Below are 461373 nucleotides of genomic sequence, written 5' to 3'. Positions count from 1 at the left end.
AGTTCCTCGGTGTTACACAAACGGTTTGTGCCGTAACTAAGAGTGATAAACTCGATCCCGAATGGAGGGAATTGCTGAGAGACGAGATTGAAGGGCTCACAAAAGGGATGGCTCTCGAGGAGATTCCAATTCACTTTGTCGACAGCCTGAGCGGGAAGGGAATCGCATCTTTAAAAAATCGGCTAGTTCAGCTGGCGAAAACCGTTCCATCAAAAAGCCGTTCCGGTCCGTTCCGGCTGCCTATCGACCAAGCCTTTACCGTTAAAGGACAGGGAACAGTGGTGCGAGGAACAATTGTTGAAGGATCTGTCACGACCGGTGACCTGGTCGCATTGGAGCCGGGGGAGGAACACGTGCGGATTCGGCAGCTGCAGGTACACAATAAAGTGGTTGAGACGGCCGGTGCCGGCCAGCGAGCGGCCTTGAACCTGGCAGGTGTAAGCAGGGAAGAGCTTAAACGGGGACATGTGCTCGTTTCTCCAGGTCAGTATCCGGTAAGTGATTGTTTGGACGTTCTGCTGAATCTCTCGAAAAACGCAAAAAATCTGAAGCAGCGCCAGCTCATTAAGTTTTACATAGGAACGTCTGAAGTAATGGGGAAAATTGTTTTCTTCGACCGGAATGAAACCAGGGAAAAAGAGAATGAGATCTATTGCCAGGTGAGATTGGTGCAAACGGTAGTTGCCAGAAAAGGCGATCGGTTTATTCTCAGGCGGCCTTCTCCGGAAGAAACCATAGGTGGTGGTGAAATCATCGATCCTATGGGGGGGAAATATCGATTTGGCATGCCTACCGTCAATCGTCTAAAGGAAAAAAAGGAAGGAACACCGGTGGAGTGGGCAGTGAGGGAACTAAAACGCAGCGGCGCTTTATCAGAAGAAGAACTCTACACAGTACTCGGCATGAATGATGATTTTTCAGATACCATAAAAGAGCTTCTATTAACCTCTTTCATCACAGAAATTCAAAAGGGTGTTTATGCGCTCACTGAAAAAGTGAATGAAATAAAAGAAGCGCTGACCCGTCGTGTAACAGAATACCAACAGAGGCATACTCTTCGCCAGGGGATGGACAAAGCGGAACTGCTTCACAGCTTCCGGGATGAAAAGGAAGAATTAATGCAGTATGGCCTAAAAGAAGTGCTTGCCGAAGAGGTTCTTGTACAGGAGAACCAGTTCATCCGTCATTATTCATTCGCACCCCATGTGCCGGCAGGGTGGGAAAAACGCTTTGAGAAGCTTGAGAAAAAAATGCTCAGTCAGGGATTGGAAGCTCCGCCGTTTAAGGAGCTTTACCAGGAAGGGCAGCTTCCATCTGACCTTTATCAGGAGGTTGTCCGTTTTATGACCAACTCGGATGCCGCTTATAAACTTGATGATGACAGGCTGATTCATGCCCTTGTGGTTCATAAACAAATGGAAGTATTGGAGAACACATTCCCTGAATCCTTTTCTGTTCAAGACGCCAAAGTGGTGCTTGGGGTTTCACGAAAGTTTTTGATACCATATCTCGAACTATTAGACAGGATGGGGTACACCGTACGCGATGAGGGGAAACGAAGGTGGAAAAATAAAAAAACTCCGAAATAACGGAGTTTTTTTAGTAAATGACATGAATCAGTTTTTCGCTGCGTTCGGATACCGTTCCGATTTTGGCGGCATGAACCACGCCGGCTCTGTGAAGATCAGCGAGACAGTCATCCGCTTCCTTTGCAGGTATGCTGATCAGTAGCCCGCCTGATGTAACGGCATCACATAAGATCCATTGATCACTTTCCTGCAAATCGCTGTGATAGGTGATCACATCTTTTATCCACCGGTGATTTGCTTTGGTTCCCCCGGGAACCACGCCATCATGAGCGAGTTCTTTTGTTCCCTCAACGACCGGAACAGCAGAATACGTGATGTTCATTGAAACCTTCTGACTGCCTTTGGCCATTTCGCTTGCATGCCCGAGCAGCCCGAATCCCGTAACATCTGTCACGGCATTTGGATGATAAGAACCCAAGGTTTCGGCCGCTTTTTTGTTAAGACTGGCCATGATTTCAGAAACCTCTTGAATTTGTGCGTCATTCAACCGTCCCTGTTTAATGGCGGTCGTCTGAATACCAATGCCAATGGGCTTGGTCAAAATAAGCACATCACCGGGCTTGGCCCCGACATTTTTGTAAATGCGGTCAGGATGGACAAATCCTGTAACGGAGAGTCCGAATTTCGGCTCCTGGTCGTCAATAGAATGTCCCCCGACGATGGCTGCACCTGATTCTTTTACCTTATCGGCAGCGCCTTTCATGATTTGAGCCAACACGTCATGTCCAAGTTTCTTTAATGGAAACCCGACAATATTAAGAACGGTCTTTGGCGTGCCGCCCATCGCATATACATCACTTAACGAATTGGCAGCGGCGATTTGGCCAAACATATAAGGATCATCGACGATTGGAGTAAAGAAGTCCACCGTCTGGATCAAAGCAAGTTCATCGCTTACTTTATAAACCCCGGCATCATCGGATGTTTCGAGTCCCACGATCAGGTTGGGATCCGGTTCTCTTTCTGGTAAATGACACAAAACTTGTGCCAGGTCCTCTGGACCAATTTTGCAGCCTCAGCCGCCTTTTGTGGAAAGCTGGGTTAATCGAATTTTATCCTGGCTTGTCATGTGCTGCACCCCCTTAACAATTAGTATAATCATTTTTGGGCGAAAGTGCGAAACACTTGACCTGAGGAAAAATTACAATGATGTATAAATGAAAGGAAGTAAGCTCTATGGAAGAGTTACGATTACTGCCTTCTGTTCATGCCGTTTTGCAACAGAACGATTGGGAAGGCGGGGAAAAGGGCATTCCCGCCTCTGTTATAAAAAAATGGGTGCAAGAAGAATTAGATGTCCTGCGCCTTTCCTTGATGAATGGAAGTTATAAGGAAGGTTGGGAGAGGAAACGGTTTTTGGCTGCTGTAAGTGCTGGTGTCCGTAAAAAGATGGAGATCAATGGGGCTTACACTTTAAAAAAAGTTGTTAATGCATCAGGCGTAGTCCTACATACAAATCTTGGACGGGCACGCTTAAGTTCGGCTGCAGTGGCACATGTGCTTGAGGCTGCCTCTTCTTATACCAATTTGGAATACAGCCTCGAACAAGGAACACGCGGATCGCGCCATGACATTATCGAAAATCAAATTTGCGATATTACAGGCTGTGAGGCGGCGATGGTGGTCAACAATAATGCGGCTGCTGTATATATGGTTTTATCGGCATTGGCCAAACAAAAAGAAGTAATCGTTTCGAGGGGAGAACTGGTGGAGATCGGCGGTTCCTTTCGCATTTCTTCCATTATGGAAGAAAGCGGTGCAATTTTGAAAGAGGTGGGAACAACTAACCGGACACACCTTCATGATTACGCCTCAGCGATCGATGAGGAAACGGCCATACTGATGAAAGTACATACAAGCAACTTTAAGATCACAGGATTTACCAAAACGGTTTTCTCACAGGAACTGCTCGCTTTAAAAGAACAGCACCCAGAGCTGATCGTATACGAAGACCTGGGCAGCGGTTCATTATTTCCTTTTGCCCGATACGGAATTGGAGAAGAGCCAGAAATAAAAAGAAGTATAGCTGCTGGGCTTGATCTTATTTCGTTCTCCGGGGACAAACTGATCGGGGGACCGCAGGCAGGCATCATTGCAGGGAAGAGTAAATGGATCAATCAACTTAAGAAACATCAGCTGGCAAGGGTGCTTCGTGTCGACAAACTGACATTGGCGGCCCTTGAAGCCACCCTGCTTTCCTACCACCAGGAAGAGGCGGCCAGAGAAATTCCTGTTATTCGCGACATAATTAGGGCAGAAGAAGAAATAAGGGTTCAAGCCGAACGGATTAAAGAGAAGCTCGAATCAGTGTATGAATGCCATATCAGGAAGGGACATTCCATGGTAGGCGGAGGAACAATGCCTGACGTTGTGCTGCCCACCTATATTATAGAAGTAACTCATCCCGCTTTCTCTGCTCCCGAGCTTTCATGGAGGCTTAGGGAACAATCTGTACCAGTGATTGTCACCGTCAAAAATGACTGTTGCCACATCGATCCAAGGACCGTAGATGAAGCGGATGAGGCTGCACTGCTTTCTGCTTTTCTTTCCCTTTAAAAAAAGCCAGCTTTTTGGCTGGCTTACATTTTTCCGCCGTGATTTTGGCGCGTATGATTTCGGTTTTTCACTTTCTTTGAACCGCTTAACGGTTCCGGCTGCCCGGGGTTTTCACCTTTCGGGGCATTTTTTCGAATATCTTTAAACCGGTTGTGCTCTGTCATAGGTGACCTCCGAAATTGAATAATTTTCCGCTTGTTTTGGCATAGTAAAGGCATCTCAATCAAAAAGGAGAACAACAATGCCGTATCATAAAGACAAGCAACAAGCGTTTCAGGATGCAGAAAAAGGGTATTCGCAGGCCGTTGAAGCCCATCAGCTGATTCAGTCAGATGCTGAGGACTATGGCACAAGGGTTAAAGAACTGAGAAAAGAGGCAGAGGAAGCTCTGCAGCAGATCGATAATGCACTTGAAGTGTCTTCCGAACATCAAAGACAGCAGCTTGAGCAATACCGTGCGCAGCTTCAGGGCTACATAAACCAGTACCCGAATTAATGACGTTTTTTCGTCTTCTTATTGTTTTGCTTTTGGGCTTCGGTTAACGGTTCATTCTGTGCCTGCAGCTGTTCATTGCCGAACTCTGTATCATAACCAGCACCGCCGCCTTGTGCTTTTGCTGCGTTCATGCCCGGACGGACATGATTGGCTTTTCCTTTAGGCTTGGACATTTGTATTCCACCCCCTTGTCTGTTAGTCTGCACAGTAGCACGAAAAAAAGCACTCCCTATTTCTGGAGTGCTTTTTTAAAAGTGGTAATTCAACTATTTTTTCCTGAACCAGTCGATCAGGAGCCAGATTCCGCTCAAACCTACGAGGACATAAATGACCTGCCCGGTCGTGGAACCGCTTCCAAAAATAGCGCTGACTACATTAGTATCAAATAATCCGATTAATCCCCAGTTCAATGCTCCGATAATCGCAAGCAATGTGGCCAAATGTTTTAAGATCGCCATGCCGTCGACACTCCTTTCTTTTTCATATTGAAGTCTTTATATCATACGAAGACCTAACGGTTTGGTGATTATTTAACCTTATAAGATTTACTTATATTGTTTAATAACTTTTCTGTACTTTACTTATTGAAAGCACTTTCGTATGATAAGAAAGGGAAATGATTGTAGAATAGATAGACCGAATTTTGCAGGGGATTTAGCAATTTTTCGACAATTTTTCTCTGAATTAGTGTATGATGGGTATGATGGTTTTTTTGAAGGAGGAGAGTGGAGTAATGAGTAAACAACAAAATGATGTTTTCAAGGCGCGTTCATCATTCAGCGTCAATGGAAAAACCTACAACTATTATCGTCTAAAGGCACTCGAAGAAGCGGGTGTGGGCAAAGTTTCCAAATTGCCTTATTCCATTAAAATCTTGCTTGAGTCTGTCTTGCGTCAATATGACGGCCGAGTAATTTTGAAAGAACATATTGAGAACCTCTCTAAATGGGGAACTGCAGACGTAAAAAATATCGATGTTCCTTTCAAACCGTCCCGCGTTATCCTGCAGGACTTTACAGGTGTTCCGGCAGTGGTTGACTTGGCTTCCCTAAGAAAAGCCATGAAAGATATGGGTGGAGACCCTGCACAAATCAATCCTGATATTCCGGTTGACCTTGTCGTTGACCACTCTGTCCAAGTTGATAAATTTGGTACAGCTGACTCTTTAAATGTAAACATGAATCTTGAATTTGAACGAAACGAAGAACGTTACAAGCTGCTCAGCTGGGCACAATCCGCGTTTGACAACTACCGTGCTGTTCCACCTGCAACAGGAATCGTTCACCAGGTAAACCTTGAGTATCTTGCATCCGTGGTTCAAAGCCATGAAATTGACGGAGAACTTGAAGCCTTCCCTGATTCATTGGTAGGAACTGATTCCCATACGACCATGATCAACGGTCTTGGCGTACTGGGGTGGGGTGTTGGTGGTATCGAGGCGGAAGCTGGAATGCTCGGACAGCCGTCTTATTTCCCTGTGCCTGAAGTTATTGGTGTAAAGCTTGTTGGTGAACTTCCTGACGGCGCAACTGCTACTGACCTTGCGCTTAAAGTTACCCAAGTCCTTCGTGAGAAAAAAGTAGTTGGCAAGTTTGTTGAATTCTTTGGTCCTGGACTTGCTGAAATGCCTTTGGCTGACCGTGCGACCATCTCCAACATGGCTCCTGAATATGGTGCTACTTGCGGATTCTTCCCGGTTGATGAAGAGGCGCTTAACTATCTTCGCCTGACTGGAAGAACTGAAGATCAAATCAAGCTTGTTGAAGAATACAGCAAAGCGAACGGCTTGTTCTACACTGCAGGTCTTTCTGAAGATCCAATTTTCACTGACGTGGTGGAAATCGATCTTGCTCAAATCGAGTCCAACCTTTCCGGACCAAAACGTCCGCAAGATTTGATTCCTCTTTCTAAAATGAAAGAAGCTTTCAATAAAGCGCTTGTTTCTCCACAAGGAAATGCAGGCTTTGGCCTGACTGAAAAGGAAATCAATAAAGAAGCAACCATTAAGCATCCAAACGGCGAAAAATCCGTGATGAAAACCGGAGCTGTTGCGATTGCGGCGATCACAAGCTGTACCAATACTTCCAACCCTTATGTAATGCTTGGTGCTGGTCTTTTGGCGAAAAAAGCGGTTGAAAAAGGATTAAAAGTACCTGGATATGTGAAAACTTCACTTGCTCCAGGATCCAAGGTTGTTACAGGCTACCTTGAAAATGCAGGGCTTATGCCTTACCTGGATCAACTTGGCTTCAACCTTGTTGGATACGGCTGTACGACTTGTATCGGTAACTCCGGTCCTTTGTCACTTGAAGTAGAACAAGCGATTGCCAAGAATGACCTAACCGTCACTTCTGTACTTTCAGGTAACCGTAACTTTGAAGGACGTATTCACCCGCTAGTGAAAGCAAACTACCTGGCTTCTCCGCCGCTCGTTGTTGCATATGCGCTTGCAGGAACAGTTGATATTGACCTGCAAACGGATTCCTTTGGAAAAGACAGCGAAGGCAATGATGTTTACTTCAAAGACATCTGGCCATCTTCTGCAGAAATTAAAGAAGCAATGAGCCAGGCGGTAACTCCTGAATTGTTCAAAAAGGAATACGAAGATGTATTCGATGAGAATGCACGCTGGAACGCATTAAAAACAACTGGAGATAAGCTTTACAGCTGGGATGACAATTCCACTTACATCCAGAACCCGCCGTTCTTCGAAAATCTTTCTGCGGAACTTAAAGAAATTCAGCCGCTTAAAGACCTTCGCCTGATTGCGAAATTCGGAGATTCTGTTACTACTGACCACATTTCACCGGCTGGAGCAATTGCCAAAGATTCTCCTGCAGGGAAATACTTGATCAGAAATGGTGTAGAACCACGTGAATTCAACTCATACGGTTCCCGCCGAGGAAACCATGAAGTCATGATGCGCGGTACGTTTGCGAACATCCGTATCCGTAACCAGATCGCTCCTGGAACTGAAGGCGGATGGACAACATACTGGCCGAATGAAGAAGTCATGAGCATCTATAAAGCAGCGATGAAATACAAAGAGAACAATACTGGCTTGATGGTCATTGCCGGTAAGGACTATGGAATGGGAAGCTCCCGTGACTGGGCAGCTAAAGGTACAAACCTTCTTGGAATCCAAACCGTTCTTGCTGAAAGCTTCGAGCGTATTCACCGCAGCAACCTTGTACTGATGGGCGTTCTTCCATTGCAGTTTAAAGAAGGCGAAAACGCTGAAACGTATGGTCTGACTGGAAAAGAATCTTTCACTGTACAAGTGGACGAAAATGTGAAACCTCGTGACGTCGTTAAAGTTACAGCAGTATCCGAGGATGGCACAAAAACTGAATTTGATGTGGTTGCCCGTTTTGACAGTGAAGTGGAGATCGATTACTATCGCCATGGAGGAATTCTTCCAATGGTTCTCCGCAACAAGATTGCCAACAAGCAGCCACAAAGCTAATAAACGAAGCTCTCCATTTTGGAGGGCTTTTTTTTTTTGCTTATTTTTCTGAACATTTGAATAAAAAATCGTCATTCTGTCAAGAGTAATAACAAACCAATCAGGAAGAAGGAATGTAAGAGTGAGAAAAAGCAGACATGCCTCGTTTAAAGACTTGGTGTTGGAAAATAAACGCGAGTTATTGAGCAATCAGAATGAAATGGAAAGAATTGAAAAGAAGCTGGAAGAAAGACATACAAGAAGAGCCTAAAAGAGACAGGAAGTACCTGTTTCTTTTTTGATTTGCGGGAAAAGCTAGAAAGGAGCTTGCCGGCAGGATTGATACCCAGCAAGCCCAAAGCCCTTTAAGGAGGTTGAAGCAATGAGCAACCCAAAAAGACATCCTCAGGCGTTCGTGCCGAGCCACCTAGGCACACAGCCTCGGGTAGGGAAAGGCAACAAGGGGAAGCAAATGGCCAATAAAGGCAACGAGCATCCCGATTATGTACCTCCAAAAGGATAACTTTTATACCATGCCATTTTGCTTATCGAGCAAAGTGGCTTTTTTTGTCCCATTTTCTGCTTGTTATGTTTACTACCACCATATAAATCGACAAAAAGCGAATAATTGTATATAGAGGAGAAATAGGAGGGGTAGGGTTGATTACTGCTGAAGTAAAGCCGCTGCCTGTTTCAACCAAAAAAGAAGACCAGGATTTGCTTTACCGCGAACTCGAGCTGCAAATGCAGCGTCTTGGCCATCTTGTTCCTTTTCGTGAAGAACTCAATTGGGAAAATGAGATTGGAACGGTTGAGATAGGTTCAGAAACCATTATTACAAAATTAAAGAAAGCTGCCGCAAAAAGTGACGGTGTGCTTTTGTTATACGCAAAGCTGACAAAAGGCACTGTGTATCAGCACATTATTATGCATCCAAACGTCGAAGGATTTTACCTGCCGTTTCGTTTTGAAGAGCCTTTTTTTATTACGGTAAAAAATAAAAAAATCTGGATCGGCTCGTCCATCCGTCTGGCTGAAGAATTGAACTGGCTTGAAATTACAATGCGAAATCACGATCAGCAAGAAGTCGTGGAGTGCTGGAGCGCTTTAAAGGCATTATGCGAGCTCAGCACGGAACACAACTCGCCGATTATCTTGAAAAAGCTTGGATAACGTATAGATTCTCCGGTTTGATACAAACTATAATGGATCAAATATCAGGAGGACAGATAATCATGGCGAAACCAGATGATAGAAGCAATAATGCTGAAAGACTGCAGCAAATGGTTGAAAACACACAAGAAAACATTCAGGAAGCAAACGACTCCCTGCAAAATACGGACATGACGGATCAGCAAAAACAGCAAATCCGTGAAAAAAACCAGCGAAGAGAAGAAAGCATTCAGTCGTTTCAAAATGAAATACAGGATGAACAGTCTTTCCGCAAAAACCAATAAGTGAGAAACAAACCCCCATTCCTGGGGGTTTTTGCATTTTATTTTTATGGTCCTCCTTCCTGTGGTACACTCAAATTCGAGGTGAAAGCAAACGATGTTGCGATCAAAGACAAAAGTGGAAGTAAGGTATGCTGAAACCGATCAGATGGGTGTCGTTTATCATGCCAATTATCTGGTCTGGTTTGAGCTGGGAAGAACCGCTTATATTCGAGACCTGGGCTTCAGTTATGCGCAAATGGAGAAGGATGGCATCCTCTCACCGGTGACGGAAATTCATGCGTACTACAAAAAGCCGCTGACTTATGGCCAGGAAGCTTTTGTGGAGACTTGGGTGGAGGAATATACCGGCGTGAAGGTGATTTATGGCTATGAAATTCGAAACAGCCACGGTGATCTGTGCATCACAGGCAGTTCCACTCATGTTTGTGTGAAAAAAGACAGCTTCAGACCAGTGTCCATGAAAAAATATTTTCCTGAATGGCATCTCGCGTATGAAAAAGAGAAAAAGCAGAAGCAGGAACTCTAATGGCATTCGGGTTGCAAAGAGAAGAGCTGAAGAACTGGAAGGCCGCAGTAAAGGACGGAGAAATCGCGTTTCTAACCCATTTTTGGTATGATCCACGTTTCCCTGACGTTAAAACTGTCACCAAAGTCGGCTGCCGTGATCTTTCCAAACTTGAAGAATGGGGAAGAAGGTATGGACTGAAGAAAGAATGGATCGACCACCATAACGGCTATCCCCATTTTGATTTGATGGGAACTAAACAGTCCGAAATCCTGAAAAGCGAAAACAAAATGGACCAGCTTGAGAAGCTGATAAAAAAGGGAAGGAACCACTAGTTTGCGGTTCCTTCCTTTTTTCATTATTCATACGAAAAATCAACATCTTCGTTCTCTTTATTAAAATCAATGGTCAAATCATGACCGTCAAAGTACCAAAGATCTTCCCGTTCCACGTAAAACGTAATACCGCCTTGCTCAACCGATGCTCCCGTTTCTTTAGGAGCTTCCTTTGCCACACCGAGTGAGAACCCGCTTTGTACCGTACTGCAGCCCCCAAGGCGCACATAAAAACGCAAGTGGTCACCCTCGCTTAATTCCAGTTCATTGCTGTACCAGGCTGCAGCAGGTTGTGTAATCGTAATTTTCATATCCATCCATCCTCTCTCTTCATCGACAAGAACACTTTCTTGTCTCCTTTAACACTCTCCTGATACTATAGCCGAGATCGATTTTTATGAAAAGAATTTTGTGTAACGGCTGACTTTTCTTCATCAGGCAAAAGGGGTATAGTCCATAAGTGGACTTCTTATTACAGACAGAAAGGATGATCAGGCCATGTTATCGGACATGCAGAAGATCTTTTTGCAGGCAAAAGACCAATTTACAGTCTCAGATCTTTTTTCTTCAGAGTTACATATTCTATTCATACTCGAATCTCCCCATCGTGAAGAAATTAAACATGGGGCACCATTGGCAGGATCTTCAGGTCGTTCTGTAAGCAAAGTGCTGTTTGGAGAACAGGAGAATTTGCCGTTTGGCCGGCTGCTGAAAAAGAATAGCGAACAACCGCCATACAACGGTCTCGGCATTATGAATGTCTGTCCGTTCCCGATGCAGAGTGCGGCCATTCCGTCCGGGGAATGGGTGAATGAGCATGCTGATTTTGTGAAGGTGATTGAAAAGGTACGAACATCCAATGATAAAGATGCCTTCAAACAGGACGATTGGAACACCTTTCAGGAAATTATGCTTACAGATTTTAGAGAGCGGTTGTCACAGCTGAGCAGCCGTCCGCTTGTGATCGTTCCCTGCGGCCGTTTTGCGCAAAAGCAATTCAGGCTCGCTGGTGTATTAGGCCCACGCTGGAGCCTCATCGAAAATGTTCCCCACCCATCCTATAATTCATGGACTAAGGAACGATACAGAACGCAAATTCAAGAAGTTAAACATGCAGTGGAGTCACTGCAAGCGGGGGAATTAAAATAAAAACATCGTGACTCCGTATAATACCGCCGTTATGCCCGCTGCAATCAGTGCGGGTTTTAATTTGTATTTGGCGTAATCTATCACCGGAATATTAAGGATACGGGCAATGGTGTTTGTGTCATCGCTTAGCGGGGAGGCAAATGCTCCGAACGTGCCGCTTGCAAAAACAGCGCCAATGACAAGCGGAAGGGAAATGCCGGCTGCTTCGGACATGGATATGCCAAGCGGCATTAAAATGCCCCACGTTCCCCAGGCCGACCCGATAAAATAAGAAACCGCACCACCGAAAATAAACAGCACCGGAGTCACAAAAGCCGCCGGAATCCATCCGGCATGGCTGGTAATGAATGCAGAAAAACCAAGCTTGTCCGTAACGGATGAAAGCCCCCATACCACAGTAAGGAGCACGATAACCGACATTAAATCATTGCCTCCAGCGATAAAGCCTTCCAGAAGCGGCCCCGTTTTCATACCTTGAAACCGATAAAAGATAATGGAAAACAAGATGGTAATCACAAGGGCAATGACCATCGCATCCAGTACATCCGCCTTAATAAAGGATTGAAGGAAGCCATTCGCTTTTTTGCTTCCGTCCCACCAGGTAAGCAGCAATGTGAGGACGACAGCAATAATGAGCGGAATTAAAAGGTTCCAAGGCTTTACCGGAAGCTCTTTGGAGACGGCAGGATCACAGTTGTGCCAATCCTCATCAGGCTGATCAATGGATTCGTTGCTGCTCATTGGCTTTGAGCTGGAATGGTGAAAAAAGCTTAGATAAATCCCCAGCAAAATCATCACAAAGGAAAAAAAATTGTAGGGAATGCTGCGGATAAATAAAGAATAAGCATCCTGGTGAATGTTTTCATTCTCGAGTGCCATATCCACAATAGAGGTCATGTAGCCGACAAACGCAGTTGCAACCGGAATTAAAACAATGATCGGCGTAGCGGTTGTCTCAATTACAAAACCCAGTTCCTGTGTTGACATTTTTACCTTTTTTAACAAGGACCGCATAATGGGGGCGATGGTAACAAAACGGAAACTCGGCGCACTGAATGTGCCGATGGTAGAAACATACGTCAGGAAAAGGGCGCCTTTTTTTGTTTTGATTTTTGAGGATGCGGCTTCCACAAATCCGCGGATCCCGCCTGACAGCTTAATGATGCCAACCAGTCCAGAAAACGCGTACAAAAAGAGCAGGATCTTCAGGTTGCTGTAATCGGTCAGCCCTTTAATAATAAAAGAAAGCATCTTTTTGAGACCGCCGACAAGGGATGGCTCAAGCAAATAGCAGCCGACAAGAAAACCGATAAATAAACCGGGCAGCACCTGCCGTGTTTTAATGGCGATGGGAATTACCACAAGAAAAGGTATAATGGACAGCCAGTTATGATTCATATGTCACCCGTTTCATCGAAAATAAACTAATGATTAGCATGCGATGGAACCAGGAAATTATTCTCTTTTTCCACTTGATCTATCGGAACGCGAAAGCATGTTAAGGTTGCAATATTTCTTCTGGCATGTTAAGGTTATGTTCGATAATAAATTGTACGGCAAAACTGTTTATATATACTTCTGTATAGGGGCATATTATATCTATGTATGTGCCTTTTTTTAAGGCCTACTTTGTTTAATGATCTTTATTGTGAACAAAAAGACCAATATAAGTTATGGTTTTTTTAAGATTGTAAAAGATGATTTCAGGATGTTTTGGGAAGTATAAGGAAATGGTTTTGACGAAAAAGGAGACAGTTACACATTGACAACATTCAGTGAATTAGGTTTAAGTCCCGAATTGCTAAAATCCATTAATAATATGGGATTTGAGGAAGCGACACCAATCCAGCGTGATACGATTCCTACAGCACTAAAAGGAACAGACCTTATCGGACAGGCACAAACAGGAACAGGAAAAACAGCGGCTTTTGGTATTCCGCTTATTGAAAAAATCGACGTGAAAGCCCGTAAAATTCAGGGTATCGTTCTTGCTCCTACTCGTGAACTTGCGGTTCAGGTTGGAGAAGAATTAAATAAAATTGGCCAATTCAAGGGAATCAAAACGCTGCCGATCTATGGCGGACAATCCATTGTACGTCAAATCAAGGCGTTGAAGAATGGTCCTCATATTATTGTGGGTACTCCCGGTCGTGTCATCGATCATATCAACAGAAAAACGCTAAAACTTGAAGATGTCCACACCGTGGTTCTTGATGAAGCTGATGAGATGCTGAATATGGGCTTCATCGAGGATATTGAGACCATCCTTGAGAACGTACCATCTGAACGCCATACCATGCTTTTCTCGGCGACTATGCCAAAACAAATTCAAAAGCTTGCTGAACGATTCATGAAGGATGTCTTGGTTATCCGCGTGAAAGCAAGTGAAATGACCGTTAAAAGCATTGAACAGGAATATGTAGAGGTTAAGGAAAAACAGAAATTCGATGCTCTTACACGACTGCTTGATATTCAATCACCTGAACTTGCCATCGTGTTTGGGCGTACAAAGCGCCGTGTGGATGAATTATCTGAAGCACTGAACAAGAGAGGATATTCAGCCGAAGGAATCCATGGTGACCTTCCACAATCCAAGCGTGATATGGTGCTTCGTGCATTTAAAAACAACACCATTGAAGTGCTTGTAGCAACAGACGTTGCAGCACGCGGACTGGACATCAGCGGAGTTTCCCACGTATATAACTTTGATATTCCTCAAGATCCTGAAAGTTATGTCCACCGTATTGGACGTACAGGCCGTGCAGGAAAAACAGGTTATGCGGTGACGTTTATTACGCCGCGTGAAATTGATCACCTATACACCATAGAAAAAATCACAAAACGCAAGATGGTCAAACGTTCGGTGCCATCCATGAATGAAGCGATGGAAGGCCAGCAGCGCATGGCTGTTGAAAAGCTTTTGAGTGTTCTTGAAGACGGTGATGTCGGATCATATAAACAAACAGCCGTGGAAATGCTTGAAGAGCATGATTCCGTATCTCTTGTGTCAGCAGCATTAAAACTGCTCACAAAAGAGCCGGATACTACACCGATCGAATTAACCTTTGAACCGCCATTGGCTGTTAAAAAAGGACGCCGTGACAATCGCTACGGTGACCGCAAACGCCCTCAGCGCGGTGGCAGCGATTCACGCGACAAGCGAAGAACGGGAGGCCGCAGCGATAAGCAGCGCCACCAGGGCGGCGGAGGAAACCGCGACATGTCCTACCGTGCTTCAAAACGAATGAGAGAAGATAAAAAAGCAAGATAACTAAAAAGTAAAGGAGTCCATTCATGTTTCGGTGAATGGGCTCCTTTTTTATGTCCTGTGATTGTTGATCCTGTTATTTGGCATACTACCTGTTAGGAGGGATGACGATGATTAATGAAAATACCACTCATACATTTACGGCGAAGAACAATGAATCCATTACACTTCGCCCCGTTGTTTTTCAGGATGCGGTCCAAATCATTGAAGCCGTAAAAGAAATTGTGGAAGCCGGTCAGTTTTTGCAGAAAGAGAGACCGCGGACCCTTGCTGAAGAAAAGGCCTTTATTGAGGAATGTCAGGAGAAAGGAAACATGTATACCGCCATCGAAAAACAGGGAGAAGTAATCGGCATTGCCCGAATCCTGAGAGGGGAATTGGCGATGAAGCGTCATACCGGCATGTTTCGGACATGGATTAACTCAAAGGGACAGGGGCTCGGTATAGGCAAGGAGGTTATGGATTATTCGATTGCCTGGGCAAAAAGGAATGAGCTTTATAAGATCAGTCTGACCGTGTTTTCAGAAAATACGGTGGCTATCAAATTATATGAAAAGGCTGGCTTTGTGGTGGAAGGCGTCCAAAAAGGACAGGTGAAGATCAACGACTCTTTACAGGATGAATGGTGGATGGCCTACTTTTTGTGATCAAACTCTTTTGGCGTTTTCTTCGTATAGTGGGTTGGTTGGAAGAAGTCTGAATTGTTTGCTTCGTGCAAATAACTTTGATTGCGTGCAATTATCGGCCCGATTCGTGCAATTGATTCCGTGCAATTGTGGCATTCGCTCAACTATTATGGACCTGTCTTCGTTACAGAAAAAAACAAATCACCTTTTTTCGTGAATTTATGCACAATTCTCTCATCAATAGCATAGAGAAAGATACATAATTATGGTAAAGTGTAAGGAACGACTATTATAAATGGAGAGTTCAATGAATAGAGCACGAATGACCGAAACCAAAGACCAAACAATAAATCCGACCGCGGCTTCACTTGCTGCTGTCTACTGCGGGATAAAAGAACTGGATGCACAACAGGAAGCCCGCGCTGTGCTGGAGTTATATGACAAAGTTAAAAATCAGCAGTTTGCCATTGCTTTTTGCGGCCATTTCTCGGCTGGTAAATCAAGTATGATCAACGAGCTGATCGGTGAAAACATTCTTCCTTCAAGCCCGGTCCCGACAAGCGCGAACGTGGTGAAAGTTCAAAGCGGAACACCATCAGCACGTGTGAAAGTCCGGAATAAAGGGATCATTCATATCGATGCACCGGTTAATCTAGAAAAAATCAAAAAATGGGCAAAAAATGGCAATGAAATCGAAAGCATCGAAATTAATGTGGAACAGGATCTGCTTCCTGACCGCATAGCCATTTATGATACGCCTGGGATTGATTCCACGGATGATGCACACAAAGTGGCCACTGAGTCTGCGCTTCACATGGCCGATGTGGTTTTTTATATTATGGACTATAACCATGTCCTCTCACAGCTCAATTTCACCTTTATACGCCTGTTAAAAGAGCAGGGAAAAAAGGTTTATTTGATTGTTAACCAAATTGATAAGCACAATGAGAAGGAGCTTGCTTTCTCTGCGTTTTCTGAAAAAGTGAAAAACGGCTTCAAAAGCTGGGACATTGAACCGGAGGATATCTTTTTTACCACAATCATGGAAAAAGAACACCCAGGCAATCAGCTGCGTGAAATCAAAACGCTTTTTCAAAAGTTTTACCTGGCAAAGGATGAATGGGTGGAAGAGAATGCCCGCAAAGAGACTGAGCGCTTGATCAGAACAACTGTACAAAATGGTCTTGATCTTGATGAAGAACATCATCATGAAGCATTTGAGCTGGCAGGTCAGCAAGACGAGGAAAGCGCCAGGGCCCTCGCCGGAAAACTTTCAGAGGAAATGGAAATAGAAGAGCAGAGGAAGAAAGAAAGCCAAACCGGCATTATGAAGGAATTTAAGGATATTCTGGACAATGCGATTCTCATGCCGTTTCAGACCCGCGATCTGGCCAAGAATTACATCGAGAGCCGCCAGGACAGCTTTAAGGTAGGTCTTTTGTTTGCTGGGAAGAAAACCGAAGCAGAAAGAAAAGCAAGACTGGAAGCGTTTTATGAGTCGGTAAAGGAAAATGTGAAAACACAAATCAGCTGGCATTTGAAAGACTTTTTCCAGTCGCATGGCGTTTCTGTAAAAAATGAACCTGTCATTGGTGAAGAGACCATGGCAGCACTCATCAAGCCTGGAGCTTCATTAAACGGCAATTATGTGCTGCAGTATTGCAATGATGTGGTAGCTGAAATCAAAAAACAATATACAACTCATTTCCGGGATGAATTGCATCAATTGGCCGATGAAGCTCAACAAGCATCGGATCATGAGCTTAAGAAATTGCGCTCCGAGCTTAGTGCACAGGAAAAGGTCCTTATGGCTCACAAAGGTAAGCAAGAAATCCTCGAGAAATGGAATGAGGTATCAGAGGAACTGAAAAGCTCGCTGAAGGAGCCATTAAACACCGAGAGTGCCGTTGAAGAGGCTGAACAGGATCTGATTCAGAGTATAGAAACGGTTACCATGGCTGAAATTCCGGAAAATACGGAAGCGAAAGAAACCGTTGAAGAGGATGATTCTTCTGAAACTGGCAGCAAAGAGATCGCCAAAACAGAGGAAAATGAACTGCTGAAGGAAGCGGAGCAGCTTCAGAATGCCGCAGCTGTTCTGTCAAAGCTCCATTTGATGAAGAATCGCGCATCGGACATGAATCAGTTTGCCGAAAAAATGAACAACAGAGATTTTACCGTGTCATTATTCGGTGCTTTCTCGGCGGGAAAATCGTCGTTTGCGAATGCTTTGATTGGCGAAGATCTTCTCCCGGTTTCTCCAAATCCCACGACGGCTACCATCAACCGCATAGCTCCCCCGGATGAGGAGCATTTGCATGGCACTGCACGGATTTATTTTAAAAAGGAAGCAGATTTGTTGGCAGAGATCAATCAGTCTCTTTTCCATTTTGGAAAGCAGGCCGGTACAATGGAAGAAGCAGTCTCCATTTCAGAGTCAATTGATCGTTCCCAGCGATCCAATGAACTTCGCCCGCACCTTCAATTTCTGCAGGCGGTCTGCAGTGGTTTTGATGCGGTAAGAGATCTGCTTGGTAAAGAGCAAACCGTTTCTGTAAAACAGTTTAAGTCCTTTGTGGCAGATGAAGAAAAAGCATGTTTTACCGAAAGTGTCACCGTTTATTATGATTGTGCATTAACTTCGATGGGTGTAACCCTTGTGGACACACCGGGAGCTGATTCGATCAATGCCCGCCATACGAATGTTGCTTTTGAGTTTATAAAAAAATCAGATGCGATTTTGTATGTCACGTATTATAATCATGCCTTTTCGGCCGCAGACCGTGAATTTCTCATTCAGCTCGGCCGGGTAAAAGATACCTTTGAGCTCGATAAAATGTTTTTTGTTATCAATGCTTCAGACCTGGCCAAAGACAATGAGGAGCTTCAGGATGTGGTTGGGCACGTGGGCGATAACCTTCGCCAATTTGGAATCCGAAAGCCTAAATTATTTCCAATGTCCAGCTACTTTTCACTGTTAGGACAAAAAGAACCATCTGCTTGGCTTCCTGAGGAAGCTGGTCGGCTGAAGAAAAAGTACGGAAACCTGGCTGAGCAGCAGGATAATCTTTTAAATGAAACCGGCTATGTCCGTTTCATGGACGCATTTACCGGGTTTTTAAATCATGATCTCGCCCATGTGATGGTGACAGCCGCTAAGAAGCAACTGTCACAAGCGAGGAATGTATTGGACCGTTTCATTGCAGAAGCTGTCGCCAATCAGGAAAATGCAGAGCAAAAAAAGGAAGAACTGCAGCGAACGATCAGTGGGCTTCAGAAAAAAATCAATGATTATTCATTGGAACAAAAACAGGAAGCTCTGGAGAAAGAGATCCAGGAATTGTTATTTTACGTCAAGCAGCGGGTTATGCTCCGGTTTACCGAATTTTTTAATGAAGCCTTTAATCCGGCTGTCATTTCCGGGTCGGTGAAAGAGCAAAAAAATGCACTTGCCAAAAGCGGGAAAGAGCTTCACCAGGCGATTCAATTTGATCTTCAGCAAGAATCGAGAGCTACTGTCCTTCGCGTGGAGAGAGTGATCATCGGGTTGATGTCGGAGATGAATGAAGAGCTTGACAGGAAGCTGGCACAATGGGATCCGCCGCAGTATGAGATGCAAAAACAGCGGGTTCAGTTTGAAACGCTCGTTGTTGAAACTGAATTGGGTCAAGTGGAAGGCAAGGAATCCGTTTATAAAGAGTTCAAAAATGCCAAGCAGTTTTTTGAGCAGGGCGGCAAGAAAAAGGCAATGGATCTGATGTATTCCTTATTCGAAGAACCGGTATCAAGGTTTACAGAAGAGAGTGCAGGCGTATTTGGCCGCTATTATCAGCCGCTGTTGTCAGAAGAGGCTCAAAAAGAAATGGACCTCCGAATAAAAGAATATACTGATTATTATGAGGGGCTTCTTCAAACATTGAATTCGCCATCCGTGGTGGAAGAGATGAAGAAAACCCGTGAAGCGTTAAACAACCTCGTGTAACCAAAAAAAGAAACCGTCTTGTGTACGGTTTCTTTTTGGTTTTATTGAAGTTCATTTGCGAAGTTGGCATCAATCAGACCGAGTTTCTTGTGAATTTTATTCACTTGATCCTGAAATTTCTGGAATTCTTCGTCTGACTGTGCGGTTTTCTTTTCATCTCCAAGGCCCTCTGCTTTTGTTTGATAGGAGGCTCCTAGATCTTTGAAGGCCATTTTAAACGTTTGCTGGTCTTCTTTAGGCAGGGAAGATGGCACATCAAGGTCTGGAATCTCTTTTGCTGCTTTTTGTCCTGCTGTTTTTGCAGCTTCTTTCAGCTTCCGAATTTCACTCTTTGGTGTTTTCTTTTCCGGATCCAGTGCGGCAGTGTAGGCATTAAATGGGGCCTGATAGTCACGCAATTTAGCTCCAAGACTGACTTCAAAATCGAGAAGTGCAGATTTTTCTGCATTTTTGGATGACGAAGCTTCTGTTTTTGTCAGCTCTTTGCCTTTTGCTTCTTTTTCCTGGCTGCAGCCCACATTTAATGCTAACAGGAGCACCATTCCTAAAGTTGCTGCTTTTTTCATTGTTTACTTCCTCCCTCAATATGTAATATTCTTGAAATTTACTGGCAAAATCTAGTTTATTCTCTTTTCAATATTTTGTAAAATGATAAATTATTGCAAATTTTTTGAATAATAATACAAGCTGACCGTCACATGGTATACTCTAATCAATAGAGAAAGGTGGACATCATGATGAGCGTACATTTGGAAATCAGCAAGCATTCAAGCAAACAGCATGAGGTTGTGGCTCAATTTCTTCGTCTTGAACAGATAAGAGAACAGTTGATCGAGGAAGCTGTTGAGCGCTGCAGCAAGCAGGAACCTTTTAGCGTAAAAGAAATTAATGACGTTAGCCGGCAAATGAACCAACTGGCACAAAAGGGTATTGTGCCCCAACGGAAAATGATTACGGAAGACATGGTGAAAGAATATGTTGACCGCAAAAAAAACCAGGCATCCGATTAAACGGGATACCTGGTTTCTTTATAAGCAGTTTTAGTTGGCTAGAGAGGCAATAAACGTTTCCAGCCGGTCGAGGCCCGTACTCAGCTGTTCCATTGATGCTGCATACGAGAGGCGAATGTATCCTTCGCCATATTCGGAAAAAGCGGAACCTGGGACAACGGCCACTTGCTGGGATTCAAGCAGTTGGGTGGCAAATTCCAGTGACATGAGCCCAAATGGTTTGATATCTGGGAAGACGTAAAAAGCGCCCCCAGGAGTTTCCGCATCGAGCCCCATATCAGCGAGCCTTTTCATCACGTAGGAAAGGCGATGGCTGTATTCTTTCTTCATGGGAATCGCATCATCAATTCCATTGGTCAATGCCTCGAGAGCAGCCATCTGTGAAATGGTTGACGCGCATGTCACATTGTACTGATGGACCTTTAGCATATGCTGCGCAATTTCTTCAGGAGCAAACAGCATACCGATTCTCCAGCCTGTCATGGAATGGGATTTGGAGAGACCATTAATCACGATCGTCCTTTCTCTCATCCCTTCGATCGAAGCGATGGAAACGTGCGGAGCGGTGTAAGTCAGTTCACTGTATATCTCATCGGATAAAACCAACAGATCCGATTCACGCAGCACAGCGGCGATTTCTTCAAGCTCTGCCCGGTTTAAGACGCAGCCTGTCGGATTGGACGGATAAGGTAAAATAACGCACCTTGTTTTTGGAGTCAAATGCTCACGTATCAATTCTGCTGTCAGCTTGAAGCCGGTTTTTGTTGTATCTATGTATACAGGCACTGCCTTGCACATTTCAATAACCGGAGCATAGCCGGGATAGACCGGGCCGGGAAGCAGAACTTCACAGTCTTCCTCCAGAATGGAGCGAAGAGAGATGTCAATCGCCTCACTCGCACCGTTTGTAATAATCACTTCATTTTGCGGATTGTATTGGAGCCCGTACTTTTGAGACACAAAGCTTGCCGCAGCCTGCCGCAATTCCAAATAGCCGGCATTGTGCGAGTAGACGGTTTTATTTTCATCGATCGCCCGCTTTGCAGCTTCCTTGATGTGGTCAGGGGTGGGAAAGTCGGGCAGGCCAAGTGTAAATGAAATCGCTTCGGGATAGTTGCTCACCTGGTTATAAAATTTTCGGATCCCGGAAATCTGGATGTGTTTCACCGAAGGGTTAAGTAAATGTTCCAACATATTTCTTCCTCTCTGTATCCATGTTCGTTTGTACCTAAGTTTAGCTTTAATCTTTGTTTCCAGTCAATGGGTTTGATTTTCTTGTATGGTAAAAGCACATAAAAGCATACTAAGAAAGATCAACGCCTGTTTGCGATTTGGAGGAGAACATGGAATCAAATCATAAAGATTCAAACAACAAGCTTGCTCTGATCTCACTGGCATCCATACCGCTTGTGATGACACTGGGCAACTCTATGCTTATTCCTGTCTTGCCATCAATTGAAAAACAACTTCATATTTCAGCATTTCAAGTATCTATGATCATCACGGTTTATTCCATAGTGGCCATTCTACTCATTCCTATTGCAGGCTATCTCTCTGACCGGATTGGAAGAAAAAAGGTAATCATTCCCAGCTTGATCATTGCCGGACTCGGCGGTCTGGTCACCGGATGGGCCTCATGGAAAATGGATAATCCGTACTACATTATACTTTTGGGAAGACTGCTGCAGGGGATTGGGTCTGCTGGTGCAGCACCGGTTGTTCTTCCCCTTGTAGGGGATATGTTTAAGGATGAGAAGGACGTGAGCTCAGGCCTTGGTTTAATTGAAACAAGCAATACGTTCGGAAAAGTGCTGAGCCCGATTATCGGAGCCGCCTTGGCCATTGTCGTCTGGCATTTGCCCTTTTGGTTTATTCCGATTTTTTGCCTGATCTCCATCGGTCTTGTTTCGTTTCTTGTAAAAACACCAAAAAAAGAAGAAGAAGCACAAGCTGCATTCAAAAAATTTCTACAATCGTTTAAGAAAACCTTCAAAAATAATGCCAGATGGCTCATCGCGATTTTTGCTATCGGCGGCATTATTATGTTTGTCCTTTTTGGTGTTTTATTTTATTTGTCCACAACGCTTGAGGAAACCTATGGCATCAAAGGTGTGAAAAAAGGGTTTGTTCTTGCCATCCCATTATTGGCGCTTTCCATTTCTTCGTTTTTTGCCGGGAAAAAAATCGGCCAAAATAAACTGCTGATGAAATGGCTTACCTTTTGCGGTATTTTTCTTTTGTCTGTTTCCATACTTAGTGTGACGTTTACAGACGGGCTTTATTTTCTGCTTGGCATTTTATTTGTGAGCGGAATCGGAATCGGAGCCGCTTTGCCATGCCTCGATGCGTTGATTACAGAAGGTATCGAAAAAGAAGAGAGAGGGACGATCACTTCACTTTACAGTTCGATGCGGTTTGTTGGTGTGGCCTTGGGACCGCCGATTTACGCTCTGATCATGAAATCGGATCATTCCTATGTATTTTATGTTTCTTCGGGCATCAGCCTGCTGGCCGCACTGCTCGCATTCTTTGCGATCAAGCCGGAAAAAGGGGAAAAAGGGGAAAAGGAAAAGAAACAAAGTGATGAAAAGGAACAAACAGAAGAACCTGCCAAATCCCTCAATCCTGCATTGCATTAAAAAACTCACGGCTTTGAAATGAACTGACCTAGCTAATTGGGACAGAAAAAAACACCTAGGCTGCCATGCTCCTGAATTCTACTGGAGTATGGCAGTTTAATTTTGTAAATGGTCGATTGTAATTATAATAATACATGTAATCTTGTACTTTTTCTTGTACAATAGAACATGTAAGATGCGGTCTTAGCGGGCTGCTGAATTCTTCCGACTTTAGCGAGGAATGGAAGGATTCGATGACGGCATTATCCAAGCAATTGCCTTTCCGGGACATGCTTGTGATGATGCCTTTTTCTTTTGCCTTTTCCTGAAAGCATAGGAAGTATATTGAGCTCCCTGGTCACTATGCAAGATCGCCTCGTAGGTTTCTCGTCCTCTGCAGGCGTCTTCCAGGGTTTGAGTGACGAGCGAGGTATCTTGTTTATCACTGATTCGATAGGCTAGGATTTCGTTGTTGTACAAGTCCATGATGGTCGATAAATATAACATCTTTTCTCCATAAGGCAAATACGTAATATCTGTGACCCATTTCTGATTGGGCTTCTCTGCTGAAAAGTTTATCTCCAGAAGATTGGTGACGATACATTTGCTTTCTCCTGCCGTATAGGAGGTTCTCTTTTGTTTTACCCGGCATTGAATGTTGTATTTCTGCATGATCTTCTGCACCGTATTTCGATGAGCTTTCATCTGATGGTCTTTGTAGAGAAGGTCTCGCACCATTCGGTGCCCAATCCGGTATTTAAATGCTTTACACAGGGCCAGAATCTGTTGTTCCAATGGAGTGAGATCCCACGACTTGTTTTTCCACCGATAGTACGTGGACCTTGGAACCTTTAATCCTTCGCAAATCATGGCAATGGTGTACTTCTCTTTAAATAGATCCACTAATTCGACGAATACTTCTAGAACCACTTCCTTTCGATCTCCTGATACTTTCCCACTAATTCTTCTCTCATCTCATAAATGGCTAATTTTCGTTTAAGTTGTTCAAGCTCACTTATCTCTTCCGGTCCTTTCCCAAAGGTATATTGTTTTCCAATCGGTTGGGCTAACCGTTGTTCCTCCCCATCTCGAAACCACTTCATCCACGTTTTAATTTGCGTACGATTCTTAATCCCAAATTGACTCATCAGTTCCTGGTTGGAATACTCTCCTGTTAATTTTAGACGAATCACTTCTCTTTTTAGCTCTTCAGAATAGATCTTCTTTTTTCTCGCCATGAGAAAAACACCTCCACTTTGTCGATATTTGTATATACGACCATGGGGGTGTTTTTTCCTTTGTCTCATTTAATTAGGTCACTCTAGAAAAGCCGTGAGTTTTTTTTATTCATTAATTTCGTTCCGAACGTTGGTTGGCGGCCACCATGTATAACCGTCTTCATTAAGAAGCTCTTCAGATTCAAGCGGTCCCATGGTACCGGACGAATATTTGAAAAGTGGAATGTCCTTGTTTTTCCAGGCGTTTGTAATGCCGTCAATGAATTCCCAGGAAAGGGCAACTTCATCCCAGCGTGTGAAGTATGTTGAATTGCCCTGCAGGCAGTCGTGCATCAGCTTTTCATAAGCCTCTGGGGTGTTCAACTCATTTTGGCAGTTATTGCAATAATTCATGTTGATTGGAAGCAGGGCAGGGAAATCACCTTGCGGCTTCGCATTCAATGAAAGGCTCAACCCCTCATCCGGCTGGATGTGGATTCTAAGCAGGTTCGGCTGGTAGTGATCATTATGTTCATGATAAAGGGCCATAGGGCCATTTTTAAATTGAACAACGATCTCAGTAGCTTTGGTTGCCATGCGTTTTCCTGTACGAAGATAAAACGGGACGCCAGCCCAGCGGAAGTTGTCGATGAAAATTCTTGCCGCTACAAATGTATCGGTTTTTGACGCCGGATCTACGTTTTCTTCATCAAGGTAAGCAGGAACGGTCTTGCCGTTCATTGAACCTTCTTTGTATTGGCCGCGAATGATATTTTTCGCGACTTCATCTTCATTATAAAAACGAAGCGCACGAAGAACCTTTACTTTTTCATCCCGTATCAGTTTTGGATCCAATCCGCCTGGAGGTTCCATGGCCACCATCATGGCCATTTGCAGCATATGGTTTTGCAGCATGTCCAGAATCGCTCCGGATTTTTCATAATACGAAGCGCGGTCTTCCACACCAAGGGTTTCACTGGAAGTAATCTGTACAGAAGAAATGTACTTATTGTTCCAGATGGATTCAAAAATCGCATTTCCGAAACGGATCACCTGGATGTTTTGCACCATTTCTTTTCCAAGATAGTGGTCGATGCGGTAAATGCTTTCTTCCGGAAAACTTTTTTGAAGCTGCTCGTTAAGTTCGGTGGCAGAAGCAAGGTCATGGCCGAATGGTTTTTCAATAACCAGACGCTGCCAACCAGCGGTCTCTGTCAATCCTTCCGATTTCAGGAAGGTAGGAATAGTCCCGAAAAATTGTGGGGCCATGGCAAGATAGTACATGCGGTTTCCGTTAAGGGAATAGGTGCTGTCAAGCTCATCGGCAAGGTCTTTCAGTTGATGATAGCTTTTTTCATTTGTAACATCCATTGGAATAAAATAAAAATGTGATGCAAATGTATCCACTTTTTCAGTTGGGAAATCCCCAGTTTTGGCAACGGAAGCAATAACGTCCTCCCGGAATTTCTCATGTGAAAAATCTTTTCTTCCCACTCCGATTACTGCAAACTTTTCGTTGAGCTTTTCCTTTTGGTACAATTGGAAGAGCGCAGGGTACAGTTTACGGTGAGCCAGGTCACCTGTAGCTCCAAAGAGTACGATACAGGCTTCTGGAATATGATTATCCATGTTATCAATCCTCACTTTACTAGTATTGCTTATGACATCAGTTTCCCCTATGTTTCAAAAAATAACGTAATTATTTTCGAAAGGAGTCGCCTCATGAAACACATTGTAACACAAGAATGGCTGAGCACTCATTTATCACGCTCGAATGTTCTCATTTATGACTGCAGATTTAATTTGGCAGACCCGGAAGAAGGAAGAAACAGGTATTTAAAATCCCATATTCCAAGTGCCGTGCATGTTGATCTGGACAAGGATTTATCAAGAGAGATAACAGAGCACGGCGGCCGCCATCCATTGCCCTCCCAAAAAGAGGCAGCAGCCACATTTGGCAGACTTGGCATCAATGAGGAAAAAACAGTGGTAGCCTATGACGACCAAAATGGCTCAATGGCTGCACGGTTATGGTGGATGCTGAAATTCCTGGGACACGAAAAAGTGTTTGTTCTACAGGGAGGCTACTCCGCCTGGGAAGAAGCCGGGTATCCTGTTACAGATGAACGTACCGTCCCTGAACCAACCGACTTCATTATCCGTAAAAGTGATTGGAAGGCAGTGGGAATGGAAGAAGTAAAGCAGGCGATGCAAAAAGAAGATACGGTTATTATCGATTCACGGGATGCGGCCAGGTACAGTGGGGAACAAGAAACGATCGACAAAAAAGCGGGACACATTCCTGGGGCCATAAACAAACCGTGGTTAAAGAACATCAACAGCACAAAAGAATGGCACTCGACAGAGGAATTGGCAGAACTGCATAAAGATCTTGCCGGCAAAAAAGAAATTGTTGTGTATTGCGGTTCAGGAGTCACAGCTTGTGCCAACATCCTTGGCATGAGTGAGGCAGGCATTGAACAAGCGGTACTGTATCCAGGAAGCTGGAGCGACTGGATCTCCTATGACGATAATCCGGTTGAAACGAAAAAATAAAATTTCACGTACCGTATTATAATGATTTAATATTTTTTGATAGGTGCTCGTGCCGGTAAGGCTCAGCGCCCGCCCGCGAAAAAGCGATCATCCTGGAATGGAAATCAACCACCTCAGACAAAGGCTTGCCGCATCACTCGTTTTTCAAGTGAATTGCGGCTTTTTTCTGGGAAAAGAATCTTGAAGGAATCCCTTCATTACATATGGAATAGGGAAGAAGAGAAAATCAGGGGGTGCAGGAGTATGCAAACAGACACATACTACAAAAATACAACGATTAAGCAGCATGACATTACAGCTTCCATTTGTCTTGATTTTTTTAACGAACGGCTTCGTGTTGACGATTACAGAGGAAACATTCAATCGATGGTCAAGGCCATTCACGACCTGATCCAGCAGCAAAACTTTTCAAAAGTGATTATTAAAGCAAGAGCGGAACATCTTCCTGAACTGCTTTCATTAGGTTTTCTACCTGAGGCATGGTTCAGCCGCTATTTTAATGGCAGCAATTGCGTAGCCATGTGTAAATATTATAGCAATGAACGCAAACGAAGCGACTTTTGGGTGGAACAGGATCGAATCATGGACCAGATTCATTCCAATCCGCCCGCGAAACAAGAAACCGTTTTGCCGGAATCGTATTCAGTACGCCTGGCTGTTCCTGAAGATTGTACCCGGTTGGCTGGATTATACAGCAAGGTTTTTGAAGTCTATCCCACGCCGATGAACGATTCGGACTATATCGAAAAAACAATGGAAAATGGAACAGTATACTATGTGATCGAACATCAGGGGGAAGTAGTAAGCGCTGCTTCTGCCGACATCAATCAGACCTATCACAATGCTGAACTTACTGATTGTGCCACCCTGCCGGAACATCGTAAATTTGGTCTGATGAAGATACTCATCGACCAGCTGGAACAAGAGTTAAAATCCCGCCACATCTATTGTGCCTATTCGATTGCCCGTTCCTTATCTTTTGGAATGAACGCTGTCTTCTCTCAAAGAGGTTATCTTTATCAAGGGAGATTGATCAAAAACTGCCTTATTTTTGATAAATACGAAGACATGAACTTGTGGGTAAAAGATTTATCCTCCTTGTAGTGCCGGATTTTCGGCAGTTGTGATGAATTTTCAGCAGCATGTCTTTGATCCCAACGGAGGTGCCCGTGATGACAGAAAAAGTGGAAACTATCGAAATACTCAAGGCCATTTTAAAAACGATTGACGAAGGTATTCATGCGGTCGATGCTAAGGGGATGACCATTTTTTATAATGAAGTAGCTGCATCACTGGATGGGTTAAAGGTGAGTGACGTCATCGACTATCATGTTCTCGATGCTTTTCCTTCCCTCAATCAGGATACGAGCACATTATTAAAAGTCATCAAAACCGGAAAGCCGATCATCAATCAGCAGCAAACCTATACGAACTTTAACGGAAAGAGAGTGGATACGGTCAATACCACTCTTCCACTGTTAGTCAATGGCAAACTGATCGGGGCGATTGAAATCTCAAAAGATTTGACCAAAATCAAACAGCTGTCCGAAAAACTTCTTGATATGCAGGCTCAATTTCATAAAGCGCGTCCAAAACCAGTGACCCATGGGCACTTCGCTTCCTACCAGCTGGCTGATTTTATTTCGGCGGACCCTGCCATTGAACAATTGAAACACCTACTGATAAAAGTCTCACAGACATCGTCCCCCGTTTTGATGTTTGGGGAAACGGGAACCGGAAAGGAAGTTTTAATTCAGGGGATTCACAATCAGTCTCCACGAAAAGACAAACCGTTCATCGCGCAAAACTGCGCAGCCATTCCGTCACAGCTGCTCGAGAGTATTTTGTTCGGCACCTTAAAAGGAAGTTTTACGGGAGCCGTCGAACGGCCGGGGCTTTTTGAACTGGCCGACGGGGGCACCTTGTTCCTTGATGAAATCAATTCTATGCCTCTTGATATCCAGGCCAAGCTGCTGCGGGTGCTTCAGGACGGAGTGGTGCGCAGGGTGGGGGAAACAAAAGGGAAGGCTGTCAATGTGAGGATTATGGCAGCATTAAATGAACATCCGGTGGATTGTGTTAAAAATAATAAGCTAAGGGAAGACCTTTACTATCGTCTGAATGTCATTTTCTTTGAGGTTCCACCTCTTCGTGAACGGCAATTGGATATTGAACTTCTTGCCCGCCATTTCATTTCTCAGTACAACCACACCTTTCATAAACAAGTCAAAGGCATTACAGATGAAGTGGTTCAGCTTCTATGCCGGTATCGTTGGCCGGGAAATGTCCGGGAGCTCAAACATGTTATTGAATACGCAATGAACATGGCAGAAGATCATCACCCCATCCGGAATTCCGACCTCCCCCGTCATCTTTTGGTAATGGGCAAGTCTCAGACAGAACCCTCTATCGTGCCTTTGCGTGAAGCACTGGCAAGAAGGGAAGAGGAACTGATTTCCACTGCACTTTCCAAAACAGACGGAAACATCCAACAAGCAGCACAGCTCCTGAAAATCCCGCGACAAACCCTTCAATATAAATTACGAATGAAAACATGACGAACCGCCGAAAATTCGGCGGTTTTTTCTTTTTCCCATCCAGGTCAGCGAACGCATACATTGGTAATTAACCGCACAGTCGCAGAAAAACCGCTCAATGATGGGGGAGTTTGATTTGGCACGAAACTTGCAACTGTAGAATATGAGCTCAGTATACAAGGAGGTAACATCATGCCGATCGTAAATGGATTGTACCAGCCAAAACGACATTGGAAAGAGATCGAGTTATGGAAGGATGTCACAGAGGAACAATGGAACGACTGGTTATGGCAGTTAACTCATACTGTCAGAACGCTGGAAGATTTAAAAAAGGTTGTCAATTTAACGCCTGAGGAAGAGAAAGGCGTCCGTATATCAACCATGACCATCCCTCTGAATATCACACCGTATTATGCCTGGCTGATGGACCAGGATGATCCCCGCTGCCCGATACGAATGCAGTCGGTTCCTGTCAGTAAGGAAATCCTGAAAACAAAATATGATTTGGAAGATCCCCTACATGAAGACGAGGATTCACCTGTACCGGGATTGACTCACCGTTATCCTGACCGGGTCCTGTTTCTAGTAACCAATCAGTGCTCGATGTATTGCCGGTACTGCACTAGACGAAGGTTCTCCGGCCAGATTGGCATGGGGGTTCCAAAAAAGCAGCTGGACGCCGCCATTGATTACATTGCCGCAACTCCCCAGGTGCGGGATTGCCTGATTTCGGGTGGCGATGGTTTATTAATCAACGACAACATTCTCGAATATATTTTAAAGAGGCTGAGAGCCATTCCGCATATGGAAATTATCAGGATCGGCACCCGGGCGCCAGTCGTATTTCCGCAGCGCATTACAGAAAACCTTTGCTCGATTTTGAAGAAATACCATCCAGTCTGGCTGAACACTCATTTTAATACATCGATTGAAATTACCGAGGAATCCAAACGGGCATGTGAAATGTTGGCAAATGCCGGAGTTCCGGTCGGCAACCAGTCCGTTATTCTTGCAGGGATCAATGACAGCACACATATTATGAAAAAATTGATGCATGACCTCGTAAAAATAAGGGTCCGTCCTTATTACATTTATCAATGCGATTTGTCCGAGGGAATTGGCCATTTCCGGGCGCCGGTCTCTAAAGGTCTGGAAATTATCGAAGCACTCCGCGGACATACATCAGGTTATGCGGTGCCGACTTTTGTTGTAGATGCGCCTGGAGGCGGCGGAAAAATTTCGCTGCAGCCAAATTATCTTATTTCACAAAGTCCTGACAAAGTGATCCTGAGAAACTTTGAGGGCGTGATCACTTCCTACCCAGAGCCACAAAACTATGTGCCGGGAAAAGCGGATGATTATTTTAATGAAACGATGAATATCACAGAGCAACCTGCAGCGATTGGCATCACCGCTCTGATCAAAGATGAAAAGTTTAATATTGTTCCGGAAGGATTAAACCGATTCGACCGCAGAAAAACGTATGAGACCAATCCTGAGCATGCCACCCTCAAGGATAAGCGCGGAAAAAGAGATGAAATGAAAGAAAAAAAATATAAGCATGAGCAGCAAAAAGAAGCAACAAAAACTGACAATGATCCGGTAAAAGAAGCCTAGAAGGAGGTGCAGCTGTTGAAGGAATGCATGTGGTGTAATGAAGATGCGGCTGTGGAAACGAAAAAAACTGGCTACTGGGAGCTCCATGATGGAACCCGTGCGCTCCAGATTGATGAGATTCCTGCTGTTAGCTGTTCATCCTGCGGCATGGAATATCATGAAGATCATGTGGTCGAAGAGATCGAGGATCAATTGCTTTTGATTAATACAAAAAAGCTGGGCAAAGTGGTGTCATTCAAAGAGCTCATGGCCACAGAACGTTTTTTAAAGAAGAACTACTTTAAATTTTATAATTGAGCCTTTTAAAGCAACGGATCTGATCCGTTGCTTTCCAACATAAGAGAGAGGGGTGCCCCCCGTGGAGAAATCAGGCGTCATCAAACCGGTTTTGGATGCAAATTATCCGATGATCAGCCATGGTAAGGGTATATATTTGTACGATACGGAAGGAAAACGGTATATCGATGGTTCTTCTGGAGCGGTAACAGCGAACATTGGTCATGGTGTGGAGGAAATTGCCGGGGTTATGGAGAAACAAGCAAAACAGATCGCTTTTGTGTATCGCTCCCATTTCACAAGTGCTCCGGCTGAACGTCTGGCAAATAAACTTGCAGCTTTGGCTCCCGGAGATTTGAACTGGACATTTTTTGTAAACTCCGGGTCTGAAGCAACCGAAACTGCATTAAAGGTAGCAATTCAATATTTTCAAGAGCAGGGGATCCGTACAAAGACCAAAATCATTTCCCGATGGACCAGCTACCATGGAATAACACTGGGTGCGCTTTCAATGTCAGGGCATGCTCTGAGAAGAGAACGGTTTACTGCCCTGCTTGAAGATTTTCCTGCAGTACCAGCTCCTTATTGTTATCATTGCTCGCTGAACAAGACCTATCCGGGATGCGGGCTGGCATGCGGTCATGAGCTGGAGCGGGCCATCGGAGACATCGGGTCCGAAAACATTGCGGCTTTTATTTTTGAACCGATTGTAGGTGCAGCAGGAGGAGCGGTAACCCCGCCTCCGGGCTATTACGAAAAAATCAAAGAGATTTGTGACCGGCACAATATCCTGACGATTGCCGATGAGGTGATGACCGGCATGGGAAGAACGGGCAAAATGTTTGCTGTAGAGCATTGGGGGATAGAACCTGATATCATGACACTTGGCAAGGGAATGAGTGCGGGATATACACCAATGGCCGCTACAATGGTATCCGACCGGATCATTGATGTGATCCGAAAAGGCTCTAAAATCGTCATGAGCGGGCATACCTTCAGTGCGAATCCGCTGTCAGCAGCGGTCTGCGGGGAAGTGATCGATTACATGGAGAAGCACGAACTCGTACGGAACGCAGAGGATCAGGGAAAAAAACTGATCGCAGGCCTTAAAGACCTTCAGAAAAAATATCCAATCATCGGTGAAGTCAGAGGTAAAGGGCTGCTATGCGGCCTGGAGATGGTTAGCGATGCGGCCACCCGGGTTCCTTTTTCAGTCACGCACCGCGTGGGGGAAATGTTTATTTCTCTCTGTTTTAAAAACGGGCTAGTCATCTATCCTGCATTTGGCGGAGTTACTGGATTTGAGGGTGATTCGGTATTGATTTCCCCTCCTTTAACTATTACCTCATTCCAAATCTATGAAATGCTAAGAATACTGGATGAAAGTATGGAGGAACTCATGAATGGCCTCATTTCAGCTGGCATACTCGCCCATAAAGCCACAAGTTAAGGAGGGATGATAAAGAATGGTGTACCAATCAACAGAAGGTTCATCAAAAACCAAGCAGATATCTATAGAAGAAGCAGCAACCCATTTCTTTAACGGCATGACCCTGATGGTCGGCGGATTTGGCGGGGTTGGCGCTCCGCCAGGCTTGATTAATGTGCTGATTGATAAACAGATTAAGGACATTTACATGATCAGCAATGATACAGGATTCCCCTGGATCGGACCGGGAAAGCTGATTACCGAAAAGCGGGTTTCCCGTCTGATCGCCTCCCATATCGGTTCCAACCCGGAAGCAGGTAAACAGATGCAAAACGGTGAACTCGAAGTCGAATTCATTCCTCAAGGAACGCTCGCTGAAAAAATCAGAGCCGGTGGAATGGGTCTTGGTGGGATTCTTGTGGATGTGGGATTTGGAACCATCGTGGAAAAGGGAAAGCAAACAGTGGAAGTGCAAGAAAAAACGTTCATGGTTGAACCGGCTCTTACAGCGGATGTTTCCATCATATATGCAAAACAGGCGGATACGTATGGCAATCTCATATACGATAAGAGCGCAAGAAATACGAATCCGCTGGTGGCTATGGCCGGGAATGTGACAATAGCCGAGGTGGAAGAAATCGTTCCTCCTGGACAGCTGGATCCGGAATGTGTGGTAACGCCGGGGGTCTTTGTGGATTATATCGTTCAAAGCAAAGGGGTGGACTGGAAATGGGTCTGGGAATTGAAACAAGACACCAAATAGCGAGGAGAGCCGCCCTTGAAATTGGACGGGGGATGATTGTCAATTTGGGGATCGGTATTCCGACTCTTGTCGCGGACTATATTCCAGGAAACTATGGAGTGATGCTGCACACAGAGAATGGCATTCTCGGCATGGGAGGGTCTCCCCCACCGGGAAAAGAAGACGGCAACCTTTCCAATGCAGGTGGTTATCCGGTAACGCTGATTTCGGGGGCTTCTTATTTCGACAGTGCCATGGCATTTGGAATTATCCGCCGGGGGCTGCTCGATATAACGGTGCTGGGAGCCCTGGAAGTAAGTGAACAGGGGGATATTGCCAACTGGATCGTTCCTGGAAAAAGAGTGCCAGGTATGGGAGGTGCCATTGATCTTGCCCAAAAATCAAAAAAAGTCATTGTGCTGATGAACCATTCCGATAAAGAGGGAAATCCCAAAATCGTAAAGAATTGCAAATTGCCGCTTACTGTAAAAAGAGGAGCTAATATGATCATTACCGAAAAAGCGGTGATTGATATCGTGGATGAAAAGCTTGTTCTGAGAGAAGTCATGCATCCGCATTCGGTCGAAGAAGTGGTTGAATCAACAGGCGCTCCGCTTGAAATCCGTAATGAGGTTGTGACCTTTCAATAAAGCCTAATACGCAGGAGGGGTTATATGTTAGAGGAAATTCAGAAGTGGATGATGAAGAAAAAACCGGAGGCGATCTCGTTCCTTCAGCAAATGGTGCGTAAGAACAGCGAACAGGGAAATGAAAAAGAGGTACAGCTGCTGATTGCTGAAAAGCTAAAAGATATAGGCTGTGAAGTAGATCTTTGGCATCCGGACGAAGAGGAGTTTTTTCAGCATCCCTATTTTTGTGCGACTCGAACAGATTTTTCGAACAGCCCGAACGTAGCCGCAGTGATTAAAGGAACAGGAGGAGGCAGGTCAGTTGTTCTCAATGGCCATGTGGATGTCGTTCCTCCGGGCGATATCAGCCAGTGGGACAACGATCCGTACAGCGGTACCATTAAGGATGGTAAGCTGTACGGCAGAGGAGCTACAGATATGAAAGGTGGCAATCTCTGTCTGTTGCTTGCAATGGAATGCATCAAGGATCTGAAGCTGGATTTAAAAGGTGATGTCATCTTTCATAGTGTAATGGAAGAGGAAAGTGGGGGAGCAGGAACACTCGCCGCCATATTAAGGGGATACACAGCTGAGGCCGCCATCATCCCAGAACCGACCAACATGAAAATTTTTCCCAGCCAGCAAGGTTCCATGTGGTTCAGAATTCATATTTTTGGCCGCTCTGCACACGGCGGAACCCGGTATGAAGGAGTCAGCGCCCTTGAAAAAGCCATGGTTGTCATACAGGAAATCCAGCGGCTTGAGAAAACGAGAAACGAAAGAATCACCGATCCCCTGTATGAGAAGATTCCGATTCCGGTTCCAATCAACCTTGGAAAAATATCAGGCGGTGATTGGCCATCTTCAGTTCCTGATTGTATTATGATTGAAGGGAGAATTGGAGTTGCTCCAGATGAAACGCTAGAGCAAGTAAGAAAAGAGCTTGAAGACAGAATGACAAGTATTCAGGACGACTGGTTAACCAAACATCCACCCCGGGTGGAATGGTTCGGAGCGCAATGGCTTCCGGGCTCCATTGACACGGAACATGAGTTAATGCAGCTACTCAAGAAGCGCTTTAAGGATATCTCCGGAGCCGAGCCGGTTATTGAAGCCTCACCATGGGGAACAGACGGCGGCCTTCTGACAGCAGTGGGACACACGCCGAGCATAGTATTTGGGCCTGGCGTCACTTCTGTCGCTCATTATCCGAATGAATACATTGAAATGGATAAAATTTTTGAGGCGGCAGCCATGATCACCTTAACGATTTTGGACTGGTGCGAAGTAGCCCATCAGCCACAACAAAAAGAGCTTCTTAAAAAGGAGAAGTAACGGCGATTAATTATAATGAAGAGGAAGATTCAGGAAAAGCAGGATCGGTGATTGGTGGGAGAGAACGCCAATGGATGGCTAAAGAAGAGATGTGTTCTTTGGTGATTAATGATGAAGTATGGCGGGGGCAGGGGGCTTTGAGCATGTCATACACAAAGTTCAATCCAAGGGGCAGCAGGAAAGCAGGAGTATAAATGGGGAAAAATTGGCTGAGCTTGTACACAGCTTCATACGTGATGGCAAGCTCGTACAACAGATACGGCGCTCCTGATTGGGTAACAATAAAGGTTCTGTAGACGAAGGATTCACTTTCATAATATTGAGAAACAATCTGATACTCTTTTTTCTCGATTTGGCAGTTTGGAATTTTAAAAAGATGGGAATCAGGATGTATAACAGACAAACATTTATCCTCCTTTAGTCTCATTTCATTATAATTTCGCGATAAAAAGAGGCTTTTCCTTTTATGAAATGAAAAAAGATGAACAAAATGTTCATCTTTAAAGGGGATTATTTTGAGCCCGTTTAATAAAGGTCTCTTCTTCACCAACTACGCCGCAGGCAGCACATTGAATGAGTTTGCGGGCTCCGTTGTAAGGAATATGAAAAGGATCAAGCTCTTCATTGCTGTTGTACTGGTTGACAACGGAGCCAGTTGCAGGATCCAGTTTTACCGATTGCGGGACCTGATCAATAATGTTAAACCGTGTACGGTTGGTTTTGCAGTTTGGGCATAAATAAGCATTTGCCATGAGTAAACCAGCCTCCTTTTATTACATAGGATTGCCATTATGAGGAAAATTATAAGGAGGATTCTTTTTTTGACTTCCGGGAACCATAGGTATATTCTATATACAGGAGCTGACCACATTGGGAAAACAGAAAAAAGGAAATGCCAATGCCCAGCGTAATAATAACGCAAAGAAAATGGAACAGCGCAGTGACACAGAATTTGCTGCTATCGAAGAGCAGCAAAGCGACAATCACCGCCACGGCAAGAAAACCAAGTAAGATCATTTACAAATTCCAACTTTTGAGTTATAATTACATTCTGCGATGTTAGTGGCTCTTATTTTGTCTTAAACCGATATGAGTAATACGGGAATCTTAAATGACGGGTTGAATACACCGTGCCTCTCCATTACGCAGAGGAAGGTGGAAAGACCGCTGCGGATACCCACCTGTGAGAACGGGTTTTTAAGACAGGATGAGCTACGGCAAAGCGGATATACATAACAAGCTTATTTTACTTATTGGGTAAAATAAGTTTTTTTATTATTGGCGGGATGGTGGAAAGAATGTCGGAAGAAACACAAGAGAAATTGCTGTTAATCGATGGGTTTAACCTGCTGAGCAGATGTTATTTTGCGACAGCATACGGTAAGGAATGGGATCAGCTTACGCGCAATTCACAGGGCTTATTCATCAATGGCCTTCGGGCAAAGATCCAAAAGCTTCTTCAGCTTGTAAGAATTCATGAACCTACACATTTGGCCATCGCGTGGGATGTAAAGCGAAATGAAACATTGCGCAAAGAAAAGTTCCAGGACTACAAGGGAACTAGAAACGAGCTTCCGGAACCATTGATCCAGCAGTACGAAACAGCGGTTACGCTCTTTAATACGTTAGGTCTTCCGCAGTTTACCATTCCGAGATATGAAGCAGATGATATTATCGGTACGTTTACCCAGAAATGGCGGGATGAAAAACAGGGAGAATGCATCGTCTACAGCAATGACCGTGATTTGCTGCAGCTTTTGTGTGAACAAACCTCCCAGCTTATTGCTGCCAAAAAGGGTGAAATCAAATATACAGTGCATGATTTCCGCGATGACTATGGAATTGAGCCTTCCCAATGGGTCGATGTGAAAGCATTGCTTGGTGATAAGAGTGACAATATCCCCGGAGTAGCAGGGGTCGGCGAGAAAGCAGCGCTTCCTTTGGTTCAGCAATACGGAAGCGTGGAAGGCATCTATGAATCCGTGGATGAACTGGATGTGAAATACAAAAGATATTTCAAGAAGCTTCAACTTGGTCGTGAGATGGCGTTCCTAAGCCGCGACCTTTGCGAAATCTACAGGGATGTTCCTGATATTGTGGATTTGAATTTTGATGATATCCGAATCAAAGTCAATCGTTCGTTATTGAAGGACGAATTATCCAGACTTGAAATCAATGTGAGAGTGGGCTGAACATGGCCTGCTCTTTTTTATGTGGTTTTATTCATCTGGACGGCCTTACGGGCGAGATCGTCAGCGACCTTATTCTGTTTGCTTGGGATCCATTTGATAAAAAACAATTGCAATGCCTCCATCTTTGCCAGCGCTTCCTGAAGGAGGCCGTCATATCGTTTGTCTTTGGCAAAACGTTTTTCAACTGCCCGGTCAACCGCCTGGGAATCTGTTCGGAATGACACGGAATCATATTTCTTTTCCAAACAAATATCAAGAGCGAGAAGCAAGGCTTTGAACTCCGCTTCATGATTGGAGAGGCTGCCGAGTGGGATACTGTGTTGTTCGACTTTACCATTTCCCAGTTTAATAAAGATCCCAGCTCCCGATGGCCCCGGGTCTCCCGCACTGGCTCCGTCAATATAAACTTCAATCACCTATCATCCCTCCTGTTAGTTCTATTATAGCCAAATGGGATACAATAAAGTAAGTGATTAATTTTGATTGGAGGTCATGGTTTTGAAACTGACGCTTGAATGGGAGTACAAACCTGCAAAGTCGAAAGAAACGGTCCGATTTGTATCAGATCCTGTTACAGTTGAGCGTGCTGTACGGCTTGCGGCTGATATTGAGAAAACAGGCCGGCTTGGCGATATGAGTTTTATGGATGAATCCGGAATTTATTGGTCCAGGAAAGAACTTCAAAAAATGGTGGCGGTCATCTTGACAGAGCCAACAGATATTGTTGCCTACTTTGACGGGGGCTTCCAAAAGGATATCCAGGAATCCGGCCAGGGGGTAGCGATCTATTATACACAAAGCCACAAGCATTACCGCGTAAGGACGAATGCCGCGTTCGACGAGATTTCATCCAACAGCGAATCGGAATATGCTGCTCTCTGGCTTCTCGTCAATGAATTGGACGCCTTGGGTGTACACCATACGTCTGTAACGATAAAAGGCGATTCGATGGGAGTTATCCATCAAATGAGCGGGGAATGGCCTTGCTATGAAGAAAACCTTCAGCGGTGGATGGATCGGATTGAAGAAAAAATGAAAAAACTCGGGCTTCAGCCTGTCTATAAACTCTTGAACCGAAATGACAATAAAGAAGCAGATACCCTGGCCACTCAGGCGTTGAATGGCAATATCATTCATGGAAAAAAAGAAATAATTGATTAAAGCCATTTTGGATTGATACAATTTAGAGGAATCTTTTTTAGAATGGGATGGGATATTTTGTCGCAGTTTTCAATCCAGGACTATTTCCAGCACCTTGCATCCAAAGGGATTAAATTGAAAGAAAGCGATACAGCATTTATTGAATTCGGAAAACACTTCACCGGGATGAGTGATTATATGGTCAGTATATCGATCGAAATCACATTGAAGGTCCAACGGGAGTTTGATGGAAGTTATTATATTGCTCTTCTGGAAGGTTTTAAAGAAAATAACATTACGACAAAGAAAAAAGCGTATGCGTATGTAAACAATCTTGAACTGGAACTTACCGTTTAATATTCATAATAAAAAGCCGGAAATTCTCCGGCTTTTCTTTCTTTAAGGCTTTAATGCCTCATTAATTTGCTGTTCACATTGCTGAAGAGTCTCTTTGGCATGCTCCAAAAACATCCCATCCATGCCAGTGGGGGTTTTGAGTGCTTCCTCATACTGCTGTTTGGCGGTATCAAGCGCTTCTTTGGCTGCATGCAGCTGTCCCGGGTCCATGCTCATTGTTGCATGTCCGATGATTCGCTGTGCACTCTGGATTGACATATCCACTTGTTTTAACTCATTGTACGGTTCTGACATCCCATTCACCTACCTGTTTTTGAATTAGTATGTCTACAGCAGCCATTTTTTATAAGGAAAGAAGAAAGTAGGGAGTAAATTTGAACAAAATACTGGAAGCGGCAGAAAACTATGCAAAAGCGGTGCATGGTTACGAAGGGAGCGGGCATGACTGGTGGCATATTTACAGAGTGAACAAACTGGCCTGTTCGATCGCAAGGGAAGAAGGGGCAAATCTTTTCATTTGCAGCCTGGCTGCTCTCATGCATGACATTGCCGATGAGAAATTGAATGGTTCAGAAGAAGAGGGCCTTCAAAAAGTCGAACGGTGGTTGAAAGAGAACGATGTCCCTGCGCATGTAAGCACAGAGGTTCTCAATATCATTTCAACCATGTCCTATAAAGGCGGCAACACAGGTTTGATGTCGTCGCTTGAAGGCAAGGTGGTTCAGGATGCTGACAGGCTCGATGCCATCGGAGCCATTGGTATTGCACGGACATTTGTTTACTCGGGGCATATCGGACAGTTGATTTATGACCCGGATGTTATGGTCAGAAGCAGTATGACAAAAGACGAGTACCGGAACGGGACGTCTACTGCCGTGAACCATTTTTACGAAAAACTTCTAAAACTCAAAAGCAGGATGAATACTGAATATGGAAAAAAGCTGGCAGCTCGCCGCCATGAAGAAATGGAGCACTTTTTGGGCGTCTTTTTTGAGGAGTGGGAAGGAAGACGATAAAAAGAAGGGGAGATCCGCATGGATTAAGCGGGTTCCCCCAGGCAGTGGCAGTGGCAGTGGTTTATTCTGCTGGACGTGGTCCTGCGTCAAGTCCATCTTTGGAGGAAGTCATGGCGGGTGCAATTTCAGCATCCCCATTAACTCTTACCTGGCAGGAAAGGCGGATATTTTCACCGAGGCCTTTCGTTTCGATGATGTTTCGTTCTGCTTCGCCCATCTCACCGAAGCTGCCCTGCAGCACTTCCACCCGGCAGGTTGTGCACCTTGCATTGCCCCCGCAACGGTGAAGAATATCCACTCCTTGGTCTTCAAGTCCAAGAACGAGTTTCTTGCCGTTTTCAATTTCATATTCGCCGAAACCTTTAACAGTGATCTTTGCCATAAAAAATGAACCTCCTTTAATTATGTAAATTGTAATCCCTTCCATTATAGTATACATGGGTCTGCAGCAAAAATAAAAATGCGGATACACTATAAAGGCAGGAAAACCAACATTATCTTTTATGTCTGTTTTTTTGTAGAATAAGAATAGCACGTATTTTTACAGGGGGTACACCACAGATGACAAAGGAAGTTACACACAAGTCCGACATCGAGATTGCACAAGAAGCAAGCATGAAACGCATTGATGAGATTGCTGCCCAGCTAAACCTGACCGAAGAGGATTGGGAACCATACGGGCGCTATAAAGCCAAGTTATCCCTGGATTTATTTGATAAACTAAAAACCGCACCGGAAGGCAAGGTGGTTTTGGTGACTTCCATCAATCCGACACCCGCCGGAGAAGGAAAATCGACCGTCACCGTCGGTCTTGGCCAGGCATTGAACCGGATTGGTGAAAAAGCGATCATTGCACTTCGTGAACCCTCGCTTGGACCGAGCATGGGACTAAAAGGAGGAGCGGCTGGGGGAGGCTATTCACAAGTCATACCAATGGAGGAAATCAATCTTCATTTTACCGGGGATATTCACGCGATTACAACAGCAAACAATGCGTTGGCTGCATTCATCGATAATCATATACACCGTGGAAACGAGCTGAATATCGATTCCCGCCGCATTGTCTGGAAACGGGTAATTGACATGAATGATCGCGCCTTGCGTAACATCGTGATTGGCCTGGGCGGACCGATACAGGGTGTACCGCGTGAGGATGGTTTTGACATAACTGTTGCCTCAGAAGTGATGGCCATTTTCTGTCTCGCCCGGGATTTGAAAGATTTAAAGAAAAAGCTTTCCCGAATGGTGGTTGCTTATACATATGATAACCAGCCAATTACCGTTAGTGATCTGAAGGTGGAAGGTGCTCTTACCCTGTTGTTAAAGGATGCGCTCCGCCCCAATCTGGTACAAACCCTGGAAAATACACCTGCCATTATACATGGAGGGCCATTTGCGAATATTGCCCACGGCTGCAACAGCATCATTGCGACCAAATTGGCCAGCAAGCTAGGTGACTTTGTGGTCACCGAAGCAGGATTTGGAGCGGATTTGGGTGCAGAGAAGTTTTTAAATATTAAATCACGATACGGAGAACTCAAGCCAAGTGCAGTTGTTATTGTGGCCACAGCCCGTGCACTGAAAATGCATGGCGGTGTGGATAAGGCTAAACTATCGGGTGAGAATGTAGCCGCCCTTGCAAAAGGGATTGCCAACCTTGAAAAGCACATTGAAACCATTCAGGCGTTTGGTCTGCCGTTTGTCGTGGCATTGAACCGGTTTGTATCGGATCATGATGAGGAAGTTCAGCATATCCTGAATTGGTGCAGAGAGCGAAACATTCCTGTGGAGATTGCAGACGTCTGGTTAAAAGGCGGAGAAGGCGGCGAGGATTTGGCACGAACAGTGCTGAACATCATCGAATCCCAAACGAATGCCTTTGAACCTTTGTATACGCTTGATCAGCCCCTGGAAGAAAAAATAATTACCATCGCCGAAAAGGTATATGGTGCGGCAGGTGTCCAATTCTCGCAAAAAGCGTTGGCACAGCTCAGAGAATTTGAACAGCAAGGCTGGTCTACCCTTCCTGTGTGCATGGCTAAAACACAGTATTCCCTGTCGGATGATCCTAAGAAGCTCGGGCGGCCGACGGAATTTGTGATTACCATTCGCGAATTAAAAGCATCCATAGGCGCCGGCTTTATTGTTGCGCTCACCGGGGATGTCATGACAATGCCAGGCCTTCCGAAGTCACCGGCTGCCCTGAACATGGATGTTACGGAAGATGGAAAAGCGGTAGGATTGTTTTAAAGAACAATCAGGTCTGCTATACTTAGCGGAGGGAGGCTGATCGAATGAAACCTTTACAAATATCTGCCGAGACAGCTGTTATGCTGTCCGAAAAACTTAATGTTCCGTTAGAGCAAATCATGCATATGCCGCAGCACATCCTGATCAAAAAACTGATGGAATTGGAAGCCGAAGAAAACAAGAAAGATGAATAATGGGAAAAAGGAAGCCTGCTTTCTAAAAAAGTAGGTTTCTATTTTTGATATAAAGGTGAATACTATGAAAAAGAGCAAAAGGATTGAGCGGTTATGGAAAATAAGTTAAGGGCCGGAGAAGTCACGGCCTTAAAAGTGGCGAGATTGAGTGAGTTTGGCTATTTTTTAAGCAATGGTGCAGAGGATGTAATGCTTCACAAACGCGAAGCATCACGGGAGTTGAAAGAAGGAGAAACCGTTGATGTCTTTTTATATCAAGATCATGAGGGCCGCCTTTCGGCAACGATGTCACAGCCAAAAGTAAGGCTGGACACACTGGCCTGGCTAACGGTCGTCGGCTCTCAAAAACGACTCGGAGTATTTCTCGATATGGGCATACATAAAGATGTATTATTGTCCAATGATGACCTTCCGGGGCCGTTGGATCAATGGCCGGTTATTGGAGATCAGTTGTACTGCGGACTCCGTCTTGATAAAAAAGGCAGACTGTTTGCCGACCTTGCCACTGAACAGGAGATTGTGGATCAAGCGGAATCGGCAGAAGAAAACCAATTTAATCTGATTGTGACAGGCCATGTTTACAAACTCAATGAAGCAGGAGCTTTGGTGTTTACGGAAAATCATCTGATTGGTTTTATTCACAACGATGAAATGACGCGCCGGCTCCGGCTTGGCGAACAGGTGGAGTGCCGTGTAACGTTTGTGAGAGAAGACGGAAGAGTCAATCTTTCCATGAAGCCAAGAAAAGAACAGGCGTATAATGAAGATGCAGAAATGATCTATCAGTACTTGAAGAATCATAAAGGCCAGATGCCGTATACCGATAAATCGGACCCGGATGACATCAAAAATGAATTTGACATCAGTAAGGCAGCATTTAAACGGGCACTTGGTAAATTAATTAAAGAAAACAAAGTGAAGCAGGAAAACGGAATGACGTTTTTAAAAATTTAACGATGGGGAAAGCATGCGGATTTTTTCTGTATGCTTTTTTGTGTACGGTGAAAAACGGTTAGTGATAGCCAAAGAGGGAGATAGTAGGGAGGAATGATAACCTTGGAGGGAATTTGAAATGAACGAACATAAGCTTGGATTGCCGGTGCTCACCGCATTGGTTATAGGAAACATGGTTGGATCGGGGATATTTATGCTGCCCCGTTCGCTGGCCGAAGTAGCGAGTCCTGGAGGTGTTCTGGGCGCATGGTTGGTTACAGGATTGGGTGTATTGTTGACGGCCCTGGTGTTCGGCAACCTTGCCATGAGAAAACCCTCTTTGAATGGCGGACCGCAAAACTATGCGAAGGCCTTATTTAAGGAGGGCTCTGAAACCTCGCTGGTCGCAGGCTATCTCGTGGGCTGGGGATATTGGGTGGCAAACTTTGCGGGCAACGTGGCAATCATTACGACGTTTGCCAGCTACCTGTCCACCTTCTTTCCGGTGATGACCAGTAAACACCCTCTTTTTACGGCAGGAAGCACAGATGTCACACTTGGGGGCGGGATCACTTTTTTGGTGTGCTCGGCATTATTGTGGGGTCTTCATTTTATGATCCTGAAAGGAATCGAAGGGGCAGGGAAGGCCAATCTGGTAGCAACCGTGGCAAAGGTTGCGGGATTCTTGTTTTTTATCTTGATCTGTTTGTTTGCTTTTCAATCCAGCTACCTGACTCCCTTTGTTGAACCGAAGCCGAGCAGCTCGGGAGAAACAATCGGGTTTATGGGTCAGTTGAATGCAGCGGCCATTTCCACCCTTTGGGCATTTGTTGGCGTGGAATCTGCGGTGGTTTTCTCCAACCGGGCCAAAAGGCAAAATGATGTAAAGAAGGCGACCATCATCGGGCTCCTGATTGCTCTTTTGATTTATATAGGGATTACGGTTCTTGTCATGGGAACTCTTCCTCAAAAGGAACTTATTCATTCACAAAAGCCCCTTGTGGATGCGCTGGAAAGTGTCATCGGTCCGTCGGGAAGCAGTATTATGGCTATTCTAGGCCTGATCTCATTGTTTGGAGCGACCATAGGATGGATTTTGCTCGCAGCCGAGGTTCCCTATCAAGCCGCCAACAAATCGATGTTTATTCCGGCGTTCGCAAAAGAAAACCGATACGGCGCCCCTTCTCTTTCATTGATTGTCACTAATATTATGACACAGCTTTTTATTTTTTCCGTAGTTTCCCAATCAATGGCTGATGCATTTGATTTCGTCATTTTTGTTGCAACACTGGCTTTCCTCGTTCCTTATTTGATGGCTTCCCTGTATCAGGTAAAACTCGTTTTCAGCGGGGAAACGTATGAAGGAGCTTCAAGATCGAGATTTGGCGACGGACTGATTGCGGTTCTTGCTGCCCTGTATTCGTTATGGGTTATAAAAGCAGGTACGGAGGATATTAAAACCTTCCTTTTTGGCATGTCACTTTTGATATCGGGAATCGTATTTTATCCGCTCGTACGCAAGCATACCCTGAACAAGGAAAAAGGACAGCATGAGTGAAATACTGTCCTTTTTTCGGTTAGGCGTTATCCCGCAGCCCGACACCTGTATTTACTTTTACGAGAATTTCATCAAATTTGCTTTGATCCACGGTCTTTCTTGACAACAGGGTTCCTACGATGGCTCCAATGAAGCCTAACGGAATGGAAACAATACCTGGATTGGCAAGCGGGAACAATGGGTCTCCGACGAGAATGGCGACACCCGCTTCCGGAGACCAGACGCTCGGACTGATGGCGACAAGGATCAGGGAACTGAAAAGGCCTACAAGCATGCCGGTTACAGCACCTGTGGTGTTAAAGCGCTTCCAAAAGACAGTGAGAAGCAAAATCGGCAGGTTAGCACTTGCCGCAACAGCAAAAGCAAGAGACACCAGGAAGGCTACATTCAGTTTTTGGGCAAAGAGTGCAAGCAGGATGGATAGAACAGCCACACCGATGGAAGCCCATCTTGCTGCATTCATTTGCTCTTTTTCGGTTGCCTTTCCCTTGCGCAGGATCTGGCTGTAAAAATCATGTGCAAAGGCAGATGCGGCGGAAAGTACAAGGCCGGCAACCACGGCAAGAATGGTCGCAAACGCAACCGCTGATACAAAGGCGAACAAGAAATCTCCGCCGAGTGCTCGGGCAAGCAATGGGGCTGCCATATTGCCTGCCGCATTGGCTTTTACGATACTATCCGTTCCCACAAACGCGGCCGCTCCAAATCCCAGAAAAACCGTCATGATGTAAAAGATGCCGATCAACCATGTGGCATAGACGACGGACTTTCTCGCCGTCGGAGCGTCTTTTACTGTAAAAAAACGGATTAGAATGTGCGGCAGGCCGGCTGTACCAAGGACAAGAGCCATGTTGAGAGAAATCGTATCCAGCGGGTCTTTGTATTTATTGCCGGGATTCAGGAAACTCTCTCCGAGCGGGGTAGCAGATTTCATATGCTCAAACATCCCTGTTACACTGAATCCGAATTTGGCAAAAACCATGACGGAGATAATAAAGGTTCCGATCATGAGCAAAACAGCTTTTACGATCTGTACCCAGCTCGTGGCCATCATGCCGCCAAACACCACATAAACCGTCATAAGCACACCGACGATTAATACCGAGGTTGTGTATTTCAAACCGAGCAATAAAGTAATGAGGGCTCCTGCTCCTACGAGCTGGGCGATCATATAAAAGATGGAAATGGTGATGGTATTCAAGGCGGACACACCCCGGACCTTCCTATCATCAAACCGGGAGGCGATCATATCGGCCATCGTGTACTTACCAAGGTTTCTGAGCGGTTCGGCCACGAGATAGAGGACGACGAGATAAGCAACGAGAAACCCGATGGAATAAAAGAATCCGTCAAATCCTGACAGCGCAATAGAACCGGCAATGCCTAAAAACGACGCGGCTGACATGTAATCACCTGCGATGGCAAGACCATTTTGCCATCCTGTCAGGCCGCCGCTTGCAGTGTAAAAATCGTTTGCATTATTGGTCCGTTTGGCAGCAAAGTATGTTATGACAAGAGTAATTGCAACAATTCCGAGGAACAGCATGAAAGCTGTATTCATTTCGTTTTCTCCTTTTCGGATTGAGTGATGACATGATCGGCGATTTCGTCAAATTTTATCGCTTTTCGGGAATAAAGAATGCAAAGCATCCACGTCATGACAAACTGGGAAAATGCAAAAATCCAAGCCCAGCTAATGCCACCGACTGCATTCGTATTTAAGATGGTTGAGTAGGACGTCATGATGGGAAGAGTAAAGTAAAAGACCAGGAAGAAAATCGACATAGGCAGAAGGAATTTCTTTTTTTGGCGAATCAAATTCTGAAAAGACGGGGAAGAAGCAATGGCTGAATAATCGGTTTGTCCTTTTTTAATCTCTTTTTCGGCTAACATTTCATCCCCTCCGGAAAATGTAAGTGAGAATCCACGCATGCAACACTCCTTTATCTAATTTTTCAGAAAAATTTGAACCATCCTTATTATATAGGATGCTTTTCTGTTTATCTACATTTTCTGATATATAGTTGAGCTTTTCGGAAGGTTATAGTATTTTTAGGATATTTACCATACATATAAAATATAAGAGGGAGGGGAATGGCAATGAGCCTCATTTTAATCAAGCTTGGAATATCAGCATTCCTCGGTTTGGTCATTGGCCTTGAGCGGGAACTGAAACGAAAACCGGTTGGCCTGAAAACATGCCTGGTCATTTCGATCAGCAGTTGTCTGTTGACAATTGTTTCCATTGAATCAGCAAGCACATATTCTGATCTGACAGGAAGAACAATGATGGATCCGATGCGTTTGGCGGCACAAATCGTCAGCGGTATCGGTTTCCTGGGTGCAGGAGTCATATTAAGGCGGAGCAATGACGTCATTTCAGGGCTGACAACCGCTGCGATGATTTGGGGTGCTTCCGGATTGGGAATTGCATCGGGAGCAGGTTTTTACTTGGAGGCTTCCGCAGGGGCACTCATGATTCTGATCAGTGTAGAATTGATCCCCATGATCATGAAATGGGTAGGTCCGAAAACGCTGAGGGAAAAAGAAGCTAAAGTACGACTCATTGTTCCTGATGGCAGGAATATGACGGAAATGGTTAAAGAAATCAAGAAGAGACAGATGAAAATTTACAATGTGCGTGTGAAGGATCTGGAAAATGGAATGAGTAAAATGGAACTGACCATTGGAACGTACGATAAAAGATATACAACCGACATTTATTATGATATTAAAGAAATAACAGGAGTACAAAACGTAGAGATTGAAACGCTTGGATAAAATCATAAGGGAGCTAAGACGATGAAAGCCTTGATTGTTGTGGATTATACGTTTGATTTTGTTGCGGATGAAGGAAAATTGACATGCGGTGTTCCGGGCCAGTCCATCGAGAACCGTTTAACAGCCCTTACAAAGCAATTCGTCGAGAATAATGATTTTGTTGTATTTGCGGTTGATTTGCATGAAGAAGAGGATACGTACCATCCCGAAATGTCACTGTTTCCGCCTCACAATATTAAAGGGACAAAGGGAAGAGAGCAATACGGAAAGCTTGGAGAGTATGTCTCTTCTTTGCTGGCCGAGCAAAATAAGCTGGTGTACTGGATGGATAAAACCAGGTACAGTGCTTTTGCCGGAACCAATCTTGATCTCAAATTGCGGGAACGCAACATTACAGAAATTCACCTGGTTGGTGTTTGCTCTGATATTTGTGTTTTGCACACCGCGATTGATGCCTATAATAGAGGCTTTACCATTGTCGTTCATGAGGATGCTGTACAAAGCTTTAATGCCGCCGGCCATGATTGGGCGCTTCAGCATTTCACCAATGTCATTGGAGCCAGAGTCGTAAACGAGAGCTCGTTTTAGTTAAAAAGGATCCTGGAAGGAATGGTAACATGGGAAAAACGGCAGTGATTGCCGGAGCTACAGGACTTGTCGGGTGGGAATTACTCCATTTGTTGGCAGAAAGCAATAGGTATGAGCGTACTATTGTGTTTGCTCGAAGGAAAACAGGCATCAGCCATAAGAAAGTGACAGAAGTAATCACAGATTTTACCGGCCTTGAAGAGCACAAACATTACTTTAGTGCCGCAGATGTATTTTGCTGCCTTGGTACAACGATAAAAAAGGCAAAGACGAAGGAGAATTTCAGACAGGTTGATCATCATTATCCCGTTGTGATGTCGCATATTGCGGCCGATCAGGGAGCACATTCCTTTCAGGTAATTTCCGCACTGGGTGCAGATATGGAGTCACGTTTTTTCTATAGCAGGGTTAAGGGAGAGATGGAGCGTGACGTGGCAAAAGAAGGTGTGCCATTGATCGGAATATTCCGCCCGTCTCTGTTAACCGGCGAGCGTGAGGAGTTCCGGGCAGGAGAACGAGCTGCTGACTGGATTGCCGGTCGGCTTTCCTTTTTGTTCAAAGGTGGTCTTAAAAAATACCGCCCTGTAAAAGCGAGTTCGGTCGCCGCTGCCATGTTTGAGTTTGCCCAAAAAGAAAAAACAGGGGTTCATCTCATTTCATCGGAAGAGATGAATGAGTTCTCCTATTCTCTTAATAAGTGAAATCAGTTTCTTCGATTTGGATTATGGGCTATAATGACAATACAGATTGATTTGGAGGGATATTATGAACGCTTACGAAGAGTACATGAAGCAAATGGCCCAGCCGATGAGAGCCGAGCTTACAAATGCAGGGTTCAAAGAATTAACAACACCAGAAGAAGTGGACGGTTTTATGGAAAATGCAGAGGGAACTTCTCTTGTTTTCATCAATTCCGTGTGCGGTTGTGCTGCAGGATTGGCCAGGCCATCGGCAATTTATTCACTTAACCATGAAGCAAAACCCGATCATTTGGTTACGGTTTTTGCCGGACAAGATAAAGAAGCAACCGCAAAAATGAGAGAATATTTTGAAGGGTATCCTCCTTCTTCTCCGTCCATGGCCCTATTAAAAGGCAAAGAAGTGGTTCACTTTATTCACCGCCACGATATTGAAAACCACAGTGCGGAAGAGATTGTCGGAAACCTTGTGAACGCTTATAACAACTATAATAAATAAACCATACCAATACCGGAATCTTCAGAGGAAGCTTTTGCGATCCTCTGAAGATTCTTTTTATGCAGAGAATAGGAGATAAGTAGGACAAATAATCAACTTATTTTGAAAAATATTCAGAAAACAATTGCACTTTCTTTTTACATGTCATATAGTATACCTATCAGATGTTAGAAAACATGACATGAAGAAGGGTGGAGATGTAACATGAAGGAAAGTACGATCATGATGTACATGGATTCTCTTTGGGTGATGGTTGCAGCAATCCTGGTAATTGGGATGCAGGCTGGATTTGCGCTCCTTGAAGCGGGATCGACACGAATGAAGAATTCGGGGCATGTTGCCGGAAAGCAAGTTTTGAGTTTTGCCCTTGCCACGATTGCTTTTTGGGCTGTCGGATTTGGAATCACTTTCGGGGAGGGCAACAGCTTATTTGGGACTTCTGGTTGGATGCTAGGGGGCGACAGCAAGACATTCGAGGCTTTATCCTGGGCCAATGTGCCACTGTCACTTAAATTTTTGTTTCAATTGGCGTTCGTCGGTGTATCACTGGCCATTGCGTGGGGAGGATTTGCCGAGCGTGCGAAATTATCCGTTTATTTTATTTTCGGCATCGTCTTCACTGTTTTAATTTATCCGGTCATCGGTCACTGGGTTTGGGGCGGTGGATGGCTGGGAGAAATGGGGATGCAGGATTTTGCCGGCTCAACGGTTGTCCATCTTCAGGGAGCAATTGCCGCTCTAGTGGCTACGCTTCTTCTTGGGCCGCGGATTGGGAAGTTCAATAAGGATCGGACACCGAACCTTATTCCAGGTCATAACCAGGTCTATACGGTGCTTGGCGGAATTATTCTTTGGATTGGCTGGTTCGGATTTAATGCAGGAAGCACGATGGGTACTGCGGATGGATTTTTTGGCTATGTTGCCTTGACTACTAATCTGGCAGCGGCGGCCGGAGCAATCGGTGCAATCCTGACTTCTAAGTTTCTGACAGGGAAAGCGGATATTCCTGCAATGGTCAATGGCGTTCTTGCCGCTTTGGTGGCTATTACTGCAGCATGTGCCTTTGTGGAAGCCTGGGCAGCTATTGTGATCGGATTCTTTGCAGGGGCGTTTACTTTCTGGACGTCGGTCTATTTTGAAAGAAAAGGGATTGATGATCCGATTTATGCTTTTTCTGTTCATGGGATTGCCGGTATTATTGGTACGATTTCGACCGGTTTTTTTGCCTCTCCTCGTCTCGTGGAACAGACTGGCGTAGGGAAAGCAGGACTTTTTTATGGCGGAGGCTTTGATCAATTGTTTGTTCAAACGATCGGTGTTGTTGGTGCAGCAGTTTATGTAGGAATTATTTCGTTCATTTTATTGTTTGTCATGAAGAAACTTGTCGGCCTTCGGGTAACCCCGGAGCAGGAGATTTCCGGACTGGATATCAGTGAACATGGTTCATACGGTTACCCTGAGCACCTTGATCCTTCACTTACCAGCGCAAAGAAAGCCAATTAGGTCCATGTTGAATCTTTTTGATGAATCCAAAGGCAAACAGGATGCCCTTGAGATTCTTAGCGTAAAGGAAAGGGTGCAAAAAGCGGCTACACTGGAAGAATTGCGAAGAATCCACGAGAAGTTTATCTCGTGGATTCAGGCGTTGCAGGATTCCCAGCATTCGACTGGGGAAGTATATGCTCAACTGAATGAAGCGCACGATGTGATGGCGAGGAAGGCGGTTTCCTTTGCATACGACCATGTTATTCAGGAGATCGGGGAGCCTGAAGGGAATCTTTGTTTTTTCAGCATGGGGTCAAATGCAAGACAAGAACAGACAATCTGGACGGACCAGGATAATGGGCTGATCCATGATTTCGGATTGGATCAGGAGAAGGCTGAACGATTTGCGAGGGAATTCTCTGAAGCGTCCGTTCATTATCTTTCTGAGGCTGGCTATCCTTTATGCCCTGGGAATGTGATGGCATCCAATCCCCGTTGGAGACACAGTGAAAGCGAATGGAAAACACAGCTGGCCGCCTACTGGAACGAGGCGAGTGAGTATGATTTAAAATATTTGATGATGCTGTTGGACACCAGGCCAATTTTCGGTAATCCCGGGCTTTTGTATCAACTGCGAGCCTGGTACATTCATGAACTTCGGCAACATCCGAAAGTACTCATGAAGATGTCCTCGCTTGCAGGGTCTCATGATATACCGATTAACTTTGCAGGAATGATATTCACAGAACGATGGGGGAAATTCGCTGGCCGTTTTGATGTAAAGCAAGGTGTTTTTGCTCCCTTTACAAATGCTGTTAAAGTTTTGGCTGTGATCAGCAACGTTGAAGAATCTTCAACACGGGAAAGATTGATTGTTTTAGAGGGACGGGGAGAGCTATCCAGGGTTCAACTGGAAGATTGTCTTCTGGCCTATGATTTTCTTCTGCACCTGCGGCTCTGTCATTCTGTGAAAGCCAGGGACAATGATGACAAGCTGGATTATCATATCCAGTTAAACCGTTTGGGAACCAAACGGGTTCACCAGTTGAAGGATACGATGCGACTTGTAAAATGGCTGCAAAAAAAGATAAAAAAGAGAGGAATACAGTTTGAACAATCAACCGGGTTTTGACGGAAATCTGAAGCAGTTCATGAACCGCTTGTTCAATCTGGGCCTGAAAAGAGGAGAAGTACCGCCAGGGAGCCCCGGGTCCTTTCAGCATGAAGCCTGGATCAGGAGGATGCTGAAGGAAAAAGCGTCCAGGCGCGCTGATCTCCAAACCCGCTTGGAAGATGTCCTGTTTATTGTGCTGGATACAGAGACAACTGGTTTCCGGCCGGAGCATGGAGACCAGATCTTTTCGGTGGCAGCTGCGCGTATCCAAAACCGATCGGTTATTGGTGAGTTTCGTAGTTTAATTAATCCGGGAATAGAGATTCCGAAAGAAATTAGTCTGCTTACCGGCATTACCACAAAAGATGTAAAAGAGGCACCGGCATTGGATGAAAAAGCAGAAGAAATTCTGGGCTTTTTATCTGGAGGTATTGTTATTGGATATCATATTTCTCATGATTATGCGTTCTTGAACCATTACTTGTGGAGAAGATATCGTTCTTCCTTAAAACAGCCGGCCCTGGAGCTGGCTCTCCTGACAGAACGTCTCACCGGGGAGGGCCCTTTTCCGAGCCTGGACAGTGCTGCCGATTATTTTAATATTCCCTGTCAGAACCGGCACCAGGCGGATGCTGATGTAAAGATTATGAGCAGTTTGCTGATGAACCTGTTGCGGTTATGTATTGAAAAGGGAATAGAGACACTGGAAGACTTGTATATTCATATCAAATAGTAAAGCAGGAGCGATTTTTCGCCCCTGCTTTTTATTAATGACTTTTTGTGCTGCTGCATGAACTGCTGCTGGAGCTGCTGCTTTCGCAACGTTCCTCGCCGTCAAATCCGGACCAGCAGGAGCAGCCAATAATGATTAACAAAATAAAGAGCACGATGAGCAGTGTAAATCCGAAGTGTCCGCCATAACCACCATAGCCTCCGTATCCGCCGCCATACCCGCCGCCATACCCATAATCATAACACGGTGTTCCTCCGTATCCGTAACCGCCATACCCGTGGTCATAGACGGGTGCTGCAAGGGCAGTTGGTACGTTGAGCGGCTTGTTTAATGGGATGTTCACGGGTTTGTTTACCGGCATATTGACAGGGGCGTTCACAGGTTTATTTGCCGGGGCCATAGGTACATTTATTTTTTTGTTTTCCATTATTGTCCCTCCGTTAATCAATAATATAGGTATATATCACCCTACAGCCTATGTACGTTTGCCCTGGTCGGTAACGGACAAATGCGGATTTTTTTAAAATAAAAAAAAACGTTCCTTCCCGGAACGTTTAAAGCCATGTAATCTTTGGCTCTGTTTTGGATATGATTCTCACAATGTTGGTACGGTGACGATAAAGAAGAAACAGCAGAAATGCCGTCATTACCACCGTAAGAAGCACGTCCTGTACGATAAGTCCGTAGACAACAGCTGCCGAGCACGCGATGAGGGAAGAAAGAGACACATACTTGCTCAGGTAAAGGACAACAAAAAATACAGCCACAAGGACGACGAACATAAGGGGAGCATAAAACAATAAAATCCCCGCTGATGTGGCAACCGCCTTACCGCCCCTAAACTTTGCGAAAATAGGATAGCAATGGCCGAGCACTGCCGGAATTCCGGCAATAAGGATATGAAGATCCGTATGAAACAAAATGGGAAGAGATGCGGCAAGGGTTCCTTTAAGGATGTCCGAAATGGTTACAATAAAGCCTGCTTTTTTTCCAAGGATCCGGAAGGTGTTCGTTCCTCCGAGATTTCCGCTTCCGTGCTGTCTGATGTCAATGCCGTAGCCCCACTTGCCTACAATGAGCGCAAAAGGAACCGATCCAATAACGTAAGATAATAACAGAATGAAAAATACCATACGATTCACCTTTCGCCTGTCTTTTTCTCTTATTATATAATCATTCCGATGGTTTAGATAGGGGATTTTTAAACAAGCAAATAGTAAAAAAACACGGCCGTTATTGGGCGTGGTTTTTTACAGTGTGTTCCCTGAATGGCAGCCACCAGTTCCATTTGCCCATTAGTTTCATCAAAGAAGGGACAAGAATCATTCGGACAAGGGTGGCGTCGATGAAAATAGCCAGTGCAATTGCTATGCCGATTTGTTTTACCGGCATGACGTCCGTTGTTACAAATGACCCCGTAATCACGATCATAATGGCGGCAGCAGAGGTAATGATTTTGGAGGTTGACGTTAAACCGTCCAGTGTTGCCTTGTCGTTGTCGCCCGTGTTTTCATAGACTTCCTGTATCCGGGAAATGAGAAATACTTCATAGTCCATGCTGAGTCCAAAAACGATACCGAACGTAAAGACGGGAATCATTAATCCGATACTGACAGGATCCATGAGATTTCCACTTTGAAAGATCCATACCAACAGGCCGAATGTTGCCGAAAGACTAAGAATGTTCATGACAATGGCTTTTAACGGAATAAATAATGATTGAAAAGCAAGAAGAAGGATAACAAAGGTCGATAGCAATACGATGACAAGCCCTTCAGGTGTTTTATTAAGAATTTCATCGAAGATTTCCTGGTTGAACTTGGTTGAACCGCCTAATGTGAGTTTTAAGCCATTTTTTTCACCTTCCCAATTTTTGACCCATTGCTTTGCCTTGTCAGATGTGACGCCCACTGAAAGATATGCCTGGATGACGGTTAGATTATCCTTTGAATAATGGTCGAGCACCGACTGCAGGCGGCGTTTTCCTTCCTTTGTTTTGATGAACGATTGGAGCTGATCAGGCGGTATGCCACCGGTATGGGAAAACAGGGAGTCCACCCGGTCGACGACACTCTCTTTTTTCAACCGTTCGACCAGCTGCTCCGCTCTTTTAAGGTTATCACTGCTCGTTATATCTCCATTGCTCTTTGCCACGATGGTCACGGGATATAAATCTTTTTTACCGAATGTGTCCTCGAATTTCTCGAACATGATCCTTGATTGGTAATCAGGAGGAAGGGACTCGGCCTCAGGAATGGATAATTCTAAATGGCGTACGGGCAATAGGAAAAGGACAAGAATGGCGATGGACGCAGTCAGCATGATTCCCGGGCGTTTCATCACGAACGTTGCGAAAGCTTTCCAGCCGGATCGTTCACGGTTACGTTTTAAAATCATCAGTGAGTTAATGCGCGGTCCGAGGATACTTAAGACGGCAGGGAGAAACGTGAGCGCGTTGATAACCGAGATGATAACAACGACCATGCCTCCGAGGGCGACGGAACGAAAGATATCGATTCGGATGAGCAGCATGCCTGAAAGCCCCAGAAACACACACAAGCCTGAGAATGCGATGGACCTTCCTGCTGTTTGTACTGCCGTGATGACTGCTTTTTGGACCGGGTGTTTCTCTAATTCCTCTCTGAAACGGTTGACCAGCAGTAGCGCGAAATCAATGCCGAGTGCAAGGCCGATCATCGGAACGACATTTAATATGAAGATCGTTAAATTCAGTTCCTGACTTACCAGGTAAAGCAAACCCATCGCACAGGCCACACTGATCAAACCAATAAGAATCGGAAGGCCTGCTGCGACCAGACCTCCAAATGCCAGCAGTAGAATGATCAGAGCTGCGGGAAGTCCAATCGCCTCGGCGCGTGCCAAGTCTTTCTGGCTCGCTGTGTTTATGTCTTCGGCGATAACCGGACCGCCTGTGATTCCAATTTTGACATCCTTTGTGCTGGTCGTTTTGGAGCGGATCTGTTCGATTGATTTTTTAAGTTCTCCGAAATTTAAGTCAAAATTCACAGTTGCATAAGAGGTGTTTCCTTTAATCATCTTTGCTGAAGAGTAGGGTGAGGTTACACTGACCGCATGATCCACATCTCTCAATTTTTTCAGCGTACGCTCTACTGTGTTTTTGTACTGTGTATCTTGGGGTGAGAGGGTATCGGATTCAAAAAGCACCAAGACCGATGATTTAGGCTGGCCAAAATCCTGCTGCATCATGTTTTCTACTTTTTTAAATGAACCTTCCATTTCAAAACCGCTTCCGCTGAGGGAGTCTGGCAGTTTCAGTGCCAGTACACTAAACGTTGCGGCAAGCAAGATCCAAACTGCAATGATCAGCTTCCGGTATGTATAAACGAATTTTCCGATTCCCTGAAATAAACTCCAATTCTTCATGAATTTCCTCCTTAAAGGCTGCTGTATAGGGTGAAGGATTGCTCTTTCGGCAAATGTGTGATAAAAGATTAAATAAAAAAGGTTCTGGTGAAATAGCAATGATTGTGACAACGGCAGGCAAGTTTGATCAAAAACTGATCGAAAAAGCGGAAAAAATCAACGAGACGGTCGGAGGAACGTTTGTGTTGAGAAAAAATAAATCCATCTCTTCCTTACATACCCAATTTAAGGATCATCTATTAATGGTTGGAAAAGAAAAACTGACCTTGCATCCTTTTGGTGGATCAGAACCGCTATTTTTTCATCCGAATTCCTCGATGTTCCGGGTGAAGCAAATCGTAAGGGGAGAGCATGATCCATTGCTCACAGCGGCACGGCTTAAAAAAGGCATGACTGTCCTTGATTGTACGGCCGGACTGGCTTCTGATGCGATTGTATGCAGCCTGGCTGTCGGACCAGAGGGGAAAGTGACCGGATTGGAGAAAAACCAGTACATCGCGTTTTTGGTGAAAAGCGGATTGATAACGTGGGAAAGCGGGTTGAAGGAAATGGATGAATCCATGCGCCGGATCACCATCCTGCACGAAGATCATTTGGCCTATCTGAAGCGACAGTCCGACCAATCCTTCGATGTTGTTTATTTTGATCCGATGTTCGAGGAAACCATACAATCCCCCGGTTTGAGCGGACTGAAGAATATGGCGGAATATTCGCCGCTTACCGGGGATATTATTTCGGAAGCAAAACGGGTCGCCAAAGAACGGGTCGTATTGAAGGACCATTATAAAAGCAGCCGATTTGAACAATTTGGATTTACCGTAATAAAGCGGCCTTCGTCCAAGTTCCATTATGCCATCATTGAATTAGGGGATTGAGGAGAATGCGATGCTGACGGGGTTAATGCTGCTACTGCTTGCGGGTGCCGGGATTGTGGGATTTATTAAAAAGCATATCTTAAGGATAAAAGATCCCGATCTTGCTCATTATTTGGCGGAATTAAAAAAGCAATGTTGGTATCAGGAGCTCATGAACGATCCACAATCTTCCGGTCTGATTCAATCGTTTGAAAAAAGCGATCCGTTAAAAGATGTTTATTATGTACAGCGGCTTCTTGCAAACGATGGGTGCAGAGATGGTTTTATTGCGTATATTAAAGAAAAATCCCGGTAAAGCAGTGTTGCTTTGCCGGGATTTTGTTTTTTATTTCGAAAGTACTTCAATGTTCATGGCCCACTCGTTAACCACACAATCTCTGGCCCCGGTCACGACGTACGGATCATTTTTGGCCAGTGAAGTTGCTTCTTCCAGATTGGCAGCCTTGTAAATAACTAGTCCACCACTACCGTCGGTAAACCTTCCATATGTAAAGATATTCCCTTTTTCTGCAAGGCTTTCAAGATAGCTAAGATGTTCCTGACGGTGAACCTTGCTTTTTTCTTCATCTAAAACTGGTAAACGAACAGCATAATAATTCATCAATTAACCTCCCTGAGATGTAGTCTCTCTTATTATGAAGACAAACCCCAAAAAAGAAAAGACGTATGCCATTGAAAAATATAAGAAAGTTTTTTGGTATGCATCCATAAAGTTAAATGATTACTAGTTTAAAATAAAACAGGATGCATGGGGGAGTAAAATGAGAATAAACAGAAGATATCCTGCATGGAGTTCGTTTGATTGCAGCCGGAGTCGAGATGAAGGGCATGGTAACAATTGGCCGACCTTTTTCCTAAAACGAAACAGAAGGGGAGAATTTACCGACAGAAAAGGGAACGTGGTCACTTGGGAGTTAAGGAATCCTGCTTCCGTTGATTTTAAAGGCAACGAGCTCAAGCAAGTGCGTTCAGCGTTACGAAATTTGACTCCTGACAAGCGGAAGAAGATCAACTTTTATGGTGAGCATCTACAAGATTTTTGGTTTCGGATAACCGAAAATTTGATTTCATCTTATAAATTATCCCCTATGTTGTCTGCCAGAGTTAGGGCGGCACTGACAATGGGATTATCGGATACCGCGGCTGCCGTTGACTATGTGAAAAACTTGTATGATGTTCCACGTCCCCATCAGCTGGATGCCACCCTGCAGCCGGTTCTTGCAATTCCCTCTTCTCCTTCGTTTGTATGTGAGCAGGCTTCCGCTGCAGGCTGTGCCCATATGATCTTATCCTACTTTTTCCCCCATGAAGACGGGAAGCTGAAACGGCTGGCCGAGGAGATTTCATGGACGATGTTTCTGGCAGGTATTCAATATAAGGCAGATGTCGAGGAAGGAATGAAATTGGGAAGACAGATGGGTGACATGATTGTTGTTTCTCTCCGCTATCAGCGAGTGGAAGGGGATGTTCAAAAAAGCAACAGAAACAGCGAGCTTACAGCTGGATTTCAACAAAAGAAAAGTGAAGTCATTTCGCGTTAAACATAAACGGACTCCGGGGCTGCCGGAGTTTTTTTCTTTTTTATAAGGCAATTGTGTTACGATAGATAAAAAACATCCGGAGGGGTATAGTGCAATGATCGATCTTAGAAGCGACACAGTGACAAAGCCGACAGAGCGTATGCGAAAGGCCATGTACACAGCTGAGGTGGGGGACGATGTCTACGGAGAAGATCCTGCTGTTAATTTCTTGGAAGAAACCGCTGCTGACCTGCTCGGAAAGGAAAAAGCATTGTTTGTCACGAGCGGTACACAAGGAAACCAGATTGCAGTTTTGACCCATACGGCACCTGGCAGTGAGGTTATCATGGAGAGCGACTCCCATATATACATGTATGAAGGAGCCGCTGTATCGGCTTTTGCGGGAATTCAGCCTCGTTTGGTCAAGGGAATCAACGGCTCCATGCAGGCAGAGGATGTTAAAAACGCGATTCGGAGTGACGATATTCATCACCCTGAGACAAGCCTTGTTTGTTTGGAAAATACGCATAACCGTGCAGGCGGAGCGATCGTTCCTCTTCGTGATATGAAAGACATTTACAAAATTTGTTCTGCTGCCTCGATCCCTGTTCATATCGATGGCGCACGCCTTTTTAATGCGGCAGCTGGCAGTGGAACTAGCGTCAAAGATTTCGCTTCTTATTGTGATACGGTACAAATTTGCCTTTCCAAAGGGCTTGGGGCACCGGTCGGCTCCCTGATTGCCGGATCGGAGGATTTTATTCGAAAAGCAAGAAAGTGGAGAAAACGACTTGGGGGAGGACTCCGCCAGGGAGGTGTGCTGGCTGCACCGGGACGGATTGCGCTTACCGAGATGACGGAGCGTCTGCATGAGGATCATGAAAAAGCCAGCAAGCTGGCAGAGGGCTTTGCGGAAATCCCGTCGCTTTCCATCGAAAACCAGGTGGATACCAATATTGTTTTGGTTAATATTGGGCAAACCGGATTTTCTGCCGACCAATTCCTTCAATTGCTCAAGGGCCAAGGAATACTTGCTGTTGCTTTTGGACCTCAAACGATCCGATTTACCACTCACTATGATGTTACCTTTGAAGATATTGATAAAGCTCTCACCAGCATCTCGGCGATCATCTCTTCAAAAGTCATTCTGCATTAACATAAAAAACCCGGCTCCCATTTGGAGCCGGGTTTTTGTAACCTTACATTTTTGGCGGTATACGGTATTTCGTTGCCTGTTCGAAAGAGTAGGCCAATGATATCAGCTTCGGCTCGGAGAACGCACCTGCCGTAAAAAGGATGCCAAAGGGTTTGCCCTCATCATCATAGCCTGCGGGCACACTGATCGAAGGATAGCCTGCCTTTGCGGGAAACCGATAGCCCTCATCTGTTGGATACAAAATGGCATCCAGCTGAAATTCGTCAAGAGCCTGATCCAATCCAAGTTCCCTTGTTTTTTTAAGATCATCCAGTCGGCTGTTTAAATACGAGGACTCGGTAAGTGTGCCGGATGTGCTTTCACTTTGCTCTAAAAGAACCTGCCCATATTGCAGGCATGTTTCAGGATGCTTTGAATTATAAGCAATCACATCTTCCAGAGAGGTGATTGATGGGAGTTTGGTGTGCTGTTTCAAGTAGGAGTTGATACCCGATTTAAATTCATAAAGCAATACACTAAAATCCCCATCTTCCTGTTCGAGAGGGGTTGCTGAATCCAGAATAACAATTTCTGCCCCTTTTTCTTTCATAGTTGCAATCGTTTGATCAAATAATTCCTTTTGAGAAGGAGACAATTCTCTGACGGAATATTCATACGAAATACCGATCCGTGTACCGTTTAATGCATGTTCCCTCAGGTAGGCGGTATAGTCAGCTTTGCTTGAATAGGAAGCCTTTAACGTGGCGGCATCATTGTGATCAAGCCCCGTCATCGCTCCAAGAAGTATGGCGGCATCAGCTACAGTCCGTGTCATGGGACCTGCGGTATCCTGACTGACAGAAATAGGAATGATTCCAAATCGCGAGAGCAGGCCAACGGTCGGTTTGATCCCGACAATACTGTTTGCGGCCGCGGGACTGGTGATCGATCCGGACGTCTCGGTTCCGATCGCAGCCACGGCAAAATTTGCGGCTACTGCAGATCCGGATCCTGAGCTTGAACCGCTGACATCAAATTTTCCGGGTCCGTAAGGATTCAGGACCTGTCCTCCGCGCGAACTATATCCGTTGGGCATGTTTTCTGTCATAAAATTTGCCCATTCAGTCAGGTTGGTCTTCCCGAGAATAATGGCGCCCGCTTCTCTTAGTTTTGTCACGATAAAGGCATCCTGGTCGGCGTACGATTCGCTCAGGGCAAGAGAGCCGGCACTGGTGTGCATGGCATCACCGGTATTAATATTATCTTTGATCAAAACTGGAATCCCGTGAAGAGGACCTCTTGCTCCTTTAGTGGATCGTTCGGCATCCAGTGCTTCTGCAATGTGGATCGCATCAGGGTTAATTTCAATAACCGCATTCAGTCCTGGGCCTGTGTGATTAAATTTCGAAATTCTTTCTATGTACATCCTTACCATCTTTAGCGAAGTAATTTCTTCTTTTTCCAGCGCTTCCTGAATGTATGAAATCGTTGCTTCTTCCAGTTGGAAGGGATTGATTTTTGTGAAGGACATACTTTTTCCCCGCTTTTCACTTTAATTTCAAATAACATTTCCCATTTTTTGATAATTCAATTAAAGCAAAAAACCGTCCGGATCGCAAACTGCACAGTCTAGTATTTAAAAATAAGTTTACTAGTAGTAATAGATTAATTTACCAAGGGGTAGTATATTTCTAAAAACATTGAATAATAATGATAAAAAGAACGTGAAGGGGATGGTGATGGAGATGAAAGGAATTACTAGTCTTACACTCTATAGCGGAAACCATAACAATTTCAGTGCAAATGATAGAATAATGCTTTTTGTTACAAAATTTCATTTGAAAACAAAACAGGAAAAGTGGCTGACTCTTCGCCGTCTCATGAATAAAGATTCCGGAGCATTGGCAGCGCACATTTTAATCAGCTCTGAATACCGGAGAGACTTCCCGGAACTTCTTGAAGATGACAAGGTAAGAAATTTTTATCTGGATCTGAAGCAGCCGAAAAAGCAGACAGCAAACGTCTAATTACAATTGTGGGTTTTCTGGCCGGTACATTATTAATGCTATTCATCCGAAGTGTTGTTATAATGAAAGAGTAAGTAAACACTAGAGGAGTCTATTAGCATGAAATATTTTACTGTTGAAGAAGCGAATCAGCTTTTGCCGGTCATTACACGTGAGTTAGAAGCCCTTCAGCAGCTTCAGCTTTCTTTTGTGAAATTTTATGATCAATTGGAAAAACTGCGGTTGTCAGATAATCCTCCGGATGACGATTTTTTTGTACTTGAAAGCAAGCTCGATTTTATGGAGATGGAAGCTCAGAGCTACATCCATAATATCCATTCATTTGGAGCGGAATTAAAAGATATCCACGCAGGGCTTGTTGATTTTCCGGCCATGATTGAAAACGAGGAAGTATTGCTGTGCTGGAGACAGGGAGAGCCGGCGATCACGCATTACCATGGTATTGAAGAAGAATTTATCAACCGGAAATCACTTGAAAATTAAGATCGAAATAAAAAAATAAAATTATTTTATTGAAAAGGGTTGTTTTATTCCTGAATATTGTTTATGATATATCTCGTGACGGTAACCAAAAAGTCAGTTAAGCGCCTATAGTGAAATGGATATCACACGAGATTTCGGCTCTCGTATTCTGGGTTCGAATCCTGGTGGGCGCGCCAATTATAGTTATAAATACCACGGGGTTATTCCGGTGGTTTTTTATATGCATTTCAAAAACAAAATTCAACGTTGCAGGTTGGTGATTAATATGACAAACGAAATGCAAAAGCCTTATCGAATTTTATTGTATTATAAGTATGTGCCAGTCGAGGAGCATGAATACTTCGCAAGAAAACATTTAAAGTATTGCAAAGAGCTCGGCGTACTGGGCAGAATCATTGTTGCCCCAGAAGGGATCAACGGAACAATCTCGGGCACGGTTGAACAAACCGAGCAATATATGCGGGACCTGAAGAGCGATCCTCGTTTTGAAGATATCGTTTTTAAAATCGATGAAGCAGACGAGCATGCCTTCAAAAAAATGTTCGTTCGTCCGAAAAAAGAGCTAGTTACATGGCGCTTTGAAGATGACGTGAACCCGAACGAGGTTACTGGAAAACGATTGAGCCCTAAAGAATGGATGGAAATGATCCAGAGGGACGATGTCGTGGTTGTTGACGGAAGAAATGACTATGAATATGAGATTGGCCATTTCCGAAATGCCATTCGCCCGGATGTAAAAGCATCCCGTGATTTTCCGGAATGGGTTAAAGAAAATCTTGAACAATTCAAAGATAAAAAAGTACTCACATACTGCACCGGCGGAATTCGCTGCGAAAAGTTTTCAGGATACCTTCTGAAAGAAGGTTTTAAGGACGTTTACCAGCTGCATGGAGGAATTACGACATACGGTAAGGATGAGGAAACAAAAGGACGTTTCTGGGATGGTAAAATGTACGTCTTCGATGAGCGGATTTCTGTTCCGGTTAACCGTACCGAGGAAGATGTGGTCATCGCCAAATGCTACTATTGCGGTAAAACAGAAGACCGTTATGTAAACTGCGCAAATCCTGATTGCAATCGTCAGCACGTTTGCTGTGAGGAATGTGAAGTAAAATATAAACGCTCTTGTTCGGACGAGTGCCGTGAGCATCCGAAAAACCGATATGAACTTGAAAATAAATTTAATGAAACAAAAGCACAATAATTTAATCAATCAAAAGCAGCCAGCTTTCGCAGGCTGCTTTTTTCTTTTGTCAAAACCGACCACCATAATGAATGTTTTTGACTGAAAATTGTAATTAATGATGGAAATTGATTGTTTTTGAAAGTTTTTGATTGATTATTGAAAAGGCTTACTTTATAATAAGTACCAGCAAGGAGGGGTTAGATGCTGTTTTCGCAGCGCCAGGAAATTATTTTGTCATTATTCGATAACCAAAAGGTAGTAACCCTCGAAGAGCTAGTTCAGGAAACAGGTTCTTCGGAATCAACGATCCGCAGGGATTTAGACAGACTTGAAAAAGCGAAAAAGCTAAAACGTATACATGGCGGGGCATCAAGGATCGAGGATAAAGCAGAAGAACCTTCCCTTGCCGAGAAAACTCTCCGAAATGTAGAGGAGAAACAGAATATTGGCCAATATGCTGCTTCATTGGTTCAGGAGCATGAATGCATTTATCTGGATGCCGGGACAACGACAATGCAGATGATTCCGCATTTGAATCTGGAGAACCTGATTGTTGTGACGAATGGAATTCAGCTTGTTGAACCGCTCGTAGAGAAGGGAATTCCGACATACCTGGTTGGCGGCCTTATCAAACCAAAGACAGGGGCCATGATTGGCAGCGGAGCGATCAAGAGTCTGGAAAATTATCGTTTTGATAAATGTTTTATCGGAATAAACGGAATCCATGAGGACTGGGGATATACGACACCCGATCCTGAGGAATCCATTTTAAAGCAAAAGGTACTCGAGCTTTCTCAGGAAAAATACGTCCTCGCTGATCCATCTAAATTTGGAAAATCCAGTTTTTCAAAAGTCGCCTTGCTTGAAGAAGCATTTATTATTACGGTTAAAAGCAAAAACGTACAGCTTGCATCATTTGAAAAGAAGACCTTGGTTAAGGCGGTGGAAAAATGATTTATACAGTAACACTAAATCCTTCCATAGATTATTTTGTGAAAACAGATGGTCTTAAGGAGGGCGAGATCAACCTTGTCAATGAACAATCCATAGTGGCAGGGGGAAAAGGAATCAACGTTTCAAAAGTATTGAAAAATTTGGGTGTAGACAGCGTTGCAACCGGATTCGTCGGCGGATTTACAGGCGACTTTGTTGAAAGTTCTCTTCAGAAGGCTGACATTGGCACCCGATTTATCCGCGTGGAAGAAAATACACGAATTAACATTAAATTGAATACCGGAAAAGAAACAGAAATCAACGGAATTTCTCCTTCCATTCCAGTATCCGCATTGGAACAATTGGAAGACAATCTGTTGGCAAATCTTGAATCAACTGATTTTGTTGTGCTGGCTGGCAGCCTGCCATCCAGTTTACGAAATGAATTTTATGGTCAACTAATCTCCTCCATACGGCAAAAAGGCGCACAGGCTATTCTTGATTCAAAAGGAAAACCTTTGCAGGAAGCACTGGCTCATCATCCTTTTCTAATTAAACCGAATCATCATGAGCTGGGCGACTTAGTAGGCGCCTCCATCAAAGATCCCCGTGAGGCAGCCGCCTATGGGAGACGGCTTGTAAACGAAGGGGCACAGCATGTGCTTGTTTCCATGGCCGGGGACGGGGCGGTGTTTGTCAGCAAAGAACTTGCTGCCTTCGCCAATGTGCCATCTGGAACCTTGGAAAATTCCGTTGGAGCGGGAGATTCGGTTGTTGCCGGATTCCTTGCGCATTTCACCAAAAACGGAAATGTGCTTGAAGCTTTTAAATATGGGGTTACAGCAGGAAGCGCCTCTGCCTTTTCAAAAGGGTTCTGTACAGCAAAAGACATTGACCGCTATCTGCCTGAAGTAACCGTAAACCTGATAGAGGGGGAAGAAGGATGAAGATTACAGAACTGATTACAAAAGATACCATCAAGCTTAATCTTGTTTCCAAAGACAAATCGAGTGTAATCGATGAGCTTGTCAATAAATTGCATGAAGCCGGAAAGCTGAATGATAAGGAAGCTTATCGTGAAGCAATCCTTGCAAGAGAAGCACAAAGCACAACCGGAATCGGTGAAGGAATTGCGATTCCGCATGCCAAAACCGCGGCTGTTAAAACCCCTTCCATTGCGTTTGGCCGCAGTGTGGAGGGAGTGGATTATGATGCGCTTGATGGCATGCCGTCCAACCTGTTTTTTATGATCGCAGCCAGTGAAGGCGCTAACAATGAGCATCTTGAAACTTTATCCAAGCTGTCCTCCTATTTGATGGATATGACATTCCGTGAAGGTTTGCTGAAAGCGGAAACAGAAGATGAAGTTATTACATTGATTAATGAGAAACAAGTGGCCGAGGCAGCAGAAGAGGAAACGGAAGATCAACCAGTGGAGACAAGTGATGATGAAACGTATGTAGTCGCTGTTACCGCTTGCCCTACCGGTATTGCCCACACTTACATGGCCGCTGACGCCTTAAAAGCCAAAGCCAATGAGCTTGGATTGAAACTGAAGGTGGAGACCAACGGCTCAAGTGGTGTAAAAAACCGGTTAACCTCGTCGGATATTGAAAAAGCGACTGCTGTCATTGTCGCTGCGGATAAGCAAGTTGAAATGGACCGCTTTCAGGGGAAAACACTCATTCAGGTTCCGGTGGCTCAGGCTATTCGAAATCCGCAAAAACTGCTGAATGATGCGGCAGAAAAAAAGGGAACCGTTTATACAGCAGGCAGCAGACCGCGTGCTGCTGAAGACGGAGAAAAACCAAAGCGTCAATCGGCATTTTACCGTCATTTGATGAATGGTGTTTCTAACATGCTTCCTTTTGTTGTCGGTGGCGGGATATTAATCGCCATTTCCTTTATGTTTGGGATTCATTCAGCCGATCCGAAAGATCCTTCTTATAATCAGTTTGCGGCCGCGCTTGATACGATTGGCGGTAAAACGGCTTTTGCATTAATGGTTGCCGTGCTTGCCGGCTTTATTGCTCGAAGTATCGCAGACAGCCCGGGCTTTGCCCCAGGGATGGTCGGAGGTTTCCTGGCATCCACTGGAAACAGCGGATTCCTCGGCGGCCTTATTGCCGGATTTCTTGCCGGTTACATTGTTCTTGGACTGAAAAAACTGTTTTCCAGGCTTCCACAATCCTTGGAAGGCATTAAACCCGTTTTGCTCTATCCGGTATTTGGCATACTGATTACCGGTTTGATTATGCTCTTTGTGATTAATGATCCAGTACAGGCATTAAATGAAGCTCTATCTTCGTGGCTGCAGGGCTTGGGTAAAGGAAACGCCATCCTTGTCGGTCTTCTGCTTGGAGGAATGATGGCCATTGACATGGGTGGCCCGATCAACAAGGCAGCCTTTACATTTGGTATAGCAATGATCGATGCCGGCAACTTTGCACCGCATGCAGCGATTATGGCTGGCGGTATGGTGCCGCCGCTCGGCCTCGCCATTGCAACGTCCATTTTCAGAAATAAATTTACAAAGCAAGAGCGTGAAGCAGGAAAAACATGTTATGTAATGGGTCTTTCTTTTATTACAGAAGGGGCCATTCCGTTTGCGGCAGCAGATCCAGGGCGCGTTATTCCTTCCTTGGTGGCAGGCTCCGCAACGGCAGGAGCGCTTACAATGCTGTTCGGTATCGGTCTCCGGGCGCCTCACGGCGGAATCTTTGTTGTTCCGTTTGTTGAAGGGAATCCATTCTTATACGGGCTTGCAATCCTGATCGGTGCCCTCGTTACAGCGCTGCTTGTCGGCTTCTGGAAAAAACCTGTACAGCAATAGTTATATGAGACATCAGATCAGCCAGTGGAGTGTTTTTCACAAAAACCTTCACTGGCTTTTTTCTTTTTTTAAAAGGGATGCTAATATAGTGGAGAGGGATGAAGGAGTGAAACAAATGGATCCAAAAGATTTGGAACAGCAAATTATTCAAAATTATAAACAAGATGAAGGCATGATGATTCTTGTATTTGCCCAATGGTGTATCAATCACGATATCGATCCGAAAGCACTGTACTTCCGTGCCTATCCGTCTCAGCAGGAAAACGAAAGACTCAACCATATGCTCGAACAAACCGTTTCAAAACAAGAGTCCGAAGAAATAGCGGACGAATCCGTACTCGGAGTGCTTTCGTTATTTGGGAATGAAGATTTGGCCTTTGAAGTGATGAAAGAAATCGAAAGGAGATCAAAACCATGAATACAATTGAACCGGGAATGAAAGTTACCGCGTTATACAAAACAGGGAAATATATAGGTGAGGCAGAACAGGTGAAAAATGGAAAAGTGCTCGTGAGCATTCTGGCGGTTTTGAAACATCCAAAACAGGGGGACCTGCACAACCCAAACCAGGCAGATGTTCCGTTTTTCCATCAGCGAAAAGCACTGGCTTTTCAAGAAAAAACATGGTCTCCCGAGCATACGGTTAAACCTTACGAAGAGCAGGTTCCGGATTATTATGAATCATTGAAAATGTCTTTGGAAGAGATGCAAAAGGAATTGGAACAAAAAGGGGATGACTGGTCCACACGCTCTCTTTCCGAGCTTTCTGGACTGAAAAAGGAATACCACCTGTAACAAAAATCGATACAACAGGGTATCATGAATGCTATAATATCATGTGATAAAAACTAACATAGTTTTTCGCTTTCTATTAAAGGGTAATATAACTGTATTACTTCGACAAAGGTGGATGAAATCATGACTGAAATGCAGCAGAAGATTATTAATGACTTAGGAGTGAAACCTGAAATAAATCCACAGGAGGAAATCCGAAACAGAGTTGGATTTATGAAGGAATATGTCAAGAAGAATAAGTTGAAAGGCTTTGTCCTCGGAATCAGCGGTGGCCAGGATTCCTCACTTGCAGGCAAGCTGGCTCAGATGGCGGTCAATGAATTAAAGAAGGAAACAGGAGATGACAGCTACCAGTTTATCGCCGTCCGTCTTCCTTACGGCGTGCAGAAGGATGAAGAAGATGCACAGCGAGCATTGAACTTCATCCAACCGGATCGCACGGTTACCGTGAATATTAAAAATGCGGTGGATGCTTCGGCAGACGCCTTTCATGAAGCGACCGGCGGAAAGATCACGGATTTTCTAAAGGGCAATATTAAAGCCAGAGAAAGAATGAAAGTTCAATATGATATCGGAGCAGCCAATCAATGCCTTGTCATTGGGACAGACCATGCGGCTGAAGCGATCACAGGATTTTTCACCAAATATGGAGACGGAGCATGTGATCTTGTGCCTTTGACCGGCCTGAACAAAAGACAGGGGAAAGCATTGCTGAAAGAATTGGGAGCAGAAGAAAGAATCTACATGAAAGTTCCTACGGCTGACCTTGAAGATGACAAACCTGGGGTGCCCGATGAAACAGCCCTTGGCATCACGTATAACGAGCTCGATGATTACCTCGAAGGAAAAGAAGTATCGGCTGAAGCCATAGAAAAAATCGAACACCGGTATGCCATTACAGAACATAAACGGCGCCTGCCTGCCGCTCCGCAGGATGACTGGTGGAAATAAGGCGAAAAAAGCAGACCAAACATCTGCTTTTTTTCATGGCAAAGATAAGATATACTTATCTTTGGAATCATTTGGAGGAAGGGAGCAGGCCGTGAGCAGAAGAGCAAAGATTATTTTTGTCATCAGTACCGTTGTTTTTGTAATCGTTTTATCGTCTTCCATTCAAAGAGAGAATAATCGCAAGGCAAACTTAAAAGCAATCAACGATCATTTTCAGAAGAAGTTTGAGTTGGATGAAGATTTGAAGAACCAGTACGATGATGAATTCAAAGTAAAAGTAGGGAAAGACAAATACATCGTAACACTGAAGAACCAAAAAGTAGTTTCCGCTGAAAAGGAATAGAATTCATCAAGAAAGATTGCCCAAATACAAGGGTAATCTTTTTTTAACTGTCGCAAAACGACATTGAAGGTAGCTAAACACGGTAATCCTGTCATATAATCGATTACGAGGTGATATGAAATGGAGAATCCATTTGTTTTATTTGGAAACCAGATTATTGAACGGGATCATGTCTCTATTGATATGGAAGACAGAGGCTATAATTTCGGGGATGGCATCTATGAAGTTGTCTATATTTATGGCGGTGAACCCTTTTCGCTGAATGAACATTTTCGTCGTTTTGAAGAAAGTGCCCAAAAGCTTGATATGAAACTGCCCTATTCTATAGAGCAAATAAAGGAGAAGACCGCCGAATTGATTAAGGCGAACAACATCCATAATGGTATTGTTTACATACAAATGACGAGAGGCGCTTCACCAAGAGCTCATTTGTTCGAAAGAGAATCAGCCTGCCTGATTACCGGGTTTGCCCGAAAAATGGATCCTCCGGCAGAGGCTCAAGAGAAGGGCATAAAAACGTACCTGACACCGGACATTCGCTGGCTCCGCTGTGATATTAAAAGCCTGAATCTTCTCGGAAATACCATGGCTAAACGAATCGCGGCCGATCATTCTTGCGGTGAAGCTCTTCAGCACCGGGAAGGTTTATGCACTGAGGGTTCTTCTTCCAACCTTTATATCGTTAAACATAATGAAGTGCGCACACATCCGGCAACAAACCTTATTTTAAATGGAATTACACGGCAGCATATTCTCGAAATTGCCGGGGAAGAGGGAATCGCGGTAAACGAGGAGCCGTTCACAACCGAAGAACTTCAAGCAGCAGATGAAGTATTTATCTCAAGTACAACCATGGAGATTGCACCTGTCATCTCCGTTGAGGGAGATGTGCAGGCAACCTATCCAATAGGCCCTGTAACACGCCGACTGCAGGAAAAGCTGAAAGACAGAATCAAGCAGCACCGTGTGCATCAATAGGAGAGAAGGATAGTGAAAACCGTTGCCAAATATTTTATGAACGGAATCCTTACGGCACTTCCGATCATTCTTGTGTTTTATGTTCTTGTCAAAGTGTTCGATTTTCTGGACGGGATCCTTGGGGATACACTTAGAAGCTATATGAAAGGCGGCTATATACCAGGCATCGGCATTCTGGCAACAATTATTCTTTTAACACTTCTCGGCTGGCTTTCGTCCCAGGTCATCAGCGGGCAGATTATTTTTCTTCTCGATTCCGCTCTGGAACGGATTCCGCTGGTTAAAACGCTTTATACCGTCATTAAAGATACCTTTCAGTCGTTGCTTGGTGAAAAGAAGTCGTTTTCAACGGTAGTCCTGGTGGAGATACCTGCTACCGGTTTAAAGAGCATTGGGTTTGTTACAGCTGAAGACCTGAAGGATCTGGGAGATGAGCTTTCGGAGCATGTTGCTGTGTATATTCCGCAAACCTTTCAAATCGCAGGATTTACCTTTCTGGTACCCAAAAAAGAGGTTACGGTTCTTGATATTAAGGCCGAAGACGCCATGAAATTCATTCTGTCAGGCGGCGTTGCCTCCAAATCATGATTGATAAACCATCATCCAGCAATCTTGCATGGATGATGGTTTATTTTCGCTTCTCCTTTCATACCTTTTAACAGAACGGTGTTGAAGGAGATGCCTTATGAAAAACCACCGCCTGAACCGGACGCTTTCCAAAGCCTTTCTTATCCCTTCCGCTCTCACAGCCCGCTTTTTTAAACGTCTTAAACCGGCTGCAGAAGAATGTTTTTGGAAAATGTCCCCAGATGATAAAAACTGGCTGTCTTTCCGGCTTAAAGTGCTTGATTTCGATGGGAAAATTCCTGTATATATTGGCGATGAAAAGAGGATCATTGAGGACATTCTGCAACAAACGAGTGAAAAAAACAAAAATAATATTACCCGAACAGAGGCCTATTACCGATATTTCAAACGGCATCAGGAACTGCATTGGGCTTTTCTGGCACATATGGTCTCACGTAACGCAGGCTATCATATGACCGACCTGCAGGGAGAATTTTTGAAGAGGCTGCTTACTGATGAACAACGGGAAAAGATTTACTGGACGCTGGAAACAGCCAATAGTTTAATCTTTCAGGACGTTTATCCTCAATTGCTGCTGTATGAAGAAAGCAAAAGAATGGGAAGGAGTTTATTTCATCTGCTTAAAGGATTTGATATTTCTTCATTCATGAAGGGAGTATGGGATCATTTTTTCTGGAAGAAAGACAGCCGGATTCTTACGATGGCTTTAATTATCAATGAACAAAACGTGATTGAAAAGGAAGTAATTCAAAATGATATCCATAAAGAAGTCTTTCAAAGTCTCCCTTTTCAGCTGCAAAATCTGTTTCAGCTGACCAAGATCTTTTTTCCGGTGGCAGGTGAGAAGCCTAAGTTGGCCGGAATCTCTGTAACAGCGTTTCGTGATCTTTCCAAACGGATAAAAGTTGGAAAGCGCCTGTACAGCCTGCTCTTTCATGAAAGAATATTCTCAGGGGCTTTGCAATTTGCGGACCGGCAAATGCATACAGGATCAAGAGCAGACTATTGGGGACATGTTTTCAGTTCGGATGCAGCTGTTTATTTGCCCCACTATAAAAAGGAACGAATCCGGTTTTTTTCGCTAAAAAGAAAAGCATCCCGATTTTACAGTCCCGAGCTCCTGTCATGCTGGAATATCTTTTACAGCAATGCTTCCAAAAAGGAAGACTGGTTTAGCGGGACAGCTCTGCCGCCGTTGTTTGATGGCATTCCTCACGAAAAACCGCTGTTTATCGACCGTGCGTACTGGATTGATCTTCATCATCTGGAGGGAGCTGTTTTGGCAAAACAGCTGTTTACATAAAAAAAGACTCAAAAGCTTGAGTCTCTTTTTGTGTTATTTGAAGAGGGAAATAATCGAACCCAATTGCTGCATCATACCCATGGCCGAGTTAATGCCGTTAAATGTCTTTCCCCAGCTGAATTGGCCGCCGGGATTTTGGAAAGGCTGCTGCTGATTGAATGGAAACTGCTGACCTCCGGGAAAACTTCCATTTCCAAAAGGAAATCCATTTGGCAGGGAAGGCAGGTTAGATTGCGAGGCTTTCGTGTTTGGCTGTTTGCCGTTTGCGCCCTGTGGCATATAGTAGGGGTTGTATGGATAGGGTGGACGTGGCGGCAGCATTTGAGGGTTCATATAGGCACCCGGACCTGGAGGGGGCAGAAAGGCGCCCATTGCTGCTTCAGGGCCAAATCCCTGAGCAGGAGCTGGAAACGGAGGCCGCGGCGGGGAAGGTTCAATCAGTTCAGGATGGTGGGAAACAGATTCTTTGTGGAATGGGTCATATCCGCCATAAGGAAAAAAGCGCAGAGATTCGTTGTTTTTTCTGCATCTGGACAAATTTTTCACCTCAAATTGGTTTTCTTCCTATGTATATGCTTGTTTAGGGGAAATCGTATAGACAAGGGTCTCGGGTGTAATCAGAATGAACAAAGAAAAAGCCTCAAGGGAATCCCTGAGGCTTGGTTCATTTAAAGAAATAGATTCAATATTTGATAGACGATGGCAGCAATAACGGCGGAAATAGGGAGGGTAATAATCCATGTCATGACAATGCGTCTCGCCACGCCCCATTTTACACCTTTCACTCGTTTCGCTGAACCAACCCCCATAATTGCTGAGGAAATAACATGAGTTGTACTGACCGGCAGCTTTAACGCTGTAAATGTAAAGATGATAATAGCAGATGATAAATCAGCTGCTGCACCGTTTACCGGCTGAAGCTTCATGATTTTTCCGCCAACGGTTTTAATGATCTTCCACCCGCCGACAGATGTACCGATACCCATGGAAAGCGCCGCAGCCACCCTTACCCACATAGGAATGCCTTCTGTTGTATGATATCCACCGGCAATCAAAGCAAGAGTAATGATCCCCATTGCTTTTTGCGCGTCATTCGTTCCATGTGAGAAGGATTGAAGCGCCGCTGTGAAGATCTGAAACGTACGGAACCCTTTGTTGGTTTTCGTCTTGTTGAAATTTTTGAAAATAGCTGCAAAGATGCTCATGATTATAAAGCCGACAGCCAAAGCCACAAACGGCGATATGACTAAAGCCTGAATGATTTTCACGAAGCCATCGTAGTTTAAAACACCGAATCCTGCAGCAGAAATTGCTGCACCGGCAATGGAACCGATAATGGCATGCGAGGAACTGGAAGGAATCCCGTAGTACCAGGTAATCAAGTTCCATGCAATTCCGGAAATGAGGGCAGACAGCACAATCATCAGCCCGATTTTTTCATCGCTGAACTGGAATGGATCAACGATGTCTTTACTTACACTTTTTGCAACTCCTGTAAAGGTAAGGGCACCGACAAAGTTCATTGTTGCCGCCATCACAATCGCTACCTTTGGAGGAAGAGCTTTTGTAGACACAGAGGTCGCAATTGCATTGGCGGTATCATGAAATCCGTTAATAAAATCAAACGCCAGTGCAAAAATCACGACTAAAATAATCAGAACAAATAATATATCCATAGCCAATCACTCCTTAGGCATTTCGCATGATGATAGTTTCGAGAGTATCGGCCACGTCTTCTGTGCTGTCAGAGATCGCTTCAAGAAGCTCATAAAGCTCTTTATACTGAATAATTTTGATAGGGTCCTTTTCCATGCTGAACAAGTTTTTGATACTTACACGAAGAAGGTCGTCCACTACAGATTCAAGGTCATTCAATTTAATCGCATGAGGACGGATTTCCATTAGTTTTTTCTTGTGAAGCAACTTGGCAGATTCGGCAACTTCATAAGTTGCTTCAAGAATGTGTCCTGCGAACTTCACCATGTATTGGTCGGGTTTAACAATATTGTACATTTCGAAGCGGGAAGCACATTGTTCCATGCCGTCCAGGATATCATCCATTTTATTCGCAAGTTCCAAAATGTCTTCACGTTCTAAGGGAGTAATAAAGGTTTTATTTAAACCGATAATGAGCTCATGAATAAAGTCATCGCCCTTGTTTTCGTATTCTTTCATCTTTCTCGCAAATTCTTTCAAATCTGCTTCGGAACCGATTTTAAAATCCACAAAGTACTGAGCGGAGTCACGAACGTTATCTGCGATGCTTGATAGTAAGTCCAGAAACAAATCCTTTTTTGATCCAAAAATCATTGACTAAAACCTCCGTTTGTTAAGAAAAAGTAAATTTACCCTAAATAATTTGTTAACCCAAACCATTCGTAATTATAACTTTAATGATTGTAAAGATAAACAGCTTTTACAATTTGAAATAAAACATTTACAAATGCTTTACAATTTAAAAACATTCACCTATAAAGTATACCCCCTAAGACATAAAAACAGCAGCCCCCGCTGCTGTTTTTTGATTATGTACCCCGGTCGAAAAAAAGGATTCAAAATCTGCGCTCTTTTGCAGTCCATGTATGAGATAGTGCAGATTCTATAAGTGTTTAATACCATTTTCCCCTACCTGAATTCAGTTTAACCACAAGCAGAATATGTAGTCAAGAATTGAAGACAGGAGCTCTGAATGTAAGCGTTTCAATCAGATGTTGGTTGAAAACCATAATAAAAAAGACCACCAAATGAATGTTTTCAGAAATGGTCTTTATGAGCAAAACGGGATCTGGAAGGAAGAAAATCACTGCTTCAAATCCCGTGATCTTATGTAAGTTTAGTGCACTGGTCGGGATGACAGGATTTGAACCTGCGGCCTCATGCACCCCATGCATGCGCGCTACCAAGCTGCGCCACATCCCGTAAATTAATTAAAATATATCATCCCATCAAAATAATTGGCAAGAAATTTATTTGGAATTTTCGTACCTCTTTCCCTCTTTCTTCATATTTTATAAATAATTGAGTGCGAAAGGTGCGAGCATGATGGGCTTATCTTGGAAAGTGCATTCTCATTATACTGCCTTGGGGGACTCCATTTCCGTAGGAATCGGTTCTTCTGATGAATGGGGAAGCTTTGCTCAAAGGTATCATCTGTTGACCGAGCATGCGTTGCTTAAGACGTACGACCTTCATAACTACTCCAAAAACGGGTATACGACCCAGGATGTTTTGGCATCTATTGAGGAACCGAAGGTGAGAAAGGCTTTGCAACGGTCGGAAATTATTACGATAACCGCCGGAGGAAATGACTTGATCAAAGCCGGAAAAAAATACTTGTTAAACAAACAAGAGGCAGAACTTCACAGGACGTTAAAAGAGTGCCAAAAAAATATGAGCCATATATTGAAACAGATTATTCAGCTTAAAGAAAAAGGAAGAAGCAGCTATATTATCCGGTTGACGAATATTTATAATCCTTACCACCGCTGGGACACCGCATACAAATGGGTCAGGCTTTTCAACCGCCATATCGAGAGCTTTCAAACCTTGCCAAATGTAAAAGTGGCGGATATTTATTCTTTATTCGTTGGACGTGAAAAAGAACTTTTGTCCTGGGACAGCATCCATCCGAACAACGTCGGGCACAGGGTGATCGCGCAAGCTGTATACGACACAGGGTACGGGCGGCTCAGCCCGCACCTTGACTGACGTATTTCGTATGCACATGGCTTAAAGCCAGAAGTGGATATATATGGCTGTAGCTGTGGTAGATCACATAATTGTAGCCTGGGAGGCCGTTGCCTGTCGGATAAGGCTGAGTTCCAGGCAGATCGTGTGCATGAAGCAGATATCGGACCGCTTTTTCAATTTCGGGGGTAGGCGCGGAATGCAGACAGGTCAGACTGTCTAGTGCCCAGGAGGTTTGGACAAGGGTTCCATAGGGAAGTGGCGTATAGGTTTGATAAATATCACTTGCACACGATTCCCCCCAGCTTCCGTTATCATGCTGAACGTTACGGATCCACTTCTCAGCTTTTTTTAAATGATCATTATCCTGAAGGGAATGGCCTGCCGCAGCCAAACCGGTAACAGCGGCCCATGTTCCATACAGATAGCAAACTCCCCAGCGGCCGAGCCATGATCCATCAGCTTCCTGATTATGATGTAACCAGTTGACCGCTTTCTGGATGGATGTGTCATTTAGGGTGAGAGGACTGTATGTTCCAAGAAATTCGAGGATCCTGCCTGTCATGTCTGCAAACGAAGCATCAATTAAGGCGTCATATGCATGGTCTATGGGAAGCTCCCCAAGCCATGCTTTATTTGTATTTTTTTCGAAGGATGCCCAGCCCCCGTCATCATTTTGCATGGCTAAAAGCCAGTTGATTCCCTTTTGCCAGGAATGAAGAATCTGGCCAGAATAATGGGCAAGAACAGAAAGCGGCCGCAATGCTGCCTGGGTATCATCCGGATCAGGGTGAATTGTATTGCTTTCTGAAAATCCCCATCCTCCCGGAGCAGCTTCTGGACAGTGGTACTGCCAATCGCCTTTTTCGGTATGCTGATGTTTCAGTAAAAAATGGATCCCTTGTTGGATACACGGGTCTACAGGTGACATTCCTGATTCCAGCAAAGCGTATAAGCTTAGGGAAGTATCCCAAATAGCGGAGGGCGAGTTTTGGACGATGTAATGCTGCCCATTGTAGCATAGTAGAGAAATGATGCCGTAAATCCCATTCTGGATAACGGGAGAATCCATGGAGTATCCCAAAGAGAGAAGTCCATATACCATAAAAACAGTCGAAATAGCATAGCTGAGCAGGGTTCCGTCCTTCTCGATTCGGTTTAACATATACTTTTCCAGCTTTGCATCGATCGAGTCGGAAGGAACGGCATGATCGCTAAAAAAGCGGATAAAGGATTGATTTTCAAACTCCTCCCAGCAGCTTTTGCTGTCGCGTGAGGGAGCTAAATCGGCAAGGTATTCTTTAGAAGGGTGAGATATTGAAAATTGGTTTCTCATGCCAGCAATCATGGGTACAAAATGGATACGGGCGAAACTGCTTAAGTCAAAAAACTGAAGCGGTGATATGGCCGGCAAATCGATTAACAGGCCGGGATCAAAAGGCAGACGGGGCCAGGGAAGTATTCCATTCATTGACAAAAAGGCTTTGGTCAGTAAAGTTGCTTTTTTAAAGCCTCCTTCTGACAAAATAAAGCTTCTCGCCCGCTGCATGTTTTCGTCATGAATGTCCTGCCCATAATAGCAAAGCGCACAATACGCCTCGATGGTGACAGAAAGATTGCCTTTCTTTTCATCAGGGTAAACTCTCCATGTGCCATCGGAAGATTGTTTGGAGAGAATCCGCCGGGCAAGTACGTCTTTCAGATGATGATCCTTCCAGTTAAAAAGAACAAGCAACACCAATAAATAAGCATCCGTGGTTACCGGGTTTTCAAAACAAAATCGAAAAGAACCATCCTCCTGCTGCATGGAAAGCAGCATATTTCTCCTGGCGTGGATGCCTTCTTTTAATCCAATGAACGTTTGCATCTATCTTCACCTTCTGCTCCATTCGTTTTAAATGCATGATCTTCAAACTATATGAAGCAGGTGGTGTTGTTTATGTTTCAAGACAAGTTGATTCAACGTATTTCTCCCTATTTAAAACAAGCGCCAGGTGCAATTAGGGACGAAGCTTAAAACCATCCATGGCAGGAGGTATGAGAACCTCCTGAAACTGATGGATCATTTGACACAATGGATTCTTAGCAGCCGGAAGTCTCATTGCTTTATGGGGATTTGTGGGGAGGAAACTGGATGAGTGATTCAAAGGGAGAACCGGTGTTAATTGACCCGGCCGTTCTTTACGGGCACAGTGAGATGGATCTGGCGGTTACCGAACGTTTTGGAGGATATTCTCCTTCCTTTTATGAGGCGTATACATACTATCGTCCGCTCGGACAAGATTATGAGGATCGGAAAGAATTGTATCAGCTCTTTTACCTTATCGTGCATTTATTTGGAGAAGGATACGGTTCATCAGTTGACCGCGTCCTGCTTCGGTTTCAATCCTGACTCAGACATTTTTCTGTCATGAAAACGGGTGAACAGGATTAAACACACAATGGCGCCCAGAAAGGCCAGGCTCATGTCCCATTGGGAGTCCCATAGATCCCCCTGTGTGCCCAAAAAATCCTTTGCCGGTGTACCGGCGATTTTTGCTGTCAGCCATTCAACAATTTCATACAGGGCAGCGATGGACATGACAAAACTCATGCTGATGGCGCTTGTCCAAAATTTGTTCTTTATACCCGTTGAACGGAAGAGCACTTCCCGAATGGGCAGAATCGCAAACCCTTTCAAAAAATGGCCAAATCGGTCGTAATCATTCCGCTGGAAGTGGCCGGCTTTTTGGATGCTTTCAAACAAAGGAACATCATCATAGGTATAATGCCCTCCAATAAACATCATGAGAATCAAAACAGTAAGGCCTGTATAAGAGAGAGTGGTCAGTGAAAAACGATGATACGTGAAGAGAAGAACAAGTAACAATGCCACAGCGGGTGTGACCTCTAGAGCCCATGTAAAGTAATCCCGGGGTTGAATCGCTGACCATATAAAAACAGTGGCTATGGTTGCCAAGAGAATCATATCAATGATCTTAAAACGAGGCATGTTGTGACAGCTCCTTCCGTTTCTCTCTAACAGTATGAAGAAGAGCAGGGAAGGCTATACCTTTAATTACTACAAACAAAAAACGATCACCCCAAAATGAATTGGGATAATCGTGTTGCAGTTTTAAACAGAAACTTTCTCAAATTCCTTCCGGATTTCAGCTGACCTTTTCTTGGCACTTAGAATGGCTTCTGAAAATGCCTGTCCTGCATGATTTTCACGAAGGGCATCAAGTCCGGCGGCGGTTGTCCCGTTAGGGGAAGTTACTCTTTTTCTTAAGGTTTCCGGATCAGCATTTGTATCAAGCACCATTTTGCTGGCGCCAAATATAGTTTGCGCAGCAATCTCTCTTGCCATGTCTTCATCCAGTCCCTCGGCCACCGCTGTTTTTTCAATATGCTCAAGAATGTAATAAATATAGGCTGGTCCGCTTCCCGCAATTCCTGTGAAAACGTCCATTTGCTCTTCATCAATTACTTTTACTCTTCCGATCGCAGAAAACAACGCTTTGGCCAGTTCAATATGCTCCATAGATACTGAATTTCCGCCTGTTATAGCTGTGATTGATTCTCCGATCGTACTTGACGTGTTCGGCATCACCCGGATCACCGGCTGTCCTTCTGGAAGCAATTCTTCCATATAAGAAGTCGATATACCTGCTAATACCGACATGATGATTTGGTTTGAATTCACATGAGGAGCAAGCTCCAACAATGCACTTTCTGCATCTTTTGGCTTCATGGCCAAAAGAATGACGTCGGCTTCATCAATTTTAGCTTCATGGTAGGGCAATGCCCCGACCTTGTATTTTTTCATGAGTTCAATTCTTCGTTCATCATTTTGTTTGTTTGTCATTGTAATGTTGCTGGCAGGCAGCTTATCCTGTGTGACCATTCCGGCAGCAATTGCTTCTGCCATTGAACCTGCTCCAATAACAAGCACTTTCTTTGTTTCTAACATGCAACCTCTCCTTATAGCCGTGTAGTCAATTTCATCATATAAGTTCTTATCTTAACACGATGAGAGAGAGTTTCAACCCTTAAGGGTGGACGTGAGGAGGTAAGGGTAAAAAAGGAATAAAACGGTAGGGAAAAGTGGACTGCTTTGTGCACAAGGTCTTAAATGACCTGAAATCATGATATATGAAATGATTTAAGGTTCATTTTCCCATGGCCCTTTTAGACGAACCGTTTTAAGCTGCTGCTTTTGTTCCTCTGGCCACCAGGCACCGCAATCCTCGGATACGATACAGACCGCGCATTTATTTAAATCATAGACCTTCATCCCGCTGATTGGTGGTGTATAAACGTGCAGTGTAATCAAAGGCTCTTCTCCTCGGGATCCCATTTTATGAATCATTCCTTTGCCCACATTCAAATAGGAACCGCTTTTTTCTTTCCGATTTAATCTCTCCAATGGAAGGCTGGCAGGAGAAATCTCATAAATCCAATGATCTGAGCTGCCAGCAATAATCTGAACCCAACCATAGGACTGGCCATGATCATGAGGAGCACAGTCGAGATAAGTTGACCATTGCATAACAAGAATTTCAATGTGATCATTCTGATAAAACATCTGTCTTCCGTAAGGTTTATTGCCGGGTTCTTTTAAGAAAGGGGTTACATCCTCGAGGCGGGCATCCAATTGTTTAATGGCCGTTAAAAGCTGTCTGGAAGAGGGATTATGCATGGAACCAAAAAGCGTTTCAATACGTTCTAGAAGGGTCACGCTCTTCATCCTCTCTGATCGCTTTTTATTTTAGTTTATGAGGGGGACAATATGTTCATGTAAAAAGACAATCTGTGAGTCAATGGTCACAAAATAACATGATTACCCGAAACCTACCTCCTAGGGACTGCGTTAGGTAAAAACGTCCGCTTTTTGTCTAGAATCATCATTTTCACCGCAGACGAAATTTTATGACTCAAGGAGGTACGATTCATGTTTAAAAAGGTGAGTATCATCACAGGAATCACAGCCATTGTGCTATCTATAACTGGAGGTACAGGAGCCAGTGCACATACAGTTAAAGAAGGGGATACTCTTTGGAAGCTGGGGCAATCCTATAATGTGCCGTTTCAGGAGATCAAAAAAGAGAATGGACTTACCGGCAATTTGATTTATCCGGGACAAAATTTAAAGGTGCAGCCAGTAAAGGGAATAAGCGCTGAAAAAACAAACGCTGCGTCAGAACAAATAAAAGCAACGCCGGAAGATAAAAAATTGCTCGCTTCTCTTGTTGAAGCAGAAGCAATGGGAGAAAGCTTTGAAGGAAAGGTAGCGGTGGCCTCTGTTGTCTTGAACCGCGTTGAAGATGACGGCTTTCCTGATTCCATTCATGACGTCATCTACGACAAAGGACAATTTCAGCCGGTTATGGAGAACAATTTAAAGAAACCTTCTCCCGAGTCGGAAAAGGCAGTAGACAAGGCCTTATCTGGTTATGATAACACGAACGGTGCTCTGTTCTTTTACAATAAAAAGACAGCCGTTAGCAGATGGCTCGATACGAAACCTGCTTGTACGGTTATCGGAAACCATACATTCAGCAAATAATCCATGCCCCCGTCATTCGCGGACGGGGGTTTTTTATCGTTGGCTCGTACTTCTGATGCTTAATCCTGAGGATGTAATTTTTTGGCTGTTTCTTGCGATCAGTACATCACAATTGGCATGGCGCGTAATATACTGTGAGACACTTCCGATAAAAATGCGTTCCATCGCATTTAATCCTGTTGCACCACAAACAATCAAATCTGATTCATGCATGGAGGCAAATGAGAGAATTTCCATTTTGGGCGATCCTGAGTTTGATAAAGTGGTTACATGTGTTAGTCCATGGTTTCTGGCCAATTTTTCATAGTCGTCCAAAAGTGTTCTGGCTGCAATCCGATCTCTGTCCATTTCAATATTAATGGCTCCGGCATCAAGTGGAGCAGCCGGAAGGCGGTCTTCAGTTATGTGTACGATATACAACTTGGCATGATATTCTTTTGCCACTTCAATCGCTCTGTAAAACGCCACTTCCGATGAACGGGAACCGTCAACACCAACCAGGATTCTATGGTAAGAAGGCATACCCTCACCTCTTTTGGAATATAGTATACATAAGTTTTACCCGCTGGAGGAGGAAGGCAAACACGAAGACAAACAATAAAAAACTTTCGGAATTTAATTGACAAATTCATAAGACTGCTGTATTTTTGAACGTATTAAAGTTGTTCATAAAAACGAATAGTTAACTCTTATCAAGAGTGGTGGAGGGACTGGCCCGATGATACCCGGCAACCTGCAGAGATTATTCTGTACTGGTGCCAAATCCTGCAAAGGCAAAACACTTTGACAGATAAGAGACGGTACAACCCCAAAATGGATGATTGCACCTCTCTGAATCTAAAAAGAGAGGTGTTTTTTGTTTGATAAAATCGGAGGGATATCTGATGGCAAATGCACAGGCAGCAATTGAAAATGAAGTGGCAGAAATAGGGAATCTCGTTCTGGAATCCGGCAAAACATTAACCGATGTTCATATTGCCTATCAGCGCATAGGAGCGGCTGATGCTCCGGCTATTTTGGTGTGCCATGCACTTACAGGAAATCAATATACGATGACGACAGAAATTGGACCCGGGTGGTGGGAAGGACTCATTGGGCCAGGCCAATATATCGATTCAGAAAAATACCAGGTGATTACGACCAACGTTCTTGGCGGCTGTGAAGGGACGACAGGACCGCTTTCCATCAACCCTTTGACAGGGGAGAGATATGGCGGGGATTTTCCGCTCATTACCATCCGAGACATGGTTAATGCTCAAAAACGATTGCTTGAAGTTCTTCACATTCATTCACTTGACACAGTCATCGGTGGATCGCTTGGCGGGATGCAGGTTATGGAATGGGGCTTGCTCTACCCTGATTTTATGGACCGTTTGATTCCCATTGCGGTCACACCTGCCTTAAGCGATTATGCCATTGGTTTCAATGCCATTGGGCGAACGGCGATTGTGAGTGATCCGGAATGGAATAATGGGAACTATTCATCAGAAGTGTCACCTGCCAAAGGGCTTGGCATTGCCAGAATGATTGGAATGCTGACCTACCGTTCGGGAACGTTATTTAATCAGCGGTTTCAACGGGAACAAACGGAAGAATGGTATTCCATATCAGATGAAGCTTCGTTTTCCGTTGAGACTTACCTGCATTATCAGGCCCAAAAGCTGTCCCAGCGGTTTGATGCCAACAGCTACCTGACCTTACTGAAAGCAATGGACAGCCATGACATCGGCAGAGGAAGAGGAGGTATCCATCAAGCAAGCAAAGGATACAGGGCAAAAATGCTCTGTCTCGGATTTACAGAGGACCTGTTATATCCGCCGGCGATGATGAAAACTTTTACAGAAAGCGTGAACGAAGAAAGCCAAAAGGCCCTCTTTCATGAAGTGAATACCATTTTTGGCCATGATGGATTTTTAACAGAATTCGAAAAATGGGGCCCGTTTCTGGAAGGATTTTTTTCCGAATAAAAAAGACATGAAGCGAAAATAGCTTCATGTCTTTTGGTTTTAGAGTTCTCCTGCAGCTTGATCCGCCAAAGGAACCGTTGTTTCCTGTTGGGTAGGTTCATTTTTAATACGGCGGCTGCCTACAGAAAGGGCTACAATAATACCTGCCCCGATGAATATAAGGCCGGTCATAAAGACGGTCGTAAACGAACTGCTCCAAGCCGTTTGAATGGAATGGATCACCGTACCTTTAATTGAACCGGGAAGTTTAAGCATATCTGGATGAATTAGAAGGCTGAACAAAGCATCTGTTTTATCTGCGAGTTTTTGGAAAATGCCTTGAAGCATCGGATTACTCTGTTGTTCTACTACATCTTTCATGTTGGTTTCCAGAGAGTGGTTCATAACGACATTCAAGACAGTAATGCCGATTGTACCGCCAATGGAACGGAAGAAGGTGGATGCCGATGTAACAGCACCGAGTTTCGTTTTCGGAAATTCATTCTGTATGGCAATCATAAGGGTAGGCATAACAAGACCCATGCCGAATCCCATGATAACCATATAAGCATAAGCTGTAATTTCTTTAGATTCCACGCTCATTGTGCTCATCAAGTAAAATCCGAATGCTGTAATCAGCATACCTGCTGTCAATACAGTCCGGTATGGGAGTTTCAACAAAAGTCTTCCCCCAACGATACTTGCAAGGATAAGGGAGATCATCATTGGCGTCATGGTGGACCCAGCCTGCGTAGGTGTCACACCCAAAATGCCCTGCATGAACATTGGAACGAACATAATCGCACCAAACATTCCAAGCCCCAGCAAAAAGCCTAATGCATTCGTTGCAGCAAACACACGGTTTTTGAACAAAGTCAGATCAAGTACAGGTTCTTTTGCTTTTCTCTCCGCGAACCCAAAAACGATCATCAGCAGGATCGATGAACCAAAGATTAAAGCACTTTCGAGCGATCCCCATTCAAATTTATCTCCACCAAAAGTGAGGCCGAGCAACAACAGAACGATAGCCGGGATCAGAGTGATAATGCCCCAGTAGTCGATATTGACTTCGTTTTTTGGCCGAACCATTTCGTGTTTCATTCCAATAAAGATTAAAATAGCGGATAACAAGCCAAATGGCACGTTAATCAGGAAAATCCAGTGCCAACTGATGGTATCCACCAAGAATCCACCAATAAATGGGCCAATGACAGAGCTTAAACCAAAAATGGCACCGAAGACACCCTGCCACTTTGCACGCTGCTCGGCAGTGAAAATATCACCAATGATAGTTTGGGAAAGCGGCATGATCATACCGCCACCAAGACCTTGAAGACCACGGTAAATAATTAATTCTTCCATGGAGCTGGCGGTCGCACAAAGGGCGGATCCAATGACGAAAATGACCGAACCGATTAAATAAAGCAACCGGCGTCCATAAAGGTCGGAAAGCTTACCTACAATCGGAATAATAGTGGTGGACGTAATAAGGTAAGCGGTAGTGACCCAGGCGAATATGGAAAAACCGTTCAATTCACCAATGATGGTCGGCATAGCAGTACCGACCACAGTTTGTTCCATGGCACTAAAAAACATACCAATAACGAGGCCCAAGAGGACCATATTACGGTTGATAGAGGGGGTTAATTCATTGTTCATATAGCGTCTCCTATCTTTTATTAAATGAATGCATCACAAAAATGACCCACTGGTCAGTGGGCGAATGCATAACTTATATTATTAATACTTTCCTATTATATTCCTGAAATGACCGGTCAGTCAATCCTTTTTTAAAAAAGAAAAACGCCCCTCTAAACAGGAGCGTTTTTGATACTTTTTTACGCTAAAAGGGACAGCCCGCCATCCACAATAATGGTTTGACCCCTGATCATGCTTGCAGCAGGGGTGCATAAAAAATACACGGTTTCCGCAAGATCTGCCGGCTCAACAATGCGGCCCGCTGGATTCTTTTGTTTCGCTTCGTCCAATAATTCCTCGCGGTTGGGGAAATGCTTTAATGCATCTGTATCAACCGCACCGCCGGAAACGGCATTAACCACAATGTTCATGGAAGCCAATTCTACCGCCAAATAACGGGTGATTGCTTCAACAGAGGCTTTGGACACCCCGACAGCAACGTAATTTGGAAGGGCTCTGATGGAACCAAGGCTGGAGAGGGCCACGATGGCTCCTGAACCCGTTTTCTCCATCAGTTTTGCTGCTTGCTGGGCAGCAAACAGGTATGCTTTTGCATTAATATCCTGTGTCCAGTCCCAATGGGATTCTTCGATTTCCATAAGAGGGCGCAAGACACCGGAAGCCGCATTGTTGATGAAGACGTCCAAACGGCCAAATGAATGGTCCACTTCCGCAAACAAAGCTTTAATTTGTTCCAGGTCACCTACATTTGCTTTTACAATATGAACGGTAATTCCGTATTTTTCTTCAAATTCTTGCTTCGTTTGTTCAGCATCTTTCTTTTTTCTCATAAAATTCAAGACAAGATTGTATCCTTCAGCCGCAAACTTTGATGCGATCGCCTTGCCGATGCCTCTTGTTCCGCCTGTGACTAGAGCTACTTTTTTACTCAAAAAAACACGTCCTTTACGTCATTTAGCACTTGGTACTAATTCTAAATTCTAAAGAGATTCAAGGGTAATGTCAATGCGAGGGAAAACCAAGTATTTGAAAGGACATGGGAAGAGAGATACTATATAATAGGTGTTTACAGTTTATATGGATGAAAGGATTTTTCCCATGAGTATAGATGCTTTGAATTTGCCAAATGGATTATTGGAAAAGCTGAAAAATTTCAGAAACAATCTTCTAAACCGAACAAGTGATTATCAGCATTTGATCGGGAACAAAGGGTATACCTCAGAAAATCAGGAGATCGTAAGTGACGCCGTCATCGCACTTCTGATGGGTAAAAATGTCTTGTTAAAAGGGCCAACCGGTTCAGGAAAAACGAAGCTCGCAGAGTATTTATCATTTCTCTTTCAGCAGCCACTCCACTCGATCAACTGTTCAGTGGATCTTGATGCGGAAGCATTGCTTGGCCACAAGACGATCACCTATGAAAATGGCCATTCTGAAATTGAATTTATACCAGGGCCGGTGACAAAGGCTGCGGTAAACGGCCACTTTTTATATATTGATGAAATTAACGTTTCCAAGCCGGAAACCCTGCCGATCCTGAATGGGATTCTGGATTACCGGAGAACGGTGACCAATCCGTTTACCGGCGAACTGCTCAAAGCGTCTGAAGGCTTCAACGTCATTGCTGCCATTAATGAAGGGTATATTGGCACCGTTCCATTAAATGAAGCGTTAAAAAACCGGTTTGTAGTGATTGAAGTGCCGTATATACAGGGAGATACACTGTATGAGATGCTTCTCAACCAGTCTGAGCAGAAGGATGAAGAATTATTAAAGTCATTTGTTCAGTTTTCTGCTGATTTGGTTCAGCAAACCAGCACCGGCCAGCTGTCGGAGGATGCAGCATCCATCCGGGCGTTGCTTGATGCCGCAGATCTTTCTGCATATATGCCTCCAAAACGTGCCATACAAAGAGCGGTTACCGATAAATTGGAGGATCAACGGGAAAGGACACTGATCCACAACATCGCCGACACTCTTTTTCTTTAGTTCATTGACCAGTTGGCTGGAGTGGAAGGTGCGAGACTCCAGAAAACTCCGACAGCGTAAAAAGGAGGTGTAACCACATGAAGTTTTTATCGTTTGCAGATACCAATATTGACGCTTTTCTTCATATGCAGCTTATAGACTTGGCGAAAACCTTATCAAGAGATCCAAAGCTGGAGGTTGAGTTTTCGTATCATTCCTACTTAAATAAATCTGGCCACTTCATCCATGTCAGCCAGTTTTGGATGACATATCCTGGACCGGTCCAGCTTCAAGGGTTAAAAAGTGAAGTGTATTTGCGCAGCTTTGGAAACTTTTATTTCAGTGATCTCCGAGTGTTACAAGAAGTACTTCAGTCGTTTAAACAGGAAAAACATCATCAGTTTTTAAAGCATCTTCTGCTTTTTTCTGAAGATTACCGGCTCGAGAAGGAATGCATTGCAAGAAGGCCGGGAATGGCGGTTTCTTTTTCCGAACGAAAAAAGGTTCTTCTCACGTACTTTCAACGGCAGCTGCGCCAGCACCTCCAGCAAAGAAAGTGGCTTGACGCTTTTTTCTGCAGTATCTTTTTACTGGCCAATCACCGCCTTGTGCAGCTGAATTCTCCCCTGAGCGGGTTTTATGACAAAATTCGTGCGCCGCTCCTTCAGTTGAATAAAGCAAACAGCACCAAGGAAATCGCAGAGATCATGCAGGTGATACAAAAAATTCTTCGGGAATGGGATATTAAGGATATGATAACTTCCTATTTATCCTTTTATGAATCCACAACGGCTACGTTCAAGGACCTTACGAGAGAAAACGAAGTTAAAGCTCCACACACCATGGAAACGGAAGAAGAAACGGACGGGCAAGACACCGAGCATGAGGAAATGCCAAGCTGGCATGAGGAAACCTCGTCACCGACGGATTCATTTCTGCAATTTGACCTGGATCAGGGTACATCAACTGACTTACTCGGCGAAGGAGGAAGAAGGGCTGAAGACGGAGACCAGGCATTTGGTGCGGTACAGGCCGGAGCAAAACAGTCGAAAGGCAACGATTTTTCCGCTGAAATGGACGCCGGATTGAATGAAAAGGGAAGCTCTCCCGGAAAGGAAGTATTTCCTTATGGAGAGATGAACCGGTGTGCAGTTGAGAAAAAGGTGGAGACCAGATTCCCGACTCCTCTGGAATTGAAAAAATACCTGGAAATCAAATCAGCCGTTCAGCCTTCGATCAGCTTATTGAAGCAAAGTTTCCTGAAAACGATTGAACACAAAAAGAATGTACCTAATCAGGATCTGCATTTTGGGCGCTTGAGCAAGAAACTGACGCGGCTGTTGACGGATAAAAACCCGCGCTTGTTTTATAAAAAAATGGAATCGCCGCAAGAGCTCGATGCCGTGTTTACCTTGCTGGTCGATTGTTCCGCCTCCATGTTTGACAAAATGGATGAAACTCACCAAGCGATTGTTTTGTTCCATGAAACCTTGAAAGCTGTCAGGATCCCACATTCAATTGTTGGGTTTTGGGAGGATGCTGCAGATGCTAAAAAAGACAGTCAGCCCAATTATTTTCAAGAAGTTATTTCATTCAATCATTCGTTAAAAAATCAATATGGTCCGGAAATTCTGCAGCTGGAGCCTCAGGAAGACAACCGGGATGGCTACTCGATCCGGAAAAAAGCTGAGGATTTGCTAAGGCGCAAGGAAAAACAAAAATTTTTGCTTGTTTTTTCCGATGGAGAACCTGCAGCATTTGATTATGAAAACCTTGGCATACTTGACACCCATGAAGCGGTTACGCAAACTCGCAAGCTCGGAATCGAGATTCTTGGCATGTACATTTCCAATGGAAAAGTAACAGAGGAAGCTCAAAATCTGATGAAAAATATATATGGCAGCCACCAGGTTGTCGTACCGAGTGCAGCGGAATTGGTTAGCTATTTAGTGCCTGTGCTGAGGAAGTTGCTGTTTAAATTATCGTAATTCATACAAAAAGACAGATTCATTGTGCTGATGAAACTGTCTTTTTTGTTTGTTTTTTTTGAATATAGGCCATTCTCAAATAGAGCAGGATCGCGCCCATCGCCAGTCCGGAGATCAAACCGACCCAATAGCCAAACGCAGCTAGAGAGGTGGAGGTTGCAAGAATATAGCCCACAGGCAGCCCGATCACCCAATATGAAATCAAGGATAAAACGAGGGTGACATTCACATCTTTATATCCGCGCAGTGCGCCTTGGATGGGAGCGGCTATCGCGTCCGACAATTGAAAGAACACCGCGTACAGCAAGAAATGTTTCGTTAGGGAGATCACTGAAGGATCACTTGAATACAGTCCCGCAACCTGTTCACGGCAAAGCAAAAGGCCGCCCGCACAGAGAAGGGCCAATATCACTGCAGTGCCCATCCCGAGATAACTGTATTGCTTCGCATCGGAATAACGTTTTGCGCCAATCTCATAACCAACAGCGATCGTTAGGGCGAACGATATGCTGAGGGGCAGCATGTAAAGAAATGACGCAAAGTTAATGGCCGATTGATGAGCTGCGATTGTCGCTGTGCTGAAAGAACTCATAAGCAACGTCACCGCGGCGAAGATGCTGGTTTCAAAAAAGATGGCAAAACCGATGGGAATGCCAATTTTCAGCTGTTCCTTCCAGGCGTGGATTGATACGGCCGGAAAGCGGTGAAAAACATGGTAGAGGGAAAATGGTTCCACTCTATGAATGATTATAAATGTTATAACAGCGATGAACCAATAGGTAATGCTTGTGGCATAACCTGCTCCAATTCCCCCAAGCTCCGGAAATCCCCATTTCCCAAAGATAAGGAGATAATTGAAAAGCGCATTGACCGGGAGAGCGGCGACGGTCACAAACATGGACACCCGGGTTCTTCCGAGAGCATCAATGAATGATCTGAGAACATTGTATAAAAAGAGAGGAATGATGCCCGTTGACAACGCGATTAAATATCCTCTTGCCACATCACTGACTGTTGAATCAAGATGCATGGCGTGAAGAAGGGGATCGAGAACAAAGTATCCCGCCAGTATGACGGCAACCGCCAAAGCAAGCCCCAAATAAAGGCTTTGTATCACCGCTCCTGGAACGCTGTCCTTTTTTCCAGCACCATTAAACTGTGAAACAATGGGGGTCAGAGCCATTAAAATCCCGCTTAAACCTGTAAAAACAGGTACCCAAATACTCGATCCGATCGCGACCCCGGCGAGCTGTGCCGCTCCTGAATGGCCGGACATTACGGTATCCAAAAAATTCATGGCATAAATGCCAAGCTGGGTAATTAAAACTGGGAAAACCAATCGGCAAAAAAGTAACGCTTTTTGTTGAAGTGTTTGTGTTTTTTCCATAAGTTAGATCCTTTTCCTTTTCGTGCAATAAGGAAAGTATACCACAGGAAAAGGGGGGAAGGGGTGGTCTCTGGTCTCTGCACACAAAAAGACGGCCCTTGGAGGGACCGTCTTTTTAGGTTAAGATGTGTATACAGCTGCGTGTTTTTTAATTTCGTTCATGAAATCATGGAATTGAGGAATGTTCATCTGCTGCGCAGAGTCTGACAATGCGACGGCAGGATCAGGGTGAACCTCTGCCATTACTCCATCGGCTCCAATAGCAAGGGCCGCTTTTGCTGCAGGAAGCAGGAGATCCTTTCTTCCTGTAGAATGTGTTACATCAACCATTACCGGAAGATGAGTTTCTTGTTTTAGGATCGGTACAGCAGAAATATCAAGCGTATTTCGAGTCGCTTTTTCGTATGTTCGGATTCCACGCTCACAAAGGATGATCTGGTCATTACCTTGAGCCAGGATGTATTCAGCAGCGTACATGAATTCTTCAATAGTGGCTGAAAGTCCGCGCTTTAATAGTACAGGCTTGCGGATGGCGCCGGCAGCTTTCAATAGTTCGAAGTTCTGCATGTTGCGGGCACCGATTTGAACTACATCAACATAGTCGAGCGCTTCTTCCAAGTCGTTAGGGTTCAGAATTTCGCTGATGACAGCAAGATTTTCCTCATCTGCAACCCTGCGCAAAATCTTCAGGCCTTCCATTCCAAGACCCTGGAAATCATATGGAGAGGTACGCGGCTTAAAAGCTCCGCCACGCATGAGGGTTAAGCCCTGATCTTTAAGTGCTTTGGCCACTTGCTTCACTTGTTCGTAGCTTTCAACAGCACAAGGTCCCATCACGAAATGCTGTTCGCCTGTTCCGATTTGCTCTCCTTTAATATTGATAATCGTATCATCCGGTTTCTTTTTACGGGATACCAAGAGTGCTTTGCGGTTGTCATCTTCCTGGAGCTCAAGGCTCGCTTTAAAGATTTGCTTAAAGATATATTGAAGAGTAGAGGTCTCAAATGGTCCTTCATTTCTGGCTTCGATCAGATCCAGCAATTTGCGTTCCCGGACAGGATCAAAACGTTTTACACCTTGCATTTCTTTTAGTTTTCCAATGTCTTTTACAATGGCGGCACGATTGTTCAGCAGACTCAGGATCTGTTCATCGACCGCTTCAATTTCACTTCGTAATTCTTCTAGCTCTTTAGACATTTAAGCTCCTCCTCTTATTTGAAAATCAATCCATGGCTGTTAATAGGGATGGACCCAGCTAATGTTCCGATGCCGTTTAGGCCTTCCGAAAAAAAACAGCTCCGAATAAATTTTATTGAGTATTGTTTGCTACTTTAAAGCATGGCAGTATATCTTGTCAAGGTCTTATTTTCAGATTTTTTTAGAGAAACTGTAAAATTATAAAAATTCCTCTGATCCTCTTTACAATCCGCGTTAACCATGTTAAAACTTGATATAATACAATCTTAAAATGCAATGACAGGCAACAGTAGTATTCTTCTCCCTGTTATAAAGAGAGCTGATGGACGGTGAGAATCAGCACAAAGGAGAATGCGAATTACACCCTCGAGCTTCCTTTTTGAACGGTTGGTTGATCCGACCTATAAAAAAGGACGGTTAATTACCGTTATCCTGAATGAAGAGGTGGATGATGTTTGTCCGCAATGAGGGTGGTACCGCGAATAAATTCGTCCCTGCTATTTTTTTAGCAGGGGCTTTTTTTATATTCCATTAAGAGAAACTGGAGGAAATGTAACATGAGATATCTAACAGCCGGAGAATCACACGGACCACAGCTAACTACCATCCTGGAAGGTGTGCCATCGGGACTGCCTTTAACTGCGCAGGCCATCAATGAAGAACTGTCCCGCAGACAAAAAGGGCACGGCCGCGGCCGCAGGATGCAGATCGAAAAGGACCAGGCCATCATTAACAGCGGCGTGCGCCACGGCTATACGCTGGGATCGCCGATTACACTGGCAGTTGAAAACCGCGATTTCAAACACTGGACGAAAATCATGGGTGCTGAACCCCTTGAAGATGATAGTGAAGAAGTGAAACGCCAAATTACGCGTCCCCGTCCCGGGCATGCTGATTTAAATGGAGCGATTAAATATAATCACCGGGATATGAGAAACGTATTGGAGCGTTCATCCGCAAGGGAAACGACAGTACGAGTAGCAGCCGGAGCTGTCGCGAAACAATTACTAAAAGAGCTGGGTATCCAGGTTGGCGGCCATGTCATCGAGATTGGCGGGGTAGTTGCAGAAAAAATGGACTATGACACTCTTAATGATCTTCAGGAAAGAACGGAAGCATCACCTGTCCGCTGTTTGGATGAAGAAGCAGGCCTTAAGATGATGAAAGCCATTGACGAGGCAAAGGAAAACGGAGATTCGATTGGCGGTATTGTAGAAGTGATTGTTGAAGGGATGCCGATCGGTGTTGGCAGCTATGTTCACTATGACCGTAAATTGGATGCGAAACTTGCCGCTGCTGTGATGAGCATTAATGCTTTTAAAGGAGTGGAAATCGGAATTGGGTTTGAAGCGGCCCATAAGCCAGGAAGCCTTGTCCATGACGAAATCACATGGAACAAAGAAGAGGGCTACTCAAGAAAAACAAACAATGCCGGAGGGTTTGAAGGCGGCATGACAACAGGAATGCCTGTTGTTGTAAGAGGCGTTATGAAGCCCATTCCTACATTATATAAACCTTTGCAAAGTGTGGATATTGATTCCAAGGAGGCTTTTCAGGCAAGCATTGAACGTTCGGACAGCTGCGCTGTTCCTGCTGCCAGCGTTGTGGCAGAAGCCGTTGTCGCCTGGGAACTTGCCGCTGCCGTTGTGGAACAATTTGGCGCTGACAACATCGAGCGAATGAAGGAAAACATCGCACGCCATAACCAGCAGGCGAGTGAGTTTTAATGGAAACCTTGCACGTTGAAACCGAAACAAAGCAATATTCTGTTTTCATTGGACATGAGATTATTACGGATCTTTCTCCTTTTATAAATGAGTTAAGGCCGGCTGTAACAAGTGTTCTTATCCTTTCAGACAAAACGGTCAGATCCCTTTATCTGGATAAAGTCGTTGAAGCTCTCCAAGGCTTGGAACTGCCCGTGCACAACTTTGTTGTACCGAGCGGAGATGGCGAAAAATCATTTTCCAACTATTATAATAGTCTCACGTTTGCGCTGGAAAAAGGGTTGGACAGAAATTCTCTTATATTAGCGCTTGGGGGAGGGATGATTGGCGATCTGGCAGGATTTGTGGCTGGGACGTACATGCGGGGTATCCGATTCATCCAGATCCCAACGACTTTACTTGCCCACGACAGTGCGGTAGGGGGGAAAACAGGGATTAATCATCCGCTCGGCAAAAACATGGTAGGTGTGTTCCACCAGCCGGAAGCGGTCTTTTATTCCATTGATTTTTTGGATTCTTTGCCTCTCACGGAATTGCGTTCCGGTTTTGCAGAAGTCATCAAACATGCATTGATTCAGGATGAAGAATTTTACCATTATTTAAAAGAAGAAATCTCTGACTTATCCGATATCCAGCCGGGAAACCTTTCTTATATTCTAAAAAAGGGAATCTCGATTAAAGCAGAAGTGGTTTCACAGGATGAAAAAGAAAAAGGACTCCGGGCCATTTTAAATTTCGGTCATACACTTGGCCATGCTATTGAGAGTGAATCCGGTTATGGCACAATCTCTCACGGTGATGCTGTGGCGATTGGCATGAGGTTTGCACTGAAACTTAGCGAGGAGCTTGGAAACACAAACCTTCATTATAAAGAGATCTCCAACTGGCTAAAACAGTTCAATTACCCTGGCGTTCCATCCCAACTCGATGCAGAACAGCTGCTCGGCGCCATGAAGAGAGATAAAAAATCAACATCCGGCCAGGTCAAAATGGTGCTGCTTGAAGCGATCGGGCAGCCGTATGTAAAAGAAGTAAATGATTCCATCCTGCTGGACGCATTGCAGAAATTTTTAATGACAGACAAGGAGCAATAACTGTGAAAAAACGGGTACTGCTGATCGGATTGGGCCTTATCGGCGGATCCATTGCCATGGCAGTTAAAAAAGAACACGAATGCATTATTGTTGGACATGACATTTCACGGGATCATGAAAATTTGGCAAAAAGACTGCAGATTGTGGATGAAATCTGCAGCGATCTGGAGAAAGAAGCAACAACTGCTGATCTTATAGTTCTGGCTACTCCAGTGGAGGAAACCGAACGCTTGCTGGATTGGTTTGCTTCTTTTGAAACCCCGCCTAAAGCACTGATTACCGATGTAGGCAGCACTAAGAGCAAAATCATGCAGAAAGCTAACAAGCTGCAAGACAAGGGCATCGATTTTATTGGCGGCCATCCGATGGCGGGTTCACATAAGTCAGGCCCGGGAAGTGCAAAAGCGCATCTGTTTGAGAATGCATTCTACATGATGACTCCAACCCCTTCAACACCGGATGACAAAATCAATGAACTGAAGGAATGGCTAAAAGGTACACATGCCAAATTTATTGTTATGGATGCCGAAAAGCATGATTTACTGACAGGGGTGGTTAGTCATTTTCCACATGTCGTGGCGGCCAGCCTGGTACGCCAGGTTGAGCAATATGCCAATTCTCATGCTCAAATCAATGATTTGGCTGCCGGAGGGTTTAAAGATATTACACGGATTGCTTCGAGCAGCCCGGCCATGTGGAAGGATATTATCAAGCATAATAAAGAAAATATATTGCAGCTGATCGATGAGTGGGCTTACGAAATGGAATACGTCAAAGATTTGGTTAAAAGTGAGAATGATCAGGGTCTTTACAACTATTTTTCAGGTGCAAAAACCTATCGCGATGCCTTGCCGATCAAAGCAAAAGGAGCGATTACTTCCTTTTATGACCTTTATGTTGACATCATTGATGATATTGGAGTGATCTCCCGTGTCACATCAATCCTTGCAGAAAACAAGCTCAGCATTACAAACATTCGTGTCATCGAAGCCAGAGAAGATATTTACGGCGTGCTGAGGATAAGTTTTCAGTCTGAGGACGATCGTCAGTCGGCAAAAGAAAGCTTGGAAGAATTGCAATTTACAACGTACATTGCCATGTAGTAATTAAGGAGGTAAAAACATGTTGAAAACGTTGCGGCCTGTATCAGGTTTACAGGGGACCCTTAAAGTTCCCGGAGATAAATCGATTTCCCACCGTGCAGTTATGTTCGGATCCATAGCTGACGGCACAACAACCGTGAACGGTTTCCTTCCCGGTGATGATTGTCTGAGCACCATCGATTGCTTCCGGAAGATGGGGGTATCCATTGAGCAGAAGGATGATACAGTTAAAATAGAAGGAAAAGGTTTGGACGGTCTGAATGAACCTTCGGATATTCTGGATGTTGGGAACTCAGGCACTACGATTCGCTTAATGCTTGGCATACTTGCCAACACATCTTTTCATTCCTGTCTTACTGGAGATGCTTCAATTGCCAAGCGGCCAATGAAAAGGGTAACCGGGCCATTGCGGGAAACGGGAGCCGTCATTGATGGAAGAGACAATGGGAATTTTGTACCGCTCTCCATCCGTGGTGGAAAAACGAAAGGTTTTCATTATAATTCGCCCGTTGCGAGTGCTCAGGTGAAGTCCGCCGTGCTGTTGTCTGGTTTAAAGGCAGAAGGAACTACTTCTGTAACCGAGCCGCATACCTCAAGGGACCATACCGAGCGCATGTTGAAAGCCTTCGGATGTGAAGTGGAGGTAAGTGGGAAGACCGCAAGCTTGAAGGGTGGCCAAACCCTAAAAGGAACACATATTGAGGTTCCGGGTGATATTTCATCTGCCGCGTTTTTTCTGGTGGCAGGGGCCATTATTCCTAACAGTGAAATAACCTTGAAAAAAGTAGGCATGAATCCCACCAGAACAGGTATTATTGATGTTCTCAAACAAATGGGAGCTGATCTGACCATCTCTGGGCTGTCCGGAATGGATTCAGAGCCCTATGCTGATATTACCGTTCGTACGTCCAAGCTTAATGGAATTGAAATCGGCGGAGAAATTATTCCACGCTTAATCGATGAAATTCCGATCATTGCACTCGCAGCAACCCAAGCTTCCGGCACAACAGTCATTAAGGATGCAGCTGAACTAAAAGTAAAAGAGACCAACCGTATTGACACGGTGGTTAATGAGCTGAAAAAGTTCGGTGCAGATATCACTGCTACAGCCGATGGGATGATTATCAAGAAAACGGAACATCTGCAAGGGGCCGAGACTGACAGTCACGGTGACCACAGAATTGGAATGATGCTGGCAATCGCTGCATGTTTGAGTGCAGGAGAAACGTCACTGCAAAACAGCCACGCCGTTACCGTTTCATACCCCAACTTCTTTGAACAGCTCCAACAGCTGCAAAAGGAAAACATCGAAGTATAATATAATAGTAGAAAAAATTTCAGATTAGCATAAACTGCGGAGGGGTGGATTTCTTCTCCGCTCTTTTTCATGGGAAGAAAAGCAGTTTAAATCCACTTGCACGGTGTATGGCAGAGTATGTTATGATACAATCATTGAGATTATGGAATCAGCGAAGGAGAAGTAAAATTTATGATTACAGTTACTAATGTAGGTCTGAGGTACGGAGACCGAAAATTGTTTGAAGACGTGAATATTAAATTCACACCCGGCAATTGCTATGGTTTAATCGGAGCAAACGGCGCCGGAAAATCCACTTTTATTAAAATTTTGTCCGGTGAAATTGAAGCACAAACCGGTGATGTTCATATAACACCTGGAGAACGCCTGGCCGTTTTGAAGCAAAATCACTTCGAATACGAAGAAAATGAAGTTCTGCAAACGGTCATCATGGGGCATGCCCGATTGTATGAAATCATGCAGGAAAAAGACGCGATCTACATGAAGCCGGATTTCTCCGATGAAGATGGCATTAAAGCGGCAGAGCTTGAGGGAGAATTTGCCGAATTGAACGGCTGGGAAGCGGAATCGGAAGCTGCCATACTCTTAAAAGGACTGGGCATTGGAGAAGATCTTCATTACAAAAAGATGGCTGAGCTTTCAGGCTCGGAAAAAGTGAAAGTCCTTCTTGCACAGGCATTGTTTGGAAAACCTGACATCCTGCTTCTGGATGAGCCGACCAACCACCTGGATCTTCGTGCGATTAAATGGCTCGAAGAGTTTTTAATCAATTTCGAGAACACCGTTATCGTCGTTTCGCATGACCGTCATTTCTTAAATAAAGTTTGTACACATATGGCGGACCTCGACTTTGGCAAAATCCAATTGTATGTGGGCAACTATGATTTCTGGTATGAATCAAGCCAGCTGGCACTGAAAATGGCCCAGGAACAGAACAAAAAGAAAGAAGAAAAAATCAAGGAACTGCAAAACTTTGTGGCACGCTTTAGCGCTAACGCTTCAAAGTCTAAACAGGCCACGTCCAGAAAGAAATTGCTTGAGAAAATTTCTCTTGATGACATTCGTCCATCCACCCGAAAATATCCTTATGTGAATTTTTCAATTGACCGTGAAATCGGAAATGATCTTCTTCGCGTTGAAGGTTTGAGCAAAACCATCGAAGGGGAACAAGTGCTGAACAACGTCAGCTTTACGATGAATAAAGGGGACAAAATTGCATTCACAGGTAAAAACGAAATTGCAGTAACTTCCCTTTTTAAAATTTTGATGGGTGAAATGGAAGCAGACAGTGGAAGCTTTAAATGGGGCGTAACCACTTCACAAGCTTTTTTCCCAAAAGACAACAGCTCTTACTTTGAAAATAACGAACTTAATCTTGTTGACTGGCTCCGCCAATATTCACCAGTTGATCAGTCGGAAAGTTTTTTGCGCGGCTTTTTAGGACGCATGCTGTTTTCCGGCGAAGAAGTGATGAAAAAGGCAAAAGTTCTTTCAGGTGGAGAAAAAGTACGCTGCATGCTGTCCAAAATGATGCTTAGCGGCAGTAATGTGTTGCTGCTCGATGATCCAACCAACCACCTGGATCTGGAATCCATTACGGCGCTGAACAACGGATTGATCAATTATAAAGGGTCGTTGTTGTTCACCTCCCATGACCATCAGTTTGTTCAGACGATCGCCAACCGTATTATTGAAATTACGCCGAACGGTCTTCTTGACAAGCAGATGACATATGATGAATTCCTTGAAAATGATGAACTTCAAAAACAAAGAGAAAAAATGTACCAATAAACAAAGCGGCCGTTCAGGCCGTTTTTGTTTTTTTTACTGGATTGTTTATAAAATAAATAGGGAAAAATAAGGGGAAACACCCTTTTGGAAATAATTTATTACCGGCCGGTGGGGAATAATCGCAGAAGAATTGAATTATTTCCCATTATCAGAATTCTATTGTTTTTTATCGGGTATCTAGGTATAGTGGGGATTAAATGGATTGGGAAAGGATGCTGTAATGTTTCAAAATATTAACTATTTAAGCTTTGGAGAAGCAGGGATTCTCCTGGAATTTGGCTCTGTCATGGACAAGAAGGTGAATCTTCAAATTCATAATACGGCAAAATGGCTGAACGATCATCCGTTTGACGGCTTTATTGAAACGGTTCCTGCCTATACCACGCTGACTGTTTTATATGATCCTATGAAATTTATCCATCCTAATAAGTCAGCGTTTGAACTGGCGGTTGAACAAATCAAAAGAAGGATCGAATCGATGCCGGAAGAAAACGTCACCGTCGGCCGGACCATTGAAATTCCTGTTTGTTATGGCGGTGACTTTGGCCCTGATCTAGAAAACGTAGCAGGGATCAACAGGCTAAGCCAACAGGAAGTCATATCAATACATACTGAGAGAACATATTACGTGTATATGCTTGGTTTTGCACCGGGTTTCCCGTTCCTGGGAGGAATGGCAAAGGAGATCGCAGCTCCTCGCCTATCATCACCGCGGCTGTCCATTCCAAAAGGAAGTGTCGGCATTGCAGGGGAGCAGACCGGCATTTATCCCATTGAAACACCGGGGGGCTGGCAGCTGATCGGCAGAACACCGGCAAGGCTTTTTACACCTGACCTGGAACCTCCTGTTTTGTTACAAGCCGGGGATCAAGTTAAATTTTATGAAATCACGCGAGATGAATACCATGCAAGGGAGGCTGAACATGAGCATCACGATTGATAAACCGGGAATGCTGACAAGCCTTCAGGATTTGGGAAGGTATTCCTATCAGCAATTTGGCGTAATTGCCAGCGGCGCCATGGACCCTTTCGCACATACTGCGGCCAACCTGCTTGTTGGAAATTCCGAAAATGAAGCGACCCTTGAAGCAACCCTTCTGGGACCGCGGATTACGTTTGAAACCGATACCTATATTGCCGTATGCGGAGGGGATCTTACTCCTTCTTTAAATGGCAAACGTATTCAAAACTGGCGGCCTTATAAGGTGAATAAGGATGATGTCCTTGAATTCGGTAAATGTAAATGGGGATGCAGGGCATATATTGCGGTTGCTGGTGGATTCGATACAGAGCTGGTAATGGGGAGCAGGAGCACATACCTTCGTGCAGGTATCGGGGGTTATCAGGGAAGAGCGTTGAAAGAGGGAGACCGGTTGAAAACGGGGTCTTTCAAACCAACATTTCAGCCTGTTTCAGTAAATTGGAAGATGAGCCGGGGCCTGCGAACGGTCTATGAAAATATGGGGCGTATTCGCACGGTAAAAGGCAGGCATTTCGATTACTTTACATTGGAAAGCCAAAAAGCATTTTTTGAAAAAGAATTTATGATCACCACCAAATCAGACAGAATGGGCTATCGTGCAGAAGGGACATCCCTTCAATTGGAGCGGAAAGAAGAAATCTTGTCAGAACCCGTATTGTTTGGCACTGTTCAGGTACCGTCTGAAGGAAACCCTATTATATTGATGGCTGACCGGCAAACAACCGGAGGCTATCCCAAGATTGCACAGACGGCTTTTGTCGATTTGCCCAAGCTGGCACAGGCCAAGCCGGGGGACAGGATCGTATTTCAGGAAATTTCCGAAGAGGAAGCACAGATCAATTACATCATTCAAAAAATACAGCTCAACTACTTGCAGACGGGAATTCGACTCAAAAACAGAGAAGGGTGAGAACATGCAATTTTTGGTGGATATAAACTGTGACATGGGAGAGAGTTTCGGCCGTTATAAAATTGGTCATGATAAAGAAATGATGGAGCATATTTCTTCCGCTAATATTGCCTGTGGTTTTCATGCGGGGGATCCTTCCATCATGAAGGAGACGGTCAGGCTGGCACTGAATAATAACGTGGCAGTTGGCGCCCATCCCGGGCTCCCTGATCTGATTGGTTTTGGCCGCAGGAATTTTTCCCTCACACCTCAGGAAGCTTATGATTATGTACTTTACCAGACAGGTGCATTGCATGCGTTTGTCCAGGCAGAAGGCGGAAGAATCCGCCATGTCAAGCCCCATGGAGCGCTTTATAACATGGCGGCTGTCAATAAAGACCTGGCCAAAGGGATTGCTGATGCTGTCTATAACCTGAATCCTGACATTATTCTTTTCGGACTTGCGGGAAGTGAGCTGATCAATGCGGGTAACGAAGCAGGCCTTCAGACTTGCAGTGAAGTGTTCGCTGACAGAACCTATCAGCCGGACGGCACACTCACTCCGAGAAGCCAGCCCGACAGTTTGCTGACAAACGATGAAGACGCCGTGAACCAGGTCATTAAAATGGTCAAGCAAGGCAAGGTGACCACTCATGCTGGCGATATTTCCATAAAGGCTGAGACCATATGCATTCATGGAGACGGTGAGCACGCACTTTCGTTTGCCGAGAAAATCAATTCAGCTTTTGAGAAAGAAGGCGTTCAACGCATAATTTACGGATGAAACGAGGAAAACAGATGAAACAAAAAAGCAACTGGCAGCTCCTGCTGGGAGCAGCATTCCTGATGGCAACGTCTGCCATCGGACCCGGATTTCTAGTACAAACAACAGTTTTTACTCAATCATTGCTTGCAAGTTTTGGGTTTGTTATTTTAATATCCATTCTTCTTGATATTGGTGCTCAGCTTAATGTTTGGAGAATCATAGCTGTTTCCGAACGTAAGGCCCAGGATATTGCAAATACACTTTTACCGGGCCTGGGTTATTTTATCGCCCTGCTTGTCATGATTGGAGGTTTTGCCTTTAATATCGGTAACGTCGGAGGAGCTGGTCTAGGACTGAACGTTATCTTTGGCGGACTGTCCCCGCAAGCTGGAGCAGCGATCAGCGGAGCAATTGCCATCTCCATCTTTCTGGTGAAGGAAGCGGGCAAAGCGATGGACCGTTTTGCCCTGATTGCAGGTTTTGTCATGGTCGCTCTCACCGTGTATGTAGCCATTGTTTCATCACCGCCGGTCGGTGAAGCGGTGGTTAAAACGTTTGTTCCCGATAAGATTGATATTGCAGCCATCGTTACACTTGTAGGCGGAACAGTCGGAGGCTATATTACGTTTGCCGGCGGACACAGGCTGTTGGACGCTGGTGTCAAGGGAGAAAAAGCTATTGGGGAAGTGAATAAGAGTGCGGTCTCAGCCATCGGTATTGCTTCCATCATGCGTATTTTTCTTTTCCTGGCGGCACTCGGTGTGATTGCAAGTGGCGTAACCCTGGATCCCGGTAATCCTCCTGCATCGGTCTTTAAGCATGCAGCGGGAAATATCGGCTATAAAATATTCGGTATTGTCATGTGGTCGGCGGCTGTTACCTCCATTGTTGGTGCTGCGTACACGTCAGTATCTTTTATCCGGTCATTTCATCCAAAGCTTGAAAAGTACGGTAACCTGCTCATTGTAGTTTTTATTCTTTTATCCACGATTATCTTCATCCAAGTCGGGAATCCAGTAAAATTACTTGTGTTCGTCGGCGCCTTAAACGGTTTGATTCTTCCGATTACTCTTGGAGTGATGCTGGTTGCCGCTTATAATAAAAATATCGTCGGTTCTTACAAACATCCCCTGTGGATGACGCTTGTTGGCGCTGTTATATCCATTGGGATGGCAGTGATGGGCGTCATGGCATTTTTGAAACTGTAGAGGTGATACCGGATGAAAAGCTTAAACGAGTGGTTTCAGGAAGGTTTAACGAAAGAAGAATATGTGGATAGCATGACCGTCAACAAGGAGGAACTGCAGTCCATATATAACCGCTTTACACTTTCCGAGGAAGACAAGGATTTTTACCAGACACTTCCGAAGCTAGAGCTCAAGGCTGTTGTTCTTACGGCGGACTGGTGTGGGGATGCGATGCTCTGTGTACCCATCATTGAACGGATTGCCGAGTATGCCGGAATTGAATTGAAATATTTAATTAGAGATGAAAACTTGGAGCTGATGGATCAGTATTTGACGAATGGGACGTCGCGCGCCATTCCAAAGTTTATCTTTATGGATCAGGATGGGAACGAAAAAGCAGTATGGGGACCAAGAGCGCCAGAGGTGCAAACCCTGATCGAGCAAGAGAGGGGCAACCTTCCTTCCAAAATTGATCCGGCATTTGAACAAAAACAGCAGGAGATGTACAGACGCTTTAAAGAAAAACTGACGAGTGATGAAGACCTTTGGCAATCGGTCAATCACAGCGTTAAAAATGAGTTGGAAAAACTTATAGTTTAATGTAAAAGACAAGGAGCTGCTTAGCAATTTGAGCGGCTTTTTTGTTTGGGCAAAGTATTTTGCCTTTCGATCCGACGGCACTATAATTGAGTAAGAAAAATCTGATAGAGAATAGGGGTTACTGCCATGAGAAGTCAAAATGAACAAACTGTCGGCATCTGGTACGCTGCACTTTCTTATTTGATGTGGGGATTTTTGCCGCTATACTGGAAACCGCTGCAATCCGCTGGTTCAGGTGATGTTTTGGCCCACCGCATCATTTGGTCTTTTATATTTATGCTGCTGATCATTCTGGTCATGAAAAAAACCTCGGCATTTGTGGGAAATTTGCGGAGCCTGTTTCTTGATAAAAAACATTTCTTTGCCGTGCTGGCTTCTTCGCTGCTGATCAGTGCCAACTGGCTGATTTACATTTGGGCTGTCAACTCCAACCACGTCGTTGAAGCGAGCCTTGGGTATTATATTAATCCGCTGATCAGCGTTCTTTTGGGTATCATCGTTTTAAAAGAAAAATTGAATGCATGGCAGGTGGCCTCTTTTGTTGTTGCCCTGGCCGGCGTTGGCCTTTTGACGTTTCAGTATGGGAGATTCCCATGGGTTGCATTATCGCTTGCATTAAGCTTTGGCTTATACGGGCTGGCCAAAAAGGTAGGAAGCTTCGATTCTATTATTGGACTGACGTATGAAACGATGTTTGTAACGCCTCTGGCGCTTGCCTATATCGTTTTCGCGCAGCAAAGGGGTACAGAAGCCTTCGCCGCCCAAAACAGCACAGTGACCCTGTTACTAATGGGAGCGGGGGTCGTCACGGCGATTCCATTGCTTTGCTTTGCCCAGGGAGCGAAACGCATCTCTCTTTCCATGATCGGGTTTCTGCAATATATAGCTCCTACGATCATGCTTATTTTGGGCGTTTTCTTGTATCATGAGGATTTTTCGAAGACGCGTCTGTTTTCTTTTTTCCTGATTTGGCTGGCACTAATTATCTTTTCATTTTCCAAAACAAGGTGGCTGGCCCGCTTACAGCCTAAAAATAAGCAGAAAACATACGGAATATGACAATTTTCGGCCGGAATTCGTAACTTCCGGTCATTTTTCTTGTAACTTTACTTTTGACCTATGCTCAGACTGTGCTAAAATAACCATGAAAACGTTTAATACAGAAGTTCGACATATACCTTCGCTTTAATGCAAAAGAGAGAAATTTACCGAGATTTGTAAAAAATCGTTTTGTTGTTGTACATTCAGGGGATGTAATTCAATGAAGTTAGGTTTGCTTTTGCGATTAAAAACAGGCATTTTGAGAACTTCTAGTCGTTCTCCTAGTAAAGATGTTAAAATTTGCAATTATAATGCAGCAGGGGGTATCAACCGATGAGTACAAACCGTCCAAGCCAGGATTCTCCTTGGCAGGGATTCTACGGACCGAACCTTGGTTATGTCATTGAACTGTTTGAGCAGTATTCAGCTGATCCCAGTTCAGTTGATGAGGAACTAAGAAAACAGTTTGAAGAGTGGGGTCCGCCACCATCTTCTGATGAAGCAAATCAAGAATCTGCCAACTTTCAACAAGCACAAAGCGGAACATCCATCAGCAAAATCGTGGCAGCTTCAAAACTCGCTGAGAATATCCGTGTTTACGGACATTTAGCAGCTGAAATTCATCCCCTTGAAGAAGTGTCTAAAGACATTAAACTGCTTGATCCATCCCATTATGGGCTAAGTGAGGCGGACTTGAAAACGATTCCAGCCTCTTTGATTTGGGCGGAAGCACCAAGAGACGTTCAAAATGGCCTGGAAGCCATCCAGCGTTTGAAGGATATCTATACAAAGTCCATGGCATACGAATTCAGCCATGTGCATGTAGAGGAAGAACAAACCTGGTTAAATAATATGGTGGAATCAGGATATATTTATCCTGATATGACAAATGAAGAAAAGATTGAATTATTACAGCGCCTGACTGAAGTGGAAGGCTTTGAAAAGTTTTTGCACAAAACATTTGTAGGGCAAAAACGTTTCTCCATTGAAGGATTGGATATTCTTGTGCCAATGCTTGATGATATGATTCATCAAAGCGTGAAAGGCGGCACCAGCAACATCATGATCGGTATGGCTCACCGCGGCCGGCTGAATGTGCTTGCCCATACTTTAGGCAAGCCGTACGAGAAGATTTTTGCAGAATTCCATCATTCGCCGAACAAGGAGCTTATTCCTTCTGAAGGTTCCAGAGGCATTAACTTTGGCTGGACAGGAGACGTTAAATACCACCTTGGTGCAGACCGCTCCATCGAGGAATCCAGCACAGCAAGAGCAACACTTACATTGGCAAATAACCCATCCCACCTTGAATTTGTTAATCCGGTGGTTTGCGGATATACACGAGCCGCTCAAGAGGTGCGTACAGAGCCAGGCTATCCAAAGCAGGACGTAAATAAATCATTTGCGATTTCCATTCATGGGGATGCGGCTTTTCCTGGTGAGGGAATCGTTGCTGAAACCCTGAACCTCAGCAGGCTCAGAGGGTATCAGACAGGCGGTTCGGTTCATATCATCGCCAACAACATGATTGGTTTTACAACCGAGAGTGCGGATTCGCGTTCTACGAAATATTCAAGTGACCTGGCAAAAGGATTCGAAATTCCGATTGTTCACGTGAACGCTGATGATCCGATTGCGTGTATCGCAGCCGTAACGCTCGCTTATCAATACCGTATGCGGTTCCAAAAAGACTTCCTGATTGATCTGATTGGATACAGACGTTTTGGTCACAACGAAATGGATGATCCAGCTGTTACCCAGCCGGAAAAATACGAAAAAGTAAACAACCATCCTACCGTCCGCGCCCTGTTCGCCAAGCAATTGGAAGCAGATGGCGTTATTCCTGAAGGAAAAGGCGACGAGATGGATAATGAAGTACAACAAAAACTTCAGGCGGAATATGAAAAAGTAAAAGGCGTTTCAAAAGACGGAGAAGTAAAAGATGTGGAGGTTCCTGAGTCCATTGTAAAAGGAATCCCGGCAGTGGATACTTCTGTTGCTTTAGATCAATTGAAAGAGATCAACCAGGCCCTTCTTGAACGTCCGGAAGGATTCACCGTTTATCCTAAACTGGAGAGAATTCTGGCGAGACGAGGAAATGCATTGGATGAAGGCAACAAAGTCGATTGGGCTTTGGCTGAAACCCTTGCGTTTGCATCCATCCTGAGTGACGGAACACCTATCCGCATTACCGGCCAGGATTCTGAACGTGGAACGTTTGCCCAGCGTCACCTTGTCTTGCATGACAGCAAAAACGGCAAGCTGTTTTCACCACTTCACTATATCCCGCAGGTGAAAGCGTCATTCGGCATTCATAACAGTCCGCTTTCTGAAGCATCTGTTGTTGGATTTGAGTACGGTTATAACGTGTTTGCTCCAGAAACGCTTGTTCTTTGGGAAGCACAATATGGTGACTTCGCAAATGCGGCGCAAGTTTTATTCGACCAATTTGTCTCTGCAGGACGAGCTAAATGGGGTCAAAAGTCAGGACTCGTTCTTCTTCTGCCACATGGTTACGAAGGACAAGGGCCAGAGCACTCCAGCGGCCGTATTGAACGTTTCCTTCAATTGGCTGCAGAAAACAACTGGACTGTAGCGAATCTTTCAAGCGCTGCACAGTATTTCCACATTCTTCGCCGCCAGGCTGCTATTCTTGGAAAGGATGAGGTTCGACCGCTGGTTATTATGACACCGAAGAGCCTGCTCAGAAATCCAAGAACATCTTCTCCTGGAGAGCTCCTTGGCACTGGACAATTTAATCCAGTTGTTGAACAAGAAGGACTTGGAAAGAACACGGATAAGGTAAAACGAATCGTGCTGTCTACGGGGAAAGTGGCAATCGACCTTGCTACAGAAGCAGATGGAAAAACGGAAAAGCTGGATCATCTACATGTTTTACGTGTTGAGCAGCTGTATCCGTTCCCTAAAAATGAAATCAAGGCCATTTTTGATCGCTACCCTCATCTTGAGGAAGTCGCTTGGGTACAGGAAGAGCCGAAAAACATGGGGTCTTGGGCTTACATTGAGTCCAAATTGCGTGCCCTTGCACCGGCTGGCGCTACTGTTAATTACATTGGACGCCCTGACCGGTCCAGCCCTTCAGGCGGAGATCCTGATATCCATAAAAAAGAACAAGAACGTATCGTGACAGTTGCATTACGAGCGGAGCAAGTAAAACCGATAACTCAAGAGGGAGGCAATGAACGTGATTGAAATTAAAGTACCAGAATTAGCAGAATCCATCTCAGAAGGAACAATCGCACAATGGCTGAAAAATGTTGGTGACAACGTAAAGAAGGGCGATAACATCGTCGAGCTTGAAACGGATAAAGTCAATATTGAAATCAGCGCTGACTATGATGGTATTATCCAGGAAGTTCTTCGTGAAGAAGGCGATACCGTTGAAGTGGGAGACGTTATTGCTGTATTGAAAGAAAATGGAGAAGCTGGCGGTGAAGCAACACAAGCTCCCGAAGCTGCTGAAAGCAAAGAGGAAGCAAAACAGCCTGCAGTTGAACCTATTGGAACTGCACAGGAAAAGCAGCCGCAAGAAACCCAGCCAGCTGAAGAGCGAAAAGAAACAGATCGTCCATTGGCATCTCCGGCAGCACGCAAGCTTGCTCGTGAGCTTGGCATTGACCTTTCCAAGGTTGAAGCACGTGACCCGCTTGGACGCGTACGCCCTGAAGATGTAAAAGCAGCATCCGAAAAAGCTGCCCAGCCGGAACAAAAACCAGCAAAGGCACCTGAGAAGAAACCGGCAAGTGCTCCTAAAACTGCGGATGTACCAGGAAAACCGGTAGAACGCATGAAGCTTTCCCGCCGTCGTCAAACGATTGCTAAGCGACTGGTTGAAGTTCAGCAAACTGCTGCAATGCTAACCACGTTTAACGAAGTAGACATGACTGCGATCAACGACATCCGTAAACGCAGAAAAGACGCTTTCCTGCAGCAGAACGATGTAAAGCTGGGCTATATGTCTTTCTTTACAAAAGCGGTTGTCGGCGCATTGAAGCAGTTCCCGCTTCTTAACGCTGAAATCCAGGGAGATGAAGTGCTTCTTAAGAAGTTCTATGACATCGGAATCGCAGTTGGTGCTGAAGAAGGGCTTGTAGTACCAGTTGTACGTGATGCTGACAAGCTTTCTTTTGCCGGTATTGAAAAAGAAATTCTTTCTCTTGGTAAAAAAGCAAGAGACAACAAATTGACGCTTTCCGAGCTTCAAGGCGGTACGTTTACGATCACCAACGGCGGAATCTTTGGTTCCCTAATGTCCACTCCGATTTTGAATGCCCCACAAGTTGGTATTCTAGGAATGCACGGCATTAAATTACGTCCTGTAGCCATTGACGCAGAACGTATGGAAAACCGTCCAATGATGTATATTGCTCTTTCTTATGATCACCGTATCGTTGATGGACGTGAGGCAGTAAGCTTCCTTGCAAAAGTAAAAGAAATGCTCGAAGATCCTGAATCACTATTGCTTCAGGGCTGATTTGATGACGCTGGGGGAAAGGTTTCCCTGGCGTTTTTTATTTGCAAAAATGTAGGCAAAAGAATGCTCCCGCATTACAATAGGATAGAGAAAATAAAAAACAAAGGGGTTGTATCCTATGGGCATGCCGATGGAATTGAACACAATGATCGTGACAAAGAATAAAGAAATTCGGTTGAAATCATCAAACCTATACACACTGACAAAAGAAGGCTACCGACTTTACCCGCTGGATATTCCGCTGGAAATTCGCAAAACAAAAGAAACCAAGCCAGTAGCGATTGCAAAAATCAATGAAATGACTTGGAAGAACGGCAAAACAGAGCTTACTTATGAACTGCTTGACTTGAATACGGTAAATTAATAAATCAAAAATCGAAATATGTCGAATGGAAGTACGATAAAATCCCCCTTTTAGCGAAATGATATGTATAGAGCTCAATCTACAGTAAAAGGGGAGCACGCAAGCATGAAATTGGACGAACTGCTAAAAGTAATAACCATCACTGACCGTGTGAATCATCTTCCTTCCGTATCAATCAACGCTATTCAATTTAATTCAAAAAAAATCCGTCCTGGAGACCTGTTTGTAGCGATTAAGGGATTTGCAACAGACGGCCATCAGTACATCCAGCAAGCGATAGATAAAGGGGCTGTTGCCGTTGTCGGTGAACTGCCACCGACCCGGTTGGATGTCCCGTACTACCAGACACCCGACTCAAGAAAAGCACTGGCACACCTTGCAAGTCAGTATTATGGGCATCCCTATCAAAATCATGTAATGATTGGAATCACTGGGACGAACGGTAAAACAACCACTGCTTATTTGTTAAAGCACATGATTGAAAAAGCAGGGAAAACTTGCTCTTTGATCGGAACGGTTCATAACATCATAAATAATGAAAGGATTCAATCAAAAAATACCACACCTGATCCTCTCGAATTGCAAGCCCTCCTTGCCGAGAGCCGTGACGAAGTTGTGATTATGGAAGTATCCTCACATGGCATTGCACAGCAGCGTGTGGAAGGGATACTGTTTGATTATGCGCTTTTTACCAATCTTGGGCATGACCATTTGGATTATCATGATAGTCTTGAGGAATATTTCAATGTGAAATCCAGACTATTTAAACAACTAAAGAAAAATGGTGCTGCTGTCATTGCTTCCCATAATGAATGGGGAAGAAAGCTCAAACATCAAATTGAAGCAACGGAACATGACGTCTATACATTTGGCTCAGATGATCGTGATGATATGAAACTCATCCATGTATGTACAGAATACTTCCCATTAATTAAATTAAAACAAGAATCACTGGAATATATTTTTCAAATACCTCTTCCGGGACTTCATAATGTTTGGAATACAATCGGCGCGCTGCTGACCGTTTCAAAAATGAATCTTTCACTTGAAAAGGTGATTGCTTCATTGGATAAGTTCCCCGGTGTACCAGGCCGGTTTGAAACATACAGCCACACTTCAGGTGCTACATTTATCGTGGATTATGCCCATACAAAGGATGCTATAGAGTATTGTTATCAAACCGCCAAACGAGAAAATGCAGAGCGGATCGTCCATATATTAGGTTTCAGGGGGAACCGGGATGTGACCAAGCGGAGTGAAATAGTTTCCCTTTGTTCCTCTGTTTGCGACCAGCTTATACTTACCTTTGATGACTTGAATAGGGTTCCTGAGGAAAAAATGATCAGTGACCTGGAACGTTTGAAAGAAAACGATGCGAAAGACAATGCCATTGTTATCCCTGACCGTACCAAAGCCATAGAATATGCATGGAAAGAAGCCAGAGCAGGAGATTGGGTTTTTGTTACAGGAAAGGGCCAGGAAACCTACAAACAAAAATTCCAGCTTCCCGCTTCCAACGATAAAGAAACCATTCAGTTTTTGCAGCAGGAACAGCTTGCGCTTCCATATTAAAACGCCTCTGTGAGAGGCGTTTTTTTACTGGTATTTATACTGAAGATGCTCAATATCATGAATTAGTTTTTTTCCTGCAGCAGGTTCATACTGCTGATAAAGGGGCTTCAGTTTTTTTATCCACCTCTTCTTCTCTTCTGCATTCAGTGTATGAATCTCTATATCGGATTCTTCTTTAATTGAGTTCAGCTGTTTTTTATTCATGGAAATGTAATGCTTCTGATTCCAGGCTACCGTTTCCTTAATCGCGTCCTGAATAATGGTTTGTACATTTCGTGGCAGCGAGTTCCAGTAATCGTTGTTGATCAGGATGGCATACCCGAGAAATCCATGATTACTGATGGTCATGTAATTTTGCACCTTATAATATTTTTTGGAATAGATATTGGAAATTGTATTTTCTTCTCCATCCACTTCTCCGGATTCCAAACTTCTGTATGTTTCATTAAAATCCATCGGAACGCTTTGGCTGCCAAGAAGATTGAACTGTTTCTTCAGGACCGAGCTCGACATGATCCTGAATTTCCGATCCTTAAAATCATCAGTCGAGATGATCGCATGGTCTTTGTTGGTGATCTGCTTTAACCCGTTCACCCAGAACCCCAGTCCTTTAATGTTATGGCTGTTGAGCGAAGATAGCAGCGTTCTTCCGATTGTTCCGTCCAATCCTTCATTGATCGCAGCTTCAGATGGGAATGCAAACGGAAGATCAAGAGCCTGCCATTTGGGCGATATGCTTCCGAGCTTTGAGGTGGCAGGAGCAATCATCTGTACGTCTCCTTCCTGAAGAGCATGAAGTTCCTCTTTGTCCGAATAAAGGCTGCCATTTGGAAAAACCTCTACCTTCACTTTATGGTTTGATTTTTGGTCTACAAGTTCGGCGAATTTTCGGGCTGCCAGTCCCTTTGGTGTATTTTCTGCCACCACATGACTGAATTTTATGACAATCTGCTCTTTAATTCCTTCCTGGTCATCATCGGATACCAGCTTTCGCTCTGAAAAATCAAAATGAAAACCTATATAAAATGAAAGCAGCAGGCCAGTGATAAGAAATAAGGCGATTCCTAAAAATGTTTTCATGCTATTCTTTTCTCCACGTCCTTTAATTTTCCATCAAGGCTTTTAATCCTCTTTACAGTCTAGCATATCTTTAAAACCATGATACAATGTTCTGTAGAATTTAAGGAAGGAAGACAGACAGTCATGAATGTTCTAAAATTGCCCATCCGATGGAAAATTATTTTTCTCTCTTTTGGAATCGTTCTCTTTTCCCTCTTGATCGGTGGAATTATAATCACCGGCAAAATCGTTGATATGAGAGAAGAGGAGCTGGGAAAGCGGGGGATGATTACTGCCAGGACGGTTGCCCAACTGCCAGAGGTACAAAAACAGATTCAGAAAAAGAACGGCGCGGCAGTGATCAATCCCATCGTGGAAAACATCCGGGTGATCAATAACACGGATTATATTGTTGTTTTAAACATGGAGGGCATCCGCTACTCCCATCCGGTTCAAAGCCTGATCGGCACATCGTCTTCAGGTAAGGATGAAGGCCCTGCATTTGCAGATCATACCTATCTTTCCAAAGCGAAAGGAGATCTTGGAATTGCTGTCCGGGCTTTTATGCCAATAAAAAATAATAAGCTCGAACAGGTTGGTGTTGTGATCGTCGGCAACATTCTTCCCGGTTATCTTGAAATTTTACAGGGATTGAAAGCACAAATTGCATTGATTATGTTCCTGACCCTTTTATTTGGACTTTTGGGTTCCTGGATGCTTGCACGGCATATTAAACAGCAAATGTTTGAACTCGAGCCCCATCAGATCGTACGCATGTATGAAGAAAGCACCGCTGCATTTCATGCCATGCATGAAGGGGTAATCGCCATTGATATGAATGAGAAGATCACTATATTTAATGAAAGGGCAAAAGACATCTTTGATGTGACCGGCCATTCTCTGGGAAAGCCGATCCGGAGTGTTATTCCCGATACCCGTTTGCCTGAGATTATTGAATACGGGAAAGCGGTGTTTAATCAAGAAATCAATGTGAGCGGAAACATCATCATAAGCAACCGGATTCCCATTAAAGTGGACAAATCGGTGATAGGAGCGGTAGCAATTTTCCAGGACCGGACAGAAGTGGCGAAAATGGCGGAAGAGCTGACCGGGGTTAAAGCCTTTGTTGAAGCCCTTCGCATTCAAAATCATGAACACTTGAACAAATTGCATACGATTGCCGGGCTTATTCAGCTGGATAAAAAAAAACAGGCGCTGCAGTATGTGTTTGACATCACGAAACAACAGGAAAGCTTGACACGGCTGATTACAAAAAATATCCGGAACGACAGTATTGCCGGATTGCTGTTAAGCAAAGTGAGCAGAGGGAAAGAACTGAAAATCGAGGTCATCATTGACAGTCAAAGCCATCTGCAGCATCTTCCACCTCACCTGAATGAGCATGATTTTGTCATCATCCTCGGAAACCTGATTGAAAACTCATTTTACGCCCTGAATGAGTCCGATACTTCACTGAAAAAAATCGACGTTAGTATTGAACAGGATCATGAAGTATGCGCGTTGCTTGTTGAAGACAACGGACCTGGCATTCCAGAGGAACTCCTTCCCGATATCTTTGTAAAAGGAATCACGACGAAAGGAGAAGAGGGACTCGGGATTGGGCTTTATCTGGTGAAGGATATCGTGAACAAGGGGAAAGGAGAGATTTCTCTTTCTACATTCCCAGGCGGCGGAACCAGCTTTTATATCACATTTCCAATGAAATAAAGGAGCATTGCGATGAAAGAAAATAGCATTGACGTATTGTTAATAGAGGATGACCCCATGGTTTTGGAAATTAACAGAGCATTTATTGAAAAGGTTTCTGGCTTCAAGGTGACGGGAATGGCCGCAAACGGAGCGGAAGGGTTAAAAAAGATCAAGAAACTGCAGCCCGATCTCGTCGTTCTTGACATCTATATGCCGAAGCAGGACGGCATTCATACCATCCACGAGATTCGAAAACAAAAATCAAAGGTAGATGTTATCGTAATTTCCGCGGCAAATGACCGGCAGACCATACAAACCATGCTGCAGCAGGGAGCGGTGGATTATATCATTAAGCCGTTTAAATTTGAGAGAATCCAGCAAGCGCTTGAACGGTATAAGGAATACAGGCTGCAGCTAAATACGCAAGGAGAAATGTCACAGAAAGAGGTCGATGCTTTGCTGTCGGTAGCGACCATTTCCGCACGGAAACAAGAGGAGATACCAAAAGGGCTGAGCCAAAATACACTCATGCAGATTATCGGTTTTTTGAAAGACCAATCGGGAGGGAAATCATCAGAAGAAGTAGCAGAAGGAGTCGGCATTGCCCGGGTAACCGCACGAAGGTATCTTGAATACCTGGAGAAAACCGGGGAAATTAAGCTGGACGTCCAATATGGAGGGGTGGGCAGGCCAATCAACCGGTATTTAATGAAAAACAGGTAGAAATAAACAGAGGAAGACCAAAAAGACCAAAAAGGACAATATCACCTAAATATTCACTAAATTTTCAGACAGCGTTATCATCGTTTTATCGGTGATAACGCTTTCAGTTTTTCATAAGGAGGAAAACCATGAAACCATTATTCAAAAACCTGACCTTCCAAGTCATAATTGCCATTATTCTTGGTATTACAGTAGGGCTTCTCTGGCCGGATGCCGGTAAGCAAATGAAACCGCTCGGTGATACATTTATCAATGCGGTAAAAATGGTGATTGCCCCGATTATCTTTCTTACCATTGTATTAGGGATTGCGAAAATGGGGGACATGAAAAAAGTAGGAAAAGTCGGAGGAAAGGCTTTTATCTATTTTGAAGTAGTAACGACGTTTGCTCTGGTGATCGGCCTTATTGTTGTTAACATTATTAAGCCTGGGGCAGGACTGGACTTTGATAAGCTGCAAAAAGGGGATGTTTCTCAGTTCACATCCGAAGGCGGAGAAGGCGGTATCAACTGGATCGACTTTTTCACCCATATCGTTCCGAGCAACATGGTTGATGCGTTTGCCAAAGGTGATATCCTGCAGGTTCTCTTCTTTTCCATTTTGTTTGGAGTGGGGTTAACAGCCTTAAGAGACAAAGGGAAGCCTGTTATTGAGTTCTTTGATAAACTGCTTACGATTTTCTTTAATGTAGTGGGCTACATTATGAAAGCGGCACCTATTGGCGCTTTTGGCGCGATGGCATTTACGATCGGCAATTTCGGACTTGCTTCTCTTCTGCCGCTTGGAAAATTGATGATTTCGGTGTACACCACCATGTTCCTGTTCGTTGTTGTGGTATTGAATATTATTTGTAAAATGTACGGCTTTAGCTTGTGGAAATACCTGAGATACATTAAAGATGAAATCCTGATCGTTCTTGGAACAAGTTCATCTGAATCGGTGCTTCCGCGCATGATGAATAAAATGGAGAAATTCGGCTGCTCAAAATCCGTTGTGGGTCTTGTCATTCCAACCGGTTATTCGTTTAACCTGGATGGAACCTCCATCTACCTTTCCATGGCTGTTGTTTTTCTGGCTCAAGTATTCAATGTGGATTTAAGCTTGACCCAGCAATTAACTATTATTGCCGTTCTGATGCTTACATCCAAAGGAGCTGCTGCTGTAACAGGAGGAGGTTTTATTGTCCTTGCTTCCACACTTTCCGCCATGCAGGTTATTCCTGTTGAAGGGCTCGCATTGCTGCTTGGTGTTGACCGCTTTATGAGTGAAGCCCGTGCGATTGTGAATTTGATCGGAAATGGGATTGCTACGATTGTGGTTTCCAAAAGTGAGAAAGAGTTTGATGAGAAACAGAGCGAACGCGCAGTACTTGATCTCGAAGCTGCAAGTAAAACCGCATAATAAAAAAAGCGCCCTCCCGGCGCTTTTTTTGTTTTCTGTCTTCGGTGATTTTCCTCAACTTTTTTAGCGGTTTTGTTCGTCCGCCAGACGATTTTTGTTTGCTGAATCGTCTGTAGGCTTCTGGTTGCTCTGTACTTTCTTTTCATATTCAAGAAGACCTTCTTTGTTATTATTTGAATAGCCATGATGAATCAGCTCCTTCTTTTTTGATGTACAGTTTGTTTCCCTGCTGCAGAAGATTAAAACCGTTTAAATCATGATAAAAAGGGTACAGTATTTCTATCGACAGGGAGGGATGGACATGACTGAAAACAAGAACCCATCAAATAATGAGTCTGTAGAACAAAAAGAGAAGGAAACGAGACATCAGGATATTGATCCACAGCGCGATCCTGATAAATCTGAAAAAAGGAAAGAAGACAAAAATCCTGATGATTTCGAATAGAAAAGCCTGAAACGCATCAGGCTTTTCTTTTTGTTTGCTTTCTTCACTTTAAAAACAGAGGATATTCCATTAAAATAATAGGTGACCAGATAAGGAGGGACCAAAATGATTCATCAAGCATGGAATAACAAAGAAACCGTTAAAAAAGTAAAATGTGTACATACGAACGCTGGGAAGTATATGGTTAACCGTGTGCTCACAGAAGGAAAAACGTATGAAGTGAAAAACGAAACTGACGAATTTTATTTCGTATTGGACAATTCCGGCAAAATTGGCGGTTTTTATAAAGATTATTTTCAAGAGGTGCAATGAGCGGAGTGCTCATTGCTTTTTTGTTTGCTATTAAAAATTTCCGGTGAAGGATAAAATGATGGATTCGTGGATTTATGCCTTCTTTACGACAGGTTACGTGATTTTGCTGTTGATGGGGTTTTACCGGACCAACCAAACCGAGTGCAAAACGCTCATTTATCGCATTCACTGTACTGCTGATTGTGCTGGAAATCGTGACGGAAACAAAGGACGTAAAATTGAAAGTGGAAGAAAAATTTGGTGCACTACGCTACGTGAATGCCGAATCTGGCGGCCCGCCGCTCATGGTGTTCATTACTATTATCCCATTGCTGGCTGCGGGTTTCTATATTTTAAAGCAGCAGCATTGGATCTGGATGCTTGCAGGGGCGGCTATCATGACGGCAGGAAACCCCATTCCTCTGGAGTTGAACAGCACGGCTGTAACCAATGCGTCCGAGCTTATTCTGCTGATTAGTCTTTGGGCAACCAAATTTTATCTTGATCAAAAGCGAAGAGGTGTTGAAGTATAAAAAGGAAGCCATGATGGCTTCCTTTTTTAATGGATCGGCTGTGTACGATGTTTGGCGATCACTGCTTTGATGGTGAAATAGGAAATTTCATCACCAAGTTCATCTTTTAATGGCTTTAATTTTTCAGAACCCAGCGTTTCGATCGCATTCAGAATTTTTTCTTCCTCCCCTTCGGGAATGATCCTGTTCCAGTCGAAATTCACGTTCTCTTCCGCACATCGGAGCAGATGGTTTTCAACCGTTTGTTCAGAAAGGCCTCTGATTTTTGCGATGTGTTCAATGGTGTGATTTTCATTGAACATAGCATAGGACTCGAGATGACTGTTTTTTTGATGGGTGTCTGCTTTTCTCTCAGTTACGGCTGTCTCTGTTGTCTGGGCTTTTATCGCATCAAGAAAGAGGGAACCATATCGGTCAAATTTTACCTGGCCAACCCCTTTGATCTTAAGCATATCTTCTTCCGTTTGCGGGATTTTCTCACTCATTTCCGTTAGTGCACTGTCAGCAAACACAACATAAGGAGGAACATTTTCTTGATCAGCCAGTTCCTTTCGCAAGGCTCTGAGGTGCTCAAACAGTTCGTTGTTTTGGGCAACCCTGACGACCATGTGCCGTTTTTCCTTCCGATAAACCTTTTCTTCCCCCTTGAGTACATGGACAGCACGCTGGGTAAGCATTAACACCGGATATTGACTGTCGGATAATTGAAGCAGGCCTTCCGCGGTTAAATAGTCAATCAGCTGCATGATCTCTTTTTGAGAAAGATCCTTCATGAGTCCATAGGTTGACAGGGAAGTCAGCCCAAGCTCCTGAAGCCGTTTAGTACGTGATCCGTTAAGCACTTGGGCGACCACTGTTTTTCCAAAACGTTCATTCATGCGCTTGACGCAGGAAAAAACCATTTGTGCCTGTGTGGTGATCTCTTTCTGGTCACGCTCATCTGTACAATTTCCGCATTTGCCGCAATCAGAGGCGGGTTCATCTCCGAAGTATTCCACTATAAACCGCTGGAGGCATTGTTCGGTGTGACAGTAGTCTGTCATCAACTGAAGTTTTTTGTATTCGTTGCCTTTTCTTGTTTCATCCTGTGTTCCTTGTTCAATCAGAAACTTTTGAAGCTGTACATCCCGTGGAGAGAAGAAAAGAAGGCATTCGCTTGGTTCCCCATCCCTTCCGGCACGTCCTGCTTCCTGATAATAAGCTTCAAGATTACGTGGCAGGTTATAATGAATCACATATCGGACATTCGTTTTGTTGATTCCCATTCCAAATGCATTGGTCGCGACCATGATGGAAGTATCATCGTAGATAAACTGGTTTTGAGATTCGGAACGTTCCTCTTCCGACAGCCCCGCATGATATTTTGACGTGCGATAGCCTTGTTTAACGAGCAACCCGTGAAGCTGGTCCACCTCATTTCTTGTGGAGGCGTAAATGATTCCCGGGCTGGATTGGTTTTTTTCAATATATTTTAATAGAAATTCCCGTTTCACTTCATCCTTTATGATAGAAAAGGTAAGGTTGTCCCGTTCAAAGCCGGTCACTACCATTTCCTCGATATTCAATTGGGAGCATATATCCTCTGTTACTTCCTTTGTTGCCGTTGCTGTCAGGGCAACGATGACAGGACGGGGATATAAGTTATTGAGCATTTCCTTGATTCTGAGATAGCTTGGACGGAAGTCATGCCCCCATTGCGAAATACAGTGGGCTTCATCAATGGCAATCATTGAAACATTGATCTGTCCAACCAGTCTTCTGAAGCTTAGAGATTCAAGCCGCTCAGGGGCAATATAAATCAGCTGATACGTGCCTTTCTCAGCTTGCTGTAACCGTTCCTGGATTTCCTGGTCGGATAATGAACTATTAATATATGTAGAGGGTATTCCAGCATTTTCAAGAGAATCCACCTGGTCCTTCATAAGGGAAATCAGAGGTGAAATGACAAGTGTCACACCTTCGAGAAGCATCGCCGGAACTTGGTAGCAGAGGGATTTTCCGCCGCCTGTAGGCATGATGCCAAGCGTGTTTTTTCGTTGAAAAATGCTTTTGATCACTGCTTCCTGTCCAGGACGGAAGGAAGGGTAGCCGAAATGACGTTCTAATATTTGCTGTGCCAGATTAAGCATAAAATCTCCTTTCCAAAAAAGAGAGAGTAAAACTGCGGTTTAAAAAACTAAGGACAAAGATTAATTATACAACAATCAGCAAAAACCTGCAGAACTTATAAAAGGAGGTTCTCCAGTTTCCGCTGAAATTCGATGTAAAATGCTGGGAAAAAGGGAAACTTGTAGAAATTTGTAACATAACTGTAACCTTACTAAAATAGTTTTGTTAAGAAATTTTTATAAGATAGATTTATTGGTAATGCAAGAAAATTTTAGGGGGAACGTACGACTTGAAAAAATTACTTATGGGGTTAGGGATTGCCGGCGTATTGGCCGCAAATCCAATTGTTGGACAAGCTGCACTTGGAGACCATACATTGAGATATGGAATGACACATACTGAAGTAAAGGATTTACAACAAACGTTAAAAATAAAAGGCTATTTTACCTATAGCGTAACACCTACTACCTATTTTGGAACTTATACGCAAAGCGCTGTTAAGAGCTTTCAAAAAGCTAAAGGACTTACGGCTGATGGAATTGCCGGGCCGGCAACATTCAAGGCATTGGGCGTCACGAAATCGTATAGTGCCACAGCGATTGTTTCAACAGCTAAACAATACATAGGTGTGCCGTATGCATGGGGCGGTACATCACCATCCGGCTTTGATTGCAGTGGTTATGTTTATTATGTTTTTAATAAATCGGCAGGAATTACGCTGCCAAGAACAACGGCAGATATGTACAAGCAGGGTACAAAAGTAACGACCCTGAAAACAGGAGATCTTGTTTTCTTTACAACTTATACAACAGGTGCCTCCCATGTGGGCATTTATATTGGAAACAACCAATTTATTTCTGCAACTTCTTCAAGTGGCGTATCGATTGTTTCCATGGACAACAGTTATTGGAAGGCGCGTTACTTGGGAGCAAAACGAATCTAATTGGTAACCGGGGAACTTAAGCGAATTAAGTTCTCCGGTTTTTTTATTTTCCTGATAATTGGGTATAAGAGTAAAAATAAAGTGAATGATGACATGAAAACAGAAAAACAGGGAAATATAGGAAATGACAGGAGGGAATGAACAAAATGACAAACAGCAAACTGCCGCAATTTTCCGAATCCTACTGGAGAGATTCCTGCACAGTGAAAGGATATGAACCTTTGAATGCTGACGATGAAGCGGATGTCGTTGTCATTGGAGGCGGGATTACAGGAGTTACAACCGCCTATCTTTTAAGCAAAGAAGGTCAAAATGTTATCTTGCTAGAAGGAGGAAAGCTGTTAAATGGTACGACTGGACATACAACAGCAAAAGTCACGTGCCAGCATGGTGTCATCTATGATGAATTGATTCAGCACTTTGGAGAGGAAGTTACAAGGCAATATTATGAAGCAAATAATGAAGCGCTGAATTTTATGAAGGCAACCATTAAGGAACATAGCATTGAGTGCGATTTTTCCGAGCAGGATGCGATTATATATGCAGAATCCGAGCAGTACCTGGAGCAGGTAAAAAAAGAGTACGATGCCTACCAGAAGCTTGGCATCGATAGTGAATATCTGGAAGCCATTCCTTTGGATATTCCCGTTCTAGGTGCCGTCTCCATGAAAAAGCAGGGCCAGTTTCACCCTGTTAAATATTTGGCGGCCCTGGCCGATGAATTTGTAAAAAGGGGGGGGAGAATATTCGAAGGGACAACTGCTTCTGACATCCAAACCGGACCAAATCCGGTTGTCGTCACAAGGGAAGGGCATAAAGTGCGTTGCCGTCATGCAGTTGTCGCTTCCCACTTCCCATTTTTTGACGGAGCAGGATTCTACTTTGCGAGGATGCATCCTGAACGCTCCTATGCCATAGGAGTGAAAACAACGATGGACTATCCCGGCGGCATGTATTTAAGCGCAGACAGTCCGACCCGGTCAATCCGATACACCGAAAATAACGGGGAAAAGTTGCTCATTGTTGGTGGTGAAAGCCATAAAACCGGGCAGGATGAAAATACAGAAAAACACTATGAAGCGCTCCGCAAATTTAGCGAAGACGTGTTGGCAGCTACAGACATACCGTATCGCTGGTCTGCACAGGACCTTGTAACCTTGGATAAAATCCCGTACATCGGACCCATCACCTCTGTGCACAGCAACATATTAGTTGCCACTGGGTATAGAAAATGGGGGATGACCAACGGAATTTTCGCGGGCATGCTGGTGAGAGATTTGATTCTGGAACGGGAAAATCCGTACCGTGATGTCTTCACGCCTTCAAGGTTTAAAGCTGACCCAAGCTTAAAAACATTAGTTGTGGAAAATGCCGATGTCGCCAAACACTTAATAGAAGGAAAATTGGAGATGCCTGACCGGACGCCTGCCGATCTTGGACCGGATGAGGGTGCTCCTGTTACCTATAATGGGAAAAGAGCAGGCGCGTATAAGGATGAACGCGGCCAGCTCTACGTATTGGATACGACCTGTACCCATCTTGGATGTGAAGTGGCCTGGAATAACGCGGAACGGACGTGGGATTGTCCATGCCATGGTTCAAGGTTTTCCTATGAAGGAGAAGTCGTTGAGGGACCGGCTACCGATCCGCTGACAAAATTGAATGACGAATAATGAATAATAAAAGGCTTCCAGTAGTTGTTTACTGAAGCCTTTTTTTGTTGGCACGGCAGGCTCTTATGAACCCCTCAAGCAAGGTTGCCTGTGACGGAGTATCATTCAATTCCTCGGGATGCCATTGAACGCCAAGGATAAATTGTTTTCGATCCACGGATTCTATCGATTCAATCGCGCCATCGGGAGCAAAGGCAACAGGGCGGAGAGCTGAAGGTATCAATTTAACTGCCTGATGGTGAAAACTGTTGACCCGTAAATTCGTCTTCCTCCCTGTCATGTCGTGCAGCAGGGAATTTTCCACAACAGCAATCGAATGAGTGGGCACACTGCGTGCGGCCTCCTGATGATGTTTGATGGGATTTTTCAGTTCGGAGCCCACATGCTGAATTATGGTGCCGCCGAGAGCGACATTTAAAATACTCATTCCCCTGCATATGCCTAAAACAGGCTTGTTCTGCTCTAGGGCTTTGTTTAGCACTCCGATTTCATAATCATCTTGCTGCGGGTTTACTTTTCCAAGGTTGGTTACTGGTTCTTCGCCAAAAAAGGATGGATCAATATCATCGCCGCCTGGAAGCAGGAGACCGTCACAAAGAGCCAGACTTTCGCAGGCCGCTTCACGATTAACAGACGGTATAAGAAAAGGTAACCCTCCAGCTTTAACAATGGCTTTGCTGTAGGCCAGGTTCAAAATAGAACTGTTGTTTCCCTTGTACATGGACGAAGAAACTGTAATCCCGATCACGGGGAGAATTCTGTTCATGAATAACCATCCTTTCCTATCTTTCGGTGTCTACCAGTATGCCCAAATATAATTGAACGTTTGCAAACTAAATCAGAGGGTAAACATAAACCTAAATTATCTAAAAATTCAAAATATGAGGAGGTTACGCATGAAGCAAAAATTCTCCGTTTTTTTGATCATGGTTCTCAGTTTTTTTATTGTATTCCAGCCTGGTGAAGGACTGGCAAAGGCGTCACTGAAGCCCAAGAAAACCCATTCGTATTCACAAGTTGCCTACGGGCAGGACGGAATGGTAGCCAGCGCCACCCCTCTCGCTTCCAAAATTGGAGCGGATGTGCTCAAAAGTGGTGGCAATGCGGTTGACGCAGCGGTCGCCATACAATTTGCGCTCAATGTCACAGAGCCCATGATGTCGGGGATCGGCGGAGGGGGTTTTATGATGGTATATGATGCCAGCACCAAAAAAACTTCTATTGTTGACAGCCGGGAACGTGCCCCTGCGGGAGCTGAACCCGATATGTTTCTTGGCGAGGATGGAAAACCAATTCCCTTTGAAGAAAGGGTTACTCAAGGAACAGCAGTCGGAGTTCCAGGAACGTTGGCCGGCCTTCAAAAAGCGCTGGATAAATGGGGAACCAAGCCAATGAGCCTGCTTATCAATCCGGCCATTGGCCTGGCTCAGCATGGTTTCAGGATTGATTCAGTTCTTGCAAGATCAATTGAGGAAAGCAAAGAAAAGCTTTCCATGTCAGCGGCTAAAGATGTTTTTCTGCCGCATGGAAAACCCTTGAAAGAAGGGGATAAGCTCGTTCAAAAGGATTTGGCCAGGACCTTCCGCCTGATTCGCAAGGGCGGACCTGATGTGTTATACAAGGGTGAAGCCGGACGTGCACTTGCGCGGACAGTGCAAAAAAGAGGAGGTACGATCAAACCATCGGATCTTAGAAACTATCATGTGACTGTTGATCAGCCGGTATGGGGAGATTATAAAGGATACCGGGTCGCCAGCATGCCGCCGCCGAGTTCAGGAGGGGTTTTCCTCTTGCAGATGCTGAAGATGCTTGATAGCTACCATTTATCACAGTACGACGTGAAATCGTGGCAAAAGTATCACCTCCTTGCCGAAGCCATGCATCTTTCTTATGCAGACCGGGCAGCTTATGCTGGTGACCCGGAATTTGTGAAGGTGCCAGTCAAAGGGCTTTTGCATCCGGATTATATTAAAGAGCGCCAGTCCCTCATTGGACTCGACCATATGAATAAGACGGTAAGGGCCGGAGATCCTTGGAAATATGAAAATGGCACGCCAAATTATAAGGTTGTACCCCAAAATGACAACAAAAAAACCGGCCAGACCACCCATTTTACAGTAGCCGACCGATGGGGAAATGTGGTTTCCTACACAACGACCATTGAGCAAGTGTTTGGAACCGGGATCATGGTTCCGGGTTATGGCTTTATGCTCAATAACGAGCTCACGGATTTTGATGCAGTTCCCGGTGGGGCAAATGAGGTCCAGCCCAATAAACGGCCGCTCAGCAGCATGACGCCGACAATCATCTTCAAAAATAATAAACCCTATTTAACTGTTGGTTCACCAGGCGGTCCAACCATTATCACTTCGGTATTACAGACCATTCTTCACTCTCTTGAATATAAGATGGAATTAAAAGCGGCTGTGGAAGAACCAAGAATATATACGAATAATGTGAACAACTATCAGTACGAAAAAGGAATTCCCGCCGATGTTATTTCAGAACTGAATGAAAAAGGGCATGCTTTTGGCCAGCCCGGCGATGAAATCGGCAACGTCCAAAGTATCTTTATCGACAGCAAAGAGGGCTATTTTAAAGGAGTGGCCGACTCCAGCCGAAACGGTGCCGCCATTGGTGTCACGCTGAATAACAGAAAATAGGGAAAGAAGACGCATGGACAGTCCATGCGTCTTCTTTTTTTATTTAAAATGCTGATTCATACTCCCGCAAATCTTCCACTTCCGCTACTTTAAATCCGCTATGTTCGAGTTTGTGGACGAGTTGATTCACTTGCTCTTCCATAACCGTCCGGTTGAGGGTGATGATGATTCTGCGCACGAACTGTTTTCCCGCATCCTGTGTAAATACACCTTCTATGTTGTATTCTTCTCCGATGGAGGAAAATAATTTTTTTAGTGAGCCTTTGCCTTCGGTTGTAGAAATGGTCAGCGAATATCCGCCTTTTTTTATCCCATAAGAGTCTTCAAGAATATCCATCACTTTTGAATGGGTGACAATTCCCTGAAAATGACCGTTTTGGTCAAGAACGGCAAGGAAAGGGAGGCGTCTTATGGTAAAAAGAACTTTAAAGAACGGAGTATCTTCATACACAAAGGCACTTTCATCTTTTAGCAGCTGACTCACAGGATCAGAGAGCTGTCCGGTTCCTTCAATCATATAATCGGATGTGGCTTCTTTGTAGATTAAGCCCTTGAATGTCTGGTGATTTTCATCAAGAACGGGAATGCACCTGTACCCCGATTCAATCAGCTTTTTTCGGCTGTCTGCTATAGATGTATCTGCCGTAACATAGGTTACTTTGATTTTTGGTACATAGTTCGACTTGATTTTTATTTCCATCTCCCCCTCGAAATCATAATGGCTTCACTACTACCTTCGTCAGTGGCCTCCTGATCCCCTTTTCTTCTGAGGTGAAAGTACAAATGTAACCATGTTTCTACTCTTCTGGTCCAAAGTCCTGTGTAAATTTTCCTCTTTTTTATCTTGATTTGTCGGATATTTCCTTCTTTTGACGCAAGGAGTCAAACAAAATAACCAGAAATAGGTAAAGGTAATTCAATGTCTTTTCAAGGAGGCTATTTAATGAAAAAAAATGCAAACAAAGCCGTAAAAGCAACAACCGCAGCATTGCTTGCCGCCGGTTTATTTACAGGATCGGCAGCCGCAGCTGCGGAAGGGCAGCATTCTTCACCTTCCCACATTCCAGGGGCCTACCATTCGGCCAGTAAAGCGTTTAGTGTGCCTAAAGTGCCCTTTAAAGGAATGGTTAAAAAGGGAAGCGGCCAGGAGGTGATGGGACCTTCCAAACCGAGCTATAAAATGAATGTTTTTTACGATAGTAAAAAGCATCAGATCTCAGGAAAGTTAACAGTTAAGTTTAAAAACAACCTGAAGAAAAATCTGAACGAACTTTATTTTAATGTTTGGGGCAACGCCGAAGATTTCGCTGAAAACGGCGGCGGCACGGATGTGAGCAATGTGAAGGTTAACGGTAAACGGGCTGTTTACAATGTAGACGGAACAGCATTACATATTCCTGCGGTTAAAATTAAAAAGGGTGCTACGGCCTCTGTCAGCATGAATTTTACCGTATCTGTTCCACAACAGCAGGACCGTTTCGGTTGGTTTAAAAATACCGTTTCCCTTGGCAACTGGTTTCCGATTCTTGCCGTCTATGACAAAGAAGGATGGAATGTCGATCCTTATTTTAATGCGGGTGAATCGTTCTATTCCTTAACCGGCGACTACGATGTAACCTTGACTACGGATAAAAAACAGGTGATCGCGGTAACAGGGGAAGAAATTGGAAAACCTCAAAAAGCAGGAAATCTGGCCATTCACAGGTACAAAGCCCATAATGTAAGGGATTTTGCACTGGAGATGGATCCTACGTATAAAGTAAAAAAAGGAATGGTCAACAACGTTAAGATCAATGTTTACTATACGGCAGAACAAGCTGGCTATGCTGATTCGATGCTTGCATCCGGTCTGAAAAGCATTGACCTCTTTAGTGACCATTTTGGAACCTATCCTTGGCCGGAGCTTGATATTGTCGGTATGGAAGGATGGTTCGGGGGAATGGAATATCCACAGCTGGTCATGATCAGCATTGCGGGTACCCGCTCACAGGAATGGGTGAGATCTGTTACTGCGCATGAAATCGGCCATCAGTGGTTCTACGGTATCATCGGGGACAATGAATATGATGAGCCGTGGCTGGACGAGTCCTTTGCAACCTTCGCTGCAGCATTGCATGATAATGAGCTGAACCAATTGACGACGCCTCCTGTAGCCAACAAGGAGCTCCACCTTTCTTCGCCTGTTTCCGCATTTACTGCATACGGTGATGAGGGAGTCGGTGCCTACTATCAGATGATTTATGGTTACGGTTCTCGCACCTTAAATGATCTGCGTGTGAAATTGGGTGACAAAGTGTTCTATTCAGCTATGAAAGCTTATTTTAAAGAAAAGAAGTTTGGCGTAGCCACAACCAAAGATTTTATACGTATTATGGAAAGAGAAAGCGGCAAGGATCTTGGTGCCTTCTTCCAGGATCACCGCGTCTATGTATCCGATCAGGAATAATTCCAACTCGTTTAAAAGCTGGCTCTTTTTTAAAAGGGCCGGCTTTCTTATTTCTGCGTCCTACCTAGGCTTGTGCCTTCTTTATCTGTTATTTTCCTCCATCTTTAAACGGAAAAGCCGCTCTTTTTGAAGAATAAGGTAAATACAGGCTATTCAACCTGAGTTTAATCCATTAAGATAAGGATAAAAACGCTTACAAGGGGTATGAATTGTGTTAAAAAAAGTGGGAGTTACCGGTTTTTTCGCCCTTTTTATGCTAAATGCCGGCTTAATGCTTTATTTTGGAAGAGAAACATTCCAGGTCACTTCAAACGCACAGCAGCCTTCCCATTATTCCTATCATTTTGTTTTAATTTCCGAAGAAGTGGACAATGAGTATTGGAGACTCGTAGAAAAGGGGGCGGAAGCTGCATCAAGAAAACATAACATTCATCTGGACTATTGGGGGCCAAAACAGGCGAATAATGAGGAGCAGCTTACGTTTATTGACAAAGCGATCGCAAGTAAAGTGGATGGCATAATGACTCAAGGGGTGTCCAGCGACACCTTCAACTATCTTGTCAACAAATCGGTCCAAAAAGGGATTCCGCTCATAACCGTGGATACCGATGCACCAGAAAGTGTCCGTATGGCTTATGTTGGCTCGGATAATTACCTTGCAGGAAAACTGGCTGGAGAGACAATGATCAAACAAACCTCTGGACTACAAAAAGTAGGAATCGTCACAGGAAGGTTCGATGCCTCCAACCAGCAGCTTCGAGTTAAAGGGTTTAAAGATGCCGTCTCAAACGTCTCCCGTATTCAAATTGCAGGAATAGGAGAATCCAACATTACAAAAAGCGGTGCCATACAGGCCACGTATGAACTGCTAAAAAACCATCGAAACATCACAGCGTTTTATGGAACAAGCGCTCTTGACGGACTGGGCATCAGCCAGGTGGCCTCTTTGTATCAGCAAAAGAAAAGGCCGTTTATTATCGCTTTTGACACCCTCCCCGAGACATTAACCCTTCTAAACAAGCAAAAGATTGATGCAACCGTCGCGCAGTACCCGTTTGTCATGGGAGAGCGTGCCGTTGAAACACTGTTTTCTATCAAAAAAGGAGCATACCCGGGTTCTCTTCAATATACTAAAACCGATATTATGACAAAATTGAAGGGGAGCCATCCATGAAAACGATACGAAGCAAGCTTCTCCTCTACTTTTTTGTCTTTGTTCTGCTTTTTAATGTGGTTTCCATCTCTATTTTTTTCAGCAGCCGTTCCTTTCTCCAGGAATATGATTCCAGCTTTAAGCAGTTTCTGCTGCTTAATCAAATCTCTCAAACATCCAACCAGCTTTATGAAAAAGCAAACCAGTTTGTGCTCGGCAGAAATCAGCGTGTGCTGAATGAATTTCAGCAGCTCAGGGTGACATTAAACGAAAAAACAAAGCAGCTTCAAAACCAGAAAGGATTTGGCGATATTCAGGTGAAATCCTATATCCATATGACTGAAACCTTAATCCAGGAGTGCGAGATGTCGATCGGTTTTGCGATCCGGGATGATATCGATCAGTATTCCCTGCATATTAAGGAAGCACGTAACACTTCTACCTATCTTCAAGATACGACTATGTCTTTGATCAATCTTAAACTAACAGACTATCAATCATTCTATAATGATTTGGAACGAAGAAATGGCTCTTTCAAATGGTTTGCCTTATTTTTATTCAATACTACCGTATTACTGGCTGTTTTTTTCGCATTATGGTTTTCTAGAGGAATCAACAAGCCGGTTCAAATTTTATCAAAAGCGGCATCGGAAGTGTCTGCCGGAAAGCTGGATGGGCATGTAATACATATTGATTCAAACGATGAACTTAAACTTCTGGGGGAGACGTTTAATTTAATGAGAAAAAACATCCGCCAGTATATCGCAGAAATAGAAGAAAAGTCAGAGCTTGATTCCTTATTGAAAGAATTGGAGCTCAAACATTTGCAAAATCAAATCAATCCGCATTTTCTCTTCAATACACTAAATACCATCTCAAGGACGGCCTATTTTGAGAATGCGGAGGAGACATCCAAGCTTATTCATGCTGTCTCAACACTTCTTCGGTACAGTCTGGGCAATATTAACCAATCGGTTCGATTGCGTGAAGAAATAAAAGTCGTGACAGAGTACTTTTACATTCAAAAAACCCGCTTTTCCGACCGCATCACTTTTTCTGTAAACGTCGACGAAGAGTGTATGAGGATTCTGGTGCCCAGGCTGATTCTTCAGCCAATCGTGGAAAATGCGTTTATCCATGGGGTGGAGGGGATGGAAGAAGGCGGAAACATCTCACTGAACATCTTTTCAGAGAATGGCAGAACCATTGCCGAGATCCATGATAATGGAGCAGGCATGCCTGAAGAACTCGTTACCCTGATTACTAATCATCAGGAAAAAAACAACCAGCATGTAGGCCATTCAACAGGTATCGGCCTGCAGAACGTGATGAGAAGGATGGAGCTTTTTTATCAATCTGAAAATCTCGTAACCATCTCTTCCAAAAAGGGTAAAGGCACAAGTGTTAAATTAATCTTTCCAATGGAGGAGTGTGCTTCACTTGAAGGCAATAATTGTGGATGATGAACCAATTGAAAGAAAGGCTCTAAGGAAAATCATCGAAAGCCGTTTTCCTGATCTGGAAATTGCAGCAGAAGCGGCCAATGGCAAAATGGCGGTCGAGCTGGCAGAAAAGCACAAACCGCAACTCATGACGGTGGATATTAAAATGCCGGGTATGAACGGAATAGAAGCGATCCAGAAAATTCGCAAAAAGCTTCCCCACACACAGTTCATTATGGTCACCGCTTATGAATCTTTTGATTATGCCAAGGAAGCGATGAAACTGGGAGTAAGAGAATATCTTTTAAAGCCGAGTACCCAGGATGAAACATCAGCGGCGATTCACAGGGTTTTCCAATCCATAGTTGAAGAACAGGAGCGGGAGAGTCTGTTTAGTGAATCCACAGCCGTCGTATTGGAGAATATTCTGTTGAAAATTCTGCAGCACGAGCTGCAGGATGAACCCATTAATACACTTCAACGTCTGTATCCTCGAATGGTAAATGCCTATATCACGGTGATGAAAGGAGAGGGAGATCTTTTGGCAGAACCCATTATAGAGTTACTTAATGAACTTTCACCCTCTCCCTTCATCGCTGTACCCCATGGAAGTCAGATGGTTGTCCTTTTTATCAGCGAAAAGCAAGATCCATCGGATGATGCTCTTCTTCTTGCAAAAAAGCTGATGTCCTCCAGTTTCGAAAAATGGAGAATAGGAATCGGGACTCCTTATACTCAAATGAATAAGATAAGACGGTCCTATGAAGAAGCCCTGTATACGGTTATGCAACTGAAAATGCAGGGAAGTTCCCGCTATGCCTTGTTCTCAGACAACGGTCCGACGTGTGAAATCCCATTTGATAACCTCATAGCGGCCATTTTTAACAATCAACCTTTCGAAGCTTCTGCCATGCTCGGCATGCTCATGAATCAGGGAAGAACAGCGGACCTTTACATTGAGCTGAAAGAACAGCTTATTCATGAAGGCGTTGAATCAGCCAATCTGCAATTTCCACAAACCAGACAGGCATGGGATGAACTCATTCACGGACTCTGCCAGATGATACAGGATGCCAAAAGAGCAAAGGATCCGGTGTCGCTCGCCAAAAAATACATCGATGAGCATTCGCACGAACCCCTTTCACTGGAGCAGGTTGCAGAAATGGTTGGCCTCAGCCCGACCTATTTTACCAAACTCTTTAAAGAGGAAACCAATGTTACATTCATCGAGTTTTTAACAGAAGTCCGGCTGAATAAAGCGGTCATGCTGCTGAACAAGAACAAGTATAGCCTGAAAGAGATTTGCTTCATGGTGGGCTATAAGGATCCCAATTATTTTAGCCGTGTGTTCAAAAAGCAGTTCTTGCTCTCTCCAAAGCAGTATGTCAGGGAAAAAGCACTCAACCAGCACAGGAGAGGATGGGCCGCACCTTAAAAAAGTGAAGATAAAGATAAAAAAGTGCAGAAATTAGCCTCCCACATGAATGGTTTTGGTTTATATACTTAATTTGTAAGCGTTAACAAACCAAAGGGGGAGTTCATTTGAAAAAGAAGGCTTGGATATTGATCGCGCTCGCGTTTACACTGATTCTTTCAGCTTGCAGCAAATCCAGCTCAAGCGAGCCGGATAATAAAAAAAGTTCTGGTAAACTAGAGATTTTTAGCTGGTGGACCGGAGCAGGTGAAGAGGACGGGCTGAAGGCACTTATTAAATTGTTTAAAGAAAAAAACCCCGACATTCCGGTTGAAAATGCGGCAGTCGCAGGAGGAGCCGGAACGAATGCAAAAGCGGTTCTGGCGAGCAGAATGCAGGGGAATGATCCGCCTGCCACATTTCAGGTACATGGGGGAGCAGAGTTGAACGACGGCTGGGTAGCAGCTGGCAAAATGGAACCGCTGGATGATCTGTATGATAAAGAAGGTTGGAAAGATAAGTTTCCAAAACAACTGATCGACATGGTTTCAAAGGATGGCAAAATCTATTCGGTTCCCGTGGATATTCACCGCGGCAATGTGCTTTGGTACAACAAAAAGGTTTTTGCTGATAATAATCTTCAGGCGCCAAAAACCTTCGATGAATTTTTTAAAGTGGCCGACAAGTTGAAAGCAAAGGGAATCACTCCGCTTGCACTGGGAGACAAAGAGCCTTGGACAGCAACCATGATCTTTGAAAACATACTTCTCGGCACGCTGGGAAATGAAGATTACCAGAAGCTATGGACAGGAGATTTAAAATTTGATGATCCTAAAGTAAAAAAAGCGGCTGAAACCTTTAAAAAGATGCTCTCTTATGTGAATGATGATCACAGCTCAAGAAACTGGCAGGATGCTTCTCAACTGGTCGCCAAGGGAGACGCGGCGATGAATATCATGGGAGACTGGGCAAAGGGTTATTTTGTCAACGATCTGAAACTGAAAGTAAATGAAGATTTCGGATGGGTGGCAACTCCTGGTTCAGAAGGACAGTTTATGATTATCACCGATACATTCGGACTTCCTAAAGGAGTGAAAAACGCAAAAGACGTGCAACAATTCTTGTCTTTGCTCGGCTCTGTTGAAGGTCAGGATGCCTTTAATCCGTTAAAAGGATCCATTCCGGCACGTACGGACGCCGATGAATCCAAGTATGATGAATACGGAAAACAAACGATGAAAGAATTTAAAGAAGCTAAGCTCGCTCCAAGCCTCGCACATGGTTCCGCTGCACCGGAAGGATTTGTAACCAAAGCGAACCAGGCAGTGAACATTTTTGTTACTCAGAAAAACGTGGATCAGCTGATCGATTCCTTGAATCAGGCAAGCAGCGAACTGAAAAAGTAAGATGCTAAAAAAGAGGAGGAGAAACAATCTTCCTCTTTTCTCATATCAGCAATCAAACATAGGAAGGAACGGTTTTAATGGAACCTAAAGTTTTGCCTTCATTTCAATCCGGCTCTTCATTGGCCGTTTCAGCGAAGAAAGGGAAAAAATGGAATGTCGATCAATGGCTCTCATTTGCTTTTATTCTGCCTTCCATCATCGCTGTTGCGGTATTTGTGTATGGCTTTATTGCCTGGTCAGGTTATGTATCCCTCTCCAACTGGAATTCGCTTGTGCCGGATCTATCGTTTGCCGGCCTGAAAAACTATTTGTTTTTGTTTAAAGATTTCCGCTTCCAGGCGGATTTGCGGAACACCCTCTTTTTTACTTTGTTTTTTATTCTCGCTGTTTTGTTCATGGGGCTGTTGCTTGCGGTGTTCCTCGATCAGAAAATACGGGGGGAAAGCCTGTTTCGAAACATTTTCTTTTTCCCAATGGCATTATCGTTCATCGTAACAGGTGTCATATGGCAATGGCTGTTAAACCCGGCAACAGGTGTGAATCTGTTTCTGAAAAAATTCGGCCTTGATTCTCTCTGGTACACATCAGTGACCGTTATTCCCGGTATTCAATGGAGCAAAATACAGTTTGGTATCCCGATCGCTGTTATCGCTGTAGTCATTGCAGCCGCCTGGCAGATGACAGGCTTTTCAGTTGCCATGTACCTCGCGGGCTTAAGGGCCATTCCGGAAGAAATAAGAGAAGCTGCGCGTATGGATGGTGCGACCGAATTTCAAATTTACCGTAAAATTATTTTTCCAATGGTTGCCCCGATTACCGTCAGCGTTGTTATCATTATGGCCCATATATCACTTAAAATTTTTGATCTGATTTATGCGATGACAGGTCCGGGGGCAAACTTTGTGACCGATGTTCCTGGCGTTTACATGTTTGAGACCACCTTCCGCGGCAACTATTATGCCAACGGCGCAGCCATCTCCATCATTATGCTGCTGTCGGTTGCTATTTTTATCGTCCCATATTTGATTTCGAGCAGAAAGGGGGAGTCCTGATGGCCATCAGGACCGTCTCAAGGACCATATTGTATTTGCTTCTGATTGTGCTCAGCCTGTTTTATCTCATGCCGGTGTATGTCATGCTGATCACGAGCTTGAAGCCGCTGGACCAAATCTCGTTGAGCGAAATGTGGCAGCTGCCGCACAGCCTTGATTTCAGCAGCTATCAGCTGGCGTTTGAAAAACTTGCACCGAATTTTATGAACAGCATTTATCTGGTGATTCCCGCCACGTTGCTTTCCGCGTTGCTGGGCTCTTTAAATGGCTACGTTCTTTCCAAATGGAAATTCAGAGGATCGGACTGGATCTTTACGGCGTTGCTGTTCGGTATGTTTATCCCCTATCAGAGTATTTTGATTCCGCTTATCCAATTTTTAAGGGAAGCCGGGCTTTACAACACTATACCGGGTCTCATTTTTGTTCATGTGGTGTATGGTATCCCGATTACGACACTGATGTTCAGAAACTTTTACGCCAGTATCCCGGAAGAAATGATCGAGTCTGCGAAAATTGATGGAGCAGGCATTTTCAAAATCTATCAGCATATTATCATTCCTTTATCCATTACTGGATTTGTGGTGGTTGGAATCTGGCAGTTCACCAACATATGGAACGAGTTTTTGTTTGCAGTAACCATCACAACCTCTTCCCAGCAGCCGATCATGGTTGCGCTCCAAAACTTGTCCGGCAGCCAGATTGTGCAATGGAATGTCCAAATGGCGGGAGCCTTGCTTGCCGCTCTTCCAACTTTGCTCGTCTATATCTTTTTAGGCAAATTTTTTGTAAAGGGCTTGCTGGCAGGATCGGTAAAGGGCTAAAAGAGGCAGTCATCTCCTACAAGAGGTGACTGTTTTTTTATGATATGATAAATTTATCCATCATTCTTAATAATCAAAAAACGAAAGAGGAGAAATGAAATGAAATCCAATCTGCCAGAGCAAAACTTACATGAAAAGTATAAAAAAGAAATCTTTGAGCTGTTTGAAAATGAGCCTTATGCACGCTTTTTGGGAATCAGGCTGACTGAGCTGGGGGAGGGTACAGCAGCAGCTGAGATTGAGGTGAAAGATCATATGCTCAATTCGCATGGCAGCGCGCATGGTGCTGTTTTGTTTGCACTAGCGGATTTTGTATTTGCGGCAGCCTGTAATTCTCATGGCAAAACATCGGTCGGTTTATCGACCACCATGAATTATATGGCAGCCGGAAAAGCAGGGGCGATCATAAAAGCAACAGCTGCGGAGGAAAAGAAAAATAACCGCACGGCCTGGTACAACATCCGGGTGGAAAGCGACGGAGAGCTTTTGGCGGTGATGGAAGCGCTCGCCTACAGGAAAAATGACTATTTTGTCCCCGTTCAACCTTAATAATCCTTTTTTTGATCTTTTTCCTTAGTTATGAAAAGGAGTGACGAATTGAAAATTAAATCGGAGTATAACCGAGAAAAGAATATTGAAGAGCCTCTTGAACCAGAGTGGATGGCGTTAGTAAAAGAAGCTAAGAAATCGTAGAGTACGAAAAAGCAATTTTTACAATATTTGAAGGAGAAGAGATACGTTTACCCTCATCCATGATAAATTGAGTTACAATTAATTTCACGTACCGCATTTGATTATATTAATAATTATCAGCTATTTATAAATTACAAAAAAACTAAAAGTCGATTTTCTGCATAGTGAGGAATCGACTTTTTTTTGGATTATTAAATTTGTTCTACTGGCGGCGGTTAAACGCCGTAACTCTTTGTTGTCTCTAAATTTAAAAAATCCAACCCCAAGGATCGCAGCAACAACGTTTTTTATGTCGCCTCGATTTCTTCTTTCTTTGTTTGCACCCACTATGACATGAGGATGAATCCTGATAGGTTTTTGATTTTCTGCTATTTTTTAAAGTGGAAGAACTGGTATGTTTAGATGAGCATAACTGTTTAGAGGATTGTCTAGAAGAACGGTGAGAGGAACTTGAGCTAGAACTTGAACTAGAACTTTTTTTTCTTGGTGGTTTTTTGGGCATAAAATACCCTCCTTTAACAAATTGATTACGGAAGGACTACAACCCTTCCAGCATTCTATCTTATTCGCCTGTTTTTATGTAGTTTGGACTAATCCCTATCTGCCTTGAAAATTTTTAAAAAAATCCTTGAGCAAAAGCCTTTATGTCGCAGCGTCAACTCCTGCGAAAAACTATTTGAGAAGGAGATACAATTCAGCTAAAAGGATTTTACTATGACTAGCTCATTACGGGGTAGGGTAACGATTCGAGGATTGAGGGGGCGCTGTGATTGGTTTTTTATACATGTTGCCGAAGTTCCAGAAGTGAGCCTAAATTAAATGGGACAGAAGCGAGCGATAAATTTGTATAAGAATGCTTTAACTTCAAAAATTTATTATAGAGGGGTAATTTTCGAGTAAAGGCTAGTCATAATGACTGGCTTTTTATTATCCTTCCAGGAAGGAAAATGTACAAGAGAGCGGAAGGAATACATATGATCAATGGAATGAAAAAAGATGTGAAAATGAATGGAAATAGGGTAAACTCTCTAAAAATCCATAACCTTTTTGGAGGAATATAATGAGCATTCAAAAGATTGATCAAGAAAAACTGGCAAACAAGTACTCGGCAGTCCGCTCCTTTACCGAAAGGCTGGTACAGCCTCTGAACATGGAGGATTTCATTATTCAATCCATGGAGGATGCAAGCCCTCCTAAATGGCATCTCGCGCATACCACATGGTTTTTCGAAAGATTTTTATTGAAGGAGTTCCTGACAGACTATAACGGATTTGATGATCATTTTGACTATCTGTTCAACTCCTATTATGAAACGGCGGGACCATTTCATCCCAGAATTGAGCGGGGGCTGATTACCCGTCCTTCTGTTGAGGAAGTATTTGCTTACCGGAAGCATGTGGACAAATACATAAAAAAATTGCTCATGTCAGACAGTATGGACGAGATGGGCGAAGAAATCGGAAGCCTGCTTGAAATTGGATTGAACCATGAGCAGCAGCATCAGGAACTCTTGCTCACAGATATTAAATACAATTTATCGAGAAACCCGTTTCTCCCCGCCTATCAAAGAAACGAAAGTAAAGAATATGAATCTTCAACTGAGCCTGTTACCTTCATTGAGATGGAGGGCGGTCTTGTCGAGATCGGAAACCATGGCAAGTCGTTTTGCTTTGACAATGAAAAACCGGTTCATAAAGTATGGCTGGATTCCTACCGGCTGGCCACAAGACCTGTAACAAACGATGAATTTTGTGCCTTCATCGAAGATGGAGGATACAAAAAGCCCCAGTACTGGTTGAGTGACGGATGGAGTACCATTCAAAAAAATCAATGGGAAGCCCCGCTTTATTGGTTTGAGCGGGAAGGAGAATGGTGTACCTATACATTAGCCGGAGAACAGCGATTAAATCCTAATGATCCAGTTTGCCATGTCAGTTTTTATGAAGCTGATGCTTTTGCAAGATGGTCGGGAAAACGCCTTCCAACGGAAGAAGAATGGGAAAACGCCTTTTCTTCGCAAACCATCGAAGGAAACTTGGCCGATTCTGGAAGATTTCATCCGCAGACTGCTAAACATACAAATCAGACGCCGTTCTTACAGGCTTTTGGTGATGTTTGGGAATGGACGAAGAGTCCGTATGTATCCTATCCCGGAAACAAACCCTATGAAGGAACTCTTGGAGAATATAACGCTAAATTCATGTGTAATCAAATGGTGCTCCGCGGCGGTTCTTGTGCCACGCCTGCTTCACACATCAGGGCAACATACCGTAACTTTTTTCAGCCGGAAAAAAGGTGGCAGTTCAGTGGTTTCCGGTTAGCGGGGGACATTCATCAATAATTTCCTTCTCGTTTCATTTTGTCTCCTAATCGAGCAAAGGGGTTTACCACCATGAATAAAAGTGAAAAATTAAGGAATGAAAAACAGCATGAAACGGGGGAGACGAAATGGAACGTGAATTTGATTGCATTATTGTAGGTGGAGGAATAGCCGGCCTTCAGGCAGGCATCCAGCTTGGCAGGTATAACCGTAAAACGGTTATTCTCGATGCCAATGAGGGAAGATCCAACCTCTGCAGAAATTACCGGAATATTTTGGGGTGGCCTGATGGTGTCAGTGGTGAAGATCTCAGGCAAAAGGGTAGAATTCAGGCCGAACGTGTCGGCGTGCAATTTTTAAACCAAAAAGCCATAAAAGCGGAAAATCAGAACGACGGGTTTATCATAACCACTGATGCCAAGGAAAAGCTTAAAGGAAAAACCCTGTTAATGGCTACCGGCGTAACGGACCGGCTCCCCGATATTAAAAACATAAAAACCTGCCTTGGTGCCACGATGTTTATCTGTCCTGATTGTGACGGATATGAAGTACAGAATAAAAAAGTCATTGTACTCGGGTCCGGTGAAGCAGGTGCCAATATGGCTACAACTCTTCATTATTGGTCCTCTTCGATTATTTATATCAATCATGAACAAAAAAGGCTTGAGCCTTTCAGAGAACAAGAACTTACCAAGCTGGGTATTGATCATGTACAAAAAGCCATTACTGAGGTTCTCGTAAAGGATGAAGCTGTGTTTGAAGGTGTTGTTTTAGATGATGGAACAACCATTAAGGGTGATCGTGCGTTTGTCGCCTTCGGAGGCAACCGGGTGCATAGCGAACTGGCTGAGCAACTTGGTGTACAACTGGAGAATAAGCATATTATAGTAAATGCGAGAACAAAAGAAACAAATATAAAAAACGTTTGGGCGGCGGGAGATGTTGCTGCCCATTCTGAACAGGTCACGATTGCGATGGGCGATGGGGTTCAAGCGGCCATCTGGATTCAGAAAGAGTTACGCAGGAGGGAAAAATGAACGATTTTGATACACAGATCGAACGGTTAAACACCCATTCCGTGAAATGGGACCATACGAAAGAGATTTTTGGCAAAGAAGATCTGTTACCGATGTGGGTGGCAGATATGGATTTCAAAGCACCTCAAAAGGTTATTGATGCCATGAAATCAAGGCTGGAGCACGGGGTATTCGGATATTCCAAAGCAACGGATGAAACGATAGACGCGGTAAAATATTGGCTGAAAACCCGCCACAACTGGGAAATCGAAAGTGATTGGATTGTGTTTACACCAGGAGTCGTACCTGCAATATCAGCAGCCATCAATACATATACCGAAACAGGGGACGGAGTGCTGATCCAATCTCCCGTCTATTATCCATTCGGGGATATGGTAAGAAAAAATGGACGGAAGCTTTATAAGAACTCCCTTCGGTATACAGGCGATAGCTATGAAATGGATTTCGTTGATTTGGAGGATCAGTTTAAGAACAATGAAATTAAATTGATGCTATTATGCAACCCTCACAATCCAGTAGGCCGGGTATGGAAAAGAGCTGAATTGCAAAAGCTTGCAGAACTCTGCATTGCTTATGATGTCCTGCTTTTTTCTGATGATATCCATTTTGATTTGATTTATAAACGGTATAAGCATACCTTGGTATCATCTCTTTCAGAGGATATACAAAACCGGACCATTACCGGCATCGCACCGAGTAAGACGTTCAATCTGGCGGGCTTGCAATTTTCCACCATTATCATTCCAAATGAACGCCTTCGGAACCGGTTTAACACCTATCTTGCGAAAATCGGCTTTTTCTCCCCTGGATCCATGGGTATCATTGCAGCTGAAGCTGCCTATCAGCATGGAGAAGAATGGCTGGAAGGTCTGATGGATTATTTAGATCATAACCTTTCTTATCTTAAACGGTTTATTTCTGAAAAACTTCCGGAGATCAAAGTCATTGAACCCGAGGGCACCTATCTTGTATGGCTGGACTGTACAGCATTGAACATGGACCACAAAAAGCTGGAGGCCTTCATGCAGGATGAAGCAAAGATTGCTTTTGATGAAGGGTATATTTTTGGCAAAGAAGGCGAAGGATTTGAACGTATTAACATTGCCTGTCCTTTGGCCACTTTAAAAGAAGGGCTGAACCGGTTGGAACGCGCGATTAAAAAATATAAGATTGAAAAGTCCTGATCCATAATCAGGGCTTTTTTTATGCGGTAAGGGTTGAAAAAAGCAAGCAAAGCTAGTACAATGGCAAACTGTGTGAAAGATATGTGTTTATAAAAAATGCTTGAACAGAAGGGAGGGTCAGGATGCAATCCGTAATGGAACGAACCGAACAGGAAACCGGACGGGACAGATTGGAATTTCAGGTGCTGCGCATGCAGAATGATATGAAGGAAATTGCGAAAAAGTGGGATGTCGTTGGTGTGGAACAAACAAAGGAAGAGAATTTGACCATTGTTTACAAGGATGAGAACAAACACCAGTGCAAGATCATGCTGAATGACTGCTCCACTTCTTTTCAGGGGATTTGGGATTTTTCAATTGATGCCGTTTATACCAATGACGAGAGTATTTTCATTGGTGATATAAGAGGCCCTTCAAACAAGGGATATGGATCCATATGTATTCAGTATCTGAAAGAGCTGGCAGCGGATCATAACATTCCTGTTATTCGAGGAGATATTGCTCCAAGGGACTGGGATCATGTGGATCGTCTTATCCATTTTTATGAAAAGCACGATTTTGAAATTGAAGTGAACACAGCAACAAAGACCGGATTCATCGAGTGGAGAGCGTAAGGCTCTCTTTTTTTTCTTGAAAAAACATAAAAAAAGAACGCTTTTTTGAAGAAAAAGCGTTCTAAAATGTAATTTAACAAAAATGGTCAGTCGATTTGGGAACGGACATTCCAAACAATGGTCTTAAATAAAGAGCTGTGTAGGTACCGAGCATCGCCATGATCCCCCATACATACCCGTGAAGGCTGAACGAGGCAATCCCGCTGAAATAAGCTCCAATATTACAACCGAATGCCAAACGTGCGCCATAACCCATCAATAAACCGCCAATAATGGCCGCCATTGCACGCTTCATCGGAATTTTCCTCAAAACAAAGAGTCCGCCCAGTGTGGAAGCCAAAAGGGCTCCAACAATCACACCGAAGTTCATGACTGAAGTGGCGTCTGTAAAAACGGACTGATGAAGAGGAGCCGCTTTTTCTCCGGCCCAATAACTCCATTTGGTCACGTCGATCCCAAGGGCCATTGCTGCTTTGGAACCCCATAAGGTAAATCCTGAAGTAATTCCCCATGGTGATCCTTTTACATAAAGAGTTGCTGCATTCAATACAGCAAGTACTACAGCTGCGGCCATGAGCGGCCATGAACCTAAAAAGATTCGTTTCCAGCCGGATGCCGTAGGAAGTGCTGCCATTTTGGGAGAACGTCTCCTTTTTTCAACGATAACGGTTAACACTGTGATGGCACCAAGGATGACCATTTGCAGCGCCCATCCGCCGAAGAGGCCAAGACCGCTGTCTTTAATAAGTGAAAACGCCTGGAAGGATGGCGTGTCGTTCATCCAGAATCCATAATGCCATGCACCTAAAACAGAGCCTGCGATAAACGCAATCAATGTTAGAAACATCTCAGATCGTCCGCCGCCCACTGCGTATAATGTTCCAGAAGCACAGCCTCCGCCAAGCTGCATGCCGATACCAAAAAGGAAAGCTCCAACAATCAAGCTAGTGCCAACGGGTGACACATTGCCAGCGGGCTGTGCGCCGAACAAAGTGGTGTTTAATGAAAATATGATAGCAAATAAGGTACTGGCTACTGCGAGCATAAGCATGTGGGCCCGAATAGCCTCACCATTGCCAACAGCCATAAACCGTCTGAAAGCTGATGTAAAACCAAACCTTGCATGAAAGAGTGTAAATCCAAGCAGAAGCCCCAGCCATAGCAGTAGACCCTGCTCCATTCCGCCAATCCTGATTGCAAATATACTAAGGATTACCGCAGCAGCCAAAGCTGCAATAACAATTTTCCGCTGCGGGGAGCCTAAACCGCTATTCTTTTTATTTGAGACAGCCTCCGTTTTTTTCGGAAGAGCATTTGCTGTCATCCCCATCAAATCAACTCCTGATATTTAATTTATACGATTAATTATTTTATACTGCAATCGATTAAAAATAAAACATATTGCTCAGGCATGAATTATATGTTTTATAGCGAGTTACGTAATTTGAAGATAATTACCATTTGTGATACAATATATATTAAGATCATTATCAAAATGTTATACAGACTTGCAGCGGGGAATACATTCGATTCCTCGCTTTTTTATTACCAATGAAGGACTAGGAGGTGCATGATGAACAACGTACTTGGCTCAAACATTAAACATTTGCCGATTCCTTATTTTGAGATTGACGAGCAGTTGAATATTTTGTCCCGTTCCGATAAGTCGCGTGAAACCTTCACTTCAAAAGAAAACTTCTTGGATCTGGTGGATTTGGAGAGCAGGGAGAAAGCGATTTTTCTTCTCGTTTCCGAAAAATTAACACAGGAAATAGAACTAGTCCTTCAAACGGTAAATTCGCCTTACTCCTTATTCAGCTGCTCCATTCAATGGGATGATGGTGTCGGCCACCTCGTTTGCATTGAGCAGAGCGGCAAACTGAAAGCATTGGAAAGCAAAGTGGAGCAGCAATGCAAAAGGCTGGCTGAAACTGACTTCGAGCTGCTGGAACAAAAAGAGGAGCTTGAACAATCTTTAAAACGCATTTTGGAGTTGTCGGCTAATTTTATCCGGTTATCAGAACATGCGGGCTTAGTACCGCTTTCCGGTGAACTATCTCCACAGCTTATTCAAGAAAATCATTTATCGCTGACAAACGCAGCTCATGACGGTGATTTCAACATGGTGTTCTTTGATTTCAGCAATTTGAACAAGCTGACAACCGATGGAATAACTTCTCTAAGAGAGCTTATTCACAGTTTGAACCTGGTCGGAGTAATTTGCTATGTCATAGGATTAAAGCCGAGCCATGCTTTCTATTTGAAAAATAAAGATATATATGATAAAGCCTATTTTTTAAGAAACTTGGATGAGTTTATACAAATTGATTTGGAATATAACCCGCCACAAAAAGATAATATGATGCTTCATTAAATAAAGAAAACATTCAATCGAAAATTCGCAGGGAGGTTTTTCTGATGAGTATTCCTATTTTAAAAGTCAATCATTCATTGCTGATTTCCATACAAGAGGAGTTGGATGATCAATCAGCTCTACGCCTGCAGGAAGATTTGCTTAATAAAATTCAGACTTCAAATGCTACCGGGGTAGTGATTGATTTATCGCTTGTTGACCTGGTAGATTCCTTTATCGCCAAGATTATTGGAGATATGGTGAGAATGTCAGATTTGATGGGAGCGAAGGTCGTATTGACTGGCGTACAGCCTTCTGTTGCCATTACTTTAAATGAAATGGGAATATCGATGAAAAACATATCCACTGCAGTTGATTTAGAAAAAGGTCTGGCAGCGTTAGATTCACAAAACGACCTGTTTCCAAACTGACACAGATTAAAAGCAGGCATGCCCATCGTGGGCTGCCTGCTTTTTTATTCCCAATTTCTACGTTTAAAGATGAATTGATAGGGAATGGGTTTGGGAGATGATTAAAACTATATGAAAAGCGGTGAGCTATATGTCAATCAGAGTAACAGTGAATGGTGTAGAAACAGAAGCATCAGATAAATCATCCGTACTTCAGCATTTGACAGCCAGTGATCTTGAAATTCCCCATGTATGCTATCATCCAAGTCTTGGAGCTATTGAAACATGTGACACCTGCATTGTGAGCGTAAATGGTGAGCTTGTCCGTTCTTGCTCCACCGGCTTGAAAAACGGAGACGTCATTGAGACGGCTTCTGAAGAGGTAAGAAAAGCGCAAGTGATTGGAATGGACCGGATATTACATAACCACGAACTATATTGCACCGTCTGTGACTATAATAATGGAAATTGTGAAGTGCACAATACGGTTAAAGAAATGAAAGTCAATCATCAAAGTATTCCATTTGAGCCCAAAAAACCATATGAAGCAGATCGGTCTCATCCGTATTATCGCTATGATCCGGATCAGTGCATCCTTTGCGGGCGTTGTGTTGAAGCATGCCAGGATGTACAGGTTACCGAAACACTGTCGATTGACTGGGAGCGTGATCGCCCCCGAGTGATTTGGGATAATGATGTTCCGATAAACGAATCTTCCTGCGTTTCCTGCGGCCATTGTTCAACGGTTTGTCCATGCAATGCCATGATGGAAAAAGGGATGGAAGGTGAAGCCGGCTATATGACCGGAATTGACAGGGATACGCTTCGTCCAATGATTGAAATTACAAAAGCCGTTGAAACAGGGTATGGTTCTATCTTGGCCATTTCAGACATGGAATCAGCCATGCGGGATGAACGGATTAATAAAACAAAAACCGTTTGCACCTACTGCGGGGTGGGGTGCAGCTTTGAAATCTGGACAAAAGGACGTGAGATTCTTAAAGTGGAACCTCACGCAGAAGCCCCTGCGAATGGCATTTCCACGTGTGTAAAAGGGAAATTCGGCTGGGAATTTGTGAACAGTGAAGAACGATTAACAAAGCCTCTTATTCGTGAGGGGGATGCCTTCAGAGAAGCGGAATGGGATGAAGCCCTTTCACTGATTGCACACAAATTTGGTGAAATTAAAAACAACTATGGCCCGGATGCCTTCGGGTTTATCAGTTCGTCCAAATGTACCAACGAGGAAGCATATTTAATGCAAAAGCTCGGCAGGGGAATTATTGGAACAAACAATATTGACAATTGTTCAAGGTACTGCCAGACGCCGGCTACCCTTGGTCTTTTCCGAACGGTCGGTCATGGGGGAGATTCAGGTGGCATCAAGGATATTCAAAACTCAGACCTGGTCATCGGTGTGGGCACGAATACATCAGAGTCGCATCCTGTCTTGGCGACAAGAATTAAGCGTGCACATAAACTTAAAGGACAAAAGCTGATTGTGGCTGATTTGCGAAAGCATGAAATGGCCGAACGTGCGGATCTTTTCGTTCGTCCTGCTCCGGGATCCGATCTTGTCTGGCTGTCGGCTGTCGCTAAATATATCATTGACCAAGGCTGGGCTGACGATGATTTCATTCAGAACCGGGTGAATGGCTATGGCAATTATGTGGAAAGCCTCGCTCCTTTTACATTGGAATTTGCTGAACAGGAAACCGGCATCTCAAAAGAAGAGCTGATTCGCATCGCTGAAATGATACATGAAGCGAAAACCGTATGTGTCCTGTGGGCTATGGGTGTTACACAGCACAGTGCAGGAAGCGATACAAGCACAGCCATTTCCAACCTGATGCTAATCACCGGAAATTACGGAAAGCCAGGGGCTGGGACTTATCCGTTGCGCGGACATAATAATGTACAGGGAGCAAGTGATTTTGGCAGTATGCCGAACAGGCTGCCTGGATACCAGCACATTGAAGAAGAACGTGTCCGCCAAAATTTTGAACATGGATGGGGAGTAAAACTTCCGGAGAAACCGGGCTTAAACAATCATGAAATGGTGGAAGGCATGCATTCCGGTACGCTTAAGGCCATGTATTTAAAAGGTGAGGATATGGGGATTGTAGATTCCAATATCAATCATGTTCATGCGGGCTTTGAAAAACTTGACTTTTTCGTGGTTCAGGATATCTTCCTTTCCAGAACGGCTCAATTTGCTGATGTTGTTCTTCCGGCAAGCCCAAGTCTTGAAAAAGAGGGAACCTTTACGAATACTGAACGCCGAATACAGCGTCTTTATCAGGTGCTCGAACCGCTTGGGGAATCTAAACCGGATTGGCAGATCATACAAGAAGTCGCCAATGCTGTTGGTGCCAACTGGGACTATAAACACCCAAGCGATATCATGGAGGAGGCTGCTCAGTTAACTCCATTATTTGCAGGAGTGACATACGAACGTCTTGAGGGCTTTAAAAGTCTTCAGTGGCCTGTCGCGGAAGACGGAACAGATACTCCAAATTTATTCATGGAAGATTTTCCGTTTCCTGATGGAAAAGCCATTGTATTCCCGCTTCAGTGGACAAAGCCCGTCCATTTTGGAGAAGAATATGATATCCATGTGAACAATGGCCGTTTGCTTGAACATTTCCATGAAGGAAACTTGACGTATAAAGCAAAAGGGATAACGTCTAAAACGCCAAGTGTTTTCCTTGAAGTATCTCCGGAGCTGGCAGCTGAGCGCGGATTGAAAAATGGAACCCTTGTCCGTCTGACTTCCCCTTACGGAAATGTAAAAGTGAAATGCCATATAACCGACCGTGTCCAAGGGAAAGAAGTCTATCTGCCAATGAACGATAATGGCGATGCTGCCATCAACTTGCTGACGAGCAGCTATGCGGATAAAGATACGGATACACCCGCTTATAAGGAAACCATGGCCAAAATGGAGATCTTGCAATCCGAAGGTACAGATCCACTGCCAAGTATCAATCACCGAAATGGAAATCCTCAGCCGCAAATTGGAGTAAATGTTCAGAAAAAGTGGGCAAGAAAGGATTATGTATTCCCGGGAGATCTCGTGAAAAAGGAGTTGAGATAAGATGGCTAAAGCGACAAAAACCGTCTATCGGCAGGAATTCACGGAAGAAGAACTGCGCCGCAAGGATTTAAGGGAAGTCGAGGATGCTCTCATTCATAATAAAGATGCCCTGCTGGAATCGCTGAGTGTTTTAAATCACATGCATGAGAAGGGGATTCTTCCTCTTTTAAACGGACTTTTTGGCCAGGGAGACAAGGTGCTGAATGTACTGGTGAAAACAGCAGATACCCCAGAGACATCGAATACCCTGAAAAACCTCCTTCTGTTGACAGGGGTACTGGGAACATTAAATGTAAAACAAATTGAACCGCTGCTTCTTAAAGTGAACTCTGGTGTAGCCAGAGTAGCAGAAATGAATGATACGGAAGAAAAAACAAGTTATTTCAGTCTGGTAAAGGCACTGAAAGACCCGGAAATCAATCGAGCGATTACACTTCTTTTGTCCTTTTTGAAGGGAATGGGCGAAGAAACCGAACCAAAAGAACGTCAAACCGAAGAGTTTGACGTTCAAAGAAGAGATCCAGGGAAAAACCTGGGCTAATTCTCTCTGAAGAATGAAAGCTCTCCATAAAAATGGGGGGCTTTTTTCTTTTTTTATCCGTCATCACTCGACAAAAATGGAGAAAAAACGGTTTTTAATACCTATTTTTTAACGAGAGGCAATCAAAAACAGATCTTTTTTTGTTGATTTTAAGAGAACAAAAGAGAAAAGTAAATGTGAGCAATATGTTTGCTAAATTTAGGAGGTGGTAATATAAAGATACGCTTAAAAAAACAAAGGTGAAATTATAGATGATCTACAGGAAGGCCAGGGAAATAAAAAGGAGGAACTAACATGAAGTACAAAGTAAAAGATTGGCTTCGGCTGACTCCCCGTGAGAGATATCTGCTTTTGTACGCTGTTGCTTTGCTTCAGAAAGAACAAAGAGCTGCTTCCTGATTCCGCATAATAAAAAGCCTTGAAAAAGCATGGTGCTTGATGCTTTTTCAAGGCTTTTTTTTTATTGATACTGCTCAAGCTTGGAAAAGAAGTCAATTACAAAATCATAAAATACATTTTCAGCCGGCGCCAATTCCCGCCTTTTCGGCGTGATCAGTCCTACTGTACGCTGCACAAGGGGAAAATCAATCGGCTTTTTTACGGTGTAGCGGGGTGTTGTTTCATAAAATGAACTATCGGGTAAAAGAGTAATACCTATTCCGGCGGTCACCAGCCCTTTGATCGCATCCATGTCTTCACCTTCGGAAGAGATTTTCGGAGTGAAGCCTGCCTCTCTGCAGGCATTAACAACCACCTCATGCAGCACATACCCTTCCGGAAATAGGACAAAAGGATCGTTTCTTAAATCACTGAGCATAAGGCTGTTTTTTTCAGCAAGAGGATGATTAGCCTGCAATAGGGCTGAAATTCTTTCCGTAAACAAGATATGCCCTTGTACATCTGACTGATTGGCTGGAACCGGACCTAAAAAAGCCAGGTCAATGTCTCCCTTTTTTACAGCATCTATTAAAAAATGATAAGAACCTTGTCTCAGGTGAAACGCGATGTTCGGGTGTTTTTCCTTAAATGCCGAAATAATGGTTGGAAGCAAGTGGCTTGCTAAACTGGTAGGAAATCCGATTTTAATAGTACCTCGTTCCGGATCCAAATATTCATCAATCTGTTTTTTTGCATAATCGATGGCCTTTAACGCGGTAGCCGCGTGAGTTAAAAATAGTTTGCCAACTGGAGTTAATTTAACATTCCTTCCTTCTCTCTCAAACAAATCTACATTTAATTCTGCCTCAAGGTTGGCAATCTGCCTGCTGACGGCAGACTGTGCAACATGCAAATGCTGCGCAGCCTCAGACACATGCTCACGTTCCGCCACCTCAATAAAATACTGCAATTGCCGCAGCTCCATTTGTCAACCCTCCATGACTTTTTTCTTATTATTCTCAAAATTAGATCAATCTTATCTAAATTATATATTGTTTGGATGAATTATAAAACCTACACTATAAAAAAGACAACTGAAACGGGGGAGCGAACAATGACATTTCATCAATTACCAAAACGACAGGGCCTCTACCGTCCCGAATTTGAACACGATGCATGCGGTATCGGCTTATACGCCCACATTAAAGGACTAGCTACCCATGATATTGTGAAGAAGGGTTTAAGCATGCTTTGCCAGCTGGACCATCGAGGAGGACAGGGAAGTGATCCACTTACCGGCGACGGTGCCGGGCTTATGGTTCAACTGCCAGACGCGTTTTTTCGAGAAAACTGCAAGGAATTTTCTCTTCCCGAAAAAGGAAGCTATGGAGTCGGGATGCTGTTCCTGCCGCAGAGCGAGGAAGAACAGTTGATTATTAAAGATAAAATCAATCGTTTAATTGAACAGGAAGGCCAAGTCCTTTTAGGATGGAGAAGCGTACCTGTAATTGACGAAAAAATCGGAATACTGGCGCAACAGAGTTGCCCATCTATTCATCAGGTATTTATTCAGGCTTCAGGTGAAGTGAAAAATGGTTTGCCCTTTGAACGTAAATTATACCTTATCCGTAAACAAGCCGAAAGCTGGGGCAAGGATAAAGACCTGCGTTTTTATTTCTCAAGCCTTTCATCCGAAACAATTGTTTACAAAGGGCTGCTAACGCCTGAACAAGTGGATTCCTTTTATGTGGACCTGCAGAATGATGCTTTTGTATCGGCTTTTGCTTTAGTCCATTCCCGCTTTAGTACAAATACCTTTCCAAGCTGGGAGCGTGCCCATCCAAACCGCTACTTGATCCATAATGGAGAAATCAATACCTTGCGCGGAAACATCAATTGGATGAAGGCCCGTGAACAGCAATTTGCTTCAGAGGCCTTTGGAGAAGATTTGGCAAAGCTTCTGCCGATTTTGGATACAGAAGGCAGTGATTCAGCTGTTTTGGACAATGCCCTTGAATTTTTTGTTTTGACGGGCAGGGAGCTTGCCCATGCAGCGATGATGCTTATTCCGGAACCTTGGTCTGAAAATAATCCGCATATGACAGAGGATAAGAAGGCCTTTTATGAATACCACAGCACATTAATCGAGCCTTGGGACGGACCTACGGCCATTTCCTTTACTAACGGTCGTCAGATTGGAGCCATTCTTGATCGTAACGGGTTGCGCCCTGCACGTTATTATGTAACAAAAGACGACTATATCATCTTTTCTTCGGAAGTTGGCGTGATTGATGTAGAGCCTGAAAATGTTCTATACAAAGACCGCCTCAGCCCTGGTAAAATGCTGCTGATCGACTTGGAAAAGGGCAGAATTGTTTCTGATAAGGAAATAAAGTCCGAGCTTTCCATGGCGAATCCTTATCGCAAATGGCTCGATGAGAATTTGATCCGTCTTGATGACGAAGGTCAACCGGAAGAGCCGGAAACAGTGGATAACATGTCCTTACGCCAGAGAGCGTTCGGCTACACCTATGAAGATGTTCAAAAGTATTTGCTTCCTATTGTTAAAGAAGGAAAAGATCCGGTTGGATCCATGGGGAATGATACCCCGCTGGCTGTATTATCCGACCGCTCCCAATCATTGTTTAACTATTTTAAGCAATTATTTGCACAAGTAACCAATCCGCCGATTGATTCTCTTAGGGAACAGGTGGTTACTTCGACGATCAGTTACCTTGGGGCTGAAGGAAATCTTTTGCAAACAGAAGCTATCAATTGTCGTCGCATCCAGCTTGATACACCAATTCTACCAAGCAGTACACTGGACCTGTTAAAACAAAATTTACTGCCTGAATTCAAAAGCACCACGTTGCACACTTTATTTTCTGAAGATTTGGAATCGGCATTAAATACTTTATTTACAGAAGCAGAGAAAGCCATTGAAGAGGGGCATACTCTACTCATTCTTTCAGATCGGGAAATGGATGAAAAACGCACACCGATGCCTATTTTGCTGGCAACAAGCGGTCTGCACCATCATCTGGTACGTGCAGGATTGCGTACGAAAGTAAGTTTGATCGTTGATTCTGGAGAAACACGTGAAGTTCACCATTATGCCGCTCTGATTGGTTATGGAGCGGACGCCATTCATCCTTACTTGGCGTATGCCACATACCAGCAGGCGATTCTGGACGGACACCTTGAAATGTCCTTCGATTCTGTCGTAAAAAAATATATTAAAGGTGTTACAGACGGCGTGGTAAAAGTCATGTCTAAAATGGGGATTTCAACGATTCAAAGTTATCGCGGAGCGCAAATCTTTGAAGCGGTGGGAATTGGTGAAGATGTGATTGACCGCTACTTTACCGGAACAGCTTCTCAAATCGATGGAATTAATCTTACGACCATCGCGCAGGAAGCGGTACAGCGCCATGGTGAAGCCTGCGATAAGCGGGATACTGAAGCACTGGATTCAGGGAGCGAGTTTCAATGGAGAAAAACAGGTGAGCACCATGCCTTTAATCCAAAAACGATTCATACGCTGCAGTGGGCTTGCCGCCGGAATGATTACGACTTATTCAAACAATATTCCTCCGCTGCAAACGAAGAGCGATTGAATTTCTTACGCAACCTCTTTTCGTTTCCTACCGGCCAGGCGGTTCCGATTGAAGAAGTTGAGTCTGTGGAAGATATTATAAAACGGTTTAAAACAGGGGCTATGTCCTTTGGGTCATTGAGCAGTGAAGCTCATGAAGCATTGGCGATTGCCATGAACCGTTTAGGAGGCAAAAGCAACAGTGGGGAAGGCGGAGAAGATGCATCACGTTATATTCCCGATGAGAATGGGGATTTCCGCCGCAGTGCGATCAAGCAAATCGCTTCTGGCCGCTTCGGTGTCAAAAGCCATTACCTGGTGAACGCTGATGAACTGCAAATTAAAATGGCTCAAGGAGCTAAACCTGGAGAAGGCGGCCAGCTTCCGGGTAACAAGGTTTATCCTTGGGTGGCTGATGTCCGTGGATCTACTCCTGGTGTAGGACTGATTTCACCGCCTCCTCACCATGATATTTACTCGATCGAGGATTTGGCGCAATTGATTCATGATTTGAAGAACTCAAACCGGGACGCGCGAATTTCCGTTAAACTGGTGGCCAAGGCGGGCGTCGGCACAATCGCTGCCGGTGTAGCAAAAGGCTCTGCCGATGTCATTGTTATCAGCGGATATGACGGTGGAACTGGCGCATCACCTAAAACAAGTATCAAGCACACCGGCCTGCCATGGGAACTTGGCCTTGCCGAAGCCCATCAGACACTGATGTTGAACGGATTGCGTGACCGGGTGGTTTTGGAAACTGACGGAAAGCTGATGACAGGTAAAGATGTGGTGCTCGCAGCTTTACTTGGTGCAGAAGAATATGGGTTTGCGACTGCACCGCTTATAGTATTGGGCTGTGTTATGATGCGCGCCTGTCACTTGGATACATGTCCGGTTGGTGTTGCCACACAAAACCCTGAACTGCGCAAAAAGTTTATGGGTGACCCTGATCATGTCGTCAACTATATGCGCTTCGTTGCTCAGGAAGTTCGCGAGATTATGGCTGAGCTTGGATTCAGAACGATGGATGAAATGGTTGGGCGTAGTGACATTCTTGAAATGTCGGAACGTGCAAAACACCATTGGAAAGCAAAACAATTAAACTTGCACAATTTGATTCATACTGTAGATGGTTCAGTAAGAACGTTCCAGACGCCTCAGAATCATAAAATTGACGAATCGCTTGATATTACAACCATACTTCCGGCGATTGAACAAGCGCTTGAAGAGCAGGAAAGAGTTTATCTTTCTTTCAATCTTAATAACACCAACCGTGTGACGGGGACGATTTGCGGAAGTGAGGTTTCCAAGCGTTATGGGGAAGAAGGGCTTCCGGAAGATACGATCAATCTGCAATTTAACGGCTCTGCCGGCCAATCGTTTGGTGCCTTTATTCCTAAAGGGATGAGCTTGTACTTGACGGGAGATGCGAATGACTACGTGGGCAAAGGGCTGTCAGGCGGTAAAATTATTGTTACTGCGCCAAAAGAATCCGACTTTTTATCTGACACAAACGTGATTGCCGGAAATGTTGCGTTTTACGGTGCTACAAGCGGAGAAGCGTACATTAATGGAGCTGCCGGTGAACGGTTTGCGGTAAGAAACAGCGGAGCCAACATCGTCACTGAAGGAATCGGGGACCATGGCTGCGAGTATATGACAGGCGGAAAAGTTGTTGTTCTTGGGGAAACAGGAAAGAACTTTGCAGCCGGTATGTCAGGCGGAGTAGCTTATATTCTTGCCAGCGATAAAGAAGCCTTCTTATCATTATGCAATAAAGAGAGCGTGGAGTTTGAATCCTTTGCAACGCATGAGGAGGAAGAAGAGATAAGACAGATGATTCTAAGCCATTATCATTATACCCTCAGCTCAAAAGCGGCGATCATCCTGAGCAATTGGGATGAATATGCTTCTCAGTTTGTAAAAGTCATTCCGAAGGATTACAAACAAATGATCCAAAGGATTGCAGAACAGGAAAACTCCGGAAAGAGTCATGAGGAAGCCGTAATGAGTGCGTTTCTTGAATCATCAACTTTAAAAAAAAGTCCTTCAGCAGAGAGAAATCAGCTAATTCTTAATTAGGAAAGGGGAGAGGACGTATGGGTAAAACAACAGGATTTATGGAATATGCGAGAGAAGAAGCTAAAGAACGTAATCCTCTCACTCGCTTAAACGACTGGAAAGAACATACAGAGCGGATGGATGATGAAACCCTTCATCAACAGAGTGCAAGATGCATGGATTGTGCAACACCATTTTGTCATATTGGTATGGATATTGGCGGGATGACTTCAGGTTGTCCCATCCATAACCTGATCCCGGAATGGAATGACCTCGTTTACCGGGGAAAATGGAAAGATGCACTGGAACGTCTGATGAAAACCAATAATTTCCCAGAATTTACCGGCCGTGTATGCCCGGCGCCATGCGAAGGGTCTTGTACTGTAGAGATTTCTTCACCGGCAGTCACCATTAAAAATATTGAACAAGCGATTATCGATAAAGGCTTTGAGAACGGATGGATTACCCCCCGGATTCCTGAAACCAGAACGGGCAAAAAAATTGCAGTCGTTGGTTCTGGTCCAGCCGGAATGGCAGCAGCTGACCAGTTGAATCAAGCCGGGCATTCCGTTACTGTATATGAGAGAGCAGAACGTGCTGGCGGACTATTAACCTATGGAATTCCGAACATGAAACTTGAAAAAGAGGTTGTGGAAAGGCGCGTCCAGCTCCTGACACAGGAAGGCATTGATTTTATCTGTTCTACAGAAGTAGGCGAAGATATTACTGCCGACCAACTGAAAAATCAATATGACGCTGTTATTCTCTGTGTTGGTGCCCAAAAACAAAGAGATTTGGTATTGGAAGGCCGTGAAGCAATAGGCGTACATTATGCGATGGATTATCTCACAGGTTCCACACGAAGTCTTTTGAACGAGAATGTACCGGTTCATCAGCAGATCGATGCAAAGGACAAGGATGTCATCGTTATTGGTGGAGGAGATACAGGTGCAGACTGTGTGGCTACTGCTCTCCGCCAAAATTGCAGAAGCATTGTCCAATTCGGCAAGTATCCAAAGCTTCCGGAAGCAAGAACACCGGATAACATGTGGCCGGAGCTTCCTAACATTTTTACGATGGATTATGCCTATGAGGAAGCCGAAGCCAAGTTTGGCAAGGATCCCAGACAGTATACAGTTCAGACAAAAAAGTTGGTTGCAGATGAGGAAGGCAATCTGAAGGAACTCCATACCGTACAAACCGTATTCACGACAGATGAAGAAGGCAAAGCTGTACTAAAGGAAGTGCCGGGAACTGAAAAGGTATGGCCGGCGCAGTTAGTGTTCATCGCAATCGGTTTTGAGGGTACTGAACAGCCGCTGCTCCAACAATTCGGCGTAAATGCAAACAATCAAAAAATTGAGGCCAAACATGGCGATTACCGCACCAATGTGGAAGGTGTGTTTGCCGCAGGTGATGCCAGAAGAGGGCAAAGCCTGATCGTATGGGCCATCCAGGAAGGCCGTGAAGCGGCAAGAGAAGTGGATAAATACCTGATGGGAAGTACGGTGCTTGCATAAAAAAACAGCCGTTTGTGAACTGTTGCACTCTGTTACAGAGGTGACAGTCACAGTCGGCTGTTTTGCTTGTTAAATCGGGTGAAAACTAGGCTTTTTGCTGTGTGGCGCAATGTTCGCATTCCTGAACATAGCATTCATGTTGTTCATCCATCTTGTTCCCGCATTCCCGGCATTGTTTTTCAGGCAAGTTACGATAAAATTCCAATGTCAACATTCAGCATTACCTCCTGTTTTCTGTTAAACACATTGTATTATAACAGTTAAGCGACGTCAATATCTGTTATAGATTATTTTGAAAACACGACAAAAAGACTAGTGCAATTTAAGGAGATAAGAAGGAACGAGGCCAAAAGTCACGTCTTTTTACTTGTTTGATTTGGTTTATACTAAAGTATATGTGCACAAGTTCTGTTTTACCCAGGCTTCAGTAAATGCTAAAATAATATCGTTGAGTAAAACAGTGGATGGAAATCTGTTCTAGTACTGTTTTACCTGGAGCATTCATTTTTAGAGGACAAAGGAGAAGAAGTATACGTATGGAAAATGTATTGATTTTTGGACACAAAAACCCGGATACAGACACAATTTGTTCAGCGCTTGTTTATGCTGATCTGAAAACAAAACTTGGCGTTAATGCAGAAGCGGTCCGTCTTGGTGAAGTCAATGGAGAAACCCAATATGCACTTGATCAATTTGGCGCATCCGCCCCACGCCTTGTTGAAACAGTTGCCAACGAAGTGGAAAAGGTCATTTTGGTAGACCATAACGAACGCCAGCAGAGTGTATCCGATATTGCCTCTGTACAAGTGCTTGAAGTGATCGACCATCACAGAATCGCTAATTTTGAAACAAGTGATCCATTGTATTATCGTGCCGAGCCGGTTGGATGTACCGCCACTATCTTGAATAAAATGTACAAAGAAAATGGAGTGGCTGTAGAAAAGAACATCGCAGGTCTAATGCTTTCCGCGATTATTTCTGATTCCTTGCTGTTCAAATCTCCGACGTGCACAGAACAAGACATTTCAGCAGCGAAAGAGCTTGCTGAAATTGCCGGTGTGGATGCTGAAAGCTATGGTTTGGAAATGCTGAAAGCGGGTGCGGACCTTAGTGACAAATCAGTCAGCCAGCTGATTACACTTGATGCGAAAGAATTCCAAATGGGAGACAGCAAGGTTGAAATCGCCCAGGTTAACACAGTCGATACTGATGAAGTGTTTGAAAGAAAACAAGAACTTGAAGATGCGATCAACAGTGTCGTTCAGGAAAAAGGTCTCGATCTGTTCCTGTTCGTTGTGACGGATATCCTGACCAATGATTCAACAGGCCTGGCGCTCGGAAAGAAGTCAGAGGTTGTTGAAAAAGCTTATAATGTCAAGCTTGAGGACAATACTGCTGTATTAAAAGGGGTAGTATCCCGGAAGAAACAAATTGTACCTGTACTGACAGATACATTTAACATTCATTAAAAATCATAAAAGAAGCCGGTCATTCCGGCTTCTTTTATTTTTTGATGAATTCCTGTGTCCAGCAATTGTCATTGCCGGTATAGCCGATCCCAATATGGGTGTAATCAGGATTTAGAATGTTCTTGCGGTGTCCCTCGCTGTTCATCCAGTCGTTGACGACTTGTTCAGGAGACTGCTGGCCAATGGCGATGTTTTCTCCAGCCGAATCGTAATCAATATTCATCTTATCCATTTGGTCGAAAGGGGAACCCTGCGTCGGGCTGTTGTGAGAAAAATAATCATTGTTGTCCATGTCATTTGCTTTTGATTGAGCCATATTAGTCAATTGAGGATCATATTTTAAATCCGAAAGTCCATGTTTCCGCCGTTCCTGATTTGTGAGTTCGACCACCTGCTGAATCATTTCCTGGCTGTATCCCTGATTGCCGGATGGAGGGGCAGCGGGTGGAACGGTCCCATTCATGTCGGGATTAGTTTCCATTTGGGTATCAGGGTTGTTATATGAAATATTTTCTTTTTTTATTTTCGATGTTGTTTTATGCCCTGTGGATGAACGATAAGGTTGGTTTTCCGATGTGAGATAACCATTGCTCGTTTTAATCGTTTTTTGACCGGATAATGATTTATGATCTTTCTGATCGCTGCGAAGTGCATCCTTACTTACATTGTTGCAGCCTGCAAGAAAGAGATTAATCGCGAAGAATGAGAAAATGATCTGGGAACGCTTCATGTTTGTGCTCCTTTCAAGATGTGCTATTCTTTCCAGACGTCCATAGTATTTCACAATCGGAAAAACCCATACATGATCAGCTTACAGCATCATACAACTGGTCCATTAAGGGAAGATTATAACCATTGCAACAAGAAAAACGGTCTGTGAGCACTTTTGGTGCTTAAATTACTTTTTGAAAGTATGATGGATGACAGACAGAGAAAAAAGGAGTGTCTTTATGACAAATCAATATCAGCCCTTATTGGATGATTTTACTTTTGATAATGGAATCTCATTGAAAAACCGGGTAGTCATGGCTCCCATGACCAATTTTTCCTCCAACGAGGATGGCACGGTTTCAGACAGTGAAGTAAATTATTATATCCGACGATCTAAGGGAGCTGGAATGGTCATTACCGCTTGTGCTTATGTCAGTCCAAGCGGAAAAGGTTTTCCAGGAGAATTTGGCACCCACAATGATGAAATGATCCCCAGCCTTCGAAGACTGGCAGAAAGCATCAAACAAGAAGGCGCGAAAGCTGTTCTCCAAGTTTTTCATGGCGGCCGTATGTGTCCTCCTGATTTGGTGCCTGACGGCGATGTTGTCAGTGCGAGTGCGGTGGCTCCTGAGCAGCAGACAGCAACTGGTGAGCAACCGCTCCCCCGTGAACTTACAGATGAAGAAATCCAGTCGGTCATCCGGGACTTTGGTGAATCGGCAAGAAGAGCTATTGAAGCTGGGTTTGACGGAATTGAAATTCATGGAGCCAACGGCTATCTGATACAGCAGTTCTTTTCCCCGCACTCAAATCAGCGTACGGACAGGTGGGGAGGAACAATTAAAGAGCGTATGGCGTTCCCGCTTGCTGTGATCGACGAAGTGAAAAGTGCAGTGAAGAAGCATGCGAAGGAGCCGTTTCTGGTCGGATACAGGTTTTCACCTGAAGAACCAGAGACACCAGGAATTACAATGGATGAAACATTGTTATTAGTGGATGAACTTGCGAAAAAGCAATTGGACTATGTTCACGTTTCACTGATGGACTTTTGGTCTGTTCCAAGAAGAGGAGTGGATGATACCCGTTCTCGAATGGAAATTATCCAGGAAAGAGTGGGTAACAAGGTTCCTGTAATCGGTGTCGGCTCCATCTACTCAGCAGATGATGCCTTAAAGGCCATCAAAACGGGAGTGCCGCTTATTGCAATTGGCAGGGAATTAATCATCGATCCAGACTGGGTCCAAAAAATTGAAGAAGGGCGCGCTTCTGAAATACAAACAAAGCTAAAAAAAGACGCTCAACATGAATTGGTGGTCCCTGACGCATTATGGCAGGCGATTATTAATACTCCAGGGTGGTTCCCAGTAGAAGAAAATCAATAAGAAATGCAACCCCTTTTGTCTTCAGGCAAAAAGGGTATTCAATCTTTGAATGATGCTGCTTGATATTATGGTAGTACCCTACAAAACAGGAAGGCAGATTGTATGATCCTCCCACATATCTCTTTGGGTCGAAACAAGTGTATGTAACAATATAGGGAATGGCTTACTTTGTTTTGTTCGGTCCAGCCTTTAACTTAAACACACCCGAATTATAAAAAAAACATCCCGGATTCGTCCGGGATGTTTTTTTATATCATACTATCTTAAAACCGATTTTTCCAAACTGAGAAGCGTTCTCCATCCGGTCAAAGGCATCTTTATATTGTGACAGCTCATAAACCTTGTCAATGATAGGTTTAATATTGTGTTCTTCAATAAATTGCAGCATTTCTCTGTATTCTTCACCGCTGCCCATCGTTGACCCCAAAAAGTTGAACTGGCCGTAAAAGAATTTTCGGAGATCCAGCTTCACTTCATCACCTGCCGAGGCACCAAATGCCACGATGGTTCCTCCGGTCCTGAGCTGATCGAGCGATTGATTGAACGTGGCAGCTCCTACGCTTTCGATTACAAGATCCATCTTCTGATTTTCAAGCTGATCGTTCCAATTCTCATTGCTGTCAATGGCTTTTACAGCCCCAAGCTTGAGTGCGGCGTCTCCTTTTTCTTTTGAGCGGGAGGTGACATACACCTCAGCTCCGGCTGCTTTGGCGAACTGAAGTAAAAAGGTCGCGACCCCGCTTCCAATGCCGGGAATCAAAACTTTTTGATTTTCCTTTACTTTTGCCCTCGTAAACAAGACCCGATAGGCAGTAAGTGCAGCCAATGATAAAACACCGGCTTCCTCCCATGACAGGTGAGAGGGTTTTGGAAGGGCATTTTCCTCCGGGATGACAATCTTTTCAGCGAACGTGCCATGAAATGGGAGGCCAAGAATTTCAAATCCTTTTGGCGGCGCATCACTCGTGTTTCTCCACCCTGTTCCAGGATTAATAATCACTTCATCTCCGACCTGCACGGAAGTGACGTTGTCACCGACGGCGTCCACAATCCCTGCACCATCGGAACCAATTACCAACGGCGGATCTTCTGGTTGATGTCTTTGAAGAACGAACAAATCACGATGGTTTAATCCTGCGGTTTTCAGTTTAATTCTTACTTCTCCAGCTTGGGGTGTCAGTTCTTCCATTTCTGAAAGATGAAGGCCTTCCAGTCCTTTTTGCTTTTGATGAATAAGTGCTTTCATAAAAACCTCCCGTGAATGAAAATAATATATGTACGATTATCATTCAGTGTACCAAAGTGAGTGGGATATGTCCGCTTTGTTGTTTCAATCGGAAATTTTTCTTGCTTTTCGGGTTAAGAAGTATATAATATATAGTAACAAACTTACTTTTTGTATGTAAAAAAATTAAAGGAGAATCTCATGAATTTTCATACTGCACCGAAAACCTTTGTTCAGCAAGTTCAATTAATCGTGGAAGATCTGGATCGTTCCTTATCGTTTTATCAAGATATTTTAGGATTTTCCATTCTCAATCGAAAAGATCATAAGATCGAACTTACACTGGATGGCACAAGCGCCATTTTAACGATTGAACAGCCCCAGAATGCCCAGCCGAAGCAGCCACGCACTGCTGGCTTGTACCATTTTGCATTGCTTGTTCCAACCCGGAAAGAACTGGCCAACGTCCTGCGGCATTTGCTCAATATTAGATATCCGCTTCAGGGAGCGTCTGATCACCTTGTCAGTGAAGCGTTGTATTTGGCTGACCCGGATGGCAACGGAATTGAGATTTACCGCGACCGGGACTCAGGAGACTGGCAGTGGGAGAATGGGCAGGTAGTCATGACAACCGAACCGCTCGATGCACAAGGATTGCTTGCTGAAAGTGAGGATATGGTTTTTGAAGGGCTGTCAACGGAAACCATTATGGGTCATCTCCATCTCCATGTTGCACACTTGGAAGAGGCCGAAGCTTTTTATTGCAGAGGACTTGGCTTTGAGGTTGTCCTGCGGCTCGGCAACCAAGCGCTATTTATTTCAACAGGCAAGTACCATCATCATCTCGGCCTGAATATCTGGAACGGAAAAGGTGCTCCTGCCCCTGTTTCCAATGCTGTTGGGATCAAGATGTTTTCGGTTGTATATCCAACGCATGAAGCAAGAAAAGAGGCAGTCATCCGCCTTGAAACTTTAGGATTTGTTTCAACGCAATCAGAGAACGATTTTTACCTGACTGATCCATCCGGAACAAAAATGAAACTGGCTGTAGCACTCCAGTAACAAAACTCAAAAACCCCATCACATCGTTTAGCATGTGATGGGGTTTTTTATGATAGAAACAAATTGACCGATCGATATGAAGTCAGAAGTGCTGTGACAATTCCTGCGATCAGGATGGTGACAAATGAAAACAACAAATACGGATCCCTCAGGAGAATCATGCCTGTTGTAATAATGATCGCATCCAGGATAATCATGAGAAGACCCGGATTGAATCGAAACCATTTGGACATCAGGAGTGCGAGCAGATCAAGCCCGCCGACACACGTATTATATCTCATCATTAACCCGACTCCGGTTCCGATGAATGCCCCGCCAATACAGGCACTGATCCAAATGGGAAGGTGGAAAAGCCATTGCAAGGGGAACATACCCTCAATCAGCAGGGAGGAAAGAAGCATCCCCATCAGACTGTTAAAAAAATAGAGTTTATTATAGTGCAGTGCCATCAAAAAGATCGGAGCGCTGAGACAGATGATCGTGAGGCCCACCTGAAATCCGGCAGTGTACTTCAACAGGAGGGCAAGGCCGATAAAACCTCCGTTCAATATATGCTGAGGCAGGATAAAACCATTGATTCCAATTCCCATTAATGTACTTCCGCAGCCGATCGCTATCAATTTATTCATAGTTACGTCATCCCTGTCCCTGTATTTATACTACTTTATGTTCAAGCACTCTTTATTATTAATTTCTTCCGTTTTCCGTATGAACAGGGCAATGAAGTGAAAACTAATTCTATGAAACAGAAACGGAGAAATAATTATGTCCTGTACATCAAGTGAAGAACTGAAGCAGATTATGATGAAAGCAAGAGTTTATACCAAGTTTGGTAAGGTGGCCGACTATATCCCTGCATTAAGGAAAGCGGATCCGGACGAGTTGTCTGTTGCGATATCTTATCCTGACGGAAACTGCCTGTCTGCCGGTGACGTGAAGATGAAAATTTCACTTCAAAGCATTTCAAAAGTTTTGGCTCTTGCATTGGCACTTATGGACCAGGGGGAAGATTACGTGTTTTCCAAAGTGGGATACGAACCAACGGGTGATCCATTCAATTCCATCGTAAAACTTGAAATCAGCAAACCATCCAAACCGCTTAACCCGATGATTAATGCAGGGGCGCTTGCTGTTACTCATATGATTAAAGGAGAATCCGTTCAGGAGAGATTTAACCGGCTGCTTGATTTTATAAGGAAGCTCGCTGGTAATCCTGCCATTTCATACTGTGAGGATGTAGCCGCCTCGGAGCATGAGTCTGCGCATCTTAACCGTGCACTATGTTATTTTATGAAACAGCACGGTATTATCAATGAAGATGTGGAGCGTCTCATTTATCTGTATACGAAACAATGTGCGATTGAGATGAATTGCCTGGACCTGGCACGAATCGGCTTGGTGTTTGCGTTTGACGGAGCCGAGCCGTTAACCAAAGAACAGATTATTCCTGTTTCCGTTGCCCGGATATGTAAAACCTTTATGGTGACATGCGGGATGTATAATGCATCCGGCGAGTTTGCTGTCCGTGTAGGGATACCTGCAAAAAGCGGCGTTTCCGGGGGCATCATGGGAGCTGTTCCTAACCGGTTTGGCATCGGAATTTTTGGTGCAGCCCTAGATGATAAAGGAAACAGTATCGCAGGGGTAAAAATACTTGAAACGCTGTCCAAAAGGTATGATTTAAACATGTTTTAATTAGGAAATGGCTTTCTTGCTGATGAGGAAGCTGTTTTTTTATGCAAGATGGAGGGTATCTTAAAACTATTTAAAGGACCTGTTATCAAAAACTAACGGAAATAAGGGGACATCATTCATGAACATAACGCCAAACCAGCGAATACAATTGCACGGATTCAATAATCTGACGAAATCATTAAGTTTTAATATGTACGATATTTGTTATACGAAAACAAGAGAGGAAAGAGAAGCGTACATTGCCTACATTGATGAAGAGTACAGCGCTGAGCGGTTGACCCGCATTCTTCAGGGGGTTTCCGACCGAATTGGGGCCCATATTTTGAACATTGCCAAGCAGGACTATGTGCCTCAGGGAGCAAGCGTTACTGTATTAGTATCAGAAGGTCCGGTAGTGGAAGTGCCGACCGATCACCTTGAGGAAAAAGTGGCGGCCATGCCGGAATCCGTCGTTATGCAGCTCGATAAAAGCCATCTGACGGTCCATACGTATCCGGAATACCATCCGGAAGAGGGAATCAGTACGTTCAGGGCAGATATAGATGTATCCACCTGCGGGGAGATTTCTCCGCTAAAAGCGCTGAATCACTTGATTGATTCATTTGACACGGATATTATGACGATTGATTACCGGGTAAGAGGCTTTACACGAGATTTTAAAGGACGAAAGCTTTTTATTGACCATGACATTCATTCCATTCAAAATTACATTGATGAAGAACATAAAGAAGAATTTGACATGATCGATTCCAACATTTATCAGGAAAATATCTTTCATACCAAATGCAAATTAAAAAACTTTGATCTAGACAATTACCTGTTCGGCTATAAGAGCGAATCGCTGAGTGGTGAGGAGAAAACAGCAATCACTGCAAGGATTACTGAAGAGATGGAAGAAATCTATTTTGGGCGCAATATGAACCGCCGATAAAAGAAAAGAGACCCGATTTGGGTCTCTTTTTTTGAAATCCAGCTTTAACGAGGCTGGTTTCTGAGCTGTTGTTCTCCCATAGCGACTAGACGTTTCGTCATTTCACCGCCGACAGAACCATTCGCCCTCGAAGTTGTGTCTGCACCAAGCTTTACTCCAAACTCATTGGCAATTTCCTCTTTCATCTGCCCTAAAGCATTTTCAGAACCCGGTACCAAAAGTTTGTTTCTTGCCATGCTTCAACACCTCCGCATAAAGTTGAACAGCCATTCGCTGTCCGTTATTTAAGATTTCCGAAAATGGGCGGGGGCATTCGTCCTAGTGACGGTATAATGAAGTTGTATACTTAGGGTTATGATGCTTTGGCAAAAGAGATGGATTAGGCTGCACAAGAATGGAAGAGAAGGGATAGAGCACACCCTTAGCACGGAGTAGAGCTCCTGCGTTATAATGAAAAGGAAAAAGACATAAGTTCAAGTAAAAAAGGGTGAAGCTGCATGGACATTTTTGATGCTATAAAAACAAGAAGAAGTATCGGGAAAGTGAAAGATGAACCCGTACCGAAAGAAGATCTCGAAAAAATCCTGGAAGCCGGAACGTACGCGCCAAATCATCACCGCACAAATCCCTGGCGTTTCTTTGTCCTGACAGGAGAGGGAAGGAACCGATTCGGGGAACATCTTGCCAGTGTTTCCAAGCTTTCAATGAAAGAGCCGCTTTCTGAAGAAGATATTCAAAAGCTTGAAAAGACGAAGAAAAAACCGCTTCGCGCACCGGTCATTATTGCGGTTGGCGTGGAGCCTGATGACGGTCTGAAAATCATTCGCGAGGAAGAAGTGGCTGCGGTCAGTGCGGCCATTCAAAACATGCTTTTGGCTGCTCATGCATTGGGCCTTGGTGCTGTTTGGCGAACGGGAGCCATTTGCTATCATGAAAAAATGAAGGATTTTTTCCAACTCTCTGCCAAAGGGGAGATGGCGGGCTTCATTTATTTGGGATACCCGGAGATTAACCCAACAAATATGAAAAAGCAACATTTCAACGAAGTTACGCAATGGATCAATTAGTTTTCGGGGCGAAGAGACGCTAATCAATGTCTCTTCGTTTTTTTATGGTGTGAAATGGGGTAAAGGTATCTGTATATCGAAATCCAGTTTGCAAGAAAGGATGATTATTGATGAAAAAAAGAAAGCTTGGCAGTCAGGGTCTTGAAGTATCGGCACTCGGTTTAGGATGTATGGGAATGTCGGATTTTTACAGCGGTCAAGACGATCAGGAATCGGTGCGCACCATTCACCGTGCCCTGGAACTTGGCGTTAATTTTCTCGATACGGCTGACATGTACGGTGTGGGGAAAAACGAAGAGCTGGTTGGCAACGCCATAAGAGACCGCCGGCAGGATGTGATTCTAGCCACAAAATTCGGAAACGTCAGAGGAGAGGATGGTTCATTTTTAGGCATTAATGGCCATCCCAAATATGTAAAGGAAGCGTGTGAAAAGAGCTTAAGGCGGCTTGGAACTGAATATATTGACCTTTATTATCAGCATCGGGTGGACCCGGGAGTGCCGATTGAAGAAACGGTCGGTGCGATGGGTATGCTCGTCCAGGAAGGCAAGGTCCGGTTTCTTGGTCTTTCAGAGGCGGGTCCGGAAACAATCAGGCGTGCCCACGACGTTCATCCCATTACAGCACTTCAAACCGAATATTCATTATGGAGCAGAGATGTGGAGGATCAAAATCTTCCCGCAGTGCGCGAGCTCGGAATCGGTTTTGTGCCTTACAGCCCGCTTGGCCGCGGGTTTTTGACAGGTCAGATACAAACCTTTGATGATTTGGCGGAAGATGATTACCGACGCAATTCCCCCCGTTTTCAGGGAGAGAATTTCCAAAAAAATCTCGACCTTGTTCAAAAGATAAAGGAAATTGCCAAAGAAAAAGAATGTACGGCTTCACAGCTTGCACTTGCCTGGCTGCTGGCGCAGGGAGAAGACATTGTGCCGATTCCGGGAACAAAGAGAACCAAGTATTTGGAAGAAAATATAGATGCCCTTGAAGTTCAACTCACTCAAGAGGATACCAGACGAATCAATGAGGTAGCCCCAAAAGGAGCGGCTGCGGGGGAGCGCTATCCGGCAGAAGGCATGAAAAGTGTAAATATTTAATGGTAATCAGGAACTCTCGCATAGGGAGTTCCTTTTTCAGTGGAACAACGATGCCGCTCGCCATGCAAAATCAGCAGCGTGCGGCGGGTAGTGCGTCCGCATTGCTTGGTTTATTGCCGTTTATTTTAGGCGGAGCTGCAGCGCCCCTTGTAGGGCTGTCGCCAGGCATCCTGAAATATCCATCGCTGCTGTTATTGCGGTATTTGACGTTAACAAAAGGTATATCCAAAAAAGCATAAGAATTTAAAAAAGCTATTCCTTCATCAGGAGTGGCTTTTTTTCTCGTACAGATTCACGGTTCCGTGCTGTTTAATAAATAAAACATGATCTCCCTGTTCCACCGAAAGAAAATCCGGGTAAGATACCGAAAGATTTTCGCCTGAAGAGAGGCGGAGCATATAACGGGGCTGGGTTTGAACGTTCATTCCCCGGTCAACCGCAATTACAGTATAGTCCTTTTGCAGGACGCGGCCTTCCACTTTTGAAAGGGAGAGCTCCTGATCTATATAACCTGCCCATGCGGCGTAGAGAAAAAAGAGAGCTGAGGCCCAGGTGAGAAGAGTTTTTGTTGGGCTCATGATTTCACCTCCGGTATTAGTATGTCCTATACCCGAATTCCAACTAAAGTGCACAAACAATAAAGGACTTTATGAGTAATTTTTTGAATAATCGGTTAATTGATTGAATTTTAAAAGTAAAAGAGTATACTGTAATTAATCTAACATACCGACCGGTTAGTAAGTGAAAAGGAGATGAAGTACATGGATTTTTCGTATTCTGATCGTGTCAACGGCCTGCGTAAACGAATTGCAGATTTTATGGAGCAGCATGTGTATCCGAATGAACAACTTTATGAGGAACAACTTAATCAGCAGGAAAGCCGGTGGAGCGATGTTCCTCCGATTATGGAAGAGCTGAAAGAGAAAGCAAAAAAAGAAGGTCTCTGGAATCTTTTTCTCCCTGAAAGTGAATATGGCGCAGGGTTGAACAATCAGGAGTATGCTCCGCTTTGTGAAATTATGGGTCGTTCGTTAATTGGGCCCGAAGTGTTCAACTGCAATGCACCCGATACTGGAAACATGGAGGTGCTCGAGCGCTATGGAACCGAGCAACAAAAAGAACAATGGCTCAAACCGCTGTTGGATGGGAAAATCCGTTCCTGTTTTTCGATGACCGAGCCTGATGTAGCCTCATCGGACGCAACCAATATTGAGGCGCGCATTGAAAAAGATGGTGATGAGTATGTGATCAATGGCCGCAAATGGTGGTCCTCGGGAGCAGGGGATCCACGCTGTAAAATAGCCATCGTGATGGGAAAGACAAATCCATCCGCGAACCGTCATGAACAGCAATCGATGATTTTGGTGCCGATTGATACCCCTGGGGTTAAAATCGAGCGTCTGCTGCCGGTTTTTGGCTATGATCATGCGCCTCACGGACACGCTGAAATTACTTTTGAGAACGTCAGAGTTCCGTCAGAAAACATACTTTTGGGAGAAGGAAAGGGATTTGCGATTGCCCAGGGAAGACTGGGCCCGGGGAGAATTCACCACTGCATGCGTCTTATTGGTGCGGCAGAACGTGCGCTTGAGGATTTGTGTAAGCGTGTTCAAAACCGCAAAGCTTTTGGCAAGCCGATAGCAGGTCAGGGAGTGGTTCGTGAATGGATCGCAAATTCACGGATTGAAATCGAACAAGCGCGGCTTTTAACCCTAAAAGCGGCATATATGATGGACACGGTGGGCAATAAAGCGGCGAAAGCGGAAATTGCGATGATTAAAGTGGTTGCTCCATCCATGGCTCTTCGTGTCATCGACCGTGCGATCCAGGCTTTTGGGGGCGCTGGAGTTTCCAATGATGTGACGCTTGCCGCACAATGGGCCAACGCCCGGACCCTTCGTCTTGCCGATGGACCGGACGAGGTACACCGAGCACAGCTGGCAAAACTTGAACTAAGGAAATATGAAGAACAATTGGTCTTTTAGGAGGTGAAACCATGAATGTCATGAAGCTTTTTGACCTGACAGGCAAAACCGCCATTGTCACAGGCGGCGGCAGAGGCCTGGGTCAGCAGATTGCCGAAGCCCTGGCCGAAGCAGGAGCAAACGTGGTGCTGTGTTCAAGAAAAGTGGAGGCATGCCAGGAAATTGCCGGGAAGCTGGCCGCCGGCCTGGGTGTACGTACGCTTGCATTGCCGTGTGACATCACCAATCCGGATGATGTAAAAAACGTGGTGAGCGAAACCATCAGCACCTTCGGAACCATTGATATTTTAGTAAACAACAGCGGAGCCACCTGGGGAGCTCCTGTTGCGGAAATGCCATACGAAGCCTGGAAAAAAGTCATCGATGTGAATGTCACAGGGACCTTCCTTATGAGCCAGGAGGCTGGTAAAAAGATGATTGAACAAAAATCCGGCAAAGTTATCAATATTTCTTCCGTTGCGGGCCTCGGCGGCACCGATCCCCGCTTCATGGATACCATTGGCTACAACACAAGCAAGGGAGCAGTTATAACGTTTACAAAAGACCTAGCTGTGAAATGGGGACAGCACAATATCAATGTGAATGCCATCGCTCCGGGCTTTTTTCCAACCAAAATGTCAAAGGTACTGATGGAACACGGTAAGGATGCCATATTGGGAGGAACACCGCTTAATCGGTTTGGTAATGCAGATGACCTGAAAGGGGCAGCTCTGTTTCTTGCTTCCGGCGCTTCCAATTACATTACAGGGGATGTATTGATTATAGACGGCGGAGCTCATGCCATGTAGGTTAACGTAATGAATTCCATTTTATCTTCTGGAGGGTGAATAATGAGTGAGGTAAATACCTGGAAAAGGAAAAGCCATTATCCCAAAACCATTCAGCCAGAGATTCAGATTCCCGAGTATACCATTCCACAGCTTCTTGAACATACAGCAGAAAAGTATCCCGACAATATTGCCTTGTCCTTTTATGGTCATAAATCTACCTATAAAGAGCTGCAGAATCTTGTGCACCGTTTCGCTTCAGCCCTGCAAAAGGAAGGATTGAAGGAGGGGGACAGAGTGGCCGTCATGCTGCCAAACTGCCCGCAATATACCATTGCCTATTACGGAATCCTTGCCGCAGGCGGCATTGTCACACAGGTGAATCCGATGCTTGTTGAACGGGAATTGCTGCATATTATCGAAGACAGCGGTGCGGAGATGATGATTGTCTATGAACCGCTTGTTGACCAGGTCAACAAGGTTGAACAGTTGTTTTCGCTAAAAACGGTAATTTCGGTAAGTTTTGATCATCAGCCAAAGCTGCAAGATGTTCCCTCTTTCTATCAATTTTTGCAAAAAGGGGATCTCCCATTTCAAAGAATTCCCGTTTCTCCAGATGAAACAGCGGTTTTACAGTATACAGGCGGGACGACAGGAAGGTCCAAGGGGGCCATGCTGACCCATCGCAACCTCGTCGCCAATGTACTGCAATCGTATGAGTTTTTTAAACTTACTATGGAAATCGGCAAGGAAAAGTATTTAACGGTCATTCCTCTTTTTCATGTGTTTGGAATGACTTCCTGTATGAACATGGCCGTATACACGGCATCCGAGAGCATCCTGCTTCCAAGGTTTGATCTGGAGGAAGTGCTGGAAACAATCAAAAATGAGCAGCCTACTGTCTTTCCCGGTGTGCCGACCATGTACGTGGCCATCACCAATCATCCCCTGGCCGAAAACTATTCGATTGACTCTATTAAAGTATGCAACAGCGGAAGTGCCCCCATGCCGGTGGAATTGCTTCAGGAGTTTGAGAGAAAAACAGGTTCGGCTATTTTGGAAGGCTACGGGTTATCGGAAGCGTCACCAACAACGCATTGCAATCCTCTCTTTGCCGACAGGAAAGCAGGGAGTGTGGGAATCGGGCTGCCTTCAACAGACTATCGGGTGGTAGATCTGGGTTCGGGAACCAAGGAGGTAGAAACCGGTGAACTCGGTGAGCTGATTATAAAAGGCCCGCAAGTTATGAAAGGGTATTGGAACATGCCGGAAGAAACCGAGCATGCCCTGCGGGATGGGTGGCTGTATACAGGGGATATCGCCAAAATCGACGAAGATGGCTACGTTTATATTATGGACCGTAAAAAGGACTTGATTATTGCGAGCGGTTACAATGTGTATCCCCGAGAGGTTGAAGAAGTCCTTTATGAACATCCTGCGGTCAGGGAAGCTGTGGTGATTGGCGTTCCCGATCCATACCGGGGCGAAGAAGTGAAGGCCATTCTTGTACTGAAAGAAGGAAGAGGCGCGACAGAAGAAGAGATCTTCCATTATTGCAAACAAAATCTTTCCGCCTATAAAGTGCCTCATCTCATCGAGTTCAGAAGTGAGCTTCCCAAAACGAATGTGGGAAAAATCTTACGAAGAGCTCTTCGGGATGAAGCAAGAATTCAAGCAAATCAATAAGAACTGGAGATGAAAAATAAGAGAACAAAGCAGGATGCCTAATTTTTTCTGTAAACAAAAAAGATTGTGAGGATACGAACATGAAAGAAAAAATTACTGAATGCAGCATCTCTTTATTTGAGAAAAATGGATTCAGTGAAACATCCATCCAGGATATCGTGGATGCGCTTGGCGTAACAAAAGGAACGTTTTACTATTATTTTTCCAGCAAAGAGGAACTGCTGATGAACATTCACAATGGGTATATTGATGAACTGTTGTTTCGGCAAGGGAAAATTCTCGAAGATTCTTCAATGACGAGTAAACAAAAGCTGTTTGAAATGGTGTATACCTTGATCGGCAGTATCAGACAGGCAGGCGCGAGCGCCAAGGTGTTTTTTCGGGAAATCAAAAACCTGAACGAAGAACGGCTTTCCCAAATTGTGCCTAAGCGGGACCGCTTCCGCTTTAATCTTGAAAAGCTTATAGAGGAAGGGATCATACGCGGGGAATTTCGCGGAGATCTGAATCCGTCCATCGTCACATTCGGAGTACTTGGTGCGGCCAATTGGAGCTACCAATGGTATAACCCGGACGGGGAGCTGTCTGAAAAAGAAGTGGCTGGAATTTTTGTTGAAATGATGCTCAACGGCATTGCCAATCAATAATACAGGATTACAAGGAGGGCTAAAAAATGAGAGTGGAAGATTTGCAGCAAATTACCGTGTTGGGAGCCGGCCAGATGGGGCACCAGATTGCCATGCTCTGTGCGCTTGGAGGATTTGAAACCGTGATTCAGGATATCAATGAACCGGCCCTTAAGTCAGCGGAAAGCAAACTGCATGACATTATGGACCGCTGGGTATTCAAGGGACGATTGTCAGCAGAAGAGAAGGAGAGTGCGTTCAAAAGGCTGCGATTTACAAGCAATTTTGAAGATGCCGTCAGACATACCGATTTTGTTATCGAAGCGGTAGTGGAAAAATTGGAGGTCAAACGGGATGTGTTTGCCCGGCTGGATGAATTGGCTCCGCCTCATGCCGTCTTTGCCTCCAACAGCTCGACGATCGTCAACAGTCTGGTCGCGTCTGAAACCGGCCGTCCGGATAAAGTTGTAAACATGCACTTTTTCTTTCCACCGCTTGTGATGGATTGCGTGGAAGTAGTAATGAGCGAGAAAACGTCGGAAGAAACTGCCCGGCTTGCCATGGATATTTGCAAAAAGATCAACCGCACAGCGGTATTGCTCAAAAAAGAGATATCCGGTTTCATCGCCAACCGGATTTTGGGTGCTTTACAAAAAGAGGCTCTGAATTTGTATGAACAGGGAATCGCGGATTTTAAGGACATTGACATCATCTGCCGAAAGGCGCTTAACCATCCGATCGGGCCGTTTGAATTAATGGACCTGTCGGGGATTGACGTTGGATATTACGTATCCGAGCAGCGTTATAAGGAAACAGGTAACCCGGAGGACAAGCCGGCTGCCTGCATCGAGGAAAAGGTGAAGCAAGGGCATTTGGGCAGAAAAACAGGACAAGGCTGGTACACATACAAAAAAGAAGGAGTGAAATCATAATGGGAAAATTCCTTGATGTCGTGAAAGAAAATGCGGTGGCGGTTATCACCATTCAAAATCCGCCTCTGAATGTTTTGAGTAAAGCAGTTTTTCAGGAACTGGATGATGTTTTCATGGAATTGGAACAAGATCCAGAAACGGTAGCTGTAATAGTAACTGGAGCCGGAGAGAAGGCCTTTGTTGCAGGAGCAGATATTAAAGAATTTCCACAGTTGATGGGTAATCCGGACATGAAGAGCTATGTTATGGATGTTCATATGATTCTAAACCGGATTGATTTCTTTCCTAAGCCAACGATTGCGGTATTGAACGGCCTGACGTTTGGCGGCGGATGTGAACTGGCACTTGCCTGTGATATGAGAATTGCTGAAGAGCATGCACAGATCGGTCTGCCTGAAGTGACGCTCGGATTGTTTCCTGGAGGAGGGGGAACACAGCGGCTTCCGCGTCTCGTAGGCGTAGCAAGAGCAAAGGAAATGATGTTTACCGGTGAACCTGTTACGTCGGAGACGGCTCTCGGAATCGGACTTGTCAATCATGTTGTTCCATCCGGCGAGGGGCTCAATGAGTCGAAAAAGCTTGCTGCCAAGATTACACGCCATTCACTGCAGGCCTTATCGAGAATCAAGCGGTCCGTGGATGAAGGGTTGGAAAAACCATTAACTGAAGGCATTGAGCTGGAAGCTTCTCTTTTTCAGGAAGTGTTTCAGACAGAAGACATCAAAGAAGGGGTGCAAGCCTTTTTTGAGAAGCGAAAACCCGCATTTATGCATCGTTAAGAAGCACACAAATAAGGAGAGAACGGTATGCATACCATTGATCTGACTGTACGCTTTTGTGAAACGGACGCTTTAGGCCACGTTAATAATACCAGTTATTTTATTTACCTTGAGGAGGCCAGAGTAAAGTTCTTTGAATCTCTCGGTTTTGGGGTCAGTACGGAAGAATGGAATTTCATTCTCGCCTCCACCACGTGTGATTTTAAGGCACAAGGATATTTCAACGATAAGCTCACCGTTGATACCAGTGTTTCCTCTGTCGGCAATAAGAGCTTTGTTCTCACGCATGAAGTCCGGAGAAAAGAGACGAAGGAACTGGTCGCCAAAGGGAGCGCCACCCTTGTATACTTCGATTTTAAAGCCCAAACGACCGAAATCATTCCCGATGAATTGCGCGCGGCCCTGACCCGTCATGCAGCGAGGCTGCCGGTTGAATCGGAATCTTAATTCATTTTCGGATTGAGGAGGGAAACACATGAGTCAGGATACCATCGCGGTCAGAAGTGGAGAAGAGCTCGATACAGGAACACTTGAGCGGTTCCTTCACCGGTCGTTACACGATCTGCCGGAGGAGCCTTTGGAAATACAGCAATTTTCCGGGGGACATTCCAATTTAACCTATCAGCTGAAAATGGGAAGCTGGGAAGCGGTTCTGCGGCGGCCGCCCCTCGGTCCTGTTGCGCCAAAAGCGCATGACATGGAACGGGAATACAGAATTTTGTCTGAAATCCATGAACTTTTTTCTCCTGCGCCGAAGCCCCTTCTTTTTTCAAAAGGAGAGGAAGTAATCGGAAAACCATTCTTTCTTATGGAAAGAAAGCGCGGAATTGTAGTGGATTCGGCTTTTCCGGAAGATGTGAATGCCACAGAAAGCTTATGTAAACATATTTCCCAAGAAATGGTGAGGCAGCTTGTCCGGCTGCACAGCATTGATTATACAAAAACAGAGCTGATAAACATCAGCAAGCCGGAGGGTTTTATGGAACGGCAGGTACACGGGTGGATCTCCCGATATGAACGTTCAAAAACAGAGGATATTCCTGAAGTGGATCACCTTACACGGTGGCTCGCTTCCCACATTCCGGACAACACTGAAGCCTGTTTGATTCACTATGATTATAAACTAAACAACAGCATGTTTGACGCAAACCTTAATGAAATGACCGGTTTGTTTGACTGGGAGATGAGCACGGTCGGCGATCCGCTCGCTGATCTTGGCGTTGCTTTGAGCTACTGGATGGAAGCAGATGACCCAGAGCTTTTAAAAACAGGGCTTGGAAAACCTTCCGTTACGGTCATGAAAGGCTTTTATTCCAGGAATCAGTTTATTGAGGATTATGCGAGTCTAAGCGGCAGAGATGTCAGCTCGATTTCTTTTTACCTGACCTTTGCCTATTTCAAGCTGGCCGTCATCTGCCAGCAGATTTATTACCGTTATCTTAAAGGACAGACCCGTGACTCCCGCTTTTCCGGTTTTCACCATTTTGTAAAAAGCTTGATACTGCACGCATCAGATACGGCGTTTCGGAATTAGGGTTGAATTAAAAAGCGTGTGATACAAGAGGTGAAAAGATGAAGGTACATGTGCTGTTAACAAAGGAAGAAATCAATGCAGAGAGGTTAAGAGAGAATGGAAAAGTGGCGGTTGTTCTTGATGTGCTTCTCGCCACAACAACCATCATTTCAGCCTTGAACGAAGGCGCAAAGGAAGTTATTCCTGTTATGGATGAAAATGAAGCGTTTTCTCTCTCTCAATCTCTCAAACACGAAAACTTCATATTAGCTGGAGAACGTGACGCCCGACCGATTGAACACTTTCACTATCCAAGCCCGACCATGCTTTCTCCGCTCGTTCTGGGCAAATCTCTGATTCTCTCTACAACCAACGGAACGATTGCGCTTAAGAAAGCGGAATCAGCGGAGCGTGTTTATATTTCATCTCTTCTCAACAATAAAAGAACGGCACAGCAGCTCCTGGACTGTCACCAGGAAAGCACGATTGTGATTATTTGTTCAGGCAATGCAGGGGAGGTCAGTCTTGAAGACGTGTACGGAGCCGGACACCTTATCCACTCCTTATTGGACCTCTCGCAAAAGAGCTTAAATATGAGTGATGCCGCCAAAATGGCCTATTATTTGTTTTTGGGAAACCCGTACAAAGCCTCTGAACTGTTGTCCTCTTCCTCTGTGGGGAAACTTTTTGAAAGGCACGGACTGTTTGACGATCTGCAGCTTGCTGCCACTGCAAATACAGTATCGGTATTGGCGGTGATGAAAAACGGGACTGCCCTGCTGGAAGAGGAGCATGCTTCTCAATCCGAGATTAGAAAAGTGAGGGATATATGATGGAAGGTATCCGAACGAGAATCAAAGGATCGCAATTTTTGTTAAAGGGGATGGAGTCGCAAGACATTTTTACCCCCGAAGACTTTTCCGGTGAGCACCGGATGATTGAGAAGACCGCCCGGCAATTTATTGAAAAAGAAGTGGAACCTTTCCGGGATCCTATTGAAAAGCAAGATTTTAAAAAAATCATCGCTCTACTGAAAAAAGCTGGGGATCTTGGCCTTCTTGCCCACAGTATACCGGAAAGCTATGGCGGTCTTGGACTGGATAAAATCAGCAAGGGCATTGTAGGGGAGGCGATCGGCCACTCCAGCGGCTATGGTGTGGCCCATTCCAATCACACGTGCATTGCGACGCTGCCGATTACTTATTTTGGCACACCGGAGCAGAAGGAAAAGTATCTTCCGAAAATGGCATCCGGTGAATACATCGGTGCCTATTGCCTTACTGAACCGAACGCCGGTTCCGATGCGCTGGCCGCCAAGACAACCGCTGTTCTTAATGAGGAAGGTACTCATTACATCCTGAACGGAACAAAAATTTATATTACAAATGCGGCATTTTCCGATACGTTTATCGTTTATGCGAAAGTAGATGGAGAGAGGTTCACAGCCTTTATTGTTGAGAAAAGTTTCCCCGGATTGTCACTTGGTCCGGAAGAAAACAAAATGGGAATCAAAGGCTCGTCCACCCGTTCGGTCATTCTTGAAGATTGCCGGGTTCCTGCAGAAAATCTTCTTGGTGAAGTAGGAAAAGGTCATGTCATCGCCTTGAACGTATTAAATCTGGGACGATTTAATCTTGGATCGGCGTGCATGGGTGCAGCCAAACACGGTTTGAAAAAAGCGGTCCATTTTGTTCAGGAACGCAAACAGTTTAAACAGCGTATCGCCGATTTTGCGGCCAGCAAAGAAAAAATTGCCAAGCTTGCCGCCCGGCTTTATGCTGCAGAATCACTGCAATACCGAACCGCCCATCTGCTCGAAGATGCGCTTGGGAGCCTTGATGAACATGCGGATTTAAAAACAGTGGGAACCGCGATGAGCGAGTATGCCACGGAATGTGCCATCTGCAAAGTGTACGGGTCGGAAACTCTCGATGTGACGGCAGACGAAGCCTTGCAGCTGCATGGCGGAGCAGGGTTCATTCAGGAATATGGCATGGAACAGCTGTACAGGGATTCCAGGATCAACCGGATATTTGAAGGGACCAATGAGATTAACCGCCTGCTGATCCCTACCCACTTTTTTAGAAAGGCAATGAAGGGCGAGGTGGATTTAGAATCAGCTCTCCGAGAGGCTGCTAGTTATCTGGAGAAGGAGAACGATGATGAGAAAGACGATATGCAAAAAAGCGTGGAAACACTTCGGCACCTGTATCTTCTTTCAGCCGGACTGGCCTACAAGCGTTTCGGTGAAAAGCTTATGCATGAGCAGGAAATTTTGATGATGCTGGCCGATCTCGCCATTCTCACCTATGCAGCAGAGTCTGCAATTCTTCGCACCATGAAGGAAGCAAAGCAGAACGGGGAAGAACATGCATCTCTTAAAATCGCTCTGTCACAGACTCTGCTTGATGAAAGCTTGTGGGAAGCTGAAAAGCTAACACGGAAACTGATTCTGGAACTGGCCGAGGGAGAAAAAGCACAGCAGCTGCACTTGCTTGTTGTTCAATCGTGTAACCGCTGTCATTCTTATGGTCAAGGAATAAAACGCAACCGGATGATTGCCGAAAAACTATATGATGCCAATGGCTATATTTGCTAAAGGAGACAAACAATGAAATTTGGAGGTTCGATTGCACTTGTAACAGGGGCAGGAAGCGGTATTGGAAGAGCAGCAGCGATCAAACTGGCAGAAGGCGGAGCTACAGTTCTCCTTGTTGGAAGAACGGTGTCCAAACTGGAAGCTGCCGCTTCAGAAATCAGCAAAATAAGCGGAGCCCAGAAGCCGGAAATCTCTTCTGCCGACGTAACGAAAGAAGAAGATGTGGAAAAACTGGCAGAATATGTGAAAACTCGTTTCGGTGATCTGCACATTCTTGTGAACAATGCCGGCGGCAGCAGCCAGACGTCCATCCTGAACACACCAGTCATTGAATGGGATTACGTGCAAAGCGCGAACTTAAAAAGTGTCTTTCTCGTTTCGCGCATTCTTGGCAAAGTGATGATCAAAGGTGTAAAAAGGGAAAACGAACACAAAGCCAACCGTGCCATTGTGAATGTTGCCAGCTTATCAGGGCATCAGGCTGGCGCACATATCCCCCATTACAGTGCGGCCAAAGCAGGGGTGATCAATTTTACAAGAGCACTCGCATTGGAGCTTTCCCCTTACAGTATACGGGTGAACTCGGTATCACCAGGATTTATCGAGACACCACTGACCGAGGAAGGACTCGAAAACGAACAATTCGTCAAAGCGATTGAAAAAAATACGGCATTGCGAAGGATCGGCAAGCCCGAGGAGATTGCGAACATCATCTCTTTTCTCGCGAGCAGTGAGGCTTCCTATATGACCGGATCGGATGTTCTGGCCGACGGCGGCTGGCTTATTAAATAAAACATAGCAGGAGGAATTTGTATGGAACAAGATCATCTATTAATTGAAGCGGAAGGCCCGATTTTAACACTAACACTAAACCGTCCGGAACGCTTGAATTCATTCAGTGAGGAAATGATTACAAGTTTGACAGAAGCTCTGAGAGAGGCTCAGAATTCTGGTGAAATTAAGGTGATTATCCTGAAAGGAGCCGGCCGTTCGTTCAGTGCTGGCGGAGACGTAAAAACGATGGGACAGGCCACACCACAGGATGTTTATGAACATATTGGTAAGCTGAACCGGTGTATTTTAACTATGAAAGAAACCGAGATTCCGATCATTGCGGCTGTGCATGGCTTTGCGGCAGGAGCCGGATTTAATCTTGCGATGGCGTGCGATTTGATCGTTGCAGCCGAGAACAGCAAATTTGCGCTCAGCTTTTCACAGGTGGGTTTGATTTCGGATGGAGGAGGATCTTACTTTTTGCCAAAACTGATCGGTCCTCACCTTGCCAAGCAGTTCTTTTTCAGCGCAGAGCCGATTCCTGCCGAACGGCTTTATCAGCTAGGGGTGATCAACTATTTGTCGCCGCTTGAGCGAATAGAAGAGGAGGTGGGTCAACTGGCAGCAAAACTTGCCAACGGTCCGGTTGGAGCGTATGGAAAAATGAAAAAGCTGATTGATGCTTCTTATCAGTCTACCCTTGAGGAGATGCTGGAGCAGGAACGGCTGAACCAAACGCTGATGATCACAACAGAGGACCATCAGGAAGGCATTTCGGCCTTCAAAGAAAAAAGGCAGCCTGTATTTACCGGCAAATAGATGTAAAACGCATGCAGGATGAACCATTGACAGGAGGGTCATGATGAACACAAGCCACTATCCTTATTGGCCGAAACGAGTCAGCAAAACGCTGACTGTCCCTGAAACAACACTGTATGATAACTTGCTCGTTTCCGCACGCCGGTATCCAAAGAAAACGGCATTATCTTTTTACGGAGCCAGCATGACCTATGAAAAACTGCTACAGCAGGTGGATCATATTGCCGGATATCTGCAGCAGGAACTGAACGTTCGGCAGGGTGACCGTGTCATGTTGTTTATGCAAAATTCCCCTCAGTACATCATCTCTTGTTATGCCATCATGAGGGCGGGTGCGGTTGTAGTCCCATTAAATCCGATGAACACGGTGCATGAGCTGGAGTTTTATATCAAAGACTGTAAGATCGCGGCCGGGATTGTAAGCCAGGAGCTATATCCCCAGATTCAGCCGCTCTTATCAGGCACTTCCTTGCAGCAGATTTTAATCGGAGCATATTCTGATTACCTTAGCAGCGAAAGAATCTCTCACCATGTTCCAGCTTCTGTCCTGGAAAGCCGGCATCCGGTGAACCGTAAAAACCATCATTGCTGGCAAGAAGCGCTTGATCGGGAAATCCCTCCCTCTGACTATGAGGGCCATGCGGATGATATTGTTTGTCTGCCTTACACATCTGGAACAACAGGATTGCCAAAAGGCTGTGTACATACAAACCGGACGATACAGGCCAATGTTACAGGTGCGGTGAACTGGATGAACACCATGTCGGACAGCATTCACCTTGCGACGCTTCCACTTTTTCATGTGACGGGGATGCTTCACAGTATGCATGCTCCCATTTTTGCAGGTTCCCAAATCGCTGTGCTCACCCGGTGGGACCGAAACGCGGCTGCAGAAACCATTCAATCCGAGAGCGTAAGCCACTGGGTATGCATCAGCACAATGGTGATCGACTTTCTGTCTCATCCTGACCTTATGGATTATAATTTTTCGTCACTGTCGAGCATCGCAGGAGGAGGAGCGGCCCTTCCGAAGGCGGTGGGAGAAAAACTTTATCAGCTTCTAGGGGTGAAGTTTGTTGAAGGGTACGGCCTTTCCGAGACGATCTCTCATACGCATTTCAATCCGCCTGACCGGCCAAAGCTTCAGTGTCTCGGTATTCCTTCATTTGATGTGGACGCCCGCATCGTGGACCCTGCTTCATTAAAAGAGCTGGGAGTTGGTGAAATCGGGGAGATCGTTGTGGCCGGTCCGCAAGTGTTTTTAGAATATTACAACCGTCCGGAAGAGACGAAGCAAGCCTTCTTTGAAAAAGACGGTAAACGCTTTTTCAGAACAGGAGATATAGGACGCTTTGATGAGGAAGGCTATTATTTTATGGTGGACCGGGTGAAACGGATGATCAACGCCTCGGGCTTTAAAGTGTGGCCGACCGAGGTGGAATCTCTCCTTTACGACCACTCTGCTGTACTGCAGGCATGCGTAGTCGGCATTCCTGATCCGAAACGCGGAGAAACGGTAAAAGCTTTCATTATTTTAAAGGAAGAACACAAGGGGAAAATAACGGAACAGGAGATCATTGACTGGTCCAAAGAGCACATGGCTGCCTATAAATGCCCGAGAACCATTGAGTTTAGAGAATCGTTTCCAACAACGGCCAGCGGCAAAATTCTTTGGAGAAAGCTGCAGGAAGAAGAAAAGTCCAAAAGGGAATCTATTTCAGCGTCTAAGTAGTTTTTGCACCAGTTCAGGCATTACAAGGGAAGACAGCGGACAAAAACCGCTGTCTTCTTACATATCCATTGCTCCTTGTACGTTATAGGGAGAAAGATCGAGGTCCGGCTCCTGTCCGAGGGCAAGCATGGCCAGCTGCTTTCCGATGAACGGCCCCATGGTAAGTCCGGAAGCGCCAAGCCCGTTAGCAAACAACAAGCCTTCCCATCCGGGAATCGGGCCTACGACCGGCAGGAAACCGGGGGTAAATGGGCGGAAGCCGGTGCGTGCTTCTGAAAATTCCGCATCTGCCAGACCGGGAGCAGTGGCTATTCCTTTTGCAAAAACCTCATTCAATCCGCCGGCAGTAATCCTGGTGTCATAACCCTCAGGATCGTTTTCATGTGTAGCTCCAATTACAATTTTCCCATGATCAAATGCAAGGACATATTGATCACTAGGCGGCATGACAACCGGCCAGGAATTTGTTTTTTCCGAAATATTCAGGTGGGCGATTTGTGCTTTTTGGAAGGTGACCTTCATGTTCATGCCAAGTGGCTCGAGCAATGCATTGGTCCAGGCACCCGCACAAATAATCACAGTTTCTGCTTCATACGTTTTCTCCCCTGCTTGAACTCCGGTTATCTTTTTCCCCGTAAATAGCAGAGAAGCGCTATCCCGAACATGTTGTGCCCCGTGTTTGACCGCACCGCGAATTAACGCATCCCGAAGTGCCCGGCCATCAACGCGGGCAGCTCCGCTTACATGAACCGACCCCATATCATCAGGCAGGAGAGGAAACTTCCGCTTTGTTTCTTCTGGCGTTAATTGTGTAATCTCTCCCATTTCCGGTGCATCTTCTTTTCGTTTCAATGCGCGTTCTTTCATTTTAAGCAGCTTTTCTTCGTCCTGATGCAGGCTGATGGCCCCTACTTGGGCGTAGCCGGTGTCAACTTCTCCATCTGCTTCAAGCTGGCTGATAATTTCAGGGTAAAATGCTGCTCCATTTTTCGCAAGAGCATACCATGCTTTGTTCCGGCGCTGAGAGATCCACGGACAAATGATGCCTGCAGCCGCATCGGTTGCCTGTCCTCTGTCTTTGCGGTCAATGAGCACAACCTTCACATTTTGTTTACTTAACAGATAAGCCGCAGAGGCACCAAGAATTCCGCCGCCGATAATAATAATGTTTTGCATGAATCAGCATCCTTTGTTTAGAAAATTCCTCTTTTATTATAACCGAATCCTTTCATGGAGAAAAAAGTCCATTTTATGTATAATAAGAGATGTTGAACACTTTGACAGAATGAAAACGAAGTTGAAAGAGAGTGGAACATAATGGGACGTAAATGGAACAATATTAAAGAAAAAAAAGCGTCAAAAGACGCAAATACAAGCCGGGTCTACGCTAAGTTCGGCCGTGAGATTTACGTGGCAGCCAAGCAGGGCGAACCGGATCCTGAATCCAACCAGGCATTAAAAGTCGTGCTGGAGCGTGCAAAAACGTACAGCGTGCCGAAAACCATCATTGACCGTGCGATTGAAAAAGCGAAGGGCGGTTCAGATGAGACGTATGATGAACTGCGCTATGAGGGATTCGGCCCTAACGGTTCGATGGTGATCGTTGATGCGCTGACCAATAACGTGAACCGTACCGCAGCGGAAGTTCGCGCTGCCTTTACGAAAAACGGAGGAAACATGGGAGTGTCCGGATCAGTTGCTTATATGTTTGATGCAACGGCTGTTTTTGGAATCGAAGACAAAACGGAAGAAGAAGCAATGGAAATTCTTCTTGAAGCCGATGTCGATGCGCGTGATATCATACAAGAAGATGATGCTGTGATCGTTTATGCGGAACCGGATCAGTTCCACGCGGTTCAGGAAGCGTTCAAGCAGGCAGGCGTAACCGACTTTACAACGGCTGAACTGACCATGCTCGCACAAAACGATGTAAGCTTGCCGGAAGATTCACAGGTGCAGTTTGAAAAGCTGATCGACACACTCGAGGATTTGGAAGATGTCCGCCAGGTGTACCATAACGTTGATTTGGGCGAATAATGAAAGTAAAAGACCTTGATAGCCAAGGTCTTTTTTATGTTCTCCTTTTTCGCTCTCTTGATTTCCGGGTTCGGATCAGCCTCGAAGCGGGCTGTTTTCTGATCCATTTAATGAATTTTCCTATTTTTTCATCCTCTCTGAGTAGAGGAATGGTATTTAGTCGTGCCGCCAGCTCCTCGTTGGTGTAAAGGGCATGGATTTGCTTATGACATGGCAAACAAAGGGAGGACGCCGGTTTAAATGTGCCCCCCATTTCCTTTGGAGTCAGATGGTGTATTGTCGTTTCTGCGTTTTCTCTCCCGCATAATTCACACGTTCCCAGCGCATTTTTTGGCATGGCTACAACCTCACTTTTTTCTCTTCTTAACTATGTCACCCATTTTTGTGAAAAATAAACGCTGTTGGCTCAGACTCATGAAACTAGCAAGTTTTTCAGCTGAAAAACTTCTGTCAAATTCAGAATAAACTCTCGCAATCTGAATATAGTTTACTAGAAACGAAATGGAAGAAGGGAAATGACATGGGACTTCAGGAAGTTTACTTCTGGCTGCTGATGATGATCGTTACCACCGTTTACAGTTATTTGTATCTCTCGCCGTTATTTACTGTCAGCTTTTTTATAACCGGCTTAATTATGGCCAGTCTGGTGTATATGGCCGTTGAGATTAAGGAGGAGGAATGGGATGAGAAACAGCAATAACCGGGTTTTCTCAACAGGTTTGAAGATTTCTCTCTTGAGCATTCTTCTTTTTTTTATTGCCGGTTTTATCTCATCCGCTGAATTCAAGTTTGATGTTTCATCTTCTATTGTGAAGAAATGGTTCAATAACTTTACCGCTGAAGCGATGGTGTATGCGATTGGTTCAGAGAATCCGTACTATACGCAGGTGCTGCCTAAAGAAAGCAAGCCGCCGGCTCTATCTTCTGTGATGCTGCAGCTCATGACGAGCCTGCGGCCGGGAGATCCCCGCAGCCTTCTCGGTTCGGAGCTGCCGGGCTTTGCTATTTTTGATTCTGAAATTTATATTGCCGGTAAAGGAACCAATTATTCCACGCTGCCAATCGAGCCTACGCTTCCTTTGCAAGAGGTATTGCAGCCGAATGAACCGAACGAAAAGAACGCGGAAGTGGAGCAGCCGGAAAAGAATCTTCCGCCTCCTAAGCAAAACACGGAAGGACAAGTTGTTTATATCTACCATTCCCACAGCTATGAATCATTCAGACCGGTGTTAAAAGGCGGAAAGTTCACGAGCACGGATCCGAAGACCAACATCATTTCTGTGGGGGACCGGCTAAAACAGGATTTAGAGACGCGGGGAATCGGGGCATCGCATGATACGTCAAATGTCGGGGAAAAGCTAAACGCGAGGAAATGGGGAACAGGCAAGGCCTATGCTCTCTCGCGAGAAACCGTCCAGCAGGCTATTGCCCAAAACCGAAGGCTTTCTTATTTCGTTGATATTCATCGCGATTCGCAGCCAAGAAAGCTGACAACGATCTCCATCAAAAACCAGGATTATGCGAGGATTTGTTTTATCGTTGGCCGGGAGCATCCTTCGTTTCAAAAGAATTTGCAGCTTGCCGAAGAGCTCAACCGCCGGGTCAACCAAAAATATCCACACCTGAGCAGGGGGGTCATCATCAAAAACAAATATGAAGGAAACGGCATTTATAACCAGGATCTTTCCAATAATGCCATGCTGATTGAAATCGGCGGCATTGATAATGACTTCCGTGAATTGTATCGAACCACCGACGCGTTTGCCGATGTGTTTGGCGACTTTTACTGGCAAGCAGAGAAGGTTAACGGCGGGGAAAGAAAGAAAGAATAAAGAGCTGAATTTTCAGCTCTTTATTTGTGCAAAGGAGAGGAAGATATGGAAACGATTGAATATGAATGGGTGAAACAGACAAGAAAAATTATGCTGGACGTTTGCGGTAACCTGACAACCGAAATGCTGACTGCAAACGTGGAGGGATTTGGCTATCCATCGATCCGCAATCTACTGGTTCATACAGCAGATTGCTACTACGCCTGGCTGGGCTCCTTTCTTTTGCTGAGGACCAAAACACCGCTCACTCCAAAAGACAAATTTGAGGAGATGAGCCTGAACGACATCAGGGAAAGGTTTTCACAAGTTGATCTTTACGTGAAAGATATTTGGAGTGAGTATGACGGAAGGATGGAGGAACCTGTCAATAGAATCATCCCGTGGAGAGCTACCGGGGAGTCTCTTTCCATGACGCCAAGACAGTTGTTGTTTCATACAGTGACTCATGAATTTCATCATAAAGGACAAGTCATGGCGATGATGCGGCAGCTGGGGATGGAACCGCCAAATACAGATGTTTTGGGAGTGGATTAAAATGAAATAATTTCACGTACCGTATTTATAATATATAAAATAAATAATGAATAAAAAATATTTTCATCATACCTCTCGTCATAATTCAAATATTTCTGAAAAAGTGGTACACTAAATTTACGATATCCAAAACTGAGTTTTATATTATAGAACAATTAAATAGTCATTACATAACAAGCTCAGTTGATATTTCTTAAGTCCAACCAGCACACGAAAGAGGAGAGATGAAAATGCCTGTAAAATTCCAGGGAGTGATCCCGCCAATTCCAACCATCCTTCATAATAAAGGGAAATTAGATGAAAAGGGTATGGGAGCACTTATCGACTTTTTAATTGAATCAAAGGTTGATGGGTTATTTTTTCTTGGATCCGGCGGAGAATTCAGCCAGATGCCAATCGCACTAAGAAAGGAAGTCGCAGCCTTTGCTATCCGTTATGTCAATGGACGGGTTCCGGTATTAATCGGAACTGGGACCCCAAGCACAATGGACACCCTTGAGTTAAGTCACCATGCCAAGGATGCGGGAGCAGATGGCATTGTTGTCATTAATCCATACTATTGGACTCTTACAGAGGAGAACCTTTTCAAGCATTATGCCGACATCGCTGAAGCTATTGATTTGCCAATCTTGCTGTATAACTTTCCGGGTCTTACCGGACAGGACCTTTCGCCAGAATTTGTACTCCGGCTGGTGAAAGCGTATCCCAATATTGTCGGAATTAAAGAAACAGTAGAGTCTGTAGGACATACTAGGGAAATGATTTATACCGTTAAGTCATATAAAGAAGATTTTGCGGTGTTCTCCGGTTATGACGATCATTTTCTTAATACCTTATCTCTGGGAGGAGATGGTTCGATCCCTCTTACCGCCTCATTTGTACCGGAATTCTCTGTTGGTATCTACCAGGCGTTTAAGAAAGGAGATTACAAAAAGGCAATTGAATTGCACAGAAAACTGGCACCAACCCTTTCACTGTATAAACTGGACTCTCCGTTTGTGAATGTGGCCAAAGAGGCGATTGCTCTGCGCGGGATTGATATCTCGACGGATGTGTTGGCACCTGCACGGCCATTAAATGAGGAGAAGAAAGCACAAATAAAAAGCTTCCTGTCACAGCTCCTGGATGAATCGGCAGTTTTAGTAAAATAATCATTTGCCTCGAGCAAATGCGAAAAGCCCAATTTCTCGGATAATCCTATGAAATCGCGAGCGTTTATTGATGAAATTTAGCCATCCCTAATCAGTTCCTTACATAGGCGAGACCTGTTTTTACAACAAAGCTTTCTATGAAAGATATGTGTTTAAGTACAGTGACCAGTAAATTAAAAATATGTGATATAAATTTTCTATATCTGAACGAAAAAAGCCTGATTTCTCAGCATTTAAGTTGAAAAATCAGGCTTTTTTGATGTTTAAGAATCCAAGAACAATAATATTCTTAACATTCGGTTATTGACGGAACAGAAACTCTTTCGATATAATGTTAGAAAATATAACATTGAATTGTAAGGGGTATTTACATGATCGTACAGGATGAGCTCAATCAAAATGTGAATATGCATATGGCGGAAACTGAATTACTGGAGATACTTCACTTTATTCGCACGAAAAAAGAACAAGAGATTGACAAAATTAAAAGCAAGATTAATAAATACGTACAAAAGAAAAATGCCGAGGAAACCTTCTATCAATCGCTGTCCCCCATGAGGAAATTATTTACCGGCCGTTCACCGAGCCATCATCAGGCTGTTGAATATATCGCTCATGTAAAAGAGCCGTTACAGCAGATTGAGCGTCTAAAGCAGGGACTTTTTGAACTCAATCATTCCATACGCTCTCTGCAGGAAGAACACAGGGAAGAAATAACGCTATCAACGTCCATTTTTAGAGAAGTAAGAAATAATCATAGAATGGAGAACTTTTCATCATGACGATACAAACATTAAATACAGGAATTGATACCATATGGGTGGTCTTAACGGCGGCCATGATTATTTTGATGGAGGGCGGCTTCGCGTTGCTTGAAGCGGGGTTTGTACGTCACAAAAATAATGTCAACATCATTATGAAGGTATTTGCGGATATTACCATTGGCACCCTTTGCTTTTATTTGATCGGTTTTGGACTCATGTATGGGAAAGACGCATTCGGGTTACTTGGAACCAACGGTTTCATGATTAAAGGGGATTTATCCCATTTGGACTTTTTAATTTCTACGGATACATTTTGGCTGTTTCAGGCAGCTTTTGTTATAGCGGTTATTTCCATCGTATCCGGCGCTGTCGCGGAGCGAATCAACTTTCGTGCTTATATTCTTTATGCCATCCTTATGACCATTTTTATTTACCCTGTTGCCGGACATTGGGTCTGGGGCGGAGGCTGGCTTGGCAAACTCGGAATGCAGGATTTTGCTGGATCAGGCGTCATTCATGCGCTTGGCGGTTTTTCAGCACTGGCAGCCGCGATGTTTATCGGACCACGGAAAGGGAAATTCACGCCTCAAGGGATGAGTACAGTCTCGTTGCCTAGTAACCTTCCGTTAGCATCGGTGGGAGCCTTTTTGCTTTGGTTCGGCTGGTTTGGATTTAATGCAGGAAGTACGTTGAGCGCAACGGATGCCAGGATTGGCCACATTGCTATCGTAACCATGTTGTCTGCAGCATCAGGAGGAGCGACAGCGATGCTCTTTACACTATTTCGCTACAAGCGGTCTGACGCTCCTTCCGTCATTAATGGATCACTGGCAGGACTTGTGGGAATAACTGCCGGATGTGCCTTTGTCAGTGACTCATTCGCGATATTAATTGGTGTTGTTTCCGGACTTGTGATGTTGTTTGCGACCCACTGGCTGGAAATCAAACAGATTGATGATCCCGTTGGTGCGTTTCCTGTACATGCAGCCTCAGGGATATGGGGAACGATTGCCGTTGGCCTGTTTGCAACTGATAATGGATTATTTACAACAGGAAGTTGGCACTTACTCGGGGTTCAAGTACTCGGCCTTTTGGTCCTATGCACATGGGGATTTGTATTAACCTGGTTAGGTTTGAAATTGATTCAGCTATGGATTCCTGTCCGTTCCACCGAAGAGGAAGAAGAGGTGGGGCTGGATATCAGCTACCACGGCATGGTAGCCGCCTTTCAGGAACAAGAGTTTATCAAGTATGAGAGCAATTACCTCCATTATAAAGAAGAAGATTAATGCCTGTGCCAGAAAAAACGCCTTTTGACGAAAGGCGTTTTTTTACTATAATTTTATTCTTTTTGAAGTACAAGTACTTCTTTATAAAGAACAAAAGTGGTATAATAGCACTACTATCAAACAGGCGGGTGAAAGAAAATGAAATCATGCAAAATGGAAGGGTGCGACAGACCTGTGGCAGGCAGAGGACTTTGCCATATGCATTATAAACGGTGGGCAAGGCATGGTGATCCTGAAGTCACAATGGTAAAAAAAGAATGTAAAGTAGCAGGCTGTGAACGCCGCCATTTTTGCAAGGGATATTGTGAGCCCCATTACCGGCGCATGCGGAAAGAAAAAGCCCTGGAAGAGGAAATCAACCAAATCAACCAGCAAAATAAAATATAAGAATTTTCTTGACAATAATAGATCACGTGCATCATAATATATTTTAAAATTGCTAAGCGCGTTAACAGGAACCAGTAAATTGGAAGACATGCGCAAGAGAGTGGAATCCACCGGCTGAAAGATTCCATCGTCATGAACCAATTGAACCTACTCCTCGAGCTGTCAGATGAAACCTGACCGTTTACCCACGTTACGGGATCTAAGAGAGCCTCATCAAAAGATGATGCTAATCAAGGTGGTACCGCGGATAACAGACTTTTTCCGTCCTTATAACAGGATGGGAAGGGTCTTTTTTAGTTAATGAAAGGGGCTGGGTTTATGGGCAAAAAACGAATTGTGGTCAAAATTGGGAGCAGCTCGCTTACCAACAAGAATGGCGGGCTGAGCCAAAATAAAATCTTGGAGCATGCCAGTGCCATCGCTGAACTTCGCAAAATGGGGCATGAGGTGGTTTTGATTTCATCAGGAGCAGTTTCAGCAGGATTTGCGGATTTGGGGTATCCGTCCCGTCCAGTGACAACAGCAGGCAAACAAGCTGCAGCGGCAGTCGGACAAGGACTGCTGATCCAGTCATACACAGAGGTTTTTAAACAGCATGGAATCATTGCTGCACAACTGCTCTTAACACGAAATGACTTTTATAAAAATGAACAATACACGAATGCTTATGCTACGTTAACCGAACTTTTAAAGCGGTCGGTATTGCCAATCATTAATGAAAATGATTCAGTATCGATTGATGAATTAACCTTTGGAGACAATGATATGCTTTCGGCTCTTGTCAGCGGGCTCGTTCATGCGGATCATCTCATCATTTTGACCGATATCAACGGTTTGTATAACCAAAATCCACGTACGATACCAACAGCGCGGCGCTATGATTTTCTTGAAGAAATCACAGATGAACACCTGGGGATGACAAATAACCCGTCGTCTTCAAAGTTCGGAACCGGTGGAATGAAATCTAAGCTGTTGGCCGCTAAAACCGCTTTATCCCTAGGAGTTCAGGTCTTCGTGGGGACAGGGACCGGCAAACCCAAGCTTCTGGAAATTTTGGAAGGCAGGGGGGATGGAACCTATATCGGCAGTCAGCTTGCTCCAGCGTTAAAAACACAGAAGCAATGGATTGCTTTTCACTCTCCGCTTAGTGGTGCGATTGAAGTCGATGATGGAGCAGCCCGGGCGATTTTACATGAAGGAAAAAGCTTGCTCCCGGCCGGTGTTAAAAAGGTTAGTGGCATGTTTGCAGCTGGTGATGTCGTTGAAATTATCAATACAAATCATGAAGTGATCGGAAAAGGACAGGTTCAATATTCATCTGATGAGCTGAACTTGATTAAAGGAATGGCAAGCCAGGATGCGAAAATGCACACCAACAATCCCCATTCGGAAGTCATTCATCGAAACAAATGGCTATCCATGGCAAAGGAGAAAACAATATGAGTGAACTGCTGATGAAAGCGAAAAAGGCAAAAGAAGCGGTGAGTGACATGCTGACAAAATCAACCGCGCAAAAAGATGAAGCGCTCAGGCTTATTGCCCGTCAATTAATTCAGGAAACGCCTTTTATTCTCGAGGAAAATTCAAAGGACATTGAAACAGCCCGGCAAAAAGGGGTTCATGAATCGTTGGTCGACCGTCTTATGCTTAACGAAGCAAGAATTGAAGATATGGCAGGTGCTCTTGAGCAGCTCACTCATTTGCCGGATCCGGCTGGTGAGGTTCTTGAGCGATTTGAACGGCCCAATGGTCTTTCAGTAGAAAAAATCGCAGTTCCGTTAGGTGTGATGGGAATGATCTATGAAGCACGACCCAATGTAACGGTTGATGCCTCCAGCCTTTGTTTAAAAACCGGGAACGTTGTGCTTCTGAGAGGCAGTTCCTCTGCCATCCATTCCAATAAAGCACTGGTACATGTCATCCATCAGGCGCTGGAACAAAGCGATCTCCCTGTCTATGCTGTACAGTTGATTGAAGATACAAGCCGGGAGACGGCTTCCCAGTTATTCAAGCTTAACCAATATCTTGATGTTCTGATTCCAAGGGGAGGAAAAGAGTTAATTCAGACTGTAATTGAGAATGCTTCGGTTCCCGTCCTGGAAACAGGTGCAGGCAACTGCCATATCTATATTGATGAAACGGCTCATCGGCAAATGGCCATCGATATTGTTGTTAATGCCAAAACCCAAAGGCCATCGGTTTGCAACGCTATTGAAAAAGTAATTGTTCATGAGAGCTGGCCAGATGAAAATGTTAAGGAGCTGGTTGAGACTCTTCAGCAACATCGTGTAGACATAAGAATAGATGCTGCTCTTTGCGATTCATTTCCTTCCCTTACAGTTGCGACAGAGGAAGATTGGCATACGGAATACCTTGATTACGTTTTGGCGCTAAAGAGAGTCTCCAGTACACAGGAAGCGATCGAGCATATCAATCATTATGGTTCAAAACACTCTGAAGCCATCATCACCGAAAACGAAGAAAATGTGAGTCTTTTTTTTCAACTTGTTGATAGTGCAGCTCTCTATCATAATGCATCAACCCGCTTTACCGACGGATTTGAATTCGGTTTTGGCGCCGAGATCGGAATCAGCACACAGAAGCTTCATGCCCGCGGGCCAATGGGACTGCCTGCATTAACATCAAGCAAGTATGTGATACGGGGGAACGGGCAAATTCGTCAATAATCAAAAACGTTTTTCAAAGGAGCAGCCAGTCATGCGCTGCTCCTGTTCGTTGTTTAGTGATACTTAAGGGTATAATAAAGAGAAAACAACTGAAAGGAATGAATGCAAATGGAAATCACCAGGCACTCAATGGAAAAATTGCAAGACCCCACAGGAATTTTGGAGGGGGAACGTTATGAATTTATCATTCACGTCGATGTGGACGAAGAAGATGAACTTTATAGGGAAAACGGAATCTATGTCAAACTGATTTATGTTGTTCAGCCAGGAAATTCCCGAATTGTACAATATACGCTTTTAGAAAACTATACTGATAACATCATGGATTTTGAACTGGAGGAAGAGGAAGAACAAGAGCTGGATGCGTTTTGTAAAAGCAAGCTAAGCGCCGGAGAGAGTAATTTAAATTAACTATAATACATACAAGCTAACCAACCAGCATGGATAATTTCACGCTGGTTTTATTTATTGGGGACCCAAAGATATCAACGGTTCTAAAGATTTTTTATATTGTCGACATTGAAAGCTGTAATAAAGACCGACTACCTTATTCAGGTAGTTGGCCTTTTTGGTTCTTCAACTCATCTTCTGCTTTATTTACCGTTACCATACGGTGAGCTTCAACAGGTGTTTCCACCGACCCATTGACGACTGGCTTGTATTCTTCCATGTTATTGTGTCCTGTTCGTTCTGTCACAGTTTTCACCTCTCCTGTAGTATGTATCACTTTTATCTTTCTATGTGTATTGAAAGGTACATTCTGAAGGTGGAATATCTAGCAGAGCTTGTATACTCGGCTGCCGGAGTTTTCCAGCTTCCGTCCATTCCGCAAAATGAATCTTGGCGGTCACCTCCGGTTTTACCCAGTAGGCATCACGGTGCCGTTCAACGAGGTTCACAAAAGGACGCTCGGAAGTTTTAATCGTAATAAGCTTGGAAGTTAAGTTCCGCCAATCCTGAACGGTAAATTTCCCCGTACCCGTATGCCCGATATAAACGAATTGTCCCTGATCATCATATAACCCAAGAAGAACCGCATTCACTACACCGCCGCTCAACGTAAATCCTCCGATCACCGCATTTACATCCAGGGTGTTTTTAATTTTCAGCCAAACCTCGTTCTTCTCACCAATATAATAATGGCTTTGCAGCTGTTTCACCACAATGCCTTCCATTTCGGAGCTTTTTACCGCTTTAAATAAAGCTTCGCCATCATGATGGGAACGGACCAGCTGAACATGATCATTCGGAGTGATGATCTCAGACAACAGTGAGATCCTTTTTTCTAGAGGCCATTTTGTTATCCACTCACCATTGTAAAAAAGAACATCGAAAATCATGTAAGTAATAGGGACCTGATGTTGCAGGAGGCGAACACGGTCCAGGTTTCTTACTCCATCTCTTCTCATTACTTTATGAAAGCTTGGCCGCCCGTTGTCCCCGAGCGCAATGACCTCGCCATCTAAGATGACAGATTCGGCCGAACAGTATGTTTGTATAGGAGCCAGTTCTGGATAGTTCGCTGTACGCTCTCTTTTTTTGCGATTAAAAAGACGTGTGGTTTGGCCATCGGAATAGGTTAGAATGTGTACGCCATCCCATTTGATTTGAGCAATCCATTTTGAAGAAGCAGGGATATTTGTCGCGCTTTTCGGTTCCATGGGAAAAAGGGGATCCATGATGTTCACCTCGGGTATAGATTTACGCCAATCGTTTACACTAGCAGCATCAGTGATCAATAGCGGAGGAATCGTCATGGAAGTACAAGTGGAAGGCATAGTCATTCCTATTTCACATCCGGAAAAAATGATATGGAAGGAAGCCGGTTTTACCAAGGCTGATTATATCCGCTATTTATTAGAAGTCTCCGATTACATGCTTCCTTATACGAAAGACCGGATGCTGATGTACTGGCTGTATCCACATGGAATGCACCAACCCAAAGTGGAGAAGCGTTCCAGACCCGAAAAAGCACCGGAATGGCTGGTGAGCACCTTTTATAAAGAAAAAGAACGAATATTACTTCATGATAAAGCGACCTTACTATGGCTTGCCAATTGGGGCGCGCTTGAGTTTCACGTACCGTTTGATCAATACACCAAACCCGATTTCCCATCGGATTTGGTGTTTGATTTGGATCATTCACCGGAAGAATTTGGGGACGTCCTTGAAATCTCATTGATCCTAAAAAAGGTATTGGACGGGCTTGGCTTAACCAGTCATGTAAAAACCTCCGGAAAAACCGGCCTGCATCTTTTTGTTCCGATAGAACCCTTGTTCTCGTTTGCAGAGGCAAGAAGAGTAAATCAATTTATTGCACAGTATATTCAAGAAAAATATCCAGGTAAAGTAACGTTGGAGAGGGTAAAAGAAAGAAGGGGAAACAAACTTTATTTTGATTATCTTCAATTATGGAAGGGAAGGACGATCGCAGTTCCCTATGGTCTCCGGGCAATAGAGAATGCATTGGTGTCTACCCCGGTTACCTGGGAAGAATTAAGTTCAGGTTTTCACCCGAGTGATTTTACTCCATCTGTTGTTCTTCAAAGGCTTAGAGAAAAAGGGGACCTGTTTGCAACGACGCACAAGATTAAAGAAGAGAACACTTCACGTGTATACGAAATATTATCTTTCACAAAAAAAGCTTAGACTACATTTCAAATGAGTAGTCTAAGCCTTTTTTGCTTCGATAGCTAAATCTAAAGCAGCAAAGCATGCTGTTTCAAAGCTTATGTAACCAACAACATACAACAGAAGGGCTTAGTTTCATTTCGAAAAATGACCAACAAAATCAAATCAATAAATTCCGCATTCATTCTGCATCTCATGTAGATGGAAATGAAGAGGATCTTTATTGGTGTATGTATGTTCCAGTCTTTTAAATCCTTGCCTCGTAGAACGGATGAAGCCTAACTGGGTCATTCCGTTTGGAACTGGGATTGTGACTGCTGCTTCATTGTTCATGTTCTCGCTAACGGCCGACTCGCCTTCTGCCTTTATTTACATGGCAACAGGATTGGTTGGACTGGGCATGGGGCTCATTACCCCGATTTTTATGCTTACGATCCAATCGTCGGTTCAACAAAAAGAACGTGGAGTTGCAGTGGCATTGAACACCTTTACAAACACGTTCTCCCAGACATTGGGATCTGCGGTCTTGGGTACTATTTTCAACCTGACTTTGCTTTCTGAAGCAAAGAAAAAAGGCGAGGGAGACCTGAATTTCAACGCCTCGTTCAGCGAAGGTCATGTACCGGAGGACATGGTGTCAGAGATGCACGGAATCCTTGCTTCTGCCGTTCATGCCATTTATGGCGGAATGCTGCTGGCCGCAGGCTTGAGCTTTGCTGTATCATTTGCTTTAATCAAAAGAAGAAAATCTAAGAGCAAGGAATATCAGTATTTAAAGCATGGATAAATCGTCCATGCTTTTTTATGACAAATTTTCTCATAAAATGGTGAACCGGCGTAAAGAATAGATAAAGGATCTAACTAAGACACTCGGAGAGAGTGTGGACGGAAATGGGTGCAGACATGAGAGAAGATTGTGATACCTCCTCGATGAAAGAGCAAATTGTTGACCATCTTCAACAGGTCAACCAGGGGATTCAACATTTTTTACGCTCATTTGAAACAGAGAGTTATTGCTTATTGGGAAATCTTGAAGAACTAAAAGCAGAGATTGAACAAATCCAAACTGTTGCAGCTTCCTTTTATTTGAATTGTTATCTTTCACCATACACAGAAAAATACCTGGAGATCTCTACCTGTATTCAGCACCTCTCCAGCCAAAGGCACGGCGCTTTAATTGTGGTCGAACGGGAAGAGGCTATTGAAGCATTGATCAGTGCTGGAAATAAAATTGGAGCGGATCTTACGTTTCCCCTGCTGGAATCCATTTTTTATCCCGGGAATCCCCTGCATGACGGAGCGGTATTGGTTAGGGGAGAGACGATAGTTTCTGCTTCGAATGTGCTTCCGGTATCCGGCATAGAAGCAGGAAATAAAAAATTAGGTACCCGTCACCGGGCCGCAATGGGTTTAACAGCAGTGTCCGATGCACTTGTCCTCGTAGTCTCTGAAGAAACAGGAAGAGTTTCGTTTGCGGTGGGAGGTAAGCTATTTCCTATTAGTACCTCCAATTCCATTGTTTAGTTCTATTATATGTGGGGATGAATATACTCCTAATGATTTCCTATTTACTTTTGAAGGGAAGGCTGGACATGCTGAAAAGCTGTAAAACCTGTAAAAATGGTTTGGTTTTGCCTTTGATTAATATTATCCCTGTTTATCATAAGGGAGCGAGTCTTTACATTCATAATGTGCCTTTTACTGTTTGCACCCACTGCAACACTCATGAATTTGTGGATCATTTATCCGAAATCAAACAGGTGGCCAAGAATTTGAATGATGAACATGGAACCCGCACATTTAAATATGAAATTGTTGAGATCAAGGAACCGGGGGACAAGCCATCCGCCTCTTCCTCCGTCATTTTATTGGGGGCGCTGGTTGGAGAATCGGGTGCACTATGGTATGCAGCAAGAAATAATACCCATTAATCTTTTCACAGGTTATCGCCATTGACTAAACGGGGTCATGGCTTTTTTCAATAGAGGAATAGGACCAGATATGAGGAATAGTATCCATAAAGATTACAAGATCAATAGATTGAAGGGGAGGAGCAATGGAGAAATACACAGTTTCCAAAACTATAGGTCTTGTTGCAGGCATTATCATTATCCTGTCCGCCCTGGGTTTTGGAGGGCTGTATATGCTTGGGACCTCTTTGGGAAAAGCGCTTGGCTCACAGACAGGTCCTTCAGTGGATGTACCGTTTATGTTTGTGGTTCTAATGTGTATTTTATTGATTGGCTTCATAACAGGATTAGGTTCCCTCGGATTAAGCATGGGGCTCCTTCTCCTGATTGTCTTTTTTAATTCTATAGGTGCTTTGGGAAAAGCGATTGAATTCCTGATTCTGTGGGTAAGCGGTGTCTATTTTCTTTTAGGTTATTTCGTTAAAAAAGAGGAATCACAAAACCCTGTCGTTTGGCCAAAAAGCCAGATAACAGGGTTTTGTACTCAATCTTAATAGTTCAAGCCGGTTCCATAGGGGTACAGGCCTTCAATGGAAACGGGAAGCTTTCCTCCTGGCTGTGTTCCAAAGATCACATCAATCGCTGCTTTCCACGAGGTTGGAACAGGTGAACCCCAGCGCTCAACCGAGTATGTTGAAATGTATGCGCCAACTTCCGGATATTCCTTAACATCATAAGGGAGGCCAAGGGAAACCGCAACAACAGGCTTTCCTGTTTTTTGCAGTTCTTTCACCAGCTTTGCCTGTCCGGCAGGCAGCTCACTTGGAGAAAACGTAGGAACGATGATTTGGTCCGCTTGTTCAGCGAGCTTTACTGCCTGTTGAATTTCTGCCGTGGTCGCATCTTCTGAAGTGGTAAAACTTTTTACATTTCCTGCCGATTTTTCATCGACCATGCTGGCAATATTGTTGATGAAATTGGTGGAGCCGTAAATTTGCGGTCCTGTTACAAGTGTCAATTTTTTCTCCGCCGGGTGAAAAGGAAGGACATTCTCATTTTTTACTAGCGTGATCGACTTTCTTGCAACTTCGGCAGCTGTTTCTTTATGTGCCGGTTGATTGACGACATTGACAGCTCCTTCAGGATCAACATACCGGTGGCCAAAAAGCTTATACTTAATCTTCAAAGCCAGAACCCTTTTTACCGATTCATTGACTCTTTTTTCGGATAATTGGCCGGATTTCAGCGCGTCACTTAAGGCATCAAAAGTTTCGAGTTGTTCGTCCAGATTTCCGGTAGCCATCACAATATCCGCTCCGGCGTTTACCGCCATCACAGCCGCTTGTCCTGCACCCCATTCCTTGGCGATCGCATGCATGCTCATGGCGTCTGTTACGATCAGTCCTTTAAAGCCCATCTCATTTCTGAGTAAACCGGTGAGCACCTTCTTGGAAAGCGTGGCAGGAAGTTCCTTGTCAATCGCATTAATAATCACATGGGCCGTCATGATGGAATCTACTCCTGCATCAATTGCTGCCTGAAATGGAGGAAGATGCACGGTTTCAAGCGTTTCGCGGTCATATGTAACAGCAGCTAAGCCCAGGTGTGAATCCACGCTCGTATCCCCATGGCCAGGGAAGTGCTTGGCTGTTGCGACTACGCCATTCTCCTGATAGCCTTTGATTTGTGCGGCGGTCATGCTGGAGACAAGACTTGTTTTTTCGCCAAAGGAACGTACACCGATAACAGGATTGGCAGGGTTCGTATTCACGTCAGCAACCGGTGAGTAGTTCCAATTAAATCCTGTTGCTTTTGCTTCGAGTGCCGTTATTTTGGCCACATCCTTCGCCGCTTTTGCTTGTCGTGTGGCACCAATACCCATTTGCCGTGGAAAAGGGGTTGCATCGGTGACATGTTGTTTTGTCCCGAATTCCAAATCGGCGGAAACCAACAGTGGGAGTTTTGGAGAGGTATTGGCAGCCCATTTTTGCAGCTGGTTATTATATTGAGCTGTTGTACGGGCATTACGGGCACCATAAACAATAACAGAACCTGCTTTGTAGTTTTGAATCAGCTTCCGGGTATCTTCATTCGGCATTTTACTTTCATTATCATGTGTGGAAGGCATGACAAGCTGTCCGATCTTTTCCTTAGCCGTCATATTAGCTATGATTTGTTCAATGACCTTATCTTTGGGGGACTTGGGTGGATCGGCATTTCCCTTTAATTCATCGGCACCTGCACTAAGAGGCAATAAGAGAGTGGAACCAATAAGAACCGTACTGATAAAAGCACTCATCTTCTTCATTGCACTTTCCCTCCTTGGCATAAAATGTAATCGTTTTCAATGAAAGGGTAGCACCCTTGAACAAGAAGGGTCAATTACCATTTACATAAAATAGAAAAAATGAATCGTATTACATATTTATTCAGGCACATGTTGGATGAATATGGTAGATTTGTTGCATGTACGAAATCGTTTATCGATAAAAAGCATGAGGAAGTTCTGCCTAGTGAATGAAAAGAGGTTTTCTCCACTTTCACAGGGAATATAAAGCGTGGACGAATCTACTAAAAAGGATGAAAAAGGAGAGTGGGAGGATGGATGTATTCCTAAGTCAGTATGATTGGATCAGGCGCACCCGGGAAACTTTATTTCGTTATTGCGAAACGTTACCTTATGAAGATTATGTAAAAGAGGTAGAAGCATTTGGCGGAGATTCCATTCGAAATTTGCACGCTCATGTAGCGGACTGTTACCAGACCTGGCTCGGAATTCGGGCACTTGAAAAGCAGTTTCCCGAAATTAACCCACAGACCATTCACAGTGTACAAGATATGCGAGAGATTTTTGCAAAAACAGATGATTTGGTTCTTGAATTTCTTCAAGAATTTAAAGAAAATGGCGACAAAAACATTCAAATCACCAGGAATGGAGAATCCTGGAATGTAACGGTATTATGGCTGTTTACGCACACGGCCACTCACGAGTTTCATCATAAAGGACAGATTGTAAAAATCGGCAGACAGCTCGGGTATATTCCGCCGGACACAGATCTCATAGAAGAATTCATTCCTAGTTGACAATTTTCCTGGAAGGAATGGGTAGAGTGAATAAAAAGCTGATTAAAAAATTTAACCGCCAGGCTGAGACTTACGACCGACTGAGGGAAAAACAATTCCAAAAAAAGTGGAGAGAAAAATTAATTGGGGAGGCTAGAGGACATGTGCTGGAACTGGCGGTGGGCGCAGGAGGGAACTTTCCGTTTTACAGGCTGGAAGAGATTCATACCATCACTGCAGTAGATTTCAGCCCGGAGATGCTTGGAAAAGCAGAAGAGGCTGCTCAGCACTATCATCTTCCAGTAAAATTTATTGAGAGCGACATTGAAGAGCTGGCTTTTGAAAAACAACAGTTTGATACGGTTGTTTCTACTCTTTCATTTTGTGGTTATTCCAATCCTGTACGAATCCTTGAAAACGTAAGTACATGGTGTAAACCACATGGACAAGTATTGCTGCTGGAACATGGAATCAGCTCTAATTTATTCGCCTCGACTTTACAAAGAGCGTTGAATCCTTTGGCTGTTAAAACGGTGGGCTGCCATCAAAATCGTAACATTATGGAGCTGCTTAACCGCTCGCCTTTAGAAATTCAGAAAGCAGAACATCATTGGCTGGATGTCTTTCATCTTATTTGGGCCACGCCACGAAAGGAATAAGGAGTGAACCATATGAAGATGGCAGTAGGCAGACACCTGTAACATTGTTTCAAAACCTAAAGGATGCTTCAGTCGGAGAAGAACTATAATAATACCAAAGAAAACTGGCCTAAAAGTTGGCGAGTTTTCTTTGGCAATATGCCATATATGATGTAAAAGGGTTGATTTACTCGTTTTTATCCTTCTATCTGTTACTCAAGATTAGTTATAATATCTCTCCATAACAAACTTTGAACGATCTCCTCGTACAACGCTGGCAGAAAATTCGATTGGCAATTCCTTTGAGGAATAAGTGATCGATTCCAGTAAAAAAGACGGGGAGCCTGCTGGGATGTTCAACAGTTCACTCATGGCTTCATTGGTTAGAATGGGCTCGATGGATTCCACTGATCGGTGGATTTCAATCTCAAATTTGCTTCTTAACAATTGAAACAAAGAACCCGAACAATCTTCCTGCATCAAACCTGGTGCAACCTTCCAAGGGATAAAAGAGGTGGAATGCTGAAGAGGTTCTGTTCCGCCATGACGCAAGCGTACCAGTTTGATGACTGGATCCTCTTCATCTATCTCAAGAGCCTGGGCTAAAGAATAATAGGCGGGGATGACTTCCAATGTAAGGACTTTTGAAAAAGACACCAGGCCGGCATCTTTCATCTGCTCTGAAAAACTCTTCATATTTTGAGACAGTGCCTCATTGATTTTCGGCTTTGAAACAAAAGTTCCCTTTCCCTGAATACGATGAATTTTGCCGTCGATTTCAAGTTGTTGCAGTGCCAGACGGATCGTGGTTCGGCTGACATCAAACATCCGGCATAATTCGGATTCAGTGGGAAGCTGGCTTCCAATTTGATACGTTTCGTTTTTTATCAGTTCCAAAAGCTTTTCTTTAATTAAATAATATAAGGCAGTTCCAGGGCTTCTATTTATCATATTCTCACTCCGATTTATCTCTCCTACCTGAATAGTGTATACATATGTTACAACAAATTTGTGAATTTATACAATTTATTTAATAGTAGAATTATTACAAAAATATTCTGTTTTCCCAGCAACTGTCGTTTTTATGCAATTAACGCTATCAAAATCCTTAAGAATTGCTTTATGTAATCTAAATATTTAGAAAATTCGGTTGACAAGAGATTATAAATCCAATAGATTTGTAGTAACAACACAACAAATTGAGGAAAGGAGGAAAATGTTATGACATATGATGTACTGGTAGAGGGCATCATTTCCACGGATGTTATTTTTTCATCCATTCCCAAAATGCCGAATCCTGGAGAAGAGGTCTATTGCGGATCGTTTGAATTTACCTGCGGTGCAGCCTATAACACGGCAGTCGCTCTTTCGAGACTAGGGCTGAAGGTGGCAGTCATCGGCCCAATTGGCAATGACTTTCTTAGTCAATTTATGAAAGAGAGTTTGGAGGAGGAAGGTGTTTCCACCTCTCTCATGTTACAAGTTGATCAACCTCTTCGTTGTTTATCTGTTTGCATCAATTATGGCGGAGACCGATCGTTTCTCTCTTTTCAGGACAGCGTTGAAAAACTAAACCTTGTTGATTATGCGTGTTCTGTAATTGAAAACACAGAAGCAAAGGTCTTACATACTTCGGCAGGAAGAGGTAACAAAGCGGTCATCGAAAAGGCCAAAACCAAAGGAATGTTGATCTCTTTGGATGTCGGCTGGGATGAGGAATGGCTGCAGGACGACCAATTGAATGAGCTCCTTAAAATGGCGGACATCTTTACACCTAACCAAAAAGAGGCAGAAACAATAACAGGGATTATAAATCCTTATGAAGCCATTGAAAAGCTGGGTCAACATAACACCTCCATCGTTATTAAACTGGGAGAGCTCGGTGCATTGATGCGACAAAATCACACCATAAAAAAAATAGCCGGTTATGAATGTGAGGCCATTGATACAACAGGGGCTGGAGATGTTTTCTCTGCCGGCCTGTTGGCAGGGATACTAAAGGGATGGTCTTTAGAGGATTCCGTAAAATTAGGCAATTACTGCGGCAGCTGCTCTGTGCAAAGTTTGGGAGGAGCAACCAGCAGTCCAAGCTGGCAACAAGTACAAAAGGATTTTTTGGAACCTATAAAATAAATCAGGAGGATGAATCATGAAACTGACCATATTAGGCGGAGCCGGGATGAGGACTCCCTTATTGATTGAAGGCTTGTTTAAACAAAATGATCTTCATTTTAAAGAAGTCACTCTCTTTGATGTAGATGAGGAAAGGTTATCTGTTATGGGAGGCATTTCTCGATTTCTCGTGGACAAATACCAAGGAGATTTTATTCTTTCATTCACCACCGATATCAAGGAAGCGGTACGAGGTGCGGATTTTATTTTCTCCGCTATTCGTGTGGGTCAGGAGGAAGGACGCGTCCTTGATGAACAAATCGCACTTAAGTATGGAGTGCTTGGCCAGGAAACAACAGGTCCAGGGGGATTTGCCATGGGGTTGCGGACCATTCCCGTCATGCTCGAATACTCCAGGATTATCTACGAGGAAGCACCGGAAGCCTGGCTTCTTAACTTTACCAACCCGGCTGGTTTGATGGCTCAAGCTCTTACTACATATGGAAAACATAAAAAAGTAATCGGAATATGCGATGCACATGCCGGGATTAAAAATTCGCTGTGCAAGTTTTTAAAGGTGCCTCATACTGACCTGCAAGTTACTTATTTTGGATTAAACCATCTGGGCTGGGTTCCTTCTGTTTATGAGAAAGGTGTGGACCGGCTTCCTGAAATTCTTGATCGTTATGAACACCTATCCCGTATTTCGCATACTTTCCGTTTCTTTGAACCGGAACTGATCCGTAATATGGGGATGCTGCCCAACGAATATTTGTACTACTTTTATTACGCAGATCAGGCAGTAACAAACATCTTGCAATCGAATCAAACGAGAGGTGAGCAAATTGTTCAGTTAAACCGCCCGCTTCTTGAAAGAGTGTCAGACCTCGTCCAACAGGACCGTATGGAGGAAGCCTGGGCTGATTATAAAGGAACACTTGATGCGCGGGGCAGCACGTACATGTCCAGGGAAACGACCGGTCAAATCCATGATGTTCACGAAGAAGAAGATACCGTTGAACTCTCCTTTGAAGAAGAAGGCTATGAAGGTTTGGCCCTCAACATCATCCGCAGTATTGCAAACAACAAACAGCAAATCTTAACGCTAAACGTGCCAAACAATGGGACAATCACTCAGCTGCATAACGATGATGTGGTGGAAGTTCCTTGTCTTGTAAATAAAAATGGGTATTTTCCAATTAATATTGGCGACGTTCCGGATTTTGCCCTTTCATTGATCCATCCGGTAAAAACGTATGAGCGGTTAGCCGTGGAATGTGCAGTAAAGGGAGATTATCAAGCGGGGGTAAATGCATTGACTGTTCATCCTCTTGTCCCTTCATTTACCTCAGCGAAGGCAATGATGGATGATTATCTGACGGCTCACCAAAAGCATCTGCCACAATTCAGAGATAAGAATATTAACGTTTAACAATAGATTACGAGTTTTCCAGCAAAACCCCAAAAAAATGTTTAAAGGGAGGGTCTACATTGAAAAAAGGAAAGGTGCTTTTTCTTTTAATCTTGATTTTTTCTTTATTGGTCGGTTGCAATGCAGCTCCGCCAACAAGCGGAAAGAAAAACGAGGCAAAGAGTGAAAAGCTGAGCTGGAATAACAAAAAAGACCTAAAAGGGGAAGAAATCACCTTATTGTGGGTGAATACAGACGGTGCAAACGGGCCTCGTGGAAAAATTTTAAAAGAGTTTACCAAAGACACAGGAATCAAAGTGAAAGAACTAGCGGTGGATTACAATTCCCTGTACAACAAGATCACCACCGCTGTTCTCTCCAATTCGGCGGACATTGATTTGGCAGAAATGGATACGATTTGGGCCGGGCAGTTCATGGAAGGTGGGATTGCCTATGATCTGGCGGACACCGTACCGAAAGAGGTGCAGAAAAAGTATACGCAATCGTCCCTAAGCTCCGTCATGTATAAAGACCAGCTGGCCGCTGTTCCATTTTTCTCCAGCACAAAGCATTTCTACTGGAACAAGGAGCTTCTTGCAAAAGCCGGATATAATTCTCCTCCAAAAACGTGGGATGAATTTCGGGAAATGTCTAAAAAACTGACGAAGAATGGTGTATATGGCTCTGCCTGGTCATGGAAACAAGCAGAAGGATTAAACTGTGACTTTGTCAGCCTCGTATATGGGTTCGGGGGAAAATTCTTTGATGAAAAAGGAGCGCCTGTTTTCAATAAAGGCGGGGGATTGAAAGCACTTCAATATATGGTTGATCTCACTCAAAAGGATAAAACCGTTGATCCGGCAAGCTTGCAATGGAGTGAGGATGATGTAAAAAATGCATTTTCCACAGGAAAGATCGCCATGATGACGAACTGGGAAGGTATGTATCCCGATTTAAATGATCCATCCAAATCCAAAGTAGTTGATAAAACCGATGTCGGATTAATGCCGGGAAATGGGGATGTGAAGTCGGCTGCAGTTACCGGTTCTGAGGGCATTTCTTTAATGAAAGACAGTAAACATAAGCAAGCAGCCCTGGAATTCTTAAAATGGATGAGCACCAAGAAGTTTCAACTTCCGTTGTTTAAGAATGACGGAATGTATCCTACAACGGAAGGACTATATGACGATCCTAATCTAAAGGCGGCGGACAAAACAAAAACCGTGGACAAAGTCATGAAGCAATTTGAATATGGACAAAACCGTCCCAATGCTCCAGGTTACGTGGAATGGGCGGATATATTATCTGCTGAAATCCATGAAGCATTGTTAGGGAAAAAATCTGCGAAAGTGGCATTGGATACGGCAGCAAAAAAAATTAAGAAAGCCATTGAAGAGTCAAAATAATGATCAGGAAGCGGTTAGGCACTAACCGCTTCTTCTTTCAAAGGAGGATTGAGATGGAAAAATCGGCTGGTAAGTCAGCGAAATTCAGGCTAATGGGTAAAAAAAAGAGAAAAGATCTACTTTTTGCTGTGATCTTGCTGTTACCCACCTTCTACATACTCTTTAAAACCTTTTTATTTCCCATTTATCAATCGCTCGTCTGGAGTATGTATAAGTATCACATGCTGGATGGTTCTGATGTGGTATTTGTAGGATTTAGTAATTTTACAGCATTGTTCAAGAACCATGATTTCTGGACGGCAACCTATTTTACCGGTTACTTTACCGTCATCTCCACTGTAGCGGAATTAGTACTCGGCTTGTTTAGCGCTTTGCTGCTCAATCAGATGTTCAGGGGAAGAGTATTTTTCCGGATGATTATCATCATTCCCTGGGCGATGCTGACCCTCGTAAACGGTTTGCTGTGGAAATGGATTTTTCAGCCGGGGAACGGGTCATTTACGATTATCCTGAAGAAAATTCATGTGCTTAGCGCAAGTGAAAACCCGTTATGGCTGGCTGATGCACATAATATTATTAATTCCGTGGTGGTTGCCGATGTCTGGAAAATGACCCCGTTTATGACACTTTTACTTTTGGCCGGCCTTCAGGCAATCCCCTCGACACTTTATGAAGCCGCGATGATGGATGGTGCCGGGTTTTGGAAAAAGCTTTGGTATGTCACCATTCCTCAGTTGTTTCCCATCCTGATGATTGCCGTTGTGCTTCGTACCATTGCCGCATTTCGCGTTTATGACATCCTGACCGTTTTCACAGGAGATCCAACCACTTCTATTTCCTACCTGACATTCAACAAGGCATTCCGTTACTTTTATCTCGGTGAAGCTTCTGCCATGGCGTGGGTTTCAACAGCTATCATTCTCGTATTTATTGTCTTGTATATTCGCATGTTAAAGAAGAATTCCCATGAGGTATAAAAGGAGGGATATTCATGTTTGAACCAACGATTGAACAGAGAAGCGTCAAAAATGACATCGCAACGGTTAAAAGGAAATCCAGCTTGTTTAAGGTGAAAAGCACAGATCTGATTTCCCCCTTTTACTTGTGGTGCGGCTTAATCCTGCTCGCACTGTTTACATTGGCTCCTTTTGTCTATTTGTTTACGTCTTCCATCAGTAAAACCGAAGAGCTGCTTAGCGGTCATTTGGTTCCTCACTCTCCCACACTGGAAAACTATTATCGTCTTTTTACGGGTAATGGGGCTGCCGAATTTATTGCAGCCATGAAAAACAGTATCATTGTGTCCCTGGGCACCACGGTGGGCACACTGATTTTGGCCATTTTTGCTTCGTATGCCTTTTCCAAGGTGATGTTTCCATTTCGCAATTCTGCGTTATTTACAGTGCTGGCGATGCAGTTGTTGCCGTCCATCTCGATCATCGCTCCGCTCTATGTCATGATGAGAAATGGAATTTCCATTGCTATCCCATTCACCAATGTCATATTGTTTCAATCGCCTCCTCTTTTGGACACGGTTTGGTCGTTAATTATTTCCTATACGACCTTTTCACTGCCGTTTGCCATCTGGATCATGACCGGCTACTTCCAAACCATCCCTAAAGCACTGGAGGAAGCTGCCATTATCGATGGGTGTTCTCGTATGGGAAGCTTGTTTCGGATCATTATTCCCCTTGCCATGCCCGGAATTGCGGCAACCGCTATTTTTACGCTGCTGTTGGCATGGGATGAATTTATGTTTGCCAGTGCGTTCACTCAATCCTTTGCTTCCAAAACATTGCCGATCGCTATCCGTGAGTTTATTGGCAAGCACAACATTGATTGGGGACTTATGACGGCTGGGGGCTTTATCGCCTCGCTGCCGCCGGTTCTGGTCTCCGTATTTCTTTATAAATATATTGTCGGAGGCCTTGCTGGTGGAGGTGTGAAGGAATAATGACACACATTGTGATGGGGATTGATGGAGGCGGAAGCAAAACACATGCGGTTATTGCCGATCAGTCTGGTAACCTTCTTGGGAAAGGATTTTCAGGATGCTCCAACTACCAGGTGAACGGGATTGAGCAAGCGTTCACCAATATTCAAGAAGCAGTTGCAACCGCCATGCAGGAGGCCCGGCTTTCAAGCACTGATCTTTCTTTTGTCCAGTATGGACTGGCCGGCGCTGATCGTGAAATAGATATTCGAACGCTGAAATCAAAGCTTGCAACCCTGCCTTATAAAAAATGGGACCTGGTATGTGACACCATGGAAGGCTTGCGGCTAGGGAGTGATTCCAATACCGGAGTCGTTTTAGTAGCAGGGAGCGGTACAAATGCAGCCGGACGAAACCAGGAAGGGAACGTGGTCCAAACTGGAGGTTTCGGTTATCTTTATGGCGATGGACAGGTAGGTGGAAATGCACTTGCGGCAGAAGCATTCAGATCGGCGGTGCGTTCCTGGGAGCTTCGGGACATTCCTTCGAGCTTAACCGAACGGATCCCCCGTTTTCTGGGATTTAATACGATGGAAGAAATGTGGAATCATTTCTTGGATAAGGGGGTAACGAAAGTCGACGGCAGACTGGCGATTGTTCTGCATCAAGCCGCAATGGATGGAGATCTGCTTTCGATCCGGATATTACAAAACGCCGGCAGCGAGCTGGGCATAGCGGCAAACTCGGTGATCAAGAGACTCGGGAACTTGCCTTTACCTATTCCCATCGTTCTAACAGGCAGTGTACTGCAAAAGGGGAAAAATCCTGTAGTATTGGATGCATTAAGAAAGACGATCGAGAATGAGGGACACGAAATCGAGATGATCATTCCACAAAAGGATCCGGTTTTTGGAGCAGTGTTACTGGCATTTGACCATCTTCATTTGCCGGTTAGTATTGAAATTTTAAACCGAATGGAAGAAGGGTGGATAAGTTATGAAAAACGGGCTTAAAGTAGCGGTGATCGGCGGTGGATCTTCGTATACGCCTGAATTAATTGAAGGCTTTATTGAACGGCATGAAGAGTTTCCTGTACAGGAACTTTTTCTGGTGGACATCAACGAGGGAAAGGAAAAACTTGAAATCGTAGGAGAATTAGCACGGAGGATGATTCAAAAAGGCGGCGTTCCCATTCATCTCACGTTAACGTTTGATAGGGAGGAAGCTATCACAGGAGCTGACTTTGTCATCACCCAGCTCCGTGTGGGAATGCTTGAGGCAAGATCGAGGGATGAGAGAATCCCCCTCCGTTATCAGTGCATTGGCCAGGAAACCACTGGGGCCGGAGGGTTTGCTAAAGCCCTGCGGACCATACCGGTGATCCTTGATATCTGTCGGGATATTGAAAAATATGCTCCTGAAGCTTTTTTGATCAACTTTACTAACCCTGCAGGTGTTGTAACGGAAGCGGTAAATAAATATTCAACCGTAAATGCGATTGGGCTTTGCAACCTACCGATCAACACCAGGAAACAGCTTGCTGAATTCTTAAATGTGGACACCAATGAAATTGAGATTGAAATGGCAGGAATTAATCATTTGAATTGGACGACAAAAATTTGGATAAAAAACAAAGATGTTACTGAGAGTTTCTTAAAGGGAGAAGCAGACCTGAAAGGCTTTAACATGAATAATATTCCTGATCTTGAATGGAATCGTGACTTTTTGCAGGCATTGGATGCTTTACCTTGCGGTTATCATCGTTATTATTATAAGAAAGATGAGGTTTTGAAACATCAATTAGAGCAATTGCAGGAGACTGGAACCAGAGCGGATGAGGTAAAAAAGGTAGAGGCCGCTTTGTTTAAACGCTATCAAGATCCCAACCTGTCCATCAAACCACCGGAACTCGCTCAAAGAGGAGGGGCATTCTATTCGGAGGCAGCGGTTGATATCATGTCCTCCATTTATAACAATAAGAAAGATATTCAGACCGTAAATGTGCAGAATAATGGGATCCTATCCTGTCTTCCTGATACCGCTTCTATTGAAGTCAATTGCGTGATTGACCGTCAGGGTGCTCATCCCATTCAACTTACTACCAAAATCGATGCAAGAATCCGCGGATTGCTGCAAGTGGTAAAAGCGTATGAAGAAATGACCATTGAAGCTGCAGTTCACGGAGACTATGCCATGGGACTGCTCGCCTTGATTACTCATCCTCTGGTGAAGAGTGCTTCTGTTGCAGAAAAAATATTCCAAGACATTCTAAATGAAAATAAGACCTTTCTGCCACAGTTTTTTTCAGAAAGCAAAACGGTATAAGCAAAAGCTCCGGGACTGGGAGAAATCTCTCAGTTCCGTTTTTATGAGTGAAGGCAGGACCATATAATGTCAAAAACTTAATTTGTTAAAGTATTAAAAATTTTTTGATAAATCTGTTGAAAAGTAAGATATGGAGTGGTTTAATAAAGCTATATATTTTTAAAAACTGAAAAAAGGAAAAGGCAATATTTTTTTAAGCAATTAATGAAACAGTGTTTCTTATTACGAAACAACCGGAGGTGGAGAGTATTGCTTGAGACAGTATCGCTGTCGGATTTAACCTCGATCTTACCCCAAGAACAAATCATGGTCGAGGAAGAGAATGACCATCCCCTAGGCAATGGAGGGTATATCACCGTTTTTCCTGAAACTGAAGAGGAAATTCAGGTCATTTTAAAATATGCCGGGGACCATGATAAAAAGATTACGATTCAGGGCAGGGGAACAAAAAGGGGTTATGGAGGACAAAATGAAAAAGCTGACATTTTGCTTTCGTTATCGAAATACAAAGGGATTGTTGAACATACGGTTGGAAATATGACAATCACTGTGAAGGCAGGAACCCCTTTTCACGAGCTGCAAACGTACCTGGCCGAGCACCAGCAGCGCGTTTCCCTAGATCCTGCGTGGCCAGAACAGGCCACGATTGGCGGTATTATCGGATCGAATGAAAGCGGTCCCAAGCGGCTAGGTTATGGTTCCTCACGAGATGTAGTCATTGGGTTGCGTATGGTTTATCCTGATGGCTCAATCATACGGTCCGGGGGAAAGGTCGTAAAAAATGTGGCCGGTTATGATATGAACAAACTGTTTATTGGATCCATGGGTACGCTGGCCGTTATGTCTGAAGTGGTTCTTAAACTGCGTCCGCTTGCAAAGTATGAAAGCTTGGTGCTCTTGTCCTTTCCGGAAGGAAATCTGGAGGCGGTTCGCTTGTTTGCCACGACTCTTTTGGAATCCATGATGGAACCTGTCACTCTCGAGTTGTTAACACCAGCTCTCTCGGAAAGACTGACCGGTCAACGAGTTTATACGATGGCGATCAGTTTCGAGGATGTAAAGAGTGCTGTGCATTATCAGGAGGAATTCGTCAAAAGCATCTCTCCAGCCCAGGTCCAAATGGACATCTTGCCCCAAGAAAAAGCAAAGGCGTTTTGGGATCAATTCTATATCCTCAGGCCGAATGGAGCCCTGCCTTCCACCGATACTGAAACAGTTGCAACTGTCAAAATCGGCGTTACCAATCTTGACGTCGTTCATGTTTTAAAGGAAAGCGAGCTCTTGCAAGACAGCCACAATTTGGTGATTCAGGGGCACGGTGGATTAGGACATGGTTTGTGTCAAGTGACATTGAAAGGAGCAAGCGATAATATCCTGAGTGCTATAACTCATCTCCGGCAAGTTGTAGAACAGTTAAACGGTTATCTTATCGTGACACATTTACCTTACGTTCTCCGGCAGCAGGTCAGTGTGTGGGGCAAGCCACCATCCTATTTTTATCTACTGGAAGGAATTAAAACCAAAGTTGACCCCAAGAGAATTCTTAATGACAAACGTTATGTGGGAGGGATCTAAGCGTGAGCACAAGGGAAAGCGATGTGAAAGAACGCCCGGCATGTACAACCACAAACCTGAGCAATTATCATTGGAGCGATCCCCCTGACGAAAATAAATGGGCGGATTGTGTGCATTGCGGGATGTGTCTGGAATCATGTCCCACGTATGAACTCACAGGCCAGGAGCAACATTCTCCCCGAGGACGAGTTCATCTCATCAAATCGGTCGCCGAAGGAAAAATCGAGGTCAATGAACAGTTTATGGATCCGGTTTTCGCCTGCCTGGACTGCCGTGCATGTACAACTGCCTGTCCTGCGGATGTGGATGTCGGGGGACTGATCGAAGAGGCGCGTGGGCAAATTCGTAAAGCCATGCCATTGACAGGCTACAGAAAAACCGTCAGCAATTTCTTCCTGCACAGTCTGTTTCCTCATCAGAACCGATTGAACACCGTTGGCGGGTTATTAAAATTTTATCAAAAGAGCGGGATGCAAAAGGTCGTCCGCAAAACCGGACTGTTAAAGGTAATGCCTGATCATCTGGCAGAGATGGAAAGAATCATGCCAGTACTGACAAAACCCGTGCGCCAAAAATACAAGAATCAAAATGTGATTAAAGCAAAAGGCGAAACCAAGCATGAGGTTTCCTTTTTAACGGGATGTGTCATGGATGTGATGTTCAGTGACATTAATGACGCTACAATTAATGTTCTGACCCGAAACGGTAATGATGTGGTCATTCCGCAAAACCAGACATGCTGCGGTGCTCTTCACGTGCACGCGGGTGATCGGGAAATGGGAAGAAAGCTTGCTAAACAGAACATTGAAGCATTTAACGATGCAGAAAAAATCATTGTTAATGCCGCAGGATGTGGCTGCATGATGAAGGAATATGCCGAATTGTTCCGTGAAGAGCCCGAATGGCACGAAAAAGCGCTGGCGTTTTCCGCCAAGGTGGAAGACGTATCGAAATATCTTCATGACACGGGGTATGAAAAGCCACAGGCCGAAATAAACACCCGCATCACCTATCACGATGCCTGCCATTTAGCTCATGGACAGGGAGTACGTCAGGAGCCTCGTAACATTTTGCTTGATATCCCGGGCGTTGAAATGGTCCATATGCCAAACGCTGACCGCTGCTGCGGAAGTGCCGGAATCTATAATATTACCAATCCTGAAATGGCGGGAGCTGTGCTGGAAAGCAAGATGGAGAATGTACCGGATGACGTGGAGATGATCTCGATGGGAAATCCCGGCTGCATGCTTCAAATGGCGATGGGCGTCCAAAAATATGGGCGGAATCAAAAAATTGTTCACACTGTTCAGCTGCTCGACTGGGCCTACCAGAAAGAAGATGGCTTAAGGGGGCAAGAATAATGGGACGAAAAGGACTGAAAACAAAAGATAAACACATTAAGAATCTCGCAAAGATCGTAGGCGACCGTTCGATTTTACACCATAAAGAGGATTTATTGGCGTACGACTGTGATGGATTTACGATCCACAAGTATTTGCCAAAAGCGGTTGTTTTTCCAAAGGATACACAGGAGGTTGCCCGTCTCGTCAACTATTGCTCAGATAACGGGCTGCCTTTTCTCGCTCGCGGCGCAGGCACAGGTTTGAGCGGCGGAGCCATTCCCGTCAACGGAGAAGTGGTGATCAGTCTGGTTAAAATGAAAAAGCTGCTGAGTGTAGATTACGAGAATAGAAGAGCGGTGGTTGAACCCGGATTCGTCAACCTGAAGCTGACCAACTCCATCTCGGATAAAGGGTATTACTATGCACCTGATCCATCCAGCCAATATTGCTGTACGATTGGCGGGAATGTGGCAGAAAATGCGGGAGGCGCTCATTGTCTAAAGTATGGGGTGACCACAAATCACATTTTGGGACTGGAAGTGGTTTTGCCAAACGGTGAAATCATTGAAATCGGCAATAACGGGGTTCCTGATGCGCCTGGGTATGATCTCCTCGGATTGATTACTGGCTCGGAAGGAACGCTGGGAATCGTGACCAAAATCACCGTCAGGATTCTGAAAAACCCGGAAGCCAAACAGACTGTGCTCGCCTATTTTAATGACGTTTCAGACGGGAGTCATGCGGTATCGGACATTATCTCTGCTGGTATTGTTCCTGCTGCGCTTGAAATGATGGATAAAACAGCCATTGAAGGGGTGGAGGCCGCAGCCTTTCCTGTGGGACACCCGAGAGATATTGAAGCGCTGCTGCTCATTGAAGTAGATGGCATCTCTGCCGGGATTGATGAGCAAATCAGCCAGATTCTCGACGTCTGTAAAAACCGGAATGTCAGGGAAGTAAAAGTCGCCCAGGATGAAGCAGAACGGGCCAGATGGTGGGCGAACCGGAAGACAGGATTCGGTGCCATGGGTGCCATCTCTCCCGACTATTTGGTACAAGACGGAGTCATCCCGCGCAGCCGGCTGCCGGAAGTGCTAAACAGAATCAACCAGATCAGTGAAGAATCCGGCCTTCGCATCGCCAATATTTTTCATGCAGGGGACGGAAATCTTCACCCGCTCGTTCTTTTTGACGCAAGAATTCCGGGTCAAACGGAATTGGCCATCGCCGCAGGCAGTGCGTGTTTGCAAGCTTGTGCAGATGTTGGTGGAACCATTACGGGAGAGCATGGAGTGGGAATTGAGAAGAGAGAAGAAATGCGCTTCGTGTTCACCGATGAAGAAATACAGGCCCAGACCGATATTCGAGAGGTGTTTAATCCGGGGAACCTGTTAAATGCCGGTAAATTATTTCCAAGTCCGGGTCGATGTGCTGAAGTCAAAAAAGAGATAAAAGAGGCAGCACTTTAAAACCGTGTAAATTTTCCGAAAATAGTTGAAAGCGATTTATACTTCGTGCTATTATTTTTTCAACATCATACAAAACAGCGTTTTGTAATAACAAACAATAAATACTAAAAGGAGGAACAAGCGATGGAAAACTATGTTCAAAAAGGTAATTTGCAAGTAGCTCAAGAACTTTATGAGTTTATTCAATCTGAAGCACTACCGGGAACCGGGGTAAACCCTGACACGTTCTGGTCGGAATTTGAAGGACTGATTCAGGATCTCACACCAAAGAACAGGGAATTATTAGCGCGCCGTGATGAAATTCAGGACCGGATTAATGAATGGCATCTGGACCATAAGGACCGGTTCGATTTTGAATCGTATAAGGAGTTTTTACAGGAAATCGGTTATCTTGAACCGGAGGCAGAGGATTTTGAAATTACCACCCAAGGAGTGGATGATGAGATTGCCATCCAAGCCGGACCGCAGCTGGTGGTTCCGGTGAACAATGCCCGTTATGCCATCAACGCGGCGAACGCCCGTTGGGGAAGCCTCTACGATGCGCTTTATGGAACGGATGCTATCAGTGAAGAAAATGGGGCCGAGCGAGGTGCTAGTTACAATCAGATTCGGGGTGAAAGGGTCATTGCCTTTGGAAGAGAGTTTCTTAACCAAACCATTCCTTTAAAAGATGCTTCTCATGAAGACGCGGTTCAATATCGTGTGGTCGACGGGGAGTTATCCGTTACGCTACATACCGGGAATACCACAGGACTGGAAGATTCCTCAAAGTTTGCGGGGTTTCAAGGGTCGTTAGAAAATCCAAACGCGCTTTTGTTCAAAAACCATGATCTTCACTTTGAAATCCAGATTGACCGCAATCATCCCATCGGTAAAACCGATGATGCAGGAGTGAAAGACATTTTGATGGAAGCAGCCATCACTACGATCATGGACTGTGAAGATTCAGTAACCGCTGTTGACGCCGAGGATAAAGTACTTGTCTACCGAAACTGGCTGGGTCTTATGAAGGGAGATTTATCGGCTACCTTCCAAAAAGGAAGCAAATCCATGACTCGTACCCTTAACGCCGACCGCCAATATACGACTCCTGCAGGAAAAGAGTTCTCATTGTCAGGGCGATCATTAATGTTTGTCCGTAATGTCGGCCACTTGATGACGAATAACGCGATTTTGGTTGATGGAGAGGAGATTCAGGAAGGGATTCTTGATGGAGTAATCACAAGCCTTTTGGCCAAACATTCTCTTCTCGGTAATGGAAGCTATCAAAACTCCTCAAAAGGATCCGTCTATATTGTTAAGCCGAAAATGCATGGATCAGAGGAAGTCAGATTTGCCAATGAGCTTCTCGGTCGTGTGGAAGATATGCTTGAACTCGAACGCAATACCATTAAAATTGGCGTAATGGATGAAGAACGTCGAACGTCCCTTAATTTAAAGGCTTGCATCCGCGAAGTCAAAAACCGGATCGCCTTTATCAATACAGGCTTTCTTGATCGAACCGGCGATGAAATCCATACCTCCATGGAAGTTGGTCCGATGATCCGTAAAAGTGACATGAAATCATCCGCCTGGCTGCAAGGCTATGAAAAATCCAACGTATTTACGGGTCTGGAGACAGGCTTCCAGGGTAAGGCCCAGATTGGTAAAGGAATGTGGGCGATGCCTGACCTGATGGCAGATATGCTGAAGCAGAAGATTGGCCACCCAAAGGCCGGAGCAAATACAGCCTGGGTACCGTCGCCTACAGCCGCTACGCTGCATGCCCTGCATTACCATCAAGTGGATGTTTCCAAGGTACAGGATGAGCTTAAAAAAGAATCCAAGGATTTACGGGATGATATTTTGGAAATCCCGGTCGTGAAACGTGCAAATTGGAGCGCAGAAGAAATTCAACAAGAATTGGACAATAATGCGCAAGGGATATTAGGCTATGTCGTACGATGGGTGGAACAGGGCGTCGGCTGTTCCAAAGTGCCGGATTACTATGATGTGGGACTGATGGAAGACAGGGCGACTCTCAGAATCTCCAGCCAGCATATGGCGAACTGGCTGCACCACGGAATTTGCACAAAAGAACAAGTAAGGGAGACGTTAGAGCGGATGGCCAAGGTAGTAGATGAACAAAATGCCGGAGATCCATCCTATCTCAGAATGTCAGATAACTATGACCATTCAGTTGCGTTTCAGGCAGCATGCGACCTGGTCTTTAAAGGCTTTGAACAGCCAAACGGTTACACAGAACCTATCCTGCACCGCCGACGTATTGAAGCGAAAGCCAAATACGCCATCAAACAATAGCAGAATGCCTGCTCGGACCGGCTTTATTAGAACATAAACAAACCTGGTAAAGCAGTAATTTCACGGGTTCGATCGTGAGATTACTGTTCAACAATTCGTGAGGAGTTGAGAATATGCAAAACCTTAAGGAGAAATCGCTTGAACTTCACAAACAGTCCAAAGGAAAACTCAGTGTGGCGGTTAAGGTTACGATCGAAAATGCAGATGACCTGAGTTTGGCTTATTCTCCGGGAGTCGCAGAGCCGTGTAAAGCCATTTACCAGGATCCGCAAAAAATTTACGATTATACGATCAAAGGAAATGTGGTTGCGGTCGTTTCTGATGGTTCAGCCGTATTAGGATTAGGAAACATCGGCGCAGGAGCATCGATGCCGGTTATGGAAGGAAAAGCGGCGCTATTTAAGGCCTTTGCAGGAATTGATGCCTTTCCGATCTGTTTAAACACGCAGGATGCCGAACAGATCATTCAAATTGTCAAATCAATAGAGCCGACATTCGGCGGGATTAATTTAGAGGATATTTCAGCTCCTAACTGTTTCATTATTGAAGAACGGCTGAAAAAAGAAATGGATATCCCTGTTTTTCATGATGACCAGCATGGAACAGCCATTGTTACGGCAGCCGGTTTAATTAATGCGCTGAAGGTCGTCAACAAACGGATTGAGGATACAAAAATCGTTGTAAATGGAGCCGGGGCTGCAGGGATCGCTGTAACGAAGCTGCTAATCAATATGGGCGTGAATGATCTCATTCTTTGTGATTCCAAAGGGGCGATTTTTGAAGGACGAGCCTATGGGATGAACGCCATGAAAGATTGGATTTCTGTTCTCACCAACAAAGAGAACGCAGAAGGAAGCTTACAAGACGTCATTAAAGAAGCCGACGTCTTTATCGGGGTTTCAGTGGCTGAGGCCGTAACGCCGGAAATGGTAGAATCCATGGGCAAAGACCCGATTATTTTTGCCATGGCTAATCCTATTCCCGAAATTATGCCTGTGCTTGCCAAGGCGGCTGGTGCGGCTGTAGTGGGAACCGGACGTTCCGATCTTCCCAACCAGGTGAATAATGTCCTGGCGTTTCCCGGTATTTTTAAGGGTGCTTTACAAGTCTTTGCTTCAGAAATCAATGAAGAAATGAAAATAGCTGCTGTTTATGCTATTGCTAACTTAATTACAACCGAAGAACTAACCTATGACTACGTCATTCCTCATGCCTTTGATAAGAGAGTCGTAGAAGCAGTGGCCAAAGCGGTAGCAGACGCTGCCATTTCCACAGGGGTGGCCCGGAACATTAGTATGAAACAACCTACCAATTACTGAGAGGAGTAGCAGAATGAAATTTACTAGATTTAAGGTTCAGTCTTCTGTTTTAACAGGGGTTTTAACGGAAGACCGTACCATCAAAGAAATCAAGGGAGACCTGTTTGGTAAATGGGAATATACCGGACAAACGTTTTCCGAAACAGACGTTAGGTTTCTTGCTCCAATAGCTCCTAACCAAATCATTGGTATTGGCGCCAACTATGTATCCAAGACAGACGAGCTTCCAAGTGAGCTTCCGGAAATCCCGGTTTTTTTCTTTAAGCCAACCTCCTCGGTAATCGGACCTGAAGAAGATATCATCATACCGGGCAATATCGAACAGGTTAAGTTTGAATCAGAGCTTGCGATAGTCATTGGAAAAGAAGCAAAGAATGTCCCGGAAGAAGAGGTGCTTGAGTATGTTTTCGGGTATACTGTCGGCAATGATGTGACCGCACCTCAATATTTCCATCAAGCCGGCCATTGGACCATTGGCAAATCGTTTGATACCTTTACTCCACTAGGACCGGTCATTGAAACGGAGCTGGACCCTTTCAATGTTATTGTCGAGGCAAAGCTGAACGATGTTATAAAACAAAACAGTCCCACGAATTTAATGATCATCCCCATTCGTAAAATGATTTCCTATCTTACCGGAGTCATGACGCTTAAACCTGGTGATGTAATCTTAACGGGCAGCCCTGTCGGCGCGGAATTTGTGGGAGCAGGCGATGTGATCGAATGCGAGATCAAGGAAATTGGGAAACTCCGCAACACGTTTGCTGCAGCCAGAGAACGCATCCAAGCTTAAGTGAATCATCCATGGCCCGGTGGCAGATATGCTATAATTTTCTTAAACTTACAGATGAGGTGAGGGGTTTTGGAAAGAGAGAATATGGTGAAGTCCGTCAGCCGGGCACTGGATATCATTACCCTGGTCAGTTTGAAAAAAGGCGGATTGGGTGTAACTGAAATCGCAAAACAAATCGATATCAACAAAAGCTCTGTTTATCGGATCCTGTCAACTTTGGTGCTGTATGGCTATATTGAACAAGATAAAGAAACAGGGCGTTATAAGCTAGGATATAAATTCTTGGAAGTTAGTTCGAAACTGCTTGAATCCATCGACCTGAGAGCGGAAGCAAAACCGTTTCTCCAAGAGCTGGAAGATGAAACAAATGAAGTCGTCCATCTTGTTGTCTTTGATCAAGGTGAGGTCGTCTATATTGAAAAATTGGACGGAAACGAAACTCTCCGTATGCATTCCAAGGTGGGAAAGCGTGCCCCGATGCATTGTACATCGGTAGGGAAAGCCATCCTTGCTTCACTGCCGGCGAACGAGGTCGTGGAAATTCTCCAGCGTAAAGGAATGCCGAAGCATACGGACAAAACCATAACAGACAAAGGTCTTTTTCTAGAAGAATTAAATCAAGTAAGACAGAAGGGCTATGCACTAGATTTGGAAGAAAATGAAACGGGCATCACGTGTATTGCAGTACCCATCTACGATCATTTGGGAACGGTAGCTGGTGCGGTTAGCATCTCTGGGCCAACCCTTCGTATGACCAATGAACGTCTGGAACAGCTCAAGCCCCGCATGCAGCAAATCGGCATGCAACTTTCTGCCCGGCTTGGTTATACGAACGAAGATTTCGTTCAGATGAAAAAGGAAAGTTAGTGAAAAGAAGAGGAACGGGTTTTGAACAATCCGTCCTCTTTTTATGTACTGAATTTTTAAAATATACAGAAAATAAATTGACGCGGTGTTATGAAAGCGATTACAATAATTTTGAAACTCTCCTATTACAGCAGGAAAGGAGTATAAAGAACCTTCTTTTAAAAAATCTATTATAATTTCATCTCATCTCTCTCATCAAAGATCCCACCCTTAGACATCCTTCCATTCATGATTCAACGAATTAATTCCTTAGTGTTTTTTTATTTAAGAATTTCGGGAAACGTGGTTTGGTAATAACAAACAAAAAACAGGAGGTTTTATTTGATGTCATGGAAGCAAATCTATGATCCAATTGGCGATAGTATTGGCCTCTCTGCACTCGTTGCTCTTATCCCTATTTTGTATTTATTATGGGCGTTGGCTATAAAACGCATGAAAGGTTACATAGCGGGGTTAACTACATTGGTTGTGGCTCTCTTTGTGGCTGTGCTGGTCTACGGCATGCCAGCAGGAATGGCGGCCATGTCCATTTTGCAGGGTGCTGTCTATGGACTGCTGCCCATTGGCTGGATCATCGTTGCATCGGTCTTTTTGTATAAGCTGTCGGTAAAAACGGGGCAGTTTGATATTATTCGAGATTCCATTGTTTCTATAACAGAGGACAGGCGTTTGCAGGCATTATTAATCGCCTTTTCATTCGGTGCCTTCCTGGAAGGGGCTGCCGGGTTTGGCGCCCCGGTTGCCATCTCTGCCGCTTTGCTTGTAGGATTGGGTTTTAACCCTCTCTATGCCGCGGGTCTTTGTTTGCTTGCCAACACCGCTCCTGTAGCCTTTGGAGCCATTGGATCGCCTGTTATTGCGATCGAAGGACCAACGGGAATGTCGGCGATTGAGGTTTCCAAGGTGGTCGGCCGTCAGCTGCCCTTTTTATCGGTTTTCGTGCCGTTTTACCTCGTCGTTTTGATGGCAGGCTTCAAAAAGGCATTTGAAGTGATTCCTGCTATTCTCGTATCGGGGGTCTCGTTTGCGGTCACACAGTTCCTTGTTTCCAATTATCTTGGACCGGAGCTTCCGGATATCATCTCAGCATTGGTATCCATCATCGCCTTAACCTTGTTCCTAAAAGTTTGGCAGCCCAAAACGGCATTTCGTTTTAAGTCTGAAATGGGGCAGGCGGAAATGGCGGCAGGTAACGCGGAATCCATTCATGTGATTAAATCGGATGGTAAAAAAACCTACACCTTGCCGCAAATTTTAAAAGCCTGGTCACCGTTCATTGTATTAACATTCATCATTTCTGTTTGGGGCATACCGACCATAAAAAAGGCACTAATTGGACAGTATGAAGGAACAAATACTCTGCTTCAGGGGTTGAATTCTCTTGGAAGCTATCTCAGTTTTCATCCGGCCGTCCCCGGGTTGAACAATTTAATAATCGACGGAAACGGCCAGCCCATTGCGGCGCTGTTTAAGTTGGAACTATTAGCGGCAGCAGGCACGGCCATTTTAATCTCGGCCATTATTTCGAAGTTCATTCTAAAAATCGGCTGGAAAAGCTGGTTTTCAACTTTTATTGAAACGCTGAATGAACTGAAGTTCGCCTTGGTAACCATTGCATCAGTTGTGGGGTTTGCTTATGTGGCCAATGCTTCAGGTATGAGTATTACACTCGGGATGACACTCGCTGCTACAGGTTCTCTGTTCCCGTTTGTTTCTCCGATTCTTGGATGGTTAGGAGTATTTCTGACCGGTTCCGATACATCTGCCAACTTATTATTTTCAAGCCTACAAAAAATTACGGCAAACCAGGTAGGGATGGACCCCATCTTGGCTATTGCGGCAAACAGCAGCGGTGGTGTAACAGGGAAAATGATTTCACCTCAATCCATAGCGGTTGCTTGTGCGGCCGTGGGTCTGGGAGGAAAAGAATCCGATTTGCTCCGCTTCACTATAAAGCATAGCATCATCCTGCTTCTCATCATTTGCTGCATCACGTATTTGCAATCCACGGTATTATCATGGATGTTGCCGTAGATTGTTACTAAAAGATCATATAAAGCAGTGATCCAAATTGGGAATCACTGCTTTTGCTTTTTACCATTTCATTAATTAAATTGCAGAATAACTATGACTATTGTCTGAATTGACTGTAAATTTATTGACAAGCACTTAGAGGTAGGATAAGCTTTGTCGAAAATGATAGATAACCGTTTGGGTCTATTCAACTACTACTAATATAGGAGGTAATTATGGATACACCTGCACTCGTCATTGAAAAAAGAAAACTGGATGCAAATATTCAAAAGATGGCAGACATTGCCCGAACACAAAAGGTTTATTTAAGACCCCATACAAAAACCCATAAGAACCCAAAGATTGCGAAGCTTCAGTTGGAAGCTGGCGCCGCTGGCATTACAGTGGCAAAAGTGGCAGAAGCTGAGGTAATGGCCGAGCATGGTATTGATGATATTTTCATCGCTTATCCCCTTGTCTCAGAAATAAAAATTCAAAAAGCCATCGATTTGAGCAGAAAAATAAGATTGATTACTGCGTTTGACAGTCTCGAAGGGATACAAAAACTGTCTCAGTCAGCAGAGACAGCCGGCGTTGTTCTCGAAGTGCGGATGGAGATTGATTCCGGTCTTCGCAGAACAGGAGTCCTTTATGATGAGGCAGTTGAACTCGCCAAGAAGGCAAAGGAGCTGCCAGGAATAAAGATAACCGGGATTTACACTTTCCGCGGACCCATTTTGGATGGAAAGCCAACTTTGGATATTGAGGAAGCAGGAAGACAGGAAGGACAGCTGATGGCGGATTTGGCAGAAAAGCTTAGGGCAGAAGGCGTGCCAATCACCGATGTCAGCGTAGGATCCACTTCCACCTCTGCTTCCGCTGCAGAAATTGAAGGGATAACGGAAATCCGCCCCGGCACCTATGTCTTTTATGACAGGATGCAGGAAAAGTATCATTGCTGTTCACACGAGGAATGTGCGGCTGCCATTCATGTCAGCGTTGTCAGCAAACCATCCGATTCTCTTCTGATCGTAGATGGTGGAAGCAAAACGTTCGCTACCGATGTGCAGCCAGGTCAGCCGCCTATATTTCTGGAGGGATTCGGGGAAATCAATGGACATCCGGAAATGCTGCTTGAACGGCTGACAGAAGAACACGGAATGGTTGCGGTTCATGGAGAAACGAATGTACAAATCGGAGATGTACTTCAGGTTATACCCAATCACATATGCAGCACAGTGAATCTCCATAATGACGTCTTTTTGAAAAACGAAGATGGGACTTTGGAGAAGCAAGCAGTCCTTGGCAGAGGAAAACTTCAGTAAAGGAGATGCAGGCTATGCTGGATTTAGTCATCCAAAACGGCCGGATTGCAGATGGATCGGGTAATCCCTGGTTTTTTGGAAGTGTTGGAATCAAGGATGGGATCATTGTTGAGGTCGGTACGGTGAATAGTGAGAGCAGGGAAACAATCGATGCAAAACGGAACATCATATCGCCGGGATTTATTGACGGCCACTCTCATTCGGATCTGCTTGTTCTTAACCGCCCGATGATGGATATAAAGCTGCAGCAAGGGGTGACTACAGAAGTAGTCGGAAACTGTGGGCTTGCTCCTGCTCCTTTTGTTCCCAAATACGGGGCACTGCTGAAAGAATACATACAGCCTGTCGTCGGTGAGACGCAGTGGGAATGGCCATGGCATTCGGTATCCGACTATATCAGAGAATTGGACAGAACAGGAATCTCTGAAAATGTATCAACCTATGTGGCACATGGCGCCCTCCGGATTGCTGTCATGGGGTTTGCAGGCCGCCCCGCTGATAAGCAAGAGTTGAACATGATGAAGGAAATGCTTAACGAAGGGATGAAAGCAGGGGCGATTGGTTTGTCGATCGGCCTTTTATATTCTCCAGGAAGGTATGCCTCCAAGGAAGAACTGGCGGTACTATGTCAGGTTCTGCCCAAATACAACGGGATTTTATCGACCCATATTCGCGGAGAAGGAAACAATCTTATTCCTTCCATAAAAGAAGTCATCTGGATTGCGGAAAAAGCAGGTATCCCTCTCCACGTAAGCCACTTGAAAGCAGCCGGCAGGCTGAACTGGGGCAAGGTGCTGGAAGCCATGGAGCTGCTTGAGGAAGCAAGTGCACGAGGACTGGATGTGACCTGTGATGTTTATCCGTATGATGCAGGATCTACATCACTTACCACGTTACTACCTCCATGGAGCCCTGAAGGCGGAATTCCCGCTTGTCTGGATCGAATCAGAGAACCAGCTACACGCCGAAGAATGATAGAGGAACTTGGAGAAGAACAGGAGGAGTGGGATAACCTGGTTGTTTCAACCGGTTGGGATAATGTCGTCGTTTCTTCTCTTTCCTGCCACAAGGAATGGGAAGGAAAAAGCCTTGAAGCCATCAGCACTGAAATCGGAAAAAGTCCTGCTGAAGCGGCATTGGATTTGCTGCTAGAAGAGGGCGGAATGGTTTCTATTATTTACTATCACATGTCCAATGAGGATGTCGAGCAGGTGGTGAAATGGGACCGTTCGCTCGTCATTTCTGACAGCCTAGGTTGTGAAACGGGTAAACCGCACCCTCGGTCATTCGGAACCTTTCCCCGCCTTTTTTCCAAAAATGTACGCGAAGACAAGTCGCTTTCACTGGAACAGGCGATCCGCAAAGTGACCTCTTTTCCGGCACAGCGGTTTTCCCTGGGTAAACGGGGATTGATTGTTCCCGGCTACCATGCGGATTTAACCATATTTGATGAGAAAAAGATTACTGACACAGCGACCTATCATGATCCGATCCAGCAACCTGAAGGAATATCCCACGTGATTGTCAATGGGATACTGACCATTAGAGAAAAAGAAAACCTCAGACAGAGCGGCGGAAAGGCAATTAAAGCCGCAGCGGCTAAGTGTCTGTGCCAACACCACACAAAACAGGAGGCAGCTCATGGCTAACATTGAACTTAGACTGAAGGAACTGGGAATTGAATTACAAAAAGCACCGCCACCAGGAGCGGTGTATGTCCCTGCAAAAACCGTAGGAAACCTGGTCTACACATCCGGTGCCGATTGCAGGATCAATGGAGATCTGATGTACAAAGGCAAATTGGGAAGCGATCTGACCGTGGAGCAAGGATATAAGGCAGCAAGGCAGACCATGATTAACCTTCTGGCTGTTTTAAAGGAGCATGTCGGAGACCTTGACAGGATCAAACAAGTCGTTAAATTGCTCGCCTTTGTAAATTCTGCCGACGGGTTCGTGGAGCAGCCCTATGTCATCAATGGGGCGTCAGAACTGCTTGAAGAAGTCTTTGGAGAAAAAGGAAAACATGCCAGATCGGCTATTTCCTCCAATGAACTGCCATTTAATACCCCAGTAGAAATAGAGATGATCGTTGAAATTGAGTAGAACCGGAACAGGTTTAAGAAAGGCATCATTCAATCAAAGGGGAGTAGTACGATGGAAAATAACCAGCGGGATGATCTATACTTCATCGGCAGAAGAGGTGCTCAGTAATAAGCAGGTCACGCCATAGGAAATAAAAAGCAGTGAACCCGCTGTACTTGGAATCACTGCTTTTTATTATTCATACATTTTTTAGCAATCCCTAATATAATTAAACGGCACAAGAATAGGGGGATTTTTAAAAGAGTTAATGAGATTCCAGTGGTGATTGTACGGCATATTGCAAATAAAGTTCTTCTTCCAGTGCTCACGAAAAAGGATTGGCAACAATATAGTGAATCGAGAACAGCGAAACGGTTATGTGGTTAGCTTGTTTTTTCTGGTTGACCTATTTTTTAGGTACTATTTGAGGTAGCCGGGATTAAAGAACAGTTAAGTAACAATAAGTTGATCTGTTAAAGGGGGTAGAATGTTGAGTAAAGCTCCTTGTCCTAAAGGTCAGTTCAATAAATAAAAACGGTGTCTCTTTTGAGGAAGAATACGCTTCGGTGTTGAAAGTAAACAATATTTTTCGCACTTTTTACTTTATTTGTAGTGAACAACATATCATTCTATAGAAGAAAATTATTTCTATAGGAGGTTTCAATGGATCACAAGGATCAAAGTCGTCAATTAGACCAAATAAAGCAAATGCAACAAATGTTTAAAGCGAACATGAAAACTCATCCTTATCCCATGTACCCTAACTATGGGAAAATCACACGCTACGAAGAAATTCCGATAAGTTTACCTGAACAGCGACAGCTGCGCCATCCCGGAGTGGAAAAATTTATGGTACCCCTTCCAATTATCGAAAACCCGAACTATAAAGGGAGTGGAAAGTTAACAGGAAAAGTAGCACTTATTACAGGGGGTGACAGTGGTATTGGTGCAGCAGTAGCAATTGCGTTTGCTAAAGAAGGCGCAGATGTTGCTATTTCATACTTAGATGAACATGAGGATGCAAATAGAACAAAAACAAGGATTGAGCAACTCGGACAACGTTGTTTTCTAATGCCTGGTGACTTGCGGGACAAACAACAGTGTATCTCCATTGTAGAACAAACAGTAAATACGTTTGGACGTCTCGATATTCTTTGTAACCACGTTGGTATCCAATTCCAACAGCTAAGTCTGCTTGACATTACAGATGAGCAATTCGATGACACCTTCAAAGTTAATATATACTCTCATTTTTACACAACAAGAGCAGCGCTTCCTCATTTAAAACCAGGCAGCTCAATCATTGGCACTTCTTCAGTGGTAACGTATGTAGGTGAGCAGCAAATGATTGATTATACGGCAACAAAAGGCGCAATAGTGGGTTGGACACGTGCCTTGGCTAAAAATGTCGTGAAACAAGGGATCCGAGTCAATGCCGTCGCGCCCGGCCGAATTTGGACCCCACTTATTTCAGCAAGTTTCTCGTCAGACCAAGTCGCTGTATATGGAGCATTTAATCCAATGGAACGAGTTGCCCATCCATTTGAACTCGCACCAACCTTTGTCTATCTTGCTTCTGATGATTCTCGTTTTGTTACTGGTCAAGTTCTTCATGTTGATGGGGGAGAATCCACACATTCCTAATGGAAGGGGGTTACCATTTTGAGATATGAATTTAATCCAGAAGTAAAGCTATTGCTAGTAAACCATTCAAATGAAAAAGTAAAGATGGACTATATCGAGGATTCCTGGCCAATGTCTAAAATAGCACTTAGACCACCATACTATTACCACCCAAGTTACGAGCTGAATTATCCGATCATCTAAATAATAACAGACAAAAAGACTTCTATACACAGGGTGGAAGTCCATTCTTCGCTTAGGTTTCACAATTATGCTTACTTTCAATTCATCCATTTAAACTAATAAGAAAAGAGTTATCACAGTCGTGTTAAAGGCCGGAGGGATAGCATTAGTAGATATAGAAAGTTTATCGTCTAGACCCAGGGAAGAAATTATTGCTAAAGCATACCTCAATATAAAAACACACCTTTATAGGTGTGTTTTTATAAATTTTTATATATGACTTATGTCACAATGAAACGAATACGCTGCCATCCAAGATAGCGAGGTGTACAGAGATACCGAGGAAAACACCGAACAGTTCTTTGGGATTTCTAATGAACAATATGAGCATTCTTTGGATGCTATCGTCAGGCACAAAGAACGCAGGATTGGTCGACTAAAAAACATCCTAGTACGAAAAGAGTTATTATTACCTGGTTACGAGCTGGAATTTGTTGCTGAAACCAATACTCTAGGACCCTATCAAGTGTTTTGAAAAGTAAAAAAGGGAGGACAAATGGCATTTCTAAGGATTGTAATGGTAGACGGTTTTAGAGTTTTATATATTTGATTAATGAGACAGCTCATGGAAAGCGGCTGTGAACTGTTCAAAAGTTGCTGTCCCAAAACGTGTTTTATCTCCATGAAAGAAAATGTCCATTGCTACTTCCTGAGCATCCGCCACTGAGCAGTCTCTAGCATTCATGATTAACCGTAAATACGATATAAAATACGACTTTGCGAGAGCCCCTCCACGATTAACGATCATTTCATTTCCTCCTTTAGCAAGCACATGAGCAGCAAGGTTCCAGTGTTAAGGAAGGTTTAGAGACGGCTCGTTTCCTCGCTTTGTTACTTTCTTTTCGATTCTGATACATCCACGCCACCCGAGCTTGCCTTTCCACTTTTTCCTGACGAGACTTTGCCCAAAGGTAAACCGCATATTCATTAAACATTATAAATTCCTCCTTCATCAAATAAAGTTGATATATTGATCAAAAAAAATTGATTAAAACCGTAAAAAAAGAGATGAAACTAGCAGCTGGGCTTAAAAATACAGCACAGCTCATGGGAAAGCAAATGATTAATTTCTTTCGTATTGATGCTGTAATAGCTGTTGGTTCCCTTGGTCTCTTTATGGATGATGCCAGCGTCCCACAGAATCTTTAAATGGTAAGACAGTTTGGATTGCGTCATTCCCATTAATGGTGCCAGATCACAAACACAAGTCTTTCCTCGTTGAGTAAGGATATTCATAATATGAAGCCGCTTTTTATCGGCCAACGCTTTAAACTGGCTTTCATACCTCTCAAATTCATTGTCTTGTTGCATGTCTTGAAGCGGAATTTCTTTTTGCATGGTACATCACCTCGTTTTGATAAATTTATCGTATATCGTAGGACAGGGAGTTGTCAATTCTTTTAATCAAAAAAATTTGATAAAAAGGAGTTGCAATTGGAAATGGTTGCTACTAAACTAAAATTAATCAAAAAAAATTGATTAACATGGAGGGATTAGACATGAACGTACACGTTGGTTTAAATGTCACTAATTTAGAGAAATCCATTGAGTTTTATTCACAGGTATTTGACGCATCACCTGTTAAAGTAAAATCGGATTATGCCAAGTTTTTACAACAAGATCCAAGTCTTAACTTTACGTTAAACCTGAAAGATGAAGTGTCAGGAAACCAGGTCGGCCATTTTGGGTTTCAGGTAGAAGATGCAAAAGAGGTCCTAAAACACAAAAGTCGTTTAGAGAAACTTGGTTTTTTCGCCCGCGAGGAAATGGACGTGACATGCTGCTATTCGAATCAGGATAAATTCTGGGTCACTGATCCTGACGGCAACGAATGGGAGTTCTTTTATACGAAGAGTGACGTAGAGAGCATGGAACCAAGGGATTCAGCTTGTTGTGCACCGCAAACTCAAAAGATTGAGATAACAAAGTCATCATCATCTTGTTGCTAAGAGCATAAAAAGAGGCCCCTCCTAAATAGGAGAGGCCACTTTTAGTTGTAAAAAGATACATAGCCCATGATTACAAAAAAGTAAGAAGAGCAATCAATACCACCAGACCAATCCATACTCTTTTTTTCATTATTACATCATCCCTTTTGGTTGGTTGAAATACTTTCGTTGGAACCATACGGCCACATTAACGAGAGCGATCATGACAGGTACCTCGACAAGCGGTCTAATAACAGCAGCAAATGCTGCACCAGAATGAATGCCAAAGACTCCAACAGCAACGGCGATGGCCAGTTCAAAGTTGTTGCTCCCTGCTGTAAACGCTAGGGTTGTTGTAACAGGGTAGTTCGCCCCGATCTTCTTTCCGAGATAGAAAGAAACAAAAAACATCACGACAAAGTAAATCAGAAGCGGTATCGCAATACGAACGACGTCGAGTGGCAAGGTTAAGATGGCGTCTCCTTTGAGGGAAAACATAACGAGGATCGTAAAAAGCAAGGCAATAAGCGTAATGGGACTGATTTTAGGGATGAACTTTGTTTCATACCAGGTTCTATCTTTCGTTTTTATGAGGATTAAGCGAGTGAGCATACCTGCGATGAATGGAATGCCAAGATAAATAAATACCGACTTTGCTACCTCGCCCAAGGTTATATCCACAACCGCTCCTTCTAAACCCAGCCATTTGGGAATAACGGTAACAAAGACATACGCGTAAACCGAGAAGAATACCATCTGAAACAAAGAATTAAACGCCACCAGTCCAGCGGCATATTCTCGGTCTCCGTTTGCGAGATCATTCCAAACAATCACCATCGCAATGCAACGAGCCAATCCGATGAGAATCAATCCCACCATGTATTCTGGTTTATCAGGCAAGAGAAGAATAGCCAGCACAAACATAAGAATGGGGCCGATGATCCAGTTTTGCACAAGGGAGAGCCCCAATACTTTCACATCTCGAAAGACACGCCCCATCTCTTCATAACGTACTTTTGCAAGGGGAGGATACATCATGAGGATCAGACCGACGGCAAGTGGAATGGAGGTTGTACGGACCTGCCATTCATTTAGCCCATCGACAAACTTAGGAAATAAAGACCCTAAGCCTATTCCTATCGCCATCGCCGTAAAAATCCAAACCGTTAAATACCGATCCAGAAAAGACAAACGTTTCATTTGAACAACTCCCGTTCTTGTTGGTATTAACAATTGCAGTCGAGAGTTATCTGGGACTTTTCGATCTTTCGCATGTTTTCGGTTTGGTCTGGAACATGAGCTAATAGGTCGTCAATCAAAGGGTATATTTCACTTTGAAGGATTAAAGAATAATACACCCAGCGTCCTCGGCGTTCTTCTTGAATCAAACCGCTGTCTTTCAGTTTTCTTAGATGTTGGCTGATGGACGGCTGGCTCATATCAAAGACCTCATTCAATTCACATACACAACAGTCACGGTGCTTCAGAATGACGACGATCGTTAAGCGTGTTTTGTCACCCAGCCAGCAATTTTAAAGCCTGAGCCATCTTATCTAAGGGAACAGTCCTCGAAGGAATTGACGTACACCTCCCATTCATTCATAGTCATATAACTATATGTAGATTACTGGAGTGATGAACTAATAAATTGTTAACGGTTTGTAAAGGTTAAGCGTGAGGATAAATTTATGGTTGAATATATAATAATATACTTATACAATGATGAATGAAAATAATGTTGATGTGAGGAGGTGCTTACATGATTACCAATGAAACTGTTGAATTAGACGTTGCTGCAAATATTCTAAAGGTTCTTGGGGATAAAACCAGACTAGCGATGGTCAAAATTGTTTCAGAGAATGAATGCTGCGTATGCGAATTTGTGGATTTGTTCGACATGAGCCAGCCTGCAGTCAGCCAGCATTTGCGAAAGTTACGGGACAGCGGGATTGTGAAGGAACGGAGAAAAGGCCAGTGGATCTATTATTCATTGAACCCTTCCTATCCGTATCATTCCTTTGTGCTGCAAATTATTAAAGATCTTCCCAGCCAACATTATCGAATTGAAGAATTAGAAGCACAAGGAAAACGAGTAACTTGTTGCGATGAATAGGAGGTTTTAATTCTGTGGGCTCAGTACTTAGTGCCAGTGTCATTTTCTTAGTCACACTAACACTTGTCATCTGGCAGCCGAGAGGCCTTAATATTGGTTGGAGTGCTTGTGGGGGAGCCGTTTTAGCCCTCCTTTTCCAAGTGGTCTCCTTCCAGGATGTAATTGATGTAACAGGCATTGTTTGGAACGCCACGCTAACCTTTGTGGCTGTTATTATTATTTCCCTTATTTTAGATGAAATCGGGTTCTTCGAGTGGGCGGCCCTTCATATGGCTCGCTTTGCTAACGGGAATGGAATCAAAATGTTCTTGCTCGTTACGGTACTCGGGGCGGTTGTTGCAGCCTTTTTTGCCAATGACGGAGCAGCATTGATTTTAACACCGATTGTACTCGCCATGGTGCGTAACCTGAAATTTGAGGATAAGATGATCCTGCCGTTTATCATGGCCAGTGGATTTATCGCCGATACGACGTCACTTCCTCTTGTGGTCAGTAACTTGGTGAACATCGTTTCTGCAGACTTTTTTGGCATCAGTTTTTCCACGTATGCAAGCCGAATGATCGTGCCCAACATTTTCAGCTTGCTGTCCAGTATTTTGGTGCTGTATCTCTACTTCAGAAAAAGCATTCCAAAATCATATGACATCAACCAACTGAAGAAGCCAGCCGATGCGATAAAAGACCTGGAGATGTTCAAATCTTCTTGGTTTGTACTCGCCGCCTTGCTGGTAGGCTATTTTGTCGGAGAGTTCTTTTCCGTGCCCGTATCGTTTATCGCGGGGATCATCGCAATTGTTTTCTTGCAAACGGCGAGAAAAAGCAATGCCGTACAAACGAAAACAGTCCTCAAAGGGGCACCATGGGCGGTTGTCTTTTTCTCCATTGGGATGTATGTGGTCGTTTATGGACTTAAAAACGTGGGGCTAACGAGTCTTTTGGCTGACTTGATTCAAAATGTCACCCACCATGGGTTGTTTGTCGGCACGGTTGGAATGGGCTTTATTTCCGCCATTATCTCATCTATCATGAACAACATGCCAACCGTTATGATTGACGCCTTGGCGATTTCAGACACCCATACCACAGGGGCGATGAGAGAAGCCTTGATCTATGCGAACGTCATTGGTTCTGACCTTGGACCTAAGCTCACACCGATCGGTTCGTTGGCCACGCTGCTTTGGCTTCATGTGTTAAACACTAAAGGGGTAAAAATCTCGTGGGGATACTATTTCAAAGTAGGTATCGTCTTAACGGTTCCAACGTTATTCATTACCTTGACGGGACTTTATATCTGGTTATCCATCATTCATTAATTCTCTGAAGGAGTGTTTCAAATGGCAAAAAAAACAATTTACTTCTTATGTACAGGAAACTCGTGCAGAAGCCAAATGGCTGAGGGCTGGGGTAAAAAACTTCTTGGGGACGAGTGGGAAGTGAAAAGTGCGGGCATCGAAGCTCACGGCTTGAATCCGAACGCCGTAAAAGCGATGAAGGAAGTGGATATCGACATCTCCAACCAAACCTCTGATATCATCGATCCTGAAATCTTGAACAACGCAGACTTCGTGGTGACCCTTTGTGGAGATGCCGCGGATAAATGCCCGATCACACCACCTCACGTAAAACGTGATCACTGGGGATTTGATGATCCTGCGAAAGCTCAAGGAACAGAAGAAGAAAAGTGGAAGTTCTTCCAGCGTGTTCGCGATGAAATCGGAGATCGCATCTCCACCTTTGCGAAAACTGGAAAATAAGAACCAATGTGCCAAGGGGCAACTCTTGGCCTTTTCTCTAAACGATATATAAGTAAAAACTTATACTGGAGTAAGCAACAATTAATATTGATATCAATAAAGTATAAAAAACCCATCGTAATGATGGGTTTAATCTTTTAAAGCTACTTTCAATAATCCATTCATTACTTGCTTAAAGCATCTTCACCATTTACGCTCATAGGATTTTTAAAGAATATAAAGATCTTTAACGTGATTAAACTGGGCCATACATCAATAGGTGTGCATATTGAATGTTTTAATTTTCTTCACAAGGGTTGAATGGTCTACTCCTAAATAGGCCGCAGCTTTCCTAATAGAGGGCTTCCTCTGTAGTGCATCTTCAATTAATCTTTTTTCAAAGAGTTTGACCCGCTGTTTTAAAGGAAGAATGGATTCAGGATGATTTTGAATCCTGAAGTGAGGCGGGAGGTCAACTGGTTCGATCGTAAGGGAAGGAACCGAAACAATCATGCTTTCCACTAAATTTCTTAATTCTCTAACGTTCCCTGGCCAATGATAATTTTCCAATATGTGCAGCGTATCTTGTGAGATATGCTTCTCGACATTATACAATTTACAGAAATGAGCAAAAAAGTGCTGCAGCAGGGCATGGATATCTTCAGTACGTTCACGCAAAGACGGAACGTTCAATTCTACAACCTGCAAACGATAAAATAGGTCTTCCCGGAATTTACCTGCTCTGACCAATTCCTTTAGATTTTGATTGGTAGCCGAGATAATTCGAATGTCCAATTGCTTTGTTTTGGTGCCTCCAACTCGCTGGATTTGCTTCTCTTGGAGTACACGGAGCAATTTGACCTGCAGCGCTAGCGGCAGGTCACCTATTTCATCAAGAAGAACGGTCCCTTTATCCGCCAGTTCCAACAACCCGATTTTTCCTTCCTGGCGCGCTCCAGTGAACGCGCCCTTTACATGGCCAAACAACTCTGACTCTAATAACGGCTCAGGAATGGCCCCGCAGTTCACTTTAATAAAAGGCTTATCTTTCCGGTCACTTAATTGATGAAGTAAGTCGGCGATGACTTCTTTTCCTGATCCGGAAGGGCCTAACAATAATATACTTGTAGGGAAGGATGCCACCTGCTCTACTTTTTGAATAACTTCCTTCATTCGGACACTTTCCAAGATCACTTGTTCATCCGAGCCATCTGTCATAAACGTATAACGGTTTTGGCTCATTTCTGAAAAACTTTTCGCCTTTGTTAACGCTTTAGTCATCCTATTTAACTGAGTAATATCGCGGACACTTGTCACGACCATCTGAATCTCACCAGATTCGTTGAATACGGGATTTCCGGTGACGATCACATCTTTTTGTTGTTTCCCGATTTTCTGCAAAATTGATATCCTCTTTTTGGCATCCAATACGAGTAGAGAGACAGACTGATCAAAATATCCTTTCGACATTAACTCACTCATGTGCTTGCCGACTAGCTCCTCTCTTCGGAACCCAGTCATTTCCTCATAAGCCGAATTAACAAGTAAGGTCTTGCCTTCTTTATTTACCACATAAATACCGTCGGTTGAAAATTCAAGAACCTTTTCTAATTTATCCATGTAAAAAAACCTTCCTTGTTTAAAATATGGTGAAAAACATCACCGGTGGTGAAAAACATCACCAGCTTTATTATACAACCATTCGTTCATAATTAGGGTTTTCTGTGGTGAATTTTATCACCACATTAGATTCAACACAGCCATGCAATCCTACTCAACACCGGCTTTTTTAGTTTTGGCATGGATCTTGCAAGTATGTGAAGAAGTGAAAGGAGGGAAGTTCATTATGAATATAAAAGGTTTATTTATCAATGGTGAGTCAGTAATCAAGCAAAGAACCTACGATCTCCGGTCTCCATATAACGGAGAATCTATCGCCACGATTAGTATGGCAGATCAAGAAGATGTAAATCGGGCAATTGATGGGGCTCAGGCAGCTTTTGAAGTAATGAAAGAAATGCATGCCTATCAACGCTCTGAGATCTTGTTAAGGGTTGTGCAAATCTTTGAAGAAAGGAAGGAGGAGTTAGCTCGTGTATTGGTGCAGGAAGCCGGCAAACCGATTCGCACCGCACGTGGAGAAATCGATCGGACCATTGCTACCTACCAGCTTGCTGCAGAGGAGGCAAAAAGGATTTATGGGGAGACGATTCCGATGGATGCAGCCCCAGGCGGTGAAAATCGAATCGGGTTTACATGGAGAGAACCATTAGGCGTAGTGGTTGCAATTAGCCCTTTTAACTTTCCGTTTAATTTGGTCGCCCACAAATTGGGTCCAGCCATCGCTGCAGGAAACACGGTTGTTTTAAAACCTGCTGAACAAACGCCATTAAGTGCATATCTTACCGCTGAAATTTTTCAGCAGGCTGGACTTCCGAATGGAGCTGTTCAGGTAGTGGCAGGTAGTGGCAGAGAACTCAGTGATGCTTTAATCATGGATCCAAGAGTCAAGAAAATTACTTTCACAGGCAGTTCTCAAGTAGGTAAAGCAATTAAGGCAAAAGCGGGATTAAGAAAAGTAACATTGGAACTTGGTTCAAATTCCGGGTTAATTGTCGAACCGGATGTCCCTTTGGAAAAAGTGATTCAGAGATGTGTGGAAGGGGCATTTTCCTTTGCTGGCCAAGTTTGTATTTCACTGCAACGCATTTATGTCCATGAATCGATTTATGAGGATTTTAGTAAGCGTTTTATAGAACACACTAAACAATTAAAAGTAGGTGACCCGTCGGAAGAAACTACTGATATAAGTGCCATGATCAGTTCCCAGGAGTTGGAGCGGATCGAATCGTGGGTAACTGGTGCCGTAAAGCAGGGTGCCAAAATTGGCATCGGGGGTGCAAGGAATGGAACTATTTTTCCACCAACCGTTTTGCTGAACGTCAAACGAGATATGGCAGTTTCATGTCAGGAAACGTTTGCTCCCGTGGTTTCAATCGTGCCCTATAAGAAACTAGATCAAGCGATTAACATGGTGAACGATTCAGTGTATGGACTCAATGTGGGGATTTATACCCAAAACATTATGAATGCCTTGCATGCGGCACGTAAGTTGGAGTCGGGCGGCGTGATAATCAATGATATCCCAACCTTTAGGCTCGATCATATGCCTTATGGCGGTGTGAAAGAAAGCGGTTACGGTCGTGAAGGAATTAAATACGCGGTTGAAGAAATGACCGAATTAAAATTCGTTACAATGAAAACCACTTTTTAAGGGGGAGTACTACATGACTAATATTATAAAGCCTAATCCTAAACTTTATGTCCTGGATAACGGTCGGATGAAGATGGATAAAAATTGGATGATCGCCATGCATAACCCGGCAACCATTGACAACCCAAATGCACAAACCGAATTTGTTGAGTTCCCGGTTTACACCGTTCTCATTGATCATCCTGAAGGTAAAATCCTTTTTGATACCGCCTGCAACCCGAATTCAATGGGTCCTGATGGACGGTGGGGACAAGCAACTCAAGCCATGTTTCCGATTTCCATGGGAGAAGAATGTTACCTTCATAACCGTTTGGAACAGCTGAATGTACGGCCTGAAGATATAAAGTACGTAGTCGCTTCCCACCTTCATTTAGACCATGCAGGTTGTTTGGAACTATTTACAAATGCAACGATCATCGTACATGAAGACGAGTTGAACGGTACACTCCAATCTTATGCACGCAATCAAAAGGAAGGGGCCTATATTTGGGCAGATATTGATGCGTGGATCAAAAATAACCTTCAGTGGCGAACAGTAAAACGGAGTGATGACAATCTCCAATTAGCAGAAGGCATCAAGATTTTAAATTTTGGGAGTGGCCATGCCTGGGGCATGATTGGACTTCACATCGATATGCCGGAATCGGGCGGAATTATCCTTGCTTCAGATGCGGTCTATACGTCGGAAAGCTTTGGTCCACCGATTAAACCGCCTGGCATCATCTACGATTCTCTGGGCTATGCAAATGCGGTTGAAAAAATACGCAGAATTGCTCAAGAAACAAATTCTCAGGTCTGGTTTGGACATGATCCTAATCAATTTAAAGGGTTTCGTAAATCTACTGAAGGCTATTATGAGTAAGGGGGAATCTTAAATGAGTTTTGCTAAGCTAGTTTTTGCCCCATTAAGTTATACCGGATGGGGTGCTTTAGAACAACTATTACCCGAAGTCGAAAAATACGCGCCTAAGAAAATACTGGTGGTCACAGATCCCATGCTTGAAAAAATAGGGTTAGTCGAGTGGGTGACTACTCCCCTAAAAGAGAGCGGGTATCAAGTTACGGTATATACGGATGTGGTACCTGAACCACCTTTAGAAACAGGTGAGAAGCTAGTTTCCTTTGCCCGAGCAGGCCAATTTGAAATGGTGGTTGGCTTCGGTGGAGGTAGTGCATTGGATTTAGCCAAATTAGCAGCCGTTCTGGCGGAGCATGAAGGATCAGTAGCCGACTATTTAAACCTCACCGGAACAAAGAAAGTAGAAAAGAAAGGATTGCCCAAAATCCTCATCCCGACAACTTCTGGTACGGGTTCGGAAGTGACAAATATATCCGTCTTGTCCTTAGAAACAACAAAAGACGTCGTTACCCACGATTATCTTTTAGCAGATGCTGCCATTGTGGATCCTGAATTAACGGTTTCTGTTCCAGCGAAAGTCACAGCAGCCACCGGAATTGATGCATTGACCCATGCGGTGGAAGCCTATATTTCGGTTAATGCAAGCCCAGTGACCGATGGTTTAGCCCTTCAAGCCATTCGTCTCATTGGCCGTTCATTACGAAAGGCCGTTCATAATGGCAATGATAAACAGGCCCGGATCGATATGAGTAATGGGAGCTATATCGCAGGACTAGCATTCTTTAATGCCGGGGTAGCGGGTGTTCATGCGTTAGCCTATCCATTAGGCGGTCAATTCCATATTTCCCATGGTGAATCAAACGCGGTATTACTGCCCTATGTCATGGGTTATATCCGAAAAAGCTGCACGACAAAAATGGCGGATATCTTAAACGCGCTCGGGGGCAACTCTAGCTATTTATCTGAGGAAGACGCCTCTTACAAGTGCGTTGAGGAACTGGAGAGGCTTGTAAAAGAGGTTGGAATTCCATCAACATTAGCAGAGTTTGATATACCTGAATCCGCTTTGGAACGCCTCACTCAAGACGGGGTCCAGCAAAAACGGATACTAGCGAGAAGCCCTTACCCATTATTGGAGGAGGACATTAGGAACATTTATCAATCTGCTTTTAAAGGTGTTGTCACTGAGCCAACGAAGCGGTAAATGAATTCTATTCCATATCAAAAGCCACTGCTCGATAACCGAATGTACAGCGGGATACCAATGATGGCCGCAATCGTATCAACCACCAGTGGTCTCTTCCGAAAGCGGAGGAGATCCACTCCCAAACTCAAAAGATTGAGATAACAAAAGTGATCATCATCATCTTGTTGCTAAGACGCATAAAGAGAGGCCCTTCTAAATAGGAGAGGCCTCTTTTAGTTGTAAAAAGATACATAGCCCATGATTACAAAAAAAGTAAGAAGAGCTATCAATACCACCAGACCAATCCATACTCTTTTTTTCATTGTTACATCATCCCTTTTGGTTGGTTGTTGAAATACTTTCGTTGGAACCATAGGGCCACATTTACGAGAGCGATCATGACAGGTACCTCGACAAGCGGTCCAATAACGGCAGCAAATGCTGCACCAGAATGGATGCCAAAAACCCCAACTGCAACCGCAAATGCCAGTTCAAAGTTGTTGCGCCCTGCGGTAAACGCTAGGGTTGAGGTTACAGGGTAGTTCGCCCCAATCTTCTTTCCCAGATATTGGTTTATTCAGTTATCAATATAACTTTTTCAATTTACCACTGACTATTTTCCACGTTCCATCTATCTCTTTAGTTTCGTAGGTAAATTGATAAAAATAAATTTGTTCTGGATAGCCTTCTTCTGCCGTGATGCTACCCTCCAAAGTGACTCCATTATCAGATGAAAGAGTAGATGTTACATAGTAGTCTAAATAATTCTGTACATCGGCATAGCCAGCTTCAAAATTGTCGTATGAATGCCGATGTTTCCAGTTATTATCCCATTTCTCATATGCCAACATAAAATCTCTTTTATTAAGATTATCAAAATAATCCCGTAGCATTTGTTCTGCTTCTTCTTTTTCACCTAATACATCTACATATGAATATCGACTTCGTAATTCCCACGCTTTGGTTAATAACATATAATCTCCTCCTGAATATCTATCTAAAAGGGATTATCTCCAGTTAAAATACCACTTAGTACTGTTTAGTCGGAATTGGCCTAAAGAGAGCGTTATTTAAATAAGGAGAGCTGGCAGCTAGATCAGCTTTTTTTATTCTTCAGCTAACGGGCAGGTTAGTGCTCTAGCCAGCTAGTTTGGCTTAAAGACCACAAGGGTAAATAAAGATAGATCTAGATGTAGGGGAGCAATTGAAAATGAAATACCAAAGAAAGAGATATATTGTGAAACTCGTACGCAATGGTGAGCCAATTCAAGTTGTGGTTAGACTTTACGATACTTTTCTTACTGATGAGAAAGGAAAAGATGTAGGAACCATTTCATTTGAGGAAGTAGCTTTATCTTCTAATGTAAAAGAAGAGTTGTACACCCCGACAAGCAACAGCTGAGAAAAGCAATTTATTAAAATGACGAATGCTTTACTTAAATATGGAATAAGGTTTTTTCTTGTTCCACTAAAGGAGCAGGTTAGTGATCTTTAAAATAAAGAATTTAGACTTAAATCTTCACGCCGCTTTACAGGAAACCATCCCGCGGGTTTTACTGGAGAAGGAAGAAATCGTGGTGGATGAGACATCGCTAAACGTGGACGGGGAATAGGCTGACAGCGGGCTTATGGATAAGATCATCCTGTTCATCAAAATAATGGCCTTAAAAAGCGGAAAGATCAAATGGGACGGCGAAGACCCGAAAGACCTTTGGGAGATTGTGATTTCCGGTTTCCGGTCATAAGCCTTACATCAAGGCATTGATTTAGTTAACCATCCATAAGTACACGATAGAGTTCACGCTTGCCTTATTTACAACAATTTTATAACGAAAAACTATCGATCAACGCGAATTGTTGAACAAAGATTTTGGCTATTCCACTATCTTAATATAAAAATCCCATGAAGAAGTGACCTGGAAAGTGTGAATACTAATATTATTAAAGGAGGTTCATTTATGCCGTTCATTGATGTAAACGGAACTACGCTTTACTACCAGGATACCGGTCCAAAAGATGCACCAGCCTTGGTTTTCAGTCACTCATTATTCTTTAATAGTCGAATGTTTCATAAACAAGTGGAACGGTTTGCTGGTGAATACAGAGTCATTTGTTATGATCATCGGGGGCAAGGAAAAAGTGCTAAAGATACGTTGGACATGCTTGATTTGGATACATTGACAGAGGATGCGGCAGCACTTATTAAAGAGCTTGTTTTAGGCCCCTGTCATTTTGTAGGTAACTCTATGGGGGGCTTCATTGCTTTGCGTCTGGCTGCAAGGCATCCAAAACTCCTTATTTCATGTACAGTGCTGGGGACATCCGCTGAAGAAGAATATAAAATAGATGAATTTCAGCCAATTGTTGAGCATCTACAGATTTATGGAGGCAAGCCTATGTCCCAAACTTTGATATACATTATGTTTGGAAACACGTCACTTGAAGATCCGTCTTTTGCGAATGAACTCAATTTCTGGAAGGATCACATAGAGGGTTTGGATCGTACGATTGGCGATGCTGCGTATCAGGTGGTTCATCGCAAACGAATCCTGAGTGAACTAAATGAAGTGGATGTTCCGATGTTGGCGATTGCAGGAGCTGAAGATCATGCCTATACGGTTGAACAGTCGAATAAAATTGCAGTCACAGTAAGAAATGGTGTGTGTAAAGTCATTGCCAACGCGGGCCATTCTCTGGCACTTGAAACTCCGGAAGAAGTTAATTCGTTTCTTGCTGAACATATCTGTAATTCCGGTAAGTATTATTCAGAATAAGCATTTCAAAAAAAGGGTTGTTTTGTGCCTGAATTAAAATATACCTTTAAAACTAGAAATCTCTTTCTTGATACACACAAAAGATTTTTTAAGATACTGCGGCCATGTTTGGCGGCTTTTTTCTTTATTGTTCTTTATACTTTCTTAGTTATGGAAGAATTAAAGAACGGAACGGAACTGTCATGTTGGCAACTTCTTTTAAGATAGTGAAGGAATGTACTTACGCTAACGGGTGCGTTGGTTCAAGAAGGTCGGATATTTTATAACAAAGAAAACTCGCCATTTTTAGGGGCGATTTTTCTAATAGCAAAGTCGATACTGCTATGTGCTGGGTCTACGTTCCATTTGGTCTTTGTCACAAAAATGCCTCCTAAAAATTTTAGTTATAATCCAATATACAGATTAGCCAAATAAATAAGAGTCTAATCAGTAATCCAAAATTAAAGTTATACAACTTTTTGTTGTACTACGCTGTTACTGTCGATACTTTTGGATGAACTTCTTAACTCAGAGAAAATATACCTGGTCCACTTAAAATGATGGAGACTAACGTACTCGTTTTAGTCTATCATCCATATAACTTGGGTGATTTTTTTTTGTGAACATAATTTGTTTTATATATGTTCGAGTATTAGAATAACGTTTGTAACAAATAATCTATTTAAACAATTGGATTGGTGCAAAAATTATAAATTACATTACTTGTGAGGAGAATTTCAAATGAACGTAAAACAACTTGCACCCACGACACCTAAAGAACGACATGGAAACCTGTTTGCGTTAATAGCTTTGGCTGTAACATTTTTCGGCGTTGGGATAACAGAATTTATCAGCATTGGAATCCTACCAGGGGTTGCATCGGAATTTGGTATATCGGTATCTACTGCTGGATTGATTGTTTCCATGTATGCTTTGGGAGTTGCGGTTGGAGGTCCTATTTTGACATCCATGACGGCACCATTTTCGAGGAAAAAGATTCTATTGTCTGTCATTATCCTATTTATTATCGGGCATATCATAACAGCGGCAGCTCCTACATTCAGTATTGTGCTGGTTGGACGAGTAATTTCTGCATTCGCCCATGGCGTATTTTTTGCAATAGGTTCAACAGTGGCTGCAAGTCTTGTCCCTGCGGACCGCAGAGCAATGGCAATTGCATTCGTATTTGGCGGGTTTACAGTTGCTACAGCAATAGGTGCTCCATTAGGGACCTATATCGGTGACCTGTTCGGATGGAGATACCCGATTTATGGAATTGCGTTTATAGGTATAATGGCGTTAATCTTAAATGCAATCGCCGTTCCAGATCAACTGCCTAAAGCGGAAACGTCGCCATCATATAAAGCTCAACTAAAATTAGTGACAAATGGGAGGATTTTACTGGTCTTGGCAATTACGGTACTGGGGTATGGTGGAACGTTTGTTACTTTTACGTATCTTTCCCCAATCCTTCAAAAAATTACTGGCTTTAGTGCTGCAACTATAAGTATCATTCTATTTTTGTATGGGATAGCCATTGCTATTGGAAATGCAATTGGAGGGCGTTTCGGAAACCGAAAACCGCTTAACGCCTTATTTTATATTTTTATCCTTCAAGCAATTATCTTGTTACTCTTCACATTAACCGCTCCGTTTAAAGTGGTTGGTCTTATTACTGTTATAGGTATGGGGTTATTCGCTTTTATGAGTGTTCCAGTTTTGCAGGCATACGTTTTAACGCTTGCGGAGCGTTATGTTCCGAGTGCAGTCGATGTTGCTTCATCACTTAATATTGCTTCATTCAATGGTGGGATTGCGTTAGGTGCATATGTGGGAGGGATTGTTACGAATACCATGGGAATAAACCACACGCCATGGGTAGCCTCTATCATGGTGTTCGGGGGAGTTCTTCTTACGATTGGTAGCATCACTATGGAAAAAAGGAAATGAGGTAAAGAATTAGGTTACTAAAAATACTGCCATCTGATAAATAAAATTACTTTCATTTAAGAAATTGTGAATAAATTCACTTAAACTAACGGGTGCGTTAGTTGAAACTAATAGAGGCTGCTAAAGCAGCCTTCCTTAGAAGTATTTATTGTAGAAATATTGCCTTATTTTTCCACTAAGATGGGCTTAGACTTATACAATCATCATGCAATATCTGCCTGCCAAGTCGTTAACCGCAGTTATTTTTTTCTGTTGTTTATCCTTGATAGACAAGTGTGCTTGCAACCATATATACTTAAAGAAAATATTGACACTTATCTGAGGAGTATTTTTTTATGGATTTTGAAAAGGCAAATCTAATTGAAGAATTCGCAGATTTTTTAAGTAAGAAGGCTGAATCAATTAGCAGGGAAATTGTTAATTATAATGTGAGTAAGATAGAAATAACATTACCACAAGAAATAATAGATAAATCAATTGATACTAATGCTGAATTTCTTAAGTTTTTGGGGAGTACGCTTAAATTTTCGAATGTAGAGGTTGAACCTATATTCATTGAATGGCTCATTAAACAGGAAACACCCGAAGATACTCAATATATTGAAAAAGAGCTATCGAGTCTTATAAAACCCTATGCGGATACAAGACAGCTATTAATAAAAATTTTGTCTCAATTATGCATGGACTATGGACTAACTACTGAGGAAGTTATCACTGTAACCAGTAGATTAAGCTATTTTCTCGATTTAAGTATTACTGAAACTATTCTTAAGCGAGAGAGAACAACAAAAGAAGCCGAAGAAAAGCAGAACCAGAAGATCACAGAACTATCTTCACCCATAATCCCTATACAAAATGGTATGGCGGTTCTCCCGATAATTGGAGATATTGATGTAGAAAAAAGTGAATTTATTATGAATAGAGTCATACCCAGAGTCACTGAGTTGAAAATTGAATGTGTTATTATTGACTTCTCAGCCATTGCCTCTATCGATACCGAAATTGCGGCTCGAATCTTTACAATATATGATGTTCTTAGGTTGTTAGGAATCAAAGCGGTGTTTACAGGGATTAGAACGGATTTAGTTTCTAGAATTATCAACTCAGGCATCAATTTTTCGAGTATCAAAACTTACGCCACACTTCAACATGCTTTACAAGATATTAGGTAATTAGTTCCTTTATGATGGGGAAGTTAGTTAAAAAGCAGCCGAGTCAGTGCGAACCATAATCATAGGTGACTCGTATTACTCAAACAGCATATAGAACATCAAAGGATCGCAGCGGCGGTTCTTTTCTTTTGCGACCCGGAAGTTATTAGGCACTTCTAGAGCTGTGAATTTTTTTCAGGTTTTTATTAAATTGGGAGTATATCTTATTAAGCTAACGGGTGCGTTACTTTAAGAACTTCAGCTGACATTACAGGCGGCTTTTCTTATTGAGATACAGCACAGGTTAGTTGAAGAAGGAAATAAACTTTAAAAAGGAGAATATTTGGAACTTAGACCTATTAAGTACCTTATGCTTTTCAAAGAGGATGATGTTTATGAAGAAACAGAAGAAGATCTTGATATTTCTAAAACAATAACTACTTTTCTGCTTTTAATGATGTTTATACTGTCATCTACTAAAATGATTTATGATTATCTCAGTGCAGCTGTCATAATAATTATTTTAGTTGTTTTCTTTTATACAGAAGGAACAATTAGAAAAAAGGACTCTAATCATATTTAAGCATAGTAGTCGGAACGTCCCATATTTGGAGCGATTTTTGCCTTTAAACACTTGAAGTAAAGGGGGTACCGCAATGGAGTCAGATCCATCATTTATTCTTGAGCGAATTGTTAAAGAACTGGGTGTGGAACAGATCGTTGAATTACTGGCTGATCGAATACCAGAAACCGATTTATACACGCTCTTACTTTATGTTTTTCGAGAGAAGACCCAAAGGTTAGTTCCCAGCGAATTACTTAAAAGGTACCAGGCAAACCGTTCGGTGCATCCTGCTTCAGTTGATCCTATCCAGTTAAAGCAACTTGAACTAGATATTTTGAAAATAGCAAGCAACCATTTCGCTACACCAGTTCAGTTATCTCCCGTGGCTCCTTTAGGATCTTGTTCTGTTGTAGCGACAGTCGATCAAAATAAAGTGCTTTCTGCAATCAGAGGAACTGAAGTAGTGTCAGACGTGACCAACCTTCTAGCTTTGCATATTAGCGATTTGTTAAAATCACGCAAAAAGAGCAACAGGGAGGACTATATCCGCTTATGCACAACCCATCGACATGTTAGAACTCAATATTTCAATAATCCTGGAATGTTTCCACATTTTCATCTGTTCTGTATGGTCACTTCTGGTACAGATACAGGTTCTTATCAGTTCGAAAAGCAATCATTTTGAGAGCACATTAGCGTGTACCAAGATATATTCCAATCATTGTTCCAATCAGATATTGAGGTTATCCTAAGTGGCCGTGATGGTTATAAAGATTCCGAAGGGTTGCTGCTGAGAGTTGCACAGCTTGGGAAACGGTTTTCGATTAAAGTATCAATAAAGGAGCCTAATTTAGAAAATCAGTATTATAAAGGTTTACAATTTACTGTCATCACGAAGATAAACGGAGAAGAACATAACATTGGTGATGGTGGATTCGTCGATTGGTCTCAAAAATTACTGAGAAGTAAAAAACAACGGTTGATTATTAGTGCCATAGGCTTAGATAGGCTACTTTTGTAAATTGGTTATTACAGTAAAGAGGAACAACTAAAGCACTGCTTCATTTCTATATTTTCGGGTGTTTTACTTGAAAAAATATTTCAACTATTAAGCACACAGGTATCGCAACCTGTTGTGGTTGCTTTCTAATTATTATTCTTGATTGTCTGCTGTTTTTGATTCTATGTTAGATCTGTCAATTGACTTTGTATATTTTTCTTTGTTACCAGATTGGTCTGCATCTGTTCGTTTATTCCAAATACTATATTTAAATGTATTTTCAATTTCTTTGTTTACTTGGCATTATTAATCCACCTCCAATAATTAATTTCAAAATTCCTGTCCTTCTTTCGATTCTAGAAACGAATCGATTGATTCATCCAATAATCTTTCCCGATTAGGGTCTTCATTAATATCTGTATCCATTTCCATTTCTTGTTTAAATATGCCGTATGTATCATCTTCTTTATTTAGATTACTATGTTGGACTGGTTTAGTTCGATTATTTTTTTGATGTGTCATGTAATCTCCTTCTATAACAAGTATTTTAATTTAGTATGAACAATTGATCTAATATAATCCAATTCTTTTTAAATCAAGCATTAAAAGAGGTAGCATGGCGAGAATGTTTATAAGATGTAGAAGAAATTTTTTATAAAAATGGTACAATTAAAGGTTTAAAAGTAATCAATTATCACCATTTGGTGACAGCAAAAGCATTGTAGCAGAAAAGGCCTTCTTCTAAAGGGTGCGTTAGTTCATTAACGCAAGGTTATTCCCAAAAGTTGCTTGGTGCATTTTTTGGCGACCAGAAAGCACCCAATGATAAACTGATATTGGGTGAGTTAATTTGTTTGCACCTCCGATCTTCTTGCAACGAATGGAAGAACCATTCAATCATGACGATTTTATTAGTGAACTTAAACTCGATGGAATTCGATTAATCTATACCCATATTAATTCTGTCAAACTATATACAAGGCATAAGAACGAGGTATCGAAAAAGTTTTCTGAATTAATGGACTTGGGCATACCTTAAGGAACGGTCTTAGATGGGGAACTCATCTTGACCGATCAAAATGGCCATCTTGATTTTGAGGCCATCATGAGCCGTTTTCAGATTGCGAGACAGGACAGAATTCATCGCAGCTCCACCAGATGCCCTGTGCATTTCTGTGCCTTTGATATTCTGTATCATGAAGGTGAATCTGTGATGATCTTCCCTTGTTAGAAAGGAAAAAGTTATTGGATTCAGTTGTTAACGAAAGTGAGTGTCTAACGCAAATCCGTTGGATGAAAGGCAAAGGAATTGAGTTGTTTTCACTTTGCCAGGACAATGGGCTAGAAGGAATTGTCTTAAAGAAGGCAAGTTCCAAATATCAAATCGATTACCGCTCTCCAGCATGGATAAAAGTCATCAATTATCAATATGAAGACATATTTGTCATTGGTTATCGTAAGAAGGAGTTTGGTTGGATACTTGGTAAGATTATAGACGGTAAAATGAAAATAGTGGGTGTTACTGAGTTTGTGCCGCATGAAGCACGAAAGGAATTTAATCAAACGATCGATGGTTTGGTTTTGAATGAAACAGAAAACGTTGTCTATCTGAATCCAACTGTACGATGTACCGTCAAGTACAGAAACTATACGAAGGCAGGAATGTTGCGTATGCCTGTTTTTGTGAATTTTATAGACTAGAAATTTGAACTAAACTTAGACTGCTCTTAAGGGCAGTCTTTGTTATTGAACCTCCTTATATCCCTCCAATTGGGGATTAACAATAAGATTAAAATATGTGAAGATAGAAAAAGTAAAAGGCAAAGTGGTGAAAAACATGACATATCAACAGATTAAATGGTTAATTTTAATTCTGCCTACATTTTCGATTGCCATCTGGGAATACATAAGACATACTTTTTTAATGCCATATGTATCGATGGAAGTCGGCAATATCTTGTCTCCATTGATTGTGTTCGGGGTGACAGTGATTTTCCTTTTAAAGCTCTTTTCGATTCTTGAAAAAATACAAGAAGAATTAAATAAGGAAAGAACACAAAAAGTAGCCCTCCAAGAAAGGGCCAAGATCGCCAGAGAACTACACGATGGTATAGCTCAGTCTTTATTTTTATTATCCATAAAAATTAACAAACTTGGAAAACAGGCAAAACTAGACACAAATCCACACTTTATAAAAATGAAAAAGACGCTACAACAAATTCATGAAAACACAAGACAGGCCATAAACAATTTGCGTGTTCCCCCAGAAGAAGCTGAATTTTCTTGGATTGAAACGTTAGTACAGTACATTCATGAATTGGAAAGGGAACATCATTTGAAAGTTGACTTACAATGGAATATAAATGAATCTCTTCTTTCCACAAAGGATAAGGTGGAGTTATTTGCGTGCATCAAAGAAGCATTATTTAATGTAGTCAAACATGCCAGCACAAATGAGGTCTGGATTGATGCTAATCAAAATCAGAACGGATGGCTTTGTAAAATTAAGAATAAATGTTCGGAGCAACATATAAAAAGGGACCACAGAGGTTATGGTCTGCAAATATTAGAAGACAGGGCGAAAGCAATGGGGTGGCTATTTCATATCCAGCTTTTACATGGGGACATACTGGTGTCATTTGAGAAGAGGAGGTAGAGCATGAAGGAACCAATTCGCCTCTTGGTGGTGGATGACCATCAGCATGCCAGAGAGGGTATATGTGATTTGTTAGAGGAGTACAGTGATTTTAAAATAATTGGGGAGGCCAAAAATGGCCTAGAAGCGATTGAGTTAACGGAAAAATTGCAGCCTGATCTCGTTTTAATGGATATCCGAATGCCTCTAATGGATGGATTGGAAGCAACAAAGTATATAAAGGATCAGAACCCATCTATAAAAATCGTTATTATGACGGTCTCGGATGACATTACAGATCTTTTTGAGGCTGTTAAAAGAGGGGCACAAGGTTATCTGCTAAAAAACCTAGATTCAACTGAATGGTACAGTTACTTGTGTGCTTTTGCAGTTGATGAGGTGCCGATGTCCCAAAACATGGCCTTTCGTATTTTACAAGAATTCACGCAAGATATAAAGAAAGAAGAAAAAACACCGTTATCCCCACGTGAAAAGGAAATATTACAATTGGTCGCACAAGGCCAATCCAATCGGGAAATTTCTGAGTGTCTGTTTATTTCTGAACACACAGTAAAAAGCCATCTTAAAAATATCCTTAGTAAACTTCATTTGGACAACCGTGTTCAACTAACAAGCTATGCCTATCGTAAAGGATGGATTCAACCTTGAAACAATGGACATACTTAATTACGATAAAAACTATTCCATTCTAAGGAAACATTCATTGGGATTAAAACAACGATAAAAAGGATAACTCTGTGCCTAAAACTGCATCAGGTCATAGTCAAGATTTAAGATGGCATGAAGTTAGGAGTCGTTAATGTATCGATTAATGAAGACCATTCATCGGATATTTGGTATCACAGGATCTTTGCTTGTCCTATTAATGGCGATAACAGGCATATTATTGAACCACCGTTCCTGGATTGGATATGGTTCTGATAACGATTTGATAATGCAGAAATGGATATTTGGAATTCACTCAGGTGTTTTAGGTGATACATCCATTGTATGGCTTACTGACCTTGGTGCCGTTAGCATGATTGTATTTAGTTTGACGGGTATTTGGTTATGGTTTAAAGGAAGCCGAATGGCCAAAAGAAAATAAATAAAGTGAACGTACAAAAAAGGAGAATGATTAACACATGAAAACCAAAGGGTTTCTACTTATTCCGCTTACTTTCGCAGTAAGCCTTGGCCTTGCAGGATGCAGCTCCTCACAGAATTCTGGCGATGATCACTCGCAGCATGAGCATAAAGACACCAATACTAACAAGACCAATAACAGCCAAACCGCTAAGGCCATCAAAGAAGAGCTTAATGGTCTGACTGCCATCGAAAAAGATGTCAATAAAAAGGATTTTAAAAGTGCTGCCGACCAATTTGAGTCGATGCATGAAGAATATCATTCCGCTGTGCTTCCTCCCATTGAAGCAAAAAACAAAAAGATGGGAGAGGACATGCATGGCAAGTTTGATGCATTAGAAGAAGCTATTAACAGCAAGGACAAAACTCAAATCCTAAAGAATGTAAAAATTAATCGAGACTGCCTTCAAAAGGCTGCAAAAGAATTAGGAATTCAACTATAATTAATCGTTTGGTAGTAAGAACCAGGGAAAATAATTTCAGAGCATAAAAAAAATCAGACCTTAACGTCTGATTTTTTACTGAACGATAAACTGTTTTTGTGGCATGGTGTGCATTTCTCGAGCCGTTACATGTGCTATTACATGATATTTTCCTGCTTTATTGAATTTCGGTCGAATATAATATAAACCATTTTTTTGAGGTGTTTTAGATCTGATTTTAGTATGTTGTGATGTACCATCCTGCCATACTTCAAATATTACTTCATCGGCATCCGTTACAATAAGGTTATCCTGAGTGACTTTGGCTTGGATGGAAAAAGGTTGGCCTTTTTTAGGTTTGTCTGGAACCACCTTTACATCCACATGAACGGGTTTTGAGTTATCCATTATTTCTTCGGTGGTTGATGAATGATGATTATGTACATGATTATTACAGGCACTTAATAAGAATAGAAAAGTTAAAAGAAATATATGCTTCATTTTCAATTAATCATCTTTCCTTTTTATTTAAATCTCTTATATCGTTAACTATTTTTTTGTAGGGAACATTTTGAACACCATCATACCTTTTGATTACTTGTCCTTTTTGATTAATCAGAAAAAAGGAAGTACCATGTATAAACTGATCAGAAGTTGGGTTCGCCGAAACAGCAGTATTAAATGATTTCCTTGCAAATGTTTCGATGTCTTTTTGGTGATAGCCAGTTAAAAAGTGCCAATTTGAAAAGTTAGCATCAAATTTCATCCCGAATGCCTTAAGTTTTTGAGGTGTATCTCTTTTGGGGTCCACACTAAAAGAAACGATTTGGGCTTTTACTCCATTGTCTTTTAATAACTTCTGTATTTTAGCCATGTGAGCAGTCATAGGAGGACAAACTGTTTCACAGTTAGCAAAAATAAAATTAGCAAGCCATACTTTTTTATCTAAATCAGCTTGCGAATAGGAATTACCATCTTGATCTATATACGAAAATGAACCTACCTTTTGATATTGGTCCCCGTTCGATACACTTTGTACTTTTGCCTTATTTCCGTTGCTACAAGCTGCTAATCCACAAATAAGGGAAAATAATATCAATATGATGGTTTTCTTTTTTCTCACCGTGTGTTCCTTCTTTCTTCCTTATTCTGTATAAACAAACACTACTATCTTTTCATAGTCCCTCACTTTTTTGAATCCCTCTTTTGGGCGATACTTGCCTAATTTTTAAGCGTTTATATCAAAAGGTTCTTATAAGAGCCATTTTACACATTGTTCAAAGATTCAATAAATTTGTCTTTAAATATACCCCTATCGAGTGATGACAGTATAAATAAACCTCCCTTATACTCAATTAGTATTTAAACCACTGGATTAGGAGTGGAAAAAAGGAATAAGGGTGTAGGTGATTATGGAGGCAATTAAGCTAGTGTCAAGGTTGGAAAATAAAAAAAGCAGGGAAGGAACTCACTCGATTTACCAGACAGTGTGGAGATGGCATTTTTATGCTGGTATTATCTTTGCACCATTTTTAATTATTTTGGCCTTTAGTGGAGGAGTATATCTTTTTAAGCCTCAAATAGAAAATGTACTGTATAAGGATCTTTACTATGTAAAAAAAGCCTCAGAAAAAGAAATAACGCCGACAGAACTGGTTAACAAGGTAAAAAAGCAATATCCTAAGAGCACGGTTACAGCTGTTAAATCTTATGATGACCCTAAAAGGACGGCTGAGATCAGTATTAAGAACGGAGAGTTAATGAATTCTGTATATATTGATCCGTATAACGGTAAGATTCGTGGCTCTCTGGCTGAAGAGAAAAAGTTTACGGAGATATTTAAAAAACTCCACAGTGAACTCATCGTTGGAGGTACTTTCGCTAATCGACTTGTAGAACTTGCGGCATGTTGGGGTGTTATTCTCCTAGGAACTGGTCTTTATATTTGGTGTCCAAGAAATACACAATCGATTTGGGGAACTATCCTTCCTCTGTTCAGTGCGAAAGGAAGAACATTCTGGAGGGACATGCATGCTGTTCCAGCCTTCTGGCTATCACTTGGTATTTTGCTCTTGATTGCAACGGGTTTACCATGGTCAGGTGTAATGGGGGAAAAAATCAACAAAATGGCCACTTCAACGGATACAGGATATCCTCCATTTGCTTTTAGTTATATGGGAAAACCAGAGTCGGAGGTTACAACAAAAGACGTGGCAAAGGATGTCCCTTGGGCGACAGAAAATCAACCTGTTCCTGCTTCCAAAGATGGGAAACATTCATTGACGCTCGAAAATGTTCGGGCCATTGCTAGTAAAGAAAAAATTCAGAAACCATATAGCATTTCATTACCTGAAGGGGCGAAGGGAGTTTACACGATTTCGACCTCTAATCCAAATCCTATGAAGGACGCGACCTTGAACATTGATCAATACAGTGGAAAAGTTTTAACCGATGTCCGTTTTCATGATTATGGAATCATGGCAAAGTTGATTTCAGTGGGCATCGCCTTTCACCAAGGGACTTTGTTTGGACTTGCCAATCAGATAGTAGGACTTATTTTATGCGTTGGACTTATCGGAATAGCTATTACATCTTATATTATGTGGAGAAAGCGGAAACCTAGAGGCAAGTTAGGTTCTATATCGCCTTCCAAAAGCAAAAAGGTTACCACCTTTGTATTTTTTATTATGATAAGTATGGGGCTAGTTATGCCTTTGGTCGGAATATCAATTATTGTCGTCTTCTTGCTTGATTGGCTAATACTTAAAAGAATTAAGACCCTAAACGCTTGGTTAAATTAATGTTCAGAAACGATGGCTATTAGTCTTTTTACTCTTATTAGAGCAGGTCTGGGATGCAACAAAAATAGCTGGCAAATGGAAATGACCCATATGAGGATGATTAACAAACAAATTATAAAAACATGAAAACCAGCAGCGTTTTGCTGCTGGTTTCACTCTAATAAACTTTGGGCTATTGTATAGCCAATAAGCAAAATTTGCTGATGATGATTATGGCCAAAGTTTTCCTTTATAAACTCTTCTAGTGCTTCATCATTATCAATCATTTCAAGGGATGGAGTAACAAGCAGATAAGCAGGATCGATTTTGGATAACTCCACTGCTATTGGCTTGATATATTCCAAATCCCCTTTACGCTCTCCATATCAAATGGATTGTCAAGAAAGCCTTCGTCTGCCAGAACGATTTTCAATGGATCATTATTCTGGATTCGAATGGTTCCGCGGCTCCTTGGTTGTAAGAAGAGTATTACAATGACCAAATTACCATCAAATACAGTGCCAACCGGTTGAACACTTCTGTGGCGTCGATTTATCAAATCAAAAAAGCCTTGAGGGAACTCGAGGAAGAGCTGGAACAATCATTAAATGAGGAGTCTGAAACAAAACCAAAAGACACCGATGAGGAGTCGCCAAATGAGACCGAACTACAACCAATGGGCAATGATTTGCCCTATACAGAAGAGTTCTTGTTAAAGCTGGCGGAGAAAAACCCGGACCTGTTAGAGAAATTATTGCTGAAGCATGTCTCAAAATAAAAGGCTCTTTTCGTAAGGATTTTTGCTTTTCAAAAAGATAAGGACCAATTTACTTTTTATGGTATTATTTTGACAAGAACTTTTTTAGCATGAAGGTGGATAGGTATGTCTTCATATCAAATAATCAAATTAAACCCAAGAGACTTTAATAAGTGCAGTAATATTTGGGATATGGAAAAGAACCCAGAAATGGCTAAGACTTTTTATGAAGAATTAGTAAGAGGAAACAGGATTACTTTTATTTATTTAGAAAATAATGAGTTTATCGGTGAAGGGTCGTTAGTTTTTAAAAACAATGACCCAGATTACACTATTTCAAATAGACGGATTTATCTATCTCGTATGATTGTCAAAGACGATAACCGAAATCGTGGAATTGGTAGCATTATTCTTGATTATCTGATTGATTACGCTAAGCGACTCGGATATAAAGAAATAACTCTGGGGGTTGATACAGATAATTTAAATGCAAGACACCTGTATGAAAAGAAGGGATTTACCAATGTATTATTCATTGGTGAAGACGAATACGGTGAATATTTAAAATTACTAAAAAAATTGAATTAGATACAAAAAAAAAGAGCCTTGTTAGGGCTCTTTTTAGCTTAAAAATGAATGGATGGCAGACTTTTTTTGCTCAAAATCTACATGTGTGTAAATGGAGGTAGTGCTGAGGCTTTCATGACCCAGTAGCTCTTGCAAAATGCGAATATCCACCTGGTTGTTTTTGTTCTGCAGCAGCAAGGTCGCAAACGTATGCCGCAGATGATGCAACGAAAAACGCTGCGGAGGCAAACCGGCTTTCCGCAATGTGTCTTTAAAAATCTTATGCAACCCTCTGGGATCCAGCTTTTTCTTGTCTTTGTTCAGAAATACCGGTTCTGTTGAATACAACTGAAATGCTTCACGTTCATTCATATAAGCCTTTAACAGCGGAATCACCATGGGATGAAAGGGGAGGAGGCGTTCTTTTCGCCCTTTTCCGAATATCCGTATCGTTTGATTATCAATGTCCATCTGGCCCCATGTTAAATCCACCATTTCTTGTCTTCGCATGTCAGTTGTAGCCAGGAATTTAAACATCAGATGATTTCTCGTTGCAAATTTACTGGTATCGTTCTCTAAATACGTAAACAGTTGCTTAAGTTCTTCGAGTGTCATGTAGACAGGCAGTTTTTTATCGGATTTGGGGGCTTGGATGCCCATCGTGAAGTTATGTTCCATGTATTTTTCCTTGATGCAGTAATCACAGAACGATTTTAAAGCGGAAATGCGTCGCTGCAGCGTTCTGGGCTTAATGTGAAATTGAATGACTTGTTCCTGGATAAAACGCCGTGTTGTTGCGGGTGTTAAGTCACAGAGCTCAATGGAAAGATCATGTTTGATCAAAAACTCCGCATAGAGCTTGAGATCAAATGCGTAACTTTTTAAAGTATTCGGCGAGTAATTTTTCTCCACGTGCAAATACATGAGAAAGTCATCAGTAGCTTGTTGAATGTTCAATATCGACCTCCGGAAGATAAATTTCATTATGGAACGGTCCCGTAAGTTATGAGACGGCCGTGTGAGTTATCGGACGTCCATGAGAGTTATCGGGTCGACACTTATCGTTAACTTGGGCGGTGTAAGTACCGGATATGAGATGTTATAGGAACGTGTGTACAACGACACAAAAGTTAGGAAAACTTGTACTACGCAGTAAAAGTACTTGGGCAGAAGTAAATTCCCCATACCAACAGATCAAAATCATATCAAGGATATTTTCAGTGGTCTCAGCCGTTATAAAATTATTTCTTAATGCTTAATTTAACTATATAGGAAACAGGGCGATTTACTTAGTACACCAGAATTAATGGAATGTTTTTAAGTGGATTGATGAAAACAAAAATGTTATAAAAGAACTTGGAGAAGTAAAAAACGGAGAAGTAAGAATGGAACCTGAATATGAATCGTGTTGTTGTTTGCAGAACTTTTGGCCTGAGGGATTTCTCCTCGTTTAGGCGTAGGAAACTCCATTTTTTTAACATTACGTTACAAAAAAAGGAAAATGATCGAACAATATAGGATAGACTATTCGTAGGTTTGAGGAGGAGTCTGTTATGTCAAAAATCATTATTAATGAACCAACTACTTATCTTCAAAACATTAGTTGGCTGATATTAGAACAAAAAGAAACATTATCCAATTCCATTCTCGAGTATGAGCATTTTAACTATAAGCATGCAGGTAATAATAAAGACCGACTTCAGCACTTGCGGTTGCAGCTAATCCAATTATATGGGGAAACCATCCCGCTTCCTTTGAGCATTACAGCTAAAAAACTTAAGGAATGGGGCAAGGATTATGCGGATATTTTTGTTTCATTGAATATTCCTCTTGATCATGCGATTGAAGAGGTTCATTTTTACCGAAACGAAATCGGTTTGATTATAAAAAAGGCCGCTAAAAACGAAAACTTGGATCTCGATATGTTTTATGAGATAATTTCAGGATTTGATCTCGTTGTGGATACGGCAGTACAAATGGTAAGTACGTCATATATGGAAAATTATGTTTCCAACTTGAGAACCGCTGAGTTAGAGATTGATGAGTTATCCGTTCCAGTGGTTCTTCTTGGAGACGGAATCGGCATATTGCCCATGATTGGTGGTATTGATACCAAACGGGCACAGATCCTCATGGACAATGCCTTAAAACGTTCGGTGGATCTCGATTTGAGCAGCCTTATTCTGGATTTATCAGGAGTACCGATCATTGATACGATGGTGGCACAAAAGATTTATCAGGTGATTCACGCATTGGAGCTTATTGGTGTTGAAACAAAAATCAGCGGATTACGACCTGAGCTTGCCCTTACCATGACGTCTCTCGGTGTCGAATTTAAAGGGATCAAGACCTTTTCAAGCCTGCATCTCGCTCTGCAGCATCTTGGTTTCAAGCGAACTACCCACTGATAAATCAAACATAAAACATACTAAGATTAGTAGCACAAACCACGGCCATGGTTTGTGCTACTAATTTTTTGTTGAGGTGAATGTTAGAGCGAGTTTTGGTTTACATAATAATACTGTACCAAAAGAGAAGGCATCAAACTCAGTAAAAAAGGGAAACTGGACGACAAAGATATAGCTTAAGCAACGTAAATCCCGGTGGCTGAAATCGAAGAATTACGCCACAAAATTGCAAAATCGCAGTAACTGTGGGTTTCTCGACTCAAAAGAGAGCTTTTCTAGCTCTTTTTTGAGTCGGAAAAATTACGCTTATAATAATCAATTAAAAGATTTTGAATAAAAGGATGCGTACAGGCTTTGCTTTTTATTTCTTCAATGGATTGGGGAGGTTGAATATAGTTCTTCCAGGGTTTTTTGAAATTTTGCCTACAACGTGAGGGAAGAAACTAACTTATGGTACGTTTGTGTTTTTTTCTAGTTAACATAATATATATTGAAAGGCGTAAAACGTGGAGTTATCGTTCAGTTTACATAAATTATGTATCGTCCCTTAAATTTATGGAACGCGTTCTTTTAAATTAAGGGTGTTTAAACACTATAAAAAATTAGCACAAAAACATGAGTACATACAACCCTCAAAATATGACAAATTTAAAAAGTATCCTATCTAATTTAAATAGAATGCTTTTTTCTGTTTATAAGTTACTAATGGAGGAGTATGATTTGCGAATTAGTAGCGGTATTTAATCGTGAATTCTGGATCAGCTAAAAATCCCATATTAATGAATGTAAAAATTAAAAAACTCCTCTAAATGAGGAGTTTTTTTGGGGTTTGCAGCTAAAGTTTATCCTGAATGGCTTTTCGCAGGTTATCCAGATGTTCTTGGGGGATATTACGAATTGTCCGTTTGCTGGATCCGATTATTCCCTTTACTTCAATATATAAAATGCCGAGATTCATCATTGCTTTTCCCCATGGATCAGGAGCAATATCAAAATCAATGCTTTTGATGCTTTTATACGGGATAGTCTCTGTTTGAGCACCACCAAAGAACCCCATTTTCATGGATACGAGGTATAAGTTACTGTCTGCGACCACGATAAAACCGGTTTTAGTCAACTTAGAGTCTGCAACCGTAAAATAATGAATAGTTTCAGTATCTTTCATATCTTTTCGAAGGGCTTTAAATGCATATTCATAGTAGAGTCTTTCGCTTTTAGGCATCTCTTTCGATGATTTTTCCATTTCCTCAAGAGTCACAGGGTACTCGATGAGCATATATTGCTCATTTAGTGTACGAATTGTCATCTTCATCACCCCCATCTGTATTTTATTGACCATGTTGCCCCCTACCCCTTACAAAGGTCATTCAAACGTTGTGGATGATCCTAATATTCATAGTGTCAATCGGTCTTGAGAAAGACTTGAAAAGTACAGAGGCTTTTGCACAAGATGAACAACTAAAAGTAGAAGATGGACAAACTAGTACTAATAATGGAGACCAATACAGATTGGTTTCTAGAGAGGAACAAGACCGTGTTGAAGGTATGATAGCTGAAGGAAAAGATATTTACACATTTATATCAGTAGCAGAACAAGAAATGGTGGAAAATAATTCAGCTCAATAAGGGTTTGTTCCGCAAGAAAATGGGACAGGTTTCTATTTTATAAAAGTGAAATAAGACTCTAATTTTTAGTTATGTAACTAACGCATTCTTTACTTCAATAAGGAAAGTTGCTGAGATAGCCTTTTCCGGCACTAACGGGGCAGGTTCGTTTTAAAAGAAAGTCAAAAAAGGTTAACCTTACCCAATTATTGGTGTTAATATGAATGTAAACTTTTAGAAGAGGTGAGTTTAGTTGAGTAAAGTTGAGCAGAGTACAAAGTTAGATTTAGAGCGAATTGTTTTTATTGGGAGAACCTTTGAAGAGTATTTTGATATGTTCTCGCTTTCAGAAGATGAACTACAAGGAAAGAAAATACTCGATTGTCCAGCAGGAGCTTGTTCATTTACTGCTGTTGGTAACAAATCAGGTTTAGACGTAACAGCTTGCGATATTGCTTATTATCATTCGGGTGAGGACCTAAAAAATAAAGGTCTTCAGGATATTGAACACGCGATGGAGAATATGCAAAAAGCCCAAAACAATTATAAATGGAATTATTTTAGAGATATAGAAGGTCTTAGAAATCATCGTTTAAGTGCTTTGAAAGATTGTGCCAAAGATATGGAGGAATCTAGCGAAAGCTACATTCCCGTTACATTACCTTCTTTACCGTTTAGGAATGAAGAATTTGATATTATTCTCTCTGCACATTTTCTATTTATGTATGCGGATAGGTTAGATTACCCATTTCACATAGAAACGCTAAATGAATTTTTGAGGGTTACGAAAGAGGAAGTTCGTATTTTCCCTTTAGTTGATTTAGAGGGAAAAAGATATGAGAATTTAGATAAATTAATAAGTTATCTCGCGGATAATGGATGTACAGTCGAAGAAGTTAAAGTGCGATATAAATTTCAGGCAAATGCTAACTCGATGTTAAAAATTAGAAAAAGGTAACAAAGAAGGGACAATGTTTAACATTGTCCCTTCTTTTAAATAAACTTTAACCAATCATTACCCAAAATAACGGGTTTAGAATTTGATGAAAACAACAATTTAGTTATGCATCCAAAATGGAATATAAACATTATTATCTTAGGTGATAAACATTTGAAATTCACTACAAATTCATAAAGATATTCTTTCAAGTAACGGTGTAGAATAGTTGAAAAATGAATAAGAAAGAGGAGGAGGAAAATGGCATCAAACGAAAGGACATTGATGAATAATGCTTTGAAAAAAGTTCTTATACCCTTCTTACGACAACAAGGATTTAAAGGTTCATTACCTCATTTTAGACGAATGAATGAAAAAAATATTGATTTAATAACTTTTCAATTTAACAAATGGGGAGGTTCGTTTGTTGTCGAGTTAGCAGTTTGTCCAATACAAGGTGTAAAAATGGACTGGGGAGAACAAATACCACCAAACAAAGTTACTGCTCATGATATAGACAAACGTTTTAGGTTGGGGGCAAAATCCGAAGGTGAAGACGGAATATGGTTTGATTTTGAGAAGGCAAAAATCGAGGAAGACTTTGAGAAGGTTGCTTTAAATGTTGTAAATTTATTAAATATTTCAGATGATTTATGGATTTCTAAGTTGTTCCACTAACGAGTGCGTTAGTTCAATAAAATCCCTTCAACCTAAGGTTCATCCGGGAAGTGCCGGGCTGTCGCCCGACCTTCTTGGCAACTCATTTCAATTATATGTGTTCTCGATTATGAACTAAATACCTTTTTTCCAAACAACTCTTTAGGCAAAAGCTAGTTTTTTCATTCGTACAAGATAATCCTTATAGCTATTTGATAATAATAGACTGATCAGTTTTCACCTTATCTAAAATCTCATTATAAAATATAATAAAAGTATTAAATATTATAGGCGGGTATAAAAATGAACAAACAATCAATCGTGTTTACTGGAGGCGGATCTGCGGGGCATGTTACTCCTAATATCGCCATCATTAATGAACTTTCAAATGAAAAATGGACCCTACATTATATAGGATCGAAAAAAGGCATTGAAAAGGAACTAATTTCCGCTATGAATATCCCATATTACGGAATTAGCAGTGGAAAGCTCCGGCGGTACATTGATGCAGAAAATGTGAAGGATCTGTTCCGTGTATTAAAAGGAATTGCGGAAGCAAGAAATCTTCTGAAAAGGCTAAAACCAAACCTTGTTTTTTCAAAAGGAGGCTTTGTCTCAGTTCCAGTTATCATTGCTGCCAGTACACTAAAAATACCAATATATATACATGAAAGCGATTTGACCCCTGGTTTGGCCAATAAAATTTCTCAGCGTTTTGCTACAAAAATCTTTACTTCCTTTGAAGAAGCAGCAAAGCATTTTCCAGCATATAAAACAGATGCCATTGGTTCCCCAATCAGGAGGGAGATTTTTTCGGGTGATAAGGAGAAAGGAATAAAGTTTCTTGGTTTTAACAAAGAAAAGCCCATTTTAACTGTAATGGGAGGCAGCTTGGGAGCTAAAAAAATTAACGAAACCATCAGGGATTCACTTAAGGAGCTTACTTCGCAATATCAAGTCGTCCATCTATGCGGAAAAGGGCTAAAAGATGAGGGTTTAAATAACATTACAGGTTACCAGCAATTCGAATACATAAACAAAGAACTGCCTAATATACTTGCTGCAACGAATGCAGTCGTTACAAGGGGAGGATCAAACGCCATTTTTGAATTTCTAGCTTTAAAAATACCCATGTTAATTATCCCTCTGACCAAAAAACAAAGCAGAGGCGACCAAATTTTAAACGCAGAATCCTTTATGAATAAAGGATACGCACTGACATTGGAAGAAGAAAATTTAACAAAAAACAGCCTCATTCAATCATTGGAAAACCTCGAAAAAAGCAGGGAGAAAATTATATCTTCAATGGAATCTTCACCTATTGGTGACACGCTTTCTGTTTTGATAAAAGAAATTGGAAATAATTATTAAAAGTATAATTTCATGATAGATATAAACGTTAATATGGGGTGATTCTTAACGGAATAAACGTACAATTTCATGGAAAACAGTTTGAAGGTATTCAAGTAAAAGCTGTTTTCGAAAATGCCCTGTCGTAAGATGTATTGAAACAATTGGAATATGAAAAAGAACCTTACAAGGGGTTCTTTTTTTAGTGGTGATTTACCTAGGTGATGGTTGGTTATTAACGGAACTCGCTAATATCACTTCGCTTCTTTTTGGAGATTCTCTAGTTTTTCGGTGTGAAAATTACTTTATCCTTATAAGTTCGTCCGCTTGCTTTTGATCCATCTCTTAGGAAGAGTGGTTCCTCCTCTCAGGTTGTCCCTTCTTTAACTGTAAAGTTTTCGAATTTAAAGGTTTCTTTAAAACACAACGGTTAACTGAATTCAAAACCATTAGTTCACTGTGGGGGTGTTTAAACGGAACCGAAGTGACCGACTACACTTTGGGATGCCGACCATGACCGTGAGAACAAGATCACTCACCCGTCGGTGGGTGGAAAACGAAACACTACTGACATCTCGTACGAGGCGAAGCGGCAGCGTGTCCCAGATCAAGCACTCGGTATGGCGTGATTCCATCAATTTAACCTACAGTGCGAGCAGTAACCATGTAAAAACCACGGCCTCGTTTGGGCTCATTACCGACTGTAGGTATGACGAAAAAGAGCGTGTAAGGTAGGTACAGATCAAAAAAGGAAACGGAACGTTTGTCTTTCACTAAGAGTACAACCTGCTTGACCAGATGAAGCGAACATGGACCGAAACGGCCAGTAGAACGAAACTGAATGAAGACCAGGTGTTTGCGTATGACAAGCATGGCAACATACAGCATCAATGATGGCCAAGAGTATCAAAGCAGCGATTCAGTTGCAAATCCCGACCTTACAATGAAAATGGAAACACGGTTTCCATCGATAAGTTCATCTACAGCTATACCGCATGCAATCAGGTGAAAAAAGTCAAAGATAAAGGTGGCAACTATCGTCAACAGTTATATATTCTTGTGTTGTCTGCTTTAAAACGAATGGTGGAGAAGTGCATGGTGGTTAAATAAGTTAAGATCATTTGTTTTGATGACAACGGGTTTAGAACAAAATCCTATCATTCGCCTGAATTTGCTCATGTTTTGAATTTATCGATATAGAGATTACTGACCTTAATAGCAAGGAAATAATTGTCGATCAAGACCAAATCATTAAAACAAAAAGATGGGATGAAACATGATCCGGTTGTTTTATTTTTATAGACAGGTACGATGCACGATTATTAGAAGAAGACGGGGCTTTACAGCACGGCTATCTTTGTGGTTTGGAAAGGTTTATTTACATGGCAAATTAAATAATAAAAAGCAGTCCTTATAATAAGGGCTGCTCTTTTCATATGTAAGATTAGTGACGAGTTTTATTGACGTGGGTCACTTTCCTTGTTAATTTTGTTTTGGCTTTATCAGAGTACTCATATCCTACAGACTTTCCGTAATTCCAAACTGCATCTTGGGCTTGATAAATTTTGTCTGTATAATATCTTGTTTTAGGAGGATTATGAAAAGTGTTATAGGTAGCTGATCCAGCAGCTGAAGCCCATACATTTTTTACAAATCTTGCTGGGATAACACATGCTGCAAACTGGGAAGTCCATTCTTTGAGAGTATCATAAATCGAAGAATTACCTGTGAACGTATCAATCAACTTGTAATTCATAGAACCAGGGTTCACATTAGAATATTGGGGATCGCCAGGCTTAACAGGAATAACAGGCTCACCAGGTAATGGTGCTTCAACTTCATCACTGTTCTCTCCTACTAAGGACTCGTCCATATTTTCTGAGGAAGTAATAGTTTCAGCTACTTCTTGACCTGTTTCTTCATCAAACTCTTCTACAATGGTCAACGTATCAACTACTTGTGTTTCTTCTGTCACGGGCTCATCAGTTGTTTCTGCAAAAGCTACATTTGATGTGGCTCCCAAAATGGAAGCTGTTAAAGCCACACTTGATAAAATTACTAGATGCTTTTTCAAAAATTCACCTTCTCTTCTAAAATTTTGAAATACAAGATTTAGTATACAACATTTCCGAATATTGTGATACAATTATTTTCTGAATTATATGAAAGGTGGGACAATAATGTTCAGCGAGAAAGAAAACAAAAAATCCCCATCAACTGTGTTTGTTATCATTCTGGCAATTATAAGTATTGCTGTCTTTCTGCTATCTAAAATAAGTTCTTTACACGGGACAATGCAATACATTGGGTTTGCTCTTTTTACTGTTCTATGTCTTACGATGACAATTGTTAACCGTCATTCTAAATCAAAGATGGCAATCACAATTGTATTTTTCCTTTTTCTTGCATACGACTTTTTTAAATAATGCATTGACAATAAAAGGATGGTTTTAATGAGTAAGTCCCTTTTGTATCTAAGAGTCATTGCTACTCCCTTGATGGTCTTAATAGCTGGGTTGTGATTGGGGAAGGTGATTTCTTCTACAACCAGCATGATTGCTGTCGTTATTATACTTATTATCTTCTTTCTCTTGGAAGCTAAAAGCAAAAAGAAATCAACTTGAGTTGTAACCAACCAAGGGGAGTACAGCCAGTATGCTAAAAGAAAAGTAGAGAGCTCTCCGATAGTATTGAAAGTCTAAAAGAGCAGTTAATACTAAGGGGGGAGAAATAGTGAAAAAATTTATTGTTGGCATTGGCATTGGCATTTGCTTTGTTCTTAGTATGCTTTTTGTTTTAGGAGCTTGCAGTAAATCTGATACACCAAATGAAAAAGCATTGAATGAGGCGAAAGAGAAAAAAGAACCCATTTCATACTTCAACAGCAAGGATATAACAGACAGCAGCTCTGAAAACCTTGTTTCGCTGTTAAAAAAGCAAAAGGAAGCAGAAAGCGGAAAACCATTCAAAATTACCATTCATATTTTGCAAGATGGAACAAAATACGGAAAAAACCAATTGAGCTTTGATGGAAAAAACTATACATACAAAGTAAATATAAGTTCTTATGAAAAAACGGGAACCTACTCCTGTAAATCCTGGGATGGACTTTCGCTCCAAAATTGCAGTCAATTGGAGGAAGGTAAAGAGTTGCCATTGATGTTTGCTCGTCTATCCGAAATAAAAAAAGCTGAATCAGAGTTATAATGAGAAATGAAGGAGGCAACCTCCTTCATTTTTTAGGAAATTAGTATAAAACATCGGTAATAAATTTCCCATCAATGGATGTAAATAAAGACTTGTAAACGGAGAAAACAAGACCCGTTCGGATTCCAAAACGCTCATGTGAAAAGCGGATGTTTTTATGTTTAGTAATTATCTCCGTAAAGATGTTTCAAGAGTTTGTTGGCTTCTTTCGAAAGTCTATCCAAATCAATGGCATGATTGTTTATTGTGGCCCAATTCACACCTCCAAAATGAAGATCGGTTGTCATTTGGATGAACAACCCTGAGCGTAGTTTTATTTCCTCGGGTACAGGCATGTTTTGGTTCAGGGCAAAGACTAATTTGTCAATTTCGTTTAGTTCTTCGGTGGATTGATACATGCTTTTGTCTTTATTTTCTGGATATCGCGATTGATAATGTTGATAGAATCGGCTGATCAACTCATCAAACGTATCCCATGGATACTCCTTGTTTATCGCTTTAACTTCATTAAATAATTGGGTGAATTTATGATTGTACTTCTTCGGCTCTATCGTTTTATCATTAAACAAGATGAATCCCTTTATATACTTAGGAGAAAAAGCAATTAATCCGGAGGTAACGATTAATTGCTTTTTATATTTCCTGATTACGAACAGTATCAAATGTGTGATATCAAAATTCAGTATAGAGTGGGGTGTTTGAAAGTGTTATATGACGATAGATACCATATGCACTTAGGTTATTACGAAAATGGATTTGATTTAGAAGGGCAACAAGCGAATATATGGCAGCCAGATGTTTATTGCTACAAGGCCTATTCCCTGGTTTAATCCTTGCGGCACAATCAGTTGAGATGCAGTGTATCTGAGGCCATCTGTACGATGTACCGTAAAGTATAGGAATTACACGAAAGCAGGGTTACTGCGAATTCCTGTTTTTGTGAAGTTTGCGGAGTAGATGATTTATCAAATAAAGAAAAAGCCGCTCAGGCGGACGAGAGAGCTTGGCGATTGCCAAGCTCTTTATCCTTTATGTCCACCGATTAACTTACTTCTATGGAGAGCTGTACCTGCTTTGGTGAACGATACGGCTCTTAATAAAGATGCAGGACCATGTTTTCTTCTTATTTCATCCATCGTATAACCTAGTCGATTTCGTTTAGGATTATCTAAATCAAACAACGATAACTGTATTTCGGAATCATCCACAACATTTGAAATCCTAACATCTATACTTCTCACAACGTCGCCATTATAAAACTTCTCAAACAATTCAAGACAAACATTATAGACATCCATCGTGATATTGGTCGGTTGATCGATTGTTTTTGCTCGGTGGAATCCGCCGCCGAAGGAATCTTTGGAGTAACCGATACCTAAACTAATCGTTCTTCCCGCTTTGTGTGCAGACCTTGTTCGCCTGGCCACTTCTTCGCAGATTTCTAAGATCACATGCTTTACTTCTTCTTTGTCTGTGTAGTCCCTCAATAGAATTTGGCTTTTTCCAAAACTGATTTGGCCCAGTATAATAGGTGCACCAAGATCACTATTGTCGATACCGTGAGCGTGATAATAAAGCTGGTTTCCCATGATTCCAAACTTCTTTTCCAATAGTTCTAAGGGGTAGTGGGCTAAGTCACCCACTTTAACGATACCCATTCGGTTTAATGTATTTTGTAGTCTTGAACCGATACCCCACATTTCAGACAGTGGGGTAACAGGCCATAATTTTTGAGGGACTGATTCATATGTCCACTCGGCGATCCCTTCTGTTGTTTTTTTAGCATCGAGGTCCAAACATAGTTTACTGAGCAACATGTTCTCACCGATTCCGATCGCTACTGTGAGTCCTAACTCTTCAAATATCTCCTTTTTTATCCTTCTTGCGATCGACCATTTGTCACCAAAAATACGTTCAACAGGATTTACTCGTATGAAGGCTTCATCTATGGAATAAACGTGTATATCTTCTCTAGCTGCATAACGATGGAGAATTTTGGTTACTTCCATAGACATACAAAGGTAATACTTCATTTCCGCATTTACGATGTGGATCTCTTTATGTTTGGGTATCTCAAACAAGCGGCTTCCTGTTTTGATACGATATTTTTTTTCATAAGGGGGGTTGACGCTAAAACGACACTCCCTTGGCGATCGGTAGCTCCAACAACAGCTAAGTAGGTGGTTAACGGATCTAAGCCTCTTTTTATACACGAACATGAAGCATAAAAGCTCTTTAAATCAATACATAATATGCTTTCTCTTTTGAAATCCATGATTAACACTCTCCCGAACGTATGTTTCTCTTTATTATATACGAATATACGTTCTTGTTTAACAGGTAAATTTAAGGAGATTAATTTAGGCTGCTATCTCCTGCCATAATTAACGAAAGGTTAGGCGAAGAGGGAATTGTTAAATTTGGTTTTTCTAATGCAACTATCGGGCAGTTTAGTTTAATATGCTATGTTAAAATAGATAAAAGAAATTGTATGAAAGGCAGAACATATACAAAAATCATTGAAAGAAAGAGTTTTACATATGAGTGTACTATGAAATTTATATCGCATATTAAGTTAAACCGCTCGATACAGTGTTTTTCAACTCAGTTAAAATAAATTATGATTAAAGAAAAGGAGGGTAAATATGTTAAAAAGAGATAGTAAGAGCAACTGTTTTATTGAGACTGATGTATCTAAAATTGGTAAGGATGAAAGCATTAGAGTGACTTTGGTAGATAAAGGTTACACTGGTAGCCCTTGTTTAAGAATTCAGATTAGAAAGCATGATACAGGCCAAGTGTATATGGGACCAGAATTTCCTATCGAGTATTCGAATGAACTGATCAAAAATATAAAGATATTACAAAAACAAGTTTAATTTATCAAAAAAGCATTGCTCACTCGCAATGCTTTTTTGATTATGTTATTAATCGAGGATTTTGCACCTTTTGATGACCTAACTGAGTTTGGCAAAACCACTTCCTTATTTTGTATATACAGTTATTTTATCTTATGAAATTTAATACTGCAATAACTTTTTTGGTAACGAAATCCCAGTAAAAATCTAAGGCAACGTTGGAAAGTAGCACAATAAACGCATTATCTATGCCTTTATGCCTATGGAGGAATAAGAACACTACTGAAGTCATAGAAAATAATAAGGGAAACAGCTGTGAACAGTTGAAAAGGGGGAAAACCTTGAGAAAACATTACGCTGCAACTCTTATATTTTGTATGCTGTTCTTCATGGTTGGTTGTAATCCCATTAGTAAAACAAAAATCTCGGTTGAGGCAAAGGTTTCAAAATTAAGTGATAAACAGTTTGAAGAAGTGGGAACTGAAGGCTTAAAGAATTCTTCAAAAGATGATTTTCGTAAGTTTACCTTTAATTTTAAAATGGAAAATCCACCTGATACCTCACGAAAAATTGAATTTCCTAAAGGAATAGCTTGGAAGAAATCGATAAACTCGGTGGATGGAAAAGTCAGGTACTGGTTTGGTGAAGAATACCAACAAGATAATGAAGATGAAAATTTCGCACTTTATCATAAAGACTTTCTCTTTTACTCCAAAGGGTTAAGCGAAGATGAAATCAAAGAGGCATTCGACTCCATTATCTTGAAAGTAGCTTGGAAGACGAAAGAGAAGTACCAAGAAGAAAAAGAATATCAGGTGAGCAAATTAATCAAATTTAATTGAATATTAGCTTAAAAAAGGAAAGCTCAAGAGCTTCCCTTTTTTGTTAAATCGGTTCCAATAAATGTCGTCTTATGCCTTATGTATTCTGCATACAATCTTTTTTCTTTATCAGTTATGACATATTCTCTTGATTTACTCCATGTATGACTTAGTACATCATCTGGTTGACCTTGTTCAAACCTAAAGTTCGTTTGATCTTGAAGAGCGAATAGAAATTTTGATAAATAATCTGCAAAAAATCCACTGTTGGTTCTTTATTGCTCAACAGTGGATTTTTCCATGCATTTAATTGTCTTACTCTAATGATATATATGGATTTTATTTAGGTAAAAAGAACCTTAAGGCACTATATTGATTACAGCCATAGGAATGTACCACTTCTGCCTTGTTTTTTACCGCCGATTGTCACAATATTGACCACTTTGGGGCGCCCATGTGGTGTATTCCTATCTGCCCAACGGCAAGAAGGTGGTAACCGCCCATACTGCCATCTATATCGGAAACCACAGGATGATTGACCTGGCTTCAACGGTGGGAATGGTACGTGAAAAACCGCTGGGTTGGAGGGAAACGATTCACGAAAGCATCCAACACTCCCGAACCCCAAAAACAGAGCGATTAGGCTCTGTTTTTTTCATCCCTTTGTCATGGATGACTAATTTCCTACATAACAGTAGTATTGCACGTCCATTTTTGCAATGAAGGGGATGATCAGTGTGTTAGAACAACCCGCAGCGCAACCTCAAGGCAACGGGATGGCAGTCAGCAGCTTGGTATTGGGTGTGGTGGGCCTCGCTTTAGGAATTATCCCATTTTTTGGATGGTTTTTGCTGCCAGCCTGGATACTCGCAATTGTTTTTGGAGCGGTCGGCTTAAAGCGAAAGCAAAGCAAAGGCATGAGCTACACAGGATTGATTCTCGGAATCGGAACCTTGGTCTACAAAGTGGCGTTTTGGATTTTATTTTTAGTGGGACTTTCCCAAACATCGGTATAGCAGGGAAACAAACAATCCGCGAGCGGGTTGTTTGTTTTTTTAAGAAAAAATCAAGCTCTCCGTTCAGGCAGTGCTATACTGAGTTTGTAAATAAATGGATATACAGGAGGCGAACGGATGAAGATGAAAAAAATCATGATAGGAATGCTGGGTGCAGCCCATCCTCTTTTTTTTGATTCTTCCGAATGATGGGTTTGGGAAGTTCCTCTTTGTCCCAATGATCGGCAATGAAAAGCGGATAAGACGATTTTTAAACCCGCAAATTAAAATCAAGAACAGGACAAAACAAAGCAGCAATGAAAATTTCATTGCTGCTTTGTTTATGCTTTCAATGAGCAAATAAAAAGTAGGCAGAAATAAAACAGAAAAAATAAAACCCCTGATTACACAGGGATTAAAGGAATATCATCTTGAATAGCTTTATTTATTACAGCTAACGTAGATTCAATATCATTATAGGTATCAATATTTCCATTGTTAAAGTATGTGATCTTGATACAATTTTCTTCATAGCACACGGTAAAGATAGGAGTAGTAACTAAGCTTTCGTGTCCTAATAGTTCTTGAAGCGTTCTGAGATCAACCTTATCTTTATTGTCCTGAAGTAATAGCGAAGCAAACGTGTGCCTTAGGTGATGCAAAGAAAAACGATGGGAGGGAAGACCCGCATGTTCTAACGCTTGCTATCTTGTGTAAGCCCCTTGGATTTAATGGTTGGTTGCGGGCATTATAAAAAATAGGTTCACTATAATGTAATTGAGATTTTTTAAGATGTTTTTGATAAGTCACAAATATCGGAATAACGGTAGGATGAAGGGGGACCCGAAAATTTTAATAGTTTGTGATACCAAATCCACTTGTTCCCACGTTAAATCAACCAACTCCTGTCGTCTCATACCTGTGGTAGCTAAGAGCTTAAACATCAATACGTTACGTATTCCTCGTGGACTGGTGTTACTCTCTAAGGACGAAAACAGCTTTTGCAGCTCTTGAAGAGACATATATTTCGGCAATTTTTTGTCTGCCTTAGGTGCTTCAATACCTGCGGTAAAATCCATCTTCATGTAATTTTCCTTAAGACAAAACTGGCTGAATGATTTTAAACATGAAATACGGCGCTGCAAAGTGCGTGGTTTGATGCCATGGTTAATGACTTGATCCTGAACGAAACGGCGGACACTGGATGCAGTAAGCTCGTTCAGATCTAAAGATCGATGATTGTGCATAAGGAACTCACCAAAGAGTTTTAAATCAAAGGTGTAGCTATTTAACGTGTTGACTGAGTAGTTTTTTTCAACTTCTAGTTACATAAGATAATCATCTGATGCTTGTACGTAATCCAATTTTAAAAGACCTCCTGTGGAATTATGAGGATCAACCCTGAGAGTTATGTTCGAGACCATACATTATATGAACTCCAGTTACTTATGAGGAAGTGAACCCATATTATTGGGAACTTGGAGCAAATTAGGGGACGATATGAGTTATTATAGGACATTATGTTTATTTCTAGTTAACATAATATATATTCTAGGAAGCTATGTAGAAGAAGTTGATTTCTGTATCAATTGATAAGTTTTCTTGGTATAATGAGACGAAATTAAAAATTTCATTGATCAGTCACCCGTTGTTAAAGAAATCTTTCATTGAAACCATTTGCTTCCAAGTATAAACTAAACTAATATTATACAAATTTATAAAGAAGGAATTTAAAATTGAAGAATATCCTGCTTATTTTTGCCTCCATTGTTATTCTGAGTACTGTTGGACACCAGCCAAAAGGCGGTTTCAAAGATCCTCGTGAAAAATCACGAACAAAATCTTTTCATCCTCGGGATTCACAACCGCCAACAACTGGTATGTAATATATAAATCTCCATCTCATCAATGAAATCTCCGAAAGCTCTTCCGGGTATGAATGCACACTTAAAAATTCCCCCTTGATTAAGACATGACTAGTCTTACAGAGGGAATTTTTATGTGTTAAAAGCTCTTAACGGCCTCCTCAAAGGCTGTACATACACGATTTTTGATTCGGAGGAGCTGTCCTCCTTCAGATTGGAGGGTATACAGTCCAAAGGGAAGTATTTCTTCTTCTATTGTTCTTCCCGACGTTCTGTATTCCCAGTCCACCAGGTCATAAAACGGAAACCAGGTATAACCCGTTATGGGCTTCCCCTGTTCCCTTCCCTTCTTTAACACATCCAAGCTTTCATGGAGCCAATCCATTCGTTCCTGCTCTGTTCCCCGATAACTGGTTTCGGTAATAAACACCGGTTTATTATACCGATGAAGAAACCGGTCAATGATATCCATTAAATCATTCGCTGTTCCCATTACATGGGGGAAATGAGCGCCTGAGGAAGCCGCTTCTGACTGATGAACACTAAATTGTGGATAAAAGTTGATCCCCGCGATATCGAGATCAATTTTATGTTCAGAAAACCAATTAAGCTGCTCATCCGTCACCCCATGTTCCTGAATCCAGGGAAGAAGGACCTTGTTTTCACTCAACTTCCCCTGAATCATTTCCCATGAATACATGGAAAGCTCGCTCCACCTTTTTCGTTCCAGCTCTAAGGAAGCGTTATCGGTACTTGGTGGATAATACTTTTTCGTAGCATCAACATGGACCGAAATGCTCTCAGGATTGATCGATTTGACTTCCTCAACCGTATGAATAATTCCTTTTCCGAGCTGCATCATCAGCTGATTGAATCCTTTAAGCCCTTTTTGATATGGCGGCCATTTTCCTAGAAGCCCACAATACTCTGCATTCACATATGGCTCGTTCAGCGGGGTGAAATAGGGCGTCACGTCCTTATACCGTTGAAAAAAAGCGCCCGCAAAGCGTGCTACAGCCTCCGGATACTCGGGGTTTAAAAACGCTTGCTTCAGCCAGCCGGGCGTACCGTAATGCATCAAATCGATAATCGGTACCAGCTCCCGGTGCTTCCTGAAATAATCCATTACCTGATCCACCCACAACCAGTTATACTCACCCTTCGTTTCCTCTACCACATGCCAGGGTATTCCGTAACGAATCATGCTAGATCCACAATTTCTCGCCAATTCCAGGTCTTCTCTCCATTTTTCATAATGCTGGGTCAATGCATACTCATCCAGGGGACGTTCGCCCCGCTCGGTCTGGGTCACAAAGGTATCTTCAATCCCAACTGCAAAAACAAAATTTTTCATCATTTATCACCTTTGATCATTAATGGATTTAATTTTGTACAGCTCACACTTCGGTTTGCGGTCATAGGTAAGCAGTCCGTTGATTTCTTGTTCCACATCGGTCAGCTGCGTATAACAAAACCCCTGCACAACAGAAGACCTCATTAAAGCTTCAGTTACGTTCCTGTACTCCTCGATCAGTTCTTCCCCGCTTTCAACTGAAGAATAGCCCCATCCTTCTGCTGATACCTTGTACGCAATTCCCCCATATTCCGTAATCATAATCGGTTCCTTATGATAACTAAAACCTCGCGCATAGATGGCACGGTTGGCAGGCTCAGTAGAAATGGCACTTTCGGTAGTTTCATAGGCTTTTTCCATCTCGGTCGATGATTGATAATTATGAATGCCGCAAATATCGGATTGCGTATGTTCCCAGCCCTCGTTGGATAGCACCGGACGGGTCGTATCCAGAGATTTTGTTAAATGGTACATCGCCTGTGAATGAGCTTGCTGCTGAGCATCACGTTCTACCCGGGAGATACCCCAGCTTTCATTAAGCGGAACCCAGACAATTAGTGAAGGATGGCTGTAATCCCGTTTTATCGCTTCAATCCATTCACGGGTAAGACGGCCAGCGGCCTGTTCACTGTATTCTGCCGCATTGGCCATTTCTCCCCATACAAGAAAACCAAGTTTATCGGCATGATAAAAAAACCGCGGGTCCTCAACCTTTTGGTGCTTTCTGGCCCCATTAAACCCCATCTCCTTTGCCAACAGGATGTCATTCTTTAAATCGTCGTCACTGGGAGCCGTCAGCAGGCCGGTTGGGAAGTATCCTTGATCCAGGACGAGTTTTTGGTAATAAGGCTTGTTATTCAATAAAATTTTTCCGTTTTCAATCGAAATTTTTCTCATACCAAAATAACTGGAAATCGTATCAAGCGTGGATGTGTCATCTTTTAAAACAAGCTCCACATCAAACAGGTTGGGGTGCTCAGGAGACCAATACCAGCCCGCTCCATGAATATTGCTTCGTTCGGTAAAACGGCTGCGAAGGTCAATGTTTCGTTTCGTATAGGTGTCATGCAACGATAACAAATCCTGAATAATCACCTTCCCTCCAAAAGAGATACGCACCTCTGCCTTCAAGTTTTCTAAAAGTCGGCTAACCTCCAGCTCCATCCCGATCGATCCGTTGTCAATATCCGGTGTCCAGCGAAAAGACGTGAAATGGACAGGATCTACCGGTTCAAGCCACACTGTCTGCCAGATCCCTGTTGTTCTTGTATAAAAGATCGATTCTGATTGTTCTTTCCAAAATTGCTTGCCCCGTGGAATGGTCTCATCTTCCGACGGATCTTCTACACGAATCACGAGATCATTTCTATTATTTTCATTCAGGTACGGTGTAACGTTATGCGAAAAAGAGGTATGACCGCCTTCGTGAAAACCGACGAGTGAACCATTCACATAGACCCATGAACGATAATCGATCGCACCAAAATGAAGATACAATTCTTTCCCCTTCCATTCGTCAGGAACAAGAAGCTCTCGTTCATACCAGACTACATCGTGAAAGGCGGTTTGATGAATCCCGCTCTCTTCACATTGATAAGCAAACGGTACCTGGATTTTTAATGATTCTTCAGGCAATCCATTCTTGTACCATCTTTTATTCATCCCTTCATTTTCATCATCAAAGATAAAGTTCCATTCACCGTTTAAATTTAACCAAATGTCCCGCTGAAATTGGGGACGTGGGTATTCGCTGCGTTTTTGTGTCATACATTTGCCTCCTCTATTTGATCCCTGTTTGTGTAATTCCTTTTATAAATTGGCGCTGGCCGACCAAGAAAATCGCTAACATCGGCAGAGTTGCCAACGTTGTCAATGCCATTAGCTTTCCGTAAGAGGAAACGAAACTTCCTTGCTGCATAATCGCAATTCCCGTAGTAATGGTCCGAAGCTCAATCGAATTCGTGGAAACGAGCGGCCATAAAAAATCATTGTAAATCGTCATGAATGTAAAGATGCCAAGCGTCCAAAGCATCGGTTTGGCTGAAGGCAGCACAATACGTACAAATACCTGCTATTTGTTTGCTCCATCAATCACGAAATTCCTGTGCATTTTTAGGCGGAGTATTGGGATCCAATCCTGCTTTTTTGAAAAGGTCTTTGTTCCAATAAAACATCAGCGGGTGAATATCCAGCGGTATGCCATAGGTGCTGCCGTTAACCTTGGAAGCTTGAAGCGCTTTTGGGTGGTAATCCTTTTCGCTGATTTTTTTGCTCTTGGTCAGAATGCTTGTTTTTAAAAGCTGATCTTTTGTCGCATAATCTACAATGCGGTCCGCGTGCATGATCATTAAGTCTGGCAAATTATTTTTTGAACTCAGGGTCAAATTCACCATTTTGTAATAGTCGGATGATGGAATGATCTGCAAATCCACGTTGTATTTCTTTTGCGATTGATTATACGACCTGACAATCTCTTCAAATTTCGGACCGTCCGGACCTGAAAATGGAACCCACAGCTTTACGTTCTTTTTATCTTCGCCTGTGGCGCTTGTCTGCTGCCATGAACAACCGGCAAGCATGCCGCAGATGATCATTAATACCAACCCTGCAACATTGATCTTTTTCATTTGTTCCCCTCATTTTTAAAAGCGCTTTCAAATATGGGCCTATTATTACATACAAACATATTTCATTTCAACTTTTTTATAAATAAAAAACCGGACTCCATTAAGAATCCGATTCTTGATTTATGAGTATTTAATTTTCATGAGCAAATCCTGTTCGTAATTGCCGAATTTAGAACCGAAAATATTTAGACCGCCTACTTTCTCGGCATCCCGCTTGACGCCAAAGGTTACGGAAACATAGGGTCTTTCTTCTAACTGAAGGGTTTGAACAGTATGATCTGAAATCTTCAAACTGTCCACAAAACTGCCGCTCTCATTCACCTTCCATTGTTTTAGCATCCCAAACTGTGTATTGTGGTCTTCCCACCAGGAAGGTGTAAGAAATCCCCGTTCCCCGCCAAAATCTGAAGGGCTTGTCCATGTACCGATTTCAATCCCATTAATCCAGCAGGTTATATCAGAAGGCCAATCCAGCTTGTGATAAGGAGCTTCCGAACACATTTCCACACTCAGGCTGATTTCTTCCACTTTTGACCCATAGGGCACACGGTTTGGAAAGTGATATTCCAAAAATCCTGCTCTGAACCATATGATTTGCGCATCTTTGCGGTCCGGTTCAAAGAAGGAGCGCTGATCATCAATAATACTGATAATTCCGTTCTCGCTGGCAAGACCGCAGGTCGGCTCAACTTCGCATTGAACATAATTTCCAATCGGCATTTCGAGTGTAATGAACTTCTCAGGCGCTTCTTTTTTACTGGCCAGATCAATGACGATGCGGTCAAAGCGTTTGGAACTCACCTTCTGGCTGCCGCGTCCAGGTACGATTTCGGTCGCAATTAAACCCGCTTCTTCCAGCTTTTTAATGTTCACGGCAGCGGTGGAAAAGGGAATCTCGAGCCGTTCTGCCAAGTCGTTCACATTTTTGGGCCCTTCCGTCAGGACACTCAGCATTTCCATCCGTTGCTGATTCCCAAGCGCTTTGCTTACCGCTAATGCCTCTTCTAGTGTTAAATGCAGTACTCTCACATAGACCTCCGTTTTATTACAAAAAATAGTGTTATAAAAAGATATAATGCATCGGGTACTTATTTGTCAAGGGGATATCTCTTATGGATACTGACAGTCCCTCCTTTTTAACTAGGTCATTGTATTCGACCACAGCTTGTTTGCACTGGTCTTGCGGAAACCCATGCGTATGACGGAAAAGCGCCAAGCTACAACAACTGCGATGATAGTGCCGTTACAAAGAAAAAGTTAAAAATCAGGAATGATGATTTTGGCCATACACCCGCGGTGAAACGGACTGGTACTAACCTTAAGGAGGTGCTGATGAATGAAAAAGGTCAAGAGAATACCTATGGTTCTGTCTATCGTCATAACTGCCATTCTGGCATCCCTTCATCCCGCGAACTCAACACTAGCTGAAACCCATACGTACGACGGTAAAAGCCCCTACTACAATCATTGCGCGGACAGCGCGGTAACCAAGGATAAAGTGTGGATTGATTCTGTTTCTTACGTTGAATTAAAATACAGTACGTTGTGTAAAACGGTGTGGGCCAAAGTAATCCTCACTAGAAACGCTACTTCCAACTATGAAGCAGATGCCAGAATTGTCCGCAGTACAGATGGAAAAGCTTATACATGTGACAGTTCTGGCGGAAACGGAGCTGTAAATAAAGGCCAGACTTCCTGTTATACAGCGATGGTTTCAATCCCAGAAAATCACAAGCTCAAGGGAAACACGCCATTGCCAACAGTGATGCCCTATAATCAAAAAGAAACCATTTGGTATTAAGGTATAATAAATAATGATATTTTTCTCTTCATCTGAGTATATTTCAATGTGGATAACCATTCACATCATGAAAATGCGTAGGGGGATGAGGAGATGAAAAAGATTCAAAGTATCTATTGGATTTTTACAGGTTTATTAGCGGTGCTTATGCTCGTCGGTTCCATTCCGGATATCGCCAAAGTCGAATCAGCGGTTGACTTGTTTAATCATCTTGGATACCCGGAATACTTGCTTCCATTCCTAGGTGTAGCCAAATTGCTCGGAGTGATCGTACTTTTATTGCCTGGCTTTTCACGTTTAAAAGAATGGGTATATGCAGGATTTGTATTTGATCTGGCAGGAGCCACCTATTCCACGATCGCAGTTGGCGATCCCTTCAGCTCCTGGTGGGTAATGGTTGTTGGGCTGATTCTTGCTGCAGGGTCCTATGTGTACCACCACAAAAGATTGCAAGCAAAAGCTGCGGGCAGTTCGAGTTTCTAATGCTAAAAAAGGCAGGCTCACATAAAGTGAACCTGCCTTTCCATTTCCTTGATTACTTTTCTTGTCCTTTTGTCTGCTCAGCGTTAAAGGTCCATTTCAGGTTTAGAGAATCACCCTGAAACACGTTTTGATCTTGTCCGTTATCCACGAACCCCTTACTCACACCATTTTTCTTTAAGCGAGTTTTCCATTTAGTTCGAAACGTTTAGCAATCTGCTCAACTATTGCATTACCTATTTGAATGGACGCAGTAGCTGCAGGAGATGGGGCATTGCAAACATGCAAAGAACGTTCACCAGAGAAGATGGCAAAATCATCTACCATGCTGCCGTCATACTTAATTGCCTGTGCTCGAACGCCCGCATGGGTTGGAACAATATCCTTTTCTGTTAACTCCGGAATCAGTTGCTGCAAACTATGTAAAAACGCCTGCTTGCTGAAGGAACGCACGTACTCTTTCAGGCCTTCCTTCATATTAGGCATTGCCATCTTCCAGAAGCCCGGATAGGTCAATACCTCAAAGAGCTCTTTCACATTAATGTCCTTTTTGGTATAACCCTCACGTTTAAAAGCTAATACTGCGTTGGGTCCCGCATGTACATCCCCATTTATCATCCGAGTAAAGTGGACGCCAAGAAATGGAAAATCAGGATTAGGTACCGGATAAATTAAATGTTTTACGAGATGCCTTTTTTCAGCTGTCAATTCATAATACTCACCTCGGAATGGCACAATTTTCATACCGGTATTTAAATCGGCCATTTTAGCCACGCGATCACTGTGCAAACCCGCGCAATTGATTAAAAAGCGTGCTTTTATCGTACCTCGGGTTGTCTCAAGTGATACACTCTCCTTCTCTTCAGCTATGTTTTCCACTTTCGTACCAAGATGGATTTCGCCTCCACCTTCTTCAATGATACGGGCAAAAGTACGGGATACACCTTTATAATCTACAATACCTGTACTTGGCACCCGGATCGCACCCACTCCTTTTACATGCGGCTCTATCTCCCGAAGTTCTTCTGGCACAATTTTCATAACATCCAGCTGATTCTGTAAGCCCCGCTCATATAGATGCTCTAACAACGGCAGTTCTTTCCGTTCGGTCGCCACGATGACTTTCCCGCAGACGTCATATTTAATTCCATGTTCCTTGCAGAAGTGCACCATGGCTTTACTCCCTTCGCGGGCAAAACGTGCCTTGAAACTCCCTGGTTTATAATAAATACCTGAATGGATTACCCCACTGTTATGACCCGTTTGATGATGGGCCAAGTCCTCTTCCTTTTCGATGACGATAATTTTTGAGCCAGGGTATTGCTTCGTAAGAGCCATGCCTGCTGATAAACCAACGATTCCTCCCCCTACGATAGAAAAATCATACATAATATCCCTCTTTTTTAATGGTAATTTAGATCTGGGCCGTTCACTTTTCCATACTTGCATGAGAGGGCAAAGATCACCATGACCTTTGCCCTGCTTGCTTTTTATTTGGTTTGAATCTTCATCGATAGATACTTATCCTCTAAATAATCATCAATTCCCTGGTGCCCGCCTTCACGACCCATTCCACTCTCTTTTATCCCTCCGAACGGAGCTTGGGCTACAGTCGGTATTGCATCGTTCATACCAATGATTCCAAATTCCAAAGCTTCTGAAACTCTGACGGACCGACTGGCATTCTGTGTATAAAAGTACGCCGCTAAACCATAAACCGTATTATTCGCTTGTTGAATCACTTCTTCTTCTGTGTCAAAAGGTATAATGGGAGCCACAGGTCCGAATGTTTCCTCATTGGTAATCAGCATTTCATTCGTTACTTCATCCAAAATGGTAGGTTCATAGAACAATCCATTGGAAAGTTCTCCCTTCAGCCTTTTCCCGCCGCAAAGAAGACGAGCTCCTTTATCTAAAGCGTCTTGTACGTGCTCTTCTACCTTTGATAACCCATCACGGCTTACCAGAGGCCCCACCTCAACGGTTGAATCCAGGCTATTACCGACTTTAAGAGCTTTTGTTTTTTCCAAAAATAGTTTTGAGAACTCCTCAATAACTGAACGCTGAACATAAATCCGATTTGCACAAACACACGTCTGTCCTGTGTTTCTAAATTTACTGGCAACAGCCCCTGCTGCAGCTTCTTCCAGATCCGCATCATCAAACACAATAAATGGAGCATGCCCGCCAAGTTCTAGTGACAATCTCTTTAATTGGGAAGCCGATTTGGCGACCAAAAGTTTTCCCACCTCAGTAGAACCTGTGAAAGATATCTTCTTAACCACCTGATTATCAAAAATCTCGTCTGAAATAGGACCAGAATCCCCGGTTACCACATTCACAACACCACGCGGAACTCCCGCCATTTCCACCAATTTACCAAATGCAATGGCACTGATAGGAGATTGTTTGGCTGGCTTCACAATCCCTGTACATCCTGCAGCCATCGCCGGGCCGATTTTTCGAGTCATCATGGCTAGCGGGAAATTCCAAGGGGTAATGGCAGCCACTACTCCGATCGGTTGACGAATCACCATTAATCTTTTATCAGGTGTGGAAGCAGGAATGGTTTCCCCATAGATCCTGCGTCCTTCTTCAGCAAACCACTCCAAATAACTGGCCGCAAAGAACACTTCCCCCTGTGCTTCCTTAAATGGTTTTCCCATTTCCATGCTCATAATTTCAGCTAATTCATCTTTGTATTCATGCATAAGATCACGAATTTTCAATAGATATTTACCGCGTTCCCCTGCGGTTAATTTCGACCAAGACTTAAACGCTTCACCAGCAGATTCGATGGCCTGCTTTGTTTCGAAGCGTCCTCCTTTTGGAACTTGGGCGACGACTTGACCGTTGGATGGATTAGTAACTGAGAACGTTTCTCCGCCCTGAGCGCTTGTCCATTCCCCATTTATAAACATTTTTAGTTCACTTAAGTTAACTAATGAGTCTACTTTTAACATATACATCCTCCTCTTATTAATGGGTTACATGCCGGTTGCGACATTCTTTTCCTCTGTTTTTTCTTCGTGGAACGAAATTCTCTGGTTTTTAATAATGAATGTATAGGCTAATGAAGCAATTGCACAAATGACTATGGGTATAATCAGCGCAATGGTGAAATTTTTAAATTGAGAAATGAGCAGCCCGGTTACTACAGGAGCGAGCCATCCAGCCAGATTTCCTACAAAGTTTTGCAATCCTGCCAGCTTTCCTTCAGCCCCAATCGGAGCGACATCCGAGACGGTTGCCCATAGGATACCCGCTGCCAACCCCTCACCGCCAATGGCAATAGAGATAAAGATAAGTGCTGTCATCGCATCTTTTGTAAAGATGGTCGGAATAATGAATAACGGGAAAAGCATACCGATCGCCAAAATCGTTTTCCTGGCTTTAATAGAATTCCATCCTCTTCTTATTAACCAGTCAGATAGAATACCACCAAGGATGTTCCCCAGGAAAGACATAATCCATGGAAGCATTGTAAAAAATCCGGCCTTTAACAGGGTCATATGCCTTTCTACTACTAGATAAGTAGGCAGCCAGGTCATCATTAAATAGATCAAGTAATTATGTGCGAATAAGCCATATAGCATGGGCCATACATTTCTATACCTTAGAAATTTTATCGGTGATATCTTAATAGCAAGCTCACTTTTTGTTTCTGTTTGTCCCGCTGCAATATAATCAACCTCGGCTTTATTCGCAATGGCACTTTGGCTTGGTTGATTTCGGAAAAAGAACAGCCAGAACGCCAGCCAGATAAACCCAATGGATCCGATGACTACAAAAGCCGCCTGCCAGCCCCATTTTTCAATGATCCATGCCAGTACCGGAGTTGTAATTCCAATTCCAATTGCTGTTCCTGAGTTGAAAATTCCGTTTGCAACCCCCCGTTCATTCGCAGGCAGCCAATCAGAGATTACTCGAGTATTTGTTGGAAATGCAGGTGCTTCCCCAATTCCCATCAAGACACGAATTCCGATCAATGTACCGATAGACCGGCCCAGTCCCGTGAATACCGTACATAAAGACCACCAAACAATAGCAATGGAATACGTTAATCGTGCTCCTAATTTGTCTACAATCATCCCCACTGGAATTTGCATTAAAGCATACGACCAAAAAAATGCGGATCCCAAGATGCCAAATTGCACAGTTGAAAGAGAAAGATCTTTCATCATCGAAGGCCCTGCAATTCCGAGAATAGCCCGGTCCATATAGTTCACTGTTGTAGCAATGAAAAGAAGGACAACTACCAGCCATCTTCCATTCGTTTTCTTCATACGCTCACCTCTTATTTTCATTTATAAATTGAATACGCTTCCAAAAACTAAGTCAAAGTACGCTCATTTTATTCCGTTCGTTATAGCTGACTTCCAGATCACCATGATAAGCCTTTTCAATGATCGCTTGAATATCAGCAGGCCTTGTAAGCCTTGGATTCACATGTACATTCCCGCTCCTCATTGAGTCTTCCACAAGCTTTTCCATTAATTGCAATGAAACACCCAAGTCCTTTATATTGAGGGGGATATTCATTGACTCATTCATTCTGATAACCGTTTCAATCGCCTCTTTGGCAGCCTCCATCTCAGGAAGACCATTGACTTCTCTACCTAAAGCAATGGCAATATCTTTATATTGCGCAGCACATGCCGGCAAGTTAAATTTCATCACAAAAGGCAGTAATGCAGCATTTGCAATGCCATGAGGAATATCAAACGTGCCACCTAGCGTATGCGATATGGCATGCACATTTCCCAGACGTGATTGGGAAAACGCGACCCCAGCAAGCATCGCAGCAACAAGCATCTTTTCCCTGCTTTCAATATCCGTTCCCCTAAAATACGCCTTTGGCAAATGCTCACCAATCATTTTAATAGCTTGTATAGCATATCCCTGGCTAACCGGATTAGCAGTTTTAGATGTATAAGACTCAATGGCATGGGTTAAAGCATCCATTCCAGTCGAGGCTGTAATTTCCTGTGGCAGCTGGATGGTAAGAGCTGGATCAAGTATAGCTAGATCCGAAAATAAATAGGAACTTAGCACACCCAGCTTAAAGGAAGTTTCTTTGTTGGTCACCACTGTCGAATTTGTGGCTTCACTTCCGGTTCCTGCTGTAGTAGGGATCGCAATAATTGGCAGTGGGGGAATCCTAATCATGCCTACTCCCTCATAATCAAGAATATCACCGGGATTCACTGCCATTACTGCTATTGCCTTTGCGGTATCAATACTGCTTCCGCCACCGACACCAAGTACTGCATCACAATTTCTTTGCCTAAGAACCTCGGTACCTCTTCGAATAGTGTCAGCGGATGGGTTCGGCTCTACCTCATCATAGATTTCATATTCCAAATTAACTGCATGAAGCGACTTCACGATTCCTTCTAACAGATTCGCTGACCTTACCCCTTTATCAGTTACGATTAAAACCCTGGAAACATCCAGTTCATTAACTAATTCTCCTGTCTTTTTAGACATACCGTTTCCACATTCCACTCGGGTAGGCATAAAATAAGTAAACGACAATGTTTGAACCCCTTTCTGTTTCACTTTCTTAAATCAAATGCCTCTTTGATCTTTTATAAGGCTTTTCGAAGCAACTCTTCCAAACCATGGAGAGTGGGAACCCTCGGATTATTTCGGACCAATCGGTCAATCTGTAAAGTCTTCTCCGCAATATCGGAAACATCTTCTTCTTTTATTCCTATAGCTGAAAGGTGTGTAGGCAATCCAATCGTCTCAAGTAAGTTAAAGACAGCTTTTGAAGCAGCCAATGCCGCTTCCTTCCTGGATAAACCATCAGCGTTGATGTCAAAGGCTTTTAAAATTTTGACCATTTTCTCTGTTTCTACTGCCGTATTAAATTCCATTACATATGGCAGCAGGAGCCCTGTCACTTCTCCATGTGGGGATTTTACAAGTCCCCCAATGGGATAAGCTAACGCATGGGCTGCCGCAGTTCCAGCATTTGAGAAAGCCATTCCGGCAAGCAGACTGCCCAATAACATATTTGAGCGTGCTTCAAGATTTGTCCCTTGCTGTACCGCGAGCGGAAGATTCTTGGCAATTAATTCAATTGCCCTGTAAGCAAGAGCATCACTAATGGGAATTGAACCTTGAAACAAAATCTGGCCTTCTGCTTGGATAAATGAAAATGGTTTAGCTGTGTATGCCTCAATGGCATGGGATAAGGCATCTATTCCTGAGCAAGCGGTTATGTATGAAGGAAGGCCAATGGTTAACTCGGGATCAAGCAACGCAACAGTTGGCCGAAGATAATTATCCGAAATTCCCACTTTTAGATTGTTCTTAACATCAGTCAATACTGAAACCGATGTGACCTCAGAACCGGTTCCGGCTGTCGTTGGAATTGCTACTAAAGGCGCAATTGGTCCTGGAACCTGATTTTCCCCTCCATAATAATCAAGCGGATGTCCTCCATGCGCGACCAGAAGGGCAACAATCTTTGCCATATCTATGCTGCTGCCTCCCCCCAACCCAATAACGGCATCGGTATTTTGTGACTTGGCAAACTCATAGCACTCCAAGGCTGAATCTATTGGTGGTTCTGGTATAACTTGATCATAAACAACAGCATGGTAGCTGGCCTGCTCTAAAAGAGCTAAAACTTTATCAACAATGCCGGCCTGTTTAATTCCAGGATCAGAAATAAGCAGAACATTTTTTGCTCCAAGCTTTTGAAGAATTTCACCCAGTTGCTGAATTGCCCCATTCCCAAATACAATTCTCTCTGTAGAATAAAAATCCCATGTAGTTCTCATACCTTTCACCCCTTCTTACAAATTGATCACGACAAGCTTTTCATCTGTCATTTCCTGAATAGCAAAATGAGGACCTTCTTTACCAATTCCACTGTCCTTTACACCACCATAGGGCATAACATCAGCGCGATATGTAGACACATCATTGATAATGACCCCGCCAAAATGGAGCTCCCTTGTGGCTCGCATCGCTAAATGGAGATCGGATGTAAACAGACCAGCCTGCAAGCCAAATGCCGAATGATTCGCTTGTTCGAATGCCTCTTCAATTTGGTCAAAAGGAATAATGCTTATGACAGGTGCAAAAACCTCTTCACATACCACCTTCATCTTTTCAGTGACATCTACTAAAATGGTTGGTTTAAGAATAGCCCCTTGCCTTTCCCCGCCGTATATCACTTTTGCCCCCTGATGAACGGCTTCCTGAATCCATTCTTCTGCTCTTCTTGCTTCTTTTTCTGATATCATCGGCCCTATATCGGTCGCAGAATCGGCAGGATCCCCAATCTTCAAAGACTCGGCAACTTTTATAGCTTTTGCTACAAATGAATGATAAATGTCACGATGGACATAGACGCGTTGTACGGAAATACAGGCCTGTCCTGCATTTGAAAAACCCCTCGTAATACACAAATCTGCAGCTCTGTCGATATCAGATACATCTTTGTGAATAATATTGGGTGAATTGTTACCTAACTCCAATGTAACCTTTCGGATTCCCGTCTTACTTTTAATTTGACGCCCAACGGCTGCACTGCCTGTAAATGTATACATTGCAATGCGCTCATCTTCTAAAAGATATTGACCCGTTTCTTGGCCACGTCCGTTGACAACATTCAGAAACCCTGCTGGTAATCCAGCTTCTGATAGTATTTCTGTAATCTTGCACACAATAAGGGGAGTTACTTCAGCCGGTTTTAAAACTACTGTGTTTCCTGCGGCAATCGCTGGTGCAACTTTATGTAAAGTTAGATTAAATGGAAAGTTAAACGGTGTTATAGCTCCAATAACCCCTACAGGAACACGTATCGTATACGCCATTTTATTTTCATTTCCCGGCTGCCCTAAAGGCACCCCGTTGCCAGCAATCCGTTTAGCTTCTTCAGCAGAAGTAATCAGCGTTTGAATTCCTCTATCGATTTCCCCCCGGGCATCTTTTAATACTTTGCCTACTTCACTTACAAGAATCATAGCCAGTTCTTCTTTTCTCTCTCTTACTATTTCTGCAGCCCGCATTAAAATCTCATATCTTTGATTGGAATCCAGTTTCTTTGTCTGAAAAGTATGTAATGCATTAGTAACAGCTTCAGTAACTGTCTTTCTGGATGCACTGCCGATTCGTGAAATCTCTTCATACGTATATTTGTTAACGACAGGGATTGTATTTTGATCAGTAATCCATTCTCCATTTATAAAATGTCCAAAAAATGCGCTTGATGTATTTATTGTTGTTCTCACTTCCATTCCTCCTAGAAGACGTATTTTAATAATAAAGCGCTTTCAAATAACATGTAATTTAATTACCATCAATCTGTTGCTCCATCAGGACAATAAATCACATGTTCATTTCTTTTTCTTACTGAAGATGATTTCATCCTAAATAATATATTATTTTTTAAGAATATATCACATAATATATTATTTTGTAAATATTCAAAATAAGAAAAAATAGTATAAATTAAGTAGAACTTTTAAAAATCCTGGTTTAATCAAGTTTTACAAAGATGCGGTATTATATTTCTAAATTATTTTTTATTCCCTTGAATGAAATTAGACGAAAAATAATATATAATTTTTATGAATAATATATTACTTTGCTGTGACACATTACAAAATGTTAATCTTGATATAATGAAAATGTAGTAAGATAGGAGACTTTCAATGATAAGAGAGAAAGAACGAGGAGAGACAACGGAATATGTCTATAATTTGTTAAAAGAGAGAATTTTCGATTGGAGTTTATCCCCTGGAGAAAAAATAAACATTAGAAATTTAACTCGGGAAATTAGTATTAGCGCCATACCTTTAAGAGAAGCATTGTCCCGCCTTCACTCCGAAAAATTAGTCGTTTTAGAACCATATAAAGGGTATCGGGTCAGTGATATCCTAGATGACGAAAACATGTCCAAAATGCTAGAAGCACGTGTTTTGATGGAGACTTATGCCATCCAAAACATTATCCGAACCAATAATTTGTCCGTAGCGGAAGAAATGACAAGGCTAACTGAACAAATGTTTTCAATCCATTCGGATACACCCAATAAGAAAATACTCGACTTCACGCATTTAGATCAACAATTTCATATTGCCTTGATGGAAGCTGGCGGAAACAATTTTCTGTGCAAAGCATATGAAGGATTGCATTGCCATCTTCATATCGGCCGTTTTTATCATGTAAGAGGTGAGGTTGACCAACGGGAGGCCCCTTCTGAACATTTGGAAATTATCGAAGCCATTCGAACGCGGGATGTTTTAAGAGCAGAAAATGCTGTTTCCACCCATATTCAGGATTCTATAAAACGGTTATTGAGAAAAGAGTAATTGAGATAGGGGGAGGCGCCTAGCCTCATATCCCCTCACACCACCGTACGTGCGGTTCCGTCTACGGCGGTTCCTATTAGTTAGGTCTGACGCAGAAAGTCATATCTTGCAGTCAAGCTCCTTTTCGATATGTATCTTGCAAGACAGCCACAATTTGGTGATTCAGGTACTACGGGGATTTGCTTTGGAATAGTGGTCGGTAACTTCCGCTCCCTCAACTGGTACTCCGTTTTTGGTTTGCTGAAGGCGTACGTGTGTCATGCCCAGCTTATCAGTTTCGATTTGCTTTTGTTTGAATGAAAAGAGAAGAAAAAATAGACTGACATTGCTATTTTGTATATTTGTATTAAGGCTTTGTGAGCAAAACAAAAAAGAGCCAAATCCACATAGGGACTTGGCTACTCAATGAGGGTATTTCATTAGGGGGTGTGTCAAAATCTTGTTCCCAACGATTATAGATTTATCTTACCATAGCACATTAATAAGTCAACGCTTTTATGCGCTAAAATAAAAAATGGTAAGAACGTCTCGATAGACCATCCTTCAACCGTTAAAATGTTACTAAAGCATAGTCATATTTTCGCTTTAAATTTTCTGTGCATTCGGTGATAAAAGGTACCTGTGTACCTACCAAAAATGATTACGGGCTCCCGTTCTCTGATTAGATGAAAAAGAGCTTCATAGTTTAATAATCCTTTCCCCAATTCAATAGCATTCTGGCTAGTGATTCAACTGGATCCGGACTGTTATTAAATTGTCCATCAGCTGCTCCTCAAGAAATGATCATCAAAGATACAGGTCTCAGTCTCCAAAGAACACAAAATCTTGTAGTTATCAGTATGGTAAGTAAAACAAGAACGAAAGAACAAAAAGAAAGGCTGTATTCTCGACTGGCGGAGCGGCTTCAAAAGGAATGCGGCATCTCCCCGCAAGATCTTATGTTTTCGATTACAGAAAATGGAGCGGCCGAATGGAGTTTTGGTCGCGGTGAGGCTCAATTTCTTACAGTTAAATTTGACGAAACAAGCCTTCTGTTTTTTATTTATGTACGACTAATGAGATTATGTCGATTACTAATGTCGTGATCTTTGTTATTCAGAAACTATTTACGTTTAAAAGGAAGGATTGAGAGGTAAAAGTAAAGATGGTTAAAAAGACTTATAATGTTCTTCCTATGCCAATTACCTGTAATTGGTTTTTAACATGTCCCTACTATAAAATTCGTGAGAAAGGAGAAAAAAAAATCAGCGAAATGGGATCTATTTGTATGTTCTTTTACATGTTTTCATTTCATTTAAAGCATCCTAAAATGAAATGACAAAGAACATTCTCGATGATAAAAACATCAAAAGTTGGAGGGAGAATTATCAGTGAAACTGTATCAAGTAAGAAAAGGCCAGTTTGTCTACTTTAACAATGAATTACACAGGGTTTATGGAGTAAAACACATGTATAAGCAATCCGTTCATCTCATACGGCTTAGAGATTTAACACAACACTTAACCAATGCCGTCAGTGTGGAGAAATACAAGCCTAAGGAACTGGACAGCTTTATCTTTAACCATAAGGAGTATACGCTCAGAAGTAATCAAAAAGCACAAGTAGGGGATTTTGTTCTGATTCACAATCCAATGCCTGATTCCCTCGATACATATTCTCTAAATGAAATTGATGAGGTAGAAACAGTGGATACTAAAGGTGTCATGACTAGTAGATCACACGGCATTAAACATAATGAATACATGCTGATGGTACCCGGACGTTCAAATAACAGCCATGCCATTGATTATCAGGATATTAACCGTGTACCAGACCACTTACAGGATATTCAGTTCTCTCAGCCAAAAGAAGAAATTCTGCCAACACTTGGAGATATTTACAGAAAGCATGACAGTAACGAACCTTATGAGGCTATGGTCATAGCAATAACTGGTTCAACGGTTTTCCTGGGAAACGGTTTGCAGCTATCTCAGAAAGAACTGATGAACACAGATCAGTGGGAACTACTTTATAATCTACTTGATAACTAACTCTATTTTGAATGCAGTTTACATGTTTCAGACATTTTATTAGGAGGATTCTATGGACAGAAAAAACACCGGAAATAGTGTTTTTATTATTTCTATACTTATTACATTGATTTTTATTATCTGGGGCGTGTTTTTTACAGATAATCTCGCCAAAGTTACCAATGCTATTTATAATGGTTCCATTGATTATCTGGGTTGGTTCTATCTTGGTGCCACGTTATTCTTTGTTATCTTTTCCGTTTATTTATTGCTGTCAAAGTATGGAGATATCCGTCTTGGAAAAAAAACAGACAGGCCAGATTTTAACACAGCGTCCTGGCTCGCCATGTTATTTGGTGCAGGGATGGGAATCGGAATTGTGTACTGGAGTGTGGCAGAACCGATTACGCACTACACTGCCCCGCCTTACGGAAAAGGATATACGGTCGACGCAGCAAATACAGCAATGAAGTTCACATTTTTCCACTGGGGTTTAGACCCCTGGGCTATTTATACTGTAATTGGTTTGGCTCTGGCCTTTTTTCAATACAACAAACGGCTACCTGCTGCGATTAGTTCGGCATTTCATCCAATATTGGGTGACAAAATTTATGGGCCAATCGGTAAGACCATTGATATTTTATCCATTTTTGCCACAGTTTTTGGAATCGCGACGTCTTTAGGTCTGGGGGCGATGCAGGTTACTGCAGGCATGCATGACATATTTGGCGTTCCCAACGGATTAGTTGTGCAGCTCATCGTGATTGCGGTCGCTACCGTCCTTTTTATCATATCGATCAATACAGGCTTAGAAAAAGGGATTCAATATTTATCGAATACAGCTATGATCTTATCTTTCGCTATAATGCTTATGATTTTGGTTGTTGGTCCGACCTTGACCATATTTAAAGTTCTTTTTAACACCACCGGTATCTACTTAAGTGACTTTATACACATGAGTTTACGATTAGAACCTTTTGGTGAAGGAAAATGGATTGCATCCTGGACATTATTTTATTGGGCATGGTGGATTGCCTGGGCACCTTTTGTGGGTATGTTTATTGCCCGTGTTTCAAAAGGACGAACGGTCCGGGAATTTGTTATTGGAGTGTTAGTCGTGCCCACCCTGGGCACATTTCTCTGGATGTCCATCTTTGGAGGCTCAGCTCTTGAACTTGTCCAAAAGCAAGATAATCATCATCTGGCAAACTTTATTACAAAAAATGTGTCGTTGTCGATCTTTACATTCTTTGATTATCTCCCATTAAGCTCAGTACTCAGTATTTTAGGGTTCGCAGTGGTAGCCATTTATTATATTACAGTTGCAGATACGGCCACCTTTGTCCTGGGCATGCTTAGCGAGGGCGGAACATTAAATCCATCAAATAAAATTAAAGTAATTTGGGGCGTGATTCAATCGGCCGTAGCTGCTGTATTACTGTTGGCGGGTGGATTAAACGTATTGCAAACCGCCTCTATTGCAGCTGCCCTCCCTTTTGCTGTCATCATGGTGGTCATGTGCTACTCGTTATTGAAGGGGCTAAAAAGTGAAGTTAAAGTACAGCGAGGAAGTAAAGGCAGAGCCCCTGTTCAGCCTTAACATTCTTTAAAAACGAAAGGCTGCCCCGATTCATCGGGGCAGCCTTTTTTATTAGTCCTGCAGTTTGAAAAAAGTGCCATTGTCGAGGAGTATTGATTTGTTTTGAAGATGTCCTTGCATATAGACAACTTGAATTCATTACTTTAGATGTGCTTTTTAACTATGTCTTTCACTTTATTAATACCCTTCCATACATCCCCTGGTTCGTCATAAACTAATGTTAAAGGTCCACTGTAATCAGCGTCCCTTAGTAGAGCTAAACAGTTTTCTAATTCTTCCTTGTCAACTTCGCCATCTTGTGTGGTGAGAGCCTTTACATGGACAGATTTACTTTTAGGAAGAGTTTCCTTTAAAGAGTCCAATTTGTTAGGACCAGAGAAGTTCCCGAAGTCACTTATTAAGCCGGTAAGGTCAGTATGTTCAAGTAAATACAAACAATTTTCTGATGTAGACGCTAACGACCGAAAATTTTCGGTTAAGACCCCAACACCTTTTTTCTTTGCGTATACGCATAGCTCAGTAAACTGGATCGAAGCACGTTGTAAAGCTACTATATCTTCTGGACTTGCTTCCCCGCTAACAACTCGTACATTTTCAGCCCCAGCTATTGAAGCAACATCAATCCAACTTTTGATAAAATCCATATCCTTCTCTCTTCGGACGGGATCTGAAGTGGATATATCACCATAATCAATCAAGAGAGTATAAAACCTTATGCCACTCTTTTTTATGGATTGACATAATTTTTGTAAATAATCTAGTTCAGTAGAATGGAAATGTGCATGTACAATTTCTACTGCTTGGAATCCTTTTTCAGACAGGATGCCTGGCAGATCTACTAGTTTAAGATTTAACGGTTGTTCCTCAACTTCTGTCACAATTTCTTTTTTATCATGATCCCATTTTGACCAAGATAAAGGACCTAAATGTCTGTGCAAGCTCCAAGATGTTAATGATAAATAGCTCATATATTCGATGTCCTCTCTTAGAAATACATATATTGTAAATTTAATTTTGTTGCCTCCACTTGCCACTGATGATCATGTCTTTTGTGCAGTAATCTCACATAATCATCATTCCTCTCCCTCAAAAAAAGTTATCAGATTATTCAGCTATTAAATTATCTTCTATAATAGACCTGCCTCCTAAAAAAGTAAATCCTTGTAAATATAAAATTAAAAAGCAGCTTCCGAAGAAGCTGCTTATAAATCCGTCATATACCTTTTTTTGTTTCTAAAATACGCCCACTCCCGGAACCCGATCTCCTTTAACCGCTTCTGGACTTCTTCAAATTCATCGCCGACTCGCTTCGGGGTATGAGCATCAGAGCCGAACGTCACGGCTACACCATGGAACAGGGCACGTTCAAGTAGCTCATCTGCGGGATACCATCCTCCGCAGTCTTTGTTCTTTCCGGATGTATTAATTTCTATGGCAATTTCATACTGCGAGATGGTTTTCAACGTTTTATCGACGGCCTCGGTCTGAATTGTGGAAAAAGCAGGATAGTAACCTTTCATGGCATCGATATGGCCGAGGATCTGAAAAATCCCGCTTTTGGCCGATTGCCCGATCAAATCATAGTAGGTTTCTTTCGTTTCCTGCTTTTGTTTTTCGGTTAACCCCTCCCAGCGGTTTCTTTTAAAAATACTTAGTCCGCTCACATGATGCACCGATCCGATAATGTAATCTAGCGGAAATTGCTCATAGTATTGCTGGTACATCTCGGCATGCTCGGGAAAAAAGTCCGATTCCACACCCAATAGTACTTCAATTTTCCCCTGGTACTCTTCCTTGAGCTGAAGAACCTCCTTGATGTATTGGGGAAAGTGGCTTTTGGCCATCGCAATACCTGGAAAGAGATGGTCTTCTTCACTGTACAGATAAGGTGAATGGTCAGAGATTCCGACCATGTCCAAATGGTTTTTAATTGCGGCCTCAATGTATGCGCGAATGCAATCTTCCGCATGGCCACATCGGTCATGGTGAGTATGATAGTCAAATTTCATGTAAAACCACCTTTTTTAAAATACAGTTTCATTTTCGTCAACCTTAAGCTGATAGCGCATTCACAAAATGAAGATATAAAAACTCTTTTTCTTCTTCTGGCAGGCTGTGATTTAACAATTGATCAATCCAGGCCACACGTCCCCGTGCTTCTTCCATTTTTGGAGATTGGTAGACTTCCAGCATAATATCCATTGGAGGCGGAATCAGTTCTTGCTGTCTTTCGATTCTTGTAAGAGCCATTGCGAGATGTATAATCAACATGCTGTACTGGTCCGCATCATTCTCACTAACAAATTTCTGAATGGTCTTCCGGCTTATGGCATAAGCCTTCTCCGTAATGGAATCACTGCTTTTTAACAACTCCAGGCGTTCCAGTAATCCTTTCACTTCAAACCTCCTTTCAAAGGAAATTTCAAAGCCTTTTTAAAGACGATCTCCCATTTCTACTAATTCCCTAATCTGTTTTTTGCAGAAACAACATACCATACGGAAAAGAAAGAGACAATAAATTTTTAGATAATTACAAAAAGAGCCATCCCGCAGGATGACTCTCGCTTTCTTACGTATTTAAATGATGTGTTATTTCCATACGTCGTTCGCGATGGAAACGACATGTCTAATTTTTTCCCACTGCTGCTCCTCTGTCAGCAGATTTCCTTCCTCTGTGGAAGAAAATCCGCACTGAGGGCTGAGACAGATTTGATCCAGTGGCACAAACTGGGAAGCCTCACGAATTCGTTCCTTAATGAGTTCTGGATCTTCCAATTCGCCGAATTTTGATGTAATCAGTCCAAGAACAATCTGTAAATCGGAGCGGTTCACATGCCGAAGAGGTTCGAAGCCGCCGGAACGCTCATCATCAAATTCAAGGAATAACCCGTCCACCTTTAATTTGCCGAAAATGTATTCGGAAGCATTGTCATAGCCACCGCTTGCCGTATAGCTGGACTTGAAGTTTCCTCGGCAGATGTGCATGGTGATAACCATGTCTTCCGGCTTTTTGGCAATGGATTCATTAATGGCACGTGTAAAACGCTCAAGCAATTCATCGATTGAGTAACCTTTAGCGGCAATCTGTTCCTGACCCTTTTCAGAGAAGAAAACAGCCCACGCCGTATCGTCAAGCTGCAGATACCGGCAGCCGGCATCATAAAAGGCTTGAATGGCTTTCTGGTAAACCGCGATCAGATCGTTAAAAAATTCATCTTTGTCCGGATATACCTTTTCATCAATCGTTCCCCTGAAAAACAGCATGTTGGGGCTGGGGATGGTGAATTTTGCGACATGGTCCCCTGCAAGATCATGAAGGAATTTATAATCTTCAAGCATTGGATGGTCGCTAAAGTCCAGTTTGCCAACGACCTTAATTCCGTGCGCTTTTGTTTGTACACCGTTAAACTGAATGCCGGCGTTAGTTTCGTAAAGTTCTACGCCTTCTAATTGAGACAGAAAATCAAAATGCCACCAGGCACGTCGAAACTCTCCGTCCGTTACGGCCTGCAGCCCTGCTTCCTTTTGTTTTTCCACTAGACGTGTAATTTCTTCATCTTCAATGTTACGAAGCTGCTCTCTCGTAATGTCCCCATTTTGGTGAAGGACACGGGCTTCTTTAATCCGCTCAGGGCGTAAAAAACTCCCTACATGATCGGCTTTGTAAGGTCCTTTTGTTAACGTTGTTGTCAATTGTGACAGCTCCTTGAAATTTTTAACCCTATTATAACCATAAAATTGAGCTATACGCTATGCTTTTGTCTTAATTCATCAAATAATGAAAATTTTTTGTCATAAAAAAGTCTCTCCTTATATGGAGAGACCTATTTTTTCATTATTAGTCATTGTCTGCAGGTGACGGTGCTTTGCTTTCGGGTTGCTGAGCCACTACATCAGGCGCAAGAGGAGCTTTATCTCCCGGAAATGGAGTATCAAACCCTTTTGTTGCATACCAGACGGCGTGATTTAACATATTGGCGTTGACTTCATCTGGTGAAGCGGTTTTTCCGCTCAAGAACTTTTTGTTCTTATTTGACCACTCCGTCCATTTCTGCGCCAGTATTTTTGAAGTTGATGTCGTATCTTCTGTATTGGCTAGTGCAGCAGTATTAGCTTTCGGCTGGCCGTTCAGTGTATCCAGCGGAATGCGGCTACCTTCAGCTTTATACGGTGTAAAATCAGGCTTGTTCGTAAAAATTTCGCTCATTGGCTGAGCAGCCGCATCGTTTTGGTTCATTGCTGGAAGTCCAAGGATTTGTTCAATACTTCGAACCATGTTGATAACGGTCCAATAACGGCTGTTGGTAATCTCCTTTTTAACCCAAGGACTTATAACATAAGCCGGTTCCCGGTGTCCGTCTACATGGTCCAATCCGTTCTGTGCATCATCTTCTGTAACGAAGATCACGGAGTCCTTCCAATACGGACTATGAGAAATAAGATCAACTATTTTGCCGACAGCCAAATCATTGTCTGCCACCATGGCCTGCGGGGTAGGATTCCCGGTGGCTGTTCCTGCTGTATGATCATTCGTTACCCAAAGCGTATTTAATGCAGGAAGATCATTATTTTTTACATGTTTCTCAAATTTCTTTTTGAAGATTTCAAAACGGTATTGATCTGGAATGTTCATATCAAACGTTGGGTAAGATTTGTGCGTGATTGGTCCTAATGATGGAATATCGTAAGTAGCTTTATAATGGCCAACCGGAACATGAAGATCTCCTTCCTGTTTACCAGAAAGTTTTAAATAATCATTGTACCAGTCTGTCCACGTTCCAAACTCTTCCGGCCCGACAAAGCCGGTGGTATCTTCTCCGAAGTTTTCTACAGAAACATTATAATTACGGGCTTGGTCCCATAGATGTCCAGTCGGTGCATAGGCCATTGGATCTCCTGCTCCACCGGGGTAGCTTCTTACGTTAGCTGTATCGGTTTCTTTGTCTTCGTAATCTGTATTGGTTCCTTGCATTACCCATTGATGGCCACTTGCTGATTGAATCCCTGACACATAAAAATTGTCCAGAAGCGGAAAAGTGTTAGCCAGCTTATGAAAATTCGGTGTCACTTCTTCACCAAACTGAGTGATGGCCGGTTCGCCATTGCCCTTTCCTAAATCACCGAGTACCTGGTCATACGTTCTGTTCTCCTTAATAATGTAAAATACATGCTTAATGGTAGAAGGCTCACCTACCCGTTCGGGCATGGCAACCGGCTTTTTGTTTGGGCGGGCCTTGGCATTTAAATCTTTTAAGCCATACCAATTGTTATTTTCATACACTTTCTTTGTCCCTTTAATTATGTCTCCCGTTGACGGAATCGGCATCAGTGATATCGACCCAACCTGAGCATAGGAAGAGTGGCCGGAAACCGTAATACCCTGAATAGTGGATGTCCTTGCCGGTCCAAGAGAGCCGACTCCATCAGCATTTGCCACAATGAGTCGTTTATTTTTGGAATCCATTGCCATATCTACCGGGAACCAAGCGGTTGGCAGCAAACCGAGAAGTTCCGGTTTCTTTTTTGGTCCCTGCCAGTCATACACGGCTACAGCGTTTGCTCTTCCTAATGTTACAAGCAAACGGTGATCATCCAGCATTTTAATCGAGTTTGGTGCTGCTCCCTTTTTCGATTTAGGATATGGCTTTACATCAATGGTTTGAACCACTTTATTTGTTTTTGTGTTGATAACGGATACAGAATCACTGTTGGTATTCGTTACAAATAAATACTGACCGGATTGCGTCATTCTTTCAGGCTGGACGCCCACTTTAATGTTTTTGATTACTTTCTTGGTGTTAAGGTCTATGACTGAAACGGTTCCTGTTGACGTCGCCCCTGTTTTCTTGTTAATGACCACCTGTGTCCCGGAAGAATCAACGGTGGCATCACCAGGCTTTGGCTTTCTTCCTCCCTGATTGGTTACATATGCCTTATCTCCGTCTATCCAAACACCGGTGGGCGCATTTTCAACCGCGATTTTGGATGTGATTTCCCCGGTTTTCGGATCGATCAGCCCCAGACTGTTATCCCGATTTAGCGCAACAAGGAGTTGTCCATTTGGCGCTACCCTGATATCGAGAGGATTAATATTTCCGCCTGCAGCTGCCTCAGGAAGGTCATATGTCGCTTTAACTGATGGAGTTCCATCTTGAGCGACAGACATGACAACAACTTTACCAGTTTTGCCGGTTGAACCTGTTGCATATAACTCTTTTCCGTCCTGTGAATAGGCTACACCCCACATGTGAGAAAGTTTCAATTTAAAACTTGTAGCCATAAGTTTCCCGGTCTCAAGATTGATCACATTTAATCCATTTCCGCCATAATCTGTTCTTCCATTTAATGATACTGCTGTCTTACCATTCGGATGAACGGCCAGTGAAATAGGATTTCCGCCAAATTCAATTTGCTTGCCGGCAGGTGTTACGAGTTGGTTGACCGGAGTTACCACTTTACCGCTGGGCTGCCGACCGACCAGTTTTTTACCGAAAGGATCCTGTACCGTGGCATATACGCTTGCCGAGCCAAGCAGAACAGTGCTGAGCGCGATCCCCGTTATGAACTTTTTCTTGTTTTTCAACAATTGCCTCTCTCCTGTCATTTGGTATGTATTTCTAGATTAGAATACTCCTCCACTATTAATCTTTCTTTACGTTAACGTAAAATTAATTGATTAATAATGTAAAATATTCAAATTATTTCTTAATGAATGAAACCTGCAGCACGGTTGCTGCAGGTTTCATTCAGGCATATTTTTTTTGCTCGTGTTCTGTACGGGTTGGCAGTGCCTTTCTGTTCATCCACTTATAAAAAATCGGAATAATGATCAAGCTGCAAAAAGTGGAAGTGACTAAGCCTCCAATGACAACAATACCCAGAGTTTGTGATACCACAGCATCCTGACGTGAAGAAAGTGCCAAAGGAAGAACCGTTAATACCGTCGTAAGAGCAGTTGTTATAATGGGGCGTGCCCTTGTTATAGCAGCAAAACGAACAGCCTCCTCAAGATAAGCTCCTCTTGCAATATTTCTTTCGATTTTATCCACAATGACGATTCCGTTGGTAACTACAATTCCTGTTAGCATTAATAATCCAACCAAAGCTGCCAAATCCCATTCCAGCCGGAAGATGACCATGGCGATGACTGAGCCGATAAATGCTAATGGAACACATATTAGAACAGATAATGGTCCCTTCCAGCCCTTAAATACCAAACTGACAATCATAAGTACGAGCAGAAAGGAAAAGGCGAGAGCTATGGCCATTTCATACATCATTTCATTAACTTGCTCCGGTATGCCAGAAAATGAATACTGAATATTCTCTGGTAAATCCAGTTTTTCCATTTCATCCTTCACTTGCCTTGAAACACCACCCAGATCACTGGAGGTGATATTTGCGGTCACTTCTGCATATGGCTTTCCGGCTTTTTCCTGAATTTCCGTACCATCTTTATCTGCCTCAACCGTTGCCAGCTCACGGAGCTTCACTTGCTGTCCCTTGTTTGCAGTAAACGTTTCATTACTTAGCCGGGCTAAGGCATCAGATGCCTCTTCATTCAAATTTAAACTCTGAGTATTTTTGAAAACAACCGGGAATGAAGTGTCATTAATGTTGAATTGTCCGATGGCTCCTTCAGAAGTATAGTACTGTATTCGCTGGAGCACATCACTTTCCTTAATGCCATTCCGTTCAATCGCTTTTTGATCAAGATTGATGCGATACCCTTTCACCGTTCCTTCCTGGTCTGCCATGTTCTCAACCGCAAGCCCGGGAATATGTGAAAGATGCTGCCCTATACTTTGCGCCATAGCTTCCAATGTCTCGGGGGCTGCTCCTGTAAGATTAATCTTTAACTGAGAATCATCTCCCGCTATTCGTTGATTGGTTACGGTATAAATTGCTTTTCCTGACCGTGCATCCAGTTGTTTTTGCAATACTTTCATAAACGAATTAACATCAGTTCCTTGTTTTAGGCTAACCAATAAATTGGCCACGTTTGGCTTTTGAATCCAACCGCCCCCTGCATCAAAAACATCATCTGATTCCGGGGTGAACGATGATCCAAGCAAAGAAGAAAACCCGCTTACCTTTTTGTTTGCTTTTAACTCCCCTTCAAGTTTTTCAACTTCAGCTTCCATATTTTCTAATGATGTGGTTTGGGGTAATTCCAGACGCACGCCAATTTGACCTGGTTTATGGGCCATTGGAAGAAAATTGACCGGCAAAAAAGCAGCTCCCACACCACTTAGAACAAATAGGACAAGGATGATCGCAACAATTCTCTTTTCATATTGGAACCCCCAATGAAACAGCATTCTGGCGTGTGTTTCAAGTGGATCCTGGCTTTTTCCTGGACTTGTTTTCCAGACTACATAATAAAGTGCAGGAACGATAAACATGGCAACAGCAAGAGAAATAACAAGCGCGATAACCACCGACCAGGCAAAACCGGAAAAAGCAGAACGGATCAGTCCTCCGATCAACGCGATTGGGATATAAACAGCTATTGTTGTTGCAGTTGAGGAAACGATGGCAGGCAGCATTTCAGCAACCGCTCCAACTACTAGTTGTTTTCTAATTCTTCCGCCAGCCTCCTGTATTTTTCGGTTCATATTATCCAGAATTACAATGGAATCATCAACCACACGTCCCATTGCAACAATTAACCCGGAAACTGTCAGCAGGTTTAAACTTATTCCCATCGTGTACAAAATCCCTGTTGTTGCCAGTAAACAAACGGGCAGAGATAAAACGATAAGCAACGTTGAACGCACCTGACGGAAAAAGAGGAAGACACAAATCATGGAAAAGAGACATCCGAGCAATCCTTCTTTTACCAGACCCTGTAATGAAGTGTTTACTTCCTGGCTTTGATCAAATAAAATAACCGATTTAACTTCATGGTTCTTAATTTCAGGTATAGCACTCAGTTTGCTTTTTACCCGTTCGCCTACTTCTGTGATGGTAGATTCGGAAGTTTTTAGTACATCAAGCTGCACACTCGGTGATCCATTTGTCCGTGAAATGGTTTGAAGATTGACAACAGCATTAGAAATATCAGCTACACGGAAAAGAGGTATTGTATGACCATCCTGTCGCTTGATTGGCAACTGCATGAGATCATTTTTAGATAATATCCAGCCGGTGACTTGAATGGGAAAAGAAGAGATTTGATTAGCCACATTGCCTTGAAGCATGGTTGAATGTTTCTTTTCCAATGCGGATTGTACATCATCAATCGACAATCCTTCTTTCTTCAGCTTTTCAGGATTTAATTGTAAAGAGTAACCCGCGTTTCCGCCGCCAGTAACTTTTATATCTTTGACACCTGGTACCGTTTTTAGTTCATTCGCGATCTCTTCCTGTATCAGGGTCCTTAAGCCGTTTTCTGTCACATTGGCAGATGAACTGGTCAGATTGATGCTCATGATCGGAAACGAATGAGTACTTAACCGGGTAACAACTGGCTTCTTTAACCCAGAAGGCAATTGCAAATCATCAATAGCCGCACGTACATCCGTTTCTGCTTGTTTCATATCGTAGCTCATGGGAAAATTGAGCCGCAAGAATGAGCCTCCCTGATACGAACTTGTCTCAATGTCCTGAAGGCCGTCAACCACTCTGACGGCTTGTTCAATAGGTTTGGTAATAGAGGTTTTCACTTGATCGGCTGAGAAATTCTGAGCTTGAGCAGAAACAGTTAGAGTCGCATTGCTGATCTCCGGCAGATAATCCCGCTGAATCTTCCAGGCGCCGACAGCACCCCAGACCATAATTAATACGATTAACGTAATCATAAGTATGGCGCGGTTCATTACCGCATTGAGAATTGACTTCATTTTATCCCCCCCTTTTGTTTTGTTGATTACCATGGATCTTTGATTTATGTAAATTTTTCCTGTTACTAGTCCAGTATAAAACCCTTGTGTAAAAACCTTGTTAATTCAGCGTAAAAGAATTGTATATTGTTAAATACTTTTCTTGTAAACTATTTCTCCATACAAAAAACCCCTTAACACGTAAATGTTAAGGGGCGCTTTCTATTTGACTAACTTTTTACTGAGGGTTCTGCTCTTTTAAAAACGTCGGACAGGGTAACCCATTGCTTTGTTTGTGCCGATTCCTGCACTGCTTCCAATATCGCCTGGTTCCGGACTCCGTCAACAAAGTTTGGTAGCGGACTGTATCCTTGATCAATGCCATTCATCAATTCCACCATCAGGTTGGTGAAGGTATGCTCGTAACCTATGATATGGGCTGCCGGCCAGTAGGCGCCTGCATAAGGGTGGACCTCTTCGGTACAATTTATGGTTCTGAACCCCTGAAGTCCGTCTTCATCCTGATGAAAATAGACATCAAGATTGTTCATGTTTTCCATATCCCAACGAATGGATCCTTTTTCTCCGTTGATCTCAAACCTGTTTCCGTTTCGGTTGCCTCCTGCAAAGCGTGTAGCTTCAAATGTTCCGATGGCACCGTTTACAAAACGGGCGAGGAAAACACTTGCATCGTCTACCTCAACAGGCCCTTTTTGTTCGGATGATCCTTTGCCACTTAATCCAGAACTGTCCTCCACAATGGGCCGTTCTTTAATGAATGTTTCCATAATCCCGCTGACTTCCTTGAATTCTCCGACTAAAAAACGGGCAAGATCGATGCTGTGTGCGGCCAAGTCACCCAATGCACCGGAGCCGCAGACCTCTTTGCTCAACCGCCAAACCAGTGGAAATTCGGGGTCCATGATCCAATCCTGCAAATAGGTCGCCCGGATATGATAGATTCGACCCAACCGGCCTTCTTCGATCAGTTTTTTTGCCCACTGTACAGCCGGAGCAAACCGGTAGTTATGGTTGATCATATGTACCACACCATTTTTCTCCACCGCATCCAGCATCCGTTGGGATTGTTCCAGCGTCAAAGCCAGCGGCTTCTCGCAAAAAACATGTTTGCCGGCTTGTGCGGCTGCAATAGCAATCTCTGCATGACTGTTGTTAGGAGTTACAATATCAATGAGATCAATGTCATCACGTGCAATCAGTTTTCGCCAATCTGTTTCATAGCTTTGCCAGCCCATGGTGGCTGCCGCTTCTTTCACGCCTTCTTCATTGCGTCCGCAGATGGCTTGCAGGACCGGCTTCGCCTTTGTGTCAAAGTAAAACGATACATCCCGGTACGCATGAGAATGCGCTTTTCCCATAAACTTATAGCCGACCAGTCCTACCCTTACCTGCTTTTGGTTTACGCCCACCACATCTCAACAGCTCCTTCTTCAATCAATTTGTCCTTTAAAAAGGCTACTGCTTTTGTGAATCCTTCTTCGACACTCATCAATCCATCTTCATGCTCAATGCTGATTGCTCCGTTATAACCAATCGTTTGAAGAGCGCTGATGATATCCCTCCATGTATCTTCTCCATGGCCGTAACCCACGGTTCTGAACACCCACGACCGGTTGGCGATGTCGCTATAACTCTTTGTATCAAGTACACCATTTAATGGATGGTTTTGTCCATCAATTTTTGTGTCTTTGGCATGAAAATGAAAGAGCGCTTTTTCTCTTCCAAGTGCCCGGATGCAGGCGACCGGATCCATCCCCTGCCAAAAATAATGGCTTGGATCAAAGTTTGCGCCAATTTGGTTGCCACATTCTCTTCGTAATCGAAGCAGCGTTTCCGTATTGTATACAACAAATCCGGGATGCGGCTCGATGGCTGCTTTTACGCCATGTTCTTTTAGAAACTCATTTTGCTCCTTCCAATACGGAATGACTTTTTCGTTCCATTGCCAATCCACAACTTCAGCAAAATCGGTCGGCCAAGGGCATGTGATCCACACAGGATGAAGAGAATATTCGGATTCACCGGGACACCCCGAGAAAGTCACTACCTGTTCAACACCCAGTTTTGCGGCCAGGCGAACCGTATCCTGAAAGATCCGATGGTGCTCTTCTGCAATATTTTGATTGGGATGCAACGGGTTGCCGTGGCAGCTGAAGGCACTGATCTGAATCCCCCGTGACTGCAGTGCGTATTTAAAGTCATTCAACTTTGATTCATCCGCCAGCAATTCAGCGGGCTTGCAGTGAGCATCACCGATATAGCCTCCAGTGCCGATTTCTACCGTATCCAGCCCACTTTCCTTTATGTAATCCAAAGCTTCTTCAAATGTCTTTTTTGAAAATAACACAGCAAATACTCCTAATTTCATCGAACTCTCTCCTTTTTTGATTTTCTGATTATTTAACCGACCCGGAGGCCAGTCCTCCAACGATATGTTTTTGAAACGCGATAAAAATAATGATGATCGGAATAACACAAACGGTTGCCACCGCCATCAAAGAGTTCCAATCGGTTCCATATTGCCCGACAAAGGTATACAAATGGACCGTTAATGGCCGGACGCTTTTGTCCGTGGTCAAAATTAAAGCAAACAGCAAGTCCCCCCAGGCATGTAAAAAGCAGAAAGATCCAACTGTCAGGAGGCCGGGCTTTGCCAGCGGCAGAACGATTTTCCAAAATGCGGCAAAGCGGTTACATCCATCAATGACCGCTGCTTCTTCAAGCCCTTTTGGAATGGACATGAAAAATGGGCGAAGCACAAGTATGGCAAATGGCATGGAAAGCGTGGCATTGGCAATGATCAAGGATATAAAATGGTTTAATAGATGAAGTTTAGAAAACAAGATAAAGAACGGTAAAGCAAGCATGATGTTCGGAAGCATCTGGACGACCAGCAAAAATCCAATCATCCAGCCCTTTCCTCTCAACTCCAGACGGGCCAGCGCATAGGCGAATGGTGAAGCAAACAGCAAGGTCAATATCATGGAACCTGTTGCGATAATAACACTGTTTAAAAAGAATCTCAGAATCTCGGTATCTTGTATAAAATTTTTCACATAAGCTTGGAACTGTATCTCGTGAGGGATGATCTGTGGAGTGGTAGCCAAAATGCCAGACATCGGTTTTATGGATGTGGTGACCATCCAGTATACAGGGAACAGAAAAATGATGGTCGAAATGACAGCAATGGCCGTCGTAAAATATTTATTGTTGACCTTCGGGAGCGAATTCATTACACATTTTCCTCCTTTCTGACCAGCCATAAATAGACCAGAGCTACAAGTACCAATAAACCGAGCATAATCGTGTTTATGGTGGCGCCAAGGCTAAAATTATAGTTGGTAAATGCCAATTCATAGGAGTAAAACGGCAAGACCGTAGAACTGTTGACTGGTCCCCCGCCGGTCATAATCAATATGATGTCAAAGACTTTGAAGGTGTAAATAATGCCCAATATGAGCAAGGTCAAGATAGTAGGCTTCATAAGCGGAAGGGTGATGAAAAAGAATTGCCGAATCTTTCCTGCTCCATCCACTTTGGCCGCTTCATAGGTTTCCTCAGGCAACGATTGGAGACCGGCCAGCAAAATGATCATATTGAACGGAATCCCGATCCAGATGTTGGCCGTGATGGTGCTGTACAATGAAGTATGATCATTGATCAGCCAATGAATCGGCTGGTCAATCGCTCCCAGCCATAAAAGAAGATGGTTAATGATTCCGTGGTCACCGGCAAACATCCATTTAAATAATGTGCCTGTGATCACCATGGGAATCATCCAGGCAATCAAAATGAGCGCCCTCATTACGTTCCTTCCTGGAAATTTCTTGTTAAAAAACAGAGCAAAGACAAAGCCGATCGTAAATTGGAAAAAGATACAGAGACCTGTGAAGATAACAGAGTTTTTTAGCGACAGAAGAAAAATTTTATCTTTCAGCACCGTCACATAATTTTCCAGACCGACAAAGGACTGTTCCTTTAAAATATTTAAGGCTGTTAAATCCTCAAACGTAATTTTCAAGTTATAGCCGATGGGAAACACCAAAAACAGAAGCAGAAAGACTCCGCCTGGCAGTATGAACAGGTAATTACCCAACGACTTTTTTCGTTTTGCTTTTTTTCTGATTTCCATAGTGACGTTCCGTTGCCAAGAAGTATCCGTTTCTACATTCATGACTCTCACCACCTTTTCTTATTGAGTGATATAGGGTTTGATCTTTTTGGCTGCTTGTTTGACCGCCTGATCAGCGGGCATGTTTCCGGTTAAAACCTCCTGCATCAATTTTTGAATTTCTTCAGAAATGGAAGGATAATATGCCCCGTAAGCTCTGGCTTTGGCAAACTCCATACTGTTGGCAAAGGTTTTTAGTCTGGGATCCTTTTGCCAATAGTCATCCTGGATGTAATCCTTTCGCGGGGGCAAATTCCCTTTTTGAATAAGAATCTTTTTGGCATTTTCTTTCTCCTGCAAAAACATAAGCACATTCCATGCTGCCTCTTTGTGTTTGGACGTACTTGTGATAGCATAATTTTCTCCGCCCAAAATGGTGCTGTTTTCCTTGTATCCTGGAAGCTCCACTACATTCCAATTCAATTTCTTTTCTTTTTCCAAAACAGGAATTTGCCAGGTACCGTTCACCATCATCGCGGTTTTTCCGTTGATGAACTGCAAAGCAACATCCTGCTGGGTTTGTGTTAGAACGCCTTTGGACATAGAGTGACTATCAATCAGTTCCTTCCAGAGGGAAATTGCATCGACGGATCCCTGCGTATTAAAATGAGTCAGGTCAGAACCTGCTTGCCAGACGAATGGCAAAAATTGAAACGTACCTTCCTCCTGACTGATGGCCGATACCGATATGCCATATACATCGTTATGGGTCAATTTCTTAGCTGCGTTTTTAAGCTCGTCCCAGGTTTTTGGAGGCTTTATCCCTGCCTCTTTTAACAGGTCCTCATTATAAAAGAGGGCAAGGTTGTTGCTTCCAAGCGGTATTCCGTAATTTTTCCCTTTATAAACGGTAGATGACAGCGGCCCTTCAAAGTAATTCTTTTCCTGTCCCCATACTTTCACTTTCTTCGTAAGATCTGCCAGAATCCCCGCTTCTGCCAGCATCTGATGGTCAGGGTTGTCAATGATCAAAATATCCGGCAATTCCCCTCCGGCTGCTCCCAAGAGTATCTTCTTTTTCAACTCTCCAAAAGGAACCTCGATTCGTTCGATATGCACATTTGGATGGGCTTTCTCATATGTTTTAATGGCGTTGTTCATTGCGACAGCGGCTTCACTGCCGTAATAGTCCCACCACGTTAATTTAATCTTTCCATCTTGTTTGCCTTCTGCGCTGTCACAAGCGGGTAAAACCAGAATTAAGGCTAATAACATGATAAAAACCGACAGTTTCTTTGCCATTCCATACCCCTCCTTTAGCCTGTAATCAGTTTTGGACCAGGGATAAAGGCAGCTTGACCACCTTGTGAGTAACTGCTGATTCTATGGCGGCGCAGGTGAGCTCATAACTCTTAATATTATCTTCAATAGAAGTGGCTGCCTGATTACCGTAAATAATCGATTGAACAAAATGATCCAGTGACAACGTACGGTCATCATAAGGCAGGTCGACTAAAGGCACATTTCGTGCTTTATTAGTTGAATCATATAAAGTAACTTTATCCTCTATTAGTTCAATGGCACCTTTTTCTCCGACCAACCGAAACTCTCCATTCCACGGGGTTTCCTTTCCTTTTGTCACCCAGCTTCCCGCATAGTTGACATGAACATCATCCTCAAAGGCAATCGTTACATGGGCATTCGGATTCCCCTGAAACCAGCTCCAGGATGGACGGTAGCTTTGTGCGTAAACTTCAATCGGGTTTTTATTTAGCAGGTATCTCATCAGATCGAAATGATGGATCGACATATCCTCCAGGAGGATATGATCATATCGGTCTCTCCAGCCTCCAAAGTGGCTTGCGCGCTGAAAGGAATAATTCATCCATTCCACTTTTCCGATTTCACCCGCATCAAGCAACTGTTTTACCGTTTGGATCGGACGGTTCCACCGGTAATTTTGACTGACTATCAGTTGTTTATGATGGTTCTGTTTAAAATCCAGCAATTCCTTTGCTTCTTCAAGCGTATGTGCAAGTGGCTTTTCCATCATCACGTGAAACCCCTGCTGGATGGCTTTTATCGCCAGCTCTTTATGCGTTTGCGGCGGAGTGACGATCAACACGGCATCCGCCTCGATTTCCCTTAAAGCTTCATCTATAGTTGAGAGCAACATTTCCCCCGGTAAGCCAGTAATCTGTTTTGCTTGCTTCAGGTTTTCCTCCATCATATCTACAACAGCAACAAGCTCAACTTGTTCATACTTCATGGCCACTTCAAGCCATGATTGGCCGAATCCTCCTGAACCAATTTGAATGATACGTATTTTTTCCATATCTCTAGCCTCCTGTTGAATGAATTACCTGGTATTCAGTTTTCTGTTAATGTATTTCCACTCTTCGCATTTATCGTACTGAATGCGCTTTCTTATGGCTATTCACAATCTTATTCATAATTCGCACAATATTACGCAACTCAGACAAAGAAAGCGTTGTCATTCTTCCGTTTACCTGTTATCTTAATAGAAAAATATGAGTGGATTGAGGAGGAATGGTATGACCAGAAGTGATTTAAAGGAAGCAACATATATTCCGGATAAGACATTTCCTATTAATATTTTCTTCATCAATAAGTTTCCTCTTCACTGGCACAATCATATGGAATGGATTTTTATTAAAGAAGGAAAAGTAAAGGTGCAAATAGATGATACATTCGTCCATCTCGAAAAAGGAGAACTTGCCTTTGTGAACCCGAAACAGCTGCATGCCGCAGAGGGGCTGACTGACCATGCTGAAATTGCAGCTATTGTGTTTAATGATGCCCTGCTTCGGAACACGGGCCTCGATTGTACCGAACGCCTTTATCTTTATCCCTATTTCAACAATGAATTAAAGCTTCAAAACTTTTTAAGAAAAGAAGAAGTGTACACGAATGAACTCAGCCGTTCCATTTCTTGCTTGATCACCGAATTTGAAAAGAGCGAGGTCGGTTATGAACTTTTAGTTAAGGCAGAGCTGTTTCGGATTTTCGGTCTTATTTTCCGCTATTATCATCAGCTGAAAGAACAGTCTCCTGCTTTTTCCAAAAAGTCTTATCATCTCACCGGCCTGTTAAAATTCCTGAGAGAACACTATAACCAGGAAATCAGCATTGAAGAAGCTGCGAGGATGGTTAACTTAAGCCCCAATCACTTTTGCAAAGTCTTTAAGAAAATAACGGGAAAAACATTAATTGAATATCTTCATTTGCTTCGAATCAACGAAGCAGAAAAAATGCTGGTGGACACTGACGCTTCGATCACAGAAATTGCAGGGAATGTCGGATTCAGCAGTATTACCTATTTCGGAAGAGTGTTTAAAAAAATTAAAAATGTGCCTCCTTCTGTTATCCGAAAAAAATAAAAGCCAAACAGCAATGGATCACTGTTTGGCTTTTCTGTTGGCTTGATCATAATTCAAATAATTGCATTTCTCTACAGGCAGCACGGCGTTACCTTGATCATCGGTGCACCAGGACTGTGATTGAAAAGCAAGGAACGTTCCTACCCACGAATTCGATTCTTCAAAATAAAGCAGCAAACCGCCATCCTGCCAAGTTCCATTATCTCGTTTCCACTGTCCCACGTTTCCCTGGTTCATATGGATATCATGAATTCCATTCCCAGGGGTAAATCCAAAATACTGATCCGGTTTGTTATTCTCGGGTCCCCAGCGCTGGCCGAAGGCATAAAGGACTGCCTTTTCCTGTTGTGCTTTTTCAATGTAAAAACTTAACTTTTCATTCAGGTCATTATCCGGTCCTTCAACGTCAGCAGGCAACGGAACCATCTTTTTGGGATCAAATAAATTTCCTCGGATAAAATCAAGCGCGATATCCGGATGGTTATTTTTTATATCCATAAATCCAGCTGGTAAGTTCGGCAATGCGGCTAAATCTTCGGATTGAAACTGGTCACTGACTAAATACAATACTTCTGAAGGGTAGGATTGTGACTTAATGTTAACCGCCACACGGTATTTCGTTTGTTCTTCCCCCTCAACAAGGATCTGGTAATGAGGACTGGCATCACTGCCATGCTTGGAATCTAGTACTTTCCCTTTTAACACTCCGTAGTTGTTCAATGACATGTACTTCCCCTCCTTGAACCCATATAATTCGTTGCACGATCTCTAAATCCTTTTTATAAACCAAACAGGAACATTTGTTCTTATTGTAAACCGGGAAAGTTACCGCCGCAAGTGTCCATTGTAGGAATCATAGTAAGTAATCTGTGAATTTCTTCCTACTTATTCCTCCTTAAAAATAAATCTAAAGCAATGGGTTATTTCTCTATGAATCTTCTATAATTATACTGTTATTACCAATTAATAGAAAATAAGGAAAAGAGGTTTTGTCATGGTATCAAAGAAAAAAGCAGGCTCAATGCTGCTTGCTGCTTTTCTTGGCGGCAACTTACTCCTATCCACCCAAGCTGCCAATGCTCAATCATCCCCTCATCAAGCAAAAACATATCCTAAGCAAGAACTTCGTGGAGCCTGGATTGCCAGTGTAACGAACATCGATTGGCCTTCCAAGCCAGGGCTGTCCATCTCACAGCAAAAAGAAGAGTTCAACCGGTACCTGGATGAGCAAAAAGCAATGAACATGAATGCGGTCGTCATGCAAATTAAACCGACTGCGGATGCTTTTTATCCTTCCCAATATGGTCTCTGGTCGAAATATCTGACAGGTGTCCAGGGCAAAGATCCTGGCTATGATCCCCTCTCTTTTATGGTAGAAGAAGCTCACAAGCGTAATATGGAATTTCATGCCTGGTTTAATCCGTACCGCATTACCATGCCATTAGGCAAAACGGCCGATCTGTCAGATCTTGATAAACTGCCAGCCGATCATCCTGCAAGGCTGCATCCCGACTGGGTCGTTCCATATGGCCAGCAGCTGTATTTTAATCCCGGGATTCCGGCTGCACAGAAGTTTATCATTGACGGTATTATAGAAGTGGTAAAAAACTATGACATTGATGCGGTTCATATGGATGACTATTTTTATCCCTATAAAATCGCCGGAGTTCCATTTCCGGATCAAGCCACTTACCAAACATACGGAAGATCACGTTTCTCGAACATTGAAGATTGGCGGCGCGACAATGTAAACCAGCTGGTAAAGCACTTGAATGAAGCGATTAAATCGGAAAAATCCTATGTGAAATTTGGCATCAGCCCGTTTGGTGTTTGGCGCAACAAAGCTGTTGATCCTACAGGCTCTGATACAGCAGCCGGACAAACGAATTACGATGATTTATACGCAGACACAAGAAACTGGATCAACAATGGGTATATTGATTATATTGCTCCGCAAATTTATTGGAACATTGGCCTGCCTGTTGCGGATTATGCCAAGCTTCTCGATTGGTGGGCAAAAGAAGTTAAGGACAAACCGGTCCAGCTGTATGTGGGACAAGCTGATTACAAAATCAATACGATAACGAACGGTGTATCCAACTGGCTGAATCCTGAAGAGATGCCCCATCAGTTGCAACTAAACCGTACGTATGATGAATTCAAAGGAAGCATGCATTTCAGTGCTAAGGATTTACGTAAAAACCCACTGGGCATTGCGGATCGCTTAAAAAATGATATTTACAAATATCCTTCACTCATTCCTTCCATGCCATGGATTGATGATCAAGCTCCAAAGTCACCAAAGATACGCGGAATAAGTTATAGAAATGATACGGTCTCCTTTGTGATTGAAAAGCACAATAAACACAGTGATGCCACTGCCTATGCTGTTTATCGGTTTGAAGGAAAGAAAAAAGGCAGTATTGATGATGCGTCCCACATGCTTATGACTATTTACAGTCCAAAACAAAAGTACTTGTTCACTGATCAAACAGCTGAAGCCGGAAAGACGTATACCTATGTGGTAACGGCACTGGATCGAACCCACAATGAAAGTAAACCTTCCAAAAGTTTTAAAATAAAAACAAATTAAGAAAATAATTTTCAAGGTAAAAAGATACCACTTGTGCTAGAGTGGTATCTTTGATTTTTTTAGTGAATTTTATATTAAAAAATTTAATATTAAAATACGGTACGTGAAATTATTTCATTCGTTAAAAAAAGAGAGTTCTCACTTATGAAGAGGCTCTCTTTTTTCACTATGTTATTTATCTTCTATCATAATGTAAGCCGTGTATGTGGTTGGCAGCAGGCTCACGGAACGGCCAATGCCCATGCTGCTGTATAGCACGACTGTCCCAGTTTCAGCCAGTGTCATTTCACTGAACGTGATTCCTGCGTTTGACCGCTCTGCCAATAGGATGTTCTCATTCCCCATCCCGGCATTCCATTCATAGGACGAAGCTTTTAATGGCCCAGGACCTTTTTTAATCGATCCTTTATCCGAGAACGGCCCCATGGCTGAAGGTGCAAATTTTGAACCAATGTTATAAAGCGCTAATGAAGCTGCGCCAAGGCCAAATGCCTTCATCGCCATTTTTTCGGAGATCGGTGCCCGTCCTTCTCTTTCCACAATGACCTGCCTTGTTTATGCAGCAGTTGATGAAGCGGTATTTTAACTGGACAGGCATCTGTTCAGGTGCACTTCAAACGAAATATTATGAAGCACCGGTATCTTTGTTTGATTAACAGCATACTCATATGAAAGGTTTTTCACCTGAATCAGCGGCTCCGTCATAGGATCCCCCCTTTTCGGATGAAAGTTCTGAAGACTCGGACGCTTGTTTTTTGATCGTAATAACAAGTGCAAAACAAATGAGCAGACAGATACTTAAAAAATACAATCCTGATTTTGTACTGCCGGTGCTATCCTTTAAATAACCGATCATGTAAGGACCAACAAAGCCTCCTAAATTCCCAATCGAGTTAATCAACGCAATCCCCACAGCAGCCGAAGCTTCAGTTAAAAAGAGAGCGGGCAGGGACCAAAACGGTCCAAAAAAACTATAAATGCCAATGGTGGCAATGGAAAGCATGATGATAGAGACATAGGGATTGGAGGTTAAACCAGAACCGATTAATCCGAGCGCGCCAATTAATGGCGGTACGGCCGTATGCACCTTTCGTTCTCCTGTCCTGTCGGAACGCCTCGCCCACAGAATCATGCACAGGCCTCCTGCAATATAGGGAACCATGGATATCAGACCGATCTGTGTGTTGGACAGCAAAGATGAAAAGGATTGGATGATGGTAGGAAGCCAGAAGCCGACACCGTATAACCCGACAACCAGCGTCAAGTAAATAAAGGACAGCCTCCACACTTGAGGGTTGCTGAGCACTTGTTTAGTGGTTAATTGCCCCTCCTTTGACTTTTGCTCATTCTCCCGCTGGATTTCTTGAATGAGCCATTCCTTCTCCTCTTTGTCCAGCCATTTGGCTTCCTGCGGCCGATCAGTCAGGTAAAAGTAGGTTACAACACCAATTAGAATAGCCGGAATCCCTTCCAGAACGAACATCCATCTCCAGCCCGCTAAACCAGCCCATTGGATATGATCCATGATCCAGGTAGAAAGCGGAGCTCCAATGATATTAGAAGCTGCAAGTGCTGTCATAAACAGAGCAAATGCCCGTGCCTGTTCTTTTCCTCTGAACCAGTAGGTGATGTACAATATAATGCCAGGGAAAAAACCGGCTTCCGCCACACCAAGCAAAAAGCGCAATATATACAACTGCCCGGCATTTTGAGCAAATGCGGTAATGATGACAACAACACCCCAGCTAAGCATAATGCGTGCGATCCATTTTCTCGCTCCCACTTTATGCAGCAAAATGTTGCTTGGAATCTCAAATAAAAAATAACCAAGAAAAAAGATTCCTGAGATCAATCCAAAAGTGGAACTGGCAAGCGCCAGATCTTCATTCATGTCCAGCGCTGCATATCCAAGGTTCACCCGGTCAAGAAAAGCGATTATATAGAGCAGAAAAATAAATGGAATAACCCTCCAAAACACTTTTTTTGTGGAGCGTTCTTCCAATGAGATGTTCGGCTGATTCATCTTGTTTCCTCCTTTTCATTGAACGAATTAAACGCCTCTTCCGCCATCAACATTCAACACTTCACCGGTCACAGCTTTGGCGAGATCAGAAGACAGGTATAATGCCGCCTGTGCGATGTCGTGCGGCTGGATCAGCCTCCCCAGGGGAACACTGTCCAAAAAGATTTTTTTCTTGTCTTCTTCTACTTTCTGTGCGTCACCTGGTAAAAACCGGCCCAGCATGGGAGTTTCTGCAGGTCCTGGATTGATCGCATTCACGCGTATGCCATAAGGAGCCAGTTCCAGGGCAAGTGCTTTGGTCAGCATGAGGGCTGCCCCTTTTGACGCACAATAGGCATTTAAACCCGGTCTGGCCCGTTCGCCGGCAATAGACGCGATATTAATGATGACCCCACTTTCCTTTTGCTTCATTAACGGAACAAGGTGACGCGTGGTAAGAAAAATTGATTTTGAATTTACGGCCATAATGTTGTCCCATTCTTCCAACTGAAGTTCTTCGATCGGTGTAAAGAATTGAGGAACACCGGCACAGTTGATGAGGATATGAGCGTCCCCAAACGCTTCTGTCGTCTGCCGAACCATGTCATGAACACTGTCATCCTGTGCGACATTCGTCTGTACGACCAGCACACGTTTCTTTAGTTCCATTTCACTGGCTGTCCTTCTGGCTGCCTCTTCGTTCAAGTCCGCCAGTACAACGTTGGCGCCCTGGCTGCCAAATACTTTGGCGATTTCCTTTCCCATACCAGACCCAGCTCCTGTAACAACCGCCGTTTTCCCTTCCAACAGATTCACATTCATAGGTTCATCACCACCATTCGTTCGTCTGTTAATTCCTGAATGGCATAATGCGGCCCTTCTTTGCCTATTCCGCTATTTTTTATTCCTCCATAGGGCATGACATCATTGCGGTACGTTGAAACATCATTTATAACCACGCCACCATATTGAAGAACTTTTGCAGCCCGCATGGCCAGTTGAAGATCTTTCGTAAAAATCCCGGCCTGCAGCCCGTAATCGGATGTATTCGCTGCTTCAAACGCTTCTTGCACCTCGTCATATGGAACAATACAGACGACTGGTGCAAACACCTCCTGACATATCACTTTCATGTCTGGTTTTGTGTCGACCAGTACTGCCGGATAAAAGAGTGCTCCTTCCCTTTTAATTTCAACGAGAGAGCGTGCTCCCTGGCTGACAGCTTCCCTAACCCATTCTTCTGTACGGATGGCTTCCTTCTCACTGATCATCGGTCCAACATCGGTTTGCTCCTTCTCAGGATCTCCTATGTTCAACTGTTTAACATGTTCCACATATTTTTGTGTGAATTCTTCGAACACCTCTTTTTGGACGTAAAGGCGCTGTACAGCAATACAAGCTTGTCCAGCGTTATGGAAGCTTCGGCTAGCCGTAAGCTGGGCAGCGAGATCCAAATCTGCATCCTTATGGACAATGTTTGGTGAGTTGTTTCCGAGCTCGAGCGCCACAGGGCGCAGTCCGCTTTTTTCCTTGATATGTTTTCCAACTTCCCCAGAACCAGTAAACGTGTACATGGCGATCCGTTCCTCCGCAAGCAGCCACTCTCCTACTTCACTTCCTGCACCAGTAATAATATTGACATAACCTTTTGGAAGTCCGGCCTCTTCCAGCAAATCAACGAGCATGAAAGTCGCAAGCGGGGTAGATGTTGCGGGCTTGATAACAATCGTATTGCCTGCAGCTATCGCAGGGGCCACTTTATGTACGCCAAGCAAGAGTGGATAGTTAAATGGTGTGATGACGCCAATTACTCCTTTTGGAACCCGAATTGTAAAGCCAATACGGTTTTCCGAACCTTCTGTTGCCTGAAGAGGAACCATCTCACCGGCAATCCGCTTCGCCTCTTCTGCAGAAAGTCGAAGTGTATTGATGGTGCGATCCAATTCCCCTTTGGCATCCTTTCTTGTTTTTCCTACTTCCTGAACCAATGAACGTTCGAATTCATCTCTGCGCTTTTCCATAAGATCTGCACTTTTTAAAAGAATGGCATACCGCTGTACCGGAGTAAGGGAATCTTTGTTAAAATTCCTCTGGGCAGCATCTACCGCCTGGATGACATGCTGGCGGCCAGCTTTTGAAATGGACGCAATAACTTCATTTGTATATTTGTTATAGACTGGAATACTCTCTTCAGTTTTGATGTATTGTCCATCAATGTACAACGGCAATTCCTTATTTTGTTCGACTAATGATAAACTTCCCACTCATTTATCCTCCTTTAGTTATGCTGCACGCTTACTTCTTGCATTTTCTTATGAATCGCATGACCAAGCTCAAAGGTTCTATTTTTTCCTCCTAAATCGGGCGTCCTGATGGTACCTTCAATTAAGACCTCCTCAATGGACGAAACAACCAAATGGTTCATCTCTTCAAAACCCAAGTGCTCCATCATCAGGCCAATGCTCCAAATTTGGGCGATTGGATTGGCGATTCCTTTACCAGCGATATCAGGTGCCGATCCGTGTATCGGCTCGAACATGGACGGGAAGGCTTTTTCCGGATTGATATTGCCAGAAGGAGCCATGCCCAGGCCTCCGACAATAGCCGCTCCCAAATCGGTGAGAATATCTCCAAATAAGTTACTTCCAACCACCACATCCAGCTGCTCGGGTCTGGTAATGAAATAAGCTGCAAGGGCATCAATATGATAAATATCGGTTTGAACTGATGGATGCTGCCTGCTGACCTCCTTCACAATTTCATCCCAAAATGGCATGGAATGATTAATTCCGTTCGACTTCGTGGCTGCTGTCAGCCGCTTGGCTTTCCTTTTTTCAGCCAACTGAAAGGCATAGTTGATAACCCGCTCTGTTCCGTAACGAGTAAATACATTGTTTTGCACCGCCATTTCATAAGGGGTATTTTCGTGCAGCCGGCCACCCATGTTTGAATATTCACCTTCTGTGTTTTCCCTTACAACAATAAAATCTAAATCACTGTGGTTCTTGTAACGTAAAGGACTTTCCAATCCCTTCAAAAGCTTGATGGGCCGCAAATTAATATACTGCTGAAAGGTTCGGCGAATCGGCAGAATCAATTCCCATACCGACACATGGTCTGGCACTTCCGGCGTTCCAATGGCTCCTAAAAGAATAACGTCATAATCCCTTAACGTATCCAGTCCATTTTCCGGCATCATTCTATGGTGCTTAAGATAGTAATGGCAGTTCCAATCGAACACATCAATAGAGAAGCGGATTCCACCATGCAATTCCTCGATCTTTCTTAAGGTTTTGAGTCCTTCTTTCATTACTTCAGGACCGATTCCATCTCCCGGAATAGCTGCAATAGAAAAATGCTGCAAAAAATCACCTCTTTTTAAATTTGATGTCTAATGAAAGTATGCAAGTTCCATGCCAATTCCCTTAATTTTGAATATTCTTACTATTTATCGCGTATTTTTACTTTGCCTCCAATAGAGCAGCTACTTATTATGTTTTAAATTGGCACACTTGTATCAAAATGAATCAAATTAGATCATGTTGTTTCATTTTTCGCCATAACGTGGAACGGCCGATTCCCAAAAACCTTGCGGCTTCGGTCTTATTTTCATATTTGCGAAGTGCATCTTGGATCAACTGTCGTTCATTTTCTTTCAGATTCTCTCTCTTTTCTTCTCTGCCTTTTTTGTTAGAGGTCAGCTTTGGATAAAAGACTTCTGCCTTTTGTGCATTCAATGATGTCCCTTGGTCAAGAAGGATTAACCGTTCAATCACATTTCTCAGCTCACGAATGTTTCCTGGCCAGTCATACTGCTTCAAAAGCGGCAAAAAGCCCGGATCAACATCACTCATTTTCCGGCTATGCTGTTCATTAAACTGTTCCATAAAGTGATTTACAAGAAGAGGAATGTCGTCCTTCCGATCTCGAAGAGGAGGAAGGTCAAGAGAGAGTACATTTAAACGATAAAAGAGATCCGTACGAAACTTTTTGCTGCGAAGAGCCTCTTCCATTTCAGTGTTGGTTGCCGCAATAATTCTTACGTTAACAGGAATGGCACGCTGTCCTCCAACTCTCCTTATCGTTTTTTCTTGAAGGACGCGGAGAAGATGAGCTTGAATCTGCAACGGCATCTCTCCCACTTCATCCAGGAACAGTGTCCCCCCATGCGCCAATTCAAACAGCCCTGGCTTTCCTCCTTTTTTCGCGCCTGTAAAACTTCCCTCTTCATACCCAAACAGTTCACTCTCCAGAAGGTGCTCCGGAAAAGCCGCACAATTGACCGCAACAAAAGGACCTATTGCCCGTCTGCTCTGCAGGTGGATTCCTTGTGCGAATAATTCCTTTCCCGTTCCAGATTCTCCAGTGATCAGTACGGTTGCATCGGTTTTGCCAAAAATTCCGGCTTGCTCTTTGGCATTCTGAATTGTTTTTGTTTCTCCGATGATGTCACGCAGTGTGTATTTCGCTTCCAGACCATTTTCATGCAGTCTTTTCCTTAGCTTCATCTCCATTTTTTGAAGGTCGGTGATTTCCTTAATATTTGAAACCGCACCAACGACCGTATTGTCCAGCAAAACAGGATACCGGTTAATAAGGTACTGCTTATCATGAATGGTGGCGATATCTCCTATTTCCTTTTTTCCTGCCTGTAGTACTCTCAACATATCCGAATGGGGAATAAAATCGGTGATATTCCTTCCAATAACATCTGCCTCCAGCCTTAGATATTTTTTTGCGTGGTCGTTGGTCAAGGTTATTTTTCCATTCATGTCGACAGCAATTACCGCATCGTGTGCAGAATGCACAATGGCTTGTACCTGCAGCTTTTCTTTTACAAATTCCTTTGTTACTTCCATTAATTGCAATGCTTGTCGGACTGCAGCCATCAATGTGCCTGTTGCAGGATTTACAAAAACCACATTCTCTTTCTTCCAGTGTGGGAACGTTGCTTGCTTATGCCAAGCGGGAATAAAAAGGGATGCCTGTAATTTTACTGCATTATTCATTTCGTGTTCACTACTGAAAACAGGAAAGAAGGGTTCATCTATGAATTGTGATTCCATTTCCAGCCATTCCTTTTCTTTTGGAGACACGAAAAGAACGGTAGGTTCTTTATGAGCTTGAGTCCTCATTTCTGCTTCAAGAAAATCCTGCCTTTGCAATGAAAGGGGAATAATTGGCACATTCAAGGACTGAATTTCGTCGACAAAAGGTAATGGTGCGATTACAACAAAAGGATTCATTGATTGATCAATCACAGCTTTTTTGGAATGAAAGCAAGAGGGACTTATCCCTTGCAGATGAAAAAGCCGAATAAGCGACGACTCCAGCATTTCGTTACATTTATATAGGGCAATCACTGGTAAACACTCCTTTCATTATTAGCACTCTATCATTCTTTTATAAAAAAAGAGCCCGTTGTTGGGCCCTTATTCATGTATGTCTATTTACCTCTTTTTTTATACAGCGGGATAATGCTTCGAACCTCTTTATTTCTCAGCCATAATCCTCCCCAGGCCAGTATCCCAACATAAACAGGGAAAAGTGTGTAAGAAAACAATGGATTGTCGAGCCGGAGATGAGTGGCGGCAGCGCCTCCAAAATACCCGGTCAGCAGGATCGCACCCAGTACAGCTGTTTTTGGATAAAGATAAAGCAGAACCGAAATAAGGCCAAGAAGTCCAATGGCCACGACATGATGCTCTGCAAAACCCAGTTCGGTGCTCCCATCCACAGCTGCTCGTGCTTTAAACAGTTTGGAAATGCTGTCAAAAAGCAGGAAAAGAACAACCAGCCCGCTCATGATCCGCCCTGTCCACGTGATTCCTTTCGAACCAACCGCCATATTATGTCCCCCTTTAACACCCCTTTTCCCATCACTTTATTCACTCGCAGCCTGTCTAAATACTTATAGTCCATATTTATGAATTTTTTTGTAGAAGGTACTTCTCGGGATTTCACAAAGTTTGGCAGCGAGCGTTACGTTTCCTTTTGTCTTCTTCAATGCGTCCATGATAACGTTCCGTTCGACTTGATCGCGGAATGTAAGGGCAGTACTTTCATTGGAAGGTATACATGTGTTATCTTGAGGATCCAATGGCCGAAGCAATCGTTTCAATTGGCCAGTATTCATCTCAATTTCAGGCAAGACCTGTAAACGCTCCATCACATTAAACAGCTCTCTGATGTTTCCTGGCCAATCATACGCCATCAGAGTATCCATCATATGATCTGTTAGGTTTAGAACCAATCCCTTCTTTTCACAATAATAACGTATGAGATGTGGAATATCTTCCTTTCTTTCACGAAGTGCCGGAACAGCCAGCGGATATACGTGCAGACGATAAAACAAATCTTTCCGGAACAATCCTTGTTGAACGAGCTGTCCCAAATCCTGATGGGTGGCACAAATCACCCTGAAGTCCGCCGGAATTTCCTTTGTTCCGCCAACAGGCGTAACTTTTTTCTCCTGCAGCACTCTTAGAAGGGCGACCTGCATAGCCGGAGGGATCTCCCCTATTTCATCCAGAAAAATGGTTCCGCCATCTGCCTGCCGAAACTTTCCTACCGTCCCTTGCTTTTTGGCACCGGTAAATGCTCCCGGTTCATAACCGAACAGCTCGCTCTCAAGCAGTTCAGCTGAAAGAGCTCCACAGTTCACCGCAATAAAAGGGCCATTTTTTCGTAGGCTGTTATCATGAATTGCCCGTGCAACCAGCTCTTTTCCTGTTCCGGTTTCACCTGATATATAGACACTCAGCGAGCTCGGCGCGACCCGTCTGATCTCTTCAATCGTTTGCTGAAAAGACGTACTTCTCCCCTTTTCACCAGGAAAAACAAAAGCAAGATCCGCTGCAGTTTTCGCCCCCTGCCAGGCGGAGGAATACTGTTCGGGAACAAGGCTCACACAATAACCAAGGATCCTTTTTTCTTCATTATGTATGGCCATTTGCTTTTCATTTACCAGGCCATAGTGGACAGTTTCCGCAATGTTTAGTCCTGCCAAATTTGCGGATCTTCTGCGGAGCGCTTGTCCCATGGCTAAAATTTTACCGTTTGGGCTGCAGACAACGAGATGGGGATTCATTTCTAAGAGATCCATGCACTGCCGGATGAGTTCCATCTCCCTATGACTGGACTGGATTCTCAGTTCCTGTTCAATCGCCTGGGATACCGAGGCGACAACACCGAGCATATAAGGGTGAGCCGTATTGACAGGACAGGAGACATCCAATACACCGAGAATTCTCCCTTCTGGGTCATGTACGGGCACGGCTGAACAGCTCCACTGATGGGATGCGATTGAATAGTGTTCTGTACCACTGACCAGCACGGCCTCTTTTGTTTGAAGAGCTGTGCCGATGGCATTGGTGCCCACTTCATCTTCCGTCCACTTTACACCTTCAATAAAGTTGATCTTGGATGCTTCGGTTATAATTTTCCGGTTGCCGTTCAGCGAAAGAACATAGCCTTCTGAATCAATTAAAAGCGCCATCATGCCCAGGTCCTGAAACGCCTTTTTCATCCGTTTCATGTGCGGCTCGGCAGCTTCCAAAAAACTGGAGCTCTGGTTTTTTCTGAGAAGCAGCTCCTTCTCAGATAAAATATGGCGCCCCTTGGTCAGATAAGGATCCACCTCAACATCCTTGCAGCGTTGCCACGATTCTTGAATGCGCTTATTTAACCGCGCTGGATCAAGCACTCCTTCCTGTACAAATCGCTTCCATGTGCTCAAATAACAGGTAGACGCAAGCATTTTAACCTCCTCTGTTGCAATAAGAGTCCGGGAATAAAGCTTGTGCATATTTTTGAATTTTCTGTCTGTTTTTCTATTATTATACCGGAGTTTAAAAGCGCTTACAATCCACACAAAAAGAAGGCACAGAACTTCGTGCCTTTTGGGTATGTTTATCATCATTTTTAGGAAAATACAACTCCGCCATCAATCATGATCGATTGGCCGGTCATGTAGTTGGAATCATTTGAAGCAAGATACGAAACAAATTGCGCCACATCCTCCGGTTCTTCAGGACGGCCAAGGGCAATTCCTTCCGAAAATTGCTTAAAGGCTTCTCCTCTTTTTAAATCCATATATTCAGCCATTTTTTCATCGATATGTTCCCACATCTGGGTTCCAACAATGCCAGGACAGTAGGCGTTCACTGTAATTCCGAACGGTGCCAGTTCCTGTGCGGCCGCCTGTGTCAGGCCTCTTACCGCAAATTTGGTGGCCGAATACACGCCGAGAAGGTTGAATCCTTTATAGCCGGCAATGCTGCAGGCATTGATAATTTTTCCATTTCCCTGTTTTTTCATCTGCTCGGCCGCTGCCTGAATGCCATACAATACACCAAAGACGTTCACATTAAAAATGCGCTCCAATTCCTCCGTGGTTACCTCAAGGAGAGGCTTTACCTGGGCAATTCCGGCGTTTGATACCATAACATCCACGCTGCCGAACGCTTCCTGTGTTCTGGAAACAAGGCCGAATACCTCTTCCCTGTTGCTCACATCCGCCTTGACTGCAATGCTTTTTTTGCCAAATTGCTGAATTTCCTGAGAAACACTGTCCGCCCTCTCCTGGTTTACATCATTGATGACCACATTAAATCCATCGCTCGCCAGCCTCAAGGCGATCGCCCGTCCGATTCCCTGTCCGGCACCTGTGACAATGGCAGTTCTTGTTTCTTCCATTTTACCCCTCCTTCTTATTAATCAAGCATGGACTGCCTGACCCGTTGTATTCGCAATTGCTTCTGAAATGGCTTCAGACAGCGTCGGATGGGCAGTAATAAAATCCTCCAGAACATCCACGGTTAGTTCACCGTGTATCATGAGTGTTCCCTGGCCAATCAGTTCTGTCGCCCGCGGACCGACAATGGAAAGCCCCAGAACTTCATTGTACTGAGGTTCAATGAGCACTTTGACCTTTCCGGAAGGTTCGTTAAGGATCATCGCCTTGCCGTTGGCTCCAAACGAGAATTCTCCCACTTTCACCTCTGTGTACTGTTCTCTTGCCTGCTTTTCTGTCAAGCCGACACTGGCGATCTCCGGTGATGTATAAATGCACCGCGGGACAGCTCTGTAATCGGCTCGTTTATGTCTTCCACACGCATTTAAAGCGGCAACCGTTCCTTCGTGAAATGCAACATGTGCAAGCAATATTCCCCCTGTCACATCTCCCGCCGCATAAATATGCGGCACGTTCGTCTGCATAAACTCGTTTACTTGTATTCCGCCTCTATCAGCAGCTACTCCAATTTCGTCAAGCCCCAGATCGGATACTAAGGGGGTTCGTCCTACCGAGACCAAAACCTTATCCGCTTTTAATTCAACCGTCCGGCCAGCATCTTCATAAACCGCCGTTCTTCTGTCAGCATCAAGCAATTTTAAAGAAGCGGACGTATGGATGTCTACACCGTCCCTTGCCAGTCGGTCCTGAAGAACAGCTGCCATATCCTCGTCTTCCCCCGGAAGGAGTTGATCCGCCATCTCTATGATCGTTACCTTTGTTCCGAACCGGGTGTAAATACTTGCAAACTCGCACCCTATAACTCCTCCGCCCACAATTAGAAGAGTTGCAGGGATGGAATCGAGTTCCATCGCTTTCCCGCTTTCAATAACCCATTCTCCGTCAAAAGGCGCAAAAGGGAGCTCTGCAGGCTTTGATCCTGTTGCGATAATGCATGAATGAAAATCTATCATTCTTTCAGAACCGCTCCTTTCACGAACATGCAGGGTATTTTTCGTCAGAAACCCGGCCTTCCCCTGAATGACGGTTATCCGGTTCTTTTTCATCAAATATTGTATGCCGGCAACCAGCTGGTCTCTAATTGAGTTTTTGCGCTGCTGCACGGTTCTCCAGTCAATAACCGGTTCCATAGAGGAAAGTGAGATGCCGAATTCCCCTGCATGCTGAACCTTTTCGAGTACTTCCGCGCTTTCTAGGAGAGCTTTTGTCGGCATACAACCTTTATTCAAGCAGGTACCTCCCAAAGCGGTATAATCAATTAAAATTACCTCTTTTCTCTGTTGTGCCGCAGTAATGGCAGCAACATAGCCGGCAGGGCCGCCCCCGATTACGGCGATTGTTTCCATTTCATCACCTTCTTTCTATACCAGCATTGAAAACGGCTCTTCCAGATACCCTTTAATTTCCTTTAAAAAAAGGGCAGCTGGTGCGCCATCCACGAGCCGGTGATCAAAGGTTAGGCTGATCGGCAGAATGCTGCGGCGTTCCAAATTATCTCCCCGGTACACAGGCTGGTCTTCCGCTGCCCCCACACCAAGGATTCCCGCTTCCGGAGGATTCAGGACCGGAGTAAAATGCTCAACGCCATACGCTCCCAGGTTAGTGATGGTAAAGGTTGAACCTGTCATTTCTTCACTGCCAAGCTGATTCTCTCTTGCCTTTTTCGCCAACTCCCTAATCGAAGCGGATAATTGAGACAAAGAAAGTTTTTCAGCATCATTAATGACCGGTACAACAAGACCTTTTTCCAATGCAACTGCCATCCCCAAATGAACATTGTTTCTTTCATGGATCGAATAATCAATCAAGGCACTATTCATGAACGGGTGCACCTGCAACGCTAAAATTGTGGCACGAGCAATAAAATCCGTTAAGGTGAGTTTCTCTCCAAACCTGCGTTTGACAGACGCTGCACTTTGAGCCTGCAGCGTTTTCAGCTCTGTAATGTCCGCTTTCATGTAAATGGTCAGCTGAGCGCTGTTTTGCAAGCTGCTGTGCATCCGTTCAGCGATCACTTTGCGCATTCCGGTTAGCGGCCGTGATGCCTGATCAGCCTTGGTGTTTGTTTCATTTTCTTTCCGCGCAGGAGGTTCCGGCCGGGACTGTTGAGAAACGTTTTCGAGCGCCTTTTGCACATCTTCTTTGGTGATCCTTCCTCCCGGACCCGTTCCGGCCAGCGTCTGGATGTCCAGATTGGCCTCGGCAGCCATTTTTCTGGCAACCGGTGAGATTTTCACTTTCTCACCAGAGATCGTTACATGTGAAGGGTTTTCCTTTACCACCGGTGATGCGGGAGCTGGAACCTCAGGCTCCGCGACAATACTCGCAGCTGCCTCCTCTTGGGCTCCACTTACAACCTTTTCATCCGGCTGTCCAATGTAGGCGATCGGCGTTCCGGGAGGCACACCCTTCCCCTCCTCTACGGCAATTTCCAGAAGAATGCCTTCTCCGGGAGACTCTATCTCCATCTCTATTTTTTCAGAATTAATGCTGGCGATCAGCTCTCCTTTTTGTACCGGATCTCCCACTTTCTTGTTCCAGACAGAGACCGTTCCTTCTTTCATCGCCATTCCGAGTTTTGGCATGACAACATTGATGGCCATCTTCGTTTCTCTCCTTTCCTTTATGCTGTTACACGCTAAGCGCGTTTTCTCCCAAGAGCTCCGAAACCACCTGTACGACCTTTTCCGGAGTTGGAAGGTAAATGTCTTCCAGCGGTGGAGAAAACGGAACCGGTGTATGCGGAGCGGTAATGCGCTTGATCGGAGCATCCAGTAAATCAAACCCTTTATCGGCAACAAGCGCTGCGATATCTGTCGCCATGCTGCACCGTGGATTCGCTTCGTCAATGACTACCACGCGGTTTGTTTTGGACACCGAAGCCAGAATCGTACCTTCATCAAGAGGAGAAAGGCTCCTTGGATCAACAATTTCAGCCTGGATGCCTTTTTCCGCCAACTGATCAGCAGCGGTCAGGGCAACCTGGACCATTTTTCCGATCGCAACAATGGTAATGTCGCTTCCTTCACGTTTGATATCTGCTTCTCCAAATGAAATAGTGTAATAGTCTTCCGGCACTTCGCCTGTCATGTTATACAGAGTCTTGTCTTCAAAAAAGATGACAGGATCATCGTCCTCAATCGCCTTTAACAGCAATCCTTTGGCGTCATAAGGAGTGGATGGAACCACCACTTTAATACCAGGAATGGCCGTAAAGAGGGCATACAGGCTTTGGGAATGCTGGGCCGCTGCTCGAAAGCCGGCGCCATGTGTGGTCCGGATGGTGATCGGAACTTTTGCTTTACCGCCAAACATGTAGCGGAATTTTGCCCCCTGGTTGAGCACCTGATCGAGGCAGGACCCGATGAAATCATTAAACATCAGCTCGGCTATCGGCCGAAGCCCCGTGGAAGCCGCTGCCATTGCAGCTCCGACATATCCCGCTTCGGTAATGGGAGTATCCAGCACGCGTTCCCGTCCGAATTCCTGAACAAGGCCCTTCGTTACACCAAGCACTCCGCCCCAGGCTTCATCATCCTGAAGGTGGTCAACCTGCGCACCTCCTGCCACATCTTCACCAAGCAGCAGTACATTTTCATCTTTTCTCATCGCAAGCTTCATTGCTTCATTTATGGCATCAGCCATACTGATTGTTCTTCCCATTGTCCCTTCCTCCTTTTTCGATTAATAGCTTACGTATACATCGTTCAATAAATCGGATGGTTCAGGATACTCGCTGTCTTCACTAAATTTGACCGCTTCTTCGATCGCCAGATCAACAGCGTTTTCAATTTCGACCAGTTCATTTTCAGCAAACATCTCTTTTTCCAGCAAATATTTTCTGAAATTGATAATGGCATCCTTTGTTTCCTTATGTTCCTGTTTATCTTCTTCCACCTTATATTTCTGTGCATCTCCTTCAAAATGTCCGTAATTACGGTACGTGACACACTCAATTAATGTTGGTCCTTCACCTCTTCGTGCACGTTCAACCGCTTCTTCAGCTGCCTTGTAAACGGCAAGGATATCTTTCCCATCAACCGTGATTCCAGGAATATTGTAGCCGTGAGCCCGGTCAGCAATGGTTTTACAGCTTGAAGCATAAGAGAACGGTGTAGCTTCTCCATAGCCATTGTTCTCCGCCACAAACACAACCGGCAGCTTCCAGATGGCGGCCAGATTAATACCTTCATGGAAAGTTCCCTGGTTGTTAGCACCGTCACCGAAAAAGCAAACGCTTACATTATTGGTCTTTTTATACTTGGCCGTCAATGCAGCACCACAGGCCAAAGGAAAGCCACCTCCAACGATTCCATTCGCCCCAAGCATGCCCTTGTCAAAGTCAGCGATATGCATGGATCCGCCTTTTCCTTTACAGAGTCCCGTCACTTTTCCATAAATCTCGGCCATCATGCCATTCAGTCCGCATTCCTTGGCAATACAGTGGCCATGTCCGCGGTGTGTGCTCGTAATGCTGTCATAATCCGTCAAATGCGAGCAAACACCAACAGCTACCGCTTCCTCTCCGGCATAAAGATGCACGAATCCCGGCAGCTTACCAAGCGAGAACAACTCATGCACCTTGTCCTCAAACTTTCTGATCTCGAGCATTTTTCGGTACATCCACTGCGCCCTGTCATTTGTTAAAGATTCTACAGTCTGACTTTGCGTCGCTTCCATACTTCAGCCTCCCTGTCTTCCTTTTTTAAAAACACTTCTCTTTACTATGTAGCAAGATCCGTGCCAACTTGAAAAACCCTTTAGGAATAGAGTTTTGTAATATTACGAAAAAAAAAACGAGACAAAATGAGACGGTTGTCTCATTTTGTCTCGTTCTGTCTCTGATAGTTTCATTAGTTTTACTAGTGTCTGTTAAATCAGTACTAAGCAATAGAAGTCGGTGAACCAAATATTGTGGTGTACCCACTGATTGAGCTTAAGATCCGTTCCGCCTCTTCGTTATTCATCGAACCATTGCGCTCAACTGCATCGACAATTTTAGGGAACAAGTGAATATCTCCCGCACTGGCAAAACCAGCAATACCTGGGAAGGAAAGAACAAAGTGAACACAGGCATCGATTACTTCTTGTCGGTCGAAGGGCTCGTACCATGTAGCATAATTGCGCTCTTGTCCTTCTTCCCATGGTGCCTTTGCAATGGCCTTAATCACTCTGACTGCCACGTTTTGGCTGTTCGCTTCGGCCATTAGTGCATCAAACGCTGCCCGGTAATCAACCAGCGAGTACATATAATAATTAAGCGGAAGCAATACGGTGTCGAATGAAAAGCGCTTTAAAGCTTCCAAGTGGGTAACAGGAGCCTGATGTCCATGGCCAGTTATACCAATCGCTTTAACGATCCCTTCTTCTTTTGCTTCAATGGCCGCCTCCAGCGCGCCTCCTTTTGCTGTACATTTATCCAGCTCCTCGATCGTCCCTACGGCATGCAACTGAAGTAAATCCACTGAATCCACCCGCATCCGTTCCAACGAACGATAGATTTCTTCCTTCGCTTCTTCTTTCGTCCGTTGTCCCGTTTTCGTTGCTAAAAAGATATCGTTGCGGACTTCGCTGATGATCGGTCCCAACCTCACCTCTGCATCCCCATAATCGGCGGCAGTATCAAAGTGATTCACTCCATGGTTCAGCGCATACAATATCGACTGATCCGCTTCTTCCTGCGTTACACTTCCCAAACTTGCTGCTCCAAACATAACCACTGAACCTTCATAACCCAAACGGCCAATTTTGCGTTTTAACATTGTAAATCCCTCCTTTTGATTGGCATTTTAAAAAGGTGTAAAGAGTTTTCTAATGAGAAATGTAAACAAGCAAAAGAAAAAAAGCAAATATTTCGATTTTTTAGAATTGTAAATTTTGTTAGATTTAGAAATTTTTTAATCATAAGGGATTACAAATGTTATATAATTTTTATCAATTCAAATATCCACTACATCCCATTTCCTGCTATTTTCCAAACCGTTTCTTCCCTTATTTATAGTCTGTCTCCTTGTCTTTTCGGCATGTCAATTTTAAAATTTTTATCATTATATTTGTTCAGGAGGAAATTATGTTTAAAGTACTAACCGTTATCCTTTGCAGTATTTTTTTTGCTTTCGGAAATAGCCAATCAGCAGGGGCAAGTTCGGTTAAACCCGCGGATTATCAGTGGAAAATAAAAAAGCCTGCAGGGAAAGCCTTGCAAGGCTATACTTTGAAGCCATCGGTGGAAGCGGGAAAGATCATTACCTTCTATATTCACAATGAAAAGCCATTTTTCATTGAATTTTACCGGATGGGCTACAACGCCGGAGTTGGTTCAGTGTATATGACGAAAACAAAAACGTTTCCGGGAAAGCCGCAGAACAAGCAGCCTTTAAGTGAAGCGGTTCAGGCCAATTGGATACCAAGTGTTACGTTTACAGTGCCTCCCTCCTGGAGAAGCGGTGTATATGTGGCAAAGATTGTGGATACAAGCAAACGTGAGAGCTATATACCGTTTGTCATCAAGCAGAGCACTCCAAAGGCACAATTGGGAATCCTTATTTCCACCAACACCTATCAGGCGTATAATAATTGGGGCGGCAAGAGCGTATACGGTTATAACAGCACCAACAAAATGGCAGGATACCACCTTTCTTACAGCCGTCCATACAATTCCGATAATGGCGCCGGGGATTTTTTCGCCTATGAATATAACTTTATTCGATGGGTGGAGCGGCAAAACTATTCTGTGACCTATTTTACTGATTTGGATGTGCATGAAGGCCTTTTGAAAAAGTCCCGAATCAATGCTTTGATTATTCCCGGTCATGGGGAGTATTGGACAATGAACATGAGAAAAGCGGTTGATGAGAAATTAAAAGTAAACAAAATCGGGCTGGCCGTTCTCAGCGCGAATGTAGCATATTGGCAGGCACGCGTTGACGAAAAAATCCCTGGAATGCTGTATTGCTACAAATACAATCCAGACCCCATCACAAAAACGAATCCTCTTCTGACCACAACCCAATTTCGTGCTAAACCGGTAAACATGCCTGAAAAAAATCTGTTCGGAATGCAGTATGCCGGTATACCAAAACCCAAATACAATGATCTCACATTTAAAAAGCATTGGCTGCTAAAAGGAACGACACTGAAACCCGGAGACAAAATCCGCTATATTATTGGTGGTGAAGTGGATGCTTATGATGGCACTCTCCCAGGGGTTGAAATCATAGGCGATTCTGCAATCAATCTCTATGGAAAGAAGACGAAGTCCCATGTCACCTGGTATCGGCCACCAAGCGGGGGAAAAGTGTTTGCAGCGGGAACCTTCTACTGGAATTGGTTCCTAGACCCATATGGCAAAGGATTTGTTGCATCGACCAATAAAAATATCCAAATCATTACAAAAAATGCAATCAATGAATTAATAAAAAGTAAATAAGATAAGACTTCTCAAAAAATTAATAATGGATTTAGTCATTGAATGGTGCCTCCAAAGCTCCTTTTATTTTTTATCTCTTTCAGCTAAATTGATAAAACACATACTTAATCCTTGTACCTCACTTCGGTACCCGCAAGACAGTCATAAACCGTTCGTTTCTTTTTGTAGATTAAAGGACTGATCAAGTAAATGCCTTTATTCTCATGCCAAAGGGAACGTATTGCTGCTTTTCAGGTTGATTGGCCATGGTATGCCCTCCTTTTCTGTAAAACAGTCATTCACTATTTGTTTATTCAGGATGATAATTTCCATGTTCCTCTTTTCAATTTCGGGAGCAGAGATAAAACTACAAGAAAAAGACAGCTCATATAAGCTGCCCTTTCTTCATTTCTTATCCACCGGACAGTTCTCAAAGGGGTAATCTACCAGATTTTGATTTAATTCTGTCCTGGGAGGACGATTTGGAACGTTGAGGCTGCGACGATTTCCGCTGTTCGCTTCAGTTTTTTTCTTATCCTCTTGTCCAGGGTATTATCAGGTTTGTGGTACCATGGCTCAACGGGACTATGTATAAACAATGCTGCTGGAATGCCTAGTTCATGGAACGGCTGATGATCGCTTCTTCCCAGTTTGCCGTAAGGAATGGGTCTCATATAATTGTGAGCTTGCCGCCGCGCCAAGATCGGTGACAAGGTTTTTGTTTCCGTCAATGGTGTATACATGATCAAGCCACCGAGCGGACGTCAGGCTTTGTGCATAGTCTAGTATTTAGTAATTAAATTGTTTTGTAAATCCAAATCCTGTGCTAAATTCTACAAATCTCTACACAGACACCGGAAGTTCTATGTTTACTTTTGTTCCTCCATGTTCTCGTTTTCTAATATCCGCTATGCCCCATTGCATGCCAAAACCGTGCTTTAATCGCTTGTCCACATTCGCCAAACCGATTCCTGTCGTCTGCCTCTGTTTTTTGGAAGGAAGTGACCGGGTCTGATCCTCAATGCCAATACCATCATCCAAAATTTCTATGATAACTTTATTGTCAGTTTGATAGGCATGCAGTAAAATTTGTATCGGTTCGCCTGAGGGCTCAAAACCATGCACAATGGAATTTTCAATGATGGGCTGGATGGTGAAAATCGGGACTTGCATGGTCAACAAGGACTTATCCACTTCCAGCTGAAAATCGATTTTATGGCGGTAACGTGTTTGCTGGATTAATAGATAGTTTCTGACATGCTCGATTTCTTCTTCAAAGGTGACGTATTGTTCGGTATTTTTCAGGCTGTAACGAAGAATTTTAGCCAACAGGTAGGTGACTTCCTGAGTTTGCTCGGCTTGCTCCATATAAGCGATGCGGGAGATCGTATTGAGTGTATTGAATAGAAAATGGGGGTTAATCTGTGATTGAAGAAATTTAAGTTCTGTTTCTTTCAGATCGCGTTCCAGCTGAGTTCTGCGCTGAAGCTCCTTAACCAATTTGTCGCTTTTACGGGACAGCTCCTTTTTCGTCAAATAGGCATCACAGATTTTTACGATATGATTGGCAGTAACAAAGAGTAATTCGGCGATCGCTTCAATTTCGCTTTTCTTCTTGAAAAGCAGTTGATTGTAATGCATCCCTAGCTCCTCTGTGTTCAGGTCCAATTGATCCTTGTCCATTCTCATATCGGAAATGGTGTTCAATTCTGTTTCTGTCATTAAGACCTGACCGCAAAGAATGGCGCCCATGTACCTTCCCCGCAGCACGATAGGCGCCGCAAAATCTACCAATCCGGAATGACAGCGATGAAGAACAGGGCGCTGGCGCTGGGCAGCCATTCTTCCAACATTTTCGTCTGAAAGCATGCAGCGGCGGAAGCCTTCGGGAGAAGAGCGGACATATCTACAAAAGCTTGTGAAGTTGCTGGCTTCGGTAATGGGCACACCTGTATCGTCACAAATCAAAACGGCGACACTGGTCGCATCCGCAAACTTGTTTTGGATTTCCTGCAATATACTGACATCCACCAAATCAAGCAGCTTTTTCACATCTGTCACTCCTTGTTATTGAAATGTTCAGTCTCTTTTTTACATGATTTTATCATAAGGAAACCGATTTCGTTTTTCCTTGCGTAAGCTTTCATGATAGGTACGGTATTTTTTTGGCGGCACACCCTCAAGCTTGCTGAACACCCTGGAAAAATAATTGATGTCAGTAAAGCCGCATTGCTGGCTTATTTCTGTGATAGAGGAATGGGACTGGATTAACAGCTCTCTTGATTTTTCAATCCGTTTTTGCGTAATGTATTCAGTGACCGTTTTTCCGGTTTCTTGTTTAAACAGCCGGCTTAAATATTGAGGATGGAGAAAAACATGGTCAGCGAGCTGCTTTAAAGAAAGTTTTTCGTCTAAATTCATCCGGATATACTCAGTCACCGACTGTATGGCATCACTCGCGTCTTCTTTATATACCATGCTTACAGCATGAAGGCCCATCTGTTCGGTTATTTTGGATAATGAAGCCAGAATTTCTTTTGGACTTACAGGCTTTAACAGGAAATCCTCGACCCCTATTTTTACCGTTTTGACGGCGTAATCAAAATCGTTATATGCCGTCAGTATGATAATTTTCACCTGTGGGTACTGATCCTTCATTTCTGCAGCAGCATGGATGCCATCCATCACCGGCATTTTTAAATCCATAATGACGATATCTGCTTGCTCATTCCTCATCTGATCTAAAGCAGCCCGTCCATTTTCTGCTTCAAAACACCGGTCAAACTCGAGAGAGCTTTTGGAAACAATATCAAGCAATACCTCCCGTTCCAACGGCTCATCGTCAACGACCATGATATTCATTGAGTCACCGCCTTTTAAAGGTTTTCTTTTTTTAGTATCTATGAAAGCGGATACAATTACAAGATAAACGGTTCATCACAAAAAGACCAATCCAGCTTCCGAATTGGTCTCTTGTCAACTTTTTTATCACGCCATAACCAATGCATCAGCGACAGCTTCGGCCACTTCAATGTCCTGACTTACCGACCCGCCGGAAACACCAACCGCGCCGATAATTTCATTCCCGGACACTAAAGGAATTCCTCCACCAAAAATGATGACCCGTCCACTGTTTGAGGTGTTTATTCCAAAAAGCTCCCCGCCGTTTGCACATGTTTCTGCGAGTGCCGCAGTAGGCTGTTTAAAAGCGACAGAGGTCCATGCCTTATTTAATGAAAGATCCACACTTACAAGAAGCGCATCATCCATGCGGTGGGTGGCGATGAGATTTCCGCCGCCGTCCACAACGGTAATCACCATGGGTACACCAAGTTCCTGCGCTTTTCCTTCACCTTGTTCAATCATGGATTTGACTGTCGATAAAGTAAGTTTTTCCATCATATCCTCCTTATTCTCTTAACGTTATTCAAGACAAAGTGGAAGGCCTTTAACCAATCTGGCCGCATTTTTCCCTCCCCACCGCTCCTGGCCCTCACTTCCGTTCAGATAACTTTGGCCATCGGGAAGTTTTTCATGAAAAACCATGAACTGGTTTCCTTTTACCAGAATAGAAATAGGCAGGGAGGATGAAAGTTTTTCAGATTCTGCTAAAATTCGGTATGGAACCCCCTCCTCCTCCAAACCCGCGCATAATTCTTTTAACGAGATGGAATGAGAAACGTTTTGACGAACGATAGGGACAAACACCTCTTTAAGATCCATTAGCCACCCCTTCGGTTACAGATAAAATAAGTCCTGTGGCAACTGCATTTCTTGGTCCCTCTGTTCCTCTCGTATTGGCAAAGCCGGCAACGATGGAATATTTGGACAGCTCTTCGGTAATCATTTGCGGGATTTCAAAATCCAGTGCAGACCCGCCAAGCATTACAACAAACGAAAGATGACGGAGATTTTGGGTAGGCGACACTTTTTCTAGGGCTCTCAAGGCGTTAGTTACAAAAACCTTTCGTTTGGCTTCCCGGCGTACATGGCGGATTTTCTCAAGACTGTCCCGTATGGGCAATGGCGTTAGTCCGCTATCCTCACGTATAACGACTTTGCCATACGTCTCAGGAGCATATGGTGTTTCCGTAAAGGAAATAGTCCCATCCTCAAGCTGCATATGAAAAAGGCTGATCACTTTTCCCAAAGGATACTTCTTTATTTTTTCAGCCAGATCAGCGTCTTCCAGCGCCAATTCTGACTTAATGACCAGGGTGACCATGTCACCCGCCCCTGCAAGGTGTGTTGTCGTTATTTGTCCTTTATGGTCAATGGAGGCAGCATCTGTTGAACCTCCACCCATATCAAGGATGACCAGAGGCTGTTCTGTTCCCGGTGTTGTCAATGCTCCGCGCATCGCCATTTCCGCTTCAATTCCTCCGACCTCCACCTCAACGTCCAATCGCTGTTGAAGCAAATCAGCTACTTTATGAACAGAGAGTTTTTCTGTTTTTACCATGGAAGCCAGGGCAACGCCTTGTTCCATGGCAATTTCTCCAGCCATCGCACCACTAATGGAAGTCGGTATTCCTGCATCCACCGCCAGCATGTCTGAAATATGAATGTCATTGGCATCCTGACCCGTCAAATTTGCCAGGTCCTGTCTGAGACCGTTCAGCATTCCGCCAACGTTCGTACCCATTTCACCCTGAACATCGACCAGATCCCCAATGTTCTCATAGGCTTTCATAATCCTCTCCGCTCCATCGTTGATCGGAACAGAAACTGAATCCTTGTCTCCTACTAATGTAATGTTGCCTGCTTCTATTTTTCGTTCCACAATTTCACCCTGAGGTGTCCGGATCACAACCGCGGAACGGATGCCGACCAGAGATTTGGCCACTGGTGCAATCTGCCGTGTTTCTTCCGGGCTCAAACCGAATACGGTCGCAAGTCCATAGGGGTTGGAAAGCATTCGGATCACATGCCCAGAGAGCGCCACCTCTACTGCAGCCAGCTTGTGAAGCGGAACTTTTTCAATGAAGTCCACTTCATCCACAATAGGGATTTTCTCCTGCAGCCGGTTATGAACCAGTACGCCATCATCCTTTTGGATGATTGCTCCTTTCACGGAGATTCCGTCCTTTATACATCGGTTGATCATATAGGCCACCCATTCGTAATCAAAGGACTCTGGAACGACCACAATAAAATCTTTATCTCTTCTTTGATCCGGCAGCTCATCAATCATGACGGTTTCTCCCACACCGAGCCCTCCGCCACCCGGTGTATCGGGATTATGGCCGATCATGGATGATTCAGTAATAATGGTTTCACTGATCAGATCCATCGCAAGGTCTCCAATTACAGGCACTGCATCATTCAACCGGATTCGTGATAAATCCGAAACTTTGATACCTGCTTTTTCCGCGGCTTTTTCCAGACAGGCGACAATCCCATGGATATTCTCAGCCGTCCCTTTTACACCAGTTGTAGGAACAAGGTGCTGAGACAGAAACAGAGGATCTCTATGGCCCACCTCCGCAATGGCAATCTCGGTCGTGGAGTTTCCAATGTCAATTCCGGCAAGAATATCTTTTGCCATCGTTACTCTCCTTCTTGCCGCAGAATGCCCCGTCTTTCGTAAACTTCTGCAGCTTCCCGTACGAGCTTTGCATTTTCTGCTGCCTGGTACTCGTTTTCAAGCTCATCGGCAATTTGCAACAGCTCTCCTTTTGTGGAACGGTTAGGTCGTAATGCACTATAAATTTCCAGTATGCGCTGGTCCGATAAGTTGATGAGTTCAGCAGCGCGCCGGAAATTTTGCCCCAGCTGATCGCGGTGAAGACTTTCGGCGATCTCGGCATGCATGGAAAGTGTTTCGGGGCTGATCCGCATGTCCTTGCTCGTAATCTCACCGTTTATCGCCGCTTCGAGTGTGAGATCCTCCAATTTTTTTTGCGTTGGAGTGTAGATTAACTCTGACCGCTTTTGTCCTAAAGGATAATCTGCTTTTGTTAAACCTGCCATCAGTTTGCCTCCTCCTTGATTGAAAAGTTCCATTCGACTACGACCGGCTTTTTGTTTTTAATCACCTGCTCAGCTTCCCGTAAATGAAGCAGGGCAGCAATCGCCTGATATCTGGGACGTGCCATTTGATCATTGACCGAAGGTACAGGGTCGACACTTTCACCGAGAGCATAAAGCGCGGCATTTTTTCCAATCGCGCGGTAGGTTTCCAGCGTAATCGACGGGGATTGCGGAAAGAGCTCCAGGTTGCTCAGGGGATCCAGGTCTTTTTGATGAATAACGGTCGTGCCTCTGGATTGCAGGCCGATTCCGATGCCTGAACCGCTGAGCTTTGCTGCCTGGTGGCCCATGAACGCCAAATCTGCTGTATGGTAACTCCGAATAATGCGGGGAAGCGCTCCTTGCTCTTCAATGCCTGAAATGATTTCTCTGAGCACCTTGCTGTGATCGACTTTCACAATCGTTTTATTGAGTTCTTTTCCAAAAGCAGGAGAAATCGCAATAACCACTTCATTGGCATTTGTTCCTTTTTGTGCCGTTTCTCCGTCATTCAGATTCATGAGTATTTCAAACGTGCCAATCATGAGCTTCCCTCCTTAATAATCGCTGGGACTGATCGCCTGGCGGATATTTTTGATTTCTTCCCATCGCTCCCCGCCCAATCGGTAGCCTGTTCCCGGTCCTTTGTAATCGTTTTCATCATTAACCGCACTCAACACTACATTTTGCGCATTGATAATCGCAGAAGTATGCAAATAATCACCTGCTACTTTATGCTTCAGCATATTGAAGATCCGTTCCGCCGTTTGCTGGTAGCCTCTTTTGGCAAGGATGAGGGCTACCTGAAATCCAGTAATCTCTTCCGTTAAGATCCGCTCTGCCGCCTTCAAATCTTCCACTACATTGCGTTTTGGCATATCCGCACTGCTGTTGGCATAGGTTGCCGCTTCGACTTCTTCATCCGTGATCCTCGGAAAACCCAACTCTTCAAAGATCGCCTGCATGGATTTCGCTGCCTGATAGCGGACATTGATAACGTCCGTTTCCTCTACAGGTTTCAGTCCGCCGTCAACCATCATGTCCCGCTGAATGATAAGATAGTCGTCAATATCCGATGAGTCCATATTGGAGCCGGCAAACATATCATCACTATTGGGCACTGCGCTAAAGCCGGAGAAAATAAAATCGGTGCCTGGCAGCATTTGACAGAGCATTTTGGCGCTTCGCCTGATTTCCGAATGGGAGAATGTCTGGTCATTTCCCGAGGCGACTTCAAGATCGAACATAGTTGTGGCCAGGTTTTCCGCCAGGACCGCCCGCAACCCGCTCGGCACAGCCGCAGGAATACCGATACAGCTGATGGACCCGTTTTGCAGCCCCTGAACACCGGCGCCCTTTGCCATCATGACACAACGGACTTCAAGGTAAAGCATGGACTTCCCTTCCGCCCCTGCCATTTGCACTTCTGAACCGGTTCCGGACGTAAAGCGCATTTTTGCGCCTCTTGAAGCATAGGCCGAGGCCAAAAAGGACTTGGACCACGGCGTGTCATCTCCATCCATAAAGACAGATTCCGTTCCGTAAATGGAAATGGTTTCGGCATAGGTGGTAAGCCCCAGCATGGCCAGCCGCAATTCCGTTGCTTCCTCAAGCGCATCCTGTGTCAAGACTCCGCCTCTTGCGGTCTGTGAACCTACGAGCAAGGCTAGTGCATTAAAAGGAGCGTACCGAACAATGCCGACCGTGGTCTCCTGTTCATCAAACCCGAGAATTCCAGCTTCTGCCGCATCGGCAGCCATCAGGATCGGATTGTCACGAACATTGGTTACGTGGCATTGGTTAGCCGGGGTTTTTCTTGCTCTCATTTTCTGCAAGGCCATCATCATTTCAACGACATTCAGCTGGTTCAGCACTTCCACCACTTTAGCCGGTGTCATTCCCTTAACGATCGAAATCATTTCAGAACGGGAAACATGAATGTCCACCAGTTTTCTGGCAATCTCGATACTTTCCATTTTCATAACTTCTCCTGCTGCCGACACGTCGATCGTGTAGTCCGCAATGAACTGATCCAGCATATCAAAGTCTTTTCGCTCTTTGCCGTCCATTTCGGTAATCTTGCCGTTTTCTATTGTTAACGACGGGTCTGGATCATGAGGACTGGACATGGCAACAAATCCCTGGTCCGGCCATTCCTTTACAAAGCCGTCTTTGTTAACCGGCCGCTCTTCAAGCACTTTAAACCGCTTGGAACGCTTTTCTGTCATCGTTCGATTCATGCCAACAACTCCTTCAAAAGTTTAAATTTTCTGTATCTTTATTCTACAGCGGTAAAAAAATGCAGTCTTTGAAAAAAAGCTACTTTCTTTTGGATTTATAAAACCTTCTGTCTTAATTTTAGGAGAATCATAACCTTTCCTATTGTTCCTTCAGCCTATTGACTGTGCAAGACGTTGGAGGTAACGTATAATAGTTCATAGATGAACTGTTCTAAAATGAACAGTTAATAAACAGAAGGAAGGGTCGTTCATGGAATTTGAAACACTGCACGCCACCCGGTCGGTTCAGCTTCTCCGCTCTTTTTGGAATGTGCAAAAAAATGTGATGCGGATTGTCCAGCGGACAGCAGCTGATAACGGCTTGTCCGTGCCGCAATATACCATTTTGACCGCCATGATTCTTCATAAGGAACTAACTCAGAAGAATCTTGGAGAAAAGACCTTTTTTCCAAAAAGTACACTTAGTCAGTCGGTGGATGCTTTGGTTCGTGAAGACTTGCTCCATCGGCAGCCGGTCGAAGATAACCGACGGGAAATTCAGCTTTCCATTACCGAAAAAGGAAAGAAACTATTAAAAACCATTCATGAGCAAAATGACGGCATCCACCAGGCTATCGGGGAGGCAGTTCAAGGTCTGGAAGATGACCAGTTTCATAACCTTCTAAAAACACACCTGCATATTGCTCAGCATCTTGAAGAAAAAGAGTAAAGGAGGAAAATGCCCAATGATAAAAATACTAAAAAACTTAGCGACCTATAAGTGGATGGTCGCCTCGGTGTTTGGATTGATTTTCATCCAATCCATGTCAGACCTGTTTCTGCCCACTCTTATGTCAGACATTATCGACAAAGGCGTTGTTCCCGGTAAGTTATCCTACATCTGGGAAGTCGGAGGCTGGATGCTCCTTGTATCAGCGGTTGGTGCCCTGGCTTCGGTTACTGCAAGCTATTTTTCTTCCAAAGCGGCCATTGGCCTCGGGCGTGACATTCGACTGAAGGTGTTTGAACACGTGGAACGTTTCTCATTGCATGAATTTGATCAGGTGGGAACCGCTTCCCTCATTACGAGAACGACGAACGATATTACCCAGGTGCAGCAAGTGGTTATCATGATGCTTCGTATGGTGATCAGCGCCCCCATCATGCTGGTAGGGGGCATCATCATGGCTGTCTCAAAAGATGCCAAGTTGTCTTTGGTCATTGTGGTGACTCTTCCCGTGCTGGTCGCCTCCATCCTGCTGATTTTATACAAAGCAGTTCCGCTTTTTAAAACAGTGCAGAAGCGGCTGGACCGTCTGAATCTGGTCCTTCGGGAAAATTTAACGGGCGTTCGGGTGATTCGGGCGTTTAATCGTGAATTCGAGGAAAAGAAACGTCTTCAGCACGCGAATAAAGACCTCAGGGATGTCTCGATCCAAGTAAACCGGATTATGGCCTTTATGATGCCAGTCATGATGCTGGTTATGAATTTGACCATCGTCGGCATCATTTGGTTCGGAGGCATGAGAATAGACAACGGCACCATGCAGATTGGTGACTTAATGGCTTTCACACAGTATGCCATGCAAATTATGTTTGCCCTCGTCATGTCATCGATGATGTTTGTCATGGTTCCGCGCGCAGCCGTTTCGGCCGGCCGGATCAATGAAGTGCTGAACATTCAGCCGGCAATTGAGGATAAGGGTGCAGAACGGGCAGACGCTGAGCCGGGAACTCTTGAATTTGATCGGGTTACCTTTAGCTATCCAGGTGCCGAGGAACCCGCTCTCTCCTCCATCAGTTTTAAGGCACAGGCCGGAGAGATTACAGCCATCATCGGCGGAACCGGGTCCGGAAAATCCACTCTGCTTCAATTGATCCCGCGCTTTTATGAGTGTTCAGAAGGAACCATCCGATTGAACGGTGTAAACATTGAAAATGCCACGCAAGACGAAATCCGGTCGAAGATTGGATTTGTTCCGCAAAAAGCAGTCCTTTTTACTGGAACGATTGCTGAAAACATCTGCTATGGAAAACCCGAAGCTTCTCATGGAGAAATCCGGCATGCTGCAGAAATCGCTCAGGCTGAAGATTTTATCCTCAAGATGAAAGACGGCTTTGAGTCCAGACTGGAACAAGGTGGCTCCAACCTGTCGGGAGGACAAAAACAAAGACTTTCCATCGCACGGGCAATCGTTCGAAAACCGGACATTTACTTATTTGACGACAGCTTCTCAGCACTCGATTTCAAGACAGACGCCAGGTTAAGGGCTGCGCTTAAAGAAGAAACCAGAAACTCCACCGTCTTGCTTGTGGCACAGCGCGTCAATACCGTAATGGATGCAGACCAGATCATTGTTCTTGAAAAAGGAAAAATAGCTGGTATGGGAACACACGAGGAGCTTCTGGAAACCAATGAGGTTTACAGGGAAATCGCCCTGTCCCAGCTCACTGAGGAGGAAATTGCATGAGCAGGCAACAAGGCGCAATGGGCCACGGCCCTGGCGGAGGCAGCATGTTAATGATGGGCCAGAAGGCAAAAAACTTCAAAGGAACACTCCTCCGCCTTTTATCCTATTTAAAACCGCGAAAACGAAAACTGGTCGCAGTCTTTATCGCAGCTATTATTAGTACCGTTTTTGTGATTATAGGACCGAAGATTACGGGTAAAGCCATTACGGTACTGTTTGAAGGAGCCTACGGAAAATTTAAAGGCATACCCGGAGCTGCCATTGACTTTGAAAAAATCGGACAGCTGCTTCTCATCCTTGCAGGACTCTATGTGCTCAGCAGCCTTTTTAATTTTCTTCAGCAGTATTTAATGTCGACCGTGGCTCAGGACACCGTGTTTGACCTCAGGCGGGATGTTAATCAGAAACTAGAAAAGCTGCCTCTCAAATACTTCGACGGACGGCCAAACGGAGAAACACTGAGCCGGATGACCAATGATATTGATTTGATCGGAAGCACGCTTCAGCAAAGTTTGACACAGTTCATTACTTCCATCGTGACTATCCTCGGAATTATTATCATGATGCTTTCGATCAGTCCCCTGCTCACACTGATTTCCATTGTAAGTCTCGGGCTGTCCATGTTTGTTATCCGTCCTATTCTGAAACGGTCTCAGAAACATTTTGCAGACCAACAAAAGACGTTGGGCCAATTGAACGGCCATATTGAAGAAATGTATACCGGGCATCAGGTGGTGAAAGCGTTCGGTTATGAAAAAGCAGCCATCTCGCAATTCAAAGGGATCAATGAAGAACTGTACCGTGCGGGAAGCAAAGCACAATTTATTTCCGGAATCATCATGCCTATGATGTTCTTTATCGGGAATTTAAGCTATGTACTCATCAGTGTGATCGGCGGGATCCTGGTCACCAAACGCGCGATCTCCATTGGTGACATACAAGCCTTTATTACGTATTCCAAACAATTCACACAGCCTGTGACCCAAACCGCCAACATCGCCAATATCATTCAATCGACGGTGGCTGCTGCTGAACGGGTCTTTGAACTGCTGGATGAAGAAGAGGAACAAAAAGAACAGACAGATACGGTTTTGAACCGAACGGAAGGTGCTGTCCGTTTTGAACATGTGGACTTTGGTTATGGAGAATCATTGCTGATTGAGGATATGAACATCGAGGTAGCTCCCGGCCAGACAGTGGCAATTGTCGGACCAACAGGTGCAGGCAAAACGACCCTCATCAACCTCTTGATGCGATTTTATGAGCTGAATGGCGGAAAGATCGAAATTGATGGAACAGATACGAGGAAGATGCCACGATCTGAACTCCGGCGCAAGTTTGGCATGGTTCTTCAAGATACCTGGCTTTTTCATGGAACGATTAAAGAAAATATTGCTTTTGGGAAAACAGGAGCAACCGATGAAGAAATTATCATTGCCGCCCGGACGGCGCATGCAGACCATTTTATCCGCACTCTACCTGAGGGATATGAGACCGTGTTGAATGAAGAAGCGTCCAATATCTCACAAGGGCAAAAACAGCTCTTAACCATTGCCCGAGCTGTTCTGGCGGACCCGCCCATCATGATTCTTGATGAAGCGACTTCCAACGTGGATACAAGGACAGAAATTTATATTCAGAAAGCCATGAACCATTTGATGAAATGGCGCACCAGCTTTGTGATTGCCCATCGCCTGTCGACCATTAAGGATGCGGACCTGATTCTCGTCATGGACCAGGGTAAAGTGATCGAACAAGGAACACACGAAACGCTGCTAACAGCAGACGGTTTCTATGCCGATCTGTACAACAGCCAGTTTTCGGAAAAAGAAGCCGGATAAACAAGAAGACTCCCTTGCCGATGCAAGGGAGTCTTTATCTTTGTCCCAAATTTTTTTCAAAATGCCTATTTATTTTGCATGGCTTTTCCCCACTTCGCCAATGATTCAAGAGATGGAATCAAAGCTTCTCCATCCTTTGTCAGTGAGTACTCCACTCTCGGTGGAATCTCCATATATTGCTTGCGAAGAATCAATCCCTGGTTTTCCATTTCTCTTAATGACTGAGATAACACCATATTGGTTATGCCATCTATTCTTCGTTTGAGTTCGTTGTAGCGCAAGATTTTTCCGTTCCATAACGCCCATATGATCGGAAGCCGCCATTTGCTGCCAATTAAAGTCAGGGCGAACGTTAACGGGCAATCTTCTTTTCTTTTATACTGTTCCACGAAGCACTATACCACCCTTTACTCAGTTTTTACTGACTTACTCATAAAATACTGCATACTTGTTTTCCATTCTGGCTGTATTATGATTATATCGTAGCTTTTTTAATTTGAGAAAATGAAAGGGTGAAAGATATGAAGTTAACTTATGAGATTTTGCCGGCTGATCAGGCTGTACAATGCAGAGAGTTATGCAATGAACTGATGATCTACCAAAAGTCCAAGGCCGTGATCAAGCCGGAACTCTTTAACACCATGAATTTTGAAACAAGGATGCTCCCCTCCATCGAGTCGGCTCTTCATAATCACCTCGTCGCCGTGAAGGATGGAGATGAGATGATTGGCTATGTTTATACCAATGTTTCTCCCAAGACGGCGTATTCCAATGACTTTGCCACGTTCTTTGATTTGAATTCTGTTTCGGGCGATCAAGTCGGCTGTCTTTCCCAATTTTATATTAAAGACGGCTACCGCCAATATGGGATCGGCTCGAAGTTATTTGAAATGTCCATGGAATGGCTACGGCAATTTAACCAGGTTGAAGATTTGTTCATTTATGTTTCAAATGGAAACAAAAACGCGCTTGAATTTTATCAGCGAAAAGGTTTTGTCGTGACTCATGATATATTGGGCGGCTTTATTACTGTGTTGCGAAACAGAAAATGTCGATAAAACCCCGCTGTTCGCTCTTTTCAAAAAGTACATATCTTCTTAATTTGAAGAAAATACTAATGTTTTACGCAAAAAGGGGATGCCTGAAGGTCAATTTTTGACTTTCAGGACAGCCCCTCTCCTATTTATTAAATGACCATCATTTTGTTCATCGTCCGATAAAGCAGTTCAGCACCAAGCGCCAAATCCTCCGGAGAGGAATACTCTGCCGGATTATGGCTGATCCCATCTTTGCAGCGGACAAAAATCATTCCATAGTCACATGCATAGGAAAGCATCAGTGCATCATGAAACGGGCCACTCATCAATTCTGGCAATTCAAGTCCCATTTTCTTGCTTTCACTGTGCATGGTTTCTTTAATCCATTCCGCACAATATCTGGGTTCGCTGTTGGTGTCTTCTTGTATGTCATAAGATAAATGGTATTTATCACAGATGTCGTTGATCTCCTGCCTTAGCTGTTTTTCATAGGCGTCCCTGCGATTTTGGTCAATATCCCGCAGATCAATTGTAAAGGTCACTTCCTCTGCGATAATATTTCTTGAATTCGGAAACACCTGTACATGCCCCACAGTTCCTACGGTTGGTGCTTTCTCATCCTGCCGGACAATGCGATTGAGAGCAAGGGAGATTTCCGACATGCCGAGGATGGCATCCTGGCGCATAGCCATGGGAACGGAACCTGCATGACCGGCAAAGCCTTTTAGTTTCACTGTCCACCAAAGCGGACCTGAAATACCGGAAACGACGCCAAGCGGCAAGTTCCCTTTATCCAAAACAGGACCCTGTTCAATGTGCAGTTCCAAAAAAGCATGGATGCTGCCAGGTTTATATTGCGATTCCTGAAATTTTTTTGGGTCACAGCCAAATTCACGGAGTGCATGTTCTCTTGTTACGCCATCCTGGTCTTTACGCTTCAGGTCAGCTTCTTCCAGCTTTCCAAGAATCCCCCTGGAGCCGAACAGCCCACGGTTAAAACGCCAGCCCTCTTCATCACAAAAGGATACCACTTCAATGGGTCGTTCCGGCGTGGTGCCCTGTTCATTGAGGGTAGCGACAGCTTCGATAGCAGAAAGGACGCCTGCCGGACCGTCATACCTTCCTCCGTAGGGCTGTGAATCCAAATGAGAACCCATCATGAGAACTGGTGCATCAGGGTTTTTCCCTTCCATCCGCCCAATAAGGTTTCCAAAGTGGTCAATCCTGACCTTTAATCCAGCCTCTTTCATCCAGGAGCCAACCAGTTCGAACGCTTCCTTTTCAACAGTAGAAAGAGCGGGACGGCATACGCCAGTATCTCCTATTCTCCCTATTTTGGAAAGCTCATCGAGACGGCCATTCAGCCGCTCACTATTAATCTTTAGTTCTTGAACCTGCATCAGTACTCCTCCTTCTATGTATAAAAAGGCTGTTGACTATTGCCCAACAGCCTTCTTACTCTATTATTCTGCCATCGTAAGATTCTTTTGCAATGAAACCATAACAGAAGAAAAATATTTTCTCGCATCAGCTGTTTCAATCAGCAATACCTCTTGATTACGTTGATTCGCTGATTCAAAAACAACCGTGGCTCCATCCAGATTTTCTGTAACTTTTGTTATCTTAAAGCCCTGGTTCAGCAGGAGATCAATTTTTGCCTTCTCTTCAAAATATTCCTGTGACGCAGTCATACACCAGCCTCCCTTGACTCTTAAAATACGAACGATTCAGGATTTAGAAAGAGCTGCCATTTGTTTGTTCTCTGCGGCATTGAACCGTTTTCTCTTCACATACTGCCCTTTTCCGAGTGCGCCGACAAACTGTTTATCCTTGATGACAAACTCACCGCGAGACAGAACGGAAACCGGCTCTCCTGTCACCTTCATGCCTTCAAAGGCATTATAATCTACAGCCATATGGTGGGTTTGTACGGAGATGGTCCGCTCCACTGCCGGATCAAAAATGACGATGTCCGCATCACTGCCAACAGCAATGGTTCCTTTTTCCGGAAAGAGACCGAACAATTTCGCAGAACGAGTAGAAATAATATCTACAAATTGATTAAGGGTAATTCGGCCCTTTTTTACGCCTTCTGAAAAAAGAACCGTAAAGCGGTCTTCAATAAACGGACCGCCGTTTGGAATCTTTGTAAAATCACCTTTGCCAAGATCTTTTTGTCCTTCAAAATCAAACGAGCATTGATCCGAACCCAGTGCCTGCAGCTGGCCGTTCTTTAAAGCATTCCACAAATGCTCCTGATGCTGCTTTTCACGCAGCGGCGGTGACCAGACATATTTGGCGCCTTCAAAATTGGGCCGTTCCATATCACTTTGGTCCAATACAAGGTATTGCGGACAGGTTTCGCCATACACGTTATAGCCTTTGCTTCGAGCTTCTGCTATTTTTTCCACGGCTTCGCGGCAGGTGACGTGAACCACATACAATTGAGAATCGGCAAGTCCTGCCATCAAGCAGGCACGACCAGTTGCTTCGCCTTCGAGCTCCGGCGGACGCGTCAAAGCATGATAGATTGGGTCGGTCTTTCCTTCATCAAGCGCCTTTTTTGTCAGAAAATCGATCACATCTCCATTTTCAGCATGAACCATTACAAGAGCTCCTTGCTCTTTGGCCATAACCAATGTTTTATAGAGAGTCTCGTCATCTGCCTGAAGCACATTTTTATAGGCCATAAAGACTTTAAAGGATGTGATTCCTTCCTCTTCGATTACTTGGGGAATTTCCTGCAGCACCTCTTCATTGATTTCTCCAATCATTAGATGGAATGAATAATCAATGACCGCTTTATCTTTCGATTTCTTATGCCACGTTTCAATCGAATTTTTCAATGGTACTCCTTTGTCTGTTAAACAAAAGTCAATGACTGTTGTTGTTCCACCAAAAGCTGCAGCAATGGTTCCCGTTTCAAAATCATCGCGGCTTACGGTTCCTCCAAAAGGCATCTCAAGATGGGTGTGGGGATCTACTCCGCCGGGAAACAAGTAACATCCTTCGGCATCAATCACCTCGAGTCCATCAGATGGCAAGTCCCGCCCAATGGCGGCAACCTTTCCGTCCTCGACCAGCACATCGGCAACATACGTATCAGATGCGGTAACAATGGTTCCGTTTTTTATGATCTTTTTCATCTGCTTGTTCCTCCCTTAATTTCCTTTAAAAACCGCCAGTACCGTTTGGCGTTCATTCCAAGTCATGGGCGGCTGTTCATGCGGCAGTTCCACCATGTCGATGGCGCCGTCTTCAGGACAGACGATAGAGCAAAGATTGCATCCGACACAATCGTCTTCCCGCACCTGTAAGTAACGGTTGCCGTCCGGATCGGTCAGCATGTCAATGCACTGATGTGAGGTATCTTCACAAGCAATATGGCATTTGTTGCAGTTGATGCATACATCCTGGTTGATGCGGGCGACAATCCTGTAATTCAGATCAAGGTTGCCCCAATCCGAATAGCGTTCCACCGACTTGCCGATCAGATCCTGAACAGATGCAATGCCCTTATCATCCAAATAGTTGTTCAAACCGTCGATCATATCTTCCACTATGCTGAATCCATGGTGCATGGCGGCGGTACATACCTGTACACCGCCTGCGCCCATCAGCATAAACTCAACGGCATCCTTCCAGGTGGAAATACCGCCAATTCCTGAAATAGGCACATTAATTAGCGGGTTTCTTGCACATTCTGCCACCATGTTCAGCGCAATTGGCTTAACAGCCGGACCACAATAGCCTCCGTGAGCGCCTTTTCCGGCCACATGCGGAATGGTATTCCATGTATCAATATCCACGCCAGCCAGGCTGTTGATCGTATTGATCATGCTGATGGCGTCTGCGCCTCCCTGAACGGCAGCACGCGCCGTTACGGTAATATCGGTGATATTTGGTGTCAGCTTAACAATAACGGGTGTCCGTGCGGCTTCCTTTGCCCACATGGTCTGGGCTTCCACAAGGTCCGGCTGCTGACCGGAAGCAGCGCCCATTCCCCGTTCCGCCATTCCGTGGGGACATCCGAAGTTTAACTCAAGCCCATCAACACCCACATCTTCCACTCGTTTGACAATTTCATGCCACTTTTCCCGTTGGGGCTCTACCATGAGCGAAGCAATAATGGCGTGGTTTGGAAACCTTTTTTTCGTTTCATAGATTTCCTTTAAATTGACTTCAAGCGGACGATCGGTAATCAGCTCAATGTTGTTGAACCCGGCTACTTTTTTACCGTTAAAACTGACAGCCGCAAAGCGGGCCGTTGTATTGATGATCGGTTCCCCCAGCGTCTTCCATACGGCGCCTCCCCAGCCTGCTTCAAACGCACGCTGAACCTGATAGCCGGAATTGGTTGGCGGTGCAGAAGCGAGCCAAAAAGGGTTTGGTGACTCTATGCCTGCAAGGTTGATTCGAAGATCTGCCATACTATGAACCTCCTCATTTGAATGGTTAGGCTGTTTCGATCATTGAGTTTCTTAGTTTCTGATGGACCGCATAAGCCGCAGTCTTGCCTTGCTGAGCCGCTGTCACCACCATTGCTTCTCCTTGACCGTCACCAAAAATGACATCTCCGGCTGCAAAAATCTTTTCATTGGACGTTTGATACGTTTCCAAATCCACTTTTACGACGCCCCATTGATGTTGAAGGCCAAAAGCCTCCACAAGGGCGGTATGGCGGGTTTGTCCAATCGCTTTAATAACGGCATCCACTTCAAGCAGAAATTCGGATCCTTCTACCGGCACAGGCCTTCTTCGTCCGTCCGGCCCGGGTTCACCAAGCTCCATCCGAATGCATTCGAGCTGTTTCACAACGCCGTTTTCATCCCCAACAATGCGCACCGGGGCTGTCAGCCAGCGGAACTCAACATTATCCTGTTTGGCAAATTCGTATTCAAAATCATACGCCGTCATTTCCTCCTTTGTACGGCGGTAGAGAATTTTTACGTTCTCAGCCCCAAGGCGGACGGAACAGGTAGCGGCATCAATCGCCGTATTTCCCGCTCCAATGACAGCAACCCGCTTTCCGACATACTGATGAGTCAGCTCTTTTGTTTTTGTTTCTTCAACAAACCGGATGGCGTCATGCACTCCATCGAGCTCTTCTCCTTCAATTTTCAGCATCGGCACTTTGGACATCCCAACCGCGAGGATGACCGCATCATAGGCTTCCAAAATCTCGGCCGGATCAATGTCTCTTCCAACTTTTGTGCTGGTCTTGATTTCAACACCCAGTTCCTCGACCTGCTTTACTTCCCATAGCGAAATACGCTCTGGAAGTCGGAAAGACACAATGCCATAGGTATTGAGCCCGCCGGCCCGTTCCTTTGCTTCAAAAATGGTAACTTCATAGCCGAAGCGCGCCAGCTCCCGAGCTGCCGACAAGCCCGCCGGTCCGCCTCCCACCACGGCCACTTTCAAACCGTTCTTTTGGCCGCGTTCAAACAGGGCCTGTTCATTTTTGATGGCCCAGTCGGTCGCGAAGCGCTGCAAATCGCCGATCATGATCGGCTTTGTGGAATGGTTCAGCACGCATGCGCCTTCACAAAGCTCTTCTGTCGGGCAGACACGTGCGCAGCTTGCCCCCACAGGATTGGATTCCATGATGGTGCGCGCTGAGCCTTTTAAATTGCCGGATGCGATTTTCTTAATAAAAGAAGGGATGTTAATGCCCGTCGGGCACGCCTGAATACAAGGAGCATCGTAACAGTATAAACATCGGTTTGATTCATCCCTTGCGTCTGCGGGACTTAATCCTGACTTTACTTCATCGAAATTCCGCTGCAGATCCTCCAGCGAAATAAACACCTGGCTTCCGTTATTCATCAACTTCGCCTCCCGTGATCTTTTGATTTATGGTAAAAGCTCAGTCATTTCCTGATACGTTTCCGGACGTCTGTCTCTGAAAAACTGCCATGTATTTCTTACTTCGCGGATCAATTCACGGTCCATGGTTCCAATGACCACTTCATCCTGGTCCCGGCTTCCGATCGCCACAAAACTTCCTCTTGGATCACAAAGGTAGGATTGTCCATAAAATTCTCCAAGGTTCCATGGTCCTTCCATTCCGACGCGGTTGATCGCACCGATATAATAGCCATTAGCCACGGCATGGGCAGGCTGTTCCAGTTTCCACAGATATTCAGAGAGACCAGCGACCGTGGCCGAAGGGTTAAAAACAATTTCTGCGCCATTCAGACCAAGCAATCTGGCGCCTTCAGGAAAATGCCGGTCGTAACAGATGTAAACTCCAACCTTCGCAAAAGCGGTATCAAATACGGGATAACCGAGGTTGCCCGGCTTGAAGTAATATTTCTCCCAAAAGCCGTTTCCGCTATCTCCAACATTAACTTGAGGAATATGATGCTTACGGTATTTTCCAAGATAGGAGCCATCTGCATCAATGACAGCAGCCGTATTGTAGTAAGTAGCGATGCCTTCCCGTTCATAGATCGGCAGAACGATGACAATGCCCAATTCTCTGGCTAATGCCTGAAACCTGCTGGTCGTGGGACCGTTCGGAATTTCTTCTGCGGCGTCATACCATTTGGCATTTTGTTCCGTACAAAAATAAGGACCATAGAAAATCTCCTGCAAACAGACGATCTGTGCTCCTTTTTCAGCTGCATGTCGAATCAGTTTGATATGCTTCTCAATTGCCATTTCTTTGTGAACCGCTACTGATTCACTTCCTTCTGCTTCATTGGAAGCCTGGATGAGACCAATCGTAACCAAGTTTGACATCATATCTCCCCTTTTATTTATTTAATTGTTTGATAAGGCATGAAACGTTGGTGTCGGAAGGCTTGTGGTGTGGAAACGGAAAGGCGGTATGGATTCTTCAAAAATTTCTTGCTTAAACTATTCTCCAAAGATGGTATGTACTCTTTTTAAAATTCTGAATATTTTAACTATACCTGTTTTTATTCCATTTTTCATTATACAATTTGTTAAATAAATACCCCATATTCATGGACACTATGTAAAATACATACGACAGGTTGGAGCCATCGCCAGGGTATATGCCAATGGCTCCGTTTCTTTATAATGCCGCTAGGACTTCTTTTACCGTTTTACCAAGAATCTCGAGGTCTTCATCATTGATATTGAGTGGCGGAGCAAGTGTCAGAACATTATTGTATCCGGCAACTGTATCACCATTTTTGCCAATCAATACGCCTTTTTCTTTGCAGGCCGCAATTACCCCATTGACCTGCTTGGCATCCAGCGGAGTTTTGGATTGCTTATCCTCTACCAGCTCAATACCGATCAGAAGGCCTTTTCCACGCACGTTGCCGACTAAAGGATGATCTTCAAGTTCACTAAGCTGCTGCATTAGCTTTTCGCCCTGACTCTTCGAATGGTCCACGAGATTTTCATTTTCCATAATTTCAAGGTTTTTCAATGCCACAGCACAGCTGGCGGGATTCCCGCCGAATGTGTTCACATGGCGAAAATGATCATATTCCTCTTCTCCTTTAAACGCTTCATAGATTTCACGTTTAACGGCAGTGGCCGACAGAGGAAGATAGGAACTTGTAATCCCTTTGGCCATGGTCACAATGTCAGGCTGCACATCATAATTCATGAATCCAAATCGTTTTCCGGTTCGCCCGAACCCATTGATCACCTCATCGGAAATGAGAAGGGCTCCATGTTTCTTGCAAATTTCTGCTACCCGGCCCATATAGCTGTCGGAGGGGATTAGGACACCTCCCCCAGTTATGATGGGCTCCATGATGACACCGGCAATCGTTTCTGAAAGTTCCCAGGTCATCACGCGGTCAATCTCGCCCGCACACTCTTCACTGAAGGTTTCCGGTGTATGATAATCCGGATGCCGGTAGCTGTCCGGAGGAGTAACATGCAGAAATCCTTGTGCCAGGGGTTCGTATTTGTATTTCCGCTGCGCCTGTCCTGTTGCGGCCAGAGCGCCCATCGAGTTTCCGTGATAGCCCCTGTAACGGGCAATAAATTTATGCCGGCCATGCTCTCCTTTTTGCTGATGATATTGCCGCGCAATTTTAAAGGCAGCTTCATTCGCTTCTGAACCGCTGTTTGAAAAGAAGATCACGTAATCTCCGCCCAGCCACTCATTCAGCTTTTCTCCCAGTTCAACTGCCGGCTGGTGGCTCTGCGTTAAAGGATAGTAAGGGAGTTCTTGTAATTGGTCGTAGGCGGCTTGTGCCAGCTCCTGCCTGCCATACCCGACATTGACGGACCAAAGCCCCGCCATCCCGTCCAGATACTTTCTCCCCTCCTGATCTGTGATCCATGAACCGCTTGCCGATTTCACTACCATCGTGGAAGGATGATAGCGCTTCATGGAATGCCATATATATTTTTCATCCTTTTGCTGCAGCACATCTTTTTGCTCAGTTTGCATCATATATTCTCCTCTCTGTTAGACAAAACGGGATGTGATCATCTTTTTGCGTGTGTAAAAGTTCAATCCGTCTTTTCCGTTCGCATGAAGATCGCCGTAAAAGGAATCCTTTGCCCCTGAAAACGGGAAAAATGCCATTGGAGCAGGTACACCCACATTGACGCCAAGCATGCCGGGTTCTGCTTCTTCCCTGAATTGGCGGACCGCTTTTGCATCCTGAGTGTAAAGGGTTGCTGAATTTCCGAATCGGGATGTATTTACAATCTCCAGCGCTTCGTCCAGATCATCCGCACGCAAAATGCTGAGAACCGGCGCGAACAGTTCTTCACGGGCAATTGTCATATCAGGAGTGACCTGATCAAAAATCGTGGCGCCAAGGAAGGTTCCATCCTGATGGCGTTCCATGTCCTCTCTTCCATCCCGTACCAAAACTGCCCCTTCTTCCTGTCCCTTTTGAATCAAACAAAGCACCTTTTCCCGGTGGCTTTGGCGGATGACCGGCGTCAAAAGGACTTCATCATCCAGTCCTGATCCCATTTTCATGTGATCTGCCTTTTCTTTTAATGCTTCAACAAATGAATCCTGGTGGCCAACCAAAACGACGGCACTGCACGCCATACAACGTTGTCCTGCACTTCCAAAAGAAGAACTGAGCACGTTTTGCACGGCTTTTTCGAGTTCAGCATCCGGCATCACTATATGGTGGTTTTTCGCTCCGGATAGCGCCTGCACCCGCTTGCCCTGGGCTGCAGCTTTTTCATACACATATTTGGCTACTGGCTGGGAACCGACAAATGAGATCGCTTTCACTTCATTGTGCTCGATCAATCCATTGACCACATCATGAGCACCATGAACGATATTGAAAACGCCTTGGGGCAATCCGGCTTCATGAAGCAGTTCTGCAAGTCGGTTGGCTAGAATCGGCGTGCGTTCCGATGGCTTCAGCACGAATGTATTACCACATACAATTGCCAGGGGAAACATCCAGCAAGGAACCATCATCGGAAAGTTGAAAGGCGTAATTCCGCCCACCACACCAAGCGGATAACGGAACATTTCAGAATCTATGTCTTCAGCGATACTTGAAAGAGAATCTCCCATCATGAGGGATGGGGCTCCGCAGGCAAATTCGACGCATTCGATTCCCCGCAGGACTTCACCGTACGCTTCCTTGTAACTTTTCCCATTTTCTTTAACGACAAGCTGTGCGAGACTTTCATGGTTTTCGGTGAGAAGCTGTTGATACTTAAACAGGATCCGTGCCCGTTTGGGAACAGGAACTTTGCGCCACGTTTTAAATGCTGCTTTTGCGGCTTTGACCGCTAGGTCCACTTCTTCCTTCGTTGAAATGGGAACACTCGCCAGCACAATTCCTGTTGCAGGATCGGGAACTTCAAGAAAATCGGTTGCCTTGGAATCGATCCACTGTCCATTGACAAAGTTCTTCAGCGTTTGCACCGTATTCGTTGTTACAGCCATCATCTCACTCCTTATTTTTTAAAAATTCTAAACTTTCCAACTCCAACTCTATTATATCGATAGTATGGTGTTGTTTCATTAGACAAAGTGTAAAATGATGGGTGGATATTGCTATACATTATGGTAAATTAAAAAAACCGGCTCATCGCCGGTCTTCTACTCCAGTTCCAAATATTCATGGGCCATGGCCGCAAATTCAATGGCCTGCCTCTTTCCAGGCTGCATAAAGTCGCTTCCAAGTAAATCTTCCAGCTGCTTTATTCGATGATAAAGGGTCTGTCTGACAATAAAAAGGTGTCCTGCTGTTTCCTGTTTGGATCCGTTGCACATAAGGTAAAATTTTAAGGTTTTTAGCAGTCGGGTTTGATACCTGGCATCATGATCAATAACCGGTTGTAAATAGTCGTTCACAAAATCATGAAGCTCGTCCCTTTCCCGGATCATGGAAATAAGCCTATACATGTGCAATTCATCGTAAAGAGGACTTATTTTTCCTTCGGCTAGCTTTCTATGCAGGCGCAGTGCCTTCTGAGCGGTATCATAGCTTTTATTCATGCCGTTCAGCTGACTGACGAGTTTGCCCGCTGTCATATGCACAGCAGGCAGTTTTTGATTCTGTCTTGCTTGCCTGATTCCTTGAAGAAGCCTTTCTTTCATCGTTGGTTTTTCTTTAAGGTTGATCATGATGAAAATAAGCTGCTCCCTTTTGGAATAAGGAAGAATATAAAATCCAAGTGGTTCAAACGCTGACCGAACAATAATTTGTATGTAGGGGTACTGATTTTCAGAAAGCCCGGCCTCCCATTGCTGCAGCTCTACACAAAATACCGCTGCTCCCTGATGTTTACCTTTCATCCCCAATAAGGAAAGATGTTTTTCAATCTCGTCTTCGCGGTGCCTTCCTTCCAGCCATTCCTGCATCCAGCTGTTCTCTTCTGCCCTCCTTTTTTCTGCCGCATACATTTCACGCAGCAGCTGGTTGGCCAGCGCGGTGGCCGTTCGGTCAGCAAGGAGAACATCAAGCTCTGTAAAGGGTCGATTTTCGGAGAAAAGAATCAGCTCGGCCAGCTGGTGGTCGAGCGCCTGTATCGGCTGCCTGATCTGCTTGCCTTCCTCCTTGTTTGATTTAATCTTGTGAAAAAACTCATTTTTCTCTTGTTCCTGAAGAACAGGAACGCACAATTCTTTTTGCTGGCCGCACTTAAAGATCACCTGTGATTTCACCGTTTCATGGAGATGATTCAAAATCAAGGCTTGAGGATCAGAGCCAAGCAGAAGCCTGTTCAGTTCTTGAGAAAAGGCTTCGAGTTCTGATATCATTTGAAAATGCTGCTGAATCAGGTAGGTGTGAAGATCTTGTGTAATGTCGATAAAGCGTACTTCTTCCTGAAATACGATGATCGGAAATCCATGTTTGTCAGCCAGGTCCATCACTTTAGCCGGTACTTCCTTCAAATGAGTCCCCAGTTCAATACATAATCCCGAAACATTATGTTCGATCAGTTCTTGCACCAATGACAAAAAGGCAGCTTCATCATTTTTCCATGCCATTCCTGTTGACAGAATCAATTCATTTCCATTCAAGAGATTGCCAATCTGTGTCACTTCCATCACATGAACCCATTTAATCAGCCGGTTTAATCCATTTTCTCCGGCAATCACAATGGCTTTTTCAAACATTTCTCTGTTTAAGACATCAGAAACTGTGATTTTTAGATGTAGAACGATAGTGGCACCTCATTCCTGGATCAATATTTATACTATCCACTCTTTTAGTCTACAATAAATCCTCTTTTATTTCGCTATTAATCATTGGTATTGCCATTGTCATCAACCTGATCATTATCAAATGTCCGTGTTTCACTGTAATACGTATGGGTAGCAATATTATTTCCGGTGTTGCCAAATCCTGAGCCGGTATACGATTTCTCGCTTCGTTTTGGCTGAATCACTTTGGCATCACCAAAATTTAATACTGAGCTTTGATGGATTTTTTTAATATCAATCGATCCCACAGTCGCACTCATGTCAAACGCCCCCTTGATTTTGTAGGATATCTTATGTAGGTAATGGTGGAAACTCCACAACAAATTAAAACCATGGCCCCAATGAATATGAGCCATGGTTTTATCTTAATGATATGTTTACGGAATGGCGTAAATTTCAACCGTAAATTCCTGGCCACCTGTATTTTCCGGATTGGCGATGTAAAGGTCTTTCATTTTTTTGATATCTGTTTTTGATTTTTCAGATAAATCATTAAAAATAGTTTCATCGATGCCAAAACTGTCATCATGCATCACATCGAATTTGGCGCCGGCTGGCCCTGAAGTAATCCTCCATTCGAGCTTGTTAGCATATGCAGGGATATCACCAATCTCAAAGTTATCGCTGGATCGATGGTCCTGTCCGGGTTTGGGGGTTCCATAAGACGAGATGGTCGCCACTTTGACCGGTGCTTTTACTTGCACGTTAAACGCATCCCTGTCCAGAATGCGGTCATAGGCATACCAGGCACCCAGCCACCTTCCTGCCGCATTATTGGATTCCTTAGAAATCAGGCGGACAGAGAACCAATCCTGTCCGTTCATAGCTGAACCTTCCCACGTCGACGCGAATGGAAACTCATCGCATTCCTTTCCGGTCCGGTCTTCATCCTTAAATTCCTTATTGCAGACAGCGCGGGTTTTGTTTCTGTTTTTTGCATATTCATCCGGATGTCTTTTCGTATACATGCGAGTAAGCGGCATTTTCCCAACGGCACCTGGTATTTTCTTGCCCAGCACATACGGCTTTGTCTCCTCGGGATGATCCATGGCGAATTTCCAATGTTCTCCCGCTTCTTTCAGAGGAGTGAATGCCGGATCTGTAATCGGAACATTCAGGATGGGATCTGCCCGGCTGAAAATCGCTCCCTGCCAAAAATGCTGATCCGGGAAGGCAAACATATACTTTGCAGAATCAAAGCGGACGCGCTGTTTGATTCCTTCAATTGTTTTCGTAAATTTTTTGGGTGCATGTTTAATGGTCAGCTTGGGAGAGAAATCCATATACCCCACCTGATCGGGATTGATGTCGCTTGGGGATGGAGCATCAGATAGAAAGGTTTTCAAACCATAGTTGACATTTTTCCATTGCGCAATGGTACGTTCGACTGGTGGTGTATCCGGATCGGGCTTACAGTCTCCCGGATTTATCTTCGCCTCGCAGTCAAAATCAATTTTTAATTTGGCTCCGTTCAATGATGGGTTGGTCACAAAAATATCGTCAATGCTGTAATAAATCCTCATCTTTCGGCTTTGATTGGAACCGAATCCAATCTCGGTAAACTGGATTTGCACTCCATCATAGGAGCAAATACCAAAACGGCATGACCGCGGCACCTGATAGGTAGCCACATGGGACCAGCAGAACGAATAGCGATTTTTAATATAGCCTGTACTTGATCCGCTGTCAGGGCTCCGCCGGCACTCCTCAACCGTGTTGATATGATCATAGTTGAAGGGTGGGGGTTCCCAGCCAAGCGCTGTAAATACCGGTGGACCCATTGGTGATTCATATGAAGTACTTGCATTCCTGTCTTCTGTCTGGATTTCATTCAAGCTTTTTTGTCCTTCGTCGCTCTTTTGTTGCACCTGTTTCTCGCCGTATTTTTCAAGTGATTTACCTTTTTTCAGTTGCTGTTCCGCTTTTTCAGCCTGGTCGTTACTGATCCAATACCCTCCTCCTTTATCGTTTGCTTGTGCATTTGCTGCAGGTGAAGCTATCCCAGTGATCAAAAATATCAAGAGAACAGCAGAAACGGGAAGCCTGATCAATCTGGCCATTGCTTTACCTCCTCTTTTATTTTGATTTGGAATAAGAGGTGCCAAAAGATGATGATTCCTATGCATTTTTGCCTAACAGTACCCTTTAATCCCCCTCCAAATCGCTGTCATATTACTATAAAAATGTAACTCTTTACAATACTTCCCATAGAAAACCCTTCCAACCTCCTATTCGTATAATGATACAACCATTCTCATTAGGCATATGGAAGAACGACCAATGGCATAAAAAAAAGCATCTTTCCCTTTTCAGGAAAAATGCATTTTAACCTTTATTAATTGATCCAGGATCCTACGATAGGATACTGAAAATGACGGTCGTTCAATGCCCGGACGATACCCATTATTGGTGCAATAATAGCCATCAGCACGAAGATGATCAGGAATGGAATCCCAACGAGCACCCAGGACAGGAACGCAGATATACCAATTAATATTCCAATCACAAAGTGAAAGATCAATGCTTGAAGAGCCAGGCTTTTCACTTCGCGGTCGGCAATGAGCAAGTAAATGATAAGCGGCACCACAATCGGCGCAAACCAGGTGCTCGCATGAATTAAAATACGCAATCCTTTATTTTCCATATATTACCATACTCTCCTTGACTTTCATACTTTGTATACTCATATCATATACAAGTTATGAAGTCTTGTAACTGAACCTGAGGCTGAAATTTGCTACGCCTTAAGGCTTAGAAAATCCTCAGGAATCGATAGACCCCTGTAAAACCCCTCGCCACAGGATAAGCTGTTCTTCCCCTTTTTTCTGCGATAGCAGGCGGTCAGCCAGTTGGGTTCCTTCTTCAATGGTAGGTGTATGGCCCAACAAATAGAAACGCAGCCCTGCGTTCAGTACCACTTGGTTCCGGTATGGCAACAAAGCATCCGATTGCTCTCCTGCCAGGAGCTGTGTCATCAAACCTGCTTGTTCATCTGCACTCAGCACTTCTTTGTTGAGTTCTTTTTCATGCTTCAAACCGTAATCTGACGGGTCAATAATGATGGACTCGCTTGATTCCGTGCTGATGTTATAAATAAAGCTGCTTCGATGAACAGGCAGATCCTCTGAACCTTCCACTCCTTGAACGATATAAGCTCTTTCATAGTTTAATTGTTGAAGACTCGGAACAATTTTATTTACCGCTGTTCGGTGAAAAACACCGAGAATGATGGAATTCGCCCCTGACATGTCCAAGAGCTTTTCCACGGTATTCATGATGGTCCGAACACCCAATTCCTCACGGATTTTTCGTAAGTCAGCCAGCGGAGGGCAAAGCTTGTCCGTCCATGCAAAACCAATATTCACAGCTTCGAGCGCTGTTAGAACTTCACCTTTTGTCTGTGCAACAGGAACGGAAAGCTTTTCCAGTATCGTTTTTAGCGAAGTCCCGTTTTTGGGAGGAAGTGATTCGCTGGCATGCAAAAATACAGGAAGCCCCTGTTGTGACAGTAAAATATTGACGGGTATCGTAGCCGCAAACGAGTTGCGGCCGTTATACGGACCTCCGCAATCCAGTATGCCTCCTGCGGCTCTGGGCTCCTCAAGCCGCTGAGTATGTCTCCTGAATTCATGAATGAAAGCCAGCAGCTCATCCGGACTCTCGGTTTTTATCCGTTCCGCCATTAAAAAAGCGGCCATTTGTGCTTCAGTGGCTTCACCTGAAGTAATACACTTTGCTGCTTCGAGTGCTTCCTCATAGGAAAGGTCTTTCGCTCCTCTTTTTCCCCGTCCTACTTCTTTGATCCATTTTTGCATGGCACGCGCCACCTCTCTTCTCAATTTATTTTAGAATTATCTCATTTCTTTCAAAGATAGGGCAACCGTTTCTTTTAAAGAATAACGGTCATACAGTATAATTCGCTTTATATGTTAACCCTAATAATTATTAAGTTGACATTAGAAATAAGAATCCCTTACCATAAAGTTGTTATAATAAAATGAACATAAGGAGACAACCAGATGAAAGTGATTGAAATTACTTATGTAGCATTATTTGCAGCAGTTATGGGAGTACTCGGGCTGGTTCCGCCAATTATGCTTTCTTTTACACCAGTCCCTATTACACTCCAGACATTTGGTGTTATTCTTGCAGGAGGTTTACTCGGTGCAAGATTAGGAGCAACCAGTCAAATTCTCTTCCTGGTGATAGTCGCTGCCGGGCTGCCACTTCTTTCTGGAGGCAGAGGGGGCTTAAGTGTATTTGCAGGACCGAGTGCAGGTTATTTAATTTCATATCCGATTACTGCCTTTTGTATCGGATATCTATTATCCCGTTTACAGCCATTAAAAGTACAACATATTATTTTCATTAATTTAACAGTTGGAATTCTGCTCATCTATGCCATTGGAATTCCCGTTCAAGCCTTCATGATGGATATACCGGTTTTGGCTGCTGTAAAGTTAAGCCTCGTTTATATACCTGGGGATGTAATAAAAGCAGTCCTTGCGTCGCTTTTAGTCTACAAAATTAGAAAAAACCCTTTTTTCTCCCGCTCATTGGCAACAAGTTATATCCATCATGCTTCTAAAAATAGTTAACTACCAGAGACACGTATTGTGTCTCTTTTTTGAAAGGACAGTGCATTGTGCGATTCATTACAGAAACCTATGACTCTTTCGCAAAATTATCCCCCGACCAAACGGCAATTCATACCACTAACCAACAAATCAGTTATAAAAAATGGAACGTGTTAATTAATCAGACGGCCAACTGGCTGCATGCCCTTCCCTCAGAAACCAAAACCATCGGCATCCTGCTGCCAAATGACATCCCTTTTTTACAAATGTTCCTCGGAGCTTGCAGGGCCGGCTGGATTGCTGTTCCTTATGATTTAAAATGGAATCTAACAGAACTAAAACAACGAATTCATCTTTCAAGCCCTTCTCTCATTGTAACCACACGAGAGATATACTCAAAAATAAAACATCAGATACCAAATGTGACGGTGCTGCAAGATTGCTTACACAACATCTCTCAATGTAGCACCTCCTTTGAATGGGAGCCAGAAGATGACCTTCCGTTTTATATTGGTTTTACATCCGGAACCACCGGAAGCCCCAAAGCCTTTATTCGCTCTCAGGAATCGTGGAGCGCCAGCTTTGATTGCAATCGCATTGATTTTGAATTAAATAAAACCGATCATGTACTTATTCCTGGCGCCTTAATCCATTCTCATTTTCTGTATGGGGCTGTAAGCACACTATACTTGGGCGGGACAGTTTATTTATTAGAAAAGTTCTCCACTGCAAAGGTTTTATCATGGACAAACAACTTTCCCATTACAGCCGTCTATGTCGTTCCAACGATGATTGAAGGATTATTGAAAGAAACGATATCTATCAATAAACCGCTAAAAGTCATCTCATCCGGAGCCAAATGGAATGAAAGATCCAAAATCCAATTCAGGCAAAGGTTTCCTGAACTGTCTCTGTATGAATTTTATGGAGCCAGTGAACTGAGCTTTATTTCAGTGCTTTCCGAAAAAGAAGGAATGCAGAAGGATCGAACAGTAGGAAAACCTTGTTACGGAGTCGAAGTCCAAGTGCGTGATGAGGATCAGGAAATTGTAAAACCATATTCCACCGGGAAAATATACGTCAGAAGCAATTATATGATAGCAGGGTACTTTGATCAAGAAGGAGTCATTCAAACTATTAAGGATGATGAGGGATGGGCTACAGTCCATGATATGGGCTATATTGACGAGGATGGTTTTTTATACATCACAGGTCGTGAACAAAACATGATTCTATATGGTGGAATCAATATTTTTCCTGAGGAAATTGAAAAGGTTATTTCCGTTCATCCGAATGTTGAAGAAGTAGCAATCATTGGTTTATCCGATTCTTATTGGGGCCAGGTGACTGCAGCTGTAATTAAAGGAAAAAATAATCTGACAGAAATGCAGTTAAAGAGGTTTTGCAAAAAGCACTTGTCCTCTTACAAGATTCCGAGAAAATGGTTCTTTCTAAATGAAATGCCGTATACAACCAGCGGAAAGATCGCTCGCGCAGACCTTGTGAAACAGATTGAAAGTCAGGTGAGCCATCATTAAAAGAGCGGTTATTGTAAGAGCTATTCGGACTCCGATCGGAAAAGCAGGTGGAATCTTTAAGGACATTCCCATACATGAGCTTACGGCTCCCGTTCTAAAATATACAGCGGCTGGGGTCGAGGAAAAAATCGATGATCTTATTTTGGGAAATGTCGTCGGGCCGGGTGGAAATGTAGCCAGGGTTTCCGCATTAGAAGCTGGACTTCCCCTCTCACTTACCGGTCTCACCATTGACCGCCAATGCAGTGCGGGACTGGAAGCCATTCGACTGGCTTCGTACCTGATCCAAGGAGGTGCTGGACAGTGTTACATTGCAGGTGGTGCAGAAAGCTCCAGCACCTCCACCTACTCTGCCAGAGCCAGATTCGCCCCCGATCACATTGGTGATCCCGATATGGGTGCTGCCGCAGAAAACGTGGCGGAAAAATACGATATTTCAAAAGAAGTTCAAGATGAATATGCGCTATTGAGTTATAAAAGAAGCTGGGAATCTTTTGATAAAGGATATTTGGATCAAGAGATCATTCCGGTCGGCACAATCAGCCAGGACGAACAGTTTCTCAAAAAAAGAAAGATGGAGCTTCTCGTACAGAGGGCGAAGCCTCTATTTAAAAAGGACGGTACGGTTACAGCCGCTAACAGCTGCGGGATCCATGACGGAGCGGCTGCTGTCCTTATTATGGAAGAAAACACAGCAAAAAAGAACGGGTTGCAGCCTGTTTTACGATTTATGGATAGTGAGGTGGCTGGTATTCATCCAAAGTACCCCGGTGCAGCACCCATCCCTGCGATTAGGTCTTTATTACAGAGAAACAAGTTAACCATTTCAGACATCGATTTAATTGAAATCAATGAAGCTTTTGCCTCCAAAATCGTCGCTTGCTCAAAGGAACTGACCATTCCTTATGAAAAATTAAATGTTCGAGGCGGAGCATTATCTCTCGGACACCCTTATGGTGCATCCGGCAGTATTATGATGACCCGGCTTTTCCATGAAGTTCAAAGAAGAAAAAACGTTAACTATGTACTGGCAGCGATCGGGAGTGGCGGAGGTATCGGCGTGGCTATCCTATTAGAGGTGGTAACATGAAGACAGAAGACCATGAAATTACGTTCAGTCACGAAAAGGTTCAAGAGTTTGTTCAGCTTATGGGGGACCGAAACCCAATCTACCAGAGTATCCATAAGGCAAAAGAATATGGATTTAAAACAATACCTCTGCCCCCGGCTATGCCAAACATAGCCTATCAGTGGATTGAAATTCCATGGAATCTGCAAGACCCTGTTATCCATCGAAAACAGAAATGCGTTCTGCATCAAAGGATGTTTATTGAAGAACGTTATCGTGCAGTGATAAAAGTTACAGATCAATATGAACGCCATAACCATTTTTTTATCCAACAAACTCTCTACCTTTACGACGGAAATGGACTACTATGCTTTGAAGGTATATCTGATTTGGTAGCGGGGGAGTTATCATGAGTGTACTCACCTTTCAAATAACTGAAAAAGATGTTGAACAATATGCTGTCATTTCAGGAGATAATAATCCCATTCATCTGGATATCGATGCAGCAAAACAGCATGGGTTTACTGATAAAGTCGCTCACGGGATGTTAACCATTTCCAAAGTACTCGGCGTGCTTTCCAATGAAGTTCTTTCACCCTGCGATGTTATAACAGACTATAATTTCAGCTTTTCAGCTCCAGTTTTTACAGGGAATCAAATAACGCTCCACATCAACCAAACCGAGAACAGCATCAATGTTTCAGGAGAATGTGAAGACAAGAAAGTCATAAAAGGATCAGTATTTCTTCTATAAAAATGCCTGTTTCCCCACTAAGAAGGTGGAGATGCAATATTCTTTTCATTTCCCTGTTTTATCAATATCTAAAACCAAGAGACTTTTTTAAGTCTCTTGGCTTTTATGAAATCCAAATTATAATTCTCATTCCTCACAGCATACCAAGCGCTTTCTTGGTCGCCGGACCTACAAGGCCATCCACCTTCAGCTTCTTCACCTTTTGGAACTTGCGAACCGCAGAATCTGTATTTTTGCCAAAGACGCCATCGATTCCTTTGGTGCTGTAGCCCTTTTGTGTTAAGAGCTTTTGCAATTCCTTCACTGCCTCGCCCTTGCTTCCCTTTTTTAAGGTGCCGGTGGAATAGGCCGGCAGTGATGACCCCTTTCCTTTCAAGCCATAGGCCGATGCGATGGAATCATACGATTTGCTTGAGCTCACAATGACTACAGGTGTATTCACTTTTACTCTCGTAAACAGCCATTGCACCTCATTATTGTACATACGGATGCAGCCTGCACTTGCATAGGTGCCAATTGACTTAGCATTGTTGTTTCCATGGATGGCATAAGTGGTGCCCCATGTTCCCCTGGCGTTCAATCCGAGCCACCGGTTTCCGAGTGGATTTCTGGGATCTCCCCCTGGAATGTGGCCACTGTAATAGGGCCGGTTTACAATTTTGTTTACAACTTTGAACTTTCCTTCCGGTGTGTAAGATTTTTGTCTTCCGGTCGCCACTTTAAATACACTTTTGAGCCGGGTATTTTCATAGTACGCCAATTCATTTTTCGATTTATTGATGATAATGAATTGGCTGGCGGCTGCTGCCTTGGCCGGGTGGGCAAAGAACAGAAGAAAGCTAAACGTTAACAAAAGCACGACAAATTTTTTCATGGATTCCCTTCCTTACATAAGATTTGCTGTTTGTTGCCAAACAATAAATCATATGCATCATCCACTGGAATAGATTACAAATTTTACAAAAAGATGTCGTTTGCGTTAAAATTCTGCTTTTCGTTTATCTATGCTTTTTTCTAAAGAATCCTTTTCATTTTGTTCAAATTCATTGATAATATAGAGAATATCAACTTACAAAGGCAACTATGAGCTTCGAAAGGAGTAACCAATGAGCACATATACGACAAAGGAAAATGGTATTTTTCCTTCTGTATGCCCGCTTGACTGTCCCGACCAATGTGGTCTGCTTCTTCATAAAAAAGACGGAAAAATCATAAAAGTACAAGGAGATCCGGACCATCCTGTCACACAGGGCAAGATCTGCAATAAAGTAAGGAATATGCCTGAGAGGCTGTATGATCCGAAGCGGCTGACAACTCCACTTAAGAGAATTGGCCCGAAAGGAAGCCTGGAATTTGAACCGGTCAGCTGGGATGAGGCGGTTGATACGATTACGTCCAAATGGAAAGAGCTTGTAGCTTTCGAAGGGCCTGAGAGCATTCTCCCCTACAGCTTTTATGGAAACATGGGGATTTTAAGTGCCGAGGGGATGGACCGGCGTTTTTTCCATCGGCTTGGTGCGAGCCGGCTTGATCAAACCATTTGTTCTGTAGCCGGATCGGTTGGTTACCGTTACACAATGGGCGGTGGTTTCGGCATTGACCCTATGGACACCGTCCATGCCAAGCTGTTTATTTTTTGGGGAATCAATGCCGTCAGCACGAATATGCATCAGGTGGCACTCGCCCAAAAAGCAAGGAAAAACGGAGCAAAAATTATCGTGATTGATGTTCACAAAAACCGGACGGGTATTCTTGCTGACTGGTTTATTCCAATCCTTCCTGGAACAGACAGTGCGCTGGCCCTTGGCATCATGAACTTTCTTTTTGAAAACAACATGGCCGATATGGATTTCTTAAAAGAGTTTTCCACAGGTTATGAAGAATTGATCGAACATGTTAAGCAATATGACCTGCATACTGTAGCTGCCATTACAGGCGTTTCTGCAGATGATCTGAAAAAGCTCGCACTTGAGTATGGAACGGTCTCTCCTTCGTTCATCCGGATCGGAAATGGCCTGCAGCATCATGACAACGGCGGAATGGCTGTACGCACCATTGCCTGCCTGCCTGCCGTAACCGGGCAATGGCTAAAAAAAGGCGGCGGTGCCATTAAATCCAATTCCAGCTATCTGTCCCATAACACAGCTGCTGTGCAGCGTCCGGACCTTTTGAAGAACAAAAATACCCGGATCATTAACATGAATCAAATCGGCAGTGCGCTTCTGGAAGCGGAACCGCGCATCTCGTCATTGTATGTGTATAACAGCAATCCGGTGGTTGTGGCACCTGAAGGAAACAAGGTAAGAAAAGGATTCGAGCGGGAGGATCTGTTTACAGTGGTTCACGATCTCTTTCTGACCGAAACCGCTGCCTATGCAGACATTGTGCTGCCTGCCACCTCTTCATTTGAAAATACCGATTTTTACACCTCCTACTGGCATAAACACGCTCATTTGCAAGAGCCGGTCATAATGCCGTATGGAGAAAGCAAGTCAAATCCCGACGTGTTTCGTCTCCTTGCTGAAGCCATGGGGTTTGATGATCAAGCATTTAAAGATTCAGACGAAGAAATGATCGAACAGGCTTTTGAACACCCGGCCAATCCTTATGTGGAGGATATTAGCCTGCGGACACTAAAAAAAAGAAAGTTTGTTAAATCCAAGAATATCCCGCTGTTCTCGCGAAAGCTTTCCACCCCAAGCGGTAAAATTGAATTGTATTCCAAACAGATGGAACGCGAGGGCTATCCACCGCTACCGACCTATATTCCGCTGCCGGAAGACGGAGATCATCCCTTTCTGTTTGTGCCGGGGCCGAATCACAACTTTTTAAATTCAACCTTTAGTAATAACGATAAGCATATCCAGCTGGAAAAAGAGCCGAAAGTCCATCTGAATGCCCGTGATGCCGTTGAATTGGGCGTAGAAAATGGAGACTTGATCCGTATCTGGAACGACCGTGGGGAATGTCAGCTTCATGCTGCAGTTGGAGAAAATGTTTTGCCAGGCGTAGCGGTAACGATGGGGCTATGGGCAGACCTGCCTGGAACCAAACAGCTGGTCAATTCCCTGACCCCAGACCGGATCGCCGATATGGGAGGGGGAGCCACCTTCTTTTCGGGCAGAATCAGTATCGAAAAAATTTCTCTCGGGAGGATATCATGTACCAAAGCAGGATCCGGCCAAAAAATGATGACCGAAAAAATGTAAACACCACACTCAGCCAGTCCCTCTACAAAGAAATTAAGTCCCTGGCTGCCAGACTTGACCGTCCGGCCAACGATTTGCTCGAAGAAGGCATGCGGCATGTGATTGAAAGATATAAAAAGAAACGCACATAATTAATCAAAAAGGATGTACATTCCGGTATGGGGTGTACATCCTTTTTAACATTCTGGCCAATACTGGTAAACCGTCAAATTAATTTTACCCTCAGGACTCACTGCAATCCCTTCACTTTCCAAAGACAGTTTTTGGACCGCAAACATCTCTTCATCCTTGAACCCAATCTCACCCTTCGCATTGATGACACGGTGCCACGGAAGCTGATGTTTTTTGCTCATGGAATGAAGAACCCGGACGACCTGCCTTGCTCCCCTTGGACTGCCAGCGAGCTTTGCAATCTGGCCATACGTCATTACCTTGCCTTTTGGAATACTTTTTATAACACTTACTACCTCATCAGTAAACTTCATCATTTTCCCCTACATCCTTTTTTCTATAGTGTACATGAAAAACCGGCACAGCTGACCCTAGCTGTACCGGTTAAATTAATCTTATTTTTGTCCATTACTTAAATTTGGCGTCCGCCCAGTCTGCATGATCCCAGGTTTCCGTCACCGGTATCATTCCTCCCTATTAATGAAATTTCCAGGATCAAGCTTTTAATATAAATCAAACATGTTGATGTCATACCCCTGTTCTTTCATGTAGTTAAACAGCTGGGCGCGGTGGTGCTGGGCATGGGTCACAATTTCAATCAGCCATTTCGCCTGGGCCGTCCCATGATCCAAGTAGAAGGCCTTTGTTTCTTTATGCAAAAAATCTTCATCTCCAAGGCTTTCCATATAGCGCGTGACCTCAAGCAGTCCTTCTTTCATTAATCCCGTCCACTGCGCCGGATCATGTTCCTTGGACAGGCTTGCTTCAAGTTCCCGAATGTCTTCCTCAGGTTTCTCCTGGAGGATCAGGAGATCGGTGGACGGAACCGAAACCAGATGCAGCACCACTTCATGCAAGGAACGCATATTTTCACGGGGCCTGTAGTCCAGATGGTTGGGGGATATCTTTTCGATCAGGTTTGAGGAGGTTCTGACGATCAGTTCAAGTTCTTTCAGTAGAAGTTCTTTCATTTCTTTTGTTCCACTCAATTGTCTCACTCACTTTCCAAAAATATTGAATCAATCGTTGTCATGGTCTTCCAGCTTTTATTTCGACGTGTCCCCCTTTTTTCCTTGCAACAATACAAAAACCAGGCCCTGGTTAACAAGGCCTGGCTGCTACTCATGTAAAATATTCAATCTTTGCGTTGGGAAAATAGGTGTCAATATCGGATTCCAGACTTTCACGCAATGCTTGCTCTTCCTCTTTGCTGTAAATGTATTTTCCGATTCCATACCTTCCCCATTTATACCGCCGCTCTTCCTCATTCATTTCAAGCTTTGTCTTCGGATAATTTTTTTCAATGACGCGTTTGGCGGGTTTCGTGAAACGGTGCTGAATCAATTCGAACGTGATGTCGTCTCTTGCGCTTTGTGGAAGGGCGGCATCGAGTTTTTCAAACAGCTCGCGATAGCCCTCCTGCCAGCCTTCATGGATATAGATGGGCGCAACAATAAAACCAAGCGGGTAGCCGGCCTCCGCCACTTTTCTTGCGGCATCAATCCGCAGATCAAGCGGTGAGGTTCCCGGTTCAAAATATTTAATCACATAATCGGCATTCACACTGAACCGAAACCGTGTACGCCCGTTGTGTTTCGCGTCCAACAGATGATCGACATGATGAAACTTGGTGACAAAACGCAATCTGCCCAGCTCTGACTGGCCAAAATACTCAATCGCGTGCTTCAACGTATGGGTTAAATGGTCAATACCCACGATGTCCGAAGTACAAGAAGCTTCAAACCGGGTAATTTGCGGAGCCCGTTCTTCCATGTATTGCTGTGCCTGATCCAATATTTCCTCCACATTGACATATGTGCGGATATACGGCTTGCTTCCCATGGTCGTCTGCAAATAACAATAATGGCAATGGCCCATGCAGCCGGTTGCAAATGGGATGGCGTATTCGGCAGATGGCTTGGAGGAGTCAAATTTAAGCGTTTTTCTCACACCTATCACAAGCGTGGATTTTGCATTCCGGTATTTCTGAAAATCGGTGTCACCCGGGATGTTTCGGACCTGGTTATGGGACGTTGTTTCCCGAATCTCAAGGCCCATATCTTCAAATTTCTTTTTAAGGGTTACACCGAGGGGGTACTCCAATGCTCTTGGTTCAATATATACAAGCTGAGGAACAAAAGGTTTATTCTTCAATGAGGACACATCCTTTTACTGATACTGATCATAATCAAAGATTTCTTTATATTTCTCCTCGGCTTGCTCATATGTATCATAAACTGCGTCATCCTCTGCCAATAGATGATATGACTCATGCAGAAATAAAGCCAATTGCTGTTCGTTCTCGGGATGCCGGACTATTTCAGCCTCTGTGATATTCGCCACGTTTGGCGTGTGGGGATTTCGATATATCACAAATACCTGGTCTCCTGCTTTGTACTCTCTTTTTTCCATAAGTACTCCTCCTTTCATGTTCGCTGTCCATTTTATCCTTGCCTTCACATCCATTTTTTATGTCAAAAAAGCCCTTCCGTAAAGGAAAGGCTTTTACTCGTCATTTGGATTAATAAGGGCCAGCACTTCGTGATCTTCCCATTTGCCATTGATTTTTACATTTTTCACGGCCAATCCTTCTTTATGAAATCCAGCTTTCTCCAGCACACGAATCGATCCGATGTTATGGGGCATGACTCCCGCTTCAATTCTGTGCAGATTCACTTTATTAAACGCGTAAGTCGAAATGAGCTTAACGGCTTCCGTTGTATATCCCTTGCCGTTTTGTTCCTTGTCGAGAAAATAGCCAATGAAAGCGCTCTGGAGTGAACCACGCATCACGTGAAATAAACTTATCGTACCGATCAGTTTTCCATCTTGTAAAAAGATTCCAAAGTCATATCCCGCATCATTCTTCTGGCACTGCTCAAATTCGTTGATTCGGTATTGCTGGTAATCGAGTGTATAAAATTCATCCGAACGTGCCATTGAAAACTTTTCAAAAAAGTGTCTGTTCCTTTGTTCCAAGTCAAGCAGTGCTTCCGAATCATCCCCTGTAAAAGGGCGTATGTAGATGTTGGTCCCTGTTTGTTTTCCCATTATTTCGCTCCTTATTCTATATAAGTCTATCTATAGAATAGGGAGTTATAAATTTTGTGTCCAGTGCAGCTTGTACCTTTCAGACGTGTGAAACCTTTGATAATCGTTTCACGGCTGCCGTCCCAATAATTGGAAAACAGCACATAGACATGGCTGAAACCAGTATTCCTGCCCAAATGCCAAAAGGCGGGGCTATATGAAAGGTTTTATATAACAGAAGCACGCCGAGTGATAAGATAAACAGCGTTATGGAAAATAAAAATAAAAGAACATAATGAACTACATAAAACATCATAAAACGGTTACAATTCATGTGCTGTAATGTGAGTCCATCCCATATAAAATCTACGAATCTTTTCATTATGCGCCTCCTTATATACATAATAGACGTTCTTCGGTTTAATTATTCATATATTTCGAAAAATTTTCAGATTATCTGCTTTACTTCACACTTTCTCCTTGTTACTGTATACTAATTATATTCCTATGCGAAAGGTCGGATTTATATATGCGAGAACACCCTATTTCCATTCCCAGACCCTTAGTAAAGCTCAATCAATGGTTTATCGTTTTGTCGGTGGCATCTGTCTGGATCACCGGAGCCTATTGGTTGCTGCTCCTTCCACTTGCTGCAGGATTGTCCGGACTTTTATTTCGTTATAACCCGATCATGCAGTTAGGTAAACGTTTCTTAACCAAACCGCTTTCTTCTTATATTCCAGAAGACTGGGACCAACAACAGTTTAATCAAAAAATTGCCGTTCTTTGTCTCTTCCTTTCCTATCTATCTTACCTGCTGAAATGGCAGACAGCCGCCTATGTATTCACCGGCATGGTATTTGCCGCCGCATTTATTGCCATTCTTGGGTTTTGCATCGGCTGCTTTATCCGTTTTCAATGGCTGCAATTCAAGTACAGAAGACAACGAGCTAAAAGTTAAAATAAAACAACAAAAAAACAGCCATTGGCTGTTTTTTTTAAATATGAAAAATATGCTCTTTCGCCAGCAATGCACAAGCTGCGATCATCAAGATTCCTGAGATCGCCGTCTCTGCAGGGGACCCTGTTTTCGTGTAGATGGGTGAACGAAATCGAATATGTATCGGATATAAAAACTGAATTCCCCTGGTCGTGCAGGCATCCAATATGAGATGGCTGATTACACCTGCCAATAATCCATATTTTATATCCGTGCTGTAACTTTTATCAAGCAGATTAGACACCCAGATGACAGCCATAATAAAAATCCAGCTGTGCGTTATGGTCCGGTGTCCAAAGGTCTTGCTCACTAGTTTTGAAACTAGTTTTGTTTTCCGTCCTGCCCATGAATTGGGATGGCAGAGGTCAGGAAGTAGGCTCCCCAAAATTCCTGCCCCATAGTAAATGAGCTGATGATCCAATAAAGTTGGTCCTGCTATCCATTGATTGGCCAATGCTGCCGCGGCCAATCCTCCCATTAAATGTGTATTGCCTTTCATTATTCACCTTTTCTAGTTGTTAGTTAACATAATATTATGTTGGTAAACTTAATTATGTAAAAGAAATAAAGAGCAGCAAAGCGCTACTCTTTGTTTTCTTCAGTCACAATCTTCCTCCAGACTTCAACCACTTCTCCAGAGTCGCTGATGTCCACAAGATAGGATCCGTTATTATACCGGTCTGCGTTCTTTAACTTTCCGGTCTCCACTGTTACCATACTTCCATTCTTCGTTTTTACGTCCAATACGGCATCTTTTTCTGAAAGTTCCACATCAACCACGCGGTGCGGATTGCTCTTAAGCTCCCTCAGCATAACGAGGCCTCTTTTCGCCCTCGTTGTTCTATCAAATTCCGTAATCTTCATTTTCTTGACTGCCCCGCGGTGTGTAATCAATACGAGTGATGCCTTTTCTTTATCCTGCAACGATTTGCCGCTGACAACGAAATCTCCATCTTTCAGATTAATGCCTTTCACACCTGCTGCACGCTGTCCCACTACATTAATTTCGTTCTCACCGAACCATAGCCCATATCCATAGTGAGTAGCGATAAAAATATCATCATTTCCACTCGTCAGCTGCACATCGACCACTTCATCCTCTCCCTTCACCTTCATGGCCATCAGCATTTTGTTATAGCGTTGTGCTTTGTAGGAAGAGAGTTCAGTCTTTTTGGCCATTCCTTGTTTTGTGAAAAAGATGAGGTACTGATTATCTGTAAATTCTTTAATCGGCATAATCTTGATCAATTGTTCATCCCGGTCAAATCCGACCATGTTCGCCAAATGCTGGCCCATGTCTTTCCATCGGGCTTCATGAAGTTCATAAACCGGCATATAAATGTAATTTCCTTTGTTGGTGAACATCAGCAACGTATCCGTTGTATTTAATTGTTCGGCCAAAAGCAGACGGTCTGTATCTTTCATGCCAGGCGCCTCACCGTTGGAAGCGGAATAAGAACGAAGAGAAGAACGCTTGGAATAGCCGTCTTTTGTTACAGTAACCATCACATCTTCAGATGGAATCATCACTTCCATATTAATTTTAATCTCTTCGATTTCATCTTCAATGACTGTCCGGCGTTCATCAGCGTACTTCTTTTTAATTTCTTCCATCTCTTTTTTTATAACGTTGAACAGTTTCTTCTCACTTTTCAAAATACCCGTCAAATGAGCGATTTTCTTTTCAAGCTCTTTTGCTTCTTTTTCAAGGGTCGTCACATCGGTATTGGTCAATCTGTACAATTGCAAGGTCACGATGGCTTCTGATTGTGCCTCCGTGAAGTCATACTGCTGAATCAAATTGTTTTTTGCATCTCTTTTATCTTTGGAACCGCGGATAATCCGGATCACTTCGTCCAGAATGGAAATAGCTTTAATCAGCCCTTCCACCACATGCTGCCGCTCATTGGCTTTGTTGAGATCATACTGTGAGCGTTTCGTCACAACTTCCTTTTGATGGTCGACATAAGCTGAAATGATGTGCTTGAGGCCCATCAGCTTCGGCGTCTTATTATGAATCGCCACCATGTTGTAGTTATAGGAAACCTGAAGATCTGTATTTTTGAAAAGATACGCCAGCACACCCTCAGCATGCGCTTCTTTCTTCAGTTCAATAACGATCCTCATTCCGGTTCGGTCGGTTTCGTCCCTCACTTCAGCAATGCCTTCCACCTTCTTGTCGAGGCGAAGTTCATCAATCCGTTTGACGAGATTCGCTTTATTGATCTCATATGGAATTTCCGTAATCCTGATCTGTTGCCGTCCGCCTTTAATTTCCTCGATCTCTGTTTTCGCGCGCACGATGACACGGCCTTTTCCTGTTTCAAAGGCTTTGCGAATTCCTTCCTTGCCCTGGACAATTCCGCCAGTTGGAAAATCAGGCCCTTTTATGACGGTCATCAATTCATCAAGCGTAACATCCGGGTTTTCAATCTGCATCGTAACGGCATGGATTACCTCTCCCAGGTGATGGGGAGGAATATCGGTCGCATAACCTGCTGAGATTCCTGTAGAACCATTGACCAAAAGGTTCGGATATCTAGCTGGCAAAACGACCGGCTCTTCAATCGTATCATCAAAGTTCGGAGCAAATTCCACCGTGTTCTTTTCAATATCACGAAGCAGTTCTGAAGCAATGGAGGACAAGCGCGCCTCGGTATACCGCATGGCTGCTGCAGGGTCTCCGTCAACACTTCCGTTGTTTCCGTGCATTTGAATCAGCACATTCCTTACTTTCCAGTCCTGGCTCATCCGTACCATCGCTTCATATACAGACGAATCCCCGTGCGGATGGTAGTTGCCGATGACGTTTCCGACGGTTTTTGCTGATTTGCGGTACGGCTTTTCAGCTGTATTTCCTTCTTGGAACATCGCGTATAAAATACGTCGCTGTACCGGCTTCAATCCATCCCTTGCATCAGGAAGGGCTCGGTCCTGAATGATATATTTACTGTAACGCCCAAAGCGGTCACCGATCACCTCTTCGAGCGGAAGATCCATAAAACGTTCTAATACTGACAAAATCTAAACCTCCTCAGGATACTGATCTGATAAGTTTTCGTTATCAAGAATGTTGGTATCCTCATTTAAACCAAATTCGACATGCTCTTCGATCCATTTTCTGCGGGGCTCAACTTTATCTCCCATCAGAACCGACACCCGCTTTTCTGCACGGGCCGCATCATCGATTTTCACCCTGATCAATGTTCTGGTTTCCGGATCCATCGTAGTTTCCCACAGCTGATCGGCGTTCATCTCGCCAAGACCCTTATACCGCTGGATGATATAGCCTTTACCCACCTTCTTTTGGGCTTCTTTGAGCTCATCATCATCCCATGCATATTCGATGATCTCTTTCTTTCCGCTTCCCTTGCTGACTTTGTACAGGGGCGGAAGAGCGATATACACACGCCCGTTCTCAATGAGCGGCTTCATGTAGCGGTAGAAGAACGTCAGAAGCAGCACCTGAATATGGGCTCCGTCCGTATCCGCATCCGTCATGATGATGACCTTTTCGTAATTCAAGTCTTTTTCGGTAAAATCAGACCCTACACCAGCACCTAAAGCATGGATAATTGTATTGATTTCTTCATTTTTGAAAATGTCGGCTAGCTTTGCTTTCTCCGTGTTGATGACTTTACCACGAAGCGGTAGAATCGCCTGAAACCGGCGGTCCCGTCCTTGCTTGGCTGATCCTCCGGCAGAGTCACCCTCTACGAGATAGAGCTCATTTTTAGCCGGATTTCTGGAGGTAGCCGGAGTAAGCTTTCCGCTAAGCATCGTTTCCTTCCGCTTATTTTTTTTGCCGTTACGCGCATCTTCTCTTGCCTTACGGGCCGCTTCGCGGGCCTGAGCAGCTTTTACAGCCTTTCGGATGAGCATATCAGCCGTTTGCGGATTTTCCTCGAGAAAATAGGAAAGATGGCCTGAAACCACACTGTCTACACTCGAGCGTGCATCACTGCTTCCAAGCTTGCTTTTCGTCTGTCCTTCAAACTGAAGTTTCTCCTCCGGGATCCGTACAGAAACAATGGCGGTTAATCCTTCACGAATGTCTGAACCGTCCAGGTTTTTATCTCGTTCCTTTAAAAGAGAAACTTTCCTGGCGTAATCGTTCATGATCCGGGTGATGGCCGTCTTTGCTCCGGATTCATGTGTTCCGCCATCCTTTGTCCGGACGTTATTTACAAAAGAGAGGACATTTTCTGCATATCCGTCGTTAAATTGAAACGCAAAGTCGACCTCGATATCATTTTGGTCACCTTCAAAACTGACCACCGGATGAAGAACATCTTTATCTTCGTTCAAGTAGCCAACAAACGCTTCCAATCCTGTATCATACTGAAAGCTTTCACTCTCGCCGCTTCGTTTGTCACTGAGCTCAATTTTTACCCCTTTTAAAAGGAAAGCTGCTTCTCTCAGGCGCTCACTTAACGTTTCATAATTGTAGTTGGTCGTACTGAAAATGGCCGGATCCGGCTTAAAGTGGATGATGGTACCCGTTTTCCTGGTAGTACCTATTTCTTCAAGTGTAGTTACCGGCTTTCCGCCAAACTCAAAGCGTTGTTGATAAATGGTTCCGTTTCTGTGAATCGTCACCTCAAGCCATTCAGACAGCGCGTTAACGACAGATGCTCCAACACCATGCAGTCCGCCGGATGTTTTATAGCCTCCCTGACCAAATTTCCCTCCCGCATGAAGCACAGTCAGGATGACTTCCGGCGTTGGTTTTCCCATCTTATGCATCCCCGTTGGCATGCCACGTCCTTCGTCCCGAACACTTATACTGTTATCTTTATGTATCGTGACGTATATATTTTTGCCGTGCCCAGCAAGTGCTTCATCGACGGCATTATCTACGATTTCATAAACGAGATGATGCAGCCCGCGGCTGTCTGTGCTCCCGATATACATCCCGGGTCGCTTCCGGACCGCTTCCAGGCCTTCTAATACCTGAATGGCGTCATCGTTGTAATCTAAATGTGGTTTACTAGCCAAAACACTTTCTCCCTTCACAAACATACAATAAACTAATCATACCAGAACATTTGTTTCTATTCCAGAAATCAAAAATTACGTACACCGCTTTCTATTTTATCTTTTCTGCTTCAATCGTGCAAAAACCTTTTGAACTTATATAAAAAACCACCCCTTCATAACGGGTGGTTAAGACCTATCTGGCTAGCCTGGCGTACTCTACTTTGATGCATTTATCCATGATGGAAATCACATTGTGTTCTTTCAGATAATCATATGCTTGGTCATTGGCAAGACCGAGCTGTGCCCAAAAAACATCCGCTCCAATCGCTACGGTATCCTTTGCCACTTGGGGTAAATACTCACTTCGGCGAAATACGTTTACAACATCCACATGGCCTTCAATGTCCTGCAAGGTTTTCACAGCCTTAATCCCGAACACTTCATCCACGGCCGGATTGACAGGGATGATTTCATAACCGGCATCCCTCATAACGGAGCTGACCATATAGGAGGTTTTCATGGGATTGTCAGACAGTCCCACGACAGCGATCCTTTTTTTGTTTTTTAAGATATTCCTGATTTCTTCATCGGTTGGATTTTCAAAACGCATTCTCTTCTCCCCCTTAAATATAAAAAATTTCATTTTATACCTTATATATCGACTGAAATTCAACTTTTCAAACACATAAAAAAAGCCGTCCCATGACGGGTTAGGCCTTTTCGGTAGAGAAAATCAACCGAAAGCTTCCAAGCTCCGTCGGGATTCCGGCTTTCTGGGAACGATTAAAGTGAATAAATGGAAGAATATTTTTCCTCAAAGTAACGGATCAAATAATCTGGATTCAATCCTTCTCCCGTTACGTCTTGAAGAATTTCCATCGGCTTTTTCATTTTTCCATATTGATGAATATTTCGGCTCAGCCATTTCTGAATTGGCTTCAGTTCTCCTTTTTCGAGCAACTCGTCAAATTCAGGAAGGTCCTGCACCAAAGCCTGTTTCAATTGGGCTGCATAAATGTAACCGAGAGCGTAGGATGGAAAATACCCGAAGCTTCCTCCGGACCAGTGAACATCCTGAAGCACACCCTGGCTGTCATTCTCCGGTGTAACCCCTAAGTACTCCTGCATTTTCTCATTCCAGATGCGTGGCAGATCCCTCACTTCAATTTCATCATTGAACAATCCCTTTTCAATTTCATAACGGACAATGATATGAAGCGCATATGTCATCTCGTCCGCTTCGATACGAATGAAAGAAGGTTCCACAATATTAATGGCTTTATAAAAGGTATCAAGGTCCACTTGATCAAACTGCGTGCCGGCATATTTTTTGAGAGAAGCATAATGGTGCTTCCAGAAGCCACGGTTCCGGCCAACGAAATTTTCCCAAAAAAGGGATTGTGACTCGTGAATTCCCATTGATGTGCCCGTAGAGAGCGGTGTACCAACCAGTTCTTCTGAAAGGTTTTGTTCATATAGAGCATGTCCGCCCTCATGAATGGTTCCAAACACAGCTGTTCTGAAATCACTTTCTACATAACGGGTCGTTACACGCACGTCACCAGGATTTAGCCCGATCGCAAATGGATGAACCGTTTCATCCAGACGGCCAGCTCGAAAATCATAGCCCATCTCCTTTAATACCTTAAGGCTGAATTCCTTTTGCTTTTCTTTTGGAAATTGCTCAAAAAGGAATGAAGCTTCCGGCTTTCCGGCTTCTGTAATTTTTTGCAGAAGGGGAACAATACGGTCACGCAGCTTGGAGAATGTGGCATCAATGATATCAACAGTTACACCCGGCTCATACATATCCAAAAGGGTATTGTATTTGTTGCCCTCATATCCCCAATATCCGATAAAGCGTTTGTTGAAATCCACAAGCTTCTCCAGATAAGGCTGGAACATGGCGAAATCAGACTGTTCTCTCGCTTCTTCCCATACACTTTCCGCCTTCGACTGCAAGATCACGTACTCTTTGAATTCTTCAGGAGGAATTTTCGTATTTCGTTCATATTCTTTTTTGACTTCCTCAAGTGTCTTTTTGGTTACATCAGACAGCGAGCTGTATACCTGCTCTTGACATAATTCATCTATGTATGATTTCATTTGTTCCGAAGTGGACATGGAAAACACATCAGCGGATAGTGTGCCAATGACTTCTGAACGCTGGCTGACACCCTTTTTGGGAGCTCCTGTACGAAGATCCCAATACATCAGGCCTACCGCCTCATTCAAATGCGTCATCTTTTTTACATACTCTAAAAATTCCTTCTCCACTGTTTGCAAGATTTTTGACATTCTTTTCTTCCTCTCTATATCTAAGTAGACTAACCATACCATGCTTACTATTCGCCGGAAAATAAAAAAATCCTTCTACAGCAAAAAAACAGCCCGGCTTGGACTGTTTTCTCTTTGTGTATTAATGCAATCGTTCCATGTAGGCCGATACCCCGTGTTCTCCACAAATGCCAAATTCGAAATATAGCGCCTGTTTCAGTGCATCATCAGCTTCGATTAATGCTTGACCATAAGGCTCCCCATGCTGTTCCGATATTGCCTTGATATTCTCATACGCATGCTTCAGCTGAAGAATATAATCCAATTTCTGGTCCATTTCTATCACCTCTGTAACAGTATGGACCAATTACGAATTCTTCATGACATCCCGTCTTTAGCTTCTTGGCGGTCCAGATGATTTAGTAATATAAAAATACGGTTAGTTGGTTATTAGTATCTATAGTAGCTAATAATATTTGGCTGAGTTCTACACTATATTCTGTTTTAATTTGTTTTTTTAACCAATCCTCATCTTTGCCAATTTTCTTAAGATGATTCATATCAACCTGTCCGTCCTTGATGAGGGTTATGGGATGTTTGAAGGATGGTATGTTTATATTTAAATCCTTAGGGGTTAGTGCATTATATTCGGCTTTTAAAAAAAAGGAAATAGTCCCGTCAGGTTCCCATAAAGCTAATGCAACTTTTTGAGGATCCTCTATCTGTTTTTTTCTTAATTCGGATAGTAGTATATCAAGTGGAATTCGGGCTTTACGTAGTCCTTTATAATAAATGGCTCCATCCTTTATAAGTGTAAACGGGGGAGGATCAATAAACTTTGTGAATGGTGACCATTTAAGACTTAAGACTATTAAGATTAGATATAAAAAGACTAGTGCGCTTATGGTGACCATTGCTCCTTTCATGCTAAGGTGTTGGTCTGACAAAGGATGGGCAATGATGTTACCAATAGAGATAGCCATGATAAAATCAAGCAATCTTAACTGAGATATCGAACGTTGACCCATGATTTTTGTTGATAACAATAAGAAGAAAAAAGAAAAAACGGCTCTTATTATCCATTGAAAAATTGACAACGAATCTTGACCATAAAAAAAATGCACATCTTTCACACCTTTCCAATCAAAGTATCCGTTGTTTTAAGGCTTATTATTCCTATATATATCTAGTGTAAAAAAGAAGCCGTTTAATGAAACAAGCCCTCCCCGTAAAAAGGCGTTTTATACAATCTGACCCATTCCTAAGTCGAATGGGTTATTAATTATGTATCTATTTATTTGTTTGTAATTCCATTTTCCAGCTAATGCGTTGTAGTGAAAAGACACGTGTAAGTCAGCTTTTGCGGCATTAGAAAGTGTACGTAAAGGAACATATGTCATTTCAGAGCCGGTTTTGTACATTGTAATCGTGTGTGGTAATAAGTATCGGTATTCTGCAACAAAAAAGACCACATCCTTTTCCTAAAATGATTTAGAAAAATAATGTGGTCACCAAATTACTTTTTAAATATTACATTAACCAAACGACATAAAACCCTTAAAACCCTTGCTACGCTTTAGCTTCTTGGCGTCTCTTGCCAAAATACTGGTAGTAATCGGTTTTAATATGGCCGTTGTACAGCTTTCGCTTCTTGGTAGCAGGTCTTCCGTAAAGCTGCTCAAATTGTTCATTGGAGGTGATAACATAAACTGACCACGTTTCAAGCGAACGGAATGCATTACCCATGTCACGGTAAAGCTGTTTCACTTCTTCCTTCTCACCGATCCGCTCACCATATGGCGGATTGGAAATGACATACCCGTATTCTTTCCTTGTGGTAAAGTCCCGCACCTGCATCTGCTTGAACGTGATAAATTCGCCGAAACCCGCTTCCTCTGCATTATTAATGGAAAGCTCAATCATCTTGTGGTCAATGTCTGAACCCTGGATATCAAGTGGGGTATCATATTTCGCCAGATCATTTGCTTCTTCAACAGCCCGATACCAAACCTTTTTATCAATCCAGGACCATTCTTCGGATGCAAATTCCCGGTTCAGACCCGGTGCAACGTTCTGGCCAATCATGGCAGCTTCAATAGGAATGGTTCCGGAACCGCAAAACGGGTCTACAAACGGTTTATCCGGGGTCCAGTTGGTTAATTTAATCAGGGCCGAAGCCATCGTTTCCTTCAACGGTGCTTCACTGTGAAGCGCCCGATATCCCCGTTTGTGCAGTCCGGTGCCGCTCGTGTCAATCGTCAGTGTAGCAACGTCCTTTAACAGAGCCACTTCGATCCGGTAAAGGGCACCATCTTCCGGAAACCAGGTTTCTCTCTGATAGGCATTCTTCATTTGATCCACGACCGCTTTTTTTACGATCGCTTGACAATCAGACACACTGAATAATTTGGACTTTACCGATTTGCCAATCACCGGAAATTCGCCGTTCTCCGGGATAAAATCCGACCAGGGAAGCGCCTTCGTCTGTTCAAACAATTCATCAAACGTTTCTGCTTTAAACTCACCAACCAAAAGCTTTACGCGGTCGGCCGTTCTCAGCCAGAGATTGGATCTGCAAAGGGCGGATTCATCCCCCTTGAAGATCACCTTTCCGTTTTCCACTTTTACATCTTCAAAGCCGAGGTCTCTCACCTCATGGGCAACAAGAGATTCCAGCCCCATGGCTGCCGTCGCAATATACGTTAAATTCATAAGAGATCTCCTTATGTTTGATTTTCCAGTACTAATATACCCTAAATTTCTTATGTAAAAATAAAAAAGGCCTCTAGGGCCCTCTCATTTGTTAAGTGTCACCAATAACGTTCTGTAAGCCATGTTCTGTTCCATTGTACTGCATGCGGCTGCCGCCTCGTACTCCGGTGGTAATCATCTATCTCCAGATGGCTTTAACATCTGTTCTTCTTCGCGTTCATTTCCGCGAAGAAAACTCCCCTACCATAATTTGGGTTTCTCGCTCGTGGGGTTTACCGCGTTCCACTCTTTTCGTTTCCGAAAAGACTACGTCACTGTGGCACTTTAAAGGTAGTGTCACCATATCCAAAAGGACTTAGGTGAGTTCCCTGCCGTTAATCCAGTCGAAACCGGAATACCCTGGCTTATCGTTTCGCCAGGCACGAACACTACGGCCATCGCAGACCGTGCGAGCATGGACTTTCCTCAACATCTTTAAAAAGATGCCGCGATTACCCGAACGTTATTAGTTTGTAATTTATCAAAGCAAAATTCAGTATAACAGGATACGGATTAAAAATCAAATGGATAATAATAGCTGAATCAATCGTATAACTTGCTTCCGAACACGTGCTTCTCAAGGTTCGATAAGCGCTGAAGAATATCAGAATTGATGTTCATTGATGAAGTAGGAACTCTTCTTGTCTGTTCAGAAGAATTCTGAACTTCTTTTCGAAGTCGGTTGTTTTCCTGAATTACTTTGTCAAATTCTTTTTGGAAGTTCTCATAGTCCTTAATGATCAAATCAAGAAACTTATCGACTTCATCCTGATCATAACCTCTGAACCCTTGTTTAAAATCTTTTTCCAGAATTTCTTTCGCTGTTAAATTCAATCGCTTTTCACCATTCACTGGTCTCACCTCAATATTTTAGCTTGTTTTCATTTATACTTTACGGTGTAAAGCCATGCTTTACACTTGTAAAGCTTAAAACACCGTTGCATACCCTATTGAACGACTTGCAAATACATTAATCTAGCCTATATTTTTTCAAATGTTATAGAAAAAGTCAATTTCTATTCTCAGCCGGCTTGCTTCATTCCCAAAATTGCCCCTTTTGATCCTGTTCATCCTGATAAATCAGTTCAAGGTCATACGGTGTGATATATAGTATTTCGTAGGACGAGTCTTTTTCTTGCCTGCGCCTGGCCGGTTCAAGGTAAAAACGGGGCGTCCCTGGCGTATCTTCATCGTATAAGACAAGCATGCCATCCGTTTTTTCCACGAGAAACCCGTTTTTTGCAGCAAGTTGCTTGGGACTGATATACGTCTTGTTGGAAATCGATTCAACAAAATCTGCCTGCGCGAGGAGAGAATGATACTGCTCCTGCCGGCCCTCATTCCAGTTTGCTTCCTGCTCCAGAAAAGGAGTAAGGACTGCCAATTTAAGTTCCGGATAGCTTTTATCCCTTAGAGCGACAACCACTTCTCCTGCCCACATCTCCACCCCTGGCTGGCCGCTGATGATTACCCACTCCAATCCTTCCTCGAGCAATGCGGTCAGCTGTTTTTCCAGCGCTTTTTTAATATAGTGTACCCCGGGATCTTTTTCTTTAAAAATCCCAAGTTCATGGGATTTATATCCAGTTACCAGCAGATTTTTTACCATGAACTTCACCTTTTTTACTCCAGATTTCAAAAAAAGAACCAATCAAAAATGATTAGTTCCCTCACGTAGCATGACTTAATTCATTTGCAACAAACAACGTTAGACCCAAAACAAGAAAAAAAGCAAACAAAACCCATTGCCTCACGGAAACATCTCTCCATTACATAATATACTAGTATATTTTTACAGGAAAATGTCCGATTCCCCAATTTTTTACACACACTTATCATTTTTTGCGAATTTCGTCAAAGCGGCGCACTTTTTGCGCTTGCCTGGGGAATAAATTATTATTTTCCTATGAAAATCTCCATTCCTATTCTACACAATACAGGACAAGATTAAAATACATTTATCCACCAAAATTTATATTTTTTTAGCACAATTCACATTTTTTTCTTAATCGCTGGATTCTGTTTCCGAAGGCCGCCTTTTCCTTTTCTTCCGTCCGTTTTAAAAGCCGTTTTTTGTTTTTCCAAACCCCATACGCCGCCTCTGCAAAATGCAGGGCTTTTTGAGCATCTTTTCTCTGATGTTCGTACCATTTAGATAATTCAATAAAGGGAGTTTCGTCATTTTGCAGAGCATCCTTACATAATTCCTCCCATAACGGTACGGCAAGATCTTCGCGTTTTTGTTTTTTGTACAGAGCTGCAACCGCCTTTTTGGCCAGCCGGCTATGGCTGTTTTCAGTCGCAAGAAGCACGCTGTATTTTTGCAGCGCCAGTTCATGCTGTCCAACCGCTTCATACCATCTCGCACTCTCATATTGTTCCACGGTGGTCATTAGTGTGCCGCTGCCCTGCAAGAGTTTGGAAATATGAATATAAAGGGTGATCAGAGAAAGTACATCCCATTCGTTATGGGTCATTATCCCTTTTACAAGTTCGGGATCGTTGTACTTCAGGTATTGAAAATAAAGCATGGGCGCCAGGTATCCAGGCGTGTCATGCTCCCGCTTTACATCCAAAATCTCCTTTTCAACCACAGACAGCCGAACGGATTCCAAACTGCTCTTCCACAGTCTTCTCGAACCATGCAGCAGATCAAAATGACCAAAGGCAGGCAATGATGGGACAAAGTCACGAATGAGCGTGTGTCGTGTTTTTACCTGTGGCCAGTCAAATGATTTTCCGTTATACGTGACCAAGTTCTTCAGTTCTTTCACTTGCGTTAAAAAATAGTGGTACATGGCTATTTCGGCACCCGGCCCCGGGAGGAAGTGTTGCTTCACCTTCACTTCTTGGTCTTCCACCTGGCTGTGGCCCAGTAGAAATATTGTATTTCCCGCTCCTCCGCTTAAACCCGTCGTTTCCGTATCGAAAAACAAAAGATCAGAGGGGGTCAGCTGGCCGGACGACAGCGGATGGCCATCACCCGCCTGCTTCCATCCCTCCATTACTCCTTTCAGTTCTTCAAAAGAATAACGCCCCCAGCGGTGGTTGATGGGATAACGAACTTCTCTGATCAGGCAAAATGCATCCTCATAAAAGTAGGGAGACGTCTCAAATGATGCCCAGGTTTCACCATGCTCGATATCCTGAACTGGAAGGGGTTTGATAACGGGGGCTTTTTTCTCCGAAACCAGATGCTTCTTAAAGCGCTTCAGTTTGGACTGCATCGACATGGAGATCTCTCCTTACTTTTTTCAGCAGCTTAAGCGAAAGTTCTTTCGCATTTTCGCCCTCAAGCATGGTGCCGGTACAGGAAGGACATCCTGACTCACAAGGGCAGGTGTCAATAACATGGTACGCTTCACTGATGACGGTGTCCCAGATCTTATACACATTTTCACTCAAGCCGATGCCACCAGGATAGCGGTCGTACAGGAAAATAGTCGGCTTGCCCGAATGGACCGCTTTAATCTGCGGCACTACATGCAGGTCACTTGGGTCACACATCACGAACAACGGAGCTACATTCTTTAGCACATTGGCAATTCCGATCAGGCCCTGTTCCATGGAGCTTTCAGCCACATCATCAAATGACTTCCGGTCAAATTCCAGCCATGTCGCTGACGTGTGAAGCTCCTCTTCAGGCAAATGGATCGGTCCGGAACCGATATTCTCATGCGTTTCAAATTTGATTTTTTTAAATATCGTGGCCATGGCGTTGACCGTAACTTCCCCAAACGCCCTTTCCTGACCTTGTAAAACGGTGTTTTTATCGACTTCAAGTACTTTCAGCGAAACTGCAAGATTTGCGTCCGTAAAATAATCTACATCCACTTCTCTTACATAGGCTTTCTTTTCCTCATAATCCAGTTTCTCCACTTGATACTGAACACCCTGATGCAGATAAATGGCCTCTTCATGCAGAAGCGTCATGGAACTGAACCGGTCCATCTCACCAATGATCCTTACGTTCGCCACATCACTCTGGTCGACGATCACAACATTTTCCTGTGAAGCCGAGCGCAGAGAAATATTATGAGCAGGAAAGGAATCGTTCATCCAGAAAAAACGTTTCCCTTGGTGATGAAGCACCTGCTCTTCTGTTAAAAACTCAAGGATATCCTCAATCTCAACCTCTCCAAATGTGTCCCCTTCACCAAAGGGCAGCTCATAGGCGGCACATTTCACATGATCCACCAGAATAATGAGATTTTCAGGATTAATGCGGGCGGATTCGGGAGAACGGTCGAAAAAATACTCCGGCTGGCTGACGATGTATTGATCCATTGGGCTTGAGCTCGCGACCATGATGACCACAGACTCATCCTGCCGGCGGCCGGCCCGTCCTGCCTGCTGCCAGGCACTCGCGATCGATCCTGGATACCCTGTCAAAATACAGGCATGCAGCTGACCGATATCCACTCCAAGTTCCAGGGCATTCGTACTAACAACGCCCATGATTTCCCCATTGCGCAGCCCTCTTTCAATAGCCCTGCGCTGGGTTGGCAAATAACCGCCACGATATCCCTGGATGGATTTCATGCCGTACTCCTTTTTGGCCAGTTCCTGAAGGTACGTAAGAAGAATTTCAACCCGTACCCGGCTCCGTGCAAACACAATGGTTTGTATCTTGTTTTTTAGAAAGTATCCTGCCAGATCCCTTGCCTCCAAGGTGGCCGATTTCCTTACATTGAGCGGCTTGTTTACGACAGGCGGATTATAGAAAATAAAGTGTTTCCTGCCGCTTGGGGCCCCGTTGTTATTAATCAGCTTCATGGGTGATCCTGTCAGCTTTTCAGCCAAATCCTTCGGGTTAGCGATGGTGGCTGATGTGCAAATAAAAATCGGATTGCTGCCATAGAAAGAACAAATTCTCTTCAGCCGCCGGATTACATTGGCTACATGGCTGCCAAACACCCCGCGGTATGTATGAAGCTCGTCGATCACGATATATTTCAGATTTTCAAACAGAGATACCCATTTCGTATGGTGCGGCAAAATCGCCGAGTGCAGCATATCCGGATTGGTCATTACGATATTACCTGCTTTTCGGACAACCTGCCTGATGTTGGCCGGTGTGTCCCCATCATACGTATAACTTTTAATATCCAGTTCAATCGCATCAATGAATGCGTTCATTTCTGCTTTTTGGTCCTGAGCGAGCGCCTTGGTCGGAAAAAGATACAATGCCCGGCTATCAGGATGATTGGCAATCTCCTGGAGCACTGGGAGATTGTAGCACAGCGTTTTACCGGATGCCGTTGGTGTTACAGCTACAATACTCTTTCCTTCGAGCGAAGTTTGAAACGCCGTAAGCTGATGTGAATACAGAGAGGTTACCCCCCTGTCTTTCAATGCTTTCTTTATATGTGAATGAAGGGAGTCAGGAATTGCTCCTGTTACCGCCTCTTTTTCTTCGATGGTTTCCCAATGAACAATCTGATTTGAAATAGAAGGCTCCGTTCGTAATAATGCAAGCAATTCCTGCATTGTTTTTTTGATTTCCATATCGTCACCTCATCTCCTATTTTATCGAATAAACGTTCGCAAGAAAACCATTAACTTTTCATTTGACATATATACTCTAATTAGAGTATGAAATGAAGCATGCCAGATTGAAAAATGCTACATTTGGAGGGACGATTTTATGAATAAAGAGATTATTTCATTGAAGGAAGTCAGGGGCGTGATGCCCTTAAAAAAGACATTTATAAAAGCTTCCAAAACTTTAGTAATCTCCGTTCGTTATATGCCTCTCTTCTTTTTTAAAAACACGCAGACCTCGGAAAAATTATCGATCTTACGGAGAAAGCGTTGAACGGACAAAAAAGAGATTTCAACTGCTATATGATTCTCAAATGCCTGAATGGTGGGGAATTTACAGCGAAAAAGTCTCGGAAAACATAGACTTTATTACTCGCACGCCAGAAGCAACATCGAGTATGACCTTGAATGGCTTGAAAAGCTGCTGATTTTTCTTCGCAAGATGGCAACAGATAACGGTTGAGACAGGTTCAACTTGATGTATATTTTATTGCTTTTTCATAGTCTTTTATTTGATCTACATCAAATAATAAACGGTCATCCTTAAAATCGATAAATGATCCCTGTCCGATTTGGTGATTTGCAAAAAGAGATTTTGCACCCTGGTCTCCCTCAAGCTTTAGCAAACTGGGGAAAACACGGCTGGAAAACAGAACGGGAGGCTGAATAATCCCCTGTAAACGGGCCGCAACAAATGGAGGATCAAACCTTTCATACTGATTAATCAAGTCCTCAATTATTTCTTTCGTTACAAAAGGCTGGTCCGCCAGCATGATCACTATAGCATCTATCTGTAATTGTATCGCTTGCTTAATGCCGGTTTTTAATGATTCTGCCTGCCCGTGGTTTTCAGTTCCGCAACGGACAAGATTCAAGCCGTTATTTTTCGTATTGCCTCTTAGGGCAGGATCTAACCAGTCAAGATCATCCTCTTTTCTTACAACAACGATTATGTCATCGAGTCTTGAGCTCAATGCATTTTCCAAACCCAGGCTTCCTACCGTTGAGTGTTTTAAAGGAAGAGCTAGTTTATTTACACCCATCCTCCGGCTATATCCTGCTGCCAAATAAATCCCCAACATTTTTCGCATAAATTGATATCACCTTCTGATAGTATATTGATGAAAAAGCACTAATCATATGTATAAGTAAAGAACCTCAATTTATTACGGAAAATAAAAACTCTTGGCTAGACCAAGAGTTTTTTACATGAGCGGATACTCCACCCAGCATGAAAAAGTGTATTGTGAACCAGTTTCATAATATGTGGGGCATCGGGTGTATCGCTATGTACACAAACGGTCTGTAAATCATATGAATCCTGGTCGAGTACCTTTAAAACCGTTTCAGCAATTTCGAAAGGGCTGCCGATCTCCTCTTCGCACCATCCAAATCGTTTTTCACCATTCTTACCATATGGCCGATCAGCATAATACTCATTCATGACCCGTAATCCAGCCTGGTCTGCCCTTATGCTCAGTTCTGACCGTGGCAATGCATAAATATCCAGTTCAGGGTTGTACGCTTGAATCGCCTCAATGGTGGCACAGCTAATGTCTTCCTGTTCCGAAGCCATCATATAGAGGGAACCATGAAGCTTAATATGTGACATGGACAATCCTGCTATTGTTAAGAACCCATCCAGGGCACCAAGCTGGTAGATGATATAATCATAGACTTCCTGAGCTTTTGCTTTTATTTCGCGGGTTCCAAATCCTGCCCGGTCCGGAAATCCAACATGGGCTCCTATGCGTACGCCATAAGAAGCGGCAAGATCAATGGTCTTTTTAATGACGTGTGGATCTCCTGCATGAAATCCGCAGGCGATATTGGCAGAACTGATGAAAGGCATCATGGCTTCATCTGCCCCGTATCGATAAATCCCAAAGCTTTCTCCAACATCACAATTTAAATCCATCTCTTTTTTCACACGCCATCATCCCCGTTTAGAAAGTTTTCCTAAGTAACTTGAGCATATAACATATCCTACCTCGTTTCATGTTATATGTAAGGTTTTCTAACACCATTTCTTTGCTCCACCAAACACACGTGTGAGATTATCCAAACAAAAAAGCTCTTACGATTCTTCGCAAGAGCTATTCGAACACTTTAGGAAATTTTTCTTTTCGCTTTGTCCTTTATATTTTTATGGTAGGTAAAAAAGTAAACGAATCCTACAAATACAGCTCCACCAATTATGTTACCAATAAAGGTAGGGATGACATTTGCGATGAAATCCATCCATGTGTAATAACCGGCAAAGATTGCAGCCGGAATGAGGAACATATTAGCGACCACGTGCTGAAAGCCAATAGCTACAAACGCCATGATTGGAAACCAGATTCCTAAAATTTTCCCGACAACATCATCAGCTCCATACGCCAGCCAAATGGCCAGACAAACGAGCCAGTTGCAGCCAATACCTGAAATTAACGTTTGGAAAAACGACTCTTCCAGTTTTCCCTGTGCAATGGCCAGTGTCTTAGCGAGAAAAGGTCCTGTTTCCGTCAGTCCCACTACATGTCCAAAAAAATAGGCCACAAAAAGTGCTCCGATCAAATTGGCAATCGTGACAAAGACCCAATTCTTCAGCAGGCCTTTCCATGTAATCCTTTTCGCGTACAATGCCATTGGCACAGACATCATATTGCCCGTAATTAACTCACTTCCCGCAAGAACAACGAGTACAAGCCCGACCGGAAAAACGGCTGCCCCAAGAAAAGAGCCAAAGCTTCCCCAGTCTTTCGGCAGGTTGCCACTGACCCGGATATCAAGCAAAAACCCAAGTGCAATGAAAGCTCCGCCTAAGAAACCGAGGATTAGGAGCGTCAATACCGGTGATCGTGCTTTATCAACGCCTGCCTCAATGGCGATTTCACTAACTCTATCCGGCTTATTAAATGCCATGGTGATGCCTCCCTGTTGATAGTTTAAAAGCCAAATGCAAATACTTATATATTTTTAGAATTTAGCCCAATATTAGGAAGTATAAACCTGTAAAGGTGTTATGTAAACTAAAATTCCCCTATAAAAAAAGCGGCAGAGAGCTTCTCTGCCGCTTTTTAGCTATTCAATTATTGTAGCACCTGATCTGTTCTTTTTTCATCGGGTATTTCCTTTTCATTATCGTCAAAATAAACCGCCTGCCCTGTTCTTGCCGATTCGTATATCGCTTCCAAAATTTCCGTTACAACGAGCGCTTGCTCCGGTTTCACCACTGGTTCCTTATTATTCAGGAGAGCATCGATCCAAAGTCTTGCTTCATGATCAGCATCGCTTTCCTGGTCTGCATCATAGAACGCAACGCCTTTTCCATCAATTTGAATTTGATTGGTGTAAAGTTTGCCGAGATCTTCTCCATTGATCCTCAGGCCATCGTGCATATCTGCTCCTCCCTCTGTTCCGCATAACGTACAGCGGGCTTCACCTGTATGCAGTGTATTGAGCGCCCAGCTGGTCTCAAGCGAAATGGTCGCGCCATTTTTCATCGTAATCATGCCAAATGCAGAGTCCTCTACTTTAAATTTGTCAGGATCCCAGGAACCCCATGCATTGGCTGCATCTTTTTTCTGTCCTAATTTATGAAACGTCGTGCCAAGAACAGCTTTTGGTTCATAGTTGTTCATCATCCACAGCGTCATATCCAGTGAATGGGTTCCAATATCAATGAGTGAGCCTCCACCCTGCTTTTCTTCGTCTAAAAAGACTCCCCATGTCGGTACCGCACGACGGCGGATGGCGTGAGCTCTTGCATAATAGATGTCTCCAAAGTCACCTCGCTCGCACAGCTTGTGCAAATGCCAGCTGTCGGCACGGAATCTGTACTGATATCCGATAGTCAGCTTCTTCCCTGTTCGTTTTGCTGCATCGACCATGCGCCTCGCATCGGCCGACGTCTTGGCCATTGGTTTTTCGCACATGACATGCTTGTCGGCTTCAAGCGAATCAATGGTAATTTCTGCGTGAGAGTGATTGGGCGTGCAGACATGCACTACATCCACGTCTTCATTTTGAAGGAGTTCTTTGTAATCGATGTAGACTTTTGCATCGTTTATTCCAAAATCCCTGGCTGCTTTTATCGCCCTTTCTTCCTCAATATCACAAAAAGCGATAAGCTCCACCTCATCAATCTTTGACAAACTCGGCATATGCTTTCCATTGGCAATTCCGCCGCACCCAATGATTCCGATTCTAATTTTTTTAGACATATCTGTTCCCCCTTAATTATTTATTAAATTGAACTTCCTTCATTTCAGAAACCAATATTCTTCGTCCTTCACGATTAGACTTTTCAGCCGCTTCATTAATGAGAGTCAGGTCACAAACATCCTTTTTTGTGATCGTTGTTTTCTCATCCTTTACGATGGAGGATATCCATTGTTCCATCGGCATAGGGAGTGCTTCAGGCAGTTGGTCTGGAGTTATCCAACCGTCTTTCCCAACAGAAGAGCTGTTCAGCCTGACCTGATTTTCCTCGATGAGCAATGCTCCTTTTGTGCCGTATAGCTCCAGCTTAAACGGGCTGTTTTCCGATAAAAAACCCGTTTCTATCGTTCCGAGAGCCCCGGATTCGTAATGAATCAGCACGGTTGCATTCTCTTCCACCACTCTTTCACTGCTTTGCTGAAAGATGGCGGTGACAGAGGCAGCAGGGCCAGCCAGTCTGTTGGTCAAATAAATGGGATGGGCGCCGAGATCGATCAATGCCCCTCCTCCGCACGCTTCTTTATCAAAAAAATGTTCAGGAAGCCAGCCATTTTTACTGCCAGCTGAGGGAACCGCCCCGTTATGCGCGAGCCGGCAGCGGATCGAGGTTAAATCACCAATCCAGCCCTGATCCAAAGCATGCTGTGCATACAAATAATAATCCGAAGTTAAACGGGGAAGGGAAACCATCAGCTTGATTCCCGCTTTTTCGGCCGCGTCATAAATTTCTTCACACTCTGCTGTCGTAAATGCCAGCACCTTTTCCGTAAACACATGCTTCTTGTGCTCGATGGCAGCCATAATGATTTCTTTGTGCTTGTTGGTCGGCGTATTCACGATGACGGCATCAATTTCGGGATTTTCCAGTATAACTTCCAAATCTTTTTCGAATCCCACACCCAGTTCCTGAGCCCATTTTCTCCCGCGGTCTTCCTCCTCATCCCAAACCATGCGAATGGCAATGGAAGGATTATTGTTTGCGTCTCTGGCGTAGTCATCGGCATGAACATGCCATCGGCTCAGCATTGCGGCTTGTATCATTTACAATCACACTCCTGTTAAAATGATTTACTGGTTTGTTTGACAGGTATTCTGTTCATCGAACACGTCGAATTTCCTTCAACAAGTTGGGCATCCAGAAATTCTTTTTTTATTTCTAGATTTCCGTTCATCATCTCCACTAAGCGGTTCATGGCCAAGCGTCCCATCTCTCTTTCATTTTGCCGCAGGTGTGTAAATTCCCAACCGCTTAAATTATTATCGTGTGCATCAAAGCAAAGAATGGACAGATCCTCAGGTACACGCAGACCGAGCTGGTCAGCCGCTCGTTTGGCCAGGACAGCAATATTGTGCTCGATCGCGAACAATGCAGTCATTTCCGGATGCTTCTTCAGATGATTCTTGATGATATCAATGTCATGCTCAGGCGTGATGTTCTGGCTGAAGGCAATCGGCAGCGACTTTTTTAAGTCCGTACACCATAATTGCCGGTTCACGATTTTGTTTTGTTCCTCATAGGCTTGCAATATGCCCGAAAAACGGTCGACAATCGTGGTTGTTTCAATGATGGAAGGCGCGAGAACACCAATGTGTTCATGACCTAAATCAAATAAGTGTTTCATTCCTTTTTTCGCTGCTTTAATGTTGTCAGTGGATACAAAAGCTGCCCCGACTCCTTTAAACGTCCGGTCAATCAGAACCAGTGGATACTCCGCGATAATCATTTTTAAAATTTCCGTTCCATAATGCTCCGCCTGAGCAGGATAAAGGATTAATCCATCTACCCCATACCCTATCAGCTGTCTGATTGCCTCTGCTTCTTTTTCAACAGAGCCAAGCGTCCGTTTGAAGATCACAAAGCACCTCTCACCGGCCGCTTCTTCAATGCTCGATATCACTTTTGATACATAGCTGTCATCAAAATCTGTTATGACAAGTCCCACCAGAAAGTTATTTTTACTTTTTTCGAGAGTTTCCGAACTTTCCTGGCTGTCCTTCATGTCGGAAACAAATGTGCCTTTTCCACGCTGGCGGAAGACGAGTCCTTCTGTAACCAGCAGTTCGATGGCTTTTTTGCTTGTGATTCTGCTCACCTGAAAAGAGTTCGATAACTCTTTTTCAGAAGGCACACGTTCGCCTGCCGCGTATTTGCCATTCATGATGTTTCTTTTGATTGATTGATAGACTTGTTTGTATAAAGGCTCCATAAAACCACTCCAAAACCAGAAATATGTATACAAAAATTCGGAAAACGCATACATATTTATTATACCTGAATGGTCAGATAATTCTAACACTCATGCTTATTTCTGTAAATTTATCCCTTGGAAGCTCCACCAAGGCTGAAGCCCTGTGACATAAACCGCTGAGAAAAAATATAAAGCACGATTGCCGGGAAGGTATACATAATCGAAAAGGCAGCAAGTTTTCCATACTCCACCATGCCAAAGTTCCCGAAAAACTGATAAATGGTAACCGAAGCTGGCAATTTTTCCGGTGTTTGAATCAAAATATATGGAACAAAGAAATTGCCCCAGCTTCCTGAAAAGGTAAAGATGCCGACTGTACAAATTCCGGGAATCATTAAGGGGGCCACAATCCGTTTGAGTCCTTGCCATACGGACGCGCCATCAATCCATGCTGATTCTTCAAGTTCGAGCGGAACAGCATCCATAAAATTCTTCAGCATCCAGATCGCATACGGCAAGCCGGCAGCTGTTAAAAAAACATTGTTCCCCAAAGGGAATCTTGAAGCTTCATATAAATAAAAAGCTGATAAACCGGGACCATGACTGCCGTTATTGGCAAAGAGGTCATGAATAAAATGGTGAACATAAACGGCTTTTTATACCTGAGCTGATACCTGGATAGAGGGTACGCAGCAAGACCCGCCACGAGGACAACGAGCAGCCCCTGTCCCATTGAAAGAAGAAGCCCGATGATAAACGCACGGATATTCACAGGGTCCGTTATGACACTTTTAAAATTATCCATTGTAAATGCTGACGGCACTTTAATCGAAGAATTGGCATTGGGATCAACCGAAGCAACAACCACCCAAAGCAGTGGCAGAAGGAACAAAACACCAATCACCGTTAAAATGCTGTACGGCAGCACTTTTTCAACCTTTATCGATTTCCGTTTCATTATTCTCCCCCCCTACACTTTAACCTTCATCGATTTTAAATAAAGTACACTTACAAGCACTCCAATTAACAAAAGGATCAGCGAAATGGCCGTGCCATATCCGAGCTGATAGTTTACAAAGGCCTGGTTGTACATAAAAATAGGCAGTGTCTGTGTTGATGTTCCAGGACCCCCTCCAGTCATTGCGTAGATCAAAGTGAACACGCCTAACGTTTGAAGAGTAACCAGTATCATATTGGTTACTACTGAACCTTTGATCATGGGCAATACAATTTTGTAAAGCACCTGAAACCTTGAGGCACCATCTACCACTGCCGCCTCTTCAATGCTTTTGGGCACATCATCAAGCGCTGCCTGAAAGACCAGCATGGAAAACGCCGTTCCATGCCAGATGTTTGCGATAATGACACTTGCCATCGGAAAAGTGAAAAGCCAGGCTACAGGCTTTAAGCCCACCTGCTGAAGCAGAGCATTCAGTGTTCCGCTGTCATTTAAAAATGCCACCCAGCAGAATGCGACCACAATCTCTGGTGTTACCCAGCCGGCTATGATAATAATTCCGATCACACGCCGAAATGCAGGATTTTTTTCTTTCATCAGAAGAGCAAGAATAAATCCAAGCACCTGCTGTCCGATAATAGCTGAAAACAGTAAAAATATCACAGTCTTCATCACGCTAATCCGAAAGTTGGGATCCTGAAACATATTCAGGAAGTTGCTGAATCCAACAAACTGTGTGGATTGTGCCTCACTGCCTGTGAGCGATAAATTGGTAAACGCAAAATAAAAGGTTAAAAGAATGGGTCCAATAAAGAAAATAAGCAGCAATAACCAGGCCGGCAGCAAAAATAGAGCGGAGGCCCACAGCTTTCTGTTTTGCTTTTTACGAGAGGAGGATCCTCCATCAACCGCAGTTGACGAAGAGATCACAGGGTGTGCATCCACAAGAATCACTCCTTTCCATACAAGTTAACGTTCGATCACCTTGTCTTTTCCCACGACGCGAGTTACGTTTTTCTTGTAGTTTTCAACCGCCTGTTTTGGTGAGAGCTTGTCTGTTACCACATCTTCAACAGTTGATTGAATAACCGTTGACACAGATGGATATTTATCAACAGAGGGCCTGAAATGAGTGTTCTTCAAAAACTCTGATGCCTCTTTAAACATCGGCAGATCCAGATACTCCTTCTCTTTTGAAACATCCTTACGCGGTGACAAATTGTTTTCTTTCAGCAGCAGTTTAAGGTTGTTTTCTTTTGAGGAAACAAATTTAATGAACTCCCACGATAAATCCTTGTTATCTGATTTTTTGGGAATGGAGAACGCCCATCCGCCTGACATTGAAGTTGTTCCAGGCGCTTGCCCCTTTTGTGTTGGCATTGCCGTAAAGCCAAGCTTATCAAATGCCTCTGGCCAAGGAGCGGGCCCGTCTTTCCGGTAGTTCCCAGCCTGCCAGATTCCGTCCAGGCCAATTCCGATTTTCCCTTTCGGCATCAGCTGGGTATAAGCAATCGTTCCACCCTGCCCATTGAGAACTTGGGATAAATTCGGTCCGAGCTTTTCTTTATAAATCGTATCAATGAATGTATACGTATCCTCCAGCCCAGGGCTATTAACAATCCATTTTTGCTTGTTCTCATCGTATAAAGGATCCTCTGTTCCGTACAATAGCATTTCAAATGTCTGCATGGATGTGGCTTCACCAGTTGCTTTTCCGGAATTCATCCACATAGGAATCACATCAGGAGACTTCTTTTTAATCGTTCGAGCAGCGGTTAATATATCATCCCACGACTTTGGCTCCCATGGCACCGGCAGACCTGCTTTTTTAAATACTTCCTTGTTATACCAAAGTCCGCGTGAATCAGTATTAAAAGGCACACCATATGTTTTTCCGTCCTGTGCTTTTACACCATTTTTAACATTATCAATATATTGATCCCATTCATCCCAGCTTTCGATCCTGTTATCAAGCGGTTCAAGGTACCCTGCGCTGGCATCGGAGTTCACCATAAAAGTATCTTCTGTCACGATGTCAGGCGCCGATTGGTCCGATTTCAGCATGAGCGCAACCTTTGCAAAATAATCACCTTCCGAAGCGCTGATGGGCGATAGCTTAATATTTGCTTTTGGATGCTCTTTTTTGAACGCAGGGATTATGTCGTTATTCAACCATTGTGTCAGTCCTTTATTCGTTCCTCCACCATCACGGAACGTAATGCTGATTGTGTTTTTATCACCTGCCGTTTTTTTCCCTGAAGCGGAATCACTGTCCGAACATGCCGAGCTAAAAAGGACACTTCCTGCGATCACTGTTACAGCCGCAAGTTTTTTACAGCTTTTTACTTTCATTTCAACCCCTCCTCAATATTAATGGAATGTATGTAGATTCTTGGAGGTAAGTATGATAGCGCTTTCAAATTGAATAAAAAAAGGCCTCCTTTCTGAATTTTCAGTAAATAGTTCCTATCAATAACTTAAATGATATAGATGATATATGTCAACATATTATTTAATAAAAAAAGGAGACATTTCTGTCTCCTTGCATAATTATGGTCTTTACCGATTATTTCTGGCAGTCAGGACATGAAAATGATTTTCTGGAAGCAATCTCTGTTTTTTGAATACGTGTTCCACAGCGCCTGCAAGGTTGGCCTTCTCTGTCATATACCAGCAAATGGTGGTTATATCCACCCGACTTTTGGTCTCCCTTATAGGTGGGATTCTCCATATAACCACCGTGTTCAATACCCCTCGTGAGTATAGGTTGAATGGCTTGAAACAGCAGGCGGACTTGGTCCTTAGTCAACTCAGAAGCTTTTCGTTCCGGCTGCAGCCGGGCCTGCCAGCAAATTTCATCGGAATAACAATTTCCAATCCCTGCGATAAACTTCTGGTCAATGAGCACTGCTTTCAGTGTTCCCCTTTTCTTGCTTATATGCTCTAGAAAGATTTTTTCTGTAAAATTTGGATCCAACGGTTCAGGACCCAGTTCCTCCAATTTTTCTTTCAATTGCGCTGCTGTTAGTAAATGAAGGTAGCCCAATCTAAGCCCAATAAAATACAGCTTTCGATCACCAAAAGACAATACCACCTGCTTGGTTCTCTCAGGGTTGTCTTCGTCATTTCCAATGTACATCCAGCCTCCGAGCATGAGGTGAAGAAGCAGGGCATATCCGTTATTCAATTGGAAAATCAAATGTTTGGCCCGCCTTCTGATGTCAGTAATCATGGCTCCTCTCACACGGGCAGTGAAAAGCGATGGATTAAGATTAATGGATTTTTCCCGGTTAATCTCCACTTGCGTAATGGGTCTGCCTTTTAATTGATTCGATAAAATCGTTCTGAAGGTTTCCATTTCTGGTAATTCCGGCATCTTTCAAACCTCCCGCTCCCATTTATTTGACGTTTAGTATTTGCCATTTTTCTGTCGTTCAGACATGAAAGTTTATCATCGTGGTTACAATATCAAAGAAGAACAGGAGGTAGGAGGTACAACATGAGCAGTCTGATCATAAAACTTATAGCGATTCCCGTTGTGTTAATTCTTTCCGCCGTTTTCCTTCCAGGCGTACATTTTGAGGACTATTGGCAAATTGCCGTTGTTGCCATCACCCTGGCGGTACTTGGTGTGCCACTCGAATATTTTGTTTTAAGAAAAGGAGTACTTTGGATCAGTGTCCTCATTGATGTTATGGTTTCATGGATCCTTGTTTACTATGCCTCGAACTTTCAATGGGAGGCATCCATGACATGGTATGGGGCCTTATTGACGAGCCTGTTGCTCGGTGTTCTGGAATATGTAACTCATCGTTTTCTTTTGGCAACCCACAGGGCTCATAGCGAACCCATTTAACTTTCAATAAAAAAGGCCGCCATTCCATTCTTGGAATGACGGTCTTTTTTCGTAAGAGAACCATTTAAATGACACGTGTTGATACAATACCTTCAATGTTTTTAATTTTTTCTTCCAGTCCCGGAATGACGTCGCCGTTTACCTTATTGTCAATATCAACAATGGTATACGCATATCCGCCCCGGCTTCTGTTCACCATGTCGGCAATATTCAAATGATAGCTGGACACCGCCTGAGTGATTTGGCCGACCATATTGGGCACATTTTCATGAAACGCGGCCACTCGAAGCTTACCTGTATATGGCAAAGAGGCGTTTGGAAAGTTAACAGAATTCTTGATATTACCGGTTTCCAAAAATTCTTTGACCTGCCGGGTAGCCATAATGGCACAGTTTTCTTCAGATTCATTTGTGGATGCGCCAAGATGTGGAATAGAAACAGTATTCTTCATCTTAAGCACGTTTTCGTTTGGAAAATCCGTAATATAGCGGCCAACAGTACCGTCTTCCAGTGCGGCCAGCATATCAACTTCGTTTACAAGCTCACCACGGGAGAAGTTTAGGATATGCACTCCGGGTTTCATTTCGTTAAAGGCCTTTTGATTAAACATACCTTTTGTATCTGGTGTAAAGGGAACATGAACCGTAATATAGTCACACTCTTCGTACAGCTGCTCAATAGTCATCGCCCTCTGGACATTTCTGGACAGGTTCCATGCTGTGTCCACAGAGATGAATGGATCAAAACCGATAACATCCATGTCAAGATCGAGCGCATCATTGGCAACGAGCGCACCTATCGCCCCTAAACCGATCACACCTAGTGTTTTTCCTTTGATTTCTTTTCCGACAAATTGCTTTTTCCCTGCTTCAACCAGTTTTGGAATTTGGTCTCCTTCCCCTTCAAGGGTTTTTGTCCAGGCTATGCCTGCAAACAGGTTACGGGAAGAAGCCATCAGTGTAGTAAGAACCATTTCTTTTACAGCATTGGCATTTGCACCTGGAGTATTGAAAACAACAATTCCCTTTTCTGTGCATTGATCGACCGGAATATTGTTGACACCGGCTCCCGCACGCGCGATGGCTTTTAGTTCATCACCGAAAGTTAAAGCATGCATATTAAAGCTTCGTACAACAATGGCATCAGGATTTTCACTTTCATTATCAATCTTATAAATCCCGTTGCTGAAAACCTTCAATCCGCTTTCCGCGATATTGTTCAAGGTTTTGATGGTCTTTACTGTTTCCAATGCAGTTGTGGTCATTTTGGTTCTCTCCTCTTTTTTTATGGGTTTGTGTCTCGCCTCTTTGCCAAAAAGATAAGGTGAACATGCCTTGACAAATAAACGAAAAGAGGCAAAGGGATAAATATCCCCTTACCTCTGCCCAGGCGAACGGCAACGACACTATGTGCTCCCTCGCGGTGATCCGCGTTTCGCCAGTTACACATAGCCTTTAGATTTTGTATCATTCTATCAGACTTTTCCGCACGTATCAACACTTATTTCGTAAAAATTCTGTTAATATCATTCCTAGTATGGTTAAATATTCTGGAATCTGGCTGATATTGTCACTGTTGCTGATTGAAATCATATTAATTACCGAGCAAGTTCTCATCACTTTGAAAGATGATAAATATGAAAACACTGCTAATATGTCATAAGGCATAAGGGATAAATTCCAATTTTTGAAAACATGAAATGAAAGGTGTATAATGATTAATAATGTTAATCTTTATTATCATAAAATATATGTTCGGCAGTCATCTCATCATCAATTGTAAGAATTGCATGGGAATAACACTTTTCCCTTCTTTTATCCGTCGGTGAGCCGGGGTTTAACATTAAGACTCCGTTACGGCGGTAATTTTTTGGAATATGCGAGTGGCCGAAGATGATACAATCCACATCTACTTCATTAAATGCGGCTATTGCCCTTTTTTCAGTTGTTTGTTTGGTGCCATGGCCATGAACCACACCTATAATAAATTGATTCACATTCAAAAAAAGGGTTTCATTGAAAAAATTTCTCATTTCGGGTCCGTCAACATTTCCGGTTACCCCCTCAACCGGAGCATACTGCTTCAATTGATGAAGCACATCTGGTGTCTGCCAGTCACCGGCATGGATGATTAAATCAGCAGTCTTGAGATCGGCAATTAGCCTCTCAGGTATTTTTTTGGCCCTTTTGGGCATGTGAGTATCTGATAATACAACAATTTTCACAGAAAAATTCAGCTCCTTATTTCTTTTTGATCCATTTGGCACGGGTCTATTTTCACTGTACCCGCAAGGAAAACGGTTTATGTTTTGATAATTCATTATTTTCATAATTAAATTATAATAACATTTTCCTATAATTTTCATTGACTACTAAATATTTAGTAAATTAAAATATTAATAGTTTAAATATATTGGAGGCATCAAGATGGAAGCAACTGTTAAAGTGGAGCAGGACATTCAGCTCCAGACAAAAAAGAAACATCCACCTGGCCTATACTTGCTCTTCTTCACTGAGATGTGGGAAAGATTCAGTTATTATGGCATGAGAGCAATTCTTGTTCTTTATTTAACAAAATCGTTGATTAGCGGCGGACTCGGTATGAGTGAAGGCCTTGCGCTTAGTATTTACGGATTCTTCACCGGCGCCGTTTATTTTACCCCGTTAATAGGAGGATATTTAACCGACCGTTTCTTAGGAAAACGTCTGGCGATCACCATTGGCGGTGTCACAATGGCACTTGGTAACTTTGTATTGTTTGCCAACCAAAGCCATGCGGCATTTTACATTGGGTTAGCCTTATTGATTATCGGGAATGGTTTCTTTAAGCCTAATATTTCTACACTCGTTGGGGATCTATACCCGCAAAGCGATGCACGTAAAGATGCTGCATTTACCATTTTCTATATGGGTATTAACATTGGAGCCTTTTTCTCTCCATTAATTGTTGGTTTCCTGGCTGAAGATTACTTTAAGACTACGGTAAATGGAGTGGAGCACTTCGGGTTCAAATTCGGATTCCTTGCTGCTGCGATCGGTATGATTGTCGGGCAGCTTCTGTTCAACCTTCTTGGCAATAAGTATTTGGGAGATATCGGCAAAAAGCCGGTCGGCGTTTCGCATAACACAGTCAGCACAGAAGAGAAAAAGAAACCTCTTACCAAGGCTGAAAAAAGCCGAATTAAAGTTATCTTTATTTTGACTTTCTTTGTTATTTTCTTTATGGCCGGATTTGAACAAGCCGGTAGTTCGTTAACCCTTTATACAGACAAGTTTATTGACCGTACGGTATTTGGATGGACTGTTCCAACCTCTTGGTTCCAGTCATTAAACCCTCTTTTTATCGTAATCTTTGCGCCAATTCTTTCTGTACTATGGGTAAAATTATCAAAAACGAAGCGTGGCGATTTGGCTACACCAACCAAAATGGCAACAGGCATGATCTTGCTTGGCGCCGGATTCGCTGTACTTGTCCCTGCTCTTCTTCAAACAGGAACAGGCGACTCTTCTGCTGTTAAGGCCAATATGATCTTTATGGTCCTTACCTACTTCCTTCATACGATCGGGGAGCTATGCCTGCAGCCAGTAGGTTTGTCCATGGTAAGTAAGCTTGCACCAGTTAAGCTGGCTTCACTGTTGATGGGTGTGTGGCTTGCTGGGTCCGGATTTGCAAATATTCTTGCCGGACAATTGGCTTCAACCACTGAGTCACTTGGTTATTTCGAAGTGTTTATGATTATCGGCGGTGTAACCATTTTCCTTGGTTTGGTTCTTTTAGGACTATCCAAAAAATTGGTCAAAATGTCCGCTCAATAACGTTTTGTACGAGGATTCTTGGTCCATTTTCTAATGGATCTGAATCCTCTTTTTTGTGGTGATTACCTGACTGAAAATTTTAAATTATTTTACTTTACCTCTTTCTTATTTCCCCTGAACCTCTTGTCCTGTATACGCTCAACCTGTTTTTCCAATCGATTTGCAAACAGCTCGCGACTTGAAGGGATGTAAAGTTTTTGTTAGGTTAAGTAACCGTAAGCACTTTCGTCGGAAGAACCTGCAGCTGCTCGAAGATGAAAAAACCAGCTGCTAAAGAAAAACTTAAAAAAGGGGAGATTTGGTGCAAATTGGTGTTATCACTTCGCTGGCTATCTATATGGCCGGCATGCTAGGAATTGGATATTGGGCGTACAAGAAAACGTCCGATCTGTCAGATTACATGCTTGGGGGCAGAGGTCTCGGACCCGCGGTTACCGCGCTTTCAGCAGGAGCTTCAGACATGAGCGGATGGATGCTTATGGGTGTACCCGGAGCCATGTTTGCGACCGGGCTATCAAGTATTTGGATTGCCGTAGGATTATTGATTGGAGCATATGTAAACTATCTTGTGCTTGCTCCGCGCCTTCGTACCTACACTGAGGTAGCGAATGATTCCATTACTATTCCTGACTTTTTGGAAAATCGTTTTAACGACAAAGCCAGGATCTTACGATTTGCTTCAGCGATTGTCATCATCGTTTTCTTTACTTTCTATTGTTCCGCCGGATTGGTGTCAGGCGGCCGCTTGTTTGAAAGTTCTTTTAACCTTGATTACAAAGTGGGATTATTCGTTACAGTCGGAGTAGTGGTTGCTTACACGCTGTTTGGAGGTTTCCTTGCGGTAAGCTGGACCGACTTTGTACAAGGCATCATTATGTTTATTGCCCTTGTGCTTGTGCCTATTGTTGCCTTTACAGACGTAGGCGGAGTGCAATCAACGATTGATACCGTTAAACAGATGGATGCAACCAAATTTGATCTGTTTAAAGGTACGTCAGCAATTGGCCTGATTTCCATGCTTGCCTGGGGACTCGGATATTTTGGACAGCCCCACATCATCGTCCGCTTTATGGCGATTACGAACATCAAAGATTTAAAAGTTGCCCGCCGTATCGGAATGGGCTGGATGGGTATTTCCTTGCTGGGAGCAGTCCTTACTGGTTTGGTCGGAATCGCATGGTTCCATAAATCAGGAATTAAACTGGGCGATCCGGAAACAGTATTTATCAAGTTTTCAACGATACTGTTTCACCCGCTGATCACCGGATTCCTGCTCGCTGCCATTCTGGCTGCGATCATGAGTACGATCTCGTCTCAGCTGCTGGTTACATCCAGTGCGATGACAGAAGACTTTTATAAAGCCTTCTTCCGCCGAGAAGCTTCAGATAAAGAGCTTGTAACCATTGGACGTTTGGCTGTATTGCTTGTTGCCGTTATTGCGTCTATCCTTGCCTACCACCCAAATGATACAATCCTGTCTCTTGTAGGCTATGCGTGGGCTGGTTTTGGTTCAGCGTTTGGTCCAGCGATTTTGCTCAGTCTTTACTGGAAACGGATGACAAAATGGGGAGCACTTGCTGGTATGATTGTCGGTGCTGTAGCTGTTATAACCTGGGTACAGTTCCCTGGTTTAAAAGAGCAGGCATATGAAATGATTCCTGGTTTCTTCCTCAGCCTTATTGCTGTTGTGGTTGTAAGTTTGTTGACGAAATCACCAACCAACAACGTACAAAACACATTTGCAGAGATGGAAGAAACATTGACAGAAGAAGTAAACAACATGAAGAACGCTTAAATAAAAAACGAGGCAGCATTGAGCTGCCTCGTTTTTTTAATTAATGTTTATTATGAAGATAATATTCTTTCATTTTTGCTTCTGCCTCTTCTGCTTTTTTCAATTCACGTTCATGAAGTTTTTTTAGGAACTTGACAGTCATCCATGCAAGTATCACGAAAATAATAAAAATAAATACAGCAGGGAGCAGTTCCAGTTTATTTTCCGGCATCTCTACATCGATCATCAACTACACACCTTCCCTGTTATCTCTCCTGTCCATTATACACCGTAGACTCCCGGCTAAAAAAGCATCCTTTTTGTCAAAGGATGCTTTTTTTTACGATTTATGATGGTGCTATATTTTTCTCTGTGACATAACGGTTCCGTTCATGATCTCTGCATTGCGTGCTGCACGCTCTTTTAGACCTGTGTTCACAAGGTTCACACATTAATAGATGTTGATTGCATTCGGGATTTCCGCATTTAACATACCGCTCCTCCGGCTTTCCGCAGTGATAGCATTTGCCGACTACCTTTTCCGTTCCTGCACGATTAACCGCGACCGAGGTTCTTTCATCAAATACATAGCATTTTCCGTCCCAAAGATCTCCTTTCACCTCAGGATCATAGCCATAGGAGATGATGCCGCCTTCGAGCTGGGAAACATCCTGAAATCCTTCCTTTATCAAAAATCCAGAAAACTTTTCGCAGCGGATCCCTCCTGTACAATATGTCAGAACCTTTTTATCTTTGAATTTATCAAAATTATCTCTGACCCAAGCAGGAAGTTCTCTGAAGTTTTCGATCTCCGGCCGGATGGCTCCTTTAAAGTGCCCAAGGTCGTATTCATACGTATTTCTGGCATCAAGGATTACCACATCCTCCTGCTGCAATGCTTCATAAAATTCTTTCGGGGTAAGATGTTTTCCTGTAAGTTCGTTCGGATTCACATCATCATCCAAACTTAAATTTACAATTTCCTTTTTGAGCCGGACCTTCATTTTTTTAAACGCATGATGATCCGATTCTTCAATTTTAAAAACCATATCTTGAAAACGTTCGTCGTTCTTCATACGGTTCATATATTCAGATGTTTGCTCCAACGTTCCGGAGACCGTACCATTGATCCCTTCCTTCGCCACCCAAATTCGCCCTTTCAAGCCTACTGACTTACAGTAATCAAGATGAGAGGAAACAAACGCTTCCGGATCTTCAATCGCAATATATTTATAAAACAGCAATACCTGATAATTCACTTATTTTCACTCCAATTGCGTAGTTTCAACTCAACTATCATATCAAATTTCCAAGAAAAAGGGCAGACCTCTTATTAGCGGCATTTCCCGGTGCAGCTATGTATAAAAGTATGATTCATTTGATTCTTAATAAAAAGGTCCCGTGCTCTTGGCACAGGACCTTTCCGGTTTAGGCAACCCCTTCATCCTTGAAACCTTGCGAGACAGCTTCATAATGATGTTCTAAGGAAATTCTCTTTATTTTACTGAAAAATTCATCAGGAAGCTCCTGTACGAGCTCCTTGGCGATCTTCCATGCTTGAACTTCTACAAGCAGTTCAATTTTTTTTCGTTTGAATTCATCTTCTGTCGAATCATAAAGCTCCACGAGTTTTTGCAAATAAGGATCTGTGGCGTGTCCTGCTTCATGAGCAAAAATGACACTCGCATACTCTACGAAAACATCCTCATTGGGAAACAACCACTCGCTTTGTGCCTGAATTTCTTCCAGATACAATGTGATGGACTGTTCGCCCTCATTATATTTGCCTCCGATATTCCGGTTCAGCGGGCATTTGGCTTCAATGTGAATGTCCACCGAAATATTAAAGTTTTCAACCATTTGATTTATTTTTTGTACCAATCGTTCATTAACCAGCAATTACTTCCCCTTCTTTTTTATAAAATTACCGCTTCGCTGGGGTGTTGATTTCCTTGGATTTCTCTTTTTGGCTGGCTTCTGCTGAATCTGTGAAGCCGGCAGCAGCTGGTCCTGCTTAATCACTGCCTTTTCTGCAGGCATATTGAGCTTTTTTGCCCATTTTAACAGAACATTTTCCTCTCTTTCGGTAACCAGCGAAATGACGGTTCCTGTTTGTCCCGCTCTTCCTGTTCTGCCAGAACGGTGTATGAATTGTTTTTCGGAATCGGCGAGATCGAAATGAATAACATGTGTTAATCCGTTAATATCAAGTCCTCTGGCAGCAAGGTCTGTAGAAAGAAGCAACGCATGGTTGCTGGAACGAAATTCTCTCATTACCTTTTGCCGTTCCTGTTTTGTTGCCTGTCCGGATAATACACCTACAGTAATGCCCCGGTAAGCAAACTTGGCGGCGATCTCTTCAAGTTTTAAATTGGCCCCAAAGAAAACGATCGCTTTCATGTTCGAATGGTGTCGAATTATGCGCCTCAGATTATCTATTTTATCACGTCTTTCAGAAATCAGATATATATTTGCAATGGACTCCCGTTCTTCCGTATCACGGCTGATTTTTATGAAATGCGGAGTATTCATCCACTCTTTGGCGATCTCTTCTGCTTTGTTAGAAATGGTTGCTGACACAAAAACAAGCTGACGATCCTTCATCGTTCCTTTAACAATATTCTGTACTTCATCCATTAATTCCATATCATAAACAATGTCAGCTTCATCGACAACAATGGTTTTCACCTCATGAAGCTTTACTTTTTTATTTTTATAAAGCTCCAGGATTCTTCCCGGTGTACCGACTATGTAATGCGGTTTTTTCTTGAGCTTTTCCACTTGCCGCTGCACATTTACCCCGCCGATTAATGTTGTCCCTGTAATGTTGCTTCCTTTCGCGTATTCCTGAAGGACCGAGTGAATTTGCATCACAAGTTCTTTAGTTGGCGCGATTACAACAGCCTGCAATGCCGTTGATAAGCTATCAATCTTATCAAGTAAGGGCAGACAATAGGCGAGCGTTTTTCCTGTCCCTGTCGGTGATTCTACGACAAGATCCTTTCGCTCAAGCATAAACGGCAGCATTTCTTTCTGAACTGGCGTTAAGGAATCGAAAGCCGCCTCCTTCCAATTCTCCTGCAAATAAGGCTGTAATTCTTGAATTGGTGTTTTTGTAGCCATAACGATTAACGTCCCCCTTTATTTAGTATTCGTTCAGCAGCAAGAAGGATCCGGTTAACATAATCCTCAAGCTGTTCACTATTTTCTTCATGCAATTTGAGATGAATGACAACATCGATTTGATTCTGGTAGCTTCCTCTTGGCAAACCATAAATATAGGAAAGAGTTTGTGTAACCTCTCCATCCGTTTTCCACAGTCTTCTCATAGCTTCACCAATCCTGGAACATTCTGCATCTATATCCTGTACAGTGGTGTAAAAAGTAACAGAAAAAATACAGCCTGTACGTTCGGTTTCTCTTTCCATTATTTCATCAGCCAGATCTTCTAAACCAGCTTTTAATCCGATTTTCGCGCGGACATCCTTTTCTTTTTTGCCGCTTAACAAAACCTCTAAACTGTAGGTTCTGCTCATCGAAGCCAAGTCAACGAGGTCTTTCCGGCCGGTTACTTTTAAAACTCCTTCAAAATCAAGATCGTAAGCCATTCCCTCAAGAATAACTTTCAAGTTTTCATAGATGGTCGGATCAAACATGTAAGTACCCTTTCTTTTAAATCATTATAATACGGTACGTGAAATTATTTTAATGAATGACAATTTCATTTCTTTTATTTTACTCATTTCATCCGGCCAGCGCGAATTTATAACGGGCAAAATAAAAAAGACGGTGGCAGTTTCCGTCTTTTATGAAAGAAGCCGATCCAGCAATGTACTCAGGACATAATCAATGGATTTGATCATCTCGGTAAATCGTTTTTCCCGGGTGTCGAGCTGGAAAGCAAATACCGCAATAAAGTTCAGATTATCAAACGTATCATTTATCTGGGGCACATGGATATACTTTGGACGGTTGTTTTCCACCCACTTAAGCGCAAGGGGTTTCCATTCCTCTGTTAACATCTGGATTTCGTCGGCAAACGGCTTAACCTCGCCATAGAAGTCGACTTCATACCCTTCTTTTTTTGTTTTAGTAAGATATTGGTCCATTGCTGCTTTGTTTTTACCCAGCAGCTGTTGAGTAAGTTGAATAAGACGTTGTTCCATACGTAATGATTTCACTCCTGACCCCTCTATCCTATCAAAACAAAGGATAAAATGCACGAGCTTCCTTTAAAAGAAGGTTACAGCGTGAAAAGTCCCACCAGCCAATTGCGGCGCTGTTTTTTAAAACCTGAAGCATCTTCCTGTGCGCCATCCGGCATTTTTAAAAGTTTTACTTCAATATCTTCAATTTTTTCTTCTATTTTAACCAGCCGCTTCATCATGTCATCCATTTCTGTTGCATGCTGCAAAACCTGGTATGACAACACATCGTCTGCTTTTTCCTCCAGCTTTTTTTCCAGCTTTTCGATCTGGGCCATCAATTGATCGAACCGTTCATCAAACGCTCCTGCCGGCTTGGCGATAGGCTCAGGCGTTTTAATCTTTGCTGCTGCGATTTGAATATCTCCCATTAGCAAACCTGCGTCCAGCTGTTTTTTGATTTCCCGCAAATCTTCAATATCCTGCTCGGAAAACAGATAATGACCATGGTCGTTTTTCTGGCACGCAAGATTGAAATGCTTTACCCAGCGCTGAATGGTAGTTGGATTGACACCAAGTTCTTCCGAAACCGTTTTTGTTTTAAACACCATTTCCATTTCTAATTCCCTCCCCGTTATCTTATAACAAAAGTATTCACTCCTCTTTAGCGTTTCCCTTCACAGGTGACAAAACTAGAACTGATTCGGCAAAGAAAGTGGTTTTATTCAAAAAAACCCGCCTTTCGACACTGTTATCCTGTATGAAACAGGACCTACTGCCTAACACTACGAGAAGGAGGTGAAGAAACATGGAACAGCACGAAAACAGCCTGGAGCAGGAGCAGGAAAAAATGACAAACGCCCCTGAACAGGAAAAAAAAGAAGGATACGGCGACAAAAAACTGGAAGGCCCCAACTACCCAGCTACATAAAGAGAAAAGCTGAAGGACCCGTTTAGAGACGAAAAACATTGGAGGTCTTTGTCATAAAACGTTTTTTGTTTTCTGACAAAGAGTGAAATGAGCGAGTCTCTGGGTCCTGAAGTTGGATCATGAAAAGCTGAAGGACCCGTTTAGAGACGAAAAGCATTGGAGGTCTTTGTCATAAAAGGTTTTTTCTTTTCTGACAAAGAGTGAAATGAGCGAGTTTCTGGGTCCTGAAGTTGGATCATGAAAAGCTGAAGGACCCGTTTAGAGACGAAAAGCATTGGAGGTCTTTGTCATAAAACGTTTTTTGTTTTCTGACAAAGAGTGAAATGAGCGAGTTTCTGGGTCCTGAAGCTGGATCATGAAAAGCTGAACCTACAAAAAGTGCCCCGCTCATCCGGGACACTTTTTTAACGTTCTTTTTTCCAACCATTTTTATCTTTAAATATCAATTCCTGCAGCAAGATACCGAGCTGCAGCTGCAATTCTTTGTGGTGATACCAGTTTGTTAAGTTAATGTTTCTCGGAATAGTGAGCTTATGGTAATACGCCTGCAGGTTTTTTGTTTTCCGGCTCCAGTCGGGCAGCGAAGGACGGCCATGCTGCACAAGTGGATATATAAGCCTGAGAAGTTCCGGTTCCCGCCTCTGGTTGGGATAAACGTATTGTTCATAGTCATGCCGGGATCCGGTGTGGGGTATGACCCGCGAAAATTCATCAAAAGCTTTGGCGTACGGAGACTGAAACAATAGCCAGGCCAGCCTCCTTCCAAGCAAAATGCGGTTTTGCACCTTTCGGAAACCATGTACGGAAAAGCCGTAAATTTCTCCGTTCAGGGTGGGAAAAAGCACCGTGCTGAAATGAAGCCAATTCTGAAGCCTGTACGGCATAGACAAAAAAACACGCTTCCGGTATACCGGGTGCTCAATCACCGGTTTTTGGATCAAATGCTGTTCATTAATGATGAGGGAGGTCCAAAGCCGCTCTTCATCCCCTTTTTGCCAAAATGCAATCCATTCTTTTTGCATAAAGGCAGAAACATTAAACAATGGAAGAAGGGAGAAAAGAGGTTTTCCTGCCTCCTTGCTTTTTTCATAAAGAAGCAACTGGGGGTATGCATCGGAAAAAATGAGCCAATTCGCCCGTTCATAGGTTAGGAAAAGAAGGTTTCGATAGTGAGGCACAATGGAACGGCTGAACCATTCACCTTCAAGGTCACACATGTTATAACCCGCATTTCTAGACACAAGCGAAGCGAGAAACGACCACTTGATTTCCGGATGGTTTCTAAAAAAACGCTCATATAATACGGTACGTGAAATATTATCTAGATTGCCGGCATCCGTTCTCTGCCGGATTTCCTCCACAACGGCATTTCCCCATGCTCTGCTGGTCATATAAGCCCTCCCTTCATTTCTTTTAGCCTTTGCAACTGTTGGTAAAATATTTGTAAGACAGATAGAAAAACGCTAAAATGAAAGGATAAGAATCTGTCTGGAGGATCTCATGAAGCAAAAAGTAATCATTTACACGCAGGAAACCTGTTCCCCATGCTTTGCTGAAAAGGAATGGCTGACTTCAAAACAAATCCCATTCGAGGAACGCGATATCCGCAAAAACCCTCAATACATGAATGAAGTGATTGACCTTGGAGCCAGTGCCACTCCTGTGACCGTCATCATGGACGGAGAGTCCAAAAACATTGTGCTTGGATTCAAACAAGACGAACTGGAATCCCTTCTTCAACTGGGATAAGAAAGTGAACAAAGGGAAAAAGACTATGCCGGCCATTATGCTGACATAGTTTTTATTTGCCATTCTTTAAAAGGATGTGAAAACATGGCACCGATTCAATATCCTAATGGAAAAAAACCGTCTTCTGCCCTGTCTTCCCCTGCTTCAAAGAATAAGGTTTCTTACGGAAACCGGGGAATGACGCTGGAGGAAGATCTGAACAAAAGCAATGAATTCTATTTGGAACGGGGGATTGCCGTCATTCATAAAAAACCGACACCGGTTCAAATTGTTAATGTTGAATATCCAAAGCGGTCTGCCGCTGTGATTAAGGAAGCCTACTTTAAGCTTGCTTCTACCACCGATTATAACGGCATATACCAGGGAAAGTACATTGACTTTGAAGCGAAGGAAACAAAAAACAAAACTTCTTTTCCGCTTCGCAATTTTCATGAACACCAGATTCGGCATATGGAAGCAATCATTGCTCATGGGGGAATAGCCTTCATCATCCTGCGTTTTTCAACATTAAATGAAATCTACCTTCTCGACGCCGGCCACCTGATCCCCTATTGGAATGATCAAACGAACGGAAGAAAGTCGATACCCAAAAAAGAGATCGAGTCGCTTGGACACCCTATCTCACCGGGTTTTTTGCCGAGAATTGACTATTTGAAAATCATTGATAAAATGTACTTTCATAACGAAGATGAAGGCAAGGTTCATAAATAACGGCTTATTGACGAATAATCATAATGTACATTGCAGTTATTGAAAGGTTGATACAACTATGTCGAATGAATACCGCAGCAGGCAAGAACGAAGGCAGGCAGCCGAAAACGGCAAACAACCTGTCCCAAAAAGGAAAAAGAAGTTTCCTTTTTTTAAAGCGATTCTAGCTTTTATCGTTATCATGTTCATAATAGGAACGATTTCGGTCGGCGTCATTATGGCGAAAGCACCGAAGCTCGATCCTGACAAATTAAAAACGCCTTTATCTTCCCAGATCTATGATAAAGACGGAAAAATGGTCACCTCGCTCTTTTCCGAGCAAAATCGGGTAAAAGCTGGAATAAAGGATATCCCGCCAAACGTCCGGGATGCGTTTGTGGCAGTAGAGGATGTTCGTTTCTATAAACATCACGGTGTTGACGTGCGGCGTATTTTCGGTGCCGCCCTTGCCAATGTAACCGGCGGTTTCGGTTCACAAGGTGGAAGCACCATTACGCAGCAGGTGGTAAAAAACACCATTTTAACGAACCAAAAATCTCTGACCCGTAAAATCCAAGAAGCCTATCTGGCGATCAAGCTCGAGAAGAAATACTCGAAAGAACAAATTCTTGAAATGTATCTTAATAAGATTTATTTCGGGCATAACGTGTACGGCATCGGAACAGCAGCCAAAACCTATTTCGATGTGGACCGGCTCGATCAGCTGACGCTTCCGCAAACCGCATTGCTTGCCGGGCTTCCAAAAGCACCAAGCAACTATGATCCATTAGTTCACCCCGAAGCTGCAGAAAAACGAAGAAACGTCGTTCTGGGTCAAATGGAAAAGTACGGTTATATTACGAAGGCGGAAGCAGACAAAGCAAAAGCCACACCGGTTACGAAAGGCCTGCACAAAGGAAGCCTTCAGGAAACGCGAATCCATGAAGCTTATCTTCAACAGGTAATCAAAGACATTCAGAAGATGGATGGCATGAAAAATGTCGATGTGTTCGCCGATGGTCTGAAAATTTACACCAACATGGATACGAAAGCACAAGAAGCCACCGAAGATGTTCTGCAAAACGCTTCGTTCCTTAAAAATGAAAACAAAAAACTGCAATCAGGCATCGCGATCGTCGACACAAAAACAGGCAGCATCCGCGCCATTGGAAGCGGCCGTGAGGAAAACCTTATGAGTGCCTATTATGCTTCCGGAAATCAGCGTCAGCCAGGTTCCACCATTAAGCCAATTTTGGACTATGGTCCTGCCATTGATCATTTTAAATGGAATACCGGCCACATTTTGAAGGATTCACCTATTACGATTAATGGTTCGACCATCCATAATTTTAACGATGAGGAGTTCGGCGAGGTTTCCATGCGCCAGGCGCTTGAAAAATCAGAAAATACGCCGGCCGTCCGCACATTTATGGAAGTGGGCGAAGATAAAGCCGTTGATTTTGCCAACAAGCTTGGCATCAATATTGATTCAGCTCCTCCCGCCTACGCCATCGGAGGATTCCAAAAAGGGATCACACCGCTAAATCTTGCGGGTGCCTACGCAGCCTTTGGTAACGAAGGGGTCTACAATGCACCAACAACGATCAAAAAAATTGAATTTCCAAATGGCGACGTTGTTAAACCGGATACTAAACCGGTCAAGGCGATGAATGACTTTACCGCTTATATGATCACCGACATGCTCAAGGGTGTCATGAAAAGCGGAGGAACAGGGGCAATGGCGAATGTCCCCGGCTTAAATCTTGCCGGAAAAACAGGAACCACCAACCTGCCGAAGGAGTTCAGGGACGCCAACGGAATCCCGAAAAGTGCAACAAATGACGCCTGGATGGCGGGTTATACTCCTTCCTACTCCGCAGCCGTGTGGACAGGTTATAACAGCAAAAAGGACAATGAAGGGGTTCATTATCTGGATACAAATCAGCGGAACTATTCCAAGCTCATCTTTAAAGAGGTCATGAGCAGGCTTAACCATGACGGTTCAGATTTCAAAAAACCGAATTCAGTTGTCGATGTCACGCTTGAAAAAGGCACCAATAAAAAGGCAGGCGAATTTACACCTGAGAACGAGAAAGCGCATGAATTGTTCGTACGCGGTACAGAGCCAAATCAAGTATCAGATAAATACGACCAACCCGCTTCTATTGAAGGCCTTAAAGCCGAGTACAATAAAAAGAAAAATGCCATTGATGTAAAATGGAACTATAAAGGCAATGATAAGACCATTTATAAAGTAGCCGCCAGTGTGGATGGCACACAGGCAGCCGAACAAACGATCAAGGACCAGTCCTTTACCGTTCCTAATGCAGAAGCAGGAAAAACCTACAGCTTCCAAGTGACCGCCATCAACAGTGAAACGAATAAGGAAAGCCCGCCTGCGCAAACGTCGGTCACGGTTCCTGGCGAACAGCCTCCTGCCCAAAGTACTCCGCCTGATCAAAATAATCCTGGCGATCAAAACCAGGGTGGCAAAAAACAGCAGGGCGGCAAAAAAGAGCAGGGCGGCAATCAAAATCAGGAGCAAGGTGATCAGAACAAAAACCAAGGCGGCGAAAGTAATCAGCCTGATCAAGGCGGAAACCAGCAAGGCGGTACCGGGCAGCCAAACACGGCAGAGCCGCAAAATCCACAAGGCACTGAAGGAAACCAAAACGGCCAGGGAAATGGCCAAGGAAATGGGAATAACCAAGATCAACGGCAGCAGCAGCGACAGAACGATCAGCAATTCCCTGCCCTTCCGGATCTTAACCAATAGAATAAAAAAGAACGCCGACCCGAGCAGCCAGGGCGGCGTTCTTTTTTATGATTGAAAGCGGATGTTGTACCGGTCCTCCAGGTAATTCCACAAACCCGGATAATCAAACGCGAGGTTCCAAAAGCTCGCGCCTCCCAGCTTATACTCATCAATCAGATCAAATTTGGCTTTCATGCTGCGGTAATCCTCGAACCAGACTTTATGCTCTTTCTTTTCTTTATCATAATATACAAAATACGGAGCATGGTCCTTGCTGTCATATTGGATCGCCGCTTTTCGCTTGGCCGCGAGCTGTACAGCCTGAACCGGGCTGAGCGCCTTGGCCTGCGGCCCTCCCTGAACAAAGGGAAGCTTCCAGTCATAGCCGTAAAGGTTGATCCCCATGAGGATTTTGTTTCTCGGAATCACAGTTACCGCATAGTCAATCACTTTTTTCACTTCTGTGAGCGGGCTTACCGGCAATGGAGGACCACCGCTGTATCCCCATTCATATGTCATGAGAATTACATAATCCACGGTTTGTCCATGTGCCTTGTAATCATGGCCTTCATACCAAATGCCTTTTTGTTTTTCTTTGGTCTTGGGAGCAAGAGCTGTAGTGGATATATACCCGTCTTTATGCATACGTTCGGTCATGGCGCGCAGGAACCGGTTATACCGCTCTCTGTTCTCTCCCCCGATATATTCAAAATCCACGTTAACGCCCACATACCCTTTTTCTTTCATGACTTTCGCGGTATTCTCGATCACCTTATTGCTGATGGCCTGGTTTTTTAAAATAGTAGTAGCCAGTTCCCTGCTGAACGCTCCATTTTTTATGGTTGTCAATGAAAGAAGCGGACGGACATTTTTTGTTTTGATATCCTGTAAAAACGAGCCATCATCCAAGGGTTTCAGATCACCATTTTCTTTCACTTCATAGCTGAACAAAGAGATATAGCTCAATGCCTTCGCCGCATGATTAAAATTTTCCTGGGACTTATCCGAAGGTTCGGCGAAAGCGTTCGTTGTAATCGTGCGTTTGCGTTTCTTAGGCACAGTGAGTGCGAGCCCTTCCATCAGCTGGCCTTCCGATACTTCAGGATTTGCCTGCTGAAGTTCCGCTTTCGTAACGCCTAGCTTTGCGGCAATCTTGTCGAACGTGTCTCCTTTTTTCACTTTATATTCAAAAGGCGCAGGAATAAGCAGCGTTTGTCCGACTGCCAGCACATCTTGCTGGCCAAGGGCATTCACTGAAGCAATTTTTTGCCAAGGTAAATTATAAAATTGTGACAGCTTATACAGGGAATCCCCTTTCTTGACGATATGGATTTGCATAACTCCCCCTCCTAGACGTTCTCATGACACATTCTATGTGATAAGAATCTGTCCCTATTCCTTGTGGGGGAAACGGGAATGGGTAGCAACCTTTTTTTCCAGTTCCGAAAACAGCTCATTCAGCTGAATCCACGCTGTAAAATGGGCGGGCCGGTTAATAATCATCTCCAGCCGCTCCACGATATTGACAGGCTTTACCGGGAGGGAGGGCACGGTGTCGTGCCATTGAACCAAATCGTCCACCCTTCTTTTGTTGGACCAATACAGCGCCTGTATGAAACAGCTCAACTGGCGGATCATGGGGCCTCTTGCTTCCTGTGGCTTCCGCTCTGAAAATAACTGCCTGATCCTCTCACCTTCTGTTTTCCACTGATCAAACTTATTCTGCAGCTGCTCAGGGGACAACGGCCATTGATGCGGAAAGCTAATGGCCTCTATGTCTTCCCTAAACGGGACTTCTGCCCGGTTATTGTCCTTTCCAAAAAAAAGCGGATGGTTCATGGAATCAGGAATTTTCATCTTTTTTTACAAGTTGAGCTTTTTTGACGCTCAATTTCATTCGTTTTTGGCCCTCCCGGCATAGTTCAAGCAGCGGGCATTCCGGACAGCGCGGACTTTGTGCCTTGCAATGATACCTTCCGAAAAAAATGAGACGGTGATGAGTGATGCCCCACTGTTCTTTAGGCATCTTTTTCATTAATGTTTCTTCAACCTGCAGCACAGAGTCCTTCCATTTGCAGATGGCCAAACGCTTTGTCACCCGTTCCACATGCGTATCCACGGCTATGGCCGGAATGCCAAAGGCAACAGAAACGACAACATTGGCCGTTTTTCTCCCGACACCCGGCAGCTTTGTAAGCTCATCCCGGTCCTCGGGCACCTTGCCGCCATAATCGTTCAGCAGCATATAACACAGCTTTTGTATATTTTTTGCCTTGTTCCGGTACAGTCCTATGGAACGTATATCATCCTGCAATTCCTCAATCGGCACCTTTAGGTAATCATCTGGTGTTTTATATTTGGCAAAGAGCCCCGGTGTGACTTTGTTCACCAGGGCATCTGTACACTGTGCCGATAAAAGAACAGCGATAGTGAGTTCAAAGGGATTGCTGTGATTCAGTTCGCAATGGGCATCGGGAAACATCTCTCCTATGGTATCCAAGCAATAAGCAATCTCTGTTTTATTCAGCATAGTCATCCTCCTGATTTAATACCCTTACATGCAAAAACAGACGAGATTTTCCTCGTCTATGATTGCTCAAGCCAGTTATATACGGGAACAGAGAATTGATTGCGGCTGTCAGAGGATTCTGCCGGCCTGGCCGCATGTTTGTTTTGCCGCGCCCTGAACTTCTCTCCGTACGTTCTGGCTTGTTCTGGTGTTTGTATATTATTCTTCTTCCATTCAAACAGAATCCGGTCGATATAGCGAAAATTAAGCTTACCTGTCATGACTGCTTCCTTTAACGCGGAAATGATCAATGGCGAAGTATGCCTGTCCTGATCGATCCAAATCTTCAGAGTTTCGCATTCCATGGGAGACAGCGGCCGTCCAAATTCCCGTTCAAAAATGGTATAGACACTTTGTTCTTCTTTTTCTTTATTGGCTAAGTCCCGCTCAGCTTCCTGGCCGGAAAGGATCGAAAGCAATTTTTCCCATAGCGGATTCAGGGAATACGCTTCGTAGTACATGCCTCTTTCATCGTCTTCATATTGGCCGATCTCCAATAACCCCTGCTGGATAAAACCTCTCAGCATTCCCATGCAACGGGTGGGGGTAATACTCATCCTTCCGGAAAGCTCCTCCGGAGTCGGGAAGGGATTCCCTGATTCTATAAATGTATGTACATGCAGAAGTAGCATGCATTCTTCGTCCTGAAGTCCGATGGACCGGTAATGCTTAAACAGAACATGGGGTATTGAAATCGTTCCTTCTGACAGCCATTTCAAAAATAATGCCTTTTCCATCATAACACCCCTTCTTCATCAGTATACCACGAGTAAGCCTTCTTTCCCCAATCATGATGTTGCCGTGAAAACATCGATGAAGCTTAAGACGGATAGGTGTAACCGCCCTACAGACAGGTCCCGGGTGAAAGGTGAAAAACCTCCTTAAAGAGGAGGTTTTTTAAAAGTTTTTTCTAAAGTAAGTTTAAAAAATCAAGGATACAGTCGGTTCAGCAAACGTGGGAACGGAATGGTTTCACGGACATGTTCGGCGCCGGTGATCCAGGCGACAGTACGCTCAAGACCCAGACCAAATCCGGAATGCGGCACACTGCCATATTGGCGGAGCTCAAGATACCATTTGTAGGCATCATCTGTAAGTCCATGCTCTTCATAGCGGGCTTTCATCAGTTCAAGATCGTCAATACGCTGGCTTCCTCCGATGATTTCCCCATAGCCTTCCGGTGCAATCAGGTCCGCGCAAAGCACGACATCATCTCGTTCAGGATGCGGCTTCATATAAAAGGCCTTGATTTCTTTTGGATAATTGGTGATAAAAACAGGCTTGTCAAAGCTTTCGGCAATCGCTGTTTCATGAGGCGCACCAAAATCTTCTCCCCACTCGATATCATCAAATCCTTTTTCTTTCAGAAGTGTAATCGCATCATCATAAGAAATCCGCGGAAACGGAGCTTTTACATTTTCAAGCTTGGAAAGATCTCGGCCTAGCACAGTCAGTTCAAGCTTGCAGCGTTCAAGCACGGATTGTACCACATGGCTGACAAACTGCTCCTGAATCTCGAGGGATTCTTCATGCTCCACGAAAGCCATCTCAGGCTCAATCATCCAGAATTCGATCAAATGGCGACGTGTTTTTGACTTTTCGGCACGGAAAGTCGGACCGAACGAGAATACCTTTCCAAGCGCCATGGCTGCAGCTTCCATATACAGCTGTCCGCTTTGAGAAAGATATGCATCTTCGTCAAAATATTTGGTATGGAACAAAGTCGTTGTTCCTTCGGCGGAACTGCCTGTCAAAATAGGCGGGTCGACTTTGATAAATTCATTTTTGTGGAAAAACTCATACATGGACTGAATAATTTCATTTCTGACTTTCATAATCGCATGCTGGCGTTTGGAACGAAGCCAGAGATGGCGGTGATCCATCAGAAACTCTGTGCCATGCTCTTTTGGCGTAATCGGATAATCCACTGCTTCGTTAATGATCTTCACGTCTGAAACAACGAGCTCCACACCTGTTTGAGAGCGGTCATCCTGCTGGACTTTCCCTGTCACATAAAGACTGGTTTCCTGTGTAAGTCCTTTGGCTGTTGTCCAGATGTCTTCAGCCACTTCAGCTTTAACGACCACTCCTTGAACAAAGCCCGTTCCGTCCCGAAGCTGCAAGAATGCAATTTTGCCGCTTGAGCGCTTATTGCTCAGCCAGGCACCGATGGTTACTGTCTCATCGATATGGCTTTTTAATTGGGATATTGTTGTTTTCACGTGACACCCTCCAAATCATTCTATGTATAAGTGATTATCATCTAATCACTTATAAAAATCAAATACCCTCAAAATCTGTTATTTGCTCTTTTTTTCCATGAACCGGGCAATCCGCTCCAAAGCTTCCTCAAATTTTTCAAGGGATGTAGCATAAGAAAGCCTTACATTGTCCGGTGCTCCAAAGCCTGAACCCGGAACAAGCGCAACCTTCTCCTCCTCAAGGAGCGCTGCCACCCATTCATCCACACTGTTAAAGCCGGTCAATCTAACCGCTTCCTTCACATTCGGGAAAAGATAAAACGCACCTTTTGGTTTCACGCATGAAAAGCCCGGAATTTGAATCAGCTTTTCATAAACGGTATTCAGACGGGATTCAAAAGCAATCCTCATTTCTTCCACCGGTTCCTGGCTTTCCTCATAAGCAGCAATCGCGCCATATTGGGAAATCGTGGTCGGATTGGATGTACTGTGGCTGTCCAGGTTGGTCATTGCTTTAATAACCGTACTGTTGCCTGCCGCATAGCCGATCCTCCATCCCGTCATGGAATGGGACTTGGAAACCCCATTAATAATTATGGTCTGTTCTTTCAGCTCCGGAGAAAGCTGGGCAATGGACGTATGCTGTGCACCGCCATAAATTAATTTTTCATAGATTTCATCCGAGATGATAACAATATTATGTTTTAAGCATACTTCCCCGATTTGTCTCAGTTCTTCTTCATTGTACAGAGAGCCTGTTGGATTGCTTGGGGAATTGATGACGATCGCTTTTGTTTTTCCTGTCACCGCTTCTTCCAGCTGTGCAGGTGTAATTTTAAACGCATTGTCTTCCTTGCCTTCCACATAAACCGGTACACCGCCTGCCAGTTTCACCTGCTCGGGGTAGCTCACCCAGTACGGTGTTGGAATAATGACCTCGTCTCCGTCGTTTAGTAAAACCTGAAAAAGTGAATAGAGCGATTGTTTCGCTCCCGTTCCAACTACAATTTCCTGAGGCGAATAGTCAAGATTCTGGTCTTTCTTGAATTTTTCTGCAATCACCTTTTTAAGGGCAGGCAGGCCTCCGGAAGCGGTATACTTCGTATGCCCTTCCTTCATGGCCCGGTAGGCAGCCTCAATGATGTGTTCAGGGGTATTAAAGTCCGGTTCTCCTGCGCCCAGTCCAATCACATTATGCCCCTCTGCTTTTAATGCATTCGCTTTTGCCGTGATGGCCAGTGTTGTAGATGGTGTAAGTGCTTTTACTCGGTTTGCCAGTTCCATTCTTCTCATCCCTCACTTTTAGATTTCTTGCTTGATGCTGTATTTTTTATAGCGTTCTCCTGTTTGGAAATCGCCGTAGTAAAACGTATACCTTCCGTTATCATCCAGATAAACGGCTTCCCATACCACCTGGTTGTTCTCCATTCCAAGCCGGAGATTCACCCATTCCTTTGGTTTGAGGTTTTTGTCCACATATTTCTTCATTTGCTGCTTTGTCAGGCCATCACTTTGTTTTACCAGTTTGGTCTTGCCTTTGTTATTAACCAGCACATATACCTTCCCATACTTGCCGGAGGTGCCGCTTAGCACATTCAGCGCCTGATTGCCGTGATAATAATCCATCTGGTGAACCTTTAAATGATAATCGTTTTGTGCGGCCTGTACTGCTCTCTCCTGTTCCGCATCACGGTTTAAAAGAATCTTATTATACAGTGAAATGCTCTGCCAGAGGATAATTACGATACAGGCTATCCCCAGAATAATCCACCATTTTTTCATCTCGTGCACCCTTTTTATGTTTTGTAGATGGTAAATATCATATTATTTTCATCCTGTTCATCGAGTGCCAGACCGAACATGACATCTTTGTGTTTCAATGTTTTGTTTAATTCGGTCACAACCTTGTAAAGGTCAGGCGATTTGCTGATCTTCACAGTGGAAAGAACTTTGATTCTGCTCTCCAAACCTGCTGCCTCCTTACCCAATTCCATCTCGTAACTTACTATATCAGACTTCTGCCATTTTTGGACAGGCAATCTCCATCTATTTTATGACGGATCGAGCCATCCTTCAAGATCGGTCAGCAGGTCGGCCATCAGACCCTTTTGCACGGGTACCGGCGGCAGAGAAGTAACGAACGAATTGCCGTAGCGCGTCTCTGTTATCCTTCTGTCGAAAACAAACACGACACCCTTATCCCTTTGTGTACGGACCAATCGTCCAAACCCCTGCTTGAAGCGGATAATGGCCTGCGGGAGGGAAAGCTCCATAAACGGATTGCCTCCGTCTTTCTTAAGTTTATCTGCCCGGGCTGCCGTGACCGGATTATCAGGCGGCGCAAACGGAAGCCGGATGATGACAAGACAGGACAGATCTTCGCCCGGAATGTCGATCCCCTCCCAAAAACTGCTTGTGCCAAACAGAATCGACTGTTCAAATTTCTTGAAATTCTTCGTCAACCGTGCCCGGCTTCCGCTGTCAATTCCCTGTCCAAACAGGACAAACTCGTCTGAATCCGAAATGTTTTTGAACACATTGTAGGTTTCCCTAAGCATGTCACTCGAGGTAAACAGAACAAGCATTCTGCCTCTGGTTACTTTGGCAATATTGTAAAGCTGCCGTGCAATAACGGCAACAAAGGTTTCCTGGTCCACTTCATTGATGAGCGGAACATCCTCAGGTACCATGAACTTCACCTGCTGATCGTAAGAGAACGGTGATGGAAGATTAGCAGTCATTGGCCCAAAATCATCTAGACCCAGCCGGGAGGTCATATACTGAAACGAATTTCTGACCGACAGCGTTGCCGAAGTAAGAACCGCGCTGTTCTTTTTGGCAAAAAATTCATCAGCCAGCATATCCCCGATCACGATCGGTTTGCTGTAAAGATACACGGCATTTTTTGCGCCCTTCGCCTCCACCTCAAGCCAGAATACTTCATCATCGTTCACCTCCCATAACAGGTGACGCAGTTTTTCCTTTTCCTCTTGCAGCTGGTTTCTCACACCATTAAAATCAGCGACAAGCCCTTTTTGTTTAAAGTTGAAATGGTCTTCTTTTTCATCGCACAGCTGTGCCGTCTTTTTTAACAGCTTTTCCAGATCATTGACTTCAAAATGAACACGCTGGGACATCTCCATGATCGCCTGCCAGGCTACGCGTTTTCCTTCCCGATCACCGTACCGGTAGCTCACTCGGCCAAAGTCGTTCATACTGCTTTTTTTGGCTTCAAGCACATAGTCACGAAGGGTACGGAACAACTCATCCAGCTCCATTTTAAGATCTGGAAGCTTCAGGGCGATTTTGTCCAGGGCTTCTTCCAGTCCTGTCACTTCTGCGGCCTCTGTCAGTTCGTAAAGCTTTTGCACAAGCCCGTTATCTTCCTTTGTCCCCATCCGTTCAAGTAACCTTGCAAACACAAAATAATCCGTTTGAACGCCGAAATGGTCGCTTACCACTTCCTCCACATGATGGGCTTCGTCAATAATTACCTCCTTGTAAGAAGGCAGCAGCTGGGCGTCGGATTTTACATCGGTAAACAAAAGAGCATGGTTTGTGATGACAAGGTCAGACACCATGGCCTCTTTTCGTTTACGATGATAAAAACATCTGGAAAACCAGGGACACCGCTGATTCAGGCATGAGCCCGAATCGCTTTTCACCTGTTGCCAGAACAGCTTGCCGCCTGATGCAAGGTTTAACTCTTCAACATCGCCCTGGGTGGTTTCAGTCAGCCAGACGAGCAGTTGGGCCTTCGTCAGATTCGTATCGTAATTATCATCGTAGCTGTCATCCAGTGATTGTTCAAACTTGCGCAGACACAGATAGTTATTGCGGCCTTTCAGGACTGTGGCATGAAAGGGGAACGGCAAAATGTTCTTCAGAATGGGAATATCCCGCTCCATAAGCTGCTGCTGAAGCTGAATCGTATGTGTACTGATGACGATCGGCCGGTCATGCTGCTTTCCGTACACCAAGGAAGGGATAAGGTAGCCAAGCGACTTTCCGACACCTGTTCCGGCTTCAATCACGGCATGCTGATGATCTTCCATGGCTTCAAAAACCATACCGATCATCTTTTGCTGACTTTCTCTTGTTTCATAATGTTCCATTTCCTCCGCAAGGGTGCGAAGCAATGATTGAGGATCTACGGCGGCGTCTGCTCCGATGTCCTCTTTTTCAACCGGTGAAAAAGATTTGATCGCGAGCTGCCGGAAATAATCCATTCCTTCCTCATCTTCTATTCTGGAAGACTTCGAAATGATGATGTCCTTTACGATTTCCTCCAGACTGCTCTGCATCTTTTTCAAAAAGGGTTCAAGTCGCTGAAGCGTCAAGAGCGGAAGAGTGTTGAGCTTATCGAGCAGCTGAACGAGCAAATGTGCGGTTACTTCCGCGTCACTATCGGCCTGATGCGGGTTTTCATGGACAATACCCAGGTAATCTGCCAACTGCCCCAGCTGATAGCTGTCGGCCTGCAGCAATAAAACTCTGGAAAGTTCCACGGTGTCAATCATTGGTCCGGAAAATCGCCGGTACCCGCTGTTTTCAAACTCTTCCTGCAAAAAGTTCAAATCAAATAATACGTTATGGGCGACGAAATAAGATCCTTCAAGCATCTGTAAAATGGCCGGTGCAATCTCTTCAAACAAAGGGGCATCCGTAACCATCTCATCATTGATCCCGGTAAGCTGCTCAATAAACGGAGGAATGGGGATTTCCGGGTTCACAAAGGAAGAAAAACGGTCAACGATTATGTCATTTTCAACCACCACAGCTCCGATCTGAATGATCCGGTCTCCGCGTGCGGGGGAGTTTCCAGTCGTTTCTACATCAATCACAACATAACGGTTGTTCATCCTTTTCACCTCAGGTCAAACGGCATGCACTTATAAGCAGTGCAGCTCTTGTATGTAAATAGAAAAACCCCTTGAAGAAGGGGTTAAAGAATCGTTGAAGCCGGTTCATAACCTAATATTTCTGTAATACGGTTGTTTTCATCCATGATCGCAACCCTTGGCTGATGAGCCGCGGTTTCCTCTTCAGAAAGCATGCAGTATGAAATCACAATAATAACATCGCCTTCCTGCACAAGGCGTGCAGCTGCACCATTCAGGCACATCACTCCAGTTCCTCGGAGACCGGGAATGATGTAGGTTTCAAATCTTGCCCCATTATTATTGTTGACGATTTGCACCTTTTCGTTGGGAACCATGTCAACCGCATCAAGAATATCTTCATCTATCGTTATGCTTCCCACGTAATTCAAGTTCGATTCGGTTACACGGGCGCGATGGATCTTGCCTTTCATCATTGTTCTGTACATAACATCACCTATAGTTCCCTTTCCTTGGGTGTAATCAGTAGATTATCAATCAGCCTGGCATTCTCATACTGGACGGCAAGCGCGATGATCATGGTTTGCGTGGAGTAGGGAACTTCCTCAAGTTCAGGGTAGGAAAGAATCTCAAAATAATCGACAATTCCGCTTGTTTCTGTCTCTACATACTCTACCATTTTTTCTTTCACAAGTGTAATATTTTTCTCTTTTTCCAGGAGTTCTGCTGCCAATTTCAACGAGCGGAATAATACAGGCGCTTCTCTTCTCTCCTGCGGTGATAAGTAAACGTTTCTCGAGCTTTTTGCCAGACCATCCTCTTCCCGCACAGTCGGGCAGGCCACCAGCTCCATTGGATAATTCAAATCGGTAATCAATCCTTCAACAACCGCCACCTGCTGAGCATCCTTCATTCCGAAATAAGCTCTTGTAGGGGAAACAATGTGAAACAGTTTGGAAAGAACGGTTGCCACTCCATCGAAGTGCCCTTCCCTTGTTTTCCCACAAAGTGCTTGAACCCTTCTTTTCACGTGCAAAACGACAGATGGGTTATTCGGATACATCTCATGCACTTCCGGATAAAATACTACGTCAACCGCATTGTTTATCGCCACATTTTCATCCCGTGCAAAATCCCTTGGATACCGTTCAAAATCTTCATTTGGTCCAAATTGAAGCGGATTGACAAAAATGCTGATAACCACACAATCATTTTCTTTTCGCGCTCTGTCCATAAGAGCTCCATGCCCTTCATGAAGATACCCCATCGTCGGAACAAACCCGATGCTCTTTCCTGCTGCCAATTGTGCTTGGCTGTATGCGCTCATCTCTTGGATGCTTTTTATGATTTTCAATTTATTTCCCCCCGTACAGCGCTTGTGCTTCTTCTGGTTTCATGGAAAACGAATGCGCTTCATCAGGAAAGGTTCCGGCTTTCACTTCGGAAACATACGTTTCAATCCCTTTCAGCATCGGATGGGCGGAGTGGGCAAACATTTTCACAAATTTCGGTATATGGTGAAAACCATATCCGATCAAATCATGGTAGACAAGCACCTGACCGTCCGTTTCACTACCTGCTCCAATGCCAATCACCGGTATTTTGATCGATTCGGAAATCAGTTGGGCGAGCTGCTTAGGCACACATTCGAGAACAAGAGCAAAGGCTCCGGCGTCCTCTACCCGTTTCGCATCATCAAATAGCTGCCTGGCCTGTGCGGATTCTCTTCCCTGTACTTTATAGCCGCCCAGCACACCGGCCGTCTGCGGCGTAAGACCAAGATGGCCGATAACAGGAACGCCGCCTTCCACCAGATAGCGGATGGTCTCGATGACGCTTTTTCCTCCCTCAAGTTTAAGGGCCTGTGAACCTGTTTCCTGCATGATTCTCATGGCGTTTTTAACGGTCTCAGCCCTTGTGCCGTGATAGCTCATGAACGGCATATCGGTGACAATAAAGGTATCTGGCGCTCCCCGTTTTACCGCTTTGGCATGGTGGATCATGTCATCCACGGTAACCGGAACGGTTGAGTCATATCCAAGAACCACCATCCCGAGCGAATCACCCACCAGAATCACATCCACTTCTGCTCTTTGAGCCAGTTGGGCAGATGGGTAATCATAGGCTGTCACCATTGCGATCTTTTCCTTGTTTTGCTTCATTGCAAGAAAACTTTGAGTCGTTTTCATCCTTACTCCTCCTTTTTTAAGGAGGCACAGAGGAAAAACCCCTCGAAGTAATCAGAGGGGTTTTAAAGTACGTGTGTTTCTGCAATCCCTCTGTCCCGGTCCTTTATGGATCTAGGCAGATTAATACGTTAATCTTTCCTTCTCAGAAAGTGCAGTTCCTAAATGCAGGATACCGCCTTTTCTACACCTATTACTTTACCACAATATTCAGGTTCCGGGAATCTCAATGTCAGCCGAATAAATCGGGTGGATGTTCCCTTCATCATCCTCAAGAAGCAAAATTCCATCATCAGTAATGCCTTTTGCGATGCCTTCAATCTGCTGATTGAGGGTGCGCACGCGAATGCGCCGTCCGATGCTGTTTGCGTAGCTTTCCCACATAAGCTTCACGAGCGCGAATCCGTTGTTTAAATAATCATGATAAAGTTCTTCCATTTCTTTAAGAATGGATGAAATGAGTTCTGCCCGTTTGATTTCTTTTCCTGATTCTATTTTCAGGGAGGTGGCAATATCCTTGAGCTCGTCGTTAAAATCGTCACGTCCCACGTTTACATTAATACCTGGGCCGATAATGACCGCATGTACACGGTCGGATTCCGCCTGCAGTTCCGTTAAGATTCCGACAACCTTTTTACCATTAACCAGAATGTCGTTCGGCCATTTGATCTCCGGACGGAGACCGGTAACTTTCGAGATGGCTTTGGTGATGCCGACCGCTGCAAGCAGGGTAAGCTGGGGAGCCTTTTGGAGAGGAATGTCCGGGCGAAGAATGAGGCTCATCCAGACTCCTGTTCCTTTTGGCGACTGCCATTGGCGTCCGAGACGCCCGCGTCCGCCGGTCTGTTCATCGGCAACCACCAGCGTTCCTTCATACGCACCAGACTGTGAAAGCCGTTGAGCAATCTCTTGTGTACTTTTAACAGATTCCTCGTACACTATTGTCCTCCCGAGAACCTCTGTTTTGAGCCGCGCATTGATTTCTGCCGCTGTGACTCGGTCAGGTGCAGATTGGATCCGGTATCCCTTGCGAGGCACCGCTTCAATCACATATCCTTCCTTGCGCAATTCCTCAATATGCTTCCAGATCGCTGTGCGCGAACAGCTCAGTTTATCGCTGATTTGCTGTCCCGAAACATACTCCCCCTCATTGTTCATGAGCATCTGCAGCAAATGCTGTCTCATTTTCCCTTCCAACTCCTTACCCAACTCAGAATTTCCTCTTTATTGTTTTGCACTGTCTTTTCGACGACACCTTTTTCAATTTCACCAAGAATCTCCTGAATCCAGGGTCCCTTTTCCCTTTCAAACGATTTCACAATGTCCCGCCCATTGACTGCCAGTTGCTTTCTCGAATGGATGGGCAGTCTGCGATAGGATTCCTGTAGCTTGCTGAGCTCTTCATTGGCCTTTTTCCCCTGCAGCAGATTCCTTATCCGTAAACATGACACAGCCCGTTCCTCGCCTAGTTCGTACAAATACACCGGCTTCCGTACATCCTTGTCCAAAAAACGGAAGAGCAGCCCAACCTCCCGGATGAGGGCATTGGACCGTTTCCAGGCTTTTAAAAAACCAGTCAAATCAGAAGCCCCAAGCAAAAAAAGAAGAGCGGCCCATCTTTCTTCATCCTTTTCTAAACCGGTCCACCCAAATGAAGAAAGCGAGTCCGCCCTGTCTTTGTATCTCTCGAGTTCTGGCAATGAAGAAGAAAATCCTTCTTCAAAGATAAACGCCAGGCAGATTGGAGCATCCATCCCCCGAAGGAGCTTAGTAAACTCGACTGCAAGCCGTTCTACCGCAATTTCCCTTAATTCTTTGGACAAGGACACACAGGCCATTTTCGTTTGGGTTTCAAGCGAAAACCCTATGACCGACCAAAACCGGAGGGCTCTCATGATTCGGAGAGGGTCCTCATGGAATCGTTTAACAGGATTTCCGACGGTTTTTATGAGCTGATTTTGAAGATCCTGTCTGCCGCCAAAAGGGTCATAAATTGTCCCGAACCGGTCCATGGCCATTGCATTGATGGTAAAATCTCTTCTTGCCAGATCCTCTTCCAGGGAATCAATATATTCGACAGACGAAGGATGACGGCGGTCCACATACTTCCCTTCTTTTCTGAACGTTGTCACTTCATATGAAACCGCCCCATGCCGAACAATCACCGTTCCGTGTTCAATACCGACGGGGATTGTTTTTGGAAATAGAGAAGAAACCTCCACCGGAAGCGCGGAAGTGGCAATATCAATATCCCCCATTTTCCTGTCCAGCAGAAGATCACGGATACAGCCGCCAACCATATAAGCCTGAAACCCTGCCTCTTCCAGCCTGTCCATAATATATTGTGCACCTTCAAAAAGATCTTTCATTTGGCATCCTATCCTTTTAAAACGCTATAGTATAGCTGCTCATAATCTTCCACGATCTTGGAAGAATGAAAATGATCTCTTACATGCTGCATCGCCTGATAGGAAAATCTCTGTTGTTTGCTTTCATCCGTCAGAATGGAAAGCGATGCACGGGCGATACCATCGATGTCTCCCAGTTTACAAATATACCCCGTTTCTCCGTCCAGAATTACTTCTGGTATTCCGCCGATGTTCGTCCCAACGACAGGTACTCCACAAGCCATTGCTTCAAGCAGAACCAGCCCAAAGCTCTCTTTCTCAGAAAGGAGAAGCTTCAAGTCGCTTATGGAAAATAATTCAGCCACATTTTCCTGCTTTCCTAGGAAGAGAACATGTTCTTCAATGTTCAGGTCCTGGACCAGCTTGCAGGCGACCGTAAATTCCGGACCGTTTCCAATCAACAGAAGTTTTGCTGGAATTTCGCTTACGATTTTATGAAACGCCTTAATAACATCAGGTACCCGTTTAACGTTCCGGAAGTTGGAAATATGAATAATGACCTTTTCTTCCGGTTTGATGCCATATCCTTTCTTCAGATGGCTCGCATCCTGCTTAAAATATTCCCGTTCATCTACAAAGTTATAGATGGGATAAATCTCATTTTCCACGCCTAGCAGGCGATATGTATCATTTTTCAAACTATTGGATACTGCCGTTACAGCATCCGACTTTTCAATCCCGAATTTGATCATCTCTTTCAGAGAAGGATCATATCCAAGAACTGTAATGTCAGTCCCATGGAGGGTGGTAACAATCTTTAGCTGTTCACCTGCCATCTGCTTCGCCAAAAAGGCACACACCGCGTGCGGTATCGCATAATGCGCATGGATAATATCCAGCTTTTCACGCTTGGCGACCTCCGCCATTTTACTCGCCAATGCCAAATCGTACGGCGGATATTTAAAGACGGAATAATTGTTGACTTCCACTTCATGATAAAAGATATTTGCATACACTTTTCCAAGGCGGAAGGGCAGGGCAGAGGTAATAAAATGTATCTCATGCCCTTTTTCAGCCAGCAGTTTTCCAAGCTCAGTAGCTACAACCCCGGATCCGCCGACAGTAGGATAACATGTAATTCCAATTTTCAGCTTCATTTGGTTCTCCTTACAATGTCTTTAATAAATAAGGCTTTTTGGTAATAAACCCTTCCGCGTAGGCGACACCCGCTTCAAAGCCAAACATCTTTTCCCTGGCGCTGACCGATTCAATGTATCCATTAACAAGCGGTGTAGCAAAGCTTTCATCACTTTTAACGAATTGGCTTTCATAACAATTCAGCGCCGCCACCTTTTTTTCAAAAACAGACGATATATCAACGAGCAGATGAGGCTTGTGGAAACCGTTGATAAAATAAAAATAAATATTTTTCACCCTGTGTGGAGGCAGACCCTCGGGATCCGCAACATTTTTCACACCAGCGGAAAATGCCGCTTCTTCCACAAGTTTTGAACAATTGCCATGGTCCGGATGGCGGTCCTTCGGATAAGGAACAAAAATGCTGTCCGGTTTTACTTTTCGAATGACCGTCACGATCGACGCGATATGGTCCTCTTTCAGTAAGATACCGCGGTCGGGAAGTCCAAGATTCAGCCGTTCGGTTACACCAAGCACGTCAGCAGCCTTCTTTGCTTCTTCTTTCCTTCGCTCCACCGTACCGTTAGATGAAAGTTCGGCCTGGGTAAGGTCGCAAATGGTAACCCTTCCTCCATTGGCCGTGTGATTCGCAATGGAACCGCTCATTCCAATTTCAACATCGTCCGAATGAGCGCCAAACGCGAGCCAGCTTTCTTGTCTCATGATGATTGCCCTTCTCTCTCTCTAATAATGGTTCTCCAATTGAAATCGCCGCGCTCCATGGCCCGGATGAACAGTTCTCCACTCGCCACGTTCGTCGCTACCGGAATCTGGTAAACATCACAGAGGCGAATGAGCGCGGAAATGTCGGGTTCGTGCGCCTGTGCGGTTAACGGATCACGAAAAAATAGAACAAGATCCATCTCGTTCTGCGCAATTAACGCACCGATCTGCTGATCGCCACCAAGGGGACCGGATTGAAATCTGTGGATATTCAGCCCGGAAGCATCCATGATTTTTTGTCCTGTAGTGCCTGTTGCAAACAATTCATGCTTCTTCAAAATCGGTTCATAAGCAACTGAAAAATTAATCATTTCCTGTTTTTTATTATCATGCGCCACCAACGCAATTCTCATCGTTCCCCACCCTTTTTATTCAATAATATTTTCCAAGCCGTAAACAAGATGATCCACATTCATGACCGCTTCGACCGCCAGCTTGACACCAGGCATGAATGAAGCCCGGTTCATGGAATCGTGCTTAATGGTCAGCGTTTGTCCTTCTCCACCCATAACGACTTCCTGATGCGCAACAAGCCCAGGCAAGCGAATACTGTGAATCCGGATTCCATCGAGTTCGGCGCCTCTTGCTCCTTTAATGTCTTCTCTTTCGTCAGGGTGCCCCTGTTGTTTGGATTCCCTGACCTCACGAATCAACTGTGCAGTTTTCAGAGCTGTTCCTGACGGGGCATCCAGTTTTTGGTCATGATGCTTTTCAATAATCTCGATATCCGGAAGGTACCTTGAAGCCATCTGCGCAAATTTCATCATCAAAACGGCACCTACGGCAAAGTTTGGTGCAATAATAGCGCCCAGTTCACGCTCGGATGCGAGGTTTTTCAAGCGTTCAAGATCTTCGTCTGAAAAACCGGTAGTTCCGATTACCGGGCGAACATTGTGCTCCAGCGCCTGTTCAAGATGAACTTTTCCCACATCGGGTTTTGTCAAGTCAATCAGGACATCCGGATGGATTTCCGAAAAACACCTTGGGGCATCCTCATATACCGGAATATCAAGCGCAGGCATGCCCGAGACATCCTTCAGCTTCATGCCTTCATTTCTTGAATCAATAACCGCAACAAGTTTAAAATGCGGGGTTTCTGTTACCATCCGGACAGCCTCGCTCCCCATCTTTCCTCGTGGTCCTGCAATGACGATAGAAATTTCCTTGTTCATCTTATTGTTCCTCTCCTTCTTCAATCCGTGTCCAACGGTCTTTATCTCTTGTATTGAATTTTTTCATGACCAAATCAAACGATTTTTCCATACTAATATTGAGTGAATTGGCAAAACATAGTAAGACGAAGAAAAGATCGCCGAGTTCCTCTTCGATCGTCTGTTCTTTTTCGGTTGATTTTTTTGGTTTTTCCCCATAATAGTGGTTAACTTCACGGGCAAGCTCGCCAAGCTCTTCGGTCATTCGGGCGGTCATGGCCAGTGGGCTGAAATAGCCTTCTTTGAACTGGCTGATGTATGTATCAACTTCTTTTTGCATTTCTTGCATGGTCTTGTTCATCGTATATCACCTCATGTTCAATCCTACGTTAATGTTAGCGGAGAATAAAGCATTTGACAAATTTCTTGAGCGATTGAACGGCCCCCGTTTTTGCTTTATAATGAAAACGCCATCAAGGCGACGCAACAGAATCAGGAGGCACGTATGACTTTTCCCATCCGCATCAAAAACGTCTTTTTTATCTTGTTGGGCTCCGCCATCTTTTCTTTTGGCATCGTGCATTTCAACATGCAGAACAATCTGGCAGAAGGCGGTTTTACCGGCATTACCCTTATTCTTTACTTTTTGTTTCATATTGACCCTTCGTATTCTAATCTGGCGCTCAACCTCCCGCTTTTTTTTGTTGGCTGGAAGCTGCTTGGAAAAAACGCATTCATTTATACGTTGATCGGTACGCTTGGTGTGTCTCTTTTTCTTTACCTTTTTCAGCGTTTCTCTTCTCTCAGGGTTGACCTGAAACAAGATATGCCCCTCGCAGCCCTGTTCGCTGGCGTTTTTATCGGCATCGGACTCGGCATTATTTTCCGCTATGGCGGAACAACAGGCGGAGTGGATATCATTGCACGGCTCGGTCATAAATTTATGGGATGGAGCATGGGGAAAACAATGTTCATGTTTGATTTCGTCGTCATTTCCCTCTCGCTTGTCTATCTCGATTATAAAGAAGCCATGTATACCCTGGTCGCCGTATTTGTTGGCGCAAGGGTGATTGATTTCATGCAGGAAGGCGCGTATGCCGGAAAAGCAGCGATGATCATCTCCGAAAAAAACACCGAAATCGCTGCCCTGATCATGAAAGAAATGGACCGGGGAGCTACCCTTCTTACGGCCAAGGGAAGCTTTACCGGCACACAGAAGGAAGTGCTGTACTGTGTATTCGCCCGTAATGAAATCGTCCGTCTCAAGCAGGTTATTGAACGAGTCGATCCGCACGCCTTCGTGACCGTCAACGACGTTCACGAAGTCCTCGGAGAAGGCTTCACACTCGACGCAGACAAAAACCCAATAGGATTATAAGAAAAGCTGAGGCGTCCGCTTAGAAGCGCAGACGTTGGAGGCTTTGAACACAAATACGCTTTTTGTATTTTGTGAAAAGGCGAAACGGCCGAGCTTCTGGACGCCGAAGCTGGATCAAATTAGGAAAAGCTGAAGCGCCTGTTCTGGCCCGACAAGCACTGGAGCTATTGAGCATAAAACTCTTTTTGTTTTCTGCTCAATAGCGAAGTGACCTCGAGGGCCAAGGAGCCGAAGCTGGATCCAAATAGAAAAGCTGAGGCGTCCGCTTAGAAGCACAGACGTTGGAGGCTTTGAACACAAATACGCTTTTTGTATTTTGTGAAAAGGCGAAACGGCCGAGCTTCTGGACGCCGAAGCTGGATCAAATTAAGAAAAGCTGAGGCGTCCGCTTAGAAGCGCAGACGTTGGAGGCTTTGAACACAAATACGCGACACAAAAAACCTCCGCATTCTGCGGAGGTTTTATCAATTTTAATCATCATTATTCATGCCAACGAACATGAGCACAAAGCGCAAAAGTTCGAGAACGGCAACGAGCGCAGCTGCCACGTATGTGAGTGCAGCGGCATTCAGCACTTTTCTAGCCTGTCGTTCTTCGTTATTACGGATCATGCCGGTGGATACAATCTGGTCCATCGCCCGGCTGCTGGCGTTAAATTCTACCGGCAGGGTCACCAGCTGAAACAGCACAGCTGCGGCCATAAAGACAATACCGACCAACAGCAGGTTAGCTGATGTGAAGAGTATACCCGCTAAAATCAGAAGATACGAAAAGTTGGACCCGAGATTAGCAACAGGCACCAATGCATGCCGAAAGCGAAGCGGTGCATAGCTTTCTTTGTCCTGGATCGCATGTCCCACTTCATGGGCAGCGACAGCAGAGCCGGCAATTGAATGGCCGTAATAGTTTTCTTCCGATAAACGTACCACTTTTGTACGCGGGTCATAATGGTCGGACAGCCTGCCGCCAATCGGCTCTACTGCCACATTGTACAACCCGTTTTGGTCCAATATTTCACGGGCGACTTCAGCTCCCGTTTTTCCTGTAGAGTTTTCAACTTTTGAATATTTATTGTAGGTGCTTTTCACTTTCATTTGTGCCCAAAGCGGGATAATCAACAAAAGTGCAAAGTAGATGAGAAAAGACATTTATGGCATTCCTCCACTATTATTTATACTTTAATTTTATTAATCTGCAGCTCTTATGTCAATTAGAACGCTCATTCCTCCGGCCACTCTACTGCCTTTTCACTCTCTGTTTCTGCTTTATATTTTCTCCATCCGACATAAAATAATGTAGAGAAAATAATGCCTCCGATCGAAAAAATCAGCCAAAATAAAGAAGGATCTGAAGTGTCTTCTTTTGCATCAAACAGTTTTTCAAAATCTCCCTGAATCGAAGTGAGTTTTTCGCGGCTCTCCTTCGATGAAATCATGTTAGTTCTTGTGTTTTCGATATATTCCACATCCCGGTCGACCTGGTCAAAGACGGCTTCTGTCACGTCCATGCTCACAGCGGGGCGGATCATGTTGTAATTCGCCAAAAATTCGTTTGCAGCCTCCTGAAATGACTGATCTTCCTTCTTTTTTAGAGAAAGCTGCATCGATTTAATCGGGTTCATGATTTGGTACTCCGTCTGTTTCCACAGTGGCTGATGGTCTGAAACCAGAGCGTCCATAAGCAGCCGGACGCCGGTCAAGCGGCTGATTTTCACATCACGGGTTTCCTCTGCCCTGCCCAGAGCTTCTATCGTATTCTCCATGGTCATGTCCACCATTCGGATTTTGTCATCCGCAAGATCACTATTTGCCACATCTTTGCCAAACTGGGATGACATATAGAAGAGAACCTCGCTTGCTTCTTTATACCGTTCTTCCTTGGCAAGCTCCAGCGCTTTATCGGACAATTGAGTAACATTGTCAAAGTCTGGATGCTGGCCGCTGCCGATTGCATGCACAGCAGCCGGCATCAAAAGCAGAAAAGCGCTTAACGCTGCAACGGTTTTTCGTTTTATTCCCATTCCTGTCCCTCCCATACGGTATAACCCATCATATGAGAAAACGGACAAGGATAGACCTCTAATTACCCGCGATGCTGTACGTCACGGGTTAGCACATAGATCAGTGCAACTGAAAATGCGCTCAACCAGAAGGTCAGGTAGCCGATCAGTTGCATATGGTCGGCGAGTATATCGTAACGGGGCATCATTCCGTAAACATAGTCAATCATCTCATTATGGAACACCCAAAGAGCGGCAACAGCCATGTGGCGAAGCCGGATCTTATAATATGAGGCGTACAAAAGTCCTTCTATGGCCATCCCCAAATGTGAAAATATCAACATGTAGCTTTCCCAATACAGCGGGGGAGCCACCAGGCCGCCAGCAATGTTCATTCCCACCGCCCATATGCCATATTTAAATAAGCTGACGGCGGCCAGTGCTTCGATATACGGAATATTTTTTCCGAACAGAAATGCAATAAGCACAAAGACAAAGAACAGACTTGCTGTAGGGCTGTCCGGCACAAAAAGAACAAATTTCAGCGGCGTCGCTGCCAGCTGGTCTTTATACCAGTAGTATCCATAAGCTGTCCCGATTATGTTGACAATCAGCAAACAGGTTAAAAACCACCTTTGCTTCAGGATTCCGTAAAGATAGATCATTTCTTTTCTCCTAACATGGCTGAATGATGTAAAAAAAAGCCGACTATAGAAGCCAGCTTTTTTCCATTGCTATTTTTCCAGTTTAGATATAAAGTTAGCCAATTTTTTTAAATCTTCTTCATTGCCCTTGTAAGCGTTGGCAGGCATCGCTCCACGGCCTTCCTTGGCAATTTTCATAATATCCTCAGGCTTTAGCCCGGTTCCGATCAGAGATGGACCCGTTCCGCCCGACAGCTCTGATCCGTGACAGCCTACACATGACTGACTTTTAAACACTTGATAACCAGGATCATTTTTATCAATATTGGTCTTAACGATCTTCCCTTGCTCTTTTGCCTTTTCCCAGTCATGGGTTACAACGGACTCCCACGTCAGATATGTAACGGAAATTAGTGCAATAAGCATTAAACCTGTTGCAACCGGCCGTTTCGAAGGACGTCTTTCAGCCCCTCTGTCCAGCCATGGGGCAAGCATCAATGCTCCAAACGCAAGACCCGGAATAACAATGGTACCGATTAATACATAATCACCGGCAGCATACTTGTATTTCAATAGCTGGTACAAGAAAAGGAAATACCAGTCAGGAAGCGGGATATACCCGGCATCTGTGGGATCTGCCTTACGCTCCAGCGGAGATTCGTGCGAAATGGTTAAGATTAAATACCCTATTAAAAAGACGGCACCTACCATCCATTCTTTTAAAAGGAAGTTTGGCCAGAATGCTTCTGTCTTTCCGGGATACTCTGAATAATCTTTTGGAATGTTTGGCTTTCGCTCTGCAGGGACACGCGAGTCGCCTACAAATCTCATTCCTTTGCCTCGATGCATCTTTCTCCCTCCCTTTTCGTAGCGTCTGGAAGCTTTCTAAATCAACAGTGGACGCTTCCAAAAGCCAACATCCTCTCTTTACCTGAAAGAGCGGTTTCAAGCTGAATTTTAAAAATAAAGATAATTAAGAAAACAGTTTTACAGCGGTCCGGAGATCCCCTGTTTACGAATCATGATAAAATGGGCTCCCATCAGCGCCAAAAGTGCAGCCGGCAGGAAGAAAACGTGAATGGCAAAGAAGCGTGTCAGCGTCTGTGCCCCGATAATTTCTCCTCCAGCAAGGAAGGTTTTTGCAATCGGTCCAATAACGGGAATTGTTTCAGCAATCTGGATCCCAACCTTCGTTGCGAATAGCGCTTTCATATCCCAAGGCAGCAAGTACCCTGTGAAACCAAGACCAAGCATAACGAAAAAGATCAATACTCCTACCACCCAGTTCAATTCACGAGGCTTCTTATATGCTCCCTGGAAGAATACGCGTAAAGTATGTAAAAACATCATAACAATTACCAAGCTGGCTCCCCAGTGATGCATTCCCCTAACAATGACACCGAATGCCACTTGATTCTGCAGATAATACACAGATTCCCAGGCATTTACAATATCCGGAACATAGTACATGGTCAAGAACATTCCAGACAGTATTTGAATGACGGTAATGAAAAACGTCAATCCTCCAAAACAATAAACAAACGCGGAAAAATGATGGGCGGGATTCACGTGCTCAGGCACTTCATGGTCAGCCACATCTCGCCAGAGCGGCGTAATATCCAAACGCTCGTCTACCCAGTCGTAAATCTTTTGCAGCACTGATTACGCCCCCTTTCGTGGTTTTGCCTTTCCTAGATACAATTTTCCGTCTTTTACCTGGCTGTCGTACACATCGAGAGGCGCAAGAGGCGGTGTACCTTTAATATTCGTACCGTCCTTCTCATAACGGCCCCCGTGGCAAGGACAATAAAACTGGTTCGGATGGGCAGGATCAGTATTCCAGTCAATCGTGCAGCCCAAATGTTTACAAACCGGTGAAAGCGCTATTAATTCACCTTTTCCGTTTTTGTAAACCCATGCTGATTGGGTCACCTCTGATTCATACCATCCGTCTTTCTGCTTGATTTTGAAGTTAAAACGCTTTGGTTCCTTGCCGATTTTGCTGACTTCAGTAACCGCTACCATATCCTGGCTCGCACCCTTTTCAAGAATGGGGTCGATGGCAAAACGCACCATGGGCATCAGCATTCCTGCAGCCATGAATCCTCCAACTCCGGTTAATGTGTAGTTCAAAAACTGGCGCCTGGAGATATCTTCCTTAGACATTTCGTTTCCCCCCCTTGCTGTAAATAACGTCCATCCGGACAATTGGTTTACACACATATTACTAGGACATTAACATGATAGCGTAAGTTGACTTTTACTGTCAATATGAACCTGAATCTCCAATGCTTGCTTTTTAGCTTTCCTGCCATTTATGCAAAATGACTTGAAACAGCTGTTTCACTTGCTCTTTGACAATTTCCTCCCGGTAATCTGCATCCATCGTCTCCATCGGAATGACAGGCATCCATAAGAGAGTTTCCCCAAGCTCCTGCTCTCGCTTTTTCCACCCAGGGTCACTCGTCAGAAAATAAACATGGCGGAGTCCTTCATCCTTGAGTTCCTTCACCCAGGAATGCAGGCGAAGCATCAACGTTTCACTGTCTTCCTCCATCAAATACGTGAACGGGGGGAAAAGAAACAGCCGTCCGTGAAGCTGCCGCTCAGTCTCCTCTCCGATCAGCGTCGCATAATCTGCCATGCTGGCGCTTGTCCTGATGGAAGCACCGAACGACAGAGGAAGCAGCGGGATGATGGCAGTATCCACAAACTCTTTTGACTGCTGGTAAACGGTAATATCTCCTGAACTCCATTTCATCTGCGAAACTCCTTTTTATGTATGTATTGTCGTTGTATTCATCATCGTATCAGAAAATAAAAAATAAAGCCCTCTTTTTTTGAAAGAGGGCTACAATTTTCTTAGTTCATCCGTAAGTTTTTGGAATGTAACTTCATCCTTTTGGTCGAGTGCCTGATCAATCTTCACCAGTATTTTTTGTCTTTTGAACTGGGAAACAGATTGATCCAATATGAGTTCGGCCCATAGTCCGTATTTGCGGTCCGTTACCATATTGTCAGGCAGGTGCGGATTTTCCTCCAACACGGACGCGTACTCTGGCGTTAGTCTCGAGGAGTTGAAATTAAGTTCTATAAAAATATCCTCTTCCTGGTTAAGGCGAATGTCGTGGAATGATTTCTCAGCATCGGTCGTCAGCACGTTTTGTTTGTAAAAACGGAACGGAACCCCATCCGTACACTGAGCTGACATGATAATGGCTTTAGGGCAGTACTCGGCTTTTTCTACAAAGTGAACCTTTTCCATGAGCTGGTCGTCACTGACAAGGTAGTTTAACAACCAGACGCACTCACGTTTTTTTAATTGATAATGATTTAAAAACCATTTAATAAAATCCTTTTTTTCAAGGACAGAAACGGTGCTGCTCATTGTGATCCCCCCATCATTCCTAACCAAAGTATATTACTTTAGTATATTCTTGCCCTGCTCGATAAATCCTGCTTTCCGGAAAGAATAATTGAATTAAAATTCCTCCAGCCTGCTGATGGTTTCTTCCAGATGATAAAGGTTTGGGTTTAATGACAAGGCATGCTTCAGGACTGTGGATGCCTTGTCAGGTTCTCCTTCTTCAATCAGAAACATTCCGTATTCTTCTAAAAAGACTTCATGGTTTTTAAAATTAGGATAAGCTGATTCATATTGTCCACGAGCAGCTTCAAATTCTTCTGCTTCCTTGTAGGCATAGGCGAGGTCCCATGCCATCTCAGGCGTCTCATCTCCCTGTTCCTTTACATGCGTTAGGAGCTCGATGATATCATCAAACCGCTCTTCTTTCTTCAGCTGTGAAGACAGATGAAGAACGGCATCTGCATTGGAAGGGTTCAGCGCAATGACATCTCTTGCAAAGCGCTCACCTTCTTCCTGATTGCCCATTCGATACAAAAGCTTTGCTGCGCGGACTTTCAGGTCTTCATTGAATTCATCCTTGGCAATCCCCTCCCGGACAGCTTCCAATGCTTCGTCAAGCGCTCCTTCTTCCTCATAAGCAGAAGAAAGCAGGGGATAAAGGGTCGTATAATCAGGATCAAGGTCTTTTAATTCTGTCAGGGCTGTAATTGCCGTTTTAAACTCACCTGTTTTAAAGGCCGTCAGGCCATAACCGAACAAACTGTGCAATTCTTTTTTAATCTCCAAGCCTTTTTTGTAGTACTCAAGCGCTTCCTCAAACTTGCCTCCTCTGCTCAGCGATTCGGCAAGCCTTAAGTAAAGATCTCCTTCCGGAAGGGTGTTTGCAATCGGTTCGGCTTCTTTAAAGAAGGCAGCGGCTTTCAGGAAATCGCCTCGTTCCAAATAAAGTTCACCGAGCGCATATGCAAGAACTGGTTCCTCCGGATTGCTTTTTCTGGCTTTCAGCAGCTTTTGCTCTGCCACTTCATGCAGACCCTGCATGAAGTAAAGGTCAGCCTGCAAAAGAAGGGATTGGACATATGATTCATCATAGGCACTGATTTGCCCCAGTATTTCAAGGGCTTCATCTTCTTTTTCCATTTCAATGAGGAGTTCAGCCGCAAAGATGGTAAGGTCGCCTTCTTCCGGATAGAGCGCTCTCAACTGGGTAACAATCTTTAACGCTTCATCAAGATGGCCCCAATTTTCATAAAGCCTGGCAATGTCATACAAGGTTTGATGATCGGCTTCTTTTCTTAAAACTTCAACTAGCTGGATACCCTCCTGAACATGTCCCATTTCAACAAGGGTAATGGCTTCCTGTAACTTTTCCACTGGCAAAAACTCCTTCTCTCACTACAATTGTTCTATACGATTATTATACATGAGAGTAAGGGTGTACTTCAAAAGGTACGTTTGGCTAACCTTCTATAGACAGGCTATGAGGTCTCTTCCAAAGATATGATTGCCTTCCAATAAAAAAATCCCCGACGGTGAAAGCGCTGTCAGGGAAAGCAATAATATGGATAGGAGTGGAGAGAAACCATATTAGTTATAGTATAGCAGGTACATAATAAAAATCAACCGTATTTTTCGAAAATTTTGAATACAACAAGAAAGAAACCAAGCGATGGCTTCTTTCTTGTGATTTATTATACGGTTTCCTTTTTTATGCCGGCTGCCGTCTCCAGATAAGTTTCCAAGTGGCTGATAATCTCCTTGTTCTGGATCTCATCGCCTACCGTGATCCGCAGGCTTGTTGGAAACCCGAGCGCTGCTCCCGAGCGGACAATATAGCCCCTTTCAAGCAAATGCTGAAACAGCTTATTGGCATCTTCATTAAAATCAATCAAAATAAAATTACCCTGTGACGGATAATAGGACAGTCCATTCTTCTCGCAAAAGTCGTAATACTGCTTGAGTCCTTTTCTGTTCCTGTCCAGACATGATGCAAGGAAGTCCTGGTCTTTAATGGCTGCACGGGCAGCTGCCTGGGCAATTCTTGAAGTGTTGAACGGTTCTCTAGCCGGTTCAATGGCCCGAATAATGCGCTCGTCCGCAATTCCATAGCCGATTCTTAGTGCTGCCAGACCATAGGCCTTTGAAAAAGTCCGCATGATTACAAGGTTAGGATATTGTGAGAGGTAAGGAATGGTTTCAGGATAATCCTCCGCCACCACGTATTCATAATACGCTTCATCACTTACGACGAGAACATGCTCAGGCACCTCGGCCAAAAAGGATTCAAAAGCTTTTTGGCTGATATAGTGCCCTGTTGGATTGTTTGGAGAACAGAGCCAGACAATTCTCGTGTTTTCATCAATTGCTCCGAGCATGCCTTTAAGGTCATGCTCACCGTTAATTAGCGGGACTTCACGGATTTCTGCCCCTTCGATTATTGCATTATGCTTATATTGTGGAAAGGTATGTTCCGCCATCACCGTATTGGTGCCTTCACGCAAATAACTTCTTGAAAGAATCTGGACAACTTCGTCCGAACCGTTACCGAAAATGAGTTTTTCTTGTTTAACTCCCAAAAATTCCGAAAGCTCTTCTCTCAGTTCGGCGCTGTAGCCATCCGGATATAATCCAAGGTGAGCGGTTTCCGCAATAATGGCATCACGTACTGACGGGGAGCTGCCATAAGGGTTTTCGTTTGACGCCAATTTTGTAATTTTAGTCAGACCGTATTCCCGTTTTACTTCTTCAATTGGTTTTCCCGGTTGATAGGGTGTTAAATTCTGCAGTTGTTTTTTCGCCTCCACAAAGACCCTTCCTTTCTGTTAACTGTACACTTTCTTCACCGGGACCACTTTGGACAGAAAATCAGAAAACGCCGCAATGGCTTTGTCCTTTGTTTCCTCGTTCACAAGTTCAGGCCCCAGTTCTTCAATTTTTTTGACAATGGCACTGCCCATGATAAATCCATCGCATTTCCCTTCAAACTGCTGCATCTGTTCCCTGCTGGAAAGACCGAAGCCCACAAGTACCGGAACTTGGCTTGAAGCCTTGGCATTTTCCAGAAAACGGTTCAGGTCTTTGGCAAATGAAGTTCTTGTACCTGTCACGCCAAGGGATGAAATACAGTACAAAAAGCCTTGGGCCGTTCGGCTGATCTCTCCCAGCCGCTCCTTGGATGTCGTAGGGGCAGCCAGGGAAATCAAGCTCAAGTCATGTTGCAGGCACGACTCATGAAGCTCTTTGCTTTCTTCAAACGGCATATCCGGCACAAGAAGCCCGTCAATATCATGCTGTGCTGCCAATTCAAAAAATTTCTGTTCTCCCAATTGTAACAAAAGATTGTAATAAGTAAAGATGATAACCGGTATCGTCAGTCCTTTCTCCCGCATAATGGAGACTAGCTGTATCGCCTTTTCGAGCGACATCCCGTTTTTAAGAGCACGCAGCGACGCACGCTGGATGACCGGTCCATCAGCGAGCGGATCGGAATAGGGAATCCCCAGTTCCAAGGCCGAAGCTCCTTCCTGCTGCAGGGCAAGAGCAAGGTCAACAGTCGCTTCTGGAGAAGGATCGCCAGCTGTAATAAAGGGTACAAAAAGTGGCGTCTTTTGCTTCTGAAACTCTTTCATCCTATTGGTCATGGGAATCTTCCTCCTTCTGCTGTTCAAACAGAGTATGAACATCCTTATCTCCGCGGCCGGAGAGGCATATAATCATATTTTCGTCAGGGCTCATGGTTTTTGCTTCTTTGATCGCCTGGGCAACAGCATGAGCACTCTCAAGTGCACAAAGAATCCCCTCTTCCAGGCAAAGAATGTTCAGTGCCTCGAGCGCTTCCTCGTCGGTAATACATTGATAATCCACCCGTTTAGTGAATTTTAAGTAGGCATGCTCAGGTCCCACACCTGGATAATCAAGTCCCGCCGAGATGGAATAAGGCTCCTGGATCTGCCCTTCCTCTGATTGCAGAAGATACGTAAGTGAACCGTGGATAACGCCTTCTCTCCCGTTTGCCATTGTAGCTGCATGCAGCCCTGTCAGGATTCCCTTTCCTCCGGCTTCAACGCCTACAAGCTTTACATCCTCATTGACAAACCCGGCAAAAATGCCGATTGCATTGCTTCCTCCGCCCACACAGGCTACGACCTTATCGGGAAGCTTTCCGCCATGCATCTCCTTGTACTGGGCTTTCGCTTCAAACCCGATCACACTTTGAAACTCTTTAACAATTTTCGGATAAGGGTGCGGACCAACAGCGGAACCAATCAAATAAAACGTATCTTCAACCGCTGACACCCACTGCCGGATGGCTTCATTTGTCGCATCCTTCAAGGTCCGTGTGCCGCTGGTTACAGGTATAACCTCTGCACCAAGAAGTTTCATTCGGAACACATTCAATTCCTGTCTCCGGATGTCTTCTTCTCCCATGTATACTTTGCATTCAAGGCCGTAGCGGGCCGCCGCAGTTGCCGCCGCCACACCATGCTGGCCCGCTCCTGTTTCTGCAATGATTTTCTTTTTCCCCATCCGTTTGGCGAGGAGTGCCTGTCCGATCGCATTGTTAATTTTATGTGCGCCGGTATGGTTCAGATCCTCTCTTTTCAGATAGATGCCTGCTCCGCCGAGTCGTTCGGTCAGCTTCCCTGCATAGGTTAATGGAGTGGGTCTTCCTGAATAATGTGTAAGCTCATGTTCAAGATCCTTTTTAAAATCTTCATCATTGATCGCTTCCAAAAATCCTCTTTCCAGGTCCTCAAGGGCAAACATAATCGTTTCAGGTACGAACTTCCCGCCAAACTGGCCATATCTACCCTTGCTGTCAGGATATACTGTTTTCATTGATGATCATCCCTTCCAATTCTGTAATTGCCTCTTTGCTTTTCTTGCCGTCCATTTCAATTCCACTGGATATATCAATTCCATGAGGCTGATACCTCAGCAGCCTGGTGATATTACTGGCTGAAATTCCTCCTGCAATGAAGCACGGCACTTCTTGCACCGAAGCAGCCTCAAGATAAAAGGGTACAGCTTCCCAGTCAAACGCCGTGCCTGTCCCTCCATATGCACCTGCCACTCTGGCATCGATAACATAACCGTCAGCAACGCCCGCGTATTCTGCCAGTGCCTTCCATCCTTCCTCTTCATGCCTGACCGCTTTCCAAATGGTTTTGCCAGTCTTCTTCTTTAACTGCTTCAGAAACTGGGGTGTTTCGTCCCCGTGGCACTGAATCACGTCAAGAGGAAGCACATTAAGTGCCTGTTCAATCTCCTCAATGGATGAATTCACAAATACACCCACGAGCTTTTGAGGAACGGGTTGAAGTTCCTTTAACCAGCGTGAGACTTCTTGCGGCCTCACCTTTCGTTTGCTTTGCGCAAAAATAAATCCCGCATACCCTGCAGAAGAATTCATGACAAGCTCCAAATCTTCCCTGCTCCTGCATCCGCAATACTTTACCGCGATATTCTTATTCACCATACAGCAGCTGAATTCCTTTTCCCGGAGAAGGAGCGCGCATCAAGGTTTCCCCCACTAAAATGGCATCGATGTTATGCTCACGCAAAAACGTTAGATCTTCTGCCGTTTTGATCCCGCTTTCGCTCACGGTCAGTATCCCGTCTGGAATATGGCGAGCGATGGCCTCGGTATGTGTTACATCCGTTTTGAAGGTTCTGAGGTCGCGATTATTGATTCCGATTAATTTTGGGGTAAATACATTAAGGACCCCTTCCAGCTCTTCCACAGAGTGAACCTCTACCAGACAGTCCAGATTTTCTTCACGAGCATACTCATACAGTTCATGAAGCTTTCCGGGGTCCATGGCTGCCGCGATTAATAAAATCGCATCAGCACCAATATGGGCACTCTCCCTGATCTGTACTTTATCAATGATAAAATCCTTTCTTAGCACAGGCAGCGAGACCATTTGCTTTACGGCCACAAGATCAGCTGCATGTCCGCGGAAGAAACGCTGATCCGTCAGAACGGAAATGGCTGCGGCTCCTCCCTGTTCATATGACGCTGCAATTTCAGACGGCACATAATGTTCCTTAATGACTCCTTTGGAAGGAGAGGCTTTTTTCACCTCGGCAATCAGGGCCGGTTTTCGGCTGGAATTGGCAATCGCTTCATATAGGGATACCTTTTTCTGGTTCGGCTGGCCCTCAAACTCGCGGTCAAGCTTTGTTATTTCTTCTTTTTTCACTTCAAGAATTTGTTGCAGCATAGGGTACTCCTCCTGTCTGGTTTTGTATCATTTCAAGGTGCTCAAGGGCTTTGCCACTGGCAATAAGATCCTGGGCATAAGACACTCCCTCCCGGATACTATCCGATCTTCCGGTGAGGTATAGCGATGCCGCCGTATTGTAAACCACAATATTGCGTGCCGATTCAGGTGCATTCCCCTTAAGGACTCCCTGGATTAGAGCGGCGCTTTCCTGGCTGGATGAAACGGTCACATCCTCCAGTTTACCGTACGTGAGCCCCACATCTTCCGGGGTAAGGGTAAATTCTGAAACCTGGCCATCCTTCACTTCAAAAAAGTGTGTCGGTGCAAAAATCGAGCACTCGTCCAGGCCGTCCTCCCCCGTTACAACCAATGTTCTCTGATTCTTAAACTGTGAAATGGCGATCGCCATTTTTTCGGCCGTTTCCCGGTTAAACGCACCGATCAGCTGATGTGTAGGATGTGCGGGATTTACAAGTGGCCCAAGGATATTAAAAACGGTTCGGAATGAAAGGCCTTTTCGCGTCTGGCTGGCATGGCGAAGTGCCGGATGATAATTCGGCGCAAAAAGAAAACATAAAGAAAACTCATCCAGATTTCGATTAATTTCAGATACATCACTGCTCGATTGGATACCAAGCCTGCTCAATACATCTGCACTTCCGCTTTTGGAAGTAACGGCCGAATTTCCGTGTTTTGCGACTTTCACGCCATCTGATGAAAGCATGAGCGCTGAAGCTGTGGAGATATTAAAAGTGGAAGCCCCGTCGCCACCGGTTCCACACGTGTCAAGAAGCTGCGGAAAATCGACGTGCAAAGGTAAAGTGTGATCAAGAATCGCAGTGGAAAAACCGATGATCTCTGAAATCGTTTCTCCTCTGAGACGCAGTATGGTAAGCAAACTGGAAAGTTGAACTTCTGTTGCTTTCCCTTCCAATATTTCATTCATCATTTCGTAAGCTTCACTTTCTGAATACGTTTCTCCCAGGATTCCTTTTTGAAGCAGTTCTTTGATCGCCATTGCTATTCCTCCTTAATGATTGTATAGGCATTAGGGTGCAAGGCGCGTTTCATACCGGGGTTAAATAAATTGGAAGACAAAACATGTGTTGATCCACCTCCATCAGGATGGAGAATGAATGAGGAAAAAAAGGGGACAAAAAAACCCATGCACGAAGAGGCATGGGTGATATCTATGTAATAAACCCTCTGCTCCGCTCCACTCATCATTCTCGGCTATTCTCATCTCTCTGCTAAACTCACTCTGGTTCTCTAAATTCATCTCTAAACTCTGATCAACTAAACTAAATCGTTAAAACACAAGATAAAGCATTTACTTCAATTTGTCAACCCGCAAGAATCATCGATATCTGTTCAACTGATCGGCTTCTGATAAAAAAACGGCTCCATGGGATGCAAATTGAATCTTCCCGGGTAAAAAATCTGTTCGGTGCTGCCTACAAACAGATAACCTCCCGGCCTCAATGCTTCTGAAAATTTACGGAACAGTTCCTCTTTTGCTTCTTCCGTAAAGTAAATCATAACATTCCGGCAGACAATCAGATCAAATCCATCTTCAAAGGCATCCAGCAACAAGTTATGCTGTTTAAACCTTATGTTTTTTTTTAGATGGTCCCCTATGGCTGTTCCTTTTTCAGTATCGCTAAAACATGAGGACCTTATTGCTTCAGGCACGTGCTTTAGTGCGTTGTTGTCATAAATCCCTTCCTGCGCTCTTTTAAGGGCGGCCCTGTCAAGATCTGTTGCAAGAATGGAATATTCCCTCTTTGATGAATCATTATGCAAAAGACAGGAAAGGGTATACGGCTCCTCTCCTGCAGCACATGCGGCACTCCACAGCTTCAATTTCCTCTTTTGGGCGATAAGCTCTGGAATTATCCTATGCCGAACCACATCCCATCGTTCAGGATTTCTGAAAAACTCGGAAACATTGATGGTCATCCGTTCGAGAAATTCATCCATCAGGGGCTGATCTCCTTTTAATGCATCATAATAGCCGGAAAAGCTGGCATAATTTTTTTTATCGCGCAGAGCGGTAAGGCGTCTTTTCATCTGAGCCTCTTTATACAGAGACAAATCAATAGACGTTAACAAATTGATCCGCTCAACGAAACGCATGTAATCCTGATCCATCATTCTTCCCCTTTTTTGTGGTGATACCTTGTTTATCGGTTGAAAAGGGACAACTTTTACTTTTCTACAAAATGAAAAAACCAGCCGCAGCGGGCTGGTTTGTAACGCTTACATTAAATCCAGGAAGAACCTGCTTTTTCGTATTGTACGAGCTCTTCTTCATGAAAGAATAATCCGATTTCACGTTCAGCGCTCTCGGGAGAATCAGATCCGTGGATCACATTGTTGCTCACCTGAACAGCAAAATCTCCGCGGATGGTGCCCGGTGCAGCTTCGCCAGGGTTGGTTTTGCCCATCATGTTTCTTGCAGTTGCAATTACATTTTCACCTTGCCATACCATTGCAAATACAGGCCCGGACGTAATAAAGTTTACAAGATCACCGAAAAAAGGACGTTCTTTGTGCTCAGCATAATGATTTTCCGCAAGCTCGCGTGAAATGGTCATCAATTTTGCACCAGCGAGCTGGAATCCTTTTTTCTCGAATCGTGAAACGATCTCTCCGATCAGATTGCGTTGTACACCGTCGGGCTTTACCATTAGAAACGTTTGTTCCACAATAATTCTCCCCTATCTTCTATGTAGTTGCTTTTGAGGGTCGTCTATAATCTTCAACCCCTAGAAAATAGTAACAAAGATTAAGGTATTTAGCAACGTGTTAAAATTTCCGGCGGCCAATATATTTAGCAATCTTGATCATGCTGTTTTTCGCCTGTCCCGCAGGCAGACCTTCCGCTGCAGCAAGCGCATCTGCCAAATAAGACTGTGCCGTTTTGGAGGCACGCTGGATGGATCCGCTTGTCTTTATTGTATCAATAATGGATGAAAGCTCGCTTTCATCCATCGTTTTGTAAAAACGGCCGATTTTCTCTTTAAGTCCGGGAAGCTGTTGCATGGCATAAAAAACAGGAAGGGTAATATTGCCCTGCCTCAAATCGCCGCCTGCGGGTTTACCCAGCTCCTTCTCGGTGCCCGTAAAGTCCAGGATGTCATCGGTAATCTGATACGCCATTCCAACCGAATATCCAAAGCGGTACAGTCGCTGCTGAAGCTCGATTGAAGCATTCGAAGCAATAGCGCCAAGCTGGCAGCTGATGGCAATAAGCAGTGCGGTTTTTCTTTTGATCCTGCGCAAATACTGCCGGACATTCTGATTAAGATCATATTGTTCCCTGATTTGCTGGATTTCGCCAAGCGACATTTCCTTCATGGCATAAGACAAAATCTGATGTGCGGCAATTTGATGAATATCCGACATCAGTTCAATCGCCTTGGCAAACAGGAAGTCGCCCGTATACATGGCTACTTTGTTGTCGTAAGCCGCCTTTACCGTTTTTGCTCCACGCCGCAATTCAGCGTCATCAATCACATCATCGTGAACGAGCGAAGCCATATGGATGGTTTCAAGAGCAGCTGCCACCTTTTTGACAGGTTCAATATCATAATTTCCAAAATGTCCGGAAAGCACTACAAAAACGGGGCGGATTCGTTTTCCGCCCGCTTTCAGCAACTGGTTTCCTGCGTTCTGCATAATAGGGTGCTGAGAGGAAATGGTCTGTTCCAGTTCTTTTTCAATCTGTTGTAAATCCTTTTTAACATGCGTATACAGTTCTGTCAGTTTCATTTTCTTCACCTAAATACCCTGTAAGGAATAATTGAAAAATGTAAATTCAGGAAGAGATTGAATGAAGGAATGCTTATAGGCCAGTTCAAAATAAAGCTTCAGCCCCTTAATATGGTTTTCACTCAAATCATAATTAATGCCCTGGAAGTAATGGGACCAAAACGCGGATTCGCCGCCATGCTCATGAAGGACATCTTCAATCATCTCCTGGTAGCCATCCGCCTTTGTACGGCCTTTACTTTCCGTCATTTGAATCAAGAGTTTCTCCAAGAGTGGAGCTTCTCTTTTGATCGCATCGTTTCTTACTGCCATGACGGCATACGTCATTGGAAGGTTGGTGTTCTCATACCATAGTTCTCCAAGGTCATAGACGTAAATATCTTTTTCCTGCCTCCAGCCACCTTTAATCGCATCCTCTCCGATCAAGAGGCAAGCATCATAGCTGGAGAGCATCTCGTCATAATTCGGAGTCATTGTTTCATAGTAAGGATTCACGCCTATAAATTCTTTTAGGATCACCTTCAATAAAGCGACTGAAGTTGCCGAGCTTGAGGTCAGGGCTATACTTCGTCCGTCCAACTCTTCAATTTTTATTTTGGAGAATAAAAGAATGGAACCTACCTTTCCGTACGTAGAAACAGACAGGTTGGGAAAAAGACTGTACTGGTGACTGTTCTCGCCGTAGGCAAATGATGATATTCCGCCCAGATCAATTTCTCCCCTTGCCATTCTGCGGTTTAATTCGGCCGGAACCTGCGGGATAAACTGGGCTCCGGTCTTTTCAATTTCCTTTTTATTTAAATAAAAAAACAAAGGAAGAATGTTAGTATATTTAATTTCGCCAATATTCAGCGCCATTACTCTCCCCACCTTCTGAATGATTCATGATGCTTCCCGGGTTGTTACCCCTACAGCAAAAACTTTTATAAAAGCAAATCTCCCAAAGAGAAAATAAACATAACCACACTCAAAATTCCGTTCATTGTAAAAAACGCAAGGTTCAGCTTTGACAGGTCATCGGCGGAAACCATGGAGTGTTCATATACCATAATCGCGCCAGACAAAAATACACCTGCGAAATAAACCCAGCCAAAGGAGGATACCGCCCCTAAAACAAGAAAAGCTGTAAAGCTGATCAAATGAAAAATGCGAGCGATAACAAGGGCCTTGGGAATGCCGAAATAAGAAGGGATGGAATATAATCCGTGCTTCCTGTCATAGTCCGCATCCTGAGTGGCATAGATCACATCGAACCCGGCAGTCCAAAACACGACACCGGCATAGAGCAAAAACGCTTCAGCTGACAATGTTCCGGTTGCTCCCACCCATCCGCCAAGAGGAGCGAGGGCGATGGTCCCGCCCAAAATGACATGGCATAAATAGGTAAACCGCTTTGTATATGAATAGAATACCAGAAAGAAAACAGCAAGCGGCAACAGCCAGACAGACAGGATGTTCAGCTGGTAGGCACTGACAAAAAGCAGTACAAAAGAACCGGCAATAAACAAAGCTGCCTCTTTCATGCTGATCAGCTTTGCCGGGATGGCCCTCATGGCGGTTCTCGGATTTTTCTGGTCGATTCTCGCATCAATGACTCGATTCAGCGTCATTGCTGCACTTCTCGCGCCTACCATCGCAAGGGTAATCCAAACCCACTCCATCAGGGAGGGAAACGTTCCTTCCTCCACCACATTTCCCAGTATTGCTCCAAGGAAAGCAAACGGAAGAGCAAACAAGGTATGTTCGAATTTTATCATTTCAAGAATGATAGCTAATTTCTTAAACACAAGGCAATCTCTCTTTCTATGTTTGTTTAATTCCCATGTGCATAGCTGCCGTTCCGAACGTATATGGCTTAACCATGACACGGGTCAACCCGGCTTCTTCAAACAGGGACTTCAGTTCGTTTCTGTTTAAAAACTCCCCTGCCGATTCCTGAAGCCATGAGTATTCGTTGTAGCTTTTTGCAAGAAGCTTGCCAAGAACGGGCATGATCACTGAAAAATAGAAACGAAACAGAGGCCTGACCACCGGGGTGGTAGGCTGAGAGGTTTCTAGACAGACGACCTTGCCTCCAGGTTTGGCGACGCGGCTCATTTCTTTAACTACCTGCAGATAATCGGGGACGTTTCTCAGTCCAAACCCGATCGTTACATAGTCAAAGGTATTATCTTCAAATGGCAGCTCCATAGCGTTGCCATGGATCAGCTCCACATTTTCCATGTTAAGCGATTCTACTTTTTTCTTACCGACTTCAAGCATGTTCTGGCTAAAGTCCAGGCCTTTAACATGCCCTTTCTTGCCAACAGCTTCTGCCAGCGCTATGCTCCAGTCACCCGTTCCGCAGCAAACATCAAGCGCCATGCTTCCTTCTTTAACGGCCATCTGTTTCATCGTGTCTTTCCGCCAGCTTTTATGCCGCTGGAAGCTGATCACATTGTTCATGAAATCATATTGATTCGATATTTTTTCAAATACCGAGTGGACTCTCTGTTCCTTTAATTGTTCCATGGCTACCCTTCCTCCGGCAATAAATAGTGAGGCCCGTCAAGCAGTCCCCTCATTCTCTTTTCCATGACTGGTTTTAGCGATAACGGCTGCTTTTGTGTTTTCAATTTATGCCGGGCAAGCAGCACATCATTTTTAATTTGGAGATGATAATCTGAAAAAAGAGAGTCAGGGCAATGGGAGGTGGCAGAAATAAACAAAAATTCTGAGATAAAAGGTATGTATTGTTCTTTCTTCAGATGACGGGCGACACGGTTTAAAATCCCTGCCTCCATTCCTTTTATACTGTTGGTTACCTCTTCTGGCTTTATATGTTTGCTGTAAAAAAGCCTCATCTTGTTTTCATTGACATCCTGAATCCCCAAAGAGAGTGCACGAATTAACGCCACATCCTCACAGACGGAAAGCATAAAGTAGTAAAGGCTGCTGTAATAGTCTCCTGCCAGTACGGTCAGCTGCCTCTCCTTGACATGACCATCCCTGATCTTCAAGATCGTTTCATGCGTGTCCAATGCACATTGAACAAGCATAACCGCAGCATATAACTCTTGCAGCTCCTCTCCCTCGTATCCGCTCTCGGCCAGCAGCGAACAGGTGATCAGACATTTATCCTTGTTTAACTGGGGAACATTAACATATTCCTTTAAAAACGAATGTTCCATTTTCTGTAAAACGTATTCATTTAACTTATTCACTTCATGGATGATCCTCATGTCACTGCCCCCGCATCCTGCAACTAAAGCTTACTCTATCTATTATGTATCATATCATATTGAGCATTCAACTATTGATTACTGCATAAAGAAAACTTGGCTCGTGCCAAGCTTTTTTTATACTTCCGTGTCGACTTCACCATGCCGTGTATAAATAACGGCTTTGCCCCGCACTTTCACAGCAGACGTATGTTCTGTAAATTGTGCGAGCATAACTTCGCCCTTGTCCAGCTTCTCTGAATGGTGGAAACGGGTCTCTGTCCCTCTTGTCAAACCGATGACGTTGACTCCGTTTTCTTTTGCCTTGATGACGAAAAACTCATTCTCATTTACCTTCATTCCGTACACTCCGTTCCTAAAATTTTAGCTCCGAATAAAAGTAAGAACTTCTGCCCGGGCGGCTGCATCATCTACAAAAACTCCTCTTACGGCAGAAGTTACGGTTTTCGAGCCGGGTTTCTTTACTCCACGCATGGTCATGCACATATGTTCCGCTTCAACAACAACAATCACGCCGTGCGGGTTCAGTGTTTCAACTAGAGAATCAGCGACAGTTGACGTGATTCTTTCCTGCAGCTGCGGCCGGCGAGTAACGGCTTCAACTGCACGCGCCAGTTTGGAGAGGCCTGTCACCTTTCCTCCTTTAGGGATGTAGCCGATATGGGCTTTTCCGAAAAAAGGAACCAGATGGTGTTCACACATGGAATAGAAAGGAATATCCTTAACGAGAACCAATTCTTCATGGTCTTCTCCGAAAATAGTGGCAAAGTGCTCTTTCGGATCCTGATTCAGCCCCTGAAAAACTTCCTGGTACATTTTAGCCACTCGTTTTGGTGTATCGACAAGGCCCTCACGCGATGGATCTTCGCCAATGGCCTCAAGAATCATGGTAACCGCCTGTTCTATTTTCGCCTGATCAAATTCCTTCACTGCATTATCCTCCAATTTCGTTCGTGCAACGTTCCAAGTAGTTTTACTTAACGATTGCTGTACGTTTTTCTAAACCGATTCTAGCATATGAATCAGGCAAAGGCAAAGGTAGGGGGCTAAAGTCGCATGTTTTACATAAAAAATAAAAGAACCGCACAATGCGGTTCTTGCTTGCCCTATGTATAAGCTTATTTTAGAGCATCCTTAAGGGCTTTTCCTGGTTTGAAAGCAGGTACCTTGCTTGCTGCGATTTCGATTTCTTGACCAGTTTGCGGGTTGCGGCCTTTACGAGCTGCACGCTCACGAACTTCGAAGTTACCAAAACCGATAAGTTGTACCTTATCACCTTCTTTTAGCGTATCAGCAATTGCCTCAAAAACTGCATCAACAGCTTTAGTGGCATCCTTTTTAGAAAGTTGAGTTTGTTCAGCTACTGTGTTTACAAGATCAGTCTTGTTCATTCCATTCACCTCCTCTCAAAGAACGCTGTATCTATGCTCTGAATATTCGGTTGTACTACTATCATAAAGCTCTCGCTCCTGTTTTATACAGGATTTACTAAATACTTTGATGACAAGCCTTATATTAAACGATAAGCCATAAGAATACAATGTTTTTATGCGAAAAATAGCGAAAAACCCCTATTCCCTTGGCCAAAAGGCCTATTTTTTGGAATAACCTCCTTTCTTTCCATGCAAAAAAGACTCCAAATAGGAGTCTTTTGCTATAAAATAATGGCTATTAATCCTCCGGAGCCCTCGTTTATGATACGTTCCAATGTTTCCTTCAGTTTGTACCTTGCATTTTCCGGCATGAGCGAGATTTTGCCCTGGATGCCTTCGCGTACAATTGAATTGAGTGAACGTCCAAAAATATCGGAGTTCCAAATCGAAAGCGGATCTTCTTCAAAATCCTGCATCAAGTACCTGACCAGCTCTTCGCTCTGTTTTTCCGTGCCGATAATCGGGGCAAATTCCGATTCAACATCCACTTTGATCATATGAATCGACGGGGCCACCGCTTTCAGGCGGACTCCGAAGCGCGAGCCCTGGCGGATGATTTCAGGCTCATCGAGGCTCATATCAGATAGTGCAGGTGCCGCAATTCCATAGCCGGTTTGCTTCACCATTCTGAGAGCATCCGCCACTTGATCATACTCCTGCTTCGCGTAGGCAAATTCCTGCATCAATTGTAACAGGTGGTCTTTTCCCCTGATTTCCACTCCCACAACTTCTTTTAGGATCTGGTCATACAAATCATCGGGAGCAAACAGATCGATTTCGGCAATTCCCTGCCCCATTTCAATCCCCGCAAGACGCGCATCATCAATAAACTCAAAATCGCTGAAACTGCCGACAACCCGGTCTACATCTCTTAATCTCCGGATGTCTTTCACGGTTTCTCTCACAGCTTCCTCATAGCTCTCTCTCAGCCAATGTTCCTCCCGCAGGACCATCACCCAGCTTGGCAGGTTCACATTGACTTCAAGAACCGGGAATTCGTAAAGAACTTCTCGAAGCACATTGTTGATATCATGCTCTGTCATGCTTTCCACACTCATCGCAAGTACGGGAATATCATATTTCTCATTTAATTCCTTGCGCAGCTGTTCGGTATCCGGGTGGTGCGGGTGAACGGAATTGACCACCAGAATAAACGGTTTCCCTACCTCTTTCAGCTCTTCAATGACACGCTCTTCGGATTCAATATAATCGTATCTTGGTATTTCGCCAATCGAACCATCTGTCGTCACAACCACACCCAGCGTGGAGTGCTCCTGAATGACTTTTCTTGTGCCGATTTCGGCTGCCTCATGAAAAGGAATGGGTTCATCATACCACGGAGTGTGTATCATGCGTGGACCATTTTCATCTTCATAGCCTTTTGCACTCGGTACAGCGTATCCGACACTGTCCACAAGACGGACATTCACATCAAGGCCCTCTGCCACATGAATACTCACTGCATTGTTTGGAACGAATTTCGGTTCAGTCGTCATGATGGTCTTGCCTGCTGCGCTCTGCGGAAGCTCATCCTGTGCCCGCTGGCGCTCGCCGTCGTTTTGAATGTTCGGAAGCACCACCAGTTCCATGAACCGCTTGATAAACGTTGATTTCCCTGTACGAACAGCACCGACTACTCCGAGATAAATGTCTCCTCCTGTCCGTTCAGCGATATCTTTGAAAATATCGATTTTTTCCAATTCAATTCCCTCCCGATCCAAATAAGTTCCGGATGCTATTCTTGGACATTACATCTATATGATGTTGTCCCAAAAATATGATAAGGAATGAAAGTTTTTTCATACAAAAAAGAGCGTGGACCTGAGTTCGTTGTATAGACCGGGAGAGAAGCACAATTGCTTGTGACCTTCCGTGTGCAAACTGTCCAGGTGTTCACCATGTCCGTTTTTTATATAAATAACTCTCCTCCTTTTCTATGAATGTATTAAAAAAGGGGAGAGTTCATGACTATTATTTGTGCCGCACCCTATAAACTTACCGTTTACCGATCAGGAACTCGGGTTCTCCATTCTTCACGCCATAGGGAACTGAACGCACAGGAACAAAATAGGAATTTTTCGTCAGCAGAGGGCGAATGTCTTTTCCTTCTTTATTATCTTTTGATTTTTTTAGCGCTTCGTATAAATCAATCGAATAATCCACGTGTACTTTCGAGTCATTGTCCACAAAAAACGGAAGATTTTTCCCGCTGTAAGGGCTTACGGCATAGGGTGCTTCCTTATACCCCATCTTTTTGTAATCGAGGGTATACCTGCCACTGGCCAAAATTTTGTCATAGGGAGGGTATTTGTGCGTGCGGGTATATTCCTTGAGACGAAGCTCAAGATCCTGGGCTTTGTTTACGATCACAAGATCGATCAGCTTTACCTTCGGCTTCGTTTCCGCGTCTATGAGAACATACTGAAAGGTTCCTCCTTTTTCAAACGAATTGCCTGGAGGCTGCTGCATATATTTGGGTACCAGTCGTCCAAAATCAATGGGATATTTTTCATAAATATCAGTGGATGCATCCTTATTCTTAATCGGCAAAACGGAGGTATCTTTTTTGTAGTCATTCACCGCTCCCTGCACCATTTGAATCTGGTCATTATAGGGGACCCGGTTCTCAGCTTTCTGTTGATCAGGATACAAGCAACCTGTCAGGCTGAAAAGCATACAGATGCTTGCGATAATTAAACATATTTTTTTCATTCCAGCTGCTTTCCTTATCCTTTCACCGGACCGCTAAAGACGACGAGTACAATTAGTATGCCTGCCGTGAACATGCAAAGATATGCGATAGCTGCCAGTATGTATTTAAAAAAGCCTTTTAATTTCGCCCTGCTGATCATAATCGAAAAAACGGCAATAAACATTAGACCGATGGATGACAGAGCGACCCACATTTTCATTAATCCTGCGTCCATATGTATCCTCCTTTTTACAGCGTAAATTATAGCATAAAATATAAGAATTGCGTAAGCGCTCTTATTTAATTCAAGAGGCATAATCTGCAAAAAAAAGGCAGGCTGGTGCGCGTTGCACCGCCTGCTTAGATGACTAAGTATTCCGACCTGCAGAGAGATTGACTGTGCGTTCCCCTACTTGTTGTCGAACATTTTGGACAATGTACTAAAATCAAGGGGTACATTGTTATTAATTACAGCACTGACAATCTGGTCTTCTTTTTGTTTGGAAACAGGAACACCGGCCAAGGAGGCTACCTGGGAGATCAGTCTTCTTAACGTTCGTTCATCCCGTAAATTTTCATTACTGACCGTTTGGGCCAGTTTGAAAATATCTTCCTTTTTTACGTTCGTTTTCTTTTCAACTTTATCAAAAAATTGATGATTACGATCCATTTTTCGTCCTCCTCCACAACCTATTCACCACTATCCTATGCATAGGTCTAATAATCGTGATAGAAATCAGGGAGAAGGACGGTGCGTTTATTCTGCGAGCCCGTCTGAAATGAGGGAAGAAACGTCTTCCACCTCATGAGTACGGCTTCTTTTCATGAGTTCATCGACCGCTTCTTTTGGATCTTTACCATCAAACAGGACATCATGAAGCACGCTCGTTATGGGCATTTCAACCATTACCTGTTTGGCGAGCTGGTAGGCTGCTTTTGTTGTTCTTACGCCTTCTACTACCATGCCCATTTTTTTCAGGACATCATCAAGCGCCTCGCCTTTGCCAAGCATATTGCCAGCCCGCCAGTTTCGGCTGTGAACACTCGTACAGGTTACGATCAAATCGCCTATGCCGGTCAGGCCCGAAAATGTTAATGGATTTGCTCCCATTTTCGTTCCCAGTCTTGCGATTTCAGCAAGACCCCGTGTAATCAGGGCCGCTTTTGCATTATCGCCATAGCCCAGACCGTCTGACATGCCTGCTCCTAATGCAATGATGTTCTTCAAGGCGCCCCCAAGTTCAACACCGACAATATCAGGGTTGGTGTAGACACGGAAGTTCTGGTTAATAAATAAATCCTGTACAAACTCTGCCTCTTCAATAGCAGAAGATGAAACAGTCACTGTCGTCGGCTGCCTGAGTGAAACTTCTTCAGCATGACTCGGTCCTGAAAGAACAACAATGGACCGCCGTTTTTCGGCGGGAACCTCTTCTTCAATGATTTCTGATACCCGTTTATAGGTTTCAGGCTCAATCCCTTTGCTGGCATGAACCAGGGTCACAGGCTCATCAAGTACAGGAACAAGATCACGCAGCACTTCCCGCATCGCTTTTGTAGGAGCGACAAGCAGCAGAGTTCGTACTCCTTCCACCGCTTCCTTTAAATGGTTGTAGCCAACAATTCCTGCTGGAAGAACGACACCAGGTAAATATTTTTCATTTGTATGTATGGTATTAATTTCGTTGATTTGCTCTTGCCTTCTCCCCCATAATCGGACATCATGTCCATTATCGGCAAGTACAAGGGCCAAGGCTGTTCCCCAGCTTCCTGCTCCGATTACAGCAACTTTTTCCATTCCTATTCCACTCCTTACCTATTGTCCTAATTTTCGTTCATTACCATTTAACAGTCTGGAAATATTGGTACGGTGCCTCCAAATGGAAAGCAAGCCAATCAACATGGCAATGAGTGCTGCCTCAACTGGCACTGATCGAAAAACAAACATTAAAACCGGTGTTAAAATCATGAAAACAATCGACCCCAAAGAAACATAACGTGTTAACGCAATAATAAGAATCACCAGGATACCGGCAATCAGGGAAGGAAAAAACGAGGCCACAACAAACACACCAATCGTGGTTGCGACGCCCTTCCCCCCTTTAAATCCATAATACACCGGCCAATTGTGTCCGATGATGGCCATACCGCCTGCGATAATGGCCGTGGTCAGAGGAAAATGAAGAGACAAGGCTACCCAGACTGGAACGATGCCTTTTAGCACGTCAAGCAAAAGTACAAAAATGGCAGGGCCGACCCCGATTACCCGCAGTGTGTTGGTGGCACCGGCATTTCCGCTGCCAAGCTTTCGTATATCTCCCTTATTCAACTCTTTGGTAATGATGTAACTGAAACTGATGGAACCTAAAAGGTAGGCTCCAATGAATAATAAAAGAATGTCCATAAAAGGCACCAGCACCTAATCATTTTTCTTGCGGGCAATAATTCTGATCGGTGTGCCAATGAAACCAAATGTTTCTCTTACCCGGTTTTCAAGGAAGCGTCTGTACGAAAAATGAAGAAGTTCAGGGTCATTAACAAAGAGAGCGATGGTCGGCGGTTTGGTTGCCACCTGTGTTGCATAATTTATTTTCAATCGTTTTCCGTTATCTGTCGGTGTTGGATTCATGGCAACCGCATCCATAATCACGTCGTTTAATACGTTGGTTTGAATACGCAGAGCATGGTTCTCCGCCACCTGGTTGATCAACGGATAAAGGGCATGAAGACGTTGCTTGGTTTTAGCCGAAACAAAAAGAATCGGCGCATAGCTTAAATAAAGGAAGTGATCCCTGATCTTTTGCTCAAATTCACGGAGTGTCTTATCATCCTTTTCAATCGCATCCCATTTGTTCACAATAATAAGGACCGCTTTTCCTGCCTCATGGGCAAAGCCTGCCACCTTCTTGTCCTGTTCAATGATGCCTTCTTCGGCATTCAGCACCACACAAACGACATCCGCACGGTCAATCGCCTTTAAAGCGCGCAGTACGCTGTATTTTTCTGTGTACTCATACACTTTCCCTCTTTTACGCATGCCTGCTGTATCGATAATCGTATACTTTTGGCCTTCACGCGTAAATTCAGAGTCAATAGCATCTCTAGTTGTTCCTGCAATATCACTGACAATCACTCTCTCCTTGCCGAGGATGGAGTTCACAAGCGAGGATTTTCCGACATTCGGTCGGCCGATCAAGCAGAAACGGATGGTTTCTTCATCTTCCTCGCCCTCCGGCTGCTGCGGAAAGTGGCTGAATACCGCATCAAGCATATCTCCAAGACCGATCCCATGAGAACCGGACAATGGATAAGGCTCACCCATACCCAGTGAATAAAAATCATAGATAAGTTCCTTGCGCTCCGGATTGTCAATCTTGTTCACACCGAGGACAACCGGTTTTTTTGACCGATAAAGAAGCTTGGCCACTTCTTCATCCGCAGCGGTTACTCCTTCTTTTCCATCCACCAAAAACAAGATCACATCCGCTTCGTCAATGGCGATTTCGGCCTGCTGCCTCATCAGGTGCAACAGTGGCTCATCCCCGATTTCTATTCCGCCTGTATCAATAATATTAAATTCACGGTTCAGCCATTCAGCCGAACTGTAGATTCTGTCTCTCGTTACACCCGGCATATCTTCCACAATGGATACCCGGTCTCCTACAATTCGATTAAAGATCGTGGACTTTCCCACGTTTGGTCTTCCGACGATGGCCAATACTGGCTTTTGCATGTCGACACATCCTTTTACTTAATAGTTCCCAAAAAAGAAAACCCTTCCGTCATGAAGGGCCTAGAGTTAGCTCATTTATTTTAGCAGATAAAAGTCCAACCCACAACCACCAGGCGACGAGACACGCTTACCGGGAAGCCCGCTTCAGCACTCTCCCTTTTCCTTTTACTGTTTCTGCATAAACGTAAGCTGAAAATTGATGAAGTCCTTCCCATGCAAAGCAGAGTGCAATTGACAATGTCAAAACATCAAAAAATGTCAGGCTGCCCAGCTCAATATCAAACGTCAGTTTTTTTATAATGAAATGATACACCATTTCACCGACAGCCATCCCGGCTCCCAGCATAAACGGCCTCAGACTTGTTTCCCGCAATAAAAACAGAGATAAAAGGAACAGTACCCCTGCAAGCAGCCATTTCACTTCCAGAACTATCCATACCGGATCATACATGGCGAAAAGAATCATGGCGTTATAGGCAAGAGCAATCAAACAGGAACAAAAGACAAATGACAGCATTCGTTTAAAATCCAGCCTGAATGCAAAAAGAAAACCGCACACCAGCAAAAATACAAACGAAAAATGGAGTAATAAATTCCCCGCTCTCAGTGTAAACCCCTGCAAGATCACGATCATTAAAAGCATTATGGAATAAATCGTCCTTCGCCGGCTGGCTTTCATCAAAAATGAGCAGTAGGCCCAGCCAATCCATGTAATCCAATAAAAGAAAATACCATCCATGTTGCTCTCCTCCTCATCCTCCATTATGGCTAAATCGAATAAAACCTAATCACACAGTCATAATAAAAGAAAAGCGAAAGGAGGAAATCCAGATGGGAAAAGACCGCCAGGAGAAAAAGCTGAGAGAATCACACCGTGTAGAATCCGATCGTGACCAGTCCTTAAAATATTCAGGTGCAACATCACTCGAAGGACCAGAAGAAGCCAGAAAAAGAAACCACCAGAAGGATTAATTTTCCCTTCAAAAAAAGAACTCCGTGGAGTTCTTTCTACAAGATAGGTGTGGAAAGAATGACGGAGTTCTTTTTAATTAGTCTTTTTTAAGCCCTTTGAGCTGATCGCCAATCATGTCTGCAAGAGAAAATCCTTTTTCTTCTTTAGGAAAATTATTTCGGATATCCTTCTGCTCAGTATCTTCCTGGGCTGCACGAATGCTGAGTGAAATTCTTTTCTCTTTCGTGTCTACATCTAGGATTTTTACGGTAACCGTTTCACCTTCTGACAATACCTCACCAGGACTTCCGATATGGCGGTTGCTGATCTCGGAAATATGGACAAGACCTTCAACACCAGGAGCTACTTCCACAAATGCACCGAAGGAAACAAGACGTTTAACGGTGCCTTGAATAACTTTTCCGGGGGATAAGCTGGAAACATTGCTTTCCCACGGTCCGGGCTGTGTTTCTTTGATAGACAAGGAAACCCTCTCATTGTCGCGGTCAACCGAAAGCACTTTTACCTTTACTGTATCTCCCTCCGATACCACTTCGGATGGGTTTTCAACCCGTTTGTGCGAAAGTTGGGAAATATGGACAAGACCGTCAAGACCGCCAAGATCCACAAACGCACCGAAATCAGTAAGACGCTGAACGGTTCCGTCAAGCACTTGTCCTGCTTCAAGGTTATTGAGCAGTTCTTGTTTCTTTTGGGATTCCAGTTCTTCTTCAACCGCACGGTGTGAAAGGATCACACGGTTCTTTTCCTGATCCAGCTCAACAATCTTTACTTCAAGTGTGCGGTTTTTGTAATCGGTGAAATCTTCAACAAATCGTTTTTCAACCATGGAGGCCGGAATAAAGCCTCGAACACCAAGGTCAACCACAAGGCCGCCTTTGACCACTTCATGAACGGTAACCTCAAATGTCTCATTTTGCTCGAACTTTTTGTTGAGTTCTTCCCATGAGTTCACAGTATCCACCGCTTTTTTTGAAACGGTCAGCTGATCTTCTGTCAGGGACGTGACTTTCACTGTAACCTTGTCCCCCTCTTTCAGGAAATCTGAAGCTTTTTCCACAAAAACATTGGAAATTTCATTGACGGGAAGAACCGCATCCTGTTTGTGGCTCACATCAAGAATGGCCAGTTTATCTTCAACCTTTAAAACGGTACCTTCTACGATATCCCCCACTTCAAGGACCTTTGTTTCTTCTAGACTTGTGTTTAATTCGTCAGCCATATGTCACTGCCTCCTCAATTTCGTATAAGTATATATTTTCAACCTTCAATTTGAAGGATGTATACAGTATGCCTTTTACGATGATTCCTTTAGAAGCTTTTCTATATTTAACATTATAAGGTTTGTTGCGTCCCTAGCGGAAGCTTTTTGCTCCCTCATTTCAGAAAAATCAATCGGTTTACCAAAAATTATGGTAACTGTTTTGCCGCGCTTATACTCTCCTTTAATGGCACATGGAACGACTGCAGCTTCCGATTTTAAAGCAAAAAAACCGGCACCGGCAAGCCCCTGTCCGAGTTCTCCTGTCTTGCTTCTTGTGCCTTCAGGAAAAAGGCCGAGGACCTTGCCTTCTTTTAGCAGATTCAGGCCGTTTCTCAACGCTTGCTTATCGCTCATTCCCCGTTTGACCGGAAATGCATTGATCGTGGGGAGAAGCGTTTTTAGGATGGGCATGTCAAAAAGCTCTGCCTTGGCCATGAAATGAACATCTCTTGAAGCGGCTACTCCGACGAGCGGAGGATCAAAATTATTAATATGGTTGCTGCAGAGCAGAATCCCGCCGGTTTGGGGAATATTTTCTACCCCTCTAACCTTGATGCGGTACATGCTTTTTAAAAATGCGCCGCAGACCATCTTCCCAAATCTGTAAAGGTTCACTTATTATTCAGCCCTTTCACTCACCAAATGAAGAATTTCATTAACAACATCTTGAATGGACATTGATGTGGTGTCAAGCTCTATTGCGTCATCTGCTTTTTTCAAAGGAGCAAATTCCCGCTCAGAGTCACGCTTATCGCGCAGGCTGATTTCTTCTTTTAGTTGTTCCAAGCTGGTTTCGTACCCTTTATTCCGATTCTCTTCATATCTTCGCTTGGCACGCTCTTCCACGGATGCCACCAGGAATACCTTCAGTTCTGCATCCGGCATAACGTGTGTGCCAATGTCACGGCCATCCATCACGACCCCGCCCTGGGCTGCCAATTTTTGCTGCCGGCGGACCATCTCCTCACGCACTTCCTGGGGAGTGGCAACAAAAGAAACATTATTCGTGACCTCTGCGCTTCGAATTTCCTCCGAAACATTTCTACCGTCAAGAATGACAGCCTGTCCGGCATCGGTGATCTCAAGCTCGATCTCCGTCTCTTTTAGAAGAGACTGCAAAACGCTGCCATCATGTAAATTACTGCTGGTTTTCAGTGCTTTATAAGTAAGTGCACGATACATTGCTCCTGTATCTATGTAAATGTAGGAAAGCTGATCCGCGACCAATTTGGCGACTGTGCTTTTACCCGCTCCGGCCGGTCCGTCAATGGCGATTTTTAATTTCTTGTTCATGTTTCCTCCTGCTTATCAAACAACATATTTTGGTACCATACGAACAAAAGCAGGTAATCACCCTGCTTTTTGTAAGCTTAAAAGCATCACTATTCATAGGTAACTTTCCGCCATTAACTATACCATAAAGCTTATTGGTGGTCTATGGTCTCGGTTGTCCTTGGCTGGTTTCCTTTGATGACCCCTTCATAATAAATACTCTTATTGACATTCCTCTTCCAGCTGTCATGTGTCAGCACCCATTGCGACAATAGAAGAAAAACCAGATGAATCAGAGCAAGCTTTACGAGCAGATTTTCTACTTTTCTCATGGCCATTCCCCTCCATATTTGGGACTAATATAACCAATCCCCGGTCTCTCTATACACTTTAAACCCATGGAAAAAAGGAAAAGCCAATGATTTTTCCCTTCGAAAAAATCTCTGACTTTTCCTTTCCTTTTACATGGAAGCGTAATCCGGCTGCCCTTCTCGCAATTTCTTCACTTGCTCTTCATCACCATTTTGCGCGCTGATATAAATGATGTACGTTTCATCACCGATCACACCGAGGAATTCATAACAGTACACTTCCTGTTTAACGTCATTCTGAATGATGGCCATGTGCTTTTCCATCACTTTAAATTTCGGGTTCAGCTTCGTTCTTGCCTGCTGCTCCGTAATTTTTGCAGCCGGAATCTTCCTGTCATAATGGGAAGTGAGGAAATCTGTGCCCTGGTACCCCATGATATCACCATTGTCGAGTGCGACTTTGATGGAGACCGTGTCAGGATAAATTCTCACTCCGTCTTTTGTGCTGACAAAGGTAAATACAGCAATATTGTCATACTGGTTTGCCGAAACCACTTCCATTTTGCTCTTCATGTGCATGTTAAGAAACGAAATGGCTTCTTTTTGTGCTTTGTTCACACTGATTTTTTGAGCTCCCACTTTACGATCCTGAAGAACCCACAGCGGGTATCCGCCTTTTTTGGTCACATCCATATATGTGGTAGCTTTTGTATCCGGGTTATACATCGTAATGGAATACGCCCGGTATTGAGAACCTTTACCCGTTTCCTTTACAGTAATCTTCACATTCTTCTTTAATTGGAAGAACTTAATCGCTTCTTTTTTCGCTTCTTCCTTTGTGATGTTTCGGCCTTCGAGCTTGTTCACATTTCGCTTTTTCGCATTATGCATGCTCGCCACTTCCGGCCCAAAGTCGGTTTCACCAAATCCTTGCGCAGATTTGTCAACCGTTTTGAAGCCGTCAATGATCGTATTGTCGTGTGGCTGGTCTTTTTTGGACAATGCCATTTCCACATCCGTCCAGCGTATATCCTTTTTGCTCGCGACTGCTTCGGTTTTACGCAACTCATCCTGAATATTGGAGGAGTTTGCATAAAGTTCTTTCAATTTATTGTATTCCTTATTACTGAGCGGCTTTTTTTCCAAATCCCGCAATGAAACACGGTAACTGAAATCTCCCATTTTCGTTAGAAAATCTTCCGTTTTATTAAACGGTAGCAATCCAAGGGGCAGCTGTCCCACATTATTGTGAGCTTCAGACGTTAAGCGCCATACCTGGGCCAATGTTGGGGAGATCTGGCGCTTGGAGTTCATGGCGAGCGTCTCCCCAATTTTGTCGTGCAGCGCATCCATATTAAAGTTCAAATCATGGAACGCGCGCTGATAATTATTTTCCGACTGAATTCGTATCGCGTTCTTTTCCTGCTGCTGTTTATATCCCCAATACCCTGTACCTGCAACGGCTACTACTAAAAGAGCAATCAATGCATTTCGTATCAAGGAAATCACCTCCGTTATTTGGTATAGATGTGCTTACCAATTTTTTTAATTTGAGGCCGTGTCCAAATCCAGCCTGATGTGGCCGTATCCGGGTTAAAGTAATAAAGTGCTTCACCGGTTGGATCCCAGCCATTCAAGGCATCCATGACGGCTTTCTTTGCCTTTTCATTCGGAGTTAAATAAATTTGGCCATCCGCCACTGCTGTAAAGGCTCCCGGTTCAAAAATAACGCCTGAAACAGTATTCGGAAATTCGGAGCTTTCCACCCGGTTGATGATGACCGCTGCTACAGCGACTTGACCGATATACGGTTCTCCACGTGATTCGCCATAAACGGCATTTGCCATTAAATTGATATCATTCTGTGAATAACCGTCCGGAATATTTGCTCCCTGCTTTGGTGTGCGAACCTTTACTGCTGCTTTTGCACCAGGCTTTGCAGCATTTCCCTTGGCTCCCTGTTTCGCGGGTGTTCCTTTTGCACCGGCACCGGTTTTGCCTGTTGATTTTTTGACTTGTGTTTCTTTCGGTACTCCACCATAGGTGGTGAATTTGTTGCCTTTACGGATTTGCTTATGCACCCATCCATAATCAAATTTTGTTTGATCCGCCAGTTTCTTTTTTGTTGTAAAACCGGCGAGACCGTCCACTTTCAGCCTATTTTCATACTGAAAATTGCGGAGGGCCCAATACGTTCTCCAGCTAAAGACACCGTCTATCGGACCATTATAGAAACCGATATACTGCAGTCTGGATTGAAGCTCGATCACATCATCACCCGTTGCTCCTTTTTGAATGACTTGAGGGGTAAAAGCATGAGTGGTTTCCGGAGTAAATCCGGTCAAAAAACAAAATATCGCAATTAAAAACAACAGCGTTCGCTTTATGTAACGCATTGATTTCTTCATGGAAAGTGCCTCCTGTGAAATATTCTCAGCTTTGTATGATGGTGTTAGCTTTTGTAAATCTCAGCATTTTATACAAAAAGAAACGCATAGAAAAAACCCGAAGAATGCCTCTTCGGGTTTTTACGAACCAATATTTTTTTGCCTTGCCAGCCAGGCGGTTTTGTGTGCATTGGCGAGTTTTACCTTTTTTAACCCCAGCCACCATAGGAACAGCATGAATGGAAGCATGGCAATTAAAAAATCCTGTTCAAACGCCAATAAAATCCAATTATATACTCCGTGCAAAGCAAACGGAATGATTACAGAAAACACGAGAAGCCATTTTTTCTTGGAGCCGGATGAAAACTTGGCTTTTCCAAAGTAGTATCCGCTGATAACGCCAAACAGCGCATGGCTGGATACAGGCATCAATGCTCTTCCCAATGCTTCATTCACACCATGAACATACAAATAGAATATGTTTTCCATGGATGCAAATCCAAGGGATAAAGATACTGCATACACAATACCGTCATATGGCTCATTAAATTCGGCATGCATATAGGCACAATAAAAAACCAAAAACCATTTTAGAAACTCTTCAAGCAGCGCCGACAAAAGGATTCCATCCGTCAGCGGTGACACCATAAGTTCTTCTTTAAATCCAAATTGAATGACCATTACGGGAAAAACAAGCAAAGCCCCGAAAATATATAAACGGATCACCATTGATACAGGCTCTGTCTCGTATTTATCTTTCAGATAAAAAAAAGCAAGCAGGGCAATAGCAGGTGCGAGCCCTGCCGAAATGATTCCAAACATAGCAGCCCTCTTTTCAGCTGTTTTCATTCATCGTACCATGGAAAAAGAAGAATGGGAACAACAAGACCCGTTTTATAAACAAATTGTCAATTTTACAAAAGAAAAGCTTCAGCACCTTGCCCAGGTCCGACAAGCACTGGTGTCCATTGATTAGAAAAGGCTATTGATGCGGTCTTGCTCCTGTGCGGCAAGCAGAACGGCAAGCCGGATTCTTGCTTTTTTGCTGTCATAATCCTTGCCGAGGATTACACCGTTCTCAACCAGGTCATATGTGCTTCCCAGGTAGTCATACGTCGGATACACTTGACCTTCTTCTGAACTGGTGGTGATTACGACGTGAATGCCTGATTTCACTGCATCCACGATCGCTTCCATCATCAGCGGGGCCACCTGGCCGCGACCGGCTCCTTCAAGGACAAGTCCCTTTACCCCGCTATCCATTGCCGCTTTGATAAATTTCCCGTCAGCACCAATATAGCATTTGATAATATCCACTTGAGGTACTTCCTTGTGGAGGGGGTATACTTCCCGGCCGATCGGTTTTTGATAGGGAACCACTTTATCATTATCAATAATCCCCAGATAGCCAAATCCAAATGAATTAAAGCCCTGAAGATTGGACGCATGCACCTTTTTTACATACCTGGCACTAAAAATCCGTTCATTGAACACCACTACGGTGCCAGAACCCTTTAAGTCCGGATCACAGGCAGTGTAAATCGCATGGCGCATATTTGTGTAGGAGTCGCTTCCGGTTTCTCCCGGTGATCGTTGAGAACCGGTAACGACCACTGTACGCTCATCTGCTACCGTCAAATCAAGGAAATATGCGGTTTCTTCGATGCTGTCGGTGCCATGGGTGATTACCACACCGTCATATTGATCCTCACGGTACAGATTTTCAATTGCTTCTTTCAACACCTTCAAATGATCAAAAGTCATGTGCATGCTTGGAACCTGAAACAGCGAAAATATTTTCACTTCAATGTCGCTGGGAAGTTCAATCATGTCAGCAAGCTCTTCTCCTGTAAGAGCGCCCGAAGACAAAAGTC

The 461373-nt window shown here is 43.7% G+C and carries 451 protein-coding genes, 2 tRNA genes, 2 other RNA genes, 14 pseudogenes, 2 riboswitches and 2 other annotated features (1 of these 473 cut by a window edge); of the genes and pseudogenes, 232 read left to right on the top strand and 237 right to left on the bottom strand.

Annotated elements, in window-relative coordinates:
• A protein-coding gene (selB, locus tag DMO16_RS05140; protein WP_164988860.1) for a selenocysteine-specific translation elongation factor crosses the window boundary here: on the top strand, positions 1 to 1589 show its 3' portion. Its footprint begins 313 nt before the window's first position; the window shows 1589 of its 1902 coding nt (coding positions 314–1902); the start codon falls outside the window, past its left edge; it ends in the stop codon at positions 1587 to 1589.
• Between the two features lie 10 nt (positions 1590 to 1599).
• On the opposite strand, the gene selD is transcribed toward selB, so the two are convergent.
• Entirely contained in the window at positions 1600 to 2658 is a 1059-nt protein-coding gene (gene selD, locus DMO16_RS05135) for a selenide, water dikinase SelD (protein ID WP_129475802.1), read from the bottom strand.
• Positions 2659 to 2765: 107 nt separating this feature from the next.
• Here selD and selA point away from each other — a divergent pair, with 107 nt between their 5' ends.
• The gene (gene selA / locus DMO16_RS05130; RefSeq protein WP_129475800.1) at positions 2766 to 4145 is read left to right on the top strand and encodes an L-seryl-tRNA(Sec) selenium transferase; all 1380 of its coding nucleotides are present in this window, start codon (positions 2766 to 2768) and stop codon (positions 4143 to 4145) included.
• A gap of 23 nt (positions 4146 to 4168) precedes the next feature.
• Here selA and DMO16_RS05125 read toward each other — a convergent pair whose 3' ends face one another.
• Complete coding sequence (locus tag DMO16_RS05125) at positions 4169 to 4309, bottom strand: small acid-soluble spore protein P (protein ID WP_061969788.1); 141 nt, start codon at positions 4307 to 4309, stop codon at positions 4169 to 4171.
• A 77-nt stretch (positions 4310 to 4386) separates the two neighbouring features.
• Between DMO16_RS05125 and DMO16_RS05120 the strand changes: the two genes are divergently transcribed.
• Positions 4387 to 4641, top strand: coding sequence for a hypothetical protein (locus DMO16_RS05120; protein WP_061969790.1), 255 nt, complete (start codon positions 4387 to 4389; stop codon positions 4639 to 4641).
• Here the strand turns inward: DMO16_RS05120 and sspO are convergent.
• A complete protein-coding gene (sspO, locus tag DMO16_RS05115; protein WP_061969792.1) occupies positions 4638 to 4814 on the bottom strand; it encodes a small acid-soluble spore protein O in 177 nt (58 codons plus the stop codon). The genes DMO16_RS05120 and sspO overlap by 4 nt on opposite strands.
• 93 nt (positions 4815 to 4907) lie before the next feature.
• Positions 4908 to 5099, bottom strand: coding sequence for a DUF378 domain-containing protein (locus DMO16_RS05110; RefSeq protein WP_129475798.1), 192 nt, complete (start codon positions 5097 to 5099; stop codon positions 4908 to 4910).
• A 275-nt stretch (positions 5100 to 5374) separates the two neighbouring features.
• On the opposite strand from DMO16_RS05110, the gene acnA reads away from it, so the two are divergent.
• From acnA to DMO16_RS05075, 7 genes are all read left to right on the top strand, one after another.
• On the top strand, positions 5375 to 8107 hold the full coding sequence (gene acnA / locus DMO16_RS05105; protein WP_061969796.1) for an aconitate hydratase AcnA: 2733 nt from the start codon (positions 5375 to 5377) through the stop codon (positions 8105 to 8107).
• Positions 8108 to 8228: 121 nt separating this feature from the next.
• Positions 8229 to 8357 (top strand): FbpB family small basic protein, encoded by a 129-nt coding sequence (locus tag DMO16_RS05100; protein WP_129475796.1) that lies wholly within the window; start codon positions 8229 to 8231, stop codon positions 8355 to 8357.
• 111 nt (positions 8358 to 8468) lie between these two features.
• Positions 8469 to 8609, top strand: coding sequence for an acid-soluble spore protein N (locus DMO16_RS05095; protein ID WP_061969798.1), 141 nt, complete (start codon positions 8469 to 8471; stop codon positions 8607 to 8609).
• Positions 8610 to 8746: 137 nt separating this feature from the next.
• Entirely contained in the window at positions 8747 to 9259 is a 513-nt protein-coding gene (locus tag DMO16_RS05090) for a hypothetical protein (RefSeq protein ID WP_061969801.1), read from the top strand.
• Positions 9260 to 9321: 62 nt separating this feature from the next.
• Complete coding sequence (gene tlp / locus DMO16_RS05085; protein ID WP_061969803.1) at positions 9322 to 9543, top strand: small acid-soluble spore protein Tlp; 222 nt, start codon at positions 9322 to 9324, stop codon at positions 9541 to 9543.
• A gap of 94 nt (positions 9544 to 9637) precedes the next feature.
• Positions 9638 to 10069 (top strand): acyl-CoA thioesterase, encoded by a 432-nt coding sequence (locus tag DMO16_RS05080; RefSeq protein ID WP_129475794.1) that lies wholly within the window; start codon positions 9638 to 9640, stop codon positions 10067 to 10069.
• A complete protein-coding gene (locus DMO16_RS05075) occupies positions 10069 to 10383 on the top strand; it encodes a hypothetical protein (RefSeq protein ID WP_129475792.1) in 315 nt (104 codons plus the stop codon). Before DMO16_RS05080 ends, DMO16_RS05075 begins: the two co-directional genes overlap by 1 nt.
• A 23-nt stretch (positions 10384 to 10406) precedes the next feature.
• Here the strand turns inward: DMO16_RS05075 and DMO16_RS05070 are convergent, their stop codons facing one another.
• Positions 10407 to 10694, bottom strand: a complete 288-nt coding sequence (locus DMO16_RS05070; protein ID WP_061971604.1) for a HesB/YadR/YfhF family protein — start codon at positions 10692 to 10694, stop codon at positions 10407 to 10409.
• Between the two features lie 199 nt (positions 10695 to 10893).
• Here DMO16_RS05070 and DMO16_RS05065 point away from each other — a divergent pair, with 199 nt between their 5' ends.
• Positions 10894 to 11532 (top strand): uracil-DNA glycosylase family protein, encoded by a 639-nt coding sequence (locus DMO16_RS05065; protein WP_206738055.1) that lies wholly within the window; start codon positions 10894 to 10896, stop codon positions 11530 to 11532.
• Here DMO16_RS05065 and DMO16_RS05060 read toward each other — a convergent pair.
• Complete coding sequence (locus DMO16_RS05060) at positions 11524 to 12930, bottom strand: Na+/H+ antiporter NhaC family protein (RefSeq protein WP_129475788.1); 1407 nt, start codon at positions 12928 to 12930, stop codon at positions 11524 to 11526. The two genes, DMO16_RS05065 and DMO16_RS05060, sit on opposite strands and share 9 nt — an antisense overlap.
• Before the next feature lie 364 nt (positions 12931 to 13294).
• Between DMO16_RS05060 and DMO16_RS05055 the strand changes: the two genes are divergently transcribed.
• The 3 genes from DMO16_RS05055 to DMO16_RS05045 all read left to right on the top strand — a co-directional run bounded on the left by DMO16_RS05055 (position 13295) and on the right by DMO16_RS05045 (position 19408).
• Positions 13295 to 14803, top strand: a complete 1509-nt coding sequence (locus tag DMO16_RS05055; RefSeq protein ID WP_129475787.1) for a DEAD/DEAH box helicase — start codon at positions 13295 to 13297, stop codon at positions 14801 to 14803.
• Positions 14804 to 14910: 107 nt separating this feature from the next.
• Positions 14911 to 15447 (top strand): GNAT family N-acetyltransferase, encoded by a 537-nt coding sequence (locus DMO16_RS05050; RefSeq protein WP_129475786.1) that lies wholly within the window; start codon positions 14911 to 14913, stop codon positions 15445 to 15447.
• Positions 15448 to 15733: 286 nt separating this feature from the next.
• The gene (locus tag DMO16_RS05045; RefSeq protein WP_164988859.1) at positions 15734 to 19408 is read left to right on the top strand and encodes a dynamin family protein; all 3675 of its coding nucleotides are present in this window, start codon (positions 15734 to 15736) and stop codon (positions 19406 to 19408) included.
• A gap of 41 nt (positions 19409 to 19449) precedes the next feature.
• On the opposite strand, the gene DMO16_RS05040 is transcribed toward DMO16_RS05045, so the two are convergent.
• Positions 19450 to 19974, bottom strand: coding sequence for a hypothetical protein (locus DMO16_RS05040; RefSeq protein WP_129475781.1), 525 nt, complete (start codon positions 19972 to 19974; stop codon positions 19450 to 19452).
• A 168-nt stretch (positions 19975 to 20142) separates the two neighbouring features.
• Here DMO16_RS05040 and DMO16_RS05035 point away from each other — a divergent pair, with 168 nt between their 5' ends.
• Positions 20143 to 20418, top strand: a complete 276-nt coding sequence (locus DMO16_RS05035; protein ID WP_061969827.1) for a DUF2533 family protein — start codon at positions 20143 to 20145, stop codon at positions 20416 to 20418.
• A gap of 30 nt (positions 20419 to 20448) precedes the next feature.
• On the opposite strand, the gene DMO16_RS05030 is transcribed toward DMO16_RS05035, so the two are convergent.
• Positions 20449 to 21609 (bottom strand): aminotransferase A, encoded by a 1161-nt coding sequence (locus DMO16_RS05030; protein WP_061971606.1) that lies wholly within the window; start codon positions 21607 to 21609, stop codon positions 20449 to 20451.
• A gap of 152 nt (positions 21610 to 21761) precedes the next feature.
• On the opposite strand from DMO16_RS05030, the gene DMO16_RS05025 reads away from it, so the two are divergent.
• A complete protein-coding gene (locus DMO16_RS05025; protein ID WP_061969829.1) occupies positions 21762 to 23057 on the top strand; it encodes an MFS transporter in 1296 nt (431 codons plus the stop codon).
• Positions 23058 to 23112: 55 nt separating this feature from the next.
• Here DMO16_RS05025 and DMO16_RS05020 read toward each other — a convergent pair.
• Both DMO16_RS05020 and zwf read right to left on the bottom strand, forming a co-directional pair.
• Positions 23113 to 24274: pseudogene (locus DMO16_RS05020) on the bottom strand (IS3 family transposase).
• A gap of 105 nt (positions 24275 to 24379) precedes the next feature.
• Entirely contained in the window at positions 24380 to 25882 is a 1503-nt protein-coding gene (zwf, locus tag DMO16_RS05015; RefSeq protein WP_061969831.1) for a glucose-6-phosphate dehydrogenase, read from the bottom strand.
• 93 nt (positions 25883 to 25975) lie between these two features.
• Between zwf and DMO16_RS05010 the strand changes: the two genes are divergently transcribed.
• The 9 genes from DMO16_RS05010 (at position 25976) to DMO16_RS04970 (ending at position 35374) form a co-directional block, all read left to right on the top strand.
• Positions 25976 to 26809 (top strand): sulfurtransferase, encoded by an 834-nt coding sequence (locus tag DMO16_RS05010; protein WP_129475779.1) that lies wholly within the window; start codon positions 25976 to 25978, stop codon positions 26807 to 26809.
• Positions 26810 to 27052: 243 nt separating this feature from the next.
• The gene (gene ablB, locus DMO16_RS05005; protein WP_129475777.1) at positions 27053 to 27913 is read left to right on the top strand and encodes a putative beta-lysine N-acetyltransferase; all 861 of its coding nucleotides are present in this window, start codon (positions 27053 to 27055) and stop codon (positions 27911 to 27913) included.
• Between the two features lie 68 nt (positions 27914 to 27981).
• Entirely contained in the window at positions 27982 to 29367 is a 1386-nt protein-coding gene (locus tag DMO16_RS05000) for a sigma-54 interaction domain-containing protein (RefSeq protein ID WP_129475775.1), read from the top strand.
• Between the two features lie 171 nt (positions 29368 to 29538).
• Positions 29539 to 30963 carry a lysine 2,3-aminomutase gene (gene ablA / locus DMO16_RS04995; protein ID WP_425590018.1) on the top strand — a complete coding sequence of 475 codons (1425 nt, stop codon included), beginning with the start codon at positions 29539 to 29541 and terminating at the stop codon, positions 30961 to 30963.
• A gap of 27 nt (positions 30964 to 30990) precedes the next feature.
• Positions 30991 to 31260, top strand: coding sequence for a YokU family protein (locus tag DMO16_RS04990; RefSeq protein WP_241840655.1), 270 nt, complete (start codon positions 30991 to 30993; stop codon positions 31258 to 31260).
• 61 nt (positions 31261 to 31321) lie between these two features.
• A complete protein-coding gene (locus tag DMO16_RS04985) occupies positions 31322 to 32689 on the top strand; it encodes an aspartate aminotransferase family protein (RefSeq protein WP_129475771.1) in 1368 nt (455 codons plus the stop codon).
• A gap of 16 nt (positions 32690 to 32705) precedes the next feature.
• A complete protein-coding gene (locus DMO16_RS04980; protein WP_129475769.1) occupies positions 32706 to 33431 on the top strand; it encodes a CoA transferase subunit A in 726 nt (241 codons plus the stop codon).
• Positions 33398 to 34060, top strand: a complete 663-nt coding sequence (locus DMO16_RS04975; protein ID WP_129475767.1) for a 3-oxoacid CoA-transferase subunit B — start codon at positions 33398 to 33400, stop codon at positions 34058 to 34060. The genes DMO16_RS04980 and DMO16_RS04975 overlap by 34 nt, the downstream gene beginning before the upstream one ends.
• A gap of 24 nt (positions 34061 to 34084) precedes the next feature.
• A complete protein-coding gene (locus DMO16_RS04970; RefSeq protein ID WP_129475765.1) occupies positions 34085 to 35374 on the top strand; it encodes a peptidase in 1290 nt (429 codons plus the stop codon).
• Positions 35375 to 35384: 10 nt separating this feature from the next.
• Here the strand turns inward: DMO16_RS04970 and DMO16_RS04965 are convergent, their stop codons facing one another.
• Both DMO16_RS04965 and DMO16_RS04960 read right to left on the bottom strand, forming a co-directional pair.
• Entirely contained in the window at positions 35385 to 35777 is a 393-nt protein-coding gene (locus DMO16_RS04965; RefSeq protein WP_129475764.1) for a hypothetical protein, read from the bottom strand.
• Between the two features lie 97 nt (positions 35778 to 35874).
• Entirely contained in the window at positions 35875 to 36126 is a 252-nt protein-coding gene (locus DMO16_RS04960; RefSeq protein WP_129475762.1) for a DNA alkylation repair protein, read from the bottom strand.
• A 118-nt stretch (positions 36127 to 36244) separates the two neighbouring features.
• Here DMO16_RS04960 and DMO16_RS24130 point away from each other — a divergent pair, with 118 nt between their 5' ends.
• From DMO16_RS24130 to DMO16_RS04950, 3 genes are all read left to right on the top strand, one after another.
• Entirely contained in the window at positions 36245 to 36385 is a 141-nt protein-coding gene (locus DMO16_RS24130; RefSeq protein ID WP_164988858.1) for a hypothetical protein, read from the top strand.
• 34 nt (positions 36386 to 36419) lie between these two features.
• A non-coding RNA gene (gene ssrS / locus DMO16_RS04955) (6S RNA) lies at positions 36420 to 36607 on the top strand.
• A gap of 20 nt (positions 36608 to 36627) precedes the next feature.
• Complete coding sequence (locus tag DMO16_RS04950; protein ID WP_277873754.1) at positions 36628 to 37566, top strand: 5'-3' exonuclease; 939 nt, start codon at positions 36628 to 36630, stop codon at positions 37564 to 37566.
• Positions 37567 to 37583: 17 nt separating this feature from the next.
• Here DMO16_RS04950 and DMO16_RS04945 read toward each other — a convergent pair whose 3' ends face one another.
• Positions 37584 to 37982: a reverse transcriptase-like protein gene (locus DMO16_RS04945; RefSeq protein WP_061969858.1), complete on the bottom strand. Its 399-nt coding sequence runs from the start codon at positions 37980 to 37982 to the stop codon at positions 37584 to 37586.
• 82 nt (positions 37983 to 38064) lie between these two features.
• Here DMO16_RS04945 and DMO16_RS04940 point away from each other — a divergent pair, with 82 nt between their 5' ends.
• Together DMO16_RS04940 and DMO16_RS04935 are read left to right on the top strand one after the other, a co-directional pair.
• Positions 38065 to 38727, top strand: a complete 663-nt coding sequence (locus tag DMO16_RS04940) for a reverse transcriptase-like protein (RefSeq protein WP_206738054.1) — start codon at positions 38065 to 38067, stop codon at positions 38725 to 38727.
• 57 nt (positions 38728 to 38784) lie between these two features.
• Positions 38785 to 39063, top strand: a complete 279-nt coding sequence (locus tag DMO16_RS04935; RefSeq protein WP_240482222.1) for a DUF6123 family protein — start codon at positions 38785 to 38787, stop codon at positions 39061 to 39063.
• Between the two features lie 42 nt (positions 39064 to 39105).
• On the opposite strand, the gene DMO16_RS04930 is transcribed toward DMO16_RS04935, so the two are convergent.
• Positions 39106 to 39357 carry a DUF2564 family protein gene (locus tag DMO16_RS04930; RefSeq protein ID WP_061969865.1) on the bottom strand — a complete coding sequence of 84 codons (252 nt, stop codon included), beginning with the start codon at positions 39355 to 39357 and terminating at the stop codon, positions 39106 to 39108.
• An 80-nt stretch (positions 39358 to 39437) separates the two neighbouring features.
• On the opposite strand from DMO16_RS04930, the gene DMO16_RS04925 reads away from it, so the two are divergent.
• Complete coding sequence (locus DMO16_RS04925; protein ID WP_129475758.1) at positions 39438 to 40079, top strand: HD domain-containing protein; 642 nt, start codon at positions 39438 to 39440, stop codon at positions 40077 to 40079.
• A gap of 61 nt (positions 40080 to 40140) precedes the next feature.
• On the opposite strand, the gene DMO16_RS04920 is transcribed toward DMO16_RS04925, so the two are convergent.
• On the bottom strand, positions 40141 to 40461 hold the full coding sequence (locus DMO16_RS04920) for a 2Fe-2S iron-sulfur cluster-binding protein (protein ID WP_061969870.1): 321 nt from the start codon (positions 40459 to 40461) through the stop codon (positions 40141 to 40143).
• Positions 40462 to 40640: 179 nt separating this feature from the next.
• Here DMO16_RS04920 and DMO16_RS04915 point away from each other — a divergent pair, with 179 nt between their 5' ends.
• The 4 genes from DMO16_RS04915 (at position 40641) to DMO16_RS04900 (ending at position 45014) form a co-directional block, all read left to right on the top strand.
• Positions 40641 to 42329 carry a formate--tetrahydrofolate ligase gene (locus tag DMO16_RS04915; RefSeq protein ID WP_129475756.1) on the top strand — a complete coding sequence of 563 codons (1689 nt, stop codon included), beginning with the start codon at positions 40641 to 40643 and terminating at the stop codon, positions 42327 to 42329.
• 44 nt (positions 42330 to 42373) lie between these two features.
• Positions 42374 to 42523, top strand: a complete 150-nt coding sequence (locus DMO16_RS04910) for a YycC family protein (RefSeq protein WP_074440479.1) — start codon at positions 42374 to 42376, stop codon at positions 42521 to 42523.
• Between the two features lie 93 nt (positions 42524 to 42616).
• Positions 42617 to 43477: a CvfB family protein gene (locus tag DMO16_RS04905; protein WP_061969874.1), complete on the top strand. Its 861-nt coding sequence runs from the start codon at positions 42617 to 42619 to the stop codon at positions 43475 to 43477.
• Between the two features lie 118 nt (positions 43478 to 43595).
• Positions 43596 to 45014 carry an amino acid permease gene (locus tag DMO16_RS04900; RefSeq protein ID WP_129475754.1) on the top strand — a complete coding sequence of 473 codons (1419 nt, stop codon included), beginning with the start codon at positions 43596 to 43598 and terminating at the stop codon, positions 45012 to 45014.
• Positions 45015 to 45033: 19 nt separating this feature from the next.
• On the opposite strand, the gene DMO16_RS04895 is transcribed toward DMO16_RS04900, so the two are convergent.
• Together DMO16_RS04895 and DMO16_RS04890 are read right to left on the bottom strand one after the other, a co-directional pair.
• On the bottom strand, positions 45034 to 46575 hold the full coding sequence (locus DMO16_RS04895; RefSeq protein WP_061969878.1) for a solute symporter family protein: 1542 nt from the start codon (positions 46573 to 46575) through the stop codon (positions 45034 to 45036).
• Positions 46572 to 46907, bottom strand: a complete 336-nt coding sequence (locus tag DMO16_RS04890; protein WP_129475752.1) for a DUF485 domain-containing protein — start codon at positions 46905 to 46907, stop codon at positions 46572 to 46574. Before DMO16_RS04890 ends, DMO16_RS04895 begins: the two co-directional genes overlap by 4 nt.
• 207 nt (positions 46908 to 47114) lie before the next feature.
• Between DMO16_RS04890 and DMO16_RS04885 the strand changes: the two genes are divergently transcribed.
• The 7 genes from DMO16_RS04885 (at position 47115) to DMO16_RS04855 (ending at position 52912) form a co-directional block, all read left to right on the top strand.
• On the top strand, positions 47115 to 47795 hold the full coding sequence (locus DMO16_RS04885) for an MgtC/SapB family protein (RefSeq protein ID WP_061969880.1): 681 nt from the start codon (positions 47115 to 47117) through the stop codon (positions 47793 to 47795).
• Positions 47796 to 47816: 21 nt separating this feature from the next.
• A complete protein-coding gene (locus DMO16_RS04880) occupies positions 47817 to 48383 on the top strand; it encodes a cysteine hydrolase family protein (RefSeq protein WP_061969882.1) in 567 nt (188 codons plus the stop codon).
• A gap of 29 nt (positions 48384 to 48412) precedes the next feature.
• On the top strand, positions 48413 to 49084 hold the full coding sequence (locus DMO16_RS04875; protein ID WP_129475750.1) for an oxidoreductase: 672 nt from the start codon (positions 48413 to 48415) through the stop codon (positions 49082 to 49084).
• A 61-nt stretch (positions 49085 to 49145) separates the two neighbouring features.
• Entirely contained in the window at positions 49146 to 49580 is a 435-nt protein-coding gene (locus DMO16_RS04870; protein ID WP_129480308.1) for a BrxA/BrxB family bacilliredoxin, read from the top strand.
• A 204-nt stretch (positions 49581 to 49784) separates the two neighbouring features.
• Positions 49785 to 51083 carry an ammonium transporter gene (locus tag DMO16_RS04865; RefSeq protein WP_129475748.1) on the top strand — a complete coding sequence of 433 codons (1299 nt, stop codon included), beginning with the start codon at positions 49785 to 49787 and terminating at the stop codon, positions 51081 to 51083.
• Between the two features lie 4 nt (positions 51084 to 51087).
• Positions 51088 to 52197 carry a DUF294 nucleotidyltransferase-like domain-containing protein gene (locus DMO16_RS04860; protein ID WP_164988857.1) on the top strand — a complete coding sequence of 370 codons (1110 nt, stop codon included), beginning with the start codon at positions 51088 to 51090 and terminating at the stop codon, positions 52195 to 52197.
• Positions 52175 to 52912, top strand: coding sequence for an exonuclease domain-containing protein (locus DMO16_RS04855; protein ID WP_129475744.1), 738 nt, complete (start codon positions 52175 to 52177; stop codon positions 52910 to 52912). The genes DMO16_RS04860 and DMO16_RS04855 overlap by 23 nt, the downstream gene beginning before the upstream one ends.
• A gap of 97 nt (positions 52913 to 53009) precedes the next feature.
• Here the strand turns inward: DMO16_RS04855 and yjcZ are convergent.
• From yjcZ to DMO16_RS04840, 3 genes and pseudogenes are all read right to left on the bottom strand, one after another.
• A pseudogene (yjcZ, locus tag DMO16_RS24790) lies at positions 53010 to 53180 on the bottom strand (sporulation protein YjcZ); the annotation flags it as partial.
• A 286-nt stretch (positions 53181 to 53466) separates the two neighbouring features.
• The gene (gene plsY / locus DMO16_RS04845) at positions 53467 to 54045 is read right to left on the bottom strand and encodes a glycerol-3-phosphate 1-O-acyltransferase PlsY (protein WP_129475742.1); all 579 of its coding nucleotides are present in this window, start codon (positions 54043 to 54045) and stop codon (positions 53467 to 53469) included.
• Between the two features lie 100 nt (positions 54046 to 54145).
• Positions 54146 to 56317, bottom strand: coding sequence for an MMPL family transporter (locus DMO16_RS04840; protein ID WP_129475740.1), 2172 nt, complete (start codon positions 56315 to 56317; stop codon positions 54146 to 54148).
• A gap of 98 nt (positions 56318 to 56415) precedes the next feature.
• Between DMO16_RS04840 and DMO16_RS04835 the strand changes: the two genes are divergently transcribed.
• Positions 56416 to 57192 carry a class I SAM-dependent methyltransferase gene (locus DMO16_RS04835; protein WP_129475738.1) on the top strand — a complete coding sequence of 259 codons (777 nt, stop codon included), beginning with the start codon at positions 56416 to 56418 and terminating at the stop codon, positions 57190 to 57192.
• A 10-nt stretch (positions 57193 to 57202) separates the two neighbouring features.
• Entirely contained in the window at positions 57203 to 57487 is a 285-nt protein-coding gene (locus DMO16_RS04830; RefSeq protein WP_129475736.1) for a hypothetical protein, read from the top strand.
• A 30-nt stretch (positions 57488 to 57517) separates the two neighbouring features.
• On the opposite strand, the gene DMO16_RS04825 is transcribed toward DMO16_RS04830, so the two are convergent.
• Entirely contained in the window at positions 57518 to 57793 is a 276-nt protein-coding gene (locus DMO16_RS04825; protein WP_129475734.1) for a YciI family protein, read from the bottom strand.
• A 160-nt stretch (positions 57794 to 57953) separates the two neighbouring features.
• Here DMO16_RS04825 and DMO16_RS04820 point away from each other — a divergent pair, with 160 nt between their 5' ends.
• Together DMO16_RS04820 and ltaE are read left to right on the top strand one after the other, a co-directional pair.
• Positions 57954 to 58733 carry a hypothetical protein gene (locus tag DMO16_RS04820; RefSeq protein WP_129475732.1) on the top strand — a complete coding sequence of 260 codons (780 nt, stop codon included), beginning with the start codon at positions 57954 to 57956 and terminating at the stop codon, positions 58731 to 58733.
• Positions 58734 to 58827: 94 nt separating this feature from the next.
• Positions 58828 to 59868 (top strand): low-specificity L-threonine aldolase, encoded by a 1041-nt coding sequence (gene ltaE / locus DMO16_RS04815; protein WP_129475730.1) that lies wholly within the window; start codon positions 58828 to 58830, stop codon positions 59866 to 59868.
• A 43-nt stretch (positions 59869 to 59911) separates the two neighbouring features.
• On the opposite strand, the gene DMO16_RS04810 is transcribed toward ltaE, so the two are convergent.
• Positions 59912 to 61378 carry an amidase family protein gene (locus tag DMO16_RS04810; RefSeq protein WP_129475728.1) on the bottom strand — a complete coding sequence of 489 codons (1467 nt, stop codon included), beginning with the start codon at positions 61376 to 61378 and terminating at the stop codon, positions 59912 to 59914.
• A 283-nt stretch (positions 61379 to 61661) separates the two neighbouring features.
• On the opposite strand from DMO16_RS04810, the gene DMO16_RS04805 reads away from it, so the two are divergent.
• The 14 genes from DMO16_RS04805 (at position 61662) to DMO16_RS04740 (ending at position 72267) form a co-directional block, all read left to right on the top strand.
• Positions 61662 to 61874 (top strand): hypothetical protein, encoded by a 213-nt coding sequence (locus DMO16_RS04805; protein ID WP_206738053.1) that lies wholly within the window; start codon positions 61662 to 61664, stop codon positions 61872 to 61874.
• A gap of 99 nt (positions 61875 to 61973) precedes the next feature.
• Complete coding sequence (locus DMO16_RS04800) at positions 61974 to 62357, top strand: DUF2203 domain-containing protein (RefSeq protein ID WP_061969914.1); 384 nt, start codon at positions 61974 to 61976, stop codon at positions 62355 to 62357.
• A gap of 101 nt (positions 62358 to 62458) precedes the next feature.
• Positions 62459 to 62533: transfer RNA gene (locus DMO16_RS04795), tRNA-Arg, on the top strand.
• 89 nt (positions 62534 to 62622) lie between these two features.
• Positions 62623 to 63561: a rhodanese-related sulfurtransferase gene (locus DMO16_RS04790; RefSeq protein WP_061971619.1), complete on the top strand. Its 939-nt coding sequence runs from the start codon at positions 62623 to 62625 to the stop codon at positions 63559 to 63561.
• Between the two features lie 183 nt (positions 63562 to 63744).
• Positions 63745 to 64497, top strand: coding sequence for a DeoR/GlpR family DNA-binding transcription regulator (locus DMO16_RS04785; protein WP_061969917.1), 753 nt, complete (start codon positions 63745 to 63747; stop codon positions 64495 to 64497).
• Positions 64494 to 65423 carry a 1-phosphofructokinase gene (gene pfkB, locus DMO16_RS04780; protein ID WP_061969919.1) on the top strand — a complete coding sequence of 310 codons (930 nt, stop codon included), beginning with the start codon at positions 64494 to 64496 and terminating at the stop codon, positions 65421 to 65423. Before DMO16_RS04785 ends, pfkB begins: the two co-directional genes overlap by 4 nt.
• Positions 65420 to 67309 (top strand): PTS fructose transporter subunit IIABC, encoded by a 1890-nt coding sequence (locus DMO16_RS04775; protein WP_129475726.1) that lies wholly within the window; start codon positions 65420 to 65422, stop codon positions 67307 to 67309. Before pfkB ends, DMO16_RS04775 begins: the two co-directional genes overlap by 4 nt.
• A 115-nt stretch (positions 67310 to 67424) precedes the next feature.
• A complete protein-coding gene (locus tag DMO16_RS04770; protein ID WP_061969924.1) occupies positions 67425 to 67727 on the top strand; it encodes a hypothetical protein in 303 nt (100 codons plus the stop codon).
• Positions 67724 to 68104, top strand: coding sequence for a kinase-associated lipoprotein B (locus DMO16_RS04765; protein ID WP_061969926.1), 381 nt, complete (start codon positions 67724 to 67726; stop codon positions 68102 to 68104). Before DMO16_RS04770 ends, DMO16_RS04765 begins: the two co-directional genes overlap by 4 nt.
• A 132-nt stretch (positions 68105 to 68236) precedes the next feature.
• Entirely contained in the window at positions 68237 to 69055 is an 819-nt protein-coding gene (nadE, locus tag DMO16_RS04760) for an ammonia-dependent NAD(+) synthetase (protein ID WP_061971621.1), read from the top strand.
• 91 nt (positions 69056 to 69146) lie between these two features.
• The gene (locus tag DMO16_RS04755; protein WP_129475724.1) at positions 69147 to 69398 is read left to right on the top strand and encodes a hypothetical protein; all 252 of its coding nucleotides are present in this window, start codon (positions 69147 to 69149) and stop codon (positions 69396 to 69398) included.
• Positions 69399 to 69518: 120 nt separating this feature from the next.
• Entirely contained in the window at positions 69519 to 70376 is an 858-nt protein-coding gene (dat, locus tag DMO16_RS04750) for a D-amino-acid transaminase (RefSeq protein ID WP_061969932.1), read from the top strand.
• Between the two features lie 12 nt (positions 70377 to 70388).
• Positions 70389 to 70964 (top strand): DUF502 domain-containing protein, encoded by a 576-nt coding sequence (locus tag DMO16_RS04745; RefSeq protein ID WP_061969934.1) that lies wholly within the window; start codon positions 70389 to 70391, stop codon positions 70962 to 70964.
• A gap of 97 nt (positions 70965 to 71061) precedes the next feature.
• Complete coding sequence (locus tag DMO16_RS04740; RefSeq protein WP_129475721.1) at positions 71062 to 72267, top strand: DUF2515 family protein; 1206 nt, start codon at positions 71062 to 71064, stop codon at positions 72265 to 72267.
• A gap of 33 nt (positions 72268 to 72300) precedes the next feature.
• Here the strand turns inward: DMO16_RS04740 and DMO16_RS04735 are convergent, their stop codons facing one another.
• The 4 genes from DMO16_RS04735 to DMO16_RS04720 all read right to left on the bottom strand — a co-directional run bounded on the left by DMO16_RS04735 (position 72301) and on the right by DMO16_RS04720 (position 75186).
• Positions 72301 to 72804, bottom strand: coding sequence for a hypothetical protein (locus tag DMO16_RS04735; RefSeq protein ID WP_129475719.1), 504 nt, complete (start codon positions 72802 to 72804; stop codon positions 72301 to 72303).
• Positions 72805 to 72935: 131 nt separating this feature from the next.
• Positions 72936 to 73943, bottom strand: coding sequence for an inorganic phosphate transporter (locus DMO16_RS04730; RefSeq protein ID WP_061969941.1), 1008 nt, complete (start codon positions 73941 to 73943; stop codon positions 72936 to 72938).
• 13 nt (positions 73944 to 73956) lie between these two features.
• Positions 73957 to 74577 carry a DUF47 domain-containing protein gene (locus tag DMO16_RS04725; protein ID WP_061969944.1) on the bottom strand — a complete coding sequence of 207 codons (621 nt, stop codon included), beginning with the start codon at positions 74575 to 74577 and terminating at the stop codon, positions 73957 to 73959.
• A gap of 532 nt (positions 74578 to 75109) precedes the next feature.
• Positions 75110 to 75186 (bottom strand) — tRNA-Pro (locus DMO16_RS04720).
• 123 nt (positions 75187 to 75309) lie between these two features.
• Here DMO16_RS04720 and DMO16_RS04715 point away from each other — a divergent pair.
• Positions 75310 to 75975, top strand: coding sequence for a GDSL-type esterase/lipase family protein (locus tag DMO16_RS04715; RefSeq protein WP_164988856.1), 666 nt, complete (start codon positions 75310 to 75312; stop codon positions 75973 to 75975).
• Here the strand turns inward: DMO16_RS04715 and DMO16_RS04710 are convergent.
• Positions 75956 to 77821, bottom strand: a complete 1866-nt coding sequence (locus DMO16_RS04710; protein WP_129475714.1) for a prenyltransferase/squalene oxidase repeat-containing protein — start codon at positions 77819 to 77821, stop codon at positions 75956 to 75958. The genes DMO16_RS04715 and DMO16_RS04710 overlap by 20 nt on opposite strands.
• A 267-nt stretch (positions 77822 to 78088) precedes the next feature.
• Between DMO16_RS04710 and DMO16_RS04705 the strand changes: the two genes are divergently transcribed.
• Positions 78089 to 78346 (top strand): fructosamine kinase family protein, encoded by a 258-nt coding sequence (locus tag DMO16_RS04705; RefSeq protein WP_129475712.1) that lies wholly within the window; start codon positions 78089 to 78091, stop codon positions 78344 to 78346.
• Here the strand turns inward: DMO16_RS04705 and DMO16_RS04700 are convergent.
• From DMO16_RS04700 to DMO16_RS04690, 3 genes are all read right to left on the bottom strand, one after another.
• On the bottom strand, positions 78311 to 78946 hold the full coding sequence (locus tag DMO16_RS04700; protein ID WP_129475710.1) for a DUF2238 domain-containing protein: 636 nt from the start codon (positions 78944 to 78946) through the stop codon (positions 78311 to 78313). The two genes, DMO16_RS04705 and DMO16_RS04700, sit on opposite strands and share 36 nt — an antisense overlap.
• A 123-nt stretch (positions 78947 to 79069) precedes the next feature.
• Entirely contained in the window at positions 79070 to 79906 is an 837-nt protein-coding gene (gene proC, locus DMO16_RS04695; protein WP_129475708.1) for a pyrroline-5-carboxylate reductase, read from the bottom strand.
• Positions 79907 to 80098: 192 nt separating this feature from the next.
• On the bottom strand, positions 80099 to 80674 hold the full coding sequence (locus tag DMO16_RS04690) for a cysteine dioxygenase (protein WP_241840456.1): 576 nt from the start codon (positions 80672 to 80674) through the stop codon (positions 80099 to 80101).
• 213 nt (positions 80675 to 80887) lie between these two features.
• Here DMO16_RS04690 and DMO16_RS04685 point away from each other — a divergent pair, with 213 nt between their 5' ends.
• On the top strand, positions 80888 to 81502 hold the full coding sequence (locus DMO16_RS04685) for a cell wall hydrolase (RefSeq protein ID WP_061969958.1): 615 nt from the start codon (positions 80888 to 80890) through the stop codon (positions 81500 to 81502).
• A 33-nt stretch (positions 81503 to 81535) separates the two neighbouring features.
• Here DMO16_RS04685 and DMO16_RS04680 read toward each other — a convergent pair whose 3' ends face one another.
• Entirely contained in the window at positions 81536 to 82024 is a 489-nt protein-coding gene (locus DMO16_RS04680) for a universal stress protein (RefSeq protein ID WP_129475706.1), read from the bottom strand.
• A gap of 164 nt (positions 82025 to 82188) precedes the next feature.
• A riboswitch (SAM riboswitch) is annotated at positions 82189 to 82299 on the top strand.
• Between the two features lie 87 nt (positions 82300 to 82386).
• Between DMO16_RS04680 and metX the strand changes: the two genes are divergently transcribed.
• On the top strand, positions 82387 to 83469 hold the full coding sequence (gene metX, locus DMO16_RS04675) for a homoserine O-acetyltransferase MetX (RefSeq protein ID WP_129475704.1): 1083 nt from the start codon (positions 82387 to 82389) through the stop codon (positions 83467 to 83469).
• Between the two features lie 39 nt (positions 83470 to 83508).
• Here metX and DMO16_RS04670 read toward each other — a convergent pair whose 3' ends face one another.
• Both DMO16_RS04670 and fabL read right to left on the bottom strand, forming a co-directional pair.
• Complete coding sequence (locus DMO16_RS04670) at positions 83509 to 85107, bottom strand: MDR family MFS transporter (protein ID WP_129475701.1); 1599 nt, start codon at positions 85105 to 85107, stop codon at positions 83509 to 83511.
• 179 nt (positions 85108 to 85286) lie between these two features.
• Complete coding sequence (fabL, locus tag DMO16_RS04665; protein ID WP_129475699.1) at positions 85287 to 86039, bottom strand: enoyl-[acyl-carrier-protein] reductase FabL; 753 nt, start codon at positions 86037 to 86039, stop codon at positions 85287 to 85289.
• A 166-nt stretch (positions 86040 to 86205) separates the two neighbouring features.
• Between fabL and DMO16_RS04660 the strand changes: the two genes are divergently transcribed.
• Together DMO16_RS04660 and DMO16_RS04655 are read left to right on the top strand one after the other, a co-directional pair.
• Entirely contained in the window at positions 86206 to 87096 is an 891-nt protein-coding gene (locus tag DMO16_RS04660) for an ATP-binding protein (RefSeq protein ID WP_129475697.1), read from the top strand.
• 77 nt (positions 87097 to 87173) lie between these two features.
• On the top strand, positions 87174 to 89063 hold the full coding sequence (locus tag DMO16_RS04655) for a vWA domain-containing protein (protein ID WP_129475695.1): 1890 nt from the start codon (positions 87174 to 87176) through the stop codon (positions 89061 to 89063).
• 19 nt (positions 89064 to 89082) lie between these two features.
• Here DMO16_RS04655 and DMO16_RS04650 read toward each other — a convergent pair whose 3' ends face one another.
• Complete coding sequence (locus tag DMO16_RS04650; RefSeq protein WP_061969975.1) at positions 89083 to 90450, bottom strand: MATE family efflux transporter; 1368 nt, start codon at positions 90448 to 90450, stop codon at positions 89083 to 89085.
• Positions 90451 to 90570: 120 nt separating this feature from the next.
• Positions 90571 to 91647, bottom strand: a complete 1077-nt coding sequence (locus tag DMO16_RS04645) for a bifunctional 3-deoxy-7-phosphoheptulonate synthase/chorismate mutase (RefSeq protein WP_061969978.1) — start codon at positions 91645 to 91647, stop codon at positions 90571 to 90573.
• Between the two features lie 267 nt (positions 91648 to 91914).
• Positions 91915 to 92146 (top strand) — a binding site (T-box leader).
• Positions 92147 to 92204: 58 nt separating this feature from the next.
• Between DMO16_RS04645 and aroC the strand changes: the two genes are divergently transcribed.
• From aroC to DMO16_RS04570, 15 genes are all read left to right on the top strand, one after another.
• Positions 92205 to 93374, top strand: coding sequence for a chorismate synthase (gene aroC / locus DMO16_RS04640; RefSeq protein WP_129475693.1), 1170 nt, complete (start codon positions 92205 to 92207; stop codon positions 93372 to 93374).
• Positions 93374 to 94468, top strand: coding sequence for a 3-dehydroquinate synthase (aroB, locus tag DMO16_RS04635; RefSeq protein ID WP_129475691.1), 1095 nt, complete (start codon positions 93374 to 93376; stop codon positions 94466 to 94468). The genes aroC and aroB overlap by 1 nt, the downstream gene beginning before the upstream one ends.
• 2 nt (positions 94469 to 94470) lie before the next feature.
• Entirely contained in the window at positions 94471 to 95571 is a 1101-nt protein-coding gene (locus tag DMO16_RS04630) for a prephenate dehydrogenase (protein ID WP_129475689.1), read from the top strand.
• Between the two features lie 19 nt (positions 95572 to 95590).
• The gene (gene aroA, locus DMO16_RS04625; protein WP_129475686.1) at positions 95591 to 96889 is read left to right on the top strand and encodes a 3-phosphoshikimate 1-carboxyvinyltransferase; all 1299 of its coding nucleotides are present in this window, start codon (positions 95591 to 95593) and stop codon (positions 96887 to 96889) included.
• Between the two features lie 171 nt (positions 96890 to 97060).
• Entirely contained in the window at positions 97061 to 98680 is a 1620-nt protein-coding gene (locus DMO16_RS04620) for an ABC-F family ATP-binding cassette domain-containing protein (RefSeq protein ID WP_061969992.1), read from the top strand.
• Positions 98681 to 98900: 220 nt separating this feature from the next.
• Positions 98901 to 99620, top strand: coding sequence for a 5-oxoprolinase subunit PxpB (gene pxpB, locus DMO16_RS04615; protein ID WP_129475684.1), 720 nt, complete (start codon positions 98901 to 98903; stop codon positions 99618 to 99620).
• Positions 99604 to 100572 (top strand): biotin-dependent carboxyltransferase family protein, encoded by a 969-nt coding sequence (locus DMO16_RS04610; protein ID WP_129475682.1) that lies wholly within the window; start codon positions 99604 to 99606, stop codon positions 100570 to 100572. The genes pxpB and DMO16_RS04610 overlap by 17 nt, the downstream gene beginning before the upstream one ends.
• 4 nt (positions 100573 to 100576) lie before the next feature.
• A complete protein-coding gene (locus DMO16_RS04605) occupies positions 100577 to 101335 on the top strand; it encodes a LamB/YcsF family protein (protein WP_129475679.1) in 759 nt (252 codons plus the stop codon).
• Positions 101332 to 102525 carry an NRAMP family divalent metal transporter gene (locus tag DMO16_RS04600; RefSeq protein WP_241840455.1) on the top strand — a complete coding sequence of 398 codons (1194 nt, stop codon included), beginning with the start codon at positions 101332 to 101334 and terminating at the stop codon, positions 102523 to 102525. Before DMO16_RS04605 ends, DMO16_RS04600 begins: the two co-directional genes overlap by 4 nt.
• A gap of 12 nt (positions 102526 to 102537) precedes the next feature.
• Positions 102538 to 103104: a thioredoxin family protein gene (locus tag DMO16_RS04595; RefSeq protein ID WP_129475675.1), complete on the top strand. Its 567-nt coding sequence runs from the start codon at positions 102538 to 102540 to the stop codon at positions 103102 to 103104.
• A 126-nt stretch (positions 103105 to 103230) separates the two neighbouring features.
• On the top strand, positions 103231 to 104163 hold the full coding sequence (gene rarD, locus DMO16_RS04590) for an EamA family transporter RarD (RefSeq protein ID WP_129475673.1): 933 nt from the start codon (positions 103231 to 103233) through the stop codon (positions 104161 to 104163).
• A gap of 315 nt (positions 104164 to 104478) precedes the next feature.
• Entirely contained in the window at positions 104479 to 107358 is a 2880-nt protein-coding gene (locus DMO16_RS04585) for a 2-oxoglutarate dehydrogenase E1 component (RefSeq protein WP_129475671.1), read from the top strand.
• The gene (gene odhB, locus DMO16_RS04580) at positions 107351 to 108640 is read left to right on the top strand and encodes a 2-oxoglutarate dehydrogenase complex dihydrolipoyllysine-residue succinyltransferase (protein WP_061971627.1); all 1290 of its coding nucleotides are present in this window, start codon (positions 107351 to 107353) and stop codon (positions 108638 to 108640) included. The genes DMO16_RS04585 and odhB overlap by 8 nt, the downstream gene beginning before the upstream one ends.
• Positions 108641 to 108758: 118 nt before the next feature.
• On the top strand, positions 108759 to 109004 hold the full coding sequence (locus DMO16_RS04575) for a DUF2584 domain-containing protein (RefSeq protein ID WP_061970009.1): 246 nt from the start codon (positions 108759 to 108761) through the stop codon (positions 109002 to 109004).
• Between the two features lie 105 nt (positions 109005 to 109109).
• Positions 109110 to 110576: a UDP-N-acetylmuramoyl-L-alanyl-D-glutamate--2,6-diaminopimelate ligase gene (locus DMO16_RS04570; protein WP_164988855.1), complete on the top strand. Its 1467-nt coding sequence runs from the start codon at positions 109110 to 109112 to the stop codon at positions 110574 to 110576.
• Positions 110577 to 110600: 24 nt separating this feature from the next.
• Here DMO16_RS04570 and DMO16_RS04565 read toward each other — a convergent pair whose 3' ends face one another.
• Positions 110601 to 111656: a DctP family TRAP transporter solute-binding subunit gene (locus DMO16_RS04565; RefSeq protein ID WP_129475667.1), complete on the bottom strand. Its 1056-nt coding sequence runs from the start codon at positions 111654 to 111656 to the stop codon at positions 110601 to 110603.
• Positions 111657 to 111779: 123 nt separating this feature from the next.
• Between DMO16_RS04565 and DMO16_RS04560 the strand changes: the two genes are divergently transcribed.
• The 6 genes from DMO16_RS04560 to DMO16_RS04535 all read left to right on the top strand — a co-directional run bounded on the left by DMO16_RS04560 (position 111780) and on the right by DMO16_RS04535 (position 116737).
• A complete protein-coding gene (locus DMO16_RS04560; protein WP_129475665.1) occupies positions 111780 to 113363 on the top strand; it encodes an ATP-binding protein in 1584 nt (527 codons plus the stop codon).
• A gap of 12 nt (positions 113364 to 113375) precedes the next feature.
• On the top strand, positions 113376 to 114068 hold the full coding sequence (locus DMO16_RS04555; RefSeq protein WP_129475663.1) for a response regulator: 693 nt from the start codon (positions 113376 to 113378) through the stop codon (positions 114066 to 114068).
• Between the two features lie 128 nt (positions 114069 to 114196).
• Complete coding sequence (dctP, locus tag DMO16_RS04550; RefSeq protein ID WP_129475661.1) at positions 114197 to 115468, top strand: C4-dicarboxylate transporter DctP; 1272 nt, start codon at positions 114197 to 114199, stop codon at positions 115466 to 115468.
• 301 nt (positions 115469 to 115769) lie between these two features.
• Positions 115770 to 115913, top strand: coding sequence for a 3-methyladenine DNA glycosylase (locus tag DMO16_RS04545; RefSeq protein ID WP_129475659.1), 144 nt, complete (start codon positions 115770 to 115772; stop codon positions 115911 to 115913).
• 105 nt (positions 115914 to 116018) lie between these two features.
• Positions 116019 to 116225, top strand: a complete 207-nt coding sequence (locus DMO16_RS04540; RefSeq protein ID WP_061970023.1) for a DUF6501 family protein — start codon at positions 116019 to 116021, stop codon at positions 116223 to 116225.
• Between the two features lie 194 nt (positions 116226 to 116419).
• The gene (locus tag DMO16_RS04535; RefSeq protein ID WP_129475656.1) at positions 116420 to 116737 is read left to right on the top strand and encodes a hypothetical protein; all 318 of its coding nucleotides are present in this window, start codon (positions 116420 to 116422) and stop codon (positions 116735 to 116737) included.
• 26 nt (positions 116738 to 116763) lie between these two features.
• On the opposite strand, the gene recQ is transcribed toward DMO16_RS04535, so the two are convergent.
• Positions 116764 to 118866 (bottom strand): DNA helicase RecQ, encoded by a 2103-nt coding sequence (recQ, locus tag DMO16_RS04530; protein ID WP_129475654.1) that lies wholly within the window; start codon positions 118864 to 118866, stop codon positions 116764 to 116766.
• 269 nt (positions 118867 to 119135) lie between these two features.
• On the opposite strand from recQ, the gene DMO16_RS04525 reads away from it, so the two are divergent.
• Both DMO16_RS04525 and DMO16_RS04520 read left to right on the top strand, forming a co-directional pair.
• Positions 119136 to 119789 (top strand): NlpC/P60 family protein, encoded by a 654-nt coding sequence (locus DMO16_RS04525; protein ID WP_129475652.1) that lies wholly within the window; start codon positions 119136 to 119138, stop codon positions 119787 to 119789.
• Positions 119790 to 119935: 146 nt separating this feature from the next.
• The gene (locus DMO16_RS04520) at positions 119936 to 121462 is read left to right on the top strand and encodes an FAD-dependent oxidoreductase (protein WP_129475650.1); all 1527 of its coding nucleotides are present in this window, start codon (positions 119936 to 119938) and stop codon (positions 121460 to 121462) included.
• A 28-nt stretch (positions 121463 to 121490) separates the two neighbouring features.
• On the opposite strand, the gene DMO16_RS04515 is transcribed toward DMO16_RS04520, so the two are convergent.
• Positions 121491 to 122228, bottom strand: coding sequence for a gamma-glutamyl-gamma-aminobutyrate hydrolase family protein (locus DMO16_RS04515; RefSeq protein ID WP_129475648.1), 738 nt, complete (start codon positions 122226 to 122228; stop codon positions 121491 to 121493).
• A gap of 130 nt (positions 122229 to 122358) precedes the next feature.
• Between DMO16_RS04515 and ggt the strand changes: the two genes are divergently transcribed.
• A complete protein-coding gene (gene ggt / locus DMO16_RS04510; RefSeq protein WP_129475646.1) occupies positions 122359 to 124125 on the top strand; it encodes a gamma-glutamyltransferase in 1767 nt (588 codons plus the stop codon).
• Positions 124126 to 124168: 43 nt separating this feature from the next.
• On the opposite strand, the gene cbpA is transcribed toward ggt, so the two are convergent.
• Positions 124169 to 124825 carry a cyclic di-AMP binding protein CbpA gene (gene cbpA / locus DMO16_RS04505; protein ID WP_129475644.1) on the bottom strand — a complete coding sequence of 219 codons (657 nt, stop codon included), beginning with the start codon at positions 124823 to 124825 and terminating at the stop codon, positions 124169 to 124171.
• A gap of 243 nt (positions 124826 to 125068) precedes the next feature.
• On the opposite strand from cbpA, the gene DMO16_RS04500 reads away from it, so the two are divergent.
• The 12 genes from DMO16_RS04500 (at position 125069) to DMO16_RS04445 (ending at position 139707) form a co-directional block, all read left to right on the top strand.
• Positions 125069 to 126571: a M1 family metallopeptidase gene (locus DMO16_RS04500; protein WP_164988854.1), complete on the top strand. Its 1503-nt coding sequence runs from the start codon at positions 125069 to 125071 to the stop codon at positions 126569 to 126571.
• Positions 126572 to 126782: 211 nt separating this feature from the next.
• Positions 126783 to 127745 carry a sugar-binding protein gene (locus DMO16_RS04495; protein ID WP_129475640.1) on the top strand — a complete coding sequence of 321 codons (963 nt, stop codon included), beginning with the start codon at positions 126783 to 126785 and terminating at the stop codon, positions 127743 to 127745.
• Positions 127742 to 129187 (top strand): sensor histidine kinase, encoded by a 1446-nt coding sequence (locus DMO16_RS04490; RefSeq protein WP_061970047.1) that lies wholly within the window; start codon positions 127742 to 127744, stop codon positions 129185 to 129187. Before DMO16_RS04495 ends, DMO16_RS04490 begins: the two co-directional genes overlap by 4 nt.
• A complete protein-coding gene (locus DMO16_RS04485) occupies positions 129165 to 130601 on the top strand; it encodes a response regulator transcription factor (RefSeq protein ID WP_164988853.1) in 1437 nt (478 codons plus the stop codon). Before DMO16_RS04490 ends, DMO16_RS04485 begins: the two co-directional genes overlap by 23 nt.
• A gap of 107 nt (positions 130602 to 130708) precedes the next feature.
• Positions 130709 to 131986 (top strand): ABC transporter substrate-binding protein, encoded by a 1278-nt coding sequence (locus DMO16_RS04480; RefSeq protein WP_129475636.1) that lies wholly within the window; start codon positions 130709 to 130711, stop codon positions 131984 to 131986.
• Positions 131987 to 132063: 77 nt separating this feature from the next.
• Positions 132064 to 133038: a carbohydrate ABC transporter permease gene (locus DMO16_RS04475; RefSeq protein ID WP_129475634.1), complete on the top strand. Its 975-nt coding sequence runs from the start codon at positions 132064 to 132066 to the stop codon at positions 133036 to 133038.
• On the top strand, positions 133038 to 133859 hold the full coding sequence (locus DMO16_RS04470; protein ID WP_129475632.1) for a carbohydrate ABC transporter permease: 822 nt from the start codon (positions 133038 to 133040) through the stop codon (positions 133857 to 133859). Before DMO16_RS04475 ends, DMO16_RS04470 begins: the two co-directional genes overlap by 1 nt.
• A 99-nt stretch (positions 133860 to 133958) precedes the next feature.
• Positions 133959 to 134408 carry a hotdog fold thioesterase gene (locus DMO16_RS04465; protein WP_129475630.1) on the top strand — a complete coding sequence of 150 codons (450 nt, stop codon included), beginning with the start codon at positions 133959 to 133961 and terminating at the stop codon, positions 134406 to 134408.
• Between the two features lie 1204 nt (positions 134409 to 135612).
• Entirely contained in the window at positions 135613 to 136893 is a 1281-nt protein-coding gene (gene egtB, locus DMO16_RS04460; RefSeq protein ID WP_129475628.1) for an ergothioneine biosynthesis protein EgtB, read from the top strand.
• Between the two features lie 107 nt (positions 136894 to 137000).
• Positions 137001 to 137909, top strand: coding sequence for an NAD(P)/FAD-dependent oxidoreductase (locus DMO16_RS04455; RefSeq protein WP_129475626.1), 909 nt, complete (start codon positions 137001 to 137003; stop codon positions 137907 to 137909).
• Positions 137906 to 139093, top strand: coding sequence for a MalY/PatB family protein (locus DMO16_RS04450; RefSeq protein WP_129475624.1), 1188 nt, complete (start codon positions 137906 to 137908; stop codon positions 139091 to 139093). Before DMO16_RS04455 ends, DMO16_RS04450 begins: the two co-directional genes overlap by 4 nt.
• Positions 139094 to 139215: 122 nt before the next feature.
• Positions 139216 to 139707, top strand: a complete 492-nt coding sequence (locus tag DMO16_RS04445; RefSeq protein WP_061970068.1) for an N-acetyltransferase — start codon at positions 139216 to 139218, stop codon at positions 139705 to 139707.
• A 73-nt stretch (positions 139708 to 139780) separates the two neighbouring features.
• Here the strand turns inward: DMO16_RS04445 and DMO16_RS04440 are convergent, their stop codons facing one another.
• Positions 139781 to 141037, bottom strand: a complete 1257-nt coding sequence (locus tag DMO16_RS04440) for a YeeE/YedE family protein (protein ID WP_425590017.1) — start codon at positions 141035 to 141037, stop codon at positions 139781 to 139783.
• A gap of 243 nt (positions 141038 to 141280) precedes the next feature.
• Between DMO16_RS04440 and DMO16_RS04435 the strand changes: the two genes are divergently transcribed.
• The 4 genes from DMO16_RS04435 to DMO16_RS04420 all read left to right on the top strand — a co-directional run bounded on the left by DMO16_RS04435 (position 141281) and on the right by DMO16_RS04420 (position 146108).
• Positions 141281 to 142081, top strand: coding sequence for a hypothetical protein (locus DMO16_RS04435; protein WP_061970072.1), 801 nt, complete (start codon positions 141281 to 141283; stop codon positions 142079 to 142081).
• Positions 142082 to 142125: 44 nt separating this feature from the next.
• Positions 142126 to 142491, top strand: coding sequence for an STAS domain-containing protein (locus DMO16_RS04430; RefSeq protein WP_061970074.1), 366 nt, complete (start codon positions 142126 to 142128; stop codon positions 142489 to 142491).
• 130 nt (positions 142492 to 142621) lie between these two features.
• A complete protein-coding gene (gene fdhF, locus DMO16_RS04425) occupies positions 142622 to 145567 on the top strand; it encodes a formate dehydrogenase subunit alpha (RefSeq protein WP_129475622.1) in 2946 nt (981 codons plus the stop codon).
• A 1-nt stretch (position 145568) separates the two neighbouring features.
• Complete coding sequence (locus DMO16_RS04420) at positions 145569 to 146108, top strand: DUF1641 domain-containing protein (RefSeq protein WP_061970078.1); 540 nt, start codon at positions 145569 to 145571, stop codon at positions 146106 to 146108.
• 460 nt (positions 146109 to 146568) lie between these two features.
• On the opposite strand, the gene DMO16_RS04415 is transcribed toward DMO16_RS04420, so the two are convergent.
• Entirely contained in the window at positions 146569 to 147471 is a 903-nt protein-coding gene (locus DMO16_RS04415; protein ID WP_061970080.1) for a LysR family transcriptional regulator, read from the bottom strand.
• 129 nt (positions 147472 to 147600) lie between these two features.
• Here DMO16_RS04415 and gltB point away from each other — a divergent pair, with 129 nt between their 5' ends.
• A complete protein-coding gene (gene gltB, locus DMO16_RS04410) occupies positions 147601 to 152163 on the top strand; it encodes a glutamate synthase large subunit (protein ID WP_129475620.1) in 4563 nt (1520 codons plus the stop codon).
• Positions 152164 to 152180: 17 nt separating this feature from the next.
• A complete protein-coding gene (locus DMO16_RS04405; protein WP_061970084.1) occupies positions 152181 to 153662 on the top strand; it encodes a glutamate synthase subunit beta in 1482 nt (493 codons plus the stop codon).
• An 85-nt stretch (positions 153663 to 153747) separates the two neighbouring features.
• Here DMO16_RS04405 and yhfH read toward each other — a convergent pair whose 3' ends face one another.
• Positions 153748 to 153876 (bottom strand): protein YhfH, encoded by a 129-nt coding sequence (gene yhfH / locus DMO16_RS04400; RefSeq protein ID WP_074440483.1) that lies wholly within the window; start codon positions 153874 to 153876, stop codon positions 153748 to 153750.
• 322 nt (positions 153877 to 154198) lie between these two features.
• Here yhfH and DMO16_RS04395 point away from each other — a divergent pair, with 322 nt between their 5' ends.
• Positions 154199 to 155131, top strand: a complete 933-nt coding sequence (locus tag DMO16_RS04395; RefSeq protein WP_129475618.1) for a manganese-dependent inorganic pyrophosphatase — start codon at positions 154199 to 154201, stop codon at positions 155129 to 155131.
• Between the two features lie 34 nt (positions 155132 to 155165).
• Here DMO16_RS04395 and DMO16_RS04390 read toward each other — a convergent pair whose 3' ends face one another.
• Positions 155166 to 155861, bottom strand: coding sequence for a CAP domain-containing protein (locus tag DMO16_RS04390; RefSeq protein WP_061970089.1), 696 nt, complete (start codon positions 155859 to 155861; stop codon positions 155166 to 155168).
• 220 nt (positions 155862 to 156081) lie between these two features.
• Here DMO16_RS04390 and DMO16_RS04385 point away from each other — a divergent pair, with 220 nt between their 5' ends.
• The gene (locus DMO16_RS04385) at positions 156082 to 157224 is read left to right on the top strand and encodes an NADH-dependent flavin oxidoreductase (protein ID WP_129475615.1); all 1143 of its coding nucleotides are present in this window, start codon (positions 156082 to 156084) and stop codon (positions 157222 to 157224) included.
• Positions 157225 to 157477: 253 nt separating this feature from the next.
• Here the strand turns inward: DMO16_RS04385 and DMO16_RS04380 are convergent, their stop codons facing one another.
• Positions 157478 to 158470, bottom strand: coding sequence for a zinc-binding dehydrogenase (locus DMO16_RS04380; RefSeq protein WP_129475612.1), 993 nt, complete (start codon positions 158468 to 158470; stop codon positions 157478 to 157480).
• A 180-nt stretch (positions 158471 to 158650) separates the two neighbouring features.
• Here DMO16_RS04380 and DMO16_RS04375 point away from each other — a divergent pair, with 180 nt between their 5' ends.
• On the top strand, positions 158651 to 159511 hold the full coding sequence (locus DMO16_RS04375) for a VOC family protein (RefSeq protein ID WP_129475610.1): 861 nt from the start codon (positions 158651 to 158653) through the stop codon (positions 159509 to 159511).
• Between the two features lie 47 nt (positions 159512 to 159558).
• Here the strand turns inward: DMO16_RS04375 and DMO16_RS04370 are convergent, their stop codons facing one another.
• Positions 159559 to 160140 (bottom strand): YitT family protein, encoded by a 582-nt coding sequence (locus DMO16_RS04370; RefSeq protein ID WP_061970099.1) that lies wholly within the window; start codon positions 160138 to 160140, stop codon positions 159559 to 159561.
• Between the two features lie 136 nt (positions 160141 to 160276).
• Between DMO16_RS04370 and glsA the strand changes: the two genes are divergently transcribed.
• A complete protein-coding gene (glsA, locus tag DMO16_RS04365) occupies positions 160277 to 161206 on the top strand; it encodes a glutaminase A (protein WP_129475608.1) in 930 nt (309 codons plus the stop codon).
• A gap of 118 nt (positions 161207 to 161324) precedes the next feature.
• On the top strand, positions 161325 to 162137 hold the full coding sequence (gene speD, locus DMO16_RS04360; protein WP_061970101.1) for an adenosylmethionine decarboxylase: 813 nt from the start codon (positions 161325 to 161327) through the stop codon (positions 162135 to 162137).
• Between the two features lie 44 nt (positions 162138 to 162181).
• Here speD and DMO16_RS04355 read toward each other — a convergent pair whose 3' ends face one another.
• Positions 162182 to 162373 (bottom strand): alpha/beta-type small acid-soluble spore protein, encoded by a 192-nt coding sequence (locus DMO16_RS04355; RefSeq protein ID WP_061970103.1) that lies wholly within the window; start codon positions 162371 to 162373, stop codon positions 162182 to 162184.
• A gap of 261 nt (positions 162374 to 162634) precedes the next feature.
• Between DMO16_RS04355 and DMO16_RS04350 the strand changes: the two genes are divergently transcribed.
• The 3 genes from DMO16_RS04350 (at position 162635) to DMO16_RS04340 (ending at position 164540) form a co-directional block, all read left to right on the top strand.
• Complete coding sequence (locus tag DMO16_RS04350; RefSeq protein ID WP_061970105.1) at positions 162635 to 163204, top strand: nitroreductase family protein; 570 nt, start codon at positions 162635 to 162637, stop codon at positions 163202 to 163204.
• Positions 163205 to 163314: 110 nt separating this feature from the next.
• A complete protein-coding gene (locus DMO16_RS04345; protein WP_061970108.1) occupies positions 163315 to 164301 on the top strand; it encodes an aldo/keto reductase in 987 nt (328 codons plus the stop codon).
• Positions 164301 to 164540, top strand: a complete 240-nt coding sequence (locus DMO16_RS04340; protein WP_129475606.1) for a hypothetical protein — start codon at positions 164301 to 164303, stop codon at positions 164538 to 164540. The genes DMO16_RS04345 and DMO16_RS04340 overlap by 1 nt, the downstream gene beginning before the upstream one ends.
• 24 nt (positions 164541 to 164564) lie before the next feature.
• On the opposite strand, the gene DMO16_RS04335 is transcribed toward DMO16_RS04340, so the two are convergent.
• A complete protein-coding gene (locus tag DMO16_RS04335; protein ID WP_061970113.1) occupies positions 164565 to 164879 on the bottom strand; it encodes a hypothetical protein in 315 nt (104 codons plus the stop codon).
• Between the two features lie 183 nt (positions 164880 to 165062).
• Here DMO16_RS04335 and DMO16_RS04330 point away from each other — a divergent pair, with 183 nt between their 5' ends.
• The 13 genes from DMO16_RS04330 to DMO16_RS04270 all read left to right on the top strand — a co-directional run bounded on the left by DMO16_RS04330 (position 165063) and on the right by DMO16_RS04270 (position 178513).
• Complete coding sequence (locus tag DMO16_RS04330; protein WP_129475604.1) at positions 165063 to 166286, top strand: acyl-CoA dehydrogenase family protein; 1224 nt, start codon at positions 165063 to 165065, stop codon at positions 166284 to 166286.
• A gap of 11 nt (positions 166287 to 166297) precedes the next feature.
• Positions 166298 to 167074, top strand: coding sequence for an SDR family oxidoreductase (locus DMO16_RS04325; protein WP_061970124.1), 777 nt, complete (start codon positions 166298 to 166300; stop codon positions 167072 to 167074).
• 42 nt (positions 167075 to 167116) lie between these two features.
• Complete coding sequence (locus DMO16_RS04320; RefSeq protein ID WP_129475602.1) at positions 167117 to 168739, top strand: long-chain-fatty-acid--CoA ligase; 1623 nt, start codon at positions 167117 to 167119, stop codon at positions 168737 to 168739.
• Positions 168740 to 168819: 80 nt separating this feature from the next.
• Positions 168820 to 169386: a TetR/AcrR family transcriptional regulator gene (locus tag DMO16_RS04315; protein ID WP_129475600.1), complete on the top strand. Its 567-nt coding sequence runs from the start codon at positions 168820 to 168822 to the stop codon at positions 169384 to 169386.
• Positions 169387 to 169412: 26 nt separating this feature from the next.
• Positions 169413 to 170297, top strand: coding sequence for a 3-hydroxyacyl-CoA dehydrogenase family protein (locus DMO16_RS04310; protein WP_129475598.1), 885 nt, complete (start codon positions 169413 to 169415; stop codon positions 170295 to 170297).
• On the top strand, positions 170297 to 171076 hold the full coding sequence (locus DMO16_RS04305) for an enoyl-CoA hydratase (protein ID WP_061970133.1): 780 nt from the start codon (positions 170297 to 170299) through the stop codon (positions 171074 to 171076). The genes DMO16_RS04310 and DMO16_RS04305 overlap by 1 nt, the downstream gene beginning before the upstream one ends.
• A gap of 27 nt (positions 171077 to 171103) precedes the next feature.
• Positions 171104 to 171523 (top strand): acyl-CoA thioesterase, encoded by a 420-nt coding sequence (locus DMO16_RS04300; protein ID WP_129475596.1) that lies wholly within the window; start codon positions 171104 to 171106, stop codon positions 171521 to 171523.
• A gap of 28 nt (positions 171524 to 171551) precedes the next feature.
• Positions 171552 to 172610 carry a phosphotransferase family protein gene (locus DMO16_RS04295; protein ID WP_129475594.1) on the top strand — a complete coding sequence of 353 codons (1059 nt, stop codon included), beginning with the start codon at positions 171552 to 171554 and terminating at the stop codon, positions 172608 to 172610.
• A gap of 38 nt (positions 172611 to 172648) precedes the next feature.
• Entirely contained in the window at positions 172649 to 173422 is a 774-nt protein-coding gene (locus DMO16_RS04290; RefSeq protein ID WP_129475592.1) for a 2-phosphosulfolactate phosphatase, read from the top strand.
• On the top strand, positions 173422 to 175188 hold the full coding sequence (locus tag DMO16_RS04285; protein ID WP_129480304.1) for an acyl-CoA dehydrogenase family protein: 1767 nt from the start codon (positions 173422 to 173424) through the stop codon (positions 175186 to 175188). Before DMO16_RS04290 ends, DMO16_RS04285 begins: the two co-directional genes overlap by 1 nt.
• Before the next feature lie 12 nt (positions 175189 to 175200).
• Positions 175201 to 175980 carry an SDR family NAD(P)-dependent oxidoreductase gene (locus tag DMO16_RS04280; protein WP_129475590.1) on the top strand — a complete coding sequence of 260 codons (780 nt, stop codon included), beginning with the start codon at positions 175201 to 175203 and terminating at the stop codon, positions 175978 to 175980.
• 21 nt (positions 175981 to 176001) lie between these two features.
• The gene (locus DMO16_RS04275; protein WP_129475588.1) at positions 176002 to 176781 is read left to right on the top strand and encodes an enoyl-CoA hydratase/isomerase family protein; all 780 of its coding nucleotides are present in this window, start codon (positions 176002 to 176004) and stop codon (positions 176779 to 176781) included.
• Between the two features lie 43 nt (positions 176782 to 176824).
• Complete coding sequence (locus tag DMO16_RS04270; protein ID WP_061970151.1) at positions 176825 to 178513, top strand: long-chain fatty acid--CoA ligase; 1689 nt, start codon at positions 176825 to 176827, stop codon at positions 178511 to 178513.
• A gap of 57 nt (positions 178514 to 178570) precedes the next feature.
• On the opposite strand, the gene DMO16_RS04265 is transcribed toward DMO16_RS04270, so the two are convergent.
• Entirely contained in the window at positions 178571 to 179689 is a 1119-nt protein-coding gene (locus DMO16_RS04265) for an NAD(P)/FAD-dependent oxidoreductase (RefSeq protein WP_129475586.1), read from the bottom strand.
• 141 nt (positions 179690 to 179830) lie between these two features.
• Here DMO16_RS04265 and DMO16_RS04260 point away from each other — a divergent pair, with 141 nt between their 5' ends.
• The gene (locus tag DMO16_RS04260) at positions 179831 to 180550 is read left to right on the top strand and encodes a YebC/PmpR family DNA-binding transcriptional regulator (protein WP_061970155.1); all 720 of its coding nucleotides are present in this window, start codon (positions 179831 to 179833) and stop codon (positions 180548 to 180550) included.
• 34 nt (positions 180551 to 180584) lie between these two features.
• On the opposite strand, the gene DMO16_RS04255 is transcribed toward DMO16_RS04260, so the two are convergent.
• Positions 180585 to 180887 carry an HNH endonuclease gene (locus DMO16_RS04255; RefSeq protein ID WP_129475584.1) on the bottom strand — a complete coding sequence of 101 codons (303 nt, stop codon included), beginning with the start codon at positions 180885 to 180887 and terminating at the stop codon, positions 180585 to 180587.
• 183 nt (positions 180888 to 181070) lie between these two features.
• Between DMO16_RS04255 and DMO16_RS04250 the strand changes: the two genes are divergently transcribed.
• The 10 genes from DMO16_RS04250 (at position 181071) to DMO16_RS04205 (ending at position 189605) form a co-directional block, all read left to right on the top strand.
• The gene (locus tag DMO16_RS04250; RefSeq protein ID WP_061970160.1) at positions 181071 to 181250 is read left to right on the top strand and encodes a hypothetical protein; all 180 of its coding nucleotides are present in this window, start codon (positions 181071 to 181073) and stop codon (positions 181248 to 181250) included.
• Positions 181234 to 182382 carry a stage II sporulation protein P gene (gene spoIIP, locus DMO16_RS04245; protein ID WP_061970162.1) on the top strand — a complete coding sequence of 383 codons (1149 nt, stop codon included), beginning with the start codon at positions 181234 to 181236 and terminating at the stop codon, positions 182380 to 182382. Before DMO16_RS04250 ends, spoIIP begins: the two co-directional genes overlap by 17 nt.
• Before the next feature lie 45 nt (positions 182383 to 182427).
• On the top strand, positions 182428 to 182916 hold the full coding sequence (locus DMO16_RS04240; RefSeq protein ID WP_129475582.1) for a DinB family protein: 489 nt from the start codon (positions 182428 to 182430) through the stop codon (positions 182914 to 182916).
• Positions 182917 to 183146: 230 nt separating this feature from the next.
• On the top strand, positions 183147 to 184067 hold the full coding sequence (locus DMO16_RS04235; RefSeq protein WP_241840453.1) for a dihydrodipicolinate synthase family protein: 921 nt from the start codon (positions 183147 to 183149) through the stop codon (positions 184065 to 184067).
• 371 nt (positions 184068 to 184438) lie between these two features.
• Positions 184439 to 184849: a hypothetical protein gene (locus DMO16_RS04230; RefSeq protein ID WP_129475578.1), complete on the top strand. Its 411-nt coding sequence runs from the start codon at positions 184439 to 184441 to the stop codon at positions 184847 to 184849.
• Positions 184846 to 186120, top strand: a complete 1275-nt coding sequence (locus tag DMO16_RS04225) for an ammonium transporter (RefSeq protein ID WP_061970171.1) — start codon at positions 184846 to 184848, stop codon at positions 186118 to 186120. Before DMO16_RS04230 ends, DMO16_RS04225 begins: the two co-directional genes overlap by 4 nt.
• Positions 186121 to 186258: 138 nt before the next feature.
• A complete protein-coding gene (locus tag DMO16_RS04220; RefSeq protein WP_129475576.1) occupies positions 186259 to 186507 on the top strand; it encodes a hypothetical protein in 249 nt (82 codons plus the stop codon).
• 52 nt (positions 186508 to 186559) lie between these two features.
• Positions 186560 to 186779, top strand: a binding site (T-box leader).
• A gap of 46 nt (positions 186780 to 186825) precedes the next feature.
• On the top strand, positions 186826 to 187950 hold the full coding sequence (gene proB, locus DMO16_RS04215) for a glutamate 5-kinase (protein WP_129475574.1): 1125 nt from the start codon (positions 186826 to 186828) through the stop codon (positions 187948 to 187950).
• Positions 187947 to 189194 carry a glutamate-5-semialdehyde dehydrogenase gene (locus DMO16_RS04210; RefSeq protein ID WP_241840452.1) on the top strand — a complete coding sequence of 416 codons (1248 nt, stop codon included), beginning with the start codon at positions 187947 to 187949 and terminating at the stop codon, positions 189192 to 189194. The genes proB and DMO16_RS04210 overlap by 4 nt, the downstream gene beginning before the upstream one ends.
• 102 nt (positions 189195 to 189296) lie before the next feature.
• Positions 189297 to 189605 (top strand): DUF6509 family protein, encoded by a 309-nt coding sequence (locus DMO16_RS04205; protein ID WP_347232827.1) that lies wholly within the window; start codon positions 189297 to 189299, stop codon positions 189603 to 189605.
• Between the two features lie 136 nt (positions 189606 to 189741).
• Here the strand turns inward: DMO16_RS04205 and DMO16_RS24125 are convergent, their stop codons facing one another.
• Positions 189742 to 189891, bottom strand: coding sequence for a hypothetical protein (locus DMO16_RS24125; RefSeq protein ID WP_164988852.1), 150 nt, complete (start codon positions 189889 to 189891; stop codon positions 189742 to 189744).
• A gap of 40 nt (positions 189892 to 189931) precedes the next feature.
• Complete coding sequence (locus tag DMO16_RS04200; RefSeq protein WP_061970184.1) at positions 189932 to 190873, bottom strand: RNA ligase family protein; 942 nt, start codon at positions 190871 to 190873, stop codon at positions 189932 to 189934.
• Here DMO16_RS04200 and ligD point away from each other — a divergent pair.
• The 5 genes and pseudogenes from ligD (at position 190854) to DMO16_RS04175 (ending at position 194289) form a co-directional block, all read left to right on the top strand.
• A complete protein-coding gene (gene ligD, locus DMO16_RS04195) occupies positions 190854 to 191843 on the top strand; it encodes a non-homologous end-joining DNA ligase (RefSeq protein ID WP_129475570.1) in 990 nt (329 codons plus the stop codon). The two genes, DMO16_RS04200 and ligD, sit on opposite strands and share 20 nt — an antisense overlap.
• Before the next feature lie 322 nt (positions 191844 to 192165).
• Positions 192166 to 192373 (top strand): annotated as a pseudogene (locus DMO16_RS25375) (MFS transporter); the annotation flags it as partial.
• Positions 192374 to 192716: 343 nt separating this feature from the next.
• Entirely contained in the window at positions 192717 to 193349 is a 633-nt protein-coding gene (cdaS, locus tag DMO16_RS04185; RefSeq protein ID WP_241840450.1) for a sporulation-specific diadenylate cyclase CdaS, read from the top strand.
• 32 nt (positions 193350 to 193381) lie between these two features.
• On the top strand, positions 193382 to 193756 hold the full coding sequence (locus DMO16_RS04180; protein ID WP_206738052.1) for a YgiT-type zinc finger protein: 375 nt from the start codon (positions 193382 to 193384) through the stop codon (positions 193754 to 193756).
• Between the two features lie 125 nt (positions 193757 to 193881).
• Entirely contained in the window at positions 193882 to 194289 is a 408-nt protein-coding gene (locus DMO16_RS04175; RefSeq protein WP_129475565.1) for a hypothetical protein, read from the top strand.
• On the opposite strand, the gene DMO16_RS04170 is transcribed toward DMO16_RS04175, so the two are convergent.
• Positions 194286 to 196043 (bottom strand): glycoside hydrolase family 3 protein, encoded by a 1758-nt coding sequence (locus DMO16_RS04170; RefSeq protein ID WP_164988849.1) that lies wholly within the window; start codon positions 196041 to 196043, stop codon positions 194286 to 194288. The genes DMO16_RS04175 and DMO16_RS04170 overlap by 4 nt on opposite strands.
• Before the next feature lie 293 nt (positions 196044 to 196336).
• On the opposite strand from DMO16_RS04170, the gene DMO16_RS04165 reads away from it, so the two are divergent.
• Together DMO16_RS04165 and DMO16_RS04160 are read left to right on the top strand one after the other, a co-directional pair.
• Positions 196337 to 196819, top strand: a complete 483-nt coding sequence (locus DMO16_RS04165; RefSeq protein ID WP_129475561.1) for a DinB family protein — start codon at positions 196337 to 196339, stop codon at positions 196817 to 196819.
• A gap of 26 nt (positions 196820 to 196845) precedes the next feature.
• The gene (locus DMO16_RS04160) at positions 196846 to 197457 is read left to right on the top strand and encodes a class I SAM-dependent methyltransferase (RefSeq protein ID WP_241840448.1); all 612 of its coding nucleotides are present in this window, start codon (positions 196846 to 196848) and stop codon (positions 197455 to 197457) included.
• A gap of 201 nt (positions 197458 to 197658) precedes the next feature.
• Here the strand turns inward: DMO16_RS04160 and DMO16_RS04155 are convergent, their stop codons facing one another.
• Entirely contained in the window at positions 197659 to 198387 is a 729-nt protein-coding gene (locus tag DMO16_RS04155; RefSeq protein WP_061970198.1) for a GntR family transcriptional regulator, read from the bottom strand.
• 270 nt (positions 198388 to 198657) lie between these two features.
• Between DMO16_RS04155 and DMO16_RS04150 the strand changes: the two genes are divergently transcribed.
• From DMO16_RS04150 to DMO16_RS04060, 19 genes are all read left to right on the top strand, one after another.
• A complete protein-coding gene (locus DMO16_RS04150) occupies positions 198658 to 199569 on the top strand; it encodes a carbohydrate kinase family protein (protein WP_129475557.1) in 912 nt (303 codons plus the stop codon).
• 16 nt (positions 199570 to 199585) lie between these two features.
• Entirely contained in the window at positions 199586 to 200980 is a 1395-nt protein-coding gene (locus tag DMO16_RS04145; protein WP_129475555.1) for a 6-phospho-beta-glucosidase, read from the top strand.
• A gap of 59 nt (positions 200981 to 201039) precedes the next feature.
• Positions 201040 to 202365 (top strand): extracellular solute-binding protein, encoded by a 1326-nt coding sequence (locus tag DMO16_RS04140; RefSeq protein WP_164988848.1) that lies wholly within the window; start codon positions 201040 to 201042, stop codon positions 202363 to 202365.
• A 53-nt stretch (positions 202366 to 202418) separates the two neighbouring features.
• The gene (locus tag DMO16_RS04135) at positions 202419 to 203342 is read left to right on the top strand and encodes a carbohydrate ABC transporter permease (RefSeq protein ID WP_061970206.1); all 924 of its coding nucleotides are present in this window, start codon (positions 202419 to 202421) and stop codon (positions 203340 to 203342) included.
• Between the two features lie 14 nt (positions 203343 to 203356).
• On the top strand, positions 203357 to 204319 hold the full coding sequence (locus tag DMO16_RS04130) for a carbohydrate ABC transporter permease (RefSeq protein ID WP_061970208.1): 963 nt from the start codon (positions 203357 to 203359) through the stop codon (positions 204317 to 204319).
• Positions 204319 to 205311 (top strand): N-acetylglucosamine kinase, encoded by a 993-nt coding sequence (locus tag DMO16_RS04125; protein ID WP_129475551.1) that lies wholly within the window; start codon positions 204319 to 204321, stop codon positions 205309 to 205311. Before DMO16_RS04130 ends, DMO16_RS04125 begins: the two co-directional genes overlap by 1 nt.
• Positions 205295 to 206623 carry a 6-phospho-beta-glucosidase gene (locus DMO16_RS04120; protein ID WP_061970212.1) on the top strand — a complete coding sequence of 443 codons (1329 nt, stop codon included), beginning with the start codon at positions 205295 to 205297 and terminating at the stop codon, positions 206621 to 206623. Before DMO16_RS04125 ends, DMO16_RS04120 begins: the two co-directional genes overlap by 17 nt.
• Before the next feature lie 249 nt (positions 206624 to 206872).
• Positions 206873 to 208198 carry an FAD-binding oxidoreductase gene (locus tag DMO16_RS04115; protein WP_420889637.1) on the top strand — a complete coding sequence of 442 codons (1326 nt, stop codon included), beginning with the start codon at positions 206873 to 206875 and terminating at the stop codon, positions 208196 to 208198.
• A gap of 2 nt (positions 208199 to 208200) precedes the next feature.
• Positions 208201 to 209559 carry a (Fe-S)-binding protein gene (locus DMO16_RS04110; RefSeq protein ID WP_061970214.1) on the top strand — a complete coding sequence of 453 codons (1359 nt, stop codon included), beginning with the start codon at positions 208201 to 208203 and terminating at the stop codon, positions 209557 to 209559.
• The gene (locus DMO16_RS04105; protein ID WP_061970216.1) at positions 209559 to 211010 is read left to right on the top strand and encodes an FAD-binding oxidoreductase; all 1452 of its coding nucleotides are present in this window, start codon (positions 209559 to 209561) and stop codon (positions 211008 to 211010) included. The genes DMO16_RS04110 and DMO16_RS04105 overlap by 1 nt, the downstream gene beginning before the upstream one ends.
• Before the next feature lie 123 nt (positions 211011 to 211133).
• Positions 211134 to 213311, top strand: a complete 2178-nt coding sequence (locus tag DMO16_RS04100; RefSeq protein WP_129475549.1) for a malate synthase G — start codon at positions 211134 to 211136, stop codon at positions 213309 to 213311.
• 113 nt (positions 213312 to 213424) lie between these two features.
• Positions 213425 to 214630 carry an NAD(P)-dependent malic enzyme gene (locus DMO16_RS04095; RefSeq protein ID WP_061970220.1) on the top strand — a complete coding sequence of 402 codons (1206 nt, stop codon included), beginning with the start codon at positions 213425 to 213427 and terminating at the stop codon, positions 214628 to 214630.
• Between the two features lie 13 nt (positions 214631 to 214643).
• Complete coding sequence (locus DMO16_RS04090) at positions 214644 to 215423, top strand: fumarylacetoacetate hydrolase family protein (RefSeq protein WP_129475547.1); 780 nt, start codon at positions 214644 to 214646, stop codon at positions 215421 to 215423.
• Positions 215424 to 215492: 69 nt separating this feature from the next.
• On the top strand, positions 215493 to 216290 hold the full coding sequence (locus DMO16_RS04085; RefSeq protein ID WP_129475544.1) for an IclR family transcriptional regulator: 798 nt from the start codon (positions 215493 to 215495) through the stop codon (positions 216288 to 216290).
• A 324-nt stretch (positions 216291 to 216614) separates the two neighbouring features.
• Positions 216615 to 218324, top strand: coding sequence for an L-lactate permease (locus DMO16_RS04080; protein ID WP_129475542.1), 1710 nt, complete (start codon positions 216615 to 216617; stop codon positions 218322 to 218324).
• A gap of 215 nt (positions 218325 to 218539) precedes the next feature.
• Positions 218540 to 219628, top strand: a complete 1089-nt coding sequence (locus DMO16_RS04075; RefSeq protein ID WP_129475540.1) for an alanine racemase — start codon at positions 218540 to 218542, stop codon at positions 219626 to 219628.
• Positions 219629 to 219642: 14 nt separating this feature from the next.
• Entirely contained in the window at positions 219643 to 221277 is a 1635-nt protein-coding gene (locus DMO16_RS04070) for an N-acyl-D-amino-acid deacylase family protein (protein ID WP_129475538.1), read from the top strand.
• Positions 221270 to 221731: a RidA family protein gene (locus DMO16_RS04065; protein WP_129475536.1), complete on the top strand. Its 462-nt coding sequence runs from the start codon at positions 221270 to 221272 to the stop codon at positions 221729 to 221731. Before DMO16_RS04070 ends, DMO16_RS04065 begins: the two co-directional genes overlap by 8 nt.
• A 642-nt stretch (positions 221732 to 222373) precedes the next feature.
• The gene (locus DMO16_RS04060) at positions 222374 to 223354 is read left to right on the top strand and encodes an SDR family oxidoreductase (protein ID WP_061970235.1); all 981 of its coding nucleotides are present in this window, start codon (positions 222374 to 222376) and stop codon (positions 223352 to 223354) included.
• A gap of 772 nt (positions 223355 to 224126) precedes the next feature.
• On the opposite strand, the gene DMO16_RS04055 is transcribed toward DMO16_RS04060, so the two are convergent.
• Entirely contained in the window at positions 224127 to 224324 is a 198-nt protein-coding gene (locus DMO16_RS04055) for a hypothetical protein (RefSeq protein ID WP_129475534.1), read from the bottom strand.
• Positions 224325 to 224590: 266 nt separating this feature from the next.
• A complete protein-coding gene (locus tag DMO16_RS04050) occupies positions 224591 to 224914 on the bottom strand; it encodes an ArsR/SmtB family transcription factor (protein ID WP_061970243.1) in 324 nt (107 codons plus the stop codon).
• Between the two features lie 161 nt (positions 224915 to 225075).
• On the opposite strand from DMO16_RS04050, the gene DMO16_RS04045 reads away from it, so the two are divergent.
• Positions 225076 to 225525 (top strand): ArsI/CadI family heavy metal resistance metalloenzyme, encoded by a 450-nt coding sequence (locus tag DMO16_RS04045; protein ID WP_129475532.1) that lies wholly within the window; start codon positions 225076 to 225078, stop codon positions 225523 to 225525.
• Positions 225526 to 225657: 132 nt separating this feature from the next.
• Here DMO16_RS04045 and arsB read toward each other — a convergent pair whose 3' ends face one another.
• Both arsB and DMO16_RS04035 read right to left on the bottom strand, forming a co-directional pair.
• Positions 225658 to 226704, bottom strand: a complete 1047-nt coding sequence (gene arsB / locus DMO16_RS04040; protein WP_129475529.1) for an ACR3 family arsenite efflux transporter — start codon at positions 226702 to 226704, stop codon at positions 225658 to 225660.
• A gap of 26 nt (positions 226705 to 226730) precedes the next feature.
• Positions 226731 to 227027: an ArsR/SmtB family transcription factor gene (locus DMO16_RS04035; protein ID WP_425590061.1), complete on the bottom strand. Its 297-nt coding sequence runs from the start codon at positions 227025 to 227027 to the stop codon at positions 226731 to 226733.
• A 236-nt stretch (positions 227028 to 227263) separates the two neighbouring features.
• On the opposite strand from DMO16_RS04035, the gene DMO16_RS04030 reads away from it, so the two are divergent.
• From DMO16_RS04030 to arsC, 3 genes are read left to right on the top strand one after another with little or no spacing between them, the layout of a single operon-like run.
• The gene (locus tag DMO16_RS04030) at positions 227264 to 227617 is read left to right on the top strand and encodes an ArsR/SmtB family transcription factor (protein WP_206738051.1); all 354 of its coding nucleotides are present in this window, start codon (positions 227264 to 227266) and stop codon (positions 227615 to 227617) included.
• 14 nt (positions 227618 to 227631) lie between these two features.
• The gene (locus DMO16_RS04025; protein WP_129475527.1) at positions 227632 to 228930 is read left to right on the top strand and encodes an arsenic transporter; all 1299 of its coding nucleotides are present in this window, start codon (positions 227632 to 227634) and stop codon (positions 228928 to 228930) included.
• Positions 228931 to 228951: 21 nt separating this feature from the next.
• Complete coding sequence (arsC, locus tag DMO16_RS04020; protein WP_129475525.1) at positions 228952 to 229371, top strand: arsenate reductase (thioredoxin); 420 nt, start codon at positions 228952 to 228954, stop codon at positions 229369 to 229371.
• 252 nt (positions 229372 to 229623) lie between these two features.
• Here the strand turns inward: arsC and DMO16_RS04015 are convergent, their stop codons facing one another.
• Entirely contained in the window at positions 229624 to 230970 is a 1347-nt protein-coding gene (locus tag DMO16_RS04015) for a sigma-54 interaction domain-containing protein (RefSeq protein WP_129475523.1), read from the bottom strand.
• Positions 230971 to 231196: 226 nt separating this feature from the next.
• Here DMO16_RS04015 and DMO16_RS04010 point away from each other — a divergent pair, with 226 nt between their 5' ends.
• Genes DMO16_RS04010 through DMO16_RS04000 form a run of 3 tightly spaced genes read left to right on the top strand, consistent with a single transcriptional unit; the run spans position 231197 to position 234687 of the window.
• Entirely contained in the window at positions 231197 to 232624 is a 1428-nt protein-coding gene (locus DMO16_RS04010; protein WP_129475520.1) for an aldehyde dehydrogenase family protein, read from the top strand.
• A 13-nt stretch (positions 232625 to 232637) separates the two neighbouring features.
• Positions 232638 to 233486, top strand: a complete 849-nt coding sequence (gene ahlS, locus DMO16_RS04005; RefSeq protein ID WP_061970257.1) for an AhlS family quorum-quenching N-acyl homoserine lactonase — start codon at positions 232638 to 232640, stop codon at positions 233484 to 233486.
• 13 nt (positions 233487 to 233499) lie between these two features.
• Positions 233500 to 234687, top strand: coding sequence for an iron-containing alcohol dehydrogenase (locus tag DMO16_RS04000; protein WP_129475518.1), 1188 nt, complete (start codon positions 233500 to 233502; stop codon positions 234685 to 234687).
• A 307-nt stretch (positions 234688 to 234994) separates the two neighbouring features.
• On the opposite strand, the pseudogene DMO16_RS03995 reads toward DMO16_RS04000, so the two are convergent.
• Both DMO16_RS03995 and DMO16_RS03990 read right to left on the bottom strand, forming a co-directional pair.
• Positions 234995 to 235234: pseudogene (locus DMO16_RS03995) on the bottom strand (arsenic resistance protein); the annotation flags it as partial.
• 19 nt (positions 235235 to 235253) lie between these two features.
• Positions 235254 to 235643 carry a hypothetical protein gene (locus DMO16_RS03990; protein ID WP_129475515.1) on the bottom strand — a complete coding sequence of 130 codons (390 nt, stop codon included), beginning with the start codon at positions 235641 to 235643 and terminating at the stop codon, positions 235254 to 235256.
• 236 nt (positions 235644 to 235879) lie between these two features.
• Between DMO16_RS03990 and DMO16_RS03985 the strand changes: the two genes are divergently transcribed.
• The 8 genes from DMO16_RS03985 to DMO16_RS03955 all read left to right on the top strand — a co-directional run bounded on the left by DMO16_RS03985 (position 235880) and on the right by DMO16_RS03955 (position 242109).
• Complete coding sequence (locus DMO16_RS03985) at positions 235880 to 236071, top strand: hypothetical protein (RefSeq protein ID WP_129475513.1); 192 nt, start codon at positions 235880 to 235882, stop codon at positions 236069 to 236071.
• A gap of 82 nt (positions 236072 to 236153) precedes the next feature.
• Positions 236154 to 236282, top strand: coding sequence for a hypothetical protein (locus DMO16_RS25120; RefSeq protein WP_277873753.1), 129 nt, complete (start codon positions 236154 to 236156; stop codon positions 236280 to 236282).
• A gap of 345 nt (positions 236283 to 236627) precedes the next feature.
• On the top strand, positions 236628 to 237443 hold the full coding sequence (locus DMO16_RS03980) for an alpha/beta fold hydrolase (RefSeq protein ID WP_129475511.1): 816 nt from the start codon (positions 236628 to 236630) through the stop codon (positions 237441 to 237443).
• A 720-nt stretch (positions 237444 to 238163) separates the two neighbouring features.
• Positions 238164 to 239372: an MFS transporter gene (locus DMO16_RS03975; RefSeq protein WP_129475509.1), complete on the top strand. Its 1209-nt coding sequence runs from the start codon at positions 238164 to 238166 to the stop codon at positions 239370 to 239372.
• A gap of 335 nt (positions 239373 to 239707) precedes the next feature.
• The gene (locus tag DMO16_RS03970; protein WP_129475507.1) at positions 239708 to 240544 is read left to right on the top strand and encodes an STAS domain-containing protein; all 837 of its coding nucleotides are present in this window, start codon (positions 239708 to 239710) and stop codon (positions 240542 to 240544) included.
• A gap of 349 nt (positions 240545 to 240893) precedes the next feature.
• Complete coding sequence (locus DMO16_RS03965; RefSeq protein WP_206738050.1) at positions 240894 to 241106, top strand: hypothetical protein; 213 nt, start codon at positions 240894 to 240896, stop codon at positions 241104 to 241106.
• A gap of 73 nt (positions 241107 to 241179) precedes the next feature.
• Positions 241180 to 241773 (top strand): hypothetical protein, encoded by a 594-nt coding sequence (locus DMO16_RS03960; protein ID WP_129475503.1) that lies wholly within the window; start codon positions 241180 to 241182, stop codon positions 241771 to 241773.
• Positions 241774 to 241809: 36 nt separating this feature from the next.
• Entirely contained in the window at positions 241810 to 242109 is a 300-nt protein-coding gene (locus DMO16_RS03955; RefSeq protein WP_206738049.1) for a hypothetical protein, read from the top strand.
• 309 nt (positions 242110 to 242418) lie between these two features.
• Here DMO16_RS03955 and DMO16_RS03950 read toward each other — a convergent pair whose 3' ends face one another.
• Entirely contained in the window at positions 242419 to 242610 is a 192-nt protein-coding gene (locus DMO16_RS03950; protein WP_129475499.1) for a hypothetical protein, read from the bottom strand.
• Between the two features lie 544 nt (positions 242611 to 243154).
• Between DMO16_RS03950 and DMO16_RS03940 the strand changes: the two are divergent.
• From DMO16_RS03940 to DMO16_RS03920, 5 genes and pseudogenes are all read left to right on the top strand, one after another.
• Positions 243155 to 243789, top strand: a pseudogene (locus DMO16_RS03940) (RNA ligase family protein).
• Positions 243790 to 243925: 136 nt separating this feature from the next.
• Positions 243926 to 244744, top strand: coding sequence for a sensor histidine kinase (locus tag DMO16_RS03935; RefSeq protein WP_129475495.1), 819 nt, complete (start codon positions 243926 to 243928; stop codon positions 244742 to 244744).
• Between the two features lie 3 nt (positions 244745 to 244747).
• Positions 244748 to 245392 (top strand): response regulator, encoded by a 645-nt coding sequence (locus DMO16_RS03930; protein WP_129475493.1) that lies wholly within the window; start codon positions 244748 to 244750, stop codon positions 245390 to 245392.
• Between the two features lie 151 nt (positions 245393 to 245543).
• On the top strand, positions 245544 to 245831 hold the full coding sequence (locus tag DMO16_RS03925) for a hypothetical protein (protein ID WP_129475491.1): 288 nt from the start codon (positions 245544 to 245546) through the stop codon (positions 245829 to 245831).
• A gap of 37 nt (positions 245832 to 245868) precedes the next feature.
• The gene (locus DMO16_RS03920) at positions 245869 to 246312 is read left to right on the top strand and encodes a hypothetical protein (protein WP_129475489.1); all 444 of its coding nucleotides are present in this window, start codon (positions 245869 to 245871) and stop codon (positions 246310 to 246312) included.
• Between the two features lie 75 nt (positions 246313 to 246387).
• Here the strand turns inward: DMO16_RS03920 and DMO16_RS03915 are convergent, their stop codons facing one another.
• The gene (locus tag DMO16_RS03915; protein WP_241840652.1) at positions 246388 to 246792 is read right to left on the bottom strand and encodes a FixH family protein; all 405 of its coding nucleotides are present in this window, start codon (positions 246790 to 246792) and stop codon (positions 246388 to 246390) included.
• Between the two features lie 10 nt (positions 246793 to 246802).
• The gene (locus DMO16_RS03910) at positions 246803 to 247414 is read right to left on the bottom strand and encodes an SCO family protein (RefSeq protein ID WP_129475485.1); all 612 of its coding nucleotides are present in this window, start codon (positions 247412 to 247414) and stop codon (positions 246803 to 246805) included.
• Between the two features lie 289 nt (positions 247415 to 247703).
• Between DMO16_RS03910 and DMO16_RS03905 the strand changes: the two genes are divergently transcribed.
• The gene (locus DMO16_RS03905; RefSeq protein ID WP_129475482.1) at positions 247704 to 249092 is read left to right on the top strand and encodes a PepSY-associated TM helix domain-containing protein; all 1389 of its coding nucleotides are present in this window, start codon (positions 247704 to 247706) and stop codon (positions 249090 to 249092) included.
• A gap of 152 nt (positions 249093 to 249244) precedes the next feature.
• Here DMO16_RS03905 and DMO16_RS03900 read toward each other — a convergent pair whose 3' ends face one another.
• Complete coding sequence (locus DMO16_RS03900) at positions 249245 to 249412, bottom strand: hypothetical protein (protein WP_206738047.1); 168 nt, start codon at positions 249410 to 249412, stop codon at positions 249245 to 249247.
• Between the two features lie 200 nt (positions 249413 to 249612).
• On the opposite strand from DMO16_RS03900, the gene DMO16_RS03895 reads away from it, so the two are divergent.
• A complete protein-coding gene (locus DMO16_RS03895) occupies positions 249613 to 249849 on the top strand; it encodes a hypothetical protein (protein ID WP_129475478.1) in 237 nt (78 codons plus the stop codon).
• A 105-nt stretch (positions 249850 to 249954) separates the two neighbouring features.
• Positions 249955 to 250416, top strand: coding sequence for a GNAT family N-acetyltransferase (locus DMO16_RS03890; protein ID WP_129475476.1), 462 nt, complete (start codon positions 249955 to 249957; stop codon positions 250414 to 250416).
• Between the two features lie 33 nt (positions 250417 to 250449).
• Here DMO16_RS03890 and DMO16_RS03885 read toward each other — a convergent pair whose 3' ends face one another.
• Positions 250450 to 251352: a tyrosine-type recombinase/integrase gene (locus tag DMO16_RS03885; RefSeq protein WP_129475474.1), complete on the bottom strand. Its 903-nt coding sequence runs from the start codon at positions 251350 to 251352 to the stop codon at positions 250450 to 250452.
• A gap of 596 nt (positions 251353 to 251948) precedes the next feature.
• Here DMO16_RS03885 and DMO16_RS03880 point away from each other — a divergent pair.
• Entirely contained in the window at positions 251949 to 252803 is an 855-nt protein-coding gene (locus DMO16_RS03880) for an STAS domain-containing protein (protein WP_129475472.1), read from the top strand.
• 835 nt (positions 252804 to 253638) lie between these two features.
• Here DMO16_RS03880 and DMO16_RS03875 read toward each other — a convergent pair.
• Positions 253639 to 254115, bottom strand: a complete 477-nt coding sequence (locus DMO16_RS03875; protein ID WP_129480298.1) for a PH domain-containing protein — start codon at positions 254113 to 254115, stop codon at positions 253639 to 253641.
• An 86-nt stretch (positions 254116 to 254201) separates the two neighbouring features.
• Here DMO16_RS03875 and DMO16_RS03870 point away from each other — a divergent pair, with 86 nt between their 5' ends.
• The 5 genes from DMO16_RS03870 to DMO16_RS03850 all read left to right on the top strand — a co-directional run bounded on the left by DMO16_RS03870 (position 254202) and on the right by DMO16_RS03850 (position 258087).
• Positions 254202 to 254429, top strand: coding sequence for a hypothetical protein (locus tag DMO16_RS03870; protein ID WP_206738046.1), 228 nt, complete (start codon positions 254202 to 254204; stop codon positions 254427 to 254429).
• Positions 254430 to 254661: 232 nt separating this feature from the next.
• Positions 254662 to 255366 (top strand): SAM-dependent methyltransferase, encoded by a 705-nt coding sequence (locus tag DMO16_RS03865; RefSeq protein WP_129475468.1) that lies wholly within the window; start codon positions 254662 to 254664, stop codon positions 255364 to 255366.
• A gap of 240 nt (positions 255367 to 255606) precedes the next feature.
• A complete protein-coding gene (locus DMO16_RS03860) occupies positions 255607 to 256023 on the top strand; it encodes a DUF4304 domain-containing protein (RefSeq protein WP_129475466.1) in 417 nt (138 codons plus the stop codon).
• Positions 256024 to 256305: 282 nt separating this feature from the next.
• Positions 256306 to 257373, top strand: a complete 1068-nt coding sequence (locus DMO16_RS03855) for an undecaprenyldiphospho-muramoylpentapeptide beta-N-acetylglucosaminyltransferase (protein ID WP_129475464.1) — start codon at positions 256306 to 256308, stop codon at positions 257371 to 257373.
• Positions 257374 to 257865: 492 nt separating this feature from the next.
• The gene (locus tag DMO16_RS03850) at positions 257866 to 258087 is read left to right on the top strand and encodes a hypothetical protein (protein WP_129475462.1); all 222 of its coding nucleotides are present in this window, start codon (positions 257866 to 257868) and stop codon (positions 258085 to 258087) included.
• A gap of 709 nt (positions 258088 to 258796) precedes the next feature.
• On the opposite strand, the gene DMO16_RS03845 is transcribed toward DMO16_RS03850, so the two are convergent.
• Both DMO16_RS03845 and DMO16_RS24540 read right to left on the bottom strand, forming a co-directional pair.
• Positions 258797 to 259426 carry a hypothetical protein gene (locus tag DMO16_RS03845; RefSeq protein WP_129475460.1) on the bottom strand — a complete coding sequence of 210 codons (630 nt, stop codon included), beginning with the start codon at positions 259424 to 259426 and terminating at the stop codon, positions 258797 to 258799.
• A gap of 282 nt (positions 259427 to 259708) precedes the next feature.
• Positions 259709 to 259906: a hypothetical protein gene (locus DMO16_RS24540; protein WP_206738045.1), complete on the bottom strand. Its 198-nt coding sequence runs from the start codon at positions 259904 to 259906 to the stop codon at positions 259709 to 259711.
• A 179-nt stretch (positions 259907 to 260085) separates the two neighbouring features.
• On the opposite strand from DMO16_RS24540, the gene DMO16_RS03840 reads away from it, so the two are divergent.
• Complete coding sequence (locus DMO16_RS03840) at positions 260086 to 260559, top strand: hypothetical protein (protein ID WP_129475457.1); 474 nt, start codon at positions 260086 to 260088, stop codon at positions 260557 to 260559.
• Positions 260560 to 260720: 161 nt separating this feature from the next.
• Here DMO16_RS03840 and DMO16_RS03835 read toward each other — a convergent pair whose 3' ends face one another.
• Positions 260721 to 261128: a hypothetical protein gene (locus DMO16_RS03835; RefSeq protein ID WP_129475455.1), complete on the bottom strand. Its 408-nt coding sequence runs from the start codon at positions 261126 to 261128 to the stop codon at positions 260721 to 260723.
• 93 nt (positions 261129 to 261221) lie between these two features.
• On the opposite strand from DMO16_RS03835, the gene DMO16_RS25370 reads away from it, so the two are divergent.
• The gene (locus DMO16_RS25370; protein ID WP_425590059.1) at positions 261222 to 261389 is read left to right on the top strand and encodes a DUF3986 family protein; all 168 of its coding nucleotides are present in this window, start codon (positions 261222 to 261224) and stop codon (positions 261387 to 261389) included.
• Between the two features lie 192 nt (positions 261390 to 261581).
• On the opposite strand, the pseudogene DMO16_RS03825 reads toward DMO16_RS25370, so the two are convergent.
• A pseudogene (locus tag DMO16_RS03825) lies at positions 261582 to 262834 on the bottom strand (DNA polymerase thumb domain-containing protein).
• A gap of 370 nt (positions 262835 to 263204) precedes the next feature.
• Here DMO16_RS03825 and DMO16_RS03820 point away from each other — a divergent pair.
• The 3 genes from DMO16_RS03820 (at position 263205) to DMO16_RS03810 (ending at position 265254) form a co-directional block, all read left to right on the top strand.
• Positions 263205 to 263438 carry a hypothetical protein gene (locus tag DMO16_RS03820; protein ID WP_129475451.1) on the top strand — a complete coding sequence of 78 codons (234 nt, stop codon included), beginning with the start codon at positions 263205 to 263207 and terminating at the stop codon, positions 263436 to 263438.
• Positions 263439 to 263758: 320 nt separating this feature from the next.
• On the top strand, positions 263759 to 264259 hold the full coding sequence (locus tag DMO16_RS03815) for a fructose-bisphosphate aldolase (RefSeq protein WP_129475449.1): 501 nt from the start codon (positions 263759 to 263761) through the stop codon (positions 264257 to 264259).
• 716 nt (positions 264260 to 264975) lie between these two features.
• Entirely contained in the window at positions 264976 to 265254 is a 279-nt protein-coding gene (locus DMO16_RS03810) for a hypothetical protein (protein WP_241840445.1), read from the top strand.
• A gap of 383 nt (positions 265255 to 265637) precedes the next feature.
• Here the strand turns inward: DMO16_RS03810 and DMO16_RS24785 are convergent.
• The 8 genes and pseudogenes from DMO16_RS24785 to DMO16_RS03780 all read right to left on the bottom strand — a co-directional run.
• Positions 265638 to 265922: pseudogene (locus tag DMO16_RS24785) on the bottom strand (tyrosine-type recombinase/integrase); the annotation flags it as partial.
• Between the two features lie 117 nt (positions 265923 to 266039).
• A complete protein-coding gene (locus DMO16_RS24780) occupies positions 266040 to 266255 on the bottom strand; it encodes a site-specific integrase (RefSeq protein ID WP_241840651.1) in 216 nt (71 codons plus the stop codon).
• 81 nt (positions 266256 to 266336) lie between these two features.
• A pseudogene (locus tag DMO16_RS25115) lies at positions 266337 to 266546 on the bottom strand (site-specific integrase); the annotation flags it as partial.
• Positions 266547 to 267237: 691 nt separating this feature from the next.
• Positions 267238 to 268452: a family 1 glycosylhydrolase gene (locus tag DMO16_RS03800; protein WP_164988844.1), complete on the bottom strand. Its 1215-nt coding sequence runs from the start codon at positions 268450 to 268452 to the stop codon at positions 267238 to 267240.
• A gap of 6 nt (positions 268453 to 268458) precedes the next feature.
• The gene (locus DMO16_RS03795) at positions 268459 to 270219 is read right to left on the bottom strand and encodes a glycoside hydrolase family 2 protein (RefSeq protein WP_129475443.1); all 1761 of its coding nucleotides are present in this window, start codon (positions 270217 to 270219) and stop codon (positions 268459 to 268461) included.
• 13 nt (positions 270220 to 270232) lie between these two features.
• Positions 270233 to 270505, bottom strand: a complete 273-nt coding sequence (locus tag DMO16_RS03790; protein WP_129475441.1) for a carbohydrate ABC transporter permease — start codon at positions 270503 to 270505, stop codon at positions 270233 to 270235.
• A 34-nt stretch (positions 270506 to 270539) separates the two neighbouring features.
• A complete protein-coding gene (locus DMO16_RS03785) occupies positions 270540 to 271079 on the bottom strand; it encodes an extracellular solute-binding protein (RefSeq protein ID WP_129475439.1) in 540 nt (179 codons plus the stop codon).
• A 120-nt stretch (positions 271080 to 271199) separates the two neighbouring features.
• Positions 271200 to 272108 (bottom strand): ArsR/SmtB family transcription factor, encoded by a 909-nt coding sequence (locus DMO16_RS03780; protein ID WP_129475437.1) that lies wholly within the window; start codon positions 272106 to 272108, stop codon positions 271200 to 271202.
• A 331-nt stretch (positions 272109 to 272439) separates the two neighbouring features.
• Here DMO16_RS03780 and DMO16_RS03775 point away from each other — a divergent pair.
• Positions 272440 to 272880 (top strand): annotated as a pseudogene (locus tag DMO16_RS03775) (DUF2690 domain-containing protein).
• A 93-nt stretch (positions 272881 to 272973) separates the two neighbouring features.
• Entirely contained in the window at positions 272974 to 273363 is a 390-nt protein-coding gene (locus DMO16_RS03770; RefSeq protein WP_129475435.1) for a DoxX family protein, read from the top strand.
• 52 nt (positions 273364 to 273415) lie between these two features.
• Here the strand turns inward: DMO16_RS03770 and DMO16_RS03765 are convergent.
• The 7 genes and pseudogenes from DMO16_RS03765 to DMO16_RS03735 form a co-directional block, all read right to left on the bottom strand.
• A pseudogene (locus DMO16_RS03765) lies at positions 273416 to 273514 on the bottom strand (TasA family protein); the annotation flags it as partial.
• Positions 273515 to 273537: 23 nt separating this feature from the next.
• Positions 273538 to 274749 carry an L-2-hydroxyglutarate oxidase gene (gene lhgO, locus DMO16_RS03760; RefSeq protein WP_129475433.1) on the bottom strand — a complete coding sequence of 404 codons (1212 nt, stop codon included), beginning with the start codon at positions 274747 to 274749 and terminating at the stop codon, positions 273538 to 273540.
• Positions 274750 to 274850: 101 nt separating this feature from the next.
• A complete protein-coding gene (locus tag DMO16_RS03755; RefSeq protein ID WP_082635735.1) occupies positions 274851 to 276323 on the bottom strand; it encodes an NAD-dependent succinate-semialdehyde dehydrogenase in 1473 nt (490 codons plus the stop codon).
• A gap of 24 nt (positions 276324 to 276347) precedes the next feature.
• Entirely contained in the window at positions 276348 to 277646 is a 1299-nt protein-coding gene (locus tag DMO16_RS03750; protein WP_164988843.1) for an MFS transporter, read from the bottom strand.
• Between the two features lie 52 nt (positions 277647 to 277698).
• Positions 277699 to 278880, bottom strand: coding sequence for an iron-containing alcohol dehydrogenase (locus DMO16_RS03745; RefSeq protein WP_129480297.1), 1182 nt, complete (start codon positions 278878 to 278880; stop codon positions 277699 to 277701).
• A gap of 71 nt (positions 278881 to 278951) precedes the next feature.
• A complete protein-coding gene (locus DMO16_RS03740; protein ID WP_129475429.1) occupies positions 278952 to 280154 on the bottom strand; it encodes a hydroxyacid-oxoacid transhydrogenase in 1203 nt (400 codons plus the stop codon).
• 15 nt (positions 280155 to 280169) lie between these two features.
• Positions 280170 to 281618: an aldehyde dehydrogenase family protein gene (locus DMO16_RS03735; protein ID WP_129475427.1), complete on the bottom strand. Its 1449-nt coding sequence runs from the start codon at positions 281616 to 281618 to the stop codon at positions 280170 to 280172.
• Between the two features lie 417 nt (positions 281619 to 282035).
• Here DMO16_RS03735 and DMO16_RS03730 point away from each other — a divergent pair, with 417 nt between their 5' ends.
• Positions 282036 to 282695, top strand: coding sequence for a GntR family transcriptional regulator (locus tag DMO16_RS03730; RefSeq protein ID WP_061970314.1), 660 nt, complete (start codon positions 282036 to 282038; stop codon positions 282693 to 282695).
• Between the two features lie 162 nt (positions 282696 to 282857).
• Here DMO16_RS03730 and DMO16_RS25110 read toward each other — a convergent pair whose 3' ends face one another.
• The gene (locus DMO16_RS25110) at positions 282858 to 283064 is read right to left on the bottom strand and encodes a hypothetical protein (RefSeq protein WP_129475425.1); all 207 of its coding nucleotides are present in this window, start codon (positions 283062 to 283064) and stop codon (positions 282858 to 282860) included.
• Positions 283065 to 283471: 407 nt separating this feature from the next.
• Between DMO16_RS25110 and DMO16_RS03720 the strand changes: the two are divergent.
• The 3 genes and pseudogenes from DMO16_RS03720 to DMO16_RS03710 all read left to right on the top strand — a co-directional run.
• A pseudogene (locus DMO16_RS03720) lies at positions 283472 to 283708 on the top strand (tautomerase family protein); the annotation flags it as partial.
• Positions 283709 to 284065: 357 nt separating this feature from the next.
• A complete protein-coding gene (locus DMO16_RS03715; RefSeq protein ID WP_129475420.1) occupies positions 284066 to 284725 on the top strand; it encodes a hypothetical protein in 660 nt (219 codons plus the stop codon).
• Positions 284726 to 284777: 52 nt separating this feature from the next.
• Positions 284778 to 286304 carry a glycine betaine uptake BCCT transporter gene (locus DMO16_RS03710; RefSeq protein WP_129475418.1) on the top strand — a complete coding sequence of 509 codons (1527 nt, stop codon included), beginning with the start codon at positions 284778 to 284780 and terminating at the stop codon, positions 286302 to 286304.
• A gap of 143 nt (positions 286305 to 286447) precedes the next feature.
• Here DMO16_RS03710 and DMO16_RS03705 read toward each other — a convergent pair whose 3' ends face one another.
• The 12 genes from DMO16_RS03705 to DMO16_RS03650 all read right to left on the bottom strand — a co-directional run bounded on the left by DMO16_RS03705 (position 286448) and on the right by DMO16_RS03650 (position 302595).
• Positions 286448 to 287272, bottom strand: coding sequence for a sugar phosphate isomerase/epimerase family protein (locus DMO16_RS03705; protein ID WP_129475415.1), 825 nt, complete (start codon positions 287270 to 287272; stop codon positions 286448 to 286450).
• 234 nt (positions 287273 to 287506) lie between these two features.
• Positions 287507 to 288313: a histidinol-phosphatase gene (locus DMO16_RS03700; RefSeq protein ID WP_129475413.1), complete on the bottom strand. Its 807-nt coding sequence runs from the start codon at positions 288311 to 288313 to the stop codon at positions 287507 to 287509.
• 43 nt (positions 288314 to 288356) lie between these two features.
• Complete coding sequence (locus tag DMO16_RS03695; RefSeq protein WP_129475411.1) at positions 288357 to 288701, bottom strand: PRD domain-containing protein; 345 nt, start codon at positions 288699 to 288701, stop codon at positions 288357 to 288359.
• A gap of 192 nt (positions 288702 to 288893) precedes the next feature.
• On the bottom strand, positions 288894 to 289997 hold the full coding sequence (locus tag DMO16_RS03690) for a 5-methyltetrahydropteroyltriglutamate--homocysteine S-methyltransferase (protein ID WP_129475409.1): 1104 nt from the start codon (positions 289995 to 289997) through the stop codon (positions 288894 to 288896).
• A 145-nt stretch (positions 289998 to 290142) separates the two neighbouring features.
• Positions 290143 to 292887, bottom strand: coding sequence for a bifunctional YncE family protein/alkaline phosphatase family protein (locus tag DMO16_RS03685; RefSeq protein ID WP_241840441.1), 2745 nt, complete (start codon positions 292885 to 292887; stop codon positions 290143 to 290145).
• A 163-nt stretch (positions 292888 to 293050) separates the two neighbouring features.
• The gene (locus DMO16_RS03680; RefSeq protein WP_129475405.1) at positions 293051 to 296149 is read right to left on the bottom strand and encodes an efflux RND transporter permease subunit; all 3099 of its coding nucleotides are present in this window, start codon (positions 296147 to 296149) and stop codon (positions 293051 to 293053) included.
• Positions 296150 to 296358: 209 nt separating this feature from the next.
• Positions 296359 to 297558, bottom strand: coding sequence for a Gfo/Idh/MocA family protein (locus DMO16_RS03675; protein ID WP_129480296.1), 1200 nt, complete (start codon positions 297556 to 297558; stop codon positions 296359 to 296361).
• Positions 297549 to 298517 (bottom strand): sugar phosphate isomerase/epimerase family protein, encoded by a 969-nt coding sequence (locus DMO16_RS03670; RefSeq protein ID WP_129475403.1) that lies wholly within the window; start codon positions 298515 to 298517, stop codon positions 297549 to 297551. The genes DMO16_RS03675 and DMO16_RS03670 overlap by 10 nt, the downstream gene beginning before the upstream one ends.
• A 28-nt stretch (positions 298518 to 298545) precedes the next feature.
• On the bottom strand, positions 298546 to 299382 hold the full coding sequence (locus DMO16_RS03665; protein WP_061970347.1) for a carbohydrate ABC transporter permease: 837 nt from the start codon (positions 299380 to 299382) through the stop codon (positions 298546 to 298548).
• Positions 299382 to 300323 (bottom strand): carbohydrate ABC transporter permease, encoded by a 942-nt coding sequence (locus DMO16_RS03660; protein WP_241840440.1) that lies wholly within the window; start codon positions 300321 to 300323, stop codon positions 299382 to 299384. The genes DMO16_RS03665 and DMO16_RS03660 overlap by 1 nt, the downstream gene beginning before the upstream one ends.
• Before the next feature lie 18 nt (positions 300324 to 300341).
• A complete protein-coding gene (locus DMO16_RS03655; protein ID WP_129475401.1) occupies positions 300342 to 301562 on the bottom strand; it encodes an ABC transporter substrate-binding protein in 1221 nt (406 codons plus the stop codon).
• A 25-nt stretch (positions 301563 to 301587) separates the two neighbouring features.
• Positions 301588 to 302595: a Gfo/Idh/MocA family protein gene (locus tag DMO16_RS03650; protein WP_061970350.1), complete on the bottom strand. Its 1008-nt coding sequence runs from the start codon at positions 302593 to 302595 to the stop codon at positions 301588 to 301590.
• 220 nt (positions 302596 to 302815) lie between these two features.
• On the opposite strand from DMO16_RS03650, the gene DMO16_RS03645 reads away from it, so the two are divergent.
• Positions 302816 to 303661 carry an AraC family transcriptional regulator gene (locus DMO16_RS03645; protein ID WP_061970352.1) on the top strand — a complete coding sequence of 282 codons (846 nt, stop codon included), beginning with the start codon at positions 302816 to 302818 and terminating at the stop codon, positions 303659 to 303661.
• Positions 303662 to 303679: 18 nt separating this feature from the next.
• On the opposite strand, the gene DMO16_RS03640 is transcribed toward DMO16_RS03645, so the two are convergent.
• Positions 303680 to 304387: a YukJ family protein gene (locus DMO16_RS03640; RefSeq protein WP_061970354.1), complete on the bottom strand. Its 708-nt coding sequence runs from the start codon at positions 304385 to 304387 to the stop codon at positions 303680 to 303682.
• Between the two features lie 268 nt (positions 304388 to 304655).
• On the opposite strand from DMO16_RS03640, the gene DMO16_RS03635 reads away from it, so the two are divergent.
• Complete coding sequence (locus DMO16_RS03635) at positions 304656 to 306254, top strand: glycoside hydrolase family 10 protein (RefSeq protein WP_241840439.1); 1599 nt, start codon at positions 304656 to 304658, stop codon at positions 306252 to 306254.
• Positions 306255 to 306443: 189 nt separating this feature from the next.
• Here DMO16_RS03635 and DMO16_RS24765 read toward each other — a convergent pair.
• The 15 genes and pseudogenes from DMO16_RS24765 to DMO16_RS03565 form a co-directional block, all read right to left on the bottom strand.
• A pseudogene (locus DMO16_RS24765) lies at positions 306444 to 306617 on the bottom strand (LUD domain-containing protein); the annotation flags it as partial.
• Positions 306618 to 306623: 6 nt separating this feature from the next.
• Positions 306624 to 306856: pseudogene (locus DMO16_RS24760) on the bottom strand (lactate utilisation protein LutB domain-containing protein); the annotation flags it as partial.
• 62 nt (positions 306857 to 306918) lie between these two features.
• Positions 306919 to 308277 carry an MFS transporter gene (locus tag DMO16_RS03625; protein ID WP_129475399.1) on the bottom strand — a complete coding sequence of 453 codons (1359 nt, stop codon included), beginning with the start codon at positions 308275 to 308277 and terminating at the stop codon, positions 306919 to 306921.
• Positions 308278 to 308304: 27 nt separating this feature from the next.
• Positions 308305 to 309078 carry an SDR family oxidoreductase gene (locus tag DMO16_RS03620; protein ID WP_129475397.1) on the bottom strand — a complete coding sequence of 258 codons (774 nt, stop codon included), beginning with the start codon at positions 309076 to 309078 and terminating at the stop codon, positions 308305 to 308307.
• Entirely contained in the window at positions 309075 to 310520 is a 1446-nt protein-coding gene (locus DMO16_RS03615; protein WP_241840438.1) for an aldehyde dehydrogenase family protein, read from the bottom strand. The genes DMO16_RS03620 and DMO16_RS03615 overlap by 4 nt, the downstream gene beginning before the upstream one ends.
• Before the next feature lie 14 nt (positions 310521 to 310534).
• The gene (locus DMO16_RS03610; protein ID WP_129475394.1) at positions 310535 to 311620 is read right to left on the bottom strand and encodes a tartrate dehydrogenase; all 1086 of its coding nucleotides are present in this window, start codon (positions 311618 to 311620) and stop codon (positions 310535 to 310537) included.
• Between the two features lie 163 nt (positions 311621 to 311783).
• Positions 311784 to 313517, bottom strand: a complete 1734-nt coding sequence (locus tag DMO16_RS03605) for a sigma-54 interaction domain-containing protein (protein ID WP_241840436.1) — start codon at positions 313515 to 313517, stop codon at positions 311784 to 311786.
• Positions 313518 to 313702: 185 nt separating this feature from the next.
• The gene (locus DMO16_RS03600) at positions 313703 to 314104 is read right to left on the bottom strand and encodes a DoxX family protein (RefSeq protein WP_129475392.1); all 402 of its coding nucleotides are present in this window, start codon (positions 314102 to 314104) and stop codon (positions 313703 to 313705) included.
• Positions 314105 to 314167: 63 nt separating this feature from the next.
• Positions 314168 to 316015: a sigma-54-dependent Fis family transcriptional regulator gene (locus DMO16_RS03595; RefSeq protein ID WP_129475390.1), complete on the bottom strand. Its 1848-nt coding sequence runs from the start codon at positions 316013 to 316015 to the stop codon at positions 314168 to 314170.
• Between the two features lie 164 nt (positions 316016 to 316179).
• Positions 316180 to 316953, bottom strand: a complete 774-nt coding sequence (locus DMO16_RS03590) for an acetoin reductase (RefSeq protein ID WP_061970374.1) — start codon at positions 316951 to 316953, stop codon at positions 316180 to 316182.
• 21 nt (positions 316954 to 316974) lie between these two features.
• The gene (gene lpdA / locus DMO16_RS03585; protein WP_129475388.1) at positions 316975 to 318357 is read right to left on the bottom strand and encodes a dihydrolipoyl dehydrogenase; all 1383 of its coding nucleotides are present in this window, start codon (positions 318355 to 318357) and stop codon (positions 316975 to 316977) included.
• Positions 318358 to 318372: 15 nt separating this feature from the next.
• Positions 318373 to 319614, bottom strand: coding sequence for a dihydrolipoamide acetyltransferase family protein (locus tag DMO16_RS03580; protein ID WP_129475386.1), 1242 nt, complete (start codon positions 319612 to 319614; stop codon positions 318373 to 318375).
• Between the two features lie 28 nt (positions 319615 to 319642).
• On the bottom strand, positions 319643 to 320674 hold the full coding sequence (locus DMO16_RS03575) for an alpha-ketoacid dehydrogenase subunit beta (protein WP_061970382.1): 1032 nt from the start codon (positions 320672 to 320674) through the stop codon (positions 319643 to 319645).
• Positions 320675 to 320695: 21 nt separating this feature from the next.
• Positions 320696 to 321691, bottom strand: coding sequence for a thiamine pyrophosphate-dependent dehydrogenase E1 component subunit alpha (locus DMO16_RS03570; RefSeq protein WP_129475384.1), 996 nt, complete (start codon positions 321689 to 321691; stop codon positions 320696 to 320698).
• A gap of 203 nt (positions 321692 to 321894) precedes the next feature.
• Positions 321895 to 322773, bottom strand: a complete 879-nt coding sequence (locus DMO16_RS03565) for an aldo/keto reductase (RefSeq protein WP_129475382.1) — start codon at positions 322771 to 322773, stop codon at positions 321895 to 321897.
• 308 nt (positions 322774 to 323081) lie between these two features.
• Here DMO16_RS03565 and DMO16_RS03560 point away from each other — a divergent pair, with 308 nt between their 5' ends.
• On the top strand, positions 323082 to 324440 hold the full coding sequence (locus DMO16_RS03560; protein WP_129475380.1) for a N,N-dimethylformamidase beta subunit family domain-containing protein: 1359 nt from the start codon (positions 323082 to 323084) through the stop codon (positions 324438 to 324440).
• 437 nt (positions 324441 to 324877) lie between these two features.
• Here DMO16_RS03560 and DMO16_RS03555 read toward each other — a convergent pair whose 3' ends face one another.
• From DMO16_RS03555 to DMO16_RS03515, 9 genes are all read right to left on the bottom strand, one after another.
• Positions 324878 to 325162: a M28 family peptidase gene (locus DMO16_RS03555; RefSeq protein WP_241840434.1), complete on the bottom strand. Its 285-nt coding sequence runs from the start codon at positions 325160 to 325162 to the stop codon at positions 324878 to 324880.
• Between the two features lie 100 nt (positions 325163 to 325262).
• Entirely contained in the window at positions 325263 to 326471 is a 1209-nt protein-coding gene (locus DMO16_RS03550) for a sensor histidine kinase (RefSeq protein ID WP_164988842.1), read from the bottom strand.
• A gap of 39 nt (positions 326472 to 326510) precedes the next feature.
• Positions 326511 to 327281 carry a response regulator transcription factor gene (locus DMO16_RS03545; protein WP_129475376.1) on the bottom strand — a complete coding sequence of 257 codons (771 nt, stop codon included), beginning with the start codon at positions 327279 to 327281 and terminating at the stop codon, positions 326511 to 326513.
• A 126-nt stretch (positions 327282 to 327407) separates the two neighbouring features.
• Complete coding sequence (locus DMO16_RS03540; RefSeq protein WP_061970397.1) at positions 327408 to 327818, bottom strand: GlcG/HbpS family heme-binding protein; 411 nt, start codon at positions 327816 to 327818, stop codon at positions 327408 to 327410.
• A gap of 24 nt (positions 327819 to 327842) precedes the next feature.
• Positions 327843 to 328142 carry a glycerol dehydratase reactivase beta/small subunit family protein gene (locus DMO16_RS03535; RefSeq protein ID WP_061970400.1) on the bottom strand — a complete coding sequence of 100 codons (300 nt, stop codon included), beginning with the start codon at positions 328140 to 328142 and terminating at the stop codon, positions 327843 to 327845.
• On the bottom strand, positions 328132 to 329967 hold the full coding sequence (locus DMO16_RS03530) for a diol dehydratase reactivase subunit alpha (protein ID WP_129475374.1): 1836 nt from the start codon (positions 329965 to 329967) through the stop codon (positions 328132 to 328134). Before DMO16_RS03530 ends, DMO16_RS03535 begins: the two co-directional genes overlap by 11 nt.
• A gap of 2 nt (positions 329968 to 329969) precedes the next feature.
• Entirely contained in the window at positions 329970 to 330392 is a 423-nt protein-coding gene (locus DMO16_RS03525) for a diol dehydratase small subunit (RefSeq protein WP_061970405.1), read from the bottom strand.
• On the bottom strand, positions 330392 to 330976 hold the full coding sequence (locus tag DMO16_RS03520) for a propanediol/glycerol family dehydratase medium subunit (RefSeq protein WP_061970407.1): 585 nt from the start codon (positions 330974 to 330976) through the stop codon (positions 330392 to 330394). The genes DMO16_RS03525 and DMO16_RS03520 overlap by 1 nt, the downstream gene beginning before the upstream one ends.
• A 12-nt stretch (positions 330977 to 330988) precedes the next feature.
• Complete coding sequence (locus DMO16_RS03515; RefSeq protein WP_241840431.1) at positions 330989 to 332671, bottom strand: propanediol/glycerol family dehydratase large subunit; 1683 nt, start codon at positions 332669 to 332671, stop codon at positions 330989 to 330991.
• Positions 332672 to 332921: 250 nt separating this feature from the next.
• Here DMO16_RS03515 and DMO16_RS03510 point away from each other — a divergent pair, with 250 nt between their 5' ends.
• The 3 genes from DMO16_RS03510 to DMO16_RS03500 are packed head-to-tail and all read left to right on the top strand — an operon-like array spanning position 332922 to position 336962.
• On the top strand, positions 332922 to 333380 hold the full coding sequence (locus DMO16_RS03510; protein WP_129475372.1) for a MarR family winged helix-turn-helix transcriptional regulator: 459 nt from the start codon (positions 332922 to 332924) through the stop codon (positions 333378 to 333380).
• 16 nt (positions 333381 to 333396) lie between these two features.
• On the top strand, positions 333397 to 335121 hold the full coding sequence (locus DMO16_RS03505; RefSeq protein WP_061970412.1) for an ABC transporter ATP-binding protein: 1725 nt from the start codon (positions 333397 to 333399) through the stop codon (positions 335119 to 335121).
• Positions 335118 to 336962, top strand: a complete 1845-nt coding sequence (locus tag DMO16_RS03500; protein ID WP_129475370.1) for an ABC transporter ATP-binding protein — start codon at positions 335118 to 335120, stop codon at positions 336960 to 336962. The genes DMO16_RS03505 and DMO16_RS03500 overlap by 4 nt, the downstream gene beginning before the upstream one ends.
• A gap of 65 nt (positions 336963 to 337027) precedes the next feature.
• Here the strand turns inward: DMO16_RS03500 and DMO16_RS03495 are convergent, their stop codons facing one another.
• Entirely contained in the window at positions 337028 to 337351 is a 324-nt protein-coding gene (locus DMO16_RS03495; protein ID WP_061970416.1) for a winged helix-turn-helix transcriptional regulator, read from the bottom strand.
• A 132-nt stretch (positions 337352 to 337483) separates the two neighbouring features.
• Between DMO16_RS03495 and DMO16_RS03490 the strand changes: the two genes are divergently transcribed.
• Positions 337484 to 338020 (top strand): GNAT family N-acetyltransferase, encoded by a 537-nt coding sequence (locus DMO16_RS03490; RefSeq protein ID WP_129475368.1) that lies wholly within the window; start codon positions 337484 to 337486, stop codon positions 338018 to 338020.
• A 128-nt stretch (positions 338021 to 338148) separates the two neighbouring features.
• Here the strand turns inward: DMO16_RS03490 and DMO16_RS03485 are convergent, their stop codons facing one another.
• From DMO16_RS03485 to DMO16_RS03425, 13 genes are all read right to left on the bottom strand, one after another.
• Complete coding sequence (locus tag DMO16_RS03485) at positions 338149 to 339399, bottom strand: M20 family metallo-hydrolase (RefSeq protein WP_129475365.1); 1251 nt, start codon at positions 339397 to 339399, stop codon at positions 338149 to 338151.
• A gap of 63 nt (positions 339400 to 339462) precedes the next feature.
• On the bottom strand, positions 339463 to 339690 hold the full coding sequence (locus tag DMO16_RS03480; protein WP_061970422.1) for a hypothetical protein: 228 nt from the start codon (positions 339688 to 339690) through the stop codon (positions 339463 to 339465).
• A 36-nt stretch (positions 339691 to 339726) separates the two neighbouring features.
• The gene (gene hydA / locus DMO16_RS03475) at positions 339727 to 341145 is read right to left on the bottom strand and encodes a dihydropyrimidinase (RefSeq protein ID WP_129475362.1); all 1419 of its coding nucleotides are present in this window, start codon (positions 341143 to 341145) and stop codon (positions 339727 to 339729) included.
• Positions 341146 to 341160: 15 nt separating this feature from the next.
• Positions 341161 to 342429 carry an NAD-dependent dihydropyrimidine dehydrogenase subunit PreA gene (gene preA, locus DMO16_RS03470; protein ID WP_129475360.1) on the bottom strand — a complete coding sequence of 423 codons (1269 nt, stop codon included), beginning with the start codon at positions 342427 to 342429 and terminating at the stop codon, positions 341161 to 341163.
• Positions 342430 to 342454: 25 nt separating this feature from the next.
• A complete protein-coding gene (locus DMO16_RS03465; RefSeq protein ID WP_061970428.1) occupies positions 342455 to 343828 on the bottom strand; it encodes an NAD(P)-dependent oxidoreductase in 1374 nt (457 codons plus the stop codon).
• A gap of 27 nt (positions 343829 to 343855) precedes the next feature.
• Complete coding sequence (locus DMO16_RS03460; protein ID WP_129475358.1) at positions 343856 to 344746, bottom strand: nitrilase-related carbon-nitrogen hydrolase; 891 nt, start codon at positions 344744 to 344746, stop codon at positions 343856 to 343858.
• A 298-nt stretch (positions 344747 to 345044) separates the two neighbouring features.
• On the bottom strand, positions 345045 to 346391 hold the full coding sequence (locus DMO16_RS03455; protein ID WP_129475356.1) for an aspartate aminotransferase family protein: 1347 nt from the start codon (positions 346389 to 346391) through the stop codon (positions 345045 to 345047).
• Positions 346392 to 346406: 15 nt separating this feature from the next.
• The gene (locus DMO16_RS03450) at positions 346407 to 347870 is read right to left on the bottom strand and encodes a CoA-acylating methylmalonate-semialdehyde dehydrogenase (RefSeq protein ID WP_129475354.1); all 1464 of its coding nucleotides are present in this window, start codon (positions 347868 to 347870) and stop codon (positions 346407 to 346409) included.
• Positions 347871 to 348026: 156 nt separating this feature from the next.
• Positions 348027 to 349580, bottom strand: a complete 1554-nt coding sequence (locus DMO16_RS03445; protein WP_276203852.1) for a PucR family transcriptional regulator — start codon at positions 349578 to 349580, stop codon at positions 348027 to 348029.
• Positions 349581 to 349675: 95 nt separating this feature from the next.
• The gene (locus DMO16_RS03440) at positions 349676 to 349897 is read right to left on the bottom strand and encodes a spore germination protein (protein ID WP_061970440.1); all 222 of its coding nucleotides are present in this window, start codon (positions 349895 to 349897) and stop codon (positions 349676 to 349678) included.
• 117 nt (positions 349898 to 350014) lie between these two features.
• Positions 350015 to 351697, bottom strand: a complete 1683-nt coding sequence (locus DMO16_RS03435) for a NucA/NucB deoxyribonuclease domain-containing protein (RefSeq protein WP_164988841.1) — start codon at positions 351695 to 351697, stop codon at positions 350015 to 350017.
• Between the two features lie 275 nt (positions 351698 to 351972).
• The gene (locus DMO16_RS03430; RefSeq protein WP_129475350.1) at positions 351973 to 352281 is read right to left on the bottom strand and encodes a DUF4870 domain-containing protein; all 309 of its coding nucleotides are present in this window, start codon (positions 352279 to 352281) and stop codon (positions 351973 to 351975) included.
• Positions 352282 to 352399: 118 nt separating this feature from the next.
• Complete coding sequence (locus DMO16_RS03425) at positions 352400 to 353452, bottom strand: anthranilate phosphoribosyltransferase (protein ID WP_129475348.1); 1053 nt, start codon at positions 353450 to 353452, stop codon at positions 352400 to 352402.
• Positions 353453 to 353656: 204 nt separating this feature from the next.
• On the opposite strand from DMO16_RS03425, the gene DMO16_RS03420 reads away from it, so the two are divergent.
• Genes DMO16_RS03420 through DMO16_RS03400 form a run of 5 tightly spaced genes read left to right on the top strand, consistent with a single transcriptional unit; the run spans position 353657 to position 357575 of the window.
• Positions 353657 to 354235 (top strand): biotin transporter BioY, encoded by a 579-nt coding sequence (locus tag DMO16_RS03420; protein ID WP_129475346.1) that lies wholly within the window; start codon positions 353657 to 353659, stop codon positions 354233 to 354235.
• Positions 354236 to 354282: 47 nt separating this feature from the next.
• The gene (locus tag DMO16_RS03415) at positions 354283 to 355752 is read left to right on the top strand and encodes an AMP-binding protein (protein WP_129475344.1); all 1470 of its coding nucleotides are present in this window, start codon (positions 354283 to 354285) and stop codon (positions 355750 to 355752) included.
• Positions 355748 to 356842, top strand: coding sequence for an acetyl-CoA C-acyltransferase (locus DMO16_RS03410; protein WP_129475342.1), 1095 nt, complete (start codon positions 355748 to 355750; stop codon positions 356840 to 356842). Before DMO16_RS03415 ends, DMO16_RS03410 begins: the two co-directional genes overlap by 5 nt.
• Entirely contained in the window at positions 356839 to 357234 is a 396-nt protein-coding gene (locus DMO16_RS03405) for an FAS1-like dehydratase domain-containing protein (protein ID WP_129475340.1), read from the top strand. Before DMO16_RS03410 ends, DMO16_RS03405 begins: the two co-directional genes overlap by 4 nt.
• The gene (locus DMO16_RS03400) at positions 357231 to 357575 is read left to right on the top strand and encodes a MaoC/PaaZ C-terminal domain-containing protein (RefSeq protein ID WP_129475338.1); all 345 of its coding nucleotides are present in this window, start codon (positions 357231 to 357233) and stop codon (positions 357573 to 357575) included. Before DMO16_RS03405 ends, DMO16_RS03400 begins: the two co-directional genes overlap by 4 nt.
• A gap of 133 nt (positions 357576 to 357708) precedes the next feature.
• Here the strand turns inward: DMO16_RS03400 and DMO16_RS03395 are convergent, their stop codons facing one another.
• Positions 357709 to 358449: a L,D-transpeptidase family protein gene (locus DMO16_RS03395; protein WP_061970469.1), complete on the bottom strand. Its 741-nt coding sequence runs from the start codon at positions 358447 to 358449 to the stop codon at positions 357709 to 357711.
• Between the two features lie 232 nt (positions 358450 to 358681).
• Here DMO16_RS03395 and DMO16_RS03390 point away from each other — a divergent pair, with 232 nt between their 5' ends.
• Both DMO16_RS03390 and DMO16_RS03385 read left to right on the top strand, forming a co-directional pair.
• A complete protein-coding gene (locus DMO16_RS03390; RefSeq protein WP_129475336.1) occupies positions 358682 to 360784 on the top strand; it encodes a molybdopterin oxidoreductase family protein in 2103 nt (700 codons plus the stop codon).
• Positions 360736 to 360915 carry a hypothetical protein gene (locus DMO16_RS03385; RefSeq protein ID WP_129475334.1) on the top strand — a complete coding sequence of 60 codons (180 nt, stop codon included), beginning with the start codon at positions 360736 to 360738 and terminating at the stop codon, positions 360913 to 360915. Before DMO16_RS03390 ends, DMO16_RS03385 begins: the two co-directional genes overlap by 49 nt.
• Before the next feature lie 45 nt (positions 360916 to 360960).
• Here the strand turns inward: DMO16_RS03385 and DMO16_RS03380 are convergent, their stop codons facing one another.
• The 6 genes from DMO16_RS03380 to DMO16_RS03355 all read right to left on the bottom strand — a co-directional run bounded on the left by DMO16_RS03380 (position 360961) and on the right by DMO16_RS03355 (position 364367).
• Complete coding sequence (locus DMO16_RS03380; RefSeq protein WP_061971659.1) at positions 360961 to 361269, bottom strand: MGMT family protein; 309 nt, start codon at positions 361267 to 361269, stop codon at positions 360961 to 360963.
• A 189-nt stretch (positions 361270 to 361458) separates the two neighbouring features.
• Complete coding sequence (locus DMO16_RS03375; protein ID WP_241840427.1) at positions 361459 to 361926, bottom strand: DinB family protein; 468 nt, start codon at positions 361924 to 361926, stop codon at positions 361459 to 361461.
• Positions 361927 to 362077: 151 nt separating this feature from the next.
• Entirely contained in the window at positions 362078 to 363109 is a 1032-nt protein-coding gene (gene splB, locus DMO16_RS03370) for a spore photoproduct lyase (protein ID WP_129475330.1), read from the bottom strand.
• A 15-nt stretch (positions 363110 to 363124) separates the two neighbouring features.
• Positions 363125 to 363367 (bottom strand): transcriptional regulator SplA domain-containing protein, encoded by a 243-nt coding sequence (locus DMO16_RS03365; protein WP_061970480.1) that lies wholly within the window; start codon positions 363365 to 363367, stop codon positions 363125 to 363127.
• A gap of 93 nt (positions 363368 to 363460) precedes the next feature.
• On the bottom strand, positions 363461 to 364006 hold the full coding sequence (locus DMO16_RS03360; protein WP_129475328.1) for a GNAT family N-acetyltransferase: 546 nt from the start codon (positions 364004 to 364006) through the stop codon (positions 363461 to 363463).
• A gap of 79 nt (positions 364007 to 364085) precedes the next feature.
• Entirely contained in the window at positions 364086 to 364367 is a 282-nt protein-coding gene (locus DMO16_RS03355) for a hypothetical protein (protein ID WP_061970486.1), read from the bottom strand.
• Positions 364368 to 364514: 147 nt separating this feature from the next.
• Here DMO16_RS03355 and DMO16_RS03350 point away from each other — a divergent pair, with 147 nt between their 5' ends.
• A complete protein-coding gene (locus DMO16_RS03350; RefSeq protein WP_129475326.1) occupies positions 364515 to 364946 on the top strand; it encodes a DUF4395 domain-containing protein in 432 nt (143 codons plus the stop codon).
• A 37-nt stretch (positions 364947 to 364983) separates the two neighbouring features.
• On the opposite strand, the gene DMO16_RS03345 is transcribed toward DMO16_RS03350, so the two are convergent.
• From DMO16_RS03345 to DMO16_RS03285, 13 genes are all read right to left on the bottom strand, one after another.
• Positions 364984 to 365484 (bottom strand): metal-dependent hydrolase, encoded by a 501-nt coding sequence (locus DMO16_RS03345; protein ID WP_061970491.1) that lies wholly within the window; start codon positions 365482 to 365484, stop codon positions 364984 to 364986.
• A gap of 83 nt (positions 365485 to 365567) precedes the next feature.
• Positions 365568 to 368006, bottom strand: a complete 2439-nt coding sequence (gene parC, locus DMO16_RS03340) for a DNA topoisomerase IV subunit A (protein ID WP_129475323.1) — start codon at positions 368004 to 368006, stop codon at positions 365568 to 365570.
• A gap of 3 nt (positions 368007 to 368009) precedes the next feature.
• The gene (gene parE / locus DMO16_RS03335) at positions 368010 to 369983 is read right to left on the bottom strand and encodes a DNA topoisomerase IV subunit B (RefSeq protein WP_240482241.1); all 1974 of its coding nucleotides are present in this window, start codon (positions 369981 to 369983) and stop codon (positions 368010 to 368012) included.
• 175 nt (positions 369984 to 370158) lie between these two features.
• On the bottom strand, positions 370159 to 370575 hold the full coding sequence (locus DMO16_RS03330; protein WP_129475321.1) for a CoA-binding protein: 417 nt from the start codon (positions 370573 to 370575) through the stop codon (positions 370159 to 370161).
• A 173-nt stretch (positions 370576 to 370748) separates the two neighbouring features.
• Positions 370749 to 372263 carry a carboxypeptidase M32 gene (locus DMO16_RS03325; protein WP_129475319.1) on the bottom strand — a complete coding sequence of 505 codons (1515 nt, stop codon included), beginning with the start codon at positions 372261 to 372263 and terminating at the stop codon, positions 370749 to 370751.
• Positions 372264 to 372384: 121 nt separating this feature from the next.
• A complete protein-coding gene (locus DMO16_RS03320; RefSeq protein WP_129475317.1) occupies positions 372385 to 372579 on the bottom strand; it encodes a hypothetical protein in 195 nt (64 codons plus the stop codon).
• Positions 372580 to 372661: 82 nt separating this feature from the next.
• On the bottom strand, positions 372662 to 373366 hold the full coding sequence (locus DMO16_RS03315) for a DUF421 domain-containing protein (RefSeq protein ID WP_206738171.1): 705 nt from the start codon (positions 373364 to 373366) through the stop codon (positions 372662 to 372664).
• Between the two features lie 445 nt (positions 373367 to 373811).
• Positions 373812 to 374954, bottom strand: a complete 1143-nt coding sequence (locus DMO16_RS03310) for a THUMP domain-containing class I SAM-dependent RNA methyltransferase (RefSeq protein WP_129475315.1) — start codon at positions 374952 to 374954, stop codon at positions 373812 to 373814.
• 110 nt (positions 374955 to 375064) lie between these two features.
• Positions 375065 to 375457: RNase P RNA component class B (gene rnpB / locus DMO16_RS03305), an RNA gene on the bottom strand.
• 79 nt (positions 375458 to 375536) lie between these two features.
• Positions 375537 to 375845, bottom strand: coding sequence for a cell division regulator GpsB (gene gpsB, locus DMO16_RS03300; RefSeq protein WP_420889640.1), 309 nt, complete (start codon positions 375843 to 375845; stop codon positions 375537 to 375539).
• Between the two features lie 184 nt (positions 375846 to 376029).
• Positions 376030 to 376602 carry an SLOG family protein gene (locus DMO16_RS03295; RefSeq protein WP_129475313.1) on the bottom strand — a complete coding sequence of 191 codons (573 nt, stop codon included), beginning with the start codon at positions 376600 to 376602 and terminating at the stop codon, positions 376030 to 376032.
• Between the two features lie 373 nt (positions 376603 to 376975).
• Complete coding sequence (locus DMO16_RS03290; RefSeq protein ID WP_129475311.1) at positions 376976 to 378226, bottom strand: ribonuclease H-like domain-containing protein; 1251 nt, start codon at positions 378224 to 378226, stop codon at positions 376976 to 376978.
• The gene (locus tag DMO16_RS03285; RefSeq protein ID WP_129475309.1) at positions 378195 to 380501 is read right to left on the bottom strand and encodes a DEAD/DEAH box helicase; all 2307 of its coding nucleotides are present in this window, start codon (positions 380499 to 380501) and stop codon (positions 378195 to 378197) included. Before DMO16_RS03285 ends, DMO16_RS03290 begins: the two co-directional genes overlap by 32 nt.
• Positions 380502 to 380859: 358 nt before the next feature.
• Between DMO16_RS03285 and DMO16_RS24535 the strand changes: the two genes are divergently transcribed.
• Complete coding sequence (locus DMO16_RS24535; protein ID WP_206738044.1) at positions 380860 to 381000, top strand: hypothetical protein; 141 nt, start codon at positions 380860 to 380862, stop codon at positions 380998 to 381000.
• A 7-nt stretch (positions 381001 to 381007) separates the two neighbouring features.
• Here the strand turns inward: DMO16_RS24535 and DMO16_RS03280 are convergent, their stop codons facing one another.
• The 10 genes and pseudogenes from DMO16_RS03280 to mutM form a co-directional block, all read right to left on the bottom strand.
• Positions 381008 to 381628 (bottom strand): NTP transferase domain-containing protein, encoded by a 621-nt coding sequence (locus DMO16_RS03280; RefSeq protein WP_129475306.1) that lies wholly within the window; start codon positions 381626 to 381628, stop codon positions 381008 to 381010.
• Between the two features lie 98 nt (positions 381629 to 381726).
• Complete coding sequence (locus tag DMO16_RS03275) at positions 381727 to 382455, bottom strand: 5-oxoprolinase subunit PxpA (RefSeq protein WP_074440535.1); 729 nt, start codon at positions 382453 to 382455, stop codon at positions 381727 to 381729.
• 191 nt (positions 382456 to 382646) lie between these two features.
• Complete coding sequence (locus DMO16_RS03270) at positions 382647 to 383444, bottom strand: formate/nitrite transporter family protein (RefSeq protein WP_061970530.1); 798 nt, start codon at positions 383442 to 383444, stop codon at positions 382647 to 382649.
• A gap of 167 nt (positions 383445 to 383611) precedes the next feature.
• A complete protein-coding gene (locus DMO16_RS03265) occupies positions 383612 to 384745 on the bottom strand; it encodes a Gfo/Idh/MocA family protein (protein ID WP_061970532.1) in 1134 nt (377 codons plus the stop codon).
• 16 nt (positions 384746 to 384761) lie between these two features.
• On the bottom strand, positions 384762 to 385784 hold the full coding sequence (locus DMO16_RS03260; RefSeq protein ID WP_129475302.1) for a Gfo/Idh/MocA family protein: 1023 nt from the start codon (positions 385782 to 385784) through the stop codon (positions 384762 to 384764).
• 17 nt (positions 385785 to 385801) lie between these two features.
• Positions 385802 to 386950, bottom strand: a complete 1149-nt coding sequence (locus DMO16_RS03255; RefSeq protein WP_164988840.1) for a GntR family transcriptional regulator — start codon at positions 386948 to 386950, stop codon at positions 385802 to 385804.
• A gap of 110 nt (positions 386951 to 387060) precedes the next feature.
• Positions 387061 to 387890 (bottom strand): annotated as a pseudogene (locus DMO16_RS03250) (carbohydrate ABC transporter permease).
• A 12-nt stretch (positions 387891 to 387902) separates the two neighbouring features.
• Positions 387903 to 388757, bottom strand: coding sequence for a carbohydrate ABC transporter permease (locus tag DMO16_RS03245; RefSeq protein WP_240482296.1), 855 nt, complete (start codon positions 388755 to 388757; stop codon positions 387903 to 387905).
• Between the two features lie 102 nt (positions 388758 to 388859).
• Entirely contained in the window at positions 388860 to 390242 is a 1383-nt protein-coding gene (locus DMO16_RS03240) for an extracellular solute-binding protein (protein WP_061970544.1), read from the bottom strand.
• 214 nt (positions 390243 to 390456) lie between these two features.
• A complete protein-coding gene (gene mutM / locus DMO16_RS03235) occupies positions 390457 to 391266 on the bottom strand; it encodes a bifunctional DNA-formamidopyrimidine glycosylase/DNA-(apurinic or apyrimidinic site) lyase (RefSeq protein ID WP_129475295.1) in 810 nt (269 codons plus the stop codon).
• A gap of 123 nt (positions 391267 to 391389) precedes the next feature.
• Here mutM and DMO16_RS03230 point away from each other — a divergent pair, with 123 nt between their 5' ends.
• Positions 391390 to 391746, top strand: coding sequence for a DUF2512 family protein (locus DMO16_RS03230; RefSeq protein ID WP_061970549.1), 357 nt, complete (start codon positions 391390 to 391392; stop codon positions 391744 to 391746).
• Between the two features lie 64 nt (positions 391747 to 391810).
• Here the strand turns inward: DMO16_RS03230 and DMO16_RS03225 are convergent, their stop codons facing one another.
• Both DMO16_RS03225 and DMO16_RS03220 read right to left on the bottom strand, forming a co-directional pair.
• Positions 391811 to 393010, bottom strand: coding sequence for a phosphoglycerate dehydrogenase (locus DMO16_RS03225; RefSeq protein WP_061970551.1), 1200 nt, complete (start codon positions 393008 to 393010; stop codon positions 391811 to 391813).
• A gap of 112 nt (positions 393011 to 393122) precedes the next feature.
• Positions 393123 to 393201: riboswitch (ZMP/ZTP riboswitch) on the bottom strand.
• A 271-nt stretch (positions 393202 to 393472) separates the two neighbouring features.
• On the bottom strand, positions 393473 to 394075 hold the full coding sequence (locus DMO16_RS03220; protein ID WP_347232824.1) for a metallophosphoesterase family protein: 603 nt from the start codon (positions 394073 to 394075) through the stop codon (positions 393473 to 393475).
• 97 nt (positions 394076 to 394172) lie between these two features.
• Here DMO16_RS03220 and DMO16_RS03215 point away from each other — a divergent pair, with 97 nt between their 5' ends.
• The gene (locus DMO16_RS03215) at positions 394173 to 395561 is read left to right on the top strand and encodes a peptide MFS transporter (RefSeq protein WP_129475291.1); all 1389 of its coding nucleotides are present in this window, start codon (positions 394173 to 394175) and stop codon (positions 395559 to 395561) included.
• Between the two features lie 301 nt (positions 395562 to 395862).
• Complete coding sequence (putP, locus tag DMO16_RS03210; protein ID WP_129475289.1) at positions 395863 to 397356, top strand: sodium/proline symporter PutP; 1494 nt, start codon at positions 395863 to 395865, stop codon at positions 397354 to 397356.
• 40 nt (positions 397357 to 397396) lie between these two features.
• On the opposite strand, the gene DMO16_RS03205 is transcribed toward putP, so the two are convergent.
• The 7 genes from DMO16_RS03205 to DMO16_RS03175 form a co-directional block, all read right to left on the bottom strand.
• A complete protein-coding gene (locus DMO16_RS03205) occupies positions 397397 to 397582 on the bottom strand; it encodes a hypothetical protein (RefSeq protein ID WP_061970556.1) in 186 nt (61 codons plus the stop codon).
• Between the two features lie 100 nt (positions 397583 to 397682).
• Complete coding sequence (locus DMO16_RS03200) at positions 397683 to 398594, bottom strand: rhodanese-related sulfurtransferase (RefSeq protein WP_061970558.1); 912 nt, start codon at positions 398592 to 398594, stop codon at positions 397683 to 397685.
• A 169-nt stretch (positions 398595 to 398763) separates the two neighbouring features.
• Positions 398764 to 399234, bottom strand: a complete 471-nt coding sequence (locus DMO16_RS03195; protein WP_129475287.1) for a hypothetical protein — start codon at positions 399232 to 399234, stop codon at positions 398764 to 398766.
• Positions 399235 to 400458 (bottom strand): DEAD/DEAH box helicase, encoded by a 1224-nt coding sequence (locus DMO16_RS03190; protein WP_061970563.1) that lies wholly within the window; start codon positions 400456 to 400458, stop codon positions 399235 to 399237.
• Between the two features lie 5 nt (positions 400459 to 400463).
• Complete coding sequence (locus tag DMO16_RS03185) at positions 400464 to 400991, bottom strand: hypothetical protein (RefSeq protein ID WP_129475285.1); 528 nt, start codon at positions 400989 to 400991, stop codon at positions 400464 to 400466.
• Positions 400992 to 401141: 150 nt separating this feature from the next.
• Positions 401142 to 401516 (bottom strand): YppE family protein, encoded by a 375-nt coding sequence (locus tag DMO16_RS03180; RefSeq protein WP_240482243.1) that lies wholly within the window; start codon positions 401514 to 401516, stop codon positions 401142 to 401144.
• A 62-nt stretch (positions 401517 to 401578) separates the two neighbouring features.
• Positions 401579 to 402097, bottom strand: coding sequence for a MerR family transcriptional regulator (locus tag DMO16_RS03175; RefSeq protein ID WP_061970570.1), 519 nt, complete (start codon positions 402095 to 402097; stop codon positions 401579 to 401581).
• 191 nt (positions 402098 to 402288) lie between these two features.
• Here DMO16_RS03175 and DMO16_RS25105 point away from each other — a divergent pair, with 191 nt between their 5' ends.
• Entirely contained in the window at positions 402289 to 402411 is a 123-nt protein-coding gene (locus DMO16_RS25105) for a hypothetical protein (protein WP_276203847.1), read from the top strand.
• Between the two features lie 404 nt (positions 402412 to 402815).
• On the opposite strand, the gene DMO16_RS03170 is transcribed toward DMO16_RS25105, so the two are convergent.
• A complete protein-coding gene (locus DMO16_RS03170; RefSeq protein ID WP_129475283.1) occupies positions 402816 to 403802 on the bottom strand; it encodes a DUF2515 family protein in 987 nt (328 codons plus the stop codon).
• A 109-nt stretch (positions 403803 to 403911) separates the two neighbouring features.
• Between DMO16_RS03170 and DMO16_RS03165 the strand changes: the two genes are divergently transcribed.
• The 3 genes from DMO16_RS03165 (at position 403912) to DMO16_RS03155 (ending at position 407626) form a co-directional block, all read left to right on the top strand.
• On the top strand, positions 403912 to 404160 hold the full coding sequence (locus DMO16_RS03165) for a glutaredoxin family protein (protein ID WP_061970577.1): 249 nt from the start codon (positions 403912 to 403914) through the stop codon (positions 404158 to 404160).
• A gap of 84 nt (positions 404161 to 404244) precedes the next feature.
• On the top strand, positions 404245 to 404871 hold the full coding sequence (recU, locus tag DMO16_RS03160; RefSeq protein ID WP_061970579.1) for a Holliday junction resolvase RecU: 627 nt from the start codon (positions 404245 to 404247) through the stop codon (positions 404869 to 404871).
• A gap of 58 nt (positions 404872 to 404929) precedes the next feature.
• Positions 404930 to 407626 carry a PBP1A family penicillin-binding protein gene (locus DMO16_RS03155; protein WP_129475280.1) on the top strand — a complete coding sequence of 899 codons (2697 nt, stop codon included), beginning with the start codon at positions 404930 to 404932 and terminating at the stop codon, positions 407624 to 407626.
• Positions 407627 to 407671: 45 nt separating this feature from the next.
• Here the strand turns inward: DMO16_RS03155 and DMO16_RS03150 are convergent, their stop codons facing one another.
• The 19 genes from DMO16_RS03150 to DMO16_RS03060 all read right to left on the bottom strand — a co-directional run bounded on the left by DMO16_RS03150 (position 407672) and on the right by DMO16_RS03060 (position 425182).
• Positions 407672 to 408943, bottom strand: coding sequence for a glycosyl hydrolase family 18 protein (locus DMO16_RS03150; protein ID WP_129475278.1), 1272 nt, complete (start codon positions 408941 to 408943; stop codon positions 407672 to 407674).
• Positions 408944 to 408997: 54 nt separating this feature from the next.
• Positions 408998 to 409462 carry a YpoC family protein gene (locus tag DMO16_RS03145; RefSeq protein WP_129475275.1) on the bottom strand — a complete coding sequence of 155 codons (465 nt, stop codon included), beginning with the start codon at positions 409460 to 409462 and terminating at the stop codon, positions 408998 to 409000.
• A complete protein-coding gene (gene nth / locus DMO16_RS03140) occupies positions 409449 to 410135 on the bottom strand; it encodes an endonuclease III (RefSeq protein WP_129475272.1) in 687 nt (228 codons plus the stop codon). Before nth ends, DMO16_RS03145 begins: the two co-directional genes overlap by 14 nt.
• Positions 410136 to 410191: 56 nt before the next feature.
• Complete coding sequence (locus DMO16_RS03135; protein WP_061971667.1) at positions 410192 to 410911, bottom strand: DnaD domain-containing protein; 720 nt, start codon at positions 410909 to 410911, stop codon at positions 410192 to 410194.
• A gap of 192 nt (positions 410912 to 411103) precedes the next feature.
• Entirely contained in the window at positions 411104 to 412396 is a 1293-nt protein-coding gene (asnS, locus tag DMO16_RS03130; protein ID WP_061970592.1) for an asparagine--tRNA ligase, read from the bottom strand.
• A 78-nt stretch (positions 412397 to 412474) separates the two neighbouring features.
• Positions 412475 to 413659, bottom strand: coding sequence for a pyridoxal phosphate-dependent aminotransferase (locus tag DMO16_RS03125; RefSeq protein ID WP_061970594.1), 1185 nt, complete (start codon positions 413657 to 413659; stop codon positions 412475 to 412477).
• Between the two features lie 18 nt (positions 413660 to 413677).
• Positions 413678 to 414157 (bottom strand): hypothetical protein, encoded by a 480-nt coding sequence (locus tag DMO16_RS03120; RefSeq protein WP_061970597.1) that lies wholly within the window; start codon positions 414155 to 414157, stop codon positions 413678 to 413680.
• A gap of 14 nt (positions 414158 to 414171) precedes the next feature.
• Positions 414172 to 414342 (bottom strand): YpmA family protein, encoded by a 171-nt coding sequence (locus tag DMO16_RS03115; protein WP_074440488.1) that lies wholly within the window; start codon positions 414340 to 414342, stop codon positions 414172 to 414174.
• Between the two features lie 84 nt (positions 414343 to 414426).
• Positions 414427 to 417237: an ATP-dependent DNA helicase DinG gene (gene dinG, locus DMO16_RS03110; protein ID WP_129475270.1), complete on the bottom strand. Its 2811-nt coding sequence runs from the start codon at positions 417235 to 417237 to the stop codon at positions 414427 to 414429.
• A gap of 83 nt (positions 417238 to 417320) precedes the next feature.
• On the bottom strand, positions 417321 to 417704 hold the full coding sequence (gene panD / locus DMO16_RS03105) for an aspartate 1-decarboxylase (protein WP_129475268.1): 384 nt from the start codon (positions 417702 to 417704) through the stop codon (positions 417321 to 417323).
• Positions 417705 to 417712: 8 nt separating this feature from the next.
• Positions 417713 to 418570, bottom strand: coding sequence for a pantoate--beta-alanine ligase (panC, locus tag DMO16_RS03100; protein WP_129475266.1), 858 nt, complete (start codon positions 418568 to 418570; stop codon positions 417713 to 417715).
• Between the two features lies 1 nt (position 418571).
• Positions 418572 to 419405 carry a 3-methyl-2-oxobutanoate hydroxymethyltransferase gene (panB, locus tag DMO16_RS03095; protein WP_061970608.1) on the bottom strand — a complete coding sequence of 278 codons (834 nt, stop codon included), beginning with the start codon at positions 419403 to 419405 and terminating at the stop codon, positions 418572 to 418574.
• 207 nt (positions 419406 to 419612) lie between these two features.
• A complete protein-coding gene (locus DMO16_RS03090; protein ID WP_061971669.1) occupies positions 419613 to 420599 on the bottom strand; it encodes a biotin--[acetyl-CoA-carboxylase] ligase in 987 nt (328 codons plus the stop codon).
• A complete protein-coding gene (locus tag DMO16_RS03085; protein ID WP_129475264.1) occupies positions 420584 to 421771 on the bottom strand; it encodes a CCA tRNA nucleotidyltransferase in 1188 nt (395 codons plus the stop codon). The genes DMO16_RS03090 and DMO16_RS03085 overlap by 16 nt, the downstream gene beginning before the upstream one ends.
• Before the next feature lie 8 nt (positions 421772 to 421779).
• Complete coding sequence (gene bshA / locus DMO16_RS03080) at positions 421780 to 422907, bottom strand: N-acetyl-alpha-D-glucosaminyl L-malate synthase BshA (protein WP_061970612.1); 1128 nt, start codon at positions 422905 to 422907, stop codon at positions 421780 to 421782.
• A 10-nt stretch (positions 422908 to 422917) separates the two neighbouring features.
• Complete coding sequence (gene bshB1 / locus DMO16_RS03075) at positions 422918 to 423610, bottom strand: bacillithiol biosynthesis deacetylase BshB1 (RefSeq protein ID WP_061970614.1); 693 nt, start codon at positions 423608 to 423610, stop codon at positions 422918 to 422920.
• On the bottom strand, positions 423607 to 424023 hold the full coding sequence (gene mgsA / locus DMO16_RS03070) for a methylglyoxal synthase (protein WP_061970617.1): 417 nt from the start codon (positions 424021 to 424023) through the stop codon (positions 423607 to 423609). Before mgsA ends, bshB1 begins: the two co-directional genes overlap by 4 nt.
• A gap of 15 nt (positions 424024 to 424038) precedes the next feature.
• Positions 424039 to 424842: a 4-hydroxy-tetrahydrodipicolinate reductase gene (gene dapB / locus DMO16_RS03065; RefSeq protein WP_129475262.1), complete on the bottom strand. Its 804-nt coding sequence runs from the start codon at positions 424840 to 424842 to the stop codon at positions 424039 to 424041.
• Between the two features lies 1 nt (position 424843).
• On the bottom strand, positions 424844 to 425182 hold the full coding sequence (locus DMO16_RS03060; protein WP_061970621.1) for a nucleotide pyrophosphohydrolase: 339 nt from the start codon (positions 425180 to 425182) through the stop codon (positions 424844 to 424846).
• Positions 425183 to 425326: 144 nt separating this feature from the next.
• Here DMO16_RS03060 and DMO16_RS03055 point away from each other — a divergent pair, with 144 nt between their 5' ends.
• On the top strand, positions 425327 to 426199 hold the full coding sequence (locus DMO16_RS03055) for a YitT family protein (RefSeq protein ID WP_061970624.1): 873 nt from the start codon (positions 425327 to 425329) through the stop codon (positions 426197 to 426199).
• A 470-nt stretch (positions 426200 to 426669) separates the two neighbouring features.
• On the opposite strand, the gene DMO16_RS03050 is transcribed toward DMO16_RS03055, so the two are convergent.
• The 33 genes from DMO16_RS03050 to DMO16_RS02890 form a co-directional block, all read right to left on the bottom strand.
• Positions 426670 to 427347 carry a zinc metallopeptidase gene (locus tag DMO16_RS03050; RefSeq protein ID WP_061970626.1) on the bottom strand — a complete coding sequence of 226 codons (678 nt, stop codon included), beginning with the start codon at positions 427345 to 427347 and terminating at the stop codon, positions 426670 to 426672.
• Positions 427348 to 427418: 71 nt separating this feature from the next.
• Positions 427419 to 428219 carry a sporulation protein YpjB gene (locus DMO16_RS03045; protein ID WP_061970628.1) on the bottom strand — a complete coding sequence of 267 codons (801 nt, stop codon included), beginning with the start codon at positions 428217 to 428219 and terminating at the stop codon, positions 427419 to 427421.
• Positions 428220 to 428281: 62 nt separating this feature from the next.
• Positions 428282 to 428863, bottom strand: a complete 582-nt coding sequence (locus tag DMO16_RS03040; RefSeq protein WP_061970631.1) for a DUF1405 domain-containing protein — start codon at positions 428861 to 428863, stop codon at positions 428282 to 428284.
• 69 nt (positions 428864 to 428932) lie between these two features.
• Positions 428933 to 429691, bottom strand: a complete 759-nt coding sequence (locus DMO16_RS03035; protein WP_061970634.1) for a menaquinol-cytochrome c reductase cytochrome b/c subunit — start codon at positions 429689 to 429691, stop codon at positions 428933 to 428935.
• A gap of 138 nt (positions 429692 to 429829) precedes the next feature.
• The gene (gene qcrB / locus DMO16_RS03030) at positions 429830 to 430501 is read right to left on the bottom strand and encodes a menaquinol-cytochrome c reductase cytochrome b subunit (protein WP_061970636.1); all 672 of its coding nucleotides are present in this window, start codon (positions 430499 to 430501) and stop codon (positions 429830 to 429832) included.
• 3 nt (positions 430502 to 430504) lie between these two features.
• Positions 430505 to 431008 (bottom strand): ubiquinol-cytochrome c reductase iron-sulfur subunit, encoded by a 504-nt coding sequence (locus tag DMO16_RS03025; protein WP_061970638.1) that lies wholly within the window; start codon positions 431006 to 431008, stop codon positions 430505 to 430507.
• Positions 431009 to 431141: 133 nt separating this feature from the next.
• The gene (locus DMO16_RS03020; RefSeq protein WP_129475260.1) at positions 431142 to 431603 is read right to left on the bottom strand and encodes a YpiF family protein; all 462 of its coding nucleotides are present in this window, start codon (positions 431601 to 431603) and stop codon (positions 431142 to 431144) included.
• A 90-nt stretch (positions 431604 to 431693) separates the two neighbouring features.
• Positions 431694 to 432230 (bottom strand): ReoY family proteolytic degradation factor, encoded by a 537-nt coding sequence (locus DMO16_RS03015; RefSeq protein WP_061970642.1) that lies wholly within the window; start codon positions 432228 to 432230, stop codon positions 431694 to 431696.
• Between the two features lie 93 nt (positions 432231 to 432323).
• Positions 432324 to 433583 carry a tetratricopeptide repeat protein gene (locus DMO16_RS03010; RefSeq protein WP_129475258.1) on the bottom strand — a complete coding sequence of 420 codons (1260 nt, stop codon included), beginning with the start codon at positions 433581 to 433583 and terminating at the stop codon, positions 432324 to 432326.
• Between the two features lie 317 nt (positions 433584 to 433900).
• The gene (gene hisC / locus DMO16_RS03005; RefSeq protein WP_129475256.1) at positions 433901 to 435013 is read right to left on the bottom strand and encodes a histidinol-phosphate transaminase; all 1113 of its coding nucleotides are present in this window, start codon (positions 435011 to 435013) and stop codon (positions 433901 to 433903) included.
• A gap of 18 nt (positions 435014 to 435031) precedes the next feature.
• Entirely contained in the window at positions 435032 to 435838 is an 807-nt protein-coding gene (trpA, locus tag DMO16_RS03000; protein WP_425590057.1) for a tryptophan synthase subunit alpha, read from the bottom strand.
• A 1-nt stretch (position 435839) separates the two neighbouring features.
• A complete protein-coding gene (trpB, locus tag DMO16_RS02995) occupies positions 435840 to 437048 on the bottom strand; it encodes a tryptophan synthase subunit beta (RefSeq protein WP_129475252.1) in 1209 nt (402 codons plus the stop codon).
• A complete protein-coding gene (locus DMO16_RS02990) occupies positions 437029 to 437688 on the bottom strand; it encodes a phosphoribosylanthranilate isomerase (RefSeq protein ID WP_129475250.1) in 660 nt (219 codons plus the stop codon). Before DMO16_RS02990 ends, trpB begins: the two co-directional genes overlap by 20 nt.
• Positions 437678 to 438436, bottom strand: coding sequence for an indole-3-glycerol phosphate synthase TrpC (gene trpC, locus DMO16_RS02985; protein ID WP_129475248.1), 759 nt, complete (start codon positions 438434 to 438436; stop codon positions 437678 to 437680). The genes DMO16_RS02990 and trpC overlap by 11 nt, the downstream gene beginning before the upstream one ends.
• Entirely contained in the window at positions 438417 to 439457 is a 1041-nt protein-coding gene (gene trpD / locus DMO16_RS02980; protein ID WP_129475246.1) for an anthranilate phosphoribosyltransferase, read from the bottom strand. The genes trpC and trpD overlap by 20 nt, the downstream gene beginning before the upstream one ends.
• A 353-nt stretch (positions 439458 to 439810) precedes the next feature.
• Entirely contained in the window at positions 439811 to 440593 is a 783-nt protein-coding gene (locus tag DMO16_RS02975; RefSeq protein WP_129475244.1) for a CheR family methyltransferase, read from the bottom strand.
• 110 nt (positions 440594 to 440703) lie between these two features.
• Positions 440704 to 441147 (bottom strand): nucleoside-diphosphate kinase, encoded by a 444-nt coding sequence (ndk, locus tag DMO16_RS02970; protein WP_061970659.1) that lies wholly within the window; start codon positions 441145 to 441147, stop codon positions 440704 to 440706.
• 100 nt (positions 441148 to 441247) lie between these two features.
• Positions 441248 to 442213, bottom strand: a complete 966-nt coding sequence (gene hepT / locus DMO16_RS02965) for a heptaprenyl diphosphate synthase component II (protein ID WP_061970661.1) — start codon at positions 442211 to 442213, stop codon at positions 441248 to 441250.
• Between the two features lie 9 nt (positions 442214 to 442222).
• Entirely contained in the window at positions 442223 to 443071 is an 849-nt protein-coding gene (locus DMO16_RS02960; RefSeq protein ID WP_061970663.1) for a menaquinone biosynthesis protein, read from the bottom strand.
• 65 nt (positions 443072 to 443136) lie between these two features.
• Positions 443137 to 444000: a UbiA-like polyprenyltransferase gene (locus DMO16_RS02955; RefSeq protein ID WP_074440489.1), complete on the bottom strand. Its 864-nt coding sequence runs from the start codon at positions 443998 to 444000 to the stop codon at positions 443137 to 443139.
• A 16-nt stretch (positions 444001 to 444016) separates the two neighbouring features.
• Positions 444017 to 444724 (bottom strand): demethylmenaquinone methyltransferase, encoded by a 708-nt coding sequence (locus DMO16_RS02950; protein WP_061970666.1) that lies wholly within the window; start codon positions 444722 to 444724, stop codon positions 444017 to 444019.
• A 2-nt stretch (positions 444725 to 444726) separates the two neighbouring features.
• Positions 444727 to 445434: a heptaprenyl diphosphate synthase component 1 gene (locus DMO16_RS02945; protein WP_061970672.1), complete on the bottom strand. Its 708-nt coding sequence runs from the start codon at positions 445432 to 445434 to the stop codon at positions 444727 to 444729.
• 117 nt (positions 445435 to 445551) lie between these two features.
• Positions 445552 to 445773: a trp RNA-binding attenuation protein MtrB gene (gene mtrB / locus DMO16_RS02940; protein WP_061970674.1), complete on the bottom strand. Its 222-nt coding sequence runs from the start codon at positions 445771 to 445773 to the stop codon at positions 445552 to 445554.
• A 24-nt stretch (positions 445774 to 445797) separates the two neighbouring features.
• The gene (gene folE, locus DMO16_RS02935; RefSeq protein WP_061970677.1) at positions 445798 to 446364 is read right to left on the bottom strand and encodes a GTP cyclohydrolase I FolE; all 567 of its coding nucleotides are present in this window, start codon (positions 446362 to 446364) and stop codon (positions 445798 to 445800) included.
• A 188-nt stretch (positions 446365 to 446552) separates the two neighbouring features.
• Positions 446553 to 446825 carry an HU family DNA-binding protein gene (locus DMO16_RS02930; RefSeq protein ID WP_061970679.1) on the bottom strand — a complete coding sequence of 91 codons (273 nt, stop codon included), beginning with the start codon at positions 446823 to 446825 and terminating at the stop codon, positions 446553 to 446555.
• Positions 446826 to 447088: 263 nt separating this feature from the next.
• A complete protein-coding gene (gene spoIVA, locus DMO16_RS02925; RefSeq protein ID WP_061970681.1) occupies positions 447089 to 448567 on the bottom strand; it encodes a stage IV sporulation protein A in 1479 nt (492 codons plus the stop codon).
• A 295-nt stretch (positions 448568 to 448862) separates the two neighbouring features.
• Positions 448863 to 449579, bottom strand: a complete 717-nt coding sequence (locus tag DMO16_RS02920) for a hypothetical protein (RefSeq protein ID WP_129475241.1) — start codon at positions 449577 to 449579, stop codon at positions 448863 to 448865.
• A 14-nt stretch (positions 449580 to 449593) separates the two neighbouring features.
• Positions 449594 to 449794, bottom strand: a complete 201-nt coding sequence (locus tag DMO16_RS02915) for a DUF2768 domain-containing protein (RefSeq protein WP_129475239.1) — start codon at positions 449792 to 449794, stop codon at positions 449594 to 449596.
• Between the two features lie 174 nt (positions 449795 to 449968).
• Entirely contained in the window at positions 449969 to 450229 is a 261-nt protein-coding gene (locus DMO16_RS02910) for a stage VI sporulation protein F (protein WP_061970689.1), read from the bottom strand.
• Positions 450230 to 450316: 87 nt separating this feature from the next.
• A complete protein-coding gene (locus tag DMO16_RS02905) occupies positions 450317 to 451357 on the bottom strand; it encodes an NAD(P)H-dependent glycerol-3-phosphate dehydrogenase (protein WP_129475237.1) in 1041 nt (346 codons plus the stop codon).
• A gap of 18 nt (positions 451358 to 451375) precedes the next feature.
• Positions 451376 to 451963 carry a glycerol-3-phosphate 1-O-acyltransferase PlsY gene (gene plsY, locus DMO16_RS02900; RefSeq protein ID WP_129475235.1) on the bottom strand — a complete coding sequence of 196 codons (588 nt, stop codon included), beginning with the start codon at positions 451961 to 451963 and terminating at the stop codon, positions 451376 to 451378.
• Positions 451964 to 451978: 15 nt separating this feature from the next.
• Positions 451979 to 453292 (bottom strand): ribosome biogenesis GTPase Der, encoded by a 1314-nt coding sequence (gene der, locus DMO16_RS02895; RefSeq protein WP_129475233.1) that lies wholly within the window; start codon positions 453290 to 453292, stop codon positions 451979 to 451981.
• A gap of 127 nt (positions 453293 to 453419) precedes the next feature.
• Positions 453420 to 454031: a YphA family membrane protein gene (locus DMO16_RS02890; protein WP_061970699.1), complete on the bottom strand. Its 612-nt coding sequence runs from the start codon at positions 454029 to 454031 to the stop codon at positions 453420 to 453422.
• Between the two features lie 92 nt (positions 454032 to 454123).
• Between DMO16_RS02890 and DMO16_RS02885 the strand changes: the two genes are divergently transcribed.
• The gene (locus DMO16_RS02885; RefSeq protein WP_074440490.1) at positions 454124 to 454264 is read left to right on the top strand and encodes a YpzI family protein; all 141 of its coding nucleotides are present in this window, start codon (positions 454124 to 454126) and stop codon (positions 454262 to 454264) included.
• A 77-nt stretch (positions 454265 to 454341) separates the two neighbouring features.
• On the opposite strand, the gene rpsA is transcribed toward DMO16_RS02885, so the two are convergent.
• The 7 genes from rpsA to prsW all read right to left on the bottom strand — a co-directional run bounded on the left by rpsA (position 454342) and on the right by prsW (position 460321).
• Positions 454342 to 455487, bottom strand: a complete 1146-nt coding sequence (gene rpsA, locus DMO16_RS02880) for a 30S ribosomal protein S1 (RefSeq protein WP_129475230.1) — start codon at positions 455485 to 455487, stop codon at positions 454342 to 454344.
• A 75-nt stretch (positions 455488 to 455562) separates the two neighbouring features.
• Complete coding sequence (locus DMO16_RS02875) at positions 455563 to 456144, bottom strand: lysophospholipid acyltransferase family protein (protein ID WP_061970705.1); 582 nt, start codon at positions 456142 to 456144, stop codon at positions 455563 to 455565.
• A gap of 3 nt (positions 456145 to 456147) precedes the next feature.
• Positions 456148 to 456822 carry a (d)CMP kinase gene (gene cmk / locus DMO16_RS02870; protein WP_061970707.1) on the bottom strand — a complete coding sequence of 225 codons (675 nt, stop codon included), beginning with the start codon at positions 456820 to 456822 and terminating at the stop codon, positions 456148 to 456150.
• Between the two features lie 131 nt (positions 456823 to 456953).
• Positions 456954 to 457133, bottom strand: coding sequence for a DUF5359 family protein (locus tag DMO16_RS02865; RefSeq protein ID WP_061970709.1), 180 nt, complete (start codon positions 457131 to 457133; stop codon positions 456954 to 456956).
• A gap of 129 nt (positions 457134 to 457262) precedes the next feature.
• Positions 457263 to 458612 carry a germination protein YpeB gene (ypeB, locus tag DMO16_RS02860; protein WP_061970711.1) on the bottom strand — a complete coding sequence of 450 codons (1350 nt, stop codon included), beginning with the start codon at positions 458610 to 458612 and terminating at the stop codon, positions 457263 to 457265.
• Positions 458613 to 458626: 14 nt separating this feature from the next.
• Positions 458627 to 459520 carry a spore cortex-lytic enzyme gene (gene sleB, locus DMO16_RS02855; RefSeq protein ID WP_061970713.1) on the bottom strand — a complete coding sequence of 298 codons (894 nt, stop codon included), beginning with the start codon at positions 459518 to 459520 and terminating at the stop codon, positions 458627 to 458629.
• 120 nt (positions 459521 to 459640) lie between these two features.
• Entirely contained in the window at positions 459641 to 460321 is a 681-nt protein-coding gene (prsW, locus tag DMO16_RS02850; protein ID WP_061970715.1) for a glutamic-type intramembrane protease PrsW, read from the bottom strand.
• On the opposite strand from prsW, the gene DMO16_RS24115 reads away from it, so the two are divergent.
• On the top strand, positions 460308 to 460475 hold the full coding sequence (locus DMO16_RS24115; RefSeq protein ID WP_156412562.1) for a hypothetical protein: 168 nt from the start codon (positions 460308 to 460310) through the stop codon (positions 460473 to 460475). The two genes, prsW and DMO16_RS24115, sit on opposite strands and share 14 nt — an antisense overlap.
• On the opposite strand, the gene DMO16_RS02845 is transcribed toward DMO16_RS24115, so the two are convergent.
• Positions 460472 to 461373 (bottom strand): asparaginase (locus DMO16_RS02845; protein ID WP_164989009.1); only part of this gene is annotated, 902 nt, incomplete at its 5' end. The genes DMO16_RS24115 and DMO16_RS02845 overlap by 4 nt on opposite strands.

It is taken from the genome of Fictibacillus sp. S7, assembly GCF_004127935.1.
Classification (GTDB): Bacteria; Bacillota; Bacilli; order Bacillales; family Fictibacillaceae; genus Fictibacillus_C; species Fictibacillus_C enclensis.
The sequence above is the reverse complement of the archived record's forward strand: the minus strand, read 5'-3'. Positions and strand labels throughout refer to the sequence as shown.

What these genes read in the sequence shown, in the direction of transcription:
- selA (WP_129475800.1), top strand. Translation starts at nt 2,766, where the DNA reads ATGGAAGAGTTACGATTACTGCCTTCTGTTCATGCCGTTTTGCAACAG.
- DMO16_RS05125 (WP_061969788.1), bottom strand. Translation starts at nt 4,309, where the DNA reads ATGACAGAGCACAACCGGTTTAAAGATATTCGAAAAAATGCCCCGAAA.
- DMO16_RS05120 (WP_061969790.1), top strand. Translation starts at nt 4,387, where the DNA reads ATGCCGTATCATAAAGACAAGCAACAAGCGTTTCAGGATGCAGAAAAA.
- sspO (WP_061969792.1), bottom strand. Translation starts at nt 4,814, where the DNA reads ATGTCCAAGCCTAAAGGAAAAGCCAATCATGTCCGTCCGGGCATGAAC.
- DMO16_RS05110 (WP_129475798.1), bottom strand. Translation starts at nt 5,099, where the DNA reads ATGGCGATCTTAAAACATTTGGCCACATTGCTTGCGATTATCGGAGCA.
- acnA (WP_061969796.1), top strand. Translation starts at nt 5,375, where the DNA reads ATGAGTAAACAACAAAATGATGTTTTCAAGGCGCGTTCATCATTCAGC.
- DMO16_RS05095 (WP_061969798.1), top strand. Translation starts at nt 8,469, where the DNA reads ATGAGCAACCCAAAAAGACATCCTCAGGCGTTCGTGCCGAGCCACCTA.
- tlp (WP_061969803.1), top strand. Translation starts at nt 9,322, where the DNA reads ATGGCGAAACCAGATGATAGAAGCAATAATGCTGAAAGACTGCAGCAA.
- DMO16_RS05080 (WP_129475794.1), top strand. Translation starts at nt 9,638, where the DNA reads ATGTTGCGATCAAAGACAAAAGTGGAAGTAAGGTATGCTGAAACCGAT.
- DMO16_RS05075 (WP_129475792.1), top strand. Translation starts at nt 10,069, where the DNA reads ATGGCATTCGGGTTGCAAAGAGAAGAGCTGAAGAACTGGAAGGCCGCA.
- DMO16_RS05070 (WP_061971604.1), bottom strand. Translation starts at nt 10,694, where the DNA reads ATGAAAATTACGATTACACAACCTGCTGCAGCCTGGTACAGCAATGAA.
- DMO16_RS05065 (WP_206738055.1), top strand. Translation starts at nt 10,894, where the DNA reads ATGCAGAAGATCTTTTTGCAGGCAAAAGACCAATTTACAGTCTCAGAT.
- DMO16_RS05060 (WP_129475788.1), bottom strand. Translation starts at nt 12,930, where the DNA reads ATGAATCATAACTGGCTGTCCATTATACCTTTTCTTGTGGTAATTCCC.
- DMO16_RS05050 (WP_129475786.1), top strand. Translation starts at nt 14,911, where the DNA reads ATGATTAATGAAAATACCACTCATACATTTACGGCGAAGAACAATGAA.
- DMO16_RS05045 (WP_164988859.1), top strand. Translation starts at nt 15,734, where the DNA reads ATGAATAGAGCACGAATGACCGAAACCAAAGACCAAACAATAAATCCG.
- DMO16_RS05040 (WP_129475781.1), bottom strand. Translation starts at nt 19,974, where the DNA reads ATGAAAAAAGCAGCAACTTTAGGAATGGTGCTCCTGTTAGCATTAAAT.
- DMO16_RS05035 (WP_061969827.1), top strand. Translation starts at nt 20,143, where the DNA reads ATGATGAGCGTACATTTGGAAATCAGCAAGCATTCAAGCAAACAGCAT.
- DMO16_RS05025 (WP_061969829.1), top strand. Translation starts at nt 21,762, where the DNA reads ATGGAATCAAATCATAAAGATTCAAACAACAAGCTTGCTCTGATCTCA.
- zwf (WP_061969831.1), bottom strand. Translation starts at nt 25,882, where the DNA reads ATGGATAATCATATTCCAGAAGCCTGTATCGTACTCTTTGGAGCTACA.
- DMO16_RS05010 (WP_129475779.1), top strand. Translation starts at nt 25,976, where the DNA reads ATGAAACACATTGTAACACAAGAATGGCTGAGCACTCATTTATCACGC.
- ablB (WP_129475777.1), top strand. Translation starts at nt 27,053, where the DNA reads ATGCAAACAGACACATACTACAAAAATACAACGATTAAGCAGCATGAC.
- DMO16_RS05000 (WP_129475775.1), top strand. Translation starts at nt 27,982, where the DNA reads ATGACAGAAAAAGTGGAAACTATCGAAATACTCAAGGCCATTTTAAAA.
- ablA (WP_425590018.1), top strand. Translation starts at nt 29,539, where the DNA reads ATGCCGATCGTAAATGGATTGTACCAGCCAAAACGACATTGGAAAGAG.
- DMO16_RS04990 (WP_241840655.1), top strand. Translation starts at nt 30,991, where the DNA reads ATGTGGTGTAATGAAGATGCGGCTGTGGAAACGAAAAAAACTGGCTAC.
- DMO16_RS04980 (WP_129475769.1), top strand. Translation starts at nt 32,706, where the DNA reads ATGGTGTACCAATCAACAGAAGGTTCATCAAAAACCAAGCAGATATCT.
- DMO16_RS04975 (WP_129475767.1), top strand. Translation starts at nt 33,398, where the DNA reads ATGGGTCTGGGAATTGAAACAAGACACCAAATAGCGAGGAGAGCCGCC.
- DMO16_RS04970 (WP_129475765.1), top strand. Translation starts at nt 34,085, where the DNA reads ATGTTAGAGGAAATTCAGAAGTGGATGATGAAGAAAAAACCGGAGGCG.
- DMO16_RS04960 (WP_129475762.1), bottom strand. Translation starts at nt 36,126, where the DNA reads ATGGCAAATGCTTATTTATGCCCAAACTGCAAAACCAACCGTACACGG.
- DMO16_RS04930 (WP_061969865.1), bottom strand. Translation starts at nt 39,357, where the DNA reads ATGTCAGAACCGTACAATGAGTTAAAACAAGTGGATATGTCAATCCAG.
- DMO16_RS04920 (WP_061969870.1), bottom strand. Translation starts at nt 40,461, where the DNA reads ATGGCAAAGATCACTGTTAAAGGTTTCGGCGAATATGAAATTGAAAAC.
- DMO16_RS04915 (WP_129475756.1), top strand. Translation starts at nt 40,641, where the DNA reads ATGACAAAGGAAGTTACACACAAGTCCGACATCGAGATTGCACAAGAA.
- DMO16_RS04910 (WP_074440479.1), top strand. Translation starts at nt 42,374, where the DNA reads ATGAAACCTTTACAAATATCTGCCGAGACAGCTGTTATGCTGTCCGAA.
- DMO16_RS04905 (WP_061969874.1), top strand. Translation starts at nt 42,617, where the DNA reads ATGGAAAATAAGTTAAGGGCCGGAGAAGTCACGGCCTTAAAAGTGGCG.
- DMO16_RS04900 (WP_129475754.1), top strand. Translation starts at nt 43,596, where the DNA reads ATGAACGAACATAAGCTTGGATTGCCGGTGCTCACCGCATTGGTTATA.
- DMO16_RS04895 (WP_061969878.1), bottom strand. Translation starts at nt 46,575, where the DNA reads ATGAATACAGCTTTCATGCTGTTCCTCGGAATTGTTGCAATTACTCTT.
- DMO16_RS04890 (WP_129475752.1), bottom strand. Translation starts at nt 46,907, where the DNA reads ATGTTAGCCGAAAAAGAGATTAAAAAAGGACAAACCGATTATTCAGCC.
- DMO16_RS04885 (WP_061969880.1), top strand. Translation starts at nt 47,115, where the DNA reads ATGAGCCTCATTTTAATCAAGCTTGGAATATCAGCATTCCTCGGTTTG.
- DMO16_RS04880 (WP_061969882.1), top strand. Translation starts at nt 47,817, where the DNA reads ATGAAAGCCTTGATTGTTGTGGATTATACGTTTGATTTTGTTGCGGAT.
- DMO16_RS04875 (WP_129475750.1), top strand. Translation starts at nt 48,413, where the DNA reads ATGGGAAAAACGGCAGTGATTGCCGGAGCTACAGGACTTGTCGGGTGG.
- DMO16_RS04865 (WP_129475748.1), top strand. Translation starts at nt 49,785, where the DNA reads ATGAAGGAAAGTACGATCATGATGTACATGGATTCTCTTTGGGTGATG.
- DMO16_RS04860 (WP_164988857.1), top strand. Translation starts at nt 51,088, where the DNA reads ATGTTGAATCTTTTTGATGAATCCAAAGGCAAACAGGATGCCCTTGAG.
- plsY (WP_129475742.1), bottom strand. Translation starts at nt 54,045, where the DNA reads ATGGTATTTTTCATTCTGTTATTATCTTACGTTATTGGATCGGTTCCT.
- DMO16_RS04840 (WP_129475740.1), bottom strand. Translation starts at nt 56,317, where the DNA reads ATGAAGAATTGGAGTTTATTTCAGGGAATCGGAAAATTCGTTTATACA.
- DMO16_RS04835 (WP_129475738.1), top strand. Translation starts at nt 56,416, where the DNA reads ATGATTGTGACAACGGCAGGCAAGTTTGATCAAAAACTGATCGAAAAA.
- DMO16_RS04830 (WP_129475736.1), top strand. Translation starts at nt 57,203, where the DNA reads ATGCTGACGGGGTTAATGCTGCTACTGCTTGCGGGTGCCGGGATTGTG.
- DMO16_RS04825 (WP_129475734.1), bottom strand. Translation starts at nt 57,793, where the DNA reads ATGAATTATTATGCTGTTCGTTTACCAGTTTTAGATGAAGAAAAAAGC.
- DMO16_RS04820 (WP_129475732.1), top strand. Translation starts at nt 57,954, where the DNA reads ATGAGAATAAACAGAAGATATCCTGCATGGAGTTCGTTTGATTGCAGC.
- ltaE (WP_129475730.1), top strand. Translation starts at nt 58,828, where the DNA reads ATGATCGATCTTAGAAGCGACACAGTGACAAAGCCGACAGAGCGTATG.
- DMO16_RS04810 (WP_129475728.1), bottom strand. Translation starts at nt 61,378, where the DNA reads ATGTCCTTCACAAAAATCAATCCCTTCCAACTGGAAGAAGCAACGATT.
- DMO16_RS04805 (WP_206738053.1), top strand. Translation starts at nt 61,662, where the DNA reads ATGCTTTTTGTTACAAAATTTCATTTGAAAACAAAACAGGAAAAGTGG.
- DMO16_RS04800 (WP_061969914.1), top strand. Translation starts at nt 61,974, where the DNA reads ATGAAATATTTTACTGTTGAAGAAGCGAATCAGCTTTTGCCGGTCATT.
- DMO16_RS04790 (WP_061971619.1), top strand. Translation starts at nt 62,623, where the DNA reads ATGACAAACGAAATGCAAAAGCCTTATCGAATTTTATTGTATTATAAG.
- DMO16_RS04785 (WP_061969917.1), top strand. Translation starts at nt 63,745, where the DNA reads ATGCTGTTTTCGCAGCGCCAGGAAATTATTTTGTCATTATTCGATAAC.
- pfkB (WP_061969919.1), top strand. Translation starts at nt 64,494, where the DNA reads ATGATTTATACAGTAACACTAAATCCTTCCATAGATTATTTTGTGAAA.
- DMO16_RS04775 (WP_129475726.1), top strand. Translation starts at nt 65,420, where the DNA reads ATGAAGATTACAGAACTGATTACAAAAGATACCATCAAGCTTAATCTT.
- DMO16_RS04770 (WP_061969924.1), top strand. Translation starts at nt 67,425, where the DNA reads ATGGATCCAAAAGATTTGGAACAGCAAATTATTCAAAATTATAAACAA.
- DMO16_RS04765 (WP_061969926.1), top strand. Translation starts at nt 67,724, where the DNA reads ATGAATACAATTGAACCGGGAATGAAAGTTACCGCGTTATACAAAACA.
- nadE (WP_061971621.1), top strand. Translation starts at nt 68,237, where the DNA reads ATGCAGCAGAAGATTATTAATGACTTAGGAGTGAAACCTGAAATAAAT.
- dat (WP_061969932.1), top strand. Translation starts at nt 69,519, where the DNA reads ATGGAGAATCCATTTGTTTTATTTGGAAACCAGATTATTGAACGGGAT.
- DMO16_RS04740 (WP_129475721.1), top strand. Translation starts at nt 71,062, where the DNA reads ATGAAAAACCACCGCCTGAACCGGACGCTTTCCAAAGCCTTTCTTATC.
- DMO16_RS04730 (WP_061969941.1), bottom strand. Translation starts at nt 73,943, where the DNA reads ATGGATATATTATTTGTTCTGATTATTTTAGTCGTGATTTTTGCACTG.
- DMO16_RS04725 (WP_061969944.1), bottom strand. Translation starts at nt 74,577, where the DNA reads ATGATTTTTGGATCAAAAAAGGATTTGTTTCTGGACTTACTATCAAGC.
- DMO16_RS04715 (WP_164988856.1), top strand. Translation starts at nt 75,310, where the DNA reads ATGGGCTTATCTTGGAAAGTGCATTCTCATTATACTGCCTTGGGGGAC.
- DMO16_RS04710 (WP_129475714.1), bottom strand. Translation starts at nt 77,821, where the DNA reads ATGCAAACGTTCATTGGATTAAAAGAAGGCATCCACGCCAGGAGAAAT.
- DMO16_RS04705 (WP_129475712.1), top strand. Translation starts at nt 78,089, where the DNA reads ATGAGTGATTCAAAGGGAGAACCGGTGTTAATTGACCCGGCCGTTCTT.
- DMO16_RS04700 (WP_129475710.1), bottom strand. Translation starts at nt 78,946, where the DNA reads ATGCCTCGTTTTAAGATCATTGATATGATTCTCTTGGCAACCATAGCC.
- proC (WP_129475708.1), bottom strand. Translation starts at nt 79,906, where the DNA reads ATGTTAGAAACAAAGAAAGTGCTTGTTATTGGAGCAGGTTCAATGGCA.
- DMO16_RS04685 (WP_061969958.1), top strand. Translation starts at nt 80,888, where the DNA reads ATGTTTAAAAAGGTGAGTATCATCACAGGAATCACAGCCATTGTGCTA.
- DMO16_RS04680 (WP_129475706.1), bottom strand. Translation starts at nt 82,024, where the DNA reads ATGCCTTCTTACCATAGAATCCTGGTTGGTGTTGACGGTTCCCGTTCA.
- metX (WP_129475704.1), top strand. Translation starts at nt 82,387, where the DNA reads ATGGCAAATGCACAGGCAGCAATTGAAAATGAAGTGGCAGAAATAGGG.
- DMO16_RS04670 (WP_129475701.1), bottom strand. Translation starts at nt 85,107, where the DNA reads ATGAACAATGAATTAACCCCCTCTATCAACCGTAATATGGTCCTCTTG.
- DMO16_RS04660 (WP_129475697.1), top strand. Translation starts at nt 86,206, where the DNA reads ATGAGTATAGATGCTTTGAATTTGCCAAATGGATTATTGGAAAAGCTG.
- DMO16_RS04655 (WP_129475695.1), top strand. Translation starts at nt 87,174, where the DNA reads ATGAAGTTTTTATCGTTTGCAGATACCAATATTGACGCTTTTCTTCAT.
- DMO16_RS04650 (WP_061969975.1), bottom strand. Translation starts at nt 90,450, where the DNA reads ATGGAAAAAACACAAACACTTCAACAAAAAGCGTTACTTTTTTGCCGA.
- DMO16_RS04645 (WP_061969978.1), bottom strand. Translation starts at nt 91,647, where the DNA reads ATGTCTAAAGAGCTAGAAGAATTACGAAGTGAAATTGAAGCGGTCGAT.
- aroC (WP_129475693.1), top strand. Translation starts at nt 92,205, where the DNA reads ATGAGATATCTAACAGCCGGAGAATCACACGGACCACAGCTAACTACC.
- aroB (WP_129475691.1), top strand. Translation starts at nt 93,374, where the DNA reads ATGGAAACCTTGCACGTTGAAACCGAAACAAAGCAATATTCTGTTTTC.
- aroA (WP_129475686.1), top strand. Translation starts at nt 95,591, where the DNA reads ATGTTGAAAACGTTGCGGCCTGTATCAGGTTTACAGGGGACCCTTAAA.
- DMO16_RS04620 (WP_061969992.1), top strand. Translation starts at nt 97,061, where the DNA reads ATGATTACAGTTACTAATGTAGGTCTGAGGTACGGAGACCGAAAATTG.
- pxpB (WP_129475684.1), top strand. Translation starts at nt 98,901, where the DNA reads ATGTTTCAAAATATTAACTATTTAAGCTTTGGAGAAGCAGGGATTCTC.
- DMO16_RS04610 (WP_129475682.1), top strand. Translation starts at nt 99,604, where the DNA reads ATGAGCATCACGATTGATAAACCGGGAATGCTGACAAGCCTTCAGGAT.
- DMO16_RS04605 (WP_129475679.1), top strand. Translation starts at nt 100,577, where the DNA reads ATGCAATTTTTGGTGGATATAAACTGTGACATGGGAGAGAGTTTCGGC.
- DMO16_RS04600 (WP_241840455.1), top strand. Translation starts at nt 101,332, where the DNA reads ATGAAACGAGGAAAACAGATGAAACAAAAAAGCAACTGGCAGCTCCTG.
- DMO16_RS04595 (WP_129475675.1), top strand. Translation starts at nt 102,538, where the DNA reads ATGAAAAGCTTAAACGAGTGGTTTCAGGAAGGTTTAACGAAAGAAGAA.
- rarD (WP_129475673.1), top strand. Translation starts at nt 103,231, where the DNA reads ATGAGAAGTCAAAATGAACAAACTGTCGGCATCTGGTACGCTGCACTT.
- DMO16_RS04585 (WP_129475671.1), top strand. Translation starts at nt 104,479, where the DNA reads ATGAGTACAAACCGTCCAAGCCAGGATTCTCCTTGGCAGGGATTCTAC.
- DMO16_RS04575 (WP_061970009.1), top strand. Translation starts at nt 108,759, where the DNA reads ATGGGCATGCCGATGGAATTGAACACAATGATCGTGACAAAGAATAAA.
- DMO16_RS04570 (WP_164988855.1), top strand. Translation starts at nt 109,110, where the DNA reads ATGAAATTGGACGAACTGCTAAAAGTAATAACCATCACTGACCGTGTG.
- DMO16_RS04565 (WP_129475667.1), bottom strand. Translation starts at nt 111,656, where the DNA reads ATGAAAACATTTTTAGGAATCGCCTTATTTCTTATCACTGGCCTGCTG.
- DMO16_RS04560 (WP_129475665.1), top strand. Translation starts at nt 111,780, where the DNA reads ATGAATGTTCTAAAATTGCCCATCCGATGGAAAATTATTTTTCTCTCT.
- DMO16_RS04555 (WP_129475663.1), top strand. Translation starts at nt 113,376, where the DNA reads ATGAAAGAAAATAGCATTGACGTATTGTTAATAGAGGATGACCCCATG.
- dctP (WP_129475661.1), top strand. Translation starts at nt 114,197, where the DNA reads ATGAAACCATTATTCAAAAACCTGACCTTCCAAGTCATAATTGCCATT.
- DMO16_RS04545 (WP_129475659.1), top strand. Translation starts at nt 115,770, where the DNA reads ATGACTGAAAACAAGAACCCATCAAATAATGAGTCTGTAGAACAAAAA.
- DMO16_RS04540 (WP_061970023.1), top strand. Translation starts at nt 116,019, where the DNA reads ATGATTCATCAAGCATGGAATAACAAAGAAACCGTTAAAAAAGTAAAA.
- recQ (WP_129475654.1), bottom strand. Translation starts at nt 118,866, where the DNA reads ATGCTTAATCTGGCACAGCAAATATTAGAACGTCATTTCGGCTACCCT.
- DMO16_RS04520 (WP_129475650.1), top strand. Translation starts at nt 119,936, where the DNA reads ATGACAAACAGCAAACTGCCGCAATTTTCCGAATCCTACTGGAGAGAT.
- DMO16_RS04515 (WP_129475648.1), bottom strand. Translation starts at nt 122,228, where the DNA reads ATGAACAGAATTCTCCCCGTGATCGGGATTACAGTTTCTTCGTCCATG.
- ggt (WP_129475646.1), top strand. Translation starts at nt 122,359, where the DNA reads ATGAAGCAAAAATTCTCCGTTTTTTTGATCATGGTTCTCAGTTTTTTT.
- cbpA (WP_129475644.1), bottom strand. Translation starts at nt 124,825, where the DNA reads ATGGAAATAAAAATCAAGTCGAACTATGTACCAAAAATCAAAGTAACC.
- DMO16_RS04500 (WP_164988854.1), top strand. Translation starts at nt 125,069, where the DNA reads ATGAAAAAAAATGCAAACAAAGCCGTAAAAGCAACAACCGCAGCATTG.
- DMO16_RS04490 (WP_061970047.1), top strand. Translation starts at nt 127,742, where the DNA reads ATGAAAACGATACGAAGCAAGCTTCTCCTCTACTTTTTTGTCTTTGTT.
- DMO16_RS04475 (WP_129475634.1), top strand. Translation starts at nt 132,064, where the DNA reads ATGGAACCTAAAGTTTTGCCTTCATTTCAATCCGGCTCTTCATTGGCC.
- DMO16_RS04470 (WP_129475632.1), top strand. Translation starts at nt 133,038, where the DNA reads ATGGCCATCAGGACCGTCTCAAGGACCATATTGTATTTGCTTCTGATT.
- DMO16_RS04465 (WP_129475630.1), top strand. Translation starts at nt 133,959, where the DNA reads ATGAAATCCAATCTGCCAGAGCAAAACTTACATGAAAAGTATAAAAAA.
- egtB (WP_129475628.1), top strand. Translation starts at nt 135,613, where the DNA reads ATGAGCATTCAAAAGATTGATCAAGAAAAACTGGCAAACAAGTACTCG.
- DMO16_RS04455 (WP_129475626.1), top strand. Translation starts at nt 137,001, where the DNA reads ATGGAACGTGAATTTGATTGCATTATTGTAGGTGGAGGAATAGCCGGC.
- DMO16_RS04450 (WP_129475624.1), top strand. Translation starts at nt 137,906, where the DNA reads ATGAACGATTTTGATACACAGATCGAACGGTTAAACACCCATTCCGTG.
- DMO16_RS04445 (WP_061970068.1), top strand. Translation starts at nt 139,216, where the DNA reads ATGCAATCCGTAATGGAACGAACCGAACAGGAAACCGGACGGGACAGA.
- DMO16_RS04440 (WP_425590017.1), bottom strand. Translation starts at nt 141,037, where the DNA reads ATGGGGATGACAGCAAATGCTCTTCCGAAAAAAACGGAGGCTGTCTCA.
- DMO16_RS04435 (WP_061970072.1), top strand. Translation starts at nt 141,281, where the DNA reads ATGAACAACGTACTTGGCTCAAACATTAAACATTTGCCGATTCCTTAT.
- DMO16_RS04430 (WP_061970074.1), top strand. Translation starts at nt 142,126, where the DNA reads ATGAGTATTCCTATTTTAAAAGTCAATCATTCATTGCTGATTTCCATA.
- fdhF (WP_129475622.1), top strand. Translation starts at nt 142,622, where the DNA reads ATGTCAATCAGAGTAACAGTGAATGGTGTAGAAACAGAAGCATCAGAT.
- DMO16_RS04420 (WP_061970078.1), top strand. Translation starts at nt 145,569, where the DNA reads ATGGCTAAAGCGACAAAAACCGTCTATCGGCAGGAATTCACGGAAGAA.
- DMO16_RS04415 (WP_061970080.1), bottom strand. Translation starts at nt 147,471, where the DNA reads ATGGAGCTGCGGCAATTGCAGTATTTTATTGAGGTGGCGGAACGTGAG.
- gltB (WP_129475620.1), top strand. Translation starts at nt 147,601, where the DNA reads ATGACATTTCATCAATTACCAAAACGACAGGGCCTCTACCGTCCCGAA.
- DMO16_RS04405 (WP_061970084.1), top strand. Translation starts at nt 152,181, where the DNA reads ATGGGTAAAACAACAGGATTTATGGAATATGCGAGAGAAGAAGCTAAA.
- yhfH (WP_074440483.1), bottom strand. Translation starts at nt 153,876, where the DNA reads ATGTTGACATTGGAATTTTATCGTAACTTGCCTGAAAAACAATGCCGG.
- DMO16_RS04395 (WP_129475618.1), top strand. Translation starts at nt 154,199, where the DNA reads ATGGAAAATGTATTGATTTTTGGACACAAAAACCCGGATACAGACACA.
- DMO16_RS04390 (WP_061970089.1), bottom strand. Translation starts at nt 155,861, where the DNA reads ATGAAGCGTTCCCAGATCATTTTCTCATTCTTCGCGATTAATCTCTTT.
- DMO16_RS04385 (WP_129475615.1), top strand. Translation starts at nt 156,082, where the DNA reads ATGACAAATCAATATCAGCCCTTATTGGATGATTTTACTTTTGATAAT.
- DMO16_RS04380 (WP_129475612.1), bottom strand. Translation starts at nt 158,470, where the DNA reads ATGAAAGCACTTATTCATCAAAAGCAAAAAGGACTGGAAGGCCTTCAT.
- DMO16_RS04375 (WP_129475610.1), top strand. Translation starts at nt 158,651, where the DNA reads ATGAATTTTCATACTGCACCGAAAACCTTTGTTCAGCAAGTTCAATTA.
- DMO16_RS04370 (WP_061970099.1), bottom strand. Translation starts at nt 160,140, where the DNA reads ATGAATAAATTGATAGCGATCGGCTGCGGAAGTACATTAATGGGAATT.
- glsA (WP_129475608.1), top strand. Translation starts at nt 160,277, where the DNA reads ATGTCCTGTACATCAAGTGAAGAACTGAAGCAGATTATGATGAAAGCA.
- speD (WP_061970101.1), top strand. Translation starts at nt 161,325, where the DNA reads ATGAACATAACGCCAAACCAGCGAATACAATTGCACGGATTCAATAAT.
- DMO16_RS04355 (WP_061970103.1), bottom strand. Translation starts at nt 162,373, where the DNA reads ATGGCAAGAAACAAACTTTTGGTACCGGGTTCTGAAAATGCTTTAGGG.
- DMO16_RS04350 (WP_061970105.1), top strand. Translation starts at nt 162,635, where the DNA reads ATGGACATTTTTGATGCTATAAAAACAAGAAGAAGTATCGGGAAAGTG.
- DMO16_RS04345 (WP_061970108.1), top strand. Translation starts at nt 163,315, where the DNA reads ATGAAAAAAAGAAAGCTTGGCAGTCAGGGTCTTGAAGTATCGGCACTC.
- DMO16_RS04340 (WP_129475606.1), top strand. Translation starts at nt 164,301, where the DNA reads ATGGTAATCAGGAACTCTCGCATAGGGAGTTCCTTTTTCAGTGGAACA.
- DMO16_RS04335 (WP_061970113.1), bottom strand. Translation starts at nt 164,879, where the DNA reads ATGAGCCCAACAAAAACTCTTCTCACCTGGGCCTCAGCTCTCTTTTTT.
- DMO16_RS04330 (WP_129475604.1), top strand. Translation starts at nt 165,063, where the DNA reads ATGGATTTTTCGTATTCTGATCGTGTCAACGGCCTGCGTAAACGAATT.
- DMO16_RS04325 (WP_061970124.1), top strand. Translation starts at nt 166,298, where the DNA reads ATGAATGTCATGAAGCTTTTTGACCTGACAGGCAAAACCGCCATTGTC.
- DMO16_RS04320 (WP_129475602.1), top strand. Translation starts at nt 167,117, where the DNA reads ATGAGTGAGGTAAATACCTGGAAAAGGAAAAGCCATTATCCCAAAACC.
- DMO16_RS04315 (WP_129475600.1), top strand. Translation starts at nt 168,820, where the DNA reads ATGAAAGAAAAAATTACTGAATGCAGCATCTCTTTATTTGAGAAAAAT.
- DMO16_RS04310 (WP_129475598.1), top strand. Translation starts at nt 169,413, where the DNA reads ATGAGAGTGGAAGATTTGCAGCAAATTACCGTGTTGGGAGCCGGCCAG.
- DMO16_RS04305 (WP_061970133.1), top strand. Translation starts at nt 170,297, where the DNA reads ATGGGAAAATTCCTTGATGTCGTGAAAGAAAATGCGGTGGCGGTTATC.
- DMO16_RS04300 (WP_129475596.1), top strand. Translation starts at nt 171,104, where the DNA reads ATGCATACCATTGATCTGACTGTACGCTTTTGTGAAACGGACGCTTTA.
- DMO16_RS04295 (WP_129475594.1), top strand. Translation starts at nt 171,552, where the DNA reads ATGAGTCAGGATACCATCGCGGTCAGAAGTGGAGAAGAGCTCGATACA.
- DMO16_RS04290 (WP_129475592.1), top strand. Translation starts at nt 172,649, where the DNA reads ATGAAGGTACATGTGCTGTTAACAAAGGAAGAAATCAATGCAGAGAGG.
- DMO16_RS04285 (WP_129480304.1), top strand. Translation starts at nt 173,422, where the DNA reads ATGGAAGGTATCCGAACGAGAATCAAAGGATCGCAATTTTTGTTAAAG.
- DMO16_RS04280 (WP_129475590.1), top strand. Translation starts at nt 175,201, where the DNA reads ATGAAATTTGGAGGTTCGATTGCACTTGTAACAGGGGCAGGAAGCGGT.
- DMO16_RS04275 (WP_129475588.1), top strand. Translation starts at nt 176,002, where the DNA reads ATGGAACAAGATCATCTATTAATTGAAGCGGAAGGCCCGATTTTAACA.
- DMO16_RS04270 (WP_061970151.1), top strand. Translation starts at nt 176,825, where the DNA reads ATGAACACAAGCCACTATCCTTATTGGCCGAAACGAGTCAGCAAAACG.
- DMO16_RS04265 (WP_129475586.1), bottom strand. Translation starts at nt 179,689, where the DNA reads ATGCAAAACATTATTATTATCGGCGGCGGAATTCTTGGTGCCTCTGCG.
- DMO16_RS04260 (WP_061970155.1), top strand. Translation starts at nt 179,831, where the DNA reads ATGGGACGTAAATGGAACAATATTAAAGAAAAAAAAGCGTCAAAAGAC.
- DMO16_RS04255 (WP_129475584.1), bottom strand. Translation starts at nt 180,887, where the DNA reads ATGCCAAAAAATGCGCTGGGAACGTGTGAATTATGCGGGAGAGAAAAC.
- DMO16_RS04250 (WP_061970160.1), top strand. Translation starts at nt 181,071, where the DNA reads ATGGGACTTCAGGAAGTTTACTTCTGGCTGCTGATGATGATCGTTACC.
- spoIIP (WP_061970162.1), top strand. Translation starts at nt 181,234, where the DNA reads ATGAGAAACAGCAATAACCGGGTTTTCTCAACAGGTTTGAAGATTTCT.
- DMO16_RS04240 (WP_129475582.1), top strand. Translation starts at nt 182,428, where the DNA reads ATGGAAACGATTGAATATGAATGGGTGAAACAGACAAGAAAAATTATG.
- DMO16_RS04235 (WP_241840453.1), top strand. Translation starts at nt 183,147, where the DNA reads ATGCCTGTAAAATTCCAGGGAGTGATCCCGCCAATTCCAACCATCCTT.
- DMO16_RS04230 (WP_129475578.1), top strand. Translation starts at nt 184,439, where the DNA reads ATGATCGTACAGGATGAGCTCAATCAAAATGTGAATATGCATATGGCG.
- DMO16_RS04225 (WP_061970171.1), top strand. Translation starts at nt 184,846, where the DNA reads ATGACGATACAAACATTAAATACAGGAATTGATACCATATGGGTGGTC.
- DMO16_RS04220 (WP_129475576.1), top strand. Translation starts at nt 186,259, where the DNA reads ATGAAATCATGCAAAATGGAAGGGTGCGACAGACCTGTGGCAGGCAGA.
- proB (WP_129475574.1), top strand. Translation starts at nt 186,826, where the DNA reads ATGGGCAAAAAACGAATTGTGGTCAAAATTGGGAGCAGCTCGCTTACC.
- DMO16_RS04210 (WP_241840452.1), top strand. Translation starts at nt 187,947, where the DNA reads ATGAGTGAACTGCTGATGAAAGCGAAAAAGGCAAAAGAAGCGGTGAGT.
- DMO16_RS04205 (WP_347232827.1), top strand. Translation starts at nt 189,297, where the DNA reads ATGCAAATGGAAATCACCAGGCACTCAATGGAAAAATTGCAAGACCCC.
- ligD (WP_129475570.1), top strand. Translation starts at nt 190,854, where the DNA reads ATGGGAAAAAGGGGATCCATGATGTTCACCTCGGGTATAGATTTACGC.
- DMO16_RS04200 (WP_061970184.1), bottom strand. Translation starts at nt 190,873, where the DNA reads ATGGATCCCCTTTTTCCCATGGAACCGAAAAGCGCGACAAATATCCCT.
- cdaS (WP_241840450.1), top strand. Translation starts at nt 192,717, where the DNA reads ATGGGTGCAGACATGAGAGAAGATTGTGATACCTCCTCGATGAAAGAG.
- DMO16_RS04180 (WP_206738052.1), top strand. Translation starts at nt 193,382, where the DNA reads ATGATTTCCTATTTACTTTTGAAGGGAAGGCTGGACATGCTGAAAAGC.
- DMO16_RS04175 (WP_129475565.1), top strand. Translation starts at nt 193,882, where the DNA reads ATGGAGAAATACACAGTTTCCAAAACTATAGGTCTTGTTGCAGGCATT.
- DMO16_RS04170 (WP_164988849.1), bottom strand. Translation starts at nt 196,043, where the DNA reads ATGAAGAAGATGAGTGCTTTTATCAGTACGGTTCTTATTGGTTCCACT.
- DMO16_RS04165 (WP_129475561.1), top strand. Translation starts at nt 196,337, where the DNA reads ATGGATGTATTCCTAAGTCAGTATGATTGGATCAGGCGCACCCGGGAA.
- DMO16_RS04155 (WP_061970198.1), bottom strand. Translation starts at nt 198,387, where the DNA reads ATGATAAATAGAAGCCCTGGAACTGCCTTATATTATTTAATTAAAGAA.
- DMO16_RS04150 (WP_129475557.1), top strand. Translation starts at nt 198,658, where the DNA reads ATGACATATGATGTACTGGTAGAGGGCATCATTTCCACGGATGTTATT.
- DMO16_RS04145 (WP_129475555.1), top strand. Translation starts at nt 199,586, where the DNA reads ATGAAACTGACCATATTAGGCGGAGCCGGGATGAGGACTCCCTTATTG.
- DMO16_RS04135 (WP_061970206.1), top strand. Translation starts at nt 202,419, where the DNA reads ATGGAAAAATCGGCTGGTAAGTCAGCGAAATTCAGGCTAATGGGTAAA.
- DMO16_RS04130 (WP_061970208.1), top strand. Translation starts at nt 203,357, where the DNA reads ATGTTTGAACCAACGATTGAACAGAGAAGCGTCAAAAATGACATCGCA.
- DMO16_RS04125 (WP_129475551.1), top strand. Translation starts at nt 204,319, where the DNA reads ATGACACACATTGTGATGGGGATTGATGGAGGCGGAAGCAAAACACAT.
- DMO16_RS04120 (WP_061970212.1), top strand. Translation starts at nt 205,295, where the DNA reads ATGAAAAACGGGCTTAAAGTAGCGGTGATCGGCGGTGGATCTTCGTAT.
- DMO16_RS04105 (WP_061970216.1), top strand. Translation starts at nt 209,559, where the DNA reads ATGGGACGAAAAGGACTGAAAACAAAAGATAAACACATTAAGAATCTC.
- DMO16_RS04100 (WP_129475549.1), top strand. Translation starts at nt 211,134, where the DNA reads ATGGAAAACTATGTTCAAAAAGGTAATTTGCAAGTAGCTCAAGAACTT.
- DMO16_RS04095 (WP_061970220.1), top strand. Translation starts at nt 213,425, where the DNA reads ATGCAAAACCTTAAGGAGAAATCGCTTGAACTTCACAAACAGTCCAAA.
- DMO16_RS04090 (WP_129475547.1), top strand. Translation starts at nt 214,644, where the DNA reads ATGAAATTTACTAGATTTAAGGTTCAGTCTTCTGTTTTAACAGGGGTT.
- DMO16_RS04080 (WP_129475542.1), top strand. Translation starts at nt 216,615, where the DNA reads ATGTCATGGAAGCAAATCTATGATCCAATTGGCGATAGTATTGGCCTC.
- DMO16_RS04075 (WP_129475540.1), top strand. Translation starts at nt 218,540, where the DNA reads ATGGATACACCTGCACTCGTCATTGAAAAAAGAAAACTGGATGCAAAT.
- DMO16_RS04070 (WP_129475538.1), top strand. Translation starts at nt 219,643, where the DNA reads ATGCTGGATTTAGTCATCCAAAACGGCCGGATTGCAGATGGATCGGGT.
- DMO16_RS04065 (WP_129475536.1), top strand. Translation starts at nt 221,270, where the DNA reads ATGGCTAACATTGAACTTAGACTGAAGGAACTGGGAATTGAATTACAA.
- DMO16_RS04060 (WP_061970235.1), top strand. Translation starts at nt 222,374, where the DNA reads ATGGATCACAAGGATCAAAGTCGTCAATTAGACCAAATAAAGCAAATG.
- DMO16_RS04055 (WP_129475534.1), bottom strand. Translation starts at nt 224,324, where the DNA reads ATGATCGTTAATCGTGGAGGGGCTCTCGCAAAGTCGTATTTTATATCG.
- DMO16_RS04050 (WP_061970243.1), bottom strand. Translation starts at nt 224,914, where the DNA reads ATGCAAAAAGAAATTCCGCTTCAAGACATGCAACAAGACAATGAATTT.
- DMO16_RS04045 (WP_129475532.1), top strand. Translation starts at nt 225,076, where the DNA reads ATGAACGTACACGTTGGTTTAAATGTCACTAATTTAGAGAAATCCATT.
- arsB (WP_129475529.1), bottom strand. Translation starts at nt 226,704, where the DNA reads ATGAAACGTTTGTCTTTTCTGGATCGGTATTTAACGGTTTGGATTTTT.
- DMO16_RS04030 (WP_206738051.1), top strand. Translation starts at nt 227,264, where the DNA reads ATGATTACCAATGAAACTGTTGAATTAGACGTTGCTGCAAATATTCTA.
- arsC (WP_129475525.1), top strand. Translation starts at nt 228,952, where the DNA reads ATGGCAAAAAAAACAATTTACTTCTTATGTACAGGAAACTCGTGCAGA.
- DMO16_RS04015 (WP_129475523.1), bottom strand. Translation starts at nt 230,970, where the DNA reads ATGGATAAATTAGAAAAGGTTCTTGAATTTTCAACCGACGGTATTTAT.
- DMO16_RS04010 (WP_129475520.1), top strand. Translation starts at nt 231,197, where the DNA reads ATGAATATAAAAGGTTTATTTATCAATGGTGAGTCAGTAATCAAGCAA.
- ahlS (WP_061970257.1), top strand. Translation starts at nt 232,638, where the DNA reads ATGACTAATATTATAAAGCCTAATCCTAAACTTTATGTCCTGGATAAC.
- DMO16_RS04000 (WP_129475518.1), top strand. Translation starts at nt 233,500, where the DNA reads ATGAGTTTTGCTAAGCTAGTTTTTGCCCCATTAAGTTATACCGGATGG.
- DMO16_RS03990 (WP_129475515.1), bottom strand. Translation starts at nt 235,643, where the DNA reads ATGTTATTAACCAAAGCGTGGGAATTACGAAGTCGATATTCATATGTA.
- DMO16_RS03985 (WP_129475513.1), top strand. Translation starts at nt 235,880, where the DNA reads ATGAAATACCAAAGAAAGAGATATATTGTGAAACTCGTACGCAATGGT.
- DMO16_RS03980 (WP_129475511.1), top strand. Translation starts at nt 236,628, where the DNA reads ATGCCGTTCATTGATGTAAACGGAACTACGCTTTACTACCAGGATACC.
- DMO16_RS03975 (WP_129475509.1), top strand. Translation starts at nt 238,164, where the DNA reads ATGAACGTAAAACAACTTGCACCCACGACACCTAAAGAACGACATGGA.
- DMO16_RS03970 (WP_129475507.1), top strand. Translation starts at nt 239,708, where the DNA reads ATGGATTTTGAAAAGGCAAATCTAATTGAAGAATTCGCAGATTTTTTA.
- DMO16_RS03965 (WP_206738050.1), top strand. Translation starts at nt 240,894, where the DNA reads ATGCTTTTCAAAGAGGATGATGTTTATGAAGAAACAGAAGAAGATCTT.
- DMO16_RS03960 (WP_129475503.1), top strand. Translation starts at nt 241,180, where the DNA reads ATGGAGTCAGATCCATCATTTATTCTTGAGCGAATTGTTAAAGAACTG.
- DMO16_RS03950 (WP_129475499.1), bottom strand. Translation starts at nt 242,610, where the DNA reads ATGACACATCAAAAAAATAATCGAACTAAACCAGTCCAACATAGTAAT.
- DMO16_RS03935 (WP_129475495.1), top strand. Translation starts at nt 243,926, where the DNA reads ATGACATATCAACAGATTAAATGGTTAATTTTAATTCTGCCTACATTT.
- DMO16_RS03930 (WP_129475493.1), top strand. Translation starts at nt 244,748, where the DNA reads ATGAAGGAACCAATTCGCCTCTTGGTGGTGGATGACCATCAGCATGCC.
- DMO16_RS03925 (WP_129475491.1), top strand. Translation starts at nt 245,544, where the DNA reads ATGTATCGATTAATGAAGACCATTCATCGGATATTTGGTATCACAGGA.
- DMO16_RS03920 (WP_129475489.1), top strand. Translation starts at nt 245,869, where the DNA reads ATGAAAACCAAAGGGTTTCTACTTATTCCGCTTACTTTCGCAGTAAGC.
- DMO16_RS03915 (WP_241840652.1), bottom strand. Translation starts at nt 246,792, where the DNA reads ATGAAGCATATATTTCTTTTAACTTTTCTATTCTTATTAAGTGCCTGT.
- DMO16_RS03905 (WP_129475482.1), top strand. Translation starts at nt 247,704, where the DNA reads ATGGAGGCAATTAAGCTAGTGTCAAGGTTGGAAAATAAAAAAAGCAGG.
- DMO16_RS03890 (WP_129475476.1), top strand. Translation starts at nt 249,955, where the DNA reads ATGTCTTCATATCAAATAATCAAATTAAACCCAAGAGACTTTAATAAG.
- DMO16_RS03880 (WP_129475472.1), top strand. Translation starts at nt 251,949, where the DNA reads ATGTCAAAAATCATTATTAATGAACCAACTACTTATCTTCAAAACATT.
- DMO16_RS03875 (WP_129480298.1), bottom strand. Translation starts at nt 254,115, where the DNA reads ATGAAGATGACAATTCGTACACTAAATGAGCAATATATGCTCATCGAG.
- DMO16_RS03860 (WP_129475466.1), top strand. Translation starts at nt 255,607, where the DNA reads ATGGCATCAAACGAAAGGACATTGATGAATAATGCTTTGAAAAAAGTT.
- DMO16_RS03855 (WP_129475464.1), top strand. Translation starts at nt 256,306, where the DNA reads ATGAACAAACAATCAATCGTGTTTACTGGAGGCGGATCTGCGGGGCAT.
- DMO16_RS03850 (WP_129475462.1), top strand. Translation starts at nt 257,866, where the DNA reads ATGACCGTGAGAACAAGATCACTCACCCGTCGGTGGGTGGAAAACGAA.
- DMO16_RS24540 (WP_206738045.1), bottom strand. Translation starts at nt 259,906, where the DNA reads ATGCTGGTTGTAGAAGAAATCACCTTCCCCAATCACAACCCAGCTATT.
- DMO16_RS25370 (WP_425590059.1), top strand. Translation starts at nt 261,222, where the DNA reads ATGTGTGATATCAAAATTCAGTATAGAGTGGGGTGTTTGAAAGTGTTA.
- DMO16_RS03820 (WP_129475451.1), top strand. Translation starts at nt 263,205, where the DNA reads ATGTTAAAAAGAGATAGTAAGAGCAACTGTTTTATTGAGACTGATGTA.
- DMO16_RS24780 (WP_241840651.1), bottom strand. Translation starts at nt 266,255, where the DNA reads ATGTCTCTTCAAGAGCTGCAAAAGCTGTTTTCGTCCTTAGAGAGTAAC.
- DMO16_RS03800 (WP_164988844.1), bottom strand. Translation starts at nt 268,452, where the DNA reads ATGAAAAATTTTGTTTTTGCAGTTGGGATTGAAGATACCTTTGTGACC.
- DMO16_RS03795 (WP_129475443.1), bottom strand. Translation starts at nt 270,219, where the DNA reads ATGACACAAAAACGCAGCGAATACCCACGTCCCCAATTTCAGCGGGAC.
- DMO16_RS03785 (WP_129475439.1), bottom strand. Translation starts at nt 271,079, where the DNA reads ATGAAAAAGATCAATGTTGCAGGGTTGGTATTAATGATCATCTGCGGC.
- DMO16_RS03770 (WP_129475435.1), top strand. Translation starts at nt 272,974, where the DNA reads ATGAAAAAGATTCAAAGTATCTATTGGATTTTTACAGGTTTATTAGCG.
- lhgO (WP_129475433.1), bottom strand. Translation starts at nt 274,749, where the DNA reads ATGTATGATTTTTCTATCGTAGGGGGAGGAATCGTTGGTTTATCAGCA.
- DMO16_RS03755 (WP_082635735.1), bottom strand. Translation starts at nt 276,323, where the DNA reads ATGTTAAAAGTAGACTCATTAGTTAACTTAAGTGAACTAAAAATGTTT.
- DMO16_RS03750 (WP_164988843.1), bottom strand. Translation starts at nt 277,646, where the DNA reads ATGAAGAAAACGAATGGAAGATGGCTGGTAGTTGTCCTTCTTTTCATT.
- DMO16_RS03745 (WP_129480297.1), bottom strand. Translation starts at nt 278,880, where the DNA reads ATGCCTACCCGAGTGGAATGTGGAAACGGTATGTCTAAAAAGACAGGA.
- DMO16_RS03740 (WP_129475429.1), bottom strand. Translation starts at nt 280,154, where the DNA reads ATGAGAACTACATGGGATTTTTATTCTACAGAGAGAATTGTATTTGGG.
- DMO16_RS03735 (WP_129475427.1), bottom strand. Translation starts at nt 281,618, where the DNA reads ATGGAAGTGAGAACAACAATAAATACATCAAGCGCATTTTTTGGACAT.
- DMO16_RS03730 (WP_061970314.1), top strand. Translation starts at nt 282,036, where the DNA reads ATGATAAGAGAGAAAGAACGAGGAGAGACAACGGAATATGTCTATAAT.
- DMO16_RS03710 (WP_129475418.1), top strand. Translation starts at nt 284,778, where the DNA reads ATGGACAGAAAAAACACCGGAAATAGTGTTTTTATTATTTCTATACTT.
- DMO16_RS03705 (WP_129475415.1), bottom strand. Translation starts at nt 287,272, where the DNA reads ATGAGCTATTTATCATTAACATCTTGGAGCTTGCACAGACATTTAGGT.
- DMO16_RS03700 (WP_129475413.1), bottom strand. Translation starts at nt 288,313, where the DNA reads ATGAAATTTGACTATCATACTCACCATGACCGATGTGGCCATGCGGAA.
- DMO16_RS03680 (WP_129475405.1), bottom strand. Translation starts at nt 296,149, where the DNA reads ATGAAGTCAATTCTCAATGCGGTAATGAACCGCGCCATACTTATGATT.
- DMO16_RS03670 (WP_129475403.1), bottom strand. Translation starts at nt 298,517, where the DNA reads ATGAAATTAGGAGTATTTGCTGTGTTATTTTCAAAAAAGACATTTGAA.
- DMO16_RS03665 (WP_061970347.1), bottom strand. Translation starts at nt 299,382, where the DNA reads ATGAATTCGCTCCCGAAGGTCAACAATAAATATTTTACGACGGCCATT.
- DMO16_RS03660 (WP_241840440.1), bottom strand. Translation starts at nt 300,323, where the DNA reads ATGAATGTAGAAACGGATACTTCTTGGCAACGGAACGTCACTATGGAA.
- DMO16_RS03655 (WP_129475401.1), bottom strand. Translation starts at nt 301,562, where the DNA reads ATGGCAAAGAAACTGTCGGTTTTTATCATGTTATTAGCCTTAATTCTG.
- DMO16_RS03650 (WP_061970350.1), bottom strand. Translation starts at nt 302,595, where the DNA reads ATGGAAAAAATACGTATCATTCAAATTGGTTCAGGAGGATTCGGCCAA.
- DMO16_RS03645 (WP_061970352.1), top strand. Translation starts at nt 302,816, where the DNA reads ATGACCAGAAGTGATTTAAAGGAAGCAACATATATTCCGGATAAGACA.
- DMO16_RS03640 (WP_061970354.1), bottom strand. Translation starts at nt 304,387, where the DNA reads ATGTCATTGAACAACTACGGAGTGTTAAAAGGGAAAGTACTAGATTCC.
- DMO16_RS03635 (WP_241840439.1), top strand. Translation starts at nt 304,656, where the DNA reads ATGGTATCAAAGAAAAAAGCAGGCTCAATGCTGCTTGCTGCTTTTCTT.
- DMO16_RS03625 (WP_129475399.1), bottom strand. Translation starts at nt 308,277, where the DNA reads ATGAATCAGCCGAACATCTCATTGGAAGAACGCTCCACAAAAAAAGTG.
- DMO16_RS03620 (WP_129475397.1), bottom strand. Translation starts at nt 309,078, where the DNA reads ATGAATGTGAATCTGTTGGAAGGGAAAACGGCGGTTGTTACAGGAGCT.
- DMO16_RS03600 (WP_129475392.1), bottom strand. Translation starts at nt 314,104, where the DNA reads ATGGCGGTTGGTTCGAAAGGAATCACGTGGACAGGGCGGATCATGAGC.
- DMO16_RS03595 (WP_129475390.1), bottom strand. Translation starts at nt 316,015, where the DNA reads ATGCTTGCGTCTACCTGTTATTTGAGCACATGGAAGCGATTTGTACAG.
- DMO16_RS03590 (WP_061970374.1), bottom strand. Translation starts at nt 316,953, where the DNA reads ATGGAAGAAACAAGAACTGCCATTGTCACAGGTGCCGGACAGGGAATC.
- lpdA (WP_129475388.1), bottom strand. Translation starts at nt 318,357, where the DNA reads ATGGAAACAATCGCCGTAATCGGGGGCGGCCCTGCCGGCTATGTTGCT.
- DMO16_RS03580 (WP_129475386.1), bottom strand. Translation starts at nt 319,614, where the DNA reads ATGGCCATCAATGTTGTCATGCCAAAACTCGGAATGGCGATGAAAGAA.
- DMO16_RS03575 (WP_061970382.1), bottom strand. Translation starts at nt 320,674, where the DNA reads ATGGGAAGAACAATCAGTATGGCTGATGCCATAAATGAAGCAATGAAG.
- DMO16_RS03570 (WP_129475384.1), bottom strand. Translation starts at nt 321,691, where the DNA reads ATGGAAGCGACGCAAAGTCAGACTGTAGAATCTTTAACAAATGACAGG.
- DMO16_RS03565 (WP_129475382.1), bottom strand. Translation starts at nt 322,773, where the DNA reads ATGTTAAAACGCAAAATTGGCCGTTTGGGTTATGAAGGTTCAGTGGTT.
- DMO16_RS03560 (WP_129475380.1), top strand. Translation starts at nt 323,082, where the DNA reads ATGTTTAAAGTACTAACCGTTATCCTTTGCAGTATTTTTTTTGCTTTC.
- DMO16_RS03555 (WP_241840434.1), bottom strand. Translation starts at nt 325,162, where the DNA reads ATGTATACACCATTGACGGAAACAAAAACCTTGTCACCGATCTTGGCG.
- DMO16_RS03545 (WP_129475376.1), bottom strand. Translation starts at nt 327,281, where the DNA reads ATGAATATCATGGTCGTTGACGATGAGCCGTTGGAACGGGAGGTATTG.
- DMO16_RS03540 (WP_061970397.1), bottom strand. Translation starts at nt 327,818, where the DNA reads ATGGAAAAACTTACTTTATCGACAGTCAAATCCATGATTGAACAAGGT.
- DMO16_RS03535 (WP_061970400.1), bottom strand. Translation starts at nt 328,142, where the DNA reads ATGGATCTTAAAGAGGTGTTTGTCCCTATCGTTCGTCAAAACGTTTCT.
- DMO16_RS03530 (WP_129475374.1), bottom strand. Translation starts at nt 329,967, where the DNA reads ATGGCAAAAGATATTCTTGCCGGAATTGACATTGGAAACTCCACGACC.
- DMO16_RS03525 (WP_061970405.1), bottom strand. Translation starts at nt 330,392, where the DNA reads ATGGCAGGTTTAACAAAAGCAGATTATCCTTTAGGACAAAAGCGGTCA.
- DMO16_RS03520 (WP_061970407.1), bottom strand. Translation starts at nt 330,976, where the DNA reads ATGATTGGCACGTTTGAAATACTCATGAATCTGAATGACGGAGAAACG.
- DMO16_RS03515 (WP_241840431.1), bottom strand. Translation starts at nt 332,671, where the DNA reads ATGAATCGAACGATGACAGAAAAGCGTTCCAAGCGGTTTAAAGTGCTT.
- DMO16_RS03510 (WP_129475372.1), top strand. Translation starts at nt 332,922, where the DNA reads ATGGAATTTGAAACACTGCACGCCACCCGGTCGGTTCAGCTTCTCCGC.
- DMO16_RS03505 (WP_061970412.1), top strand. Translation starts at nt 333,397, where the DNA reads ATGATAAAAATACTAAAAAACTTAGCGACCTATAAGTGGATGGTCGCC.
- DMO16_RS03500 (WP_129475370.1), top strand. Translation starts at nt 335,118, where the DNA reads ATGAGCAGGCAACAAGGCGCAATGGGCCACGGCCCTGGCGGAGGCAGC.
- DMO16_RS03490 (WP_129475368.1), top strand. Translation starts at nt 337,484, where the DNA reads ATGAAGTTAACTTATGAGATTTTGCCGGCTGATCAGGCTGTACAATGC.
- DMO16_RS03485 (WP_129475365.1), bottom strand. Translation starts at nt 339,399, where the DNA reads ATGCAGGTTCAAGAACTAAAGATTAATAGTGAGCGGCTGAATGGCCGT.
- DMO16_RS03480 (WP_061970422.1), bottom strand. Translation starts at nt 339,690, where the DNA reads ATGACTGCGTCACAGGAATATTTTGAAGAGAAGGCAAAAATTGATCTC.
- hydA (WP_129475362.1), bottom strand. Translation starts at nt 341,145, where the DNA reads ATGAAAAAGATCATAAAAAACGGAACCATTGTTACCGCATCTGATACG.
- preA (WP_129475360.1), bottom strand. Translation starts at nt 342,429, where the DNA reads ATGGCAGATCTTCGAATCAACCTTGCAGGCATAGAGTCACCAAACCCT.
- DMO16_RS03465 (WP_061970428.1), bottom strand. Translation starts at nt 343,828, where the DNA reads ATGAATAACGGAAGCCAGGTGTTTATTTCGCTGGAGGATCTGCAGCGG.
- DMO16_RS03460 (WP_129475358.1), bottom strand. Translation starts at nt 344,746, where the DNA reads ATGTCAAACTTGGTTACGATTGGTCTCATCCAGGCTTCCAATGAAGCA.
- DMO16_RS03455 (WP_129475356.1), bottom strand. Translation starts at nt 346,391, where the DNA reads ATGATGCAAACTGAGCAAAAAGATGTGCTGCAGCAAAAGGATGAAAAA.
- DMO16_RS03450 (WP_129475354.1), bottom strand. Translation starts at nt 347,870, where the DNA reads ATGGCTGTAACAACGAATACGGTGCAAACGCTGAAGAACTTTGTCAAT.
- DMO16_RS03440 (WP_061970440.1), bottom strand. Translation starts at nt 349,897, where the DNA reads ATGAGTGCGACTGTGGGATCGATTGATATTAAAAAAATCCATCAAAGC.
- DMO16_RS03435 (WP_164988841.1), bottom strand. Translation starts at nt 351,697, where the DNA reads ATGGCCAGATTGATCAGGCTTCCCGTTTCTGCTGTTCTCTTGATATTT.
- DMO16_RS03430 (WP_129475350.1), bottom strand. Translation starts at nt 352,281, where the DNA reads ATGGAAAATAAAGGATTGCGTATTTTAATTCATGCGAGCACCTGGTTT.
- DMO16_RS03425 (WP_129475348.1), bottom strand. Translation starts at nt 353,452, where the DNA reads ATGCAAAAATGGATCAAAGAAGTAGGACGGGGAAAAAGAGGAGCGAAA.
- DMO16_RS03420 (WP_129475346.1), top strand. Translation starts at nt 353,657, where the DNA reads ATGAAAGTGATTGAAATTACTTATGTAGCATTATTTGCAGCAGTTATG.
- DMO16_RS03405 (WP_129475340.1), top strand. Translation starts at nt 356,839, where the DNA reads ATGAAGACAGAAGACCATGAAATTACGTTCAGTCACGAAAAGGTTCAA.
- DMO16_RS03400 (WP_129475338.1), top strand. Translation starts at nt 357,231, where the DNA reads ATGAGTGTACTCACCTTTCAAATAACTGAAAAAGATGTTGAACAATAT.
- DMO16_RS03395 (WP_061970469.1), bottom strand. Translation starts at nt 358,449, where the DNA reads ATGAAAAAATTTGTCGTGCTTTTGTTAACGTTTAGCTTTCTTCTGTTC.
- DMO16_RS03390 (WP_129475336.1), top strand. Translation starts at nt 358,682, where the DNA reads ATGAGCACATATACGACAAAGGAAAATGGTATTTTTCCTTCTGTATGC.
- DMO16_RS03385 (WP_129475334.1), top strand. Translation starts at nt 360,736, where the DNA reads ATGTACCAAAGCAGGATCCGGCCAAAAAATGATGACCGAAAAAATGTA.
- DMO16_RS03380 (WP_061971659.1), bottom strand. Translation starts at nt 361,269, where the DNA reads ATGAAGTTTACTGATGAGGTAGTAAGTGTTATAAAAAGTATTCCAAAA.
- DMO16_RS03375 (WP_241840427.1), bottom strand. Translation starts at nt 361,926, where the DNA reads ATGAAAGAACTTCTACTGAAAGAACTTGAACTGATCGTCAGAACCTCC.
- DMO16_RS03365 (WP_061970480.1), bottom strand. Translation starts at nt 363,367, where the DNA reads ATGGAAAAAAGAGAGTACAAAGCAGGAGACCAGGTATTTGTGATATAT.
- DMO16_RS03360 (WP_129475328.1), bottom strand. Translation starts at nt 364,006, where the DNA reads ATGGGAAAACAAACAGGGACCAACATCTACATACGCCCTTTTACAGGG.
- DMO16_RS03355 (WP_061970486.1), bottom strand. Translation starts at nt 364,367, where the DNA reads ATGAAAAGATTCGTAGATTTTATATGGGATGGACTCACATTACAGCAC.
- DMO16_RS03350 (WP_129475326.1), top strand. Translation starts at nt 364,515, where the DNA reads ATGCGAGAACACCCTATTTCCATTCCCAGACCCTTAGTAAAGCTCAAT.
- DMO16_RS03345 (WP_061970491.1), bottom strand. Translation starts at nt 365,484, where the DNA reads ATGAAAGGCAATACACATTTAATGGGAGGATTGGCCGCGGCAGCATTG.
- DMO16_RS03330 (WP_129475321.1), bottom strand. Translation starts at nt 370,575, where the DNA reads ATGCGTTTTGAAAATCCAACCGATGAAGAAATCAGGAATATCTTAAAA.
- DMO16_RS03325 (WP_129475319.1), bottom strand. Translation starts at nt 372,263, where the DNA reads ATGTCAAAAATCTTGCAAACAGTGGAGAAGGAATTTTTAGAGTATGTA.
- DMO16_RS03320 (WP_129475317.1), bottom strand. Translation starts at nt 372,579, where the DNA reads ATGGACCAGAAATTGGATTATATTCTTCAGCTGAAGCATGCGTATGAG.
- DMO16_RS03310 (WP_129475315.1), bottom strand. Translation starts at nt 374,954, where the DNA reads ATGAATTTAACGTATATTGCGACGGCAGCCATGGGGCTGGAATCTCTT.
- DMO16_RS03295 (WP_129475313.1), bottom strand. Translation starts at nt 376,602, where the DNA reads ATGGTAAAAAATCTGCTGGTAACTGGATATAAATCCCATGAACTTGGG.
- DMO16_RS03290 (WP_129475311.1), bottom strand. Translation starts at nt 378,226, where the DNA reads ATGTCGATGCAGTCCAAACTGAAGCGCTTTAAGAAGCATCTGGTTTCG.
- DMO16_RS03285 (WP_129475309.1), bottom strand. Translation starts at nt 380,501, where the DNA reads ATGGAAATCAAAAAAACAATGCAGGAATTGCTTGCATTATTACGAACG.
- DMO16_RS24535 (WP_206738044.1), top strand. Translation starts at nt 380,860, where the DNA reads ATGGTGGGGAATTTACAGCGAAAAAGTCTCGGAAAACATAGACTTTAT.
- DMO16_RS03280 (WP_129475306.1), bottom strand. Translation starts at nt 381,628, where the DNA reads ATGCGAAAAATGTTGGGGATTTATTTGGCAGCAGGATATAGCCGGAGG.
- DMO16_RS03275 (WP_074440535.1), bottom strand. Translation starts at nt 382,455, where the DNA reads ATGGATTTAAATTGTGATGTTGGAGAAAGCTTTGGGATTTATCGATAC.
- DMO16_RS03270 (WP_061970530.1), bottom strand. Translation starts at nt 383,444, where the DNA reads ATGGCATTTAATAAGCCGGATAGAGTTAGTGAAATCGCCATTGAGGCA.
- DMO16_RS03265 (WP_061970532.1), bottom strand. Translation starts at nt 384,745, where the DNA reads ATGTCTAAAAAAATTAGAATCGGAATCATTGGGTGCGGCGGAATTGCC.
- DMO16_RS03260 (WP_129475302.1), bottom strand. Translation starts at nt 385,784, where the DNA reads ATGATACAAGCCGCAATGCTGAGCCGATGGCATGTTCATGCCGATGAC.
- DMO16_RS03255 (WP_164988840.1), bottom strand. Translation starts at nt 386,950, where the DNA reads ATGGAGCCTTTATACAAACAAGTCTATCAATCAATCAAAAGAAACATC.
- DMO16_RS03240 (WP_061970544.1), bottom strand. Translation starts at nt 390,242, where the DNA reads ATGAAAGTAAAAAGCTGTAAAAAACTTGCGGCTGTAACAGTGATCGCA.
- mutM (WP_129475295.1), bottom strand. Translation starts at nt 391,266, where the DNA reads ATGCCGGAATTACCAGAAATGGAAACCTTCAGAACGATTTTATCGAAT.
- DMO16_RS03230 (WP_061970549.1), top strand. Translation starts at nt 391,390, where the DNA reads ATGAGCAGTCTGATCATAAAACTTATAGCGATTCCCGTTGTGTTAATT.
- DMO16_RS03225 (WP_061970551.1), bottom strand. Translation starts at nt 393,010, where the DNA reads ATGACCACAACTGCATTGGAAACAGTAAAGACCATCAAAACCTTGAAC.
- DMO16_RS03220 (WP_347232824.1), bottom strand. Translation starts at nt 394,075, where the DNA reads ATGAAAATAATGAATTATCAAAACATAAACCGTTTTCCTTGCGGGTAC.
- DMO16_RS03215 (WP_129475291.1), top strand. Translation starts at nt 394,173, where the DNA reads ATGGAAGCAACTGTTAAAGTGGAGCAGGACATTCAGCTCCAGACAAAA.
- DMO16_RS03205 (WP_061970556.1), bottom strand. Translation starts at nt 397,582, where the DNA reads ATGATCGATGTAGAGATGCCGGAAAATAAACTGGAACTGCTCCCTGCT.
- DMO16_RS03190 (WP_061970563.1), bottom strand. Translation starts at nt 400,458, where the DNA reads ATGGCTACAAAAACACCAATTCAAGAATTACAGCCTTATTTGCAGGAG.
- DMO16_RS03185 (WP_129475285.1), bottom strand. Translation starts at nt 400,991, where the DNA reads ATGTTTGATCCGACCATCTATGAAAACTTGAAAGTTATTCTTGAGGGA.
- DMO16_RS03175 (WP_061970570.1), bottom strand. Translation starts at nt 402,097, where the DNA reads ATGGAAATGGTGTTTAAAACAAAAACGGTTTCGGAAGAACTTGGTGTC.
- DMO16_RS25105 (WP_276203847.1), top strand. Translation starts at nt 402,289, where the DNA reads ATGGAACAGCACGAAAACAGCCTGGAGCAGGAGCAGGAAAAAATGACA.
- DMO16_RS03170 (WP_129475283.1), bottom strand. Translation starts at nt 403,802, where the DNA reads ATGACCAGCAGAGCATGGGGAAATGCCGTTGTGGAGGAAATCCGGCAG.
- DMO16_RS03165 (WP_061970577.1), top strand. Translation starts at nt 403,912, where the DNA reads ATGAAGCAAAAAGTAATCATTTACACGCAGGAAACCTGTTCCCCATGC.
- recU (WP_061970579.1), top strand. Translation starts at nt 404,245, where the DNA reads ATGGCACCGATTCAATATCCTAATGGAAAAAAACCGTCTTCTGCCCTG.
- DMO16_RS03155 (WP_129475280.1), top strand. Translation starts at nt 404,930, where the DNA reads ATGTCGAATGAATACCGCAGCAGGCAAGAACGAAGGCAGGCAGCCGAA.
- DMO16_RS03150 (WP_129475278.1), bottom strand. Translation starts at nt 408,943, where the DNA reads ATGCAAATCCATATCGTCAAGAAAGGGGATTCCCTGTATAAGCTGTCA.
- DMO16_RS03145 (WP_129475275.1), bottom strand. Translation starts at nt 409,462, where the DNA reads ATGAAAATTCCTGATTCCATGAACCATCCGCTTTTTTTTGGAAAGGAC.
- nth (WP_129475272.1), bottom strand. Translation starts at nt 410,135, where the DNA reads ATGCTGAATAAAACAGAGATTGCTTATTGCTTGGATACCATAGGAGAG.
- DMO16_RS03135 (WP_061971667.1), bottom strand. Translation starts at nt 410,911, where the DNA reads ATGGAAAAGGCATTATTTTTGAAATGGCTGTCAGAAGGAACGATTTCA.
- DMO16_RS03125 (WP_061970594.1), bottom strand. Translation starts at nt 413,659, where the DNA reads ATGGAACTGGCAAACCGAGTAAAAGCACTTACACCATCTACAACACTG.
- DMO16_RS03120 (WP_061970597.1), bottom strand. Translation starts at nt 414,157, where the DNA reads ATGAAAAAATGGTGGATTATTCTGGGGATAGCCTGTATCGTAATTATC.
- dinG (WP_129475270.1), bottom strand. Translation starts at nt 417,237, where the DNA reads ATGAACAACCGTTATGTTGTGATTGATGTAGAAACGACTGGAAACTCC.
- panD (WP_129475268.1), bottom strand. Translation starts at nt 417,704, where the DNA reads ATGTACAGAACAATGATGAAAGGCAAGATCCATCGCGCCCGTGTAACC.
- panB (WP_061970608.1), bottom strand. Translation starts at nt 419,405, where the DNA reads ATGAAAACGACTCAAAGTTTTCTTGCAATGAAGCAAAACAAGGAAAAG.
- DMO16_RS03085 (WP_129475264.1), bottom strand. Translation starts at nt 421,771, where the DNA reads ATGAAAGATCTTTTTGAAGGTGCACAATATATTATGGACAGGCTGGAA.
- bshA (WP_061970612.1), bottom strand. Translation starts at nt 422,907, where the DNA reads ATGAAGCTGAAAATTGGAATTACATGTTATCCTACTGTCGGCGGATCC.
- bshB1 (WP_061970614.1), bottom strand. Translation starts at nt 423,610, where the DNA reads ATGAGACAAGAAAGCTGGCTCGCGTTTGGCGCTCATTCGGACGATGTT.
- mgsA (WP_061970617.1), bottom strand. Translation starts at nt 424,023, where the DNA reads ATGAGAATTGCGTTGGTGGCGCATGATAATAAAAAACAGGAAATGATT.
- dapB (WP_129475262.1), bottom strand. Translation starts at nt 424,842, where the DNA reads ATGAACAAGGAAATTTCTATCGTCATTGCAGGACCACGAGGAAAGATG.
- DMO16_RS03060 (WP_061970621.1), bottom strand. Translation starts at nt 425,182, where the DNA reads ATGAACAAGACCATGCAAGAAATGCAAAAAGAAGTTGATACATACATC.
- DMO16_RS03055 (WP_061970624.1), top strand. Translation starts at nt 425,327, where the DNA reads ATGACTTTTCCCATCCGCATCAAAAACGTCTTTTTTATCTTGTTGGGC.
- DMO16_RS03050 (WP_061970626.1), bottom strand. Translation starts at nt 427,347, where the DNA reads ATGTCTTTTCTCATCTACTTTGCACTTTTGTTGATTATCCCGCTTTGG.
- DMO16_RS03045 (WP_061970628.1), bottom strand. Translation starts at nt 428,219, where the DNA reads ATGGGAATAAAACGAAAAACCGTTGCAGCGTTAAGCGCTTTTCTGCTT.
- DMO16_RS03040 (WP_061970631.1), bottom strand. Translation starts at nt 428,863, where the DNA reads ATGATCTATCTTTACGGAATCCTGAAGCAAAGGTGGTTTTTAACCTGT.
- DMO16_RS03035 (WP_061970634.1), bottom strand. Translation starts at nt 429,691, where the DNA reads ATGCATCGAGGCAAAGGAATGAGATTTGTAGGCGACTCGCGTGTCCCT.
- DMO16_RS03025 (WP_061970638.1), bottom strand. Translation starts at nt 431,008, where the DNA reads ATGTCTAAGGAAGATATCTCCAGGCGCCAGTTTTTGAACTACACATTA.
- DMO16_RS03020 (WP_129475260.1), bottom strand. Translation starts at nt 431,603, where the DNA reads ATGAAATGGAGTTCAGGAGATATTACCGTTTACCAGCAGTCAAAAGAG.
- DMO16_RS03015 (WP_061970642.1), bottom strand. Translation starts at nt 432,230, where the DNA reads ATGAGCAGCACCGTTTCTGTCCTTGAAAAAAAGGATTTTATTAAATGG.
- trpA (WP_425590057.1), bottom strand. Translation starts at nt 435,838, where the DNA reads ATGAAAGAGTTTCAGAAGCAAAAGACGCCACTTTTTGTACCCTTTATT.
- trpB (WP_129475252.1), bottom strand. Translation starts at nt 437,048, where the DNA reads ATGAAAACAGTATATCCTGACAGCAAGGGTAGATATGGCCAGTTTGGC.
- DMO16_RS02990 (WP_129475250.1), bottom strand. Translation starts at nt 437,688, where the DNA reads ATGGTGAATAAGAATATCGCGGTAAAGTATTGCGGATGCAGGAGCAGG.
- trpC (WP_129475248.1), bottom strand. Translation starts at nt 438,436, where the DNA reads ATGCTGCAACAAATTCTTGAAGTGAAAAAAGAAGAAATAACAAAGCTT.
- trpD (WP_129475246.1), bottom strand. Translation starts at nt 439,457, where the DNA reads ATGGCGATCAAAGAACTGCTTCAAAAAGGAATCCTGGGAGAAACGTAT.
- DMO16_RS02975 (WP_129475244.1), bottom strand. Translation starts at nt 440,593, where the DNA reads ATGATGGATCAGGATTACATGCGTTTCGTTGAGCGGATCAATTTGTTA.
- hepT (WP_061970661.1), bottom strand. Translation starts at nt 442,213, where the DNA reads ATGAAACTGACAGAACTGTATACGCATGTTAAAAAGGATTTACAACAG.
- DMO16_RS02960 (WP_061970663.1), bottom strand. Translation starts at nt 443,071, where the DNA reads ATGGCGCTGAATATTGGCGAAATTAAATATACTAACATTCTTCCTTTG.
- DMO16_RS02950 (WP_061970666.1), bottom strand. Translation starts at nt 444,724, where the DNA reads ATGGAACAATTAAAGGAACAGAGAGTCCACTCGGTATTTGAAAAAATA.
- DMO16_RS02945 (WP_061970672.1), bottom strand. Translation starts at nt 445,434, where the DNA reads ATGAGGATCATCCATGAAGTGAATAAGTTAAATGAATACGTTTTACAG.
- mtrB (WP_061970674.1), bottom strand. Translation starts at nt 445,773, where the DNA reads ATGAAGGTAAATGAGAATGAGTTTTTCGTCATCAAGGCAAAAGAAAAC.
- DMO16_RS02930 (WP_061970679.1), bottom strand. Translation starts at nt 446,825, where the DNA reads ATGAACAAGACTGATCTTGTAAACACAGTAGCTGAACAAACTCAACTT.
- DMO16_RS02920 (WP_129475241.1), bottom strand. Translation starts at nt 449,579, where the DNA reads ATGAAAAAAATATGTTTAATTATCGCAAGCATCTGTATGCTTTTCAGC.
- DMO16_RS02915 (WP_129475239.1), bottom strand. Translation starts at nt 449,794, where the DNA reads ATGGACGCAGGATTAATGAAAATGTGGGTCGCTCTGTCATCCATCGGT.
- DMO16_RS02910 (WP_061970689.1), bottom strand. Translation starts at nt 450,229, where the DNA reads ATGGATCGTAATCATCAATTTTTTGATAAAGTTGAAAAGAAAACGAAC.
- DMO16_RS02905 (WP_129475237.1), bottom strand. Translation starts at nt 451,357, where the DNA reads ATGGAAAAAGTTGCTGTAATCGGAGCAGGAAGCTGGGGAACAGCCTTG.
- plsY (WP_129475235.1), bottom strand. Translation starts at nt 451,963, where the DNA reads ATGGACATTCTTTTATTATTCATTGGAGCCTACCTTTTAGGTTCCATC.
- der (WP_129475233.1), bottom strand. Translation starts at nt 453,292, where the DNA reads ATGCAAAAGCCAGTATTGGCCATCGTCGGAAGACCAAACGTGGGAAAG.
- DMO16_RS02890 (WP_061970699.1), bottom strand. Translation starts at nt 454,031, where the DNA reads ATGGATGGTATTTTCTTTTATTGGATTACATGGATTGGCTGGGCCTAC.
- DMO16_RS02885 (WP_074440490.1), top strand. Translation starts at nt 454,124, where the DNA reads ATGGGAAAAGACCGCCAGGAGAAAAAGCTGAGAGAATCACACCGTGTA.
- rpsA (WP_129475230.1), bottom strand. Translation starts at nt 455,487, where the DNA reads ATGGCTGACGAATTAAACACAAGTCTAGAAGAAACAAAGGTCCTTGAA.
- cmk (WP_061970707.1), bottom strand. Translation starts at nt 456,822, where the DNA reads ATGAACAAGAAATTAAAAATCGCCATTGACGGACCGGCCGGAGCGGGT.
- DMO16_RS02865 (WP_061970709.1), bottom strand. Translation starts at nt 457,133, where the DNA reads ATGAGAAAAGTAGAAAATCTGCTCGTAAAGCTTGCTCTGATTCATCTG.
- sleB (WP_061970713.1), bottom strand. Translation starts at nt 459,520, where the DNA reads ATGAAGAAATCAATGCGTTACATAAAGCGAACGCTGTTGTTTTTAATT.
- DMO16_RS24115 (WP_156412562.1), top strand. Translation starts at nt 460,308, where the DNA reads ATGATTCCAAACATAGCAGCCCTCTTTTCAGCTGTTTTCATTCATCGT.
- prsW (WP_061970715.1), bottom strand. Translation starts at nt 460,321, where the DNA reads ATGTTTGGAATCATTTCGGCAGGGCTCGCACCTGCTATTGCCCTGCTT.